The organism is Haloimpatiens massiliensis (genome assembly GCF_900184255.1).
GTDB lineage: Bacteria > Bacillota > Clostridia > Clostridiales > Clostridiaceae > Haloimpatiens > Haloimpatiens massiliensis.
Map to the genome: position 1 here is coordinate 1523015 of NZ_LT854640.1, position 461373 is coordinate 1984387.

Here is a 461373-nt window from a genome sequence, read left to right on the forward strand (position 1 = left end):
TGGATTCATTAAGAAAATTAAAAGCATGTGGACCTAGTACCATGCCAGTAATTAACCATCCTAATATTGAAGGCATTCTAATCTTTGATAGTAGTTTACCAACTATAAATGCCACTATTATAATTATTATAAATTTTAAAATATCAAGTGCAATCATTTCTTATCCCCCTGTTTTGCGATACCATAGAGTATAATATCAATTATTTTATGACATTGTATTTCGTGTGTTTTTATTATATCCGATATATGATTGTTTCCAAGTTGGTTTTTTTGAAAGTAGCTATTAAAAAATTCCTGGAATTCAATAAAATAATCTAGTGCCTCATCAGCAGAAACATTTTCTCTAAGATCCAGCTGTTTTAGAAGCTTTTCCAAAAAGTTTCTATTTACCAAATCAAAGTCTTCCTTTAAATTACCAATTTGCTTTTTTAAATGGTTAGGAGGTTGTAAGACAGCATCATAAAAGATTTGTCTGAATTCTTTATTTTCCGTGAAGAATTTATCACGAGTCATAAAATAATTTTCTATACTTTTTTCAACATTATCCATGTAAAATATAACATTTTTTTTCAAGTAACCACTAAATTCATTAAGACATTCTTTAACGCACAATAAAAATAGCTCATCTTTACTTTGGAAGTAATGATAAATAAGTCCTTTGGATAAATTATTATCACTGCAAATGTTGTTTACTGAAGCATTACTATAATTTTTTGATCCAAATTCATTTAGTGCTGCTTGAAAAATTTTATTCTTGCTTTGAATATTTTTCTCTGCTCTTTTCAAAATAACATCCCCTTTTTAAATACAGACCGCTAAGTCTGTATTTATTATATAAAAAACAGACCACCAAGTCAATTAATTTTTACAAATTAAATTAAACCTTCTAACAGTAGGAGTAATAAAGCTGTTAGTAAACCAGCTCAAAGGGTTGCTCCAGCACCATCAAAAAATAATGGACAAACAGTATATATAACAAAAACAGCAGATAAATATCATAGTAATGGGTGTCAATATTTAAGGAAAAGTAAAATTCCTATAAAAAAATCTGAAGCAATAAGTAAAGGGTATGGTCCTTGTAGTAAGTGTAACCCTTAACCTAAAAAACCTGGATTATCCAGGTTTTTTTAGGTTAAGGGTAAAAAATTGCTGTAAAAGATTGAATTTTTAGAAAATTAATGTTAGAATTTACGAAAGGAATTTATTTTACAAATATGTAATAAATTATAATTATATGCTTAAATTATTTTTTATTTATCAATTAAAAGGGGGCTTTAAATTGAAAACCAAAAAATTATTAGCATTAACTTTAGGGGTATCACTTATATTTTCTACAGCAGTTGCTGGGTGTGGAAATAAAGAGGAAGGTAAAAAGGATACTTCTAAAGAGGAGAAGATGGATAAAGATCAATACATGAACTTAAATTTAGGGGCAGAACCAAAATCATTAGATGTGGCAAGATCTAGCGATACTATTTCGTCACAGATATTCTCAGAAGTATATGAGGGGCTAACTAGAATTGAACAAGATGATGAGGGAAAAGATGTTATAAAGGCAGCTGGGGCAGAGAAATGGGAACATAATGAAGAAGGAACTAAATGGACTTTCCATTTAAGAGATTATAAATGGTCTGATGGAAAACCAGTTACTGCAAAGGATTTTGAGTATTCTATAAAGAGAACACTAGATCCTAAAACTGGTTCTAATTATGCTTTTTTATTATCTCCAATTGAGGGAGCTGATGAATATAATTCAGGTAAGGGGCCAAAGGATTCAGTAGGAGTAAAAGCAGTAGATGATAAAACTTTAGAATTCACGTTAAAACAGCCATGTCCTTATTTCTTGGATTTAACCTATTTTAAATTATTTTTACCTCAAAGAGAAGATATAATAAAAAAACATGGAGATAAATATGGTACTGATAGCAATACAATAGAAGTATATTGTGGACCATTTGTGTTAAAAGAGTGGACTCATAATAATAAAATGGTTCTTGAAAAAAATAATAAATACTGGGATAAAGATAAAGTTAAACTTGAAAAAGTTAACTTTAAGATTATAAAAGATGAAAATGCTTCATATAATTCACTTTATACTGGAGAAATAGACACTATGGGAGTTTCAAAACCAGAATGGATTAAGAAGTTTGATGCTACAAAAAAATTTGAAAATATAAAAGGTTTCTTACCAATATCGTGGTATGTAGGTTTTAATCAAAAAGAAAAATTATTTAGCAATTTAAATGTTAGAAAAGCATTTTCATTAGGATTTACAAGAGAAGATTATGCTAATGTTATAACTCATGGTAGACATGAACCATCTTATGGATGGTGCCCTCCAACAGTTCAAATTAGCGGTAAAGATTTTAGAGAAACTGTAGGAGAAGAACCAGTTAAGGCTATGGTTAAGGAAAATCCAGATGCAAAAGCATTACTTGTTAAAGGATTAAAAGAGCTTGGAATGAATGAGGATCCATCAAAGGTAACTATTACTATATTATTATCAGGAACAGATCAATATTTTAGAACACTTGCAGAATATGTACAACAAATGTATAAGAAAACTTTAGGAGTAAATATAAAGGCAGAATATGTAGAGTGGCCAATATTCCAAAAGAGAACAGATGAAATGCAATATGAAATGGCTATAATGGGATGGCAAGGAGACTATAATGACCCTAACACATTCTTTGATATATGGATAACAGGCTCAGGTATGTGTAAGACAGGATGGTCAAATAAGAAATACGACGAACTTATAAAAAAAGCTATGAGTACTTTAGATGTAAAAGAAAGAATAGAATCATATAAAGAAGCAGAAAGAATATTGTTAGTTGAAGATGCAGCTATAGCTCCAACAATTTATTCAAGAAGAAATACTTATAGATATAAATATGTTAAGAAATTAATGAGCCCATTATTTGGTAATGGTGTAGAGCTTAAGTATGCTTACACATCTGGTAGAGCAAAATAAAGAAAAAATAGAATTTGTAACAAAAGTGCTTATTTAAACTGAAGTACACCCCAAATGTTAGACATATTATACTAACATTTGGGGTGTTTTTGAATTCAATAATTTTTTTTCTCAACTAATAAGTTAACTTTATCTAAGCGTTTAGTATACTTTGAATAATTACTTTGCAGAATTCCCATGTATAACATATCAACTATTGCCAATTGTGAAATACGAGATACCATTGTTTCACTATAGAAAGTAGTTTCAAAATCTCCAGTAAATAGTTCAATATCAGCATATTTTGATATTTCAGAGGCTTTATAATTAGATATAGCAATAGTTTTTGCACCAGATTCTTTTGCTATTTTTAGGGTATCAACTACATCTTTTGTACTACCTGAATGAGAAATAGCAATGGCTAGATCTTTTTTTGTTAGATGAATAGCGCTTATTTGTTGTAAATGGTTATCCCCAAAAGCTCTACAATTTAATCCAATACGTAAAAGCTTATTCATTAGGTCATTAGCAATGCTACCAGAGTTGCCAACACCATATATATCGATTATATCAGCTTTAACAATTGAATCTACAGCATTTTTATAACTATCTGTATCTAATATTTGTAGTGTATCTTCAAGGGCTTTTATGGTAATATTTATCATTTTGCTAGGTATTTCTTCTATTTTATCATTTTTATCAATATGAGGATCTATTAATAAATCAGAGTTATCAGTATCTAGGGTTTTTTTACCCCAATCTTTCATTATATTTAGCTTAAAATCACTATATCCTTTAAATCCCAATCGCTTTGTAAACCTCACAACGCTAGGTTCGCTTACTTCTGCTTCTTTTGCAAGTTTAGCTAATGGAATACTTGAAACATAATATCCGTTTCTTAAAACATAATCTGCAACTTTTTTTTCGGATTTGCTTAGTTTATTATACATAGTTTTTATTATATATTCATAAGAGTTATTACTAATCATATAAATCACGTCCTTATTTTACACTAGTTTATAAAAATAACATGAGATGGTTAAAATAATAATTATATTTTTAGTATCAAGTAAAAATATTCATGTGAACTGGATATGAGTAAAAAATATAAGCAATTTCAATGGAATTATTATAACGTAGTAAAACTACAAAATCAACGGGTAATAAGGTGTTATAGTGTAGTATTTCAACATAATAGTAAACATGTTTTCTGTTTTAAAAAGTAGCTTAACTACAAAAATATATTTACAATGTATTAAAACTACTATATAATATAAATCAAGGAGGATACCTATAATAATGTTAAATATCTAATATTAAATATTTAAGTAGGTATGATTACTATAATGAAACCGAAAAAAAAGGCTATTGAAATGACTGTAGAGGAATTGGCAAGATATATTGATCATTCAGTATTGAAGCCAGAGTTTACACAAAATGAGATAAAAAAACATATACAGGATGCCATTAACTTTAAATGTAGAACCGTTTGTATTAATCCTTCATCATTAGACATTGCAAAGGAAATGACTAATGGAACAGATACAGGTATATGCGTAGTTTGTGATTTCCCTTTTGGAACTTCTACAACAGAATCTAAGGTATTACAGGCGAAAGTATGTTGTGAAAAAGGAGTAGAGGAATTAGATATAGTTTCAAATTTTGGATGGATTAAAAGTGGACGTTGGGATAAAGTAAAAGAAGATATTGAGGCAGTAGTTAATGAATGTCATAAATACAAAACTGCCGTTAAAGTAATATTAGAAACAGATGCATTAACTGAAGAGGAAATAAAAAAAGCTACAGAAGTTGTTATATCCACTGGAGCTGATTTTGTAAAGACTTCTACAGGATTTTTAACTGGACATGAAAACAAAGGTGCTGCACCAGAGGTTATAGAATTAATTATGGGTGTAACAAAGGGTCGTTGTAAGATAAAAGGTTCTGGAGCTATTAGAACTAGGGAACATTTTCTAAAATTAATTGATATGGGTATTGACCGTATGGGTATAGGTTATAAATCAACTCCTATTGTACTTGGAATAACTCAAGATAATAAATAAAATAAAGCAACTAAGAAAAAGTGAAAAAACAATAAAACGATTATCCCACAAAAAGTATTACATTACTTGAATTATGAAATTTCATAATTCCACCACATTGTACCTTTTGTGGGATAATCATTTTAATTAAAATACTAGTTTTTATTTAAGTGCATAAGATTTCATTGGAAAATTATTATACCAATGGAGTCTTATTTTTTATATTTTAGATATATTTTTGTGTATAAGAAAACTAATTTATTATATTTAATATGTAGATTTATGTGTAATTACATTAATTTTAAAAAAAGTATGAATTGTAAATAAAATATTCACAAAAAATTTTTAATATATATATTGACTAATAGTCATTTTGGAATATAATAATAAGTGTATTAAATGACTATAGGTCATATATTAAGAACTGAGCAATTAATAGGAGATGATTTATCTATTGCCAACTTTCATAAAAATGGAAATATTACGGTAGATAGCTATCGGATAAATTTAAAAAGGAGATGAAATAATGAAAAAGTTTGGGAGGTTTATAGCAAAAAACAGGATTTTAGTAGTTGTTATATCTATATTACTTATGTTCCCTGCTCTCTACGGAATGATATCTACAAGGATAAATTATGACTTGCTAACTTATTTACCTCAAAACTTAGATTCCATGAAAGGACAAGAAATATTAGATAAGAAGTATTCAGACGCAGCTACTTCTATGCTTATAATTGAAGACATGGAACCTAAGGATATAGTAAAGATTAAAGAAAAAGTATCCAAGGTAGAGGGAGTAAATAAAGTAATATGGGTAGATGATGTTTTAGATACTACTATCCCAAAGGAAATACTACCAGATGAAGCTAGAAAGTCTTTTTATAGTGGTAATTCTACAATGCTTATTATTAAGTTTAATGAATCACCATCTTCAGAAAATACGCAACAAGCTATAACTGACATAAGAAAATTAACAAATAAGCAATGTTTTTTAAGTGGTATGTCAGCTATAGTTAAGGATACAAAGGATTTAGCAGATAAAGAAACTCCATTTTATGTTTTACTAGCAGTTGTATTTTCAGTAATAGTACTTAGTCTTACCATGAAATCAGTAATTATACCATTTATATTTCTATTGGCTATAGGTATAGCTATACTTTATAATTTTGGAACTAATATATTCTTTGGACAAATATCTTATGTTACGAAAGCACTAGCAGCAGTATTACAACTTGGAGTTACTATGGACTATTCTATATTCTTACTTCATAGATACGATGAAGAAAGAGAAAAATTAGATGATAAAAATGAGGCTATGGCAGATGCCATATCAAACACTATAGTTTCTATAACAGGAAGTTCACTTACAACTATAGCAGGATTTTTAGCGCTATGTGTTATGACCCTAGCATTGGGTAAAGATATAGGAATTGTAATGGCTAAGGGAGTTGTGCTGGGAGTAATTTCTACAGTAACTGTTTTACCAGCGCTTATATTGATATTTGATAAACCAATTCATAGATTTAGCCATAAGACTATTTTACCAGAGTTTGATAAAGTAGCTAATTTAGTTACGAAGAAATATAAGGCATTTATAGCACTATTTCTTTTATTGTTCATACCAGCAGTGTATGGAAATAACCACACAAAGGTTTATTATAATTTAGACGAATCTCTTCCAAAAGATATGGAATCTATAGTGGCTACAAACAAACTTAAAAAAGAATATAATATGACCACTACTCACTTTATATTAGTAAATGATAAACTAGAAGGTTATAAAGTTAAAGAAATGGTAGATAAACTTGAAAAAGTAGATGGTATAGAAAAAGTTCTTTCCTATGATAAATTTATAGGTTCATCAATACCAGAGAGCTTTATACCAAAAGATATAAGAGATATATTCAAACAAGGTGGATATAATTTAATATTAGCAAATTCAAAATATAAGGCAGCAAGAGATGAAGAAAATGCTCAAATAGATGAAGTTAATAAAATAGTTAAGAGTTATGATAAAGGGGCAATGGTAGCAGGGGAAGGACCACTTACCAAGGATTTGATAGAAATTGCAGATAAGGACTTTAAACATGTAAGTGTAGTATCCATAGCAGCTATATTTGCCATAATATTAATAATATTTAAGTCTATATCAATCCCTATTTTATTAGTTTCAGCTATAGAATTAGCTATATTTATAAATATGGGAATACCATTCTATACAGGAACTACAATACCTTTTATAGCATCTATTGTAATAGGTTGTATACAACTTGGAGCTACAGTAGATTATGCAATATTAATGACTACTAGATTTAGAGAAGAAATAAGAAATGGATATGATAGATTTGAAGCAGGAAAGATAACTGTTAAGGGAACGGCAAAATCTATAGTAACTAGTGGACTTACCTTCTTTGCTGCTACAGCTAGTGTTGGAATAGTATCCAACATGGATTTAATAAAAACATTATGTGGAATGATTGCAAGAGGAGCACTTATAAGTATGGGAGTAATATTATTTATACTTCCATCAATATTGATAGTTTGTGAGAAATTTATAAATGCCACAACTAGAGGATGGAAAAATACCAAAGAAACAAAGTTAAACGAAAAAATAGCTTAAATTATAGAGGAAAAGAGGGGATCATATTGAAAAAAAGTATGTCAAAAAAAGTTATAAGTTTAGTTATGATAGGAACAATTCTAAGTTCTAATGCTGTTTATGCAAAGGACTTAATTCAAAAAGACGAATCCGTATATGTAACTTTAGGGGTAGAAGGAGAAGTTAAAGAAAAGATAGTAAGTGACTGGTTACACAGAGATGATGTGAACGGAAATATAGAAGATAAGACAACTTTAAAAGATATAAAAAATGTAAAGGGTGAAGAAAAACCTGATATAGAAGGGGATAAACTTACTTGGAATACGGATAAAAAGGATATATTTTATCAAGGAAAGACAGATAAGGAGCTTCCAATAAAGGTTTCTATAAAATATGAATTAGATGGACAGGTAGTTAATCCAAAAGATATAGTAGGAAAGTCAGGAAAAATAAAAATAAAAGTAAGCTATGAAAACAAAGCATATAAAACTGTAAATGTAAAGGGTGAGGAAAGAAAAATATATACTCCTTTCACCACTGCTACTATAGTTAATTTGCCAATGGATAAGTTTTCAGATGTAAAGGTAAATAGCGGAGAGGTTGTTTCTGATGGAAACAATCAAGTTATAACTTTTATAGCCTTACCAGGATTAAAAGAAAGCCTAAGTATAAATAAAGATGTAGAAGACCTAATAGATTTAAAAGGCAGCTTAGAAATAACATCAGAAGTGAAGAATTTTGAGATGGGACCTATTATGATGACAGCAACACCTAAGATTCCAGAAGTTAAGGAATTTAGCGACGCTAAAAACTTGGATGAACTTTTTGAAGGATTAGATAAACTAAAAGATGCAAGCACACAACTAGAAGATGGCAGCTTTAAATTAAAAGATGGCAGCCAAAAGTTAAAAGATGGACTTAATAAGGCTAATGATAAGGTAAGTGGTGTGAAAGGCATGATGGGTAAGGAGCAGGATAAAATTGCTCTTATAAAATCCCAAAAGAATGTAGAAAAAGAAAGAAAACTTATAAATCATGCTTTCTTTGCGAAAGATTTAGATACATCATTACTAGATTTAGCAGAGGTATTTGGAAATCCTACGATTCAACAATTACTAGATAAATCTATGAAGGACTATAAGGCTTTAAATATTAATTCTATAATGCAGCTTCCAAGTGTTAAGGAATTAATGAAAGAGCAAAACTTAAATAATATGGATAAGCTTATGAGTGATGCGGATAAATTATCTAAAGTAGATGCAGAAAAACTTCAACCTTTGATGGGTGTTTTACAGTACTCAGATAATTTAGTAAAACTAGCAACTGATGCATCTAAACTTTACGGAGGTATTGATATTTCAAAAATAGACCCACTTATAAAATTAGCCTTAAATAAAGATGCTATTTTAAAAATGGCAAAGGATGCAGATGATTTAGCAACTGTTTTAAAATCTGAGAAATTGAAACCTATTATGGGACTTATTGGACAGAAGGATAAAGTAGCAGGAATAGTAGGGGCTAGTTCTGAATTATCTAAAATAGACTTGGCTAGTATGAAAAAGTTTTTAGATGCACAAAGTGCAGGATCAGCGCAATTCATAGAAACTACAGAATTCCTGCAAAATGTAGATAATGTAAATAAATTAAAAGGCGACGTTATGGCTAATACTTCTTTAAGCCCTGAAGAAAAGAAACATCTAATAACTCTTATAGAAGCTTCTATTTCTATGCGTAAAGGAATGATTAATTCATCAGCTGAAATGAAAAATATATCTGATAGTTTAACAACATTGACTGGATTACAAGCAAATTTTAAAGATATAAAGTCATTATTACCAGGACTTTCAGATAGCATGAATTATGTAACTTCCACTGTAATGCCTAAAGCTAATGGAATGTTTAAGGAGATTCAAGGAATAACTCCATTAGTACAAGGTGTAGAGGAAAATGTTAAATATGTTTATGGTTTAATGCCAAAAGTAATGGAATTTAGTGCTGAACTTAATAAAGATGAAAATAAAAAGGCCATAGAAGCAGCTCAAAAGGCATTAAATCCTGAAACTTTAGCTTATATTAAAGAACTGGAACCAATGTTATCATCTATGCAGACTGATCTAAAGACTAATGAGGATAACATAAAAAATATTAAATTGGCAATGAATGCAATGAATGCCAATGGTGGTTTAAAAGGTACTATAGATAAGATAGATAATTTACAAAAGGACATAGAAACAGCTAAGCCAATAATAAATAAAATAGAGAAGAGCTTAACTGCAGAGCAAATCAATCAAATTAAAAATTCACCAGAACTAATAAGCAAATTAAAGAGTATGCAGAGAGATTTAAAAGATAGTGAAAAAATATTAGAAGTAATGCAAAGTGCATTAGAACAAAAGAATGTGGAGCAAGCTAGAAGTTTAATAAATGCTTTACCACAGTTATCTAATGGAGTACAACAATTGGCAGATGGTTCTAATCAATTATATGATGGATTAGATACATTATCTGCTGGTATGAAGAAATTTAACGATGAAGGTATAAATAAATTATATTCCCAAATAAAAGGAAAGACACCAGATGTAGAAAAACTAATAGATATAAAAGACAATATAGTAGAGTTATCTAATGAATATGAAAGCTTTACAGGAGTTACAGAGGGTATGGAAGGAAAAGTTAAGTTTGTAATGAAAACAGATGAAATCAAGCTTCCAGAGAAAAAAGAAGAGGTTAAAAAAGAAGATAAAAAAGAAAAAGGTGGATTTATAGCTTGGATAAAGAACTTGTTCCACATTAAATAAAAGCTATGTTAATATGAAATAAAAATTCATATAAATGCACCAGAAAAAGATTGCTATAAAAAGTAGATTTATAAATAAAAGGCTATGCATATAAGGAGATTTATTCTCTAATCCATGCATGGCTTTTGTTCTATATTCAACTTCCATGTATTTTACAATAATTTATTTTTATGATTATCTCACAAAAGGTATTACATTACTTGAATTATGAAATTTCTCTGGAATGACTTGCATAAGAAGCAAATGAACTGTTTAAATTTAATTTTAGAAATTCTTCTTTTAGACAGATAAAATTATCGTAAGCCTGGCAAGGACGTCAGGCTAGCGAACCTGAGGCAGGACGCTGAATGTGAGTGTTAGATAATTTTATATGGCTAAAAGATTAGAATTTCTTAAATTAAATTTATTGTTCCGAGCTTTTATGCAAGTCATGGAGGAGAAATTTCATAATTCCACCGCATTGTACCTTTTTGTTGTTTAATCATTTTTATGAATTTGTGTATTGAATTTTAACTAATGGGAAAAATAATTCAAAAATACATTATACAAAGGTTTACATAGCTTGATTTATTTTTATATATAAACTAAAATTTTTATATATAAAGAGTTTTGTTTTAGAGGGAGTTTTGCTCTAGCTGAAAATTATAAATAATTTAAAGTGCAAAACTAAATATAAAAACTTTCACGAAGCCACCGTCCATTGTCTCGCTACTAGTTAACATGATGTGAAATTTAAAATTGTGTGTAAAGATTTAGTTAAATATTAAATAGTTTAATAAATTAAACAGTTTACAGGAGGCCAAAACATGATAAAGGGATTAAAATTAGATTTAAGTAAAACAAGTCCTTATTTAAAAGAACAGGAAATAATGAATTTACAGCCAATGGTAACAGCTGCTCACCAAATGCTTCATAAGGGTACAGGTGAAGGAAGTGATTTTTTAGGATGGGTAGAATTGCCACAAAACTACGATAAAGAAGAATTTCAAAGAATAAAAAAAGCTGCATCAAAAATAAGAAGTAATTCAGAAGCATTAATAGTTATAGGTATAGGTGGATCATATTTAGGTGCAAGAGCAGCTATAGAAATGTTAAGCCATACATTTAGTAATTCACTAACTAAAGAAAAGAGAAAGAATCCGTTAATATTTTATGTAGGTAATAATATAAGTTCTACATACATGGCAGATTTGTTAGAAACTGTAGAAAACATGGACATTTCAGTTAATGTAATATCAAAATCAGGTACTACTACAGAGCCAGCTATAGCCTTTAGAATATTTAAAGAGCTTTTAGAAAAGAAATATGGAAAAACTGGAGCTAAAGAAAGAATATTTGCAACTACAGATAAGAAAAAAGGAGCACTTAAAACTTTAGCAGATAATGAAGGATATGAAACTTTTGTAGTTCCTGATGATGTAGGAGGAAGATTTTCTGTTTTAACAGCAGTTGGGCTTTTACCAATAGCAGTAGCTGGAATAGATATAGATGAAATGCTTACAGGAGCTAGAGATGCAAAAGAAAAGTACATTACAGATGACATAAATGACAACGAGTGTTATAAGTATGCAGCTGCAAGAAATGCCTTATATAATAAGGGTAAAAAAGTAGAAATGATGATAAATTATGAGCCAGCAGTTCATTACTTTGGTGAATGGTGGAAACAATTATATGGGGAAAGTGAAGGAAAAGATGGAAAAGGAATATTCCCAGCAGCAGCAGATTTTTCAACAGATCTTCATTCTATGGGACAATACATTCAAGATGGACTAAGAAACTTATTTGAAACTGTTATAAATGTAGAAAATCCAAGAAAAAATATTCAAATTAAAGCTATTGAAGAGGATTTAGATGGACTAAATTTCCTTGCAGGAAAACATATGGATTATGTAAATAAGCAAGCATTTAGAGGAACATTACTCGCTCATAATGATGGAGGAGTTCCTAATATAGTTTTAAATGTACCAGAATTAACACCATACTATTTTGGATATATGGTATATTTCTTTGAAAAAGCTTGTGCCATAAGTGGATATTTATTAGGAGTAAATCCATTCAATCAACCAGGAGTTGAGGCATACAAGAAAAATATGTTTGCTCTTCTTGGTAAACCAGGCTATGAAGATATGAAAGAAGAACTAGAGAAAAGACTTTAAATAAGAATATTGTGAAGCAATACATTGAAGAAAAATCTGATTTTAATTCCGTAATAAATGTGTAATTTGGGACTGTTCACAATACGCCAAGAACTTCTAAATGTCCCACAGTTAAAGACCCTAAAGCTTTCAAACTCACTCGTTCCTCGTTCAAACATGAAAGCTTCTTAACGGTTCTTTAACTGTGAGACATAAGAAGTTCTAAGGCTAGTTCAATAGTCCCCAATTCCACATTTATTACTACATTAAAATGAGATTTTTAGTTTAATATGTATGTGGTTTGGGAGGAGAAGCCTACTAAATGATAATTTTCTTCCGCTATGCTACAGAAAATCTTAATTTAATAAAAAATATATAACTATAATAATCTGATAATAAAAGCTATAATTATTCCATTAATGGCATAATTATAGCTTTTTCTTTTAAGCCTTTAAAAATCTTGTATTGTCGACAGCCATCCTAAATATTAAAGCTATGATTTATACAAACTATTGCCTCACGGCAAAATATATTATATTAACTCTTACCTATTATTGTATTTTCATAATCAATTATTCACTAGTATATAATCAAAGTTAATAATTCTATCTCACAATTAATCAAAATAATATTAGTAACTAATATTGTAGATTAAACGAAAGGCTACGCCTAAAAAAGATTATGGGAGCACTTTTATTTATTTTATAAATTAAAGATTTTCCGTAACGTAGTGGAGGAAAATCATCCTTTAGTAGGCCGTCTCCCCCCATAAATAATGTACGTATGAACCGAAAAATCTGTCTTTAAGGTAACAATAAATATATTTTTTTAGACTATTGAGCTAGCCTTAGAAATTCTTTGTTTTCAAATTTCAATACCCGTTAAGAAGCTTTCATGTTTGAGCGCCGTTAGAAGCGAGTTTGAAAGCTTTAGGGAATTGAAATTTGAAAACATTAGAATTTCTTGGCGTACTGCGAACAGTCTAATAAAATATATTTATTGTGGACTTAAAGACAGATTTTTCTTATGGTACTTGCTTCACAATATATTCTCATTAGGTGTATAATAAATTTAAAAACGAGGTATTTATATGAAAATTTTAGTAGATGCAGATGCTTGTCCAGGAAGAGATGTTATAGAGAGAGCTGCTGAAGAAAATGGTATAGAAGTAATTATGTTTTGTGACTTGAATCATGTTATTGATAGTAGTTATAGTAAGATTATATATGCAGATAGTGGTTTTCAAAGTGTTGATATGAAGTTAGCTAATGAAGCTAAAAAGGGAGATATAGTTGTAACTCAAGATTTTGGAGTGGCAACAATGGCATTATCTAAGAGGGCCTATGCCATTGGACCTAAAGGGTATATATATAATGATGATAATATCGATAAACTTTTATTTGAAAGACATATTTCATCTAAGGTCAGAAGAGCTGGCGGAAAAACTAGCAATGCTAAAAAAAGAAGTAAAGAAGATGACAAAAGGCTTTATGAAAATTTAAAGTTTTTAATAGAGAAATCACTATCTGCAATAGATTACATCTGATTTATTTATAAAAACTCTAGATACCATGAGGATTATGTGATAAAATCATTGTGACAAACTAATACGTTAAAGGAGCAACTAATAGTTGTATAAAATATAAACATATATAGACAATCATAGTTAAATGTATATATTTTATTAAAAAGCTCCCTACATTCGTAAAGAGTGTAGAGTGGTGTTTAAAAAAGCATCCAAAACTCCTTTAAGTGCTGGAAGTCCCTAAAGCTACATTAACCACAACGTAAGAATGAAATAAGTCTAAGCGTGAAGGTGATGAAAGTAGAAAAAATAATGTAGATAGTGCAAGGTTAAATCCTAAACACTGTGACAATGGGTAATCAGCAACCAAGTTCCGAAAAGGAAAAGGCTCAACGACTAGAGAGTAATCTCGTACCTTCAAGTGAGGGGAAATGGGGAGGATCCTAAATGATCAGGATTGTGATATAGTCTGTGCTTATATGAAAGTATAAGAAGTTCATAAAAGAACTGCATAGGAGTAACGAACTTATGTGAACATTCTAAAAATATTACAAATGTGCATTAGATAATTTACAAAAACAGTCGTATTTTAAAATTTTATAATATAGCGAATAAAAGATTTCAAAGAGGGTATATTATAATATAAAGGAATATTTAATTACAAATGTATGTATCCTATGAAAATAGAGCATGCATTTTATCAGAAATGAGGGTTAAATAATTCTTTCATTGTAAAATTTTAAAATACGGTTGTAGGAGATTTATTTAATGCAAATTACTTTGTATTAAATAAATGTACTGGTACATCCAAGGCTTTAAGCCACCATAAGGTGTGATAAGTGCGAATTATCTAATATGAGTACATTTGTACATGTTTTTAGAACCAGTAGTATTATGATATTGATGAATTTTTTCGAAATATTAGGTACTATTGCTTTTGCTATTTCGGGAGCTTTATTAGGAGTTCAAAAAAAACTTGATATTTTTGGAGTATCTTTTTTGGCTATGGTAACAGCTGTAGGTGGAGGAATATTTAGAGATATAGTTATAGGCACAATACCTCCAGCGGCTTTCCAAGATCCAAAGTATTGCTTAATAAGCATAGGTACTGCTGTAATAACTTTTCATCTTCATAAAGATATGAACAAGCTTAAAAATATAATATTAATATCAGATGCTATAGGGCTTGGCATATTTACTGTAATTGGAGGTAATGCAGCATTTTTGCATGGAGTAAATGGGGTATTTATAGTAGTATCAACAGGATTATTTACTGGTATTGGCGGAGGCATACTTAGGGATGTAAGTGTTCAGCATATACCGGTAGTTTTCAGAAAAGAAATATATGCTGTGGCATCTATTTTAGGAGCTTTAGCTTTTTATCTATGTTATAAGTATATATCCAAAGAAGCTTCAATTTATATAGGTTTTATTGTAACATTTACTGTACGAATAATCTCCGTAAAGTATAATTTAAACCTTCCCGTATGTGAGCAAAAGCATGAAGACTTAACGGTGGGTTAGTATTGTTGTAGAGATTAGTTAGGTATGATGTGGTTTTTATGTTTGTTTGAAATAGGGCAATATATAATGTTTATATAATTTACCTACGATAGTAGTATATGGTATAATTAACATAATCATAATTTACTACTAGGGGGTTGTATAAATGTCATATGTGGTTAAAAAATACATAAAGTGGACAAGCCTATTGGCGGCTATAAACTTGATAGTAGCTGCCTTGATATGTTGGTTTACAAATAAAAGAAATATGGGGAATTACAGTACTATTTTATTTTGGACATCTGGAGTAATTATGGCACTAGGAGGATTATCTTTAACTGGTAGCATAGGAGGAAGAAATAGCATGGGGTATCAAAAGGCTAGAACTATTGGTACTCAAGATCAGCTTAAGAGAGTTAAAGAAGATTTGGATGCTACAGAAAAAGATATGAAATTCATATTAATAGCAGGTGGAGCTGGATTAATTGGATTTTTAGTGAGTGCATTGATTTTAAAAATTTAAATATAAAGGCAATCACCTCGGATAAATAATGCTGAGGTGATTTTATATATAAATAAAAAAATAGGGGATGATTATATGCGCATAGGTATTGATTTAGGTGGAACTAGTATTAAGGGTGGTATAGTAGATGAGAAGGGTAATATAATTTTACAAAAAAATTTAAAGACAATAAAAGGAAAAGATGAGAATGGAGATATAATTTGTAATGGCATAATACAAATTATAAAAGAGCTTATTAAAGCAAAAAATGCATCAATTGATGAAATAGAATTAATAGGTTTGGGGGTTCCAGGAAATATAGATTACAAAAGGGGTATAGTCGGAAGGTGTGTAAACTTAGGCTGGGAAAATGTACATTTAGGTAGCATATTAGAAAAGGAATTTGGTAAAAAAGTGCTTATTGATAATGATGCAAATGTGGCCGCTGGTGCTGAATATTTATTTGGAAGCTCAAAAAATAGTAAAATAACACTTTTAGTAACTTTAGGAACTGGTGTAGGCAGTGGAGCTGTATTAAATGGAAAGATATACAGGGGAATAAATGGAGCTGCCATGGAATTAGGTCACACCATTGTTGGAGAAAATTTTTATAATTGCTCCTGTGGAAATAATGGATGTCTAGAAACATTTACTTCTGCAACGGCTATAATTAAATATGCCATAAAACTAATTGAAGAAGGTAGAGAAACTATTATCACTGATAGTGTAAATGGAGAATTACATAATATAGATGCAAAAATAGTTTTTGATGCGGCTAGAAAAGGTGATTTAGTTGCTTTAGAGGTACTAAACAGATTTATAAAATATTTGGCTATTGGTATAAATAATGCAATAAATATTTTAGATTTAGATTCAGTTGTAATAGGCGGTGGGGTGTCTGCAGGGTGTGATTTGTTTATAGATAAATTAGTAAGTGAGATAAATAAAATCAAGTTATATAAAGATACTCCTCTTTGTACTATAAGAAAAGCTACTTTGGGAAATAGTGCTGGAATTATAGGAGCTGCTATGCTTGACAAGATATAATGTAGAATTCAAAAGGTATATAGCAGCATACAAAAGGTACGGAAAGAAAAATGTTAAGTACATAAGAGGTGTATAAGGTGGAGTAGTTACTCCACCTTAGGCACATTCAAATAAATAACAAGTCAGTATGCTAGTCTATTTTGCGTCATACTGCGTCAGCAGGTTCCACCGATAGTTCTACTAGCGGCGGAACCTGCTTCCTTGTCTGACACAAAATATACCAGCATCTTTGACTTGTTATTTATTTTCATGTACCTTATTTAAATTCAGGCATATCTATTTCATCCTTAATGCCTTCAGGGTATAGTAGAGCATTGTTAGTTCTCTCCATTATATTATAACCAAGCTTAGAAATTTGAATATCTATGTTTTTCTTTTTATAGGTATAGTCAGGATTGTAATTTTCAAAATCCTTAATCATATCATCACTCTCCATGCTTTTAAATATAGTATTGTCAATTACAAAAACATTATTCTAAAAGAAGCTATTAAAATAGTAGATAAAAACGCAAAATTTGTTAAAAAAATAAACTACAATATTCCTAAAATTTGAAGGGTTTATAGCACAAAAATTGAATATAACAATATACCATATTAAAATTATTGTTACAAAATAAATAAATATAGTATAATATATTTATATACATAATATGGGTAAACACTGTAAATTAGGCATATTTAATAATTGGTGGTATGATGGGGGATTGATTATGAACGAAATAAATATTAGGTGTAGTTTAGAAAGTCCTCAAGATAAGCAAAAGGATATATTAGTTACAGTAGAAGGGGCAGAAGAGGAAAATTTACTTTATAAGTTTCTTATAGGTAGAGATGGTACATGGAAAACATTAAGAGATTTTGAAAGTGATAATAATATTTTATGGTGCCCAGAAGAGGATGGTAAATATATAATAATGGTACAAGCTAAAAAACAGGATAGTAGAAGTAGTTTTGATTATGTAAGTAAAATAGAGTACATTATAGGTGAAGATAGAGAAAGGTTAATAAATGGGTTATATATAAATAAGGAAGATGTAAACTTAGGAGATAAAATAACTATTACTGTGGAAGGAACTAAAATTCCTTTAATGTATAGATATTGGGTTAGAGAAGAGGATAAATGGGAATTAATAAAAGAGTATTCACCAGAAAATACATTAAATTGGACTGTTTTAAAGCCTGGTATACAGCAGGTTTTAGTGGAATGCAAAAATTTAGATTCAGATAATAGTTGTGATGATTTCCAAACTGTGTCTTTTAAAGTAAGAGATATAAGAAAGCTTGAAATAACCGACTTTAAGTGCTTAACTAAAAATTTATTAAAGGGAAAAGAAATATTATTTCAAGTAAACGCTTCTTATGAAGATAGCAGGATGATCCTATATAAATTTGTAAAAATATATTCAGATGGAAGTGTAAAATGCATTCAAGATTATTCTACTAAAAGAAATGTGTCTTATGTAGAAAATGAAGGTGGGGAATTTAAACTTCTATGTCTTGCTAAGGATATGTACTCCACAAAAGAATTTGATGATAGAGCTATTATACTTTATAAAGTTAAACAATATGAAAAAGTTAAGATACAAGCTTTTACTACAGATTTAAGCTCACCTCAAATATGTGGTACAGATATAGAGCTTAAAGCTATAGTTAAAGGCGGAGAAAATTTATTATATAGATTTAATATAGAGGGTCCAGAGAATAAAGATTCAGGATATATTAAAAGTAATAAGTATATATGGAAACCAGAAGAAATAGGAAATTATAATGTAGTACTATATGTGAAAGATGAAGTCTTTGAAGGGGAGTATGAGAGCAAGGAGGGCTTGGAATTCAATATAGATGAAATAAGTGCGGAAGACGTTAAAATAGAAGATGTAATTTATGAAAAGAGAAATGCTTATTTAAAAAAGCAAGTTATGAATGTACAGATAGAAGCTTCAGGTGGAATAGAACTTAAATATAGTTTTATTGTAAGAAAAGGTGATAGGGAAGTTGAAAAAATAAATTATGGAAGCTGTAATTGGGTGAATTTCACTCCAGAGGAATGTGGTATTTATGAATTAGAAGTAATGGTTAAGGACAAATATTCTAGAAGAGAATATGACACTCATGAAGTAATTCATATGGAAGTAAAAGATTACTTACCAGCTAATATAGATTATGTACTTATGGATCCTAGAGAATTTTATATGGTAGGGGATGAAATAAAATTAGAAGTAGTATGTCCAGAAACAAAGGATACTATGATTAAGTATGCATTAAAGATAAATGGGCATCCTGTTGAGGAAACGGATTATATATATAGTAAATTGTATAAAATGCTGCCAAGATGCAAGGGCATTTATCAGTTAGATATGTATGCAAAAAATATAAAGAGCACTGAGGAATATGATTGTAAAAAATCCGTTAGAGTATGTGTTAATGATTGTTTCCCAGTAACTAACACAAAATTAAAAAGTAGTAGATTATCTTTTAAAGTAAATGAATGTGTAACTTTTTCTGTTAGTAGTGAAGGCGGAAGAGATGTGGTATACGAATTTTATTTAATGGAAAAGGGAGAATGGAAAAGAGTCCAAAGATATAATAGAAAAGAGTATTATAGTTTTATTCCCTTTTCACAGGGTATATACAAGATATTAGTACTTTCAAAAAGCAGATATAAAAAGCAGGCTTATGAGGATTATGATAGTTTTCAGTTTTTAGTAGAGGAACCTAAAGATCAACATAAGATGGAAAAATCGGATGAAGTGGATGTGTATGTATAATTTTCGTATTAAGTTATAGAAGTTATCGTTCGAATATATAATTAGTATAGAGATGAGCATAATTGATAAAAAATCAAATGATTAAAGTAAAATAGTTCCAAATTTTCTTGAGCGGAGCTTGTTGAGAAGAATTTGAAGTAGAGATTAATAATAAAAAAAGCAAAAAGGGCAGACTACTCCCATAGTAAAAAACAATGTTAAAAAATGTATTTTGATTAAGCTGTTCTTTTAAATCCCGATAGGGATTTGGATTTATCTATACAATCAGATTTTATAGCAGCAAGTGCAACGGTTAAAAGGCAAATGTGTCCAATAGTATTTAGATTAGTAACAGAGTTAATATTTCTAACATGAGCTTGTTCAGTATTGAGATTTTTCCATCTTGAATTGTATCTTTCAGATTCAGTTCTTAAGCTATATATTTTCTTGAAAAATATAGAATCACGATTGATAGAAGCTCTATAATCAGTTCCAATGCTTATGTATTTTACACAACCTCTGTTTTTCTTACCATTAAAATATTTTTTATGCTTACATGGACATAATGAATCATCTTTTGATTTTCTATAAGGACAACAGAATTTTTGCTTAATATAGGAATCAAAGTATTGTTTGCCATCTTTATGCATGGCTAAACCGCCATTGCATATAACATTACCTGTAGATGTTAAACTATTTTTCTTAGTGCCACGCTTATTTAAGGCAATGAAAGCAAGCCCTTTAAGGGTGTTACGAATAAAATCATGATTTTGCTTTGAATCATAGCCTTTATCAGCAATAATGTAACTGTCTTTTAGTGAAAACCATTCATTTGTAGCAGTAAGAATTTCTATAAAATTAGAAATTTCATTGATATCGGCAGTTGTAGTAAATTCAGCAATAGGAAGACCCGATATAGCATCACAAATAACATGATTTTTGTATCCCCAGTAAAATTCATAATTTTTCTTTGATTTATTGGGTTTATCCTCTGAAACTTGAACATTCAAGGAGTTATTAGCAGTATGAACTCCTAGTTTACAATCTTTATCAGAAGATGGAGGATTCTTTTTAGAAAACTTGTTACTTGAAAAAGATTTGGGATTATTAAATTTAGTATTAGCTTTAACAGGAGTGGCATCAACAGATACAAAATTGTTATCAATAAAACCTAACTCCTTAAGAACATTAACTTGATTTTTCATGATTTCTTTAAGATAAGAGTTAGATAAATTTTTAATAAATCTCTGAAAAACCCAGTATGAAGGTAAAGATTTAAGAATGTTAAAACCACAAAGTTGGGCTATAATTAAATTATTTTCTAAAAAATCTTTAAGATCAGTAATTTGGGCAAACTTCTCACATTTCATGACGATGAAAGCTCTAAAAAGAGCATGGCGTGAAAATCCAGTAGGGCCATATTTAGAAGGAACCCTATCGGGTAATGGAGATAAATCAAGATTATCAAAGATTTTTGTATAAAAATTGATAAGCTTTTGAGAAGTAAAAAGTTCAATTATGTTAAAGATTTCTTGACGTTGGTACATAGAGGTTTCCTCCTTATTGTTTTTATATTATGTGTGGTAATATAGTATAATTCGACAAAAATGTGAGGAAATCCTATGATATATATTTGAGTGATTAAAAAAAAATAGCCCTACGGGGCTAGTGATATCAAGGCCTTAGAGTTATGCTCAAGGCTATAATTAGTAGGAATATGAGGTGATTTTATGAAGATAGAAGATACACAAAATTTATTGTTTATGAAAATGTTTATGGATAGCTTTAGTAGTCAAATAGGAAAGGATTCTCCTGCATTTTCAGTTATGTTAGAAAGTATGACTAAAGCTTTAGAGGGAAATGAAAGTTTTATTTCACAAGGAAATAGTCTAGAGAGCAAAAATGTATATAGTTCTGAAGGTGCTAGCATATTGAGTGAAGAAATGAAAAATACAGTTAGCCAAATAAGAAATGAAATAAACAGTGAAATGAGAAGCCAAATAAATAGTGGAAATTCATCAGATAAAATTAATAAAGCAATAAAAAATGCTGCAGTCAAATATGGGGTGGAAGAAAGTTTTATAAGGGCAGTTATAATGCAAGAATCTTCTTTTAATCCATTGTCTAAATCTTCTGCTGGAGCTATGGGTCTTATGCAGCTTATGCCTGGCACAGCTGCATCTTTAGGAGTTGCAAATGCCTATGATATAGATCAAAACGTAGATGGAGGAACAAAATATTTAAAAGGTTTATTAGAGTCCTTTGGAAATTGTAAGGAGATGGCTTTGGCTGCATATAATGCAGGGCCTAATGGAGTTAAACGAAGAGGTGTTACATCTCCAGAAGAAATATATAAGTTACCTCGTGAAACTAGAGGTTATGTAGACAAAGTTATGAAATACTATAAGGGTGCTCTTTAGAATAGTGTATTTAGAAGGTTGAATTATAAAGAATTTAATGCTAAAATTTCTTAATATGAATACATGTAAAAATGAAAGCCATAATATAATTATGACTTTTATTTTTTCCTAAAAGGTAAGGGGGAAACGAAATTGGAAAGATTGGATAAAGTTCTATCTAATTTAGGGTATGGAACGAGAAAAGAAATAAAATCGCTTGTAAAAAATGGTCTTGTGTCAATAGATGGAAGTGTTGCAAAAGATAATGGTATGAAAGTAGATCCAGAAAAGAATAAAATTATTGTAAATGGTGAAGAAGTAATGTATAGAAAATACATATATCTCATGATGAATAAGCCAGATGGGGTGGTGTCTGCTACTTTCGATAAATATGATGAAACAGTTATTGATTTAGTTGACCCAGAATATCAAATTTTTAATCCTTTTCCTGTGGGAAGATTAGATAAAGATACAGTTGGATTATTGATTTTAACTAATGATGGAGAGTTAAATCATAAACTTATATCTCCTAAATATCATGTTAATAAAAAATACTATGCAGAGATAAATAAGCCTTTAGATGAAAAGGATGTGGATGCTTTTAAAAAAGGCATAGTTATAGATGATGGATATAAGTGTATGCCCGCTGAGCTGGAAATAATAAATTCTAGTGAGGATGGTGCAGAGTCTTATGTAATTATACAGGAAGGAAAGTTTCACCAAGTAAAAAGAATGTTTCAGGCTAGAGGTAAAGAAGTTGTATTTTTAAAGAGGGTTTCCTTTGGTAGTTTAATCTTAGATGAAAATTTAGAAGAAGGTGAATACCGAGAATTATCAGCAGAAGAGATAGAGATATTGAAAAGTTGTAAAAACCATATATAAAATATGTAAAAAAATGAAGGATTTCATTTAATTTTAAAAATGTTTACAATTAAATCTGCAAACACTATTGCTTTTTTGTCTTTATTTTAATATAATAATATTGCAAGGATAAATGAAAAGATAAATAGCCCCCTTTTTATTTATCATCAAAACAGCCCCGCCCCAAGGGCTGTTTTTGTTTTGTGTATTAAATGTAAGTATGTATGTGGTAAATATTAATTAAGTAAGATTTATAAAATATGTGTAATAATATAGCAAAAAACTATATAAAATATCATATGAAATGACAAGAAAGTTCAAATTCTCTAGGAGGGTTTGAATTTTTTATTAATTTAATAGATTAAAGTCGTACAAAATGGTAAAATATATGTATGAATTATTATAGGGAGTGAGTAGCAATATGAGTGGGGAGTATATATCTAAATTAGAAAATGAGGAAATGGATTTTTTGTTCGACGCTATATTAAAGTTAGAAAATAAAGAAGAGTGCTATAGGTTTTTTGAAGATATATGTACAATAAATGAAATAAAAGCCTTAGCACAGAGAATGCAGGTAGCAAAAATGTTAATGGAGAGAAGAACCTATTTAGATATTGCAGGAACTACAGGAGCAAGTACTGCTACTATAAGTAGGGTAAACAGATCCTTAAATTATGGAAGTAATGGTTATAAATTAGCTTTTGATAAGTTGAATTGGAAACCTTAAAGTTAAAAGTATTTAATAGAAAGGTTGGAGCACCTGTACGTAAGGCACGAGGATATCCAAAAATTTTTTTAGGATTAAATCGTGCTTTTATTAATTTTAAACTGATAATGTTTGATATAATATAAAGATGTCTATTATAATAATATAAACAAAGTTCTTAGTTTTAGATGGAATGTACAGTGAGTAGACATGAGATAAACAAAGTTCTTTTTAATCAGGAGGTATCAGATGGAGTTAAAAAAACTTTTAAATAGAGAACAGTATGAAGCAGCTAGTACTATAAATGGCCCTCTTTTAATACTAGCAGGGGCTGGTTCAGGTAAAACGAGAGTATTAACCTATAGAATAGCTCATATGATTCAGGATTTAGATATATATCCTTCTAGCATATTAGCTATAACTTTTACTAATAAGGCTGCAGGGGAAATGAAGGAAAGAATAAAGGCTTTAGTTGGAGATGTGGTGGACAGCATGTGGGTTTCTACATTTCACTCTAGCTGTGTTAGGATTTTGAGAAGAGAGATAGATAAAATAGGTTATAATAAGAATTTTGCCATATATGATACATCAGACCAGAAGGTACTTATGAAAGAGTGTATGAAAGAATTAAATATAAATGATAAGGATATAACGGACAGAGAAATTTTAGGAAAAATATCAGATCAAAAGAATAATTTAATTTCTGCTGAAAAGTTTAAAGCAGAAAATGAAAGAAATTATAAATTAAATAAGATAGCAGATGTATATTTGCTATATCAAAAGAAGTTAAAAAGTAACAATGCTTTGGATTTTGATGATTTGATTTTTAAAACTGTAGAATTATTAAAAAAACATAAGGAAGTTTTAGAATTCTACCAAAGAAAATTTAAATATATAATGGTAGATGAATATCAAGATACCAATAGAGCACAGTATGAACTGGTAAAATTACTAGCAGCAGGTCATAGAAACATATGCGTGGTGGGGGATGATGACCAATGTATTTACCAGTGGAGAGGAGCAGATATAAGGAATATATTAGACTTTGAAAAAGATTATGATGATGCTAAGGTGGTAAAGCTTGAGCAAAATTATAGATCTAAAGCTAACATATTAAATGCTGCCAATGAAGTCATAAGAAATAATGCTCAGAGAAAGAGTAAAGTACTTAGGACGGAAATGGAAAATGGAGAGAAGATAAATATATATAGAGCATATTCCGATATGGATGAAGCTATGTTTGTATGCAAAACTATAAAGAATATAAAGAAAGAGAAGAATAAGAATTTTAAAGATTTTGCTATACTTTATAGAACCAATGCCCAATCTCGTATTTTTGAGGATATATTTATAAAAAATGCTGTACCATATAGAATAATAGGTGGATTAAAATTCTATGATAGAAAAGAAATAAAGGATATATTAGCTTATTTAAAACTTATAAACAACCCTGTGGATGATGTAAGTTTAAAGAGGATAATAAATGTACCTAAAAGAGCCATTGGTGACACTACAGTGGATAAAGTACAACACTTTGCAAATGCTATAGATGATTGCCTTTACAGTGTCATATTAGATGTAGAAAATGTACCAGGATTAAGTTCAAGAAATATAACATCTATAAATAAATTTACAAGCCTTGTAAATAGTTTTATAGCTAATAAGGATGAAATGATGGTTTCAGAACTTATAGAAGAAATAATAGATAAGACAGGATATTTAGATTCTCTTCTAAAAACTAATACTATAGAAGATAAGGCTAGAATAGAAAACTTAAAGGAACTGGTTTCTGCTGCAGTAGAATTTGAGAATACTTCAGAAGATAAAAGCTTATTTGCATTCTTAGAACAAGTTACTCTAGTTTCAGATATAGATAATTTTAATGAAGAAGCAGATTCCGTTGTGCTTATGACAGTACACAGTGCTAAGGGCCTTGAATTTCCAGTGGTGTTTATGGTTGGCATGGAAAATGGAGTGTTTCCAGGCATGGCTTCATTAAATGATTTTAATGAAATGGAGGAATCTAGAAGACTATGTTATGTTGGAATAACAAGAGCTAAAGAACAACTATATATGACATCAGCAGAAAGTAGAAGGGTATTTGGAAGAACTGTATGTTATGAAGAATCCGACTTTATAGCAGAAATACCATTAAAGCTAAGGGAAAGAGTAAATCTTCAAAATAATGATCCTAGAGTGATGGCTAGAAAAAGTGTAGATACAGGACTTAGAAATAATCCTCACAGCCTTAGAAATTCTTTTAAGCAATTTTCCAATCATTCATCGAAAGAACATAACAATGGATGGAGTGCAAGTGGTGAAGGAAAGGAAGCTAGTGAAAATGAGATAGTGGAAGGAAGAAAAGTTAGACATTCTACTTTTGGAGTAGGTACAGTAGTAAGCAAAAAGGTTACTGATAGTGGAATTAAAATCACTGTGGTATTTGACAACTATGGAATAAAGAATCTAATGTATAATAAATCCATATTAGAAATACTATAGCTGGTGTGAGGTGAAATTTTTTGGATAAAAATATTGAAAGAATAAAAGAATTAGTGCATGTACTAAATAAACATTCATATGAATATTATGTATTAGATAATCCAACTATATCGGATAAAGAATATGATAAAATTTACGATGAACTTGTAAAACTTGAGAAAGACACAGGATTTATATTGCCTTATTCCCCAAGTCAAAGGGTAGGAGATGGCATATTATCGGGATTTGAAAAGTATACTCATAAAGCTAAACTTTGGAGTCTTGATAAATCCCAAGATATAAATGGTATAATTCAGTGGCATAATAGAAATAAGAAAGCTGTGGAAGAATACAATAGAACACATGAAGACAAACTACCTGAGTTAAAATATATAGTTACAAAGAAATTTGATGGCCTTACTGTAAATTTAACTTATGATGAAAATGGTGTATTAAGTAAAGCGGCTACTAGAGGAACAGGAGTAGTAGGAGAAGATGTAACAGCGCAGGTAAAGACTATAAAATCTATACCTCTTAAAATTGATAATGGAGCAGTAGTAGAAATACATGGGGAAGCTATAATGACAAAGGAAGCTTTTGAAAAGTATAATAGAAATGCTCAGGTTCCACTTAAAAATTTAAGGAATGGAGCTGCTGGTGCTCTTAGAAATTTAAATTTAAAAGAAACCTCTAAAAGAAATCTTTCAGCTTTCTTCTATGATGTAGGATACAATGAAGGAACAGCTTTTGAAACCTATAGTGAAATGATGAATTTTATAAAGAAGAAGGGACTTCCTATAGATGACTACATAAAGGAATGTGAAACTATAGAAGATATAAAAAGAGAAATAGAGTATATAAATAAAATTAGAGGGGAATTGAACTATGATATAGATGGAGCGGTTATAGCTATAGATCACATAAAAACTAGAGATGTTCTAGGATACACTGTAAAATTCCCTAAGTGGGCTATAGCCTTTAAATTTGAAGCAGAGGAAGCTACTACTACTCTTTTAGATGTAGAATGGAATGTAGGTAGAAGTGGTAGGGTAAGTCCTACAGCTTTATTAGAACCAGTGGAGATAGCAGGTGTAACTGTTAAAAGAGCTACATTAAACAATATGGATGACATAGAAAAAAAAGGTGTTAAAAAAGGATGCACAGTGTTTATAAGACGTTCTAATGATGTTATACCTGAAATAATTGGAGTAGTAGAGGAGAGTCTAGAAGGAACAGAAGACATAAAACCACCAAAAAAATGCCCATATTGTGGAAGTGAAGTTGTAAGGGATGGAGCACACTATTTTTGTGAAAACACACTGTCTTGCAAACCTCAGTTAGTTAAGAGTATAGTTCATTTTGCTTCAAGAGAAGCTATGAACATAGAGGGATTTAGTGAAAAAACAGCAGAACAACTTTTTGAAAATCTAAACATTAAATCCATAAGTGATCTATATAATGTAAAAAAAGAGCAACTATTGACATTAGAAAGATTTGGAGAGAAAAAGGCTCAAAATCTAATAGATTCAGTGGAAAAAAGTAAAAATCCTGATTTAGCTTCATTTATATATGCACTTAGTATACCTAATGTAGGTAAAAAAACTGCCACAGATTTAGCTAATACATTTAAGAACTTTGAAAATTTTAAAAATGCTAAATTTGAAGAGTTGATCCAAATTCAAGATATAGGTGAAACTGTGGCTAAATGTATTGTAGACTTTTTTAGTGATTCATTGATAAGTAAAAGTGTAGATGAATTATTTAATGTTGGAATAAAACCTTATTTTGAAGATGTAAAAGTAGAAGAAAATAATTTTAAAGGTAAAACTGTAGTAGTAACTGGAAGTCTTCAAAAATATAGTAGAACAGAAATAAAGGACAAATTGGAGAGTCTTGGAGCTAAAGTGTCATCAAGTGTTAGTAAAAAAACAGATTATGTTTTAGTGGGAGAAGCACCAGGATCTAAATATGAAAAAGCACTAGACTTAGGAATTAAGATTATTACGGAAGAAGAGTTTGAAAAATTAGTATAAAAGTGCTTAAAAAACTAAAAAAGTATAAAATAGCTTAATATAAATAAATTACCTTGTTTACAAAATAACCATAAACGGTTATTATAAATTCAATAATGTAATTTGATATATTAAGTTAACTTTAATAATAAAGCATTAAACATATTAAGTTAATTTCAAAAGTAGTAATGTAAGCGGAGGAAGAAAAATGAGGAAGGTAATTGACACTTTAGGATGGATATGTGTTTTTATAACAGTAGTAGTTCTTGTCATAACACTGTTAACTACATATCAATTTATATACCTAAGGCATTTTAATACTTACAGGATTATTCAATTGTGTATATTTTTCACGGCAATCACTTGGTCTATTAAGATGTTTATTCAAAAACAAGATCACTCTAGCATAGTTTATCCTTTATTGTACATGCTTTTAGCAATGGGAACTATATTTTTTATGTATGTTGGAGTATATTAGTAGTTGATAGTGGAGAATTGATAATTAATAGTTAAAAATTAATAATTGAAAATTAATAGTTAAATGAATTTAATCCCTAGTCTTTGAGTATAAATTTCTAGTTTTATATGTGTTTAAACTAGTGAGTGTACATTAGAGACTAGGGATTTTGTTTAGTTTATAGAGATAAATCTAAACAATACTAAAAGGGATAAGATGTCATGTATAAGCTGTTTGGAAATTCATTTAAAAGAGGGATTATGTAAAAATAAAATTTTGTGATAAAATGGAAATGTTATATAATAATTAGTTTGGTTATAATTAGTACAAACAGGAAGTGAGGGATAACATGTCAGTTTCAAAAAAAGATGTTGAATATGTAGCGAAACTTTCAAGACTAAGTTTCAATGAAGAAGAAAAAGAATCTCTTGTAACGGATTTAAATAATATATTGAATTATATGGAAAAGTTAAATGAATTAAATACAGATGATGTGGATATAGTAGTAAATCCTTACTATATGGAAAATAAATTTAGAGAAGATGAAGTTATGAAATCTATGGAACTTAAAGATGTTTTAGATAATGCACCAGAGAAACTAGAGGAATACGTAATAGTTCCTAAGATAATAGAGGAATAGATTTAAATAAAGGAGGGATATAATGGAGCTCTATAAATTAAAAGCTCATGAAATAAAGAAATTAATTAAAGATAAAGAAGTGAAGGCTGAAGAAATTACAACAGCTTTTTTTAATAGAATAGATGAAGTAGATGAAAAAGTAGGAGCTTACCTTTATGTAGCTAAAGAAGAGGCTTTAAATAAGGCTAAAGAAGTAGATGAAAAATTGGATAAAGGGGAATCAGTGGGAGCTCTTGCAGGAGTACCTGTAACAGTAAAGGATAATATAAATGTAAGGGGAATGCAAAACACTTGTGCTTCTAAGATACTAGAAGGATATGTGGCTCCTTATGATGCCTTTGTAACAAAAAAATTAAAAGAAAGCAATGCTATTATATTAGGAAAAGCTAATATGGATGAGTTCGCCATGGGATCTTCTAATGAGAATAGTGCATTCAAACCTGTTAAAAATCCCTGGGACTTAACCAAAGTTTCAGGGGGATCTTCTGGTGGATCAGCAGCTTCAGTAGCAGCTTTTGAGGCAGCTCTTTCTCTTGGAACAGAAACAGGTGGATCTGTAAGACAACCAGCTTCTCTTTGCGGAATAGTTGGATTAAAGCCAACCTACGGAAGAATTTCAAGAAATGGAGTAGTAGCTTTTGGTTCTACACTTGATCAGGTGGGGACTTTTGGAAGAGATGTACATGACTGTGCACTTTTAACAGGTGCTATATCAGGAATTGATAGTGGAGACTTTACTACAGCAGATGTAAAAGTGCCAGACTATACAAAATTCCTTACAAAAGATATAAAAGGAACTAGAATAGGAGTTCCTACAGAATTTTTCCAGGGTCTAGATGACAAAATAAGAGAAAAAATACAAGAAGCTATAGTAGTATTAAAGGAAAATGGAGCCATAGTTGAGAAAATTTCACTTCCATTAGCCAAATACTCTTTAGCAGATTATTATATTATAGCTTGTGCAGAAGCTTCATCAAACCTTGCCAGATTTGATGGCATTAGATATGGCTATAGAGCTAAGAATTTTAAGGATTCTGTGGATATATACTTTAAATCTAGAACAGAAGGGTTTGGGGAAGAAGTTAAGAGAAGAATAATGCTTGGAACTTATGTGCTTTCAGCAGGATATTATGATGCATACTATAAAAAAGCATTAAAAGTAAGAAAACTTATAAAAGAAGAATTTGATAAAGTATTTAAAGAATATGATGCTATAATAACACCCACTTCACCTACTACAGCATTTGAAATAGGTGAAAAGGCAAAGAATGTACTTTCAATGTACTTATCAGATATATATACAGTACCTGTTAATATGGCAGGAATACCAGCTATATCTGTACCCTGTGGCATGGTAGATGGTCTTCCAGTGGGAATGCAAATTATAGGTAATTATTTTGAAGAGGGAAAATTATTTAATTTAGCATATAGCTATGAACAGTCAACAGATCATCATAACAAAATGCCAAGGCTATAAAGGAAGGTGAAAAACATGGAGTTTGAAGCGGTTATTGGACTAGAAGTTCACGTGGAACTTGCGACAAATACAAAAATATACTGTGGGTGTACTACAGAATTTGGAGGAAAACCTAATACACATGTTTGTCCTATATGTATGGGACTTCCAGGTTCACTTCCTCAGCTTAACAAAAAAGTAGTAGAATACGGAATGAAAGCGGGAATTGCTTTAAATTGTTCTATAAATAAAGTAAACAGAATGGATAGAAAAAACTATTTTTATCCAGATTGCCCTAAAAATTATCAAATAACACAAGATGAAATGCCTCTATGCTATGATGGATACATAGATATAGAATTAGGAAATGGGAATAAAAAAAGAATAGGATTAGAAAGAATTCATATAGAAGAGGATGCAGGAAAGCTTATACATACAGAATTAGGAACACTTGTGGACTATAATAGAGCTGGAGTGCCACTAGCTGAAATAGTTTCAAAACCAGATTTAAGAAGTCCTAGGGAAGCAGTATTATATCTTGAAAAATTAAAGAGTATTTTACAAGCTATAGGAGTATCTGATTGTAAAATGGAGCAGGGTTCTTTAAGATGTGATGCTAATATATCTGTAAGAGAAAAAGGCACGGAGAAGTTTGGCGTAAGAACAGAGATAAAGAATATGAACTCTTTTAAAGCTTTAGAAAAAGCTTTAAACTATGAATTTGAAAGACAGACTAAGGCAGTTGAAAATGCTGAAGAACTTAGAGTAGAAACTAGAAGATGGAATGATAATAAGGGCATAACAGAAGTTATGAGAAGCAAAGAAGATGCTAATGATTATAGATATTTTCCAGAGGGAGATTTAGTCACTATAAACATAGATGACAGCTGGATAGAAAAAATCAAAGCTGAAATACCAGAGCTTCCTTATGCAAAATTAGAAAGATTTTTAAAGCAATATGAAATCCCTAAATATGATGCAGAAGTAATAGTGTTGTCTATGAATATGGCCGATTTTTTTGAAGAGGCTGCAAAGGAAAGTGGAGATGCTAAAGCTACATCTAACTGGATAATGGGTGACATATCAAGACTTATGAATGAGGAGCTTTTACAGGTTTGTGACCTTAAATTTAATCCAAAGCAATTAGCAGAACTTATAAAACTCATAAAGGTTAAAACTATATCTAATGCTATAGGAAAAAAAGTTTTATCAGAAATGCACAAAACAGGAAAAAACCCTAAACAAATAGTAGAAGAAAAAGGATTAGTTCAAAATAGTGACGAGGGAGCTATTTTAGAAGTAGTTAAAAAGGTTCTAAAAGAAAATCCTAAGTCCATAGAAGACTATAAGAATGGTAGAACTAAGGTTACTGGATTCTTAGTTGGTCAGATTATGAAAGCTTCAAGAGGAAAGGCAAATCCTGAAATAGTTAATAAGTTAGTAAATGAGGAAATAGTAAAACTATAGAAAACTAAATAAAACAAAGAAAAAATGGGGCTGTGGTATTAAGAATAAATACTACGATATATTGTACTAGATTTTAATTTTTAGTACAATATATTGTATGTAAATTTTTTAATGCAACAGCCCCATTTTATAATATTGTTAGGGCATTAAATAAATTATTTAATCTTTATTATCTTTTAAAAATTTATGGATATAAAGAATAATAAAGAATATACACATATTGGGTTCACTATAAAAAGAAAGTTTCTTTTGTTTAAAACATTCTTTCTTTTTATTAAACTCTATATTTTTAACAAAAATAGGAGCATATTGCGTATTTTCTGGTGTGGATATATTAGGCATTATGAAGTATTGCTCCTCTAATAAATCATCAGATTTAAGTGAAAAATCTTTATATCTTTCCACATCATCTAGATTTGGTGCTTCAGGCCAGCTTAAGACTACACCAGAATTTACTAGCTGATATTTAAATATATTATGAAGTATAGAATTATATTCCTTAAAATCTTTTATTGTAGCTTGAATTAATAGGCAGTTTAAATACAACATGATTTCCAAAGAAGAAAACGTATTTTTTTTGTCTTCAGTTGAATAATAGAATATACCTAAGTTTTCATCGTATAATTTTATAAGGTCATGAAAGATTTTTTGACTTAATTCTTGGAATTTTATAACAGCCATAAATTTATTTATACAAATTAAATTTATAAATAAAAGAGATTTTTCTTCTACAGGTTTTTTTAGTTCATCTAAAGCTGTATTTTCATATTTATTTAGTAATAAGTCACAAACATCTAAAAGTAGTAATTTAGCATTTTCATCCTTAGAATAATGATAAAATATGTTTAGGCTAAAACAAATTTTATTTAATTCTTCTAAAGATAAAGTGTATAAATCATCCTTAAACTCTAAGAACATCCTTAGTATATCCAGTGAAAATTTTTTGAAATCTTCACTATATTTATCGCCATAGCAGGAGTATTTATAGTAAGCAGCCATAAATAAAGCTTGATCTGAAAATTTAAATTTTTTGTTTTTATCTTCAAATACTATATTTTCGGAGAAGGTTTCTGTAGAATCTATTTTATTTACAAACACACCCTCTGGATTTCTAAGGTAAGAAGCGTAAAATAAAAGTTGATTTCTACATATGGACATATACAATTTATAGTATAGATATTTGTCACCACATATGTTTTCAAAATTCTTGTAGTAATCTAGTAATTCTAGAAGACAGAGGGTCATAAAAGCATTGGAAGAAGGTGTTACTTCTTTTTTGAATTTTTCCTCATTCCATACTAGTTTTCCATATTCATCTATAAATTTGGAATCTGCCTTTTTATAGATGCATAGCAGTGGAGAAAATTCTTTAACTATGTTAATATCGTTATTAGAAAAAGAGTTGTCCTTTAAATCTTCTAATGGAATTACAATTCCGCATTTTGAATTTAAAACTATATGTTTTAATGATTCCTTAGAAAGGTGAAAAAGTTCGTTTATAATACTATCTTTATTGATACTACTTATCCTTAAAAAAGGACCAATATATTTCAAAATATATACACCACCTAAAATTAATCCTTATAAGAATATATGAAAGTTTCATGCAAATATTGCTTGTCTATTAAAAAAAGATTAAATAAACTTAAGGAGTGAATTATAAAGTGAAAAGATTAGTAGTAGCTAGTAATAATGAACATAAAATTGAAGAAATAAAAAATATACTTTCTAAATTTGATTTAGAAGTTTTATCTCTAAAGGAAGTAGGAATAAATATTGATATAGAAGAAACAGGGACTACGTTTATGGAAAATGCTTACATAAAGGCAAGTGAAATATACAAAATAGTAGAAGATGCTATGGTTTTAGCTGATGATTCGGGATTAATGGTAGATGCTTTAGGTGGAGCACCAGGTGTATATTCAGCACGTTTTGCAGGAGAACATGGAAATTATAAAAAGAACAACGAGAAGCTTTTAGAGATGCTAAAAGGCATAGATTATGAAGATAGAAAAGCTAAATTTGTATGTGCAATGGTTTTGATAATAGGGGAAGAAAGAAATATAAAAGTCCAAGGAGAAATAAATGGTGTTATCATAGAGAATGAAGCTGGAGAAAATGGATTTGGCTATGATCCATTATTTTATGTGCCAGAATATAATATGACTTTTGCTCAAATGGATGGAGAAATAAAGAATAAAATAAGTCATAGAGCTAGAGCTTTAAGGGAACTTGAAGATAACGTAAGAATAGTAATGCAGGAGGAATAATGGTGAAAATAGGCATTATAAGTGATACACATAGAAATTTAACTTATATAAGTAAATTAGAGGATATATTTAAAGAAATGGATCTAATAATACATTTAGGTGATAATGTTAAAGATGTAGAAGAAATAGCTAATCATTTCAAATGTCCAGTTATAAGTGTAAAAGGAAATTGTGATTTCACAAATAAAGTACCTGATGAAATAGTAAAAGAAATAGATGGAAAGAAGTTTCTTATAACCCATGGACATAAATATGATGTTAAATGGGGAATAGATAGATTAAGATATAGAGCACTGGAATTGCAGGCAGATATAGTGCTATTTGGTCACACTCATTGCTCTATGAATCAATGCATTGAAGGTATATGGTACGTGAATCCAGGAAGTCCATCTTTACCTAGGGATGCCAGTAAAACCGTAGCTATTATGACAATTGAGGGCAATAAGGTAGATATATCCATAATGGGAATAAACTAAAAAACACAAAAAAAATTCTAAAAAGGTATTGACGAAATAGACAGTATAGTGTAGAATAATCATTGTCGTCGGGAACAAAACATCTGAAATGAAAAAGATGAAGTTTTCAAAGGCAGTGATTTCGGGGTGTGGCGCAGATGGGAGCGCGCGTGGTTTGGGACCATGAGGTCGCAGGTTCAAGCCCTGTCACCCCGACCACAAAACTTGCGGGTGTTGCTCAATGGTAGAGCGCCAGCCTTCCAAGCTGGACACGAGGGTTCGATTCCCTTCACCCGCTCCAAGATGTGCGTCTTTAGCTCAGCTGGATAGAGCAACGGCCTTCTAAGCCGTGTGCCGGGGGTTCGACTCCCTTAAGACGCACCAAAAGTGTGCCATTAGCTCAGTTGGTAGAGCACCTGACTCTTAATCAGGGTGCCCAGGGTTCGAATCCCTGATGGCGCACCATTTATTTAAATATGGTGGATGTAGTTCAGCTGGTAGAGCACCAGATTGTGGCTCTGGGTGTCGTGGGTTCGAATCCCATCATTCACCCCATATATTGGGATGTCGCCAAGCGGTAAGGCACTAGACTTTGACTCTAGCATTCGTAGGTTCGAATCCTGCCATCCCAGCCAAACGATCTACTAGCTCAGTCGGTAGAGCACATGACTTTTAATCATGGTGTCCGGGGTTCGATTCCCCGGTAGATCACCAAAAATGCAGGTGTGGCGGAATTGGCAGACGCACTAGACTTAGGATCTAGCGCCAACGGCGTGGGGGTTCGACTCCCTTCACCTGCACCAACAAGCGGAAGTGGCTCAGTTGGTAGAGCGCCACCTTGCCAAGGTGGATGTCGCGGGTTCGAGTCCCGTCTTCCGCTCCAACAAAACCTGCGGGTGTTGCTCAATGGTAGAGCGCCAGCCTTCCAAGCTGGACACGAGGGTTCGATTCCCTTCACCCGCTCCAAAATATGCGTCTTTAGCTCAGCAGGATAGAGCAACGGCCTTCTAAGCCGTGTGCCAGGGGTTCGACTCCCTTAAGACGCACCAAAAGTGTGCCATTAGCTCAGTTGGTAGAGCACCTGACTCTTAATCAGGGTGCCCAGGGTTCGAATCCCTGATGGCGCACCATTTTTATAAAAAGATCAAGATTTCGGGGTGTGGCGCAGATGGGAGCGCGCGTGGTTTGGGACCATGAGGTCGCAGGTTCAAGCCCTGTCACCCCGACCACAAAACCTGCGGGTGTTGCTCAATGGTAGAGCGCCAGCCTTCCAAGCTGGACACGAGGGTTCGATTCCCTTCACCCGCTCCAAAATGTGCGTCTTTAGCTCAGTTGGATAGAGCAACGGCCTTCTAAGCCGTGTGCCGGGGGTTCGACTCCCTTAAGACGCACCATTTATTTAAATATGGTGGATGTAGTTCAGCTGGTAGAGCACCAGATTGTGGCTCTGGGTGTCGTGGGTTCGAATCCCATCATTCACCCCATATATTGGGATGTCGCCAAGCGGTAAGGCACTAGACTTTGACTCTAGCATTCGTAGGTTCGAATCCTGCCATCCCAGCCAAACGATCTACTAGCTCAGTCGGTAGAGCACATGACTTTTAATCATGGTGTCCGGGGTTCGATTCCCCGGTAGATCACCAAAATGCAGGTGTGGCGGAATTGGCAGACGCACTAGACTTAGGATCTAGCGCCAACGGCGTGGGGGTTCGACTCCCTTCACCTGCACCAATAAGCGGAAGTGGCTCAGTTGGTAGAGCGCCACCTTGCCAAGGTGGATGTCGCGGGTTCGAGTCCCGTCTTCCGCTCCAACAAAACCTGCGGGTGTTGCTCAATGGTAGAGCGCCAGCCTTCCAAGCTGGACACGAGGGTTCGATTCCCTTCACCCGCTCCAAATGCGCCTTTGATTTAACAATTAAAGGCGCATTATTAATGAAGAGATATTTGTTGCGCCCATAGCTCAGTTGGATAGAGTGACAGACTTCGAATCTGGAGGTCGAGGGTTCGAATCCCCCTGGGCGCACCATGTAAGGCAAGAACGTAGGGCACCTGTATCAAGGCTTTAGGAGATTTTGTAGATTCCTTAAAGCCTTCTTTTTTTACTCTAAAAAAGCTATTTTCCCATACTTCCTATTTTCATTAGCTTCTAAATGTTAATAATATAGCTAAAAGCCTTCATAAAAGTGGAGAATTTTTAATTTATCCATTTGTTTATTGCAAAAGACAAATAGTGCGTTAGCAAAAGAATATAGTTTAAATTGATTTTGAACTATAAATAACTAATTTATCAATACTTTTTCGGAAATCCGTGTAGCCGCATGCAATATAAATCTTTTCTACTTTATTACAAATCTATTTGGTTATTTTATTGTGAAATTATTGAAACTGAAATGCAATATTATAGATATTATAATATTTTATGTAATTATATTGATTTAATCTTATTTTCTAATAAAAATTAGATTATTAATTATGGAAAACATTAATTATAATTAATCTATGCAAAATTATAATAGAAAGGTTATATTAACGCTCTAATTTACAATAAATGAAAAAAATGTTAATATAAAAATGTGATAATATTTAAAATATTAACCATAAATTGAATATTGTGAAATAAAATCAAATAATGCGGCAGGACAAAGAGAGCATTAACTCTATAAAAATTTATTTAAAATAAGATTTTAATGTATGGAGGTAATATGGAAATAAAGGTTGAAAATCTTACGAAAACATATTGTAAAAAAAATCGAGAAATAAAGGTAATAAGCAATTTTAATTATATCTTTGAAAGTGGAAAGTTATATCTTATAAAAGGAGAATCAGGCAAGGGAAAAACCACATTGCTTACATTGGTATCGCTTTTGCAAAGACAAACAGAGGGTAAAATTTATTATAATGAAAATTTAGTGAGTAATTTAACAAATGAACAACAGTGTTCTATACGTAGGGACAAGCTAGGTGTAATATTTCAAGATTACAATCTTTTAGATGGACTTACAGCGATAGAAAATATAACATTAGCTAACTTATGCCAAGGGAAAGGGAATAAGGAAGAAATATACAAAAAAGCTATAGAGATTTTGGAAAAACTAAATATGGCTCATAGGGCTAATCATTATCCGTATGAAGTGTCAGGTGGGGAACAACAACGGGTTGGCGTAGCAAGAGCTCTTATTAATGAGCCAGATATATTGATATGTGATGAACCAGTTTCCAATTTAGATAAAGACAATGTTTCAACAATAGTAGAAATAATCAATAAATACTGTCATGAAAAAGGAAAAATCTGCATTATAGCAAGTCATGAAGATAGTTTTAATGAATGTGCTGATAAGGTAATTAATATGTAAAACTAAATGAGAGGAGAATAAAGTGTGTTTAGAAAATTGCTTACTAATGTGTTTTTTGAAAAGAAAAGAATATTATTTGCAATAATAATTATTACTACTATCTTATTGACATATGTAGGAATACAAGTAGCGTATTATTCTAATAGAGGTTCAACTTTGGCAACGCCAGATTTTGAGGTTTATGGAAAAGGGGATATATATGGAAGTAGGGGGTATGAATTATTTGGAGATGTTTCCACATTAAGTGAGGAAACAAAGAAAGTTTTAGGTGATGATATAAAAGTTTATGGAATGGTTGTAAGAAATATAGAAACAAAAAGTAAGAATGGTTTCTTTGAAAGGATTAATTACTGGGTATATGGAGTAGAGGATTCTTTTTTAGAGGATGTTATAAAAAAACAACTTAAAGAAGGGAAAATGCTAAGTAGTGGTAAGGATGAAGTTGTTATTGGAGCATATGCTGCTAATTATTTTAAATTAAAAGTAGGTAATAAGATAAACATACCTATTACATTAGGTAAAGATATGGACATGAAGGATAAAGGGAAGTATATTGTTACAGGCATAATAAATGAGAATGCAGATTTTTTTAAATCAGGAATATTTATGTCAAAAAATACTTTTGATACAGACAAGGGAAAAACAAATGAAAATGCTATAGTAGGCTATTTTAAAGGGTATAAAGCGGTTGAAAAATATAAGAATAATTATAATGGGCTAAGTAAACTTTTCTCAAAGCACAATATAGGTTCCATTAATGAAAATTTTCGCAATAAGCTAGATGTAAAAAGGAATATAGTCATTAATATTTCATTTGTATGTTTAATTAGTATAGTTATATTATTTCTTCTAGTGTCATATTTCATGAAAGGAATAAAAAAGAAGATAGGATTGTTAAAAGCACTTGGTATATCAGACAGATATATCTTAAAAGTTATTGTGGGTGGGTTAGGAATTATATTATTGTTATCTCTAATTTTATCTAACATAATTACTTTTTTAGTTAGTCTATATATGAATAAATCTATAAGTGATTTTTTAGGCTTTAGTGTAGAAGTTATTTCTATAAACTGGCTAGTTATATTGGTGGAAACTACAATAACATTAGTACAAGTAATTACAATATCTATAGCAATAAAGCTTATAAGTGCAAAGATATCTCCAAGAGATTCTATGATTAAATCTTAATTGCATAAAGTTAGGAGGAAGGTTAAATGAACAAAAAAAAAGATACAATTTCGAAAATTGTTATTTGCATATCTCTTTGTATATTAATTTATACTTTTATAAATGAATATAAGAAAATGAAAACTCCCTTAAATACTGGAGTAAGCTATTCTGAGGCAACAGATTTTGATGAAACCATACCTTTTAAAGTTAAGGGAGAGGATCAAGTAGAATTTTCAGTTTCAGCATCAGTTAAAGAGGGAGATATGCAAATATTGATAACTAATCCTGAAAACGTTGAAGTGTTTAATAAAAAGGCAAAGAAAATAAACGAAAAGGTAAAAGTTAAAGCTATAAAAGGAATGTGGAGTTATAGGGTTATCTCTAAGAGTTCCACAGATGGAAAATACAATATAACTTGTAAGTTGAAGAACAGATAAAGAAGAAGGCTTTTTTTCTCTACGGCAAATTAAATCTATTGCTTCCTATTATGTATATGTTTACAAATTGTATATTACATATAAGGGGGAATTTTCTATGAAAAAACCAATTTTTAAGAAATGGTGGTTCTGGTTAATCATTGTAGTTATTGTCATAGCTGCTATAGGAGGAGGAAATAGTAATAATAAAGTTTCTAAATCAGATAATAAGTCCACAAGCACTAGTACGAAACCAGAAGAAAAGAAAGAGGAGACAGAAGAAGAGACAGAAGAAGAGACAGAAGTAAATTATGATAACTTCTTAAAAATTAAAATGGGAATGAAGTATGATGCTGTTGTTAAAATTATAGGAGAAGGAAAACAGGATAGTTCTAGTGAAGTATCTGGGATTAAGACAACTATATACTCATGGAGCGGCAATGGAATAAGTAGCATGAATGTTACTATACAGAATAATGTTGTAACTGGAAAGGCTCAAATGGGATTAAGAGAACCAGATGCAGAAGTTACACTTGATAAATTCAATAAAGTTAAAGAAGGCATGACATATGATGAAGTTAAGGCAGTATTGGGAGAAGGTCAGATAACTTCACAAACAAAAATAATGGACACTGAAAGTATAATGTATAGTTGGATAAATAAAGATGGTTCAAATATGAATTGTACTTTTACGGGAAATAAGATGCAAATGAAAGCACAATTTGAGTTGAAATAAAAGTGAGGTTCTAGTTTATCTAGAGCCTTTTTTATTCTTTTAAATTAGAATATACATTCGATATAATATATAATATTACAGATAGAATTAACAGATAAAGAAGAAGCGTTACTTCAAGCAATAAAAAATTATATGGAGAGTAATCATATTTCCACAACAGTAAGGGGGTTAACTAAAATGTTAAATTTCAAATCAACTTCTACGGTTCATAGATATTTAGAGAATTTAGAAAAGAAGGGTTATATAAGTAAAAAGACCAGCTCTCCTAGAACTATAGTATTAAAGCAAAAGTTCTAGAATAGCTACAGCTTTTTAAAACGGTGGCAAATATAAATAAAAATATTGCATTAAAAGTAAATTATTGTTATTATATACGTATAAAAACGTTATTTACGTTAAAAAGCTAAAAATCTTTTTATATCAAAAACAAAGAGAAATGGGGAGGTTACTATGAAATTAAATTTACAAAAAGAAGAAGTCCTAGATATTTTAAAAGCTATAAGAAGTGAAAAAGCAGCAGCTAAGGAATATTATGATGAACATAAGGATGAGGAAAAAAGAGTTGGTGTAACTTCACCAGAAGAATGGAAAAACATATATAATTCAATAATTAGTCAAGCTCATAAAGAGGACGAGCTTACCATGATTGAACTTATGAAATAAGTCATAAGCCTTAGGGCTTATTTTTTTATGCAAAATAATAAGCCGCACATTAATGTACGGCTTAATTTTTCAATTAACAGATTAAACAGAAAGGATTATATCCATAGATTAATTATAATTTTAAATCTTCTATATTGCAACAATAATTAGTAAATTAAGCTATTCAAAAAGATGATGGAACGGAATTAATCTATAGACTAAGTAAATAGAAGTTAATATAAGTTATAAAAGAGGATAAATTATAGGTTCACAGAATATATAATTTAGAGATAAAATAGTCTGTTGAAGGTGATTTATATGGATAAAAATGATAGACAGTTACTACAAACGGTTTTAGATGTGGCTTATGATGGGATTGTAGTTGTGGATAAGGAAGGATATATTACCATGATGAATAAAGCCTACAGAGAATTTTTAGGAGTAAAAAAGGCTGTAGGCAGACACGTAACGCAGGTTATAGAAAATACTAGATTGCACTTGGTATCGAAAACAGGAAAAGAGGAAATAGGTGAACTGCAGGAAATAAAGGGAAGATATATTGTAGCAACTAGATTTCCTATCATAAAAAATGGAAAAGTTCAAGGTGCTATAGGAAAAGTGTTATTTAGAAACGTAAAAGAACTTAATGATATATATAATAGAATAAATAAAATGGAAAAAGAAATAGATAACTATAGGGGAAAACTTAGCTCTTTAAATAAAGCAGTGTATTATTTTCATGACATAATAGGATCTAGTGCTGCAATAAATGAAGCAAAACTGCTTTGCAGAAGGGTGGCAAATACGAATTCTAATGTTTTGCTGTCAGGGGAAAGTGGTACGGGAAAAGAACTATTTGCCCATGCTATACATAATGAGAGTAATAGAAGGTACAGTCCTTTTGTTAAGGTTAATTGTGCAGCTATTCCTATGGATCTTTTGGAATCAGAACTGTTTGGTTATGAGAAGGGGGCTTTTACAGGAGCGGCTAGTGGAGGTAAAATAGGAAAATTTGAAATGGCTCACGGAGGAAGTATATTTTTAGATGAAATAGGAGATATGCCATTTCATATGCAGGTAAAGCTTTTGAGAGTAATACAAGAAAAGGAAGTGGAAAGAATAGGTTCAATGGGGCCTAAGAAGGTGGATATTAGAATAATATGTGCTACAAATCAAGACTTAGAAAAATTAGTTAAAGAGGGCAAGTTTAGAGCAGATTTATATTATAGGCTTAATGTAGTAAATATAAAAATTCCATCTTTAAGAGAAAGAAGCGGAGATATAGCGGAATTAACCAATTTTTTAATTAAAAAAATATGCAATGATTTAAATAAAAATATAAAAGGCATATCGAATGAAGCTATGGGGAGCTTAAAAGCCTATTATTGGCCGGGAAATGTAAGAGAACTAGAAAATTCTATAGAAAGAGCTATCAACCTTTTAGAAGAGGATGGGCTAATACATTTAAGTCATTTGCCAAAAGAAATAACTGGTAAAGTAGAAGAAAAAATAATGACTTTAGAGCAGTGTGTGTGTGAAGAAGAAAGAAAAGCTATTATAAATGCTTTAAAAATTTATAGTGGAAATAAAAGTAAAGCTGCAAAAGCTTTAGGTATAAGCAGATCAACTTTATACGAAAAAATGAATAAGTACAAAATTTTATAGTATAAGATTTTGCACGAATAAATTATTATGATTAATTCACAATAAGGTACAATGTGGTGGAATTATGAAATTTCCCCTCCATGACTTGCATAAAAGCTCGGAACAATAAATTTAATTTAAGAAATTCTAATCTTTTAGCCATATAAAATTATCTAACGCTCACATTCAGCGTCCTGCCTCAGGTTTACTAGCCTGGCGTCCTTGCCAGGCTTACGATAATTTTATCTGTCTAAAAGAAGAATTTCTAAAATTAAATTTAAACAGTTCCTTCGTTTCTTATGCAAGTCATTCCAGAGAAATTTCATAATTCAAGTAATGTAATGCTTTTGTAGAATAATTATTATATATATTATGTGCAATGAAAGCTACAAGGCTATAAAATTAGAAATTAAATTGTATGAAATTTGCTACAATTTTATTGAGAAAACGGCAAAACTGTATGAGAAATCATACAGTTTTGCCATTTATAATGAGTTTTGTAGTTTAAATTTAATAAAATAACTTTGTAAACAGTAAAAAAAATATTTATTGCCAGCTAGCTAAATTTAAGGATAACAGTCATAGTATAAGCATTTAGATATGGGAGTAATTTATAGAAATTTTATAAAATTCTGCAAATGGCATGGATATTGCTTTGATAGTGTAATTATGCGTAATGCTTAATAGACTAAGGGGGTTATGAGTATGAACAAGGTAAAAAACATAGAAGAAGCGTTGAAAATGATTAAGGATGGGGACACTATAGCGGTAGAAGGCTTTGTAGGAAGTGGACATCCTGAAGAGCTTACCTTACAAATGGAAAAGAAGTTCTTAATGGAAGGAAGCCCTAAAAATTTAACACTTGTTTATTCAGCTGGACAAGGAGATGGAAAGGAAAAGGGACTTAATCATTTGGGGCATGAAGGATTGTTAAAGAGAATAATTGGAGGACATTGGGGACTTGCTCCAAAGCTTCAAAAATTGGTTTTAGAAAATAAAGCAGAGGGTTACAATCTTCCTCAAGGAGTTATAAGTCATTTATTTAGAGACATAGCAGCTGGAAAAGTTGGAACTATAACGCATGTGGGGTTAAAAACTTTTGTAGATCCAAGAATACAAGGTGGTAAATTAAATGAAATTTCAAAAGAAGATTTGGTACAACTTCTAGATATTAACGAAAAAGAATACTTACTATATAAAGCTTTTCCTATAGACGTAGCTTTAATAAGAGCAACTTATGCTGATGAAAATGGAAATGCATCATTAGAAAAAGAAGTAGCTCCTTTAGAGAGTCTTGCTATGGCTCAAGCTGCCAAGAATAGTGGAGGGTTAGTAATTTTGCAGGTAGAAAAAGTAGTTAAGAATGGCACACTAGATCCTAGATTTGTTAAGATACCAGGAATGTTAGTAGATGCTATAGTAGTTTCTTCGCCAGAAAATCATATGCAAACTTTTGGAGAACAGTATAATCCATCCTATTCAGGAGAAGTTAAAGTTCCAGTGGAAGCTCTACCGAAAATGAATTTAGACCAAAGAAAAGTCATATGTAGAAGGGCAGCTAAAGAATTAGAGTCAGGTACTGCCATAAACCTTGGTATAGGTATGCCGGAGGGAATTGCTATGGTAGCTAGCGAAGAAGGCATAGGAGGGCTTAATTTGACTGTAGAAGCAGGTCCTATAGGAGGAATACCTGCAGCTGGACTTAGCTTTGGAGCTTCTACCAATGCAGATTGTATAGTAGATCAGCCTTCACAATTCGATTTTTATGACGGTGGTGGCCTAGATGCAGCATTTCTAGGACTTGCTCAATGCGATGAAAAGGGTAATATAAATGTTAGTAAGTTTCATACAAAAATTGCAGGCTGTGGTGGATTTATAAACATAACTCAAAATTCTAAAAAGGTTATATACTGTGGAACTTTTACTACTAGAGGATTAAAGGAAAAAGTGGAGCAAGGGAAATTAACTATATTAAATGAAGGAACAGTTAAAAAGTTTGTTAATAAAGTAGAACAAATTACATTTAGTGCAGAGTATGCTTTAGATACTGACCAGTATGTATTGTATATAACAGAAAGAGCTGTATTTAAACTTCAAAAAGAAGGTTTAGTTTTAATAGAAATAGCACCAGGGGTAGATCTACAAAGGGATGTATTAGATCAAATGGAGTTCAAGCCAATCATATCTCCAGAACTTAAACTTATGGACGAAAGTATCTTTAAATAATTATTAGGGAATATTATTACTAGTATTTACAATAAACTTTATAAAAAAGGTGAAACAATATGTAAATAAACATAGATAACATAACATTATGTACCTCTTGGAATTTAATTGTTAAATTCAGCTATATGTATTTGTCACTGTGGAAAATCACCTTTAATTTATAAATATAATGTGCTGGTTTATACAATCCTTATCTATAGTATTTAGGCACTATGGTCAACAAAGGATTTAGGAAAATTAAAACAGAGAATATAATTTCACATTGTGACATTATATTCTCTATCTTTTTATATTCTAAAATTTTTCAATTGGAAAAAGGGCTAGAAAAGCGAAGCTTTTCTAGCCCACTAGCCCACTAGCCCACTAGCCCACTAGCCCACTAGCCCACTAGCCCACTAGCCCACTAATGGCGCTAGCTAATTGAATCTTTAGTCCCACTGAATTCTGGCCTCTAAGTTATAAATTGCTCAGTAATTTATATTTATTTTGCTGGTTTTATGAACATTTGGGTCCAATAATAGACTCCAGAAGAGGTCTTAGCAACTCCTACACCTATTTGTGTAAAAGAAGGACTTAGAATATTTCCTCGGTGTCCTGGGGAATTCATCCAGCTATTCATAACTTCTGCGGGAGTACGTTGGCCATAGGCTATATTTTCACCGGCAGCAGAAAATCTCAATCCAAAATTTTGCATCATATCAAAAGGAGAGCCGTAAGTTGGTGATTGATGAGAGAAGTATCCCTTATTTATCATGTCTTGAGATTTGTATCTTGCTACTCTTGAAAGCTCCCAGTTAGCGCTTAGTGGAGCAACGCCTGCCTTGCTTCTTTCTATATTTACAAGTCGTATTACTTCATTTTCAATAGCTTTTATATCATCAATATTTGGTATAGTTATTTTTTGACCTGGATATATTAATGCAGGGTTTTTAATTTGAGGATTAGCTTTTACCAGTTCACTCAATCCTATTTGATATTTAACAGCAATTTTCCACATGCTGTCTCCAGGTACTACTGTATATGTAGCAGGAGCAGCTAATACAGTAGTGGAACTGCAAATATATAGTAATAAAGCAGCAAAATAAGTTAAAAAAAGTTTATTTATATATGATTTTTTCATTTTTACACCGCCTTTAGATTAATTCATAGTTTACTTATATTTTTAATTTATTAGACAATTTTATTCTAGCATTAAGGAGGTAATTTTGTTAAAAAAATATAAATATTAAAAGGAAAGTAACCCTACTTTGGAGAACTTAAAAGTAGGGTTTTAGTTTTATAAGATAGTTTTTAAGTGGGAAGTAAATTTAAAAGTAGAAAATTTTAAAGTATGCTTTTATATGGAAATTAAAAGCAGGAATTTTTAAAATGTGTTTTTAAGTGGGAATTTAAATTTGAAAGGAGGACAGTTTCAAAATAATTCGTATATTTATTATGGGTTTAGATAGTTTTATATTATTTTAGTGGTTCTTACTAATTTAAATTTTAAAATTTTGAAATTTTGAAGGGTGACTTAGATGGGAAAAGTTTTATATGTTGACTTTAGTTTTAATAAAGGAAAAAAAGAAAAGGGGCCTGGTAAGAATTATAGAGAAGTAAAAATAGGAGATATTAAAGTAACTAAGAAGAAAATAGATAAGAAGGAAATAATCAAAAAGAAAATAAATAGAGACACTTTAAAAGGTACATTGTGGTTAGTTATTTTTTTTACTATATATGTTTTTTCGGAATTTGTATCTGAAGACATTAAGAAAACTTTAACTACTTTAGACTTATTTATTTTAATAATGGGTATAATTTATATCACCTATAGATCTAATTACTGTAATGGTAAAATATTAGGAGAGAAAAAATTAAAAGATAATATAGAAAATAAAAAGAATGAGTATTGTTCTTAATAAGAAAAAGTATAAATACAAAAATGTCTTACCTTATAGGAGAACGTTTGTATTTATACTTTTTTATTATAGTGTTGTAGTATTTTTAAAAATTATTATTTTAATGTTTTAAACTCATAGCCCTGAGACTTTAAGTATTCTATAATTTGAGGAAGAGCATCAGCTGTAGTTTTTTTGGTACTTGCATCGTGCATTAGTATAACTATATGATTTTTTCCAGCTGAGGTATTTTTTATATTAGAAAGAATATTTTGTACAGGTACATTTTGACCAGCTGCATCACCGCTGGACACATTCCAATCTATATATCTTAAACCTTCTGATTTTAATTTTTCTTTAAAAGGATTTTTCCTTTTTTCAAAGGAACCACCTGGAAATCTAAAAAGTTCAGTTTTAAATCCATTTCCAATGCTAGTTTCAATAATCTTATTTGCAGTGTTAAATTCTTGCATGAAGGAAGGAACGCTTTTATAAATATTTTTGTAATCGTGAGAGTGTGAATGATTTCCTATAGAATGACCTTCTTCATATTCTCTTTTTAATAAATCACCGTTTTGTTCTGCTAATTGACCTAATACAAAAAAAGTGGCTTTAACATTGTAGTGTTTTAATGTGTCTAATATTCTAGGTGTTATGTTTTTAGTAGGACCATCATCAAAAGTTAAAAAAGCAACTTTCTTACCATCTTTATGGAAAACTTGATCAGCAAATACACTATAATCATTGTTATCCATAGTTTTACTGCTTGTACCATTTTTTGTATTGGTTTTATTATCTTTAGTATTTTTTGTATCTATTTCTTTTTTATCAGAATTAGTTTTTTCCTCTTTAATATCTTTTTTATTAACATTACTAGTAGTTTTTTCACTATTTTTGCTCGAAGCTAATGAATTAGTATTAATAGTAGTTACAGCTTTTTGAGAATTGTTATTAAAATGTTTAAAAACTATAAATGAACATAATATAATAGCAAATAATATAAAAGCACTTCCGTAAAATTTTAGATTATGCCCTGACTTATGTCTTCTTTTTCTAGTTACTCTTCTTCTATCTTTAGATGGTTTGTTATCTATATAATTGCTCATATTAAAGCCTCCGTTCGCTTAATTTGTCTATTACAATTATCTAGTTTTATAGTACAACTTCTATTAGACAAAAAGGTTACAAAATAGAAAATTTAATGGAGAAATTAATAATAAATATTGATAATATGATTATCCCACAAAAAGCGTTATATTACCTGAATTATGAAATTTCTCTGGAATAACTTGCATAAGAAGCAAAGGAACTGTTTAAATTTAATTTTAGAAATTCTTCTTTTAGACAGATAAAATTATCGTAAGCCTGGCAAGGACGCCAGGCTAGCGAACCTGAGGCAGGACGCTGAATGTGAGCGTTAGATAATTTTATATGGCTAAAAGATTAGAATTTCTTAAATTAAATTTATTGTTCCGAGCTTTTATGCAAGTCATGGAGAAAAAATTTCATAATTCCACTACATTGTACCTTATTGTGGGATAATCATAATATAATTATATTATTTTATGCATTATATCTATTGTATATAGATTTGTCTCTACCTATGCTATGATATATTTGGAATTTAGATAAAAAGAAACACTGATTTTGTTTTGTAAAAAGGGAAGCTTATTTTATTCATTTACCATATAAGGGAAATTAAAGATTGTTTTTAATAAAAATTGAAAAAAATGATAATTTTAGAATTTATTTAATAAAATAAAATATGTCTAAATATCTGAAAGTTATGACAAAAAATATATAAAAAACACTTGAAAAAAGTAAAATTTGTGAAATAATTAATATAAGGTTGAAATCTTAATATATATAGTAATATACTAGTATATACATTAGAAGTATAATATATGATTAGTTACTCCATAATATGGATAAAAGCTATAAATACTAGTAATAATTTGTACGGAGGTATTAATATGATAAAACATGTAGTTATGTGGAAATTAAAAAGCCAAGCTTCTGGTAATAATAGAGAAAATAATGCGCTAAAGATTAAGCAACTTTTAGAGGAGTTACAAGGAAAAATAAGTGAAATAAGTAGTATAAAAGTGGGGATAAATCATAAATTAGCTTCAGAAACAAATTTTCATGTGATTTTAGAATTAGAAGTAGAGAATTTTGAAGCATTGAAGGTTTATGCAAATCATCCGTTACATTTGAAAGTAGTAGAATTCATAAGAGAAGTTTCAGCAGAAAGAGTTGCTTTAGATTATCAAATATGTTAAGTGTTATAATCATTAGTATGGAGAGGTGTTATGATGACTAGATTTAAAAATATATTTATACCTATGCTAGTAGCCATTCAATTAACAACTTTAGTAGGATGCAAAGCTAATGACACTGAGATTAAAAATGAAAAAAGTGATAAGGGGACTTCTTCTATTAATGCTAAAAAAGATATTTCAGAAAAAAAATCAGAAAAAAAAGAGTATTCACTTAGCGATTATTTCCCTTTTGAACCAAATGTGAAGATGACTTACAAAGGTACTGGAATTGAATATGCGGGTAAAGAAGTATTTGTTGACTTTATAAGTGAAAATAAAATGCAAGTAAGAGAAAATAATGGTGGCACTGAATTTGCAAAGGTAATAGAAGTTAAAGATGGGGAAATAAGAGTCATAATGACTAAAGAAGAATTCTATTTTAAAGACAATTTAATAAAATTAATGAGAAATGGTAAAGTAGACATCAGTAATTTAAAAAATGATGTAATATTAAAGAAACCTATAAAAGTAGGTACTAAATGGAATGATTATCAAGGAAATGAGAGAAGAATAAGTTCAGTAGATGCTTTAGTAGAAACGCCTTATGGTAAATTTAATGCTTTAGAGGTAACTACTTCAGGAGAAGTATATGTAATGAAGGATTATTTTGTGCCAACTATAGGACATATTAAAAGAGTTTATGAATCAAAAGATATGAGAGTGATTACAGAACTTATGAGTGTTGAACAAAATGTTCCACTTGAACAAAATATAAAATTATATTATCCTAAGTATTATCCAAAATCTAATAGTGAAGGTTTGGTATATAGAAATCAAAATATAGAATTAAAAACTAATGAAGAGATAAAAGATATATTTGAAAGATATTTTAAGGAAACTCCAAAAGATAAAGATACCATGAAAATAATGAGTGATAATACAAAGATAAATTATGTATATATGAATGATGATGAAAAGAAGGTTTGTGTAGATTTCTCAAAGGAATTTGTAACACAGATGAATGCAGGAAGTACTAAAGAGACATTGATACTGCAATCTGTTACCAATACACTAGGAAATTATTATGGTGTAGAAAAAGTTTATATATCCATAGATGGAAATCCGTATGAATCTGGTCATATATTATTAAACAAAAATGAAAGTTTTAAAGTTAATGAAAGTAAAGCTAAAGAAATGGAAGTAGAAAAGTAATTATAAATATTAAAATAGACTATATAGTTGAATACAATTACATATTCAGTTATATAGTCTATTTATTTTAGAAACTAGTAAACTAAAATTTTTAAAAACTATATTGTTTAAAAAGCCCAATCACCATTTTTAAATACATTTATTTTTTCTCCATTTGGAGTTTCACCTATTATGTCTAAATCTTTTGAACCTATCATAAAGTCTACATGAGTTAATGAAGTGTTAGCGCCGGCCTTATCCAAAGCGTCTTCATTCATTTCGCTACCACCCTCTAAGCAGCTAGGATATGCAGCACCTAAAGCAAGGTGACAAGATGCATTTTCGTCAAACAAAGTGTTGAAGAATATTATATTTGAGTTGGAAATAGGAGAGTTGTAAGGAACTAGAGCTACTTCGCCTAAATAATGAGATCCCTCATCTGTTTCTATTAATTTTTTAAGAGTATCATACCCTTTTTCAGCAGTAAAATCTACAACTTTACCATCTTTAAAAGTTAAAGTAAAGTTATCTATTAAATTACCTGCATAGTTAAGAGGTTTTGTACTTTTAACTACACCATTTACTCCAGTTTTTAAAGGAAGAGTAAAAACTTCTTCTGTAGGCATATTGGCAACAAAATAAGTTTTATCACGGTTGTACTCTCCGCCACCAGCCCATATATGATTTTCAGGTAGTTCTATAGTCAAATCTGTCTCTTTTGATTTGTAGTGAAGTTTTTTAAACTTTTTACTGTTTAAGAATTCTACCTTATCATTTAAATTTTTTAGATGGGCATTCCATGCTTCTACAGGATCATCTTTATCCACTCTAACTATATTAAATATATTTTCCCATAGCTTTTCTACAGCTGCATTCTCTGAAATTTCAGGGAATACTTTTTTTGCCCAGCCTTTAGTAGGAACTGAGATTACACACCAAGCCACAAAGCTATTCATCATGTATTCCCTATAGGCTTTAAGGGCATTAGATGCAGTTTTCATGGCTTCTGATATTCTAGCAGGATCTACATCTTTAAATAATTCTGGATCAGAAGCTGCTATAGAAAGAAATGCAGCGCCGCCTTTTGCTAGTTCTTCAAGTCCCTTTGCTTCCCACTGAGGAAATTCTTTAAAAGTTTCATCTGGTGCTTTTAAGTATTTTATAAGAGATAATTTTTCGTCATTCCATCTAACATTTACATTTTTAGCACCTTTATCATATGCATATTCTGCAATAAGTCTAACAAATTCAGCACATTCTATTGGAGCGTTTATTACTAAAGTTTGATTCTTTTGTATGTTTACTCCAACTTCAACTGCTAATTTTGCATACTTTTTTAGTGTTTCTGTAAAATTATTCATGGTATCACTCCTTTTATATAACGTATAAACTAAGGTACATGAAAATAAATAGCAACTCAAAGATGATAGTATATTTTGTGTTAGACAAGGAAACAGGTTCCGTGGCTAGTAGGACTATCGACGGGTTCTGCTGACGCAGTATGATGCAAAATAGACTAGCATACTGACTTGTTATTTATTTGAATATGCCTAAATTCAGATGGATAAAATCCCATCTAAATTTGGTTTATCATTATTATATTCACTAATAAATGTATAAATCCTTCTTTATTTTACATAAAAAATAGTCCTATTTATTTTTATAAAATTTTAAAAATATAAGTCCTCCAAAAGTACCACCCAAGGTATCTATGAGAACATCCCTAAATTGACCACTTCTCCCAGGTACAAAAAGTTGATGAAATTCGTCTGTACAAGCATATAAGAATACAATAAAAATTGCTATTTTGAAACATTTTTTCTTATTAAAATGGTATCTTAAAGCATTGAATGAAAGTAAGCATAATATAAAGTATTCTGTGAAATGCCCAGCTTTTCTTACAATAAAATTAGTAGCTTGTCCTAGATAACTATTTAAATCCAAACCTACATAATTGAAAAATTCTATAATAAATCCACTTTTACTATCAGATATATCAGCAGGGTCAGCGGAAAACATAAATATAACTATCATCCATAAAATTACTGCTATATAACTTACTATTTTTTTGTATTCATTATTTTTCTTTTGATAAATTTTCATATAGTGCTCCTAACATAATTAGATTTTAATAAAATATTATTATTTACTGTTGACTTAATCTCCCTATATAACTTAAATCTATAAATTGCATAAACAGTAGAAAGACAAATATTAAATTTTTAAATTTAAAAGTATTCTACATTTTAAATTCTATATTAAAAGTAGTATTGGAAATTGTCAATTGTATATATAAAAATAAATTTCATAATTCCACCACATTGTACCTTTTGTAGTTTAATCATAGTATAAACTACAAATAGCGAAAGTTCACGTTATATATTCACAAATGTTTTATAGAAATAAAATTTTCTATGAATTCTTAATATAAAATTTATAGAGATTAATTCTTAAAAATATTTTTTAGAATTAAGAAGATATGATTAAAAGTATATTTGTAATTGATTTTAAAAATTAGTTTTTGTAAATATCCCTAAGGTTATGATATAATTTCCCTATAATATGAGTCTAGGGGCATAAATACTTGATTAAATATAAGTCCATAGTCTCAAAAATACACTAATGAAAGAACTTATGGAGGGATAAATATGAAAATATTTTTTATATCAGACATACATGGATCTAGTTATTATTTAAAAAAGGTTCTAGATATATTTGAAAAGGAAAAGTGCAATTATCTTGCTATATTAGGAGATCAATTATACCATGGAGCTAGAAATCCGTTACCAAAGGATTACAATCCAAAAGAAGTAACAGAAATGTTAAATAGCTATAAGGACAAAATAATAGCAGTAAGAGGAAATTGTGATAGTGAAGTAGATCAAATGGTTATAAAATACCCAACTATGAGCGATTACACTATAGTATTGTATGAAGGCAGGAGATTATTTTTAACTCATGGGCACATTTATAATAGAGATAATTTACCTAATTTGTCTTCTGGAGATGTCATTATATATGGACACACCCATGTGCCAGTGGCAGAAAAGCAGGATAATATATTTGTAATAAATCCTGGTTCCATTACTTTCCCTAAGGAAAATACTCCTCATTGTTATGGAATTCTTGAACAAAATATATTTTCTATAAAGACATTAGATGGAGAAGTTTATAAGGAAATAAGGCTATAATTTACCGGTTGGTGATTAGAAATAGAAAAGGAGGATCGGTAATTTGGAGGTTATAAAATTTTTGCAGTCTTTTTCTAATCCAGTTTTAGATAAGATTTTTTCAGGTATAACTATGGCTGGAGAGGAATTTATTCCTGTAATAATATTGACTATTATGTTTTGGTGTATAGATAAAAAACGTGGATATAAACTGGGTTTTGTATTAACCTTTAGCGCAGCATTTAATGGCGCCATAAAGGACATAGTAAAGTCTCCAAGACCGATAGGAAGAGAAGGTGTAAAGTCTTTACGTACTAAAACTGCCACAGGATATTCTTTCCCCAGTGGGCATACTCAGAACATTACAACTCTATTTTCTTGGTTAATGATAGAATTTAAAAAGAAATGGCTTAATGTTTTAGGTGTATCAATAATAATATTAGTAGCTATATCCAGGATGTACTTAGGTGTTCACTGGCCTAAGGATGTACTAGGGGGTATAACTTTTGGCATAATAAGTGTTCTAGTTGGAAATTATATATTTAGTATAGAATCTACTGAAAAAAGAAATGTGATTTTTGTTTTTTTAATGGTTTTATCTTCAGTTGGTGCTATTTTTTTTAAAAGTCAAGACTATTATAAAGCCACTGGAGTGTTTTTAGGATTTTTCACAGGATATTTTGTAGAGAGCAACTATATAAAATTTAGTGTAAAAGCTACCAAAATTAAGAATTTAATTAAGATAATACTAGGTTTTGTAGGGGTTATAGTAATAAGGATGCTTATGAAAAAAATACTTCCAGCAGATAATTATGGAAATATATTAAGATATTTTGCCATAGGGTTTTGGTGTACGGCAGCAGCACCATATTTGTTTTTAAAATTTAAATTAGCAGAAAAAGAAACTATAAACAATGGAGCTCATATATAAACAGAACAAAATTTATAGTATATAGGTAGGTTTCATAAAGTCAAATGGAGTTTATAAAATAGAAGTAAACTTTATAAAAGGGAAGTATATTTTTTTAAATAGAAGTGGAATTTAAGGAATGAAAATAGATTTTAGAGAATAGAAAAGAGGGTTGAATATGACGGAATTTCAGGATTTATCTAAATATACTTTGGAGGAAAAGGAAGAAATAATAGTAAATAGATATAAAAAACAATTAAGATTTGCAGGCAAGAAGCATGGAGTTATAAAGAAAATAAGTAGCATTAATAACAATGTACCTTTTGTGGTGGAATCATTTACTAAATGTTTTCTATTTGCCAATCTATAGGTTCTTTTCCTATGTTTTTTAGAAAATTATTGGTTTTAGAAAATGGTCTACTACCAAAGAAACCTCTTGATGCAGAAAGAGGACTTGGATGAGGGGACTTTACTATATAGTGTTTAGGATTAGTTATAATGCTAAGTTTAGATTGAGCATTACTTCCCCAAAGAATAAACACTATAGGGTCCTCTCTCATATTTAAAAGTTCTATTACTTTGTCAGTGAAATATTCCCAACCAGCACCTTTGTGAGAATTTGCTTGTGCTGCTCTTACAGTTAGAACAGTATTTAAAAGCATAACGCCTTGATCTGACCACTTCTTTAAATAGCCGTTATTTGGTATATAACAGTCTAAGTCTTCCCTGAGTTCTTTAAATATATTTACTAAAGAAGGCGGTGGTTGAACACCTGGTTTTACAGAAAAACTTAAACCATGAGCCTGATTAGGACCATGATAAGGGTCTTGCCCTAGAATAACAACTTTTACGTCTTTATAAGCAGTGTAGTGAAGAGCATTAAAAATATCGTACATATTGGGATAAATTTTTTTAGTCCTATATTCTTTTATTAAAAATTGTCTTAGTTTTAAATAATATTCCTTTTGAAATTCATCTTTTAATAATTCTTGCCAATCATTTTTTAAAATTTCTTTCATACTATCACCCATGAACATTATAACATAAAAAATATTATAGATAGATTATAAGATGATTATCCCAAAAAAAGCATTACATTCCCTGAATTATGAAATTTCTTAAATTAAATTTATTGTTCCGAGCTCTTATGTAAGTTATGGAGGAGAAATTTCATAATTCCATTACATTGTACTTTATTGTGGGTTAATCATAATATAGAATAATTAGCTCTTAAATATTTCATGTTTAGGAGGAATGAAGGTGAATATTGTAAATAAGACTATAAGTATAAGAATAAATATTACAGATAGTTTTTCTGGCAATGGAAAGGATTTTTCACATGTCATTAATTTATAGCTTACCATTTGGCAAACAATACATCCTATAATGTAAATAGATATATCTATGAATAAAATAGAATGATTTGTAAATGCTGTATAAGTATAAAATATTATTACTATCATAAGTTCAAGACATAATATACCTGCGGCTTTTCCAAACCAATAATTATTCACGTAATTTTTTACTATAGGATATTCTATTAAGGAAAATATAAGCAAAGAAAAGAAACCTAATTTTAGATGTTCCCATACACTCTCATTCACAGGACTAAATATTCCAATTATAGGATTTTGTCCTGGCCATTCATAGGTAAAGTGAAGTAAGGAACCAACTACTATCATAAAAATAGCCCCTACAATACTAAAGTATAATATTAGATTATTCACATCTTTAATCATTTTCCAAAAACCCCCTTTGAGAAAATTGTATTATAAATGTTATAAGAAAATACCATAAAAATACAATAAATGCACAAAGTTAATGAGAATTTTTATAATTAGTTGACTATTGCATATATACTGTATATAATATGTATATACAGTATATATGCAATATACACATTGAGTAAAATACGTACATGTTAATAAACTAAGAGAATTGTTATTCATGGGTGTAACTTTGTTTAACTTCCACTTTCGTAAAAGAGATGAGAATTACAGCAGGTATCCATGGAATAAATTGAATCTAATTATAAAATGTAAGGAGTAATAAATATGAACATAATAATATCCAATGCTTCTGACAAGGCAATTTATCAACAAATTGTAGACCAGATAAAGGCCGCAGTAATAAAAGAAGAGATAAACACAGGGGAGGCTTTGCCATCTATAAGAAATTTGGCAAAAGAATTAAATATAAGTGTCATAACTACAAAAAGAGCTTATGAAGAGCTAGAAAAGGAGGGATATATAGAAACAGTACCAGGAAAAGGAAGCTTCGTGGCATCACAAAAGGATGAGTTATTGAAGGAAAAGAAAATGAAAATAATTGAAGATAAGCTTCAAAAGGTAATAGATGAAAGTAAGATTATGGGGCTATCTTTAGATGAACTTTTAGAGATGATTAAATTACTTTATTAGGAAGAGATAATAAACAAGTAATTTTAAAATAAATGTATATTAGGTAATTTTAAAATTAGAATTTAATTAAATGAATATGGAGGTCATTAAAATGGAAAATATTCTAGAGATAAAAAATGTAACAAAAGAATATAAAAATTTTACATTAAAAGATATAAGCTTTAATTTGCCTAAGGGCTATATTATGGGGTTTATAGGGCCTAATGGATCAGGAAAAAGTACTACTATAAAATTAGTGATGAATCTTATAAGAAAAAATTCTGGAGAAATAAAGGTATTTGGGCTTGATCATATAAAGCATGAAAAAGCCATAAAAGATAGAATAGGTTTTGTTTATGATGAAAATTACTATTATGAAGATTTAAATATAAATGAAATTAGAAATATAATAAAGCCTTTTTACTCTAAATGGAGTGACGAAATCTTCAATAAATATATGAGGGAATTTAATTTAAATACAAAGTGTAAAATAAAGTCCTTATCTAAAGGAATGAAAACTAAATTTGCTTTAGCAGTAGCCTTAAGTCATGAAGCAGAATTTATAATAATGGATGAGCCTACAGCAGGATTAGACCCTATATTTAGAAGAGAAATATTAGATATATTATATGATTTAATACAGAATGAACAAAGAAGCGTGTTTTTTTCAACACATATAACTACAGATATAGAAAAAATAGCGGACTATATAACTTTTATAAATAATGGTGAAATAATATTCTCTAGAGAGAAGGATGAAATATTAGAAAAATATGCATTAGTCAAGGGCACTAAAGAAATTGCAAAGGACATAATAGGTAGAGACAATAAGGGAGAATTCATAGGTATAAAAGAAAATAGTTTTGGATTTGAAGGTATTACAAAGGATAAAGAAGGTGCAAGAAGAAAATATGGTGATAAGATAATAATAGAAAAACCAAGTCTTGAGGATATAATGTTGTATACAGTGAAGGGGGCATAAAAATGTTTAATTTAATTAGAAAGGATATGTTGCATGAAAAAAAGTATATAAAAACTAGCTTAATTATGATTGTTTTTGTTCTACTATTTTTAAAAGATTTAAAAAACAATGGGGTATATTTTCTTTTAGCTTTTGTTATTTTATATTCAATATTGGGATCAGTAGATATAGTTGAGGAAAGGCAAAAGGTAGGATATATAATAAATTCTCTTCCAGTTACAAGAAAAGAAATAGTTATGAGTAAATATTTAAAGCTATTAATTATAACACCAATAATAATATTTGTATTAGTTGGATTATCTAGAGTACTTCAAAGTTTTGGAATAGCTGCGCTTGAATTTAAAACAGCTATATATATGTTTTCCATTATTATTGCGATTTACTCCATAAATTATTTGTTTTACTTTATTTTTGGATCAAAAATCTCTGCTATGTTACAAATTATAATTTACGGATTAGTTTGGAGTTTTTCTTTTACATTTTTAGTGAAATTATCACAAGAGGGGTTTATGAATTTAATAGATAAATGGAATGAGTATATAGGGGTAATTTTTGCTTCTTCAATTATAATTTTTGTAGCATGTGCTAGTTTAGCAATAAAACTATATGAGAGGAAGGATATATGATAGAGAGGATATTATGGTATATAAAATATTTAGCATTAAATTCATATAAATATATGTTTAATTTATTTATAAAGTTCCAAATTACAAATATAATTTAGTTTTACGTTACGTGAAAAAATCCAAAGGAGGTGAGCTTTAGTGGGAGTTTAGTGATTAAGGTACACTCTCTCATTAAAGATAAAAGATGATAAATTTAATAAGAAAAGACCTTATCATAGTTAAGAAAAGTATTATTATATTTATTTTATTGCTAATACCAATTACTTATGGATGCTATAAGCTTTCTAATTCTTTTAATTTTTTTGCTTATGTTTTTATAATATTTTTTATGAGCTATTTTACATTTACCATTATGGAAAGCTTTAAATATGCAAAAGAGACACTAATAGTAAATAGTCTTCCAATAAAAAGAGAAGAAATAGTTATGCATAAATATTTAATGCTTATATTGTATGTTTTTATCTTTGGGGTTGTAGTTATGTTAGAGACAACACTTCTTAAGCTTTTTAAAGTGGCTGGAGGAAGTGTGGCTAGCCCTTGGACGATAGTAGTAAGTTTGACATTGTGTTTAATTATATTTTCGTTTTATAATCCATTTTCCATAAATAATACTTTAGGAGCACAAAAATTAAATAGCATAATATATATTTTTGTATTAGTTATTCCTGGAGTGATGAAGAAAGCATTATCAACTTCACTGGGTGAGAAGATTTTAAACTTTATTATGGGTATAAAGAATATAAACTTAATACATTTATTATTCCTATGTATTGGTATTTTATTTTACTTCATATCTTTTGGCATATGTAGTAAAATGTATAAGTTAAAGGATTTTTAAATATAGCTAAATACAAGTAACCGATATTAATTTTCATGAATATAATGAGGTTATAACAATATATTGGGGATGTTTTGAATGTTAACTGCTGATGCAGTATTTGAAGGTGGAGGAATAAAAGCCATTGGCCTAGTAGGTGCTTTATGCTGCTTGGAGAAAAAAGGATACAAATGGAATAGAGTGGCAGGTACGTCAGCTGGAGCAATGGTTGCATCTATGGTAGCAGCAGGATATAAAGGGGAAGAAATGAAAAACATAATCCAAAATATAAACTATAAAGATTTTCAAGATAGTAGAGCATCTAAAATTAAAATTGTAAAGATGTTTAATTTTTTCAAGGATAAAGGAGCATATAGTGGCGACCCTATTGAAAGGTATATATACAATTTATTAAAAGATAAAGGAAAAATAAAATTTAAAGATATATGGGGAGATTCAGGTTCAAAGCTAAAAATTGTGGCAGCGGATATCACTAAAAATGATATGCTGATACTTCCAGATGATTTGGTTAGATACAATATAAATCCAAAGGAATTTGAAATAGCAAGAGCGGTAAGAATGAGTATTGGAATTCCTTTTTTCTTTAAACCTGTGAAGCTTAAATATGATGGATTCAATAATAAAAGAAATAAGGAAAATAAAATAAAATTAGATTATAAATATATAAGTGACTATAAAGATAGTATTAATAATCATGAAGAAAATAGCGATTATAATGATAATACTAGTTACATTGTAGACGGGGGAATTTTAAGCAATTTTCCTGTATGGATATTTGACGTAGAAGGAAGTCCTAGGTGGCCTACGTTTGGATTTAAATTAGTAGAAAAGGAATTAACCCATACTGCTTCAGGAAAAAAAGATTTTATTTCTTATACCATGGATGTGATAAATACTTTATTAGACAGAAACGAAATGAGATACATAAGAGATAAGGATATGGTAAGAACTATATCTATTCCTACATTAGGAGTAAAAACTACAGAATTTAATTTAAGTCAGGAGAAAAATCAACAATTATTTGATTCGGGATACGTTGCAGCAGAAAAATTTATTGGTAGATGGGATTTTGATAGATATTTAAGATTTTACAGAAAACCTATATAAGAGAATAATAATTATATATTATGATTATCCCACAAAAAGCATTACATTCCCTGAATTATGAAATTTCTCTGGAATGACTTGCATAAGAAGCAAAAGAACTGTTTAAATTAAATTTATTGTTCCGAGCTCTTATGCAAGTTATGGAGGAGAAATTTCATAATTCCATTACATTGTACCTTATTGTGGGTTAATCATATTATATACTTGTGTTCTGAGAATATTAATGTTCTCAGATTTTTTATTTATACAACAATAAGAATTAGCAAGATGTTGTAACTTGTAAAAATAGTATTAGATGATTATCCCACAAAAAGTATTACATTACTTGAATTACGAAATTTCTTAAATTAAATTTATTATTCCAAGCTCTTCTGCAAGTCATGGAGGAGAAATTTTATAATTCCAGCACATTGTACCTTTTTGTGGTTTAATCAGTATATTAAATATAAAAAATATTCACATTAGTGAATATAAATTGCAGTATTGGTGGATTAAATGATAATATATTCATATAGGAACTTTAATATAATTTAGCGTAAATGGGAAGTGACTTATAAGTACATGTGTGGAGGTGGCTTATGTTAAAAATAAATTTTTATCAATTGGGAAAAATAGATAATGATAAACTTCTATATGCTGTAATAGTTGCAAGATATAATGGACAGTGGATATTTGTTAAACATAAAGAAAGGGATACTTGGGAAATTCCAGGAGGGCACAGAGAAATTAGTGAAAATATAAATGATACTGCCGCTAGAGAGCTATTTGAGGAAACTGGAGCAAAAAAATTTATATTAACACCCATTTGCATTTACTCAGTGGAGAAGGGGAATATAGAATCCCATGGTCAATTATTTTATGCAGAAGTACAATCACTAGATAATTTACCAGATTATGAAATAGAACAAATAAGATTTTTTAAGGAAATGCCTAAAAATTTAACTTATCCATTGATTCAGCCACATTTATTCCAAAAGGTATTAAGTGTATTAAAAGAATATAAGGAGAATAGAAAATGAGTGAAAACAGTATAAATCCACAAATTCTAGATAAACTTACAAAGGTTTGTTTATGTAAGGCTATATCTAGGGCAACTATTAAAAAAGCCATAGAAAACGGAGCCAAAACTGTAGAAGAAGTTAAGAAAGCAACAGGTGCTACCACAGGGGGTTGTGGAGGGAAAAGATGTACACCTAAAATTCAACAACTTATAGATGAATATAAGAATAAATAAAAATATAATAATAAATAGAAAGTCGCTATCTTAAATAATAATAAGATAGCGACTTATTATTAAAATAATTTTTAACTAGTATGATTATCTCACAAAAAGCATTATATTACTTGAATTATAAAATTTCTTAAATTAAATTTATTGTTCCGAGCTATTATGCAAGTGATGTAGGAAAAATTTTATAATTCCACAGCATTGTACCTTTCGTGATTTAATCACTAGTATACGTTTTTATGAGAAGTGATTGTAAAATAATTATTTTAAAGATTATTATTTACCTCTACCATCAGTATAAGTATATTTAAGTTCATAACCACTACCAAATAGAGGAGTCATTATATTTTTAACGTATTTATATCTATAGGTATTCTTTCTAGAGTAGGTTGTAGGAGCTATAACTGCATCATCGACTAAAAGAATTTTTTCAGCTTCCTTGTAAGCTTCTACTCTTTCCTTCTCATCAACAGAACTCATAGCTTTCTTTAAAAGCTCATCGTATTGTTTATTTGACCATCCAGTTGGAACTATTCCAGCACCAGTCATCCACATATCATAGAAAGTATTAGGATCGTTATAATCTCCAATCCAAGCCATACCAGCTACTTGATAATCCATTTCATCTGTTCTCTTTTGAAGTATTTCAAATGTCATGTATTCAGCTTTTATATTAACACCTAATGCCTTTTTATACATTTCCTGTTCATATTCTGCTGCTTTTTTAGTCTCAGCATCTGTATTACCATGTAAAATTGTAACTGTTACTTTACTTGGATCTGGGTCCATTCCTAATTCTTTTAATCCTTTTATTAAAAGTTCCTTAGGATCTTTATTATCTTCGATCATCTTTTTAATTGGCTCTTCTCCAACAGTTTCTCTAAAGTCTTTTCCATTTAATTGAACTGATGGTGGACACCAGCCATATGCAGGAGCGTTTACTCCGTAAGTTATAACATTGGCGTAATCATCTCTAGTGTATGCAATAGAAAATGCTTTTCTTACATTTGCATTGCTGAATAACTTATCCTTTTGGTTAAAGAATAAATATCCAGTAGATGGTCTATATCCTTTTATATTATCCATTTTATCCTTCTTTTGCTCAAATTTCTTTATCCATTCAGGTTTAGTAACTCCACCAGAATCTAATGTGCCGTTTAATAGTGAACCGTAAGCTGCATTAGCCTCTTTTATTATTTTAAAGTTAACTTTTTCAAGTTTAACGTTGTCTTTATCCCAATATTTATCATTTTTTTCAAGTACTATTTCCTGTTGGTGTTTCCAATCTTTAAGTACAAATGGTCCACAATATACCTCTAATGTACTTGCTTCTGTACCATACTTTTCACCATGTTTAGATACTACATCTTCTCTTTGAGGAAGGAATAATTTAAAGTAGGTCAAATCAAGAAAATAAGGACATGGTTGTTTTAATGTGAATTCCAAAGTTTTATCATCTACAGCTTTTACTCCTACTGCATCCTTAGGACCTTTACCAGCATTATATTCTTCTGCTCCTTTTATTGGCGATAACAAAAATGCATAGTTAGAAGCAGTTTTAGGATCTAATGTTCTTAGTATACTGTACACAAAATCCTTTGCAGTAACCTTTTTACCATCTGACCAATTATAATCTCTTAAGTGGAAAGTCCACACAGTACCTTCTTCATTATGTTCCCACTTTTCTGCTCCGGCAGCTTTTATAACGTCTTTACCATTTTCGTCTTGTTCAACTCTTGTCAAACCTTCATATACTTCTGTAAAAATTTGTGCACCATAATAATCATTGGATCTAGCTACATCTAGTGATTTTGGCTCAATACCTAAATTAAGATTTAAATATTGTTCCTTGTCCATTTTAATTACCTTAGGCGGATCTTTTTTCTTATCATCAGGATTTTTATTATTTTCCCCGCATCCTACTAAAGCTGTAGAAACCATTAAAGTTGCACCAAGAACAAGTGATAATAACTTTTTACTCTTCAATTTATAACCTCCCCTTTAAAATATAGAATTAGAAATTTATAGTAAAAGCAATACATTACTATACATATAAAATTTATTTTGTAAGTATTATTAAAAGGATATTTAAAAATGTATATGTTTAGTATTGCTTGATAATATATTATATTAACCAGTATATGTTAATAGTACAAAAAAGTGTTACAAGTTATTTACAAATATAGACAATAAAATATTGATATTTCCCAATTTTATAATAGTATTATGGTTATTAAAGAAATATAATACATATAAAATAATATATAGTATTAATTTAATTCATGTGAAAATTAGTAAAAGACTATTATATGGAGGAAATTTATATGAATGATGAGGTGGAAAAAGTTTTAAAAATGGTTGATGAGGGCAAAATATCTTATGATGAGGGAGCAAAATTAATAGCTTCTGCAAAAAAAACAAAAAAAGAAGAAGTAAGTATATGGAATTTTCATGATAATTCAGTTGGCAGAAGGTTTTCTGGAGAAAAGATGCTTAAGATTAATATTTTATCTGCTAAGGGAGATAAAATTAATGTAATACTTCCTATAAAGGTGGTTAAAATTATATTGAAATCAAAAAGTAAAATTAATAAATTAAATATGCAAAACTCAAAAGAAATAGATTCTGAAGCTATAAAAGAAACTATTATATCAGCAATAAAAAAAGGTACCGTAGGAAAGATAATTGATGTAAAAAGCGCAGAAGGAGATATTCTTGAAATAATAATAGAATGATTAACCCACAAAAAACATTATATTACTTGAATTATGAAATTTCTCTGGAATGACTTGCATAAGAAGCGAAGGAACTGTTTAAATTTAATTTTAGAAATTCTTCTTTTAGACAGATAAAATTATCGTAAGCCTGGCAAGGACGCCAGGCTAGCGAACCTGAGGCAGGACGCTGAATGTGAGCGTTAGATAATTTTATATGGATAAAAGATTAGAATTTCTTAAATTAAATTTATTGTTCCTAGCTCTTATGAAAGGCATGGAGGAGAAATTTCATAATTCCACCACATTGTACCTTATTGTGGGTTAATCATAGAATAGTTAAATTAGGCACATTGAAATAAATAACAAGTCAGTATGCTAGTCTATTTTGCGTCATACTGCGTCAGCAGAACCCACCGATAGTTCTACTAGCGGCGGAACCTGCTTCCTTATCTGACAGAAAATATACCAGTATCTTTGACTTGTTATTTATTTTCATGTACCTTATTAATACATTTATAGAGTAATTTTATGGAGGATGCTATATGAAAGTTCATATAATAAATAATGATGGTAAAGAAAACGTAATAAATATACCTTTATGGATTTTAGGTATTGGTAATGGCAAATGGATTAATAAAATTATAAATAACAGTAATTCGCACAATAAAAATATAGGAGAAAAATGTTCGGAAAATAATTTGGAGGGAGCTTTAGAAAAACTAGAATTTATTCAGGACATGGATAAAAAACAACTAAAGAAATGTATAAGTGTTTTAAGTGAATATAAGGGATTGAAAGTGATAGAAATTAAAAGTAGCCATGGAACTTACGTTAAAGTAGTTATTTAAAAAGGAGGAATAAGTTATGGACGCAATAGAACTTATGGTGTATGAACATAAGAATATTAAAAGAATGCTTAAAGTAATAAGAAAATATTGTTTAAGAATTTTAAAGGATGAAAAGGTAGACTATAGTGATTTCTATAGAATCATAGATTTTGTAAGAAATTATGCAGATAAACATCACCATGGGAAAGAGGAAAAACTTCTTTTTAATAAGATGGTAGATGAAATAGGATCTACTGCTGAGAAATTAGTTAAACATGGTATGTTGGTAGAACATGATTTAGGAAGACTTTATATTATGAATTTAGAAGAGGCAGTAAAAAAGGTTCAAGAGGGTAATGAGGAATCAAAATTAGACATAATTGCTAATGCTATAGGATATGTAGATTTGCTTAATAGACATATAAAAAAGGAAGATGATGTAGTATATAAATTTGCAGAAAGAAGCTTAAATAAAGAAACTCTAGTTAAACTACAAGAAGAATGTGCTGCCTTTGAAAAAGAAGCAGATGAAAATAAGATTTCAGAAAAATACATTGCTTTAATTGATGAGTTGGAGAGAAAAATAAGCTAGCTAACGGTAATCCAAATATGGTAATTAGGGTTTGAGTTTATTGTGTTGGATAAAAAATGAGTCAAGTAATGAGTAGGGAAAATAGAATATAAACTAAGATAAAATAATGCTTACCACTTTTTAAATATGGAGGTAGGCATTATTTTTTTATTATAAAATTAATAAAAAAATACAATAATAATCTACGAAAAACATGTCAAGTATGCTAATATAAAAGTGTATTTAAAGCAAAGAAATTTATTAAAATTGTCATTTAAAGAAGTTTTATTCATAAAAAAGTAATTATATAGGATAATGTAAATGTAAGCAAATATAAATTAATGTAACAATTCTGATTTGCATATAGACATATAGAATAGGAGAAATTTGACTATGAAAAAAGCAAACTTATTAAAAAAATATATAAAAAGAATTAAACTTTCCCTAATAATATGTATTTTATTAGTTATGAGTATCACCATGTTTGGATGTGAAATGAATAAAAAAATAGGAGGAATAGAAAAAGAAAGTAGTAAGCAAACTTATGCTATGGGAACTATAGTAAGTTTTAAAGTATATGGGGAAAAGTCACAGGAAAACATAGAAGAAGCCATAAAATTATTAGGAAACATAGAAGATAAAATGTCTGTAAATAAGGAAAATAGCGAAGTAAATAAATTAAATTCTTCAGCAGGTAATAAATCAGAAAAAGTAAGTAAGGAAACTTATTATGTTATAAAAAAGGCTATGGAGTACAGCAAGCTTTCGGAGGGAGCATTTGATATTACAGTAGAGCCGCTAGTTAAACTATGGGGCATAGGAACTGATAAGGCAAGGATACCTTCAGAGGAAGAAATTCAAAAAGCTAAAGAGTTTATAAACTATAAAAATATAGAAGTTAATGAAAATGGACAAATTTATTTAAAAAAACAAGGAATGAAAATAGACCTAGGTGGTATAGCAAAAGGCTATGGTGCAGATGAAATAAAATCCATGCTTATAAAAAATGGAGTGAAAAGTGCTTTTATAAATATAGGAGGAAATGTAAATCTCTTGGGAAGTAAAACTGATGGTAGCCTATGGAAAATAGGTGTGCAAAATCCATTAAAAGATAAAGGAGAATATTTAGGTATTTTAACTGTAGCTGATAAATCTATAGTAACCTCAGGAAATTATGAGAGATACTTTGAGAAGAATGGCAAAAGATATCACCATATTTTTGATGTAAGTACAGGATATCCAGCAAAAAAAGGGCTTATAAGTACTACCATAGTTTCAGATAAATCCATTGATGGAGATGCCCTATCTACAACCACTTATGTATTAGGACTAGAAAAGGCTATAAAGCTTGTAGAAAGCCAAAAGGGCGTGGATGCAATATTTGTTACTAAAGATAAAAAGGTTTATGTTACTTCGGGATTAAAGGATAGCTTTAAACTTACGGATGAAGAATTTAAATATATGAATCAATAACCAGTAGGCAATGGAGGAACGGTATGAAAAAAGGAGATAAAATTGTATTAGTTACTATAATGATACTAATCATATGTAGTGTAGCCGGAATTTTAGGCTATAGATATTTTAATAAAAATAGTAAAATAGTAGCTACAATAAAGCAGGATGGTAAAATAATTAAAACTATAGATTTAAGTAAGGTTAGTAAAGCAGAGGAAATAAGAATGTCTAGTGAAAGTGATCATTATAATATAATAAAAGTGGAAAAGGGTAGGATTAGATTTATAGATGCAGATTGCCCAGATAAGATATGTATAAAAGCAGGATGGCTTAAAAAGCCTGGAGATAGTGCTGCTTGCCTTCCACATAAAATTATAATAACAATACAGGGAAAAAATCTTGAGGTTGATGATGTAGCTTATTAATTAGGAGATAAGTAATAAGTAAGAGGTAATAAGTAAGAGGTAAGGATAAAACTCAAGGAGTTTTTTATAATTAATTTGTAAGTAACAGGTAATAATTAATAGTTGTGCTGAAAATTCAGCTTTGCTGAATTTTTTCAATAGCTTTTACCTCTTACTTCTTATTTCTTACTTAATCTGTAATTTGAAATTTTAAATTAAAAGGTTTATTTATTTAAGATAAAGCTTAAGATCTATGTGCGAAAGATGAGTTATTAAATTAGAGATGGATGTGTTGTCATGAGGGAAGTTAATAATTTTAAAAAAAGCTTAAATAAAAGGGTATTTTTAAGTTTAATGGTAGCAGTGGCCCTTGGAATATATGTAATAGAGGCTCAAATTCCTGTGATTTTTCCAGGAATAAAATTAGGACTTTCCAATGTGGTTTCATTAATAGTGCTCATAGCCTTTGGGGGCAAAGAAGCCCTTTTAGTAATGTTTTTAAGAACTTTACTTGGAACTATGTTTACGGGAACTTTATCCTCATTCTTATTTAGCATCATAGGAGGATTGCTTAGCAATATAGTTTCTATAATAATGTATAAAAAATTTAGTAAATATTTTAGCATAGAAATAATAAGCATAGTAGCAGCAGTATTTCATAATTTAGGACAACTTTTAGTAGCAGCATTTATAGTACAGGATTTTAGAATATATGTATACTTTCCAGTTTTGATGGTATCTGCTTTGATTACAGGATATTTTACAGGTTTGGTGGCTAAATATTTTAGCAAACATGTTGAAAAGATGAAATTAGGTAAGAGGTAAGAGGTAATAAGTAATAAGTAAGAGGTAAGGGGGATTTTCCTTCACTGGGTTATGGAAAATCTTTAATTGAATATCAGTAATTGGATAGTAAGAAAAGCTATAACTGTTTCATTAAACGAAGTAGTTATAGCTTTTCTTTTTAAGAGCTCTTACTTTTTACCTTTTCACTCTTACTTTTACTATCTGGTTTCTTGTTACTTATTCATAAATTAATTATAAAAAACTCTTTGAGTTTTATCCTTAACTCTTAACTATTACTTCTTACTTTTTACCTCTTACCTATTCTATCCTACAAATTTTATATTTCATATCTTATTTTTAATTTTCTATTCTCACAGGACATTCTAAACAGCTTCTTCCTTGTCAAGAATAAGCTTTCCATCGTGAGCTTTAAGTACCTTAGTAGGGCACTTTTCTACACATTGCATGCATAGAGTACATTTATTGCTGTCTACTACAGGAAGATTGTTTTCTAAAACTATAGCACTGCTAGTACAGTTTCTAGCACATAGACCACAGCTTATACATCCAGTATTACATACTTCTTTTACTTCTTTTAGTTTATCTTTTGAGTTACAAGAAACTCTTATTATTTCAGAAACAGGCTTAATTTCAATGACATGTCTAGGGCAGATATTTACACAAGCACCGCAGGCAGTACATTTCTTTTCGTCTACCACTGCAATACCGTTTTGAATACTAAGAGCGCCAAATTGACAAACCTTAACGCAACTGCCTAGACCAAGGCAACCAAAACTGCAAGCTTTAGCACCGCCACCAGGAAGTACAGATGCCTCTAGACAGTCCATATTCCCATAGTAAGTACCTTTCATCTTTGCACTTTCACAGCTGCCTACACATTTAACAAAGGCCTTAGTAGGTTCAGCAGCTTCAACTGTAATGCCCATTATATCTCCAATTTTTTCAGCTGCGGCAACACCACCTACAGAACAACAATTTGGTTTAGCAGCACCATCAACCACTGCTTGTGCATATGCATCGCAACCTGCATATCCACAACCACCACAGTTAGCACCAGGTAGACAATCTTTTATTAAAGGTACTCTCTCATCTACTGGTACATGAAACTTTTTAGAAGCATAGCCTAAAACTACACCAAACAAAAGACCTAACCCACCTAAACTAAGGGCGGGAAATAATAAACCATTTACATCCATTTATTTGCACCTCCCATTAATGAATTAATCCTTGGAATCCTAAAAAGGCTATGGACATAAGTCCAGCTGTAATCAATGAAATAGGAAGTCCTTTCATAGCCTCAGGCATATTTTTGTTTCCGTCCATTCTCTCTCTTATACCTGCAAGAAGCACAATAGCTAGCATATATCCAAGACCAGAGCCTAGTCCAGCTACTACAGAACCAAGTAAAGTATATTTTTCATTCATATTGATTATAACTGCACCTAAAATAGCACAGTTTGTAGTTATAAGAGGTAAGAAAATACCAAGAGCCTTATAAAGGGAAGGACTTTTCTTTTTAATAACCATTTCCACAAACTGAACTAAAGAAGCTATAACCAGTATAAAGGCAATAGTGTACATATAAGGAATATTTAAAGGTATTAGAATAAAATTGTACACTATATATGAAATAAATGATGCTAAAACCATAACGAATGTAACAGCAAGTCCCATACCAGCTGCAGTTTCTATTTTTTTAGAAACCCCAAGGAAAGAACAAATTCCAAGGAATTTAGATAGAACAAAGTTATTAACTAAAAGGGAACTAAAAAATATTAAAAATAAATTCATAGAGTTACCACCTCTCTTATGATCTAGACGATTTTTGTTCAATCATTATAAAAAATGGCTATGAAGTTGATGTTTAAAACAAATGCCATTTATTTAGTTATAAAGATTTTTACTAATGTTTTACAGAGCAGTGAGCACAGTTTCCGTCACAGCCTTTAAATTCAGTAATTCTTTTATTTTCCTTTGCTTTTCTTGCATTGAATACATTTATAAGTGCCATTAAAATTCCAAGAGTGAAGAAAGCACCAGGAGCCAATATCATTATGATGGCAGGCTGAAATGAAGACGGCATAAGCTGATATTCAAATATCTTTCCAGTACCTAAAAGCTCTCTTATAATACCAATTATAGTAAGAGAAAGAGTAAATCCAAGACCTTGTCCAAGACCATCAAAAATAGAAATTATAGGACCGTTTTTAGAAGCAAACGCTTCTGCTCTTCCAAGAATAACACAGTTAACAACTATAAGAGGAATAAAAATTCCAAGTGATTTATATAAATCAGGCACATAACCTTGCATTAAAAATTGAAGTAAAGTAACAAAACCCGCAATGACAACTATAAATGAAGGAATACGAATTTTGTCTGGAATAAATTTTCTTAAAAGGGATATAACAAAATTTGATCCCATAAGCACTACAGTGGCAGCAATCCCCATACCAAAACCATTTTTAGCACTGGTGGTTACAGCTAGAGTAGGACACATAGCTAAAACTTGTACAAATATAGCATTTTCAGTTAGGATACCATTTTTCAATCTTTCTAAAGGGTTTGCCATTAGTTATTCCCTCCTTTTAAATTATTTTTATAGAAGTTAATAGCTTCATTAACTCCTTTAGTTACAGCTTTTGAAGTTATAGTAGCTCCAGTTATAGCTTGTATTTCATTGCCTTTAGCTGAAGAAGCTTTAGTAACCTGCAAATCTTTTTCTATAGATTTTCCTTTATATTGACCATAAAATTCAGGTTTTTCAGAATTAGCACCTAATCCAGGAGTTTCAGATTGAGATAAAATCTTAATTCCCTGAACCTTTCCATCAGTTGAAATTCCCACCATTAATTCTATATTTCCGCCATAGCCCTTAGTGTTAAGCTTCATGGCATAACCAATAGTTTTACCGCTTTTTAAAGCTTCATTAACTTCCACAATGTTTTCAGTTAATTTGATATCTTTCTTTTTAAATGTATCACTATCAGATAATAACTCTTGCATAGCTTCTTTATTTGTTTTCTCAGCTTGAATTGCAATAGGTTCTTTTGTAATGGTATAAGCACAGCCAAGTATCAATCCAGCAAAGGCAGTTATTACTAATAGAAGAAATCCTAATTTAAGAGAACTTTCTTTTTTATTCATTTAATTCACCTTCCCGAACTTTGTTGGAATTACATATTTATCTATAAGAGGAACAAATAAGTTCATTATAAGTATTGAATAAGAAACACCTTCAGGATAAGCACCACTGAATATACGAATAACTGATGTTAAGACACCACATCCTATAGCAAAGATAATTTGTCCTTTTCTAGTCATTGGACATGTTGTATAATCTGTAGCCATAAATATAGCACCTAGCATAAGTCCACCGGCAAATATTTCATAAATACCATTTCCAGTCATAAATCCATTTCTACCTATGATAGTAGTTAAAATAAATACTGTTCCTATATAAAACACAGGTATATGATAGGAAATAACTCTTCTATATAGAAGATAAGCAAAACCTATAAGTAAAGCTAAAGCAGAAGTTTCACCAATACATCCTCCCACATGACCTACAAATAGGTTCATAAGTGATGGAAGATTACCCTCAGCACCTTTTAAAATAGCTAAAGGAGTAGCAGATGTAGCTCCGTCTATTGTCCAAGTAGTCATAGCTGATGGCCAAGAGGATAGTAAAAATGCTCTACCAGCTAAGGCAGGATTAACTATATTCTCTCCAATGCCTCCAAAGAATTGTTTTACTACAATAATTGCAAAGGCACTGCCTACAGCTACCATCCAAAGTGGAATAGATACAGGTACATTAAATGCAATTAAAATACCAGTTACTACTGCACTTAAATCATTTATAGTAATTTGTCTTTTGGTTAATTTTTGCCAAAGCCACTCAGAAAAAACTGCAGAAACTACAGCAGTTATCATTACTAAAGCTGCTCTAAATTTAAAAAAGTATATTCCAGCTAAAGCTGCAGGAATTAAAGCTATTATCACATCTCTCATTATGCCATTAACAGTTTCATTAGATCTAATATGTGGAGATGAAGATAAAGTTAACATTGATTCATTCATATATGTCACCTCTTATCTATTTTTTTCTTTTGTTAGCAATAACAGTACGTTTGCCAACTCTTAAGGATTGAACTAAGTGATTTTTAGCTGGACATACAAAAGTACAGCATCCACATTCTATACAATCCAATCCATTTAATTTTTCAAATTCATCAAATTCATGTCTTTCACATAGAGAATGAAGTTTTCCAGGCATTAGATTCATAGGGCAGGCTTCTATACATTTACCACATCTAATGCAGCTAGTAGGTTCTGGCATAAAGCCTTCTTTTTTTGTAAGGCATAAAACTCCAGAAGTACCTTTCATAACAGGTACATCTAAAGATGACAAGGTCATTCCCATCATAGGACCACCAGAGATAACCTTTACAGGGTCTTCTTTAAATCCACCACAGAATTCTATTAATTCTCTTATGGAAGTACCTAGCTTAACTCTAAGATTTTTAGGTTCTTTAACAGCTCCACCTGTGACAGTAACAATTCTTTCAGTTAAAGGAAAACCTAAAACCACTGATTTATAAATTTGATAAACAGTACCTACATTTTGAACCACACATCCTACATCAGCAGGAAGCTTTCCAGAAGGCACTTCACGATTAGTTATAGAATAAATAAGCTGTTTTTCAGCACCTTGTGGGTATTTAGTTTTCAGAGCTTTAACCTCTATATTAGAATAGTTTTTACATAACTTTTCCATGAGTTTAATAGCATCTGGTTTGTTATGCTCAATACCTATATATCCTTTAGCTTTAGGAAACATTTGTAGAATAATATTTAGACCTTCTAATATTTTATCTCCCTGTTCCAGCATCAATCTGTGATCACAGGTTAAATAGGGTTCACACTCTGCAGCATTGACAATTATAGAGTCTATATTTTTGTCTGCTGGAGGATTAAGTTTAACATGAGTAGGGAAAGCAGCACCACCCATACCAACTATTCCAGCATCTTTAATTATGTCTAGTAATTGTTCTTTAGATAGTTTAGTGTAGTCTCTTTTTTCTTCATTAGTAGAAAAAGCTTCATATTGGTGGTCATTTTCCACTATTATGGAAGTAACCTTAGTACCGCCAGTGGTAAGCATAGGTGCAATGTTTTTAACTGTACCAGATACACTACTATATATAGTAGATAATCCAAAGCCATTAGCCTGTCCTATTTTTTGTCCAACTAAAACTCTGTCTCCTTTTTTAACTAAAGGTTCGCAAGGAGCACCTATATGTTGTGACATAGGGAAAACTAAATCCCCTTTTGGAAGATAATCTTCTATAGGTTTATTTTCACTAAGATGTTTACCGTGGGGTGGATATATACCACGTTTAAAAGTTAACAAGTTCATAACCATATACTTCCTTTCTTACTGGATTATAGTAAAAGAAACTAGCTGTTAAAAAAATAAGTTTATTTACAAAATATATAATACAGCTTCAAATATATAATAATACAGTATAAAACAAAGAAAAAAATATTTCTACAATATTATTAAAAAAATGAATGAATTTTAAAAAAATGTATCATTTACACGAGATAAAACAACTAATATTTTACATTATAAAGTTAAAAAAGAAATAAAGTAAAAATAAGTAAGCTAATTGCAACCTAGTATGATACATTTAAAAATAAGGGTAAATGAGTGAGATACTGTTAATTACTTTAATAATAAAATAACAAGCATATAAGATTTAGCTGTAAATTTAACTTGAATTGAACATGTAACAAATTATATTAAGTAGGATATTACTCATTGATTTTATAGTTATTAGTCACGGAATTAATAAAATATTATTCATTTATTTAATGATTTTATAAAATATTTTTTGATGGATAAATAAAAAGTACTTGTATTAATTTAAATATGTATAGTAAAAAAAAGTATTATAAAGAAAAATGTTATATAACTGATATATATAATCATAAAAACTGTTATAATAATAACAGATTATGAAAATCATTTTTTAGACTTATATGTAAAAGTATTGAAAAAATAAGCCCAGTTAATATATAATAGAGTTAGAAATGCAATATTCTTAGGTGTATTTTATATTTAAATACAATAGTAATTATGTAAATGTTAATTTAGAGGAAAAACACTATTTTTGTATGAGAAATAATAAATATTAATTGCTATAATTTTATCAATTGACAGTTAAATTTATGACATAAATATATATATATTTTATTTGAGATAGTTGAGAAATATGTAGTATATGTGCAGATTTTAAAAGTTAATTAAAAAAGTTAATTAAAAAATTAGAATGAAATCTTAAATAAAGCATATTTAAAATTATAAAATTGTTAACCATTATACTAAATGATTATATCAAATATTTATAATATTTTAAATATATAAATATGTTTGAATAAAGTATATATAATTTCTATGTATATATTTAAAGTTAGGAGGTGGCATTTTTGAAAAATTTATTAGAGGATTCCATATGGTTTATAAGTATTATTATAGTTATTTTAGTAGTTGGTATGTTCGTGGGTTTTAAACCAGTTTTTATAATTTCAATAATTTATAAAAGTATTCAGGGTATTTTGTATTTATTAAGTGCTAGATTTTATGAAACATATATAAAAATATTTAGAAAAGAAAAATATATAGAATACTATAGTAGTGATGCTGAATTACAAAAATCAAAACGGAAAGGAGAGGGATGGAGTAGTATTATTCAGGCAACAGTATTTTTAGCCTATGTTTTTAGTTTTTCAAGTGAAAAAAAATATTTTTATAGGGAAGGCATTGTTGCCATTGTGGGAGGGATTATAGCACTTTTAAATTCATTATTAGGTGTATTTTTATATAAAAAATTTAAAAATCATAAGCAATATGAGATTTCTACAGCAATACTAATTGGTATCTTTGTATTAACTTTATGGATTATATATTCTATGGTATACGGAAATAATACTATGAAAGATTTAATGCGTTAAAATAATATTACTACTATTATATAGTTATAAAATTTATTGATAAGTTGATTCCACCACAGGAAGGTACAATATGGTGGAATTATGAAATTTCTCCTCCATGACTTGCATAAGAGCTCGGAACAATAAATTTAATTTAAGAAATTCTAATCTTTTAGCCATATAAAATTATCTAACGCTCACATTCGGCGTCCTACTTCAGATTCGCTAGCCTGGCGTCCTTGCCAGGCTTACGATAATTTTATCTGTCTAAAAGAAGAATTTCTAAAATTAAATTTAAATAGTTCCTTTGCTTCTTATACAAGTCATTACAGAGAAATTTCATAATTCAAGTAATTTAATACTTTTTGTGTCATAATTATTAAGTTATAAAAATATATTTTAATTACTGAGCAAAAGCTGTAGTGTAGAATAAGATTAATAATTTAAAAATGCTATTATGAAAATACAGAAAAGTATTTTCATAATAGCATTTTTTAATAACTTCTTAGTAAGAACTCATTTGTTTTAAAACTTCCATATACCTCTTAGAAACATCCGGACAAACAGACAATAAACTATCTACAACATAGTCAATATTACTGTCATCAATTTTTTTGCCACTAGCTCCATTTTCAAAGATTTTGTTTTCAGTGGTTAGAGAATTGTATATAGTATTTACAATGGGAGATTGCATCACTTTATCGCCTTCTAAACATTGATTTGTAAAGTATAATTCGTCCTCTTCAACTATAAATTCAGCGTATGCATATTCTTTTTCACATTCAGATGAGGGACAAGGATATTTTGTGTGTTCCACATGTTTAAGGTCTAGTATATTACTTTCTTCTTTACGAGTTAAAACACATCTTAATTCAAGCTCTAGAAGTCTAGCTTTTATATGCTCAGAAAAATTTTGTCCTAATTCTGAAATGAAACGCTTAGTAGATATGGTTTTTTTCATATTATAATTTTTTCTCAAAATCATCTACCTCCTGTATATTTTTTAATAGCTATCACAAAATCCCAATGATGCTATTATCTATAAGCTTTAATTTAAAAAATAGAAAATTTATATCCAATATTCTTAGTCATATAAAAAACCACCTTAAAAAAAGGTGGAAGAATATCGCTATATAAAATAAGCTAAAAATTCATAAATTATTAAGTTATCAAATTATAATTATAGTCTTGTAACATTAGATGCTTGAGGGCCTTTAGCTCCTTGCTCTATTTCAAATTCTACTTTATCGCCTTCTTCAAGACTTTTTCTTCCTGATTGTCCTTGGATAGAAGTGTAGTGAACAAAAACGTCATCTTCACCTTCAACTTGTATAAATCCAAAGCCTTTTTCAGAATTAAACCATTTAACTGTTCCTGTTTTCATTAAAATCCTCCTAAATTAAAACACATTGATTTTTATATTATATATAAAGAGTGTTTAAGTATCTATTACTAGTATACCACAATAACGGGAAAATAACCAAAAAAGTTTTAAAATTATTATTTTAATATATATATTAGAAATAAGCAACAGAAAATTGTAAAAAAAATATTAATACATGGCATAAATTTCAAGACATTATATATTAGTGTGCTAGAGGGCTAGTTTGCCAGATAATAGTGGTCTAGAGTGCTAGAGGGCTAGTGTGTTAGAGAAGGAGGATTTTCCTTCGCGGTGCTACGGAAAATCTTTAATTATAATTATAATACAGTTGGCAGAAAAGCGAAGCTTTTCTGCCAACTAGGCAACTAGCCAACTGAAAATTATGACAAAGTTATAATTTTCTACTTTCCGGCTTTTGAAAGGGCATCATTTACTGCTTCTACAATTCCTCTAGAAGTTCTTGTGGCACCGGATACTAAATCCACTTCTGTAGATTGTTCAGTTACAATTTCATCAGGTATTGTTTCAAAAGGTACTCTAGAAAATCTAGGAGTTTCGTTATCACTGACAATGTCTATTTTAGATATTTTACCATTTTCTATAGTAACCTCTACCACAAGTTCAGGCCTGTATCCTTTGCCTACACCTTGATAGACTCCATCCGTATATTCTTTTTTTGTTTCAATATTGCTATTACTTGGGATATTATTATTATAAGTATTGCTATCCTTTGAATCATTCGAAGCATTTGAATTGGTAGAGGAATTTTTAAAGTCTTGCTCATCATGTGAATCTAAGGTATTGTCTTTATGTGAAGATTTCTCTGAAACATTGATCATATTGTCCTTATGAAAACTCTCTTTACTAGAGTCAAATAGAATTCCTTTAACTGATAATATGTGTAGCACTAAAGTAATTAGGAAGCCTAGGGTTAATACTCTATGAAAAACAATCCAACCTTTTAGTTTTTTTCGTAAAGCCCAATTTATTCCTAGTAAAATAGAAAATATCCAGCAGATAGTTCCCAAATTTAAGCTGAGTACAGGCTCAGACGAATATATTCCGTGAATTAAACCAGTTATTACTACTAATACACCAATAATTATGTGGTGTTTTCTCAAGAACCTATTGAGTTTAATTAAAAATTGGTTTCTATTATTGAAAAAATTTTTATTGGCAACTCTCAGTATATATATTATTGAAGCTAAAATTCCAAGAATTGTACAGATTTTTGCCATACCTATATTTAAAAATAATTCCATAAAATTTTCCTCCTTATTTAGATATTATAATTTTACTATGCAATTTTACTATGTAACATTATAAAGTACTATTGTGACAGTAACTCTACAGAGATGTAAAATAATTGTGAAATATTACTTGAAAATATACACAGTATAGTATAAAGAAATGTTGTGGAAATATAAAGCAAATGTAAAATAAAATATAGTATAAAGTATATTGAAATAAAATGTATAAATGCATATAACAAGATTTTATCTAAAAAGTGACTTAAGTCATGAAATACAATTACTTAAGGTAATTGTAATGAATTATCCATTTTTGTATAATATAATTGGTTGTAAAATTTGGTTATATAGAAGTATAAGTGATTTTTTATAACTAAGATAAATGGTAGCTTGGCTATTTGTTACCTTTTATAGATTGTACTTGAATTTATTTTAAAGCAGTCCATTGCAAAATTAATAATTAAAAAGAGAACGTAATTAACTTAATAACAAGGGGGGGACTAACAGTGATAGAAGTTAAAAATTTAAGTAAAAACTTTAAGGATGTACAAGCGGTTAAAAGTGCTAGTTTCACAGTAAATAAAGGTGAAATAGTAGGACTTTTAGGTGAAAATGGTGCAGGTAAAACCACTACACTGAGAATGCTTGCTACTATGTTAAAGCCTACAGGTGGTAACGCAGAGATAAATGGTTACAGTATTATAGAAAATTCTCAAAAGGTAAGAGGAGAAATAGGAATTTTATTTGGTGGAGATGTGGGGTTATACGATAGGCTTACAGTAAGAGAAAATATAAGATATTTTGCACAGCTAAATGGTATGAGCAAAAAAGAGGCTGAGGACAGCATAAATTATCTAGTAGAAGAGCTAGAGTTAAAGGAATATATGGACAGAAGAGTAGGAAAACTTTCAAGAGGTATGAAGCAAAAGGTTTCTATTGCCAGATCCATTGTTCATAAACCTACAGTAATGCTCTTTGATGAACCTACCACAGGGCTTGATGTAACAGCTGCAAAGCTTGTTCATGATTTTATATTACAGTGCAAAAAACAAGGAAAATCTATTATATTCTCAAGTCATAGTATGCAAGAAGTAGAAAAACTTTGTGACAGAATCATTATTATTAACAAAGGAAAGATTATCGAGGAAGGTACCATAGAATATTTCAAAGACAAATACCAAAGTAGCAGTATGGAAGACATATTTATAAGATTGGTAGGTGATAAATAATGAATATAATATCTATTGTTTATAAAAAAGAATTAAAAGACATGTTTAGAGATAAGAAAACCCTAATAGCAGCTATATTAATACCTCTTCTAATGTATCCAATAATTTTTGGATTCATAGGAAAAGGTATGAAAAGCAATATGGACTCTGTAAAAAAAGAAATGAATATAGTTATGGTAGATAAAGGGAATAGTAAATTAGGACAAATGTTTAAATCTCAAAAGAATATAAAATTAAAGGAATCCAAAGATGTTTTTAATGACGTAAAGGAAGGAAAAGTACTTTTAGGTATAGAAATTCCAGAGGATTTTGATAAAAATATAAATGCAGAGAAAAAAGCGGATATTATTATAACTATGGACAATACAAGTCAAAAATCAACTATGGCTATGTCAGAAATCAACGCTATTATAGACCAGTATTCTAAGGCTGTAGTAGGGGCTAGACTTCAGGCAAAGAATATAGATACATCTATATTAACTCCTATAAACCCAGTTATAAAATCTGCGGAAAAGAAGGAAAATGGAGTAGCTAAAATGATGTTATCATTGCTTCTTCCTATGATGCTTATAATGTTTGCTGCATCAGGTCCTATAGCTTCAGCTACAGATTTAGGCGCAGGGGAAAAAGAAAGAGGTACCCTAGAGCCACTATTAACTACTCAAGCTAGCAGAATGTCACTGCTTTGGGGTAAATTTTTAGCCATAACCACTATGGGTATAGTAACATCTATAGCTTTTATATCAGGATTAGGTATATCTATGAAAACTTCGCCAGAAGCTTTTAATTACGGTGTAGATGGAGCTAAATTCAGCATGGAGCCTAAAACTTTACTTATTATAGCATTAATAACTGTACTTCTTACTATGGTTTTTGGAGCACTAGCTCTTGCTATAAGTATTTACGCCAGATCCTTCAAGGAAGCTCAAACTTACTTGACTCCTTTAAGCTTTATAGGAATGCTTGGTTTTACATCATACTTCATAGAACCTAAAAATATGTCCATGATATTCTTAAATATCCCTGTGGTAAATGCCACAGCAGTTATAAAAGAACTTATCTTGGGAATGTTTAATGCAAAGCATTTAATAATAGTGCTTGCATGGATGCTCCTTTACATTGCTTTATCCATATCTTTTGCAAGATATATGTTTAGTAAGGAAGAGGTTATATTTAGAACTTAAAAATCAAATCTTAAAGATACAAAGATAATAAGAAAAATGTAAGATGTAAGATGGGGACAGTTAAACAGGGGTTGCATAATGTATAATTAAGATAAAAATTTAGTCGGCTGTTGCATTGCGATAAATACTAAAATATATTGTGCAAGTTTAAAATTTGCACAATATATTTTATATAAATTTCTTAATGCAGCAGCTTTTTTAAAAAGATTTAAAATCAATGACTTCCATTAACTACAGTAAATCCTTTGCCTTTTAGAAACTCTTCTATTTCATTATATCTAGAACATTCTACATCTATGCATAAAGCCATATGTACAGTGTCCACATTTACATTGTGAAGCTGATTTATCTTATATTCTAGTTCTTTATTTAAATCTTTTTCACAACCGTTGCAGTGAAAGAATCCACAAAGTTTAACGTCTTGATCTTTATAAATTTCAAAAGCTTTAGATTTTTCATTAAAAGCTTTAAAACATCCTACTCCAGCACATTCATAGGTGATTTTATTACAAACCATAATCGCTATATTTTTCAAAAGACCATCTCCTAACAAAATAAAATTATAGTGAGCTTAATCTAAATATAACAATATAATGGAATTTATTCAATGAAATTTATATAGAAGCAGTATTGACTAATATAGTTAAATCATATAAAATAATTCCGAAAGGTGAATTAAAACTTTGATAAATCAAAAAAAATGAATTAAAACTTGAATAAATTAAAAATGAATATAAATCTTTTGGGTTCGTAAAAGATTAAAAGGGAAGATTGGTGTAAATCCAACACAGCCCCCGCTACTGTAAGCACTACTTGTAAATAAATATGTCACTGATTTAAAATTGGGAAGACTATTTACAGGGTTTCATGTGTAAGTCAGGAGACCTGCCTAATTGAGCTTATTTGCGTTTTACTTCGGAGGGAGGTAGTAGCTGTATATTTTGTTGTGAAAATTTAGCTATCCTTTGGGATAGCTTTTTATTTTATCAAAAATTAATCAATTGAGGGGAGGACAGGTTTAAAGGCAAAAATGCCTTTAAACGAAAAAATTTATGAAAAAGAAAATAATAAGTATTTTAATAGCTTTAGGAATGATGACATCTTTTGCTGGATGTAAAGATGCCAACAAAAATTTAAATGATACGAGTAAAAATGATAAAAAAGTAGAAGAAAAAGGAAAAGAAAAAAGCAGTCAATATCCATTGAACATAAAAAATTATGATGCAGATGGAAATGAATATGAACTAAAAATAGATAAAAAACCAGAAAAAATTATAACTACCAATCAAACAACTACAGAATTATTACTTACACTAGGACTTGGTAAAAACATGGTAGGTACAGCATATTTAGATAATCCAGTTCTACCAGAACTTAAGGCTGAATATGATAAGATACCAGTTTTATCAGAAAAATATCCATCAAAAGAAGTTATTATTTCTAAAAAACCTGATGCTATAGTGGGATGGTCTTCAGCATTTTTTGAAAAAAATCTAGGTGATGTTAAAACATGGAATGAAAAAGGTATGACTACATTTATTCAAAGAAATACATTAGGAAAAAAATGTACAGTAGATAATATCTATAAGGATATAGAAGACTTAGGAAAAATATTTGATATAGAAAACAAGGCTAATGAAGTAATAACATCTATGAAAAAACGAGTAGAAGATGTCCAAAGTAAGATAAAAGGGAAAAAAGAAGCTAAAGTACTTGTGGTTGAAGGTATAAGTGAAAATAAATATTATGCTTACGGACAAAATTCTCTTGTAAATGACATGGTTAAAATGGCTGGAGGAGTTAATGTAGAAACCAATGAAAAAGGTGGAGAATATAGCGCAGAAAATATACTAAATAAAAATCCAGATGTAATAGTGCTTATACATTTTGAAACTCAAGTTAAGGATAACAAAGAAGCAGATGCCCTATTAAATAATAAAGTACTTAAAGATGTAAATGCTATAAAGAATAAGAAAATAATATACACTCCACTTGCAGAAACTTACGCTGGAGGGGCAAGAACTATAAACGGAATAGAAAGACTTGCAAAGGGATTCTATCCAGAATTATTTAAATAAGCAAAAATATTTTAATAAAAGAAAAATTAGAGGAGAATATCTGAAGAAATGGACAAGAAATGTAACGGGGATAAACAAAAGGTGATATTTAGAAAAAAAACATCTATAATGGTACTAGTTACAATTTTAATAGCATTTTTAGCTATATCAGTGATAATAGCCGTAATATTTGGGCCAGTTAAACTTCAAATTAAAGAGGTATTTAGAATAGTTGTATACAATATATTTAAAATACCTATAGGGGATAAACAAACTCTTGTTAAAGGAGTAAGTTATGAAATAGTATGGGGAATAAGATTTCCTAGGATATTACTAGGTGCTATAGTGGGAGCTGGTCTTTCTGTAGTTGGTGTTGTAATGCAAGCTATGGTTCAAAATACCTTAGCAGATCCCTATATACTTGGAATTTCTTCAGGGGCTTCTCTAGGAGCAACTTTTTCCATAATGATAGGAGTTACTAAATTTTTAGGAGGCAACTCCATAGGAATTTTAGCATTTGTAGGTGCCCTAATCTGTTCAATATGCGTATATACTCTATCAAATATTGGAGGAAGATGTTCATCAGAAAAGCTCATACTTTCTGGTGTGGTGGTAAGTGCCATATGTTCCGCCTTCACAAGTTTTATAATATTTATAGCGGGAAACGAAAGGGGCATTAGAAATTTAACCTTTTGGCTTATGGGCAGTTTAGCCAGTGCTTCTTGGAAGAATATTATTTTGCCTGCTGCTATTATAATAGTAGGAACCTTGTTTTTTCTAAGTCAGTTTAGAAATTTAAATGTAATGTTAATGGGGGACGAAACTGCTATAACTTTGGGAAAAGATTTAAATAAATATAGAAGAATATATATTATAATTACAGCATTAATGACTGCTACAATAGTATGTGTAGCAGGAACAATAGGATTTGTAGGACTTATAATTCCACATATTGTAAGAGGCTTTGTGGGATGTGACCATAGAAGACTTATTCCAATTAGTGCACTAGTTGGTGCCATATTTTTAATATGGACAGACGTTTTTTCAAGAACTGTAATGAAGGGTATGGAAATGCCTATAGGTATAATAACATCTATGCTGGGAGCACCTTTCTTCATGTGGCTTATGATTAAAAAATCTTATAATTTTGGGGGAAAATAAATGACTTTAACTGCAAAAGATGTGTGTGTAAATATAAAAGAAAACCAAATTATAAAAAATGTAAATGCAGAAGTTAGAAAAGGTGAATTTATAGGCATAGTAGGACCTAATGGCAGTGGTAAATCAACTTTTTTAAAAAGTATATATAGGGTAATAAAGCCTCAATGTGGTTTAATAAATTTAGACGGTAAAGATATTAGAAAAATCTCCTATAAAGAAACAGCTAAAAAAATGGCTGTGGTAGGTCAATTTAATGAATTTAATTTTGACTTTAATGTAGAAGAAATAGTTATGATGGGAAGAACACCTCATAAAAAAAGTTTTGATGGAGATAACATTGAGGATTATGAAATTATGGAAAGTTGTCTTAAAAAGGTCAATATGGAAGGCTACAAGAATAGAAAGTTTTCAACACTTTCTGGAGGGGAGAGACAGCGTGTTCTTTTAGCTAGGGCATTGGCACAGCAACCTAAAATTCTAATATTAGATGAACCAACCAATCACTTAGATATAAAATACCAGCTTCAACTTTTAAATATAATAGAATCTTTAAAGCTTCAAGTATTTGCAGCGCTGCATGATTTGAATTTAGCTTCTAGATATTGTGACAGAATATATGTTATGAATAAAGGGACGGTGGTTGCTGAGGGAAAGCCAAAAGAAATTTTAACTTCTAAGTTAATAAAGGATGTATTTGAGGTGGAAGCAGAAATTTTTGAGCATCCGGTTACCGGAAGAATGAATATAATGTATTTATAATTGTAATCAACCCATCCAGATTAGAAATAGGGATGGGTTGATTTTTAATATAATAAATTTTTGCTTAACTAACAGTAGATAAGGTACATGAAAATAAATAACAAGTCAAAGATGCAGGTATATTTTGTGTCAGACAAGGAAGCAGGTTCCGCCGCTAGTAGAACTATCGATGGGTTCTGCTGACGCAGTATGACGCAAAATACACTAGCATACTGACTTGTTATTTATTTGAATGTGCCTAAGGCTAATTCTTCATAGAATTCACAATGAGCAGTATTGAAATATGGCGTAACAAATATTCCAGCAATACCTAACGTAAACATAGAAAGTAAACTCCAACCTATAAAGCTAAGATACAAAGTAAATAGCCTACTTTTGTTTCCATCCATTAAATCTTTACTCCTATTAATAGCATCCATTGCATCTATTTCTGGATTATCACTCATAATATAAAGTGCCATGGAATATTTTAAAGCAGCAATAATTCCTGGAATAATAAAAAGCAGCGTCCAAAGAAATATAAATAAAATAGATAAAAGAGATAATGACAAGGCATTTATAAAATATTTAAAATTAGTGAAGGCAAAGAATAAATCTTTAATTTGTGCATCCTCTTTTCTGCATATCTTCAAGAAAAATCTGCTTAAACCTAATAATAATGGACCGTCTATTAATAATATGATTATTCTCACATATAGAGTATTAATGCTATCAAATACTGATAACTTATATATAATTGTTCTGTAAAAATCAAAAAAACTAACATTAGAAAAATATTTAGTAAGTATGGTGTCTAAATTGTTTATATTACTAAAAAGAGTTAATGTAAGGATTGAGTAAATAATACATGTGAGTATGGCTATAGTCCAATAACCATTGATTTTTCCTAAAGCATCTTTTTTTAGTCCACTTGAAGTCTTAATACCGACATACATTAAATTAGCCCCCTTCTGTATATAATATGATACATATATTACATATTATATCATTTATACAAAAATAAAGTAAAGACATTGCTGATAATGTACAGTTTACATACAATTTCTATTTGAATGTAAAATAGAAAATTAATAAATATAACAAATTATCCACAAAAATAATTTTAATTTGTTTATAAAACTTGTTGACAAATTTAATTTTGAAGAATATAATAATACAAAAGAATTCATAGTAAAATACTCGGAAATACCTTGAAGAAGGAAAGTAACGTAAATAAAGTTTTACAGAGAGGAAATCATTTGCTGAAAGATTTCTAAATGGAATTTATGTGAAGTGCCCTTTGGAGTTGTGTACCGAACTTATTTAGTAGGCTACACCGGGTTCACCCGTTACAGTGATAGAGCATAGCGCTGTGCTTGAAATGGAAGCTGGGATTTTTATTTATAGAAGTCCAATTAGAGTGGAACCGCGGATATAACTTCGTCTCTATTATTTAGAGAGGGAGTTTTTTGATTTTTTTAATAAATGTATAAAGTATATATGAAGGGAGTGAAAATTTAGTGGGCTTGTGTATTTATAATGAAGTTTATTGTGCCATAAAAATTGCTTATTTATATGGTCTTTAGTAGTTATAGTGCGCTTTCTCGCTAAAGATAAATAATGATTTATAATAATGTAATAGATATGATAGGTGCAACACCTTTATTTAAACTTAATAATATGGTAGAAGAAAACATGGCGGAGGTCTATGTTAAATTAGAAAAATATAATCCAGGCGGAAGTATTAAGGATAGAGCGGCCCTTGGTATGATAGAGAAGGCAGAAAAGGAAGGTCTACTAAAGAAAGGCTATACTATAGTTGAACCAACCAGTGGCAACACAGGCATAGCTCTTGCCATGATAGGAAAGTTAAAGGGTTATAAAGTAATAATAGTAATGCCAGAGACTATGAGTATAGAGAGAAGAAACATGATGAAGGCCTATGGAGCGGAACTGGTGCTTACAGAAGGCGGCAAAGGTATGAAGGGTGCCATAGAAAAAGCATTGGAAATAGCTAAGGATAAAGAGGGATACTTTATACCTCAGCAATTTGTAAATGAAGCTAATCCACTTAAACACTATGAAACCACAGCAGAAGAAATAATAGAAGATGTAAAAGATATAGATGTATTTGTAGCTGCTGTTGGAACTGGCGGAACAATAATGGGAATTGGTAAAAAACTAAAAGAATATAAGAAGGATTTAACAGTTATAGCGGTAGAGCCTGAAAAGTCACCAGTAATATCTGGTGGTGAAGCAGGATCACATAAAATACAAGGCATAGGAGCGGGATTTATACCAGATATATACCATGATGAACTAGTGGATAAAGTTAGTACCATATCCGATGAAGAAGCCTTTGAGTATGCAAGAAAAATGGGAAAAAAGGAAGGAATTTTAGTAGGAATATCCTCAGGAGCTAATATTGCAGCTGCCATAAAAATTGCCAAGGAAATAGGCAGGGGAAAAAAAGTTGTTACAGTAGCTCCTGATGGCGGAGAAAAATATCTTTCTATGGGATTATATGATTAATATTATAGAGTTAGGTAAGAAGTAAAAGGTAAGAAGTAAGAGGTAAGAACTTTTGAAAAAATTCAGTAAGCTGAATTTTCACCACAACTATTATTTACAAATTAATTATAAAAAACTCCTTGAGTTTTATCCTTAACTCTTACTTCTTAGCTCTTACCTATTACCTACTACTTACCTGGAAATTTCAAATTATAGTTAATTTGTAAAAGAGATTTATTCTTCATTTTAAATTTTATATTTTTATTTTATAACTGCGAAAGTTGAATATTTAATAAGATAATTAATAACGTAATTAATAATATAATTAGTATTTAATGGAGGTGAATTTAATGAGAAATCCATTTAAGTTATTAAAATATGATTTGAAAAATGCTATGGATAAAGACCCAGCTGCGAGAAATATGGTGGAAGTGTTCTTTTTATATCCATCCATTCACGCAGTGATACACTATAGAATAGCACATTTTTTATATAAAAAAAGATTCTTCTTTCTAGCTAGATTTCTATCACAGCTATCAAGATTTTTCACTGGAATAGAAATACACCCGGGAGCCACTATAGGCAAGGGATTATTTATTGACCATGGTATGGGCGTTGTCATAGGTGAAACTGCTGAAATAGGTGACAATGTAACTCTATATCATGGAGTCACCTTAGGAGGCACAGGAAAAGATAAGGGAAAAAGGCATCCTACAGTGGGCAATAATGTTACCATAGGCAGTGGTGCAAAAGTGCTGGGTTCCATATTAATTGGGGATGGTGCAAAAATAGGAGCCAATGCAGTGGTACTAAAAGATATACCAAAAGGAGCTACAGCCGTTGGTATACCAGCAAGAATAATCATTGAAAAATATCCATCAGTTATAGAAATAAGCGATTATTATGGAGAAAGAAAAAAGATATTTAATGAGATGGTTATATAGAAAATAAGCAGTAAGTAACTTTATGTTACTTACTGCTTATTTTCTATTAGGTTTTTAATATATTGAAGGTTAAATTCATCATTTACAATTTTATAATCTTTGGATCCATATTTATCACTAACATTGATAAATTCTAAATTATTATCATAGAGTTGTATGCTTACTGTATAATTAAATATATTTGAGCCATCATCTTTTTTTAAATATAAGTCAATACAATAGGAATCTCTTAGAGTACTGTATTTTTTATTTTTGATTTCAATAATTCTTAATTTTTTTAGATATTCCACTATTTTATCAAGGGTATTTTTATCAGTACAGTACACTTTTTTGTAATTTGATTCAGAAGGTGCATTATTAATGGACACTTCAGTAAGTTCAGCTTTTTTATATTGCTTTAAAATTACATTATAAAAAGAACCTTTTTTAGGTGATACTATATAAATAATACTAGCAATTAATAAGATACCTAGTATATTAAAAAATAATTTTTTACGCATATAACAGCCCCCTTTTTTTATAAAATAAATTTTTAATAATACATATGATTAAACCACAAAAAGGTATAATGTGATAGAATTATGCAATTTCTCCTCCATGACTTGCATAAGAGCTCGGAACAATAAATTTAATTTAAGAAATTCTAATCTTTTAGCCATATAAAATTATCTAACGCTCACATTCAGCGTCCTGCCTCAGGTTCGCTAGCCTGGCGTCCTTGCCAGGCTTACGATAATTTTATCTGTCTAAAAGAAGAGTTTCTAAAATTAAATTTAAATAGTTTCTTTGCTTATTATGCAAGTCATTCCAGAGAAATTTCATAATTCAGGTAATGTAATGCTTTTTGTGGGATAATCATACATATATTTTTAATTTGAATTTATAAATGCTTCTTTATAATATTATATCATTTTTAAAGTTAATATTTACCTTTTGTTCTAATTTAAATGATATGCAATGGTTAACAATTGTATGCAATATCAATAAAGTGTTAGGAAGTATATTTATTGTTTGAATAAACCACATTCCTTTTAGACAAAATATATTTGTAATGAAAAGATATTAAAAGGAGTGTTTAAAATGGGAGTAGTAACCAACGTAACTGACAAATATCAAACCTGTATAGATGCTTGTGGTAGATGTGCTCAAGCATGCTTTGAATGTTTTGATGCTTGTCTTCAAGAAGTAGATGTTATTGCAAGAAAAAATTGCATAAAAGTCTTAGTTGAATGTGGAAAGATGTGCAGCATGTCAGCAGCAGTTATGTCAATGAGTGGTGAATTTGCAAAACAACAATGCAACCTTTGTGCTGATATTTGTAACAGATGTGCCCAGGAATGTGCAACATTCAAAGATGACCATTGTCAAAAGTGTGCAGAAGAATGTCGTACATGTGAAAAAGAATGCAGAAACATGGGTGCAAGATAATAAGTCCATAACGTAAAAATTCGAAATGGATGGATAAAAATTTACTAAAAATAAGTTTGATATAATGATATGATAATAAAAATAAAGCAGTAAGTAACATAAGGGTGCTTACTGTTTTGCTTTTATGGTTAAAATTACCACATATATTAACACATAAAATATTTCACTAAGTACAAAACTAAAAGAGAATGTAAATAATAAAATATAGTTTTGTGCCATATACAAAATGTATAAACTGGAGGGAAAATTTTATGTTGAATTGGAGAAATATTGTTTTGTCATCTATAGTGGCAGGGACTCTTATAGCACCAACAGCTACCTATGGCGTAGTTAATTTAAACAACAGTTTTGTTGAAAGCTGCAAAATATACAATGAGCCAAATGGTGAGCAAGAAAAATGTCCAAATTGTAAAGAAGAGCATGAAATATTCCAAAAGCGCATGGAAGATAGAATGGAAGAAAGAAGTAAACTCATAGAGGAAGCAGATAAAATAGTTCCAGGAATTAAAGCTCAGTGGCAGCAAGCTGTTAATGAAAGAAGAGAATTACTAAATAAATTAAGAGAAAATAGAGCCCATAAAGATGAGGGTACAAAGAAAGATAGAAAGGAAAAAGAAAGAATAGAGAAAAATGGATCAGAGAAGCAGCGAGAAGAAAAAGAAAAGAGCGAAAATAGAGAAAAAATAAAAGAAGCTAATAAGAAAAAATGGGAAGATTTAAATGAAGCCGTAAAAGCTAAAGATGCCCAAAAGGTTAGAAGCAGTTTCGACCTAATACTTCAATCTATGAAAGAAAGAAATGAAAAGTTATCAGAAAAAATAAATAATGCTAAAGAATAGTTTAAAAGCTCTCACAATGGTGGGGGCTTTTATTTTAATATGTTGCTAATGCCTAAAAATGTTATTCTTTATATATACACATAGATTCTAGAGCTATAAAGGGTAATTTTTATAATATACAAAATCTTAATAAAAAGAAAGTAGTATGTGAAAAGAGAATTAAAAAGTAAGACATGATATAATTTAGTTACTATATTGAAGGGGGTACAGCAGCATGAGCAGCATATTGTTAGTTGAAGATGACAGCATATTAGCATATAGCGTGGAATATACACTAAAGGGTGAAGGATTTAATGTAAAGTGTGCGGAGAATGTAAAAAAGGCTAAGAAGAGTTTTAAAGAGCAAAGCTTTGACTTGATAATTTTAGATGTAATGCTTCCAGATGGCAATGGATATGAGCTTTGTAAGGACATAAGAAATGTATCCGAAGTACCCATAATTTTTCTAACATCCTGTGATGAGGAGGCTAATGTGGTTATAGGATTGGATATAGGAGCTGATGATTATATAACCAAGCCTTTTAGAATAAAAGAGTTAATATCAAGAATTAAAGCTATACTTAGACGTAATAAAAGAGTTTTAAATAATTCAGATGTATTAATTTCTGGAGATATAAAAGTGCAAACACTCCAGGGAAAAGTTGAAAAGAATAATGAGGAAATAGTACTTACAGCACTAGAATATAGATTACTTTTAATTTTTATAAAGCATCCCAATCAGATACTAAGTAGAAATATTATATTAGAGGAATTATGGGATAGTGAAGGTGAGTTTGTAGATGATGATACTCTTTCAGTATATATAAGAAGACTTAGAGAGAAGATTGAGGATAATGCAGCAGAGCCTAAATATATAACTACCCATAGAGGATTAGGATATAAATGGAGCTACAAGATAATTAATTAGTAACAAGGTATATTTGGAGGGGAGCAATATGGATTCAACTTTAAAAAATCCTGAAATGAAAAGTATATTTGCAGGGCTTATATATTTGTTCTTTAACTACCAATTTTATGAATTAAATAAAAATATAGCAAATCAAAATTCTATTATAATAGGAAAGATATTATATGAACACCCTGAACTGGAAAATAGCATTGTAAAATATGTAACAAAAGAAGCCACAGAAGGGGAGGTAATGAAGGGGAAGAAGATATTAAAACAGTATGGTTATCATGAAAGTATGAAAATAACTTCTCAGCCCCTACTTAAAAATTTCTATGAAAGCTTTAAAGCAAAATATATTTTAGCATTTATATTAGGTTTTATATTTTTAATTTATGTAGTTATATTAGAATATAAAAATATATTTAAAAAGATAAAAGATATATCAATTGCCTCAGAAAAAGTTATAGAAGGTGATTATAGCTTAGTATTACCCGAAGACCAGGAAGGTGATTTTTCAATTTTAGCTAATAATTTCAACTTAATGTCTCAAAGACTTAAACTAAGTCTACATAAACTACAAGAGGATAAGATTTTTCTAAAAAATATAATTTCAGATATCTCTCATCAATTAAAAACTCCTCTAACATCTTTGTTTACAATTAATGAACTTCTATTAACTCGTAAGGAAATGAAAGAAGATATAAAAATAGATTTTCTACAAAAAAGTCAATCACAATTAAATAGGATGGAATGGCTAATAATAAATTTATTAAAAATAGCTAGACTTGAAGCTGAAGCTATAAATTTTAAAAAGAAAAATATACTTGCAATAAATTGTATTGATAAAGCTTTAAGTAGTTTGAAATTTAAAAGCCACGAAAAACACCAAAAAATAACTATAACTGGAGATGTGCATAATGTACATTTTTATGTTGATGAACAATGGACAACGGAGGCAATATTAAATATTATAAAAAATTGTATGGAACATACAAAAGAATGGGGAGAAATAAAAATAAATGTCTTAGAAACCCCTTTGTTTAGTAGAATTACCATTGAGGATAATGGAGAAGGTATAGATAAAAAGGATCTACCTCATATATTTGAAAGATTTTATAAAGGAAGTAATTCTGTGAAAGCAGAAAGTGTAGGTATTGGTCTGGCACTGACTAAAATTATTATAGAAAATCAAGGGGGAAGTATATGGGTAACAAGTGAAAAGGGGAAGGGAAGTAAATTCGATATTACCTTCTTAAAGACCATAATATAGAAAGCTTACTAAATAGTAAGATAAAAAACACCTTCCTGTAAGTTTGAAATTTTATAATAATATAGAAGCACAAAGTAGAGGCGGTATATGAAATAAAATAATATTTCAAAATAGGGAGGAAAAACATAATGAAGTATCAGGGCATAGTTAAGGATGAGGTGATGGAAGCATGAGAAAATATAGTTCTATCACGTATAGATATTTAAAAGGGCAAAAGAAAAGGACTACCCTTACAATAGTAGGGATAGTTCTGTCAGTTGCGCTTATTACAGCTATAGGTACAATGTTAGTAACCATGAGAGGGAAATGGATAGATGATGCTATAAAGGAAAAGGGACATTATCATGCAAAATTTATTCAGGTACATGGGGAAAAGGTCAATAAAATAAATAATAACGTGAATGTGGACAATATATCAGTAACCAATGAAGTTGGTACAAGTGTAATATCATCTGTAAGTAAGGAGGAAAGAAATAATAATTCTTTTGCTCTTTCGCGGAGATATTTGGATATAAAAGCTTATGATAACAGAGCATTAGGGATGCTTCCTATTAATATAAAAAAGGGTAGGCTTCCCAAAAATGAAAATGAAATAATACTAGAATATTGGACACTTGATTATTTCCCCGGAAAACCCAAGATAGGATATAAGATTAAATTATCCATGGGAAACAGAAGAGTAAAAGAGATAGATGATGATAATAAAGGAGAAACTCGGGACACCTTTACCAAAACAGGAGAAAAAGAATATACAATAGTGGGTATTATAGAATCTAAGTTTTCATGGCCAGGCGGTTACTATGCCAAGGGCATTACTTTTTTAGATGAAAATAATCTAGAAAAAGATAAAAAATATGAAGTATACGCAAAAATGAATTCTGTTAAGGATGTGAACGAAAAATCTGAAGAAATAGCAAAAAGTCTAAATCTTAAAGGAGGAAAAACATTAGAAAGACCAGAAAATCATAAAGTTGAATATAATGAGAATCTTTTAAGATTATATGCTGAAAGTTTAAATGAGTCTGCAAATAAAGGATTAATAGCTGTGGTGACATTTATAGTAGTTTTAATCATTATAAGTACTGCGGCAGTTATATATAATATACTTAACATATCGGTTTTAGAGAGGATCTCACAATTTGGCATACTCAGATGTACAGGAGCATCTCCAAGGCAAATAAAAAAGTTAGTTTTAAAGGAAGCATTGATTTTAAGCGCCATAGGTATACCTTTAGGACTTGCTAGTGGAGTGCTAGCTATGGAAATAGTAATTGGCATAGTTAAAATATTAGTAGAACAAGAAATAAAAATAGTTATATCACCTATTGTATTCATAATAGGCATTATATTAGGATTAGTTACAATTTATTTATCTGCCATAGGACCAGCTAGAAGGGCTTCTAAAGTTTCACCTCTAGAGGCTGCAAGAAATACAGGAAGTTTAAAAAAAGAAAATCTAAAAAAGGTCAGAAAATTTAAGATAATCTATAGGATTTTTGGAATAGAAGGACAAATTGCCTATAAGAATCTTAGAAGAAATAAAAAGAAATTTAGAGTTACAGTATTTTCATTAGTTATCAGTATAGTACTTTATATAGTTTTCGGAAGTTTTGCAAGTCTTGTGTTTAAGATGGGAGCAGTAAAGGAAAATGATATTAAGGATTTTATGGTATGGAGAAATGGAAATGCAGATAGAGAAATAAATGCTTCCACTTGTGATGAAATTGCAAAACTTAAAGATGTAGAAAAAGTATATAAAGTTATGAGAACTAATAAAACCATTCCAGTATCCAAGGAAAAAGTAAATCCTAAATTATTGGAATTAAGACCTCACTTAAAAAGTCAAATAAAAAATGAACATTTAGTTTTTGATGGTAACATTTTAATTTCCTATGAAGATAATATACTACCGGAACTTAAAAGATACCTTAAGGACGGTACTGTAGACAAAGAAACATTAAATAATGAAAATGGAGTAATAATTATAAAGACAAATAGGCTATATGATAATGATACGAAAAAAACTACCATGTTAGATGCAGTAGATTTAAAAGTTGGGGATGAAATTAAAATTTTAAATGATAATTATTCAGAAAATAGTAAAAGTAATGATAAAGAAGATACCAAAACTGTTAAAGTTGTAGGAATCCTAGAAAAAGGAATTTTAGAAAATGAGTATAACTATAACAGTGGAATAATCTTAATAACTTCTAATAAGGTATATAAAAAGCTTACTGGAAATAACCATATTGATAAATTATTTGTTCAACTAAAAAAAGATCATAACAAGGATAATGTAGCAGATTACCTAAAGACATTAAATAAAAAAGATCCTAGATATCAGTATGTAGATGCTGCAGAGCAATCAAAAGAAAATAGGCATAGAGCCATAGCAATTAACATATTTTTATATGGCTTTGTGGTAGTGATAAGTTTAATAGGCTGTTTAAATATTATAAATACCATAAGTACAAATTTAATGCTTAGAAAAAGAGAATTAGCAATGATGATGGCAGTAGGCATGGATAAGTTTAAAATGAACAAAATGGTTTGTATTGAAGGAATATGCTATGGTGTAATAGCGTCATTATATGGAGCTGTTATAGGAACAGCACTTTCATATAAATTATTTACACTAATGACTAATTTCACAGACTTTCAGTGGGTATTCCCTGGAAAGCAAATTTTAACAGCTGCCCTTGGGGCTATAATCATTTCCCTTGTATCTACCTATCTACCTTTAAGAAAAATAAACAAGGGAAATATAATTGAAAATATTAGAGCGGAGGAATAGAAGCTGCTATAATATACTGAAAGTTACGAAATACATTTTATAGTATTTTGTTCAAAGGATATTAAATATAGGGTATACTATTAATATAAGCAAAAACTATTTAGGATTGAGGAGTGAGAGTAAATGAAAAGAATACCCTATGGCATTTCCAATTTTGAAGTTTTAAGAGGGGAAGATTACCTTTATGTGGATAAAACTTCGTATATAGAATTATTAGATATGTACGCTCCTTATAATTTTTTTATAAGGCCTAGAAGGTTTGGAAAAAGTCTCTTTATATCCATGCTCGAAAATTACTATGATATAAATAAGAAGGATAAATTTGAAGAACTATTTGGGGATTTATATATAGGTAAAAATCCTACGAAAAATAGAAATAAATTTCTTGTTTGGAAAATAAGCTTTGCAGGAGTAGATGCAGGGCATGGGGAAGAAGAATTAAGAAAGAGTTTTAATTTTAAGGTTGCATCAGCGGCTAGGGAATTTTTATATAAATATGGGGAGCTTTTAGGTGAAAATAAATTACCCATTGAAAATATGAGTGCAGAAATGATAGTAGCTCATATAAGCATGCTTAGTAAAATAAATAATAAACAAGTATTTGTTTTAATAGATGAATATGATAACTTTGCCAATGAACTGATTACAGGAGGAAGACAAAGTACTTATAGTAGTATACTTCATGGTGAAGGTTTCGTTAAAGTTTTCTATAAGGCTATAAAAGATGCCACAGCAGACAATTTTAATAGGATATTTATGACTGGTGTAAGTCCTATAATGTTAGATGACTTAACTAGCGGATTTAATATTACCATGAACTATACTTTAGACCAAAATCTTAATGCTATGATGGGTTTCACAAGGGGTGAGCTTTCATGGATAATGGATCAGGTAGGTATAGAAGATGTAGGTCTTAGAGAAAAGATATGTGCTGATATGACTAAGTATTATAATGGATATAAATTTAATAAGAATGGGAAATCAGTTTTTAATCCAGATATGTCTATGTACTTTCTTAACAAATATTTAGCGTATAATGAATATCCAGAAGAAATGATAGACAACAATGTAAAAACGGATTATGGAAAGGTGAATCAATTAGCATATAATTTTAATGACAGAGAAGCTCTAGAGGAAATAATGACCACAGGAGAAACCTCTACTATGCTGGTAGATAGGTTTAATATTCATACTATGTATAGTGTAAAAGAAAACTTTAAGTCATTACTTTTTTATCTTGGTATGCTCACAATAAAAGAGCAGGGACCTCTTGGAACTGTACTTAAGGTGCCAAACTACGTTATAAAAACAATATACTGGGAGCAGTATTTTCAAAGAATAAATGAAGAATATAATATTCAAATACAAAATGTAAGAATAGCTGTCAATGAAATGAGAATGCACGGAGATATAGAGCCTTTAGAAAAACTTCTAAGTGACATACTAGAGGATTTATCCAATAGAGATTTAATTAAAATGGATGAAAAGAATGTAAAGATGATGCTTTTAACTCTTCTAGGTGTAGACAGTACTTATTTTATAAAAAGTGAAGATGAAAATAATAATGGCTATGTGGATATAATGCTTAAAAGAAAGATTCAGTTTAAGGATATAACTAAATTCCAGTGGATTATTGAACTAAAATATATAAAAGAAAGTGAAAGAGATACCTTAGAAATGGTAAAAGAGCAGGGGTTAAAACAACTTCAAAGCTATGTAGAAAGTAAAATGGTTCAAGAAGAACTTGGAGATGAAGATTTAAAGAAAGTATTGATTATTGTGGTAGGTAAAAAGGATATTTATACTGTAGACATATAGAAGTAAAGAAATAGGGGCAGTTAACAAGTTTCATGAAAAATTTGTTAACTGTCCTTTTAATCATAAACTTTTTCCAATATTATATTCTCATCAAAACCACCACGCTCACTTCTTTTATGATAACATTTATCCAAAAGATCCTTTTCAGAATAGCCTAAATTTTTACTAAGGGAAGAACTTTTATGTGAAATCAATGGCTATAATAGAAATACATTCAGATAAACTTATAAAAAGTTAGTATTATATAATAATAAGGATAATTATTATTATATAATTAAGGAATAGAAATATGAGTTTATACAATATTAAGTCAAGATTCATAAAATAATAAACAGAAAGGAATGATGTAAGTGATGATTAACATTAATAATGCTGAGTTATGGTATGAGCTTTTAAAATAGGTTATGGTATTCATTATGTATATGATTTTTTATATAAGTACAGGTTAATTTCTCAAGAGGCTTATGAAAGTAGTTTACAAATTATTGAAGAAAAAAGAAAATTGGTCTTAAAGTCTATGAATGAAGAATCATGGAAATATAATTTTGTATGTATATGGAATAAGGCAGATTCTATAGATGTTAATGATTATACTGCTGAAAAAGATTTTATAGAAAAAACATTTTATGTTAATATTGATTTTAAAACATATATGCCAAAAGAATATATGGAATCCTTTAAAAGGATAGAGAAAAGAATAAAAGAAAAGGAACGAGAAAGTAAAACTATACGAAAAGAAATTAATATTGGTAGAAATGATCCTTGTCCATGCGGCAGCGGCAAAAAATATAAAAAGTGTTGTGGAAAATAGAAAGGAGAGTATATTGTGATAGAACCATCAAAATTAGAACAAGAATTTAAAAAGGTTGAAAAGCAAAATTATGCTTTCAGAGCATATTTAAAAAATCATGCAGATTCGGATGAATTAGATAAGCAATTTTTAGAGCTTCATAATGAATTATTTAAAGATTATGATTGTAGCAAATGTAGAAATTGTTGTAAAGTATATTCAATAACACTTCAAGAAAGTGAAATAGAAGAGGCTACAAAGCTACTTAAAGTTACAAAAAAAGAATTTATGGATAAGTATATGAAAATGACTGTTGATGGATATGAGGTAAAAGAAAAGCCATGTTGTTTTTTAACTGAAAATGGTGCTTGTAAAATTGAAAAGTGTAAACCAGAAGAATGTAGAGAATATCCATTTACAAATAATCCAGATAGATTATTTAGCTTGCTTAGTATAGTTAGTTTTGCAAGTGTTTGCCCTGTAGTTTTTGAAATGCTGGAAAGATTGAAGGAAACTTATGGATTTAGGGGAAGAGGACGTTATTAATTTATATATCTTAAATTATTAAAAAATAGTTTTACTGGAACTGGTGTTGTTGCAGAGGTTATGGGAGAAATATACTATTTGTAACATAGAATAGCTTAATTAAGTAACTGCAATTCGTAATATACAATTTATACACTAATTCTAAAGAAAGATATGTAGTACTGAATTTATATTTAGTTTAGAAATAGAAGATGAAATTATGGCAGAAGGGACCACCAAGCATGCCTTTGTAAACAACGATTTTAGAATTATCAACATTAAAAAGAAAATGCCAGAGTTATGGAGTAAACTAGAAAAACTTTATCAAAAGTAAAGAAATTATTTTGTAAATTAAAAGATAATATATTTATTAAAGTAAATAAGAAAAACTTGTTAAAAATAAAGAAATTCAGTAAAAAAATAGGAGCGGTTAATAAGTTTTATAGAAAATAGACTAAAAGGATATTAATTCTAAATAACAAGACTTATTAACCATCCTTTTTTATACTAAATTTGCATTATTAAAAATCTTTTAAACTTATGTAATTTTAATAGAAAATTTGTGAAAAACAACAAAAAAGAGAAATATATGTTAAAATTGAATTGAAAGGAATTGTGTTTAAAGTAAAGATTTTTAATTATCAATAAGGGAGGTGAGTTCTATGATAATAGGTAATAATCAAAAAATAAGCATTTTTGCAAATCACAATTTTTCTTCTTCACAGAATAAAAAAGATAGTTTAATAGAAGGAATCCAAAAACAAATAGAAAATGTACAAGAACAGATGTGGAAAATATCTGAAAATGAAGGTTTATCAACAGAACAAAAACTAGATATGCAAAAGGATTTAAGAGAGCAGTTAGATGAGCTAAATAAACAGCTAATGGAAAGAAATATGGAAGTACAAAAAGAAGAAAAAGAAAAAAGAGAAAAAGAATCGCAAGAGCAAATGAAGAATAAATCTGTAAAGGACGAATACATAGCAAACGGTAATGAGGGAATAAATTTAATTTCCTTATCTTCATCATTAAAGAAAGTAAGTGCCCAAAATGGTGTAAAGACAAAAATAAAAGGACAAGCAAGAGTATTAGCAAATGAGATTAAAATAGATGAGGGCCGAGGACTTGATGTAACAAACAAAAAAGAAAGATTATCTGAGATTAACTCAAAAATTAAAAGTATCAACAAGCAAATACAAAACTCTATAAAAGATGTAAATGATGAAATCAAAAAAGTTAATGGACAAGCAAAAGAAAAAGGTGAAGTAAAAGAAAATGAAGAAGTAGTAAAAGAAGATAAAAATGAAAAACATAAACAAATAAATGGCAACAAAGTTAAAGAAAATTCTACCGAAATGGAATTAACAAAAAGAGTAAATACTTATGTATAAATAGTGTATGGCGATTATAAAATGACCGCCGCGCCTGTAAAATAGTTATCCTTTTTAAATTTTAATCATAAACTTTTTCCAATATTATATTCTCATCAAAACCACCACGCTCACTTCTTTTATGATAACATTTATCCAAAAGATCCTTTTCAGAATAGCCTAAATTTTTACTAAGGGAAAATATAACTTCCATAATATCTGCTAGCTCTTCTAAGTTCTTATCAGTATGAAATTCTAAAACTTCCTCATCCAGCTTTTTTTCTAAAAGGGATAAAGCTTCATTAGAATCTGCAATGTGAATATCACATTTTCTACCGGAATTTTTGATTATTTCAGGTATTTTATCGCGTACAAGTTTGTTGTATTGTTTCATGAAAAAACCTCCTAAGTAATATATCCTAGGGCTATCTACCGTAATGAGTAAATATTTTAATAAAGTAGGATATAAAAGTAACTACACCCTAAGATTAAGATAAGTAAAAGATATTATCTTTAATTTTAGAACTTTGTTTATATAAAACATTATAATATTAATTTTAGAATAAGAGAAGGCAATTAATAATTTTATTCCATACGAAGAGGTAGCATTTTTGCAAATTGACAATGTGACAACCTTATGATAATATTAAGTTGTTACTTAAAAATTGGAGGGATGAAATGATACAATTCAAAAGTCTTTCAAAGGACTTTAAAACAAAAGAGGTACTTAGGGATATATCCTTAAATATCGAAGAGGGAAAATTAGTTGCCGTCATTGGAGAAAGTGGTTGTGGCAAAACCACATTGCTAAAAATGATAAACGGTCTTATCAAGCCTACATCAGGCAAAATATTCATTAAAGGTCAGGATATTCAGCAGTTGAATGTTATTATGTTACGAAGAAAAGTCGGCTATGTAATTCAGCAAACGGGACTCTTTCCTCACATGACAGTACGTGAGAACATTGAGATTATTCCCAAAGTCCAGAAAAAGGACAAAGATGAGATAGCTAAAAACACATTGAAACTCATGTCTATGGTTGGGCTCAGTGGTGATGAGTTCTTAGATAGATACCCTACGGAATTGAGTGGTGGTCAACAACAGAGAATTGGTGTAGCACGAGCTTTTGCTACAAATCCAGAAATAATATTAATGGATGAACCTTTTTCTGCACTGGATCCTATTACAAAATCTGATTTACAGGATGAACTTGTAGAATTACAATCAAAACTAAAGAAAACTATTGTTTTTGTAACGCATGATATGGATGAGGCAATCAAAATTGCTGATATGATTTGCATTATGAGGGATGGTAAAGTTCTTCAGTATGATACTCCAGAAAATATATTGAAAAATCCAAAAGATGACTTTGTTTCAAACTTTATAGGGAAAAATAGAATATGGGCATCTCCTGAATTTATTAAAGTTGAAGATATTATGATTGAAAAACCTATAATAGCTTCTAAGGAGTTACCAATTTTTAAATGCATAGATAAGATGAAACAGCGAAAGGTGGACAGCTTATTGATTGTTGATTATGACACAAGAGAACTGCGAGGAATTGTGAAAGCCAAGCGTCTACGAAATATTCAAGATAAATCACAGGCAGTAAGCACTGTTATGGAAGTAAGTTACCCAAATCTTTTGCCCACAGATACAATTTTGGACGCCTTAAAAATTTTCAATCAATATCACACATCTACTGTTCCTGTCATTGACCGGACACATATACTTAAAGGGTTAGTTACACGAAGTAGCCTTGTTACTACCTTAAGTCAGCAGTATCTTGACGTGGAGTTGGAGTAGTATGAATTTATTTGAATATATGAATACGAACCACTCCCAAATCCTCAGCTTGCTAATAGAACATGTGAAATTAACAGCAATTTCTGTAGGACTTGCTATCATTATAGGTGTTCCATTAGGAATATTAATTTCTTATGTGAAAAAAGCTAACAAACCTATCTTAGCAATAGCCAATGTAGTACAGGCAATTCCAAGCATGGCATTGTTAGGTTTTATGATTCCACTTTTAGGAATAGGGACACTACCGGCAGTAGTCGCAGTTATTCTTTATTCTCTGTTGCCTATTATCAAAAATACATATACAGGAATAGATAATATTAATCCTCAGACACTAGAAGCAGCAAAAGGAATCGGATTAACAAAGTTTAAAATTTTAACCAAAATCCAAATTCCATTGGCATTGCCTATGATTATGGCAGGGGTTAGAATTTCTGCTGTAACAGCAGTAGGTTTAATGACTATGGCAGCATTTATTGGTGCTGGTGGCTTGGGATATCTTGTTTTTTCAGGTATTAGAACTGTTAATAATAATCAAATTCTTGCGGGAGCAATTCCTGCATGTATACTGGCACTGACTGTAGATTTTTTGGTGGGATTGGTAGAAAAATTGGTTACTCCTATAAGTTTGCAAAAGGGTGATAACACTATAAAATATAAAAAGAGAAATATGCAAAAAATAATTTTGACTATTTCAGCAATTCTGGTTATATGTGCATTTGTATTTACTTCATTCAACGGAGCAATAAAAAATAAGAAAGTTATTTCTATTGGTTCTAAGGATTATACAGAACAGGCTATTCTCGGTAACATGGTTGCGGATGTGATTGAATCGCATACAGATATTTCTGTACAGCGAAAATTAGATTTGGGTGGTACACAGGTTTGTTTTTCGGCACTGAAAACCGGCGATATTGATATGTACATTGAATACAGTGGGTCTGCTTATACTGATACACTAAAGCACACTCCAATTAGCGATACACAGAAGGTTTATAACACTGTAAAAAAGGAGCTTAAGGATTTATATGGTATTGATGTGTTGAAACAAATGGGTTTTAATAACACTTACGTTCTTGCAGTAACACAGGAAACCTCAAATAAGTACAAGCTTGAAACTATTAGTGATTTTGCTAAGGTTGCAAATAAGTTGAAATCAGGAACTGTATTTGAGTTTTCCAATCGTGAAGATGGACTGTCAGGTTTACAGAAGACGTATGGATTTAAGATGGGAGAGTCTATTACCTTGGACGGAGCACCTAGATATACTGCACTGGTGAATAAGGAAGTAGATGTCATCGATGCATTTGCAACAGATGGACTACTTAAAAAATTTGATTTAAAAACCCTTAAGGACGATAAGTCATTCTTTCCACCATACTATGCAATGCCAATTATAAGAGAAGATACCTTGAAAAAATATCCAGAAATTACTCCTATTTTGGACAAGTTAGGTAATGTTCTTACAAATGAAGTTATGATGGAACTAAATTATAAGGTTGATGAATTACAACAAAACCCAGATACTGTTGCAAGGGAATTTTTAAAGGAACAGGGATTAATAGCACAATAGTAGTTACGTTGTATGAAAAACATAATAATCAATAAGTTTTAAAACTTAAAAACAGAGAAATTTGACAAAGTAGTATTGGATATAAAAAAATATATAAAAGTTTAAATTTAAACAGTTCCTTTGCTTCTTATGCAAGTCATTCCAGAGAAATTTCATAATTCAGGTAATATAATGCTTTTTGTGGGATAATCATTATATGCAATATTCTATATAAATTAGATAATTATTAGTAATCTTAATGAAACGTATTGGCAAATATATAATGCTAGTACGTTTTTTTATAATTTTAGCAAAGAGAAAGAAATTTGGGGAATATTGTGGTAAAATTTATTTGGAAGGGATTTAATTTAAAGTAAGTATTAATATTATAAGTAAGTTTAAGGATGAGAAGGTTATAATTTAGTATTAATTAATTTTAAATCTGTAACTATTCAGCTAACCTAAATAATTATTATTTTAATTTAGAATATCCCTTGATTTTAAATTTGAAATGTAAAATTATTGATTACAACGTTCAATAGTTAATTATTAGTGAATGTAGAAATATATATTGAAATTCTAAGGAGACATTTGATTTATGAATAAAGATAATATAAAGCTTGGAAGTATTGCTGAGGATTTATTTGTAGATATATTTGGAGAAACCTTTGGGGAGGAGAATACGAAATATCTTTTTATTCAATATCCTGTGGCGGATATATATGGCAATCATAGATATATTGACTTTGCTTTAGAAAGTGAAGGAGAGAAAATTGCCATTGAAATAGATGGTGGAACTTATCACGATCCTTCAAAAATTTCTACAAATAAATACTATGATGATTTACTTAAACAAAATAGTTTAGTATATGGAAATTGGAAGGTGTATAGATGGCCCTATAAAATTCTTTTGGAGCAAAGAGAAAGAGTTAAGGACGAGCTTTTAACTTTTCTAGGAGAACTTCCAATGTTCATGGAAAATGAAGATTTTCTTCCAGAGCAAAAGGGAAGGACATTTATATTAAAGGATCATCAAAAGGAAGCTTTGGAGAGTCTTGAAGATATGAGAGAAAAGGGAGAAACCATAGCGCTTTTGTATCATGCTACAGGTACTGGGAAAACGATTACGGCAGTATCGGATGCTAAAAAGGTTGGAAAAAAGACTTTATTTTTGGCACATACTAAAGAACTTATCGGACAAGCTGAAAAAGTCTTTGGAGAGGTATGGGGCGAAGTGGCTTGTGGAACATTTACAGGAGATGTTAAGGAAAAAGATAAACAAGTGGTGTGTGCTACGGTGCAGAGTATAAGCGGAAACTTAGAAGAATTTAACAGAGAAGATTTTGGATATATAATTGTGGATGAAGCCCATCATGGCAGTGCTGAGACTTACAGAAAAATTTTAAGATACTTTAAGCCGCAATTTATATTAGGACTTACAGCTACTCCTGAGAGAAGTGATGGAGAAGAAGTATTAAATATATTTAAAAATGTAGCTCATAGATTGGATTTAAAAAAAGCTGTAGAACTTGGCGAATTAGTACCTATAAGATGTATTAGGGTAAAAACTAATGTAGATATAAGAGATGTGAGAATTCATGGAATAAAATATAACACTCAGGACTTGGAAAGCAAGTTATTTATACCAGAGAGAAATAAACTTATTGTAGATACTTATTTAAAATTTGCAAAAGGAAAGCAGACGGTGGTTTTTTGTGCAAGTGTAGCCCATGCAGAAGAAATAGGAACTTTGTTTAAAAATTCAGGGGTAAGGGCAGAAGCGGTTTCAGGAAGATTAAAATCTAGAAAACGTGAAAAGATTCTAAAAAGTTATGAAAAGGGAGAAATAAATGTACTATGTGCCTGTGACTTATTAAATGAAGGATGGGATAGCCCTAAAACAGAAGTCTTATTTATGGCAAGACCAACCATGTCAAAAACCATATACATGCAGCAGCTAGGCAGAGGTACTAGAAAAAGTGAAGGTAAAGAATATTTGATGGTATTTGACTTTATTGACAATGCAGGTTTATTTAATATGCCTTATTCCTTACATAGAATGTTTAACATAGAAAAATATATTTCTGGCAGTTTAGTTTTAGCAAAGGACAAGGATAAAAGAATGGAAGAGCAGATGCTTTTAAGAGGCGAAAAACCAGAGGCAATACTAGATTTTCCAGTAGATGTTACGGACTATGAGTTAGTAGATTTATTTAACTGGCAAGAAAAAGTTAAGGGAATGATTTCACAGCTAGAATTTGTGAGAATGGTGGACGTGCAAAGTGAAACTTTAAGTAGGTACATAAAAGACGGAAAAATTAAAACGGATTTAGAAGTACCTATGGGCAGCAAAACTGTAAGGTATTTTAATGAAGATACAGTAAAGAAATATGCCAAAGAATTCGGTTGGGATATAATAAATGCATCCAACATGAAAGAAAAGTTTATGGAAATGGTAAAGACCATGGACATGTCTTATTCCTACAAGCCAGTGTTACTAATGGCTATGCTAGAGAACGTTAACGAAAAGGGAAAGGTTCTTATAGATGATATAGTAGATTATTTTATAGATTTTTATGAAGATAGAAAAGCAAGACATTTAGTAGTTGAAAAGAAAAAAAGCCTTTACTGCAGAGAAAAATACTCCAAAACAGAAGTTAAGAGAAACATATTTGCTAACCCCTTTAAGCGATTTGAGGATATGGGATTTATGAAGAAGTCTAAAGATGCTGAATATGTGGAGTTTAATTATTATGTGTGGAAGAAGCTTTCGAGGGAGGAAAGGGTTTGGATTGGGAAGTGGTGTGAGGGAAAGTTGGAGGAGTATTATGGGAGGATTAAGTAATAAATTCAAAGAAAAATATGTTGAATGTAAAAAAACATGAATTTTCTATAAATTCATTAATATATTATTGGGGGGATTGTATAAATGGACAAAGAATTATTAGAATGGATAATAGATGAAATGACTGAAACTCGTTTACAAGATATATGCAAAATAGCTAATGTGAAAATACCAGGTTTTAGGAGTATTAGAAAATATCCTAAAATGTTAATCGTGCCTAATTTATTAAAAAATAAGAATCAATTATTTGAATATTTAAAGCAATTGGCTGATGACTCAGAAGAAAACAGTGAATTTCAGGGCAAAGATATACAAGAAATAGAATCCAGTATTGATATTGAGAATAAGGAAAAAACTATTGAGCAAATTATATATTTAATAACTAGGAATACATTAGAATATACAAATCTTGCAAATAAAACTATTAATATGATTAAAAATAAATATAATAAAGAAAATGATAGTACAATTGATAAAGAAGAAAAAAATAAAGAAATTCAAAATTTAATAAAAAATGAAAAAAAGGATGATAATATGATAGATAGTGAAAAAGTTAATAGTAAATATATAGTTACTGTAAAATGTGAGAATTATAATTTTTGGAATATTTATCCTTTATAAAGTTTGGAAGAAGGAAAAATCAGTAAGATACATAAAAGTGATTATCCTGATTATGGTAATATAAATGTAAATCCATATTTAGAATTTTCTCAAAAAAATTATGACAACATATCCCATTTATGGATATGTAAATTTAATCAAAGTGAATTAGAAGAAATTGAATATAAATCAAAACTTAAAGGAGAAGGTAGAACAAAATTTAAGATTAATGGCGATGAATTAATAAATAATGGTTATATATATGATATCAATAAAGAGGGGATATATGAAATTGGAGAGTTGATTGAAGATTATATAGATTTAGAAGAATTTATATATAATAATGATAAAATAGAGATTAAAAATAAGCCTATTAAAGAAAAAATTTATATAAAAGATAGTAATTATATTTATGGTCCATTTGGATATAAAGAAAATGATAAAGGTGGAGGTTATTATATAAATAAAAGTAGTAATGATTATATAATACAAAGATATTCTATAAATGATAACAAGGAATATATAAATATAAGTGAAATAGAATTAACAAGTGATTATATAAGTTCTAATGTTAAAATAGTATATTTTCATGACAAAGAAAAATTAGTAAGTGAAACATTAGATATAATAAACAAAGAAGAGCTATTAAGAAAACTTAAAGAAATAATAAGTATAAAAAATATGAAGTATTCTAGAAAAGAAATTCAAGAAATACGAAGTAATATTAAATTTATTATAGATAATTCTTTATCAGAAGTAAGAATAAATCGTATAAAAGGTTTAATTAAAAATACGGAAATAACAGATGAATTCATAGAAAATGATTTAATTGAGATAATAGGATTATTATTAGAAAATGAAGAAAAACGAAATATTATTGCAGATGAAATTCTTGAAAAACCTGAAAATTTAAGAAAATTACAGAATGTAGAAATAGTTCAATCTAATATAGAGAATAAAAAAGAAGAATTAAAGAAGTTACAAGAAGAAATAAATGGTAGAAAGAGAGAACTAGAAGAAATAAATATTAAAAATAAAAATTTTACCAATAAAAATATTAATGAATTAATTGAGAAAAGTAATAAAGATGTAAAGGAAATGGAGTGTAAAAAAGAAGAAATAAAAAAAGATATTGAAAAATTAAGCAAAAGGTATGAATTGTGTGAAGAGATAGATGTACTTTATAAAACAATTGATGAACTTAAGAAAAAAGCAAAAGAAGCAGAAGATGATTATAATGTATTTACAAGGAAGAGTCAAACCAGAAAAAATCAAGCGGAAAAGATTGAAGAAGAAATCAAATTAAAATTAAAGAATGCTACAAGTTTAAGCCAATATTCAGATATTGCTTTTGATGGAATGATTGCTAATGAAATGTTAGAATCAGCAGCTAAGTGGATTAAAGGAAAATACATAGAGGATTTTGAAAACTCAATAGGAGCAAAAGAAAATTTTGAAAAAGTTATAGAAGTTAAATCATTTAAACAAGATAATGTTATAGATTATATATATAATAAAATTAATCAAAATAGGGATTATAGTAAAAATGATGTAATTAATATTATGATATGTTTAACCCAAGGATTTTTAACTGTATTTGCAGGGGAACCGGGGGTAGGAAAAACTTCTTTATGTAATATTATTGCCAATGTATTAGGATTATCTAATGAAAATAATGATTATAATCGATTTACAGAAATTGCTGTAGAAAAAGGATGGACATCTAAAAGAGATTTAATAGGATATTATAACCCATTAACTAAATCATTTGATAAAAACAATAGTTCACTTTTTAAAACTTTTAATATATTAGATATAGAATATAAAAAAGGAATTAAGGATTTTCCTTATTATGTGTTATTAGATGAGGCTAATTTAAGTTCTATGGAGCATTATTGGGCAGATTTTATGAGCGTTTGCGATTTAGATAAAGAAAACAGAAAAATCAACTTAGGAGAAGATTATATTTATTATATACCTAAAACATTAAGATTTTTAGCAACAATAAACTATGATCATACAACAGAAACATTATCTCCAAGACTTATAGATAGAGCTTGGATAATTTTATTAGAACCAAATAATTTAGAAATAGAAGATTATGATTTAAACTTATCTTATGAGCAAAATGAAAAATTAAATGATGGTATAATTATGTTTGAAGATATAAATAAATATTTTTCATATTCATCATATGATAATGGTGATGAGGAAACTATAAGTCCAATATATGAAGAATTAAAAAAAATTTATAAAATGTTTAGTGAAAATAATATATCCATAAGTCAAAGAGTTGATAATATGATAAAGAAATATTTAAAAGTAGGATGTACTTTATTTGAAGATACTAATAGTACATCTCATGAATTTGTTGCACTAGATTATGTTATAGCACAAAAAATGTTACCTAAAATTAATGGATATGGTGATAATTATAAGGTATTTTTACAAAACTTAGAAAAGGAATTTAATGAAAAAAATATGATGAAATGCAAAAACATAGTAGAAAGCATAATTGAAAAAGGTAATAACAATATGCAATATTATCAATTTTTTGTTTAAAGAAGGGTAAAGATATGGAATGTAAATTAACATTACAAAGTAAATTAGGTAAGAATGTAGATATAATTTTGACAGAAGTAGTTGAAAATAATATATTTTCAGCTTCTAAAAGTTGTGGAGTAGTTTATAGTAATATGGAATATAGTGCTAAGATAGAATTTGATAAAGATATTAAAAATCTTAAATTCTATGTTAATGATATATTAAGAAATAGTTATTATAGTAATGGAGAAATACATTTTAATGATGAATGTTTTTTAGGTAATAGAATATTTTTGAATTATTTTGGATATGTAAGTATAACAGTTTTTATTGAAACAATTGATGGTAATTATGAATTCTATTCTAGATATTTAGATGTAGCAGTGAGAGATAATATAGCAAGTAATAATGTAAGAAAAATGATAGATTATATAGCTAAAAACGCACAAAAATATTTATTTCAAAAAGATGATAAGGTAAAAGATTTTGCAGATGTAGCGAAAAGTAAAAATAAAAATATTGATACTGAAATTTCTATACTTGAAAATATAGTATTTGAATATGAAAGTAATTTTAAATACTTTAAAGCAGGTGCAAAATATAAAATAAAAAGTGATTATATAGTTGATAAATTTGAAAAGCTAAGGGAAATAAAAAATGAGACAATACAATATATAATATCAAATCCACAACAATTAATAACTGTAAATTATAATACTGGTATTAAATATAATAAGTTGAATTTGCAACCTAAAAAAACACTAATAAATAAAAATGAGCTATGTTATGATATATATGAGAATAAGGTTATCATAGGATTTTTAAAGTATCTTTATAATTTATTAATAGATAAGATAAATTATGTAGAAAGTCAAAATTATAAGCAAGAAAAATGTTTTGTTAAATCTGGATATATATCTTTATCTAATGAAATATATTTAAAGTTAAATGAACCTTTAAATAAATATAAAATAAAATTATGTGATATTAAGAAAAAAATTCAGCAACTTTATTTTATGTACAAGCAGGTTTTAAAATGTGAAGAAGTAACCATAAATAACATTCCTAAACCCTCATCTATTTTGATGGAAATACAGCATTATAGAAAAATATATAAAGTAATACGAGATTGGTTTCAAAGTGGTAATTATAATTTTGAAAATGAAAAAATGATGTTAACATTTTCAGAGGCAAGCCAGATTTATGAATATTACATACTTTTTAATCTTAATAATTATATTATTGAAAATGGATATTATTTAAAAAAGTCAAAAAAATTTTTATATACTCTTAATAAAAGTGCTAAATATGTAAATACAAAATTTGAAAACACGTTTATATTTGAAAAAAATAGTACAAATATAACGGTATATTACCAACCTGTTATTTATCTTGATCAAGTATTTAATGATATAGGGTTATTTAGAAACAACGATATATCATTAAATGGTGAAAAGGCTCAATATTATACTCCGGACTATGTTATAAAAATAAATAAAGAAGGATTATCAGAATTTATAATTTTAGATGCAAAATGGTCTACTAATAAATCTGTTATTAATTATAGATTCAAAGAAATAGTATATAAATATATTTTTTCTATTAGCACAGTCCATAATAATGATAAAATAAGCAAGGTTTGGGTTATAAATGGTCAAGAAATAGAAGACCAAAAGGAGAATATTTATAATTTTTATAATAGTAAATTTAAAAGCAGAAATGATGAGTTACAACCTTCAGCAAAAATTATAACTTTAAATCCTAATGTAGATGTAATTATGCAAAAAAATTTTTTAAATCAATTATTTTCTAGTAACTGGACTAGGAAGAATATATAAAATAATTGCTAGTAACAAAAATATTTTTATAATTTGAAAGTAGATTTAATGATATATGTAATACTAAAAATATATATAAGTTACTTAACTTCTTTAATTTTAAAAGCTAAAAACCCAAATATAGATGTAAGTTCTTTAATAGGAATATAGTTACAGCATTTAATTCTATACTTTCCCTATAAGTAACTTACAAAATTTTTTAAGAAACTAATTTTAATTCAGCAAGTATTGTGTCTAAAGGTATATCATTTTTAGCTTCCTCATAAACAAAACGCACCAATTCTTTAGCCGATAGGCTTTTTATAGACTTTATAGTATCACCAATGGTTTCAAGTTTTTTAGGATTATATAATCTATAAATCTCTAAAAAATTGATTGCTAAAAATGTAAGTAGAAAATACCTCTCGATAGAGAGTATACCTTGAACTTTATATTCGTCAAAACCTAAGTGTGTTTTAAGATATTTGTAATTAGTTTCAATGTTCCATCTATATAGATAGTATTTTATTATAGCTTTATTACTAAGTTCTATGTCTGTAGACATTAGATATACTGGTTCTTTAAAGCTGTCCCCATCAACTTCATAGCAAATTAAGGCTAATGCATTTTCAATCTTTGAAACTTTGCCTTCGTATTTATATACTCTATAATCCTTACCTTCGACGGTAACTACATCTAAGGTAGATGGATTTATATATTTAGCAAATTCCTTAATTTGCATTGAAATTCCTAATGGAGAGATTTTTCTATTAGATTTTAAAGCCCCAATAAAGTTAAAACCTTTTAAAATACAACCATTAATTAACTTTTCGCTAGTGTACCAACTATCAGTAAGACAATATATTTTATCGCAGTTAGAAGGTTTTTCAAAAGAATTAATAAAACCTAAAGCTATATCTGGTTTACTCATAAATTTTTTATTATGATTTTTGCAGTTTTCTTCGTTAAAATAAGACTTATAGTTTAGCGGAATAGACATATCCTCTGCTACAAAATTAGAAGTAACTACACAGTGGGACCAAAGATTTTTACCTTCTGTATGGCAATGATTATAGCTTAATCCTTGCATCTTCTTTGCTTGAGTTTTTGGATTAACAGTATCATCTATAACTAAGAATCCTACGGATTTAGGCTTTATGAGTTTATTAAAATGTAGTTTTAAATAATTAATACGATTTCTATCTATGAGACTATCGTCCCATTTAGAGTTACTCAAAAATCTATATATGGAACTGCTGCTTTTAGCAGCTAGTATATATTCTGAAATCTTTAATAAAGATTTAGTGCCATCTAAATTTATTAATCCATTAATAATAGTGGATATATGATGAAATTGAGGTTTACTCATTCCATAATTTACATCATTTAAGTAATTGTAAAGTTCATCATTAATGGATACAATATGATTAGTAAATTTACTTGGCATACTGACAACCTCCCGTGTTTTAATTGAGTAGTAACTTTTATATATCACGGATAAGGTCAGTGTGCCATATTTATTTTTTGGTAATACTACCAATTTAACTTTTTATTTTGCAGAAGTTAAGTAAAATAATTAAACATAATGGTATAGAAATAACTTCCTTATTGGCAGTTAATCAAGTTGAAATGTTAATAAAAAATAATAGTAGCAATTTAATGGATTTAAAAGTAGATGAGGAGCATATGCTTCATATAGCTGAAAATATTAATGAGGTTCTTCATTTAGCTTCCATAAATAAAGATGATCGTGCTGCGGTCATTGCTTCTTTATTGTTAGCTCAAATTGATTCAAAACTCAATCTTAATGAATCACCATCTATAATTGTAAGGGATATAAATAATAGAGCTGAAGATGTTCTTATACGACATAATAAAAGAGAATTTTATGATTATATTGAAATTAAACTTCCTAATAATATACAAGCTCAGAAGAAATATAAAAAAGCATTAATGAAGACAATGAGTTTATTAAATGAAATTAATATAAAGGCTGCTATGAATTCAGGAACAGATATACTGGGTAAGTTTTATGAAGTATTTTTAAAGTATGGTAATGGAGCAAAAGATATTGGAATAGTATTAATTCCTAGGCAAATTACAAAATTTGCTTGTGAAGTATTAGATATAAATGAGAATGATATAGTATACGATCCAACATGTGGTACAGGAGGCTTTTTAGTATCTGCATATGATTATGTTAGAAAAAATTGTTCTATAGAAAAGTTAGATGATTTTAAAAAACATAAAATTTTTGGAATTGAACAACAACCTAAAATTGCTTCGCTTGCTATTGTAAATATGATATTTAGAGGAGATGGAAAAAATAACATTATTAATGATGATTGTTTAAAAAAACATATTACAAGAAAAAAGATAAATGAATCATTTTCAGCAGAATACTTAACTAGTAATACTAGTGACGAAGAAAGAATTTATAATAAATTTAGGCCTATTACTAAGGTATTAATGAACCCGCCTTTTTCTTTAAAACCTAAAGATGAAAAAGAATATAAATTTATTGAGCATGCGTTAGATCAAATGCAAGATGGAGGAATATTGTTTAGTGTATTACCATATTCGGTATTAGTTAAGCAAGAAGATAGTCTTAGATTTCGAAAAAAATTATTGAGAGATAATACCCTGTTAAGTGTTATTACATTTCCAAAAGATTTATTTTATCCTGTAGGTGTTCAATCAGTAGGAATAATAATAAAAAAAGGTATTTCACATCCATGGAAGCAGAATGTTTTATGGATAAGGGCATTGAAAGATGGGTATATAAAAGTAAAAGGAAAGAGGCTATTTTGTGAGAATGAACAAAATCATATAGAAAAAATAAAAAACCTTGTAAGACAGTTTATTAAAGAACCTAGTATGAGGATTAAAGAAATAGACAAATTTCAGATAGCGTCTGTAATTGATATTAAAGATGATAGTTTAGAATTAGTACCAGAAGTATATTTAACAGAAAATAAAAATTTGCCTTTTTCAGAAATAACAAATGGAATTGATGAAGTTATTACTAGATTTATAGCTTTTTCTATACTTAATAAAATGATTTCATTAGATGAATTAAGTTATATGGGCATAAAAAGTAAAAAAATAGAACATAATTCACCATTAAATTTAATGGAAGTATCAATACTAGATATATTAGGCAAACCTAATAAAGGACCATATCATGTACATGGACAATTATTAGAAGGTGATATTCCATTGATTTCTACTACAACACAAAATAATGGAATTGTTGGATTATATGAAATACCAGACAGAAATATATTCAAAAATGCTATAACTATAGCATGTGATGGAACACCACTTACAACTTTTTATCATCCATATAAATTTACTGCTAAAGATAATGTTATAGTATTTAATCTTTCAAATAAAATTAAATTAGCTACAGTATTTTATATTATAATGGAAATTAATAGAGTTAAATGGAGATTTTCATATGGAAGGAAATGTTATTTAAATAAGGTAGATAAGATAAAAATATTGTTACCATGTAAGAATAATAAAGAAATTGATGATGAATATATAGAAAGATTAATGAAGTCATTTTCGGGGTGGAAATTGGTGAAAAAAATTATAAGTAAGTATAATTAAATTAACAAATTACCTGAAAAAGAGATGTTGAAAAATACAAAATATTTCTTAAATTAAAGAAGAAATCCATTTTGTTAATTATTTTGACTACAATGTCGTAAGGCTTGCCACATTTAAGTATATAAGTTTGGTATAACACAAAGGCAGTATTGAATATTTAATTTCACAAAAATGTAAAGATTTAGATAGAAAAATCGCATAAAAAATTCAACTTTTGTATATAGAATATTGATATAGGACTAGGTATAGATAAAAAAGTAAACTATCTAAACTTTACTAAGTATGGATAGTTTACTTTTAAATATTTATAAATACCAAAGGGGAGAAATGTTTGATTCATATTTAGATGAGTTTTTATTTTCCTTATTAGTATATTTAGCTAATGGGGGTTGTCTATTACATACACTCATACAAAGATTATCAATTTCTTTTGGATTGTCAATAAATTCTCGAATCCACCCTTGTAGAAATAGTGTTGGAGGATCATACTTACTTTCATGATTAGAAGTATAAGAATAAGCTTGCTCTATAATAAATAATTGAGCTAATATTGCAGTAATATTAAGAGAATTTAAAAAATGCTCAAAAATTTCGTTTTTTAATATTTGAATCTCTTTTATTGGGTCATTTCCATAAAATATATTATCAAATGCCAGCAAAAGTGGCTTTTTTAATTCAGGTCTACATCTAACTCTTAAGTTTAAATCAATTAAAACCCTAAGATGGTTAGGGCGGAATTCTCTTTTATTCTCAGAAAACCAAATTTGAAAATTCCTATTTGAATCATAGTTATTAAATCGTTTTGGTAGTTTAGATGGTCTATAAATGTAAATTTCAGAATTATTTTCTTTATAGATTAATTTTTTAGTATCAAATTGTAGTTCTTTTACAATATTTAAGAGTTCATCATATTTCATTAAAAATACCTCCTTGATTTAGATAGTAGTTGTTATTGTAATGATTAAAAGTTTTATTTAAATATAAAATTCTATAGTAAGTAGGTAAATCCTCTTACTTCGATATTGATTAATAAATAATTTTCTGGGGAAAATTCATAATAAATACATTTAGGGGTGAACTTATGGAGAAAAATTTTAAATTGGAGACGGATACCATATGGAATTTTGAAGAAAGAGGTAATTGGTGTACTCATAGGGGGGATTATCCAGGAAACTGGAGTCCATATGTACCTAAAAATATAATATTAAGATATTCTAAAGAAGGGGAGTTTGTTTTAGACCAATTTGTAGGTAGTGGGACGACTTTAATAGAAGCATGTTTATTAAATAGAAAGATTATTGGTTGTGATATTAATGATAGAGCTTTAAATATTTGCAGTGATAGGATTAAAAATCTTAGTAAAAAGGATAATGTATTTTTAAAGAAAAGAGATGCTAGAAATTTGTATGATATAAAAGATGAATCCATAGATTTAATATGTACTCATCCACCATATGCTAACATCATTAAATATAGTAAAAATATAGATGGAGATATATCACTACTTGATATAGAAGAATTTTATGAAGCTATGAAAGATGTGGCTAAAGAATGTTATAGGGTATTAAAAAAAGAAAAGTATTGTTCTATACTTATGGGGGACACTAGAAAAAGAGGATTTATTATTCCTTTAGCATTTAACGTATTGAATATATTCATGAATTCCGGATTTAAATTAAAAGAAATAATAATAAAACAGCAACATAATTGTAAGTCCACTGAATACTGGAGAGATATAAGTATAAAAAGAAATTTTTATTTGATTGCTCATGAGTATTTGTTTGTTTTTAAAAAGTAACTTTTGAATTTTAAATACTAGTAATGTATAATTTATTAGTATGGTATATTAAATTTAAAAGGGAAAAGTGATAAAAATGATTTATTACAAAGGAAATAATTATAAGCTTTATATGGGAGATTGTTTAAAAGAGTTAAAAAGAATAGAAACAAAATCTGTGGATATGATTTTTGCAGATCCGCCATATCGGCTTAGTAACGATGGAATAACTTGTAAATCAGGAAAAATGGCAAGTGTTAATAAAGGTGATTGGGATAAGTCTAGAGGTATAAAAGAGGATTACAATTTTAATAAAAGATGGATTAGAGCGTGTAATAGAGTTTTAAAAGACGATGGGACTATGTGGATTTCTGGTACATATCATGTAATTCATTCTATTGCATTTATATTACTTGAAATGGGTGATTATATTATTAATGAAATAGCTTGGGTTAAACCTAATGCTGCTCCTAATATGGGGTGCAGGTGTTTTACAGCTAGTCAAGAAACACTATTATGGGTAAAGAAAGATAAAAAGGCTAAACATGTATTTAATTATAGTTTTATGAAGGAATTAAATGGTGGAAAGCAGATGAGAAGTGTATGGACAATTCCTACTACACCTAAGAGAGAAAAGGTGTATGGATATCATCCTACTCAAAAACCAAAGGAATTATTGTATAGATGTATAATGGCAAGTACTGGTAAGGGACAATTAATATTAGATCCATTTTGCGGCTCAGGAACTACAGGGGTTGTTGCAGTAGAAAATGAAAGAAAATTTATAGGAATAGATAATTTAGAAGAATATGTAGAACTTACAAACAAAAGAATAGAAGCAATTTAGGGAGGAATTTAATTGACATATAGTAATGCAAAGCCATTTTTAAAATGGGCAGGAGGAAAAACACAGTTACTTGAGCAATTTCAAAATTATTATCCTGAAACGTTAAAGGCAGGAATGATAAAGAGATACATAGAACCTTTTTTAGGTGGAGGAGCAGTTTTTTTTGATCTTATTTCAAAATATGAATTTGAAGAAGTAATTTTAAATGATATTAATAAAGAGGTAATTTTAACTTATAATGTTATAAAACAAAAAGTGTATGAACTTATACAATTTTTATCCGAGCTAGAAAAACAGTATTTACAAGTGGATACTGAAGAACAAGAAAAAATATTTTATGAGCAAAGAGAAAAATTTAATCAAGAAAAGAGTACCACAGATTATTTAAATTATTCAGATGATTGGATTTCTCATGCTGGTAGAATGATTTTTTTAAACAAAACTTGTTTTAATGGATTGTATAGACAAAATAGAAAAGGAAAGTATAATGTACCTTTTGGTAAAAGAAAAAAAGTAACCATATGCGATGAAAGCAATTTAATGGAAGTAAATAGAGCACTACAAGGAGTAAAATTAAAAATAGGAGATTTTCAAGAATTATCGGATTATGTGGATGAAAATACATTTATTTATATAGATCCGCCATATAGACCACTAAATGCTACTTCAAGTTTTAATGATTATTCAAAAGAACCTTTTAATGATGATAGCCAAATAAGATTAGCAAATTGGACAAAATTACTAGATTCTAAAAAAGCCTTTTTTATGCTAAGTAACTCGGATCCAACAAATACAGATCCTGAGGATAAATTTTTTGAGAACTTATATAAGAATTTTACTATCAATAAAGTAAAGGCAAGTAGAGCAATAAATAGTAGAGGTAGCGGTAGGGGTAAGGTAAATGAACTATTAATATTAAATTATAAAAGTGAGTAGGATATGAACAAAGAGTTTTAAGTAATTACTGTTTAAAAATTCTAATCTTTAAGCACCTTAAGGGTGCTTATTTTTGATTTTGTATAGGAGTTTGCGATATAATAAAAGGTAGTTGTTAGTAAAAATGATATTAAATATATTTTATAAAAATAAAAAAATGTATACTATAAGTTATAGGGAATAGGGGGAGAAAAATAAGTATGAGTATAAATTATGAAAAAAATGTGGAAACGTTCAAATATCTTTTAGATACATTAAAAGATTCTATTAAAGGTTGGGACTATTTTGTTAACTGGGATAAGGTAAATAATAATGTAAGGGATATTGAGATACAGTTAAATATCCTTAATTATTTGATTGGAAAAGAAAATATTTATGATGAAGCAAAATATTTAATTAAAAAACATCCAGAAGTTATTAAAGTAATTCCTGTGCTTATAGCATGTAGAGAAAAAAAGTTTGAAATTGTAACTTTTGATGCTAAAGGTGCTTCTGAAAGAAAAGGATATGCATTTAATAAATATAAATCATTAGATGATAGTAGAATTGATGATATTGTTGAGTTTATGGATAAAGCTAAGATACTAGATTTGTTTGCAAATAAATCAATTAAGAATATAGTTGATTATGTATTTGGCATTGAAGTAGGGCTAGATAGCAATGGGAGGAAGAATCGCTCAGGACATGCCATGGAGGATATTGTGGAGAAATTTATTTTGAAGGTTTGTGAGGAAAACGGGTTTTGTTATTTAAAAGAAGCTACTCCAAGCCATATAAAAAGTGAGTGGGGTTATAAAGTAACTGTAGATAAAACAGCAAGAAGGTTTGATTTTGCCATAAATACAGGGTGTAAGCTTTATCTAGTAGAAACTAATTATTATGGTGGTGGTGGTTCTAAGCTTAAGGCTACTGCGGGGGAATACAAAACACTTCAAGATATAACTACACAGGATGGGCATGAATTAATTTGGATAACTGATGGAAAAGGGTGGCTATCAGCTAATAGGCCATTGGAGGAAGCATTTTATCATAATAAGTATATAATTAATTTGACAATGTTACAAAATGGGTTATTGGATGAGATATTAGAGGAAGCTGACTAATCTTAATTTATGAGAGTATGTGTTGCTTAGAATATTATGTAATATGTAAAAGCTAGAGGGAAGAGGAGGATTTTATATGAGCATTTGGCTTTTTAGAGCAGGTAAAAATGGAGAGTATGAAAATAAATTTTTAAATGATAATAGAGTATACCTTACGTGGGATGATTTAAAAATTAATTTGAATACAATATGCTCAAAAGAAGAATTATATAAAATTCTATTAGAAAATTATGATTTGGAAAAGGAAAAGACAGCTATTAATTGGGCATCACAAATTTGGCCAATTGCTCACACTATGAAGAAAGGTGATTGGGTTGTTTTGCCAAGCAAAATTAACAGGACAATTCATTTTGGAGAAATATTAGGTGAATATGAATATGACGAATCATTAGGTAGTCCATATTATCATTATAGAAAAGTAAAATGGTTTGCTCTAGATATACCAAGGGATAGATTTGATAAAGACATTTTATATTCTCTTGGTGCATTTATGACTGTTTGTAGGATACATAGAAATAATGCAGAAGAAAGAATTAAAGAAATGCAGAAAAATAATTGGAGTACTAAAGCTAGTATTACTATGAATATCATGGATGATAATGATGAAAATACAACAATTGATTTAGAAGAGTTTATTTTTGATAGAATCTCAGGAAGAATTATTCAAAAATTTAAGGGGCATAGAATGGAAGAGTTAATTAATGAAATTCTTAAAGCAAAAGGATTTACAACTTATAGAAGTCCAGAAGGTGCAGATAATGGAGTGGATTTACTAGCAGCTTCAGATACTTTAGGATTTGGCTCTCCTAAAATTTGTGTTCAAGTAAAAACACAAGATAATCCAGTAGATAGACCAACATTAGATCAATTAGTAGGTACCATGAGTAATTTTAATGCAGACTATGGATTGCTTGTTTCATGGAATGGCTTTAAATCTTCTGTTACAAGAGAAATCCCAAAACAATTTTTTAAGGTTCGTTTGTGGGATTCAAAGAAAATAATTGAAGAAATATTTCAAAATTATGATAAATTAAGTGATGATATAAAAACAGAAATACCATTAAAAAGAGTATGGATGTTAAATGTAGACGAATAACAATGAGAATGGGGGGAATGGCTATGGCAGATACATCAAAACTTAATAAGATTACAGAGTATATTTTAGAAAAATTAAGTGAAGAGTTTAGTACAAATTTATGTAAACAGAAACTTAGAATTGGAGATAATACTTATAAAGAATTTACAGGAGTTTCAAATAATAGAGATATCGTAATATTTATATGTCACCATAGTGGAAAAACAAAAGGTGGTAATATACCATCAGCAAAGCTAGATAGTTTATTTGCTAAGTGCTACTTCATGGAGAAGATACGAGCTAAGGAGAAATATATTTACTTTACTAATAAAGAGTTTTATGAAATTTTTAGCAATAAGAGTAATGGAATAATACAAGGAATAGAGTTAAGATTATTTGAGGATTTACCCCCAAATTTTAAAAAAATTTTAAATGAAGTTTTAACTAATGCTTCAAAGGAAATAAATATATAGATTATACTTTTAATTTACATATAGCAAACAAAAAAAGTCTTCCGCTTCGCTACATCCTTTTTTTGTAACGACCCCCGAAATGTAATTTTTACCAATGATTCAAACTACTTCAAAATATCATCATACTCATAAGAGGTATTGCCCAATAATGCCTGCTCTAGCTTACTAAAATCATATGTTCTTTGAGTATAGTCGTTGAAGGTATTGGATTTATAGTTTCTTTTGTAGTTTTTGTGATTTTTATAGTTACTATGGCCAGTGTTGGTTTTATTAGAATTAGCATTTTTTTTAGTTTTTAATGCAGCACTAAAACCACTGCATTTTTCTTGTATTTTTTGAGCAGTTTGTTGTACTTTTTTATTAAGTTTCTTTGGCAATATGTACAGATTGCTGGTAGAGCCACGTCTTTTTATTATAACAAGTCCTAGATCTTTCAGGGTTTTTAGGTATCTTTGTATTGTTCTTATGCTTTTATTCATTCTAGTAGCTAGAGTATTTTGAGATGGAAAACAATCATTTTTATCCCCATAGCAGTAGCTTTCTAGTAGACAGTATAGTTTTAAAGCCTGTCCATCTATATTAGTATTTAAAATTTCAGAATCAATTGATATAAAGTTCATAGTAATTACCTCCAGTTATTTTATTAAACTTTAAGTTTAAAGTTTAAAATTAAAGCTTAAATGGCATGCCGCATCACATAGGTTACACTTTTTAGGGTTTTAAATGTTTCATAACATGGGTTACACTCTAGGGACGTAAAAGCTGGGTATAATATAAGTTCGTGGCTTGTCCTTCTAATAACTAGATATGCACTTTAAAATAAAATTCCACTTAAATTTTAAGTTTTTTTATTATTTCAGATAAATTGGTTTATATTATGTACTAGAAACGTATATTAAAAATTTGCATTTAAAACATGTATCAAAAGAAGTTATATCTTAAAAACTAATTGATTAAAAATTACTATAAATATACTTAGTTTTTTATTTATTATTTTGTATTTATTAGGGTGAACGGCTTTGTCGTATTGCAAGGACAAGGGATGTCGTATTGGATGCGACAAAGTTTCACCCCAAGGGAGCAGGCAGCACTCTTCGGAAGTACCACTTCGGCAACACCTCTGACAGGTTGTGCGAAAATCAAAATTGCTTGTAAGTTTTTAGTTTAGCATTTTATTTTTGATAAAAAAACCAAAAATGTGCCTTTAAAATAGTTTTAAAAATCTTATTTTATTAATTTAAGATAAAACATAAGTTATTTTTGAAAGTTAATTATGAAAATATTGCATTGAAAATAATTTGCGCACAACCTGCTGAGGTGTAAATTTTACTAAAAATTCAATAAAAAACAAAACACATAGATAAAGTAAACTAAACTTTAATCTATGTGTTTTTTTATGCTATTGATATTACTTGAAAAAATACTTACTAATCTGTAGGATACTTGGTATCTGGTTATCGAAAATTAGATTAATAACATTAATTTTAAAAAGCAATGAACAAATGTTTGCATAAACTTTTTCTAGTTGGAAATAATAAGTAATGACAAATAACTAGAAAGAGGAGATTAAAATGGATTATAATAAGGTTGAGGATGCTGTTTTAAAAAAGGCCATGGAGTTTTTTAAAGATAATGCTGTGAAGTTTTTTGGAATCGATACTAAAATAATTGCTCCTGCAGAAACAGAAATTAAAAATATAGACATAAAAACTAATTATACGGATTATTTATTCTACACAGAGGATGGGGCATACTTGCATTTCGAGTTTCAAACTACTAATAAAAAAGATGATATAAAAAGATTTTTATATTATGATGCTTCCTTGTTTTACAAAGAAAAAAGGAAGGTTAAGACAATTGTTATATATTCTGCTGATATAGAAGATGTAGAAACATACATAGATGCAGGTTCAATAAAATATAATATAGAAGCATTTTATATGAAAAATCTAAATGGTGATGAAAAACTTAAATATTTAAGAGAGAAAATATTTAAAAAGGAAAAACTAAATGGTGAAGATATATTAACCTTAACTTTTATACCTCTTATGGGAGGAAATAAAAGTAGGAGCAAAAGGACTTTAGAAAGCATAGAATTAGCAGATACAATACCAGAAAGTAATGAAAAAACGCAATGTATAACACTGCTATATGCGTTATTTGATAAATTCGGAGATGAGGTATCTAAAAGAAAATTTAAGGAGGTATTTAGCATGACAGAAATAGGTAAGATGATAAGGGATGAAGCTATACAAGAGGGGATAAAAGAAGGGATAAAAGAAGGAATAAAAGAGGGCAAAGCAGATGGAAAGAGTGATATTCTTATAAGGCAACTTATTAAAAAATTCAAATCTGTACCTAACGAATATAAAGAAAAAATAAAGAAACTACCAGAGGAAACTATAGACGTAATAGCCACAGATATTTTTGAAATAGAAAAAATTGAAGATGTAGAGAAATATTTTTAGTGAAATAGGTTAAGTATGCAATAAGTTTATATAAAATATGAATAATGGAAGGAATACTAAGAAAAAATTACCAAAGTTTTATTCGGAGCGACAGTTCTGTATAGTTACATTAAAAAATAAAAATTAGTTTAATGGTTTAACTACAGCAAACATTACAGTAAAAGGAGAGTTAATTATAAAATTAATTAAAGACAACCAACAGATAATTGCAAAAGATATAGTTGAAATATCAGGGAATATTACAATTGATGGGTAAAATATAATTTAAAAAAAATTAAAAGAAAAAGAAATAATAAAGAGAATAGATTCTAATAGAAAAGGATATTGGGAGTAGTTGATATTGATGGATTACAATGAGCTTTTAGAAAAATATAAATTATTGCAAAGGGAAAATGAGCTTTTAAGAGCAGAAATAGTAAAACTTAATGCTAAATTTATAAAATATTTTCCAGCAGAAAATTGTGCAGAAAAAATATATGAGGCAATTATTAATTATGGGGATAAGAATGTAGCTTTAGTAACAAATACTAGTTTACCTCAAGAAAAAATAGATTTGTTTTTAAATCTTTTTAGAGGAAGAGAAAATGTATGCGCTAAAAGATGGAAAAATAAGCCGGGATATTCTCCGTTTTGCTTTAACGATTTTAGACTAGGTATATGTAGTAAGCCTAAAATAAAATGCACTGAATGCAAAAACAGTAAATTTGCCCCTTTAAATAGTGAACAATTGAAGAAGCATCTTATGGGAAAGGAAGTATTGGGATTATATCCTATGACGGAGAAAGATACTTGTTATCTATTAGTGATGGATCTTGATGAAGCTAGATGGCAAGATGATAGCAGTGTAATAAGAAATGTTTGCGTAGAAAAGAAAATACCAGTATATGTTGAGCGTTCAAGGTCGGGCCAAGGATGTCATATATGGTTTTTCTTTGATGTGGAAATTAAAGCATACATTGCTAGAAAATTTGGAATGATAATTCTTAATCTTGCAATGCAGCAGTGCGGAGAAATAAAGTTTGACTCTTATGATAGATTGTTTCCTAGTCAAGATTTTCTTCAAAAAAATGGATTCGGGAACTTGATTGCCCTACCTTTGCAAAAAGAGGCAAGAGTAAAGAATAATTCGGTTTTTGTTGATGAAAATTTTAATGCATTTAAGGATCAATGGGTATATCTTTCACAAATTGAAAAATTATCAGAAAAGTTTGTACTAAACTTTATAAAAACTCATAAGATTTCTGAAGATTATAAAGAAAATAAAATTATAGAACACATGAATAATAAAGAAGAAATTAAAGTACAAAAAGTTGATTTCCCTGAAAAAATTATTATAAAAAGGTGTAATGGAATAACAATATGTAAAGAGGGTATATCTCCAAAAGGATTATTTGCTTTACGTAAAATGGCATCATACTTAAATCCAGAATTTTATTTAAAACAAGCAATGAGGCAATCAACCTATAAAATATCGAGGGTCACTGTTATGTACGAAGAAAATGAAAGTGATATTACTATACCACGAGGATTAGAAACTAAACTTATTAATTTACTAAGTGAAAGTTCTATTAATTATTCTATAATAGATAACAAGATAGATGGAAGGAAAATTAACGTTAGTTTTAAAGGCAAGCTAAAAGAAAAGCAGCAACTTGTTTTTGAGGAAATGAATAAATTTGAAAATGGTGTATTATCTGCCACAACTGGCTTCGGAAAGACAGTTATTGGAGCTAGAATTATTGCTGAGAAAAAGACATCAACATTAATACTTGTACATACTAAAGAATTGGCTACACAATGGAAAGAACGTCTTGAGCAATTCTTAGAAATAGATGAAGAGATTGAAGGGAATAGAAGGAAGGCTTCAATTATAGGACAACTTGGTGGTGGTAAAAAGTCTTTAAATGGAGTAATAGATATTGCAATTATGCAGTCCATGTTTGAAAAAGACAAAAGTATTAAATCCTTGATAAATCAATATGGATTAGTATTAGTTGATGAATGTCATCATATTTCAGCATCAAATTTTAATAGAATTCTAAGCTATGCTAGTGCAAGGTATGTTTATGGATTAACTGCTACCCCTATTCGTAAAGATGGGCATCATCCTATTATTTTTATGCAATGTGGACCTATACGATACAAAGTAGATGCTAAGCAGGAGGCAAAACAAAGCGGTTTTGATCATTTTATTGTACCTAGATTTACATCTACTAGAATGCCAATAAATGAAGAGGATAGAGAATGGCATATTACTGAAATTTATCAACATATTTGTGATAGCAATTATAGAAATGCTTTAATTGTGAAGGATATAGAAGCAGCTATAAACGCTGGTAGGAATACTTTGGTGTTAACAGAAAGAACAAGTCATATTAATGTTTTAGTAAATATGCTTAGTGGAAAAGATTTTCAAATAATTGTGTTGTCTGGAGAATTATCTGCCCAAAAAAGAAAAGCGGCATTAGATAGTATTAAAGCATTAAGCAATGGAGATAGGTATGTGATTGTGGCAACTGGAAAACTTATTGGAGAAGGTTTTGATGAGGCAAGATTAGATACACTGTTTATGACAATGCCTATAGCATGGAAGGGAACAATTGCACAATATGCAGGAAGGCTTCATAGAAGTTACGAAGGGAAAAATGAAGTTATTATTTATGACTATGTTGATGTTCACATACCAGTTTTGGAACGAATGTATCACAAGCGGCTAACGGCATATCGAACATTAGGGTATAGCATTAAGAATAATATTATGGATTCAGAGGCTGAAAGCGGAATTTATGACAACTTTGATTATTTTGAACATGTTTTAAAGGATATTGCAGCTGCTAAGAAAAATATATTGGTCTCAAGTCCCTTCCTTCAAAAGAAGAAAATAAACGTTGTAAAGGAAACGCTAGTCGACAAATATAAATCAGGAATAAGGATAACTTTATGTATTAAAGAGGTTAGTGAGTATTCAGACAAACAACAGAGATACATTATTGAATTTATTGAAGAAATGCAAAAACAAGGTATCAATGTAGTTCAGATTAAACATAACAGATATAGATTTATGATTGTTGATTATAAAATAGTATGGTATGGCGGTATAGATATTTTTGGAGGTACCTATGATGATAATTCACTGATTCGAGTTCAAAATGAAGAATTAGCAAATGAGCTAATTGGAGTAGTAGCTGAAATTAAAAGTAATAAAGAATAATATGAATAAGGAGAAATGTTTTTAATGATCCGAGAGAAATACTATTCTAAATAAAGAAAATTTCCATATTGAGGCTTGTATGCTTCAAGGGGCATCGAAATGTTATGTGACACAGCTAGAGAAATTGTACAAAAGCACCCCATTTTGTATTATAGGATAAATTATTTCAATGATGATGATAAAAATTTAGTTGAACGGTTTTTTATCTGGAAGGATAAGATTAAAATAACAAGTGAACAATATGAAAAGTATATTACTTGGCTACAATCAGAGGTTGACAAAAGAACTAATGCAGTTGTAGGTAGAGGTTTTAGAGGAAGCTATTATAAAGCGGCAGTGCTTATAGCTGCACTAGGAGAAACAATGGAATCATATGGTAATGTAGGTGCAAAGATAAATATTATAGATCACTATAAAAAAATCTATTCTAGAAAGAGAGTATTTAAATCAGAAATTGAAACTTTGAAATAAAGGTGATTTAAGTAGCATTTTGTTAATCAATACCAACAAAGGTGAGGAGAATTGATGAAATAACAATGAAAAGTGGGGACGGTTAAGTAGTATTTGGCAAGTTATATGCAGATACTACTTAACCGTCTCCAATTGCTACAAAAAAAATTTTTGATTTTTGAATTGATTTAATTTTTTAGTTGTAATGTTGAATAAAGTTATTTCTGTTAATTACTTTGTAGGATTGTGGATATGTTTCTTTTTATGTGTAATAAATACAATCATTCCTCCTGAAATTATAAGCATGAAAGCTAATAATCTTAAATTTGTTTTATCTCCTGTACTCGGTAAATTTTCTCTCTGCTGGATTTTGTTATCGGCCTTATTAGGTGCTACGGTACTATTGTCCTTATTACTTTGATTGTCCTGTCCTTTTAATTTAAGACCAGTAATTGCATTCTCAATAGCAATAGCATAAGTATCAACACTTGTTTGTGCTGTAATATTCTTATCACGAATAACAGCGTTCTTGGCATCATTTAAAGCCTTAACAGTTTCATCTGTATATTGACTCAAATCTGATGGAATTTTAGTGATAGCTTCATCTACCTTCTTGTAATCAGCGTTCTTGTATACAAGAGCCTTAATAGCATTTTCAATTGCAGTAGCGTAACCGTCAACCGTTTTTTGTTCTGTAATATTCTTATTACGAACAACAGCATTAATTGCAACTTTTACTGTTGAGAAATCCTTGTAATTATCTTTATTTAAAGCATTTGCTTTCTCAATGGCTTCATCTACTTTGGAGTAGTCGGCTGTTTTGATTTTAATGGTAATTTCATTCAAAGCATTGCTTCTATCTATTGAAAGCTTGTTTTCATCATCTTTGGCAATGAATGAAGTCCAGCTTCTATCATTATTGTCCCAATCAGAAACTGAAATTTTACCACCAGTGCTTTCGTCATAATTGTCGTTCACTGTTACTTTTGTAATCGGAACAGTATCGCCTGGTTGCTTATTGTATCTTACCCCCAAAGCCGCATAACCTTCTGCACCTTTGGCATAGACATCACCGCCATTGAAAGCAATAGAACCTCTTGCCCAAATTCCCATGTCATTGGTGGAAGTTGCATTTACTTTGCCATCGTTCACTGTAATATCACCATTTGCATTTATGGCTGCATAGTAACCCTTTGCAATAATATTGGATGCTCCATTTATGATGATATTTGCCTTGGAATAAATACCGCTATCATTGGTGGAGGTTGCTTTTACGTAACTATCTTTAATTGTAGTATCAGATACACTGAATAAAGCAGGAAGGTAACCTGTTACATCTACATTTGAACCATTTGTAATAGAAATACCACCATCTGTATAAATAGCATTTGATGTTTCACTAGTAAGCGTAACATTTGAATTGTCAATTTGTATTTCATAACCATTCAACAGACCTAATGAATTTTCCCCTGAAACGTTAAAGTCAACGACACTATCTTTAATAATGAAATTGTCAATTTCATTACCACCAGCAACACCACGGTTAAAGTATGTACCATCTCCTATAATGGTGCTTCCGATAATTTGAATATCACCAGAAGGAACATTAATACCCATATCGTAATTAGCTATCTTAATAATAGCGTTTTCAATTTTAAGAGATGATGAAAACTCATTTACATCAATGGCAGAGTTCTTATAATCGGTTAATGTTGAGGTATCTGTTAGTTTAAGTTCTGCTCCTATAACAGTGAGACCTGAATATGCGTAAATACCATAAGTAGTATAAGATTGCGAATCAGTTGCTGTGGTAACGCTAAGTTTACCATTACCGCTGATATTGAGTTGACCCATTGTACTAATTCCGACATTTATCTGACTTATGGAACTTGTAGTTATTACATTATCTCCAATTAAAGCGATATTAAGCTTGCTGTTAGAAGCAGGTGCAGATGGTTTGATGATACCCGCTCCATTATGCGCTGTATCAATTGTTGCATTATTTAATGTAAGTGTAGAAGTTGCTTTATCATAGGTTGCAGTGCCTTTACCACAAGCAACAGTGTTATTTTCTGCAACAGAAATATCAATACCATTTACCCAAAGCTCGTGGGCATTCTGTACGATTGGCAGAGTTTTTGTAACAGGAGTTACCAAGGAATTATAGTTTGTTGCAGTATCTGAAACATTAGCGGTAACGGTGATGTTTTGACCAACCTTGTTGCTATCTGTGATATAAGTTGCTGTATAGGAGTTTCCATTTTTGACAGTAGTTGTACCGGATTTCAATGTGGCGTTTTGTACACTCATGTTAAACTGTTTTGCGGTTGGTAATCCTTCATTGTTATTAAAATTATTTGTTATTGTAGCAGTAACGACAATTCCTTCGCCACCAACAGTATTTTTGCTGGGTTGTACAGTTAAATCAATTACGGGATCAACCTTTGATATTGTGATACTAGTAGGTATATTATCCATTGAACTCGGAAATTCATACCATCCAATATCAGCACCTTTAGGCTGAATATTTGACAAGTTTATCCTATCATAGGTTCCTGCGTTTGGTGATGATAATGTTCCTACTGCATCTGCTGATACATTATCCGAATCAAATACATCGGCAAATACCATGTCAGTTACATCTACAACAGCAGTGCCGTTATAATCTCGACTTGTAGCAGTTGCAAGAGTATATCCGTTTTCTGTTGCTGCAAACACTGTTGTTGGCATAAAACCAAGCAACATCACAGCTGACAAAACAATAGATAGAATATTAATTTTTTTTAAGCGCATAAAAATATCCTCCCTCATTATATTTAATGGCAAATCTATTATAAATTAAACAAATAGAAAAAATCTTCTATTTGTCGTGAATCATGCGTTTTTGTCGTGAACGGTACATAAAAATAGTGCCTTATTACTTTTTTTATTATAAAATAAAGAAAAGATATAAAAACAGGTGGTTGATAGTAAAATGAACATAGCAGTTGTGGAAGATAATTATAAAGACATGATCAGGCTGGAAGGCTTACTAAATCTATATAAAGGAAGTACTTCTACTACACTTAATATTGATTTTTTTATTACAGGAGAAGCTTTCCTTGAAACAGGGGTTAAAAAAAAATATCATTTGATTTTTATGGATATCTATATGGGGCAGCTGGATGGTATAGAAACAGCAATATGCCTACGAAAAGTACAGGAAGATGCCTTAATTGTCTTTCTCACCAGCAGCGATGAAGACATATGGCGTGCAGTAAGAACTCATGGCTGTTTTGACTATATTCAAAAATCAGAATTAAATATAATTCGTTTAGAAAAACTTTTGAAGGACGCAATGAATAAATGGAATGTTTCAGATAAAAACTTAGTATTTCAATCTGGAAAACAAGAAGTAAGCCTAAAATTACACGATATCCAATATATCGTTGCTCGTAACAAATATACGGTAATCGTATTAAAAAACAATCAGGAGCGAAGTTACCGCAGTACCTTTTCTATCCTACATGACTTGGTAAAAGAAAACTCATGTTTTCTTCTTTGCAATCGTGGCGTATTGTTGAATATGGATTTTATACAGCAGTCAGATGGTGAAAACTTTGCAATGCAGGATGGCACAAAATTTCCTATGCGCAGGAAAGGGCGCAAAGAGATTATAGAAAAGTTCAATGACTATCAATTTGAAAGGTTAGATGCACAGGAGGTGCTTGAATGAATCATGTAAAAGAAGCTGCATTGTTGACAAGAGAGACCTTGATGTTATTACCGTTAATTGTGTTTTGTTTTCTTCCAGTGATGCAGAAAATAAAGGATTCCACAGGTGTTTTAGTGGTAAAAATACTCTTTGTGATTGCAGGAATGGAAGCAATCATCTTTTGTGTATACTTTCTTTGTCCACAGGAATACGCAATTGTTCTGAATTCTTTTTTGTGTGTGGTGATTTTTTTCTGGTTGTACCAGCGACAGGTGGCTTTGGAACGTTCTCATCTATGGTTTGTATTTATGACTGCCTGCTTAATTGGTGGTTTTGGGTATTTGGTATACCATGTAGCAGATATTTTTCTGCATCCTACTGGAACGATAGATAGCGAGCTTTCCCTAAATGTCTTACTCTTACAGATTATTTTCGAATGCATGCTGATTCTTATTTTGGGTTATCCTGTAAAAAAATATCTAGGATGGCTTGTTTCTTATTTTCATGAAGAAAAAATATGGAGGATTGTATGGATTTTCCCTATGGTGTTTACGATAGTTTTTGGATATTTTATCCCTTATGATAATAGTAAGATGTATATAGGTAGAGCCTTGGAATTGTATATAATCTCTGTTAGTGCTTTTGTAGTAATCGTAATCATTATTTATGCGATGTTTTATCGGATTGCATACAGTATCGTAGAAAATCAGAAAATAGCAGAACGTACAATCTATCTGGAAATGGAAGCGGAACAGTACCGTAAGTTACAGGAGTATGTACAGGATACGAGCCGTCTGCGACACGACTTCCGGCATCATCTTACTGTTCTGTCAGAAATGATAGAATGTCAGGAATACGAAGAAGCACAGAAGTTTTTAAGGGCATATCACTTAGAGGTTTCTAAAACAACAAAACAATACTGTGCATCTGCCGCCATTAATGCCGTTTTAAACCATTATGATTTCTTTTGTCAAGAAGAAGGTATTTCGATTTATTTTGGCATACGCCTGAATTATGATATAATAGTGAAAGATATTGATTTTTGTGTATTACTGGGAAATCTTCTTGAAAATGCTTTGTATGGTTGCCGAACTACTGAAAAAGAACAAAGGAAAATTGAGTTGAAGATTGGACAGACTGCGCCTCATGTGATTGTCCTTACTATACGTAATTCTTATAGTGGTATAATCCAAAAGGATGAAGATGTATTTTTATCCAGCAGGCATAAAGGAAAAGGACAGGGGCTGAAATCTGTCTCTCTGATTGCTGAAAAATATAACGGATTTATGAAAGTAGAATATAACGATAAGCAATTTCTTGTCAAAGTATTATTAAATGTATAACACTTTTATATGCGTTGTTTGATAAATTCGGAGATGAAGTATCCAAAAGAAAATTTAAGGAGGTTTTTAGCGTGACAGAAATAGGTAAAATGATAAGAGATGAAGCCATAAAAGAAGGAATAGAAGAAGGAATAAAGGAAGGCAAAGCAGAGGGAAAGAGTGATATTCTTATAAGGCAACTTATTAAAAAGTTCAAATCTGTACCTAAGGAATATAAAGAAAAAATAAAGAAACTACCTGAGGAAACTATAGACATAATAGCCACAGATATTTTTGAAATAGAAAAAATTGAAGATGTAGAGAATTACTTTTAGTGGTTTAATTATATTATGAATATATGAATGAAGGTAGGGATCAAAATGATTAATGCGGATGTTATAAGCCTATTGAGAGAATAGGCTTAACGAAAACTGTTCTCTCTTTCCATTAGTATTATTACAATGAAAGCGAGAGATCATTATGAAAAAAATAAAAAACAAGTATGTTAAAACAATTAATTCATTGGCTTTTCCTATATTAATGAATTATTTGATTTCAAGTATATTTGAAATTATGGATAAAGCTATAGTGGGGCATTATTCAACGGAAGGCTTTGCAGGGGTAGGGATAGCTGCGTCAGTTATCTATGTAATTACAGGTTCATTTGGCATATTAGCTGTTGCCTACAATATTGTGGCAGCTGAGATAAAAGGCAAATGTGATGATGACATGTTTGAAAAAGCTTTTTGTTCAGCCATGATGATTTCAATAGTTATAGGAATAGCATTTATGCTAATATCACTGCTTGGTGGAAGAATATTTTTTAAATATGTATACGGACTTCATGGAAATGTTTTAGAACTGCTGCTTCGTTATTATTATCCTGCTTCTGTTACGGTGCTACTTAATATGATAATATTTTTATTTTCCACATACTTTAGAAATAAATATAACACTAAAATAGCACTATATAGCACAGCTGTAGCAACTACAGTTAATATATTTTTTGATTATGCTCTTGTATATGGCAAATATGGTTTTCCGGAATTAGGAGTAAGTGGTGCTGCATGGGGAAGTGTCATTGGTTTATTGGCAGGAATCATGGTATATGTGATAGATATGAAAATTGTTAATAAGAAGCATATAAATATTTCATTCAGCAGAAAAGCTACTGTAAGAATGATAAAATTGTATATACCATTGCTAGGACAGGATATTATGGAGTGTACGGTTTTTACAATGATAATAACAGGAATAGTATCTAGGCTTGGGACAAGTGGTATAGTATCGTATAATCTTCTTGAAAATTTAGGGAGCATGGTTATTCTACCTATGTATGCATTTTCTACAGCAGCAATAACCATTTCTATACAAAAAAAGGCATCTGGTGATAATATAGCTGTAAAATCCATACTAAGAACTGCAATATTTATGTCATTAGTTATAGTTATATTTATAAGCATTGCCTGTATTATATTGCCTGAAAAAATATTGGCATTAATAGTTTCAGATACGAAAACAATTGAAACTACAAAAACGCTTATTGTATATATGATAGTTTTACAGTTTGTAAAAATTTTTTACCAGATTTACAAGAGTTATTTGCAGGGAACAGATAATGAAAAGTTTGTTTTTATAACTTCTGTAGCTGGGTCTTTGCTGTCAGTAACCTGGATATATTTATTGTCAATAGTATTAGGAATCGGCGGAATATATATAGGACTTTCAATTAATTATATATTTTTGTCACTAATTTATTTAATAAAAATAAAAAAATCTATGCAGGAAAATTAGAAGGCATAAAAAATAAATACTTCAGCTTGCTTGAAGTATTTATTTTTGCTTTACTTAGTGATTCTTATTTAACATTTTCATATGTTCACTTTTAATTATATCCCTTAGGGTGTTAGCAGCTAAGCTTATGGCTTCTTCACTAAATGCATGCTTTAATTCCCCAGCTTTTAAAGTTTCTTTATAGGTTCGATATCCTAAATGCTTGCAGATATCTAAATATTTCTCATAGGTATTCTCAGTGTGAAATACCAATTCAATAGCATTTATATATGCAGGCACATACCCAATTAAATATTTAGGAAAAGAAATAAATGAATCAAACATAAAATAGTCTGCCCCTTGATAAATCAAATCTTCAAAACCATCATATTCATAAGGTAAATATTTTCTATTTATTTTCATATATTCTTGGGTTATCTCTTCTAAAGTTGCATCTTCATTTTCATATAAATAATTTTCAAATTCATTTTCTGCACAGAATCTCAAAATATAGTCAACTACACCTATTGCATGTAAATATATACATTTTGAAGCATCTTTACTGTAAAATAAATCTGCGTATTGGTAAGCAAAAAACTCCATACTTCTAGATACTATTTCTGAAATATCAATTGGTGGCAATATATTAAACAAAGATTTGTGCTTCAATGCAGATTGGTATTCTTGGAAACTGTGTCCAAACTCATGAACAACACAGGATACATCATAGGGATTATTTTTAAAGTTCCCGAAAATTGGGGCAATATTAATATCGTTAATATAATTTTGGAATGCAATACCGGGCATCTTTACTGGGGAATATTCTAAGTCAAATCCATCTTGCTCTATTAACTTATCAAAATAATCTCCAGTTTCTTTACCCAGAAGATGGAGCATCTTCTGACAAGATTCTAATAAGTTCTCATATGAAAGCTCTTCACCTTTAAATTTATACATTCTATCACATATTCTTATGGAGTTTAAGTCTGTATATGATTTTTGTATTTCTATCAACTCATCATACAATGGTCTGAAATATTTTAGTATCCTAGTTGTAGCTTCCTTAATCTCCTCTTCGCCGTAGTCATGTCTTCCCCAAATACAATTTCCTAAATCTATATAATTCTTGAAACCATTTAATTTAGCACGTTGATTTCTAAGCTTAACCAAAGAGTTGAATATTCTCTGAAAATCTTCTTTTTTATCTAAATATGCCTCATATATAGCCCTTTGAGCTTTTTTTCTAGCCATACAATCCCCACTTTTCTTAATGGTAGCCAACTCGTTTGATGTTATTTTTTTTCCCTCAAGTGAATATTGTAAGTTTTGTACAAGCATATTATATTCATTCTGCAGCATTTGGTCCTGTATCAGAAGCTCTTGACCTTCATTGGTACTTAAACTATCTTGAAATTGTCTTTTAAGTATAATTCCATATTCATCTGTCAACTGATCTATAAATTTTGATTTTAAAAATGCACTACATAAATTTACAGGTAATATGATAGAATCTGCAATACTCGTAAATTCCACATACTCTTTTTGATAAAATTCATCGGTTATATCACATAAAAATCTTAATTGTGCTAATACTGCCTGTGTACGCACCTTGCTTACAATTTCATCATAAGTTTCATATAAAGCTTTAACTTCTAGATAAGACTTGGCATTTCTTACTTTATTTGCAAGGTCATCTAATGTCTTGGATACCATCTCCATATCAGGTCTCTTATACTCCAGCTCCCTATATTTACATTTTTCACCCATCTATTTTGCTCCTTTCTCCTATTAAATAAGCTTATAATGTTTATTCAATATTTATCATAAAAATACCTTTTTTTTAACTAATATTCAACATTAGACTTTTACATGAATAAAAAAGCAAATAACTTAAAATTGGATGTATTGGCGCAGCTATTTAAGCACCTATGAAGTTCGTAATTTCATAGGTGCAGTATAATTCATAGATACAATCATTATTTGCATGATTTTTGAGGGTTCACTGAACTATGGGAAATTTGAAAATTATCATAAGGCCTTCTTGGTAAATGCTTTTAGCTTCTAGTTCAATTCCTAATTCTTCACATAAGGATTTACATATGTATAATCCCATACCAGTGGATTTTTCATTTAATCTTCCGTTTTTACCTACAAATCCCTTATCAAAAATAAAGGGTAATTCGGAATTTTGCACGCCAGGACCATTATCACGGATAGATAAAACAATCTTGCTTTTTTCAATTGTTGATTTAAATTGAAGCTTTCCTGCAAGATTAGTGCTGCTATTAGCTTTGGATAAAGCTATAAAATATTTAATTGAATTGTCTATAATTTGACCTAAAATAAATTTGAAACATTTTTTGTCTGTAACAATTACCTGTGGCATAGAAGGAAGTTCTATGGAAAAACCTGCTTCCAAGAGAACTTCTGCTTTGCTTTTGATTGCTTCTTTGCAAAGGGATTCCAAGGTGAAATTTTTGAAAATAAAATCCTTATGAGTTACCTGAGTTTTGGAGTAGTAAAGAACTTGCTCAACTTGGTTTTCCATGCTTCTTCTGGATTTAATCAGCTTTTCTTTAACTGTGGCGGAAATTTCATTCTCATGATTATCTAAGACTAACTGCATTAAAGCTAGAGGAGTTTTAATTTCATGAACCCAGCTTTCAATATAGTTACTGTAATTTTCATTGGCAGCAATTAACTTATCTTTTTCATTTTTCTCTTTTTCACATATTTCATCGAAAGTTTCAACTATATATTTATACTCTTTATCAGGAGAGGCTTTAATAAGGTAATTAAGTAAATCCCTCTGATAATGTTGTGTAAGAAAAGTGTCCAAAGCATTAAAGAACTTTTTTTCATTTTGGTAAGTTATTTTTATTGAGATAAATATAGATGTTGTGGAAAAAACAATTGTAAGAGGAAGTATAACTCTAAAAGCCTTAGGATAAGCTATCCATCCAAGTATGCAAAAGCCTATGGTTAAAAAAATTATAGACAGAATCCAAACTATTTTAGATTGTATAATATCAATTACTTTCATTATTATACTCCTGTAGCATATATCCAACGCCTCTTATAGTTTTAATAACATTTTTTATATTTAAATCTGATAAATGCTGTCTTAATCTAGTTATATTCACGTGCAGTATATTGGCATCAATAAATTCATCAGAATCCCATAGGCATAGGCAAATATCTTTTTTTGTTACAACTTTCCCTTGTTTTTCAGCAAGAAGACTGAGAATTCTTCCTTCATTAGCGGGCAAAACTGCAGATTTTTCCTCAATGGTTATGGTAAATATTTCGGGATTAAGGAAAAACCATCCGCAGTTTAAAATATGTTTTTTACCTGATGATCTTCTTAAAAGTGCTCTGATTCGTGCTAGTAATACTTCCTTTCTAAAGGGTTTTGAAATGAAGTCATCTGCGCCAAGATCTAGTGTTAATACTTCATCTTCTTCTGTATCTCTTGAAGTTAAAACAAGAACAGGAATCTGAGACTCTTTTTTTATATCCCTGCATACCTGAAAGCCACTTTCATAGGGAAGATTTAAATCAAGGAGCACAAGGTTTGGATTAATAGCTTGAACTTGCTTATTCAATTGTTTAAATTCCAGTGCAGTTTCACTTCTATAGCCATTTTCAGAAAGCATTCTTTGAAGTTCGTCTCTCACCATTGATTGATCTTCAATTATATAGATTAATTCCTGTGAGATAAAAATCTCCTCCTTCCTTAGTTTATATATGCCTTTGCTCCATTGAGTCAATAATTTTGCTAGCAGATTTTCGAACAGTCATGTAATATAATCCATATATAAGCATTAGTATTATTACTGCAAAAAATGTTTCCATTAAAATATTACTTATATTAAAACCGCGAACAGCTATAAGCTGAGAAAGTTCTATAATTGCAACTACACCACTGAGCATGGCAACAGATAAAGGCAGTAGAAAGTATAGCCTTATTTGTTTATAGAGAGATTTTTTCATTTGGATTGATGAAGCTCCAATGTCTGTAAGGATTTGGTAGCGTATTTTATTATCTCTTATTTCAGTGATGAATTGTAGTGCCAGTACTGTGCCTGTAACTAAAAGTAATATAATCCCCAGATATATTAATGTATAACTACTAGCTATGGCAATAAATAGTTGCCTACTATAGCTTTGTAGTGAACTTTCACAATCTAAATTTTTACTTTTAAAAGTATCTAAAATATGCTGAGTGGGAGCAATTTTTCCCTCCCCTTCTACCACATTTTTAGGCAATGCAAAACTTAAAAATCTATTAATATTTTTTTGATCTACATATTTATTAAAATCCTCATCATTCATTATAAAGCCTAAGGAGATGGTTATAAAGGTATCAGTTACTAAATTAGTTTGATTAACCTGTCCAACTAGCTTATAAGCTTTATTGTTTATTTTTATTATTGGATTCTTCTTAATAGCTTTTTCTAATGAATTATAGTTACAAGAAAAGTTTGCATCATTATAAATCCCAATTTCGCCAGTTTTAAGGTTTAATCCTTCTTTACCTGCAAGTTTTAGTGCTTTATCATAGGCAGAACCCTTAATTATATATCCAGACCAATATATACTATTTTTGCTATAGTTATTTTCTTTCATAAGCTTGTTAGTAAAGTCAGTTAAATCAAAATTAAATTTATCTAAATCTGCTAATCCAAGTTCAACTACAGTAGGACTATCTACGTATGGACTTATTTCAGGGGAATTTAAAATATTTTCTATAAATTTTTCCCTACCAGAATATTCTCTTATGGTCAGGTCAAATACATTTAGTTTATTAGCTTTTTTTGCTTCGTTGTTTAAAGCCATTGAACAGCCAAAGGATAACATGGAAATTGAAAGAAATAAAAGCAGTGATATAATTCCAAGGCTTAAATATCTACCGGCAACTTGCTCATAGATCTGCCTAGAGGTAAAGGCATTTAAACCTTTAAAATATTTAACTTTTTTTCTCTTCGAAAAATTTACTATTAAATTAGTTATACCATAAAAAACAGCCATTGTGCCGTAAAACCCTAGAATAATGCTGATTATTAGTATTTGAAAAGGAATATTAAGTAATCCATACTTAAGAATATTAAAATATGCAATGGATAAAGTAATAATTCCAGTTATTAATATAAGTTTGCAAAAGTTAGGGTTTTTTTCTTTTAATTTTTTCTTTTTTGTATCCCCATAAAGAAGATTAGCTAATTCTAGTCTATATACACTAAAGGATTGAAGAAAAATGGCAATAATTTGAATAATCATGAATCCAACACTTGTTTCAAGGACAGCATTTCTAGAAATAGTAAACGTATGTCCTATTATTTGGATTTCAAAAATTCTAGCTGATAATAAAGAAATAAAGTCTGAGAGAATTATGCCAATAAGTAAGCCAGAAAAAAGGGCCAATAAACTTGTAATTATTCCCTCGAGAATGAGCATCCAAAATACTTTACTTTGTTTCATACCCAGCATCATATAAACGCCAATTTCTTTTTTTCGCCTTCTTATTAAAAAGTGGTTGGCAAAGACTATAAGGAAAAACATAATGATTAAACATGCAGCAAAAATAATTTGAATATATAAAAGTAGCTTATTAACTCCATGGGATTCAAAAGTTTTAAGAAAGCGAATTACATCCTGAGAGTCAATGGCAAGTACCACATAAAAGGAGGCTGCTGCAATAACTAGTGTGATAAAGTAAATTAGATATTGACTTATATTTCTTTTAGCATTTCTAAGAGATATTTTATAAAACATTAGCAGATCCTCCTCCCAAGTAGGACATTAGAGATAGAATTCTATCATAAAAGTGCTGACGGTCTTCGTTATCTTCCTTTATGATTTCATGAAAGATTTCCCCATCTTGTATGAAGAGAATTCGTGAGCAATAACTGGCTGCATTTGGATCATGTGTAACCATTAGTATTGTCTTTTCTACTTTTTTATTTACTTCCATCATTATCTCTAGAAGATTTTTAGCGGATTTTGAGTCAAGAGCACCTGTTGGTTCGTCTGCAAGTACAATAGAGGGATCGCTAACTAAGCAGCGAGCAGCAGCAATTCTTTGCTTTTGACCTCCAGACATTTGCACGGGAAACTTTTCAAGAATATCCTCAATATTTAATGTTTTCGATATTTCCTTTACTTTTTGTTCAATATTTTTTAACGAAACATTGTGGATTGAAAGGGGTAGGGAAATATTTTCATATCCTGTTAAATTATCTAGAAGTTGAAAGTCTTGAAAGAGATAACCTATTTCAGAGCCTCTATATTCAGCTAAAGCTTTATTCTTTAGTTTTGTAATGTCAAATCCCTTTAAATTAATTTCACCAGAAGTTGGTTTTATAATTGTAGCTATACAGTTTAAAAGAGTTGTTTTACCAGAGCCTGAAGCCCCCATAATACCAACAAATTCACCGCTGTGAACATCAAAGCATATATTCTTCAGTGCATTAGTGATACTGTCTTTTATGCCATAGGTCTTTTTCAAATTTTTAATTTCTAATATTTTTTCCATATATATATCCTCCCTGCGAATACCATAATATTTCTATATCATTATAACTACATTTTAATAGTAAATCTCAAAAAGTTGTACTTACAGTTCATGTAAGGTAGCTGTTATCTTTTAATCCATGATATGGCATTGACAAAACATTAAAACTATCATAAAATTTAAAAGTGAACGGAGGTTTTCTAATGCAATATTTGAAAGATGAAGTTAGAAATAGTATAGTAGAGGAAGCTTTAAAGGAATTTAAGGAATTAGGTTATAAAGGGGCATCTATAAGAAGTATAGCTAAAAAAGCAAATACTTCAGTGGGTAATATTTATAAGTATTTTAAGTCTAAAGAGGATTTGTATGAAAATCTAATAGGCTCAGTGTATTATAGAATTATGGATTATATTAATCAGTTTCATAAAGTTGAGATTAATCATAAGGCTGAGGAAATTTTTTATGGACTTATGGAAAAAATAATGGAGATATTTAATGATAATAGTACAGAGATTGCCATACTGTTTAATAAAAGTAATGGATCCAAATATGAGAATTGCAAAAGTGATTTCGTTGATTTTATAACTAGAATTGTTACAGAAATGATGAAATATCAGCTATCTTTGCAGGGTAAAAGGCTTAAGGATAATTTTGTTATATATCTTATTTCCCATAGTCTTGTAGAAAGTGTTTCCATTATACTTGAAGAAATACAAGATGGAGCTGAGGTGAGAAGACTTATACTTAATATAATTGACATTTTTTATAGGGATCTTAAAGATAAATTAGATAGTGAGCAAATATAATAAGTTTATTTTTTTAAAACAAAAGAGAACCATGGTTCACCATGGACGAATTGGAGGAATTTAATTAATGGCCAGTTTTATAGAATTAGAAAATGTAAAAAAGACTTATGATATGGGAGAAGTTATTATTAAAGCGGTGGATGGTGTTTCATTTTCCATAGATAGGGGAGAGTTTGTTGTTGTTCTTGGCCCCAGTGGAGCAGGAAAATCTACAATTCTTAATCTTTTAGGTGGTATGGATCAGGTAACAGATGGAAATATATACATAGATGGGAAGAATATTAGTAAATATAATAAAAAGATGCTTACAAAGTATAGGCGTGAAGATATAGGTTTTGTATTTCAGTTTTATAATTTAGTTCAGAACTTAAATGCTGTAGAGAATGTTGAGCTTGCAGTGGAGATATGTAAGAAACCAATGAACCCAGTGAAAGTGCTTAAAAACGTAGGACTTGAACATAGATTACATAATTTCCCTTCTCAGCTTTCAGGTGGAGAGCAGCAAAGGGTATCTATTGCAAGGGCCATTGCTAAAAATCCTAAATTACTTCTTTGCGATGAGCCTACAGGAGCTTTAGATTATAATACTGGAAAATCTATACTTAAGCTTTTATCAGATACTGCAAAAAAATATAATATGACCATTGTGGTTATTACACATAATTCTGCTATAGCTCCAATTGCTGACAAGGTTATAACTGTGAAAAATGGAATGGTTGAGAGTATAAAGAAAAATACTAATCCTGTTTCAATAGAAAGTATAGAGTGGTAATTATGAAGAAAACATTTTTAAAAAATTTATTTAGAGATATAAAAAACACATTTTCAAGATTCTTGTCCATAGTTGTAATAATTGCCGTGGGAGTATCCTTTTATGCAGGAGTTAGAGCTACTAGTCCAGATATGAAGATGTCAGGAGATTATTATTTCAATAAAAACAACTTTATGGATTTTAAAATAATTTCAACCCTTGGACTTACTGAGGATGATTTGTCTGATATAAAAAAGCAAAGGGGAGTTAAAAAGGCAGAAGGTTCATATTCAATAGATGCAGTAATAGAGAAAAATAAGCAATTACTAGTTCTTAATATTAATTCATTACCAAGGGAAGATGGTATAAATAATATAAGAATCATTAGTGGAAGAACACCAAAGAGCAATAATGAGGCTATAGTTGAGGAAAGGTTTTTAAAGGAGAATAAACTAAAGTTAAATGACAAGATAATTCTTAAGTCAGGTAATGATAGTAAGCTAGAAGACAGTTTAAATAATACTGAGTTTAAAATTGTAGGAACTGCAAAGTCTCCATTATATGTATCGGCTCAGAGACAGCTTAGTTCTGTAGGAAATGGCTCTGTAAGAGGTTTTGTATATGTATTGCCAGAGGTTTTTAAAAGTGAAATTTACACGGAAATATATGTGAGAAGTGATAGTGAGCAATCAAGGGAAAGCCTTTTAAATAATGAAAGTTATAATAATGCCAATAAAGGTATAGAAAAAGCTCTTAAGGATATTGGTGTTGTAAGAAATAAAATAAGATATGAGGATGTTATAAAAAGTAGTAAAGATAAAATAAAAGAAGCGGAAAATAAGTTGTACAGTTCTAAAAAAGAAGCACAGGATAAATTTGTTGAAGGTTATAAAAAATTAGATGCTGCAAGAGAAAAAATTGCTAAGGGTAAAGATGAGCTTAAAGAAAATGAAATTATTTATAATCAGAAGATGTTAGATGGGGAAAAACGCATTGAAGAAGGTAAAAGCAAAATTAAATCTGCTGAAAATGAAATAAAGCTAAAGTCTGAAGAAATTAAAAATGGAAAACTTCGTATAGCTGAAGGGAAAAAGAATCTTGACAATAGTGAAAAAGAGCTTAATTTAGGAAAGAAAGAAGCAGCAGAAAGAATTTCTTCAGAAATATCTAGAAATCTATCAGATTTAAAGGCGAAGTTAGATGCTGATCCAACTAATCATATATATATACAACAGCACAATTCTTTAAACTATGTATATGAAAATAATATTAAGGGAAAAGATTTTGATAGCATGTATAGTTCCCTAAAAAATGATAATATGCTAGATATAATAAATAATTATTTCCATATAGAAAGTGTAAAAAGCAATTTTGATAAGGCGGCTTTGGAAATTAGTGCTGGACGAATGAAGATTGCACAGGAGGAAAAATTACTTATTCAAGGAGAAAATCAGCTTAATGCAGGTATAGCTGAATTACAAATAAGTAAGAAAAAAATATCAGATTCACAGATAGAATTAGATAAAGGCAGACAAGAAGGGCTAGAAAAACTAAATGAAGGCAGAAGAGAACTTGAAGATGGTGAAAAACAACTTAATTCAAATTTGCAAAAATTAAAAGAGGAAGAGAAAAGTGCAAATAATAAGTTTAAAGAAGCCGAAGCTGAAATTGAAAAAAATAAGAAAAAGCTTAAGGAACTTAAAGATCCTGATTGGTATGTACTAGGTAGATCTACCAATGTGGGATATGAGACCTACAGACAAGATAGTAATAGAATAGATAATATAGGAAAGGCCTTTCCACTTATATTTTTCTTAGTGGCAGCATTAGTTAGTCTTACTACTATGACAAGAATGGTTCAAGAAAAGAGAATAGAGATAGGAACCTTTAAGGCACTAGGGTATTCTAGAGCATCGATTGTAGCACATTATCTTATATATGCTCTTTCAGCTAGTTTAATTGGAAGTTTAATAGGCATACTTATTGGATTTAGGTTATTTCCACCGCTTATTATTGATGCCTATAGTTCAATTTATGCTATACCTGATTCAGTTACACCTTTTAATACAGGAATTGCTTTGCAGGCAGCCATATTAGCTGTATTATTTACAGCTACAGCTGCAGTGGCAGCCACATTAGAGGAATTAAGGGAAGTGCCAGCTTCTTTAATGAGACCAAAGCCACCTAAATCAGGTAAAGAAATATTACTTGAAAGGATAACCTTTATATGGAGAAGATTGAGTTTTACTAAAAAGGTTACCGCAAGAAACATATTTAGGTATAAGCAAAGATTTTTTATGACTGTAATAGGTATTGCAGCTTGTACAGGATTGATGATAACAGGGTTTGGTATTAAGGGAGGAATAATAGGTGCAACAGAAAGACAATTTGGAGAGATTTATAAATATCATATGCAAGGTACGCTCACTAAAAATATAGATGATAGTGAAAAGAATAGTATAAAAGAGAAAATAACAAATAAGGATAATGTTAAATCAGTGTTATTTACTTATAGCAAAAATGCCACAACTAAGAAAGAAGACTCAAAAAATGAAGATATTTATGTGGTTGTTCCTGAGGATAAAGATAAATTTAATGACTATATAAATCTAACAATGGATGGTAAAGCTTTAAATATTAATGATGAAGGTGTAGTTTTAACTGAAAAACTATCTAGGCTTACTAATAAAAAGGTTGGAGACAATATTGTAATTAACTTAAATGATAAAGATATAGAAGTTAAAATTGCTGGCATAACAGAACAATATATTCAGCACTATGTTTATATGAGTCCTGAATATTATAAAAAGATTATTGGAGACAGGGTAGATTTTAATAGTTTTTATGGCCTTCTTAAAGATACATCCCATGCTAGTGAGAATAATCTAGCCAAGGATTTAAAGGGCATTAAGGACATTAACTCAGTAGGTTTTAAAAATAATATATATGTTGATTATAATAAAAGTATGGAAAGTGTAAATACTGTAGTACTAATTTTAATAGTATCTGCAGGGGTTCTAGCCTTTGTTGTAATATATAATCTTACAAATATAAATATTAATGAAAGGCGAAGAGAATTAGCTACCATAAAACTTTTAGGTTTTTATAATAATGAGCTGGCAAACTATATATACAGGGAAAATATTATATTAACCATAATAGGAAGCCTAACCGGAATATTCATGGGAATTTTTCTTCACAGGTTTATAATAGTTACTGCGGAGACAAATATAATAATGTTTTTAAGAAAAATTAGTCCAATATATTTTCTATACTCTATTTTACTAACCATGGTGTTTTCTATAGTTGTAAATCTAGCTATGTATAAAAGGTTTGACAAAATTGATATGATAGATTCCCTTAAAAGTGCGGAATAAAATATGCTAGCTGTTACTTTTAAAAAATGGTAAAGAATTTTAAAAGAAAAATAGAGGATGTACAGAAAGAAGTACTTTTTGTAGTATTAAATATTATAATTTGCAGAATTCATAGATAAATGTTGAAAATATTTGGAATATAAGATATAATGATACACGGAAATTAGGTAACGAATACCTAAGCTGTGTTATATGAAATATAACGTAGGACAATTTTTTAAAACAATATATGGTGATGAATATAAAACCACGAAGGTGTGCTTTTAAAAGTATAAAAGCTGCTTTTGTGGTTTTTTATTTGCAAAATTAAATTCTAATGAATACAAATCATTAGGATATAAATTTATTTTATATACATATATTAATTTGTTTTTTTATAGGAGGTGAATTAGCTGTTTTAGGTACATGAAAATAAATAACAAGTCAAAGATGCTGGTATATTTTGTGTCAGACAAGGAATCAGGTTCCGCCGCTAGTAGGACTATCGGTGGGTTCTGCTGACGAAGTATGCCGCAAAATAGACTAGCATACTGACTTATTATTTATTTGAATGTGCTTTATATGTTTAAAAAATTTATATTGGGTGGTGATTAAATGACGGAAGTTGAAGAATTAATTAGAGAAAGATGGGAAAATTCAGCAGAAGGGTATAGTTCTTTTATTGAAAGGGAATTAGAGGATTTAACTAAAGAAAAATGGCGAAAGTATATTATAGAGGATAATAGTAATAGCCCACTTAAGATACTTGATTTAGGAACTGGACCAGGATATTTTTCTATTATATTATCAGAAGTTGGACATGATGTAACAGGAGTGGATATTGCAGAGCAAATGGTTCAAGTTGCCAGTAGAAATGCTAAAAAAGTTAATGTTTCGCCTAAATTTCGTGTAATGGATAATCATAAATTAGAATTTGAAGATAATACCTTTGATATATTAGTTTGTAGAAATGTTACATGGACATTAGAAAGACCTAAAGAGGCTTATAAAGAATGGTATAGAGTAATTAAGCCACAAGGTAAGCTAATAATTTTTGATGCAAATTGGCATTTACATGAATATGATGAAGAATTACATAAAATTTATTTAGCTGATGTAGAAGAACATGATAAATTGTATCCTAAAATCATCCATAGTTATAGGGGGAAGAATCCAGAGGCAAAATCTTATTATAAACGATTACCATTGTCAAGGATTGTTCGTCCAAATTGGGATATGAAAGCTTTACGTGAAATAGGTTTTTCGGAAGTAATAACAAATACTAATATTAATAAAGACGTTTATTTAGAAAGTGATCAACTTTTATATAGGAGTATTCCGATGTTTAGAATTTGTGCAATGAAATAGAAGGAGATTTGATTATGAAGAATATAAAAAGAATATTAGTAATGTGTATTTTAGCTATTTTTACAATATCTATAACTGGTTGTTCAAAAAACAATGTTGCAGCCAATAAAAAATCAATTGAAATTATTGATGTATTAGGAAGAAAAGTGGTTTTGGAAAAACCAGCAACAAGACTAGCAGTTCAATGGAGTGGTTCAGGTGGAGGATTAATGACTCTTGCAGCACTTGACAAAGAACATTTTCAAGACAAAATAGTTGCACTAGATGATTCACTTCCACAATATAGACTGGATATGTGGAATCAATTTTGTAAAGATGTGCCGGAATTAAAAAATATTCCACGAATAGGCACAATAGATAAAAATGAATTTAGTGTTGAAAAATTAATAGAACTAAAGCCAGAGGTATTTTTCTTACCTGTAGGTTTAAAAGAATATTTTACTTCAACTATGGAAAATCAATTAAAAGGAGCTGGTATAGCTGTTATATTTATAGATTATCATGATCAAACAGTTAAAGGACATATTAAATCAACAGAAATAATTGGTAAAACCATAGGTAAGGAAAAAGAAGCAAAGGATTTAAATGATTTTTATGTAAAGCAAATGAAAATAGTAGAAGAAAGATTAAAAGATTTAAATGATAATGATAAACCTTCCGTTTATTTAGAATGTGGTATGTATGGACCTTCTAAGTACGGTAATACATATAGCAAAAATTATATGTGGGGACAAGTTGTAGAAAATGCTGGTGGAAATAACATTATGAAAGATGTGGTTAAGAAATCACAACCAGCTAATCCAGAGTATATTTTAGATAAGGATCCAGAATTTATAATAATGACAGGATCTTATTGGAGAGATCAACCGGAATCAATGTTTTTAGGCTATGAGTGTGATAAGGATAAAGCTGAAAAATCTTTAGCACAATTTACAAAAAGACCAGGTTGGAAAAATCTTAAAGCGGTGAAAAATAAGAATTTTTATGCTATTCATCATGCTATAGGAAGGGAAATGTATGATTTTTATGCCGTACAGAAATTGGCAAAAATACTGCATCCAGAAAAGTTTAAAGATGTTGACCCAGACTCTGCCTTTAAGGAATATTTTGAAAAGTTTATGCCTTTTAAAATGAAGGGCGTATGGTATACAAAATTAAATTAAACTACATTAAACAATTTAAATATATAACTAATTTATATAACTAGTTGTTTATGGAGGGGATATTATTACTAAAAATAAAATTAATAAAAAATACTGCAATGATTTAAGAAAGAAAAAAAGATATATTATAGTGGGGATAATTTTAGTAGTCATATCCTTAATTATTGATATATCTGTAGGACCAGCAACAATACCTATCAAGGATGTATTAAAAAGTTTGCTAAAATTACCTGTTGCAAAATTAAACACTAATATTATTGTCTGGAATGTGCGGTTACCAGCTGCTTTAATGGCTGTAGCTGTTGGGGCAGCTCTCGGTGTGTCAGGTGCATGTATGCAAACAATATTAAATAATCCATTGGCAAGTCCATATACGTTAGGAATTTCAGCAGGAGCTGGGTTTGGCGCCTCTTTAGCCATTGTTTTAGGATTTGGACAAGGGACTTTAATGGGGTCTATAGGAGTTTCTTTATCAGCATTTATATTTTCGTTACTAGCCAGTGCGATAATTTATTTTATAGGAAAAAGTAGAAATATGAAAAGTGAAATAATGATTTTGAGTGGTATTGGTATATTGTTTTTGTTTCAAGCTTTACAATCTTTTATGCAATATATTGCTTCGCCAGAGGTTTTACAAAGTATAGTGTTCTGGCTATTTGGAAGTTTTTCAAAAGCTAATTTGGCGAATGTTGGGATTATATATTTAGCATTACTAATATTTATACCACTTATAATAAAGGATTCATGGAAATTGACAGCGATGCGATTAGGTGATGAAAGAGCTGAAAATTTAGGAGTTAATACAAAAAATCTCAGAATTAAGGTATTTATTATTATTTCTATATTAACATCAGTTGCAGTTAGTATAGTAGGAACTATTGGATTTATAGGCCTAGTAAGTCCACATATAGCAAGGTTACTTGTAGGTGAAGATCAAAGATTCTTTTTATCATTATCTACAATAAGTGGTATGCTGATACTTTCAATTGCATCTATAATTAGTAAAGTTATAATTCCGGGTATAATATTTCCTATAGGAATAATCACTGCAATGATAGGAGTACCATTTTTCTTTTCACTAATATTTAGTAAAAGGAGGGTGGGTTAATGATAAATGTAAAAAAATTATCCTTAAATTATGGCAAAAATGAGATTTTAAAGGATGTTTCTTTTAAAGTAAAAGCATCTAATGTGTCAGTTATATTAGGACCTAATGGTGTAGGAAAAACAGCTTTACTTCGATGTATTACAGGTATTAATAAATATTCAGGAGAAATCCAAATATATGATAAAAATAATAATACGATAAAGAATGAAGAAGGGTATAAATATATTAGCTATTTGTCGCAAGATACTTCATGTAATGCTGTCCTAACAGTTTTTGAAACAATTTTAATTGGAAAATTACAGTCCCTATCTCTTAAAGTAACTAATGAGGATATTGACAAAGTAGAGCATATGATGGAAAAGTTAAAAATTTCTCATCTAGCAGATAGATATATAAATGAAATCAGTGGAGGCCAAAGGCAGATGGTGTTTATTGCATAAGCTTTAATGAAGGAGCCCACTATATTATTAATGGATGAGTTAACAAGCAGCTTAGATTTAAATAAGCAATTTCAAGTGTTAGATTTTATAAAGAAATATACTTGTGAGAACAATATCACCACACTACTTACATTACATCATTTGGATTTGGCTAAAAAGTATGCAGATGATATTATCATTTTAAATAACAAAGGAGTATATGCAACGGGCATGCCTAAACAAGTAATGACAGTTAAAATGTTTAAAGAAGTTTATAAGGTCAACGCTGAAATGATAGAAAGAGATAATGAAAGTTTCGTTATTATTAAAGATGCAATATAGGTAATTTTTACTTCTATATTATTCATTATCAACCTAAATTATAAAAATAGTGTTATAATTGAGAGTATATTCTATTAATTTCTTAATTAGGGGGTTGTGGGCATGAATAGTGAAGAAAGACAATTTGAATTACTTAAGAAAATGAGCTTTGTTAGAACTAGTGGCAGTGAAAAGGAAATGGAAGCTCTTAATATTTTAAAAGCTGAACTAGACAGTTTAGGATTAAAAAGTAAAGTAGAGCCTTTTAAAGTAATGCGTTACCAGATAAAAAAGGCGAAATTAGAAGTTTTGGAACCTTTTTATAAAGAATTTAAAGTAGAAGGTGTAGGATTAACAGGAAATACCTCTCAAGAGGGATTAACTGCTGAACTTGAATATGTAGAGAGTGCAGAGGAAGTTAATTTAGTTAATGCTAAGGGAAAAATAGTCCTTGTAAATGGGTATATGAGAGCAAAGAAGTTTAGAGATATAGTAAGAGCAGGAGCTATTGGATACATAGTTTTCAGCGGTGAATTTATGGATGATGAAGAAAAAACAGATATTGCTAAAAATGCTATAAGAGAAAAACATTTAGAATTTGGAAAAATTCCTGGAGTAACTATGAGAGTTAAGGATGCTCTTGAAATGGTTAAATTAGGAGCTACAAAAGTTCGTATAACACTTGAACAAGAAGAAGGAACAACAGATTCTCATAATCTTATTACAGAAATAAAGGGAACACAATATCCAGAAGAGGTTGTTGCATTTATGGCTCATTATGATAGTGTTCCATTTAGTAGTGGAGCATATGATAATGGAGCAGGATCTGTAAATATCATGGAAATTCTTCGCCATTATTTAGAGAATCCACCTAAACGTACTTTAAGATTTATGTGGTTTGGTTCAGAAGAAGTAGGACTTCTTGGAAGTAAAGCATATGTTAAAGAGCATGAAAAAGAACTTGAGAATATTAAGTTTGGAATAAACGTGGATTTAGGCGGAGCAATTATTGGACAAGATATGGCTAGTATAATTGCTAATGAAAGTTTATGTCATATGATTGAATACTACGCAAAGGAAGTATGCTTCCCAATTTTAGTTAAACAATCTATATACTCCAGTGACTGCATGCCTTTTGCAGATAAGGGTATACCAGTGGCAAATTTCATGCGTGTAGGTGAAGATGGAGCTATAGAAATTCATAATCGTTATGATATTATAGAAAATATTTCTCCTAAAAATTTATATAAAAGCATGAACTTTATTAAGAATTTCAGTGAAAAGATAGTTAATGCAGCTGTAATTCCAGTGCCAAGAGAAATTCCTGAAAAATTAGTTAAGGAAATAGATGAGTATTTAATGAAAGACTTAAAATAAATTTTGGGCGAGTCACGAAGGCTTGCTTAATAAAATATAGTTAATTTAATAACGCGAAATATATGAACCACGAAGGTTATAATTATAAAATTTTAAAAGTTTTATAATTTAATTTTCGTGGTTTATTTTTATCATATAGGGTAGGAGGAATTGTATATGAATAAAAAGCTTTACTTGGATTACTTTTAATAAATACTAGACATAGACAATATGTTGATGAAGTAAAAGTTTATAAACTATGCATATAAGAATTTAAGGAGTGAATTAAATATGAAACGGCAATTATATGCAAAAGATCAAGTTGATAAAACTAGCCAGTATAAAAAATACATAGGAAAAAAGATAATAATAACTTTAGTTTTGCTGTGTTTGGTTTTTGTTTTAGCTACCTTCGCCATTAATGCTGGCTCTACAGATTTAAAGCCAAGCCAGGTTTTCATGTCCATATTTGGATATGGAAGTGATGTTTCAGATATTGTAATTTGGCGTATACGGTTACCTAGAGTTTTAGCTGGCATTATTGCTGGGGCGGGTTTATCTATAGCTGGTTGTGTAATGCAGAATAATTTAAGAAATCCTTTGGCTTCACCATCAACTTTGGGAATATCAAATGCAGCAGCCTTTGGAGCTAATTTAGCTATTATAGTATTTGGTGCTGGAAATATTCAAAGTTCCGCTACAGATGCTGTTAGTATAAGCAATCCATACATTGTTACTGTTTCAGCTTTTCTATGTGCTATAGCAGCAGCTCTTATTGTAATAGTACTTGCAAAATTACGAGGATTTATGCCAGAAGCCATAGTTTTAGCAGGAGTAGCTATTGGATCTCTTTTTTCTGCTGGAACTATTTTGATTCAGTACTTTGCTCAGGATACAAAAGTAGCTGCAGCAGTTTTTTGGACTTTTGGAGATTTGGGACGAGTTTCTTGGAAAGAAGTAATTATTATGGCTATCATTGTCTGTGTATCAATAATATATTTTATGTTTAAAAGATGGGACTATAATGCCTTTGACAGTGGTGAAGAATCTGCAAAAAGTCTTGGTGTTAATGTAGAAAGAGTGCGTTTTCAGGGAATGCTAGTTTCTTCTTTAATTACAGCAGTTGCAGTTTCATTTCTTGGTATTATTGGATTTATTGGACTTATAGGCCCACAAATAACCAGAAGACTTATTGGAGGGGATCATCGTTTCTTGATTCCAGCTTCGGCACTTATGGGATCAATGATTCTTTTAATTTCTGATACTGTAGCAAGGACAATTATTGCACCAGTGGTATTACCTGTTGGGGTTATTACTTCTTTTCTTGGAGCACCACTGTTTTTATTTTTGCTCATAAGGGGGTATAAAAAATAATGGTTTTATCTGTTGATGGATTAGAATTTAAATATCCTAGTCATTCCATTTTAAAGGGTGTGACTTTTTCTGTGCAAAAGGGAGAGTGCCTAGCTATACTGGGAACCAATGGAACTGGAAAATCTACTTTACTGAAATGTCTAAATAGAATTTTAAAGCCTCAAAGTGGGAATGTTTTTATTGAAGATGCTGATGTCCGTAATCTAAATAGGACAGAGTTGGCGCAAAAAATAGTTTATGTTTCCCAAAATAATAAAAGTTCTAGAAGTACTGTTTTTGACACAATACTGCTGGGAAGGAAGCCATATATTAAATGGGATGTTACACAAAAAGATTTAGATATAGTAAATAATGTTATAAAAATGCTTCAACTTGAGGATTATGCTTTGAGATACACAGATGAGTTAAGCGGTGGAGAACTTCAAAAGGTATTGATTGGAAGGGCACTGGCTCAGCAACCAGAAGTACTCATGCTTGATGAACCTACAAGTAGCCTTGATTTAAAAAATCAGCTTGAAGTAATAAATATAATTAAGAAAGTTGTTATAGATAAACAAATAGCTGCCGTAGTAACAATGCATGATTTAAACTTAGCCCTTCGTTTTGCAGATAAATTTGTACTCCTTAAGAATGGTAAAGTTTTTGCTGCTGGTGGAATAGAAGTAATGACTTCTGAAAATATTGAAGATGATTATTCAGTTCCCGTAAAGATTGAAAAATATAGCACTACTCCAGTGGTTATTCCTTTGTAGAGTACTTTTTTATTTTATAAAATGGACAAGTTCTAGAAATAGCAGAGTGTGTAGTGAATCAAATATTATAAAAAGATAAGTGAGGTATAAGTTATGAATAAAAAAATTGTATCTGTATTTATAGTAGTGTGCATGTTTATGACCTTATTAACAGGATGTGGTTCTAAAACAGTGCTTAATGATAAAAAAGATGATAAACAAGCTAGTGAAAAGATTACTGTAACGGATATGTTAGGGAGAAAAGTAACACTAAAAAATGGAGCAGCAAAAAAGATTATAGCTAATAATCCAGGTTCATTAAGACTTTATTGTTATGTGGGAAGTGTAGATAAATTAGTTGGAGTGCCAGATAGAGAAAAAAAAGATTCTAAGAGAAGACCATACGCAATGGCAAACTCTTCTATAATTAACCTTCCTAGCATTGGTGAAGGTAGGGGTAATAATGCTGATGATTTTGAGAAAATATTACAACTTAAACCTGATGTGATTTTTGCTAATGCAGATGATAAAGCTGCTCTTGATAAAATGCAGGAAAAGATAGGAATTCCCGTAGTTGCTCTTAGTTATGGAAAAGGGGTTATATTCGATAAAGAGATGTATGATTCTTTAAAGCTTATTGGTAAGGTTATAGGCGAAGAAAAGAGAGCAAATGAAGTAGTTAATTATATGGAAAAGTGTAAAAAGGATTTAAATGATAGGACAAAGAATATACCAGATGATAAAAAGTTAAGTGCTTATGCAGGTGGTTTAGCATGGAAAGGTGCACATGGAATTGAAAGTACTAGAGAAAATTATCCTTTATTTAACGCCGTTAATGCTAAAAATGTAGTTAAAGGAATAAATAAAGATGGTGCTGTTATGATAGATAAGGAAAAATTACTTGAATGGAACCCAGATAGAATATTTATAGATTTAGCTAGTCTTCGTCTTATAAAAGAGGATTATAGAAAAAATCCTAAGTATTATAATACCTTATCTGCATTTAAAAATGGGGAAGTATATTCTCAATTACCTTATGTTTGGTGCTATGTGAATATAGATACAGCTATGGCTGATGCTTATTACATAGGAAAGGTGTTATACCCAGAGCAGTTTAAAGATATTGAGCCAGAGAAAAAGGCAGATGAAATTTATAAATTTCTTGTTGGAAAAGAACTTTATTCAGAAATGGCTAAGGAAAGTGGCGGTTTTAAGAAGATAACATTAGAAGAATTAGAAAAAGTAGATACATCCAAAAAGAAATAAATTTATTATAGATTTTAGCTCTGTTTAAGAAAAGTGTTGATAATGAAATATAATATGGGGCTGTTGCATTAAAAAATTTACATACAATATACTGTACTAAAAATTTAAATCTAGTACAATATATCGTAGTATTTATTCTTAGTGCGACAGCCCCATATTTGTATATCAAAAAATTTGTGTCATTAGGTGAGGCATATATAAGCCATTAAGTATTATTTTCTTTTTATATAATAATCACTATAAGGAAAGGTATTGTTCTCTAATTTGTCAAAACTATTATTCTCCAAGGCTAAAACTCTTTCTCCATGGTCTTTAGTTGCTTTAATGATGATATTTTTAATATCAAAGTCTGCATAAAAATTATCAGAAACCATTCTTAAAATTTCAGATAAAACTATTTTAGTTTCAAGAGATGAAATGATGTCTATTCTTAATATACCAGTCTGACAAGCACCATCCCAAAATCTTGTTGTATTAGGAATAGGTGCTATTTCCATAGTGCCTACTATCTTATTTTTCTGCTTATGATTAATACTCCATCTTATATAAAATCTATCGTCAAATTCTTGCTCCCATCCCTTAATACCCTTTATTACAGCGTCAATATTGTGTGTATCCCATACACCGCCACAATTATCATTATTCATACGGTTTTTAGTAATTGGGTCAGAATAGCACTCAAATAAGTCTATTGCGTCTTCCTCTTTAACTTTTGTAAATATTAAGTTATTGGTTTCATAAACTGGACACTTATCAAATGGATTAATATTACTCATTATTGGATACCCCCATCTTTGTATATATAACTTTCATATAATTATATAGCATATTGTCATATAATTTCAAATATTTAGGACAATTACACGTAAATTACTTCTCTAACGTTAAAATCCTTTAATTTTGTATGAATATGAGATTGTATCAATAGTTTTTTACTCTTTATAGTATCTTTATCTGTGTTAAAGATTTCAAGCCACTTAAACCAATACATATAGTTAGCTAGGTATTTAGTTGCAACACCATTAATCATATACTTGGTGTATTATATCCAATTATAAGGACTATAGTAAAATTTTAACACTACTCTTTAGCAGAGCCTCATTTTTATTGCTATTTTAAGTAAAAAGTAAAAGAATTTTAATATATATGTTAATATTAGATTAAACAATATTAATACCATAATATTTAAATTACTCTGTTAAATATATTAAGATTAACCCACAAAAAGCATTATATTACTTGAATTAAATTTATTGTTCCGAGCTTTTATGCAAGTCATGGAGGAGAAATTTCATAATTCCACCACATTGTACATTATTGTGGGTTAATCATATTAATATTATTGAAACATTTGTATATGTTCTTTTTATTAAATAAATAGTTTTGGAGGTATAGTAATGGTCCAAGCATTTGATTTATCTGAATATATGAGTAAAGGTATTGAAAATATAGTAAAGAATGTTTTAAAATCATCAATAAAAAACCCAAAAGAAACTGCATTTGTGATGAAATATATGTTAGCAGTAAAAGATGCAAAAAATAAAAGAGACATATTAGAAAGTGAAGGAGAACATATACCGCCATTTTTTATGGGGAGTATTGCTACTAATTGTAATTTGCATTGTAAGGGCTGTTACGCAAGAGCTAATAAATCTTGTGGAGATAATTTAAAAAGTGATGAGTTATCACAAGAAAGATGGGGAGAGATATTTATCGAGGCAAAGGAGCTTGGAATTTCATTTGCATTGTTATTAGGCGGGGAACCCTTAATGAGAAGAGGGGTTATTGAAAAAGCTTCTTCAGTTAAAGAAATAGTTTTTCCAATCTTCACAAACGGAACTATGTTTGATGAAAATTATATAAATTTATTTGATAAAAATAGAAATCTAGTGCCAATGATAAGTATTGAAGGTGATAAGAATCAAACTGATGACCGAAGGGGAATAGGCACTTATAGTTCAATAATGGCTACAATGGATAGTTTAAATAAAAAAGGAATTTTATTTGGCGGTTCCATAACTGTAACAACTGAAAATATAATGACTGTTACAAGTAGAGAGTTTGTACAGGAACTTTATAGTAAAGGGGCAAGAGCATTAGTATTTGTGGAGTATGTTCCAGTAATTGAATCTACTAGAAATCTTGCTCCTACAGATAAAGAGCGATTAGTATTAGAAGAAAACATAGAAGTGTTAAGAAAAATATTTGACAATATGGTATTTTTATCATTTCCTGGGGATGAGAAATATTCAGGTGGATGTTTAGCCGCTGGAAGGGGATTTTTCCATATAAATGCTAATGGCGGAGCAGAACCATGTCCACTTTCACCATATTCAGATGTTAATTTAAAAGAATGCAGTTTAAGGGAAGCTTTAAGATCACCACTATTTAAAAAGCTTAAAGATAAGGAAATGCTAATTGGAGAACACGATGGAGGATGTTTATTATTTGAAAAAGAGGAGGATGTTAAAGAACTATTAGAATTGTAGGGTTAATCAATATAGGGTATACTATTAAATATAGTAGATAAATAGCTTATTTAAGCATAGATAAAATTAAACAAGGAGTGAGAATGAATGAAAAGAATACCCTATGGCATTTCTAATTTTGAGGTTTTAAGAGAAAAAAATTACCTTTATGTAGATAAAACTTCATATATAGAATTACTGGATATGTATGCTCCCTATAATTTTTTTATAAGACCTAGAAGGTTTGGCAAAAGTCTTTTTATATCCATGCTTGAAAATTACTATGATATAAATAAGAAGGATAAGTTTGAAAAGCTATTTGGGGATTTATATGTAGGTAAAAATCCTACGGAAGATAGAAATAAATTTCTTGTTTGGAAAATAAGCTTTGCAGGAGTAGATGCAGGACATGGGGAAGAAGAACTTAGAAAGAGTTTTAATACAAAAGTAACCTTTTCTATTAGAAATTTTATTGAAGAATATTCTAACTTTTTTCAGGATGAGAAAATAGTTGAAGATTCCATTAAAGCAGAAGCAGCTGTTGAGTATATAGCATATCTTTCTAGAAAGGCAAAAATACCTATTTTTGTACTAATAGATGAATATGATAACTTTGCTAATGAGCTAATTACAGGAGGAAGACAAAGCACATATAGTAGTATACTTCATGGTGAAGGTTTTGTTAAAGTTTTTTATAAGGCTATAAAAGATGCCACAGCAGACAATTTTAATAGGATATTTATGACTGGTGTAAGTCCTATAATGTTAGATGACTTAACTAGCGGATTTAATATTACCATGAACTATACTTTAGACCAAAATCTTAATGCTATGATGGGTTTCACAAGGGGCGAGCTTTCATGGGTTATGGATCAGGTAGGTATAGAAGATATAGGTCTTAGAGAAAAGATATGTGCTGATATGACTAAGTATTATAATGGATACAAATTTAATGAGTATGGCAAAAAAGTCTTTAATCCAGACATGTCTATGTATTTTCTTAATAATTATTTATTATATAATCGTTATCCTAAAGAAATGATAGACAACAATGTAAAAACTGATTATGGAAGAGTGAACCAATTAGCATATAATTTTAATGACAGAGAAGCTCTAGAGGAAATAATGACCACAGGAGAAACCTCTACTATGCTGGTAGATAGGTTTAATATTCATACCATGTATAGTGTAAAAGAAAACTTTAAGTCGTTACTTTTTTATCTCGGTATGCTTACAATAAAAGAGCAGGGACCTCTTGGAACTGTACTTAAGGTGCCAAACTACGTTATAAAAACAATATACTGGGAGCAGTATTTTCAAAGAATAAATGAAGACTATAATATCCAAATACAAAATGTAAGAATAGCTGTCAATGAAATGAGAATGCATGGAGATATAGAGCCAATAGTAAAACTTTTAAGTGTCATACTAGAGGATTTATCCAATAGAGATTTAATAAAAATGGATGAAAAGAATGTAAAGATGATGTTATTAACCCTTTTAGGTGTAGATAGCACTTATTTTATAAAAAGTGAAGATGAAAATAATAATGGTTATGTGGATATAATGCTTAAAAGAAAAATTCAGTTTAAGGATATAACTAAATTCCAGTGGATTATAGAGCTGAAATATATAAAAGAAAGCGAAAGAGATACCTTAGAAAGGATAAAAGCACAGGGGTTAAAACAGCTTCAAAGTTATGGAGAAAGTAAAATGGTTCAAGAAGAACTTGGAAATGATGATTTAAAGAAAGTATTGATTATTGTTACAGGAAAGAAAGATATTTATACTGTGAGTTTATAGAAAAATAAATACTTCAGGTCGACATACTCCCTTTATGACAACAGTTTTATTATTTTAACTGTCTACCATAAAGGGAGCAGTTTACTTAATTGAGATGTTATTTTTTATATGGATAATACTAAGATTTTATCCTAGCGTATCTTTAAATAGTCTTAATCTATAAGCATTCATGGATGTTTCACCTAATTTATTCATTAGTTTATAATTAGCCACAGCGCCAACTATTGCACCAATGCCTGGAACTAACTGTAGCATTTTTGCTAGATCAATATAATCTCTATATTCTTGTTGAAACTTTCTCCAGTCAAAATCATTTATATTTTCAGGAAGAGATTTAACATATGTATTCCAATTACGAACATATTTATAAATTTCTAAGCGTCTTTCTTTGCTGGAAAAGGCTAATTGGAATATATATAAAATATACAATCTCTCTTTATAATTTTTAACATCAAAGCCATATAAACTAGCAGTATCAAAAAGAAATTTTATTTTTATGCTTAATAATATAGGAAAATCTGTTAATCCAATCAAAATACCACCTGCACCGGTACCAGCGCCACTAAGTGCAGCAGTTTTTTTATAAAACTCCAGTTTATTAAGGACTTTTTCTTCTCTTTCTTTAAGTGTAGCATTTATTAAAGGATTTTTAGTTGAAAATTCAGAGCCAATAAGAACACCTTTAACCATATTTTTTATTGCGATAGTAATGATTTCATGAGCTTTTTCTGGTATAAAACTGTTCATTTTATCTTGAAGTCCTTTTGCAATATCAAGTTTAATAAATGGTTTTTTACTCATTTTTTTATCCCACAATTTTAAATTTTTAATTGCTTCCGTTGTGTAAATTTCCATTACGCCACCTCTCTTTAAGAAAATTCTATCATAAATATAGTTTATATTAAATTTTTTAAGCTTATCATAAAGTATTTTTAGGTTTTTTATAATATTATGTGTTCATAAAATTAGTATAAGCATATAATTATAGTTTTATCGGATGACTAGCTAATGTAAGTTCCCATATTCCAATAAAGTTGTAGCTAACGGTAGTTACTCCCCTAAATAATAATTAGAACTGGCGTCTTATGGAGAGTTTTGAAATATAAGCATCTTAATTGAATAATATTTTTATATATGCTAGGATTGACTTAATAAGTGTTAAGAAAAAACAGAAGGATAGGGATGTATTATGAAAATTCAAGAATCAGCTGAGAACTATTTGGAAACAATTCTTATACTAAAGAATAGACTTGGTGTAGTACGTTCTATTGATATTGTCAACGAGCTAGGATATTCTAAGCCCAGTGTTAGCATTGCTATGAAAAGATTGAGAGAAAGTAATCATATTGAAATGAATGAGGAAGGGTATATTTCACTTACAGAAAAAGGATTATATATTGCGGAAAAAATATATGAAAGACATCAGGTGTTATCAAATTATTTAATTGCCCTTGGTGTTGATGAAAAAATAGCATTGGAAGACGCCTGTCGTATTGAACATGTAATTAGCGAGGAAAGTTTCGAGAAAATTAAAGTTCATTCTAAGTTGTATATTAAGCAGAAAAAACATGTGTAGTGTTTACATTCATAGGACAATTTTATTGGCTTAATAAAAATCATAGGATATTGCAAATCCTATGATTTTTATTTTTTTAAAGATGCTTTTTTTGTTCAAATTTTTGAGCAGGGCATGCCTGCATCTTATGTTTATAAAATTGAAAATATAGGAAAAATATGATATAATACATATAGTGTAATTGTTAGAATTAAAATGTATTTTTGAAAATGATTATATGATGGCAACTGGAGTTAATATTTATTTGGATTAAATGAGAATTTATATGAAAATATCTAAATTTAGTCAAAAATTTGATTTTCATAATTTATTAAAGAAAATTTATTTTAGTAGCTAATAATTGAAGCATAAGATAATAGGGAGAATATTTAAATACGGCACATTCAAATAAATAACAAGTCAGTATGCTAGTCTATTTTGCGTCATACTGCGTCAGCAGAACCCACCGATAGTTCTACTAGCGGTGGAACCTGCTTCCTTGTCTTACACAAAATATACCAGCATCTTTGACTTGTTATTTATTTTCATGTACCTAAATTATTGTCATTAGAGGCAAGCATACATACTATATTTATTAGTAAAGTAAGTTTTTTATTAAAACAATGAAATTAGAGAGGTGTTATATTTATGTTATCAAAATTTTCATTTTTTTTAATAGCCTTATTAATATTTCTTTTAATTAAGGAACTTTTTATTCCTATAAAAAATAATAAAAAGTTTATTGCTAAAGGGATATATAGGCCCAATATTTTACTCTTAGATATTTTAATGGTATATGTTTGGATTTTTTCCTTCTTTTTTTATATATTTTATAATCCATACCATAAATCCTATGCAATTCTTTATCCTAAGTATGTAACAAAATTTAAAGATATGTTTAATTACAATAAACTGATAGATATATACAATTCTTTAGAAAAAAATAATGTACCAGGACTAGATTATATACATCAATATATTAATAATGGGTTACCAGCTGTATTTGATATTATTTTATTTTCTTTAATTTTAATAATAGTTATAATAAATAACAGTAAAAATAAAATATATGAAAACATAATATACGTAAATGGTATTGGATATACTTTTGATAGTATAAAAGAATTTAAATGGAGTGAAAAAAAGACTAGAAATAGATTTGCTAAGAGGATAGAATATTATCAGTTAACTTTAATTGTTGAAAAGAAATATAAAATATTCGATAAAGATATAAGAAAGGTGACAATGCAAATAAAAGAAAAAGACAAAGGTAAAGTTAATTCAGTTTTGACAAGTTAAGTAACAGTAACTAGGAAAAGAATATATGTATGATGTTTTATAAGAGAAAAATAAGTGGCTTTAGAATTAAGTCTAAGTTGCTTATTTTTGCATGTAGGCAAACTAAAAATCTCCATGCATTAGTAGTAGGTATGATATAATGTAAAAGGATAGTTATGGTTATTTTGTAAAGGCTTTTACAGGTATGAAGGAATATGTAATATCAAATCAGGGGGGATTTTAATGAAAACGAATAAAAGACCTATAATAGGTATTTCAGGTAGTGTAAAATTAATAAATGAAGGGGTTTTTCAAGGACATAAAATATCTTATATGATGAATAACTATGTTGAATCTGTTGAAAGAGCAGGGGGAATACCGTACATAATACCTATAGCTCAAAATGATGAAATTATAAAAAGTCAAGTAGAGAACATAGATGCTTTAATTTTGTCAGGTGGAAGTGATGTTAATCCGTTACTGTTTGGAGAAGAACCTATTGAAAAGTTAGATGATATACTTCAGGAGAGGGACATATTTGATATTAAGCTTTTAAAATTTGCCATGGAATTAGGTAAACCAATACTTGGAATATGTCGGGGAGAACAATTAATTAACATGGTAAATGCAGGTACAGTATATCAGGATTTATCTTTACATAAGGAACATAGTGTAAAACATTGTCAAAATGGTTCTCCAACTAGTGCAACTCATACTGTTCAAATAATAAAAGATTCTATTTTACATGAAATACTAGGAGAAAAGGCGTTAGTTAATAGCTTTCATCATCAAGCTGTAAAAGAAGTTGCTAAAGGCTTTAAAGTTGTTGCAGTATCAAAGGATAATGTAGTTGAGGCTATTGAAAAAGAGGGAGAAGACTTTGTGCTTGGAATTCAGTGGCATCCTGAAATGATGAGTGACAAGCACCAGGAGATGCAGAAAATATTTGATACGTTAGTGCAGAAATCTTCCATTAAGTAATAGTTCACCATGGATCAGGTACCTTGGAAAGAATTCTAAGTACCTGACTTTTCAGCTCTATGAAATTTCATCAAATTTTTCTTTGATTTTTTTTAAATCTTTCCAAAATAGAGGTTTTTTACTTTCGTCTCTTAGCAAGGCTGCGGGATGAAATATTGGCATTATGTAGATTCCTTTTTGTTTTACCCAGTTCCCCCTATTTCTTGTAACTCTAAATTCTGGTCCCATTATGTATTTAGTTGGAATTGCTCCAAGGCAAACTATAATTTTAGGCTTAATAAGTGCTACTTGGTTTCTAAGGTATTGCAAACATGCCTGTGCTTCATCTTCCTGTGGGTTCCTATTATTTTTTGGTCTGCATTTACATATATTAGAGATGTAATAATCTCTTTCTCTTTGTAAATCTAATGCTCTAAGAGCTTTTTCTAAGAGTTGTCCTGCTTTTCCAACAAAAGGTCTGCCGATTCTATCTTCATCTGCTCCAGGTGCTTCGCCCACAAACATAAGTTTAGCATTGAGATTTCCTTCTCCAAAAACCATATTAGTCCTACTATTACCTAATCTACACATGTTGCATTTATTACATTTTTCATATAATTGTTTCCACTGAAGCATATACATCGCCGTTGCCAACAAGACATAAAAACCTATAGATATGATTTAATTCCGTACTTTGTTATGTTTTTATGGATTTATCGCAACAGTTCACCTCCGTTAGTATATTTTATTTCTTATATTCCTATTTTACTATAGGTAGTTCTTTGAGTCTAGGGTCCAGGTACTTTTACCTTTGGCACGTGAATTAAAGAGAGTTATGGCTATGGGCTATCAACAGCTATGATAGAATGTATTTTATAAGAATGAAAAAAGCTCCATAAAATGTTAATATATATGATATAATGTAAAAGAGAGGTAGAATTATTTTATGAATAAATTTACATATTACAAATGAAATATTAAATTGGGGGTTATAAAAATGAATTTTAAAATTAGGTACAAAACTATAAGTTCAATGCTTGAACTATGTAAAAAATTAAAATGGGGCAATGTAGAAAAAAAGGAAATTGAAGATTTAATTGAACATGAGGATTATAAATTTGAATTTGAAAGATATAAAGGTAAAATTTCTAAAGAGGAATTTACAGAATATTTCATTAATTTACCTAATATAAAGGAAGAAGAAATAACAAATAAAGGTTTAAAGATACATCATAAATTTTATAAAGATTTACTAGATAATTTAGATTTTTATATGGAAAAGGTTAGTGAATTAGATAAATTTACAGAAGAGCTATTTGAGCAGCAGATATCCATTGCACTAAAGGGGTTGCCAGAAGATATAAATTTGTCAGAATTGAATTTTATTTTTACAGTGGGAATAGGACAAAGCTTTGGATATGTGTATAAAAATGGCATGCACTTTGATTTTTTACAATTGGTTAAGGAAAAGTCGATAGATGATTTTTGTGCTACGATAGCTCATGAGGTTCATCATGTGGCACTAAATACTATTTATGAGGAATTAGACTTAAATAATATGCCAATTGAAGATTTATTTTATCTTTCTTTTTCTGGGGAAGGATTGGCGGTAAAATACTGTAATAATGCTGAGGGAGTTTTATCTAAGAGCATATATGATGGTCCTAAAAATATAGGCTTGGATAAATTCACATGGGAATATCTCAACAAGGATTTTTATAATACCATGAAACAATTTAAAGCTTCTATAAATTATATAAGAGCTGGTCATATTAATACAATGGAAGAACTAGTTAAGTATATGGAAGATTATTGGATGAATCCATATGTAGAAGGTCAGGATAAAAACAAAGATATACCTAAGCTAAAGCAGTTTAGAGTATATAGTTTTGGAAATGAGATTTGGGGAATAATACATGATTGTTTTGGAAAAGAAATGGTATATAAAACCATAAGAAATCCTCAAAGTTTCCGAGAGACATTTAATAAAGCTCTAGAAAAGCTTTCACATGAAGAATTTAAAATATAAATAGTTCCTTTGCTTCTTATGCAAGTCATTTCAGAGAAATTTCATAATTTAAGTAATTTAATACTTTTTGTGGGATGATCATAAAAATATAATTTGGACAAATTCATATAAAGGATTTGTCCAAATTTAATGTTGACAAAAAAACTTCATGTGAAGCTTGAAAGCTTTTATTTAGAATACAATTTTCTTTGAAGCATATAATTTTTCTTGTACTTTGTTGAGAAGGATAGTATTCATTATATAATTCTATAATAGTGGCACGAAAATTAGTAATTGGAATTGTCAAATCTAAATATTAATTTATACCCATCAAATGTTTCACCAAACTTTTCTTCATATACGCCCTTGGTATAATTTGAAACGGTCTTTCTCCAAAATTTTTGTCCTCGTATATTTTTTTTAGATGAATTAGTATAAAGCTCCCATTTACCTTTAAATTTATCAAATATTTTTGAAGCTGCATGGGAGCCTATTCCTTGTCCTCTAAAAGGTCTAAGTAAAAAGAATTCGTTAACATAATAATCTGTTCCTTTTGATGTATATGGTGGCGTTGCCACAAGCATAAATCCTGCTGGTATTTCATCTACGAGAATTAAAAAAGGATAGAGACAATTAGGTTTCTCCCACCATATGTTAAACACTTCATTTTGATCTGATAAGGTTTTATAGTCATTACTTTCTTCAAAAACTCCATGCTTATTAGGCAGAAATCCATAATGTTCTGAAAGGTCATGAAGGTATAAAGGATAGAGATTATTAATAATATAAGCATTTTCTTTTGATGTTAATATTAGTTTTATATTCATAGTTAGTGCTCCTTCTATAGTTATATAATTTTGATTATTGGCAGACCCTTGTGAAATATTCTCAGAGGTCTGATTTATTTTACCATTGTTGCCATGATTTAAATATAGCATAAATGTTATATTCTCTCAATTTCATAAATGGTTCGGAATTGATTTTAAATGATGAATTTCCATGAATAATAGAGATAAATGTCTAATAAATGCGTACGATACTGAAAACAATGTTGAAAATGTTCGTAATAAGTGATAATATTTATTATGTTATAAAATAAAATATTCGCTCTTATATAATTCTGATAATAAGGTTCAGAAGTTTCTACAGGGTAGCCACAAACTACTTTACTATAGGAGAAGTTAATGAATTACATGTATGTTCTATAACTTATCTCCTTCTGACATTAAGAGTAAATATGATTGAAGGGAGAAAAAAAATATGGATTTATGGAAAGACATTTTATCAATTTTCAGTGTACTTTTAAATGGATTGCCTCAGGGACTTTTAGCATTATCCTTTGGTTTTGCATCTGTTCCTACGGCTTTTGCATTTCTAATGGGTGCTGCTGGTAATGCAATAACAGGGAGTGTAGTGCCTATATCATTTCAAGCTGAAACAATTACTTTAGCTGGTACTATGGGGGACAACCTTAAAGAAAGACTTTCAATGATTTTTTATGGAGGTTTGATAATGGCCTTCATTGGATTATTAGGCTTAATGAGTAAAATAACAGATTTTATTGGTCCAGTTATAACAGCTGGAATGATGGCTGGAGTCGGAATTATGCTAGCTAAGGTTTCTATAGAAATGGCAAGAAAAAATAAAATCATAGGATATATTTCTATAGCTTCTGGAGTAATAACACATCTATTTACGAAAGATTTAGTTTACACTATTGCAGTATCTGTAATAATATCAAGTATCGTATACAATATCTTAGGTAATAAAAAGAATGAATCGCTTATTATAGAAAGGGAAAAAATAACATTAAAAAAACCATCTTTTAGCTTAAAAGTATTAAGAGGAGCTATGAGTATGGTGTGTCTTAATATAGGTGCAAACATAGCCTTTGGAAATATTACTGGTCAGCTGGCAAGTCGTAAGGTAAATATAGACCATGTATCAATAATAAGTTCATTAGCTGATATGAGTTCTTCTCTTTTCGGTGGAGCACCTGTGGAAACTATAATTTCAGCAACAGGAGGATCACCTAATCCTAAAATCAGCGGTATTGTAATGATGTTACTTATGGCTGCAATACTATTTGCAGGTCTTCTACCTAAAATAGGTAAATATATTCCCGCAGAATCTATAGCAGGATTTTTATTTGTACTAGGTGCGATAGTTACAGTTCCTATTAATGCAGCAGCTGCTGTTACATCTAATACGTTAAATGGAACACTTATAGGTGGAGTTACAATGACAGTAACGGCTATAACAGATCCATTTGTCGGCATGATTTCAGGATTATTAATGAAAATATTATTACCTATGATAGGGTAAATGGAGGGGAAATTATATGAATAAATATTATGAATTAAATGTATGTGGTGTTAAGCGTAATCTTCCAATTATTAAAATAAATGAAGATTTAGCCATTGCTAGCTTTGTAATCCTTGGGGATACAGAACTTATATCTAATGTTGCTTCAGCTATAGCGGAAAAGTTACCAAGTGTTGATGTATTAGTTACTGCTGAAGCTAAGGGAATTCCATTAGTTTATGAAATATCAAAAATATTAAATATGAAAGGGTTTATTGTTGCAAGAAAGAGTATAAAGCCTTATATGAAAAATCCTATATGTGACGAAGTAATTTCTATAACCACTCAGAAAAAGCAGTTGTTATGTCTTGATGGTGTAGATGTAGATAAAATTAAAGGTAAAAGAGTAGCACTAATTGATGATGTAATAAGTACAGGGGAATCATTAATTGCAATGGAAAGATTAGTGGAAAAAGCAGGAGGGATTATAACTGCAAAGGCTGCAATTTTAGCAGAAGGAGAAGCATCTAAAAGGAAGGATATAATATTTTTAGAAAAACTACCTTTAATGGCTCCAAATGGTCAAGTATTTTCTGAGATGTAATTCAAAATATATATAAACTCCTTGATGAATGAAATAATGATTGCATTTTAAAGTTACACTTATATATGTTCTATTATATTTAGTTATGAAGTAAACTTTTATGTAGCATGTGATTTTTTAACTTAAGTACTCAGTTTTTTTAATCTATTGAGAATATAGGTGTTTAATGGTAATATGAAGTAAACTTAACATTAAATAAATATTATTGTTAGCTATACTAATATGAATTTGATATTAGGTCGATTTTATGCTATTTAGGACATGTATAATTGAAAATAGAGTAAAAGGGAGATGAACTAATGATTAAGGAGTTAGCAGATTATCACATACACTCTAGATATTCTTTTGATTCAAAAGAAAAAATTGAGAATATATGCGAAAAAGCCATAGATATGGGATTAAGTGAAATATGTATGACAGAGCATTTTAGCGTTTTAGATTACGATCCAAGTTATGATTTTTTTGAGCATGAAAAATACAGAAAAGACATTGATGAAACCAAAGAAAAATATAAATTTCCTATTAAAAGAGGCTTAGAAATCGGTGAGGGACATATAAAAAAACAAGAGATAAAAAAAATTATTGATAAATTTGATTTAGATTTTATTATTGGTTCTATACATAATATAGGTACTCTTACTTTACGTAAATCATTACATAAGTATGGAGAAGAGGAAACTTATAAAAGATATTTTGAAGAGGTTAAAAACATTGCAGCCCAGGCAGATTATGATGTTCTTGGTCATTTAGATTTAGTTCAGAGATATGCAATGGAAGAATTTCACAGTTTGTATAATTTGCAGGATTATGAAAGACAAATTAGTGAGATATTAGAAATTATTATAGAGAGAGGTAAGGGAATAGAAGTTAATACATCCTCACTTTATAAGGAATACAAAAAGACTTTTCCAAGGCTCTCCATACTAAAGACTTACTATAGTATGGGTGGAAGAATTATAACGGTAGGTTCTGATGCACATAAATCAAATAGAGTAGGAGAAGGCATAAAAGAAGTTTATGAAATTTTAGCTAGCGTAGGTTTTTCTTCTGTGGCAAAATTCAGCAAAAGAAGCTTAATAATGTAAAAAAACTTTAAATCGCTGCTAAAAGTATACTATTGACAATTTATTTTTAAGAATATATAATCATGGTATAGATAACGTGTTACTGTTAAATCAGGCATGAGTTGTGAAAACTCGTGCCTTTTTTGTTGAAAGAATAGCAATGATATAGAGGTATTTTACAGGAGGGGGACATGCATGTTTAATATTTTCAAGAAGAAATTTAATATAAAATCTCCAGTGGATGGGAAGATTATAGAATTAGAGAAGGTACCCGATGAAGTGTTCTCTCAAAAAATGGTTGGTGATGGATTTGCAATAGAACCTACAGGAAGTATAATAAGTGCTCCTGCAGATGGAAATTTAAAGATGATTTTTCAAACCAATCATGCCTTTGCAATAGAGTGTACTAATGGAATACAATTATTGATTCATATTGGGTTAGATACTGTTAATTTAAATGGCAGTGGTTTTAAAAGATTAATTGAACCTGGAGAAAGTGTAAAAATTGGTCAGCCTATTGTAGAAATAGATAATAAGACTATTAGAGAAAAAGGATATTCATTAATTACAATGGTAGTAATAACAAATATGGAAGAAATAAAGGAATTTGAAAAAAATAATTTAAATATTGTTAAGGCTGGTGAGGAGACAGTAATAACTTATAGAACTTAATTTTGAAATAAGATTAAGGGGGCATAGTTATGTTTAGAGAAAAATATAGAATTATTAAATCCTTTAATAATAATGTAGTACTTTGTGTAAACGTTAAAAGAAAACAGGAATGTATATTAATAGGAAAAGGTGTTGGTTTTGGAGCAGTACCAGGAAATATCTTAAAGTGTTCAGAAAATATTAAAAAACAATTTTATCTTGAGGATGGAAGCAATAAGAATAATTTCATTAATTTAACCGATAGGATTGATAATAATATTGTTGGAGTTACTGAAGAAATAATTGCAGATATATCCTATCAAATAAGTAATAAAAATCTAAATGAAAAGATTCATACTGCGCTTTTGGATCATATAAATTTTGCTATTAAGAGGAGTAATAACAATATTGAAATTAAAAATCCATTTTTATACGAAATTAAATTTTTATATAAGAATGAATATAGTATAGCTTTAAAAGCATTAGAAGCAATTAATAAAAAGTTAGAATTAAAGCTTCCCGTAGATGAAGCAGGATTTATAGCTATGCACATTCATGCAGCGATAAATAATGTTGAAGTTTCAAAGGCAACATTATATACAACTATGATAAATGATATGATTATTTTTATTGAAGAAAAGATGGATAAAAAAATAGATAAAGAAAGTGTAGAATATGCAAGATTGGTTACGCATTTAAGATTTGCCATAGACAGAGTGAAGAAGAAGATTAATATCCAAAATATATTGTTAGAAAATATAAGAAATACTTATAAAAGATCCTACAGTATTGCAGAAGAACTTAGTAAAAAGATTTATGAAGAATATGATGTAGCTTTTCCTGAGGGAGAAATAGGATATATTGCTGTACATCTTGAGAATATACTTAAATAAAGTAATGTAATTTATAATTGTTGAATATATTGACAATTAATTTGATAAATAGGATATTTAATATAAATATCTAATTTATATATTTTAATACAGAAAGTGTGTTACTGGTAATGCAGGCATGAGCTTAGAAAAAATAGAGTGGTATACTCTATTTTCTGAGCTCTTTTTATTTTATTATTATTTTAAAGGAGGAATTATTTATGGCTAATTCATTAAGTCCTAAAACTATTGCTGAAAATATATTGGCATTAGTAGGTGGAAAGGAAAATGTAGTTTCTGTAGCTTATTGCATGACTAGGTTAAGACTATCCTTTGTAGAACTAGAGAAAGTAGACATTGATGCATTAAAAAAAGTTGAAGGGGCTATGGGAGTTGTAGAGCAAGCGGGTCAAGTGCAAATTGTTCTTGGACCAGGAAGAGTTGCAAAAGTTGCAAAAGAATTTGGAGAAATCTCTAATATGGAAGTTGGAGAATTAGATGAAGCAAAATTAAGACATGATGAAATTAAAGCAAAAAATGCTACACCATTTAAGCTATTATTGAGAAAAATTTCAAGTATCTTTATTCCTTTAATACCTGCATTTATTGCTTGTGGTCTTATAATGGGAATTAATAACATTGCTGTTAAAGCAACCGCTGGAGCTTTTGCAAAAACAACAGTAGGAGGTATTCTTGGTGTTGTAGGTGGAGCAGTATTCTTTGGATTAAATCTTTTTGTAGGTGTAAATGCTGCTAAAGAATTTGGTGGTTCACCAATGCTTGGAGGTACTATGGCTGCAGTAATTACTCATCCAGGGCTTCCAAATGTGATGATTGGTGGTAATCCTCTAGTACCTGGTCGTGGTGGAATTATAGCAGTGCTTTTAGTAGTTGCTTTTTCAAGTTGGCTAGAAAAGAAAATAAGAAAGCATATTCCAGAAGTATTAGATTTATTAGTAACTCCATTATTAGTAGTATTAATTTCAAGTTTTGCTGCTATATTTATTCTGCAACCAGCAGGTGGAATAATATCTGAATCTATAGGAACAGCTGTTAAGGCTGCAATTAAAGGTGGTGGAGCTATAACTGGTTTTGTATTAGGTGGTACCTTCCTTCCATTAGTTATGACAGGTTTACATCAGGGGTTAACTCCAATTCATGCAGATTTACTAAAAACAACAGGAGAGAATTTACTTCTGCCAATATTAGCTATGGCAGGTGCAGGACAAGTAGGTGCTTCAATAGCAGTTTATTTTAAAACTAAAAATAAAAGATTGAAGAAAACCATTGCATCAGCTCTTCCAGTTGGAATAATGGGAATAGGTGAACCATTAATATATGGTGTAACATTGCCACTTGGTAAACCATTTTTAGGTGCATGCATAGGTGGTGCATTTGGTGGGGCTTGTCAAGCAGGATTAAAAGTTGCATCTATAAGTATGGGCTTATCAGGTATTCCATTGGCAGCTATAGTAAATACTCCGGCATTTTATTTAATTGGTGTCTTAATATCTTATGTTGCTGGATTTGGTGCTACTTATCTTCTTGGATTTGAAGATCCAATAGAGTAAGGATTATAAGTGATTTTAAATAATATAGTGAAATATGGAGATAGTATCATTAATGAAATACTATCTCCTTTAATTAAACTAAATTTTTAGGAGGATAGAACATTGGCTAAAGGGATTTCAGTATTTGTGGGTATGGATTATAGCTTAGAAGAAAATTTAAATTATATAAAATATGCACATAGCAAAGGAGTTACAAGAATATTTACTTCACTACATATTCCAGAAGCAGATTATAAGAAAGCTGTGGAGGAATTTATTAAAATTACAAAGCTTGCAGATAGTTTGGGCATGAAAATAATAGCAGATATCTCACCAAGGGCATTTTCGTATTTAGGAGCAGACATAAATAACCTTAAAGCTTTAAGTGATTTGGGTATATATGGAATAAGAGTTGATTTTGGTTTTACGCCTGAAGAGATTGCGAGTTTTACAAGAAATCCTTATGGATTAAAAGTAGAAATTAATGCAAGCACTGTTACAGAGAGATTTTTACAGGAGTTTGAAAAATTTAATCCGAATTTTCAAAGTATGATGGCATGCCATAATTATTATCCTAGACTTAATACGGGCATTTCTCTAAAAACTTTTCAAAATAAAAATAATCTACTAAAAAAATATAATGTTGAAGTATCTGCATTTATACCTTCCTTAGTAAATAAGAGAGGACCTATTTATGAGGGCTTGCCAACATTGGAAATACATAGATTTATGAGCCCTAAAACTTCAGCTAAACACCTTTTTGCATTGGGAGTTGATACTGTAATTTTTGGAGATAGTATACCTTCAATGGAGGAAATAGATAGCTTAGGATGTTTAAATGAAAAAATAATAGAATTAGAAATAGAAACCTATACCGATAATGAGATAGAAAGAAATATTATATTTAATGTATGTCATGAAAATAGATCAGATTGCGCTGAAGATGTAATTAGATCAACTAGTTCTAGAACAACTTTAAATGAGAATGATGTAATTTTACCTCATAATAATGTGGAGAGAAAAAGAGGATTTATAACTATTGATAATAAAGAATATTTAAGGTATTCTGGAGAATTGCAATTATGTAAAAAAGATCTTTCGGCAGACAAAAGGGTAAATGTTGTGGGAAAAGTAGTTAAAGAGGAAGAATTTTTATTGGATTATATAGAGGAAGAAACTAAGTATTGTTTTAGAGAAAAAAGACAATAGTAGGGTTTATGTACATAACCTGTGACAATATTTTAAATATGTTTATAAATTTTATTTATGCATTAGAAGTAAATTTCATAAGTGGAAGGAGAATTTTCACATATCCATAGTAGAGTAGTGGTTAAAATAAATACTTAGGAGTGGTCATAATGAAAATTGAGAAATTGGAAAAATTAATTACAGAAGGAAGAAACTCGAATACTTTGGACATAGATAGGTTAAGTACAATACAAATGGTAGAAAGGATAAATGATGAAGACACTAAGGTACCTATAGCTGTAAGAGAAGCAAGGGTTAATATAGCAAAAGCTATTGATATTATATCAGAAAGATTGTCTAAAGGGGGAAGATTAATATATATTGGAGCAGGTACTAGCGGAAGACTTGGTATATTAGATGCCTCAGAATGTCCTCCTACCTTTGGGGTAGATTTTGAAATGGTTCAAGGTATTATAGCAGGAGGGTATGGAGCAATATTTAAGGCAGTAGAAGGGGCAGAAGATAGCTTAGAAGGTGGAAAAAAAGATTTGATGGAAAGAAATTTAACAAGCAAAGATGTGGTTTGTGGTATTGCGGCTTCAGGTAGAACGCCCTATGTTATAGGTGGAATGAAATACGCTAAAGAAATTGGTGCAGCAGTTATTAGCGTTACGGCAAATCCTGAATGTGAAATGTCAATGATTGCAGATGTTCCTATTGGAGTAAATGTTGGTCCAGAAGTTATAACTGGTTCTACCAGATTAAAAGCAGGAACTGCACAAAAGCTTATACTTAATATGCTTACAACTGGTACAATGATAAAATTAGGAAAAGTTTATGGAAATTTAATGGTAGACGTTAAAGCCTCAAATGAAAAGTTAGTAGCAAGAGCCAAAAGAATAGTTATTGAGGCTACAGAAGTTAGTGAACAAGAAGCAGAATCAGTGCTGATAAAAACTAATTATGATGTTAAATTAAGCATACTTATGATAATAACTGGACTGAAACAGGAAGAAGCTGCTAAAATACTTCATAAGAACAATGGATATGTACAAAATGCTATAGATGATGCTAAAAATTTTTAAATTCGTAGTATCCTTGACATTGTATTTTAAACTTAATATAATCATATAGGTAGAGGGAGTAACTTGCTTTTTTAAGTATCAAAGTCGTCAGTACGGAATATTTTCCCGGCTTTGTTGGCATCATTTGTTTAGTGAGACTCTACAATTAAGTTTTTTATGTAAAAAACTTAATTGTAGAGTTTTTTTTTATAAAAGTTTAAAGAAAGGGAGTATATTTATGGACAAAATAATACTTAATTATCTTAACACATTTCCTACTATTGTTTTAGTACTTATTATAGCTGTAATGCTATATATTTTAAGCAAAGGGGCAGATCTTCTTGTAGATGAGGCAGTTGGATTATCAGTACGTTGGGGTATACCTAAAATGATAATCGGCGCAACCATTGTATCCTTAGGAACTACATTACCTGAAGTAGCTGTATCTGTTTTTGCAGCTTTAAAGGGAAATCCTGATTTAGCTTTAGGAAATGCCATAGGATCTATTATAGCTGATACCGGTCTTATTATAGGTATTGCTGCTATAATAGGCAAACTTCCTGTGGATAAAATGACTATAAATAGACAAGGAAAGGTTCAAATTTTAGCTGGTATTTTACTTTCTATAGTTTGTATGCCATTCTTTTTAAAAGATGGAAAAAGAATAGGAATAATACCTCAGTGGATGGGATGGATTTTCCTTGTTTTATTAGTATTGTATATTTACATATCTCTAAAATGGGCAAAAGGTTCAAAGGTAGAGGATGAGGCGGCAGCAAGTGAAACACAAAAATCTGTTGTACTGCAAATTATCAAGATGTTTTTAGGAATAGTTCTTGTAATAGGGTCTTCTAAAATACTTATTCCATCTGTTGAAATAACAGCTATAAGAATAGGTATACCTCAAAGTATTATAGCTGCTACTCTAATTGCTTTTGGGACTAGCCTTCCTGAGCTTATCACTGCTATAACTTCTGTTAGAAAAGGTCATGGTGAGTTGGCGGTAGGAAACATTGTAGGTGCTGACATTTTAAATGTTTTATTTGTAGTTGGAAGTTCAGCTTCTGTTACAAGAGGAGGACTTTTAGTTCCCCAAAACTTTTATAAAATACAGATACCTGCCATGCTCATGATACTTATATGTTTTAGATGTTTTTGTAAAAATAAAGGTGGGGATGTTATTAGTAAAAGAGAAGGTTTATGCCTTACATGTATTTATGCAGTGTATGTATTGTTATCATATGTTTGGATATAATATTTTGTTAGTATCCCAGAAAAAGTATTACATTACTTGAATTATGAAATTTCTCTGTAATGACTTGCATAAGAAGCAAAGGAACTATTCAAATTTATTGTTCCGAGCTCTTATGCAAGTCATGGTGGAGAAATTCCATAATTAAACCACATTGTTCTTTTTGTGGTTTAATCAGAATTGATTATTATCTCTAAATATGTATATTTTTGTATTTATTTTTAAAAATGTACATCCTTTTGTCTGCAGTGTTTAGCAAATCATTGATGTGCTGTCCATCTTTATTAAATGTGGATATACCATAACTAAAAGAATATTTTAACTTGTTACCTTCAAAATAAGTATGTTTATTTTGAAGGTTATTTAAAAGTTTATCTAATTTATTTATTAAATGTTTCTTACTACAATTGAAGAAAAGGCCTGCAAATTCGTCACCGCCAAATCTAGCCAATATGTCGTCTTCTTCTAGAATAGTTGAACATTCCTTAGCAAAATTCTTAATTATAGAGTCTCCTGCTAAATGTCCAAAAGTGTCATTTATATGTTTAAGATTATTTAAATCAAATATTACCAAATTAAATTCGCGTTTACTTACTAACGCTTTATGGTGAATATCTTTAAGCAATTTATAAAAATAACTTTTATTATAAATTCCTGTTAAGCAATCATGACTAGAAAAATAAATTTTTTCCTGATAAAGCAAACAATTGGATATAGCTATTTCCACATTAGTTTTTATAAATTCCATAATCTTAATATCATCTAAATCAAATGCATTAACTTCAGTTGAATCCACATTTACAACTCCAAAAAAATTATTGTCTACATATATAGGGGCTGTAATAGTTGATCTTACCGATTTAGAATCCTCATAATTAGTTTCAATAGGATATAATTTAATGTTTGGATCATTAGTATTATCAATTTTTACAATTCTATCTAATTTTCCATTGGTTTTTTGATAAAGAAAAGATTCACTTATTAATATTTTAAAATTATTTATAGAACTATCTTTAAAACCTACGTGGGAAACTGTTTTTAAATTTTCTCCTTGCTTAATCATAATGGAACCTAATTTAGCATGATTTATTGATTTTATAGCATTTTTTAAAATTAGTTCATATATATAGTCTATATTATAAGCATCTATAATGGAGTGGCTTATTTCAATCATCAATGAACTTACCCTTAAAACTTTGGATAAATGTGCTTCCATTTTCTTTTTATGTGTAATATCTATTAAATTAGCTAATATATATATTTCAGATTCATAACTAATTAGAGTGATTTCATAATCAACCCAAATAATGCTATTATCTTTTGTTATTATTTTTAGCTCGTGTTTAATTATGTCATTTTTTTCTTTAAATTCATTTATTATATTTTTAATAGATATTTTTTTTGGTTCTTCAATTATACTAGAGTTTAAAATAGTTTTTCTAAGTTCATCCAAAGAATATCCTAGCATTTTTTGAAGTTTATAATTTATATATAAAACTTTTTTATCATTTAGTATTATAGTGGGTAATGGAATTATGTTTTCTAGATTTTTTAAGTCATTTTTTGTTATGATTTGGATATTTGATTTATTTTTCAATTATATCACCTTAATCTGATAAATATTTAATGTATATACAAGATTAACCCACAATAAGGTACAATGTGGTGGAATTATGAAATTTCTCCTCCATGACTTGCATAAAAGCTCGGAACAATAAATTTAATTTAAGAAATTCTAATCTTTTAGCCCTATAAAATTATCTAACGCTCACATTCAGCGTCCTGCCTCAGGTTCGCTAGCCTGGCGTCCTTTTAAGGCTTACGATAATCTTATCTGTCTAAAAGAAGAATTTCTAAAATTAAATTTAAACAGTTCCTTCGCTTCTTATGCAAGTCATTCCAGAAAAATTTCATAGTTCAAGTAATATAATGCTTATTGTGGGTTAATCATATACAAGAGTTTAGATAATTAGAATACGAACATAAAAATTGTATCATTAATAAATATTCGACAAAAATATTTATTATCCTTTGTAAAAATTGAAGAATATAGGTTTGAAAATAATTTATATATGGTTTACTAGTACAAATAAGTAACTTGACAAAATAATTGAATTTGTTAAAATGAAATTAGCACTCAACAAGTTTAAGTGCTAACAAAATGCGTTAAAAGGCATGTGCCTTTCACATTTCTAATAATTTAAACTATGATGAAAGGAAATGATAAAATGTCTACAAAACAATTTAAAGCAGAGTCAAAGAGATTACTTGACTTAATGATTAACTCAATTTACACAAATAAAGAAATATTCTTAAGGGAACTTATATCAAATGCTAGTGATGCAATAGATAAGAGATATTATCGCTCACTTACTGATAAAAATATAAGTTTTAATAAGGATGATTTTTACATAAGAATTTCTGCGGACAAAGAAAATAGAATTCTTACAATTACTGATACTGGTATAGGAATGACATCAGAAGAACTTGAGAATAATCTTGGAACTATTGCAAAAAGTGGATCTTTTGCTTTTAAAAATGAAATGGAAGCAAAAGAAGGAGTGGATATTATAGGTCAGTTTGGAGTTGGATTTTATTCTGCATTTATGGTATCCGATTCAATCACTGTAAAAAGCCGCTCCCTTGATTGTAATGAGGCATATAAATGGGAATCAAAGGGTGTAGAAGGTTACGAAATTGAAAAGTGTGATAAAGATGAAGTAGGAACTGAAATAGTATTAAAAATAAAAGAAAATACAGAAGATGAAAAATACGATGAGTTTTTAGAGGAGTATAATATACAATCTTTAGTTAAAAAATATTCCGATTTTATAAAATATCCAATTAAAATGATGGTGAAGAAGAGCAAGTTAAAAGAAGGCAGCGAAAATGAATATGAAGATTATTTTGAAGATGATACTTTAAATAGTATGATTCCAATTTGGAGAAAAAGTAAAAATGAAGTAACCAATGAAGATTACGAAAGATTCTATATGGATAAGCACTTTGGATATGAAAAACCTCTAAAATCAATTATTTCAACTGTTGAGGGTGCAGTAACTTATACAACTTTATTATTTATACCAGCTAGAGCACCTTATGATTTTTATACAAAGGATTTTGAAAAAGGCTTAGAGCTTTACTCCAACGGTGTATTAATAATGGAAAAATGTGCAGACTTATTGCCAGATTACTTTAGCTTTGTTCAAGGACTAGTTGATTCAGCGGATCTTTCTCTTAATATTTCAAGGGAACTTTTACAGCATGATAGACAGCTTAAACTTATTGCAAAAAAAATAAAGGATAAAATAAAGAGTGAACTTTTATTAATGCTTAAAAATGATCGTGAAAAATATATTGAGTTCTACAATAGCTTTGGAAAACAATTGAAATTTGGTGTATATTCTGAGTTTGGAGCTAATAAAGATGTACTTCAGGATTTACTTATGTTCTATTCATCTACCGAGAAAAAACTTGTTACCCTTGATGAATACATTTCTCGTATGAAAGAAGATCAAAAATATATATACTATGCACCGGGAGAAAATATAGATAAGATAGATAAATTACCTCAAACTGAAGCTGTAAAAGACAAGGGCTATGAAATATTGTATTTCTCTGATGAGGTAGACGAATTTGCCATTAAGATGCTTATGAAATATAAAGAGAAGGAATTTATATCTGTTTATAGTAAGGATTTAGGTATTGAGTCTGATGAAAAGGAAGAGCAAAAGGAAACAGACGAAAATAAAGAATTATTTAAATTTATGCAGGAAGTTTTAGAGGGTAAAGTAAAAGAAGTTAAAGCATCAAAAAGATTAAAGAGCCATCCAGTTTGCCTTACTAATGCTGGAGATATTTCAATTGAAATGGAAAAAGTTCTTAATATGATGCCAGACAATCAGAATATAAAGGCTGATAAAATATTAGAAATCAATACAAATCATGAAATGTTCATTGCTATTAAAAATGCATTCAAAGAAGATAAAGATAAATTAAAAATGATTTCAAATTTATTATATAACCAAGCCTTATTGATTGAAGGAATTTCCATAGAAGATCCTGTACAATTTGCTAATGATGTATGTAAATTGATTAAATAGTTTTATAAGAAAAATATATTAACTTGTATAAAGTCTCCAAAAATTGAATTTTCAATATTTTGGAGACTCTTTCATTACTTAAATATAGATGAATTCTGTAAAGTTTAATATAATTTGTTTGGAGATGATTTAAATGAAGTTTAATTTAATAGATGAAAATAAATGGAATAGGAAACCATATTTTAATCAGTATATGAATAATGTTAGATGTACTTATAGCATTACAGCTAATATAGATATTACAAATTTACTTAATAAGTTAAAAGACAATAAAATAAAGCTATATCCTACTTTGATTTATATGGCTTCAAAAGTAATAAATGCACATAAGGAATTTCGTACTTGTTTTGATGAAAATGGTAATCTTGGATATTGGGAAAGCATGAGTCCTTGTTTTACATTCTTCCATAAGGACGATGAAACATTTAGCAATATATGGACCGACTACTCTGATGATTTTGCAGAATTCTACAATAATTATATTGATGATATAAGAAAATACGGGAATGTAAAAGGTTTTGAAGCGAAGGATCAGGAACCTAAAAATACTTTTCCAGTTTCATGTATTCCATGGACTAGTTTTACAGGGTTCAATTTAAATATTTATACAGATGGTACCTATCTTTTACCAATTATTACTTTTGGAAAATACTTTAATCAAGAAGGAAAAATATTGTTACCAATATCATTACAGGTTCATCATGCTGTTTGTGATGGATATCATGCAAGCAGATTTTTTAATGAGTTGCAATTATTATCCGAAAATTATAGTCAGTGGTTATTGAATAAATAGTGAATTTTAGAACTTTCAGTGAATGCTTTCGTAGGAGATGAAATAAAAAAAAATGCAGTAAAGACAATTCCAGTAAACTTTTCATGGGACATGGGATATGTAGTATAATTATACAAGGTGATAAAAATGCAGATTAATAGATTATTTGAAATCGTATATATACTTTTGAATAGAGAAAAGGTGACAGCTAAAGAATTGTCAGAGAAATTTGAAGTATCGCAGAGGACAATCTACCGAGATATAGAAAGTTTGTGTCAATCGGGTATTCCAATTTATACCGATAGAGGTAAAGGTGGGGGAATCAGTTTACTTGATAATTTTATCTTAAATAAATCGGTACTTTCATCACAAGAACAAAAAGAAATTTTGTGTGCTTTACAGGGGTTAAATGCTGTAAATTATCCTGATATTCATAATGTACTTTCAAAATTAAGTGCATTATTTGGTACCAATAATCCTAATTGGGTAGAAGTTGATTTTTCAGATTGGAGCCATGTACAAAAGGATAGGTTTATTTTAATTAAAACGTCTGTTGTAAATAAAAAAGTAATTTGCTTTGATTATTACAGCAGTTATGGAGAAAAAACTTATAGGATTGTGGAGCCGCTTCAATTGTGGTTTAAGGATAAGACATGGTATTTAAAAGCATTCTGTCGTTCAAAGCAAAGTATGAGAATATTTAAGTTAACACGTATGAAAAATTTGAAGACAACTGATGAGTTATTTGAAAGAACTCTACCTAAGGAAAATCCATCTATTCTAAATAATATACCTATTCCAAATGTAGTCACATTAAAATTGAAGATAGATGCTTCACAGGCTTATCGTGTCTATGATGAGTTTGATGAAAGTGAAATTTATAAAAATGAAGATGGCAGCTTTGTAGTTAAAGTTTCTTATCCAGAGGATGAATGGGTATATGGGTATATTCTTTCCTTTGGATATTTTGTGGAGGTTTTGGAACCTGGTTACATACGGAAAATTATAAAAAATAGATTAGAGAAAACTTTAAAATTATATTCTTAATATGACATGTAGTTGTCATATTATACTTGATACAATGATGTCATAGCAAAGCTAAATATGAATTAGGAGGGAGTATTATGGAGAATATGAAATTTTGTCAGAGTTGTGGAATGCCTATGGGAGAAAATCAGCAGCTATATGGGACAAATAAGGATGGAAGTGAAAATACTGATTACTGTGTGTACTGTTTTAAGGACGGAGAATTTACAGCCAATGTAAGCATGGAAGAAATGATTGAGTTTTGCGTTCCTCATATGGTAGCTGGTAATGAGGGAATGACAGAAGAAATTGCAAGACAAAAGATGAAAGAATTCTTCCCAATGCTAAGGCGCTGGCAAACTAAATAAGAACTTTTCCTAGAATATATTGACAAAATATATAATATTGTATAATATGAATAATATATATGCCTATAAGGTGCAGGAGGAATATCTTATGAATATAATCCATGTACCAGCTATGAATATAGGGATTTGCTTCGCATAGAGACCATAAGTGAAAAGGTGATGCTTTATTCGGAGCTAAATGTTTGTATGTCACCGCTGGAAAAGTAGAACAAAAAATATGATAGAAGTTATAGTTATTTAAAATTAGCTTTGTTAAAAGTTTTTTTGTTGTGCAAAAATTTCAGCGAGGATGTATGTGTTAAGGAGATTTTATAGTATTTAACTATTTGTATAAAGAAATTAAAACATGAGTTTCTTTTTACTTAGTTTTTAACTAGTGAAAATTTTGCCACGGATAAAGTATCGTTATCCGTGGCTTTTATTATGAAGTTTAGCTGGTGTGGGCATCAAATAAATTTTTAATTAAAGACCATGGGTATTTTAAATACTGATGGTCTTTTTCTATGCCTAAAATAGAAAATAGCAAGTAAAATATGGCCTTGTTTAATCAAACAAGGGGTAATTAAAAGGAGGAGTTAAAATGAGTTTACTCACACTAGAAAATATTTGTAAAGAATACAGAAATCAAAATTTATTAAAAGGGGTATCTTTAAGAATTGCAAGGGGAGAAAGAGTGGCATTAGTGGGACCTAATGGATCGGGGAAAAGTACTTTGATTAAAATAGCTTTAGGTATTGAGAAGGCTGATAATGGAAAAGTAATTAAATCAAAGACAACTAGGGTAGGATATCTATCTCAAGACATGATAGAATTGAATGATATTAAAGAAGATACAGCCCTGTGTGTACAAGAAGTAATAGCTTTAGAAGAAAAACTTAAAGAATTAGAAACAGCTATGCTAGAGTTGCAGGATACTAAGGATAAAAAAAGGTATGAAGCTATTTTGAAAAAATATTCTAATACTTTAAATAAATTTGAAGCTATGGATGGATACGTTATAGAAAATAAAATTATGAAGATACTTTTAGGATTAGGACTAAAGAAACAGGTGTTGAAACTTCCTATAAGCAAACTCAGTGGCGGGGAAAAGATGAGGGTTATTCTTGCTAGAATATTAATTAATGAGCCAGACCTTATTATATTAGATGAGCCTACCAACCACTTAGATATTAAAACCATTGAATGGTTAGAGGGTTTTTTAAAGAAATTTAATGGGGGAGTACTAATGGTATCCCATGACAGATATTTTTTAGATGAGGCTGCCACAAGAATTGCTGAACTTAATAATGGTACTATTTGTGAGAGAAGTTGCAGTTATAGTAAATTTATTGAAGAAAAGCAGCGAATGAGGGAATATTACAGATGGGAACAAAAAGGATTAGAACTTAAAGTAAAAAGGGAAAAAAAGATTATAGAAGAACTTAAATCTCACAGAAAAATTACAGCTTTTAAAAGTAGAGAAAAAAGACTTGATGCTTTTATAGAAGAAAGAAAAATGCAACAAGAAAATTTAAAATATTATAATCATTTAAAGAAGGATAATAGGCCTAAGATAGAATTTAAAGATGTAGATCACGCAAGTCATCATATTGCTTGGACAATAAATTTAAATAAATCCTTTGGAAATTTGACTCTTATAAAAGATGGTAATTTCAATATATATGGAGGAGAGTCAGTGGGAATTATAGGGGACAATGGTTGTGGAAAAACTACTCTTTTAAATATTTTATTAGGGAAAGATAGAGATTTCAAAGGTGAAGCAGCTATAGGTTCTTGGGTTAAGTATAGCTATTTAGGTCAAGAGGTTAATTTTGAAAATGAAGATTTATCAATTTTACAAGAAATTATGAGTGTAAAGGAAATGAATGAAAAAGAAGCTAGACTTTATTTAAATAAATTTCAATTTTATGGAGATGAAGTTAATAAAATTTTGAGGGTTTTAAGTGGAGGAGAGAAAGTTAGACTTCATTTTGCCAAGATGATTCTTCAAAATCCTCATTGCCTTATTATGGATGAACCTACAAATCACTTGGATTTAGAAGCTAGAGAATCTATAGAAGAAGCTCTTAAAGAATACAAAGGAACTGTAGTTGCAGTTTCTCACGACAGATATTTTTTAAATAAATCCATAAATAAGATTATTGAAATTAGCGATGGAAATATATCTACTTTTTATGGAAATTATGATTCATATAAAGTGGAGAAGAAAAAAATTCAAGAAGGAAAGCAGAGTAAAAAGAACAATATTAAAAATTTAAAAGTTAAGGAGCCGAAAAAGTCCAATGGAACTAAGGAAAAAAATCTAAATAAAAACAAAGAAGAAAATTATAAGGAAATAGAAAATAAAATAATTTATTTGGAAGCTGAAATTAAAGCTTTAGAAGAAAGTTTTAATGAAAACACTGAATATAAAGTATACACAAAATATGAAAGAATGACAAAAGAAGTAGAGCGGTTGTACGAAATGTTAGTATAATGTATTTTAAATCTTTAATATTGATGCTATAATTGGTTATATAGTTAAATTTTACCGAAAGAGGATTAGTGATAAATAGAATCAATATCTTAGTAAGTAATATTAATTAGAAAGATTATTTGATGATTGGTAGTAAGGGGTATTTATGGGGGATTTTTGTATTTCTAATTTAGTTGTTTTTTTAATACTAATTGTTATTTGGGTAATTTACAGAATAGTAGTAGTAAAAAGAAAAAAATTAAACCTAAAAAGGGAGATTGCTTTAAATGTATTTTGGGTTTATTTCTTGGCAGTTGTATATTTTACGTTTCTTAGGGGTGGTGGTTTGTTCGTATCTTTAAATAATTCGAGATATATGAATTTGATTCCTTTAAAAGAGACAGCTATTATGTTTAAGCAAAATGTTGGAATTAAAATCCCATTATATAATGTTATAGGAAATATATTATTATTTGTACCACTTGGATTTTTTATTCCAATGCTTTTTAAAAAATGTAATAATGTTAAGAAAGTTTTACTTTATGGATTTACTGCATCCTTATCTATAGAAGTTCTTCAATATTTTACAGCTATGACTTTCTCAGATATTGATGATGTGATTTTTAACACTCTAGGGACATTACTGGGATTAATGTGCTACAGAATTTTTGTTAGTATTATAAGGAAAGTAAAACTAGAAAATTTTTTAATAAATTTACAGGATAGAGAAAATAGTAATTTAATAAAATTAGCAATAAAACCTCTTGGAACTATGTTTATATGCTGCTTAATATTAACATTTTCAATAATATATCTAAATACCTATTCAGAAAAATTGACTAATGAAGAGTTATCAGTAAAGGCTTTTGCTGATAGTGGTAACAGTAAATTTGTTTCCTTTAAAGAATTTGATAAATATAAATTTTTCTTGCAAGATGAAGGGGATTATGTTCATTTATGTGTCATGGAAAAAGTTTTAAATAATAGATATAAAATAAGTGAGCAGAAACAGGGTAATGAGCTTAATGGTGATAATGATAAATCTGGTTATGGAGTAACGATTCTTGAAAATCATAATAAAAAAGAATTGACGGCTGTGGTGTATGGAAAAAACAATAATTCAGATAGCATTTCAATAAATTTATATGGCAGAGAGTATAAGGAAAAGTTAAAGTCTAAGAAATTTTTTATAATAGTATATCCACACTATGAAAAATTCCGTGAGAATACAGATATATATAAGATTTATGGAGATGAAGAAAGTCAGGATTTGAAAATAAAATTTATTGATAAGGATGGAAATATCAATAGTGATATGAAGCATTGTAGATAATTATATTTGTAAATAAAACCCAATAGCTAATAAAATATTCAACTTTCGCAGTTATAAAGTAGAAATTAAAAATTGAAGAATAAAACTCCAGAACAATAAAACTCTATTAGGAGTTTTTGATAAAATATAGAATTATTTATATATTTTGTAGCTTAGAAATTATGTGTGAAGGTTAGTATAGTTTAGTATGTTATAATAAGATAAATTACTGATTTGATTGGGGGACGATACCATGTATTTCAATGAAAAAGGAAAAGCAAATACTGAAAAATGTGTAGAACTTGCAATTAAGGAAGCAAGAAATAGACATATAAAGCATATTGTTGTAGCTACTAATAGTGGATATACGGGCAAGCTATTTAAGGAAGCTAAAGATTTAAACATTGTTTGTGTTACTCATTCTTATGGTTCTAAAAAGCCTGGGGAAAATATTATACTTGGTGAAACAGTAGAAAAGCTTAAGAGTTTAGGGATTAAGGTGCTAACAACTACTCATGTGCTAAGTGGTGCAGAAAGAGGCATAAGTAAAAAATTTGGTGGAGTAAGTCCTGTGGAGATTATGGCTCATACTTTAAGAATGTTTGGACAAGGAACCAAAGTTTGTGTAGAAGTAAGTGTTATGGCTTTAGATGCGGGATTTATACCTTACGGAGAGGAAATAATTGCGGTTGGAGGAAGTGCAGAGGGCGCTGATACTGCTGTGGTTATAAGTCCAGCTCATGCAAATAACATATTGGATACTAAGATAAATGAGATAATATGTAAACCTAAAAATTTCTAGAGAAGTATGTTTATAAAAATTTGATAAAAACAAGAATACTAAATATGTTTTTATGATTTATATTTTTAAAACATTATTTATGAACTAGTAGACTATATTGTTGAATAGATAATTTTATTCAATAATATAGTCTATTTTAATTATTTAACAATGTTCATTTATAAATTATTCAACCAATTTGTAATAAAATTTTAAATAGCTATTTAAGAATATTTGATTTTTACATAATTTTTTAAAAATTTTTAAAAAAAATATTGACATGAAAACGTATTAAATATATTATAATGTTATAACATTATAATATTTGATTAATAAATAATAGAATTTGTTTAATACTAAAATTAATTGGAATTAAAATTAAAAGGGAGGGTGAACAGTGAAAAATATTATTCTTGTAAGTCATGGAACTATGGCTAAAGGTGTATATCAGGCAGTTAATATGATTTATGGAGATCTTAAAAATATTAAATTCTTATGTTTAGAAGAAAATATGGGAATTGATCTGTTTAGAAAAAATTTAGATAAACTTATGGATGGCGTAAAGGATTCTGATGAAATTATTGTACTTGCAGATTTAAAAGGAGGTTCACCTTACACATCAGCGTTAACATTATTATCAGAAAAAGGCTTGATTGGAAAATCAAAAATAGTATCAGGGTTAAATTTACCTATGATTTTATCAGCTTTATTCTTTGATGATGAACTAGGTGATGATGGCGTAGATGAAATTATGAAGTCCGCTAAAGAAGGTATCATAAAATTTGAAATGGAAGAAAGTGAAAATGAAGATTTATAGGAGGAATAAACTATGGCAATTAGCTTTATAAGAATAGATGATAGAATAATTCACGGTCAGGTAGTTACAAGATGGGCAATGGAAAATCCTTGTGATGGAATAATAGCTGTAAATGATGCAGCAGCAAATAATCCTGTTTTAAAAACTGCATTAAAGGCAGCATCGGGAAAAAAGACACTCATATTTACTCTAGAACAATTTCTAAATAAAATGGATGAAGCTGTGAGAAGTGAAAAGAAATATTTTTTAATTACTAAGGATCCAATAACTATGGCAAAAATTCTTGTGGAAAATAATATGGAAAATAATATTAAAACAATAAATGTAGGTCCTCAAAGTGCTCGTGAAGGAACTGTAAACATAAATAACAATGCAGACATAACTAAGGAAGAGATAGATGCTTATGAAAAAATGTTTAGCAAAGGATACGAAATAGATTTTAGACTTGTACCAGATGCTAAAAGTGTTTTATGGAGTAACGTAAGAAAAAAATTTTTATAATAAATTAAGGAGGAGTTTATATGGAAGTAAATGTTATCCAAGTTTTATTAATTTCAGTTTTGGCTTACTTAGGCTCACTTTCAGTTCCTTGGTTCTTTGGGTTAACTGGTGGATGGTATGTACTTAGTAGACCTATTGTTTCTGGACTTTTAATTGGTGCTATTTTAGGTGATGTGACTACAGGAGTTCTTGTAGGTGTGGCAGTTCAGGTTGTTTATATCGCTCTTGTAACGCCAGGTGGACAAATGCCTCAAGATTTAAATGCAGCAGCTTATATAGGAGTTGCATTAGGAGTAATGTCCGTTAAAGGTGGAGCAACAGTTGGCTCAGCAGTGGCTATAGCAACTGCAGTAGGAGCAGTTGGAACAATATTCTTTAATTTTATGATGTTTATAAATTCTTATTGGAATCATAAAGCCATAGCTTGTGTAGAAAAAGGCGATATGAGAGGATTAAAATTTAATCATTATATAGGACCACAGATAACAAACTTCTTCTTACGTGTAATTCCAACATTTATAGTGGTTTATTATGGGGCATCTATAGCAAAAAACATAATTACTTTCTTCCCAACTACATCATTTACAATGCGTATGCTAACAGCATTAGGTGGAATGTTACCAGCTGTAGGGGTTGCTATACTTTTAAGACAGGTAACTAAAAAAGACTTCGAATTAATATACTTCTTATTTGGTTTTGTTCTAATTGCTTCATTAAATATAAACATGATTTCATTAGCTATAATAGGAGCATTCTTTGCAATATTAAACTTTAAGTATATGGCTAAACCTGCAGTAGCAGCAGTTAATAATTCTTCAGATGAAGAGGAGGAGTTATAATATGGGGGAAAAGAGAAAAAAATTGGATAAAGCTACCCTAAGAAAATCATGGAGTTCATGGTATTTTGGAAACTTAAGTTCTATGTCATTTGAATGGTTAGAATCTTTTGGATTTGCTGTATCAATGATTCCAGTAATAAAAAAATTATATGGTGATAATAAGGAAGAAGAGAAAAAAGCTCTAAAAAGACATTCAAGTTTTTATAATACAGAACCTCAATTAGGATCTGTAATAAATGGTATAGTATGTGGATTGGAAGAAGAAAGAGCTAATGGTACGGACATTGATGATGAGGTTATAAATGGTATAAAGATTGGACTTATGGGACCGTTAGCAGGTATTGGAGATGCTATGATACCTGGTATGTATATACCTCTTCTTATTTCAATAGCTATGGGACTTGCACAAGGTGGAAATCCAATGGGACCTATATTTTATATAGTAACATATTTGACAACAGTTACTGCACTTAGTTATTTTGTTTTCATGAAAGGCTATAAATTAGGTACAAAATCTGTTGATTTAATAGTAGGTGAAGCAGCACAGCGTGCTCGTGAAGGTTTTAATTTACTAGGGTCTATAGTAGTTGGTGGTGTTGCAGCTTCATATGTAAATGTAGCCACTTCATTAAAGTTTCCAACAGGTGGAGGTAAAGAAATAATTGTTATGGATGTTTTAAATGGTATATTTCCAAAACTTCTTCCATTAATTTTGGTTATATTATGTTGGTTCCTAATGTCAAAGAAGAAAATGTCTCCACTAAAAGTTATGGGTATTTTAATTGTACTTGCAGCCATAGGAGTAGCAACTAAATTCTTCTAATATAAGATAAATAAAGATGTTGAATGTATAAATAACTAAGTTTTAAATTTTAAAATATATACCGAAATTGAGATATAAATTCTCAATTTCGGTAATTTAAAAAAGTACAAAAGGTGGCAGTATCAATAACAACTATGAAAAAGTATATATTAAATGTGATTAAGGAGTATAAAAGCCTATGATTAATTTTGGAGTAAAATCTAAAAGTACAAAGAGTCATACGAGACAAATAATTGATATTTTTATATACAAAAAAGCATTAGATGAAAATAACAGTATTTTTTATGATGATATAGATTTAAATATTTTAGATGGAGAAAAGAAGTACTTAATACAAAATCTCATAGAGGATGATTTTATAATAGTAAAATATGATAAAAGTATGTGGTTTAATAAAGAAAAGTGGAATAACGCGGTTAATGATCTTACAAAAAAGTATTTAATTATATTAATAGCACCAATAGTTATTACAACAATAATACTTTTGATTATACAAAAAAATTTTTAATATGGAGGGATTTCAATGGAGTTTTTTCCAGGTTTTAAAATAAAACCAATTTATAATCCTTTTGGCTTTATATATGGATGTGGCGTTTTTGGTCCAGAAGTAGAAAATAGAAAATTAGATGACATTAGGGGAAGTTTAATGGAACCTAACTGTAGTGGACCTGACATAGTTTATTCTATAGCTATGGATGTGGGTAAAGAAAAAGATAAAGAAAAAATGGTAGAAAGAAATTTACTTTTTGGTGTAGTAACATATGCTGCAGGAAAATTAGGAAAAGAACCAGTAAGATCACAGGGACATATACACTCTGTGTCAAAATCTTGTAAAAGCTCAACACCAGAGGTGTATGAAATATGGAACGGAGAAGCAATTATTTATATGCAGGAAAGCGCTAAAGATAATCCAGGTAGGTGTTTTGCTGTTTTGGCAAAGCCAGGGGATGTAGTTATAGTTCCGCCTTATTATGCGCATTATACAGTAAGTGTACATTCAGAGATTCCACTAACTTTTGGAGCATGGTGTGTTAGAGATTACGGATTTGATTATGAAGAAATACGAAATCATAATGGGCTTGCTTATTTTCCGGTGTTTGATGAAGAGGGAAATATTCAGTGGATACATAATGACACTTATGAAGAAACAAGTTTAAGTGTAAAAAATTCAAGAGTATATAACGAGTTTTGTATAGAAAAAGATATTCCTATTTATACTCAATTTGAAAATAATCCAGATAAATTTTTATTTGTGTCTAATCCAGAAATAGCAAAGGATAAGTGGAAAAATTTCAATCCTTAACAATACTTAAAATTTCATTTATTTAGGAGATATCTTTAGTTATTTAAAATATAAATAAAAGTAATTAAATATAGTAAAATGTACTTATGAAAAGGAAGTGAGTACATTTGAAAAATAATAATTATAAACCAAATGAAGCTGTAGAGTTAATTAATGTATCAGTTAGAACATTACAAAGATGGGATAACGAAGGAATATTAAAAGCATTTAGAACACCAACAAATAGAAGATAGTATACTTATGAGCAATACAAAGAAAATATAAGAAAAAGATAAAGGAAGATGAAGAAGTTGAAAAAAGCATACAAAATAGAAATTAAACCAACAGAAGAACAGATGACTAAAATTCATCAAACTATTGGTGTAAGTAGGTTTATATACAATTTTTATATTGCTCATAATAAAAAAGTTTACGAAAAAGAGAAAAAATTTATTAGTGGTATGGATTTTTCTAAATGGCTTAATAACAAATATATTCCTAATCATCCTGACAAAGCTTGGATTAAAAAAGTGTCTTCCAAAGCTACTAAACAAGCCATTATGAATGGAGAAAAAGCATTTAAGAAATTCTTTAAAGGGGAAAGCGGCTTTCCTAAATTTAAGAAAAAGAAAAATCAAGATGTTAAAGCTTACTTTCCAAAGAACAATAAAACAGATTGGACTATTGAAAGACATAGAGTTAAAGTACCAACTTTAGGTTGGATTAGATTAAAAGAATTTGGATACATTCCAGTTAACTCCATAGTTAAAAGTGGTACAGTAAGTCAAAAAGCAGATAGATATTTTGTTTCAATTTTAGTTGAAGAAGCTATTAATTTAAACAATAAACCTTATTCAGAAGGAATAGGCGTAGACCTTGGACTAAAGAATTTTGCAATTTGTAATAATGGCTTAACTAAAAAGAATATTAACAAAACTAAAACAGTTAAAAAAGCAGAAAAGAAACTAAAACGTGAGCAAAGAAAACTTTCAAGGAAATATGAAAGTTTAAAATTAAGAAATAAAAAAGAGAAAGGAGAAGCTACTCGTCAAAATATCCAAAAACAAATAGTCAAGGTACAAAAACTTCATCAAAGACTTACAAATATAAGAACTGATTATATAAATAAAACAGTAAATGAGTTAATAAAACAAAAACCAAGTTTTATCCGATGACTACCTGCCGTAATACTCCCACTTCTAACAAAGTGGGAGATAACGGCAGCTACGTCCCTGGATAACGCTCTCTAACCTTCAGATGGAGTAAAAACTTCATCTGAAGCTAAGAGTTCTGTTTATAACTATTGAAGATTTAAATGTAAGTGGAATGATGAAGAATAGGCATTTAGCAAAGGTAATTGCTGGGCAAAAATTTTATGAATTTAGAACTAAACTTATTTCAAAAGCTAAACAAAATGGCATTGAGATAAGAGTAGTTGATAGATTCTATCCAAGTAGTAAAATGTGTAGCTGTTGTGGAGCATATAAGAAAGATTTAAAACTATCTGATAGAGTTTACAAATGCAGTTGTGGGCTTTCTATTGATAGAGATTTAAATGCTTCAATCAATTTAGCCAATGCTAAAGAATATAAGATAGCTTAATTAAACAAGCACTTATATGTGTACCCAAGGCTATTTGGGGAATTAACGACTGTGGAGTGCTATACAAACTGTAGTAGCTTAGGCAAGGCAGAGTACGTTGAAGCAGTAAGAATCTCAATATGGATACATTTGACCATATTTTGAGTAGCAGGCTTTTTATGCAAAAGTTATTAGGTAAATTTAGAAAATGTATTAATGATTTTAAACTCATAGATGAAGGTGACAACATATGTGTAGGAATTTCAGGAGGAAAAGATAGCTTAACCTTATTAAAACTTCTTAAGTCCTATCAAAGATTTTCCCCAGAAAAGTTTAATTTAATTGCTGTAACTTTAGATACAGGTACAGGATGTGATTTTCAAAAGGTTGTAGATCTTTGCAAAGATATAGATGTTCCTTATCATATAATTAAAACTGATATAAACGAAATTGTATTTAATATAAGAAAAGAAAAAAACCCCTGTTCCCTATGCTCCAAGCTACGACATGGTTCATTAAATGACAATGCAAAAATTCTTGGATGTAATAAGGTAGCCTTAGGTCATAATGAAAATGACGCTATAGAGACTCTTCTCATGTCAATGTTGTATGAAGGAAGAGTTCACTGTTTCTCTCCTAAAACTTATTTAAGTAGAATGGATATAACTCTAATAAGACCAATGCTTTATATCAACGAAGAAGAAATTAAAAGTTTAGCTCAACGACATGAATTTCCTATAGTTAAAAATCCATGCCCTGCTAATGGCTATACTAAACGTGAATATATGAAAAACTTAATAAATAATTTAGAAATGGATATTCCCTCAGTAAAAGACAGACTTTTAAGTTGTCTAACTAACGAAGAGCAACTTAGTATATGGCATAAAGAAAAATAACCCTAATTATCATCCCCTTTTAATATTTTAATTTTAATATTTTAACTTTTATATACATATAAATTAAATATAAGGGGGGTGCTTGCATTGAAAAAAGTAAAGGTTCATTATAATGATAAATTAGCTTATCATAAAATTGCTTATTTTTTAAAGGATTATATCAATGATGATTCTTTAATCGTGTGTATAGGTACGGATAGATGTATTGGTGATTGTTTAGGTCCATTGGTAGGTACTTATCTTAAAGAAACCAATTTTCCTCTTCCAGTGTACGGAACAGTATCAGATCCTATACACGCTTTAAATTTACAGGATAACTTGGAGAAAATAAAATATTTACATCCAAATGCAAATATTATAGGTATAGATGCATGTCTCGGAGAAAATAATTGCATTGGAGAATTACAAATTCGCGACTACCCCATACATCCTGGTAAAGGAGTAGGTAAAACTCTTCCTGAAGTTGGAAGTATATCCATAATAGGAATAGTAGATACCAACTCTTCTAATGAGATTTTTACCAACAGAAACATTAGATTTAATCTTGTAATGAATATGGCTAAAATAATTAAGAACGCATTAATACATGGTTATTATCTTTATCTCGAAGACTTTTCTCATAATAATTAAAGTGAATTTGAATATCTATATACAGCGGACTAATTCTAAAAATATTTAAATATTATTTCATTATAAAAATATAAAATGCATGAGAATACGTATATCTCATGCATTTAAACGTTCCTAATCTACTAAAGTTATATCCGTACTATGGTAAGTAGCATCTAACTTATCTAAATAATCTAACATTTTTCCAGTACCTATAGCTACACAGGATACAGCCTCATCAGCAATATACACTGGAACTTTAGTTATGCTTTCAATTAGCTTGTCTAGCCCATTAAGCAACGCTCCTCCACCTGTCATAACTATGCCTTTATCTGCTATATCTGCTGCTAATTCTGGTGGTGTTCTTTCTAAAACTGAATGAGCACATTCCGCTATAGCACCTACAGCCTCAATTAGAGCTTCTCTCATTTCATTTGAAGATACATTTATATTTTTAGGAAGCCCTGTTATTAAATCTCTTCCTCTTATCTCCATGGAACATACTTCTTCTCTTTCATAAGCACTGCCAATATTAATTTTCAAATCCTCTGCAGTTCTTTCACCTATCATAAGCTTATGTTTTTTTCTTATATACTTAATTATTGCTTCGTCAAAAGTATCTCCAGCTACTTTTATAGATGATCTAACTACCATTCCACCTAAAGAAATAACAGCTATGTCAGTAGTTCCTCCACCTATATCTATTACCATATTTCCACTAGCTTTAGTAATGTCTAGCCCAGCTCCTATAGCTGCTGCTAAAGGTTCCTCTATTAAAAATACTTTTTTTGCACGTGCATTCATGGCTGCGTCTCTGACAGCCCTCTTTTCTACTTCCGTAGCTTGACACGGTACACATACTACTACTCTCGGTGCAGCCATTTTCTTTCGACCACAAGCCTTTTTAATAAAATGTTTTAACATTTTTTCTGTTATATCGTAATCTGATATAACTCCATCTTTTAACGGACGTATAGCTACAATATTCCCTGGAGTCCTTCCAATCATCTGTCTAGCTTCTTCACCTACAGCTAAAACTCTATTATTTACTCTGTCAATTGCCACTACTGATGGTTCTTTTAATATTACTCCTTTACCCTTAATATAAACAAGTACTGTTGCAGTACCTAAATCTATACCTAAATCCGTACCTATACTAAAAAACATTCCTTATTTCACTCCACTTCTGCACTTTTGTATACTATTTAACATTTAACATAGATATATTCTACATTATATGTTAAAATCCTTCAATATTATAAGGAATGTTTAAATATTAAAAGATTTTAATATTTAACTCCCTATTGCCTTATACTTCATCTTAGTAGCTTTTCCACCTCTTATATGCCTTTCAGCTTTATTTAAATCTAATATATTTTTAGCTTCCCTTGCAATTTGAGGATTTAGTTTCGGCAATCTTTCTGTCATATCCTTGTGTATAGTACTTTTACTAACTCCAAAAGCTTTAGCTGTTTTGCGTATAGTAGATTTTGAACTAATGATATATTCTGCCACTTCCATTACTCTTTCCTCAATGTAATCTTTCAAACCCAACTGCAACCTCCTTATTCCTTATATATTAATAAATATGCATTATTTCCTAGATTAATTACCTTATAACCTTTATTTATCTAACATTCAGCAGGAATAATTTCCCGCTGAATGTTACAAATTTAGTACTTTATATATTTAGCTGGATTTATTTTGTCATTTCCTTTTAAAATCTCAAAGTGAAGATTACTTTTATATTTTTCATTAAAAGAAATTAAGCTTGTATTTCCAACTTCGCCTATTTTTTCACCTTGTTTTACCTTTTGACCCTTTTTAACAGAAATTTTTTCTGATAAATTTGCATAAACTGACTTCAAACCATTTTGGTGATCTATAACTACTTGTTTTCCGTAACTATCTTTATTATCTCCAACTTCTACTACAACGCCATCACTAACTGCAACTACCTTTTTACCTAATTCAGCTTTTATATCCATACCAAAATTAGGTCTGTATGTGCCTAATGATTCCCAGTAAACAGGAATTTCTGAGTATTCTCTCCCAATAACCCCCTCTACTGGTTTTATCATTTTATTATTTGCTGCATTGCCAGATACTTTTACTTCTTCATTTTTTTCTTTTTTTACTTGTTTAGTTTGATGTTTGTTATTTTTTACTTCTAGGGAATTTTCATAATTTTTTTGTTCTCTTAATGAATCATCTATCAATGTAATCTCGGGATTTTTCACATTGTCTGTTGCATTTTGTGATTGCACTTTAGCATTTTCTGCTTGCTGTTTTTTAGCTACTTTATTATTCCTAGAAGTTATAGCTGCCACTGTAGCAACAACACATAGGCAAACAAACAATATTACATATAATGCCTCCTTTCTTGATTTTTTTGATGATCTTCCATTATTTTTGTCATTCAACATATTCCCACCTCCATTTTCTAGTTTGTCCAGTATATAGAAAAAAATACATGTATTTTTATATTTTTTTATTTAATTTCAAAAATAAATAGAGTGTGATATTCTCAAATCACTTCCATAGTAATTGGAAATTCCTCAAGAATATTACACTCTATCACCCTTATTAGTTATAAATTCAACTTTTAGACAAATAAAATCATCGTACAACTTGTTCTATTTTTTCTATTTCAGTATTTTTATAATAATGTTTTAATATCTCTTTATATTTTTTATTATTTTTTGCCATAACATTAGCACCCCATTGACTCATACCTACCCCATGACCATATCCATTACACTCTATCCTCACATACTGTGGTAAAAAACTTATGTTAAAATTTGCAGAATTTAAATTTAACGCCGTTCTAAATTGTGGACCAGTTGCATTTACGTTACCTACTTTTATTGTTTTTACACTCCCGCCTTCAGTTCTTTTTATTACCTTAACTTGAGTTTTTACACTAGAAGAAGATACTTTTGCCTTTGGAAAATTACTATTGATGGCATTTGCAAAATCATTATATTTAATATCTTTAGAAGATTTATATTTAGGCGCAACTTCTTCTCCAGGACTAGAAACACTTTTTAAATATGGTAAACTATTTGAAAAAACCTCCTGTGAATTTTCAGTTTTTCCACTACTGGTAGAAAAATAAAATGGAGACGATATTAATTTTCCGTTATAAGTAATAACTTCTCCTGAGGTTTCATTTACAGCCTGTACTATTTTTTTCCAAAGCTCATCTCTCTGTTTTTTAGGCCAAGAGCTTAATCTACTTTCTTTAGACTTATATACTTGACAATGTACTGTATCACATAAATCAGCTCCTTTTCCATTTTTGCATCCACCCCCACCAAACTTTTTCATATGAGCTATAGTATATGTCCTAGCAGCTACTGCTTGAGCCTTCAAAGCTTCTATATGAAAACTAGCTGGCATTTCTCCAGAAACAACTCCTAATACATACTCTTCTAAATCTATTTCCTTTACTTTATTTTCACTAGTTATATATACCTTAACTTTCTCTGTTTTTCCATTAAATTTATATTTAACCACTGATGTAGGATCGTCCTTAAAATTCTTTACATTTTCCTCTACCTTAGCATTATTTTTTTCATAATTAATCCCCACAAAAACTATAGAAAATAATATTGTAGAAAGCATACCTATAATTATTAATGAAGACATAGCTTTAAAATAAGAGCTTATTCCTCTATAATTTCTCTTAATAACACTATTTTTGATACCTTCTCCTATTTTCATACCAATCGCTCCCTTCGTTAAACCAAACTGTTACCTTTTGTTTATCAAGTGAATTCAAAAATTTTATTTTATATATTCAACTTTTGCAGTTATAAAATTATATTTATTTTTACTCCATCAGTAATAATATATTAAGAAGCTTTATATTTTATTACTAATGAGTTATCCCATGATTAATACTCTAATACTTTACATTTTCTATAATATATTTAAACTACAATTTATAGTTAAGAAAAAGCTCCTTTAAGAGTTTTTAATAAAATATAAATAAAAAAATTGCATAGCAAATTCAACCTTCATTTTAAATGTAAACTTTAAAGCTTTATATCTCTTTATTCTTCTAATATGAAACTTAAAAATCGTGTGTAAAAATTCAGTAAATTAAATGATAGTAAAAAAAATAAGCTACTTTTTTAAGTAACTTATTTTTTCTTATTTTTACATAGTTATATTCTCGTTATATTTGCACCTATTTTTTTAAATTTTTCTTGTATATTTACATATCCTCTGTCTATATGATAAATATCTCCAATTAAAGTATAACCATCTGCTACTAAAGCTGCTAATATTAAAGAAGCACCTGCTCTTAAATCTGTAGCTTTAACTTCTGCTCCTGTTAGCTTTTCCACCCCTTCTACTACAGCTGACCTTCCGTCCAATTTTATGTTTGCACCCATCCTTTTTAATTCAGCTGCATGCATAAATCTATTTTCAAATATAGTTTCTGTTATAATGCTAGTACCCTTGACTGTAGACAATAAAGCCATCATTTGTGCCTGCATATCTGTTGGGAAACCTGGATATGGCATAGTTTTTATATCCACAGGATTTAAAATTCTATTACCATCAATAATGACACTCTCATCTAATAAATCTATGCCCACATTCATCTCTGTTAATTTTGCAATTATTGGTTTTACGTGCTCATGATTTACATTATTTATCTTTAATTTACTTCTTGTTATGGCTGCAGCTGTCATAAAAGTTCCTGCTTCTATCCTGTCATAGATAGGTTTATATTTTGTTTTTTTAAGTTCTTTTACCCCTATTATCCTAAGTTTGTCTGTGCCAGCACCTATTATGTTCGCACCCATACTATTTAAGAAATTAGCTAAATCAACTATTTCTGGTTCTTCAGCTGAATTTTCTATTACGGTTTCTCCGTCTGCTAGTGCTGCTGCCATCATTAAATTTTCAGTGGCACCTACAGATGGAAAATCTAAATATATATTATTACCCTTGAGTCTTTTAGCTTTGGCTTCTACATATCCATGTCCTACATCTATTTGCGCCCCTAGCGCAGTTAATCCTTTTAAATGCAAATCAATAGGTCTTGTTCCTATATTGCATCCTCCTGGAAGAGATATTTTAAATTCACCAAATCTTGCTACCATAGGACCCATAACTAAAAAAGATGCTCTCATTTTCCTAACTAATTCTGAAGATGGCTGAAACAATTCCAAATTAGAGTTATCAATACTTATAGTATTTTCTTTTTCATTTACTTCTATAGATGAATTTAATCCTTTTAATAATTCACATATAACAAATACATCTTCTAACATTGGTGCATTTTCTATAATACATTTTTCACAACATAATATACTGGCTGCTATTATGGGAAGAATGGCATTCTTAGCAGAACTTATATTAACTTCACCACTTAACTTACTACCACCATAAATTATTATATTTTCCATATTATCCCCCATTTCTTTTCCTAATAATCCAATATTATTTGCGGAGTTCCTATAATTAAATAATTCCTAAAACCATATTTGCAAACTGAATAATTAAAATCTACTAAATCACCATTAACCAAAATAGGATCATACTTTCCAGTATAGCAACAAGTGCTGTATCCATTGTTTATCTTTATAGTTTTTAAATTGCTAACATTATATTCTTTAACTATTTTATTTACTTGCTCATTAACTACAGATAAATTTTCACTGCTCACTTCTGCTTTTAAATAACAAAACACCTTATTTTCAGCATTAATTTCCACTTTTTTTATTGAATTCTGCACTTTCTTCTTTAGTTTTTCACAATTATTTTCTTCACTTTTGTATGTAATGTTTATAGTTATTATCTGTTGTCCATTATAATTTCTACTTTGAACGTATCCCTTAATACTTTTATCATTAAATTCTAAACAATATAATTCTGTACTAACTATTTCCTTATAATTTATTTTAGGTTCTATATTTTTTAATATAGTTTTACAAACTTCCTTAGAATTCTTTTTAGTTGTAAATGAAGTTATTAATCCATACTCCTGCACCTGAGCATTAGTTTTATATATAATTTCATTAAGCAACTCTGTATTACTTTTGCTTTCACAAAAATAAGTATTAGTTATACCTAAAGCTAAAATAATTGTTATAAAAAATAATATATTAATTCTTATAATATTTTTTTTATTCTTCATTTTAACCCCCTGCCCTTCTTTTCAAATTATTGACAAAAAACAAAAAAATTATTCAATAATTCAAAAGATTTATTACTATTTCCTTTTCAAAATAAATTCATGGAAATCTCTAAGAAAATATTTATTAGCGATAATTCTGTTCCTCAATGTGAACAGATGTGGGAGTTCACTGTTGGCTTTAGGAATATATTAATAATATATATATTAATCACTTAAAGTGTGATTAATTGTATTTATAATTTATAAAAATCTATTTTAGGTACATGAGAATAAATAACAAGTCAAAGATGCTGGTATCTTTTGTGTCACACAAGGAAGCAGGTTCTGCCGCTAGTAGAACTATCGATGGGTTCTGCTGACGCAGTATGACGCAAAACAGACTATCATACTGACTTGTTATTTATTTGAATGTGCCTTAAAGCATATATAAATAAAAAAAACTTCTGTGTATTACCACAAAAGTTTTTTTATTTATATATGCTTTAATTTTAATCTAACCAATGCTCTTGCTAAAGCCATTTGTGCTCTCTTAATATCTGTATTTTCTTCTTTTTTAGCAAGTCTTTCCTCAGCTCTCTTTTTTGCCGCTTCCGCTCTATTAAAATCTATATTTTCAGGCCATTCACAAGCATCACATATAATCTTAACTTTATTATTTTCCACTTCTAACATGCCACTAGATGTAAACGCCTTAAATTCCTTACCTTTTTCATCTTTAAAAACAGTAATTGTAGGCTTTAAAAGAGCTATTATAGGTAAACGACCTGGAAGTATTCCCATATGTCCACTTAAAGTTTCTACATCTATTTCTTTTACATTTCCATTATAAAACTCCTTTTCAGGAGTAATTATAAGTAGATTTAAAACACCTTCCATTTAACTCGCTCCTATCTAGGCTTCCATTATCTTCTTAGCTTTTTCTCTTGCTTCTTCTATATTTCCCACAAATAAAAAGGCTGATTCTGGAATATCATCATGTTTACCTTCTAGTATTTCTTTAAAACCTTTTATGGTTTCTTTTATTGGAACATATTTACCTTGCATTCCTGTAAATTGTTCTGCAACACTAAATGGTTGTGATAGGAATCTTTGTACTTTTCTAGCTCTAGCTACTACTAACTTATCTTCTTCTGAAAGTTCATCTATACCTAATATTGCTATAATATCTTGTAACTCTTTGTATCTTTCTAGTAAGTGTTTAACTCGTTGAGCCACATCATAATGCTCTTCTCCTACTATTCTAGGCTCTAGTATTCTTGAAGTAGAATCTAAAGGATCCACTGCTGGATATATTCCAAGCTCTGTTATGGATCTTGATAAAACTGTTGTAGCATCTAGATGGCTAAATGTTGTAGCCGGTGCTGGGTCTGTCAAGTCATCTGCTGGAACATAAACTGCTTGAACAGATGTTATAGAACCATGCTTTGTAGAAGTTATTCTCTCTTGTAAAGCTCCCATTTCTGTAGCAAGTGTTGGTTGATATCCAACGGCACTTGGTATCCTTCCAAGTAAAGCTGAAACCTCTGAACCAGCTTGTGTAAATCTAAATATATTATCTATAAATAAAAGTACATTCTGTCCTTGATCTCTAAAGTATTCGGCCATAGTAAGTCCTGTAAGTGCTACTCTCATTCTTGCTCCAGGTGGTTCATTCATTTGCCCAAATACCAAAGCAGTTTTCTCTATAACTCCAGAGTCGCTCATTTCATGATATAAATCATTACCTTCTCTAGTTCTTTCACCTACACCTGTAAATACTGAAAGTCCACCATGTTCTCTTGCTATATTATTTATAAGTTCTTGAATTAAAACTGTTTTACCTACACCTGCACCACCAAATAATCCTATTTTACCACCTTTTTGATACGGTGCTAATAAGTCTATTACCTTTATACCCGTTTCAAACATTTCTGGTTCCACAGACTGCTCTTCAAAACTTGGCGCTGGTCTATGTATTGGATAGTATTTATCACCTTTTATCTCTTCACCATTGTCTATTGGCTTTCCTAATACATTAAAAAGTCTTCCTAAAGACTGTTCTCCTACTGGTACCGTTATAGGATTTCCTGTATCTAAAGCCTCCATACCTCTTTTTAAGCCCTCTGTGCCTTCCATAGCAATAGTTCTTACTACGTCATCACCTACGTGTTGTTCAACTTCTGCTACTACTATTCTCTCTCCAGCATTAATCTCAATGGCATTATACAAATTTGGAAGATAATCTGAATCAAATTTTATGTCTATAACTGGTCCTACTATTTGAACAACCTTTCCTATAGTTCCTGGCATATACTCACCTCCAAAAGGTTTTATTTTTGAGCTTCTGCTCCACCCACAATTTCAGAAATCTCTTGTGTTATGGCGCTTTGTCTTATTCTATTATATCTAATGTTTAATTTTTCCAAAAGATCATTTGCATTTCTAGTTGCATTACTCATAGCTTCTACCCTAGAAGCTTGTTCACTGCACTTAGAACTTATCATACAATTAAGTACCGTTCCCGTTATATAACCTTTCATTCTCTCCTTTAAAATCTCTTCTGAAGAAGGTTCAAATTCAAAATAATCATTAATATTATCTCCATTTTCCACCTTTTCAGATTTATTTTCTAGAGGAAGAAGTTTTTTTACCTTTATAGAACGCTTTATAGTACTAATAAATTCACTATAAACTATATTTATCTGTCCTACTTCACCCTTTACATACATATCTAAAGCATGCTTAGCTATTGTATTCCCCTCTTTGGCAGTTGGCACATCCGGTATATCTACATACTCAGCAACTGTTTCAATATTAGTTCTCTTTAAATAACTTCTTCCCTTTTGTCCTACAACAATAATTTGAGATTTATCTTTATTATCTTTAATAAGTCCTACAGTATAATTTACTACTTCACCATTAAATCCACCACAAAGACCCCCATCAGAAGTAAGAATTATATATAATTTATTTTCACTATCATTTCCATCTTTATATATATTATTACTTTCATCAGCAAATACTACTTTACTCATCACTTCCTCTAAGTATTCATAGTACTTATCATTAAATCCTAGTTTATCTCTGCACTTTTTTAACTTTGAAGTAGCTACTACATTCATAGCTCTAGTTATTTTTCTTGTATTAGTTATAGATTTTATTCTTCTTTTTATTGCAATAAGTCCTGCTCCAGCCATAGTTCACCTCCTGCGGGGAAACTACCTCCCTGCTAAAAATACTTTTTTAAACTCTTCAATGGCCTTTGACAATTCACCTTTAATATCATCTGTTAACTCTTTTTTCTCCAGTATATCCTTGTCTAAATGTCTATAATGTGTATCTATGTAATCAAAAAATTCTTTTTCAAACTTTCTGATATCCACTACAGGCACATCCATTAAATGATCATTTACCGCTGCAAAAATTATCATAATTTGCTTATCCACTGCCATAGGCTTATATTGCTCTTGCTTTAATATCTCTATTAATCTTTTTCCTTTTTCTAATCTCTTTTTAGTTTCCTTATCAAGATCTGAACCAAATTGAGCAAAGGCTGCAAGTTCTCTATATTGAGCTAACTCTAGTCTTAAAGTACCAGATACTTGTTTCATAGCTTTTGTCTGTGCATTACCACCAACTCTTGAAACGGATATACCTGCATTTATAGCTGGTTTTTGTCCAGAATGGAATAATTCTGATTCTAAAAATATTTGTCCATCAGTTATAGATATTACATTAGTTGGTATGTATGCTGTAACATCACCTGCAAGAGTTTCTATTATTGGTAAGGCTGTTATAGATCCTCCTCCAAGCTCATCATTAAGTTTAGCAGCTCTCTCCAAAAGTCTTGAGTGTAAATAGAAAACATCTCCTGGATAAGCTTCTCTTCCTGGTGCTCTACGAAGTAATAAAGCCATAGTTCTATAGGCAACCGCATGCTTTGATAAGTCATCATAAACTATCAATACATCTTTACCTTTATCCATAAAATATTCTCCCATGCTACAACCAGAAAAAGGTGCCAAATATTGAAGAGGTGCTGAATCTGAAGCTGTGGAAGACACAACTATAGTATAATCCATAGCTCCCATCTCCGTTAAAGTATTTACTATATGCGCTACTGTTGATTGTTTTTGTCCAATAGCTACATATATACAAATAACATCTTGGCCTTTTTGATTTAATATGGCATCTATAGCTACAGCAGTTTTACCTGTTTGCCTATCACCTATTATAAGTTCTCTCTGTCCTTTTCCTATTGGTACCATGGAATCTATAGCTTTTATTCCTGTTTGTAAAGGTTTCTTAACAGATTGTCTTTCAATAACCCCTGGTGCTTTATGTTCTACAGGTCTATATTCTGATTCCTTAATAGGACCTTTACCATCTATAGGTTTACCTAAAGGGTTTACTACTCTCCCAATCATAGCTTCTCCCACTGGAACCTGCACAACTCTACCAGTTCGCTTAACTATATCGCCCTCTTTTATTCCTTTTTCTGAGCCCAGTAATACACAACCTACATTATCTTGTTCTAGATTTAACGCCATTCCATAAATGTCATTTGGAAATTCTAATAGTTCCCCTTCCATACAATCATCTAATCCATATACTCTAGATACACCATCACCTATTTGAACTATAGTTCCCGAATCCTCAGTATGTATCTTTTTCTCATATCTCTCTATTTCTCTTTTTATTATTGAAGTTATTTCTTCTGGCTTAACATTCATGGTATCACCTCTCTTTCTTACTTAAGCACACGTCTTCTTATCTCATTTATTTTAGTTTTTATAGTTCCATCAATTACATCATCGCCTACTTTTACATGAACACCGCCAATTATCTTTTTATCTACTATTTCCTTTAAAATGATATCCTTACTGTACATCTTTTTTAATTTATCAATAAGTTTAGTTCTTTCATGATCATTTAAGGGTATTGCGGTGGTTATTTCTGCCAAAAGAATATTATTCTTTTCTAAATGTATTTTTTTCATTTCCTTAAGCTTTTCTTCTAGATAAAGTATTCTATCTTTTTCTATTAATATAAGAAGAAATGATAGTAAGTCTTCATCAATTTTACCTTTAAATACATTTATAAAGATTTTTTTCTTTTTTGATGTAGTTATTTCTGGATGCTTTATAACCTGCAAAAATTCTTGATTATTTTTAATTAAATCTACTATTTCCTGCAGATCATTCATATATTCATCTATCTTACCTTTCATCTCAGCCACTTCATAAAGAGCTAAAGCATACCTTCTATCCAAATATTCATACATAAGCTATATACCTACCTTAGCAATAAAATCTTCTATTAGTCTTCTGTGCTCTTTTTCATCAATGGCTTTTTCTAAAACTTTTTCTGATAAAACTATAGATAGATCTATAACTTGCTCTTTAACTTCTTGCTGAGCCTTTTCTTTTTCTCTTTGGATATCCACTTCTGCACGTTTCATTATTCTTTTAGCTTCTGCATTAGCATTATTTAATATTTCGTCATAAACTTTTTCTGCTTTTTCTTTATATTCTTCAACTAATTCTTTACCTTCTTTAGCAGAATTTATTAATAACTTTTGATTTTCTTCTTTTAACCTAAAAGCATCTTCCTTATCTTTTTTTGCACTATATATATCATTTTCTATTTTATCTCTTCTATTTTTCATAAATTCACTAACAGATTGAAATAAAAAATGCTTTAAAATAAGAAACAAAACAAGGAAGTTAATCATAGCAAATATGATTTTGCTAGGTTCTATGGTCATTTCCATGAAAAGCCTCCTTTCCATCTACCAAGATATAATTTGGAGACATTCCTTATTTTATTCCTACAAATATCAATAGTAAAGCTACAAGTAATCCGTATATAGCAGTAGCTTCTGATAATGCTCCACCAACGATTAATGCTTTTGTTATTTTATCACTAGCCTCTGGTTGTCTAGCTATACTTTCTACAGCTTTGCCTGTAGCATTTCCTGTTCCTAAAGCTCCTCCTATACATGATAAAGCAGCAAGTCCTGCTGCTAAAGCAGTCATACCTAATGCAAATGAATTATTCATTATAAATTCCTCCCTCATATTTTAAATTAATAAATTAAATATATAAAATAAATTTTTTAACTTAACTATTCGTGCTCCGCTATAAGCTTAATATTTATCATAGTTAACATAATAAATATAACCATTTGAAGCGAACCATCAAAAACATCAAAATAAGCATGTAGTGGTATTGGTATTCCAAATTGAGCTACCACTCCTACATGATGAAGTGCCTCGTACAGCAAATCCATTATTATTGTAGCTGCAAACATATTTCCAAAAAGTCTTAAACTAAGAGATATTGGAAATGATATTCTTTCCATAATATTTACTGGAAGTAAAAATGCATAAGGTCGAGCAAAGCCTAAAAAATAGTGCTTAATTCCAACCCTTTTTATAGTGTATCCTTGAATAACTATAAAACTCACTAATCCCAAACCTAATGCTACACTATAATCAGCTGTAGGTGGCTTTATACCAAATAAACCTACTAAATTTAAACAAAGTAAAAATAGAAATAAAGTCCCTATGAAAGGTACAAAAGCAATGTACTCTTTTCCCATATTATCTTCTACTAGACCTGCTATAAATTCTACAAAAGCTTCTGCAACATTCTGTTTGCCTTCTGGTATCTCTTTAAAATTTCTAGTTAATACTATTGAAAGAATCACAAGAATTGCTATTATTACCCATTGAGCAACAAGTCCAGTAGTTATAATCTTCCCTAATGCCATATAGTCACTCCCTTCAATTCATTAAATTAAAATTGCATACACAATTAATGATATAAAATTGCAAGTATACCCTAACATAAAAGAAAATATATAAAATCCATTTTCTTTTACTGTTATTAATGCAACAACACAAACTAATACCACTCTTAGTAATAAGCTAATGGTACAAATATTCTTTTGCGACCTTGCTCTTAAATTTAGAGCATAATTAGTTAAAAAAGCATTTATAGAAAAACTAATTATAGTGATAAAAAACCCCATAAAAAATGAATTTGTATATTGCTTAAAAAATATAAAAACAAGGATACCTATAAGTGTTCCTAAAATTAAATTGATACTGATAATTTTCCTAAATGCCTTGACAGTTTCTTGCATACTTCTTGCCTCCACATTTCGTATAAAGTACATTATATTACTGTGTTTTTTATATACAAAACTTAATTTAGCTCTATTTTTCGTCATTTTTATCAGTTAATGACCGATTTATCTATAAATATAGTATTTTTTCTTTTCGTGACTATTTTATTCTTCTAAATACTTCATTTTAAAATTTAGAGTTTTCATTCTTTCTTTTTTTTAACAATATCAAATTTTCTGATTTATATAATAATTTTTCTTATTCATTTTACAGTTAAAATATTTTATAAATAATTTTAAATTTATTAATAAATATTTATAAATACGCTTTAATAATTAAATATTCACTTATTCTATTAAAAATTAAGTTTGTTTTTAAAATTGACTAAAAATATGCTCTATTATTCAAGATTTCTTAATTTTTTTTATATATTTAGTATATTATTAGCAATATATAGTATAAATATTTATGAAATTCTCTATATAGTTTTTTATTACTGTAAAAAAAAAGAGTGTACATATACACTCTCAACTGAAATCATATTAAAATTTGAATTATCTTTCAACTATAATAGCTGTTCCCATTCCTCCACCTATACAAAGGGTTGCTAAACCTCGCTTTACATTTCTCTTCTCCATTTCATATAATAAAGTTACAAGTATTCTTGTTCCTGAACATCCAACTGGATGTCCAAGAGCTATAGCTCCTCCATTTACGTTGACTTTTTCCATAGGAAACTTCAAATCTTTAGCTACAGCCAAACTTTGAGCAGCAAAAGCTTCATTTGCCTCTATGAGATCTAAATCCTCTACTTTTAATCCTGCCTTATCAAGAGCAGCCTTTGTAGACGCTACTGGACCATATCCCATAATAGATGGATCTACTCCCCTTGAACCATAAGACACTATCTTAACAAGAGGTTTTACTCCTAATTCTTTAGCTTTTTCAGCACTCATAACAACCACAGCAGCTGCACCATCATTTATACCTGATGCATTACCAGCAGTAACAGTTCCATTCTTTTTAAATGCTGGTTTTAGTTTAGATAATTTTTCAACTGTTGTACCGTATCTTGGGAACTCATCCTTGTCAAATATTATATCTCCCTTTCTGCTTTTTATAACTACAGGAACTATCTCATCTTTAAATCTTCCTTCTTCTATAGCCTTTTCAGCTTTCTGCTGTGAAGCTGCAGAAAAAGCATCTTGATCTTCTCTTGTAAAATTCCATCTTTCAGCTATATTTTCAGCAGTTATACCCATATGATAATCATTAAATGCATCCCATAGACCATCTTTTATCATTGTATCTACTACTTTGCCATCTCCCATTCTTTGACCCCATCTATTGTTTGGCAATATGTATGGTGCCGCTGACATATTTTCCATGCCACCCGCAACTATTACGTCTGCATCTCCTACTTTAATCATTTGAGCTGCTAAGCTTACTGCTCTTAAGCCAGAACCGCAAACTTTATTAATTGTAAATGATGGTATTTCCACTGGAATTCCAGCTTTTACTGCCGCTTGCCTTGCTGGACTTTGACCAAGTCCTGCCTGAATTACATTCCCCATTATTACCTCATTAACTAGCTCAGGCTTAATTCCTGCTCTATTTAAAGCTTCTTTTATTACAATTGATCCTAAATCTACAGCTGAAACATCCTTTAACGTTCCACCGTATTTTCCAATTGCAGTTCTAACAGCACTTACAATAACTACTTCCTTCATATTAATACCCCCCAGTTATATTAACATCTATAGCATGAGGTTTAATCCCCTCATGTTAACATTATACACATTCTTATATTTTTTATCAACGTTTACATTATATGTTAGGTACATGAAAACAAATAGCAAGTGGAAGATACTGGTATATTTTGTGTCAGACAAGGAAGCAGGTTCCGCCGCTAGTAGAACTATCGGTGGGTTCTGCTGACGCAGTATGACGCAAAATAGACTAGCATACTGACTTATTATTTATTTGAATGTGCCTTAGTACCCAATAATGTTTACATTTATTTAATTTTAAACTCCTGACATTTTTCATCTTTAAGTCCAAAATAATATAATATAGAATGACATATTCTTTCTGCTGCTTCTCCATCCCCATATGGATTTATAGCTCTACTCATAGTATTATATACTGTTTCGTCATTGATAAGTTCATTAGCGCTTTGTATAATATTATTAATATCTGTTCCTACTAATTTTACAGTACCTGCCTTTACTGCCTCAGGTCTTTCTGTTACATCTCTAAGTACTAAAACTGGTTTTCCAAGATGAGGTGCTTCCTCCTGTAATCCACCAGAGTCTGTCATTATCATGAAAGATTTATTCATTAAATTATGAGTTTCTTTTGTGTCTAGTGGTGATAATAAATGTATTCTCTCTACCCCTTCAAGTTCTTTATAAACTACATCCTTAACTACAGGATTTAAATGAACTAAATATACTAACTCTACATCTTTATTTTCTTCTACTATTTTCTTTAAAGCTTTGCAAATATTTTCTATACCGCCATCCCAGTTTTCTCTTCTGTGAGCAGTAACCATTATAACTTTTTTATTTTTATAATCTATACCATTTAATTCCTCATTTTCAAAAACATAATTATCCTCCACGGTATATTCCATAGCATCTACTACTGTATTGCCCGTTACAAATATATCCTTTGGATTTACTCCTTCATTTAAAAGATTTTTTCTTGAAGCAGTTGTGGGAGCAAAATGTAAATCAGCTATGGCACCTGTAAGCTTTCTATTCATTTCCTCTGGATATGGGAAATATTTATCAAAAGTTCTAAGACCAGCTTCTACGTGACCAACTTTGATTTGCTTATAAAAAGCCGCAAGTCCTCCTGCAAAAGTAGTAGTGGTATCACCATGTACTAATACGATATCAGGATTTTCTTTTTCAAAAACTTTCTCTAATCCTTCTAATACGCTGGTAGTTATGCTAGTTAAGCTTTGTTTACTTTTCATTATATTTAAATCATAATCCGGAACTATATTAAAAAGCTCTAATACTTGATCTAACATTTGTCTATGTTGTGCTGTAACACAGACCTTAGATATAATATACGGATTTTCTTCAAGTTTTTTTACTAACGGTGCCATTTTTATACCTTCTGGTCTTGTTCCAAAAATACTTATTACTTTTATTTTATCCATAATAAACTCCTCCAATGTTGCAATGTATTTTACTCTCTATGCTCAAAAAATCCAACTTTCCAAGCTACAAGCACTATTATAATTATTACAGCTGTAACTAAAAAATATGCTCTTTGATTACTTATTTCCATAGCTATTATAGAGATTCCACCTAATATAGCACTAATAATATACATGATTAATACAGCTTTTTTCTGACTTAGTCCCATATCTAAAAGTCTATGGTGTAGATGACCTCTGTCTGCTTTCATTATAGGTTTTCCATTTATCTTACGTCTTATCACGGCAAATAATGTATCATATATAGGAAGCCCTAATGCTAGTATTGGTACTGATATAGCAAATGCCGCAGCAGACTTAATGGCCCCGGTTATTGATATAGCAGCCAATAAAAATCCTAATAACTGAGAACCAGTATCCCCCATAAATATAGACGCTGGATTAAAATTGTAAGGCAAGAACCCTAGTATAGCTCCACTAAGTATAATAGTTAATATTGCTGCATCCGTTCTATTATTTAGTATAGCTATGATGAATATAGTAATAGAAGATATAAATGCCACTCCTGCTGCTAAACCATCTAGACCATCAATTAAATTAAACGCATTAGTAATGCCAACTACCCACATTATAGTGAGAGGTACAGAAAGAAATTTCAAATTCAAATATAAATTTGAAGCACTAAAAGGATTAGTTATAACCGTTATACTTGTTCCAAATCTAATCAAGATCAAAGCAGCTGTCACTTGAAATAACAATTTCATGTAGGGTTTTAACTCTTTTAAATCATCAATAAATCCCCCCAATACAATTACTGATGCACTTATTAATATTCCTGTTTCCTCTACGGTCAAAGCTTCTTTCTTTAGTATTAAAGCTAATACAAATGCAATATAAATTGAAAGCCCTCCTAAAAGCGGAATTGGTTTTTTATGAATTTTTCTTTCATCCTTAGGTATATCGATAGCTCCAACTTTTTTCGCAAACTTCTTAACTAAAGGTGTTATTGAAAAAGATATAACTACAGAAATAGTAAATAAAATTAGTTTTTCCATATTAACCTTCCTTATTGTGTCTTATATTTTAGTATCCTCCATCTCCATAAAGAGAGTCGTCATCTTCTACCCACTGTTTTACATCTATAACTCTAAATTTCGTCTTTGTATCCCTTATAACTACTTTAGATATTCCAGAATTTATTATAAATCTTTTACATAGTGCACAGGGAGATGCGTTTTCAACTAATTCTTCTGTTTCCATCTCCTTTCCAACTAAATACATGATTGCTCCTATCATATCTTGTCTTCTTGCTGATATTATTGCATTTTGCTCTGCATGAACCGATCTACAAAGTTCATATCTTGTTCCTCTTGGAACATTCAACTGTTCCCTTCTACAGTAACCTAAATCAGAACAATTTTTTCTTCCTCTAGGAGCTCCTGTATACCCCGTAGCTATAATCTCATCATTTTTTACAATTATAGCTGCAAAATTTCTTCTAAGACAAGTTCCTCGTTCTAACACTGTCTCACATATATCTAAATAATAGTTATTTTTATCTATTCTTTCCACTGATTTTCCTCCTTACCATAAAATCCTTATTATTAATTTGAATGTGCCTATCTACATTAAAAAATATAATGAAAACTACGAATCATAGATAAAAAATAATATAATATGTAAACTTTTAATTAATGCATATAATATCATTATATATGATAATCATATTATTTAAAGTTAAATTTATCTAAACACTCTCAATTATAATATATATGTAACTTAATTAATATATTTTTGGCATAATCTTCATTAAAATTTTGTAAAATAAGAGGACTGCCTTTGAGACAATCCTTTTATTTATATAAATAATATTGTTTTTTTAATTCTACTTATTTTGTTCCAAACAATCTGTCTCCAGCATCTCCAAGTCCAGGAACTATATATCCTTTTTCATTTAATCTTTCATCTACTTGTGCAAAATATATATCTACATCTGGATGAGCTTCTTGAACTGCTCTAACTCCTTCAGGAGCACCTATTAAGCACATTAATCTTATATATTTCGCTCCTCTCTTTTTAAGTGCATTAATAGCATCTACAGCAGATCCGCCTGTAGCAAGCATAGGGTCTGTAACTATTATATCTCTTTCATGAATATCTTGAGGTAGCTTACAGAAGTATTCTACTGGTTGAAGAGTTTCTTCATCTCTATACATTCCTATATGTCCAACCTTAGCTGCTGGTATAAGTTTAAGCATACCATCTACCATTCCAAGCCCTGCTCTTAAAATAGGAACTATAGCTACTTTCTTTCCAGCTAACATTTTACATTTTGTTTTGCATATTGGTGTTTCTATTTCTACTGTCTCTAGTTGCATATCACGGGTAACTTCATAAGCCATTAACATAGCAACTTCCCCTACTAGCTCTCTAAAATCTTTAGATCCTGTATTTTTATCTCTTATTAATGCTAATTTGTGTAATATTAATGGATGTGATATTTGAGTTACTTTGCCCATTTTTTTCCTCCTAATATAATTAATTTTCTATTCTAATAATATTGTTTTTCCTATAATATTCTCTTATGTAAATTTTTTAATTATGGCTATTTACAATATTTTTTTTCTAAATCACTGATTTTATCTACTCTTCTTTCATGTCTTCCACCTTGAAAATCAGTACTTATAAATGTGTCTACTATATCTAAAGCTAATCCTTTACCTACAACTCTTTCTCCCATAGTTAGTATATTTGCATTATTATGTTCTCTACAAGCATGCGCACTAAATGTATCTGAGCATAATGCAGCTCTAACTCCTGGAATTTTATTAGCAGCTATGCCTATTCCTATACCAGTTCCACAAATCAATATTCCGAGATCAAAGTTTTTAGCTACAACTTCTGTAGCTACTTTTTCAGCAAACTCAGGATAATCACAAGACTCTGTAGAATCTGTTCCAAAGTCTTTTACTTCTATTCCCTTATCTTTTAAATGATTTATTACATCACTTTTTAAATTGAAACCACCATGGTCGCTTCCTATTGCTATTCTCATAAGTTACCACTCCTTCAATGTATATATTTCAAAAAAAAGAAGATACTAGTATTCTTTAAAAATACCCTTATCTTCTTTTATTTTGCCTATTAATAAAAATATTTTATTCTTTAATTCAAAAAAAGTATTTTGATAAACTTCTATATTTCCACCAAATGGGTCACTTATATCTCCCGAAACACCAATATAATCATTTAAAGTAAATATTTTATCTGAATATTTCGGAAAATATTTTTTTATTATATCCTTTATATAAGATGTCATTACTAGTATAACATCTGAATTTTCTATTATTTCTTTATCTATCTGAATAGCTTTTCTATTACTTAAATTTATATTTAGATTTTGCTCTACAACCTCTACTGCATTTTGAGAAGCTATGCTATCCGGAATAACTGATAATCCCGCTGAAAGTGCAAATATATTTTTTTCGTTACAATAACTATTAAAAATAGCTTCTGCCATAACACTTCTACAAGTATTTCCTGTGCAAACAAATAAAACTTTCATAGCAATACCTCCTCATATAAATATCCTACACTTTTTCTATATTAAATCCTGCCGCTTTTTTTAATCTATTCATTATAGCAACACCAATCTCTTTTTCTTCAAAAGCCTCGGAATATATAGCTTCCACATTCATATCATCAAAACTTCTTAAAACTCTAAAAAGATTCTTAGCTATTTCTTCTGGATTTTTCCTACTTCCTAAAGAAACAATTACCCCTCTTTTATAATAATTTTTAGTTTCTTCTGTAGCCATTATACCTACTTTTTTATCATCTATATAATTTTGCACTATTTCATTAATTTTTTCAATAGTTTTTTGTAAATCTCCATCTATTATTTTTAAAGGTGCCTTAGGTGCATAGTGTCTATATTTCATGCCCGGTGCCTTAGGTGCAAAATCTTTTTTAGGTTTTTTCATTATGGCTGAATCTATATAAATTTCCTTATACACATCTTTTAACATTTCTAAAGTTACTCCACCTGGTCTTAATATACAAGGAGGGTACACTGTACAATCTACAATAGTAGATTCTACTCCAACTTGACTATTTTCTCCCCCAATTATGCATTCTACCTTTCCATTCAAATCCTCTACACAACTATCTACAGTAGTAGGACTGGGCCTTCCTGATATATTAGCAGATGGAGCTGCTATAGGTCTTTTAGTCTCTCGTATAAAATCCCTTGCCACTTTATTTGATGGCATCCTTATACCTACAGTTTTCAAGCCTGCACTGGTTACATCAGGTATATTATCACTCTTTTCCAATATTAAAGTCAAAGGACCTGGCCAAAATTTTTCCATAAGCTTTTTAGCTATATAAGGTATATTTTTAACTAGTGGTTCTATATCATTTAAATCTGCTATATGCACTATGAGAGGGTTATCTTGAGGTCTTCCCTTGGCTCTGAAAATTTTTTCTACTGCATTTACATTTAAAGCATCAGCTCCAAGTCCATATACAGTTTCTGTAGGGAAAGCCACTACCCCTCCATCTCTTATTATTTTTCCTGCTTCTTCTATTCCTCTTTGATAGTTTTCTTTTAATATTATGACCTTAGTTTCCAAATTAACACCCCTTTCTCTTTAGTGTCTAATCACCAGTGTTCAATGTCAGTAAGTAGAATCTAAATTGACTCCATTTATCCACAAAACTGTACTCACCTAAGTAAACACTAGTTTTCAATTAAAGCACATGTGTTATAGCAATTCCTAAAATAACTCCTATTAAAACTCCTTTAAAACAACTTCTTACATTATGCAAACTACAAGCTTCTGGTATCATCTCTCCACAAACTATATAGCTCATTATTCCAGATACAAATGCAAAAAGTACTGCCAATGTTTCCTTAGAAATAATGCCTAAATATAGTCCAATAAGCGCTCCTATAAGAGTCGGTATAGCAGATAAAAAAGAATAAAATATTATTATAGACTTCTTTTCCCCAGCTGCCATAAGTGGGGCTGCCGATGCTATACCCTCTGGTATATCATGCATAGCTATTATTATACTCATCTTCAAACCTAATGTACTTCCTATCCCTACACCACACCCCATTATAAGACCTTCCGGAAAATTGTGAATTGACAGGGCAAGTATAACTAAAATAGCTACTCTTTTATAATTATTTATAGAATTATTCTTTACTATTATAAAATTATTTATTATAACAACTACTATTACACCTATAAAAAAGTATAATATAAAATAAAAAAATTTCAACTTATTTAAAGCCTCAGGTATTAAATCCAACATTACTATAGATAGCATAACTCCACCAGCTAAACCCATTATGACACTTAAAAATTTTCCTGAAGGATTTTTAACTATAATGCCTAGTAACGCTCCTATCATAGTACCCGCTAAAGATATAATCCCTATTAATAAAATAAGATAACTGTACCCACTCAAATTAACACCTCCATCCTATATATTTCTATTTATAGGATAAGGTGTTTATTCTATGTTTCTATACAATTTTACGTTTTCTATTGCCTCATCTGAAAAAAAAGCATTTTCACAATTAACATATATATCATTAAGAAGTTTATATTTATAAAACCCGCCACCAATTAATACTGTATAATAATATTTTTCTGAAGACTTTTTCTTTTTCATTTTATGAATATTTTTGTATATATCCTGATTTTCATCAAAAAATTTTCTATTCACTTCTTTAAAATTTCTTTTCTTAACTTTAGACGATATAATAATTATTATGTTTAAATCTCTTCCTTCATTTATAGTATGAACCATTAACACTTTGTTTTTCCGCATAACCGTTGTAAGGTCTAGTATGCCTGTTTTAAACAATATCTTATCATAATTTACAACATACCTTAAATAATTATTTTCTACTTTACTCACTACAATTATTAACGTAATCATTTGAATAAATATCAAACTTATCTTCAAAGCGGTATATAGCTTAGGAAGAGAGATAAGTATAATTAGTGCGCCAAAAAAAATAAAGCAACCAGAAAACAAAAATCGTTTAATAGATTTATTTTGTTTTCTAATTCCTTTATCTATATTCATAACCTCTCCACTCTTTCCTTTTTTATTTATCAAACACCCATAGCTTTCATTTTTTCAGCTTGTTCTGTGGTAATCAATGCATTAATAACTTCATCCATATCACCATCAAGAAAACTTTCCAATCTATATAATGTTAAACCTATTCTATGGTCAGTAACTCTACCTTGTGGATAGTTATAAGTTCTTATTCTCTCACTTCTATCTCCAGTACCCACTTGGCTCTTTCTATCTTCAGAAATCTGAGCACTTCTTTCAGCTTCAGCCTTTTCATACAATCTTGCTTTTAATACTTTAAGGGCTTTTTCTCTATTTTTTAGCTGAGACTTTTCATCCTGACAAGACACTACTATTCCCGTTGGTATGTGAGTCATTCTTACAGCAGAGTCAGTAGTATTTACACACTGTCCACCATTTCCAGATGCTCTAAACACATCTACCTTTAAATCATTTGCATTTATTTCTATTTCCACATCATCCACTTCTGGCAAAACAGCAACTGTAGCCGTTGATGTGTGTATTCTTCCGCTAGATTCTGTATCTGGAACCCTTTGAACTCTATGAACGCCACTTTCATACTTTAACTTACTATATGCACCATGTCCCTTTATCATAAATACAACTTCTTTAAATCCACCTATGTCTGTTTCATTAAAACTCATAAGTTCTATTTTCCATCCCTGACGTTCTGCATATCTTGTATACATTCTAAAAAGATTTGACGCAAATAGTGCTGCTTCTTCTCCACCAGCACCGCCTCTTATTTCCACGAAAACATTCTTATCATCATTAGGATTTTTCGGAAGCAAGGCTAATCTTAGTTCTTGCTCCATCTCATCTTTTTTAATTTCGTATTCTTTTATTTCTTCTTGAAGCATATCTTTTAATTCTTTGTCACTTTCTTCTCCTATCATCTCTTTATCAGATTCAATTGTAGAAAGTATTTCTTTATATTGTCTATACTTATTAACTATAATCTCCAAATCTGAATGTTCTTTGCATAACTTTTGCCATTCTTTTTGGTCTGCTATAATTGTTGGATCACTAATTTTTATTGACAACTCATCATATTTATTTTCTATAAAATCAAGTTTATTAAGCATTATTATCACTCCGTGTACTTATATTTTCACAATTAATTATTATAACATATTTTTTTTAACTTAACAATTAAATTTTCCCTATTACCACTCTATCATGTCCTGATAAATCTTTAAAGCACAACACTTTTTCAAAACCATTATTTTCAAAAATTTCTTTTACTGCTTCCCTTTGATTATATCCTATTTCAAAAGCAACAATTCCATGTTTTGTTAATACTTTTTTACCTTCTTCTACTATCTTTCTATAAAAATTCAATCCATCCTTACCTCCACATAATGCTATATAGGGTTCATAATTTTTAACATCTTCCATTAATGTAGGAATTACATGTTCCTCTATATAAGGAGGATTAGAAACTATAATATCAAATTTATATTCTCTTTCTGTTGCAAACTCCAAAAGATCACTTTGTATAAAATTCACTCTCTGCTCCAATGCAAATTTTTTAATATTTTCAACTGTAACCAACTTAGCTATATCTGAAATATCCGAACATATAACTTGTGTGTCCTTAACTATATTTGCTATAGATACACCTATAGCACCACTTCCACAGCAAATATCCAATACATTTTTAAGTTTATTTTCATTTATTATTTCTAAAACCTTCTCCACAAGTATTTCTGTATCCGGCCTAGGTATTAGAACTCCTTCTCTAACAAAAAAATTCATCCCCATAAATTCACATTCACCCAATATATATTTTACAGGCATCTTTTTCTTTCTCATATCTATATATTTAAAAAATTCTTCCTCCGCATGAGAATCTATCTCTAAATCTCTATTCATTATCAAAAACAATTTATCTTTGTTAAGCACCTTGCATAATAAAAGCTGCGCATCTAACATATATGTATCTATTTGCTCTTCTTTTAAAATATCATATGCCCTAGATAATATCTCTTTTATCTTCACTAAATCACCAACCCTTTTTATTCTCCACTAAGCAACTATTACACTAGCACCCTAACACCATAACGCACCCTCCTCTTATTTATATACCGTTTCTCTGGAACACTATCACTCTGACTGACAACCACAGGCACTCTGACAGCCACCAAACCAACTTCGCTTTCCTAGCACACTAACTTTCCTAACCCTCTAGCCCTCTAGCACACTAGCCCCCTATTCAACGCCTTCTGCTGCCTTAAGGGCAGTTATTGCCACCTCCAACTGTTCCAAATCCGGTTCCCTTGTAGTAAGCCTTTGAAGCTGCAATCCTGGATATGCTAGTATTTTAGATAATTTATTGGAGCTTTTACCTAGCCACCTTACAATTTCATAGGTTATACCTGATATAAGAGGAAGTAGTATGATTCTATAAACCATTCTCTCTACTATTGAATTCCAACCTGTAAGTGAAAAAATCAATATACTAACTATCATAACCAAAAATAAAAAATTTGTTCCGCATCTTGGATGAAATCTACTAAACTTTTTAGCGTTTTCTGGAGTTAGTTCTCTTCCGCTTTCGTAGCAAAAAATACTTTTATGTTCAGCTCCATGATACTGATACACTCTATTTATGTCCTTCATTTTTCCAATTAAATATATATACAATATGAAAATAGTTACTCTTATAGCACCTTCTATTATATTTAAAGCTATACTACTGTTGATTCTCTTTTTAAAAAAGTTAGCTCCTATAGTTGGCAATGCCAAAAATAATCCCATAGCAAATATAAAAGATACTAAAAGTGAAAAAAACATAAACACATCTTCAGTTTTTTCTTTAAAAATTTTTTGCATAACCCCTTCTAATTTAGAAGGTTCACTTTCCTCTTCTTCAAAAAAAGAAGCTGAGTAATTCAAAGTTTGAATTCCTATAATCATGGATTCTATAAGAACCACAAATCCTCTAACTATTGGTATAGATAACATTTTATTTCGCTTTGTAAAAGGAACTACATACTTTTTTTCTGTTACAATTTCACCGTTACTTTTTCTAACAGAAGTAGCTATGCAGTCTTTCCCTCTCATCATAACCCCCTCTATTACCGCTTGGCCTCCTACCATATTTTTTCCCTTAGACATATTTACACATCCTTTTTAAAATTACTCATTAGTACATGCAGCTTCCTTGTTTTTTAAATATAATTCTTTATACTTAATATAGCACTTTGGACAAAGTGACTCATACTCTACACTATCTTCTTTATCTATTGCCACTTGCTTACCTTCAAAAACAAATTTACCATTTACTTTTCTTCCATTTACTAAGGCTTTCTTGCCACAAGCACATATGGTTTTCAACTCTTCTATGCTATGAGCAATGAGAAGAAGTCTTTTACTTCCTTCAAAACCATTCATAAGGAAATCCGTTCTAAGACCATAGCATATAGTTGGTATATCCATCTTTACTGCTATATTAAAAAATTGGTCTATTTGATTTTTTTTAAAAAATTGAACTTCATCTACCAATATACAGTGAATCTTACCATTTTCCGTATTCCAAATCTCCACCAACTTATACACATCTTCATCTTTGTTCACCAACATATCTACTTTCCTAGTTATACCTAGTCTAGACACTATATTTTCTCCACCTTTTGTGTCTGTTTTAGGCTTAATTATAATTACATTCATTCCTCTTTCCTCATAATTATGAGCTACTTGAAGTAAGTTAGTGGATTTACCACAGTTCATGGCTCCATATCTGAAATATAATTTACTCATATTTTATCCCCCCATTTTTCTTAGGTCAATACTTTATTATTATATTTCAAAACTATTTTATAATCAAAATATATTTAAATATTTAACCTTAAAATACCTGGAAATTTTCCTGAAAAAATATATTAAAATAATCTAATTATAAACTCTTTTGTTATATTGACTATTATAAAAATTAATGATATAATCTAGTAGTTGAAAATGCCGTTATGCAGTTGTAGTTTGAGAGAGGTGAGAAGAATGAAAAAAGATTTACAACCAACATATCATCATGACGCAGTAGTTAAATGCGCATGTGGTAATACCTTTACAACTGGCTCAGTTAAAGAAGAGTTAAAGGTTGAAATTTGTTCAAAATGTCATCCTTTCTTCACCGGTAAACAAAAAATGGTGGATGCTGGTGGAAGAGTTGACAAATTCTTAAAGAAATTCAACATGAAACTAGAAGAGTAAAATCAATGGGAAAGATAATTAATTATCTTTCCCATTTTACTTTATTAAAAACATTTATAAATTCATTATTATTTTTAGTTTTAGACATTATATTTATCAAATCTTCAGTAACCGCATCGCCATTTCCAGCTTTATACATAAACTTCCTTATATTAAATGCAACCTCTTGCTCTTCTTTAGATAATAATAAGTCTTCTCTTCTCGTTCCTGATTTATAGATATCTATAGCAGGGAAAATTCTTCTTTCTTGAAGTTTTCTATCTAAGTGAACTTCCATATTTCCAGTTCCCTTAAACTCTTCATAAATCATATCATCCATTCTACTTCCTGTTTCAACTAAAGCTGTAGCTAATATAGTAAGACTTCCACCTTCTTCAATATTTCTAGCTGCTCCAAAAAACTTTTTAGGCATCAATAAAGCTCCTGGATCTAACCCACCTGATAAAGTTCTTCCTGTTGGATTTATAGTAAGGTTATATGCCCTTGCAAGTCTAGTTATACTATCTAAAAGTATCACCACATCTTGACCTTGTTCAACCATTCTTTTAGCTCTTTCTAAAACCATATAAGCTACCTTTGTGTGATGCTCTGGTTCTTCATCAAAAGTAGAATAAATAACTTCTCCATTAATAGACCTTTGCATATCTGTAACTTCTTCAGGTCTTTCATCTATTAACACTACTATCAACTTTACTTCTGGTTGATTTATTTCTATACTATGGGCAATTTTCTTTAAAAGGGTTGTTTTTCCTGCTTTAGGGGGAGCCACAATTATACCTCTTTGTCCTTTTCCAATAGGGGAGATTATATCCATCATTCTAGAAGATAAGTCATTTTGATTTGTTTCTAATTTTAATCTTTCTCTAGGATAAATAGGAACTAAAGTCTCAAATTTCTTTCTATTAATAGCCTTTTGAGGATTTTCACCATTTATTTGTTGAACATATAGAAGCGCTTTAAATTTCTCTCCTTCCTTAGGTGTTCTAACTTTTCCAACTACTTCATCACCTGTTTTTAAATTAAATTTTCTTATTTGAGACGGGGATACATAGACATCTTCAGAACTAGTTAAGTAGTTTTTTCCTCTTAAAAATCCATAGCTATTATTTTCATTTATTTCTAATACTCCTTTAGCCGTATCAGATTCTCTTATCATTTTAATTTTTTCATTAACAGTATTTTCTGCCACACCTGAGCTTTTTACCTTATTATTATTATTATTATTATCTAAACTAACCTTATTAATTTTACTCTTTTCTTTCTCTATATTTTTTTCATTACTTGAAATCACAGATTCCTTAGGTGTAATTTTTTCTACTAACACTTTTCCATTTTTATTTATGTGCACTGGAGACAACTTATTTATTTCTTGAATAAGTTCCGCCTTTTTATACTTAGAAATACTTTTCACACCTAATTCTTTAGCCACTTCTTTTAATTGAGCTAAAGTCATATTTTCAAAATCTATCCCTGACAAAAAACCATCTCCTTATATAAATTGTACTAAGACTTTTGGGATTTATAGAAGAATTTTCGTGAAATGCAATGCTTATCTATTATAACTTATATAATAGATAAAATCTATAAAAAAATATAACATCTTTATTATTATCTATTTTCATATAAAATTTCTTTATATGTATTTATATTTTTACTATATTTCCTATTATTTATTATACTTTTTATTATTTTATAGTTAGCATGTTTATTTGCCCATTTACTTGCTCATATTTATTTATCTTCTTCATAACAGAATTTTCTTCACCTATAAAAAACAATGGGGTATTTAAAGTTTCACATCCTCCTATAAGCATTTCTCTATTTACAAGTGAATTTACTTTATATTTATAACCATGAATCCTATTACACAAAGGACAATTAACTTTTAATATTAACTCCTTATTTTTAATAGAAATTTTGAAAGGGGTGATTTTATTACTTATTTGCTTTATTCCAAAAATATTAGTTTTTTCCACAACATACTTACTATGTTTATCCTTAATAGCTATAATTATATTTGTATTTAAAAGCATATAAACACACCTCCCTCTTTTATATAGAAGTTCTATACTTAAAATTAAATTCCTTCATTTATTTTATTTACTAAAAAATTTAATATGATTAAACCATAAAAGGTACAATATGGTGGAATTATGAAATTCAATACTTTTTGTGGGATAATCTTAATATACAATCACTAAGTTAAAGCCTTCAATATCCAAAATCGTTAAATTGTCTCAAAACAATTACCTGTTGGAAATTAAAGGCTATTAATTAAAATTCTATTTATTTAACGCTGCATTTATAAAACTTACAAATAACCAATGAGGTCTATTTGGTCTTGATTTTAACTCAGGATGGAATTGTACAGCTACAAACCAAGGATGATCTTTTACTTCAACTATTTCAACTAATCTTCCATCAGGACTCGTTCCAACTACTTCCATTCCTTTTTCCGTTAATACTTTTCGGAATTCATTATTGAATTCATATCTGTGTCTATGTCTCTCATAGACTATTTCACTATCATAAGACTCAAAAGATTTTGTGCTCTTTTCCAATTTACAAGGATATATGCCAAGCCTCATAGTTCCACCCATTTCATCTACATCCTTTTGTTCAGGCATTAAATCTATAACTGGATACTTAGTTTCAGGTTCTATTTCTGAACTATGAGCTCCTTTAAATCCCGCTACATTTCTAGCAAACTCTATAACAGCACATTGCATACCTAAGCATATACCTAAAAATGGTATTTTACTTTCTCTAGCATATTTTATAGCTTTAATTTTTCCTTCTACTCCTCTATCGCCAAAACCACCTGGAACTAATATTCCATCTACATTTTGCAGAAATTCTTCTACATTATCATCTTCTATATGTTCTGCATTTACCCATTTAATATTTACATTAGCGTCATTGCTAAGCCCTCCATGATTTAAAGCTTCTACTACAGATATGTAGGCATCATGTAACTCAACATATTTTCCTACTAATGCTATAGTTACATTTTTACTTAAATTTTTCATTTTACTTACCATTTGTGTCCACTCTTCTAACTCTACATCAGTGCAATTCATATTAAGTTTTTTACACACTAAATCATCTAAACCTTCCTTATGCAGTAAAAGTGGCACTTCATATAGATTGTCTGCATCTAAATTTTGAATTACCGATTCCCCATCTATATTACAAAATAATCCTATTTTATCTTTCATTTCACTTGAAAGAGGTTTTTCTGAACGACAAACTATTATATCAGGTTGAATACCTATGCTTCTTAATTCCTTAACCGAATGTTGGGTTGGTTTAGTTTTTAACTCACCTGCTTTTCCTAAATAAGGTACTAATGTAACATGTATAAAACAAACATTTTCTCTTCCAACTTCATATTTTATTTGTCTTATAGCCTCTAAAAATGGTAATGACTCTATATCTCCAACAGTACCACCTATTTCTGTTATTACCACATCTACATCTCTTTCTTTAGCTACTCTATATACTCTATTTTTTATTTCATTAGTAATATGAGGTATTACTTGTACGGTTCCACCTAAATAATCTCCTCTTCTTTCTTTAGATATAACAGACCAGTATATTTTTCCTGTAGTTACATTACTATTTTTACTTAAATTTTCATCAATAAATCTTTCATAATGTCCTAAATCTAAATCAGTTTCCGCTCCATCATCTGTAACAAAAACCTCTCCGTGTTGATATGGACTCATAGTTCCAGGATCTACATTTAAGTATGGATCAAATTTTTGAATTGATACATTCATTCCTCTATTTTTAAGCAATCTACCAAGTGAAGCTGCAGTTATTCCTTTTCCTAGTGAAGACACAACACCACCAGTTACAAATATGTATTTGGTTTTCATCAAAACTCCCCCTTTATCAAAATAGAAAATATATTCAAATTTAGTATTGACATAAAACTTTATAACTATTATAATATAAATTACCCTATAAATATAATGGGGTATTTTTATTAAAAATACATTCACTATAATATCACATTTTTATTATTCATGCTATATTTTTTTTGCATTTTATCTAAGAAATTTTTCTTCCATTATTTTTAATGTTATTTTCAACTAAATCACTTATCTGAAAATAAACTTCTCTAAACTCTCTATTTATCAAAAATTTTTCTTTAGCTTTTTTCAAATTGACACTTATAATCCTTTGACTATTTATATTTAGCTTTTTCTTCACCTCATCAGTATAATTACATTTATATTTTTTCATTGTTAAAAACAATAAATATTTACAGTTATTATCTTTCAGTATACTTACTATATCATTCTTTTCTATTCCAATTACTTCACAAATAGATTTTATTATTATTTCATACTTTTCTTCTATACCCATAAAAATTCCTCCGTATTCTTTTATATATGATTATAGACAAAATCTCATATATTTAAACACAGAGGATTTATTTATAAAAATTTATTTTTCTATTTTAAATTTTTTAATCTTATACTGCAAAGTTTGCCTAGGCATTCCTAATGTCCTAGAAGCTTTAGATATATTAAAATCATCTATGATTAATTGACTTTCTATAAATTCTCTCTCCATAGATTCTAATTTTTCTTTAAGAGTTTTTGGTGACTTTAAATTTTTACTACATCTCTCTAAATCTTTACACCCTATATAACCGCTATCTTTATAGTTAAAAATCTCTTCCACTAAATATTGAAGCTCCCTAACATTACCTGGCCATTCTAAGTTAATAATGCAATTCAAAGCATCTTCTTCTACTCCACTTATATTTTTATTAAATGTATTATTATACTTATTTATAAAATGATATATAAGCAATTTTATATCTTCTCTACGCTCTCTTAAAGGAGGTATATTTATTCTTATGACATTTAATCTATAATATAAATCTTCTCTAAGCTTCCCTTCTTTTATTATTTTTTCTGGCTTTTCATTTAGAGAAGCTATAACTCTAACATCTAAAGGTATTTCTTCTTGTCCACCAACTTTCCTTATTACCCCTTCTTGAAGAAATCTCAAGAGCTTACCTTGAAATTCTATTGGCATAGAATTTAATTCATCTAAATATAGTGTACCCCTATGGGATAGCTCCAAAATCCCCTTCTGATTTTGAGATCCTGTAAAACTTCCCTTAACTGTTCCAAACATAGTACTCTCAAATAGGTTTTCTGGTATGGCAGCACAATTTTCAGCTATAAAAGGATTATTTTTTCTTTCAGATTCATTATGAATAGCTTGTACAAAAAGTTCTTTTCCAACACCTGTTTCACCATATATAAGTACCGGTGATGAAGATAGAGAAGCCTTATATGCTTTATTCTTTTGTTCTAGTATTCCCTTACTCATACCAACTATATCTATAAAACTATACATATCATGTTTACTTTTTTCTTTGAACCATTTTGTATTATTTTCTTTTTCAAATTTTATATTTTGTTCCATATAATCGAAGTAAATTATATTTATAATTCCTTGTATTTTTTTATTACAAAATATAGGATAAGAAGAATTCACATTAATGAATTCTTCTCCTTTATAATTAACATATTTATCTTTTCTATATATAAATTGTGTTTTATCCTTCAAAGACTTAGTGATTCCCGAAGATTCTCTCATTAAATTAGGATACACCTGAAGTATACTTTTATCTTTATAACTTTTACCTATATTATGTTTTTTTTCCAAAGAAGAATTTATAAATAGTATTTGCAAATTATTATCTACTACTATAATTCCTTCTTTAAGCCCCTCCAAAAACATAAATAAAGATTCATCTAACATACTCTTCAACCCTTTACTCAATTACTGAGTGTTTATTTTTATTTCTAGCAAGGTATTTTGAATAGCATCTCCTAGTGTTCCTAAATTATAATCCACCAATATGTGTCCACCATCTTCGTTCATATCTATATCTAGTTTATTAGTTTCTAATTCTAACTGAAGCATACCATATGGAGTATTATATAAAATAACATCTTTTAATTTATCTTTAAAATTCATCTTAGTACTAGTAGTTCCCATTCTTATAAGCGATACCTTTTCAGAAGAGATTTTTAATGTAGTGGTAGTACCTTCCATGCCAGATATTTCTGTTTCATCATAAACTGCATAGAATGAATCTCCTTTCTGATAAAACTTTCCTGGAGTAACAACTTCTATTTTATCCTGCTCTTCCCCTTTTATTTTACTAGTAACTGAAATAATGGCTTTCTTGTTCATATAATCACTCTCATTTCTTACTTTATCATATATTTTTCCAGTTCTTCCTCCGTAGCAGAAGCAACCTCTATAAAATTATTAGACGGATGTTTATATTTGCCATATCTTATTACTAACTTTTCTTCATCTTTTCCCTTAGAATATCTAGCTGTAACCTTGGCTGCAAAAATAATATCTTCCTCTTCAGCTTCTCCAATTAAAATAACCATGGAACCTTTGAAATCTTTAGCAAGAAATATCACATCTTCCTCTGTTAATAACTTTTTTAGCATTTCTCCTTCTTCTGCAGTCCTAGTAGAAATTATCTTAGCATTAGGAGTTACTCTAAAATGTCTCCCTATTTTTAATAATTCTAATTGTCTATTATCCGGATTCTGATTTTCTTCTAAAAGTTCCTTTAATCTTATAGAATAATTAGGCTCTGTTAATTTACATCCTCCTGCTGGTGATGGATAATCTTTTATACCCCATTTTTTAGCAAGCTCCATTTGTTCTTTTCTTCCTCTACCACTTATACCTAAAAGTTTTTCCCTATCAACTAATCCATCTACCTCCATCTGAGTTGGAGGTAATATTTTAGCCGAAAGAGGTCTCAATATTTTATCTGCAAATCCTGATTCTTTTTTTACTATATTTAAAGAAGATTTATTTTGAGACATAGGTCTTTGGTTTAAAACTTCTCCTGTTATTATAAAGTCCCCTTGTAGTTCATCTAACATTTTTCCTGCATAATTCATCATCAAAGCATGACAATCAATGCAAGGATTCATATTTTTACCATGACCATGTTTAGGATTTTTAACTATTTTAAAATGCTCCTTTGAGAAATCTATCACTTTTAAAGGAATATCTATCTGTTTAGTCATCCTAACAGCATTTTCTTCATTAAAAAAATGGGATTTAAAGCAAATTCCTATTACCTCTATTCCCTGTTCCTTAACTAATTTAGCAGCTAATATACTATCTAATCCTCCTGATATTAAGGCAAGCGCTCTTGTCATAAAATCAACCTCACAATTCTTTATTTTCTAATTATTATTCCTATCTATAGCTAATTCTATAAGGTCAGTTATCAAATTGCTATAATTTCTTCCGTCACTTTCCCACATCTTAGGATACATACTTATACTAGTAAACCCTGGAATAGTATTAACTTCATTAAGATATACCTCATTTGTTTCCTTATCTACTAAAAAGTCCACCCTAGCCATTCCAGCACAATCTAACATTTTATATATATCCACAGCTGTATTTTTAATTTTTTCTAATTCTTGTCCATTAAAATTAGCAGGTATTAATAGCTTAGAACTAGCACTTTTATACTTTGAGTCATAATCATAAAAATCTCTATCTGGCACTACTTCTCCTGGAGTGGCAGCTATCGGTTCTTCATTTCCTAAAACAGCTACCTCCACTTCCCTAGCATTTATAGTCTTTTCAACTAATATCTTTCTATCATATTTTAATGCCTCTTCTAAACCTTTTTCCGTTTCCTTTTCGTTATAAGCCTTTGTAATACCCACAGAAGAACCACTATTAGAAGGTTTTATAAATACAGGGAAATTTAATTTATTCTTTATTTCCTCTATTATACATTCTTTTTTCTTATTAAATTCACCTTTATTTACTACTACATAATCCGCTTGTTTAATACCAAAATTCTCTAGTACATATTTTGTATATACCTTATCCATACACACTGCTGAAGACATAACTCCAGGACCAACGCATGGTATACCTACAAGCTTGCACATTCCCTGTATAGTTCCATCTTCTCCATATAATCCATGAAGTACAGGAAATACCACATCTACTTCTTTATTAAATAAAACTTTATAGCCTTCTGCTTCTTTATTTTCTTCATCCATTTCCCAGTGTCCTTCTGGAATTTTGTTTACATCTCCTGTATACTTAAACCACTTACCATCTTTCGTTATACCTATGACACATATTTCAAACCTATCTCTATCTATATTCTTTAAAACAGATGTAGCCGAAACTCTAGAAACTTCGTGTTCCGTAGACTTTCCACCGAATAGAACTGCAACTCTTATTTTCATAATTCTCTCTCCTTATTGTATCACATTAATATTTTAAATTATTTCTATTTTAATAATGTTACTAAATAATAGTTTAGTTATTTTTTATTACTTTATCAACATTTTTTTAATAAAAAACATTCCTAAGGTTGATTTTATCATAAATAAAAGAAGTGTTACACTATGATACAAAGAAAATCATAATGTAACACTTTATTCTATATTGTAAGTTTTCCATTTGGTGTGTCTATTATTTGTATTATTCTTTTTTCATATCCAGTTAATGCATCTATATATACTATAAACTGCTTCTCTCTATAGTTTCCCTTAAACTCATAACATAATGCTTCTTTATTTGTCTCAGTTGGTATAATTGCAAGTCTTGTAGAATCTATCTTTAACCTTTTACCTACTTTCTTTCTAGCTTCCTCCATACTTATATTGGGTTTAGAAATCTTTCTACTTTCTTCGTGAGATATTAAATATTTCTCTGACTCTATTCCTATAATTTCACCGTTATCTAAAGCTATTTTTAATTTTATCTGATCAGGATATACTGTCACATCTCCCATTTTATAGACATAATTAATTAATGCTGTACTATCATATTTTAATGTGTAGCTAGGTTCCATATGTTTATATCCAGATTTTTCTAAAAACTTTTTACCATACTCTACTGCTTCATTCATATTTATTTTCTCTTTTCCTACATTTTTATTATCTAATAAATAAACTATCTTACCACCATTTTTAGCTACTTCACATATAACATTTCTGTTTTTATCTCCTTTAATATCAGCTTCAAATCTATATGAATCTATTTTAGCTTTACTTTCTTGCCCTTTTAAAGTTATGTTTTGTATTTTGTCCTTACCTATAATATTTGCAATATCGCTCTTAGCTTTATCTGCTGAAATCTTTTGCTCTTTATACACTTTAGGTTTTATTTCTATTAAATTATCTGAAAAAGGTCCATCATAAATAAGTGCAGGATATTGTACTATTTGTTTTTGTATATTACTAAATTTACTAGTAATAGCTTTTTCTCCATCCGATTTTGCTAAAACTCCACTGGTCTTCTTTCTTATTTCACCCCATTTAACTTTCCCTTCATTTATGTCATCTACAACTCTTGATAATCGCTGTTCTAATTCATAAGATTGAACTTCTAACAAATCGATAGTTTCATAATCCTTATCTGTCAATTCCTTGCCTTCAGAAATATTTTTAGTTAAAGTATAACAAAAATCTCCTACTTGTGATAAAAATTTACTTGTTGTGTCTATATCCTGTTGTTGTATTGGCATTGAATGTATTTTATCATTAGCTATAGATGTGTGTCTAAAAATTTCTCCAAAAACCACCATACTCTGCTCTCTAGAACCTACTATGCTACTCTTTCCTAAATTTGTTCTTATATTTTGTACAGAGTTTATTAACTGATACATATTTTTACTATATTCTCCTTGGAGATAGTTTCTATAATCTGTTCTTTCAAGAGTCATTAATATAGCAAAGGTTGTTGAAAAAACAACTATAAATGTACTTATAATAGTATATATTATTCTTTTTTTGGTACTCTTCATAATTTTATTTTCTCCCTTCCTTAATGTTCCTATTTAATGCAAGGATTTTTCCACTTAGAATTATTTTCCCTCAAGAATCCCTCTATTATACACATATTCTAGTATTTCAGATAAGTACTTCTATAATCTCCATACTGCTTTATCTATATAAGTCTTCTTTTCCTTGTAAAAAAACAAAAAAAAGGGTATACTAATTTCAGTATTAATTGTCCATAAAATATAATATTAGGTTAGTTAAAACAATAAAACTACTTATTCAGTATATAAAAATATATTGAAATAATTGTACATAGAAGGTGAATTGAAATGAACGTATTAATACTAGCTGTTTCTGCTGGAGGCGGTCATATAAAGGCTGCTGAGGCAATAAAAAGCTACATACTTTTAAATGAGGAAAATTCAAAAGTAGAAATTCTGGACACTTTAAAATATATAAATCCAATTTTAGATAAATTAGTAATAGGTGGATACATTAAGGCCATAAAAAAATCTCCTTCACTATATGGTAAACTATATAACTATAACTACTATCAAATGGATAATACATTAGCCTCGGTTAGTAATAAAATAAATGAAATAATGGCATATAGATTATTACCTTTAATAGAAGATTTTGCACCTGATATAATTATATCCACACATCCTTTTCCTAATGAGATGCTTTCTATTTTAAATTCTAATTCAAAATTAAAGACGCCTACTCTGTCTATAATCACAGACTATGCTTGCCATAGTTTTTGGGTATATCCAGGTATAGATGCTTATATAATCTCAAATAAAGAGATGATAAATGAAATGATTTTAAATGGTATAAATAGAAATATAATTTTTAATTATGGAATACCTGTACTTCCAAAATTTTTAAAGCCTTGTAAAAAAGAGGTTGTTTTTAGTGACTTAGAATTAGATACAAATAAAACCACTATTTTAATAATGGGTGGAAGTTTAGGTATCGGAAAGATATATGATCTATACTCAGAATTATGTAGCATAGAACATCCTTTTCAAATTATAGTAATTACCGGTAGCAATAAAAAACTGTATAAAGAACTATCTGATTTAAGTAAAAACACACAAAAAATCACAAAAATTATAGGCTACACTGACAAAGTAAACAGCTATATGCAGTGCTGTGATCTTCTAATAACAAAACCTGGTGGAATAACCATAACGGAAGCCTTAGCTTCCGGAACTCCTATGGCATTATTTTCTCCTATACCTGGTCAAGAGGAGAGAAATACAAATTTTTTAGTTAGCAATGGATTAGCCATAAATTTAGAAGATTTTAATAGCTATAAGGATGGTTTTGAAAATCTTTTTAATTCAGAAGATAAACTTTCCATAATTAAAGATAATTGCAGTAAATTTTATAATAAAAACTGCGGTAATGATATATATAATTTAATAAAAAAAATCATTGCTAACGCAATGACTTTATAAGATCTAAAATTTTAAATTTTAATACAACCTTTTCATTACATGTGTTATCTATGGACTTGTATTCATCTTTAGATAACACCTTTTTCATTTCCCTTTCCGTATCTTTATATGAAACTTCACCTTTAGTTACATCTACAAAACATAGTGGTGGAAACATGACACACCACCAATTTCTACCCTCACCTTTTCCTATAAGTATTCTATAGGCCTCATAATTTCCCGAAGGTAACGTTATGTTTCCATAGGTTTTAATGGGAAAGTTTTCTCTTCCAAAAGTACTACTAACTTTATAGTTATATCCATCTTCTTTTATAATTTTTTCTGCTATTTTAATTATATTTTTATCATTCTCTTTTATTATATTTCTAGATTCCTCAATACTTTTAGAATTTTTAAGTTTAGGTTGTATGTATTTTATAACTTCATCCTTTACCTTTAATTTAAGATTCTGATCCACTTCATTATCACTATTTGCTATAACATGAAATCTTATTAATTTATTAGATATATCCTTTTGTTTTATTTCTTTAGCCTTTATATTAGTGGCTCCAAATATAAATGTAAAAATGCATAATACTATAAATAATTTTTTCATATCCTATCCCCCCATAAGTACTATATTAGCTCTTATAATCTATTAAGCATTATATCCATTTTTTACATTTATATACACGTTGTACTTTTACTTATTTATTCTCATGGACTTGCTGTAATACTCCTATCTTCTATCAAAATGAGAGATAAAAGTAGCTCCTCACTTAAATAATTTTTTTAAATTTTACTTAATTACACCTATTCTTCTTATGTCACTCTCTATATTTACATTTATTATAGAATTTACATATTCTTCATCCCAATTTTTTTCTATCTCCTTAAACACTTCAGGATGATATTTCTTAACATATTCTTTCAATCCAATGAAATCACCTTTATACTTTTCTTTTGAAACCTGTATAAACCTCTCACATTGGTCTTTTATTGTTTTATCAAATCCCTTTTCTATATTATCCATCTCTTCTTGGGATAATAAATTCATATCTAGTCCATGGCTATTCATTCTTCCTTCTAACTTTATATCTATATTAAACACCATTTTACCATTTTTTCTGCCAAACTTTATTTTTCTCTCACTACCATTTATAATATAATCTACAGGATGTTTTTTGTAGATAATTACTCGCTTACCTCCCTTCATTTTTCCTTTCGATATTTGCATAGTACTTATATCTTCTTCGTTTAATTCCCCTATAATGACATAGTCTTTTACTATAGCAACCTTATTCATTTCTATTTCTTTATTAGTTGTATCCATACTCATCATAGGAATAATGACGCTACCATTTTCACTTAAGGATAATAAAAATTCATTTAAAGTTAATTCTTGTATAACATTATTCCTCTGATTGTTATCAATTAATCCCGTTACATAAGTTTCTATATTTTTTTCTATAGGAGGTTTAAATTTTATGTAATCTTCCGCTCGCCCATCACATACTAAAACATAAATATTCCTACTAAGTGATGGATGTCTTTCTATATAATCTACTATTTCCTTGACAGTATCCTTATACTGAAAAATTTCATTACCAAGCATCAAAAGTTTTGTATGACCCATATAAAGTGCCCTACTACTTTTAGTTGTAGCTTTATTATTAGCTGACGACAAAGAATATGCATCCACAGCTATACTTTCTGTTTCTGCTGTAGATTCCTTTATCTTCTTTAAATCTGGAAAAGAATAGGTAACTCTTAATCTTTTCATATCTTCCTCTAAAGTTGGAAATTGTAATTCTGATGACTTTATAATCCCTTCTTTCTTTATATCTTTACCAGCATCCACTCCCAATCCAACCACAAATATCTTTCTATCTATTTCAACTTTATCCCAGCATCCACTCATGAAAATACAGCACAATGATATAATTATACTAATAATAATTTTTTTTCTCTTTTTCATCTTTTACCCCTTCTTTTTATTATAGAAATAGTTCCTAATAAAAATATTAATATTGCTACAGTAAAAATAGGTGCTAAAATTGAAATTTTTTCATATATACTATATACTTGTGCTAAGTTTTCTGGGTACATTGCAAAAATATATATAAAAGGTGTAATAAGCACAGAGGATAATTTTATATCCTCTAATTTAAATACACTCTTTACTACCACAGAAGAAAATAAATATAAGTTAACAAATGTAGTTACATAAAGGAGAATCCAAAATATCATAACAACGCCTTCCCATTGTTCAATAAAATATCCTGGAATACTTATGGATTTAATCATAGTAATAGTAGGCCATATTAACAACTTAGTCTGTTCTACTCCTAAAACAGAAATTGATACTATAGAAGTAATAGCATAAGAAACAACTACATAAAAAATACTCCAAAACATAACTTTAGGTATCTTGTTTTTTCTTTCCACATGTGGTATAGCTAAGTAACATATTTCAAATCCTTCAAAAGCAAAAGTAGTAAGTGTTATTGATTTTATATATTGAAAAGGAGTATTTTGAAATACTGGAAGTAAATTCGTATAATCTCCCTGCGCAGCTAGTATAATAATAACAATTGTCATAGGTAAAAATATTATTGGTAAAAGTAACTCATTCAATTTAATTAAATTTTTAAAACCACCTCTTATTACTATAGTGCCAATTAATATCATTATTACAACAATAAATTCCGTTGGAGTTTTTTCTAGTAAATACATTTTTATAACTTCCGAAAAAATTCTCATTCCTACAGCTACAATAGCAATATTAATGAAAACAAATACAATTCCTACTACTTTTCCTATATAAACTCCAAAATTATCTTTTATTATATATATAAAATCTTTAAATCCATTAATCTCTTGAACTTTATAAATAGCATAAAGCAAAAAATATACTATAGCTCCTGAAATTATAGTTACAATCCATCCATCGTTACCTACTGAATCAGCTACACCTGAAGGATAGGAAAAAATACCCACACCTATTATAGTCACAACTATGGTAGCAAAAAGTTGATACTCACTAATAAAATTATCTTTTTTATTCATAATACTCCTAGCAAGGTTCACCTTCTTTCATCTATTTCTGTCTTATTTTATCCTTAGTTCTCATATATCTAGGCCTTTTTTTCATTTTATCCGTTGGAAATCTAATAATAAAATCTTTTAAATCTCTAGTATTAGAATTTACTGCTGGTGATAAATACGATACACCAAAACTTTTTAATTTTACTAAATGTACTACTAATAATACCAATCCTAAAACTATTCCATATAATCCCACAATAGAAGCTGCTATTATAAGAAGAAACCTAACTATTCTAAATGCTGAAGACACTTCATAGTTTGGCGTCATAAAGCTTGTAATTACTGTAACTGCAACTATTATTATCATTATAGGGCTTACAATACCAGCACTTACTGCTGCTTGCCCTATAATAAGACCACCCACAATTCCTATGGTAGCCCCCATAGGTTTAGGAAGTCTTACTATGGATTCCATTAAAAAAGCCAAACTTATTTCCATTATTATAGCTTCAATGAAAGCTGGAAAAGGCACTCCTTCTCTTGTGGCAGCTATAGAATATGCTAGTTTTGTAGGTATAATATCTGTATGAAAAGATGTTACCGCTACATACAAAGCTGGCATAATAAGTGATAAAATAATTCCTAATATCCTTATTACTCTAACTACAGAGGAACTTATCCATCTTTGGTAATAGTCATCAGGAGATTGAAATAAATTAGGTAAAGTAGCTGGTACTACTAGTGCAAAAGGTGAATTATCCACCATTATAGCTACTCTTCCTTCATACAAAGCTGCTGCCACCACATCCGGTCTTTCTGTACTTTGTACTTGTGGAAATATAGATCTTTTATTATCCTCTATAAGTTGCTCCACATATCCGCTATCTAATATTGCATCTATATTTATTTTATTTATTCTATTTTCTACTTCTTCTACTAATCCATCTCTAACTATGTCATCTATATACATAATTACTGTATCAGTTTTAGATCTAACCCCTAGGGTGACTGCCTTTATTCTAAATCTTGTATCCCTTATTCTTCTTCTAACCAAAGCAGTATTAAATCTAATAGTTTCTGTAAATCCCTCTCTCGAGCCCCTTACTACCGTTTCTCCCGAGGGCTCGCTAACCCCTCTAGCTGGCCAAAATCTAGTTGCCAATACATACGCTTCTTCTAAATTATCTATAAATAAAAGGGTATCTCCAGATAAAAATGCATTCACACCTTCACTTAATTTATCCACTTCCCTTAAATCAGAAACCGATAATATTTTGTCCTTTATCTCCGCGGCATTTATTATATCCTCATCTTCTAACATAATATTTTGCAGCACATAATCATCTAATAATAATTTATCTGCCATACCATCTATGTATACTAAAGCACCTCTTAGATTTTTACAAATAAAAAATTCCCTATAAACTATGTCTGAATTATCCTTTAATATTTCTTTTATATATTTAACATTTTCTCTAGAGTTTATGGATATTTTATCTCTAATCTCTTCCTTCAAACCACACACCTCCAGTACATTTGCTAAAGTACAACTCTTCTAACTATAAATAATAAAATTCCAATGGTTGTCACTGAATATCCTAAATATCTACTCTTTTTAGCCAAAGAAAATTTATTAAGTGCTTTAAAAGAATTGTAATCATAAAATATCAAAACACACCCCTGTATGAAAATCAGTATTAAAAAATAAATATTAAATAAATCTAAAACTATAAATAGTTTTTTCACAATAGCACCCCCATATCCCATTTGTTTACTTCTAATCCAAAGCTAAATCAATCACATATTTTATCTTTTCACACTTAACCCAAAATATACTTGTTTTTTGAATTAATATAATTATGTCCTTACATAGAAATTCAATACTGAATACTATATTAGATACTGATTTTCGTAGGCTAAATATTAGTTTGTACAATCTAATATAGTTCAAGCATTAGCTGATAGAGGTTAGGTGAAAAAAACTAAATAATTAATAATTCAACTTTCCCAGTTATAAAATAAAAATATAAAATTTGAAATTTACAGGTAAGTAATAGGTAAGAGCTAATAACTAAGAAGTAAAGGCTAAGAAGTAAGAGTTAAGGATAAAACTCAAAGAGTTTTTTATAATTAATTTGTAAGTAACAGTTAATAAGTAATAGTTGTGCTGAAAATTCAGCTTTGCTGAATTTTTTCAAGAGCTCTTACCTTTTACCTATTAGTTCTTACCTTTTCACTCTTACCTTTTACCTATTAGTTCTTACTTTTTACCTCTTACTTTTTACTTCTTGCTTCTTACTTTTTACCTCTTACCTACTCTACAAATTCCTATTTTACATTCTAAATTTTAAATTAAAAACCCTTATTAATCTAATGTAGAGCTTGAACTTTATGTGCGAAAGTTGAGTTAATAAGTGAAAAGAGAAATAGTAGATCAAAAACAGACAATAAAAGAAGGAGCATTCTCAGTTTCAGCTGAAAACGCTCCTTGTTTGTTTTTTTATTTAATTAATCTATCATTTGTAAATTATTCAACTTTCGTAGTTATAAAATAAAAATATAAAATTTGCAGGTAAATAATAGGTAAGAGCTAAGAAGTAAGAGTTATGGTAAAAATTCGGCTTTGCTGAATTTTTTAAAGAAACTCTTACCTTTTACCTATTAGTTCTTACTTTTTCACTCTTACTTTTTATTTTTTACCTACTCCACAAATTCCTATTTTATATTCTAAATTTTAAACCCTTATTAATCTAATATAGAGCTTTAACTTTATGTGCGAAAATTGAATAAATTAATTATTCATACTATGTTCTAATATTAGAAATTAATAACTCAACTTTTGCAGTTACATAATAAAATTGAAATTTTTAAATTTAAACTGTATTTATATAGTTCTAGTTATAAAAACCTCACTATAATCCTTCTTCAATTCCTCATAGCATCTCTGAGCAGTGAGCATATCATCAAAGAAACCAAATACACTTGGTCCACTTCCACTCATTAAACTACCTAATGCATTTAAATTCATCATTCGCATCTTTATTTTCTTTATGGTAGGATTATTCTTTATAGTTACATTTTCAAGTATATTTTTCATATTTCTATTTAAGGAAATCAAATCTTCCCTTTCCATATACTTAATTAAATTTTCTGTTTCTGGGTGCTTATATATCTTTTCTATATTTAAAGACTTATAAACTTCTTTTGTAGATACTCCAAAATTAGGTTTTACAAGTACTAATATTTTATTCTTAAAAGGTTTTAGCGGAGTTATCAGTTCGCCAATACCTTCACAAAGAGCCGTACCTCCTAATATACAATAAGGCACATCTGCACCTATTTTGACACCCAAATTCATTAGTTCTTTATCAGAAACATCCACTTCATATATATTCCTCATGCACTTTAAAACCGCAGCAGCATCAGTACTCCCCCCTGCTAAGCCTGCAGAAACCGGTATATTTTTCTTAATACAGATTTCTACACCCCCATCTATATTGTAAGTATCTAAAAACAGCCTAGCAGCTTTATAAGCTATATTTCTTTCATCTAAAGGTACATAAGTTTTATCACATCCTATACTTATACCCTCATTTCTTTTTTCCACCCTAATAATATCGTACAAATCTATATTCTGCATTATCATCTTAAGTAAATGGTATCCATCTGCTCTCTTTCCAACTACGTCTAGAGAAATATTTATTTTGGCATAAGCCTTCATTAACATCTTTAATCCTCCAAATCATCAATCATAAAATTCAAATTTTCAATAAACACTTTACGGATTAAATTATAGCACAAAATAATAACTTATGTTTCATAGATTTAATCAGCCTATAATTCATAATTTAAATCACCACCACTCACACGCACTATGCACTATTTCCACCTACAAAAGAAAAAAATAGAGCCCTTTCCTTAACTAAATAGAAAAAGCCCTATTTTTTATTTAAGTAGAAAAATCCTCATTATCTCTGGCACCCTAGCACCCTGCCTTTAGGCTCTGGCCCTCTAGCCAACTAACAAACTGGCCAACTAAATCACCGCTCTTCCTGGTATTATAAGCTTATCCCCAACTTTTATCATATTCACATCATCTATGGCATTTATATTAGATAAATCTTCCATCTTACAGTTATATTTCTTAGCTATCTTCCATAAAGTATCTCCATTTTGTACCACATAAATAGTTATACTAGCTTTCTTTTGAGGAACCCCATTTTCTTCAACTTTTATATCAACTATAAAATCTTTATTAGTAATATAATTAACTCTAACATATACATTGACTAATGCTTTAACTGATATATTTCCTGGTTCAACATTGGCTTCTATACTCTCCAATTTAGCTTTAGCTATACAATTCATATCTATCTTAGTTCCTGGAACTTCAGCAGTGCATGTAAATGGTATTGCATCCTTTATACTGTAAATATACTTATTTTCGTCATCAGACTTATAAAGTACCTTTACATCCACAACTCCCTCTACTATTACTTTATCCTCTACCAATTTCTTATCTGTTACACAAACTTCTCCAAAGCTCATTATAACTTTATTTGGATTAGGCATATTTTCTTCTATTGCCATGTCGCCTTTTACTACAGTTCCACACCAGGTTTGACCATGTATAACATTTAATAAATAATTTTTTCTTTCAATATTAAGCATCAATTCTGGTGAATATGCATCTTCTATCATATCTATTTCTTCTTTATACATAAGCTTAGTATTTGTTTTCACTAAAATCTCTACATCAATAACTCTTTTTTCTCCTAAATCATCTTCCTTTATTTCTACATTTATAGCATCTAATTTATAATCTGTATAGTCTCGCATATCAACTCTTATATTTTCATTTTCTTCCTCTTTACTTAGGAAAATATCCTCTTCTAAATGATTTATTTCTCTACTATCTTTACTCTTATATAGAACTTCTACGCGAGCCATTGCTTCTACTTTAAGTTTTCCGTCATAAAGCTTTACTTCCTCTTTATGAATGTCTACATCACATTTAATAACATCACTTATCTCTAGGTTATCCATAGGGATTTGCATACGACATTTTCCTATGATCTCACAAGGTATAACAGAAACTATTTTATCTACAGATGCTGGATTCTTAAGTAGTTGTACTTTTTCGTCTCCGCTTATATCTTTTACTATATTGAAGCTATAATTTTTATAAACCGCTGCCTTTAACTGGATTATCCCTTCTATGGATACCTTTCTTTCATTTGCTATGGCGCATTCCATATGTTCTACGTAGCTTTCCACGTCACACATCATATCTCTTTCAGCACCCTTAAGCTCAATAGCATTGGAGAATTTACCCATGTAACTCACATTAAAAGCTTCATTTCCTCTTTCTCCCTTTGCTAAATACATTACATTATATTCAACTTGACCTTCAATATAAATCTTATCTTGCATAATTTCCCTACTAATTACTAAAGGATTAGCTTCAACCATAAGTATTTCTTCCACATCAGGATGAGTGTCTGGTATTATAAATTCTTGTCTTACTACTGTGTCTACAGCATTTTCACCTAACAGCTGTTCGTATTCTATGTTTTCTCTTACAAGTTCCATTATCCTTTACCTCCCTTTACTACCTACTATTAATTTATATAAAAAAAAGAGGTAAAGTATGATAGACTATCGTAATTTTTTTCAAACTATAATTGACAAATTAATATTTATTACAGTATTTTTTTGTTGACAAATATCTTTTTTTGACGTATTATATTAAATGGTTGTTGACCATATAACCTCTCATAAATTCTCAATACCCTTTTATACCATAGTTGAAAGATGGCACCCTCCATCTTTCTCTTTTTTGCAAAAAATAAAAAGCACTAAATTAGTACTTTTTATAAAATATATTACCCTACAAAATTTAATTGTACTGTTTTCGTCAAAACATCAGAATAACTATATGATACTCTCCTTTGGGTGTCATTCTCTAATCTAACGATGAATATACTAGGATATGTTTCTTCTATGATTCCATTTTTTATGAACACTTTTTTTCTTCCACCGTTAGCCTTTAGTGTCACTTTTTCTCCTATATGCTTATCAATCTCATTTTTGATAGAAGCTAATACATCTCTCCCCTGCATATCAACACCCTCTTTCTCTATTATAAATTATAGTATACTTTTAAACTTTTGTCAAATAACTTATTATTTTATCATCAATGTAAAAGACTTGTCAATATTAAAATTTTATTAATTTTCTATTTCTCTTTAGTTAACATTCCCTGTAACAGTATTTACATAGGAAATTTGCTATCTTTTGCATACTACCTTTATATTATTAACCGAATGCATATTTTATATTCTCTATTAATATTGTTTTTATTAATACCTAGTCTCCAACACCAAAAAATATCTTATTTTTTAGACATATGGTGACTTCGGGAACCCCTCCCTGTACTTTCCTCTGGTTTGAAGTCCTCCTATACCTTTTGTACCTGTAATTGTATTTTCTATTACTTCTTCTATAGAAACTATTTTTTCTATATTAGTATAAGACACCTTTTCACATACAAAAACCGGATCTAAACAATGTATTAATACTCTATTAGGAGAACTGGCAAAGTTAGCCCCTGCCCCCAATATAGCTTCATAACATGACTGACAAGCTCCTGCAAATATAACTAGTTCATCGTACCCTCTTTCATAATTTCTAAGCTCACTAACACTTTCAACAAAATACTTAGAATTCTTATAATTATTTAAGTCCATATAATCTTTAGTATCTTTTAACATTCCATCATGACCTGTTATAACTACTATATCTGGTTTAAACTCCTTTACTAATTCTACTACTTTTGAAGGCTGTTCCTTTTCTGAAATAACTTTTCCTACCACATCTATGCCTATTCTCTTATAAGTTTTCATACATATCTCTAAATACTGAGAATCCCCATCTAAATGTAACACTTTACCCGGTCTTCCAAAATACAATTCTTTATTTTTCAGCTCTTTATTTTTAAGTGTAAGTCCACTCATAACTTCTACTGATTCAGACCTAGAAGTCAATATATTCTTTATGGATTCTTTAACCTTTCTATTGAAAACTTCATCTTTTTTTCCTGCCTCTTCTGAATCTGTCCTTTCTAAATCTTCCTCTGGTGAATCTGCAATAATTCTAATGTTAATTCCTTTTAATATATAAATTTTTTTTCCTTTTTCTTCCCTTATATCAATGACTTTAAAAGTTATGTCCTTGCCATAGGATTTTCTTACTACTATATCTCCAATCTCCATATATAAACCTCCTAAATATATGGCTACTCTATATTTATATGCAAAAGAGTCCCTTTTGGTGTTAAAAAAAACAAAAACGCCATATTTTATAGCGTTTTTGTCTACATGAAAACTAATATTTTCAACAAACTACTCCTTTTGATTGTATTCCTTTTTAAACTCTTCTATGAATTTCATATAATCCTCTTTTTCTGCCTCCAGTTTAATCATTTTTGTTGAAAAAGCATTTTGTATCCAATTTATTTCATTGTAATAATATCTATTACAAAGTCTCCAAAATCTTTGAGGAAACAATAAAAATGCAAAAAGTACTCTGTATTCCTCCTCCCTTAGAGCATTGACAGAATTATAGTTATCAATTATATTTTTTGCATAATCTATGTTCCATTCATTTCTCTTTAAAACCTTAGTTATAAAATTTGCAATGTCATATGTCCTTAGTTCCCTTTTACAATAATCAAAATCTATTATATTATATTTTTCTTGTGTATCTACTATTATATTATGATAAGTGTAGTCATGATGACAAAAAGTTTTTTTCTCCTCAGCTATAGAACATAAATTAATATACTCCGAATCTTCTAAAACCTTAATAGCCCTTTTGCCCATTTCCTTATAAAAGTCCATGTTCTTTATATAAGCTAAATCAAACTCGCCTTTTTTGCTTTTTTTCTTTCTAACTATACTTCTCATTTTATCAAAACTTTTTACTCTTTTCTCCATCAAATATGGCCATCTTCCTAAATCTGTTTTCAATTTACTATTTTCCGGTGGTTCATAGCCTGTACTTGAAATATGCATTTTTGCTAGATTAGCTGCAGCCTTGGACACATCATCTAAGTCATGAAAATTGCATTCTCTTCCTTCAATCCAATTAGAAAGAGTGTATATATCTTCATTCACTAAAGCATATGGTTCTCCTTCTGTATTTAAACAATATCTATCTATATTATCAAATCCGTTTTTAAGCAGATGTTCTTTAGCTCCATAAACAAAATATAGTTTCTGTATACCATAATTAATTTTCTTTAAACATCTGTTACCTTTATCTGTTTTTAAATAATAAACTCCCTTATTAGGTTTAATGCTTTGAATTTTAATACCAAACTGTCTTTCAATTTCAAATTCTCTCATCATTGTTTATCACCCCCATTTAATCTATATGAGAGAGATTTTTATTTTATACTTTAATTTTTATCATAAATATGGTATGCACTTTAATAAAATTAAATATAGCATATTTACGAGGGGAGAATATTTTGAATATAGGGATTGATTCTAGAGCTGCAAAATGGTATAGGGGCACAGGTATAGGAACTTATACTTATGAGCTTATAAGCTCTTTAAATGAGTTTGATAGGGATAATAATTATATTCTATATATGCCAAAAGATAATAACTACATAAACTTTAATAAAAATTTTATTATAAAGAATATATTTAGTAATAAAAAAGAAAACTTTTGGGACGATGTTAATACTCCAAATGAAATATATGAGGATAATTTATGTATATACCACGTGCCTCAAAATGGCATAGGACTTCCAAAACAAAAGAATTGTCCGTTTATAATTACCTTACATGATATTATACCTTGTAAGATGCCAAACACTGTTAGTGAACAATATTTAGCTATCTTTTTTGAAAAAATTAAATACATTGTAAATCACTGCGATTCCATAATAACAGTTTCTAATTACTCAAAAAAAGATATAGTGGAAAATTTAAATTACCCTGAAGAAAAAATACACGTAACTTATCTTGCCAGCGAGGATATATACAGACCCTTAAATAAGGCTTTTTCTAAAGAATTCATAAAAAATATTTATAAAATAGAAGAAGATTTTATTCTTTATATAGGTGGCTTTAGTCCAAGGAAAAATATAATTGGCCTTATAGAGGCTTTTAGCAAATTAAAATATAAAAACAATTTTAAATTAATCATAGGAGGAAAAAAAGGAAAATCATATAATTTATATAAGCAAAAAGCCATGGATCTTCACATAGAAAATAAAGTAATATTTACTGGTTTTATTCCAATAGAACATCTTCCTATATTTTATAATGCTGCAAAATTATTTGTGTATCCATCACTATACGAAGGGTTCGGTCTTCCTCCTATAGAAGCTATGGCTTGTGGTACTCCTGTTATAGCCTCAAATAGAACATCTATACCCGAAATTTTAGAGAACGCTGCATATTTAATAAATCCAGAAGATATAGATGCCATCTGCAGTTCCATGGAGGAAGTTTTAGAAAATGAACTTTTAAGAAAAAACTTAATTCTTAGAGGATATGCTAAAAGTAAAAGTTTAAACTGGAAATCTACAGCAAAAAAAACATTGGCCATATATGAGAAAATTAAAAACCAATGTTAAATACTTATTATTAAATTCTAGGTTACTATTTCTAGGTTCTAGTATACGATTCAATTAACTCATCCATTTATCCTAGAACCTAGTACCCAAGGATAGACAACCCCTGACTAAACCCTCTTCAGTAAAAATTCAACTTTGCTGAATTTTTCAAGAGCTCTTACTTTTTACCTATTAGTTCTTACCTTTTCACTCTTACTTCTTACTTTTTACCTCTTACCTACTCTACAAATTCCTATTTTACATTCTAAATTTTAAATTAAAAACCCTTATTAATCTAATGTAGAGCTTGAACTTTATGTGCGAAAGTTGAGTTAAAAACTCTAGAATAGCAATTAATCATTAGAAACTAAGGATTGATGAATTAAGTCATTGTTGTTAAATTAGCTTTTCAAATTCAGAAATAAAATCACTTTTATCTTTACTTAAATATGTCTTCTTCTCTATTCTGCTTACAAATGTATCTAATGTCCACTCCTTTCTCTTAGTGTAGTAGTCTCTAGATATAGAATAAAAATCCTCAGGAAAAATAAGCATTCCATATAAAACCTTCATTTCATCTTCATCTATAGAATTAATTTTTCCATACTCATTTAATATATCTTTAGCCTTTTCTATATGATACCCAGAATTCTTAACAGCTTTAGTTATATAGTTACATAAATCATGTACTTTTAAATCTATTATTGAGTAATCAAAGTCTATGAAATATCCCTTATTTCCTTTTATTATTACATTATGATGAGCTAAATCATGATGGCATAAAACTACCTTATTTTCCTCACCACATAGTTTATAGTATTTTGAGTTTTCTAGTATTTCTATACTTTTTTCTGCGCTATATATATTACAATCTACATTCTTTAAAAACACTTCATCAAATTCATTTTTCTCCTCATAAAGATTAGATATACTTTTAAAAAACACCATCTCTTCTTTTTTCCTTTTCAAAGTATCTATAAAATTCCCACAATTGTTTCTATTTTTAAAATTAACATAAGAATTTATTCCCTCTCCTGCTTTATGAAATTGAGCTAAGCTTTGAGATGTAATGTTTAAATCTACAGGATTACTAAATTCACTTTCGCGCCCTTTAACTAAATCCATTATAAAATATACTTCATTATTCCATAAAGTATATATATCCCCATCCAATGTTGTTACAAAACTCATAGTTCTATTAAAACTTCTATTTATATAATTTAAAGAATTATATATAAATTTTAGTTCTTCTAAAGAATAATTAACCTTTTTTAAAATTTTATTTCCTTGATCTGTACATAATATAAAAGCTTTTCTTATAGGTACCACTTCATACACTGAAAGTCCAAATTTTTTAAATAGATTTACATCTAAATCATATTCACATAATTCTTCATGACAGTCATTTTTGCTATTAACCATAAATCCACCTCTTTACACCATGTTTCCTGCCTGTTCAATAGCAGCTAATAACTTCTTTTTATATTTTTCATCATTCCATCTTTTCTTTGGCCTTCTATATAAATTACAACACTTTACAAAGTCATAAGGATAATTCATAAGCCAACGAATAATTTCACCACTGTTGGAATTTAAATTTTCAAAATAACAAAAAGATGTTATTAAACTACTCCAATCCATAATTAAGCCCTTTCTCTTAAGTTTGCTAAGTAAATTAAAAGCATCCATTTCTACAGTGTTATAACTTATTTTTTTTATGTTTTTTACTTGAAGTATACCATCTTTCTCACTTAAATTATTAAAATATACATCTTCTAAACAAAATTCTACCTGATCCATACTTCTAACAATAGTATCTATATAGCCGTTAGAATATATATTTTGTATGCATTTTTCTCCAGTATTTAAGATATAACGCCCTTTGTTTATAATGATATTTTCAATATCACTTCTAGATTCATTTTTTTGTATATCTTCTATTATTTTTTTTGCACCTTTTAATTCTATCTTAAAACGTTCCACTAATTTTCCGGTTTCATTACCTATGCGCTCTAATATATATTCATCACATTTTTTCATCTTTATGTGAAAATCACTTATTAATTTTAATTGCTTCTCTACATCTTTTTCATCGATTGCACTAATTTTTTTTTTATGAAACTCTACTTCTTCTACTATTTTTATGCCTTTATCTTCTATATATTCTTTTACACTTCTATAAAACATTCCTTGCATAGGCACACCTCATTAATTATTTTTATTTATCTTTTTCATTATCTCCTTTTTTTCTCTTTCCAATTTTCTAATCTTCTTTTTTCTTCTTTTTATAGCCTTTAATTTATCTACATCATTTTTTAATGTGTTTAAAATCTTATCATATTCCTGAATATTTTCATTGTCTTTATCTTTAATTATGTCTTCTTTTTCTTTTTTAGCCACAATTATCCCTCCTTAAAATCTCAAATACATATAATATTGTCCTTTCTAAAATTTTCTATAAATTCTTCTCTTCTTTCCCTATCTTTTTTAATATTCTGCAATTTGTTTATAAACACTTCTTCTCCCCAAGGTTGTTTTTCCCAATAATACTGTATTCCAAGTTGCCAGTAGGACTGTGGATATTCCATAAAAGCAGCCATTATAGGTATGTCTCTTTCTTCTATTCTATTTATGGAATTATAACAATCCAATATAAAACTAGCTTTATTTAAAGACCATTTACCATTTTTCATAACTCTTATCATTATGCTAGAAAGGTCATGCAGATGAGTATCCAAAATACAATAATCAAAATCAATTATATATATCTGATTATCCTCTGTTATAAGGACATTATGGTGGGCAAAATCGTGATGACAAAATTCTTTTTCCTTCATATGTTCCTTCATCACATTAATATACTCACTGTTTTTTAAATTTTCTATAGCCTTCTCTGCTCTTTCCAATTCTTCATCCATTACTTGCAAATACATGTTATCAAATTCCGTTATCTTTTCCTTTTTAAATATTCTTCTTTTGAAATCAAGTATTTCATCCCTACGAGTACTATATATTTTAATCCATCTAAGCCACCCAATTCTAGGTTTCATATTATGCGTAACCTTAAATCCTCTGCTTTTCAAATGAAGTTCTGCTAGCTTAACAGTAGCTATTTTTATATCTTCTTCACATTCATAATTACAATGTCTCGATTTTATCCAAGGTGTTAAATAGCCATGCGCTTCATTAACTTTCACGTAATATTCCCCTGTACTAGTAAGTATAATCTCAGGAATTTTGCTAAATTCACTTTCTTTTAGGTGTATCATAGCACTTATTATAAATAAAAAGTGTTCAAAACTATATTTTATAACTTTAAAACAATAACAGTTATCCTTACATATAATTTTATAAACATTTTTAATCTTTTCTATAGACTCGGGAAAGATTCCATAATATTCTTCTATAATACTTGTAATATCACTCTCTGACACTTTTTCCTCCAAGGCATTATTCTATAAGTATTATATGTGAATATGTTTAAATATGTTAAAATTCTCTTCTCTATATCATATAATCACTTAAATTAAAATATTATTAAATTAAGAACATTTTGTTCTACGAAAAGGAGAGGATTAAATGAAAATTTCAATTGATGGAAGAGGTGCCACCTGGTACAGTGGAACAGGTATAGGTACCTATACAGAAAATTTAATAAAAGAACTGATACAAATAGATAGTACTAATTTTTATAATATATACTGGTCTGGAAATAATTACAATTCTCTTCAAAAGGACAATACAAAAATTCTAATGACCTCCAAAAAACACAAGAGATTTTTCGAACATAATTATTTTCCTTGCAATCTCCAAAAAAATCATTCAGATTTATATCATATACCTCAAAATGGTATAGGATTTACTCCTGATATAAAATGTAAAACAGTAGCTACCATACATGATTTAATTCCTTATACCATGCCACACACTGTAGGAAAGGGGTATTTAACTAAATTTTTAAAAGAAATGCCTTATATAATTAATAATTGTAATGGAATAATAACTGTTTCAGAATTTTCCAAAAAAGATATTTTGAAATATTTCCCTATTAATCCAGAAAAAATATTTGTAACTCCTTTAGCTGCTAATTTCAGATATAAACCTTACAGAAAAGATAGGTGTACGTATATTATAAAAAGACGATACAATATTAAGAAGCCTTTCATTTTATACCTAGGAGGTTTTAGTCAAAGAAAAAATATTAAATCGCTTATAATCTCCTTTGCAAAAACATATAAAAATTTGAAAGAAGAATATAATTTAGTTATTTTAGGTTCCTATAAAGAAGAAGGAAAACCACTTGTTAAACTATGTAAAGATTTAAATATTGAGGAGAAAGTAATATTTACAGGTTTTATAGAAGATAGATTTCTCCCAGTATTTTATAATGCCTGTGACGTTTTTGTATATCCATCACTTTATGAAGGTTTTGGACTTCCACCCTTAGAAGCTATGAGCTGTGGTACTCCTGTTATAACCTCTAATGCCACATCCATACCTGAAGTAGTAGGTGATGGTGCGGTTTTAATAGATCCTCTGAATTTGGATGAAATATCCACAACTCTATGTAATGTTTTGAATAATACATCTATTAGAGAAAAGCTCAAAACAAAAGCATTAAATAGAGCAAAAAATTTTTCCTGGCGCAGGACAGCTCAATTAACACTAGAAGCTTACAATAAAATAATAAATAATTTTTAAATAAAAATAAGAACCAAGGAATTTTTATCAACCCCTTGGTTCTTACTTTTCATTTACTAGCCTCTTGCAAATTCATCGTTACCTTTTTTACCAAAAACTTCTTCCCATTCTTTTTCTGCTAATGGAGCAAATGCATCTGCCATTTCGTTTAATTTTTCGTGGAATTTCTCATCATGAAGCATTGCTTCTGCACCCGCATCTGTTGGCTTAGCTCCTGTAGTATCACAAACTTCCCTTATTACATTTGTATTATCTATCATCATACATGGTCTTAACATATTCTCATTATATGGTTGTCTGCTTCTTAATTCCTTAAAGAAAGGATCTCTGAATGCATCTAAAAGCGGTCTTCCCTTTAAGTTTACAGTAGAAAAGTGAGAGAATATACAAGGTTCTACATCTTCTTTAGAGTTAACATGGAAATAGTATTTACCTGCTATACAGCCTCCAACAAATGGTGCATCGTTGAAGAAATCTATTGTAAAGTATGGTTTATTTTTTCTTATTTCTCTTGATCTCTGTCCTAGGAAAACTCTTTGCTCTGCTGTAAGTGTTAAATCAAACTCTGGTTTAGCACCTACTGGCATGAACAAGAAATACCAGCTCATTTTAGAACCTCTTTCTATTAACATATCTGTAAATTTATCTGATAATACATCATTTATATTCGTTCTAGTCACTGCTGTGGATACACCAAACAATACTCCTCTTTCATTAAGTAAATCCATAGCATGCATAACTTTTTTAAATGCTCCCTCTCCTCTTCTTGCATCTGTGTCTTCTTCAAATCCTTCTACTGAAAGCATTGGGAATACATTACCTGCTTTTTTAAGTCTATCTGCCACTTCTTCATTTATAAATATTCCACTAGTAAAAGGAGTAAACATCATATCATTATATTTTTCATATAAATCTAATAAATAACTATTTACAAATGGTTCCCCACCTAAAACTATTATCCAATATATACCTAAATCTCTTGCTTCTTTTATTAATCTTTCTACTTCTTCTGGTGGTATGTCATCATCTTTACTGTAGCTAGATGCATAACATCCTACACAGTGTAGTGGACATCTCATAGAAGGACTCATAAGCATAACAAATGGTATTTTTGTATTTTCTTCTTCCATAAATTTAGCTCTTTTTGGCCCTGCATACCAGTTAGCATTAGCAAAAAAGTTAACAAAGAATTTCTTTAAACACTTTGAATCTGTCTTAGTTAATATGCTCTTAATGTATTTATTTGTGGCTGGGTTGTTTTTGTAATAATCCTCTACAAATTCAATCTGTTCTATTTGGTGCTCATCTTTAGTTAGTTTCTTTATAGCAGAAAATATCTTTTCAATGTTCTTTTCTGGATCTTTTTCTAAATATCCTGCTACAGTGTCTATGACCTTAGCCTTAGCACTTTTTTCAATGGTATTTTTGATATTCATAATAATTCCTCCCAAATAAATTATAAAAAACATAATTGCAAAATGAATGATAATTTATACTTAACAGTATAATTTAATTCCATTATATTCCTTACTATCCTAATGTCAAGGCATTTAATTATTAATTTACAAACAGTTAATAATTATTGATAAACATCTTTAATTATTTCATAATATATTTCTTATGGTAAATACTTTAATGTAAACCCTTATGCAGTTACCTATTAGTACCCTTACCTAATATTTATTCTTGTACTAAAAAAATTATTCCATATAAAAAAAGATATAGAATAAATAGTCATATTAAACTATTTATTCTATATCCATATTATTTTACTGTGCGTAAATTTTCAATTTTTATTTTATAACTGCAAAAGTTGAATTATTAATATACACATACTATTTTTTCTTAACTATTATATAAATACCTAATATAATAAATATTATTGGTAGAATTAAATCACTGTCTATCCACGTAAAAATATTACTAAATATCATGGATAAAAATGATATAACTGCAGTAGTAGTCAATATTAATATCGGTATTAATAAACCCGTTCTTCTACCTGTTGCTAAGTACAATTGAAATAAACCTATAGCTACTGCAAGTATATATATAGGCCATGTATATTCAGCAAAACGCCAGTCTGTAAATATTTCAAAATAAAATAGAAATCCTATAGTTGTAAGTATACCACCTGGAACTAAAACGCCAGGATTTCTTCTGCTAGAAAAATATCCCATCTCCATTGAAATCCCTGGTATAAGTATGAACAATGGCCATAAATAATTTATATTAAATAAATTTATGGGTAAAAACTTATTAGTTAGCAATAAAACACCAATTAAAATAAATATTATACCTGAAAATATCTTTGAATTTTTCATTATTACCTCCTTATTTAACAATAATTCTCCCCATGATTATTAATATCATTTTATTCTACCTTCCATAAAATGTGTGTATTAGATTACATAGTTTTTGGGAATAACGTCATTAATTCAAATTACTAATTATATGATTAACCCACAATAAGGTACAATGTGGTGGAGTTATGAAATTTTTCCTCCATGACTTGCATAAAAGCTAGGAACAATAAATTTAATTTAAGAATTTCTAAAATTAAATTTAAACAGTTCCTTCGCTTCTTATGCAAGTCATTCCAGAGAAATTTCATAATTCAAGTAATATAATGCTTTTTGTGGGTTAATGATTATATATATATTACCATAATTTATAAAAGAACAATAGTTATTATCATAAGTAAAAAGCCACAAAAATATTTTTTCTTTATCCACATTCTTCATGTTGGCATACTAGGATTCTCCCTTTTCCCATAATAAAACAGCCTCCTATGATATTTTTATTTTATCATAGAAAGCTACTATAATTTGTGATTTACAGACTTTTTTTCACAGACTCATTTTCTCTATGGACAAACCCAAGTGCCCTTATATTCCATGTTATAGAATTTTTCAAACATCTCTTTGTGTACTGCTTCTGGATCTAAATCTTTAAATTCATCTGGATAGAACCATTTTGCTAAATAGCATACTCCCACCACACCACGTACTGATGTAGCTATTTCATTAGAAATTACATAAACCCTATTATTTTTAACAGCCTTAATATCTTTCCATCCTGTTCTTGTCATTAAAGTATCTCTAAATTCTTTTATTTTTGTTTTATCTGTAACACCGTATCCTTGTGAAATTGCTGTTTTAGCTGTTTTTACAACTATATCTGGATTCTTTTTAATTATAAACTCATTATTTACTTTGGGATATTCTACAGTTTCCTCACCAGCAATATTTATCCCTCCTGCTGCAGATACTACCTCATCTCCTCCTGTTCCTTTTGAAACAGTACTAAAATCAGTATATCCTTCCCAATATACTTTAACTCTTTTATCTTTATCTATTTTTTCCACTTTATCATTTACATATTTAAGGTACTTATTAATGAATCCTAAGTATTCTTCTGTCTTTTTCTCTTCGCCTAACAATTTTCCAATAACTCTTATATCATTATCTAACTTTTCTATTTTATAACAATCTATAGATGCAAATGGTATTCCCGCTTCTTTAAGCTTGTCTACGGTACCATTTTTCAAGAAACTTCCATATCCAATAACTAGATCAGGTTTAAGCTCTAATATTTTTTCTATATTAGGTGTAAAAGATTTACCTGCTTTTTCTTTTTTCTTTAAACTTTCAGGAAATTTAGTTTCATTAGACACTCCAACTATCTTATCCTCTCCCCCTAAAACACAAATTGCTTCCGCAACATTTTTGTTAGTTACAACTATTTTCTTAGGAGCTGAAGGAAGCTTAACCTTATTTCCTAGCGAATCTGTTATTTCTATTTCTTTCTTTTCTGCTGATACTTTTTTGGATGCAGCCTTGTTATCTGCCACTTTTTTTTCTCCACATCCAGCTACAAACAGTGACATTACCATTGCTATAGCTAGAAGAAAAGAGATTAATTTTTTCATATTTCATTCCTCCTAAAATCAGTGTATGTATACACTCGTTAATTTTATTTATTTCATACATATACTGCATATAGTTTCATACAGTATATGATTTATTACATCATTTACACTATGCTAAAAGTTTACTACTTCTCTCCTAGAAGGTCTCACAGGAAGTATAAACTGGCCAAAATCAGTATCTGCCAAAGTTGATTCCACTTCATAAACTTCATTTATATTTTCCACCGTAAGAACCTTTTCCGGATTTCCCATGTATGAAATATTACCTTCTTTTAGCATTATTAATTTATCTGAAAATCTAGCTGCTAAATTCAAATCGTGAATAACCATTAGTACAGAACTTTTACTCTCTCTGCTTATTTTTTTAACTATTTCTAAAACCTCCAGTTGATGTCTTATATCTAAATTACTAGTGGGCTCGTCCAATAAAAGTATTTTTGGCTCCTGTGCCAAAGCTCTAGCAATGATAACTCTTTGTCTTTGTCCACCACTTAATTCATCTAAATATCGTGATGCTAAATGACTTATTTCCATATAATCAAGTATTTTTTCTACAATATTCACATCTTTTTTTCTAACACCCCAAGTCAAATGAGGTCTTCTACCCATAAGAACTGTTTCAAAAACTCTTTGAGAAAAAACACTTGAACAATCTTGAGGCACATAACCTATTATCTTAGCAAGCTCTCTAGAACCCATTTGCTTTGCTTCTTTATCCCCTACATACACACTTCCAACTTCAGGTTTTAATATACCTTCTATACATTTTATAAGAGTACTTTTTCCCGAGCCATTAGGGCCTATTACACTTACAATTTCCCCTTCATCCATACGAAAACTTATACCTTTTAATACCTTATTACTTCCATAACTAAATACCATATTATCAACTGATAGTTTCACATTATTTACCTCCTTTTTTTTATAAGTAAATATATAAAGAATGGAGCACCTAAAAGTGAAGTAATAATACCTACAGGTATTTCAGTAGGACTTATAATAGTTCTAGCCAAAGTGTCCGAAAAGAGTAAAATTAAAGCTCCCATTAAAGAAGAACATGGAATTAAAAATCTATAGTCGCTGCCAATTATTATTCTAGATATATGTGGAGCCACAAGCCCAATGAATCCAATGGTTCCTGCAAAAGCAACACAACTTGAAGCTGATAAAGCGCATAATATAAGACAAACTATCCTTACTTTATTAACATTTATACCCAAGCTTACTGCCACTTCATCTCCTGTACCAAGCGCATTTAAATCCCAAGCATATTTAATCATTAATAAAGTACAAACTAAAGTTATAGGAAAAATTATTGAAATCGTACTCCATTTAGATTGCCAAAGTCCTCCCATAGTCCAAAATACAATGTCACCTAATTGTTCATTATTAGATACATATTTAAGTATAGAAACCAATGCTGAAAACACATATCCAATGGCCACTCCTGACAGTATCAAAGTTCCTGGTTCCAGCCCCTTAACTCTGGCAATAAAATACACCAAAAGCATGGTTATAAGCCCAAACACAAAAGCACTTATTACCACAAAACACCTTTGAAATCCAATAAAACTACTTCCAAAAATACTAGCACCTAATACTATAGCTAAAGCTGCTCCAAAAGCAGAGCCTGAAGAAAGCCCCAGAGTGTAAGGACTCACCAAAGGATTTCTTAAAATTCCCTGCATTACAGCTCCTGTAGCTGCTAAACTTGCTCCAATAATTATAGCTGCCAAAACCCTTGGAAATCTTATTTTCATAACCACTGTATTGTTAAGAGCATTGGCATCTGCTCCCTTAAGATTAAAGATATTAGAAATTATAATATTTACCGTTTCTTTAAAACTTAGTGAAACAGTTCCAACACAAATAGATACTATAGCTATAAAAATAAGTAATATGAAAAGCCCTGTAACTATTGTCATTTTTCTCTTTGTAAATTTGGCGTAAAATTCATCTTTTTCACTACAAAACTCTTCCGTATCTATCACTGATATCTTCATAATAAAATTCCTTTCATAATATTTAATGTACTGTACTACATAACTCTATATTTATAGAAAATTTGTGAAAACCACTGTTGTTTATCTCGGTGGATGTAAGCAAAATATTTTAAAATATCTAAAACTTACTTTTAGATTAAAGCTAGAATTTAGGGTTTAATATTAATGTCACCTTAACGCTTTTGTATGCAATTCCCTGTTTTAGGAATGGTCGCATACAACCTATATTCCTAATCCTTAAGCTTATACTTAATTTCCTTCATTTTAGTTTTCCAATCCTGCACTTCTTCAGCTGTAAAAATATCTATACTTCCTCCTTGAAATTCTCCTTCCACATCGCCCATCTTTTCTTCTATACATCCTTCTATTTCTATATAATTTTCCTTTAACTCCTGTAAAAGGTCAGGCTCTGTATTCCAAAGTCCCCTTTGTTCTGCTTCTAATAATCTTCTAGCTATTTCCTCTAAAGCCCAAGGATTGTTTTCCTCAAAGAATTGTCTATTTTCTTCATTACATACAAAGCTCTTTGTTATGTCATCAAATATCCAATCATCTACCTGTCCTGTGGTAGCTTCCCAGCCATAAACTCTTCCTATACGCTTAGATATTTCACTAGCACCTTTATATCCATGTCTCTTTTGTCCTTCAATCCACTTAGGATTTAAAAGCTTAGTCCTTACAACTCTTCTCACTTCATCCGCTAAAGTACGAACTCTCACAACCTCTGGTTCCCTAGTGTCTCCATAATAAGTCTTTACATCTCTTCCAGAGGCAGCCTTTGCTGCAGCAGTCATTCCTCCTTGAGTTCCAAAGTAGCAGCAACATCCAAATAAATCATGCTCATCAGAAACTACCTTATTATAGGTTATATCTACAGTTTTTAAATTCCATTGAAGTTCTTTAAAAGCTTCTTTTCCAGCTACACCTTTTCCGTAAGCATATCCATTCCAATATACAAATATATCTGCCAGATCCTTTTCATCTTTCCACGCTGAAGCGTAAACCGCCAAATTAACACCTGACCCATAAGTACCAGGCTTGGATGCAAATATACGAAAAGTTGCATCTCTAAAAGCTTCTTCGCTTTTATCTCCATCTAATTTTTCTAAAGTATGTTTTCGTACAAAATTCATCTCCAGAGGCTCCTCTAAAGAAGCTATCTTTTGAACTGCTTCATCTAATAAATCCATAGAATTCGGAAAATTATCCCTCAAAATTCCAGATACACGCACAGTTAAGTCTATTCTTGGACGTCCCAGCTCTTCTAATGATATAACTTCAAAACCACAGACACGTCCATTGCCAGCCCATTTAGGTCTTACCCCTATCAAATATAACATTTGAGCTAGTCCCTCTCCATCGGACCACATAACATCATTACACATCCATTGAATAGCTACATTTTCAGGATACCTATCCTCTTCCTCCATATGTTTTTTTAAAACCTCATTAGCAAGCATTTGTCCAACTCTCCATGAGGCCTTAGTAGGAACTCTATATGGATCTATAGAATAGAAGTTTCTTCCAGTAGGAAGCACGTCATCCCTTCCCCTAGTAACTAAACCTGATGGACCTGCAGGAATATATTTTCCATTAAATCCTCTTAGCAAAGATTCTATTTCTCTTGATTCTTCTATCCTTTTATTTAAATCTTGTATTCTAGTAAATAAATCATTTATTTCTTTTAATGGTTTTATATTAATAAGTTTTTCTTCTAATAGTTCTTTAAAAAATACTTCTGTAATTTCTTCCTTCTCTAAAAGTTCTTTTATTAAAATAACGCATACATTACTAATGTACTCTAAAATGGCACCATAAGATTTTCTAAACTTACTTGAGAACTTTTCACCATTAGCTATTAAATCTTTAACTTCTAATCCCATGCTCTTAGCCACTTCACCACGAAGAGAAATTTTTTCGGTACTGTCAAATTTCAATATAGAATTTATAAATTGGAATTTCTTTTCTCCTTCTGGTATTTCTCCAAAAATATGTTGTCCATCCTGAATTCCAGTATTTTGAACAAGAGAAAGAATTCCATGAGCCTTTTCAACAATTTCTTCAAAAGACAAACTTCCATCTAAAGCTATTTGCTTATCTAAGTTTGTTTTCTCAATTTCTTCCTTGATCATATGTTTTAAAGTATGAGCACGATTAGGATCCGCTACTTTAGCTTTTTCATAATCCTCTAAACATCTTTCCAGTTCTGCCAATTCATCATATAGACCTCCCTCTACAAATAAAGTCTGCATATGATCCACTAAAACAGCATAACTTCTACGCTTTGCAATAGTTCCTTCTGGAGGATTATCCGCATTGTATATGTATAAATGAGGTATATCTCCTATAGCTATATCAGGATAGCAGTTTTTAGATAGCCCAACTCCTTTACCTGGTAAAAATTCTAGGTTTCCATGGGTACCCACATGCACCAAAACATCTGCATCAAATTCTTTTTCTAAATAATTATAAGTTGCTAAATATTGATGAGTTGGTGGAATGTCTGGGTCATGTAGTATCTTGCAAACCTTTCCATCACATCTTGTACCAGCACATCCCCTCTTAGGTTGTACGCAAACTACTGCATTTCCATAGGATACTCCGGTTATTAAAATTTTTCCCTCATAAACCATAGAAGCTGGTACCCCATCCACTTCTTCTCCTGGAGGATTTCCCCAAGCTTTTATAATATCTTCTTGCACCTTAGGTGACCAAGTATAAAACCATTTTTTATACTCATCTACAGAAAGAGCTTTTAAAACTCCTCCTTTTTTAACTATTTCATCAGCAGTAGTCCATCTAAATTCTGAAATAGCCTTTCTATCCATAATATTATTTATCAATTCCTTACCATTTTCGGGAGGGTTCACACTATACCCCGCTTCTTTCATGCTGCTCATTATTCTAGCTACACTTTCTAGTGTGTCTAAATTTGCCCCTCCGCCAACTGTAGCCTCCACCGATGCACAAGGATTGTTATGAAGTATAAATGCAACTTTCCTATCCTTCAAAGGCCTTTTAGACAATTTAATCCATTTGTGTATTTTATCTACTAGGTGTGAGCATCTTTCATCTATGGCCATTCTTGTTTCCAAATACCCTTCTCTTTTTGCACCTGAAATCATTATTGGTTCAATAACCCCTTCAAATTCCGGCATAGCCACAGTCCATGAAATATCTTTAGTCAGCCCCATAGGATCCTCTTCCCATTCCTCCACAGTGCTATAAAAAGAAGTTATAGGCTGAAAAACAGGAACATTTAATCTCTCTAACAAATCAACTCCATTAGCTGCTATATTCTTATCTATAAAGTCATTACTTCTAGCCCTAGAATTTAGAAAAAAACAAGTTAATTTCACAAGCCCATCAATACGTGAATAACCCTTATAATCAAAAAAATAATTCTCCACTACTTCTGCTGCACTTCTCGTTCCCAATTCCTCATCTCTCAAAGAATATGCAAAAACAGGGATAACGTTATAACCTTTATTCTCTAGAAGATTAATAATTTTATTCTCAGGCTCTATATTTTTATTAACCCAATTTCCCCTAGACATGAGAATTCCTACTGTTGGGGCATCTTTTAACTTATACCACCTATAATAATCTTCTATACTAGAAAAATGTTTAGGTGCCCTTGGATGATATATTCCTTCCCAAGGCAAATCTAGTGGTTCTTTGTACTTTAAATCTAAATTTAAAACCTCTGAGCCTATATATTTAAGAAGTTCAGAAAAATTATCTACTCCACCATATAATATATAAGGCCTACATTTTGCTACTATTTCCAAATTTATAGTGGATAATCCCCACAATATTGGATCCTGTGCAAGACAAATTACAATCCTATTTTTGTTTTTTAAAGCCCCTTCTATATCCGTCCAAACTGCATCAGCATTAGATCTATACAAAAGAACTAAATCTGAACTGTCTATATCATTAAGCACATTATCCAATTCTTCTTTTCCTTCATCTAAAAAACGAGCTGAATATACTTTTACTTCTAAATCATCTTTAACATTTTCTTTGGCTTGCCTCATTATATTCGCATAAGTATGCCACATTATCGCCGTAATTTTTTTCATAAACTTCCCTCCGAAATACTCCCATTTATTACACTAGTAGCCATTTTAATAGCAAATAACAAATATAAAATAATAAATAAAGAAATTATTATCCAAATCAATTGAGAATTTAATTTTGAATTCTGCATTAAATGAATAAATGAAACATAAATATAGTTTTTAATTTAGAGTGTAAAATTTCAAACTGTATTATACTGTTATATTAAATTTTTTAAATATTTCCTGTAATTTATCCTTTTCCACACCTAAATCTTGAAATGGCTTTCTTCTCATACGATGTAGCATTGTAAGCTTAATAGACTCTACTACATCTTCCTCACAAACCATATATCTTTTATTAAATGCAGCCATAGTTTTCGCTGACTTCATCATTATTAAATCTGCTCTATGTCCATCTACTCCTAGTTTTATAGATATATTTGCAATTAAATAAAGCATTTCATCAGACAATTCCACCTTAGGAAGTATCTCCTTCGCCTCTATTATCTTTTGGGTAATTTTATTTTGTTCATCTTCCCATTTGTTACAAAATCGCTCTGGTTCATCGTCAAATTCAGCTCTTCTCTTTATAACCTCTACTCTTTTTTTAGCATCATTTATTCCTGTAATATTTACACAAAAACCAAATCTATCTAAAAGCTGTGGCCTTAATTCTCCCTCTTCTGGATTCATAGTTCCAACTAAAATAAAATTTGCTGGGTGAGTAAATGAAACCCCCTCACGTTCTACAGTATTTACTCCCATGGCAGCCGAATCTAATAGTACATCTACTATATGGTCATCTAGTAAATTAACTTCATCCACATAGAGAATTGACCTATTTGCCTTAGCAAGTAATCCTGGTTCAAAGCGCTTTTCTCCCTTTTTTATGGCATTTTCTATATCAAGTGTCCCCACAACTCTATCCTCTGTAGCTGAAACAGGTAAATCCACCACCTTCATCCTACGTTTTGCCCTTGGCAATTTCTCTCCTTTAGCCAATCTTTCCCTACAATTAGTACACATGGTAACTTCATTATCTGGGTCACAATTATATGGGCAATCTGCAACTACCTCTATCTCTGGCAAAAGTGCTGCTAATGCCCTTACTGCTGTGGATTTTGCAGTACCTTTTTCCCCACGAATTAATATACCTGAAAGCTTAGGATTTATTGCATTAAGAATTAATCCCTTTTTCATTTCCCCTTGTCCTACAATAGCTGAAAAAGGATATATTTTTTTACCATCTACCATTTTTAATCCCCCTCATAATTAAATTTCCATATTATTTCTTACAGCTTGTACTAAAGTATCTGCTTTTAAATCATCTATTTTATAATATTGAGCTCCTAAATTTTTAGCCAATTCTTTTGCCAAATGGAAACTTATTAAATTTTTCTTTTCTACATCAATAACTAATGTCTTTATTCTCTCTTCCTCTCTTATGGTTTCTGCTATCTTTGCTACCTCTTTTAAAGGCTTTTCCCCAGTAACACTAACATTTCCTTTTCCATCAGATATTATTATCATCATTGGAGAAATATTTGGCTCTTTAAAAATCTCAGTTTTTGCCATTTCATAAGCCTTTTTCATTCCAGACGACAATGGGGTCCTTCCACCTGTTGGCATTTGCTCTAAAAGTTTATGGGCTAACTCTACACTATTAGTAGGTGGTAATATAGATTCTGCTGTTTCACCTTTAAAAGCAATCATAGCTATTTTATCCCTCTTTTGATAAGCATCTAATAGAAGAGAGAAAATTGCTGCCTTTGTTTCTACCATACGCTGTTGCGCTCCCATTGAACCACTGGCATCAACTACAAAAATAAGAAAGTTTCCAATTTTCTTTTCACGTACCTTATTTCGTATATCACTGGACTCTATAGCTATAGCCACCTCTTTATGACATCTACTTTTCTGATAAGGTGCTGCTGCCCTAAGTGTTGCATCTAATGCAAAATCATTGTTTTTTCTTTCCATGGTACTCCTTATGTACCTGCCTGCTCTAGAAGGAGTTTTGGTACTTGAACGCCTTCCTGAACCCTTTCTAAGCACTCTATCTTTTTTATAAGCTATTTTTTTAACTTGGAATGGCTTACCTATAGAAAATACCTTATCTATTATCTTTGAGGCTCTATTCTGTTGCTTTTCATCTGAAGCATCTTCATTTTCCCGCTCTTCTTCACTATTGTTTTTCTGATTATTTCCATGATTTTTCTCATCTTTACTTTGGTTTTTTTCATTCTTATTTTTATCTTGCTCTTTATCTTCATTCATATGATTTTTCTCATTCTCTTGGTTCTTTTGTTGATCTTCATTTTTAGGTAACTCTGGTTGTGGATTCTTTCTATGAAAAAGTACAAGTTCTGCAGTTTCATAAACATCTTCCTTAACAACCTCATATCGTCCATTTAATGCAGCTACAGTACGAGCTGCTGCTTCCATAACAATATCTGCCCTATGCCCTGATACAAAAGCCTTTATGCATAAATCAGCAATTAGCTCCAGCATATTTTCAGATATATTTACTTTAGGAAGAATTTCCCTAGCCCTTTCTATTTTTTCTCTTAGTTTTTTTTCCTCAAAACACCACTTATTTTTAAACTCCACTGGATTTTTATCAAATTCTTCTCTTCTCTTTATTATTTTTACTCTTTCTTCAGGCTCATCTACACCTTCCACTTCTACGCAAAGCCCAAATCTATCCATAAGTTGAGGTCTTAAATCTCCCTCTTCTGGATTCATGGTTCCAACTAAAATAAATTCTGCTGGATGAGAATAAGACACACTTTCTCTTTCTACCACATTTATTCCCATAGATGCTGAATCCAACATTACATCTACAATATGATCATCTAACAAATTAACTTCATCTATGTAAACAATTCCTCTGTTAGCTTTTGCTAATATACCTGGTTCAAACTTACACTTCCCATTTTTAATTGCATACTCCAAATCCAAGGTTCCCACTACCTTATCTTCCGTAGCAGCTATAGGTAAATCCACCACTGAAACCTTTTTATGTACTACTTTAATCTTTTGTCCATTTTCAAATTTTTCCTTACACCTATCACAAAGCTTTAGTTCTTCATCGGGATTACAATTAAAAGTACAACCTTCTACCACTTTTATATGTGGAAGTACATCTGCTAAAGCCCTAACTGCTGTTGATTTAGCAGTTCCCTTTTCCCCTCTAATTAAAATTCCTCCAATAGATGGATTAACTGCATTCCATATAAGCCCTTTTTTCATTTTTTCCTGTGCTACAATGGCCGTAAAAGGATACACAATCCTACCAAACTTCCCCACAAAAATGCTCCTTTCCGCATTTAAAAACCGTATTTTTATAACAAAAAAAACACGAAGGTTTCTTAATTAATAAACCTTCGTGGCTTTGATTTCATAATTTATATAATTATCTTAATATAATTTTTCATTTTTTCATGAACCTTCGTGGTTACACAAGCCTTATTTTAGCATTTTACATAATATTTTGTCAATATAAACTTAAAATCCCTTTCTCTTAGCTTCTCTTCCACTTTCATTAATTCCTGGTTCTTCTACAGTGGTATTTAACTTATTTTTTGCCCATTGATTTTGTGTCTTACTACCATTGGCTAAATAATTTTCCTTAGTCCACTCTCTTTTATTTTTTCTGTCATTCACACTATCATCTGCTACTCAAAACATGGTCAAATGTATCCATATTGAGATTCTTACTGCTTCAACGTACTCTGCCTTGCCTAAGCTACTACAGTTTGTATAGTACTCCACAGTCGTTAATTCCCCAAATAGCCTTGGGTACACATATAAGTGCTTGTTTAATTAAGCTATCTTATATTCTTTAGCATTGGCTAAATTGATTGATGCATTTAAATCTCTATCAATAGAAAACCCGCAACTGCATTTATAAACTCTATCAGATAGTTTTAAATCTTTCTTATATGCTCCACAACAGCTACACATTTTACTACTTGGATAGAATCTATTAACTATTCTTACTTCAATATTATTTTGTTTGGCCTTTAAAATAAGCTTAGTTCTAAATTCATAAAACTTTTGCCCAGCAACCGCTTTAGCTAAATGTCTATTCTTCATCATTCCACTTACATTTAAATCTTCAATAGTTATAAAACTTGGTTTTTGTTTTATTAACTCATTTACTGTTTTATTTATATAATCAGTTCTTATATTTGTAAGTCTTTGATGAAGTTTTTGTACCTTGACTATTTGTTTTTGGATATTTTGGCGAGTAGCTTCTCCTTTCTCTTTTTTATTTCTTAATTTTAAACTTTCATATTTTCTTGAAAGCTTTCTTTGCTCACGTTTTAGTTTCTTTTCTGCTTTTTTAACTGTTTTAGTTTTGTTAATATTCTTTTTAGATAAACCATTATTACAAATTGCAAAATTCTTTAGTCCAAGGTCTACGCCTATTCCTTCTGAATAAGGTTTATTGTCTAAATTAGTAGCTTCTTCAACTAAAATTGAAACAAAATATCTATCTGCTTTTTGACTTACTGTACCACTTTTAACTATAGCGTTAACTGGAATGTAACCAAATTCTTTTAATCTAATCCAGCCTAAAGTCGGAACTTTAACTCTATGTCTTTCAATAGTCCAATCTGTTTTATTATTCTTTGGAAAGTAAGCTTTAACATCTTGGTTTTTCTTTTTCTTAAATTTAGGGAAACTTGCTTTACCATCAAAAAACTTTTTAAAAGCTTTTTCTCCATTCATAATGGCTTGTTTAGTAGCTTTGGAAGACACTTCTTTAATCCAAGCTTTGTCAGGATGATTAGGAATATATTTGTTATTAAGCCATTTAGAAAAATCCATACCACTAATAAATTTTTTCTCTTTTTCATAAACTTCTTTATTATGAGCAATATAAAAATTGTATATAAACCTACTTACACCAATAGTTTGATGAATTTTAGTTATCTGTTCTTCTGTTGGTTTAATTTCTATTTTGTATGCTTTTTTCAACTTCTTCATCTTCCTTTATCTTTTTCTTATATTTTCTTTATATTGCTCATAAGTATAATATCTCCTATTTGTTGGTGTTCTAAATGCTTTTAATATTCCTTCGTTATCCCATCTTTGCAATGTTCTAACTGATACATTAATTAATTCTGCAAATTCATTTGGTTTATAGTTATTATTTTTCAAATGTACTCACTTCCTTTTCATAAGTACATTTTACTATATTTAATTACTTTTATTTATATTTTAAATAACTAAAGATATCTCCTTTATTATTTTCTCTAGTAATAGTATGAATAGTTTTTTAATAATTAATTCTTATACATTTAAACTTCTATTAATAGTTAATTATAATGCAGCTGAAATTAGTAATTTGCATTACATCTTTAACGCAAAATTCCTTTTAATTCAAAAACTACTTTTAACCCATTTATTCTCTTATATTATATTTTTCTTATTTCAAGTTCAACTTGGCTAGTGCATCTGCTAAAGCTGAATTTACTGGTGTCTCATTTTCCTTTTTAATTTTTTTCATATATTTGGCTACATCTTTTTTATTTACCTTATCTCCTTCTGCCTTCTTTCTCTTATTAAATGCAGAAAGTTTTTCTCTATAACTGCAGTTAGGACATACAAATATCCTACCTTCCCCTTCTCCTCTAAGCTCTAACTTTTTGTGACATTGAGGACATCTAGCATTAGTTACTTTAGAAAGATTTTTTCTATATCCACATTCTCTATCTTGACATACTAGCATCTTTCCCTTTTTTCCGTTAACCTCAAGAAGATACTTTCCACACTCTGGGCATTTAGCTCTAGTCATATTATCATGAATATATTTTTCTGTGCTGCCTTTTACATCAGATACAAGCTTTGAAGCATAATTTTTCATATCTTCAATAAATTTTTTGTTATTTAATTTTCCCTTACTTATCTCAGCTAATTGCTGTTCCCATCTTGCAGTAAGTATTGGAGATTTTAAATCTGATGGTACAAGGTCTACTAATTGCTTACCTTTAGAAGTTGGATGAATATCTTTTCCTCTCTTTTCTATATAAAAAGTATTAAAAAGTTTCTCTATTATATCTGCTCTTGTGGCAACAGTTCCTAGTCCACCTGTTTCTCCTATGGTTTTCATTAATGTTTTGTTATTTGTTTCCATGTACTTTTGAGGATTTTCCATGGCTGAAAGTAATGTCCCTTCATTAAATCTTGCTGGTGGCTTTGTCTGTCCTTTTACTAATTTAGCTTCTCTTAATTTTATTTTATCTCCTTTTTTAATCTCTGGAAGTGCTTGTTCTTTCACTATCTCTTCCCTATCATCATTGTAATCATCATCTAAAAATTCTTCTCTATCATACACAGTCTTCCAGCCTTTAAATTTAATTATTTTTCCCTTAGCAAAAAATGTTTCTCCTTCTACTAAAGCTTTAACTGTAGTTTGCTCATATTCAAAAGGTGGACATAAAACCGCTAAGAATCTTCTTATAACTAAATCATAAATATTCATCTCTTCACTACTAAGACGTGATAAGCTTACTCTTTCCTCTGTAGGAATAATAGCATGGTGATCGCTTACCTTGCTGTTATCCACAAAACTTTTATTTCCTACTATTTTTCCTTTTAAAAGAGTTTGAGCGGATTTAGCATATGGTCCTATAGCTATGCTTTTAATTCTCTCTTTTAATGTTCCCACCACATCTGTAGTTATATACCTAGAATCTGTTCTTGGATAAGTAAGCAATTTGTGATTTTCATACAATCTCTGCATAATTGATAATGTTTGTTTTGCAGAATATCCAAATCTTCTATTGGCATCCCTCTGAAGCTCTGTTAAATCATATAAAGCAGGAGAAAACTTTTTCTTATAAGATTTATTTATTTCTATAATTTCTCCTTCTTTACCATCAACCCTGGTTACAATACTCTCACCTTTGCTTTTATTAAAGGTTCTAGTTTGTCCTCCTTTGTTATCTTGCCACTGAAGTGTAAATCCATTTGCTTTTGCATTTACAGAATAATAGTCCTTAGGAACAAAATTTTTAATTTCCTCTTCCCTTTCTACTATCATAGCTAGAGTAGGCGTTTGAACCCTTCCTGCTGAAAGCTGAGCATTGTATTTACAAGTTAAAGCCCTAGTAACATTAAGACCTACAAACCAATCCGCCTCTGCTCTACATACAGCTGACTTATATAGATTTTCATAATCCTTAGAAGGCTTTAAATTATTAAATCCTTCCTTAATAGCCTTATCTGTTTGAGAAGATATCCAAAGACGTTTCATTGGCTTTTTAACCTTTGCCTTTTCTATTATCCATCTTGCCACCAACTCTCCTTCTCTCCCTGCATCTGTGGCTATAACAATTTCCTTTACATCATTTCTATAAAGTTGATTTTTTACCGCACTAAATTGCTTAGAGGTTTTCTTTATTACTACAAGTTTCAAATAAGAAGGTATCATTGGAAGCTGTTCCATATTCCAAGATTTATACTTAACATCATAGGCTTCTGGATCTGCTAAAGTAACTAAATGTCCAAGAGCCCAAGTAACTATATATTTATCACCTTCTAAATATCCATTACCCTTTTTCTTACATTTTAAAACTCTAGCCAAATCACGCCCAACGGAAGGCTTTTCAGCTAATACTAATATTTTACTCATATATCATCTTAGTGAAAGAGCGAATCAAACACACTAAATCACTAAATACTCACTTCCTTTCTTTTTATATTATTTCATATCCATTACAATACGTAAAATACATTTATTTTAATTAAACCACAAAAGGTACACTGTGGTGGAATTATATATTAAATTAACTTTTAAACACAGAATCACTAATATTATACCTTATATTATTTCCAATATAAAAATACAGAATTTTCAATTATTAAGGATTTTACTATTCACTATGATATAATATAAATCCGTTGGGTATTAAATCAAAAACCTTGCATATTTTGTTACCATTTTTATCCAGTATACCTAATATGCTATAGGTTTAAACTATTAATATGTCACTGAAAAGGAGTGTTACTATGAAAATTTTTGAAACTCTTATTGATGAGACTTTACAAGCTGAAGACATAGAAGAACTAGAGGCTGCAGCAGATTTGTTTCAATTTGGTATCGAGAAAGGCTATTACACTAAAAAGCAAGCGGATGAATTTAATTCTACTTATTGGAAAGTAAAAAACAAATGGCTAGCTTATGAAATTTCAGAAAAAATAAAAGCTAATATGTTTGACATTATATATATAGTTTCCAATGCCCCTGCTAATATAAAAGATAATAAAGATGAACTTTTTAACTATGTAAACGGACGTATTAAAGCACTTAAAGGTAAAATAGGAAAACTAAAATAAACAAATCTGCCTTTAATTTGGTAGTAAATGTGTTTTTCTAGATACTCTCAAAACCACATTTATTACTTTCTTAAAGACAGATTTTTCTATACCCTTATGCAGAACATTTTAACCTTTCTAAATTTAAAATATTAGATTTTCTATAGTAAATTTTTCTTTGCACCCTTCTTTAAAGTACTTTTATAATCAATAAATTCGTATATGTCATCTTGAAATTTATAACTAAATTCTTGAAGCTCCTCTAAATATAACTCCTCAATGGCTTTATTTTTTTCTTCACAATACATAACTATAGAGCCTATTATTCCGTGGGCATCTCTAAAAGCTACACCTTTATTTACCAAATAATCTGCTGCCTCTGTAGCATTTAAAAATCCTTTCTTTACTGCATTATACATATTATGTTCTTTAATTTTTAACCCCTCTAACATTTGGGTCATTATTATAATACATTTTAGAAAAGTATCACTTGCATCAAAAAAAGGCTCTTTATCCTCTTGCATATCTTTGTTGTAGGCTAATGGTAATCCTTTCATGGTAGTAAGAAGAGAAATTAAATCTCCATAAACCCTTCCACATTTACCCCTTATAAGTTCTGCAGCGTCTGGATTTCTCTTTTGAGGCATTATACTACTTCCCGTAGAAAAGCTATCACTTATTTCTATAAAATCAAATTCCTTTGTACTCCATAAAATAAGCTCCTCACTTAATCTACTTAAGTGCATCATAGATATGGAAAAATTTGATATTAGTTCTATAATATAATCTCTATCACTTACACCGTCCAAAAAATTATCTACAGGTTTTTTAAAACCTAACTGTTCAGTGGTAAAATTCCTATCAGTTTCATATGTAGTTCCTGCCAAAGCACAGCACCCTAAGGGGTTTTCATTAAGTATGCATAGAGCATTTTCTAGTCTTTTTTTATCCCTGTAAAACATACTATAATAAGCCATCATATGGTGTTTAAAAGTAATCACTTGTGCTCTTTGAAGATGAGTATATCCTGGCATAATAACTGGGTTTTTGTGAGCTAAATTCTTTATATTTTTTAATAAAATATCTACAGCATCTATTATTTCTATAGCTTTATGCTTTGCATATAAACGCATATCCAATGCCACTTGATCATTTCTACTCCTAGCGGTGTGAAGTTTTTTTCCCACATCACCTATACGCTGTATTAGATTTATCTCCACAAAACTATGAATATCCTCATATTCTCCTTGTATACTTAAACTTCCGCTTTCTATATCTTGCAGTATGGATTTTAATCCATTTACTATTGCTTTTTCTTCCTCGTCTTTTAATATAGAGCACTTACAAAGCATCTTTACATGAGCAATACTCCCGATAATATCTTGATAATATAATTTTTTATCAAAAGGAAGGGAGCTATTAAAGTCCTCCATAAGCTTACTTTCTCCCTGTTTAAATCTTCCACCCCAAAGTTTCATCCAATCACCCTCATTATGAATTTTTCTTTAATGCATTTATTTTACCTGGCAGAGAAAATAGCTTTATAAATCCTTCTGCATCCTTATGATCATATAAATCACTAGCACCAAAAGAAGAAATTCCTTCATCATATAATGCATAAGGTGATTCTTTGCCAGCCGCCATTACATTGCCCTTGTACAATTTAAGCTTTACTGTACCAGTTACAGTTTCCTGAGTTTTTTCAACAAATGCATCCAGAGCATCTTTTATTTTAGTAAACCAAAGACCATTATATACAAGTTCACCATACTTTTGAGAAATACCATATTTAAAATGAAGCGTTTCTTTATCTAAAGTAATCTCTTCTAACTCTTTATGTGCTACATAAAGTATAGTTCCTGCTGGTGTTTCATATATGCCTCTAGATTTCATGCCAACTAATCTATTTTCCACTAAATCTACAATTCCTATGCCATTTTCTCCCCCTACTTCATTCAAGATTTTAACTATATCTAATGGGGACAGTTCTTCACCGTTTATTTTTTTAGGAACTCCCTTTTCAAAATATATTTCTACATAGGTAGCTTCATCCTTAGCTTTTTCAGGAGAAATAGTCATATGATACATTTCATTATTATGCTCTTTACTTAAAATCTCAATATCTCCACCTTCATGACTGGTATGCCAAAGATTTTGATCTACTGAATATATTTTTTCCTTAGTAACAGATATAGGAATTCCCTTTTCTTTTGCATAATCAATGGCATCTTCTCTTGATTTTATATTCCAAATTCTCCAAGGAGCTATGATTTTTATAAAAGGATCTATAGATGCTATGGAGACTTCAAATCTAACTTGATCATTTCCCTTTCCAGTACATCCATGACATATGTACTTAGCGCCTTCCTTATGAGCTATCTCCACTAATTTTTTACTCATTAAAGGTCTTGCAAAAGAAGTCCCTAAAAGGTATTTCTCCTCATATACGGCATTAGCCTTAAGTCCCTTAAAAACATAATCCTCTATAAATTCCTCTGTTAAATCCTCTATATAAACCTTGAAAGCACCTGAATTTATAGCTTTTTTCTCTATTTCATCCATAGGATCCTTTTGACCTACATTTATACAAACAGCAATTACATCTAAATCATAATTTTCCTTCAGCCAAGATATTATTATAGACGTATCCAAACCTCCTGAATAGGCTAGTACAACTTTTTCTTTCATTTATAATTCCTCCTTAGTTAGCTAGTTCGCTTTTTTTATTTCTTAATTATTCAACTTTCGCAGTTATAAAATAAAAATTTTAAACCCCTATTAATCTAATGTAGAGCTTGAACTTTATGTGCGAAAGTTCAGTTAATTATATGCACATTAATCTTTATTTACGCACTATAGAATATTTTTTCATAACAACACTTTCTACAACTTTAATTTCAAATTTTAACTTAAAACCTTATTTAAAAATACCTTTGTTCTTTCTTCCTTAGGATTATTAAAAATCTCCTCTGGAGTACCTTTCTCTACAATTTTTCCATCATCCATGAATATAATCTTATCCGCCACTTCTTTAGCAAAACTCATTTCATGAGTTACCACTACCATTGTCATGCCTTCCTTTGCCAAATTCTTCATAACACTTAATACTTCACCTACAAGTTCTGGGTCCAAAGCGGAAGTAGGCTCATCAAATAGCATTATATCTGGATTCATTGCAAGTGCTCTAGCAATAGCTACCCTTTGTTTCTGTCCTCCTGATAATTTAGACGGATAATAATGTATTTTGTCTTCTAATCCAACTTTTTCTAAAAGCTCTAAAGCTATTTTTTTAACCTGATCCTTATCCTCTTTTTTTACAATTATAGGAGCCTCCATAACATTTTCCAGCACCGTCATATGAGGAAAAAGATTAAAATTTTGAAACACCATTCCTATTTTTTCTATGGTTTTTCTTAACTTCTTTTTATTTTTAATCTGTAATTCTTCTCCTTCAATTAAAACTTTTCCGCTCTCAGGAACCTCTAAGGAATTTAGACACCTTAACAAAGTGCTCTTTCCTGAACCTGATGGTCCTATAATTACTAGAACTTCACCTTTTAAAACTTCTATATTCAAATTTTCAAATACTATCAACTTATGAAATTTCTTTGTTAAATTAATTGTTTCAACAATCTTCAATTTTGTGCCTCCTTCCCATTTACAAGATTGTATAAATTTTTAGCACTATTTTTTTCATATTTCACTTTACATATCTTCTGTTGTCATAATTTTATATTTATTTTAGTGTATTTAATAAATTGAAAGTTTCTTCTCTAATAAAGAAAATACGGTTGTAAACAATGTAGTCATTACCAAATAAAGACTTCCTGCTATAAAGAAGGCTTCCATAGGTCTAAAGCTTGATGCATATAAAAGCTGCGCTGATCTCATAGTTTCAACCATGGATATAGTAGAGACTAAAGAAGTATCTTTAAGCATGGTAATAAATTCATTTCCCACGGAAGGAGTTATAATTTTAAAAGCTTGAGGTAATACCACCTTTTTCATAGATTGTACATAATTAAAACCCAATGCTTTACATGCCTCAAATTGCCCCTTATCCACTGATAAAATCCCACCTCGGATTATTTCAGCCATATATGCCCCAGAATTTAAACTTAATCCTATAATAGCTGCGTACATAGGGGTAAGTTCTATTCCTACAAAGGGTAAGCCATAATAAAAGAAAAATAATTGCAATAAAATAGGTGTTCCTCTTAAAAGCCATGTATAAAACCCTCCTATAGTATACAAGAATTTATTTCCAGAGAGTTTCATTAGGGAAACTAATACTCCAATGATGCTACCTAAAAACACTGATACAACTGTAAGCTCAATAGTCATAATGCTACCTTTTAATATAATAGGAAACATTTCTTTAATAATATTTAATTGCAAATGCTCTCCTCCTTTGCCTATTTAATCTTTTATTGATAGTTTTACAATTGAATAATAATTTCAAAATTTAATATTATTAATTTTCCATATTCTTTGCATAAGCATCAAATCCAAACCATTTAATTGATAATTTAGATAAAGTTCCTTCCTGTTTTAGCTCATCAATAGCCTTCTGTATAGCATCTTTTAATTCTTTATCATTCTTTTTAAATCCAATGCCCATAGGCTCTTTACTTACCATGCCATCTAATATTTTGTATTCTCCAGGACTTTTAGTAGTATAATATCCACCTACTTGAGCATCCATAATAACCGCATCTACTCTTTTAGAAGATAATTCATGAAATGCCTCTGTTATTTTGTCATACTTTTTCACTTCTTTTAACTCCTTAATTTCAGAAGCAGCCTTGTCACCAGTAGAACCTAATTGACATGCCAATACTTTGCCTTTTAAATCTTTAAAACTTTTTATGGATGTTTCTTCACTTCTCACAGCTATAACTTGTCCACCCATTATGTATGGTTTTGAAAAATCTATAGTTTCCTTTCTCTTATCAGTAATACTCAATCCTGAAATTATCACATTAAATTTTGAAGCATTAAGAGCTAATAATATTCCATTAAAATCGGAAGTTATAAATTCAGCCTTAACCCCAAGTTTCTTAGCTATTTCCTTGCCTAAATCTATGTCAAATCCCACCAAATTATTTTTTGAATCTCTAAACTCCATTGGTGGATAAGAATCATCTAGTCCTATAGTTAACTTACCTGAATTTTTTACATTTTGGAGTGCATTACCTTCACTCTTCTTTTTTCCACATGCTACTAACAAAGTGCTTACCATTAAAACTGTTAAAATAATAGATAGAATTTTTTTCATAATATTTTCCTCCCTTTTAATTTTTATTTTTTACTTTTCTGTTTTTTGTTTCTTGAATTTAATTTTTAATTTCGTTTTTATTTTTACTTTTATTTTTACTTTTGTTTTTTAATTTTTAATTATTCAATTTATGATTTTTGAACATTATCCTATATACCTTATCTTCAATATTTTTTACTGTGTATTTTGCTTGATGTATTTTTATTCATATTAGCTTATATTTATGCATTAATTTTAATAAATTATACATATAAATGAATTTATATGTATGGTATGTTAAGTAAATATATTCCTTAATTAAATTATAAATATTGTTACAAGACTAATATTAAATATATATTAAAATCACGCAAAGATAATCATCGCATCCTTATCATATGATTTTTCAAGTATTGCATAGGTTTTTCTCTTTTGGGACGTATTATGATAAATAACTAATTTGAATTGTATATTATTATATTTACTTATTTACTTGTAATATTCACTTTATTTATTCATTGTAAAAGATTATATATTATTATTTATAATTATGCAATATTTTTTTATGTTTTTATCATAAAAATTTCAGTAAAATTTAAAATTGTTCTTCATATAATGTATTATGCGGTAAGGAGATGATTAAAATAGGTAAAAAAAATAGAATTATAGCTTCTTCAATAGCCATCGTTATTTCAATAGTAGCCTATAACGTAAGTTCTAAAGATAAAAATCATCACATAAATAATTTGAATAACTCAATAAATACTTCACTTTCCAAAGATAACATTATTCCAGATCCATATTATTCAGAAGACTACTTAAATCATCATTTAAAAATTATAAACTCTGCGAAAACAAAAGATAAGAAAAACTTCATAATTAAACCTGGAGATACAGGTTCCTCCGTAGAACTTATTCAAAATCACTTAAAAAGATTAGGTTATCCTATAATTGTAGATGGACAATATGGTCAAAAAACTACTAAATATATAATGGAATTTCAATTTAAGGCTGGATTAGTGGTAGATGGAATAGTTGGTAAAGATACTTTTGAAAAACTTAAAAATGCAAAAGAAGATAAATTAAAATACCATAAACCTGAAGTTAAAAATAACGATTCTTCTAAGAGAAAAACTCCAAAAGAATCCTCTAAAAAATCTACTAACAAAAATAACATTATAGATATTAATAATCAATGTTTCTGCTCTACTACACCATACTTTATATATGTAGATCTTAAATCTCATAAGGTCAATATATTTTCAGGACAATGTAAAAATTGGAAATTAATAAAATCTTTCACTTGCACCACTGGCGCTCCTTCTACTCCAACTATAAAAGGCACATATAAACTTAGTTTAAAAGGTAAAGAACTGAAATTAGATTATTGCGTAGTAAAATACTACTCCCAGATACAAGGCAATTATTTATTCCATTCTATATTATATGATTTTAATGGCAAAGTTATGGACAGTAGACTTGGCTATAGCCTTTCCCATGGCTGCATAAGACTATCTACTGAAAATGCAAAATATATATATGATTTTGTACCAATAGGTACTACAATTCATATTCAATAAGTGAACTTTTCTAACAAAATGTTAGATACCATGTTAGAAGTTTCATATATATCATTGATAATAAAATAAAAAACCTATAGGAATAAATTCCTATAGGTTTCTATATCAGTTGATATTATCTTCTGAATCCTCTGTTGTTTCTTTCTTGTTTTCTAGCTTTTCTGCACTCAGGGCATCTTTGAGGTTCATTTTCAAAACCTTTTTCTTTGTAGAACGCTTGTTCTCCCTCAGTGAATACAAATTCTTTTCCGCAATCTTTACATGTTAAAGTTTTATCTGCCATTTAAACATTCCTCCTTTTAATTTATACCAAGATTTAAAACGGATCTACTCGATAACCTAAAAAGGGAATGTTTTAATCGTTATTAAATCTTTTATGTTATAATTTATTAACTATAACATAATTATAATATCACAACTACATTTATTATGCAATATATTTTTTACTATTTTAGGTATACAATTATCTACAAAATACCAAAAATTAAACTATGTTTATTCAAGACAACCTCCCACATTTCTACTTATTTCGGGAGGTGCCAGGCAGCAATAATTTGGCCTTTACTATCAATCTTCTTTTGCCCTTTTCTGTGCAAGTTACTAAAGTAAGAATACTTTCCTCACTAGGATTTAAAACCTCTACTCTTTCAGGCTCCACAACAAATTTATCATAAACCTTGTACTCAAAATCTCCCTGCATAGTTTTTATTAAAATTTTATCTCCATTTGCTATATTCTCTTCAAGCCCATTAAAAAATTCATTATATACGTAACTACTATGTCCAGCAAGAGCGCAGTTTCCCTTTTCACCTGGCATCACAGTTTCAGGAAAATGTCCTACTGCATACCTTAAAAGTTCCTTTTTAACTCCCTCTCCTATGGCCACTGTTAAATCGATTTTTGGTATTTGAATAATACCTATAGTTCCTTCTGACAATGAAAGCTCTTTCTTTTTTGCATCCCTGGAATCTACCTTGTTATTATCTTCATTTTTACTATTTTTATTTCTACTTTCCTTTACTCTCTCTTCAAACTGCTTTACCATAGTTTTATTTTTATTTTCCACTTTATACCTTAAATAAAGAGTACCACCTATAATACCTATACCTGAAACTATTAATAAAATACTTATTACATTTAATATTTTTCTTTTCATATCCCATTATTGCCCCCTATAACAACTCTGATAAAATTCCTCATACAAAAATTATAACAGAAAAAAGAAAAATTTGGGATATATAATTCTTTAAATTCACTATTATTATAATAACCAAGTAACTTCCACCTATACAACCAACCAAGGTATTTAAACTTTTTTCTTTAAATCTCATATGGTAAAAAAAATTCCTTAAATCCCACCTTTACATACTTATATACTAATGTGAAATAGACAAAATAATAATGTACTAAAAATCAAACTCTATAAAGAGAAAGGAGTAATACTTATGAATAATAATTTAGAAGAAACTAAGAGATTAAATGCCCAATCAGTTGCTAATAAAGGAAAAGCTGGTTCTATGTCTAGCAGTTCAATGACTAATAATACTATGTCTGCTAATAACTTTACTAACACTATTGAAGAAACTAAAACCTTAAATGCTCAATCAGTTGCTAACAAAGGTATGTCTAGTTCTACTTCTAATATGTCTAGTAGTTCAATGACTAATGGTGCTATGCCTGCTAATAACTTTACTAACACTATTGAAGAAACTAAAAGATTAAATGCCCAATCAGTTGCTAATAAGGGTAAATCTAGTAAATAATAATTAAAGGCAGGTTTATCCTGCCTTACTTAAAATTATTTTTAAATTTAAACTACAAATATCCACTTAACTTATTGTCATCTTTCATTTTATTTACTAAATGTTTCATCTCCTGATCCTTATTTTTATCCATAATAAGTATAACATCTCCGGAATCTACTATCACCAAATCCTTTATACCAAATCCTATTATGAGTTTCTTACCTCCAAATATAGAACAATTTTCACTCTCCTCCATATAGGCATTTCCTGTTATATTATTTCCTCGATATTCTGCTAAAAATCTACTAAGGGATTCAAAACTCCCAATATCATCCCATATAAAATTGCTCTTTATTACATAAGCTCTTCTAGTCTTTTGCATTATTCCAAAGTCTACAGATATTCCATCAATTAACTGATACTCTTCACCTATAACCTTTTCCTCTTCATCTGTATCCAAAGACTTATATACATTCATAAGTCTTTCATACATTTTAGGTAAATATTTTTCCATTTCTCTAAGGAATACATCTGCCCTCCATATGAACATTCCACTATTCCACATATAATTTCCATCTATTATTAAATCCTTGGCTACTTCAAGATTAGGTTTCTCTAAAAATCGCTCAACCTTATATGAAGGTATTCTACTGACTATTCTTTCGCCAGCTCTTATATAGCCATATCCAGTTTCAGGTCTTGTAGGATTTATTCCTATAGTCACAAGTCCCCTTCTTCTCTGAACTATCTCTACCGCTTGATTTATAGTATCTATAAATTCATCATTGCCTTCTATATAATGATCTGATGGCAAAACAATCATAGTTGCATCTTGATCTTTTTTTAAAAGCTTCACGGCTGAAAGACCTATGCATGTGGCGGTCTCCTTGTTCAGGATATAGGTCTTTTTTATTAATTTTTCATCGGTCGCTACAGGTCGCGGCCGGTCGTTTTTATTCTTCTACATTTGAATCTACTAATACATATCTAATTTTCGACCCTGCTCCAATTCTTTTTATTTTATCTAATTGTATTAATGCATTAAAAATCTCTTTACTCTTCGTTCTACCAAACCCTAACTCACTAGTACATTTTTTAGTATTTATAAATTCATTTTTAATTACATAATCTAGCACCTTTTTTTCATCTGCTCCTAAAACAACTGATTTTTTATCACAATCATCATTATCTATATTATCTATATCATTTATATTTTCATTGCTTACATTTTTAAATACTTCTGTTAAATAATACTTAGTTCCTCTACCTATTCCATCAGCCTCCAAATAACCTTTATCAACTAATAATGATAGTATTTTATTACTATTTATTGCATGTGTATCCAGTAGTTGTTGAAGTCTATTATTAGTAACATATTCTTCCTGATCTGATGCTACTAGTGCCATAACTTCTTCCCTACTTAATTCATTATATTTATTTTTCAATGCTGATTTAAGTAACATTATGCTTTGTTCTGGTAACATTGAAATTGTCCTTAAGGTCAATACTATTCTATCTGGATCGTATAATTCTTCCAAATCTGGTGCTAACCACTCTTGCTCTTTCCATGCAAGTTGTATATTTTCGAGGCCTGAACCTGCACGTTCTCCAATACCTAGTAAATTAAACATCTTAAAGATATTTTCATTTCTCGGATCACTTATTCCACCTTTTAATTGAACTTATAATAAACCTGTACCCTCTTATCCCTAGTATTTTTATCTTCAGTAACCACAATCTTATCTATTAGGCTTTCCACAATAAATCTATCAAATTCCTGAAAATTTATAATTCTATCTATCTTATCTTTATAATATTTATATTCATCATCTACAGATTTTTCATTGTGTATTGCTTTGCATAATTCTTCTTTTTTTCTAAGTAATCTTGCTTGCTTTGATTGAATGTTCTCTAAAACCATCTTAAAATTTCTTTCATTTATTACATCTTCTAGCTTATCTAAATACAGTTTTTCAAATTGCTTATCTAATTTTTGCAGTTCTCTTTGAATAGTATCTAATTCTGAATTCTTATTTTTCTTTTTTGTTACCTTTGACTTTGCTTTTTTATAAATTTCTCCCTTATTGATTTTAGATACATAATTTTTCAAATCTGAAATAATAGTTTCTTTAAGATAGTCCTCTTTTATTGAATGTGCAGTACATCTTTTGGCACCCTGCTGACTGTTTGTGCATTTATAGCCTTTATATTTTTTTCTATAGGACATGCTGCCACCACATTCATTACATTTTAGTATTCCAGAGAAAATATGCACACTATCATACTTATATCTATATCCATTAGCTCTTTTTTGAATCTCCCTTTGAGTTTTTTCAAAAATCTCTTTAGAAATTATCCCTGGGAATTCTCCGCCTATTATCCACTCCTCTTTAGGTGTCTTAACTACTTTTTTTACCTTATAGCTTATTTTTTTATACCTACCTTGAACCATGTATCCTGCATATTTGGGATTTTTTAATATAGACAATATTGTATTGCTATTCCAAAGTCCAAATTTAGAAAAAGCAAAATTTTCAAGTCTTGCTGAGGGCGGTTTAATCCCCTTACTATTCAAATAAGATGCAATTCTCCCAGCGCCCCATCCTTGCAAATATAAATTATAAATCTCTTTTACTACTTCAGTAGTTTCATCTCCCGCTGGTACAAGAGCTATAGTTTTGATATTTTCATTGTACTGCTTTTGAAATTTATAGCCATAGGGTGGTTTACTGGCAATAGAAGATCCCCTAAGCATTCTCTGCTTTAGTCCATCTCTTGAACGCCTTGAGCAGTCTTTTATATACATCTCATTTAAAATATTTTTAAATGGAACTATATCATTAACTTCCTCAAGGGTATCTACATTATCAAGTACCGATATAAATCTTATTCCATTTACTTTAAAATAATCCTCTAGATAATATCCAGCAGTTATATAGTTTCTTGAAAACCTTGATAAATCCCTAGTTAAAACCATATTTATCTTTTTATGCTCTATATCTTCCTTCATTTTTATAAAACTGTCCCGCTGAAAATTAGATCCTGAAAAGCCTGCGTCTTCATAGACATCAATAAGATTGTAAACTGCTTCTTTATCGTTTTTGCTTTTTTCTAAAAGCCATTTTTTTAGACTGGAAACTTGAGCTGGTATAGACTCTTGTTGTTCTTTTTTATCTGTGGAAACTCTAGCGTATATAGCCACATTCCATATTTTTCTCATGCCATTCACTCCCTCAATCTTGCTCTTTAGAGTAAATGGCAGCTGTGCGATTATCTTTACTATAGCATATTTTATTTTTTTTCGTAATGCTGTAATATAAAATCTTTTCTAAAATAATTTTCTCCAATAGCTCCTGAAAGTTCTTATCCCCATAATGAAATTCTATATCTACTTTAGACACAAAAAATCCTCCAGCATATTGCTATATATATTAATATGCTAGAGGATTAGTTATAATGTAAAATTGAAAATTTAGAATGAAAAACCCTTATTAATCTAATGTAAAACTTACAAATTTATATGCAAAAATTGAGTTATATGATATTTTGCTAATATTTATTCATTAGCTCCACCTTCTATAATTCAATACATTCCACATGTTTTTTACCTATAACAATTATCAATAAATATTTCTTGCTTTTATTTGAAGCATGTTCTAATTTGCTGCTGCATTTATATCTTTGAAGTTGCTCTAATCCCTGATTTTTGACTTCTTCGAACTTATCTTTTTCACTTTCCTTTATATATTTAAGTTCTATAACCCACTCATAATTAATATATTTATCATAAGCTTTATTTGAAGAAAGAAATATATCTATATATCCACCTTCTACCTCAAATTCACTATTTACTAGATATATACCATTTATAAAAAAAGAAATTAAAATCATCTTTACACTTTTTTCATTAAACTGCATTAAATCTCTATTAGATAATACAGAAATAAAATTCTTTAAATACTCATTAAATAATGTTATTTTGCCATTTGAAGCCATATTATTTACCGCATCAAATAACATTTCATCTTCTACTAATAATTTGGATTTTTCTTGAAATTTTTCAATAAAATATTCCCAATAAATAGTCCTAACTGCATAATTAGGTATGGCCATAATATACTTATCAAAATAAGTATTGTGAATTGTAAGCATACCCATATAATATAGTAGAGATACAAAATTCTCCTTTTTATCATACATATATTCTAAATTAAATTTTTCCACCAATTTTGTGCTTATTTCTTCTCCTAAAATAAGTTTTTTTACAATTTCCTCATCCCTAAAATTAAATGCCATATTTTCTAACTTTCTATAATCAGTTTTAATATTCATATCTAATAAATTTTCAGGATAAACTTTATTTTTTATAATATTTTGTATAAAATAAAGAGACAAACTTGGATTATATACTCTATTTTTTGAAAACTTACTAAACAAATAACCATCATAATATTTTTTCATGTCTTTTAAAACAGTTTCTAAATCAAACATTTCATCTATTTTATATTCTTTTAATATGCTTCTTATTTCTTCTTCATTAAAACCCAGCATCTCATTTACATTATTTTCTAAAGTCAAATTAATTGTTATGTTAAATCCGCTAGTTAAATCATCTAGCATTATAGGACTTACTCCTGTAATAAAAATTCTTTCTACACAAAATGCAGTGCCAGTTTTTATAGTTTTATAAAAAGTTCTTACATATCTCTCGCTTGATATCACTTCATAATATAAATTTTTATTACCACATGAAATTAAATCATTTGCAAAGTTATCATACTCATCAATTATTATAAACATTTTTTTATTTGTGGTATTAGTCAATGATATAATTTTATTTATAACTATTTCAGCACCTTTAGATTCATTTAAAATATCTTTATCTTGAAAAAACTTATCATATTTAGCCAAAAACTCCTTAGCAGCTGACAAAACACAGTTATCAAAACTTTCTATAAATCTTTCTTTTCCTTCACTTACCACTAAATTAGAGAAATTTATATATAATACTAAATACTGATTTCTTCTCTCAGTTGGATTTAACCCTATATATAAATCTTTAAATAATTCTTCAAATTTTTCAGCTTTATTTATATCATAATAATTTTCTATCATAGATAAAAATAAACTTTTACCAAACTTTCTAGGCCTTATAAAAAACTGATATGGAGGCTCATTTTCTAGAATCTCAATGTATTTACTTTTGTCTACATATAAATAATTTTGTTCTCTAATTGTCTGAAAATTAGATATACCATAGGGAACTTTTTTCATATTAATACATTCCTCTCACTAAACAAGTTTTATTGTATAATTTAATTAAAACATATTCCTATTCTCTTCAATAAAATTCCTCTGTTTATTTAAATAATTAATAAGAGGTTTTACATTATTATTTGTAGATTCCTCTAAAGCTTTTTTATATTCAGTTGAAGTTTCACCATTCATATATTTAAGCGGTAACCTATTATCAAGTAATTGTTTTAAAAATATAAAACGACCTATTCTTCCATTACCATCTTGAAATGGATGTATCTTTTCAAATTCTAAATGAAATTTTGCTATATCTTCTAATGTTACTTCTTTTAGATTATTAAATTTATTTATTAAAATATTCAATTTATCTTCAACTTCCCAAGGATTTGCTGTATCAAAATTAGCCCCTAATATTTTATTAGAATATTTCTTAAAAACACCTGCTAAACCTAAATCATATAGTCTAGTTCTATACATTAAACTAGCATGCCACTCTTTTATCATTTCTAAAGTTAAAGGCTTATCCAAACTATCAATAATTAAATCAAATGTATAAAACGAATTCACAGTTTCTTGTACATCATCTAAAGTATGAGTTCCTGTAACTATATTTTTTTCCATAAGCATTTGTAAAGCTTCTGTCGTAAATGTACTTCCCTCTATTTTATTAGAATGGTAGATAAAATCATATTTTAATATTTCATTTAATGAATTATGAATACCCTTTGTTTCCTTTAATATTTGTAAAAATTTATTGTACATTTTTATAACTCCTATTCATTTAAAATAATTCATTATTATATATTATACCCTATACAATATTAAATAAAAACACATTTTCCATTTTATCCAAGTTTGTTTTAGGATCTATCGTATTGTTCAAGTAAGTATTTATCAAAAGTGTATTTACTTTTATAAATAACTATACTTCTTTTTTAAATTTAAATAACTTTCTAACACCACTAAAATTCTATAATAAAAAAACTAGCACTTGTAAAAATGCTAGTCTTATACATACTCTGAATAGTATACACAGAACTTATGTAAAAACACTATAAAAATCATTTGCCACAACATTTTTTATACTTTTTTCCACTTCCACATGGACAAAAATCATTGCGTCCAACTTTTTTAGAATGTCTTGTAAAATAACAACTTTCACGCCAGGCAATTTCAATGTTACCTATTATTTCATGATAAAATTTATTCCAAATATATTCTGGTAAGCCTCCGTTTTTAAGTGTGGTTTTTCCTTTAGAATTATAATCTACAAAACAAATAAAATTCTTATTGTTTGGCAATATCTCCTTATTTGTACGATAATCCTTTTTATAAACATTAATATATAAAGAATCTGCTTCCATTAAACCATGCTTTTGTTGTATTCTTGGTGATGGTGGATTTTTGATACCTTTTAGCCATTCAATTGCATTAGTAATAACTTCAAGAATTTCTTCCTTATTTTCAACATCTCCAATATATAAATGAGCTCTCAGCCGTTTTCGCTCCTGATTACTGACATCTTGTATATTATTTATTTTATATTTGTCAGTTGTGTAGTTTGGAAAACAAAAGTATTTTACTTCAGTTAAATCGACAACTTCAGTTGAAGGATCAAAAATAATGAAATCACCTCGCTCAATTACACTTTTTAATACAACATCAAAATTCTTTTCTTGGGTATACATATCAACAATTTCTTTATTTGTATACCGTATCCATCCAGTAAGCATTCTAGGATTGCTGAAAGAGAACATGTATTGCTCATATTCTTTGTAGTGATCAAAAACTAATATAGCCATTAATGTTGCAATTTGACCGATATAAGCTCTATCTGTATTTTGAATTTCTATATCAACATTCAATTGTTTGTTATTACCAATATCACTTATGCTACGACAATAAATACAAGGTATACTAAGTTGCATTGCAATTAAAGAAAAAGCTGGATAATCTCTTTTAACAGTATCAATATTTAATAATTCAATGTGTTTATTAATGAAAAGAGTCAATCCTAGCAAAACCCCGCTAGCTGTGTCGAATGCAGAATCTATCATATAATCAAATTCGTGTACAGATAACTCAAGACACTTAGAAACATGGTTTTCAATATAATAAAAACATAGTCTTTCACCAATTGCCTGCCTCTTTACTGCAACTTTTCCGTGATTTATTGCATTTCTTAAATTCACATTAATATTTTTTGCAATTTCTTCATATCCATTTTTATTAACTACTGCAACCAATTTACTGAGCGTATTTTGGGACGTATAATCTTTATTTATCGCTTTACCTGTCAAAAAAGCAATAACTCTTAAGAAGTTGGACAAACAACTTTCAAGAATTGCAGTATAAGTTGGTAATCTATACAGTAGTGTTTTTGTTTCTTGAGCTATATTAAAATTACGCAAATCTAATATTGTTTGAGAAATCTGTAAGTATGAATTATAACCCATTAAAAAATACTCAAAAATTGTTTCGTCAATTTCTAAATCGTTACTATGATTATTATATAAGTCTTCCAGTAATTTATATACTTGCCCACAAACAGATGTGTTCCAATATGAACAAGGCTCTGTTGTCACTATCTTATCCAAAAGATAGAGCATTTCATGACTTATTTCAGTAATACATAGATCTATATTTTTATCAATTTGATCCAATAACTTGTCTAAATCAAATTGAGAGTAAAACTTGGCTTTGCAATATTCTACAACCCAATTCACACCACCACCCCTTAAAAACTATATTTATAAATTTATACCAATCAGTGTAATATAAACTTTAAATAATCATAAAATTACTATTTATTAAAGCTCTAATACTTTTTACATTACAATATGCAAAAATTTTTTTGTTATAACCTTGTATAAACAGCTCTTCATTAATAATGGTTCTTTAATAATTTCTATACCTACATTAAAAAATTTATTTTAATAAACTCCATGTATCTTTTTAATATTTTTAAATATCTATATTAAATTCATCACCTTCAAATTTTTCACAGAGCCATTCCCATTGTTTAACTCGCTTTTCCATTTTTAATTTATTTATTGGATCTTTTATATAAATTACTTTTATTTGAGAAACCTGATTTATAATTAAGCATATATAATATCGCTCACCATACATATGAGCGGTAGTATATTCATTATTGGTTAAAGTAAAACTATCATTTTCACTATTTAGTGATTTTACCTCTATATATCTAATACTACCATTATTTTCAAAACTCTCAATATCATATCCTTTATTCTGCTTGCTTACATCAGTTGCTTTATTTCCAAATAAAAATTCTTCAATTTCAATGCATTGAATTTCTGCACTTCTCCATTTTGAAATGTTAATTTTAATACCTTTATTATTAGTACTATAAGTATTTGAATTAATATAATTGTTACTATTTGAAGATTTCTCTATTATATCTGCTAACGAGATTTGTTTTTGTTTTACCTCTTCAAATTTACGTAAATCAATTTTATAATTATCATAAAAATAATCAAGAGCCCCCTTGTAAACATTTTCATAAAATGTTTCTCTAAACGCTGTTGAAAATTCTATTTTTTTTGTTAATAAACCCCTTATATTTATGTATTCTTCTTGGTTACCTGGTAACCATATATTGTTAACATTTAATGACCTAATATTTTTTTGTGCAATTTCATTAATAAAATTAGCAAAAATCTTACCTAAAATATTATGAAGTGTTGATTGTCTTGCTAAATCCTTAGTAAAAAAACTCATTAACTCTTCTATAGAAAATTCATCATTACAAAATTTATTAATAAAATCATACATAAAGTTATCAATTTTTATTGAAGGTACTCTATCATTAAAATTATCTGTATTGTTAATTAAGATTCTATATTCATCTAATGATAAAAATTTAAGTGGCTTTTTTATACCTGAGACTGCAACGAAACTATCAGCCTTTGTTTTTATCATTGGTATTACTCTGATTAATTTATATAATTCTTCTTCAAAATAAATTGAAAATTTAGATAAAGAATTATTTGTAGTAATAATTTGCAAAATACTTGAATCCTTTTCTTCACCATTAAACACACTTTTGACAATCTCAATTATTAATTTTGCTACTGCATATAATATTTCTTCACACTGTTCATCAAAATTAATATGCTTTCTTGAAGGGTCTGTAGAAAAATGGCCATTAATTTTAAATGGAAACCCAAGTTTGTCTAAAGTAGGTAAAAAAACATGTAACACAGACTCGCTACCTGAACAAGGAATAAGTTTCTTTCCATCTGTTTTTAATGCTATTTGAAAAGAGTTTTCACTAGTACTACCATTATATACCCTCCACATATCCTTGTTTCCATTTCTTGCAATAGTAATATTAGTATCCTCTTTTGATACTTCTATAAATTCATTTACATCTTCTACAGAAACTTTAAATTCAGTAATGTTGTTTAAAAAAATGAAAATATCACTATCCAAATTCATTAACTCTTCTTTTAATACATTTATTTGTGGATTTTTAAATATAAATATTGTATTATATTTATTCTGTAATTTATTTACTATATTGTTAAACGTCAAATTTCTCCTAATTTAAACGTCAGTTTATTTCTATAATTATTGTACAATTTACGTCAAATTATTTCTACAAAATCACTTTATTTTTAATGAAAAATCATTTTGCACCTAAAAGAAAAAGGAGCTAGCGCTCCTTGTGATTTTAATGCAATGATATTTCATTGGCGGCAGCCATTATTATATCAGTATCGATTACGTTTTTTTCGTGCTGCGCACCTATTATTAAAGCTTTAGTTAATATCATATTTAAGCGTCTTATAGAGCCAGCACAACTTCTATATGCAGCCAAAACAGCATTGTTATCAAATATTTCTGGCGAAGCCCCTGCTAATGATAATCTAGAATTAATATATTCTAAAGCTTCAAGTTCAGAAAGTCCTCCAAAATTATAATTTATTATAATTCTTTGCTTTAATGCCTCATGTATCTGTTTTTCTAAGATATTATTTAACACAGGTTGTCCTATCAAAACTAAAGAAAAACAGTCCTTTGAATCCATGGAGAAGTTCATAAGTAGCTTTAAATCCTTTAAAATATCATTGTTTAGGTATTGTGCTTCATCCCAAACTAATATATAGTGCACACGTTTATCTGTACTCATACTTTCCATATAATCTTTTATACTCTTAAACATATCAGATTTACGAGAGGAAGGTTCAATTCCTAAGGAGATGCAAAATTGTCTATAGAACTCAGTAGTAGTTACAGTAGTAAAGCAAAGATATATAACTTTTGTCAAATTAGGGTTTACTTTTTTAGTAAAGCATCTTAAGGCAAAGGTTTTTCCACTGCCAGGAGAAGCTGTAAATAAGCCGATTCCCCTAGCTTCATTAAGATACTCAAGTCTTGATATCATCTCTTTTAGATCATTTGACATATAGGCATCTTTTTCTTTTATACCTTTTTCAAATGGATTCATTGTCATACCATAAAATTGTTTAAACATTTTTAAAACCATCCTTTGAATAATTTATAGTAAATGCATTCTTACGCTTAGTTTTACCATTTTCAACCTTATTTGTTTTTCTAATACTGTATTTAACATTTTCATAATATACATATGCATTATCCATATCATCAGGTAAATATCTTATTTCAATTTTTTGTCCTATAAATTGCATAGGTACATCATAGGATATTTTATCAATGCTTATTGTTGAGTCATTATTAACTCTTCGTTGTATGCGATTCATAAAGCAATTATCCAACCACTCACTATCAGCAGCTACTTTAACATGAGCTAAATCGCTTTTATATCTATCGATAGGACGTTGTGATGTAGCTGAATGTACTGTTACATTATGCTTGTTTATATATGCGAATAGCTCATCGTTTAGCTCCGCTAAGGAAGATATAGATTCTGTATCTAGAGCGTTTAGCCATCTACTTTTTAATGTTCTAAAGTTTCTTTCTACTTTTCCTTTGGATGCTCCATCCCTTACCATGGTGTGCAGTTCTACTATTCCAAGGGATCCACAGATAAGACTTAATTGTTCATTTTTATAAGGAGAACCGTTGTCCAAATAAAGTTTATTAGGTATGCCGTATCTAGCAATAGATTCTTTAAGTACCTTTTGAAAATTATAAGAGTTATCATTGTAAAAAAATCTTCCGCCAACGATAAGCCTTGATTTGTCATCAATTAGCATAATTAGATATGTTCTTTTACGTATGCCATTTTCAGTAATATACGGGCCATAACATGTATCACCTTGGTACATACCAGTTGCAAACTCTTCTTCAAAGGCTTTTCGATCTTTCATATTTATGCATCTAGCAGATTTAAGATCATTATTTTTTATAAATCTTTGAACTGTAGATAAGGATATGCTTTTTTCATTGATAAGGCCATCTTCGATAAGTTTATGATATATAAGAGTAGCATTAATTTTAGGAAATGTATTTTTTAGAATATATATCTGTTCTATGGCTACATCATTTAATTTTCTGGTTTTACCTATGTCGCTACGCGTCTTCGGTAGAAGGGCCTCAAAACCAAACCTATTATAATCTGATTCCCAATTAGATAGTGTTCCAGGACTATACAAAACTGACTTACCGTTAGGTAATTTTACAGGAGTAGTTGCAACACGCCTATAATAAGCAATTTTGGAGCTTTCGGTATAAGTGTTATTTATAGCTGGAGCTATTAGGGCTAGTCTAATAGAAGCTATTTCAATCATTTCTTTGTTATTCATTTCAACATCACCTCTATAAAAATGCTATCATGGAGAAATTATAATATCCATTATCGTATTGAGTGGTATATATAAAATAAAATTAAAAGCATATAGCTATAGCTTAATTATGATGTTCCTTGAAAAAAGGATAATCCATTTCTATTAAAAAAGTTTGTTATAAAGGTTTCAATTTCAATAAAGGTACTATTTATAACACGTTGTATAAAACTTAAGTTAGAAATAAGCCTGTCTTGTAAAAGTCCAAGCCATAGTTGTTTATGTTCTTTGAATTTATTTAAAATTCGATAGAATGTAGATATTGCTATACAGTAATGTTCACACATAGCTTCTACAGAGGTAAATTTATGTACAAGATAATCATGAATAATAGACACAGTAAATTTAAAGCTAAATGACATGTAGGGCACAATTACCGAAGGTAGGATAGCATGAGTATGTCCGCATGACGGGCAAATATATCTATTGATAGTTATTATATTATCGTGAACTTCATTATTATCATAAGTCACAAGATGGCGTTTATAAGAGGCAAATAGGGATAGATCGTGTTTAGATCCGCAGAATGGACATACCAAAGCCTCTGAATTAACCGTTTTCATATACTCTTCAAAAATATTTATCTCATTTTCAAAAGAAATTTGTTTAAAACACTTGCATAGTTGTGAAAATAATCTTATCATAATAATAGGTTGTAAGAGCTTACGCTCTTATTTTTAGGGAAGAACCTTCGCTTTGCACGGCTTGGGGTTCTTCCCTTTCCTTTCTCTAGTTTTTATAATAAGCTTAAAATAACCTCCAAATGATGTCAAGTCATTAGGAGGTTTTATTTAGCAATAATATGATTATTTAAAATGCATTTAATTACTGGATAGTTATTGGAGTTATAGTTATAATTTGACTTAGAAATGCAGTTTTCAAAAGCTATATTTTGACGCACTACACTATATCTAATATAGAACTGTCCATATTTCCTTCTACAAGAAAAGGTATTCTTACTGTAGGACACTTATTTATTCCAAAACCACGTAATATTTCTTCACTTTTACTTTTAGAAAATGTAAAACTTTCATTATTAGAAAATATAATAATATCACTTGTCAAAAAAGTAGTACTTTTAAATCCAACGCCTCTATACCCTATCATTTGTTTTCTATCCTTATTACTACTACCAGCCCTACTTATTGAAATGATATCACTTTCGTCAAAGGGTTTACCATTATTAGCAAAATATAAATTTTTACCATCATAGTATAAATATGATTTTGTTGATTTCGCATCATCAGCATTTTGTAATAATTCAATTAAAACACGATTTCCATAACTCTCAGCAATATAGTGTTCTAACTGTGCCAAATCCTCAAATAATTGAGGTGAATTTTTCCCTTCTTCTAAAAATTTTTTATTTATTTGCAAGATAGTATCTCTTATCATTTTTTACTCCTTATCATAAATTCACTTGGAAATACTTTTCAATACTATTTTTTAGATTGCAAATATTCACATAATATGTTTTCTCTAGATAATAATATAAATTACTAAAGCCCTTTATAATTTGTTCTCTTTTTTTTCCTGTAAATTTTTCATTTTGAGCAATATATTCTAATTCATAAAAGAACTGGTGTTTAGCGTAAATCTTATCTATGTATTTTTCATATAAGGAAAAAACTTTATCTAAATCATCTGTAACAAAGAATATTTTCTTATAGATCAATTCATTTACTGACCAATCGAATTTAAATGAAAGAGTATATTCAAAGTATTCAATTATATCTTTAAAGGCCCTATTTTTAAATAAACTTTTCTCCATTAATAGTTCGTATATAAAATCATATTTAAAATATGCATATAAACTTCCAAAAACATCACACATCTTTTTAGGGTTATAATATGATACAATTTGAAACTTGTCATCACTCTTTTTAGTAATTAAATCAATAATAATTTCTTTGGCAAATTGAAAATTATTTTGAATTACCGAATTAATTAAACTTAAAACCATAGAAATTTCTTTATGATTAAAAAAATATTCATACGCCTCCATTATTAAGCTTTTCTTTTTTTCATAACTTTCATAAGTAAAAGGTAAAATCTTAACAATGTACTCATAATATTGCTCTTGGGTATCAATATATAAATTCAAACTTTCAATTCTATATCTCAAATAATCATCAAAAATAGATTTATTATAATCATTTATATATTCAAATGTTAAAATTCTCTCATTAAACCCTAACTTATAACCTTTGGTTAAGAAGAATTTCAAGATATTTTTTGACTTATAAGCAAACATTTCCGATATAGTATTTTCAATGATATCAATATTACGTCTATAATTTTCAGTGACACCTTTTTCAATTTCATCATAAATATTATCAAATTTTATAGCATTTTGTTTTTTTATTTCATAGCATTTGTATATAAAATGTATCACAAGCTTTATAAGCTCATCATCATTATCTAAAAATATTCTATCTAGAACTCGCTTTCTAAATCTATCGTCCAGCATAAGTATATATATGTTGTTTTTATTACTTTTAGCAGATTTATATATAGAATTAAATAGTGCCATATCTGAAGTAAATATTCTTATTAAGTTAAGTTTATTCTCTAAAATATCCTCATTAAGAAGAGATATAGCAAGCTCAAACTTTATTTCTTCGTCATCCCAATACTCTTCAATTGCATTTACTATTTCATCAGTACTTTCTGATTGTACACCACTATAGTTATTTATTTTTTGTGTAAATAAAACTCTATCTTCTTTTTTCAATAAATCACTTTCAATTAAACATTCCTTAAGTATATCCTTGCTTTCAAGATTCTTAAATGTAACAAATCTGTATGAATGCTGAAAAAAACAGTTTTCAATTATATTCTTAACTTCTTTAATTTTAAAAGCTAAAAACCCAAATATAGATGTAAGTTCTTTAATAGGAATATAGTTACAGCATTTAATTCTATACTTTCCCTATAAGTAACTTACAAAATTTTTTAAGAAACTAATTTTAATTCAGCAAGTATTGTGTCTAAAGGTATATCATTTTTAGCTTCCTCATAAACAAAACGCACCAATTCTTTAGCCGATAGGCTTTTTATAGACTTTATAGTATCACCAATGGTTTCAAGTTTTTTAGGATTATATAATCTATAAATCTCTAAAAAATTGATTGCTAAAAATGTAAGTAGAAAATACCTCTCGATAGAGAGTATACATTGAACTTTATATTCGTCAAAACCTAAGTGTGTTTTAAGATATTTGTAATTAGTTTCAATGTTCCATCTATATAGATAGTATTTTATTATAGCTTTATTACTAAGTTCTATGTCTGTAGACATTAGATATACTGGTTCTTTAAAGCTGTCCCCATCAACTTCATAGCAAATTAAGGCTAATGCATTTTCAATCTTTGAAACTTTGCCTTCGTATTTATATACTCTATAATCCTTACCTTCGACGGTAACTACATCTAAGGTAGATGGATTTATATATTTAGCAAATTCCTTAATTTGCATTGAAATTCCTAATGGAGAGATTTTTCTATTAGATTTTAAAGCCCCAATAAAGTTAAAACCTTTTAAAATACAACCATTAATTAACTTTTCGCTAGTGTACCAACTATCAGTAAGACAATATATTTTATCGCAGTTAGAAGGTTTTTCAAAAGAATTAATAAAACCTAAAGCTATATCTGGTTTACTCATAAATTTTTTATTATGATTTTTGCAGTTTTCTTCGTTAAAATAAGACTTATAGTTTAGCGGAATAGACATATCCTCTGCTACAAAATTAGAAGTAACTACACAGTGGGACCAAAGATTTTTACCTTCTGTATGGCAATGATTATAGCTTAATCCTTGCATCTTCTTTGCTTGAGTTTTTGGATTAACAGTATCATCTATAACTAAGAATCCTACGGATTTAGGCTTTATGAGTTTATTAAAATGTAGTTTTAAATAATTAATACGATTTCTATCTATGAGACTATCGTCCCATTTAGAGTTACTCAAAAATCTATATATGGAACTGCTGCTTTTAGCAGCTAGTATATATTCTGAAATCTTTAATAAAGATTTAGTGCCATCTAAATTTATTAATCCATTAATAATAGTGGATATATGATGAAATTGAGGTTTACTCATTCCATAATTTACATCATTTAAGTAATTGTAAAGTTCATCATTAATGGATACAATATGATTAGTAAATTTACTTGGCATACTGACAACCTCCCGTGTTTTAATTGAGTAGTAACTTTTATATATCACGGATAAGGTCAGTGTGCCATATTTATTTTTTGGTAATACTACCAATTTAACTTTTTATTTTGCAGAAGTTAAGTTACTTATAGTAATTTCTCCTATATCTTCACACTCGCCAATAGCAGCATCAACTGCAATTATTGTGCTATTAGGATAATTATTCTTTATTTTTGTTATTTTTTCTGTTAAATTTAATCCATGAATAGGATTAACCATGCTACCATAAACAGGAATATTAAATTCTTTATCTTCCTTCAAAATTGAACCCACAAATGGTCCCAAACAATCAACCAGGTTAGTTCTATTGGTACCTATACATACTATAATAATATCCTTTTCTGTATAATCTTTTAAGAAATCTACAATCTTCATATATGTATCTTTAGGTATATACTTGTTTTGTGAAGACTCCCTTAATTTCATGTGGAATTTATTATATAAAAAACTTAATATCATAATAACTCTCACTTTCCTTTTCTAATCTTATATTTTTAGGCTAGATAATATAAACTAATAATCCAGTCCTTACTTTAAAACTCATTAATCTTATATATACTATTATACATAAAAATATAAAATTTACTTCCATAAATGCATTTTTACTACATGCTTATTTTACTAGCGTGGTATACTTTTTAACATGTTCTTTCCTATCATTTTAAGTATATATTAGTAACTTCTGTTCGATGATGCCCTAGCTCCTCAGAAACTTTTCTTTTGGCTTCGCTTTCAATATATTTTTCTGATGCTTCTATAAAACTAAGTTGGGCAAACGTATGTCTATTTCCATGCATAGTTAGATTAACTTTTGGTGCAGATTTTCTATCTTTTTCTAACATTTTTCTAGCCGAATTTCTATCTATCCTATCTATTTCCTGAAATTTTTCCCTGTGATTTGTAATCCAATTTTGAATACTTCTTTTTACAATATGAGTTTTATCTCCTATGCCTATAAAAATTCGTTCTGAGCTTTTAGCATTAGCTAATATATATTTTAGAATTTCCCTATCTTGAACTTCTACTTCTCTTGGATTTTTCCCTTTTGTATTTTCTAAATATAAAAATCCATTACAAATAGCTTCTTTTACTTGGTAGTTTGTTAAAACCACAGCTTCTTCCAATCGGCAACCAAATTTAAAACTTAGCAAAATAGCTTTAACCACATCTATTCTACCCATTTCTTTTGCCAATGCTATTGCTCTTTCTATTTCTTCTTGGCTCCAGGCTCTTTTTGCCCCCCTAGTTATTCTTTTTTCTAAATTAAGTTTTTTGTTTGTAGGAATAATGTTTTTTCCTTCTGCTAAATTGTAAAAAAATCTTATTGCAGATAACTCCAATTTTATTGTACCGGGAGCATAATCTATACTACGCATATATTCTACATACATATAAATATGTTTTACTTTTATATTTTTAAATTTTTTTATATTTGTATTTTCCCCTAACCATATGCAAAAACGATAACAAGCATCCCTATACCTGTACCTAGTTTTAATACTTTTCATATTATTTTTTTTAAAAAGTTTATCTATTTGCGTTGTTAAATTTTTACTTTTTCCACTCATATATAAATCTCCTTTCCAATTATAAATATCAATTTTCATTTATTTCCATTTTTCTAATTACATTTTTTAAAATTAATAATATATATTTTTTTAGCTACATTTTTTATAAGTACAAATATTTATTTTTATCTATTCTTTTTTTATTTAAAAAAGAACATAGCTATAGCAGTAACTTATTAATGCTATTTCTTGCGTTTTCCTAAAAGCCATATTGCCTATAACCTTGTAACAACTAGCTTAATCGGTTATCTGGGTGCTCCGTATCTATATTAATATTTAATTTTAATTAGCTTAGTAATAATGCTTAAAACATATATTTATATGTTAATAAAGCTACGCAAAAGCATAATCTTTTATGCTGTGGATACAAAATCCCTACCCAAGTAATTACTTAGGAACAATTGCTTATAATTTCTGCTTTAAGTGCAGAAGCAAAATGCTAAGAAACTTTTTAAAAAGCTCTTTTTAGAGTTGCCAAAATACTAGCATACGCTCCAAACGTATCTGGTAAACTCGCGTTCCTCATATTTTATAAATTAACTATTTTTTAGCTTAAAATAAGCCATAATTATTTTTTTCTAATTAATTATTATACCGTTTTAGAAAATCAAATAATTTTTTATTAAATATTTTATTAAATTTCTAAGCTTTAAAAAAGTAATACCACATCGGTATTACCTTTTGATGAAAAAAGTTAATATAACACTTATAAATACTAGCTTTATGCAGTAAAACCATATTGTATTACTTTTTTATTGTAAAATTGCTTGTTAGACCAAGAAGATCAAGGCTTGTAGCAGTAATACTAAAATGGCTTTCTTTTTTGTAATTTTAGTATTAATTTATATAACAAATTGCTGAAAATATATTATATAAAATAAAATTAGTAAAACTTTTTATAATATTAGTTACTTTTTTCTAAAACGCAATAATAATAATTCGTTATTATTATTACGAGGAGGATAAACTATATGAAAAAAATGGATTCAAATACAAATTTCACAGAAATACAAACTGTAATTAAATCTATTAGGGATAATAAAATATTACTAGTTACAAATACAGAAAATGATGCTAATATCCTAAATACACTATTAGAAGAAAATAATATGTATTGGGCTACAACAGATACAATTATTAGAGAATTGCCTTATATAGATACCTGCAAAATGTATATATTCCAATATAAAACTGAAGAAAAAAATATACAAGATTTAAAAAATATAGTATATGAGTCTTGTAAAATTTTTAAAATTATAAATTTAACACAACTAAATAATTTTAATACTGATAAAGATATTAATAATTGGTTAAACAATGGACATACGATAGAAGAATTAATACAGTTTTTTAATAGGAGTCTAGATTTAAAAAACAAAGATCTATTACAACAAAATGCCTTTGGAATATATAAATATGTACAAAAAAAAGATGCTGAAACAAAAAAAATATACATTACAAACTTTACCATATTGAAATCTAGTAGAATTATTCTGGTAGATAAACAGCAAGAAGGAATAAAACTAATATTAAAATCTTCAAGCGGGGAAATTTTTGAACGAACTGGCGAAGTTAGCGTTTTTCATGATGTAAAAACATTTAAAAATTTTTTAGGAAGCATGGACATAACTTTCAAAGGTGGATTACAAGATTTAACAAACTTAAAAATATGGATAAATAATTACTTTACTTTTAATATAGAAGAAATTCATGATGGAATTAAATTTATAAATAAAAATAATACACTAATGCTAGTAACAAATAATGGAGCTATTTGTTCTAACGGAATAGATACTACGATAAAAAGTGTAGCTGGGGTAGATATAAATATTAACAACCTAGAATTTATTACTGCATTAAATATGAAAGAACTATTTCAACATTTATTTAATTTTACTTCTAAGGAAAAAGTTCTATGTATATTAGGTACTGTAGTAAATAATTTATGTATAGTGCAAAGTAAAAATTTAAAAATTAAAGGTCACCATCTGCTTATTGTAGGGGAAAGTGGAAGTGGTAAAAGTACAATATTAAAAAGTATAATAGGAGCTATACTAAATTATCCCGACGAAGAAATAAAAAGTATTGGTTTAATTACTAATTTTGCACTTATAAAGACAATTTCGCAAGGAAATTACCCTGTTCTATTCGATGAATACAAGCCTACACTCCTAGATAAATATGAAAATGAAAAGCTATCTGAAATTTTTAGAAATAGCTACGATAGAGCAACTGTATCTAGGGGAAATAAAAATCTTGATAATAGAAATTTTGTTTTAAATAGGCCAATAATTTTAGCAGGAGAAGAAAGTTATAAAAATTCAGAAACAGCTTTAATGGAAAGATCCTGCATAGTTTATTTATCTAAACAGGAAAGAACAAAAGAACAAGAATTTAGCATGAGCTGGTTACAAAAAAATGAAATATTGCTTAATAACTTAGGCGTAAGTCTTATAAATACAATTTTAAATTTAAACGTTTGTGAATATAATCATTTAAGAGAGACTTTAAAACAAAATTTTATATCTCTAAAAGATAGAGTGTTAAATACAGCTATTAACATTGCTACAGGCATAGAAGTATTAAATATACTATTAAAAAATTTAGGTTTAAATGAAATAAAAAATTACACTGATTTAATAACAAAAAATATAAAATTAGAAATATTGGAAGAACGTGAAAATTCCCTATCACAAGTAGAACAAATGCTAATACTATATAATCAGCTTATAGAAGATGCACGAGCTGAAAATGTAAATGAAGTAATAAAAATTAAAGATTCTAATATTTATATAAAAACATCTGAAATGATTAATCAGATTTCAGAATTTAATAAAAAAATAGGAGCTGATATAATTATCTTAAAACTTAAGGATTTTAAAAAACAGGCTAAAAAATCCAACTATATAATAGATACAAAATATTTGCACTTCGATACAGATTCTGGAAGAAAAACCATTAGATATGATTTATATGACAGTAAAAAACTACAAAAATTAAACTTAAATTCCATAGCTCCAAAAGATGTATTAGAAATAGTAGACCTTAATGATACTATGCCATTTTAAAAGTTTAGAGAAACATAATGTCCATTTAAAGTTATAAATTGTGCCAAATTTGTGCCTACTAAAATGCTTAATCTTACAACATTATGTTATATATAAATTAATTTTGGCACAATGGCACAGTACTTATAAAAATATAATATACTGAAAGTGTTATATAATAATCTTTTATTCAGTATTATATAAATTTTATACTGTGCCATTGTGCCACTTACAATCTACCTTATATTTTTTAATTTTACAAACATAAACCAATCACTCAGCTACCATTTACTACCTAATGACCTATATCCCCAACAACGGGGTCTCCTTGTTACTAGGTTCCACAAATATATTTGCCTTATCTATCTCAGGTAACTCACTGCATATGCTTTCATAGTAATCTTTATTTGTCACCACATATATATTTTCCTTACTAACCAATGGTTTAATTCTATCCACAGTATTCCTTAAAAAACTTTTATTATTTATTACTTTCAAAAACTGCTTTGGGTTGTTACTTCTTGATAAAGGGTATAGTCTTGTTCCTTTTCCACCTGCCATAATTAATGCGTATAGCACAATACTTCTCTCCAACAATTGCTATGCTTTATAATATGAAAAGCTTGTTATATATGTGATTATACTAGTTTTCTTTTTTCACTTCTTTTATAAACTCCCATGTTATTCCTTGATCTTTTGATCCATATAAGGCTTTACAAATACCGTTGTAATCTCCATCTGCTCCTTGTCCAACTAACATATTAAGGGTTCCATCTTGATTATGAGGCATACCTGGAAAATCAAAGGGCTTTATCTTTGCGCCATTATCTAAAATTACTTCATGTTCTGGAAATGCTATCTTTTTATAAGATTTACCTCCATCCTCTGTTCGGTACAATTCTGCATAATCTCCTCCACTATGGGACAAACATAAAAATCCAAGTTTATCATCTATAAAAGTTATTCCTGCGGCTCCACCGCTCATTCCATTAAACGGATCACCATTTATTACTCTCCAAGTTTTTCCTCCATCAACGGTACTACTTAAAGAATAAAATCTGCTGCCTAAGGCTGCTCCTGTAATATCTAAGCGATACCCCACCTCCTTTGATAGATAAAATTCTCGCTCATTATTTTTGGATTTTTGTAAACTACTTTGCTCATTTTTTCCTTTAGGAGGAGTTGTTGACCTACTCCAATCTGCATTACATTTTAAATTATATCTAACAGGAGTATACCTATTCTCTTTTCCTGGTACAAACACAGACACAGTATATCCTATTATTTCAGAATCAGCATGGGTTAATAGCTTCTTATTTCCTTTTTCATCAACATTAACAATTCCATCTGTATTAAATCCCCAGCTTCTTTTTCCATAATAAACTATTCCATACCTATTTTCATTCCATTTACTTACTGTATCCTTAATAGAAATAACCTTAATTGTACTAATTAATGGTTCTAAAAGTTTATCGTCATTATAATCAGAATTTACTATTCTGTTCAACTCTACTTTAATATTTTTAGATTTGTTCTTATCATAATAAATTAAATAAGTCTCTTCTTTGTCCTTATCATTTTTTCCATAAACAAATGTATCAAAAGATATAATTGTTCCATCCGAATCAAAATTAAGATTAAACCCATTAGATATATATAATTTTTTAGGTAAAGTATATTTTTTACTAATATCATTAAAAATACCCTCAACCCCATCTTTATATATATTATTATGCTCAAATTTCACTGACCTTTTGTTTTTTAAATCATCTATAACCCATGAAAGTTTACCATTATAATTTATTGCGCTTTTATAAATATTTGACCCATAAACCAATGTTATGGCCACGATAGCTATAATGGAAATATACCTCCATGTTCTTTTGTAAGCTAATCCTTCAGGCTCATCTTCATTTTTTACCTTTTTTACAATTCTAATTGTAGTGAATACAATTACAAATATAAAAAACACTACACATGCTAATATAATAGAAGTATTTCGATTCATTCTTCCAAATTTGCATAATGAAGATAACTCATAACAAAAAAGCCAGTAGGCAATTATCAATATGGGATTGGTTATTAATGATATAAATAGTCTTTTTATAGTTTTTTTAAACATTCTCCATCACCACCATTAATTTTTCTTGCTTATATTAATTTATATATAAGTGTATATCAATATACCTTATTATTTCTTTCATCAAGGACTAGATATTTCTCATAATATCCTGAGTTTATTATTGCATATATTTCAGAAACAAAATAACTATTAGTACGTTTATCATATACTCTCAATCACATAATTTTACCTCAATCTAATTTGTATATTATGATTTAAAATATATTAACATAAAAAAGTATTCTATTTTTATAAACTTCATAAACTCCTTCAATTATGTAGATTTCCAATTACGGATTAATTATAACATATGATAATAAATTATACATAAAGTAACAATACTAAATTAAAGTAAAATTACTATCTAATGATTACACCACAAAAGTACAATGTGGTGTAATTATGAAATTTCTCCTCCTTGACTTACTTAACCCAAAGTAATATGATAATTATATAATAATTACATCGTCACACGATATATATTTAAGAGGTGATATTTTTGATTAATAATGATAAATCTGAAAAGGTAATTGGATATCTTGATGAAATACAAAATATTATTCACAACAAACACCATGAGTTAGCACAAAAATATAATCTTACTTTAGAGCAATTTCACCTACTTCTACATCTTAGTATGAAATCTACCCCTCCAACAGTTAATGAAATAGCTAATTCCTTTAACAATGCTCAAAACACTATGTCTGAAAAATTATCAAGACTTCAAGAAAAAAATCTTATCGAAAAAGTAAAAGACCCTAAAGATAAAAGAATTTCTAGAATCTCCTTGTCAATTCAAGGAAAAAAACTTATTGATACCATATGCTATGAAGCTGAAAATTGCTTTGTTAAGGATGCAATAGCAAAAATGGAGGAACAAAAGCTCCAAACATTAATTTTATGTCTCGAAGACTTAATTAAAAATTTGAAGGAGGAATAAACATGGAAAACATTTTTGGTGAATGTCTTGATAACAAAACCATTCTGGAAATCGGCACAGGAAGAGGTGGTACCACAAGAGAGCTAGTTTTGCTTTTATCAAAATTTGAAAATTGCCGTTTGATTACAACAGATATAGCTGATGACCATTTTAGGAAGCTAAAAGATGAGTTTAAGGACTGCAACGTAAATATAGACTTTATAAAAACAAATGCATGCTGCCTTGAAGGTATTAAAGAGGAATCTATTGATTATTTAGTATGCAATTATACCTTATGTGCCATAAATTCAAATCCTGGCTGCGAAGTTTTAGCTTTAAATAAATTTAAAAGTGTTTTAAAAACTGGTGGTGAACTTCACATTGAAGAAGAATTTCCTATTAATCATATTGAAAATGAAATGCAGGAAATCTGGTCTAAAAAATGGAAGGTATTAAAAAGTTGTACAAGCCTTCTTGGGGATGGTATTTATAACGAAATGGATCCTGAGGTTTTAAAGAATATATTAATTATTCTAGGATTTAAGAATATAAAATGCAAAAGTAGTGTCTCCAAATTCTCTGGAGAAAATTATCTTGATTTTTTCAATCTAAGACTGAACAAATATCTTAAAAGATTTGAAAATAAGACTTACGTTAAAGCTATGGAAGAAATAGCCGCTGGACTTAATGAATGTGCCAAAAAAGCTCAAGGAATGGAAATACCTTACTATTGCATAAGTGCAGTAAAATAGATATATTTACAAAAAATAATTTAATTTATCCAGTAGTCAGAAATTTAGCTTTCTTACTACTGGATTTAATTTAATAAAGTTTTTACCAGAATTTTTTTGATAAATACATTTTAAAACAGCATCTTTACTTTTTTCATTTAAATTTTTATGAAAAACTTTCTGTGATACGTTATTATTCTTGTCCACTATTATAACCGCTTATGTATCTAATAAATTTATATCAATAGTTAAAAATGTTAAATTTATATTATGTTCTTCTATATCATGTCTGTTCCACATTACCACGTCTATTGTTCAATTTTGTAACACTGTGGTTAATTGACTATAAAACATATGAACATATGCTACATTATACTTATTAAAATAATTTAATGTTAACAATTCTTGAGCTATAGACGACCTATCTATTCCTATCCTACTCTTATTATTACTTTCAAAAAATATTTAAACTCAATAATAAACCTTTTGAGCTTGCTCCCTACAAGTTTTAATAAAGTTAGCTCTATCCGTATTATAGAATTCAGCTAGTTCTGAATTATTACCCTTCAAAACTTTATAAGTACTGGCAATTTTACTACTAAGTTCTTCTCCTTTTTTCTTGCTAGGTGCAAGAATCAAAACAGCCTCATCCTCAAAATATAATATAATTTGATGTCCTCCTTTTTTCCTAAATTTTGAATCTATAATTAAATCCGATATACCCAAAGGATTAAAAATTACTAATAAAAGCTTACTAGCATCATAAACATCAAATTCCTTATTAACAGGAAGACCTTTTTTAATTATATAAGAATTTGTCCCCATTAATAAAGTTTTTTCATTTTCAAATAATATATTAATTGAAATTTCTGATCTTACTTTACGATCAAACTCTTCAAAATCATTAATATTATTAAGCTTATATCTTTTCTTTATTCTTTTATATACAGGACTTTCTTCAAAATTATTTAAATATATTTTGTTTTTTATAATATTAACTAATGCAAAAAATATAAAAGGTAATAATATTATACCCACAAACATTGTAGGTCTTATGTAAAACTCAGGATCCATTTTATAATTCATATACAATACTCCGCATAAAAAAGCTATCATTAAAATAATTATAAAAGAGTATGATACTATAAGTCTCCTATTATAACTGTCAATATTTTCTCTAATACTAGTTTCTTTTAACCTTAGAGGTTTTGCCATTTTTGTCCCCTCCGTTCATCTGCAATTTCTGCTTTCATATTCTCTGCAATATTTTCAATTGTCTGTGCCGAATTTTGAGTCTTCTCATATTTATTTCTATAAATCTCTCTTCTTACAAAATAAATGTAAAACCCTAAACCAACTAGATGATATAATAGAAGTGTATTTTTAGTTAATTCAATAGCTTGAATATTTAAGATATCATCATAAAATACCATACTCATATAAGTATAAATTGGTACTATTGATAATGTTTCATAGTATCCCATGCCACTTTCAACTGAAACAATAAGTGCATCTGCAAAGTAATAAAAAACATATGGCAATATAAAATTTAAAATTGCGATTATTATTACAGAAATTAGATTTTCTCCATCTGAAGTAAATTTTAAATATACCCTTGATGCTATTATAGGGAATAACATCCACCCAATGATAAAATAAGTATCCAGATATCTAATCTTTGTATACTTATTTACAATTTCTTGAATAATCAAAATCCCTAAAGTAGTCAATACTGAAAATACTAAGCCTTTGATTGACAAATTTCTGTTTTTCATTTCATTTTCTATCGTAATCTCCCTCATTTCTATATTTTATACTAAAAACTAACACTTGTTCATTCAATTACAATTTGTAACATATAATTTTACCACTGTCAATATTTTCTTTTAAATTAAATTAAACTTTGTATTTAACTTTACTATTTAGAATACAATCATCCCCTATATACCATAAATTCAAAGCCTATCTGCAAAATTTTAATTTGAATAAATTTAATTTTTTCTTGATTTTGCCCAGAATTTATAAAATATTTACTATTATTTATATTTCACATAAAATTTATTTTAAAAAAACATTAAAGTAACCATATAAAAATAATTTTAAAGAATTTCATATGCTTTACGATAATATATTGTAGAATAATGTAAATATGTGATTATATTTCACATTTCACATTTTATATTCTATATGAATTTAATAAATATATTATTTATTAAATATATCCAACTAAATATTGTTCTAACCTCTTATATATAGAGGCTTATTTCGTTGCGCTTATTTTCATTGTTTATATAGTGAATTCTTAAAATTCACTACTATATTATATTTAGGCACATATAAAGAAATAACAAGTCAGTATGCTAGTCTATTTTGCGTTACACTGTGTCAGCAGAACCAGTGATAATCCTACTAGCGACAGAACCTGTTTCCTTGTCTGACACAAAATATATTAGCATCTTTGGCTTGTTCTTTCTTTTCATGTACCTTAATTAAATTTTAGGAGGTATTATCGTGAAAAAAGTTATTCTTAAATTTGTATGTTGCATGCTACTACTTTCAAGTAGCCTTTGCTTGCTTGTAGGATGTAACAAAAGTAGTAAACAATCAAACACTGCAACAAAAAAAGCTGAAGCTAGTAAAAAAATAAAAAGCAAAGACAATATTTGCCAAGTTACTGTACCAGATTCATGGAAAACAGCAACTAATCTTAATAACGCAGCTAATCTTCAAGTAGCTAATATGACAAAAGAAAAATATTTAATAACTATATCAGAATCTAAAGATACTTTTTCTGATTCAATGACTCTAGACGAATACACTAAAATAGTTTCTCAAAATTTATCTAAATCTGTTGTTAATAGCAAGTTAAGTTCTGTTAAAGACTTAACTATAAATGGTCAAAAGGCAAAACAATTCGAACTTACAGGTGAAGTTAATAAAGTTAAAGCTGGATACATTATAACTGTAGTTCAGACAAAGAAAAATTTCCATCAAATTATTACATGGACAATGGGAAAATACTTTGATGAATATAAAGATGATTACCACAAAATCATTAATACTTTCAAAGAACTTTAATACATAAATAGAAATACCAATATCTATCATGGATATTGGTATTTGTACTGTTTACTATTTAAAATCCAAATTCATCAACTATAGCAATATCAATGATAAATGATATTCTTTCATACATACCATTGTCATTTTCATCATCCTGCATAACTAAAAAATACTGCTTTGTCTTATCATATTCCATACTTTTTAAAACAAATTTCTCTTTATAAGTTCTTTCTAATGGATTTTCTGACCTTGAATCTCCAATTATAATATTCTCATTAGATATTCTATTTCCTGATTCATCTTCAAAATAACATTTAATTCTTTGTGATATAACCTTATCTTGAATCTTTTCTTCTTGGAAGAATTCAAGATAAGTTATTATATTAGTTACCTTTCTTGTTACACTTGTTAATGATATATTAGCCTTTCTTATATCATTTGCTGATGATGTACTTCTATCATTTTTAAACTTAATTACTGGTACTACAATCTCTTGAAGCATTGCTCCACCATGAACATAGTTAGCACCTGCCCCTTGTACTTTAAATCTAGAAGTTCCTCTTGGTGTAATAACTTTTTTATTAGAACCTTCTCCTAATAAATAATCCATACTAAAAGATACAGTACCCTCTACTTTATTATCATTAGTGGTCAATATAAACCTTCTGCTATCTTCTCCATCATCGAACTTAACTCCATATATCTTATTACTTTCTTCTATGCTGCTTCTCTTATACAGATATCCATGATCTGTTGTAATAATTATACTTGCTGCACTTACTCTATTTACTAATTTATTTACCAGGGCAATAATTTCATTAAATGCAAGTTCCGTCGCTGCAAATACTTCTCTTTCTGTAGATGCATGGTCTCCCCTAGCATCTATAGTATTATGATATATATAAACTACCTCAAGTCCTGCAAATGCTTTTCTGATTTCAGCATCTTTCATATCTATAACCTTATCATAAGTAATTGCTAAGGAATTAGGATTTTCCATCTTTAAAATAGTATTTCTATTTTCAGTTCCATTTGTACTAATTCCATTTACCAATACACCATATTTATCATTAATATCTATACTATTATTTGGAAGTAATGATGCCATACCCAGTTTTGTATATGAAGGCACTACTCCTTGTATAGATTTAATTTCCACCTTACCTTTTCTTTCATTAGTAAGCTTACTTGCAAGTTCTTCAGCGCTCTCATACCTTAATCCATCAGATATTATTACAAAAACTCTTTCTTTTCCATACTTAATAAATTCCCTATAGAAATTATCTTGATATTTTAATCCATCAATTCTCCAATTAATTCCTTTTTCTAATGAATTAAACCACTTAATAGATAACTCTTGTAAATACCAATTATTATATACATTTCCTATTCTTTCTTTTAAATCATTTAATTCATCTTTTTCTATACAATTATCATAGTAATAATAAAACTTTCTGTAAGCTTTATCTATAAAATAATACTCCTTCACATAAGACTTAAACATATCATAAGAGACTTCTGTTTTAATTTTAGAACCTAAATCTTTCTTCTTACTTAATAAATTTATAGCCCATTTTATCCCTTTATATTCATTTTCATACTTTCTATAAAAATACATAGTTCTTCTTATATTAATAAGACTTAAATACTTACTATACTCCTCCACTTCATCTTTTAATAGAGAAGTGATTCTTTTAAGAACTACCTTATCCATTTCCTCAAAAATATCACAGTTAATAAATGTATCTGAATCATTTTTTTCCAACAAATTATCTATCTTTAACTTATCTCCTATAAATTCTTGCATTTTGTCATAATATTCTCCATCTCTACTATTATTCATAAAGTGGTTTATAAACACTATGCAATTAGTTGTTTTAGTGGATATATACGGAGTATATTGCTTTGGCAACTGAAACTTAATTGTTTCATTCATATTAGTAATTAAAAGCATAGCCATAAATCTTTCTAAACTCTTTTCTTCAAATCCATAGCCATAATACTTAACTATTAAATCCCATAATGAATCTAAATCACCAAATTTCCTTATGTCCTCATATATTTTATTACCACCATCTAAATACTCCTTTAATATAGCCTTTAATATTTCCTCTATATCAATAATTTTAACCTTAGTTAAAACCGCAAGGATACCTATGTGAACTTTTTCTTTAGTATAATCTTGTATATTTAAATTTTTAAAGGCTGATATTCTTTCTTTATTTTTAAAGAAAGTATTATAGAGTTTAAACTCTTGTTTTAATAAACCATCACTAACATTTAATTCCCTCATAATTACAGTTGCTCTATCAGTAGAAAATTCCTCACTATAACAAAAAATATCGTAAAGCCAATCTTCAGAAGTTCTTGGCTTTTCCATATTTGAATACACAAGTATATTACTCGTTGTATCTTCCTTTTCTATATAATATTTCGCCCAAAATGCGTTATTATTGGTTAATTTAATAACCTTAACATTTTCTACATCAAAGTCATCTATATCTTGCGTGAAATCTTCATTACTATCATACCAAAATACAATATGACGCTTCCTGCCATCACTTAATGGCTTAGAAAATAGTCCTTTTAGAAAATTTCTTATTTCTTGTAAGTTCATCCATCCACCTCTTATACCATTAAACAATAATTATTCTAACCTTTATACACTCTTCACAAGTATCACTACATTCTTTATTAATTACAACACAACTAATTTTTCTATTATTTTTAATTGCTTCACTTATTTCTTTACTAAAAAAAACTGGTATATACCCAATAACTTTATTTTCTTTATTCATAACTTTTACTGCATATTTATCATGGCTATTATTACATTCTCTTTCTAATATAAGTTTCTCATTAATTTCTAATATAAACCTTTCATGTTTAATTTTTTTATCACAATAATCATAATGTCTAACTCCTGCTATATAAAAATCTCTTTCAATATTATTCTCATCTAAAAATATCGGATCTATAAATTCTAAGCTGTCTGTCGGCAGTTTTCCACCACTTTTTTTTAAGAGTTCAAATGTATCATACTTCTCTAACTGATACTTTGCTAATATTTCTTTTACATCTTTTCTTCTCTTATCCGGTAATCTGCTTGAAAATGCAGGAAACATTTCATGACTCTCATAAACATCATTTATATCTGGAAATGCTACTAATGGTTCGAATCCATTTTCAATTGCCTTATTTACATCTTCAATTCTATAATTAAATTGGTATTTGCCATTCTTTGATAATTCTCCAATTACATATCTCCGTCTAGTCTTATAATCTTTCCAAATTAAATAAATATAATCTCTATTACTAATTCTACTCACTACTCTTCCTCCTTTTCACCATAATATATATCTATAATTCTTTTTCTTCTTTCCTTTAGAAAAACATATAGCAATTCTTTTATATATGGATGAATTATATCATCCTCATAACTATATACTATCTCTTTAATTTTATCTTCGCTTAATTTATCATTTATTTTATTTATTATAGTAACTGTTTCTTCATAGTATTCTTCTTTAATATGTTCAACTAATTCAAAATGTCTTATTCTATTAATTTTTTTCCACCTTATCATTGATTTCGATTTGCCAAAAATTAAAGATTCAAATCTCATCTTATCTTTTAAAAAATTCTTAACATCTTTGGGATTAATAAGACAACATAATGATGATCCATTATCATATAATGGTGATATTCTTATATTTCCATTTATTTTATTCCTTACTATACCCCAATTACTGTGATGCCTATCACTATTTCCTATTAATGCATCAAATATAGGAATAGTTAAAAAATCTTTTCCTAATCCTGTTTCCTTAATTGATTTAAGTATCATATTTATAGAATAAGGTTCTTGTGTTTTACAGTCAATAAACTTATCCTGATTATATTCATTATATATATTAGTAATGTATTGAATACCTTCTATTAATTCCTCGTCTTTATTTAATATCATATAGCTCATAGAACCTATTCTACCATTAAATATTCCTATATCTACTTTAGCGCATTCTATCTCTAAAACTTCTGCCAATTGTGATGCAAGTTTTTCAGCCCAATATTCACCCGTAGGTCTTCCTATATCTGAACCTTTAGGAAACTTAAATATCCCTTTTTGCTTTGTTTCAGGATTAATAAGCCATTTTTTCTCACTGGCTCCGCTACCGAATGGAGAATCTTCATCCACTTCCCATTTATCGAAATTGATTAACACTAATATATACACCTACCTTATACCTTTCTTTTCATAAGATACAGAATATGCACTCTACATACCCTGTATAAACTTTATTATATCTTTGCTAATAAATCCATCTTAACTTCTTTACCTTTAGAATTAATTACCTTAACTCCTTGAAATTTAGCATAATTAACTTTAACACCATCATCTAAATCAATAGATATTCTTTCATTAGCTAAATGTGCCACTACTTGATCATACTCTCTACACTCTTCTATTTGTTTTACTATTCTATCTATCTTCTTTTTAGCGTCTCTTCTATCTTTTGCAGTATACTCTTCCGAATTTACTATTAATTGCTGTCTTTGTATTTCTGCTTCATATTTTCTTTGCAATGTATGAAGATAATCCGTTCTAACCCTTGCAACAGTTTGTTCATTGTATCTATGCATATAAACTAAAGCCTTAAATCCATCATTCTTACCAGACTCAAACATCCAATAAATAGGTCTCTTTTTATAAACCTTTAAGTGATCCTTATAAAAATCTTTAATAAAGTATCTTCTAATTACCTGTCTAGCGGTTTCAGAAGGCTTTCTCCCAATGGAATCAGCAATGAAATCTAAGTTTTCTTCTAAAGTTTCCTCACTATATACAGTTCTAACAAAATCAATAAATCTTGAAACTATATCATCCTCAAAATATTCGTCCTCTGTGATAGGAAGGACATTATCAGCATCAGGCATAAAAGTAGCATCAACCCATGAATCTGATATAATATTACCATCATCATTTTTTTCTATTTTTCTAACTTTCTTTTCTTCTAAATCCCACTTATCCTTAAACTCTCCACCAGCATAAATAAGCCCTTCTGAATCAATAGAATATCTACCTAGCATGCACCCAACAGCATAAGAAATAAAGGATTTAATATCTCTTTCTCTATCCGCTTTTCTAATAGTTATGTCCTTATCCTCAACCTCTGGAGTTAATTCATCTTGTAAACCGTAAATATCAATGAATATCCTATTTAATTCTTCTTCATTATGCTTTAACTGCTTAAAGTTTTCTTCACATTCAGTTTTCCATGTAGTAAATACTGATTCTAATTTATTTTGTTCATTTCTATCTAATAACTTTAGTAATGGATGAACTTTAAAATCTAATGATATCTCAAATAAATTCCATTCATGAATTGAAATATTGATATTTTTTCCAACAATATCAACTATACGATTAAAGTATATCTCACCATTAGCTATTGGAATATTTCGTACATCTTGTATGAATAAGTTAACAGTTTGATTTAATATACTTTGAAATTCCAAAAATACTTTACTATTAAATAACCCTAAAAAGTAATTTATTTCATCATCATTTTTAAGAAATATTGATAAACCACCACTATCAAAAGTTGCATTTTTAGGCAACACTCTAAAACTTGGCAATCCTGAAGTTGCATATGTCCACGATATACCTATTTTGTGCCAAAGATATTCAGGAATTATTCTAGCAACTTTATCTTTCCTATAATGTTTTCTTGCTTTATCTGACCAATCAATAATATATTCAAAATTTCCATACCATTTTCTATAAACCCCACCCTTTGCATATAATAACCATTTTTGATTTAATCCTATGCTTCTATTATTTACTTCCCATATATGTCTAAGGAACCTTTCATTATTCCCCGTTACGTTTTTACCTTCTGAAATAGAAAAATCAAAAAATAATTTATTTTTAAAAGCTTCTCTTAGCTTTTCACTTGCCCAATATGCAATAGGTGATCCTGGAATATCCATAAAAGTTCTTGATTTTGTAACTGTATTCCTCTTTTCCGATGAAGGAAACTCCATTGGAGTATTGTCTATACCAATGTTTGATATACTTATAAAATTATACTTTCCTTTGTAATCATAAATTTTAGAATTTCTAAAAACAGTTGCGGATGTTCCGAATGCTATACCCATAACCATATTATCCATATGTAATAAAGTCATAATTGTTCTATTAACTAAAATCATTTCTCTCATTTTTTGAAACGATGATAAAAACATCCATGACTGCATTGTAACCATGCAACTAAAACCGTTCTTCTTAACCATATCAAAACCTTTTTCAATAAAAACTGCAAATAGATCACTCTTACTATTAGGATAATTCATTTTTATAAAATTAGATAAACTCTCTCTCATTCCTCCATTTCCCATATAAGGTGGATTAGTTACACAAACCTCATACTTCCTACTCATTATCTCTGCTTGTTTAATTATCTTAGGAAGTTTATCTAAAATCACTTTTCTATAATCACCAAAAATAAAGTTTTCTTCTCGTTCTATTTCTTTTAATCTTTCTTTTAATGCTTCAAAATTTACTTTTTCAACTTCTAGTATAGAACCATATTCCTTTGCATTAACAAATGTATTTACTAAATATTCAAAACCATTTTTGAGTTGCTCATTTAAAACTCCATTTATACTACAAAAATAATCAGTTATTTCTCCCAAACGGCAATTGCACTCTGTCCATTGTCCTCTGATTAAATTACTCTCTTGTATTGAACATAAATTCAACTCTAAATGCTCTCTTTCTATCTCCCTAAACAATCTTCTATTATAATGCCTAGCCTTCATTATTAAAGCAAATGATGCTAATTGTGCTGCTCTATCATCTATATCTAATCCATATAGATTATTTTGTAATATTAATCTAGGTATTTCTCTTTCGGAATACCCTGCTGTTTCATAGATTTTATATAATACATCAAAGGCATAAACTAAAATATGTCCTGATCCCATACATGGATCTAGTACCTTTATATCTTCTGGTTTTAGTTTGCTGTGTTCTTCTCTTATTTTCTTTAATTCTTCTTCTACTTCTGACTCTTGCTCGGCTTCTTCTAGGTAGTATTTCCACTGTTTTTGAAGTTCCTCATTTGGATGCCCTTCTAGCCATAGTCTACCTAGTGAATTTTCTACCATATATTTAACTATCCATTTTGGAGTAAATAATTGTGTTGCTGCTGGAATATTTTCTTTTGTTATTTTTACATTCTTCTTTAATGCTGCAAATACTTCATCTTTCTTTTCTGATATGTAGTATTGATACATCCAACCTATTATTTCTACTTCTTCTTTCCAGTCCTCTTCCTCTATATCTTCTACCATTTTTCTTATTACAGAACCCTCCTCTAAAAGGTTGTCTGGTAGCAATAATTCCGTATAATCACTTATCTTTTCAAACATTTGAGGTATTATATTACCTAATTCGTTACACTGTCTTACTAATATATATTTATACAATTCTCTTATATCATTTTGTTTTTGTTTGGATGTTTTTTCATTTCCATTTTCATCTGTATCTGATATTAAATTATCAACTTTTTTAATGTCTAATGATAATTCTTCTATAATGTTATACACCTTTGACAATGCATCAGGTTCAGTTTTTCCATCTAACTGTGATGAAAGCACTCTTATACCTGTTGGAAGATATTCATTAACTTCCATATATCTAAGCCCCATAAATCTATTGAACCAAGTATAAGCTACTTCTTCCATTACTTGTTCAAAACCTTTTTCATTAACTTCTCTCACCAATTTATCTCTATTATCTTTAGAAAGTTTAAATATCTCATTATTACCTTCTAATTTAAATCCACCTTGAACTGCTACTGCATCTTGAATTTTATTTTCAGCAACACCTATTCTATTGGCTCGTTCACTAACTGAACTTATAAGTTTTCTTCTAGCCCATGCCGCAAAGGATTTTATTTTGTTCTTATCCATTTGTACTCCTCCATCATAACTTTATAGGGGAGTTTCCTCCCCTTAGGTTTTATACCAAACTAATTATTGTATCTTTTTCTAATTCTTCTCTTAATTTCTTTCTTAGAACTTCTATCACTTCATCTATATCTTCATTATTCTTTATGGTTTTTTGACCTTTAACTAATTCCCTCATGCTAAGGGTTTTAGTTTTAATAACTACCTCTGGTATAGGTTCTACTTTATACTCTGATGTAGGGGTTTTATTTTCACCTTTTCCCACTTTTTCTGCTACTCTACTTGCCTCTTTTATTTCTTTTGCCTTTATTCTCTTTTGAATCTCATCTTCTGTTACTATTTCCTTAATCCACTTTAACTTAATCTTTTCCGCAAGATCTGACATTGATGAAAGTACAGCAAAACTACTTGCACTTAAAGCTCTATTATAAAGATTATCAAATTCTTCAATTATTTTATCTTCAAATTTCCCCTTAAACTCATATGCATCTAAAGTTTCAAAGACCTCGTTTCTGCACTTTTCTATGAAGCCTTTTACGGGGATACTTTCCTCTTCTAATAATGAAACTATCCTATTACTATACCTTTCTATTAAAAGAGGTATTGTAGGTATCTTGACATAAGGTTTAGGCATTCTTATTATTTCTTTTATTTCTTCTACAATTCTCTCTATATCATCATTAACTATATATTCCTTATTTTCTTTAAAGTTTTCTAACTTATCTATTGCATCATCAAATATACTTCTTTGTTCTCCTTTGGATGAAAAATCTATTCTTCCATTCTCTTTCTTATAGAAGAATCCATTTATTTCATCAATATTATCTGCATAGTCTAAAAAGTCATCTTCTAAATCATATATTTTTTTAAAAAAATCCATTGTATCTGAAATCGCTATTACCTCTGCAAATAATCTTTTTCCATCTTTTAAAATCTTTTCTCCTGGATAAGCTGCTTGAAATTTAAAGTTAATAAGCATTTCATTTATTTTTAAAAGCTCTTCCCTGCATTCATCCTTAAATATGCTCATCATTCCATCCTCATCCGTTGGTAATGATGAAAAACCAAATAAATCTTGATTTAAATCTTTAACCACTTCTATATATTTTTGATTTACTTTTTCTCTAGTTTTTAATATAACTCTTTCAACATATTCTCTCTTAGTTACATAGTTTACAACTTCTCTATTATTAGGGGTTAATACTTCACCATTTAATATAACCTTGATCTCTTGTTTTTTAAATAAAGTTACTATCATAGCTTGTATATCTATGTCTTTCCATCCATAAGGAGCATTTGAAAACTTAGTTAATATGCTCTTAACTGTAACTTGAAGGTTTCTTGAAGAACTAGTTTGTATATGATTATTAACTTCATATATAGCTAATCTATTTGGATTTGTATCGACTAATTCCATTTGATTGAATCTAGCATCTATTATGTCATAGAGCTCTTTAGCATTTTCTCTAAACTCTTTCACATAGTTTATTTTGTTATATTTAGAATCTACTAAAGCCTTTAACCCTGTATTTATTCTATCTACCCCACCTTTTTCCTTTATATCTAAAAAGCTGCCATTTACATAAACCTGAGCCGTTCTTAAAGTCTCTTCTATTAAGAATTTTGCTCTTCTTGCTCTATCTTCCCTTTCTCTACTTTTCTTTACTTTAATATCCTCTATAGCAGTACTAGATTTTGTTCCACCCTTAACCCTTAGATAAGCATCTATCTTTAATACATTTTCTATTTCTTCTAAATAGTTAACATCATTTGATATGTTTATAATCACATTGTTTTCTCTAGCGGATAATAATTTCAATTCACTTTCACTTGAAATACCTACTAAATCAAAGTTTGCAGTTATTATTTTAACTCCTATTTCGCTGGTTTGAGGTCCTCTTGTTCTGTCATCTACAATTTTATTAAATGTAAATTGATATTTTCTTGAATATGAAAATTTAGTGTCTCCATATATATCATCAAAAATTATTTCTCCAACCTTTTGAGTTACTTCTCCATTATCAACTGGCATATTCTTGATTTCTTTATTTACATCTTGTTCATCATTGGTTAGAAATACATATTCATCACCATTTTTTTGTACTAACGTTTCTCTTATTAATCTATTTAAAGACTCCTGAACTTTTTTCTTTATTTCTAACTTATCTGCATTTATTTCGCTTACTAGTAATGTAGAAATATTCTCTATATTCGCCTTTACTTCCTTCACATATTTAACCAAAAATAATAATTTTAAAACTTCCACATCAAATTTATTTAAATGTTCATTTTTTTCTGCATGAATAATAACTGTTCTTATAGATGAATCTAAAAAGGTTTCAATAGTTTTATAAAATGCTGAAAATGGTATAAATATATTAGTATCCTCATTCATATACTCTATAGCCACTTGTTGATATGCTCCAAGTAAACTTCTTTCTCCCTTAGATAAACTCTTACCAGATGCTCCATGCTCTCTAACACCATTAAATGCTGTTTGAAGTAAATTAAATTGATAAGGTATAAATGGGTAAACCTCTGCAAACTCATCTCCATTTTTATATAATTTCATTTCAGCAGTATCGGATGTAAATGTTAAGAGATTCTTTATTATAGATTCCTTTTGCTCATATAATGCTTTTAGGTGACTTGTGGCACCAGCATTTTTTCTAAGTATACGTTTCTTAATTACTTCATCAACATTTGCAGAAGATAAAGACAATCTAGTATTAAACCTACCTTGTATTTTGGAAAAGTCATTTCCCTTAACTTTTGTAAATTCATCTAATCCTTCTTGTGATGTAACTATAACCCAGCACTTACCACCACACTTAGTTCCTAAATCCTCTACAACAGTTTGAAGATTTAGCATAAGTTGTGTATTATCTCCTATGTATTGACCTATCTCATCTACTAAGAATACAACATGATGATTTTTCCCTTTTGATTCACTATATTCTTTAACTCTAGAGGCAAATTTATCTATACTTAATGAATAGTTTTCTTCACATTTATTGTACCAATTCCTTGCTGCCTCTTCACTCATCTTGGTGGTTTTTGACAATGCCTCTACAATTGAATCTTCTTCATAGTAAAAATCTTCTCTTGCTTCTACCCATGAATTACCTGCTATTTCTTCAAAGGTTTCTTTAAAATTTTCATAAACTTGATCTTTAACCAATTGTCTTTCTAAATCTGCTATCCACGGCATAGAACCGCAGAAACCTTGCATTTCATTAAACACCTTATTAAATACATTAACTATAGCATCCTTATTAGCTTTAGAATTTGAATCCGATTTTGAATCTATATTAAAAAGGATAACATCGGCTAATACATCACCTGCTTGTTTCATATTGTCTAAAACAAAATTATCTAACTCTTTATCATCAAAGTAATTTATAGCCTTCTTTCCTTCAATTTCTCTGTTTTCTAAAAGATAGGAAAGTATCTTTAAAAAGTGAGATTTACCACTACCAAAGAAACCAGAAATCCAAACCCCATTTTTATCTGTATTTCCTATAATACTTGTTTTGTAAGCTTTAAAAAATCTATCAATATGTTTTCTTAATTCACCTGTTACCACATACTCTTCTAACTCCTGCTTAATATTTTCATCATCTGCCTGACCTACTTTTATAACACCTTTTATATCTCTATCAATTTCCTTATAAAACATTTCTTTCAACTTAAATTCCATTTAATCTTCCCCCCAACACTTTTAATATTTATCCCATGACTAACCACCGATAAAACTCTTGCTTTTGTAATCACTGGTTAAACTCCATTAAATTCCCAAATTAGTTATACCCTATCCACAAGTGGAAATGCTCTATAATAATTATCATCTTTTAAACTGTTAAACAACATAAGTGTTCCACCATCATAGTTTCCTGGAAAAAACATTACTAAAGGCTGCTTTTCCACAATTCTATGTAGGTTATTTAAAATAGTATGCGACCTTATTATGGGCCATGACTTTCCTACGCCCGTTAAGAATACTATATCAGTATCCTCCAGCCGTTCTGCTATATACTTAACTACTAAATCATTTTCTAAAGTTAATCTTAAAGTTTTCTTAGTTGCATTTAGTACATACTGGCTACCCTTTTTCTCTTCCATTTGAAAATTTTTTTTTAGATATCCCTTTAATTCTAAAATCTCTAATATAATTTCATAAAGATCAAATTCTATTATATTTAATCCATATGTACTCTTAATTTTTTCTTTTATAAATTTCACTCTATCCCTGACTAAAAGTTCATATTCGGGCTCATAGTCAAAAACATAGAATCCAATTTCATTACCAAGCCCCTTATTTTTTCTAAAGTTAGGCTCTGTTATCCTAGGTATTATTTCATCAATTCTTTGATATATATCTTTCATTTATACCCTCCCATATTCTAAAACACACACAACAATTATAAGCTGTTACGCCTTCTAACTACTCACTATCTCCTATTATAGCGTTTATATACATTTTATCTCCTATTTTATATAAATGTTCTTTAACTTCTCTATCCAAAATAGGGATCTTTATCTTTCTATCACCCTTTTGATTTTCAATAAGTCCACACTCAAAAATAATTCTTACATAAACCTGTTTTAACTTTTTCAATGTGTACTCCGTCCACGAAGCCACTTTTTCACTTTGCTCTTTCTTACTTTGAAAAAATAAATTAAAATCTTTGTCTCTTAATAATAAATCTCTTAATAATAATTTTTCCTTATAAACTTCATTCATAAACTCAAAAAATAATCTATCTGTTTTAATAATTGAATACAAAACAAGAATTTTTGATGTCTCTATATTTCCTTCTGATATTTTATTTATTATAAAATTATCTAAATCTTTAAGTCTTGTCACTATAATTGATGCAACTTCCTTCTTTCTAGCTTCACTTTCAAGCTGGAAAATATTATCTTTTACCGATTTATTTTTTATTTCATCTATTGATATCCCTGTATTTATAAGTACTGCAGCCTTTTTAGTTTCTTTGTATAAATATGGTCTAGACTTAATAGTAGATTTATATTCCATAACAAAATTCACCTCCGTGGTCCAGTTTTACAGTAATAATTGTAACATATTACAAAGTAAATATACATGATTAAAAATCACTCATTATCATTTACCAATTCTAAATTATGAATTTACAATCTTCCCCATACATTAATCATTTTTCATTATTCATTACTCACTGTTCATTGATCATTGTTCATCGAGCATTGATTATTGATCATTCCCCTAATCCTCTCCGTATTCCCCCTAGCCCTTTTCATCCTTATGCTCCCTGCATCATTGTAAACAGTGTTACATATTTCAATGATTCTATCTACTGTTATTTTTTCATATTTATCTTCCAGATCCTTCAACTTTTTAAAGTCTTTCTAATAGTATTTGATAAACAATAACTTAAAATTGCTATCCTCTTTACATATGGATGACACTGCTTTGTTTTGGCATTTCTATAGGATCATATATTAAGAAAAGACCATAATAAAAGTAATATCATTACTTTCCTATGGCCTTATTATTATCTATAATATTTATCTCTTATAGCTAACATGTATTTCTATTTACAATATTTATCCCTTAAATCTAACCTGCATTATTATCTACAATATTTATCTCTCAAAGCTAACATGTATTTTGCTGACTTTCTTACTTCTTCATCTTGGTATTTCATCATATCTTCTAAATGCTCTTCTGGTGGATAATAGTATTGACTTGGTTTTATGTCTGCTGGTGCTGGTGGTTTTTCAACTTTAAATGCACCTTTTCCCAATTCAAAAACTCCACCTGCTCCTTTTTCCTTTTTGAAGGTAGCAGTATATGGGTGACACATTTCTATATTTATTCTTTGCAGTGTAGTGTTTTCTACTAATATTTTAAAGCATTCATCTGTGTCTATGTTTCCATCACCTATTGCAATACCGCAAACTCTAAAGTCTCCTTCATCTTCTTTTACAATTATATGATCTTTAAAGTGAGTAGTAAGAGTATATGGTGCTAGCTTTTTAACCGTATCTATTGGTTCTTCCCAAACCATCATTCCGTTCCCAATATCGCAGGTAATACCAATCCATGGGTTGTTTATTTTCTTTACTAATTCTATCATTTCTTCTGCAGTTTCGTATTCGTGATTTTCTATAGCAAGTTTAATTCTGTATTTTTTAAGTAGTGGAAGTATTTCTTCTATGTCCTTAGGAGCTCTTGCCATTTCTTCTTCTAAATTTCCACCGCAGCTTACATAAGTTCTTATCACATCTGCTCCTAGTATATGTGCTGCTTCTATAATTTTCTTAAACTTTTTAGGTTCTGTTCCTCTGGCATCTATTTCAACGTATAATCCATATTTTTCTATTTCTTTTCTAACTTTTAATAGGTGCTCAGTATCATCTGAACCCAATGTTCCCCATTCTGGGTCTAAATTTTTATCCTTTATTATATTTATTTGTACTCCATCTAATCCTAATTCTGCAGTTCTTCTTATAAAATCAAATATATCCATACGACCATTTTGAAAATGTAAATGATAACTTTCTGTCTCTAAACCAATTTTCATTTTTTTCCTCCTAACAATGCAAATATTAAATTATCAATGTATATGTAAATTTCACAACAATTTTTAATTATACTTTTAAAAACTTAATTGAAATTTTTTCAAATTAATCACTGATTATTAGTACACTGATAGTTTATTAAAATTTAGAGCCACTAAATTTTATTTTGTAAAACTTAGTGGCACCTAGATATGTGAATTAATTATTTTAAAATAAAGACTTTTATATAAATAATTATAAGTTAATTATTTTATGCTGATGCATTTTTCTTCTTTATCATTTTTAACAATATACTAGTTATTACAAATCCTAAAAGTGAGAAACCTATCATAGTCATGAATACATGTCTATATCCTTGTATTCCAGGTGCTCTGTCTAGCATGCTTCCATATATTGTGTATGCAAACATAGATGGTGAATATCCAAGTACACATGCTATAGACATAGCAGCTCCACTTATTTCCCTTGGAACCTTTATTTCTTCAACTGGAGCAAAGAAGACAGCTCTCATGGAGAATATTATAGCTCCGAATCCAAGTGTTAAAGCCATTCCTACATATATGTTCATTTTTTGGTGAGGAAGCATTATAAATCCGCCCATTGCTATTGCTGATACTAATAGTGCTCCTCTTAAATATTTAGTTGCAGATTTAACCTTCTTGTCCACTAAGAATCCACCTACAGGACCTCCAACCATTTTTAATCCATATTGGTTTATGATACCGTAAGCTCCTACTAAAGTTACAGGCATTGCATATATATCTTTTAAGAATGGTATAAAGTAAGTTAAACCACAATATACTGAGTAAATTGAAAATATTGATAGTGATACTACCCATATTTCTGGTGTTTTTATTGCTTTTGCGACACCCTGTAATGCAACTTTATTCTTACTTACTTTATTTCCATTTTCGTCTACATCTTTTATCACGTCGTCTTCAAGCATAAAGTATGAAATAACTCCAATTACTATGGGCACTGCTGAATAGAATATGATTGATCCTCTAAGCGCTGCTGCACCTTTTCCCAATAATGCAAATATTCCAAGAGCTGAGAATGCTACTATAGTATCAACCACACCTCTACCAGCTTCTAAGAATCCAAACATTCTTCCTTGCTCATCTTCATTTCCTAGTAATCTTACAGCTTTCAATAGAACTGGCCAGTAAATTACTTCTGCAAACAATGAGAATAGTCCCCAAATAATTAATATTCCAACGTAACCTGGGAATGTTGATAAATATAAACCTACAAGTCCGACTCCTATTAAGGAAAGAGGTATTAGCTTTTTCTTAGAAAATCTATCTGCTATATAGATTGAAGCAAAATTACCAAAAGTCTGAACCATTCCATAAACAGACATAGCCATACCTATTTGAGTATGTGTTAAATGTAAATACTGCTGCATTGGAACATAAAATGCATCTTTTAAAGATGATAATTTAAATATTGTTCCTCCACCTAAAATTAATACAATAAGTTTAATCCATTTCATTTTATTATCTTTTTTGCTCAATGGAAAACCCTCCCCTAAATAATTTGAAAACGTATAAACCGTTTTTTAAATTTTTTTAAATTTCACTGTTTTGGGAACAACTTAAGTATATAACACTTTTTGTGGAATTACAAGTATTTATTTTGATTTTTATTATTTTATTGTGGTATTTTGTGTATTTCTATTTTTTTAATCTAAATATTCATTTTTAGGATTAAAAAATTCTTCTGTAAGCTTAAACACCTTAGGACTTAGGTATAAAATAGCTATTAAGTTAGGTATAATCAACAACCCTAAAATACAATCCTGTATGTACCAAACCAATGGAAGTCTACTTATACACCCTAAGAATGTAAAGCATACAAATATGTATTTAAAAAATGTGGCTTTCTTAGATCCAACCAAATAAGTTAAACCTATAGTTCCAAAATACCACTCTGCCGGTATTGTGGAATATGCAAACAAAACCATGCTGATGCCAACTATGTATTGGAAAGTAGGATGTACCTGTCCAAAAGCCATACTTGTTAGTACAGATGCGGGCTTTCCCGTAGCAATAACTCCAGTACTTAAAATAGCTACTGCGGTTATAGTACAAATAAATATAGTATCTATGTTTACCTCTGTAATACCATAAAGAGCTTGCCTTACTGGATGATCCGTTATAGCTGAAGCATGCAGTACTGGCGCAGTACCTTCGCCAGCCTCATTAGAATAAAGCCCTCTGGATACACCAAATCTCACAGCTTCTCGAATGGAATATCCCACAGCACCTGCTACTCCAGCTTTTAAATTAAAAGCATTTTGAAATATATTTGCAAATACTGAAGGAACACTTCTAAAATTAACAATTATAACTACAATTCCACACAATATATATAAACTAGACATAAAAGGTATTAATTTTTCTGCAAAAGCACCAAGCCTTTTTACACCTCCAATTATCACAAGTCCAACAGCTACAACAAGAATTACGGCTGTTACCAATGGAGAAATTCCTGTAAGATCTTTAACTATTCCTGCCACCGCATTAGATTGTATTAAATTACCTCCACAGTTCTGTAAAATAAGCAAAAATGCATATATAGATGCTAACCAGGGAAGTCTTAATCCTTTAGAAATGTAGTACATAGGTCCACCCACATAAGTTCCGTCATCTGCTTTCACCCTATAGGCAATACCAATAACAATCTCTGCAAACTTTGTAGCCATACCTAAAAGTGCAGCTACCCACATCCAAAATATAGCTCCCGGTCCTCCACTTACTAATGCCGTAGCAACTCCGACTATATTACCATTTCCAACGCAGCTAGCTAATGCTGTACACAGGGCCTGAAATGGTGTAAGAGTTCCTTCTCCTTTACTATCCTTCTTCTTTAAAAAAGGTTTGATAAGGGTTTCATTAAATACATATGGCATCTTTCTAAACTGAATAAATTTAGTCATTATCGTATAATAAAGTCCAATTCCTATTAAAGTTACAATAAGCCAATTCCCCCATATTAAATCGGCAAAATTTTTAAAAAATTCTTCTAATAACTTCATCTAATCCCACCTTCTCAACTATAATAATAGTATGTTTTTTGTACTATGCACAAATATAAAGCGTGTAATATTTTTGTTTTTGTTGCTTTCATATCTGTTTTGTTTAATTTATTACCTAGATTTTATCACAATACCACAAAAATTCATATACTATTTTACAATTCACAATTATAAAATAAAAACCATATTAAATAGTTTATCCTCGTTGGATATTTCTATTAACATGGTTTAGCATTATAATTATCTATTTTTTATACTTATTGCTTATAGTTTCTATTTATTTTTTTAAACTCTGAATTAGTTTTATTTTTAATTTTAAATTTCCAATTCTACATTTTAAATTCAAAGTTTTTCGTTGATTGATTATTAAATTTTATACTACAAATTACAGCTACATAAGAATTTTCCTTACTTATTTACAACTTCTATCCCTCTGTTTAAATATTTTTGAAGTACATTTTCTTTTAAATTGCTATCAGTAACTATCACATTTACTTCTTCTAAATCACATATTTTTAATAAAGAAATAGAGTCAAACTTACTGCTATCTGCCAATATAATTACATTTTGAGATATATCAATAAATTTCTTTTGGATTTGAAGATGATCAAATATATAATCTGTAACTCCACCTTTTAATGAAACTCCACTAGCACTTATAAATGCTGTATCTATATTAAAGTGACTAATATAGTTTTCAGTTATTTCGCCAACTAGCGAGAATTCATCACTTTTTAGTATTCCACCTGTAAGTATAACTGTATAGTTATCCATATACATAAGTTCATTAGCTATGGCCAAGGAATTAGTTAATATAGTTAACTTTTGAAATTTAGTCTTTAAAACCTTAGCTATTTCTAAATTTGTAGTACTAGCATCCATAGCTATAGATTGTCCTTCCACTATAAACCTAGTAGCTATTTGAGCAATTTGCTTTTTTTCTTCTAAAAATTCCTTTTCTCTCTTTTCAAACTTTAATTGAACTTCTCCTTTTTTATTTAATACCGCTCCTCCATATACCCTTTTTAATTGACCTTCTTTTTCAAGATATTCTAAATCTCTTCTCACAGTTTCAATAGAAACATCAAAGAGTTTTGTAAGTCTTGAAACTTTAACCGTTCCCTCTCTATTTAGTATATCTAAAATTTCATCATATCTTTCTTGAGCTAACATTCACATTTCCCCCTAATACCATTCTATATTTTACTATATAAAATTATATATCATATATTTATTACTTTCAACAAAATTACATAAAAATCCACAGCAATAATTACTGTGGATTTTTATAATTTAAAAACATTCTTTTTTCCATATAAAAATTATATATCTACTTAACAATAATCTTATTACATATATTCCATCTAATTAGGAAATAATACCTATATGGAGGTGTTTTTTATATGAAAAAAAATCATTCATTAACAACATTTTTAATTACAACACTTATGTGCATATCCTTAACTGCTTGTGCAACTGCTAAGAAACCAGCAGAAGAGAAAAAAAATAATGCAAACATAAATGTTCAAGAAGAAAAAACTGTTACAGAAAATAAAACATTAGATGCTAGAGCTGAAAAAATAGTAGCTGCAGTAAATAAAGTAGAGGGAGTAAATAGTTCCTATGTGGCTATTTCTAATAAGAACGCCTTAGTAGGAGTAGATATAAATAAGGACTACGAAGGTAAAATAACAGATGATCTTAGAAAGAAAGTAGAAGACGCTGTTAAAAATACAGATAAAGAAATAGACACAGTTGCTTTAACTGCAGATGCTGATCTAACTGAAAGAATTAAAAATTTAGGTTCAGACATAAGAGCTGGAAAACCACTTTCAGGATTAGGCCAAGAAATACAAGAAATCCTAAATAGAATAATTCCAAGATAAAATTCATAATTTTTTGCCCAAATAAGACAATACAAAAATAATAAACTAACTTCAAAATAAACTTACTTAGCTTTACCCTAACTACAAATCTTTAAAATCTAGAATGTAAAATAGAAATTTGTACGTTAGCTAAATAAAATACCAAGGTAAAAGGTAATATGTAAGAAGTAAGAGTGAAGGATAAAACTCAAAGAGTTTTTTATAATTAATTTTTAAAAAAGCTTTATTTTTTATTTTATAACTACGAAAGTTAAGTTAAATATTAACTTTTAGCTATTCTTTTTTAGTTAGTTCTTCACTCTTAGTTCTTAGTTAGTTCTTAGCTTTTAATTCTTAACTCTTAGTTCTTCATTCTTAGTTATTAGTTAGCTCTTAGTTATTAGTTATTAGTTATTTCTTAATTCTTCACTCTTAATTTTCGAATATACACACCCACAGTAATCCTGTCTATAAAGACCATATTTATTGGAAAGTTCAATGGATCTTTTATATCCATTTTTCTTTTTAAAATCTGAAAATAAGTATCTTATCCCATACTTTTCTTCTAATTCTCTACCTATACTATTTAATTTTTCAGCATTTTTATAAGGACTTATAGAAAGAGTGGTAGTGAAGTAGTCAAATCTCATTTTCTTAGCTACCTGAGCAGTTTCCTCTAGTCTCATTCTGTAACAATTAAAGCATCTTTCTCCTCCTTCTTTTAAATCCTCCATTCCTTTAGCCATGCTAAAAAACTTATCTATGTCATAGTTTCCTTCTAAAAATTCAACTTTATTTTCAAAATTGAATTTATTTATAAAATCCTTTTGTTCTTGAACTCTTATTCTATATTCTTTCTCTGGATGAATATTAGGATTATAATAAAATATAGTTATTTGAAAATACTTTGAAAGATATTCTAACACATAGCTACTACAAGGAGCACAACAACTGTGTATCAATAACTTTGGCAGCTTATTTTCCCTAATGATATTTTTAATTTCTTCCTCTAATATTTTTTGATAATTCACCTTTATTTTTTGTGGATTATTCTTTTCCATACTCATTTATTTTAACTTCCTTTCTAGCATATATAACATTGACAACACTTGGATTATGGAAAACAAATGTTGTATTTACCATCCTTTCTATTATATATAACAAGCACTATCATACAAATAGTTTTTAATAACTTCTAATTATTGTTTGTTGTTTTATATTCTACTATTACTATTACTATTACTATAATCTATTTTAATTTTATCATATTTATAATAATAAAAGGATAGTTAATTGTTTTATAGAATATTAAATTTAAACAACTAATTCACTTTATAAATTATATATAATGAGGGGGATATACTATGGATATAAAAAAAATTGGAGTACTTGGCACAGGAACTATGGGGCATGGTGTAGCTCAGCTTTGTGCACAAGCAGGTATTGAGGTTAATATGTATGGAAGGTCCGATGAAAGCTTAAATAGAGGTTTTAACAATATAAAAAAGGATCTGTCTATAATGGTTTCAAATAGTAAGTTAACCAAACAAGAAAGCAATGCTATTTTTTCTAAAATAAAAGGAGTTAAAACTTTAGAAGAAGCTTGTAATGGGGTTCAATTAATAGTAGAGTGTTTAGCAGAAAAAATAGACTTAAAAAGAGATATTTTTAAACAATTAGATTCATTATGCTCTAAAGAAGTAATATTAACTTCTAGTACCTCTGGGTTAAATCCTAGCGATATAGCAGAGGAAACTAAAAATCCTGAGAGAGTTGTAGTAGCACACTTTTGGAATCCACCTCAACTTATACCTTTAGTTGAAGTTGTACCTGGATGTAAAACTTCTACTGAAGTAGTTGATAAAACCGTTCAATGGGTTAAAAATATAGGCAAACAGCCAGTTAAAATGAATAAAGAATGTCCAGGCTTCATAGGCAATAGGCTTCAATTAGCTCTTTTGAGAGAGGCATTATACATTGTAGAACAAGGTTATGCAGACCCAGAGGAAGTAGATAAAGCTGTAGAATATAGTTTTGGAAGACGTCTTCCTTTAACTGGGCCACTAAAAAGTGCTGATTTAGGCGGCCTAGACATCTTCTACAATATAGCTTCTTATTTGTTTAAAGACTTATGTAGTCAAACAGAACCTTCTAAACTATTAAGTGATAGAGTATCTGAGGGCAAACTAGGAACAAAAAAAGGTGCGGGAATATACAATTGGACAGAGGAAGAAATTAATAGCATTCAGAAAAAACGTCAAGAATTACTAATGTACTTTTTAGATTTGGATAAAGAATAAAACATGCAATAAATTAATTTTGGGCTATTTAATAAATATTGTGTAACATTAAATAAACATTGTTTTTAAAAAAAGCTTGTCTCAAAATACATTTGAAAATGAGGTTATAATTTTCTTATTCTGAGGCAATCTTTTTTTAATCAAAAAAAATTAAGCTTATAAAAAGCTTAATCAACCTAAAATAATTTAAATAAAGGGGGAATTTTTATAAATGCTTAAGTCAAGCATTATAAAAATTCATCAACTGCAAAATAAATGTTTATATTAAATTAATCACGGATGAAATCAAAAGCCCTCAAGGATAATTAAGCCCCCTCTAATTTCATCTGAAATAATTAATAAAAACCAAAATTTAAGTTTTGTAAATTCAATAATAAATAATATACTATTTCTATATTTTTAAATAATATTGTTTATTTAATACCCCAAATCAATGTCCAATACAATCAAATCAATTTACACTAAATATATATTATCACTATTTTCAAACAAATGCAATGTTTTTACGTCATTATTTCAATTTTTTATTACAATTTAAATTGTACAAACCATATATATTGAATTCTCCTAGGTTATACTATATGTATATAAATAAATATAAATTTTCAACATCATATTTCTAAATAATACAAATAAATTTAGATGACATTTCATATATTATAATTTAGCCAGTATCATATTTAATATTTTATCAATAACATTTATATATACGTTGAATTTTGTTACATTTTGTATTATGATTATTCTATAACTACTATTATTTAATAATGGTTATAACTTTTAGGAGGTGGCTAAAATGGCAGCTATAAAAATGAGTGAAACTGCTTATAATGAATTTAAAAAGTTTCTAGATGATAATAATGTAACTAATAATACCATAAGAATATTTTTAGCTGGAGTTGGGTGCAGCGGTCCTCAATTTAATCTAGCTTTAAGTGAAAAAAATATTGGTGATGTATCTGAACAAATTGGGGAATTAACTTTTCTAGTAGCTGGAAATCTTTTCGAAGAATTCAAAGGCTTTGAAATAAAATGCCCTGAAGAAAATGAATTTGATAGTTTCACTATAGAACCTTTTGAAATAGGAGAGTTCAATGGGTGTGCTTCTTGTGGTGGAAACTGCGGACACTAATATAAGCTTAACTATTTAACAATTGCTTTTATTAATATAAAATCCCTTAGCTAAATTTAGCTAAGGGATTTTTGTATTAAAGTTCTTTAAATATTTAAATTAGTACAAATAACTAAGTCTTTCATTTTTGAAATCTGTCAGTTCCCAGTTTCCTTTTGTATCCTTATGAAGCACCATTTTATATATAGTATCCTTAGATTTTTCTTTAAGTCTAATATAAACCTTACAATAGTTTCCATTTTGTATGTTAGCTGCTAGACCAGGTTTAGCTATATCCCAAAACTGTATTTGAACTAAACTCAATTCTTTGTCTTTAAATATTCCCATGAACATTTTTCCTTCTTTACCCTTGACTAAATAATCCGTACACAGTTTTTTAACTTTTTCATATTCTTCTGTATAATTAAAAGTACTTAATCCTGTTACATACCATTTGTTTTCCTTAGTATTATACGTGAGAGCTAATTCTATATTTATATTTATAATACTTCCACCAGAATTTTTCATCACTCCCACTACCTCAACATAGGCATTAGCATTATTAATAACTTTATAATTAGCTGCTTGAAGTTTTAAATCATACTCACTAGAAGGAATAGTAGCAACTATATCATTTTTATCCTTATATATATGCTCCATATCCAATAATGCATATTGATTTAATGCATCATTATTAGAAAAATATTCTTTAGTTTTCTCCATGTCGTATACTCCACTACACATATATTCAGCTACAACCTCTGATGCTCCTCTTATGGTTTTAAATATTTCTCCTCTTTGTTTATCTATATCGCCTGTAGAAAATTGTACTGAACTATTTTCAAAATCTATTTGCTCCTTATTCTCACCAGCTATTTGAGCTTTTTTTCCATCTGGAGATACAGAAAATTTTCCTCCAGACACTAAATATCTTTCTTTCTCTTTTCCCTTTTTATCTACTAAAATTAAAGTAAATTTACCCTCTTCCTCAACTTTATTCTTTATAGTATAAGCAAAATCACCATTATAAATAAATTTAGCATCATATATACATCTTTTATCTATAACCATAGGTTTATAAGAATCATTTATATTATTTATATAATATAGTCTAAAATCATTTTCCCCTATTAATAAAGAAGCTGTTTTATACGAATCTCTAAATTTACCATTATATACTTTTTTCATCTTATTACCATTGCTATCTACTATAAAAGTAGATACCTTATTTAAAGTAGATTTTGTTATTTCATTAGTAGTAACATAATAATATTCCTTATCTAAGGCACCTTTATAGTATTTACTTTCATTACTACTATAAGACTCCACCTTTTCTTTAGAATCCATATAGTACACAGTGTTATTTACTAGATTAGCATGTTCTGTATAAATTCTTTTCCCATCAGGAGACCAACCAAAATAAGTTACAAAATCACCTTTTGTCTCATCTTGAAACATAAAACACATTTTTTTCATATTATATATATATAATTTTTCTCCTGACAAAAGAGCTACTATATTTCCCTGCTTATTCCATTTTGATAAAGTCACTAAATCTATATCACTTTTAAGAACAGTACTATTTTGAGATTGTACATCATAAAGCATTAAATAAAATTTACCAGAAGTTTCACCACTTATTATATTTTTGTTATTTCCTACTTCCTTAGACTCCGACATATAAAATATATATTTATTATCTGGAGAAACAGCAACAGGTATCTTGCTAAATCTTTCATTAAAATTAATATTTCTAAAAGGATCTATTCCCTTACTAATTACTTGTCCATCAATTTTTCTTATTTCGTTTTGATTCTTATCCTGATAAACTTCATATAATTTATTGTCTCTTGTCTCCATAGTGGAGCAACCATAAAAAATCCCTATAAGCACTAACCCCATAATAGGAAGAATTACATTCTTATTAGGTTTATTGTTAAAAATCTTCTTTTTCACAATATCCCTCCTGTGTTTCTAATATATCATGTACATTTATTCAAACTTCATCTTCTCCGTAAAATAGTTGTAAATTTCAGAATATTATTTTAACGGTAGTTCCCACGTTTACTTTACTTTCTATTTTAAGCTTAGCATTATGTCTTCTTATTATTTCGCTACTTAGTGCTAGTCCCAATCCTACTCCTCCTTCTTTTCTAGAACGAGATTTATCTACTCTATAGAAAGGCTCTATTACTTTTTCTATTTCTTCTTCAGCCATACCCTTTCCAAAATCCTTTACATATATATAATTTCCTTCATGATTTTTACCTGTTCCCAGTATTATTTTTGAATTTTCATTAGATGCTTTTAGAGCATTATCAATTAAATTTATGAAAACACCTTTTATCATATCTCTATCTAAAGGCAATTTTATATCTTCCCCTACTACTTCTAAAGCTATATTCTTTTCACTGCACTTAATCTTCATGATTTCAGATATGTCTTTTAATATAGATATTACACTCTGATCAGATATACAAAGTGGATCCTCTCTAGCTATTATCATCTTCATTAAAGTATTTATTAACTTTAGCATTCTACTTCCTTCAAAATATATATAGTTAAGTCCTTTATGAAAAGTTTCCTCATCATATTTTATTTTCATAAGAAGCTCTGCATACCCTATGATAGATGTAAGTGGGGTCCTTAACTCATGAGCTAAATTATCAATAAATCTTTGCTTCTTTTGACTTTCTATTTCCAATTGAGTTATTTTACTTTCTATCTCATCTGCCATAGTATTAAATCTTCCCGCAAGTATACCAATTTCATCTCTATTTTTTACATTAACTCTTTCTTTGTAGTTTCCTTTACTTATGTTATATGTTACATCTGTTAGATTTTCTATGGGCTTTATCATTACCTTACTTATGGTTCCCGTTATAGCTGTTATAATCATAAGACCTATTATACCAACTTCAAAAAAGAAAAGATACTGACCGGTTTTTTGCTTGTCTATTTCTGTAATATCTTTTATATAACTCAAAATAAATTTCTTATTTTCTGCCTCAAAACTTTGATTTGTAAAAATGTAATGCCTATTTTTTTCTTTTCTAAGTATATAATTTCTTTGGCCATTTAATGCTGATTTTAATTCTTCACCTCTATTAAAATTAAATATACTTTCTTTAGGCGCTATAATTTTACCATTTTCTTTATATATCTCTATATAACTGTTTTCATCTTCGAACATATTTACTATTCTTTGGCTGTAACTATCTAAATCAACCTTCTCATCCATTTGCTTTTGATTTACCATCAAGTACAAAACAGAGTTTCTATATATATTGCTTTGTTCTTTAAGACACCTATTTATTTCCTTACTTAATAAATCATTATAGGTTTTTTCTGTAACTACAATCCCCGTAATAGTTAATGTAAAAAAATATATACTCATGCACAAAAAGAAAATTTTCCATCTGAATTTCAACTTCATGACCTCCAACTTAGTTAAACTACTCTAGTCTATATCCTATCTTGTATACGGTCTTTATTCTTTCAGTATCCAATTTATGTCTAAGCCTTTGTATGTGCATATCTACAGTTCTAGTATTTCCTTCATATTCATAATTCCATATTAGCTCTAATATTTTTTCTCTTGATAGCGCAATACCCTTGTTATCTACTAATAACTTTAATAATTCAAATTCTTTAGGAGTTAACTCTACCTCTTCTCCATCTTTAAATACCCTTCTCTTTTCCACATGTATTTCTATATTATCAAATTTCTTTATATTATCTTCTTTATCACTTCTTCTAAATAAAGCATTTATTCTTGCTATTAATTCCATGCCTTCAAAAGGTTTAGTTATATAATCATCTGCTCCTAAATTTAAACCTTTGACCTTATCCTTTAAGCTGTCCATTGCAGTTAATAATATAACTGGTATATCCCTTTCAACTATATTAGGTAATAATTGATATCCATTTATTTTAGGAATCATTATATCTAATACTACTAAATCTAAAGCCTTTGTTTTTATAATTTCCAAGGCCTTTTCTCCATCTTCTGCTTCCAATGTATCAAATCCAACCATTGATAAATTGAGTTTTATAAGTTCTCTTATAGGCTCTTCATCTTCTACTATTAATATAGTTTTCATTAATTATCTCTCCCTCTTACTATACTATCTATCAAAAATTACAGATTTTACTACAGCTAAAGCTTCTCTCACATAAAAATTAAGCTGAAGAGTAGTCATAACCTTTGCAGGCATTCCCTGTAATTCTATTCCAACTCTATTTCCTAACATTTTAGCCCTAAAAATATGAAAATTACTTGTTACAACCCCTATTTTTAGATTTTTAATTTTCTCTAAACTTTCACCTTCAACTTGAATCAATTTTTCTTTTGAAAAAAGTAAATTTTCATAGGTATTTTTGGATTTATCCTCCTTTATAATTCTATTTCTTTCTATACCCTTGTTTAAAAAATATTTTTCCATAGCTTCTGCCTCACTTATGGCTTCATTTGCTCCCTTACCACCTGATACTATTATTTTAGTGTTAGGGTGATCTTTTAAATAACCCCATGCCTTCTCCACCCTTTGGTAAAGAGTAAGTGACATAGTTCTTCCTTGCAATCCAGCTCCTAATACTATTATATAATCAGAATCAGCTGTGTAATCCTTATTTCCATAATATAATATAGGAATTTCTATAATTATAAACATAATTATAAACGCACAAATAATGACCTTTACTATTTTTCTCACACCCGAAAATTTTTTTGGGATTTTAATATTATTTTTATTCAAAATCCCACCTATAATAAATATTATACCAACTAATAACCAAAATCGTGAAAAACTTATTTTAAAATTAAAACCAAGTAGTATAACATAATAAATTAAAGACAAAATGCCTAAGATTACTAATATAGCGCTTAGTTTTTTATTATATTTATTCATTCTTTCCTCCAACTATTGAAAATTTAATTTACAATTATCTCTGTTTTTATATTTACTTCACAATATCTATCATAATAACATTATTTTCATTTATCACTATGTATTATTTTACCACAACATAGGCACTAAGTTCACCTTTTCAATTTAAAATTTTGAATTAAGACAAAAACTTTAACCTCATTGATGATTATTAATTGTTTATTGATAATATTGCCTTTATTCTTCACTGGTAGTAGAATGTATGTAGTTGTAAAATTCTTTGAAAGAAAGGTTGTATTCAATGAAAATATTACGGAATATTAAAGGCAAAAAAAATACTGTAATAAACAGTAATATAAAATACTATATTTTAAATGGTATACTTTTTACCATTATGACTTCATTATATAAATCCTTTGCAGACAAATTTATAACTAGATTAGGAGGCGGCTCTTTTCATCTATCCTTATATAACGCTTTACCAGGCTTAATAGGCGCTTTTTTTATGTTTCCTGGAATAATTCTTATAAGTAAAACAAAGAATAAGAAAAAAACTATGTCTAAGTTCTTTCTTCTCAGCAGATTAATAATTTTCTCTTTTGCATTTGTTCCTTTTTTTCCACTTAGATATAGACCCACTATATTTATAGTATTATTTACACTTATGAGCCTACCTGAATCCTTATCTGTAATGTCGCTACAAAGTTTCTCAGGAGATATATTTCCAGAACACAATCGTTCAACTGCTATATCATTGAGAAATAAATTTTCTACTCTTTTTAATATTATTTTTCTACTTATTTTAGGTGAAATATTTAACATAGTAGCCCATAATAATGAACAAGCTGTAGTATTATATCAAATTTTATTCGTACTATCGTTCATAGTAGGACTTATAGAAATTTCTACTTTTATGAAATTAAAAGAAGTAAATCCTATACAAATGAAAAAAGAATCCCTTAAAGATTTAAAAGTACAAATACCTAAAATTTTAAAAAATAAAACTTTCAGTGGTTTTCTATTTTGTTCCTTAATATTCCACTTCGGATGGCAAATGGGCTGGCCACTATTTAGCATTTATCAAATAAAATATCTACACGCCAATGAATTATGGCTTACTATTATAAATGTATCTTCTAATGTAGTTATGTTTTTTTGCTATAGTTATTGGAATAAACTTATACAAAAAAGGGGCAATGCATTCGTAATAATGTTTGCTACTTTTGGCATGGCTATAACACCGATTTTTTATGCACTTTCCTATAATTTATATATATTAACTTTGACAGGTTTAATAACTGGTTTTTTCACTTCTGGTACTCTCACAGTTATTTTAAGCTCTTTATTAGAAGTTTGTCCTGAAGAAAATAGGCTTTTATATGTGGGAATACACGCTACTTTCACAAATCTAACTTTATCTATAGCACCTATGGTTGGAAATCTTGTATTATCTTATACCAATATATATATTGCTTTATGCATATCAGGTTTTTTTAGACTTATTGGAAGCATTGCTTTTTACATACGGAAAAAATATATAAAAAAGAATGTTAATACTTCCTCCATGTGTTGTTAAATTTAAAACTAAAAACAGACATGTATTTGTAATCTCGATAGCATTTATAGATTTTATAAATATTTTGAATAGTTTTTATCTTGAAAAAAGATATAAAAAGTGATAAATTTTAAAATGTACAAGCGATTAATTAAGTTTTATAAATAAATTATTAAATATTCTAGATGACAATAGCATGAGATACCTTTGGGTAGCCGAAGGAGCAATACATAAACAGCCTAAATTTATGTAGAAACTTTCAGGCAAATATAATGCTATTGGATAGATCTCTGGAGAGACCTTTTAAAGGCACCGAAGGAACTACTATGGTTCATAATCCATATAAAAATTCTCAGGTAAAAGTACAGAGGGTATAAAGGCACAAGGAATTACTATGCCTTTGTATTCCTCTGTTATTTTTTTATAAAAATTTAATTATAGTTATAATAGTTAATTTCAAAATGAGGACTAAGCTTAATATTTATCTAAAATTACTATTTAATTGTATTATGAAAGGAGGACAATTATGGAAAATTTAAAAAGAACTCCCCTTTTTCATGCCCATACTAAATTAGGCGGGAAATTGGTGGATTTTGCTGGTTGGGAATTACCTATTCAATACGAAGGAATTATTCAAGAACATGAAGCAGTAAGAACTGCTGCTGGCTTATTCGACGTTTCACACATGGGAGAGGTGAATGTAAAAGGCAAAGATGCTCTTAGCTTTATCCAATATATAATTACAAATGATGCTTCCAAACTAGAAAAAAATCAAGCTCTATACACTCTTATGTGCTATCCAAATGGAGGTGTAGTAGATGATATTTTAGTTTACAAATTCAATGATGAGCACTTTTTCTTAGTAATAAATGCAGCTAATACTGATAAAGATGTAAATTGGTTAATGGATAATTCTAAAAAATTCAATGTAACCGTAGATAATATATCAAATAAAATAGGTCAAGTTGCTCTACAAGGTCCAGAGGCTCAAAAAATACTTTCAGGCTTGACGCACACAGATTTAGATTCTATTAAATTCTTCTACTGTAATAGAGAAGTGATTATTGATGGTGTAAAATGTTTAGTTTCAAGAACAGGATACACTGGTGAAGATGGTTTTGAAATTTTCTCTTCTGCAGAGGAAATAGAAAAAGTATGGAATAGTATTTTAGAATATGGAAAAGATAAGGGTTTAAAACCTTCCGCATTAGGTGCCAGAGATACTTTAAGATTTGAAGCTAATCTTCCATTATACGGAAATGAACTTTCAGATGAAATAACTCCACTTGAAGCTGGATTAGGTTTCTTTGTTAAACTAGATAAAAACGATTTCATAGGTAAAGACGCCTTAGTTAAGCAGAAAGCAGAAGGACTAAAGAAAAAAATAGTAGCTTTCCAAATGGAAAAAGGTATTCCAAGACATGGCTATGAAGTGTACAAGGATGATACTAAAATAGGCTTTGTTACAACAGGTTATTCTTCACCAACTTTAAAGAAAACTATAGGATTAGCTCTTATAAATGCTGAATATTCAACTCTTGATTCTGAAATAGGAATAAAAATAAGAAAAAATATAAAACCTGCTAGAATAATAAAAAAGAGTTTCTACAAGAGAAATTACAAAAAATAAAAGTAATTTATAAAGATAGTTTATAAAAAATCATAAAAATAGTTAAAATTTCAAAATTAAACTCATTCAATAATAACATTGTAATTATTGAATTTAAGTTAGTATTTATAACAAAATAATAAATTATAACTAAAATAAATTTTAAAATAAAACTTAGGAGGTTTTTAAATTATGAAAGTTATAGAAGGCTTATATTATTCTAAAGAACATGAATGGGTAAAATTAGATGGAGATAATGCTTACATAGGAATAACAGACTATGCACAAGATGCCCTTGGAGATATAGTTTATGTGGAACTTCCAGAAGTAGACGACGAAATTCTTGTAGGGGATGCTCTAAGCGTTGTAGAATCAGTTAAAGCTGCATCTGATGTTTATATGCCTATAGATGGCAAAGTTATAGAAGTGAATGAAGCTCTAGATGACGACGTAGAGTTAGTTAATAATGACCCTTACAATAGCTGGATTGCAAAAGTTGAAATTTTAAACAAAGATCAAATAAAGGATTTAATGAGTGCTGAAGAGTACCAAGAATTCTGCTCTAAGGAGGCATAAAAATGTTTCCATACATTCCAAACACAGCGGAAGATGAAAAGAAAATATTAGATTATTTAGGATTAAATAAAGTAGATGATTTATTTAGCGACATTCCTGAAGATTTAAGACTAAAGGACAGACTAAATATTAATGAGCCTTTAAGTGAAATGGAAGTAAGCACCAAAATCACACACACAGCAAATAAAAACATCTCCACAGAAGACAGCATATGCTTCCTTGGAGCTGGAGCTTACGACCATTTTATACCTTCTATTATACACCACATTACTTCAAGAAGCGAGTTTTACACCGCTTATACACCATATCAACCAGAAATAAGTCAAGGGACCTTACAGGCAATTTTTGAATATCAAACTATGATATGCAATCTTACAGGCATGGATGTTTCCAATGCTTCTTTATACGATGGAGCTTCTGCTACTGCTGAAGCATGTAACATGGCTTTAGACAGTTGTAAGGGTAATTCAATAGTTATTTCTAAAACTGTTCACCCTGAAGTAAGAAGAGTAGTAAAAACTTATATGAGATTTAAAAATGTTGAAGTTATAGAAATAGATTTTAAGGATGGCTGCACAGATATGGAACTTCTTAAATCTAAGGTAAACAAGGATACTCTTGGAGTAGTAGTTCAAAATCCTAATTTCTTTGGAGTAGTAGAAGACTACAGTGAGGTTTCCAAAATAGCCCATGATAATAAAGCATTATTCATAATGAATGTAGACCCAATTTCACTAGGCATACTAAAAACTCCAAAAGAATACGGTGCGGATATAGCTGTAGGCGAGGGACAAGTTCTTGGAAACCCTTTAAGCTTTGGTGGTCCATACCTTGGATTTATGGCTGTTACTAAAAAGCTTATGCGTAAGATGCCAGGAAGAATTGTAGGACAAACTGAAGATGTGGATGGAAAAAGAGCTTTTGTTTTAACTCTTCAAGCAAGAGAACAACACATAAGAAGAGAAAAAGCCACATCAAATATTTGCTCAAACCAATCTCTTAATGCTTTGACTGCTACAATATACCTTTCTACATTAGGTAAAGAAGGTATAAAAGAAGTGGCAAATCAATGTGCTAAAAAGGCTTACTACGCCTACAATAAATTAATATCCACTGGAAAATTTAAACCTGTATGGAATAAGCCTTTCTTTAGAGAATTTGTATTAGAGACAGCTATGGATGTATCTCTACTAAATAAAGAATTGATTAAATACGGAATTACCGGAGGATATTCTCTGCAAAAATCCTACCCTCTTTGCAAAAATCAAATTCTTCTTTGTGTAACAGAGAAACGAACTAAAGAAGAAATTGATTATTTAGTAAAGATTATGGAGGAGATAAAATGTTAAATTATGATAAATTAATTTTTGAAGTTTCTAAAGAAGGAAGAATTGGTTATTCTTTACCTAAATGTGATGTAGACAATGTATCTATAGATACCATAATACCTAAGGAACTTTTAAGAGAAGAAGACGCTCTACTACCTGAAGTTAGTGAAAATGAAGTAGTAAGACATTTCACTCTTTTAAGTACTAAAAACTTTGGAGTAGATTCAGGATTTTACCCTCTAGGTTCTTGTACTATGAAATATAATCCTAAAATAAATGAAGATATGGCTACATTAAATACTCTAAAAAATATCCATCCATATCAAGAGGAAGAGACAGTTCAAGGTGCTTTAGAAATAATGTATGATTTGAATTGCAAATTAAGTGAGATTACTGGTATGGATTATGTATCCCTTCAACCTGCTGCCGGTGCTCATGGTGAACTTACAGGTCTTATGATAATAAAAGCCTATCATGACAAAAGAGCAGATAAAAAAAGAACTAAAATAATAGTTCCAGATTCTGCTCATGGAACTAACCCCGCTAGCGCCAATGTAGCTGGTTTTGAAATAGTACAAGTAAAATCTAATGAAAATGGTGGAGTAGATATTGAAAGCTTAAAATCTGTATTAAATGATGAGATAGCAGGTTTAATGCTTACAAATCCAAATACTTTAGGAATATTTGACCCTAATATAAAATTAATTTCTTCACTAGTCCATGAAGCTGGTGGACTTGTATACTACGATGGAGCAAATTTAAATGCTGTCATGGGAAAATCTAGACCTGGTGATATGGGCTTTGATGTGGTTCACTTAAATCTACACAAAACCTTTGCTGCTCCTCATGGTGGTGGAGGCCCTGGAAGCGGTCCTGTAGGCGTTAAGAAACATCTAATTCCTTTTGTGCCAGTTCCAGTAGTAGAAAAAACTGAAAATAGCTTTGTTCTAAACTATGATAAAGAGGATTCTATAGGAAAAGTAAAAAGCTTCTATGGCAACTTTGGTGTTATGGTAAAATCCTATGCATATATTTTAACTATGGGCGCAGAAGGCTTAAGAAAATCTAGCGAAACTGCAGTACTTAATGCTAACTATTTACAAAAGAAACTTAAGGATCATTACAATCTGCCTTATGATGGCATTTGCAAACATGAATTTGTTCTAGGTGGATTAAAAGAACCTAATGGCGTTGGTACTTTAGATGTGGCAAAACGTCTTTTAGACTATGGATATCATCCACCAACTATATACTTCCCTCTTATAGTAGATTCTGCAATAATGATTGAACCTACTGAATCAGAAAGTTTGGAAACTCTAGATGGCTTTGCTGATTCCATGATTAGCATAAGTGAGGAGGCAAAAAAAGATGCTGAAATTCTTCATTCCGCACCTTTAACTACCCCTTTAAAGAGATTAGATGAAGTCAAAGCTGCTAGAAGTTTAATTTTAAAATGGGAAGATAAATAAACCTTTTGTGTAAAGAATTAATTACTTACAGTATTATTAACTATAAGAATTTAAATTAAATATTCAATTTAAATAAAACCCATCTATATATATATACTATACTAGATGGGTTTTATTTTTATATTTTTATTATATAGGCTACCTGTATTATATACAATTCATAATCTAGATTGGTACTTTTTTAATGTAAGATTTAAAGTTCTATTCTTCAATAACCTCATAATCCACATCATTTACATATCTTATATTTCTAATTTTACCTTTTTCATTTATTTCTACTATATTTTCTTTTACTACAACACCCTCAATTCTCTTAATAGCACTAGAGCCTACTTCTATGGCTCTATCTAGTGCATCACCTGTAATGTCCGAAGCTTTTCTAGAGGTCTCCCCTACTATGTTTCCTAATACCTTGGTAAAGTCTCTGCTTCCCTTGGCAAATTTAGGTTTATCTACAATATCTGCTATTGCACCAACCACTTCTCCAGTTATTTTTATATTATATTCTACCACTGTACCTAAAACTCTCCCAGTACCCTTTAGTATTTTACCTATCTTCATAACATCACTCCGGTAAATATTTTATTTATACCATAATTGTTTTTGTAATCCCTATACCTTTACTACTGCCCACATCCATCTATTTCATTTATATAACTATGATTCTCTCACAAAACGCATTACATTACCTGAATTATACCTTATTGTGGGTTAATCATAACTATTATTTTCCGTATACCATTTCTCCATCTATAAATACATATTTAGTAGATGCCTGCAAATCAAAAGGATGCTTATCAAATATAGCTATGTCTGCATCTTTACCCTCTTCTATGGAACCAACTCTATCTTGTATGCCTAGTATCTCTGCTGCATTTATAGTAATGGCTTTTAATGCAGTTTCTTCATCTAATCCAGCTTTAACTCCTAATGCTGCACAGAGAGGTAAATTCTGAAGTGGTATAACAGGATGATCTGTCATAATTGCAAACTTAACTCCTGCATCTTTTAAAACCTTTAGTGTTTCAAAAGTTTTATTTTTAACTTCTATCTTAGTTCTAAATCCAAAAGTAGGTCCAACTATAGCATTAAAATTTTCCTTAGCTAGCTCATCTGCTATTAAATGTCCTTCAGTGCAGTGATCTAATGTTAAATTCACATCAAACTCTTTAGCTATTCTTATAGCAGTGAATATATCATCAGCTCTATGTGCATGTGCCTTTAATGGAATTTCTTTTTTTAGCACAGGTATTAACGCTTCCATTTTCATATCAAAAGCTGGCTTATTTTTACTATTTTCTTTTTTGTCTAAATAATCCTTAGCTTTCATAAGACTTTCCCTTAATATAGAAGCTGTAGCCATTCTAGTAGATGGAGATTGTTTTTTAGCATCATAGCATCTCTTTGGATTTTCTCCAAAAGCACATTTCATAGCTGCATTTTCCTTTACTATCATATTATCTATTCTAATTCCTTTTGTCTTAATTATAGCAAAAGTTCCACCTAACACATTGGCACTACCTGGACCTGTACAAACACAAGTAACCCCATTTTCATAAGCTTCCTTAAAAGCTGAATCCATAGGATTTATAGCATCAATAGCTCTTAACTGTGGCGTAGTTGGATCTGTAATTTCATTACCATCCTCACCTTCAAAACCCATATCCTGTTCAAATAAGCCTATATGGCAATGAGCATCAATAAATCCTGGAGTCACATATCCACCTTCTGCATCTATTACATTACAGTTTTGAGGTATATTAATATTTTTACCCACTTTTACAATTTTATTACCTTGTATTAATATTTCACCATTTTCTATAACTTCACCAGCCATAGTTAAAATTTTTCCATTTTTAATTAATGTCATTTTAATCCCCCCAAACCATTTTCTATAACCTTATTATATCACACACATTCAGTAAATTCCCAAAGCCATACATATTTAATTCAACTTTTACAGTTATAAAATAAAAGTGTAAAATTAAATTCTCACTAGCCAACTAGCACACTGGCACACTGGCACTCGTCTACTTTTTCACTTCCTCATAATCCACATCAACTACTCCATCTTCATTAACAGTATACCCTTTTTTCTTATGTTCCAAATCTTTTTTCTTGTTTTTTAAATAATTTACTAAATTCATAATTCCCCTGTATGCAAGCCATAATAAAAGAATAATAGCTCCTATCTTAAATATTCCTATAGCAAGTTTTATGGTTAGAGCCAATACCATTACAAAAATTAAAATATATAGTATAGATTTTATTAAATCACTAAATTTATTAGAATTCATATTTATTCTCCCCTCACTATACTTATCATTATTTATATGTATTATAACACAAAACTATATTATAAGTTATATCTTAACTCATAATAAAGTATTAATAATTTGTTAATTTCACATAATCAACTTCTTATTTATATCCTATTCTTATTATACTACATTATTTGTAAAATTTGCTATAGACTTATATTAGTCCACAGTCCCCAATATAAAATCTTTAACCTAGTACCTAAAATTTTAGGATTGAGGGCTAGAGATTTATATTTATTAGAAAATATACGCTAGCTATTGTCATAAAAATTTTTAAATAGCTTAAATAAAAAAAACTATTTATTGAAATTAATGTTATAATTAACTCCTAGACTAATTGTAATTTATTGAACAGTTATAAAATATAACAAATTAAAGAGGGGTGGAAATTAGAAATGTTTAAATTGGGAAGTTATTTGCTATTTATTACTTTTACTCAATTAATTATTGCAATCTTATTTATTCAATCATTACCTGGTGTTGGGGTGAACTACGCATTTGCAAATATTCATCCATTAATAAAGATTATAGTTATATTTGAATTAAGTTTTTCAGTATTTCTTATTTACAAAGGATACTGCAAAATTGATAAAACAAAATAGAAGTTTATACTAAATAGTCAACTTGAATTCTTAGCTAAATCCATATACACGCTGGATATGGTCAAAAAAATTTTCAACGCGTTTAAATAAAAAGCTATAACTATTCCATTAATGAAATAGTTATAGCTTCTATTTGAACTGAAAAATCTACTTTTAATGTAGTGATAAATGTGAAATTTAGGACTATTGAACTAGCCTTAGAAGTTCTTGGCGTACTGTTCACAGTCCAAAATTTCACATTTATCACGGAATTAAAAGCAGATTTTTCTTACGGCATCTCCACCCAATATATGCTTATCTTATAACATCATAAATAAGTGGTATTTCATTATTGTATTTTTCTTTTATTTCATAGTTGCCTATAATATCTTTTACTGCCTTTTCGGCTTTCTTCTCATCGTTAGCATGAACGTAAGCTATTATATCTCCCTCAGCTACTTTTTCTCCTCTTTTCTTAGATAATACTATACCTACAGCCAAGTCAATTGCGTCTTCCTTAGTAGCTCTACCTGCTCCTAATTCCATAGCAATTAATCCTATGTTTTCAGCGTGTATCTTGCTTATATATCCCTCTTTTGGACTTTTAACTGGAACTACGTATTTAGCCTTTGGAAGCTTATCTGTATCTTCTACCTGTTCTACATTTCCACCTTGAGCTTTTATGAATTCTTTAAATTTAGCTAAAGCTGATCCGTCTTTTATTGTTCCTAAAAGCATTTCTTTAGCTTCTTCTACATTTGCAGCTTTCTTAGCTAAAACCACCATATTGCTTCCTAAAGTCAAGCAAAGTTGTAATAAGTCTTTTGGACCATTGCCCTTTAATGTATCTATAGCTTCTTTAACTTCTAAGGCATTTCCTATAGCAAATCCTAGAGGCTGATCCATATCAGATATTACAGCTACAGTATTTCTTCCTACATTTTTACCTATGTTAACCATAGCTGTTCCTAATGCTTTAGCATCTTCAAAAGTCTTCATGAATGCTCCATCTCCAACTTTAACATCTAAAACAATAGCATCAGCTCCTGAAGCTATCTTTTTACTCATTATACTTGAAGATATAAGTGATAAATTATCTACTGTTCCTGTTACATCTCTTAGAGCATATAATTTTTTATCTGCTGGAGCTAAGTCTGGAGTTTGACCATTAACTGCTATTTTTATAGTATTTACATTGTTTATAAATTGCTCTTCGCTTATCTCCACTGAAAAACCATCAAAAGATTCTAGTTTATCAATAGTTCCACCAGTGTGACCTAATCCTCTACCAGACATTTTTGCAACTGGAATTCCAAGAGCTGCAACCATTGGAGTTAACACTAAAGTAGTAGTATCTCCTACTCCACCTGTGCTATGTTTATCTACCTTTATACCTTCTATTTTAGATAAATCAAGCATATCTCCTGAATGTACCATAGCCATAGTTAAATCTGCTGTTTCTCTAGAGTTCATCTTTTGAAAGAATATTGCCATTAAAAGAGCAGATACTTGATAATCTGGAATACTAGCTTTAGTATAGTTATCTACAAAAAAGTTTATTTCTTCAGTTGTAAGTTCTTCACCATTTCTTTTCTTAATTATCAAATCGTACATTCTCATATTTTTCAGCTCCTTTCACAAAATGCTATTTACTAATTAATTTTGTATGCTTTTATTTACATTTATTAATAAAGACCTGAACCTTTAGTTTCTTTCATATCGCCACTTTCAGCCTGCTGTACTATCTTTATTCCTGCACTAGCTCCTATTCTGCTCGCACCAGCATTAATCATGTCCATGCAAGCTTTATAGTCTCTTATTCCACCTGACGCCTTTACTCCTAAATCTTTTCCTACTACTTTTCTCATTAAAGCTATATCTTCTTTAGTAGCTCCACCTGTTGAAAATCCTGTAGAAGTTTTTACAAAATCTGCTCCTACTTCTTTTGAAAGTTCACATGCTTTTACTTTTTCTTCTTCAGTTAGAAGACAAGTTTCTATTATAACTTTTACAAGTGCTTTTCCCTTTGCAGCTTCTACTACAGCCTTTATATCTTGTTTTACTACGTCATATTTCTTGTCTTTTAAAGCTCCTACATTTATAACCATATCCACTTCTTTGGCACCATTTTTTATAGCCTGCTCTGTTTCAAAAGCTTTAACTTCTTTAGTGTTAGCTCCTAAAGGGAACCCTATTACAACACAAGTCTTCACTTCTGTTCCTTCTAATTCTTTTGTTACTAATGAAGCATAGTACGGATTTACACATACAGATGCAAATTTGTACTCTCTAGCCTCTTTACATACTTTAATAATTTTCTCCTCTGTAGCCTCTGGTTTTAATAATGTGTGGTCAATGTACTCCTGTATTTTCATAACTATCTCTCCTCACTTTTAAATTTTATTTTATAGAATAAAGTTTATTTAATATGTGTTCAGACATACCTTTTAAAGCATATTCAGCTACTTTAAAAGAGCCCTTTTTAACATATATATATAATTTTATCTTTGGTTCTGTACCTGAAGGTCTTAAAGCATACCAAGAACCATCTTGGAATGTAAATTTTAAAACATCTGATATAGGTATATCCACCTTAGAAATCTCTTCAGTTACTAAATTCTTTTCTTCTCCTATTTTAAAATCTATATATCTAATAAGTTTTTCTCCACACATTTCATTAGGATAACTCTTCCTATATTCCTCCATCATTCTTCCAATTCGCTTGCTTCCTTCTATACCTTCTAATACTATAGAAGTAGAGAATTCTCTATAATATCCAAATTCCTCATAAACATCGTTTAATATATCTATTAATGTTTTTCCTTGTTTTTTATAATATGCGGCCGCCTCACATAAAAGCATTGAAGTTATAACTCCATCTTTATCCATTACAAATCTACCAGTAGTATAACCTATACTTTCTTCATATCCAAATAAAAATTTATAATTTTGTTCTTTTTCTAATTTTTCACCTAATCCACATATATTTTTAAATCCAGTTAGGCATTGAAATGTTTTCACACCATACTTTTCAGCAACAGCCATACCTAAATCACCTGTAACTATTGATTTAACAACTATCCCATTGTGTGGAAGCATTCCTTTTTCCTTCATTCCTTCTAATATGTACTTAATTAAAAGTGCACCAGTTTGATTTCCGTTTAAGGCTAAATATTCACCATCACTGTTTTTTATCATAGTAGCCACTCTATCACAGTCTGGATCTGTAGCAATTAATAAGTCTGCACCTACTTTTTTGCCAAGAGATATAGAGTATTCAAAAGCTTTTACATCCTCTGGATTTGGATATTCAATAGTAGGAAAAGTTCCGTCAGGCATCTCCTGTTCCTTCACTACATTTATGTTTTTAAAGCCTCTTTCCCTCAAAACTCTTCTTACAGGTATATTTCCAGCTCCATTTAATGGTGTATAAACTACTACTATATCTTTGTCTATTTCATCTTTTGAATCTCTTATAGACAATTCTTTAACCTTATTTATATATTCATCATCTATTTCTCTTCCTATTATATTTAATAAGCCTTTTTCCATAGCTTCTGTTTCTTCTATTTCATTTATACAATTGAAGTTTTCTATTTTGGAAATTTCTTTCATTATACTTTCTGCTGCATTTGTAAGTATCTGTGCTCCATTTTCTCCATATACTTTGTATCCATTATAATCCTTTGGATTATGGCTAGCAGTTATAACTATGCCCATGGCTGTATTTAATCTTTTTACTGCAAAGGAGAGTTCTGGAGTTGGTCTTAAATCCTCAAATAAATATGACCTTATACCATTACCCGCTAAAACTAATGCAGTATATTTTGCAAATTCCTTTGAAAAAAGTCTGCAATCATAAGCAATAGCAACTCCCCTATTCTTATATTCTTCACCTTTTTTAATTATGTAGTTTGCAAGCCCTTGAGTAGTTCTTTTTATTATATACTTGTTCATTCTATTAGTGCCTGCACCTATTTTTCCTCTTAAACCTGCTGTGCCAAATTCTAAATCCTTATAAAATCTGTCTTGTATCTCTTCTTCGTTTTGCCCTATATTCTTTAACTCTAGTTTTATTTTATCATCAAAATAATCACTGTTTAACCATTGATCATATACTTCTTTATAATTTAACACAACAACCCCTCCTATTATAAATACTCTTTCAACCATTATTTTACCCTATATAACCATATTAAATTGCTAATAATTATTAGCATATTTATGGACCTTCTATATAAAAAAATTATTTAGTAATTGCTATTTAAACCTTTCTGATCCTTTTAGTAAAAGCTTTGGATGCAGGGTTATTCTATTAACTTGAGTTTTTTCTTTATCCTTTAAATTTTCTAAAAGTAATTCCATAGCTGTTCTACCCATTTCTTCTGTAGGTGTTGAAATAAAACTTATATTCATCCCAAGGATATTTAAAACTTTCAGCTCATCAAAGGCTATAATTGCCATATCCTTAGGTATACTGATTCCATACTCATTAAATGCTTTTATACACCCTAATGTCATCATGTTATTGCTAGAAAATATAGCTGTAGGTCTCTCTTTCATATTTAGAATTTCTTTAGTTAATTTATATCCACTTTCTTCTTTATAATCACCATAAAAAATATATTCTTCTTTTATATCTATATTATTTGCAGCTAAAGCTTTTTTATATCCAATAAGTCTATCTTTTGCAGGCTTGGAATTAATTCTACCTGTTATTATTGCTATTTTATTATGTCCTTCTTTTATAAGAGCCGTAGTACCTTCATATGCACCTTTTATGTTGTCCACAAACACCCCACTAAAATTAGAGTATTTAACATCTCCATCTAAAAGTACAATAGGTATTCCTAAGTTTTCTAAAGTGTTTAAGCACTCACTATTGAAATCATTTTCATTAGACGTAGGTGAAACAATTATTCCCTCTATTCTTTGTTCTCTCAATAACTGTAGAGCCTTCAATTCCTTTTCTGGACTTTCATCTGTGTCACATAGTATCATGTTTAAATTGGCAGCATCCACTACTTTTGATATTCCTTTTATCAATTCTCCAAAGTGAGGGTTGTTAATATCTGGTACTACTACACCTATTACATTCGTTTTCTTTTTTGTTAAACTTCTAGCTATAGCACTCGGTGTATAATTAAGTTCTTTTATTGCTTGCACTACTTTTTTTCTAGTTTCTTCTTTTACATAACCCGAATCATTTAGAACTCTAGAAACCGTTGCTAAAGATACTCCTGCCTTATCTGCTATATGCTTTATTGTAACTGCCATTTTAAATACCCCCTAATATGTTACCGCTTTCATGTTTTCAGTATACTTCAATTTTTTTATAATTTCAAGCATATTTTATTTGAATATATGATTGTCAATGTACATTTAAGTATGAAATATTAAATATAAATACCAAATTTAAAGATGAAACTCTTTTAGCAATTAACTATAATTTATAATTTCCAGAATAGAACCAATAAGAGGTAAGAGGTAAAAAGTAAGAAGTAAGGATAAAACTCAAAGAGTTTTTTTATAATTAATTTTTTGAAGAACTCTTACTTATTACTTTTTACCTATTACTTATATACAACTTCCTATTTACCTAACAATCAAAATTATACATTCTTATATATAAATCCTAATCATGCCTAGGTATTTAGCCTGGCTATCGCCAATAAAAGCTTTTCCGTAACGCAGTGAAGGAAAATCCTCCTTTACTCTTACTTCTTACTTTTTACTTAATTCTTTCCTGCTCCACAAGTTCCACTTTTACATTTTAATTTTTTATCTGCTCTTTGACATTTGCTTTTTCATATTTGATATTTATTCTTTACTCTTTGTTCTTTAATAATTAAAGTTTATTAACTTCTTTTTCTATTCTTTCTAAAGCCTGTTTTAATATACTCCTAGGACAAGCTATATTTACCCTTTGGAATTTTTCGCCTTCTTCTCCGAACATTATTCCATCATCTAATCCCAGCTTTACTTTTTTAACAAAAAATTCTCTCATTTCTTCACTATTCATATTTAATCCTGAACAATCAAGCCAAACCAGATATGTTCCTTCTGGCTTAACCACCTTAATCTTTGGTATTCTTTTTTCTATAAAACTAATTAGGAAATCTAAATTCTCCTTTAAGTAATCTATAAGATCATCCAGCCACTGTGCACCTGAATTATATGCCGCAATTAATGCTTCACAACCAAATATATTAGGACCATTTATAGCTAAATTCTCTAACTCTATACTAAATAGATTTCTAAGTTTATCATTAGGTATTATTATATTGGATGTTTGAAATCCTGCTATATTGAATGTTTTACTTGGCGCTGTGCAAACTATAGAATTTTGAGCAAATTCTTCACTTATAGATGCAAATACAGTGTGCTTATTTTCTTTATATATAAGATCAAAATGTATTTCATCAGACACTACCAATATTCCATGTTTTAGACATATCTCTCCTAAAGCTATTAATTCTTCTTTACTCCATACTCTTCCCACAGGATTGTGTGGATTACATAAAATTAACATTCTTGTTCTATTAGTTATTTTCTTTTCTAAGTCTTTTAAATCCATTTTATATGTAAAGTTCTCATATTTTAAAGGATTTGTTACAACTGTACACCCATTATTCTTTATGGATCTAGCAAAAGGATGATATACAGGCGTTTGTATAATCACCTGATCTCCTGGTTTTGTAAAAGCTCTTAATATAAAATTTAAAGCCGGTACTACTCCCGGAGTAAATTTTATCCATTCACTCTTTATATCCCATTCATGACGCTGTTTCATCCAATTAATTACTGCCTCATTATACTCCTTACCTCTAAAGCTGTATCCAAATATCTCATGATTTAGTCTTTCCTTTATAGCCTTTGTTATCTCCTCCGGAACTTCAAAGTCCATGTCTGCTACCCACATAGGTATAACTTCTTTATTTCCATACATTTCCTCTAATAGATCCCACTTAACACTTTTCGTATGAAACCTGTCCACTACCTTATTAAAATCATATGACATTTTTAACACCCCTTTTAACTTATTTATTATACATGTAAAAAAATTATTTCATAATATTTATAAGCATTTTTATTCTAATGTAAAGACGTTTTATCCTTTTTTATAGTTTCAAATATATGTACCTATTTATTATTTATTTTAACACATATTTCGTTAAATCTTTTATTCTTTTCACAATTTTATCACAATTACCCCATACTTTAACCACAGATATACTTTAATATATAGATATAAACTAAAAAACAGGAGGTTGTTAAATATGAAAAAGAAAAATTTATTATTAACCCTATCTATGTGTACCATGTTAGCTTTAGGAAGTACAGTATATGCAACTAGTGCCACTAACTTAAATAATTCAAAACCTGCAGCGGTTGAAAATAATAACTCACAAACATCATATAATGAAAATGGATTAGGCTTACGCAGAATAACAGGAAAAAGAGGATATGACTTCATCACATCTGTAATTAAAGATAATTTAAAAGTAAGTGATGAAGAAATAAACAAAGCTTTAGATGAAGGAAAAACATTAGTAGATTTCGCCAAGGAGAAAGGATTATCAGAAGAGAATCTAAAAAAAGCCCTAGTAGATAGTAAATCAAAAGCAATTGACGAAAGCGTAGCTAAGGGTGATTTGACTAAAGAGGAAGGGGAAAATATTAAAAATAGAATTAAAGAAAACTCCGAAAACTGCACATTAGAAAATAGAAATGGTAGAAAGAATTCTTCTCAAAGGCAAGGTAGAGGCGGAATGGGACAAGGCAGAGGACAAAGAACTGGTTCATGTGCTAAAGATTCCCAAATTTAAACCTATTACAAAGGCTAGATAGATTTTAAAATCTATCTAGCCTTATCTTTCTTTATAAACACATTATCTATTCCATAGCTATCAAGCTTACTTTTATTACATTTTTCAATTTATTTATTCCCTCTAAAAGTTTATTCATCTCTACATCCATATCAGAAATGTTAAAAGTTATAGTTACATTAGCAGCATTATTTATAGGTATATCTTGATTTATAGTTAGTATATTCCCATTGTGCCTTGCTATTTCATCAAGTATTCCCGAAAGAGTTCCCTTTTGGTTTTCAAGTAAAAGTCCAATGGTAACCTTTTGTCCTTTTACATTTTCCGACAAAGAGAAAACGAAATCTTTATACTTATAATATGTACTTCTACTTATACCAACAACCTTTACTCCCTCTGATATGTCCTTTACCTTTCCTATATATAATAGCTCTTTAAGTTCAACAACTTTCGCAAATACTTCTGGAAGAACTTTCGAATCTATTATAAAATACTTACTTCCCAACTAAATCTCTCCCTTCATAAAATAACCATAATAACTTAAAATCTATATTTTATTATTATAGCATTTTATAAAGTTAATAAAAAGTACATTGCTGATGGATTTTCATCCTACAATGTACTTTTTTGTAACTTAATTAAAATATTTCATTATTTTATATTTAATTTAACTCTTAATTTTTCTAACATATCTGTTGTCATAGAAGCTAAATCATATTTTGGATTGAATCCCCATTCCTCACGTGCTGCTGAATCATCTATAGAATTTGGCCATGAATTAGCTATTGCTTGTCTAACAGGGTCTACATCGTAAGTCATTTGGAATTCTTGAATGTGTTTCTTTATTTCTGCTGCTACATGTTCTGGTGCAAAGCTCATAGCTGTTATGTTAAATGCATTTCTATGCTTTAATTTTGAGCCATCTGCTTCCATTAAGTTAACTATAGCATCAAGAGCATCTGGTATATACATCATATCCATGTATGTTCCTTCTCCTATAAATGAAGCATATTTTTTATCTTGTAGAGCTTTGTAATATATATCTACTGCGTAGTCAGTAGTTCCGCCACCTGGTAATGTCTTATATGATATTAATCCTGGGAAACGAACCCCTCTTGTATCTACACCAAATCTCTTAAAGTAGTAGTCACATAAAAGTTCTCCTGAAACCTTTGTTACACCATACATAGTTTGTGGTCTTTGTATTGTGTCTTGTGGTGTTTTATCTTTTGGTGTTGATGGACCAAAAGCACCAATTGAACTTGGAGTAAAGAATGAACATTTTAATTCTCTAGCAACTTCTAGTGCATTAAATAATCCACCCATGTTTATATTCCATGCAAGTACTGGTTTTGCTTCTGCTACTGCTGATAATAATGCTGCTAGGTGAATTATTGAATCAACATTATATTTTTTTGCAATTTCACCCATAGCTTTTCCATCATTAACATCTAATATTTCAAATGGACCTGATTCTATTACTTCATTTCCTTCAAGTTTTCTTATGTCTGTAGCTACAACGTTGTCATTTCCATAAGTATTTCTTAATTTCATTGTAAGCTCTGAGCCTATTTGTCCCAAGCATCCTGTAACTAATATTTTTTTCATTAGAGTTCTCCCTTACTTATTTTTAGTTTTTCAATTCTCAATTTTTATTTTATAACTTGAAAGTTGATTATTTATTCTTTGATTTAAACAAATATTATCTTCTTCTAATCCTATTTTATAACTCCAAGTTCCTTACCAACTTTTGCGTATATTTCTAGTGCTTTGTCAAGCATTTCCTTTGTATGATCTGCTGTTGGCATATTTCTAACCCTAGCTGTTCCAAGAGGTACTGTTGGGAATACTATTGATTTAGCATAAACTCCCTCTTCTCTTAATTTAGCACTGAATTTTTGAGCTGTCTTTTCATCTCCAATTATACATGGAGTTATTGGAGTTTCACTGTTTCCTATATTGAATCCTAATTCTTTTAAGCCTTTCTTTAAGTAATCTCCATTTTTCCATACTCTATCTACTGCTTCTGAACTTTCCATTAATATATTAATAGCTTCTATTACAGCAGCAGCTGCTCCTGGAGTCAATGAAGTTGAGAATAAGAATGGTCTTGCTCTTACTTTTAACCAGTCAATTAAATCTTTACTTCCTGTTACACATCCTCCTACAACTCCTAATGCTTTTGATAAAGTTCCTATTTCTAAATCTACTTTTCCTTCAAGTCCAAAATGACTTACTATACCTTTACCCTTTCCAAGCACTCCTTCACCATGAGCATCATCAACATAAGTTATTAAATCAAATTCTTCTGCTATTTTTACTATTTCTGGAAGCTTAGCTATATCTCCATCCATAGAGAATACTCCATCTGTTATAACCATTATTTTATTGTATAGTCCACTTTCCTTAGCTTCCTTAGCTTTCTTTCTTAAATCATCCATATCAGAGTGATTAACTCTTATTATTTTAGCTTTAGAAAGTCTGCATCCATCTATTATAGAAGCATGGTTTAACTCATCTGATAATATGGCATCATTTTTATCCATAATAGCTTGGATTGCACCTGCATTACAGTTAAATCCTGATTGGAAAGCTATAGCTGCTTCTGCATCTTTAAGTTCTGCAATTTTTCTTTCTAATTCATCGTGTATATCTAAAGTACCATTTATTGTTCTAACTGCACCTGCTCCTACTCCATATTTGTCTACAGCTTTTTTTGCAGCTTCCATCATTCTTTTATTTGTAGCAAATCCTAAATAATTGTTAGAAGACAAATTTATAAGGTCATGACCGTTTATTTTTATTATTGGTCCATTTGGACTTTCTAGTGATTCTATTTGGTTATATAGTCCCTTACTTCTTAAATCCTCTAGTCCTTCCTTTAAGAATTTTTCTAAACACTTACTTCCCATAATACTATACCTCCTCAAATTTAATTTATAATTAAGCCTATCTATAATATTAGCACTCAAAAACATTACTCTGCCTGTATAATTTAACCTTATAAATGTATACTTATTCACCATTATATTGAAATAAATCTTAATATTGAAATACAGGCTAATAAAACGTTTTCTGACTCTTTAAAAATATATGTTGTTTTTCTTTAAAAGACACATATTATATTTTGTTTTCTTAAATTTATTTTACCAAACATTTTGTATAAATCAAATAGTATTTTTATTAAAATTAGTAAATTTTATCGTTATTCCTTTTTAAAACTTAATTATAGTATATTTTTTATTATTTTTGTAAATTTAAAATTCCACTGAACTATAATAAAAAAAGAAATAGAGATGTATATATATACCTCTATTTCCTAATTTCTATATACTATTTCTATTATTCTTACAAAGCTAGTATTATTTTAATCCCTCATATAGTGGATATTTTTGGCATAGAGCTGCTACTCTCTTATTTAATGGCTCTAAATCTTCTCTATTTTCTATTGCTTTAGAAATTATATCAGCTATTTCTACCATATCCTCTTCTTTCATACCTCTTGTAGTAACAGCTGGTGATCCTAATCTTATTCCACTAGTTACAAATGGGCTTTCAGTTTCAAAAGGAACTGAATTTTTGTTTGCTGTTATATGAATCTTGTCTAATAATATTTGAGCTTCTTTTCCTGTTATGTTCTTATTTCTTAAATCTACAAGTACTAAATGATTATCTGTACCACCTGAAACTAAGTTGAATCCTCTATCTACAAGAGCTTCTGCTAAAGCTTTAGCGTTTTTAACTACTTGTTTTTGATACTCTTTAAATTCATCTGATAAAGCTTCCTTAAAGCATACTGCTTTTGCAGCTATTATGTGCATTAGTGGACCACCTTGAGTTCCTGGGAATATAGCTTTATCTATAGCCTTAGCAAGTTCTTTCTTACAAAGGATTACTCCTCCTCTTGGTCCTCTTAATGTTTTATGAGTAGTAGAAGTTACTATGTCAGCATATTCTACTGGATTTGGATGAAGTCCAGCTGCTACAAGACCAGCTATATGAGCCATATCTACCATTAAATATGCTCCAACTTCATCTGCAATTTCTCTAAATTTAGCAAAATCTATTATTCTTGGATAAGCACTAGCTCCTGCTACAATAACCTTTGGTTTGTTCTCTATAGCTAATCTTCTAACTTCTTCATAATCTATTCTTTGGTCATCTGGATCTACTCCATAAGATACTACATTAAAATAACTTCCTGATATGTTAACTGGACTTCCATGAGTCAAGTGTCCGCCATGAGATAAATTCATTCCTAAAATTGTATCTCCTGGTTTAATAATAGCAAAATATGCAGCAATATTAGCACTTGCTCCAGAATGTGGCTGAACATTTACATGTTCTGCTCCAAATATCTTCTTAAGTCTTTCTCTTGCAAGATCTTCTATTTCATCTACGAATTCGCATCCACCATAATATCTTTTTCCTGGATAACCTTCTGCATATTTATTTGTTAGGTGGTTTCCCATAGCTTCTATAACTGCTGGACTTGCAATATTTTCTGAAGCTATAAGTTCAATATTTCCCTTTTGTCTTTCTAATTCTTTCTCCATTAATAGTGCTAATTCATTATCTTGTTCATATATTAGCTTATCTATCATTATGGTTCCCTCCCCTAAAATAATATAAAAATAAATTAAATTTCTACAATTAAAATTATACTACGTTCTTAAAATTTATTCTTTGCTGAATTTTGAGAAAATTGTTTGTATTTTTACATTTTTCTTAATTATCACGATATTTTTTATGTATAACCTTATTTTTCTCTTTTTTTCATTTGATACCTTCTTTTAATATAACATTTTATTGTCTAAAAATCCTAATATACTTAATATTTTTAAGATTTATTATGAAAATTATTCATATTTATATTAATTATCAAAATTATATATTAAGGTATATTTATGTGTCTACAAGTAAATAATAGTATTAAATGAAAATTATACATATATTTCTGGAGGCGGTGCTGTTGAACAAAAAAATTTCCAAAATGATTAAAGATGGATATAAAATTTTAGAATTCAAAAGGAATGTAGACTTAATAAGCAATGAAGAATATGGCACTATTGAACTCAAAGCCCTAGATGGCTACATAGAAACTCTTAACATTACTGACAACCAAGCAGATGAAGTGGAAAAGGTTGTATTTAAATATCTTGAAGAAGATATGGGATAAAATTTTATATTTAATTAACTAGCATTCATCTCTATTTAAATATATAAACGTGGAGATGAATGCATTATATTTATTATTGACTACCCTTAGGTACTTTTAAATTGGTATTAATATTTATAGCGTATGTAAAACTTATATTACTTATGTTAAAATCATTTTAGGCAGTTTTTATTTAAATTATTTTTAAAACTCATATAACTCTTGTTAATAGGGAGGAATTAATTGTGCAAATAATACAGGCATCCATAGATGATTTAAATGAAATTATGTTTTTAATTAAACTTTGTGTTAAGAAAATGAATGAGGAAGGTTCTAACCAATGGGACGAGTCTTATCCTAATGAACAAATAATTAAAGAAGACATCCAATCTGGTTATTTATTTGCTGCTAAATTTAATGGTAAAATTATTGGAATAATAGTACTAAACCATATTGAAGCAAAAGAATACAATGAAATTAATTGGACTGATTCCAAAGGCAAAATAATTGTTATTCATAGAATGGCTGTAGATATAAACTGGCAAAGAAAAGGAGTAGCAAAAGATTTATTATATTTTTCGGAGAAATTTGCACGAAATAATGACTTTACTTCTATTAGGACAGACACCTATATAGAAAACCTTAAAATGCAATCTATGTTTAAAAAACTTGGCTACAGAAAAGTAGGACAAGTGTTTTTTAACAATGGAAAAAACAAGCCATTTATATGCTTTGAGAAATTACTTTAAAATAAATAACAAGTCAAAGATGCTGGTATATTTTGTGTCAGACAAGGAAGCAGGTTCCGCCGCTAGTAGAACTACCGGTGGGTTCTGCTGACGCAGTATGACGCAAAATAGACTAGCATACTGACTTGTTATTTATTTGAATGTGCCTAATTACCAAGTTTTAATTTTAAATTTATAAATCTATGATTTTATTTAAGCTATCTCTATTACTTCATAACCTGCATCTTCTATAGCATTTTTTAAAATAATATCTTCTATATTCTTTTCCATTTCTACTTTTGCTATCTTTAACTCCAAATCTACTTCTACATGTTTTACACCTTCTAGCTCTTCAAGAGCTTCTTTTACATGTTTTACACAATGCATACAGCTCATACCTTCTACTTTTAATGTTTTTTTCATTTTATATCCCTCCATTTTATATTTCTATAGCCACTTTACGCTATATATTTGTATATTATTTAACTTTATTTTATAAAATCCTTCATCATATATATTTCCATAGCACCTGTAGTCCATTTTATAAGTTTGCCATTTTCATCAATTAAGTATGTAGTTGGTATTCCTGAAACACTATATTTTGAAGCTACCTTTTGTTCTTCATCTAGTAGAACAGTGAAATTCATATTATTTTTCTTCACAAAATCTTCTACCTTATTTTTACTTTCTCCTATATTTATAGCCAATATAACTATATTTGAATCTTTAATTTCATTTTGTAGTTTTATCATATCTGGTATCTCACTTCTACAAGGCTCACACCATGTAGCCCAAAAATTTAAAAATACCTTTTTACCTTTAAAATCGCTTAATTTCACAGTTTTACCTTCTATATTCTTTAAAGTAAAATCTGTAGATTTATAATAATCTGTACTTTCTTGAACTTTATTCTCCTCTTTATACTTATCTGACGTACTTTGTGATTTTTCAATTTTATTTTCCTTATTCTGCGCTAAACTCTCTTTATATGAATCAGTATAAACCTTCATTCCATAAACTGCTGCAACTATCGCCACTACCAGTATACTAGTTAAAATATACTTCTTTTTCATCTTACATTACAAGAAACCTAATACGTTTCTTGTATCCTCCCTTCTATTCTAAAAGTTCAAATAGTTATTTAAAATTATTAGTTTATTAGTAAATATCATTATTCCCATTAAAATGAGAACTAAACCACTGATAAAACTTATTAATGGGAAATATTTATATATTTTCTTTAAATACACACTTAGTTTTTGTATTAATAAAGCTGTAAGGAAAAATGGTATAGCCATACCTAAAGAATAAAATACTAACAACAATACTCCTTTACCTATACTATCAGTACTTCCTGCATAAATTAGTATAGAAGATAATATTGGGCCTATACATGGTGTCCATCCAGTTGCAAAAGCCATTCCCAATACTATAGATCCAAATGTACCTTGGGCATTTCTTAAATTTAAAGTTCTTCTTTCTCTATATAAGGTCTTTATCTTTAATATTCCCATGGTATGTAGTCCAAATATTATAATTAATACTCCTCCTATTTTTCTAAACATATCCTTGTTATTTGAAAGAGCTTTTCCAATGCTGCTTATGGATACCCCCATTAATATAAATATTATAGAGAATCCTAATATAAATCCAAGAGACTTTTTCATTACAGTTATTTTATCTTTTCCACCATTTATATCTTCTATACTCATTCCCGTTAAATACGTTATATAAGCTGGAATAAGTGGCAAAATACACGGAGATAAAAAGGAAAGTACCCCTGCAGAAAAAGCTAACAATATATTTACATCATTCATATTTTACCTCCACTTTTATTAATTACCCCCACACAGTATAAGGGGTTGACTATATTATATATTTTATATTAGAGTTTTGCAATATATAATGATCAAATCACAAAAGGTACAATATAGTGGAATTATGAAATTTCTCCTCCATGACTTGCATAAGAGCTGGGAATAATAAATTTAATTTAAGAAATTCTAATCTTTTAGCCATATAAAATTATCTAACGCTCACATTCAGCGTCCTGCCTCAGGTTCGCTAGCCTGGCGTCCTTTTAAGGGTTACGATAATTTTATCTGTCTAAAAGAAGAATTTCTAAAATTAAATTTAAACAGTTCCTTTGCTTCTTATGCAAGTCATTCCAGAGAAATTTCATAATTCAGGTAATATAATGCTTTTTGTGGGATAATCATAATATATAATTATTTGTATTGACAAAAAACATATGCTGATATATATTTTATTTGTAAACATAACTTCAATAATAGGTTTACAATATATCAGTAAACCTATTATATATTAGATAGAATGGAGAGATTTTTGTTGAAAGCAAGAGATATTACTTTAGTAGCACTATTTGCAGCACTTATGGTAATAGGAGCTTATTTATCCATACCTACTCCTTTAGTTCCATTAACTTTTCAAGCATTTTTTGCCTGCTTAGCTGGAGCTTTATTAGGCGCTAAATTAGGTGCCTTATCACAAATAGTATATATTTTATTAGGTCTCATTGGGCTTCCTGTTTTTCAAGGAGGAAAGGCAGGTCCTACTACAATAGTTAATCCAACCTTTGGATATATATTAGGTTTCTTAGTAGGAGCTTATTTAATAGGTAAATTAATAGAAAAAAGAAAAGCTACTTATAAAAATTTATCCATAAGCATAATTATAGGTCTTATAATTATGTATGTGTTTGGAACAATTTATTTTTACTTAATAATGAATTTTTATATGCAAAATCCTATGGGAATAATGAAAGTTATAAAAATATGTGTAGCACCTTTTATTATAAAAGACATTCTTCTAAGTAGTGTAGCAGCAGCTATAGCTAAAAAGACTCTACCTGTGATAAAAAAATTATAAATACCTGAACAATACTATTTAATTAATCAAAATAAAATACCACAGTTAAAGAAGCAAATTTTATCTTCTTTAACTGTGGTATTTTACTCTATTTAGTATAGTATAAATTCATCATATCTCTAGATATTTTTTTAAATTCCTCTCTTAATTCCCTTGGCTCTAATACTTCTGCATCTGCCCCAAATCCTAATAACCATAATTTTATTCCTAAAGTTCCATTAGCTAAAAATTCATATATAAAATAATCCTCACCCTGCTCAAGCAATCTACCTTCAATCATGTTTTTCTCTGTTACCACATTATAAAACTCTTTATTAAATTTAACCCTTACTATTATCTCTTCTCCACCGTACATATACCAAGTCTTTTTTAAATACTTGTACACATTGAACTCATCACTTTTTAGCCCTGGCTCATCTAAGATATTCATTTTTCCTATCCTATCTAACCTAAAGTGTACAAGTTTTTCCTTATCCTCTGGTTTTCCTATTATATAATACTTGCCAAATTCACATGCAAAGCTATAAGGAATTATTTTATGAGTTTTATGATTTCCAACAGCAGATCTATAGGTAAACTCTATCTTTTTTTCATCTGTTATAGCTCGTCTAATCTTATTTAAATTAAAAACTATATGTTGATCATTACATTTATCTGATTTCTCAGTATGAAACATTTTGCTTAGTTTCTCTGATTCTTCCTCTGGAAGAATACCCAATAATCCGTTTTTTATTATATTTATCTTCGTTTCCATAAAATTTTGAGATTCAACTAAGGTAGCTAATATTAGATTTACATCATCTGCGGTAATAGGTTGCGTTGACTTCAATAATCCTAATATCCCTTCTCGTTCTATAATATACCTAGATTCACTCTTGTTGTATACTATTTCTGTATCCCATTCCTCTTCTAATTCTCTTTTATAATTTCCAATAGTCTTAGTTGATACTTCAAATATATTGGAAAGCTCTTCCTTTGAAGTTACCTCTCCTGACTTAATCAATCTAAACATTTCTAATAATTTTCTTGATTTACTATATTCAGAATATGGAAGCACATGAATCACTCCTGTCTTAGAAATTTTACAAAACCTAACACTTAAATAAATTATATCATAATTTATTTAAGTATTTCCATAAGCCTACATAAACACTCATGGAACAATAAACAATTTTACATTTAAATATTATTTTAACTAATTTATGTTGTTTTTTAAAAAATCCCCTTGAAAATTAACATATTTTAGTATAAAATTGGAAATATATACTTAAGATTTTTTTATTTGTATTAAAATTTTATTAATGAGAGGTATTTATTTATGTTTCTCAATCCAACTAATGATATGCAATGTATAAAACAGAGCATTGAAAATACTCGCTTAAAACTCTATAGTCTTCTAGAAGATCCTTCAAAGAATCCCCTAGATGCAGATGTAATAGAGCTTAGCCAAACACTAGATGAATTAATAGTAAATTATTTAAAAAAATCATCTAATTATAGGGGGGATAATAAAGTATTATGTCGTTAAATAGTGTTTTTGGTTCTCATTCAGCTTTTTACTACTACAGCAAAGAACATTTGTTTATTAATCTATTGCAATATGTAAAAAATGCCTTAATTAATAAGGAGCTTGTTTACATCTTAATGGACGAAAACAAATTTAAAGAACTTTCATCTTTTTTTGTTAGCCAAAAAATTCCAATGGATAATGTTTATTTCTTCACAGACAGAAGCTTTAATAATATTACCGCTAACCTAAACATGGATGATATTAGAAATAGTATGTGTGACATATTAAATTCAGCTACAAATAAGGGTTTTTCAGGAATCAGATTTATTAGTGATTGTTCTCACATAATCAGTATTACATCAAGGGATTTTTTCTTAGAGTTAGACAGTAATCTTACAAATTTAATTAAAAATAATAAAATGTCTTTATTATGCACCTATGATGTATACGAATACATTCAAGATTCTAATGAAAATCATATTATAGGGAAAGAAATTATAACTAACTCCATTCATTCACATACACATCATTTAAAAAATTTTAAACTTTATGAAGTATAAAGAAAGACCATATAATGCTTTTCCAGCATCATATGGTCTTTTTTGCTCCACAGCATTTTTTATATTTTTTCCCACTTCCACAAATACAAGGATCATTTCTTCCTATCTTATTATGCTTTATTACTGTAGTTCCTTTATTATTGTTTATTTTATTCATTTCATAAGGAGTATATCCTTTTAAATTCCACATTATCGTTTTACTATAAATCCTACTAACAGAATTTATAAATCTATTAGCTTCACTCAAATTTTTAAAATTAAAAAATTCAAATAAATTCTTTAAAGAATCCTTTAAAGGCCGCCCATTTCTTATTTCTATAATAAGTTTTTTAGTAATTTCTCTTGCTTCTGACTCATTAATCTTTGGATTTTCTAGTAATAAATTATATATTTCTTTTTCACTTCCAAATAACTCATCACTACATACTTCATGCACCATATCCATTGTTATTGGTAAATAATCACTTTTAATTTTACTTTGTTGATGCATTATATAAAATGGTTTTTCTACTTCCTTTAAATATATAATTCTCTCTTCACTGTTATATTTATAAAATGGATTTTCCACACTAACAGCTTCCATTAGGTAATCATAAAAATCAATTTTTTTACAGCATAAATTTGCAGTTAATTTATGTGCACATTCTATATCTAAAACACCATAATAATATAGTAAACCTCTTATTATATCAATCCATAATTTATTACATTTAGCTTTCTCTATAGTTGGTGAATCTAAAATAATTTCTTTTATAGGCAATATTAAATCCTGCGGTATTATCATGACCTTATCTTGATTATTTATAATTCCCGAAAATACTATTCCACTATATCTATATTTTATAAGACTATCTACCATTTTTTCATTATATAGATAAGTTCCTTTATTTTCCACTAGACTTTTTAATATTTCTTTTTCTTCATTATTAAGTTTGTTTATTGTATTGTCTAGACTATTCAATATTCCATTTTGTAACTCTACAATTAACTCTTGCTTCTTTAAATTACTTATACCTTTAAGTTCAAGTTTTTTTCTTATTTCATTAAGTTCTTCCTTAGTCATAATTGTTAAAAAATCTTTTAAATTATAATCTTCTTTTATTTTATTAAAAAGCTTGTTTTCTAGTTTGCTATATAAATCCAACATAGCATCCTTATTCATAATCCCTCATCCTTTTCATTGCTTTGATTTATTACTATAATTTATTGATTACATTTTTCACTGTTTTTGTATAACCTAAAAATGTTCTCCATTTTCATAGTAATCTTCAGTATTTAAACTATTAAATATAATATCTACATCCTCATATCCAGCTTCATGAACGTATTTTGTTATTATCTTAGCTGACTTATCCTTTATATCTTGACCTCTATCGAACCAATCCACCTGTATAAAAGGATAATTTGAAGGAATTTCTCCATCTGTTATAAACTCCGTATTTAAACATTCTATTGTAAAATAATTTCTAGGACAACCGATTAAATCTTGAAGTTCATCTATCATATTCTTGCACATTAATTGTAAATGATTTTTTTTTATATTTTTAGTTCTTATTTGTGGCATAATATAACAATCCTTTCTATCTATTATAACAATGTATGATGGCAACAAAAATTATTTTAACATATAAAAGCATAAGTGTGCTACTAAAAATTTTACATCACACTTAATAAGAAAATTGTGATGTAAGTGCCATAAGAAAAATCTATCTTTAAGTCCACAATAAATATATTTTTTAAGACTGTTCGCAATACGCCAAGAAATTCTAATGTTTTCAAATTTCAATACCCTAAAGCTTTCAAACTCGCTTCTAACGGCGCTCAACCATCAAAGCTTCTTAACGGGTATTGAAATTTGAAAACAAAGAATTTTTAAGGCTAGCTCAATAGTCTAAAAACATATATTTATTGTTACCTTAAAGACAGATTTTTCGGTTCATACGTACATTACTTATGGGTGGGAGACGGCCTACTAAAGGAGGATTTTCCTCCGCTGTGCTATGGAAAATCTTTGATTTATAAAAAAGAGAGCGCTCATATTATTTTTTAGGCGTAGCCTTTCGAAAAGTTATATGATACTTATGAAAATAAGATAATAGCTAAAATTTAATTCATTTTGCCGTGAGGCATAGGGTTGTATAAATTTTAGTTTTAGTATTTTCCCTGGCTATCGCCAATAAAAGATTTAAGTTAAGTCAAAAAAGATAACATAATTTCACGTTGTGAAATTATGTTATCTTTTTTAAATTGTAAAATTTTTCGTAATGCAATGAAGAAAAATTATCCTTTACTAGCCCTCTAGCACACTAGCCAACTAGCACACTTAAGCCATAAATTGCTTCGCAATTTATTCTATATTTACTATTGCTTTAGTAAATGAACTATTTTCTCATAAAAAATTGCATCTTATCTGTAGTTTCTGACTGTACTGTAATAGGTCTTTTATGATAAGTCACATTTTCTTTTGCAGATAGAGCATCTACTACGTATGCATTCTCTTTCTTTGAATTTTCCCATCCCATAAATATGTATGTATGACTTGGCACTCCTGTTATGCCTACTGTATCAGTGGTAAATACTATGTCTCCTTTTTTTAAATCACTAGAATTAGTATTTTTCTTCCAGCCTAGCTTTTCTAATTCTTTTACCAATGTATCAGTTCTAGATATGCTAGTAGGAATATTTACACCATTAGCTTTCAATATAGATACCATATATTTTATGTTAATTCCTTCATATTTTCCACCTGTTAATGAAAGAGCAGATTTTAATATATTTTTTCTATCTTCTTCCTTATCTAGTGAACTACCTATTTTCTCATAATATGGCTTCTCATCTTGCTTTACTTCTTTTACCTTTGGTTTTTCATTCTTGCTTGCTGCAGCATTATTCTTGTCCTTTTCTACTTCTTTCTTATCTTGGTTTTTTTCATTTTTAATAGCTAAATTTTGTTCTTGCTTTTGCTTTTCTGCAACTTTAACTTTATTAGCATGTCTACTATATGATATTGAACTAATACCTAATACAAGAAATACAGTTAAAAATGCACCTATTATAACTGTTATAGCTGTATTGTACTTTAGCTCCCTTTTAAGTTCCATTTCCTGCATTTCTTTAATATATTTTTCACACTCTTCTTTTTTTATCTCACCATTCTGAGTCATCTTTTTTATTTTATCTTTATGAAGTTTTTCTAAAACATCAAATTTTTCTCTGTTCATGACTACACTCCTCAAATTTTATTTACTTAAATATTATATCATAAAGTTTTGCATATATATTTACTATAACTATAAATTTTAATGGAATCCACTACAAATATTACCTTCAAACTAGCTCATACATTGCTTAACTAATATATTTCACATTAATATTATAATTCAATCACATCCATATTAAAACTAGAATTAGCAATTAAATTCATTAATTTTATTTAACATTTTGTAAACAATGTGATTTTACTGTATATTTTTTATTACATTATTCGAAAATTAACTAAAACTGTATTTTTTCTAATTTTAAAATATAGTTCAGTATATACAAAAAAACACTGACAAAAATTACTTGTCAGCATTTTTTCATTCTTTCTATTTAAATTTATTTTTTATTCTCACTACATATTGCATTGTTTATTAATATCTACTAATAAACTACTTTATTAGTAGATATTACGCATTTTCGGCAGTTTTCTTATGGAAGGCATTGAATATTGCATTTAACATAACTCCTACTATAGCCGCAAAGCTTAATCCTGATATCTTAACTGTTTCAGTTATTGGTATTCCTATAGTTACTCCGAAATGTTTTTCTATTATTCCACTTCCAAAACCTAACGCTAATATTGTTAGCATTATCAATATATTTTTTACATTCATTTCCACTTTGGTATTTCTTATGGTTTTTACTCCTATTAAAGATATCATACTGAATAACATTAAACTTATTCCACCCATTACTGGTACTGGTATACTTTTTAATACTGCTCCTACTTTACTTATAAATCCTAGTGATATTGCACATACCGCTGTTAGTCTTAGTATAGCCGGATTATAATTTTTAGTTATAGCAAGCACTCCTGTGTTTTCCCCATAAGTAGTATTTGCTGGTCCACCTATAAATCCAGCAAGCATTGTTGCAAGTCCATCTCCTAATAATGTTCTATTTAAACCCGGATCTTCCACAAAGTTTTTCCCAACTACATTCCCATTAGTAGTTATATCCCCTATATGCTCCATAAAAACTGCTAGAACTACTGGTGCTATAGTTGCTATTGCTGGTATTGAAAACTTTGGAAGATTAAATGCTGGCATTGCTACCAGGGATGCTTCTGTTATTAATTTAGTATCTACTATTCCTATTCTAAGCGATACTATATATCCTACTGTTACTGCTATAAGTATTGCTAATTGCTTTAAAAATCCTTTTGCTGTGAAATTTATTATTAATGCCGTTCCAAGTGTTATAGCTGCTACCATAAGATTATTTGATGCCATTCCATAAGCTGTTGGTATTAAGTTTAATCCTATAACTATAATCATAGGTCCTATAACTTGTGCTGGTAAATATTTTTCTATTCTTTTTACACCTATTTTCTTTATGAATAATGATACTATTACATAAATTAAACCTGCTGCTATTATTCCACCTTGTACATAAGACAAATCTCCATTGTACATTTGTTTAACAGACAAAATTACCGGTATAAAAGCGAAGGATGAACCTAAAAAAACTGGAACCTTTTTCTTGGTTACCATATGAAATGTTAATGTTCCAAGGCCTGCTGATACAAGAGCTATAGACGGGTCAAATCCTGTTACAATTGGTACTAACACAGTAGCTCCAAACATAGCTATTAAATGTTGAAGTGCTAGTATTAATTTCATTATGCCTTCTTTTAATGAATGGCTTGAACTTTCCTGAACTTTTGACGAACTAACCTTTGTTTCAATTACATTTTCTGACATAGTTTATCCTCCTTCTCAATCTCTCTGGACTGAATTAAAAGTTATTATATTATAAAAACCTTCTTGCAAAACTAGCAAGAAGGCGTAACACTCCAATTTAAACCTACACGCACCTATACGTACATGTATTAAATATATTTTAATATTCTTGCTAGCCTCACAGGGCTTACTTAAAGATTTATTTTATTTTCATCATATGATATCATATATTACTTAACATTTCAATAGTTAAATAAAAAATAATTATAGTAAATATTAGAATATTCAACAACTATCTCCAAATATTTTTAAAAAAATTCAATAAATACTCTAAATTCCTAGCATATTATATTTGTACACATTTCTGTAAGAGCTCTATTTTCTTGCAATTATATAATATATCTGCACTAATTCCTTGTACTCTCCCTTATAATTAAAATTTTTAAGAGCTTTAACTAAGTCCCTCTCAAAATTTTTCAAATTATCCCCTAATAATTCAATATTACAAAATGAAGTAGAATAAAGAGTTCCTATAATTGATTCTATAGTCCAAGTATAATTAAACTGGTATATCCCTTTTTTTATGTTTTTAAATCTACATTTTTTCAATACATCTTCATGCTTTATATGCATTTTACGTAGCCAATAAGCATTCCTTCTTTTATCTCCAAGCCAAAATTGTATAACATCTAAAACTGGCTTATGCCAAGGTTCACTTAATGACCAAATACTGCCAGTGTTACTTCCAAAAATGGCCAAAATGCCATCCCTACTTAATAACTTATAACTTAATCTAGCAACTTTATCTCTATTCATCCAGTGAAATGCTTCTCCACAAGTTATTAAATTAAACTCTCCTAGATTAGGATTTATCTTTTCTGCTGAACAATTAAGCCAAGATATATTTTGTAAATTCATCTTTTCCCTTTGATTTTCTGCTTCCTTTAACATTTCATTACTTATATCTACACCAATAACTTCTTTAAATTTGTCACTTAAAGCAAATGTTAATTTACCAGTGCCACATCCTATATCCAATAATCTTTCATAACTTCTAATATTAGCTTCTTTAAAAAAAATATTTATTATTTCTTTTGGATATCCTATTCTATATTGGGAGTAATATTTCGGAGTAGATTTAAAGGGGTCTGTTATTAATTTACTTCTCAATTTTCACAACTCCTTTAAATTATTGTTTTATAATCTATACTTCTTTTTCTATTTTTAGTACTTATTAAAAATTTAGCTATTTGAAAATGAGTAATATATTTTTTGTATTTATTATAAAATTATAACATATTACTATAATTAAATTATTACCTAGGCTCACTTAATTTTATATCAGTTATTTTTATATACCTTTTTATGTACCTTTATCCTTGCAATGATAAATCTTTGAAATTTATGCTAAAATATATTATATATTCTATTATTAATATTTATTATTGGGGGAGAGTCTTATGGATAAAAAAAATCTACGCAAATTAATGAAGGAAAAAAGGAATTCAATGACTGAAACTAGTAGGCACGAATTTGATAATGATATATTTTTAAAAATAATTAACAGTACTTACTATAAATTATCTAAGGTTATTTTTGTATTCGTTAGCTATAACGACGAATTAGATACTCACAGATTAATAAAATATGCTCTACAAGATAATAAGAAAATAGTTGTACCTAAAGTTATTTCAAAAAATGGTCATATGATAGCACTAGAAATTAATTCTTTTGATGACTTAGAACCTGGTAACTATGGTATACTAGAACCTAAACATTATTGTAAAGAAATCCCTTCTAAAGATATAGACTTAGCTTTAATTCCAGGTTTAGCTTTTGATTTAGATGGTGGAAGAATGGGTTATGGAGGCGGATATTATGATCGCTTTTTAAAAACCCTATCTTATAATTGTCCTAAAATAGGTATTTGCTATAACTTTCAAATAATAAAGCAAGTTCCTATGAGTGAACATGACATCAAAATGGATGGAATAATAACAAATTAATTATGAAAATGAAATAATAGAATTTCATATAAATATAAAAAAAGGAAGGTGAAAAGCCTCATTATCATAAGTTGCTTAACCTTATAACTGAGGTATATATGAAAAAATATAGATTTGTAATTGTATGTTTAATTAAGGATGATGCTATCAAATTCCATGAAGATATTATAAAAACTATAAAATTAAAATTTGGAGTCAATCCTCAAAAATTACCTGCACATTTTACAATAAAAGCTCCTTTTGAAACTGATGATTTGAATAATATAAGTGCTTTAGAAAACTTAATAAATGAATTTTGTTTAACCAATTCTAAATCTCAAATAAATATTAATGGCTTTAATCATTTTGGAAATAGAGTCATTTATATGAATATAAATCCATCTACAGAAGCATTATTTACCTATAAAAAATTTATTGATAAATTAAAAAATCTATCTTGGTTGGAGTGGAAAAGTAATGAGTCTAAAGAAAAAGTTTTTCACTGTACTGTAGCAACTAAATTTCAGCAGTATAAATTTAACATCATTTGGGATTTTTTAAATAATTATTCTCCAAATTTTCAATTGTATTTTGATAATATATCCATATTATCTTGGGAAAATAATCACTGGGAAACATACAAAGAATTTAAATTTAATATTATAAAATGATATAATTACTTATATAATGATTAAACCAAAAAAGGTACAATGTGGTGCAATTATGAAATTTCTCTGGAATGACTTGCATAAGAAGCAAAGAAATTATTTAAATTAAATTTATTGTTCCCAGCTTTTATGCAAGTCATGGGGGAGAAATTTCATAATTCAAGTAATGTAATACTTTTTGTGGTATAATCAGATAATAACTTTTTTGGAAAGGTAGTGGTAATGATATGTATAATAAAAATGCCATGAGAGAATATTTAAAATCAAATGTTTTCAAAGAATTATATTCTTTAGAAACTGATCAAGAAAAAGAATTACCTCAACCTCCAGTTCAAAAAAATTGTTCTTCTAACGCTAAAATAATTGATTTAGTTTCTCCTGAGCTCTTTGATTGTGGCACAATGTCTATAATGGATGTACTAAAACATAGAAAGTCTAGAAGAGTGTATTCCGATTCTCCTTTGACTTTAAAAGAATTATCTTTTTTGATTTGGAGTATGCAGGGAGTGAAAAAAATAGTAAACAAAGGATACGCTACATTAAGAACTGTTCCTTCTGCTGGTGCCAGACACTCTTTTGAAACTTATTTAGCAGTAATGAATGTAGATTCTTTAGATAAGGGTATTTACAGATACTTACCCCTTGAACACAAATTAGTATTTTTAGATTCTACTGAAAATCTAAATTTTAAATTATCTGAATGCTGCTTAAATCAAAAATTTGTTTCTCAAAGTGCTGTCACTTTTATACTTACAGCCATCCCTTACAGAATGGAATGGAGATATGATATAGCCTCATATAAACTTATAGCAATGGATGCAGGGCACGTTTTTGAAAATCTATATCTATCAGCAGAAGCTATAAATTGTGGAACCTGTTCTATAGGTGCATATGACCAACAAAAAATAGACAAATTAGTAAATGTAGATGGCAAAGATGAATTTACAATTTATATAGCTCCAGTAGGTAAACAACTTTAGCTGTTTTTGTGGTATGCCCATTTTGGGCATACCTATATTATTATTATGTGAAATACCAAAATATCATCAATACTGCCTTCACTAATTTAAAGCAAGACAAATCTTTCCTTTCCCCTTTACGCTACAAAAAATTGTTATCAATATTTTATAATAGAGAGTGTGATTAACTATGAATATTAAAAACAAGTTAAATGATTATTTTCCAGCTTTAACTCATAAAAATTTTAGATATTTTTGGCTTGGCTCTATAGTTTCATTAATAGGAACATGGATGCAAAATACTGGTCAGTCCTGGCTAGTTCTTACCCTTACTAATTCACCATTTAAATTAAGCTTAGTAAATGCACTACAGTTTACTCCTGTACTCTTATTTTCACTATTTGCTGGTGCAATCATAGACAAACTCCCTAAAAAGAAGATTCTTGTTTTTACGCAAAGTGTAATGATGATATTAGCATTAGTCCTTGCTTTACTAGTATTTACAAATAAAGCCCAATATTGGCATATACTGATTCTTGCTACATTACTGGGCTGTGCTAATACTTTAGATATGCCCACTAGGCAATCTTTTATGATAGAATTAGTAGGGAAAAATAACCTTTTAAATGCTATAGCACTAAATTCATCTGTTTTTAATGCTGCACGTCTTATAGGTCCTGCTATTTCAGGACTTATGATACATATGCTTGGTTTTACATGGTGCTTTTTTTTAAATGCACTTAGCTTTATACCTTTAATATATGGTATATATAGTATGAAAATACAAAATACTAATCCTAAAAGAAACTCAAATAAAAATTTATTTAAGGAAGTTAAGGAAGGTCTAATATATATATCTAAGAATCCAAAAATATATAGAACAATTATACTTATAGGAATAGTTGGAACTTTTATTATGAATTACAATATTCTAATACCTCTTCAAGCAAAAATAGTCTTAAATGAAAGTTCAAAAGGCTATGGATACCTAATGTCTTATATGGGTGCTGGTTCACTAATATCTGCAATATTAGTAGCTGCATATAATAAATCCGGTTCTAAAAAAACTCTTTTGTATTTTAGTGCTTTTTCAGTATCATTGGCATTAATTTTAATTGGTTTCTCTAAAAGCTTTGCATTTACAGGTTTTTTCCTATTTTTAGCAGGAATATTTAACATACTATTTTCCACCACCGCTAACTCTAGAGTTCAATTAAATTCTAATGATGAATATCGTGGGAGAGTAATGAGCATATATTCTTTAGTTTTTGCAGGTTCAACTCCTATTGGAAGTCTTATAACTGGTTATATAAGTAATAACTTTGGAGTTTCTATAACATTTATCATTAATGGAATTATTGCACTTTTATTATCACTAATTCTTTTATTAACTTCTTTTAATTTTAAAAATGCAAAGACTATCAAATAAATCTCTATTTTAAAGGGTACTGTCGCACTAAAAATAAATACTACAATATATTGTGTTAAGTTTAAACTTGCAACACAGTATATTGTATGTAAATTTCTTAATGCCACCGCCCCTTTTTTTAATATCTACATGATAATTCGTTATATTTTTATTAATTTTTTCATTAAGACAAATATAAAATATTTCAATATGTAACATATTTTTTTTTAACTCATATAATTATATTGTAGCATTTCATGAGAGGATATTTTATATGTTTTTTGATCCATATTTTTATAATTATAATCAATTTGATAGATTGACCCCTTTTTTTTCATACGTAAGACTTCTTCATGCTTCTCCTGATGCTCCTGCTGTAGACATATATCTAGATAATACTTTAATTGCAAAAAACTTGTCTTATAAAAACTTCACAGAATATTTGTCTATACCTACAGGCCTTCATAATTTAATGGTATTTCCAGCAGGAAATAAAAAAACTCCTGTTATAAATACTAATATTTTTATTCCTGAGAAAAAAATATTTACTGCAGCAGTTATTGGGAGTCTAGATAATATATCTATAGACCTTATTTCTGAACCTATGAAAGAAATTCCAAGCAATAAAACTCTAGTACGTTTTATTCATCTTTCACCGGACAGTCCTTCTGTAGACATTACACTTCCAAATGGCACGAAGTTATTCGAAGATGTAGAATATAAAGAAGTAACTGACTACATTTCTGTAGATCCTGGTTTATACACATTACAAGCTCGCTTATCAGATACTGATAAAGTTATTCTAACTGTGCCTAAAATACGTCTAAAACCAAATCGTTTTTATTCAATATACGCTGTAGGTCTTTCTAATGGTAATCCACCTTTACAGGTTTTAATCCCCTTAGACGGAAATACTTATTTAAAATTCTAATGTGTGTTGAACCTGCTCACAACTCAATTAATAATGAGTTGTGAGTTTTCTTTTTAATAAGTATAAAATTTAAAAAATATAAACTCCAATTTTAAATTAGAGTTTATATTTAAATTCATTCTATTGCATTTCAAAACTTCCACAGTCAGTAGCTTCTTGAGTTTCAACCATACTATCATTTTTTACCACTTTTATCTTATTTAATGTACAGTAATCAGCATTTTTAGAATGATATTTGCACTCATTCACTGTACATTCTATACTATCATTACGTTTGTCAAACATATAAAACTCCCTCCTTATAAGTTAATTCTTTATTATTATCTTCAAAAAAAGTTTTTATATTCATGCACATCAAACACCTTTTTGCCTTTCTTCCATTCACAATACACAATTAAATAATACCTGTCCCTAACTTATATAAGCTAGAGACAGGTATTATTGCTATTGTAGCATAGGCCTCATTATATCTTTTTCATAATCATATATAAATATTAAATTTCTATTTTCTACTTCCTTAAACTTTTCTAATAAATTTAAAGTTCCACAAGAAGTTATAATGGTAACTTTACGTTTTTTTTCTAATAATTGTTTTACCTTGTGAACTATATCAAAATCTTTTAATTCATAATGGTAATAAACATCGCTACCAATAAACATATTTAATTTTTCCGCTATGGGATTTCCTTTTTCCTCTAAACTAATAAAAACATAATTCATTTTATCACCTAATTTCATATAATTACATATTTCAGCTCTCATTCAAATATTTATATTGAAAATGAGCTTCTTAAATAAAATACAAAATTTTTGATTTATATTTTACTCCTAAAAATTATATAACAAAAAAGTAATTTCTACAAATATTAAAAGCAAAATATTTCTATGAAAATATTGTATAAAAATATCATTTTAAAAAATTCTTATTTCCAAAGAAATGTATATGTGCATATGCTCCCAATGTATTCTTCTTAATATATCCACATTCCCACTGCTTTATTTCTCCTGTAATTGTTTCTTTTTTTAGCTTATAAATTTTCTTCTCATTACAATTTACTTTAGATCTGTGGAATTCATGACAATTTATCTTACTTCCCCTAAAAACTATACTATTCTCTTCACTTACTTCAATTTGTGCATATCCAAAATTTTGGAGCCTATTTGTCATATAACTTACTCCATTAAAAAATCCAACAGTATCCTTAATATTTAATCCCTTATAATTATTAAGCATGTATTTATTAATTTTCTCTTCTTTATACCCTTGAATTAAGCCCTTAGTTAAATACATTAATCCCCCGCATTCTGCAAAACACTTAAGTCCATTATTTAATTTATTATAAATACTATTTAGCATGGACGTATTTTGTGAAAGTTCATCAATAAAAACCTCTGGATAGCCACCACCTATATATAGAAAATCTGTATTTTCAGGAATCTTTTTATCAGCAATCGGACTAAAAAAAGTAACCTCTCCCATTTCCTCTAGCATCTCTAAATTTTCTTTATAATAAAAACTAAAAGCCTTATCATAGGCTACAGCAGTTCTAATATTATTATTTTCCATATGGAAATTGTCTTGGTACTTTTTACATTCATTCATGTTTTCTATAAGAGCATTTAAATCCACATGCTTATGTATTAATTCAGCACAAATATCTATTTTACTGTGAATATCATTTATTTCACTACTTTGTATCAATCCCAGATGTCTACTTTTTATACTTAATCTATCGTCTTTAGGTATATATCCAAAAACGTTAGTTTTGCAATTATTTTCTATTGCAATTTTTAAGATTTTATAATAAGATTCACTTACATTATTTAAAATTATTCCACATATTTTTACCTTGTCAAAATTTATTATACCATTTATTTCTGCACATAAAGTTGCCATTTGTGCACTAGGAGATAATACCAGTACCACTGGTAAGTCTAATAATTTTGCTACATGTGAAGTAGAATACTCAGAATTTATTCCTTTACCATCGTATAAACCCATGACTCCCTCTACTACAGCAATATCACCATTACCTCTAGAAAAACTTGCCTTAACTCCTTCTTCTCCCATGAGAAAAATATCCAAATTTCTAGATGTTTTTCCTGTAATTGTAGAGTGAAAAGCCGGATCTATATAATCTGGTCCAACTTTATATCCTTGCACTCCAAATCCTTTATTCATTAGAGCTCTCATTAATCCTAAAGTAACAGTGGTCTTTCCACCACCACTTTTATTTGAACCTACAACTATTCCTTTCACTAATTCCACCCCAAACTATTGTAATATATTTGAAGTATTCTAAACTTCTACAAAAGTAAATTTTTAATTTTTTCTATGTATATATCTTGTATAGATAAATTTTCACCTAACCCATGAAGATAAACAGTAGATTGAATTCCATTATTTTTTAATATGTTTTTCCATGAATCCTCTTCATCTCCGGACATGTCATTATTTGCATGGTCTCCAGCCACTAACATAAATGGCATTAATACTACATTATCTATTTTATTTTTCTTAAGTCTTCTTATTACATTATCTAAGGTAGGATATCCTTCTACTGTCCCTACAAATATATTTTCAAGTTCACTTTCTTCTAATATGTATTGTAATAATGCATAACAAGCATTGGAATAATGCGTAGTTCCATGCCCCATTAAAACAACACCTTCATTACTTTTCATTGTTGAAATTTGATTTTTTAGAGCACTTACTGCTTCTTCATATTCTTTTTCTTCATAAAGTAATGGGGTACCAATAATTATTTTATCAAATAAATTCGTATATTCATTAACAGTTTCCTTTACTGCATCATATTCTATGCCAGGAATTATATGTAATGGTTGAACTATAACCTCATTAAATCCATCAGCTTTCATTCTATCCAAAGCTTCTTTGGTGCTATCTATATGAATATTTTCATTTCTTTTAATCTTTTTTCTTATAATTCCTGAAGTAAATGCTCTTCTAATCTCATATTCCTGAAAACTATTTTTAATTTTGCTCTCTATAGCCTCTATGGTTAATTTTCTTGTGTCTTCATAGCTAGTACCAAAACTCACCACAAGAATTCCTTTTTTACCACTGCTAGCTTCACTCATATTAATATCCTGCTACTCAAAATATGGTCAAATGTATCCATATTGAGATTTTTACTGCTTCAATGTACTCTGTCTTGCCTAAGCTACTACAGTTTGTATAGCACTCCACAGTCGTTAATTCCCCAAATAGCCTTGGGTACATATATAAGTGCTTGTTTAATTAAGCTATCTTATATTCTTTAGCATTGGCTAAATTTATTGAAGCATTTAAATCTCTATCAATAGAAAGCCCACAACTGCATTTATAAACTCTATCAGATAGTTTTAAATCTTTCTTATATGCTCCACAACAGCTACACATTTTACTACTTGGATAGAATCTATCAACTATTCTTATCTCAATGCCATTTTGTTTAGCTTTTGAAATAAGTTTAATTCTAAATTCATAAAATTTTTGCCCAGCAATTACCTTTGCTAAATGCCTATTCTTCATCATTCCACTTACATTTAAATCTTCAATAGTTATAAACAGAACTCTTAGCTTCAGATGAAGTTTTTACTCCATCTGAAGGTTAGAGATCGTTATCCAGGGACGTAGCTGCCGTTATCTCCCACTTTGTTAGAAGTGGGAGTATTACGGCAGGTAGTCATCGGATAAAACTTGGTTTTTGTTTTATTAACTCATTTACTGTTTTATTTATATAATCAGTTCTTATATTTGTAAGTCTTTGATGAAGTTTTTGTACCTTGACTATTNCTTTTGCCCAGCAATTACCTTTGCTAAATGCCTATTCTTCATCATTCCACTTACATTTAAATCTTCAATAGTTATAAAACTTGGTTTTTGTTTTATTAACTCATTCACTGTTTTATTTATGTAATCAGTTCTTATATTTGTAAGTCTTTGATGAAGTTTTTGTACCTTGACTATTTGTTTTTGGATATTTTGACGAGTAGCTTCTCCTTTCTCTTTTTTATTTCTTAATTTTAAACTTTCATATTTCCTTGAAAGCTTTCTTTGCTCACGTTTTAGTTTCTTTTCTGCTTTTTTAACTGTTTTAGTTTTGTTAATATTCTTTTTAGTTAAGCCATTATTACAAATTGCAAAATTCTTTAGTCCAAGGTCTACGCCTATTCCTTCTGAATAAGGTTTATTGTCTAAATTAATAGCTTCTTCAACTAAAATTGAAACAAAATATCTATCTGCTTTTTGACTTACTATACCACTTTTAACAATAGAGTTAACTGGAATGTATCCAAATTCTTTTAATCTAATCCAACCTAAAGTCGGAACTTTAACCCTATGTCTTTCAATAGTCCAATCTGTTTTATTATTCTTTGGAAAGTAAGCTTTAACATCTTGATTTTTCTTTTTCTTAAATTTAGGGAAATTTGCTTTACCATCAAAAAACTTTTTAAAAGCTTTTTCTCCATTCATAATGGCTTGTTTAGTAGCTTTGGAAGACACTTCTTTAATCCAAGCTTTGTCAGGATGATGAGGAATATATTTGTTATTAAGCCATTTAGAAAAATCCATACCACTAATAAATTTTTTCTCTTTTTCATAAACTTCTTTATTATGAGCAATATAAAAATTGTATATAAACCTACTTACACCAATAGTTTGATGAATTTTAGTTATCTGTTCTTCTGTTGGTTTAATTTCTATTTTGTATGCTTTTTTCAACTTCTTCATCTTCCTTTATCTTTTTCTTAAATTTTCTTTGTATTGCTCATAAGTATATTATCTTCTATTTGTTGGTGTTCTAAATGCTTTTAATATTCCTTCGTTATCCCTTCTTTGTAATGTTCTAACTGATACATTAATTAACTCTACAACTTCATTTGGTTTATAATTATTATTTTTCAAATGTACTCACTTCCTTTTCATAAGTACATTTTACTATAGTTAATTACTTTTATTTATATTTTAAATAACTAAAGATATCTCCTACTACTCTATTTAAGGAAAATTTTTAAATTTAAAAACTTTTTTAACTACTTTTTCGTTATTTTTTAATTTCTTAACCTATATTTTATGGAAACTCCCTAAAAAAGTTCTTTCCTTAATTTAAATTTTCAATTTTATATTTTTAATATACTCTATCATTTCTTCTATACTCATAAATACCTTATCTAATTTCTTATTACTTCTCTTAATCACAATGGCGTAAATATCCGCAGCTATAGCAGCCTCTAGCTTCTCTCCTGTTCCGCCTTCCACTCCACTATCCTTCATAATAATAGCTTTGGCATTATATTCTCTTATGAAACTTAAATTTAAATCATAACTTATAGGACCCTTTATAGCTATTAAATCCTCTAATTTAACGCCTAAATTAAAACATTCTTCCATGACCTTTAAAGATGGCAAAACCCTATGAATTATTCTATTTTTTAATCCCAGTTTGAGTATTTTGTCCATATTTCTACTTCCGCTAGTATTTAATATATTTCCCTTAACATTTTTCACGCATTCATATATATCCTCATATGTATCCACTTGTATCAATTTTTCATACCTATCATATTTTTCTACTACAGATGGGCGCTCATACCTTATATATGGTATTTTACATACCTGGCATGCTTTTACCACATTCTCCGTAACCTCTAGGGCATATGGATGTGATGCATCTATAAAAATTTTAATATTATGAAGCTTTATAACTTCAATAATTTGTTCTAAATTTAATGGTGATGAATTCAAAACTTTATATTTATAATTTTCCAAAAGCTCCCCACCATATTTAGTAGCAGTGGAAATAAACAAATCTTCTGTGAACTCGTTTAACATAGATACTATTTTTTTACCCTCTGATGTTCCAACTATAAGGCCTATCATTTATTTCACCTTCATTCCTGCTATTATAAATTAAAATCCTCTTTATTTTCATATCCTCTAGGAGTTATAAAAATATTATCTTTAACATAGCTTTGGCTGTTTCCTATTATAACTATTGAAAGCATATCAACTACACTGTCATCAAAATTGTCTAATGTGAAAATATACGTTTTCTGACCATCTCTCAAAGCATTTTTCACCACAGCTACTGGAGTTTTACCATCTCTATACTTTCTAACAATGTTTAATACCTCTGCCAAATTATTGGGTCTAGATTTACTTTTAGGATTATATAAAGATATTATGAAATCTCCTTGTACCGCTAATTCCACCCTCTTTTTTATAACATCGTATGGAGTCAATAAGTCACTTAAGCTTATGTTACAGTTGTCATGCATAAGAGGTGCCCCTACAATAGATGCAGCTGATGACGACGCAGTAACACCTGGTATGATTTCAACAACTTCATTATTTCTCATCTGAAGTATAAGCCCTGCCATTCCGTATATACCAGCATCACCAGTACTTATTATTGCAACTTTTCTCTCCCTACTTAATTCTAAAGCTTTTTTACATCTAGGAATTTCTCCCTTCATACCTGTGGAGAAAACCTCTTTTCCCTGTATTAATGGAGATATTAAATCAATATATTTAGTGTATCCTATTATAACCTCACTGTCCTCTATAGCCTTCTTAGCTTTTATTGTCATATGTTCAATTCCACCTGGACCCATTCCAATTACATAAAGCTTTCCCATGTTTTTCTCCTCTCTAATACATTCAAAATATTAAGACCTTTCCCTGTATTTCTAAAAATTAATAATACTTTTTCTTATTAAATTACCTACTGATTCTATATTTTCCGTATCCTCTATCTTTTTAACGTGTTTTAAGCCTCTTTTCCAATGGCACAAGTCATGCCATCCTTGCTTAACTTATTCATAAGAAAAGTTTCTCCTCCAGCCAATTCTACGCACGGCTCACAAACACATGTTGCTCCTATGGTTTTTTCAACAAAATTGCTTCCTAAATATTTATGCTGAATCTTTCTAATGTCATCAATTGAAAATATCTTTAATTCTGCATTTAGTTTTTCTGATAAGTTTATTATAGCCGCTTCATTCCTTTTTACTTCCACAGTAGCCACTGAACTTATAGCTCTTAAATCTATATTTAACTTTTCTAATTCATCATGAACTATGGTTAGCATTTTTTCTTTATCATAATTTTTTCTACATCCTATACCCACAATAATATTTTTTCTTATAAGTTTTAAAACAGGTATATCCATAAAATCCATAAAATTTATTTTATTAGTCACTGCAACTACTGCACATATATTATTTTTTTTAAGGAAATCATAAAATCCCAACTTGCTTAATTGAAAAAATACTTCATTGTCCTCTTTATTATTTTTATTTATGTTCTTATGGTTTAAAGAAGTTAATTCCTCTAAATTTAAATATCCACTAGGAGTTTTAATGAAGCCTTCTTCATCTAAAAATATAACTTTTTCACCATGCACCAATTTTGCTGACACGTCCTTTGCCTTATTTAAATCTTCAATTACTAAATCATATCTTTTAGCAATAATATCTGGTGCTACAATGCCTAAGTTATCTGTTGCTGTAGTTATTATAGACTCTGCATTAATGATATTAGATACTTTAATAGCTAAATCATTAGCCCCTCCTATATGTCCACTTAAAAGACTTATTGCATATTTAGAACTGCTGTCAACTACTATTACTGCTGGATCTTTATCTTTAGTTTTTATATAAGGTGCAATGGCTCTAACGGCTATTCCCGTAGAAGATATAAATATAATGTTTCTAAACTCCTTCATTACCCTTCTAGCTATATTATTTATTCCTTCCTTAACAACCATTTCTCTAGTATAAACAATACATTCAATACTAGAAGATATAGCCTTTGCAATTTCATCTCCAGCATTAGTAACACTCACTATAACACTTTCCATACCTAGGACTCCTTTTTACAACTTTGTCCAATAACTCTACTATTTTCTAAACATATGTGAGAAGTTTTTATCATATAATTTACTCTTGTCATACTCACAATCAATAAAATCTCCTACTAATATTTGAGCACATCTAGTAATATGTGCTTCTTTTACTTTTGTAGCTATATCATCTAATGTACCCACAACTATTCTTTCATCTGGCCAACTAGCTTTTTCTATTACTGCTATAGGTACATTCCTACCATAGCCTTTTTTTAGTTTTTCTACTACTTTTTCTATCATGCTTACAGATAAAAATATAGCCATAGATGCTCCTATTTTAGCTAAATTCTCTAAATCCTCTTTCCCTGGTACAGGAGTTCTTCCCTCTACTCTAGTAAGGATAACCGTTTGTGAAACATTAGGAAGTGTAAATTCTTTTTTTATAGCTGATGCTGCTGCAGCAAAAGAACTAACCCCTGGGATAACTTTATATGCTATATTAAATTTATCTAGCTCATCCATTTGTTCCTTGATTGCTCCATATATTGATGGCTCTCCAGTATGTAATCTTACAACTAATTTATTCTCTTCTTCAGCTTTTTTTATAACCTCAATAACTTCATCTAAGTTCATAGAAGCAGAGTTATATATTTTGGTACCTTCTTTGCAAAATTCCAAATGCTTATTATTTACTAATGATCCCGCATATATTACCACATGGGCCTTAGTTAAAATATCTCTTCCCTTAACTGTTATTAAATCCACATCTCCTGGGCCTGCACCTATAAAATATACCATTTTAACTCCTCCATTCATTTACGAAAACTTATTTCTTTAACAATTACTATTTTTATGAACTACTATTTTTTATGTGCTATTATCAAGCTCATATATTCCCTGCTCTTTAATATTTCTTCTCTATTTCTTATAATTTCTTGTCCTTCTCTTCCAGCCTTTTTAATGTAAACATAATCGTAACCACTGCTCTCCAAGAAATCCAATACCTTTTCCTCTATCTTATAAACCTTCATTATTGCTAAATTCTTTTGACCTTTAACCGTATCTAATCTAGTAGCTGGAAGTACTAATAAAGGTTCATCACCTATTACTAAGTACTCATTAGCTACACTAGCACAGGCACAAAATGAAGTTATTCCCGGAACTGTCTCCACTTCAAACCCGTCATCCTTTAAATTCTGTAGAAGATAAATATATGTACTAAATATAAATGGATCTCCTATGGTTAAAAATACAACATCTTGACCTATGCTTAATCTTTTTTCGACTTTTTTAGCATTTTCTCTTATTTTTATTTCCTGCTCAGGCCCTCCCATTGGGAAATGCATAACTAAAACTTCAGCATCCTTTTTTATAAACTCTTCAACAGTGTCATAAGCTATACTTTTTCCACCGTTTTTAGCACTTGGTACCACAATAACATCTGAATTTTGTATTATTTTAACAGCTTTTAAAGTTAAAAGTTCCGTATCTCCTGGCCCTACACCTATGCCGTATAATTTTGCCATATTAAAATCCTCGCTTTCTATTAATGAACTTTGTTTAGTTTTTATTAGCTACCAGTATAAAAATTGGATTGTTAGCCATAAGCATACCACTCTTGCCTTTAAGCTTACTTACAGCTATTTGAGTACATTCTGTCTTGTATCCAATTTTATTTAAAAACTTCATTGCCCTATATAAATTGCTTATGGTTATAAAGTTTAAAACCATAACTCCTTCTTCTTTCAATTTATTGCTATATTCACTTATAATGTCTTCGATGTTCCCTCCGCTTCCTCCAATAAATATAGCATCAAACATATCTTTTATATTATTTATAACCTCCAAAGCCTCACCTTTAATAAGTTCTAAATTTGTACAGTTAAATTTTTTCTTATTTTGCTCCATAACTTCTATAGCATCTTCCTCTTTTTCAATAGCTATAACTTTTCCCTCACTACAAATTTTACTGCACTGAATGCTTATGCTGCCCGTTCCAGCTCCTATATCTAAAACTTTGTGATCCTTTTGTAAGTTCATTTTAGAGATACTTAAAATTCTAACTTCCTCCTTTGTCATAGGAGGATTTCCTCTTATAAATTCTTCATCTTTTATAAAATACATTTTTCAATCACCACCACACATAAGTCACTGTAACTCTTCCTTGCCATTTCTAAAAGAGTTCCCGAAGAGATTTTTTCTTCATCATAAGATAAATTTTCTCCAACGTATACCTTTATTCCTAAACCTGCCCCTGCTGATTCTAATGATTCTGTTAAATCTATGCATTTCACCATGCCTGTCCCTATTAATTTGCTGGCTACTCCTGCTGTTTTACAACTTTCCCCTGTTAAATTTAACCCTGCCTTTAATAATTTCTCACAAAGCACATCAGGTGTATTCTTTTTATCTGTAAGCCAAATGGATATTTTATAACTTTTTACCATATCTACAAAATCTTCTTCTCTACCATGCATACTTCCAGTAAAAGCCTCATTCCAAGGAACTGCTATTTTACTCATCATATATTGGAAAGAGNCCATTTCTAAAAGAGTTCCCGAAGAGATTTTTTCTTCATCATAAGATAAATTTTCTCCAACGTATACCTTTATTCCTAAACCTGCCCCTGCTGATTCTAATGATTCTGTTAAATCTATGGATTTCACCATGCCTGTCCCTATTAATTTGCTGGCTACTCCTGCTGTTTTACAACTTTCCCCTGTTAAATTTAACCCTGCCTTTAATAATTTCTCACAAAGCACATCAGGTGTATTCTTTTTATCTGTAAGCCAAATGGATATTTTATAACTTTTTACCATATCTACAAAATCTTCTTCTCTACCATGCATACTTCCAGTAAAAGCCTCATTCCAAGGAACTGCTATTTTACTCATCATATATTGGAAAGAGCTTATTCCCGTTATCACTTCTATATGACCCTTATAATTATTTTTAATATAATTAGTTATTCCATAATAACAAGGATCTCCTGAAGCAGCTATTGCTATATCTTCATCAGAATTATTATTTATATATTCCACTATTTCCTTTAAGCTCTTTACTTCAACCTTTTGATTTTTTATAAAATATAAGCTTTCTATGGCCCTTTTAAATCCCAATACCTTATGAACTTTTTCCATCACATCTATAGCCTTAGGAATTATATAATTCTTATGACCTGGACCTATTCCTACTATGTAAATCATAAAGTCCTCCTTATAGAATTAAACTGTATATTTATTGTTCCTTACTCTTTATCCCTCTTTCACTTTTATGTTTTTTGTCTCTTCTTGTATCATATAATATTCCAATATCCATGGAGTATATTATTACCTCTGGAGAAATTTCATCGTGGGTATAAGTTTTAATTCTATGAACTATTTTGTTACATATATTCCGGAATAACTCAGTAAAATTCCACCAACCATACCCAAGTTTTTTACCACTACTTTCTAATTCATCATATTTTTCTCTAGTTTCAGTTGTAGATTCACTATATCTATCCTCAACTTTCTCAGCAGTTTCATCACACTTGTCCCTGGCTGCCTTTGACATTCCACTTCTTTCCCACAAAAGATTTACGGCTCCTTCTGTGGTCTTTTGGCTATAAACTTCTCTCACAAGTTCTACTGGTGCCCCCATTAATGCAAGTTCTAATGCCAACACCTCTAGCCTTACATCGCTAACTCTACTATGGGTGTTAAAACATCCAGCAGACACTTTTCCTAGTTTACCTATATGACCAACTATTGTAATATTTTCAATTCCCTGTTGAAGACAGCTATCCAATGCAAAACCAACGTAATTAGACATTATAACCATGGCCTTTTCATTAAGCTTAAGTTTCTTTGCCATATCCTCTCCCATATTTCCAAACAAAAGAATTAAATCCTTTTGTCCACTTTTAACCTTTTGACTTATTTCCAGGGCAATAGATTCCTTAAGCGCTTCTTCTGACATAGGAGTAACAATTCCGGTAGTCCCAAGTATAGATATACCTCCAACTATATTAAGTCTAGGGTTAAATGTTTTCTTAGCTATCTCCTCTCCCCTAGGTACAAATATAGTTATTTCTACTCCACTTTCTGCAGGCAATGCATCTCTGACTTCTTTTTCTATCATCTTTCTTGGAACTGGATTAATAGCATATTCTCCTTCAGGTACATAAAGTCCCGGGCTCTTAACTACCCCTACACCCTTTCCACCTTTTAGAATATATCCACTTTCTCTCATCTCAGCTCTAGCCCATATTTCCAAACCATCCGTTATATCCGGGTCATCTCCTGCATCCTTAATAACACAACATTGAACAAAATTTATTCCCCTTTCAATTTTCTCGATTTCTAAATAGAGTTCAATGCCCTTTGGAGTGTCTATTCTTACATTATCCAAAATCTCATTATTAAAAAGCATCATAGTTGCCGCTTTAGCTGCAGCTGCTGCACAAGAACCTGTAGTATATCCACATCTTAATTTTTTTCCTTCACTGTTAACATATAAATTTAGCATAGTTACACACCCTATTTCTTGGTTTCTTATTATTCCCTTTCTATAAGCATATACATTAAAGCATTTACTATAGAAGCTGCCACTGTACTGCCTCCCTTTCTTCCTCTAACAGTTATCATAGGCACATCTAATTTTTCTGCTTCTTCTTTTGATTCAGCTGCTCCAACAAATCCTATAGGACAACCTACTATAAACTTAGCCTTAGATTTCCCCTCTAAAATCATTTCCTTCAATCTAAACAATGCTGTTGGTGCATTTCCAAATACAAAAAATTCTACTCCATCCTCTACAGCTTTCTCCACCGCTGCCATGGACCTAGTAATACCTCTTTCCTTAGCTATTTTACTTACATAACTTTCACTTACATAACTAATAACTTTGCAATTTAACTTTTCTAAAGCACTCTTATTAATTCCTGAAGCCGCCATTTTTGTATCTGTATAAATAGTAATCCCCTTTTTCAAAAGTTTTAGTGCCTCATCTATAGCCCCAGGTCTTATATAAACTAATTCCTTATACTCAAAATCTGCTGTAGTATGTATTACCCTTTTTATTATTTGAAGTTCTCTTTCATTAAAATTATGAGCTCCCATTTCTTCCCCTATTATTTCAAAACTTCTTTTTTCAATGTCCATTGGAACCTTTATGTATTCTTTCACAATTACCCCTCCTATGTTTTATAACTAGCTCAGCTTTCACATATAATTTTCAAACTGTACATTAATTTTCAATTTTAAATTATGATTTTATAACCTGGAAAGCTGAATAATTAAAAATTTCCTTAAAAGATTAATATATTGAGCAATTAATTTTGTACCGATGAATTTTAAAACAGCTAAGCTATATCTAGCTAAATTTAGATATTACACTTACCACAATATAGATTATTAACATAAGCATTTCAGAAAAATACATTAATTTTATAACATCCACTATATGTTCCTTAGTTAACTCTATTATTTTATCCCCAATAGTTGGTTTATATATAACTTCACCAAAATATGTATTGATCCCCCCAAGCTGCACTCTCATAGCTCCTGCCGCAGCTGCTTCCGGATATGCACAATTAGGACTTTTATGATTTTTTCTATCTCTTATCATTATTTTAAAGGACTTTACTATATTTCCACCTACTAAAGGAGAAACAAAACACATTAAAATTCCTGTAACTCTTGCAGGGATTAAATTAAATACATCATCCACCTTAGCAGGAAAATATCCAATATCTTTGTATTCCTTGGTCAGATATCCTAGCATAGAATCCATAGTATTTATACCCTTATACATCATGGCTAAAGGTGCCCCACCTATCATAGCAAAAATCAAAGGAGCTATAACCCCATCAGCAGTATTTTCAGCTACAGTTTCCACATCTGCCCTAATAACTTCATCTTCAGAAAGATGTTTAGTCTCCCTTCCTACTATGTATGAGAGCTTTAGCCTAGCATCTTCAATATCACCATTCTTTAAAGACCTACAAACCTTTATAGCCTCATCCTTCAAACATTTGCATGCAATGGTTGTCCACAATATTAGTATGTTTATTATATGATGTAGTAAAGGAATCTTTTCTGTAAATTTTAAAATAAAATATGGAATAGCAAAACTAATTCCAGCTACTAATATAACAATAATTCCTCCAAAAAATTTTAACTGCCTAGGACTTTTAGATATTTTTCTAAATGTCTTTTCTAAACATCTTATAAACTTACCTATGTATATAACTGGATGTGGAAATCCATAGGGATCCCCTATTAGCCAGTCTATAGCTACAGCTATTAGTACATCTAAAAAATTTAAATACATAATATATCTTCCCCCATATTCATAATTGAAAATTTAGTCAATACCTAAATGATTAATAGTCTCTTAGACTTAAAGCTCCAAACTTAAAATTAATCTGGTCTTTATTGATAATTGAGTATTGTAACAGATTATTTCTTTGAATGTGCCTAATTCAAATTACAAATTAAAATAGAGAGTATACCACTTTAAAAATATAAATTATAAAACTTTTAGTAATATAGTATATTAAAACCTTTAAAAAGATTATCAAAATAACTTATTGTGCTTTTCCTATCTATATTTCATGTGATTGTAACCTTTTTTTAACTTTTAATTATATTACTTATAATATAATTAAATTAATAAGTAATTTATAGGAAGTGATTCACATGAAAAAATCCTTTATAAAAAAATCTTTTAACATAGTCCCATTCATAGGTATTATATTCATATCAATAATAGCATTGGAATTAACATTTTTATCGATTTAAATACAATAAAATTTAATTTCCCCTTCATTCATTTTTATTTCCCTGCTTTTTTCAAAGCTGGGATTTTATTTTTTAGACTATTATTCTATACAGTGTTAAAATCAATAATTTGAAAAACTCAAAATTATGTTTCTTAGGTACGCTATAAGCATTTTTGTATAAATAAAAAACAGTAGTTCTGAGAAAACTACTGTTGAAATTACCATTTTAAACTTCAAAAGTACCTTCCCTCCGAAAGCCTTGTTTATTAATTTAGGCAGGTTTCCTGACTCTAGCATCGTCCTCCTCCCTTCCTTCCCTAGCCGTATGACCGGTGGATTTTAGAGATTTGTTCACTATTACAGTAGCGGGGGCTGCTGTGGAATTTCACCACATTCCCTTTTAACCAATTTTTATTTTGGCACCTAAACTTCTTAATTTATTTAATTTTTTCACCATGTTAATTATAATACAAATCTGAAAACTTTAATAGTTATTTATAAATTTAATAAAATGATTATCCCACAAAAAGCATTACATTACCTGAATTATGAAATTTCTCTGGAATGACTTGCATAAGAAGCAAAAGAACTGTTTAAATTTAATTTTAGAAATTCTTCTTTTAGACAGATAAAATTATCGTAAGCCTAGCAAGGACGCCAGGCTAGCGAACCTGAAGCAGGACGCTGAATGTGAGCGTTAGATAATTTTATATGGCTAAAAGATTAGAATTTCTTAAATTAAATTTATTGTTCCGAGCTTTTATGCAAGTTATGGAGGAGAAATTTCATAATTCCACCACATTGTACCTTATTGTGGGTTAATCATAAAATATCTCTATAAAAATTTTTTAATATACTAATTAATATATCATTTCTTCTCTTATCTTTTATTGCAAGCCTAGCATAATATTCATTTAATCCCTTATAATTAGAGCATTTACGTATTAAAAGGCCTTTCTCTAAACAATAATCGTAAAGCTTATTACAATCAGTTCCCTTAAGCTTAACTAATAAAAAATTAGCATTAGTTGTAAACACTTTATCTATGAATTCTATATCTTTTAACTGCTCTGTAAGAAACTTTTTTTCACTATTTATCCATATTAAGGAATTTTCCATATACTTTGTATCTTTTAAAACATACTTAACAGCAGTTTCTGCAAAACAATTTATATTCCAAGGATTTTGCTTTTTACTTATATTTTGAAGTAAATCTTTGTTTTTACTTATGCCATACCCAAACCTGATACCAGGCATACCAAAAAATTTTGTAAGAGCCCTTATGATAAATATGCATTTATAACTTTCTAATTCTTTTATAAAACTTTTTTCATTATCTCCTACAAATTCTATAAAAGCTTCGTCTATAATTATGGTTTTATCTTCTCTTTCACAGATATCTAATATGCTTTTAAATTTATCTTTATTAATTATTCCTCCATTAGGATTATTAGGATTTCCAATTACCAAAGCCTCTACATTTGGAATTTTTTTTAGTATATCATCATAGTCATAGCTCATATCATCTTTGTTTAAATAGGAATGCTCTATTTTACACCCATGCTTTTTCCCGTCAATCTCATATTCTGCAAATGAAGGCACAACTATCAATATACTTTTGAAACAAGCTATACATAAATCTATTATTTCTGCCGCCCCATTTCCAAGAAGAAAATTTTCTTCATTTACACCTGTATAATCACTTAAGCTTTTTAAAATCTCTCTATATTTTATATCTGGATATCTTGTACAATTATTTAAAGCCTCATTTATATTATTTATAAAACTTTCTGGTATTCCCAAAGGATTTATATTAGAACTAAAATCTATAAGCTCCACTCCTTTTAATACTCCATTTGTATAAATATCTCCACCATGTATCAAAATAGCACCACCAATCATTATGTAGTTAATATATTTATTATATTTTATCACAAAATTATAGAATATGATTAACCCACAAAAAGGTACACTGTGGTGGAATAATGAAATTTCTCCTCCATGACTTGCCTAAGAGCTTGGAACAATAAATTTAATTTAAGAAATTCTAATCTTTTAACCATATAAAATAGCCTTTATTCTAAATAACTACATTAAAAATGTTTACCCATACGTACATTACTTCAGTCCATGAATACAATATTTAAAAATTATATAGTTTTTTGTTAAATTTACATATATTTGTTGTATTCCATATTTACCAGTAATACAATGGTCTTATGGATACCTATTACAAATATAAAATGTTACAACTATATTATACAAGGAGGGGGCTTAATGAAAGTTCAATTATCAAATTTTTTAACTAAAAGTAAACCAATAATAAAACAACTAGTATCAATTCTTTCAAAACATTATAAATATGTATCTATTTTAGGGTCAGATAACTATGGAAAAGCATTTAATGTAAGAAGAACTAGTACAGATTTAAATGACTCTTTTTGGAATGAAAGGGGTTTTGTGTTAAGAGTACACAATGGAATAAATTACTCTGAACTATCATTTAATCAAATAGATAGTAATGTGGAACACATGGCAAAGTCCATGATAAAAACACTAGATAACCAATTAAATAATTTAAAGAATTTAAAAACAAAAATTTCTCCTTACCCAATAATTAAAGAAGAGAAGTTAACAAAAACCTTTAATGGAGATGTAAATTTAGATTTTTCTTCTATGAGTAATGAAGAAATACTAGAAAAAATGAATTCTATAAAAAATGAAGCTTTAGTTCTTTCAGAATTTATCTTAGACTTTATAGTAAACTTTCAATCTGTAAAGGTATCTAAAATATTCATATCTTCGGATAAAGATCTTGAACAATCCTATATATGGAGCGAAGCCATTCTTGCTAGCATTGCCAGAAAAGACTCTAAGACAAAATCTTATTACAAAACATTCTCAGGTCTTAAGGGACTTGAAGTTTTAGATGAAATGAAAGCTACGGTTAAACCTGTAGTTGATACCTGTGTAGAACTATTAAATTCTAGTGCTATAGAACCTGGTGAATATGAGGTAATATGTGATCCTCTAGTTTCAGGAATCATAGCTCATGAAGCTTTTGGTCATGGAGTAGAAATGGATATGTTTGTTAAAAACAGAGCAAAAGCAAAGGAATACATGAATAAAGAAGTAGCTTCTTCACTTGTGACCATGCACGATGGTTCTCGAAGCTGCGACCAGGTTTCTTCCTATCTTTTTGATGATGAAGGAGTTTTAGGTGGTAACACTGTGGTTATAGATAAAGGTATACTCAAAAGTGGATTTTCTGACACTTTATCTGCTTTAAAATTAAATATTAAATCTAGTGGAAACGGCAAAAGACAATCTTTTGAAAGAAAAGCTTATGCAAGAATGACAAACACATTTTTTGAAGGTGGAAATGATAACTTACAGGACATGATAGCATCTATAAAACACGGCTTTTTATTAGAGTGTGCAAACAGCGGAATGGAAGACCCTAAAAACTGGGGTATTCAATGCATAGTTACCTTGGGAAGAGAAATAAAAGATGGAAAGTTAACAGGGAAAATGGTATCTCCAGTTATATTGACAGGTTATGTTCCAGATGTTTTAAAATCTATCTCTATGCTTTCAAAAGATGTGGAATTAGAAGGTGTTGGAGCTTGTGGTAAAGGTTATAAAGAGTACGTAAAGGTATCCTGTGGAGGACCATATATTAAAGCGAAAGTGAGGTTAGGATAATGATTACTATTATAAAAAATATCTTATCGGCTAAAGATATAAGTGGATATAAAATAATAGAAAGTATTACAGAATCTGTAGAGTTATTCTTTATAAAAAAAGAACTCCATATGGATAGAAGCAAAAAAGTTCACTATTTTAATGTAACAGTATATAAAAACTTTGAAGAAGATGGGAAAAAGTTTACCGGTTCCTCTACCTGTAATGTATATCCTACTATGACAGAAAAAGAAATAGATCATATACTAGAAGACGCTGCTTATTCTGCAAGTCTTATTAAAAATGAATTTTATCCTCTTCCAAAAGCATCAGGTAAAATTTCTGATATGATGGTTTCAAGTTTTGCTTCTCACGAACTCTCCTATTGGATTCCTAAACTTACAGACGCAATATTTAAATATGACAATCATGAAAAAGGCTGCATAAATTCCTGTGAATTATTCTTAAATAAAATATACAACAGAATAGTTAATTCAGAAGGAATAGACGTAAATTATGAACAATACAAAGGTGAGTTAGAATTCATAGTTAATTGGAAAGAATCAGGAGAAGAAATTGAACTTTACAAATTTATTAAATTCTCCGATTTTGATGAAAAATTTATATCTGGAAATATTAAAGAAATGTTGGAATTAGCAAGAGAAAAAGCTATAGCCACAACTACTGTTAAATCCGGAAAATATACATTACTATTAACCGGTTCTCCAGTAAAAGAACTATTCAGCTACTATTTTGCTAGATCTAATGTTTCTGCTGTATACGACCAAATATCTCAGTGGAAAATAAACCAAAAGATACAAGGAGAAAATATCAAAGGTGATGCCATTACTATGGTTTTAAATCCTAAAATGAAAAACTCAATCTTTTCCGTACCTTATGATCAAGACGGTGTAGCTTTGGACAAAGTCACTATAATAGAAAATGGAGTACTAAATAATTATCACGGAAGCAATAGATATAGCTACTATTTAAACCAACCTACCACAGGTTCTATTAATAATATGGAATTTTTAGGAGGTTCTAAAACAATAGAAGACTTAAAAAAATCACCTTACATTGAACTAGTATCTTTCTCTGATTTCCAGCTTAATCCTCTAACTGGAGATTTCGGAGGAGAAATTAGACTAGGTTGGTATTTCGATGGAGAAAAAACTATTCCTATAACTGGTGGCTCCCTCTCTGGAAATATAAATGAAGTTCATAAGGAAATGTATTTATCTAAAGAACTTCAGCAATTTAATGGCTTTATAGGTCCCAAAACTGTTCAAATGTTTGATTTAACTGTAGCAGGAATACAATAAATATTTATAAAAATGGGAACATCCATAGATTTGTATAAACAACTTTGTGGATATTCCCTATTATTACTGTAGTTAACTTATAGTAATACTATCTAATATCTATTCGTAATGCCCCCCAGACATATCTTTCAATCTCTCATAATCCAATATTACTATTTCTTTATTATTTTTCTTTATAATTCCACTGTCACATAAATCCTTAATCACCCTGTTTAGATGTCTATAACTAACTCCAAAAAAATTCGCTAGCTCAGTTAAATTATTAGTTTTTATTTCATCAATTAATCTATTGTTATTTTCATCAGATGTTATAGCTATTAAATAACTGGCAAACCTGTTTATAAAAGGATAAGCTTGATTTAAAGCTGATAAATTTGAAAATGTATAGAGTTTATGACTTAAATTTTCAATTACAAATCTTAGAAAAAGACTATCTTCGCTAGCATATTTTTTTACATCCTCTACATTAATTCCTATTATAATAGCTTCATTTAAAGCTTCTACATTATTTTTAACTTTGTATTTTTTAAATAATTCTAAATCACCCACTATTGATAACGGAGTACTAAATCTTAACAATGTAGACTTGCCATTTAAAAGCAAATTGAATACTTTAAGCTTTCCTTTAACCAAAAAGTATATCCACTCTAATTCATCATCAATTTTACAAATCATCTCTCCTTTTTCACAAAGAAAAAGTTTCATATATGGAGACATATCCTTATCAAATATAGTATCCAGTTGAAATTTATCTATATAATGTTTCATTAAATTTTTATCATTAAGTAATTTCATAAAATTATCACCTCTATAAATTCGTTAGTGTAAAGTTTTTTTACACTATTTTTATAAAATTTCTTTATATATCAAGGGTTACAGAGTTTTTTAAATAAAAAAACAATGACCCCCTTTTTTATGCTATAATTGAATCGCCAAAACACAAAAATAACATGAAAGGATGTCATTGCTATGGATTCAATTATAACTTATTTAATTTCCTATAATCAATATCTTTTAAAAATAATTTATCAATTACTTATGTTTATTTGTAAATACATTCCTCTTAAGCAGTGGGCTTTTGAGGATTCACATAGTCCCGAATATCAAAAATTCAAAGTGGATAAACTACCTAAAATTGTTCGTTTTGAAAAGGTAGACTATCAACTTCTTTTAGCTTACTATAAACATAAATATAATAAACTAACCAAACCTGTTCAGAGACGTAATGGGAAGTCCGTCCCTGAAAATATCCTATGTCCTAAATGCGGTGCCCCTCACCAGTATATCTACGATAATAATGGCTCTAGAGGTCAATACCAGTGCAAGGTTTGTGGTCAAAATTTTAATGAAAGTAACCACACTACTAAACCTATAGTATTTAGTTGTCCTTATTGCGGACAAACTCTTTCTTCAAAGAAAGATCGTAAGCATTTTAGAATACATAAATGTGTTAATCCTAAGTGTTCCTACTACCGCAAGAACTTAGACAAACTGCCTAAAGACTTAAGTGACGCTGATAAACACAAGTACAAGCTCCACTACATCTATCGTGAGTTCACCATAGATTTCTTCAAAATGGACTTACATGAACTTCCTTCTAGAGCAATTAACTTTAAGTATAAGAAGTTCAATGCCCACATTATGGGGCTTTGCCTTACTTATCACGTTAATCTTAAGCTATCTACTAGGCAGACAGCACATGCCTTGGAGGAAGTACATGGTATAAAGATTTCACATACAATGATTGCTAATTATGCTATGACTGCTGCCGCAGTTATAAAGCCATTTGTAGATACTTTTGACTATAATCCTTCTAACATCCTTTCTGCTGATGAAACATACATTAAGGTAAAAGGCATAAAGCATTATGTTTGGATTATCATGGATGCTTGTAAAAAGTCTATTCTTGGCTACCAAGTATCCGATACTCGTGCTGTAGGTCCATGTATCCTCGCTATGCGTATGGCTTTTGAGAAGTTTAAAAACTTCCCTAATAAAGCCTTAAAATTCATTGCAGATGGCTATAGTGCCTACCCTCTTGCAAGTCAGCAGTGTAAACTCGTTAATGGCTGGGACTTTGATGTTACTCAAGTTATCGGACTCACCAATAATGATGCTGTATCCACCGAATTTCGTTGGGTAAAGCAAGTAGTAGAACGGCTTAACCGCACCTTCAAGTCTTCTTATCGCGTTACCTGCGGTTATGGAAGCGAGAATGGTGCACTTTATGGCGTTTCCCTTTGGGTTGCCTATTATAACTTTCTACGTCCTCATCCTTATAACTACTGGAAGCCACTAAATGAGATAGATATTTTAACTAATGCGGGCAATATGCCTGCTAAGTGGCAATTACTTATTTACCTTGGTCAACAAACAATATTAAAGATGCAAACTGAAAATTCTGCTTAATTTAGTTGTAAAGTAAATATGGGATATTTATTAACCACTACGTGAATAACTCAATGTAGAGATTACTAATATCAAAAATTTTCCTTCACTCAAAAGGATTTTTTGTCATGCCTAAAATTCGTTATTTCATCTTCAAATCACAAAGTATTTTATTATTCTGCGTCCTTCGGGCAAAACATTTTTAAACTTAGCTTTTTCATATTTCACTTTACACTATCATAAATTCTAGTATAACTGCTATAAAAAAAATAAAATAGGACATAAGTCCTATTTAGGCACATTCAAATAAATAACAAGTCAGTATGCTAGTATATTTTGCGTCATACTGCGTCAGCAGACCCCACCGATAGTTCTACTAGCGGCGGAACCTGCTTCCTTGTCTGACACAAAATATACCTGCATCTTTGACTTGTTATTTATTTTCATGTACCTTATTACTTTCTATTATCAACTTCTTTAAATTTCAACTAAATCTCATACTTTTTATTTTCTATATAAACTAAATTTCTCTACTTCCTTCTCCAATTCCTGTAACATAAAATTCAGGATAGTACCCTATTATACAGAAGTAGCTTTCTTTCAATTTTTTCATGAATTTAGTAATATCATCCTTATGAACTATAGCTATTGCACAACCTCCAAAACCAGCTCCTGTCATTCGTGCGCCAATGCATCCTTCTATTTTTAATGCTTCATATACTATGGTATCTAGCTCTTTTCCTGTAACTTCATATAAATTCTTAAGCGAATTGTGAGATTCTACCAAAAGCTTCCCAAATTCCTGTAAATTTCCCTCTGATAACTTTCTAAAAGCATCCTTTACTCTGTAATTTTCAAGCACTGCATGTTCTGCTCTTTTTCTTATATCCTCATCCTCTATAATTTCTTTAACTTTTTTAAATTCTTCAGGTGTTAATTCACATAGGTATTTTATATTTTTTTTAGTTTTAATTATCTCCAGAGCCTTTTCACATTCTTCTCTTCTTTTATTATATTTTGATTCATTTAGTTCTCTTCTCTTTTTTGTATTCATTATAACTAATGTATAATCTTTCAAATCTACTGGAGCATACTTATACTCCAGTGTATTACAATTTAATAAAATGCCTTTACTAGCCTTACCCATGCCCACTGCAAATTGATCCATTATACCACAGTTTACTCCTACAAACTTATTTTCAGCTTCCTGCGCTATTTTTACTAAATCTATTTTAGAAATTTCTCCCTCATTAAATAATCTATTAATCATTTCGCCTATTAAAAGTTCTAAGGATGCTGAAGATGATAATCCTGACCCATTAGGTATATTACCGCTTATTAAAATATCCATGCCGCCTACTTTATATCCCTTATTCTTCATTATACTGATAACACCTTTGGGATAATTAGCCCAATCATCTTCTTTTCTATACCCTAACTCATCTACATTTGTCTCAACCTTAAGCTTAAAATTAGTAGATACAAAATTTATCTTATTATCGCATCTTTCTCTAACAATACCATAAGTTCCAAGCTCTATAGCACAAGGAAATACATAGCCACCATTGTAATCTATATGCTCACCTATTAAATTCACCCTTCCTGGCGAATGGAAAACTCTCATTTCTCCAGCACCATAAATATTTTCAAATTTTTTCTTTAATTCTCTTAACTCCATTTAACCCACCCCTTAATGCTAAATCATCCTGGTATTTTAAAACTCTTTAAAATTTTATTTGCAATTCTTTAAATATCTTTTATAAGCTTCTCTAAGTTCTTCTGCACACTCCTCTACAGCTCTTGGATTACATGCTGCCCATGCTCCCATTTCTGATGATGCATAATACTTTATTTTATTTTCAGACCTTAGGGGAGTATAAAATTCCACATGGAAATGATAATAATCATTATAATTTCCATATTCAGGTGAGTTTACTGGTGCTTGATGTATACACATCATATATGGAAATTTTTTATTAAATAATGCATCAAAAGTACCTGTAACTTTTTTCAATATATCTGCAAAATCATTCTTTTCTTCATCCGTAAAGTGAATCATAGCACTTTTGTGGTTTTTGCTCACAATAAACATGCCATAAGGATAGTCAGTAAAAAATGGTAAGTATGCTACAAAACTGCCATTCTCAACTATTATTCTTTTCTTAAATTCTTCTTCCTCTTTGTTCATTCTACATATTAAACATTCATTGTTTTTTTCATAATATTCTCTGCAAGATTCTAATTCAGTCTTTATCTTCAAAGGCATCTTTGAATAAGCGTATATTTGTCCATGAGGATGAGGCATAGTTACACCTACTTCTTCTCCTCTATTTTCAAATTTAAATATATATTTTATTTTTTTATCTTTACTTAATTCAGTATATCTTTCACACCATAAATCCACTAACTTTCTTATATGTTCTACTGATAATTCTGGAAGAGTTACTGTATGCTTTGGAGAATATAATATTACCTCACATTTTCCATAAGCTCTATCGGTTTTATAGATACCTTCTTCTAAAATTTTACCTGTTTTCTCTACTCCTAATTGCTCTTGAGCAAAATTTGAACCTACTTTATCTGGTTCGGGTGGATTTTCCATGAGTGCTGGAAAATCATTATCGTATTTTAAAACCTGATATTCCTCTGGAACCTTTCCTGAACCTGGACAAAATGGACACCACTCCTTTGGCATTTGAGGTCTATTTTGTCTATGTGAAGCTACCATTACCCAATCTTTTAACAATGGGTTCCATCTTAATTCTGCCATATTAATTCCCCCTTTGGAAAACCTTTTCTGTTTTTCTATTTTTAAAGTCTAACTTTAAAATGACACATTTCAAAGCCAGACTTAATTACTCCTTTAGTAAAACATAACCTTATACCATGTCTAGAAACACCAACGCTCACTCCTCTATAAGATAAAAATAAGAGCGCCCCATCCCTAGTTAACATGGTTTATATTTGTTTACAACTTTCTCTAATAACTAATTTAGTATCAAGTATAATTTTTCTTCTTACATTACCCTCAGCCTTCATCATGCTTAACATTTCATTAGAGGCAATTTGCCCCACATCCATTATTCCTAAATCAATAGATGTAAGTTTAGGACTTGTTATATTTGAAATAAAAGTATTATCACAACCGATTATAGATATCTCCTCTGGAATTTTTATTTCTAAACTCCTACAACAATTCATAGCCCCTACAGCCATTATATCATTACAAGCAAATATAGCTGTAGGCCTATCTTTCATCAATAGAACCTTTTCAATAGCTTTTTGAACATTTTCAGAAGCATACATACTATTACCATTTTCAACAGTAATCACCTTACTATATTCAATGTTTCTCTCTTCTAAAAACTTTCTGTAAATTTTTTCCCTCAAATCATAGGAAGCACTTTGTTCACCTCTTATAAAAAGTATTCTTCTATGATTAAAATTATACAAGTACTCTAATGCTTGCTTTATACCCATTTCTTCATCATAGCTTACATAATTCAATTTATAATCTTCCCCTAATGCATTTATAATTAATAAAGGTATACTAGATGAAATTTCCTTATAAAATTTATTCTTTAAATTTTTAATTGAAGGATCTATTACTATAATTCCATCTACCTTTCTTTGTAGCAAATTATTTACAAGTTTCTTCTCTTCCTTATAATCTCCACCGGTATTACACAAAGATATACTATACCCTTCATTTTTAATTATATTTTCTATATTTTCTACTATGGTTGGGAAAAATAAGTTTGTTATACCGGGAACCACTACCCCCACTGTATAAGTTTTTTTTGTTATCAAACTTCTTGCCATGTGATTTGGTATAAAATTAAGCTTTTCTATGGCCTTTTCTACCCTTTCACGGGTTTCTTTTTTAACTGGATAATTATTATTTACCACTCTAGACACAGTAGTTATAGAAACTCCTGCCTCTTTAGCTACATCTTCTATAGTAATCGCTTTAACCACTCCCTTGAGAAAACCTTTTCGATATAACACTATATTATCACATATATATTGTATTTTTCAATATGCCATAGCATAAGAATATTGTGATGTAAGTATCATAAGAAAAATCTGTCTTTAAGTCCATAATAAATATATTTTTTAAGACTATTCGCAATACGCCAAGAGTTACGAGTTAATGAGGATTTTCCTCCGCTATGTTACGGAAAATCTTTAATTAAATAATTTGTATAGCAAAAAAGCCATAACTATTTCATTAAATGGAATAGCTATAGCTTCTCTTTTTAAGCGCTTTAAAAATCTTTTATTGGCGGCAGCCAGCGTAAATACAAAAGCTAAGATTTATACAAGTCAATGCCTTACGGCAAAACATATTAAATTTTATTCAATATTTTAATAATTGGTTATTCATTAGTTTCTAATGAAAGTAACTAATTATATCTTCCAATTAGTCAAAATATTATTAATAACGGGGAATTCAGGCTTAAACGAAAGGCTTCGCCTAAAAAAAATAATATGAGCGTTTTTTCAACTCCTAGAATCTACCATCTAGTACCTAGTAGTTACTACTTAAAAATAAAAAATTACTATTAAACTATTTGGTGACTGGGAATTAAACGAACAGCTACGCTTAAAAAAATATCATGAATACTTTCTTTTTTATAAATTAAAAAATTTCCATAGCGAAGCGGAGGAAAATAATCCTTTAATAGGCTTCCCCTTTTAAACCACATACATATTAAACTAAGGCTATGTTTTAATATAGTGTTGAAATATAGCCTTATAAAAATTATAGGTAGGATTGTCTACCTATAATGCTCAATATTAGAATATTAAGAAATAGATGTTTTTCTGAAATTTAAAATTATGTTTCTTTTATAGCACTTATTATATTATATCCATCACTTGGATAACCGCCATATCCAGCCCACCACTTTGGATAAATTATTGGTATTGCTGTAAATATAAATTGCCAAATATGATAATATGCTGAAAAGGAAATTAATTTTCTTAGCATATTATTATTTATCCCTCCACTTATATATATTAGGCTTATTGCGATAAGTAAAGAAGTCATAGGTCCACAAGCAGAGCAAATTATAATTTTTAGTTTGGATAACATATCACCACTCCATGTTACTATTCCTAAAAATGGCTGAAATGTGCCTATTTCAATGAATAGTCTATTAAATTTAATTTTTTTTGACTTCCTAACAGTATTACCAAAAGTTATTTTAACATTATCTTTCGTAAATAATAATGCTGGTATAGCATGTCCGAATTCATGTGATATTGTAGCGAATTGCCCAACTATACAAATCAAAATAATATTTAATAGAATATTAATAACATTCAATTTTCTCCCTCCTCAAATAGTTCATAATATTTACTATTATTCATTAGATTATAGCTTTTAACAAAACTTATTATAACATAATTTACAAAATATCACATATACTATACATACATTGGCTCTCTATTTTTCAATATCATTTAATATAGACTTCACATTTGGCATAATTCTACCTCCTTGTATAATAATGATGTAGTCATTAAGACTACTCATCTCAATTTAATTGTTTCTATAATAGATAACAGAAGAAGGATTTCTTCCTTCATCAGATGTTATCTTAGTTAATTATCATGCTTGACGGTTCCTATATAGACTCCAGACTTTTCATAAAGTATAATCTTCAAGGATAGGACAAATAATGTTTTCCTCCTTGGGAAGTCAGTATCTGCTGACTCATACCCGTGATTTAGTCAATTAGTCCATTCAATGAGGTTTTATGATTCGGCTGGTTGGGAGCCTCAGGCTATACCTGTATAACTCGCAAGGTTGTGTACTCATTAGATGGAAATGGATTCCTATCGGAAAGGAGCTTTTGCTCATGTCAAACATTTTATTTAAAAATTTATTTATCTCGGTCGGTATTGATGTTGGTGCAGATTTCAGTTGGATGTCTATCGCACTTCCTAACCAGACCTTTGTTGGAAAGCCTTTTAAAATACTACATTCAAACATTGATTCCCTTGAACTCGCTGTTTCTAAAATAAAAGAAGCAGAAGAGTTGTATTCTTTGGAAAGTCGCATTTTCCTAGAATCCACGGGAATTTATCATTACCCACTCTTCTGCTATCTTCGTGATACTGGATTTAATGTTAACCTAATTAATCCTATCATCACTAAGAATAGCACAAACATTAACATTAGAAAAGTGCATAATGACAGATTTGATTCAAAAAAAGCTGCCTTAATAGGCTTAAAGCCAGATNCACTATTCTATCTATGTTATAACCTATTTCTGTGATAAATATCCATTTTCAACACTGATTTAAAACATAGCCTAAACTAAAAATCTGATTTTAATGTAGTAATAAATGTGGAATTGGGGACTATTGAACTAGCCTTAGAACTTCTTATGTCTCTCAATTAAAGAACCGTTAAGAAGCTTTCATATTTGAACGAGGAACGAGTGAGTTTCAAAGCTTTAGGGGCTTTAACTGTGAGACATTTAGAAGTTCTTGGCGTATTGTGAACAGTCCCAAATTACACATTTATTACGGAATTAAAATCAGATTTTTGTTTAATGTATTATCTCACAACATATTCTTTCTCTGAATTTTAATAAAAGTTGATAAAATAGTAAATTTTATGATAATATAGTTATAGAAAAGGTTTTCTTAAATGAAATGGAGGGATATTAATGTCTATTTTAGTTTGTGGCGGTGCAGGATATATAGGCAGCCATATGGTTGCTCACCTTTTAGAAAATAATAAAGAAGTAATTATTGTAGATAATCTACAAAAAGGACATAAGGAGTCCTTATTGGGGGGTAAATTATACATTGGAGATTTAAGAGATTCTGAATTTCTTGATAAAGTTTTTAAGGAAAACTCTATAGAAGGCGTTATTGATTTTGCAGCTGATTCACTGGTAGGAGAAAGTGTTAAGGATCCTCTAAAATATTTTAATAATAACGTGTATTCTACTATAAACCTATTAACTACCATGAAAAATTTTGGAGTTAAGTATATTGTATTTTCTTCTACTGCTGCTACCTACGGTGAACCAGAAAATACCCCTATACTAGAAGATGATAAAACTTATCCTACTAATCCTTATGGAGAGTCTAAATTAACTGTAGAAAAAATTTTAAAATGGTGTGATAATGCTTATGGTATTAAATATACAGCTCTTAGATATTTCAATGCCTCTGGAGCTCATATCAATGGCAAAATTGGAGAGGACCATAATCCTGAAACTCACCTAATTCCTATAATTCTTCAAGCTGCTTTAGGTAAAAGAGAAAAAGTAAGCATATTTGGAGATGACTATCCAACAAAAGACGGCACTTGTGTAAGAGATTATATACATGTAAGTGATTTAGCCTCTGCACATCTTCTAGCTTTAGAAAGACTTAAACGTACAGGAGAAAGTAAAATTTACAACCTAGGAAATGGAGAAGGTTTTTCAGTAAAGGAAGTTATAGAAACTTGTAAAAAAATAACGGGAGTTAAAATAAAATGTGAAATAAGTACAAGGCGGGCTGGAGACCCTGCAATATTAATAGCTTCTTCAAAAAAAGCTATAGAAGAGTTAAATTGGAATCCTAAATACAATTCCTTAGAAAACATAATAGATACTGCTTGGCAATGGCATAAAACTCATCCGAATGGATATACAAAATAAAATAATTCAACTGATAAATTACAATATACAAATAGGAGGTGAACGCTGCTGTAAAATTGTAGGTTTTTCCTATATAAATTTTTATGTATTATTAGCAGCGGTGTTATATGATTTATACTAAAAACTTCATGAATACCAAAGGTATATATTTAGAAGATGATAATTTGAGAGTAGTTGTTCTACCTGAAATAGGTGGAAAAATAGCATCCATATATCATAAGAAAAAGGAATTTGAACTTCTATTTCAAAATAAATTTAAAAGATACGAAAAGCCTTCATTAAATTCCCACTTTGAAAAATTTGATGCCTCAGGTTTTGATGATGCTTTTCCTACAATAGACCCTTGCAGAGTTGTCTATGAAAACAAGGAAATTTTATATCCTGATCATGGTGAAATTTGGACCTCAGCTTTTGATTATAAAATAGAAAATAAAAAAGTTTTATTGAGTTTTAATAGTACCATATTACCTTATAAATATATGAAAACTCTTTATTTAGAAGAAGGAAAGTTAATAATAGATTATAATATTAAAAATACTGGCAATTTACCTATACCATGCATATGGGCTATGCACTGTTTAATAAATTGTGAAGAAGAAATGGAAATCAACTTTCCAAAGGGAACACAAAAAATAATAAATGTGCACAAGAGTGATAATTTAGGTGAGCTAAATTCTATACATCCTTATCCTCAAACAACAACTCCACAAGGGAAAATTTATAATTTGAATAAAGTAGGAAAAAAAGATTTAAATAATACTGAAAAATATTATGCTTATAGCATTTTAGAAGAAGGAATTTGTTCTGTTTATTATCCTAATAAAGATGTAACATACAAAATAGAATTCAATAAGGATGTGCTTCCTTATTTAGGTTTTTGGATTACTGAAGGAGGTTTTAGAGGCGATTATAATTGTGCCCTAGAACCTACTAATGGATTTTATGACAGTATTCCTATTGCAAAAGAAAACAATAAGCTATTTTATCTTAAAAAAGAAGAAGACTTAAATTTTAAAATAACCATAGAACTTTTTTAAAATAAGTATTATTTAATTATCCATCATTGTTTTAAAAATATCTATTGGCTTACATAACATTCTCTTAAAATAAGTAATTACTAGCAATATTGCCGCAAAGGCAATTAACCAAATTACATCTATAAGATATATAAAAAAGCTTTTTCTTCGTTTCATGGATTGTCCACATCCTTTTCTTAGATAAAATTATATAAATTTTATTTCCTGCTTATTTTATTTATACTAGCATTTACTATTTTTATTCTAGCAAAACCTAGTAAGAATTAAACTTTAACTCCTATTTTAATTATACACCGTATAGAAAATTATATATATAAATAGTTTCAATATGGTTAAAATATGGTTAAAATATAAAATTTTAAAGAGAAGCATTAGCTTCTCTTTTATTTTTGTTTTTTACATGATTCTCTTTCTATTAGCTGATAAGGCAGTACATAATTTTTTTCTTCCATCTTCTGTTTATTAATAATTTTAATTAACATTCTCATACCTACAGATCCCATATCATACATTGGTTGTGCTACGGTAGTTAGCTTAGGATAAAATACTGATGCTTCATATATGTCGTTAAATCCCATTACATCTATATCTTCTGGCACTTTTATACCCTTTTCTCTCAAAGCATTTATAGCTCCTATAGCACATTCATCGCTACCACAAAATACTGCATCCACATTTTCATTTTCTAATATCTTTATCATTCCCTTATACCCATCTTCTACCTTTAATCCACCAGAGTAAATAAGAGATTTTTCAGATTTTAGTTCATTTTCTTCAATAGCTTTTCTATATCCTACATATCTCATAGATGTTATGTTATTTTCATCATCTTTATTTCCTATGTAAGCTATTTTTCTATTTTCATTTTTAATTAAGTAATTTACTGCATCATAAGCTGCACCTTCATTATCTATGGAAACGCTTGGAAAATTCTTTTCCTTATCTGTATTCTCTATTAGAACCATTGGAATTCCCAATTCCTTTATAAAGTCTAATATTTTAGGCTGCAGGGAACTACTCATATAAAGTATTCCATCTACCATCTTTTCCCTAAGAACTCTTAAGTAGTTTATTTCTTTTTCTAAATCCAAGTCCGTATTGCAAAGCATTATGTTATAGTCATATATATTAGCAACGTCCTCAGCGCCTCTTACTATCTCTGGATAAAATTGGCTAGATATATCAGGAATTATCATTCCTATAGTACTGGTTCTTTGTGTTTTTAAACTTCTAGCTACAATATTCGGTCTGTATTGTAACTTATCAATTGCCTCTAATACCTTTTTCTTTGTTTCTTCATTTACCACATTTATATTATTCAAAACTCTTGATACCGTTGCAATTGATACGCCTGCTTCTCTCGCTACGTCTTTAATTGAAGCCGCCATATTATCAACTCCTATACATATTATTCTAATTATTATACCCTAAAAAAACTGTCACTTACAAGCTAAAATATATTTTATTTTACTATTTTTAAGGTTATTTTATAATTACATTAAAAAATATTCTTTAACCATACTACTTATATAAGATAAGGTTGGAATTTCACCTATAAATCCATTTAAATTACATTGCCCATAAATCAATATAGGCACGTACTCTCTAGTATGCTTACTATGCCCTATAGTTGGGTCATTTCCATGATCTCCTGTAACTATTAATATATCCTCCTCATTCATTACACTAAGTATTTTACCTATATATTCGTCTATTATTTTAAGTTCCATAGCATATTTATAAGCATCTTGAACATGTCCTGCTATATCCGTTCCCTGCACATTGCTCAAAATAAATGCTTCTTTAGTATTTATTATCTCCTTTAAAGTTAAATTTAATATATTTTTCGTATCTTTTTGTATTAAATTCTTTCCATGAGGATTATGTATTATATCCCCTGCTTTTCCTATCAAAATTACTGGAATGTTTTTATATCCTAACAAATATTGAATTTGTTTATCATCTTTATGATAAAAAGGCAAATTAGCATTTATATATCCTCTATCCTCATAAATCCCTGATTTTACTAGATTTATACCTATAACTCCATTTTGCTTTTTTTCTATAAAAAACTTTAACTTATCTACTGATACAAAAGCCCCGTTAACCGTAACCCTTGAAACTTCTGAAGCTTCTCTAACAATATTAGCTATTTTAAAGATTTCTTCGTATCCTATTTTGTTCAGGTCAGCTGTAACACTATATATTTGTCCTATATCCCCTTCTAAACTATCACCAATTATAATATAATCTCCTATACATAGTAATTTAAAGTTTTTTTCTTTTACTATATATTCTATTTTATATCCCTGATGCTCAAGTAACTTTCCTATTTCATGGGCTTTTTCAGAAAACACTTGAATATTTCTATTAAATTCTTTTCTCCCCATAATCTCTTGATGTCCTAAAAATGAATCTGCTCCAGGGTGATTTAGAGCACATTTGCCGTAAGTACAATTTAAACTCTTTTTCATATACTCCGTTTCATAATCTAAAGCATTCATTATTCCTATTTTCTCCAAATTGGGGAGTTTTAAAGAGCTAACCCTACAAAATACATGCTTTAAAGTATTAGCTCCTACATCCTCTTTTCTATTGACCTGTACATCCTCCATTGCTCCAATACCTAATCCATCTATAACTAAAACTATAAATCTTCCCATATTTAACACCTTATCCTCAAATCAATTGAGACTTAATTTACATATAACTCATCCCTATGCTAACTCTGCTTAAACTTCATATACAGCCTACTTCCATGTACATTATATCATATATTGTGAAGCAATACATTGAAGAAAAATCTGATTTTAATTCCGTAATAAATATGTAATTTTAGACTGTTTACAATACGCCAAGAACTTCTAAATGTGTCACAGTTAAAGCCCCTAAAGCTTTCAAACTCACTGGTTCCTCGTTCAAACATGAAAGCTTCTTAACGGGTATTTAATTTTGACACATAAGAAGTTCTAAGGCTAGTTCAATAGTCCCAAATTCCACACTTATTACTACATTAAAATCAGATTTTTAGCTTAATATGTATCTGGTTTGAGAGGAGAAGCCTACTAAAGGATAATTTTCCTCTGCTTTAAATGAGCAAATTTCATAACAAATTATGGAATAAAAATAGACATTCATAATATCCTAGTGTATTATATTTCTGTCAGAAAACATAAACAAAGGATGAATATAAATGTCTACAGAAAATAATATACCATATAATAAAGAGATTAACAATTTCATAATTAAACTTGGATTATCATTATATTTAACACTGCCTCAATTAAAACATGTTTGTGAATTTATCTTTGCAGCCGTAGGTCGTGGGTATGATGGCAAAGTTATTCATATAGCTGAAAGTTGCTATCAGAGTACTTATAGAACATCCATAGGTCAATTTTTATCCAAAAGCCCATGGAATGAAGATTATATTTTGAGAGCATTACAAAAGTTCGCAGTTAATAAAATTTGGCAGTTATCTCGTGATACAGGAAAGCCTATTTATGTGATTATTGATGATACTATCTGTAAGAAGACAAAGCCTTCGTCACGGGCTAAAAATCCTATAGAAAAGTGTCAATTTCATCAATCACATTTAGAAAATAAAAAAGTCTATGGACACCAAGTTGTAGGTGCTTTACTACAATGTGGCGATGTTACAATTCCTTATCAGCTAACGCTTTATGATAAGACTAAAGTCGATAAAGACAATAAAAAATTTACTAAGATTAATATTGCTGTAAATATAATATCTTCATTACCCGAACCACCTATTCAAGGTTTCGTCTTAGGGGATAGTTGGTATAGTGCTGAAATAATTATAAAAACAGCAAAGGCAAAAGGCTTTGAATATATAGGAGCGTTAAAAACTAATAGAATTATATACCCAAAGTGCTCGCGCATGAATCATAAAATTAATGGTTTTGCCAAAACTATAAACAAGGAAGACTTTCACCTCGTAACAGTGAATAAGCACTCTTACTATGTTTATAGATATGAGGGCAAAATCAATGGTTTTAAAAATGTTGTAATTCTTATTAGTTATCCTAAAGAAGCTCTCTATAATGAAAAAGCATTAAAATCTTTTATATCAACAGATATAAATCTCACAACAGAAGAAATACTTTTTCAATACCGTGAACGTTGGACAATTGAAGTATTTTTCCGTCAAAATAAGATGGAATTAGGTTTTGATAATTATCAAGTTCGTGGTGAAAAAGCCATAAAGAGATTTTGGATTTTAACTCAATTGACTTATCTTTATTGTACTTGTTGCATAAGCACAGATTGTTCTAAATTTGGAGAAGGTTTAAAAATAGCTCGTAAACAATCCCAACAAGAAGTAATTGCTTGGGTATATTCTCAATATAAAAAAGGAGTTAGTTTAAATGCTATTTTTGATACTCTTAAATTATCACACAATAAGTGTGCTTAAGTAATGTAAAATAATGTAAGTGTTTTTGCTCATTTAAAGTTCCTCTGCTTATCTATGGAAAATTTTTAATTTATTTGAAAACATTAGAATTTCTTGGCGGATTGCGAACAGTCTTAAAAAATATATTTATTGTGGACTTAAAGACAGATTTTTCTTATTGCACTTACATAACAATATTCTTACTCTACGCTAATATGAATTTCTCTATAACCTTGCTTACACCATGATTATCGTTAGTATCTGTTACATAATCACTTACCTTTTTAACATTATCATACGCATTGCCCATGGCAACTCCTAATCCTGCATATTTTATCATTTCTATATCATTTTCACTGTCACCTACTGCTATTACTTCTTCCTTCTTTATATTGTTAATTTTAGCAATGTATTCTATGGCATATTTTTTACTTATATCTTCGTTTCCTAATTCAAAATAGTACGGTCCTGTTTGCATTACAGGTATATTATATGGCTCTATAATTCTATTAAATTTATTTTTCTCCTCCTCTGTGAAGCAAACACCTACTATCTTTGTGACATGTTCTATTTCCATACAATCTTTTATATTCAAACATACGCATATATTTTTTTCTCTCAAATAATCAAACTCTGGATTTTCCTTATCTACATATGAATTTTCTTGATCAAATACAATGTAATTTATATTTCCTTCTCTAAGCTTACAAATTATCTCCTTATACATATTTTTATCTACTGTATGCATTTTAATTATTTGCTTATTTTCTGCTTTAACTATTACTGCTCCATTTATAGTTGCTAATTCTCCAGTAATATTTAATCTATCTATATATTTTTTAATTGCATTAAATTCCCTTCCAGATGCAAGTACAACCTTTACTCCCTTGTCTAAGCATTTTTTAATTGCCTCTACATTCTCCTTTTCTAATCTTGATTCTGAATTGAGTAATGTTCCATCCATATCTAACGCCAATAATTTATACTTCATATCATTCATTAGCCATACCTCCATCTAATAATTCTACTAAAATAGTATCCCCATTTATATATTAATACAAAATTTAATTTCTATCCAATTTACACACTTAAAATGCCTCTATTAATGGGGTTTTCACAACGTTTTCATTCAATCTTGCTCCATTTTCTGAACATTTGAATAGAGAATTTATAAGCAAATAGAATGCTTAAACCACAAAAGATACAATGTGGTGGAATTATGAACTTTCTCCTCCATGACTTGCATAAGAGCTCGGAACAATAAATTTAATTTAAACAGTTCCTTCGCTTCTTATGCAAGTCATTCCAGATAAATTTCATAATTCAAGTAATGTAATGCTTTTTGTGGGGTAATCATAGAATACTATTTAGTCATTTGGTAATAATTTCATAATAGAGATCATATTGTATATTATCAATTTACAAATTTACATTTTAGAAAGGATAAAAAATAAATGATAAAAAGGAAAACTTTATTAATACTATTATGTATTACTATTTTGGCTAGTTGCTGCAGCTGTTATACTAAATCACCAAATAGAAAAAATAAGTTTCAAAAAAAAAGAAAACATCTATATTCAATAGACTCTAACGAAACCTTGCCCACTCTTAGTCATGGAATTTTAAATTCCAATGAAAGTGTAAAAAATGATAAAAAACTTCTCTACTTAGATAATGGAACTTTGCCTAATATAAAATATGATTTATTTTTAAACAATAAACTTATAAATGCTTATGTAAGTAATGAAAATATAAGCTTTCCAAAAAAATATTCAACTATGGATGGAATACTTACTTTTAGAGGAGATAATCTAAGAAATAGTCCTTCTTTCGGTACATGCAATATAAAAGAAAAAAAGCTACAAGAAAAGTGGCATTTCAATACCCATTCAAGCACCTGGGGCGGAGGTGCTGGTTGGACTGGTCAACCTGCCATTGTTAAATGGCCTAAAGATATACTTAAAATAATGAATATTAAAGATAAGTTTAAAATTAAGGATAACTTTATAGAAGTTATATATGCTTCACTGGATGGTCACATATATTTTATAGATTTAGAAACCGGAGAGGAAACCAGAAATCCAATAAATATAAGCAATCCAATAAAGGGAAGTGTTTCTATAGATCCAAGAGGGTATCCATTACTTTATGTAGGACAAGGTATTCCTGAAAAGGGTGCTATCGGCTATAGAATATTTAACTTAATAGATAGTTCTCTTTTATACTTTATAGATGGAAGAGATAGTTTAGCTCTACGAAACTGGGGCGCCTTTGATAGTTCTCCACTTATAAATAGAAACAATGACTCCCTTATATTATGCGGTGAGAATGGACTGTTTTACAATATAAAACTAAACACAAATTTTAACATGGCTCATAAGAAAATCTCCATAAAACCTGAAGTTATTAAATATAGATATACTACGAAAAAAATCCCAGAACAGGGCATGGAAAATTCTCCAGCAGTATATAAAAATCTAGTTTACTTTGGAGATAATTCCGGAAACATACAGTGCATAAATCTTCAAAATATGAAGCCCCTATGGACCTTTGATAACACAGACGATACAGATGCTACCATAACCATAGAAGAAGAAAATGGTACTCCATGCATATACACAGCTAATGAAGTAGATAAACAGGGTGCTAAGGGCATATGTAACTTAAGAAAGCTAGATGGTTTAACAGGCAAAGTTATATTTGAAAAATCCTTTGAAGCCATGTCTCTTCTTGGTAAAAGTCCTGTAAATGGCGGTGCCTTAGCCACAAATATTATAGGCAAAAATGACATAGAAAATCTAGTTATATTTAATATAGCTAGATACAAAAATTTCAATGGTGGAATTTTATTAGCTTTGGATAAAAAAACTGGTAAAGAAGTATGGAAGCTAGAAATGAATAATTACTGTTGGTCTTCCCCTACTGCCGTTTACGACTCTAAAGGCAAGAGCTATATTGTCCAAGGTGATTCTGCTGGAAACCTATTTTTAATAGAAGGTATCACTGGCAAAGTGCTTCACTCTATAAAATTAGGAAGTAATATAGAAAGCTCTCCAGCCATATATGAAAACACCATTATCCTCGCTACAAGATGGGGAAAATTCTTTGCAATCACCATAAAATAGGTAAATTATGATATAAGTTCCATAAGAAAAATCTGTCTTTAAGTCCACAATAAATATATTTTATTAGACTGTTCGCAATACGCCAAGAAATTCTAATGTTTTCAAATTTCAATCCCCTAAAGCTTTCAAACTCGCTTCTAACGGCGCTCAAACATGAAAGCTTCTTAACGGGTATTGAAAATTGAAAACAAAGAATTTCTAAGGCTAGCTCAATAGTCTAAAAAAATATATTTATTGTTACCTTAAAGACAAATTTTTCGATTCATACGTACATTACTTATGGTGGGAGACAGCCTACTAAAGGATGATTTTCCTCCGCTATGCTACAGAAAATATTTAATTGAATAAAAAATATATAGATACAATAATTTGATAATAAAAACTATAATTACGCTATTATATCGAATAATTATAGCTTTTTCTTTTAAGCCTTTAAAATCTTTTATTGGCGGCAGCCAGTCTAAATATTAAAGCTAAGATTTAGACAAGCCAATGCATTATAGCAAAATATTATTAATAACCGGGATTTAAGTCCTAAACGAAAGGCTACGCCTAAAAAGATTATGGGAGCCTTTTTATTTGTTTTATAAATTAAAGATTTTCTGTAACGTAGAGGAGGAAAATCATCCTTTAGCAGGCTCCTCCTCTCAAACCATATACATATTAAACTAAAAATCTGATTTTAATGTAGTAATAAATGTAGAATTGGGGACTATTGAACTAGCCTTAGAACTTCTTATGTCTCACAGTTAAAGACCCGTTAAGAAGCTTTCATGTTTGAACGAGGAACGAGTGAGTTTGAAAGCTTTAGGGTCTTTAACTGTGAGACATTTAGAAGTTCTTGGCGTATTGTGAACAGTCCCAAATTATACATTTATTACGGAATTAAAATCAGATTTTTCTTCAATTTATTATGTCACAATATATTCTTTTAGTGTAAAAATTTCACTTATGCTCTCATAGGCTAAATCAACCATTTCCTCTACTTCTTCATCAGTTATAATATATGGAGGTAAGAAATAAAGTACATTTCCTATAGGGCGAAGTAATAAACCTTTATCCAAGGCAATTTTATATATTTGGTATCCCACCCTGTCCTGCCATGGAAATGTTTCCTTTGTTTCTTTGTTTTTAACCAATTCAATGGCAGTTATCATGCCTAGGCTTCTTATGTCTCCGACGTTTGGTAAGTTTCTCATTTTTTCTATGGTCAAATCTCTTATTAGCTTTCCCTTACTAATGTTCTTCTCTAGAATATTTTCTTCATTGAATATATTTAAATTTTCACAAGCTATAGCACAGGCCATGGCATTTCCTGCATAAGTATGGCTGTGAATAAAAGTCTTAAGTTCTTTGTATTCTCCTAAAAAAGCATTATATATTTCATCACTAGTCATTACTACAGACATAGGCATGTATCCTGAGGATATACCTTTAGATAAACACATTAAATCTGGACTTATGCCTGCATGTTCGCAAGCGAACATTTTTCCTGTTCTTCCAAATCCCACAGCGATTTCATCTGCTATAATATGGATATTATTTTCATCACAGGCCTTTCTAAGCTTCTTTAAATAAATAGGTGAGTACATTTTCATACCTGCAGCGCCTTGAACCATTGGCTCTATTATTATGGCACAAAGTTCGTCTTTATGTTCCTTTATGGCTTTTTCCATAGAATCAAAGCATTCTGCACTGCAATTTTCCCTGCATTTATTAAATTTGCACCTATAGCAGTCTGGTCCTTCTACCCGCAATGTGTCTAATAAAAGTGGCTTATATATTCTGCTGTATAAATCTAAATCTCCCACAGAAAGTGCTCCTAAAGTTTCTCCATGATAAGCATCAGTAATAGCTGCAAATCTCACTTTCTTGTTATTGCCCTTTTGCTGATGATATTGAAAACTCATCTTTAAAGCTATTTCCACCGCTGAGGAACCATTGTCGGAAAAATAAACCTTCTTAAGTCTTTCTGGAGTTATCTTTACTAGCTTTTCTGACAATTCAATGGCTGGCTTATTTGAAAAATTAGCAAATATAACATGCTCAATTTCCTCTATTTGCTTTTTTATAGCTCCATTTATTCTTTCATTACTATGTCCAAAAAGGTTTGTCCACCATGAAGAAATGCAATCCATATATTTCTTTCCACGAATATCATATAAGTAAATTCCCTTCCCTTTTTCTATAACTATAGGGGGCAGCTCTTCATAATCTTTCATTTGGGAACAGGGGTGCCATATATATTTTAAATCCTTATCCTCTAAATTCATTTTCAACCTCTCCTTACAATACATCGCTACTTAGTTGTCATTACTTCTTATTTTGCAAAATTTAAAATTCATCCATAGTATTGAAAATTTCTTTTGCTTCTAGACTTCTATCTGCCTCTTCCTTTAAATTACCATAATGAAGCTTATCCACGCTCACATTTTCAAGCTTATTCACTACTGCCAATATAGGCAAATTTGTGGACTTTTTTATAATGTTAAGATTATCTCTCTGCATAAAATTATCTTCATAACCATTTACTATTATGCCTTTAATTTTTATATCTAAACTTCTCAAATATCCCACTGTAAGTATTGTGTGATTTATGGTACCAAGTGCTGCTTTACATACTAAAACTACACTCATACCTAATTCCTTAATAAGCTGATGTAAATAATAAATTCCTTTTTCATCCTCCATAATAGGACAAGCAACTCCTCCGCTGCCCTCAGCAACTATATATGGGTATTTTTCCTTTAGATCATTTAATTTCTCTTTTATCTTTTCTATACTTATAGGTTTTTTCTCCATTTTACTAGCTAAATGGGGTGATACCGCATTTTCGTATACATAAGGTGTTATACTTCTATATTCCTCTTTAAAATCTGAAACTTTACAAACAAATCTAGTATCCCCTGGAACTAATTTTTCTCCTTCCCTCAAAGCTCCACTTAGAGCTGGCTTAAAATAAGCTGCATTGTACCCCGCTTTTCTTAAAACATACATAATTGCTGCTGAAATTACTGTTTTACCTACATCTGTGTCTGTTCCCACTATATAAATTCCTTTGCTCATCTCTCAAAATCAAACCCTTTCTTTATCAGCATATGTATATCTTGAGAAATGTTATTTCCAGATGTGGTAAGATAGTTTCCTGTAATAGTTGCATTGGCTCCTACTTCAAAAGCCTTTTCTGCAAAATTATTTAAAAAGCATCTGCCCCCACCTAGTCTTATATATGCATCCTTATTTATAAGCCTAAATATAGCTATAGTTTTTAGTATTTCCTCTTCTGAAAGTCTTTGAGATTTTTCTAAAGGTGTGCCTTTAATGGGATTCAATATATTTATAGGTATAGATTTTATATTAAGCTTTTTAAGCTGGAAGGCCATACTTATTCTATCTTCCAAATTCTCTCCCATGCCTATAATTCCACCAGAACAAACTTCTAAACCTGCCTTTTGAGCTAATTTTATAGTAGAAATTCTATCCTCATAACTGTGGGTTGTACATATACTACCAAAATATCTTTTACTTGTTTCTACATTATGGTGGTATCTACACACCCCTGCTTCTTTGAGCTTCTTTAATTGCTCATAGGATAATATTCCCAAGGAAGCACATAATTTTAATTTACTATTTTTTTTAGTTTCCGCATAAATATGTAGTATTTCTTCAAACTCCTTACCATTAAGCCCCTTCCCGCTAGTCACCAAAGAAAATCTATGAACCCCTTCTTCCTCATTGTTTTTTGCTAATTTTAAAACTTCCTGTTTATTTACCAAGCCATGAGTTTCTATATTTGTATTATAATGAGCTGATTGTGCACAATACTTACAATCCTCTGAACACTTTCCACATTTAGCATTCATTATGGTACATAAATCAATGCTATTTCCCATAAAACTCTTTCTTATTTCATTTGCTACATTAAAAAGCTCTTGGACTTCCACATTTTTGTAAATTTCTAAAATCTCTTCAAAGGTTAGTTCATTACCATTTATAATTTTATCCTTCATTTCTTTAATAAAACCCATTGAATTCAGTTCTCCTTTTACTTAAATTTGCCTTATGACTCCACCACCATAAATTTTAATTTACAATTTTGCTATGGCTGATGAACTTTTAATATATTAAACTAGTGACATTCCAGTTTTCTTCATTATATTAACTATTCTTACACTTAAAAAAGCAGTAATTATACTTAAAACTATATCTCCTGCAGAACAAACTATGCATCCATAAAATAAAGCCCAATAAAAACTTTTACCTATTCCCAAATATAAATTGTAAATTAAGTAAAGATATATAACTCCAAATAAATAAACAAAAAATAACCCAGAAAGTATAATCATCGAAATTTTTCCCAAGGACAGGTGTTGTTTTTTAGCATAAATACGCTCCACTAACTTTCCTATAACATATGCTCCAACTATAAATCCTATTAAATACCCAAAGGTAGGCTTTAATATATAACCAGGTCCTCCCCCTTCAGTAAATACTGGCACTCCCATGAGCCCCACCACTACATATAAAATTTGTGATAAAGCTCCCAGTTTTGAACCTAGTAATATTCCAGCTAGTGCGCAGAATAAAAATTGCAATGTGAAAGGGACAAATGGAATAGGAATTCTTATATATGCTCCCACCGCCGTTAGCGCTGCAAATATCCCTACAAATACAATATTTTTAGTTCTAAAATTCATAATACCCTCCTTATTGTAAACTCTTAATAAATATTAAGTTTACAATAAAATTATACCAATTTATTTCTTACTGTCAATATGTATATATAACAAAATTTATTTTAAAATTTGTGAACTCAAAAAACTAGAGCATTTCTTTTAAACGAATAACCCTAGCTTTATACATTAACCACCTAAAGTAACATCCTGATGTTCATACCATTTTAATGCATCATAAAACTGTTCTTTATTAAAATCTGGCCATAAATCATCTATAACATAAAAATCAGCATATACAGATTGTACGGGTAAAAATCCACTTAATCTGCGTCTTCCACCCCAGCGTACGATTAAATCTATTCTAGATATATCTGAAGAATGTATATGTTTCTGCATTTTACTGCTATCTCCTTCTTTGCACCCTTTACATATATCCCATTCCCATCCATAGTTCACCAAAAAATTTATCTTTATACCGCCTTTTCCAAACTTAGTTCTTTTGGTAAATGGCTTTAATTCTTCTGGAAACAACTTAGATTCTGTATCACCTACAATCAATAACTCTCCATCTTTCTCAGCCAAACCCATTACTGAATCCACACATGCTTTTCTAAATTCTTTTGTTTGTTCGCTGGGCCTTTTTGTATTATCTTTAGTAAATCCATAAAAAGTTATTTCTTCTATCCATAACTCCAAGCACATTTCATAAAGCTGAAAGCCCGGCTCTATACCAAATCTATATCCATCTTTTTTATCAAGTCCCCTAGCTTGAGCCCATCTTCTATTTCCATCTGGAATTATACCTATATGCTTAGGCACTCTTTTAAATTCCATATTAACCTCCTAAAGTAAATACTATTGCAGGTAAATTTATTGTCATATTACTACAAAGTTTATGTATTGTTTAATATATCCTACTTTAAGCATTTTTAAACAAAAATGTAGTACTTTTTCTAAACACTTAGGCTTTTCTGACCACACTTACATATCAGCTTGTTTTATTTATAAACAAAAATAAACGTCAACAATTACTAAAATCTGCTGACGTTTTGCTATTCATACAATAATTTTTTATTTTTCCTAAATATCTAACTCTAACTTATAGTTTATTTATATTCTTTACTTCTAACGTTTTTCCTTACCTTTAAGTTAAATCTACATCTATATATAAGTCTACATTCATCCTAAAAATCATTTTTAATTTAATAAAAAAAGCCCTTATTGGGCTAGAATTTTAAACTCTAAAATGTATATGTATAAGTAGCCTAAAGTAATTAACTTCAGGCTACTTCCAGATAACTTAACACTTTTCTACTACTTTAAAAATTATTTATCTTTTTTTAATTTTGGTATAATTTTTATTAATATTGGATACATAATAAACACTAGTAATATACCTATACCCATTATATGTGTATTATCTAAGTACATTCCTGTTAACCCTATAACTAAAGGTATGCTTACCACCATTGACACTAGAGCCCAGAAATATTGTCGTGTTATAAACAACCATATAATTGAACAAAATACAATACCTGCAGCTACAGTTCCAACTATATTATGACCATCCAAACCAAAATAATTTGTTAATATTCTACTAGCAATACGTCCTACAATCATTCCACTCATACATATCCAAAATATATTAGATTTTATAGCATCCTTCATCTTATCATCTCCCATAATATTCATCCTTTTATACAAAAATCCTTTAGAAATTTATGGCGTTATTTAAATATAACTATTACTGTACAGAATAAAGCTAAGATGATACTATATACCAAGAAAAATAAGCTTTGTTTATATTTATTTATATCTCCCTTTCTTCTCCATGAAATAACACCAGTACATGCCAAACAAGGAAATGTCCATCCTATTGTAAATAATGCTATTTTAATAAAAGCATTATCAAATTTAAATGCAGAATTATAATAATTAATAAATGTTACAATTGTTACAACAAATAGTACAGCCATTCTCAAAATCTCTTCCCAATACTTCCTTTGATATATAAAGACACCTATATTAACTGCAAAATAAACCCCTAGTACTAATGGTACAAATATTTGTATTTTCTCCGGAAAATTCTTATAAAATACAAATATAACAACTGATATTAACGTAACTATAAAACTATTATTCTTAATATTAAATTTCATCTTTCTCTCCTACTAATCCCAAAATCTATCTCCGTTTATAATATTCTTAGCTTCTCTACTACTGCTATTGCGACAGCTGCTACAAATCCCATACCAGTGGTATTAGTACTGTTGCAGTAACAGTTGAAACAACTTTATCCATGCCTCCATTTATCGTATTTATTGCAACCATCTTTCCTACATTCTTTAAATTTTCTACTACAGGTTTTGATGTTGTGGATACATTACCAATATAGGAACCGCCACCTTCATAATCCAATGCGCAACGTAAGTAACCACTTGGATCATTAAAATTTACAAAATTATTATTACAATATGCAAAAATATTGTGTGAGAGTAATTCTCCCGTTTCACCTATAATCCCATCTGCATTGATAAATCTACCCCATTCTGGATTATAGTACCTATTTTGAAGATAGTATAGTCCTGTCTCACTGTCATACCTATATCCTCTATACCTATAAGGATTTTTCTCTCCTACTGTATCCTTTAAACTTCCCTAAGTTTATTCCTTTATATGTAATTCTACATTCATCCTAAAAATCATTTTTAATTTAATAAAAAAAGCCCTTCTTGAGCTAAATTTTAAACTCTATATTTATATTAATAAGTAACCTAAAGTAATTACCTTCAGGCTACTTACAAATACCTAGCTATCTAAAAAATCATCTAATCTTCTGTCTATAGATATATTAGGATTATTTTCAGTCTTTTCAAGTATCGTTTTTACTAGTTCCTTTTGTCCTTTTATATCTCTACCTATAACCATATCATTCTCTCCAAATAAACCATAATCAACTCTTATTGCTGCAAAAACACCTTCGCCTGTTATATATACTCTACATATATCTTTCCATAAAATCTCATGCTTTTTTATTCCTGAATTATAAATAATCCTTGCATCCTCTACTTTATAATACTTAAATATTGCAAATACATACATAACTAACATAAAAATTCCATTACACGCTCCTAATATTTTCCACATAATATCATCAATGCTATTAATAAAATATATAAAACCAATTATAATAAAAAAACAAACAATCAATGAAGTTTTTTTAGTTCTATAAATCATAATTAACTACTCCATTCCAAATTTTTTATATATTCTTTCTTGCATACTGCCTATTTTTTCACCTATATAATAATCTATAGCAAGTGCACCTCCAATACCTGCAATCATTGTTCCTACAGTCCCACCAGCCATACCAGCTGCAAGAATGGGTCCTGAAATAGTTGCTCCAACTGCACAACCTGCCACTATTCCACCTACTTGAACCCCTGTCTTTAGTGCCCTTTTCCATAAAGGCATTTTTACAGATGGATCCCATGTTTTACTTATATCAAATCCACTTGTTATTACTGTAAACCATTTTGATAGTTTTTTAGCCTTTTGTGCATAGGGATACATCTTTTGAACTATGCTCGTCTTAGGATAAAAGTGTATAGCGTTACTTTTATCTATATATCCTACAGATTTTCTAGAAATATTCTCAACTACTCCTATGGACGTTCCATAAGCAGCTGACATTTTACTAGAAACTGAAGGATAATGCTTTTCAACTCTTCCGCTTGCTCTAAAAACTCTATTGGCTCTAGTTCTATTCATCACCGCATAAGACGCTGCCCTCATTGCCTCTGTCTCTTCACCTAAAGTATATACCGGTCTGAATCCACTATAGTCACTCATATTTGCCCAGTTATTCTTGCTGTAAGCAAACAAATTATGTCCTAGTAATTCTCCCGTTTCACCTATAATCCCATCTGCATTGATAAATCTACCCCATTCTGGATTATAGTACCTATTTTGAAGATAGTATAGTCCTGTCTCACTGTCATACCTATATCCTCTATACCTATAAGGATTTTTCTCTCCTACTGTATCCTTTAAACTTCCCTAAGTTTATTCCTTTATATGTAATTCTACATCCATTCTAAAAATCATTTTTAATTCAATAAAAAAAGCCCTTATTAGGCTAAAATTACAAACTCTATAATTATATTAATAAGTAGCCTAAAGTAATTACCTTCAGGCTACTTGCAAAAACTTAACTATTTAAAAAATCATCAAGTCTTATGTCTATAGAGACATCTGGATTATTCTCGGTGTTATGGAGTATTGTTTTTACTAATTGTTTATACCCTTTTATTTCTGTATTTATAATCATATCATTCTCGCCAAACATACCATAATCAATTCTTATTGCTTTAAAAAATCCTGTACCAAATACATATACTCTACATATATCTTTCCACAAAACTTCATCTTTTTTTAATCCAAGTCTATAAACATGTATAATTTTTGTTTCGTCTACCTTATAATATTCAAACACTGCAAATATATACATAATTGATGCCCAAACACCAAAGACTAAACAGAATATTCTCCACCCAAATTCATTAATATTATAAGAAAAATATAGAAAACCAATTAAGACAAAAAAGTAAATGATCGCCGCTGTCTTTTTACTTTTATAAATCATAAAATCACCTATTCCATTCCAAATTTCTTGTACAAAAAGTTTTGTGTGGCACCAATAGCTTTACCTGCCAAATAATCTATACCAGTTGAACCTACTATAGCTCCAGCTACTTTATATCCTCCCGCTAACATACCCTTCGCAAGAAGCGGTCCTGAAAGATGTGCTCCCACATAAGCGCATGCCACTATTCCACCCACTTGAAGTCCTGTTTTAAGTACTCTTTTCCATGTGGGCATTTTTACTGATGGATCCCATGTACTATTTATATCAAGAGCAGTTGTTATTACTGTAAAAGCCTTAGATAGTTTGTTTGCTGCTCTTGCATAGGGTTGTATTTTTTGAGCTATACTAGTCTTAGGAATAATAGAAACTATAGTACTATTTTTATCTACATATCCTCTTACTGTTTTGGAAATGTTTTTAGCTATACCTGTAGCTGTTCCAGAAATAGTTGCTCCAAGATTAGGAACTGAAGGATGAAAACTATTTGCTCTTCCACTTGCTCTAAAAACTCTATTGGCTCTAGTTCTATTCATCACCGCATAAGACGCTGCCCTCATTGCCTCTGTCTCTTCACCTAAAGTATATACTGGTCTAAATCCACTGTAGTCACTCATATTTGCCCAGTTATTCTTGCTATAAGCAAACAAATTATGTCCTAGTAATTCTCCTGTTTCACCTATAATCCCATCTGCATTGATATTTCTCCTTTTAAAAAACCTAGGGATATACCACCTTTTTTATATTGGTAAAAATATTATGTTTAGTAAATTAATAAATTGAGCAGGACATTTGTTACATATTGTAAACTATTCCCATAAAATTATTTGGTTAACTTTTAGGAAGCTTACCAGTGAGGTAATGCTTTACACAATATGCTACGCATGTTCCACAAAATTTCGAGATAAACCTATATTTTTCTTTAACTACATGGTGCTTTTTTATCATTTTTTAAATTTATGTTTCGCATTATATTGGTAAATTCCTTTAGCAATTGACACTGCTAATAAACTAAGAAATAGAACAGCAATTAAAACTATAAATATTGTTTTATATTGCTTTGAAATTTTAGGAAAATCCTTATCTACAATTAGGAATACTATAACTATACTAAAAAGTATTATCGCTATTATGGTCTCGACTATTAAATAAATATGTTCTTTTTTACCACACTTATATTTTAAAGCTATTACCAAAGCTACTATCATGCATACTATAATTATAGCTATGGTTACTGGAAACGGTATGTTTTCTATGCCTATAGCTCTTATAATAGCAATGAACATGAATACCAATATTATTGCTAATGTACTATCCTGCTTCATAATTCTTTTCTCCTTACATCTTTAATTATTTTCTTACTATTGTTTAAATATTGTAGTTCTATCATTAAAATCATTCTTTTTTCCATATTGCATTTTTTAATGCCTCTGCAGCTAAACCTGCTGCAAACCCAAGTCCCATTGTCCATCCTACAGGATTGGATACTCCAAAAGCAATTACTCCTGCTGAAACTAGAACATCTATAGCACTCCTACCAAAAGCTTCTGAATTACTATAACCACTGTGATAATTATCCCATATTGCTACCCCCGTCAAAGCTACACCAATTGCTCCAATCTTTTCAATCCCACCTATTCCTCTTGCAACAGATGCTCCTTTTACTGGAACTATAAACTCCCTACCAGCTCTTCTTAGAGCCCTATTAGTTATAATTGGTATTGCCTTAGGTATTTTAGATAAAATTGAGCTAGCTCCTCCTTCTATTCCAGTAATTATTACATTTCTAATTGTACCTGTAACTTGATTTCTTTTAGGTATTATACTTGATTTTTCTCTTTTATTCCTAATAGTTCTATTTATAACTGCTCTATTCATCACCGCATAAGACGCTGCCCTCATTGCCTCTGTCTCTTCACCTAAAGTATATACCGGTCTGAATCCACTATAGTCACTCATATTTGCCCAGTTATTCTTGCTGTAAGCAAACAAATTATGTCCTAATAATTCTCCCGTTTCACCTATAATCCCATCTGCATTGATAAATCTACCCCATTCTGGATTATAGTACCTATTTTGCAGATAATACATTCCTGTCTCACTGTCGTACCTATATCCTCTATACCTATAAGGATTCTTCTCTCCTACTGTATCCTTTAAACTTCCTTCTATAGAGATAAGTTTTCCCCAGGAATCATAGGTGTAAGATACAACCTTTTCCCCTTGAGCATTTATTAATCCTATAATGTCACCCTGAGCATTTCTTACATAATAGTATTCTGCTCCGTTTAGGTTCATACTTATAAGTTTGCCTGAACTGTCGTAAGTGTAGTGTATTTTGTGTTTTCCATTATCTTCATAGGTTACACTGCCGCCTACTAGGTGATATTTTGTTGTGACACCATTTACTGTTTTTTCTGTTCTTATGCCTTGATCATTGTATTTGAATTTTATATCCTGTAGCCACCTTTATATTGAATAAAAAAAATCAATAAGTAGTTGTTAAATACCTATTGATTTTTTATTATAATTAATATCTGCCTTTACAATCAATATTTTATCATTTGCTATATAATTATATAATTCTGTTAATTCAATAAATCTAAGCAATAAAAGAATTTTTATTTATAAAATTGTAGCTTATAACTTATTTATATCCTAAATTCTCTTTTTTATAGTATATAAATAATTAGCAATAGCAGTAATATTCACTACAATCCCTATAATTGCTACAGTTACTCCTCCTATACCTGCTAATATTAAATCAAATTTTTGACTTAAAAAATTAACTGGATTTATATCAATTGCTTTTGATATACTAATAATTATTCCAGACATAATCAAAGCAATTGCAATGTCACATTTAACATACCCATCATGTTTGCCGTTTTGGATAGCCAATATATATTTACTATCTTTCATTATAATTCTTCTAAAAAATATAACAAATTCTATAATAAAAAAATTTAACAATAGTAATATTCTTGAATATACACTCTCAGGTTTTAAATAATTTATTGATAATAAATATAAGGATAATATAGTAAAATTACCTATAAGTGATCCGCCTAAATAGATAACTTGTAATAGCTTATTATCATTCATTCCTAATATTATACTAATTATAGAACATATTATAGTTATTATTAATACAAACTTTCCAATGCTACTATATACTTTTTTATCTGCGATTATAGCATAATTTAGTATCATATTTAAAACTAAAATGCCAATTATAATAAAAAGCATAAATTTTCTTAACTCCCTAATGTTCTCATCGTACTTTATACTCAAACCAAGTACCTCCATCTATATTTTTCAATTTTTAGTATAATACTTATTCTTGAATTTACATAATTATAAAATTTCGTGGTGACGTCATTTACTGTTTTTATTCCTATCTCTTGGTGATTATATTTAAATTTTATAATTATCAAAATACTTTAATTTATTCCTTTATATGTAATTATACATTCATCCTAAAAATCCCTTTTAATTTAATAAAAAAAGCCCTTATTGGGCTAAAATTTTAAACTCTATAATTCATATTAATTTAAGTAGCCTAAAGTAATTACCCTTAGGCTACTCACAAATACCTAGCTATCTAAAAACTAGCTATCTAAAAAATCATCTAATCTTCTGTCTATAGATATATTAGGGTTGTTTTCGGTCTTTTCAAGTATTGTTTTTACCAGGTCTTTCTGTCCTTTTATTTCTTTATTTATAATCATGTCATTCTCTCCAAACACACCGTAATCAGCTCTTATTGCTTCAAGAACGCCTGTTCCCGTAATATATACTCTACATATATCTTTCCATGGGATTTCATGCTTTTTTATTCCTGAATTATAAATAATCCTTGTATCTTCTATTTTATAGTACTTAAATAGCATTGATATATAAATACTTAATGCATACAACCAAAAACATATCCCATATATTTTCCATGCTATACCATTCATATTGTAAATAAAATATAAGAAACCAATTAGAATAAAAAAACAAACAATTAATGAAGACTTCTTAGTTCTATATACCATAATTAACTACTCCATTCCAAATTTTTTATATATTCTTTCCTGCATACCACCTATTTTTTCACCTATATAATAATCTATAGCAAGTGAACTTAAAGCACCTACAAACGCTGTTACTCCTCCAGTAGCCATAGTACTAGCAAGAATGGGTCCTGAAATAGTTGCTCCAACTGCACAACCTGCCACTATTCCACCTACTTGAACCCTTGTCTTTAGTGCCCTTTTCCATAAAGGCATTTTTACAGATGGATCCCATGTTTTACTTATATCAAATCCACTTGTTATTACTGTAAACCATTTTGATAGTTTTTTAGCTTTTTGTGCATAAGGCTTCATTTTTTGAACTATGCTCGTCTTAGGATAAAAGTGTATAGCGTTACTTTTATCTATATATCCTACAGATTTTCTAGAAATATTCTCAACTACTCCTATGGACGTTCCATAAGCAGCTGACATTTTACTAGAAACTGAAGGATAATGCTTTTCAACTCTTCCGCTTGCTCTAAAAACTCTATTGGCTCTAGTTCTATTCATCACCGCATAAGACGCTGCCCTCATTGCCTCTGTTTCTTCACCTAAAGTATATACCGGTCTGAATCCACTATAGTCACTCATATTTGCCCAGTTATTCTTGCTGTAAGCAAACAAATTATGTCCTAGTAATTCTCCTGTTTCACCTATAATCCCATCTGCATTGATAAATCTACCCCATTCCGGGTTATAGTACCTATTTTGAAGATAGTATAGTCCTGTCTCACTGTCATACCTATATCCTCTATACCTATAAGGATTCTTCTCTCCAACTATATCCTTTAAACTTCCTTCTATAGAGATAAGTTTTCCCCAGGAATCATAGGTGTAAGATACAACCTTTTCCCCTTGAGCATTTATTAATCCTATAATGTCACCCTGAGCATTTCTTACATAATAGTATTCTGCTCCGTTTAGGTTCATACTTATAAGTTTGCCTGAACTGTCGTAAGTGTAGTGTATTTTGTGTTTTCCATTATCTTCATAGGTTACACTGCCGCCTACTAGGTGATATTTTGTGGTGACACCATTTACTGTTTTTTCTGTTCTTATGCCTTGATCATTGTATTTGAATTTTATATCCTTGCCATTACCTTTTATTGAGGATAACATTCTTCCTCTTTCCCAGGTGAAAGTGTATCCGTTATAGGTTAATGGATTTCCTATGTTATCATAGGTTATTTCTTTTCCATCAAAATTTGTTAGCTTGTCTTTCCAGATAGAATCACCGTAATTGTAGTTGTAAGCTTTTGTACAGTTACCTAGTGATTCTGCTGTTGTATATTTATATTCTTTCTTACTGGTTAAATTTCCTCCTCTATCATAACTGTAAGTTATAGTTTTTCCTAAAATAAAAAATATAATGTTCTAATTACTTATACCAGGATTATAATTATTACAGTATCTATTTTTATCTTATTTCAACCAATCAAAATAAACGTCAACAGGTACTATCATCTGTTGACGTTTTGTTGTATATACAATATTCTAATTTGTCTACATAATTTCTAAAAAACACTATAAATATACGCATACTGATATAATTTTTTACTGAATTTAAATTACTCCATAATAATATTCCCTATCTCCATCACAATTTTTGATATACCAATTCTATATCCATTTCCCGCCCTACTCTAAATTATAGTATCTATTTTCTTGCTTTTTCCTTAAATAAATATAAAAAACTGTATTTAAAACATAGAACTATAAAAATTAATACTAGTTAATTCTTTCTTTTATACTGTTAACTTGCTTAATTCTTGCTTTATATAGTTCCTCATTTTCCTCTTTTAAATAATTCCAATATTCATTATTATTAATAACTCTCGTAAATTCTCTCTTTAACCTTTTGGTAATTACTCCTCTTTCTATTGCTATGGTAGCTAATGCTAAAATTGTTGTTACACCGTCATCAAAATCCTCTAAGCAATCTTCAAACTCCTCCAAAATATTTTCTATAGCTGTTTCTACAGTCTCACCCTCTTCTATTAATTCTTCAAAACTATCCTTTATATCCATTGCTAAATCATCTTCAAAAACCTGCATATCCCAAGTTCCCATAATAATCCTCCTTAAAACTTTAATGTATTTATATCATTTTCATCCCTACTATAGTTTAATATATATGATGCTATTAAAGCACCACTATAATTAAGAGATGGACTTTTATATAATTCTTTAATTATATTTACATCAAATGTAGAACCTATTGTTACCGCTGCATGAAATCCTCCATCTTGTTTTTTAATTAAAATTTCAACCTCCTTTCCATTATAGAAATCATTAAACTCACTATCTCTAACACGCCAAAATGTATTAATTATAACTGGTTCTATCTTTAAATTTCCCATTCTTTCAAATCCCTCTTCATATACTACAAAATCAAAAATCCACATTACTTTTATAGTTTTAGAACTATTTATTTCCTCTAAAGAGGGATTGTTTTTGTCAACTTTTTTTATTGCAACAAAAGGTAATCCATCTTCATCTATATTTATAACAACAAAGTATCCTTCTGTTTCTCTTAATTCATTACAAATATTTGCAATTCCGTTTCTATGCAAATCTTCCTGCGAAAGATACTCTTCAACATCATTTGGTACTGCAAACTTAAATATATCTCCAATTTTTATTTTTTTTCTTCTAGGCATAAAGATCCTCCTTTATTCATTTTCTCTTAATACGGCTCCACCATCCCACATAATTATATGTGCAGTTCCTGCTTTCATATACAAATCCTTTTTAATATTTGATGGAGAAATTGGTTGTATCTTATTTTTCATATCATTTCCCTTGGCGAGATAGTATTCATATGCAATTTGTTCAATACCTCTGGCTTGATAATAATTCAAATTATCATATAATGTTACAACATCGCATTTCTTTGAAAATCTATTTTTCCTAATATGTTGCTTAAATCGTTTCTTTACTCCCTGCTTAGTTCTTCCTATATATATTACTTTACCTTTATTTCTAACAGCATATACTGCATGCTGTTTTTTAGATCTTTCATTAGAAGCTATTGCTTTAACAGTAACACCAACTGTAGCCGCTCCAATTGCCTTTATTGTTCCAATGGCTCCGTATCCTAATCCTTTTAGGCAATCTTTAAGTCCTCCACTAACAAGTGGAATAGCAATGGCACCTCCACCTCCGCCGCCACCTTCATAATCCAATGCGCAACGTAAGTAACCACTTGGATCATTAAAATTTACAAAATTATTATTACAATATGCAAAAATATTGTGTGAGAGTAATTCTCCCGTTTCACCTATAATCCCATCTGCATTGATAAATCTACCCCATTCTGGATTATAGTACCTATTTTGAAGATAGTATAGTCCTGTCTCACTGTCATACCTATATCCTCTATACCTATAAGGATTTTTCTCTCCTACTGTATCCTTTAAACTTCCCTAAGTTTATTCCTTTATATGTAATTCTACATTCATCCTAAAAATCATTTTTAATTTAATAAAAAAAGCCCTTCTTGAGCTAAATTTTAAACTCTATATTTATATTAATAAGTAACCTAAAGTAATTACCTTCAGGCTACTTACAAATACCTAACTATCTAAAAAATCATCTAATCTTCTGTCTATAGATATATTAGGATTATTTTCGGTCTTTTCAAGTATTGTTTTTACCAGGTCCTTTTGTCCTTTTATATCTCTACCTATAATCATATCGTTTTCTGCAAATAAACCGTAATCAACTCTTATTGCTGCAAAAACACCTTCGCCTGTTATATATACTCTACATATATCTTCCCATAAAATTTCATGCTTTTTTATTCCTGAATTATAGGTAATCTTTGTATCTTCTACTTTGTAGTATTTAAATATTGCAAATACATATATGACTAACGCCCAAATTCCACTACATCCTCCCCATATTTTCCATATAATATCATTAACATTATAAACAAAATATAGTATACCAATTATAACAAAAAAGGGGAAAATTAATGAAGTCTTCTTAGTTCTATAAATCATAATTAACTACTCCATTCCAAATTTTTTATATATTCTTTCTTGCATACTGCCTATTTTTTCACCTATATAATAATCTATAGCAAGTGCACCTCCAATACCTGCAATCATTGTTCCTACAGTCCCACCAGCCATACCAGCTGCAAGAATGGGTCCTGAAATAGTTGCTCCAACTGCACAACCTGCCACTATTCCACCTACTTGAACCCCTGTCTTTAGTGCCCTTTTCCATAAAGGCATTTTTACAGATGGATCCCATGTTTTACTTATATCAAATCCACTTGTTATTACTGTAAACCATTTTGATAGTTTTTTAGCCTTTTGTGCATAGGGATACATCTTTTGAACTATGCTCGTCTTAGGATAAAAGTGTATAGCGTTACTTTTATCTATATATCCTACCGATTTTCTAGAAATATTCTCAACTACTCCTATTGACGTTCCATAAGCAGCTGACATTTTACCAGAAACTGAAGGATAATACTTTTCAACTCTTCCACTTGCTCTAGAAACTCTATTGGCTCTAGTTCTATTCATCACCGCATAAGACGCTGCCCTCATTGCCTCTGTCTCTTCACCTAAAGTATATACCGGTCTGAATCCACTATAGTCACTCATATTTGCCCAGTTATTCTTGCTGTAAGCAAACAAATTATGTCCTAATAATTCTCCCGTTTCACCTATAATCCCATCTGCATTGATAAATCTACCCCATTCTGGATTATAGTATCTATTTTGCAGATAATACATTCCTGTCTCACTGTCGTACCTATATCCTCTATACCTATAAGGATTCTTCTCTCCTACTGTATCCTTTAAACTTCCTTCTATAGAGATAAGTTTTCCCCATGAATCATAGGTGTAAGATACAACCTTTTCCCCTTGGGCATTTATTAATCCTATAATGTCACCTTGAGCATTTCTTACATAATAGTATTCTGTTCCGTTTAGGTTCATGCTTATAAGTTTGCCTGAACTGTCGTAAGTGTAGTATATTCTGTCTTTTCCATTATCTTCATAGGTTACACTGCCGCCCACTAGGTGATATTTTGTGGTGACACCATTTACTGTTTTTTCTGTTCTTATGCCTTGATCATTGTATTTGAATTTTATATCCTTGCCATTACCTTTTATTGAGGATAACATTCTTCCTCTTTCCCAGGTGAAAGTGTATCCGTTATAGGTTAATGGATTTCCTATGTTATCATAGGTTATTTCTTTTCCATCAAAATTTGTTAGCTTGTCTTTCCAGATAGAATCACCGTAATTGTAGTTGTAAGCTTTTGTACAGTTACCTAGTGATTCTGCTGTTGTATATTTATATTCTTTCTTACTGGTTAAATTTCCTCCTCCATCGTAACTGTAAGTTATAGTTTTTCCCAAAATACCATTATCTTCTCTTGTAATTTGATTTAAACCGTCATAGTGGTATTTTATTGTCTTTTCTTTTTCTGTGCCTTTGTTTTGAACTATAGTTTCTATATTTCCATTCTTATCATAGGTGTAATATAGCTTTTCTCCTCCATTATCTATTGATTTTACTATGGACGTGGCGGTATTTGCTTCTTTGCCTGCTTCAAATTCGTATTTAGTTATATAGTCTTTTAATCCTGTGCTTAGTTTTTTTGATATCATTCTGCCTAAACTGTCATAGTTTAAACTTAATGTGCTGTTTGAAGTTAATGTGTTTTTATATAAGTTTGATATTTGCTCTTCACTTAAAGTTTGTGAACTATAGGTAAATTGTTCTAAGTTCCCATTTATTTGATAAGTTCCATTTGTAGTACTTCCTAAGGCTGTAGAACCTTTTGTAAAATCCATAAAGTCATCTGTAGTTCCCTCACCTACTAGTTTATCATTTAAATATAATTTAGCTGTGAGCTTATTATCCTTTAACTGCCAAGTCATTGCTGCGAAATACCACTTATCCTCCTCTATAGTTTCTTTAGAGGTTACTATATTAGTAAACATGGTATTCTTTTTTCTTGTGGCAATATTTAATTTATTATCATTGCCAATATACATAAGTAATATTTCAGTATTTTTACCTTCATTAACTATCATGTATCTTGTGTCTTCTTTTTTTCTTGTCTTAAACCAAGTTCCCATAGTACCAGCATTTTTGTTCACATTTAGATTATATAAAATCTTTGTAGCATTAGAACTTGAAGAGGTATATGGTGCTGCGAAACCTTTTTCTTCAAATTGCACTCCATCAAAACGCACTACATCTGTATTTTTAACCCCTGTTCTTATTATTACTCTACACATTTTGGTCTTTGCTGGTAGTGTAAATGTATGACTAATCCTTTTCCATTGTCTTTCTGGTATTTCTTTTGTATCCACCAAATAATATAATTGTTTACCAGATGAATCTATACATTCCACAGATAATTTCGGCTGAGAAGCACCTATTCTTTTAGCATATGCACTTAATGTATATTCTTTGGCTATGGATAATGGAGAAGGAAATGTAATTTCCTGATAGGCTACTGAATTTGTATTGCTAGTTCCACTACTACCTTTAGTATCATAGGATTCTATGCACTTACTGCCCTTTACCCCATCGTCTACTATTCTACAATTTCCACTGAATCTATTCCAATCAGATATACGCCATGACTTTGTTCCATCTTCAAAGGATGAATTAGGTATTAAATTTTTACTTCCTTCATAGGCTCCTAGTACATTTCTTCCTGTTGTCTCATCCTTTTCAAATATAGTATTTTGGCTATATGGCTCTATTCCACTTAGACTTTTTAAACTATTATTTAATGGGAATGTTTCTGTTTTTTCACTACTCTGTCCCTTTGTATTATAATGAACCTTAGAGAGCTTATTGTCATTATCGTATTCATATTTTGTTACATAGGAATTATTATTTATTTTTTCATTTATACTGCTTACATTATTATCTTCATCATAGCCATACTTTAATGTGTCGCCTTTTGAATCTTTAATTTTTACTAATCTATCTGCTGCATCATAAATGTATCTGTAATTTACATTATTGACTTTATCATAATGATTTGCTAAGTTTCCACTAGCATCGTATTCATATGAAAACGAACCCTGTGATGTAGAGCCACCAGAATAGCTTATTTCACTTACTCTATCTGAATTGTCATATTTATAATTTATCACATGTCCATTACCATACTTTGAGGTTTTAAGCATTCCTGTAACTTGCTCATATATATTTTCTATTAAATTTTTTGTTCCATTTCCATTACTTATATTTACCTTTGAATTTCTTCCAAAGGCATCATAGTCAAAGGAATAGTTAAAATCATTATGTCCTATATTTTTAAGCTTATCATTACTATAGCTATAACTATTAACTGCCTCAGTAGAAGAGTTAGCTTTTCCCTTTGTCTTTACAAGTCTATCTAGATTATCATATTCATAACTAATACTGTTTCCTTTAGCATCTGTAGCTGATTTAAGTGTTCCCTTTTTTGTATCGTAATTATATTGTACAGTATTTCCTGATGAATCAGTCATTGATTTTAGATAGTTTCCATCAGAGGTATACTCTGCCTTAGACTGCATAAATAATGTGTTACTTCCAATCTTAGCTTTTTTAGCATTTCCACTGCTATCATACTCGAAAGAATACACTACATTTTCCCCAGAAGTAGCATTTAATAAATTGTGTTTTGAATCATATTTATATTTAAACTCGCTACCCTTTGGACTTACAGATTTTATCAAATCATTATTACCATCATATTCAAACTTTGACTTCTTTTCTGCAAGATCACTGGTGGATATTACATTACCCTTTTCGTCATATTGGTAGCTTTCACCAAACTCCTCTTTATAAAATTGTATTCCATCAAAATATGCATAATTTTCATTTTGATAGTATAGACAATATACTATTACATTCTTATAATCACTATTTGCCTTTATTCTATCACATGCATACTGCCACTGACTTGAATCTTCATTAAAAGATATAACATGCCATTCATAACCACCATCACTCTTTTGAAATCCTACATCTAATGCAAAATATCTTGGATATCTAATTCTAACAGAATTGGCTTTAGCCCAACCTCCTACAACAAATACATCTCCTTTTTTTCCTGATACATTAAGATATTGATATATGCTTTTATCTTTTGTTGCTTCACCACTAATAGTAGCTACTCTTTTTTCCTTACCTAATATACTGGGATAAGTACTATCTGAAGTGGTAACCACTTTATCATTGCTTGTACAATAAGAGCTTTTATTCCAATTATTTAAATAATAAGTGAAATTAGGATTTTCAACTAAATTGTATCTATTTGCAACTGCACCATCTTCCAATTGTAAACAATCAAAATATGCATCTCCCATTTCCCCTACTATACCAACTCTTGCATAGACAATAGTACTTGCTGCATCTTTTGGCACTGTAAACTTAACCTCATGCCTTTCCCAATCATTTGTTCCATTAATATATTTACTATTTACGGTTTCCCATTTACCATCATTTTTTTGATAATTTACAAATACTGTAGCTCCTGCGCCATTGGTATTTGAAATATTCTTGGTTTTTATATATGATGATAGAGTATAGGTTTTCCCTTTTTCTAAACTTAGAGTTTGTCCATAAAAATTTCTGCTAACATTATTAGTCTTTGTTATTTTTAATGATTTGCTTCCTAAATAACTATTTGTGCTAGTTATCTCTCCGCTACCCTTTGCTCCTGTCCAATCACCTAAACTCCACTCACCATTATTCTCAACATTATGATTTTTCAAATAATTCATTATAGGTTTTTGGAGCTTAGATTGTAAGGATAATTTATTATTTTTATTTAATTTATCTTTATATTGATAATATAAAGCATTGCCCTCATCATCTCTTATAGAAACTGTATTTCCATAATCATTAAATTGATATATTTCTTTTCTCCCCTTGGAATCCTTAAATACAGTAGTATTATATCCGTATTCCATTTCAAGCTTTTGACCCAATTTCCCATCTGTTCCTATTTCCTGTACCTTAGTTACCTTCTGCGGTGCAACACTACTATAACTATAAGAAACCTTGTACCCATCGAAGTTATCAGCTCCAACTAAATTACTATTGGAATCATATCTGTAAACAGTGTACTTTCCATCTGGATATGTTATTTTCGTTAGATTAATTCCTCCATAGGCAAAACTAATTTTTCTGCCACTAGGGTCCGTTATTCCTATTAAATATCCATTTTTATTAACATCTAGCTTGGTAACTCGCCCAGCTCCATCTGTTGCTTGTACAAGTTTAGCCCCACTATATGAAAGAGTAAGGGCATTTCCATTGTTATCTATTATCTTTCGTAAATATCCACTTGCCGTAAAGGTTAATTGATTTGAGCCTTTATCCTTTATTCTAAACCTTTCATTAACATTGGAGGAATCAATAGTCATACTTATATCAATGCCTGATTCATCCTTATATTTCTTTTCTTTAGAATCATAATTTAAATAATGCCTTGTACCATCTCCATCTGTATAAACATATTTATTTTGATTACTTACTTTTGCAATCCTTTGGCTTATATTTAATCTCCATCCCTTACCATATCCAATAGAATTATTCTTTTCATTGCTATTAAATACATGACTAATAGCAATAGGCATTTTATTTCCATTCATGGATAAATCCTCATGAACAAAAACTAGATTTCCTGTGCTATCGTTAACACACCCTTCTCCTGCTCTTCCTACATCGTGTGAATGATATGTCCAATAATTTTCAAGTCCTGCATTACTAACATACCCTATAGATACTGTAGGTCTAGCGTAATGATATTGACTAGATATATCTGATGAAACAAATTCATTATATCCTGCAGAACTTCCTTCGTTTTTATGCTGCAGTGCTATACCATAATTTTGTCCTTTTGTGTACCATTCTTTTACTAATTTAGTTATATCCCAGCTATACCATTTTGCATCCTTCACCAATTGATAATCTAACACAGTCAAATCATACCCTGGCTGATTTCTCCATGTTATAGATAAAGAATTCCAATTTGCTTTAGGCTTATATGCATTTACTTGATATTGTTTGGAATTGGATTTACTTAATTGTAAATTTAATTGTGCTTTTACCACTATGTCACTAGAAGTTAACTTTGGAAGATTATCAAACTTTATATAAGTTCTAGTCCTCTTACTGTACTTTCCATAACCTGTTTCTAATAAATGCGCTTGTCCATAATTCTTAGTTGGATATCCCTCACCTACAAACGTATCTTTGATATCGTTTACATTAGTGCTAGTTTCCACACTAGGATCTATTTTAATTGGATATTGTCTTTCACTTTTTTGCATCCATTGTTCATCAGGAATTAAAGATAATATATATCCTTTTTTATTTTCCTCAAGCTTCACTACTATGTCAGTACTTTTTTCTCCCTTTGCGTCTATCATATAAGGTGCATCAATTTTAAAGATTTCTGTAGATGTATTATTTTTATCATAAAATACTATTACATTATCTTTTTCAAGTTTGGGCAATAAATTTTTTGCATTTAAGTTGAACTGAAAATTAGTTTTTTCTGTTTCTTTATTTATTATGATAGTTTCCTTTACATCTTTTGAAACTACATCGTATTCTAAATCTATATTTGGATAAATTTCCTCAAATTTAACTGATGAAGAAACATTGGAGAGTGTTTTCTTTTTTTCGTTTTTCTCAATTATATTTTTTTGCTCTTCTTTTTTCGCCTTACTTAATTTTTTGGATTTTACTCTTTTTAAGGTATCTTCTGATAATTGTTTCACCGATTTCTCTAATTCTTTAACATCTTTTGCTTTCTTTTGTGCTTTTGATTTTTTCTTCACCTTTGCTTCTTTAGTTCTATCTAATCCCCATTTTATTTGATATTTACCTTTAGTTATTGTCATTAGGTCTTTTTCATCTAAATCTTTGGCTATTTTTACTTTAAAATCATTCTTAGTATTTTCTAAAAATCCTTTCTTGACTACTTTCTTTCTTATTTTTTTGTTATTTTCATTTAAGCTTTTACTATCACTATTTTTTCCACTTAAACTTTTACTATTACCATTTTCTTTAATTAAACTTTTACTATTATTGCTTTCTGCAGTTAATTCATTTGTAATTAACTCTTCTACATTTTCTTCCTTGTCTACTAGGTCATTATTTATATCCTTCCATTGACCACTTTCCATATAATGTACTGGTTTAGGATATATAACAGCTTCATAGGTATTATTGTCTTTTAAGAAATATTTAATATTTTCCTGTCTATTCTCTGTTATTTCCCTAACTATATTTCCTTCTAATCTTTCTGTTTCTTCTTCTTCCATTTTAGGTTCAACATATACATTTTTAGGTTCACTGTATACACTTTTCTTATTTTTTTCATTAATAGCAGCAAAGGTATGTACAGGATTAACAGTTAAAACCATGCATGTAACTAAAAATATCGCTAGAATTTTTTTGCAATATTTCACATTATATTCCCCCTTTTCATTTTTATTCATAAATATAATATACATGGTAATTACTTATTTTTCAATATATTTTAATTATTTGTAACTTTTTTATAAACATTTTGTAATAAAAAAGAAGCACCTTTCATAGGTGCTCCCTCATTATTTTACTAGAAACTTAAAGCTACTAGCAATTTATTTTACAACTTGCATTGACATTTTAAAGTCTTCGCCATTAATCTTCATATCAGTGTATTCAGCTTCAGCATTGTATAAAACTTCTACTGCAAGAGTTTCTTTCTTTATAGAGTCTTCGAACTTCTTAACTACAGCTTCTAGGGTAGCATTTCCGTCAACATAAAGTTTTATCTTGTCTGCTACTTCAAAGCCACTGTCTTTTCTCATGTTTTGGATTTTACTTAATACTTCTCTTAGGTGTCCTTCTTCTCTTAACTCTTCAGTTATATTAGTATCTAGAACTACTCCTAAATCTCCCTCACCAGCAAAAGCATATCCTTCAAGACCTTGCATTGTAACAAGTAAGTTTTCACTGTTGAATTCTATTTCTGTTCCTTCTACGTCAGCCTTAACAACTCCACCATTTTGAACAGTTTGAGCTAAATTCATTTGATTCATTTGGCTTAATGCTTTTCTTATTTTTGGTATTAACTTACCATAGCTTTTACCAAGTACAGGTAGGTTAGGTTTGATTTCAAAATTAACGCACTCTGATAAGTCTGCACCAAAGGCTATTTCTTTTATATTAAGCTCATCTTTAACTATATCTCCATAGTATTCTGGAAGAGTCTTTGTGGAAACAAGCATCTTAGAAAGTGGCTGTCTGTTCTTTATGTTAGCTCCATTTCTAGCGCTTCTTCCAAGCTTAACTATCTTATAAGCTATATCCATTTCTCTTTCAAGTTCTTCATTTACAAGCTCTACATTGTATTCTGGCCACTTACATAAATGAATACTTTCTGGAGCCTGTTTATCTAAATTAACCACTAGATTTTGATACATTTCTTCAGCTATAAATGGTATAAATGGTGATGACACTTTAGATAAAGTAACTAAAACTCTATATAATGTTACATATGCCCCTATTTTGTCCTCTGTTAGCTCTGTAGTCCAGTATCTAGATCTATTTCTTCTTACATACCAGTTAGAAAGTTCATCAACGAATTCTTCTATAGTAAGAGCTGCCTTAGTTATTTTATAATTATCAAGATCCTCATCTACAGTTTTAACTAATGTGTTAAGTCTTGACATTATCCACTTATCCATTACATTTTCTGAAACAAAGTTCTTGTACTCTAAAGGATTGAAACCATCTAACTCTGCATATAATACATAGAATGAATATACATTCCAGAAGGTACTTAAGAATTTTCTTTGAACCTCTGCCACATCATCCTTAGAGAATCTAGTTGGAAGCCATGGTGCACTAGCTGTGTAGAAGTGCCATCTTGTAGCATCTGCTCCTTGAGTTTCTATAACATCAAATGGATCTACTACATTTCCCTTGTGTTTTGACATCTTAATTCCATGTTTATCAAGTACATGACCTAATACCACACAATTTTCAAATGGATTAGTGTCAAATATTCCAGTAGATATAGCAAGTAATGTATAGAACCATCCTCTAGTTTGATCCACTGCTTCAGAAATAAATTGTGCTGGGAAGTTCTTCTCAAACACTTCTTTATTTTCAAATGGATAGTGATGCTGTGCAAATGGCATTGAACCTGAGTCAAACCAACAGTCTATAACTTCTGCTGTTCTCTTCATTTCCTTTCCACAATGTGGGCAAGTAAGCTTAACCTCATCTATATATGGCTTGTGAAGTTCTACATTTTCTGGAACATTTATGCCCTTTTCTTCTAATTCTTTTCTGCTTCCTATACATTCTCTGTGACCACATTCACATTCCCATATTGGAAGTGGAGTACCCCAGTATCTATCTCTTGATATACCCCAGTCAATAACATTTTCAAGGAATTTTCCAAATCTTCCTGTTCTAATGTTATCTGGATACCAATTTATCTTGTTGTTGTTTTCTAAAAGTTTATCTCTAAGAGATGTCATTCTTACAAACCAGCTATCCTTTGGATAATATAGAAGTGGTGTGTCACATCTCCAGCAATGTGGGTATGAGTGAGTATATTTTTCAGTTTTAAATAACATATTATTCTCTGCCATATACTCTATTATTTTAGGGTCTGCCTTTTTAACAAACATTCCTGCCCATGGAGTTACGCATTCTACGAACTTACCTTCTGCATCTACTAGATTCATTAAAGGTATGTTATTAGCCTTACATACAATGCTATCATCTTCACCATAAGCTGGAGCAGTATGAACTATTCCTGTACCATCAGATAAAGTTACAAAATCTCCATGTATAACGTAATGAGCCTTTCCCACTGGAGCTTGGAACTTAAATAATTGTTCATACTCTAGGCCTAGAAGCTCTTCTCCTTTAAATTCCTTAACTATTTCATACTCCATATCCTTTAATACAACTGGAGCTAATTCTTTAGCTAATACGAATACTTCTTCTCCAACCTTAGCCTCTATATAATCATATTTCTTATTTACAGTTAAAGCCATATTAGATGGTAGTGTCCAAGGAGTTGTCGTCCAAGCAAGTATGTACTTGTTTTCTTCTCCCTTTACCTTAAACTTAACTATCGCTGTTGAATCCTTAACATCCTTATATCCTTGAGCAACTTCATGAGAAGAAAGACCTGTTCCACATCTTGGGCAGTATGGAAGTACTTTGTGTCCTTTATATAACAAATCTTTATCCCACATTTGTTTTAATGCCCACCATACAGACTCTATATAATTGTCGTGATATGTTACATATGGATCATCCATATCAACCCAATATCCCATTTCTTCAGACATTTTCTTCCACATGTCTGTATACTTAAATACGCTTTCCTTACACTGTTTTATAAATTTTTCAACACCGTAAGATTCAATTTGGTCTTTTCCTGAAATTCCTAGAGACTTTTCTATTTCAAGCTCTACTGGAAGTCCATGAGTATCCCATCCTGCTTTTCTTAAAACCTTATATCCCTTCATTACCTTATATCTTGGGATTAAATCCTTCATAACTCTTGTTAAAACGTGTCCTACGTGAGGTTTTCCGTTAGCTGTTGGAGGTCCATCATAAAATGTAAAATACTCTCCATCTTTATTTAAATCAAAATTCTTTTTAACTATATCTCTTTCTTCCCAAAGTTTTAATATGTCTTTTTCCATTTCAGTAAAACTTCTAGAAGCATCTACTTTTTTGTACATTATACAAACTCCTTTCCTTTATATACTAAATATTCCTTAACTTTATAACTTTAGTTTTTCAAACTTTAGTGTAAACTATCACCACTTATAGGAAATAGCAATCTCTTGGTGAATATATCTAACCATATAAGTTTCCCTCCACTATAAAGTTCATCTAACCTTTCTGTTAAATATTATAATATTTCAATAAATTACTTTAAAAATAACAAAAGACTCCGTCCTCAATAGGACGAAGTCATAACTTCGCTATACCACCTAATGGTTAATATACACTTCAAGCACTCTTTGCACAAAACAAAATACTTTCGCACCAGTGATTACTCTATTCTTTAACGCAGAATTACGGATAGACTTACTTTTAAAAATTCGGTCTTCAGCTCATAGGTGATTTTCCTAAACTCTTACCTGCCAGGCTTCCACCTTCCCCGACTCTCTTTAAGACCTCAAGTATAGTACTCTTCCTAATCACAGCTTTTTAAGACAATATATAGAATTCAACTTCCTACTATTATATTATATCAAAAATTTATTGTCAATAAAACTTTTAAAATTTTCAAATTTCTTTTCATGTATCTAACTAAATATATTATATATATTTATTGAATTAACTACAATATATATAGCAATAGTAATTATAAGTGGCACATCCATTATTTTTTCTTTATTTTCCTTTGAGGAACTTATCTCTTCCTCAGATAATTTAGCTTCTTTATAAATTTTATTTTTTATAACTCCTTCATTAATAAATTCATTGTTATTGAACCTAATATCATCAATATTTTTTAAATCCATACCATGATTTTTTGCTAACTTTTTCATAAGCATATTTACTATTATAAATGATATAATAGCCACTATACATAGCCCCAATACAAAGCCTATTTTTGTAGCTAAAGATCCATTAAGTATATCTGCTGCTGAAGATGATACGCTTTCTCCAGCTTCCATAGCCTTTTTAACAGATATATCCGACATTATAATTTGAGTTCCATTAACTATAAAATGACTTAACATTGAAGAAAATATTGATCCTGTTATATGGACTAAATAAGCAAATAAAACTCCCATAACAAAAGTATATAGGAACATTTGAATGTTCATGTGTAAAATAGCAAATAATAATCCTGTAAGTATTGCGGATTTCTTAAGTCCTATATGTTTATAATTAGATAAAACCACTCCTCTTACACATAGTTCTTCTAGAACAGCCGGCATAACAGCTATAACTAAAAGTCTAATCCATATAGGCACATCAATACTTCCTGAAAGCAAATTTGCTACATTATTAGGAAGCATTAAAGCAACTATACCAGATAAACAATTAAGTAAAGGCTGAACCAATATAGATATTAAAATTATCATTAACAAGTCCTTACCACCTAAAACTTTTATCCTTAATACATCTTTAGCAGATTCTCTGTTTATTATAAAGTATACTGTTAATGGTATGGCCAAAAATACTAAATTAGCTATGAACATTAATGAATAATTGCTTAGCTTAAAAACTTTATTTAAAGGATCAGCTAAAATTGCAAAGGATATATTTAGGATTACTAAAAACATTATAAATAAATTTCCTTTATGAACCCTCTTTTCCACACTCATCACCCCATTATATCATATTTATTCGACTTTTATTTCTCATTATAATACATATTTGGTATTAATTCAAATTAGTATTATTTAAATTAAATTTATAATTATCAATGATTAACTGTCACTAACGGTTGAATTACTTTTAAATTTTAAATTTTAAATTAAAAACCCTTATTAATCTAATGTAGAGCTTGAGCTTTATGTGCGAAAGTTGAGTTATTAATTAAATGAAATGTTCATATATACTAAAATGACTTATTAGTATAAAAAAATTATTTTCACACAAAATATTAATAAATATATAAAAATATACATTTATAGAAAGGGGAATTCTCATGAATTTATCTCAAAAAGAAAGGTTACTTTTACAAGACCAAAAATCTCATGAGCAATTGTGTATTGACAAATATACAAATTACGCTAATAGAGCTACGGACCCAAGTTTAAAGCAAATGTTTTTAAATCATGCTTCTCAGGAACAAGAACATTTAAACACCATAAATCAAATGTTAAATGGCCAAGTACCTAGTTTAAATCAGCAAAGTAGTGGAAGTGCACAAAATGCTGCTAATAATCCTACGCAAAATATGAATACTTCAACTACAGCTACGGGAATGGATAATGTTGCAGACGGTAAATTATGCGAAGACCTATTAATGACAGAAAAATACGTATCTAATACTTATGATACTACAATTTTTGAATTTAAAGATTCTCATGCTAGAGAAGTGTTAAACCACATTCAAAAGGAAGAACAAAAACATGGTGAAGATATATTTAATTATATGAACTCCAGAGGTTTATATAACGGCCAATAATTTTAAATCTCACTATTTATAACTTAATATATTTAAAGTCTAAAAGGCTGCCTATTAAGGCCGCCTTTAATTTTAAATTAAAATTCTACCTACGTTATTTCTATTAAATTATTATTGATAAGTATTTTTATGTACGTAAGTAGCCTTTCCATAGCCGGTTCTGCCTCTTTACCGAATCTCTGTTTTACCGCTTCACATATATCTCTAATATTACTTACTCCGTCACATTTTTCCCAAACAAAAGACCCTAATTCATCCAATTCAATATTTACAGATTTAGGTGACTTAAATATTTTTTGCATAATTTTATCAAAAACTTTATTTCTATTAATAACTAATATTATTAAATTCTCCTTCTTTTCCCACTCTATTTCAGGATTTTTATATGGAATCATTAGTACAGCATTTTTCCTTAATTTTTTATTTTTCAAAATTACACCCCCAAAATTACTGCTTGCTTACTGAACTTTAACACATAATTTTGAAATTCACATTAAATTAATAAATGAAATACAAATACGGTTTTAATTTATAATTTTATAACTGCGCAAGTAAATTACTTATAAAAATTCATAATATAATTCCAATATTTAATTATTAAAGTAATTTGTACTACTTTTTTTATATAACTAGATGCTAGGAATTTCTAGTACCCAGCATCTAGTATTTAATTAGGTACATGAAAATAAATAACAAGTCAAAGATGCAGGTATATTTTGTGTCAGACAAGGAAGCAGGTTCCGCCGCTAGTAGAACTATCGGTGAGTTCTGCTGACGCAGTATGACTCAAAATAGACTAGCATACTGACTTGTTATTTATTTGAATGTGCCTTAGGTTTTATTTATAAATAGAATCACTATTTAGAATTATTTACTATTTTTTTCTTTTTCCAAAATACTTGATATAGTAGCGTTAGGGTAACTATTAAGAAGAATATTATAGAAACCCATTGTCCTAATATAGGCTCTTCAGGTCCAAAGCTACCTCTAGCTGCGACTATTGCTGCTATTATAACGCCCATTAATCCTTCACCAGCTATAAGTCCTGATGAATACAATACTCCTTTTTCTGTCTTTTCTTTTAATGTTGCTTCATCTTTAACTTTCTTATCTAATATACCTTTTATAGCTCCTCCGACCATTATAGGAGTTGAAAGATGTATTGGTAAATATAATCCTATAGCTACTGGAAGTGATGGTATTCCAAATATTTCTATCATTACAGCAGATGCTATACCCACAAACACCAAATTCCATGGTAAGTTTCCTTTCATTATACCTTCTATAACCATTTTCATTAAACTAGCTTGAGGTGCTGAAAGATCTTTAGATCCAAAAGTATACGCTTTATTAAGAGTAATTAATATAAATCCAATAAATACTGCTGATGCAATTACTCCTATAAGCTCTCCTATTTGTTGTTTCTTTGGTGTTGATCCTACCAAATAACCAGTCTTCAAATCTTGAGAAGTATCTCCAGCTATAGCTGATGCAGTACATATTATTGCACCTACACAAAGTGCTGCTACCATTCCTTTTGTGTCAGACCATCCTGCAGCTTTCATTATAATTGCTGTGAATAATAATGTAGCTATGGTCATACCAGATACTGGATTAGATGAACTTCCTACAAGCCCTACTATTCTAGAAGATACAGTTACAAAGAAGAATCCAAATACAACTACAAGTATAGCTCCAAGCCATCCAACCTTTATTTGAGGAAGTGCTACCATTAGAACTATAGCTGCTATTATAACTATTATTATAAACTTTGAACTTAATTCTTGATCTGTTCTTAAAATAGAAGCCTTTCCTTTATTTTTATATCCCTGAACAGCTTGCTTAAATGATGATATTATAGTTGGAAGTGACTTAATTAAGCTTATTATTCCTCCAGCTGCCACTGCTCCTGCACCTATATATTTAATGTAACTACTCCATATGCCCCAATAATCCATTGATGCAATAGCTTTAGTAGCCGGTGCTACAATATTGCCTCCTCCAAATAAAGCTATTAAAGGCATAAAACAGAACCATCCTAAAATAGCTCCTACCAACATATAAGCTGAAATCTTAGGTCCTATTATAAATCCTACACCAAGTAATGCAGGATATACATCCATACCTATAGCTGCTCCATTTAAATTTCCCTTGAATCCATAACTAATTTCTGTTGGAAATAATTTTATTCCATCCCCTATGAACTTATATACTAGTCCTATTAATCCACCAGTAAATACTAATTTTGCGCTAGCTCCTCCCTCTTCACCAGCAACTAAAACCTCTGCACAAGCTGCTCCTTCTGGATAAGGAAGTTTTCCATGTTCTTGAACTATTAAGTATCTTCTTATAGGAACCATAAATACAACTCCAAGTACACCACCAATTAAAGTTATAAGTCCCATATCTAAAGCACTTGGATTTTCTCCCCATAAAAACAAAGCTGGAAGTGTAAATATAGCCCCTGCAGCCAACGATTCTCCTGCTGATGCTATAGTTTGAACCATATTGTTTTCAAGTATAGACTTTCTTCTTAGTATAACTCTTACAATTGCCATAGAAATAACCGCTGCTGGAATTGAAGCGGATACAGTCATACCGACTTTAAGCCCTAAATATGCATTAGCTGCACCAAATACAACGGAAAGAATAATACCTATAATTACAGAAAGCACAGTGAATTCAGGCATCACCTTATCACTTGGTACATAAGGAATATATTCTTGCCCTTCTTTTAAGCCATAAGCTCCATCAGGCAAACCCCTTTTACTCATACAAATCCTCCCTTTTATTTTTGTTTATACTCAAATATATTCAATTATATTTATAAAAATACCTAAAATAAGAAAATTGTGAAGCAAGTGCCATAAGAAAAATCTGTCTTTAAGTCCACAATAAATATATTTTATTAGACTGTTCGCAATACGCCAAGAAATTCTAATGTTTTCAAATTTTAATACCCTAAAGCTTTCAAACTCGCTTCTAACGGCGCTCAAACATGAAAGCTTCTTAACGGGTATTGAAATTTGAAAACAAAGAATTTCTAAGGCTAGCTCAATAGTCTAAAAAAATATATTTATTGTTACCTTAAAGACAGATTTTTCGGTTCATACGTACATTACTTATGGGGGAGACAGCCTACTAAAGGATGATTTTCCTCCGCTATGCTACAGAAAATCTTTAATTAAATAAAAAATATATAAATACAATAATTTGATAATAAAAACTATAATTACACTATTAATCGAATAATTATAGCTTTTTCTTTTAAGCCTTTACAAGCTTTTATTGGCGGCAGCCAGTCTAAATATTAAAGCTAAGATTTATACAAGCCAATGCATTATGGTAAAATATATTAAATTTTATCCAATATTTTATTTTAATAATTATGTATTTACTAGTACCTAATTAAAGTGACTAATTGTATCTTCCAATTAGTCAAAATATTATTAATAACCGGCATTTAAGTTCTAAACGAAAGGCTACGCCTAAAAAGATTATGGGAGCCTTTTTATTTGTTTTATAAATTAAAGATTTTCCGTAACGTAGTGGAGGAAAATCATCCTTTAGTGGGCTTCTCTTCTCCAACCATAAACATATTAAACTAAAAATCTGATTTTAATGTAGTAATAAATGTAGAATTGGGGACTATTGAACTAGCCTTAAAACTTCTTATGTCTCACAGTTAAAGACCCGTTAAGAAGCTTTCATGTTTGAACGAGGAACGAGTGAGTTTGAAAGCTTTAGGGGCTTTAACTGTGAGACATTTAGAAGTTCTTGGCGTATTGTGAACGGTCCCAAATTATACATTTATTACGGAATTAAAATCAGATTTTTCTTCAATGTATTATGTCACAATTTATGCTTTCTGTGTATTTTGCTTTAGGGTAAATATTTGTTCATTTTTTCTCATTTTTATAGATATCTTTCCCTCTTTATATAATTTATCTGTTACTATTCTAGAAAACTGTAGTGGATTTTCTACTTGAACTCTCTTTCTACTCCAAAATACAGATGTAGATACCCCTTTTATTAAATTTTGTACATCATTTAAACTGGCATATTCATTTTTATTTAAATACTTAAGAACTTTTTCTGCACACTTTATACAAAGCTTATTGGTAAGTCCTGCTGCTAGATTTCTTTCTTTTATAGTTCCTATGTACACCATACTCATCGTTATTAATACAATACAAATAAAATATATAAAATACCTCATAGAAGCTCCCCCCATATTTTATAATTGTTAATTTAATATTATGCAGTTATACATAAATTTATTATTGTAATTCTATAAAATTATTATTTTTTAAAGTTCTGATATATGTAATAAGTCTCTCTAAAACGGGTTCTATTTTTTGTCCAAAATGACTTTTCATTTGTTTAGATATATCATTTATGTTTTTAATTCCATCACAATTTTCCCATACGAAAGTTCCTATCTGGTCTAATTCTATTCTTATTACCTTAGGTGTTTTAAATATTTTATGCATTATTTTATCTATATATTTTTCTCTTTTTATAATCAAGGTTATTATCTCACCATTTTTTTCCCATTCAATATTAACTTTTCTTTGTGGTATCATTAACAATACATTTTTATTTTCATCAAATTTTTTCATGTAATCCTCCTCAATTTTAACCACTAATGTATATTAGAAACTATGTCTTTAAATAACTTGTGGCTACAGTAACGGCTTAACTTTTACACATAATTTTTTAAATTTACCTTAGGTGAATAAATAAAATATAAATTTAGTTTTTAATTTTAAATCATAATTTATAACTGCGAAAGTTAAATTTATAATATATTTAAAAAGAATTAAGGGATAAAATGCCCTTAATTCTTAATATATTAACATTTTAATATTTATCCCATAAATATAGAATCCCAAACTCCAAGATATCCTACTTCACCTATGCTTTATTTGAAGCTGATTTTTTAATAAATACTTGATATAAAAGAAGTAATATTACAAGCACAAAGAATATAATTGATGCAGCCTGTCCTAAAACTGGTTCAGCAAATCCTATTGCCTTACCTCTTGCTGCAACTATACCAGCTATAATAACACCCATCAAGCCTTCACCTGCAATAAGTCCTGAAGAATAAAGTATTCCTCTTTCATTCCTCTCTGCCAATTCCTCTTCATTGTTAACTTTTTTATCAAGTATACCCTTAATAATTCCACCAACCATTATTGGTGTTGAAAGATGTATTGGAAGGTATAATCCTATTGCCACTGGAAGTGATGGTATTCCAAATAATTCAAACATAACAGCAGAACCAATTCCTACAAATACTAAGTTCCAAGGAAGATTTCCTGACATAATTCCTTCTACAACTAATTTCATAAGAGTTGCCTGTGGTGCTCCCAATTCTTTTGAACCAAATCCGTAAGCTTTATTAAGCGTTATCATTATAAAACCTATTACAATAGATGTAGCTAAAACACCTATAAGTTCACCTATCTGTTGCTTTTTAGGAGTAGATCCTATTAAATATCCTGTTTTTAAATCCTGTGAAGTATCACCAGCGATTGCTGCAGCAGTACAAATTATAGCTCCTACACTTATAGCCGCTACAACTCCTGCCTTTCCAGTAACTCCTGTAGCTTTCATTATAAGTGCTGTAAATAAAAGTGTTGCAATAGTCATACCTGATACTGGATTTGAAGAACTTCCAACAAGTCCAACAATTCTTGAGGATACAGTTACAAAGAAGAATCCAAATATGACTACTAATATAGCTCCAAGCCATCCTACTTGAATATCTTTAACAACTACCATTAGAATTATAAGAATAGCTACAATGGTAAGTATAAATTTGCTATTAAGGTCATTTTCTGTCCTTTTCACTGAATTAGCTTTAGATTTATTTTTATAAGCTCCCATTGCTTCTTTAAATGAAGATATCATTGCTGGTAATGATTTTATTAGACTTATAATACCACCAGCTGCCACTGCACCAGCACCTATATATTTAATATAACTACCCCATATTGTCCAATAATCCATTTTACTTATAGCCATAGTTCCAGGTGCAATAGTATTTCCACCACCTATAAGGGCTATTAATGGCATATAACAGAACCATCCTAAAATAGCTCCCCCTAACATATACGCTGATATTTTAGGTCCAATTATAAAACCTACACCAAGTAATGCTGGATATACATCCATTCCTATACCTGCGCCATTTAAAGCTCCTTTAAATCCATAACTAACTTCTGTTGGAAATAACTTAACTCCATCTCCCAATAGTTTATATAAAAGACCTACTCCTCCACCAGCGAATACTAGTCCTGCGCTAGCTCCACCAACTTCTCCTGCTACTAAAACTTCTGCACAAGCTGTTCCTTCTGGATATGGAAGTCTTCCATGCTCTTGCACTATTAAATACTTTCTTATAGGAATCATAAATACAACTCCAAGAGTTCCACCTATTAAAGATATAATTCCCATAGTAAATACGCTAGGATTAGTCCCTAATAAAAATAGTGCTGGAATTGTAAATATTGCACCTGCCGCCACTGACTCACCTGCAGATGCTATAGTTTGCACCATATTATTTTCCAAAATTGATTTTCTTTTTAAAATTACTCTCACTATTGCCATTGAAATAACTGCTGCTGGTATTGACGCTGAAACTGTCATACCTACTTTAAGACCTAAATACGCATTGGCAGCACCAAATACAATGGCTAATATGATACCTATGATTACTGATAATAAAGTAAACTCCGGCATCACCTTTTCACTTGGAACATACGGTATATATTCCTTCTGATCATCTTTAAGACCGTATGCACCTTTAGGTAATCCTTTTTCTGACATGTTCATCCCCCATTCTAATTTTATTTGCAAACCTTCACTCATTTTACACTTTAAAGGTTTACTCATTTATCAAAAGGATACTTTCTATAAATGCGATGTATATATTAATCAAATAATTATAGCCCCTAGATTTCTCCTTATGATTCAATTTAAAAATTCTTTAGTTTTTATCCCATGTCTACCTATTGTAATATCCCCTTTTTCACAATAAGAAATTAATATTAACTACTGGCCTAAATAAAAATTATTCTAAAAAAGGATTTTATAATATGTTTTTCTATTTAACCTTATATATTGTAATTTATGTAATGTATTTATTACTATTATATACCTCTATTTCATATTTTTCAATATTCAGAATATTCTACAGATCCTTTTTTTCATCTAATTATCTAAAAAAGCATAGATATTGTTCAATATTCAACAATATCTATGCTTATAATTAAATAATTAACATTATGTGGTTTTTTACCAAATTACAATTTCATTACATATATTATTTTACATTTTGCTTAGTTATTACTTTCTCCTGCGTTATGCTAGATTTAACATCTATAATTCTTTGATTCCTAGACCCTGCATATTTAGGAGGCTTTTCCGTAAGGTTTATATCAAACTTTCCATCTATCAATACATCAACTAATTTTAGTAAATTTATTTTGTATTGGTCTCTACTTGTAAGTATTTCTTCAAAAGTATATCCTGTATAACACCATATATTTAATCCTAGTTCTTTAACATCCTTTGCTAACCCTATTAATTCTTGGGCCTTTTCAAAAGGTTCTCCTCCTGAAAAGGTAACACCTTTTATTATAGGCACATTATTCTTTATACGGCTTAATATCTCTTCTTTGCTTACATCTTCTCCATAATTAAAATCCTGCATACATTCATTATGACATCCAACACACTTATGATTACAGCCAGATACAAATAAAACACTTCTTATACCTTCACCATTAACTAATGAATTATCTAAAAAACCTGCCACTCTAATATCCATATTATCAATCCTTTTCATATAGTCAAAGGAGATTTATCTCTAATTAGAAAAATCTCCTTGAGTTTTATACACTATGATTATCCCACAAAAAGCATTATATTACCTGAATTATGAAATTTCTCTGGAATGACTTGCATAAGAAGCAAAGGAACTGTTTAAATTTATTGTTCCGAGCTTTTATGCAAGTCATGGAGGAGAAATTTCATAATTCCACTACATTGTACCTTATTGTGGGATACTCACACTATACATTATAAAATGCCCTATGAGTTTCTGTATGAGAAGTTCTATCTGCTCTCTCAGCTATTTTACCGCTGCCAAATCTTTCATCTAGACTTAAATATCCTGTAACCCTTGATATGCCTTGTATATTTAAGCTTCCACATTTAGTACATTTATGCTCACCGCTATTTAAATAAGTTCCACAATCTCTGCAGTATTTAATATGGAAATTTATACCCATATAACTTATATTAGTATTCTTGTACGCATAATCTATTATACTCTTAACATCTTCTGGTTGTGGATAATCATCTAATTCTATGTAAGTTATATGTCCACCATTACATATTTTATGATAAGGTGCCTCTATATCTATTTTTTCCTTTATAGATATAGGGAAATATACAGGTACATGATAACTATTAGTATAATAATCCTTATCTGTAACTCCAGGTATTTCACCAAATACTGCCTTATCTTGGAATATAAATTTACCTGATAATCCTTCTGCTGGAGTTGCATAGCAAGAATAATTTAATCTATCTATTTCCTTATACTTATCACAAAATTCTCTTATAGTACTTATAATCTTCATACCCAATTCTTGGGATTGTTTACTTTCTCCGTGATGTTCTCCCACTAAAGCAATTAAAGTTTCAGCAAGTCCTATAAAGCCTATTCCCCAGGTTCCTTGTTTTAAAATAGGTTCTATATAATCATTGTCACCTAAGTTTTCTGATCCTTTCATTAAATGCTGTCCTGCTACAAAAGGAAGATCTTTAACCCTTAAACTTTTAAGTACACCATATCTATGTAATAAAGCTTCCCTTGCCATCTCTAATCTTAAATTTAAAATATCAAAAAACTTATTCAAGTCCCCTTTTGCTAATATACCAATTCTAGGTAAATTCATTGTTACTGGTGCTATATTCCCTCTTCCTTGAGGGCCTTCTTCACCATTTATATTAGAACATACGTAAGTTCTGCAACCCATAGTTGCTGGCATAATTCCTTTATCATAATAATATTTATTAAAGTCAGCATCTATATTCATAAACATAGGGTTCATTCTCTTAGCTGCAACTCTGCACGCTAACTTGTATAAATAATAGTAAGGGTCATTTTCTTCTCTATTTACCCCTTCTTTTACTCTGAATATTATATTAGGAAATATAGGTTGTTCTTCTTTTCCTAGTCCCTTTTCATATTCCTCTAGAAAGACCATACATATAAGTGCTGCATCATCATTTTTAGGAATTCCAATATTTATAGATGAAAATGGGACTTGTGAACCTGCTCTAGAGTGCATTGTATTCAAATTGTAAACTATACCTTGCATTGCTTGATGAACTCTTTTCTCTAGCTTTTTATTCACTAATTCCTTTAGAAGAGGATTCATATGTATATTTTCTTCTGTTATATCTTCATACTCTGGTACATCCTTAAGCACAGATAATACTTCTTCTATAACTTCTTCTCTTGTACTAGGTATAAAATCAGCCATATCATTATCAAAATTTACATGAGCCTGCCCACCAAACATATCATTTTGAGTACTTTGAAGAAGTATACAAGAAAGCTCTGCTGCTGTCTCTATTCTTCTAGGTGGATTTATAGTACCGTATCCTGTATTAAATCCTCGTTTTAATACTTTACCAGTTTCTATATTAAGACAATTAGTAGTTAGGTTATAACTATCTAAATCATGATAATACAAATCTCCGTTCTCATGAGCTTTTGCTAATTTTTTAGGCATCATTGCTAAATTATGCCATTTATTGGATTCCGAAGCTATTCTCAAAAGCTTAGATGAGAAATTATTACCTACGTTAGCATTATCCCTATCCGTTTCCACTCCTATTTGTTCTATAGCTCTCATCAAATCCGATTTTATATCTCTAACTTTTGTTCTCTCTCTCCTGTAATTAAAGTATGCTGCTCCTATATCTTTATACCCTTGCACTATTAAAGTATCTTCTACTAAATCCTGAATTTCTTCCACACTGATCTTTTGATCTTTTAACTTTTCTACCCTTTCTATACACTTTTGTGTAATCTCTATTATTTCACTTTCTTTAAGTTTAGAACCTATCTCATCTGCTGCTCCTCTTATAGCACCAGCTACCTTGGATGCATCAAAATCAACTGTTCTTCCATCTCTTTTAACAACATGTAGCATATTTAACCCCTCCGACCACTATATATTGTACTGTGCTATTATACTTCACTTATGAACTTATATCAATTTTAAAATTAACGTAAAAAATATATAAAGTTAATTTAGAACTCCGTAGCTAATTTTTATACTGTTTCTTGTACTTATTTAAGGATTGAAAATATATAATATCATGTTACTTACTGATTTTAAAGGGATACAATACTATTTTAAATATATATTTTTAATATATATTTTTAATAGTTGATATAATTAATTTTTGTGATAAAATATTTCTATATTTACTATATAAAGGAGGATATTATGCTTAATAAAAAAACTGTATTCAGTATAATTTTATGCATATGTTTTTTTCAAGGTTGTAGTTTTCCCTTTAATTTTGGAAAAAAACAAGTAAACTCACCTGCTCCAAATAATACAATTACAGAAGATAAAAGGCCTGTTGAAAAAAAAGAAGAAAGATACATTTCTCAGTTTACAGGTGAAGAGGTAAATAAAGACTCCTTTGCCAATACTCCTTTCATGGTTATAATAGAAAATTCAAAAGCTTCTAGACCTCAGTCTGGTTTAAATTCATCAGATATAGTATATGAAACTGTAGCTGAGGGAGGTATACCTAGGTTTATAGCTCTATTTCAAAAAAATAATTGTAAAAAAGTTGGTCCTGTACGAAGTGCAAGAAACTATTTTATTGATATAGCAGCGGAATATAAGCTTCCCTTTGCACACTGCGGTGGAAGTCAAGAGGCTTTAAATAGAATTTTAAAAAACAAAGAAAAAAGCATTAATGAAATTTCAAACTCTGCATACTTCTTTAGAGATAAAACTAGAAAACCTCCTCATAATTTATATACTGACAGTGATAAAATAAGAACCTATATAAAAAAAGTAAACTTTGAATCAAATTCACCTATTAAATTTAATTTTGACAAAGAATACTGGGAAGATCCTAGTCTTCTCTCTGCACAAGAAGTTAATATAAATTTAAACAAATATTACACTACTAGTTACTATTTTAAAGATAATAAATATACTAAATACATGGATAACAATATATCTGTAGATGCACTTACAAACGAACCTCTATACTGTAGCAATATAGTCATTCAACTTACAGATATTTCATTACAAGATGATGCTCTACACTTAAATATAAGACTTACAGGCCAGGGAAGTGGATACTTAATTTCTAATGGAAAGTTCATAAAAATTAAATGGGTGAAAAAAAATCACAATTCTCAAACAACTTTACTAGATGAAAATGAAAATACCATACCTTTATCACCAGGAAGAACCTGGTGGCATATTGTTAATTATAATACTCCTATAAATTTAAAATGATTTTCTAACTATAAGTGATATAATTTTAATTAGACGTCATTTAAAAAATGACTTAAATCTACCTGAAATTATACCTCTATTTTTTTAAATTATTATACAAAATCTAGTTAAATGAAATGTTATCCAAAGGATGTTATTTATGTTTCTTGTACATTCTTCATTTATTACAATAAAGTATTGCCAACAATGTAAATTAATTTTATAATTAAAGCATTAACAGATTAGGAGGAATATGTTTTGAATAAAATAGCTTTAATAACAGATAGTATTTCTGATATAAATAAAGACTTCGTTGATAAGTACAATATAAAGGTCTTACCTTTAAAAATAATATATAAAGATAAAGAATATTTAGATAGAATAAATATAACTCCTAAGGATGTTTATGATAGAATGCCAGAAGAAATTCCAACTACCTCATTACCTTCAATGGATGAAATAAATGAACTTTATATTGAGCTAGAAAAGGAAGGTTATACTCATGCTATAGCAATACCAGTATCTTCTAATTTATCTGGTACTTTTAATGCTATAAAATTAATAAGTGATGATCATCCCAAAATTGAAACTCATGTATTTGATTCAAAATCCATAAGTGTTGGAGAAGGAATAATAGTTGAACAATGTGCTAAACTTATAAATAATGGTGAATCATTCCAAAGAATAGTGGAACTTTTACCTAGTATAAAAAATAAAGTACATTTATATTTTTTATTAGATACCCTTGAATATTTAAAAAAAGGGGGAAGAATAGGTAAAGTTGCTGGAGCAATTGGACAATTTCTCAATATCAAACCAATAATCTCCATAGACCATGAAGGTGCATATTACACAGTTGCAAAAACTAGAGGTAAAAAACAATCTATAACCAAGTTGCTATCAATAGTTCAAGAAATTCTAGAAAAATGCAAATGTAAAGTGTATGTAATGCATGGAGGTGCTGAAGAAGAATGTAAAAAATTACTAGATGTTATTTCCAAGTTTTCTAATATAATCTCATTAAATACAGGGCATATAAGTCCTGCTGCCGGTGTGCATACTGGACCTGGTTTATTAGGTGTAATGCTATTTGAGGAATAAAAAAATATAATCTACATAAAATATCATTAAATATATTTCGGAAAGGTGATATTTTATGATAGGTAAAATAATAGATATGAATAAAACTGATGCCTTTATAAATTTTCAAGACGGAACTACTATGGATATTTCTGTTACCAGATTGCCTAAAAATTCAAAAATAGGCGATACTGTAGACATTTCTTTAAATAGTTCTTTATCATCTTCTTCAACTTCAAATAAGGTAATAGATTTCTTTATATAATTTTTTATAAAACCATTGGCTATATTTTAGTACAATTTTTTATACTAAAATATAGCCAATGGTTTTTATTCACGTACTGAATCAGTAAATTCCAATTTTTCTGTTTCAATAACTTTACCTAAAATATTCTTACGAGATTTATTTATTTTAAATCTTCCACCAGTACCTACTTCACAATCTTCCTTCATGCAAATAGACGGTGTTTTAGATTTCTTTAATACCTGCGTTGGATAAATACTCTTATGTCCTACTATTAAATAGCTTATAACACACACTATAGAGGAATAAGTACCTACTTCAGCTCCAAATAACTCCATACTCATTATTATACCTGCTAGAGGTGTATTAGAACATGTTGCCAAAAAACAAACCATTCCCATAGCTGCATAAAAAGAGGCATGTCCATGTATTAAAGTAGCCCAAGTACTGCCTGCTGTAGCTCCTATATACGCCATAGGAGTTAGTATTCCACCATTTCCTCCCGATGCTAATGTTACAGAAGATGTAATCATCTTACCTATAAATGCAAACTTTCCAACACTTAACCCTGATACAGCCTTATTTATTATTCCTTCACCCATTCCAATACAATCTGTACTTCCACTTATAAGCACAATAGCTATTAATATTAATCCACCTATAATTCCTTTTACGGGCTTATATATTTTTAATTTTTTAAATAACTCTTCTATTAAATTTACTATAACTATAAATATATTAGCTAATATCCCAATAAATACTCCAAATGCCATCATTTTAATAAACATCATGCCAGGATTAGATCTTTTAAAATCAACTAAATATATTAGAAGAGGTTTAGTTCCCAAAAATCTTCCCACTGAATAGCTTACATAAGATGAAATTAAAGCCGGCAAAAGAGATAAATAAGAAAATCTTCCTATATATAGAACCTCTGCAGCAAAAACCGCAGCCCCTACAGGTGAACCAAATACTCCTACAAAACCTGCACTAATTCCGCATATAACAAATCTTTTTCTATCTGTATCATTCATATTTAAAAATTTAGAAAAGAATGATGCTATGCCTGCACCTATTTGGGTGGCCGGTCCTTCCTCACCTACAGATCCTCCAAATATTATAGTTAGAAATGTAGTAAATAGTTTTACTGGCATGGCTTTTACATCCATTTTTCCTGCTCTCTTATGTATAGACTCTATAGCTTTTTCAGTACCATGACCTTCTGCATCCGGTGCTAATTTCAAAACTATTAAACTACACATAAAAAATATAATAGGCAACAGCAAATAATAATATTTAATTTCTTGTTTTATAAAAACTTCTCCCGCTGCCACAATCTTTACAAAAATACCAATAGCAAATCCAACAGTTAATCCTACAAATATGGATAACAAAATCCATTTTATAGTACTTCCAATCATTATGGACTCTTCAACTATATCCTTTTCAAGTAATTTTTTCATTTTATTCCCCCTCGTACTACATTTATTTACTATTTTCATCATTAATTTTCCCTTATTTATTATAAACCTCTTTTGCCATCATTGTTACTATTGCAAGAAAATTTCTTCAATATTTTTTTTATTATTTTTTTGTATACCCTTTTTATATATAAAAATCTAAAAAAATATTTTTCATTTTAAAATTATTTTTCATTAAAAAAAGCCATTGTATTAGCGATTTTTTAAATAGCTAATACAACAGCTACAACTACTCTTAGATATCTTTATCTATTTCTTACTTTTTATAATTTATATATTGATTAACCCACAATAAGGTACAATGTGGTGGAATTATGAAATTTCTCCTCCATGACTTGCATAAAAGCTCGGAATAATTATTTTAAAGACAAATAATTATTTATTATATTGCTTTAACACATTTTCCATTAGTTCATCATAACCTTTATGATTGCTTATATATTCTTCTGAATTTCCATTTTCCATACTTTCTACCAATTCTAAATCCACTGGCATTTCCGCAAGTAACGGTATATTTAAATAATTAGCATGTTCTTCTCCTGATTTCTTACTAAATATTCTCATTTTTTCTCCACAGCTTTCACAAACTACATAAGCCATGTTTTCAACTACACCCAAAAGATTTATGTTAAGTTTTTCAGCCATAGTTACAACTTTTTTAACTATCATAGATACCATATTTTGAGGAGTAGATACTATTACCATTCCAGTTACAGGCATAGTTTGCATTACAGTTAAAGCTACATCCCCTGTGCCTGGAGGCATATCAATTAAAAGATAATCTAATTCATCCCACATGGTATCCACATACATTTGATTTAAAACACCAGTAATTACAGGACCTCTCCATATAACAGGTTCATCTTCTTGCTCCGTTAATAGATTTAAAGATATAACCTTTATACCTAACTTTGTAGTAACAGGTTCAAATTTAACTTCATTTTCATTCCCTGCAGGATACATAGAAGCTCTTTTATCATTTATTCCAAAAAATCTAGGCATAGATGGTCCAGTAATATCTGCATCTAGAACTCCTACTTTATAACCTAATTTAGCAAGCTTTGTAGCAAGTATTCCTGTTACTGTAGATTTACCAACGCCACCTTTTCCACTTATAACCCCTATAACATTCTTTATTTTACCATACTTAGGCAATAACTTAGCCTCTTCACATTTATTCTTGGTATTACAATTTCCCTTACTTGGACATGTATCACATGTACTCATGACTTAACTTCCGCCTCCTTTTTATTGGTGCCAGGCACCTACCGAAAAATGTCGATTTATATACCTTCCGTATATTTAAAATTATAACACTATAGGCACTAAATTTTCCAGTGTGTATTTAAATACGTATTTACTTATTCATATCTAAGTGCATCTATAGGATTTAATTTGGCAGCCTTCTTAGCAGGATATATGCCAAAGAAAATTCCAACAGCAGAGGAAAATAATATCGTACCCATTATTACTTTTAAGGATATGTTAGGGGATATCTTAGCTACCATGCCTATTAATTGCGCTCCAGTAATTCCTACTAACATCCCTATTATTCCACCTATAAGAGATATTATCACAGATTCCGTTAAGAACTGCATTAATATGGCGTTAGTAGTGGCCCCTATTGCTTTTCTTATACCAATTTCTCTTGTTCTTTCTGTAACTGAAACAAGCATTATATTCATAACTCCTATACCACCAACTAATAGTGATATAGCAGCTACGGCACCTATAAATGCTGTAAATATACCTAAAACTTTATTCACCTGTTCTAATTGTTTCAATACATTTTCTGCACTATAAACGTTCTTATCTCTATTACCATGTCTGCTATATAATATATTTACAGCAGCATTACCAGCATATTCACTGGCATCTTTTGAAGTTGCCATTATACTTAAACTATCTATATAAAAATTATTAGAATAAATAGTTTGGATAAAAGTTATTGGAGTATAAATAAATAACGTCATTTCTTCTTCCTGTTCTTCACCCATAAATGGATTTTCAAATCCCTTTATTACACCTACTATTTTAGCTTTTTTCATAGAAGTTTTTTCTCCTACCTTTATGCTTTTTCCCACTACATCTTCATATCCAAACAGTGCCCTTGCGGACATTTTATCTATAACTACTACTGGCTCCCCTTGAAGGTACTCTCTCTCATTAAAAAATCTTCCATATAAAACTTCTACATTTTGAATATATGCTAAATCAGTATTACCACCTAAAAAAAAGGCAGCTCTATTCTTTTTATCTGAAGCAGCATTTCCTCTTTTCTGTGCCACTGGAGTTACATATTTTATAGAATCAACTCTATCCTTTAATACTTTTACATCCTTTAGTTCTATATAATCGCTCCTATCTGCCTTAGAACTATCTACCTTAACGTTTATTATAGATGCTCCTATCTTTTCAAACTCTCCTGTTATGCTGTCTCTAGCTCCATCTCCTAGAGAAATAATCGTTATTACAGAACTTATTCCTATTATTATTCCCAGCATTGTAAGAAAGGATCTTAACTTATTAGACTTTATACTTTCTACAGCCATCTTTAAGTTTTCATATAAATTAAAATTCACCAGGAAATACCTCCTTTCTCTACTATGAATTTCTTTATATAATTATCCTATTTTCCACTGATTTATCTAAAATTATCTCCCCATCTGTAAATTTAACAATCCTCTTAGTATATCTAGCAATATCTTCTTCATGAGTAACCATAACAACCGTAGCACCATCTTCATTTAGATTTTGAAATATCTTCATTATCTCAACAGAAGACTTAGTGTCTAAATTCCCCGTAGGTTCATCTGCCATTATTACTTTTGGATTATTTACTATAGCTCTTGCTATAGCCACTCTTTGTTTTTGCCCTCCAGATATTTCATTGGATTTATGCCTAATCCTCTCTCCTAATCCTACTTTTTCCAGCGCCTCTATTGCTTTTCTTTTTCGTTCCCTAAGAGGTATACCAGCATATATCATAGGAAGTTCTACATTTTCTAGCAATGTCATCCTTGGAAGTAAATTAAATGCTTGAAATACAAAACCTATGTCTTTATTTCTTATATGCGCTAATTCATCATCTTTTAAATCCGATATATCATTTCCATTTAATATGTATTCTCCCTGATATTGATTATCTAAACATCCAAGTATATTCATAAATGTGGATTTTCCTGAACCTGAAGGTCCCATAATGGAAGTAAATTCTCCCTTTTGGATTTTTAAGTTTATACTTTTTAACGCTGTAAACTCTAATTCACCAGTAACGTATGTTTTAACTATATTTTTTACCTCTAACATAGTACCCCTCCTATACTTCCTCTACTAAAACACCATTCTTAATAGATTCATTAGGATTTAATATGACTTTTTCTCCCTCTTTTAATCCACTTAAAATCTCTGTTTGCGTATCAGACTGAATGCCCACTTTTACTTTTCTTTCTTCTGCCTTACCATCTTTTACTACATATACAAAGCTATTTCCCTTTTTATCTAGTTTTATGGCTTCTGTTGGTACTTTTAAAGCCTCTTGTGTTTTTTCTACTAATATGTCTACATCTACGTCAAATCCTACTTTTAAATTATCACTTTTGTCTAATATATCTAAATAAACCCCAAGAGAAGTTTCTTTTCCTACAGCAGATACTTCCTCTTTTGCCACTGGGTCTATAGATGATATTTTTCCCTTATATTTATTTCCTCCGCTTATTATTAGAGCTTCTTGCCCTAACTTTACTCTAGAAGAATCATATTTATTTAAAGACATCACTACCTCTAAATCTGTAATATCTTGAACTACAACAACTGGCTGTGCTCCACTATCCATAGCTCCCACTTTTACATTTAAAGCTGTAACTATGCCATCCTTTTCACACACTATACTACTTCTGCTTTTATTTTTATTTTCTTTTGCACTATTTAGAGCTAATTTAGCAAGTTCAACTGCATTTTCTGTCTGTTTAACTTTTTCATCTGAAATATCTTGAAGCTTACTTTTTGCACTCTTCAACTCTTCAATAGTTTTCATATTTTGAAGCTTATTACTTTCTTCTAACTTAGCTATTTCATTATCAATATCTGATTTTTTCTTTTTAACATCATCTCTTTGTGCTATTAAATCTTTTCTTTGAAGAACTGCATTATTGTATTCAATTTCTGCCTTTCTTACAGCTGAATTCAAATCTGGAACATCGTAGGCTATAAGTACTTCCCCTTTTTTAACCTTTTCTCCCACCTCTACATTAACTGACTTTACCTTTCCTTGAACTCCAAAATACTCCTTTAAACTCTTAGATCTTATTTTTCCACTAGTAGATAGATATGCTTCCAAATTTCCTGTACTTACTTTTGCCGTTTTAACTTTATTATGCTTATTTCTGTTCTTATTAATTGTTCCTATATAAATCAAAACACCTATAATTACAACAGGTATAAGCCATAAAATAACTTTCTTTTTCTTGCTCATACTATTCCTCCCATAAAACGCTATTTTAATCATTTTAGCATAAAATAACTTGAATATAAACTTATTTGCCCATAGACTTATAAAGTTCTCTTCAAACAAATTTAATATTTGTATCCATTAACAACATTTTTTCTTTCCAATAAATTCATAAAATCCATTTTAAACCCGTACACATCACATTTTATTTACCCAAAAAGTAAAAAACCAGATTTTCATCTGGTTTAAAACTGTTTATCCTTTATTACTGGTGCTTTATCTGGGAAAATCCTTATTTCCCAATTGCCCTTATCGTATTCATTCCATATATAATATTTTTTGTTTTTATTATTAGCATCATCCTGAAACTCTACTATTCCCTTGTAAAGAAAAGCCTTATAGCCTTCAGTACTTATATTCATAACTATATCATATTTTTTATTTTTATCTTCTATTATTTCTGCATTTATTTTGTTGTTTCTTATATCTTCCTTAAATTGCTCTATGTCTGAAGATAATAAGAACTTTCTTGCCTCAACGTCATCATTCAACTTTATCCCAATAGTGGATTTAGGGCTATAACTATTAGTGTATTTTTTCAATACTTCAATCAATGAGCCATAGTATACCTCCGAAAACTTTTCTGGAACTCTTATATTCCAAAAGTTCTTTATTATATCATTATCAAGTCTTCCTGAAACTAGATATACATTATTTTCCTCATCATATAAATTTCCACCACCACTTTTTTTATCTAGACCTACTATATATTTAAATTGGTGCACACTTTCATCATTTTCATACATCTCAAATATGTAATCTGGATTCAATGTAGTTTTACTACTTACCTTCTTAGAGGAAGATAAAATATCATACATATCACTTATAGCCTTCTTGTCTTCAACTATAAATCTAAATCCTTTATCTCTAGTACTTTGAATGACGATTTTATTAATTCTTCCATCTTTTATATACTGAAAATCTTCATTCATCAATCCCATTTTTACTTTTAACTTATCTATTTTATTACATCCAATGAAAACAAAAGGCAATGTTAATACTATAATGGCTATAAAAAATTTTCTCCAAAATTTCACCACTGCTTCTTCCTCCTGCTACTATATTTCTTTTTTAAATAACTTATCTATATTAAATACCAAAATGGCAAATATAACCATAATTATACTAATAAATTGTGAAGTGGAAAACATCCATACTGTTCCTCTAGGATCATCTCTTAAGAACTCCACTAAAAACCTACCAATACCATATAATATAAAGTACATGGAAAAAACTCTTCCCTCTTTTTCATTTTTCTTATCATACCATAATAAAAAAGCACAAAGGGCAAAATCAAAAATAGAAGAGTATATTTGAGTTGGATGTAGATGCACTCCTACTGGCGCAAAATCCGAATTTTTAAATTCCACACCAAGCCAGCTATTTGTAACTTTTCCATAGCAGCAGCCTGCTAAAAAGCATCCTATTCTTCCAAAACCTTGGGCTAATGGTATAGTTGGTATTACTAAATCAAATACATCTAGTACTCTCCATTTATTTTTTCTACTATAAAGATAAACACCTAAGGCTCCCCCTAATATTGCACCATATATAACAAAGCCATACTGCAAATCCTTAAGTATAGATGGATCTTTTAAAATATTCTTAAATTCAGTAATTATAAAGAGTAGTTTTCCACCTAATACACCTGATATTATTGCTATAATAGCCATATTACTTATCTTGTCCTCATTATATCCTCTTTTTTTAATCCTATAATTCAATAGTATAATTGCTGATAATATTCCTATAGCTATCATGGTGCCATAACCATATATCTTTATGCCAAACACCTCAAATAATACAGGTTTCATATTGTCACCCTCCTATTAAATAAAATAAAGAGAAGCTTAAACTTCTCTAATTTTAGAGAAGTTTAAGCTTCTCTTTTTTCTATTATATAAATTATAATACTTTACTTAAATTTAATCAAATGTTTTATGCATATCGTTTGTGTCAAGTTCTAGTGGGCAATTTTATTTTCTAAAATTTTATCCATTATAATATAGTTTTTGAATTTACTTTTACACTTTTTTAAATTTAATATTTCTAGCCTATATAAGGGGCTACGCCCCAGCCCGAAAGGGCGCACTTCACCTGCATAATTTTATACTTTTATTAAATAAATCCTAAGTCATTAAACCCTTTATTTTCAACTAAGGCTCTTATTGCCTTGCGACCATTTGTATTGGCGCAGCCTGTAAATGGCATCTTCCCTTGGTGTATTGGGTATACTTTGCCTTTACCAACTTTCTTATTTACATCAGCTGCTGTTAATGTAATCATTTCTGTTATTTTTTCTAGCTCATCATCTGAAATAACACTAGAACACATTTCATTTACTACATTGTATATTCTTTTACTTGCCTTTTCAGCTAGTATTTTAGCTAAATTATTAGCACCTCTAATTGACCAACTCATTTTTCTTCCTTTCATTCTTTGAGCTAATACATCACAGATATTATGCTCCATTGTGCCTAAATTTCTGTATTCTAATCCTTCCGGCGCCTTCGGCATTTTAATTTCTTTCCTTAGCTTATATGGCTTTAATCCTATCTTGTTATCAAAAAAATACATGTATAGCTTTTCTAATTTCTTAAATTTATTTTCATCGTCACTATACTTAATCATTAGATTTGTTATATACTCAAAGCTTTCTTCTACTTTTCCTTCATTTAACATTTTTATTAATTTATGAGCTTCTTTTTTATCTTGTATGGCTCTTATTATAGCCTGACTTCTATGAAATGGATCTAGTTGAAAATACACACCTTCTTCTCCTAAACTTTGTTTTATCCATGATGCTCCATCTCCATTTAAAATTCTTGTATCTATTTCATCTATATTATAAATTTCAGCAATACTAGCATCACTAAGCTCTTTAAATTTTTTACTACTATCAAAACTAGCCCAAGCTATTTTATTTTCAACTACATAAGCATCTTTACTACCATTTCTCTTCTTCCAGCCTTCATAGCTTACTCCAAGCTTCAGTTCTTTCTTTTTAGACTTTTTTCCTTTAGGTCTGTCTTTTCCTTGGATGCTCAACCAGATTCCATCCATTTCTTGAAACAAAACTTCAACTTCTTTCTTACCATTTAACTTTCCTATTTTGTTTAATAATATTTTTCTTTCCTCTTTTTCCTCTATTTTAGAACCTAGTTTTTGTACTACATTCCATACTGCCGTATGGCTGATTTCTTGGTTAGTTAGCTCTTTAATATTTTTTGCAGTGTTCCTATAAGAAACATTAGTCACATTATCTACCATCTTTTCTACTAATGTAGTTGAAATATGTCCTATTGTATCCATTTGCAAATATTCATCTAATAAAAATTTATAAGCTATTTTACCATCATCAGTTTCATACTCATATATACGTCTATCAAACTCTATATTTCCCATGATAGTTTTTAAGCAGGTATGTTTAAAACCTTTATTTCTATAAACCTTAGTATCTCTTTCATCCAACAACCTTCGGTCTAGGTGCGTTAGCACCTTTTTCATGAACCTACATGCTTCCTCACATGCATATTTATATATTTTTTTCTCTAAATCATTGAAAGTTATTGCTTTATCATTTAAACTTATAATGTACATAATATCACCCATTTCTGTATAGTCTCTTCAACTTACATTATAATGGATATATTGTGTACATGGGAGATACTTTTTTGTATCTCCTTTATTTTTTTAAACAGTAATTACTACTACCTTCGCCTACTAAAATTATACTCTAAGATGCATATCTACACTTTGAAAAGTACTTACTATTGTTTTAAAAACCTGTAGCATACTCTCTTTAAAATTAGCTTCATTTACAAAGAAAGAAAATCTCACGAATCCTTCTTTCTTAGGAATAAAATATT

Annotated in this window: 402 protein-coding genes, 22 tRNA genes, 11 pseudogenes, 4 riboswitches and 2 other annotated features (2 of these 441 only partly in view); of the genes and pseudogenes, 195 read left to right on the forward strand and 240 right to left on the reverse strand. The window is 29.4% G+C overall.

Going from position 1 to position 461373, the window contains the following annotated elements; all coding sequences use genetic code 11:
• Together C1715_RS15390 and C1715_RS15395 are read right to left on the reverse strand one after the other, a co-directional pair.
• A protein-coding gene (locus C1715_RS15390; protein ID WP_180964164.1) for a cation:proton antiporter crosses the window boundary here: on the reverse strand, positions 1 to 154 show its 5' portion. It extends 1085 nt beyond the left edge of the window; only the first 154 of its 1239 coding nucleotides appear in the window; its start codon is at positions 152 to 154; its stop codon lies off the left edge, out of view.
• A complete protein-coding gene (locus C1715_RS15395; protein WP_180964111.1) occupies positions 154 to 786 on the reverse strand; it encodes a TetR/AcrR family transcriptional regulator in 633 nt (210 codons plus the stop codon). The genes C1715_RS15390 and C1715_RS15395 overlap by 1 nt, the downstream gene beginning before the upstream one ends.
• Positions 787 to 1279: 493 nt before the next feature.
• Here C1715_RS15395 and C1715_RS15400 point away from each other — a divergent pair, with 493 nt between their 5' ends.
• The gene (locus tag C1715_RS15400; protein ID WP_102401280.1) at positions 1280 to 2974 is read left to right on the forward strand and encodes a peptide ABC transporter substrate-binding protein; all 1695 of its coding nucleotides are present in this window, start codon (positions 1280 to 1282) and stop codon (positions 2972 to 2974) included.
• A 95-nt stretch (positions 2975 to 3069) separates the two neighbouring features.
• Here C1715_RS15400 and C1715_RS15405 read toward each other — a convergent pair whose 3' ends face one another.
• Positions 3070 to 3942, reverse strand: coding sequence for a MurR/RpiR family transcriptional regulator (locus C1715_RS15405; RefSeq protein ID WP_102401281.1), 873 nt, complete (start codon positions 3940 to 3942; stop codon positions 3070 to 3072).
• Positions 3943 to 4299: 357 nt separating this feature from the next.
• Here C1715_RS15405 and deoC (C1715_RS15410) point away from each other — a divergent pair, with 357 nt between their 5' ends.
• The 8 genes from deoC (C1715_RS15410) to C1715_RS15445 all read left to right on the forward strand — a co-directional run bounded on the left by deoC (C1715_RS15410) (position 4300) and on the right by C1715_RS15445 (position 17104).
• Positions 4300 to 5016 (forward strand): deoxyribose-phosphate aldolase, encoded by a 717-nt coding sequence (gene deoC / locus C1715_RS15410; RefSeq protein WP_102401282.1) that lies wholly within the window; start codon positions 4300 to 4302, stop codon positions 5014 to 5016.
• Positions 5017 to 5521: 505 nt separating this feature from the next.
• Positions 5522 to 7615: an efflux RND transporter permease subunit gene (locus tag C1715_RS15415; RefSeq protein ID WP_102401283.1), complete on the forward strand. Its 2094-nt coding sequence runs from the start codon at positions 5522 to 5524 to the stop codon at positions 7613 to 7615.
• A gap of 38 nt (positions 7616 to 7653) precedes the next feature.
• On the forward strand, positions 7654 to 10392 hold the full coding sequence (locus C1715_RS15420; protein ID WP_180964112.1) for a hypothetical protein: 2739 nt from the start codon (positions 7654 to 7656) through the stop codon (positions 10390 to 10392).
• Between the two features lie 806 nt (positions 10393 to 11198).
• Positions 11199 to 12548 (forward strand): glucose-6-phosphate isomerase, encoded by a 1350-nt coding sequence (locus C1715_RS15425; RefSeq protein ID WP_102401285.1) that lies wholly within the window; start codon positions 11199 to 11201, stop codon positions 12546 to 12548.
• A 1069-nt stretch (positions 12549 to 13617) separates the two neighbouring features.
• The gene (locus tag C1715_RS15430; RefSeq protein WP_102401286.1) at positions 13618 to 14073 is read left to right on the forward strand and encodes a YaiI/YqxD family protein; all 456 of its coding nucleotides are present in this window, start codon (positions 13618 to 13620) and stop codon (positions 14071 to 14073) included.
• Positions 14074 to 14907: 834 nt separating this feature from the next.
• Positions 14908 to 15576: a trimeric intracellular cation channel family protein gene (locus tag C1715_RS15435; protein WP_242971975.1), complete on the forward strand. Its 669-nt coding sequence runs from the start codon at positions 14908 to 14910 to the stop codon at positions 15574 to 15576.
• A gap of 145 nt (positions 15577 to 15721) precedes the next feature.
• Positions 15722 to 16078: a hypothetical protein gene (locus C1715_RS15440; protein ID WP_102401287.1), complete on the forward strand. Its 357-nt coding sequence runs from the start codon at positions 15722 to 15724 to the stop codon at positions 16076 to 16078.
• 75 nt (positions 16079 to 16153) lie between these two features.
• On the forward strand, positions 16154 to 17104 hold the full coding sequence (locus tag C1715_RS15445) for an ROK family protein (RefSeq protein WP_102401288.1): 951 nt from the start codon (positions 16154 to 16156) through the stop codon (positions 17102 to 17104).
• Between the two features lie 256 nt (positions 17105 to 17360).
• Here the strand turns inward: C1715_RS15445 and C1715_RS19535 are convergent, their stop codons facing one another.
• Positions 17361 to 17525, reverse strand: coding sequence for a hypothetical protein (locus C1715_RS19535; protein WP_171011318.1), 165 nt, complete (start codon positions 17523 to 17525; stop codon positions 17361 to 17363).
• A 289-nt stretch (positions 17526 to 17814) separates the two neighbouring features.
• Between C1715_RS19535 and C1715_RS15450 the strand changes: the two genes are divergently transcribed.
• The gene (locus C1715_RS15450; RefSeq protein ID WP_102401289.1) at positions 17815 to 19872 is read left to right on the forward strand and encodes a triple tyrosine motif-containing protein; all 2058 of its coding nucleotides are present in this window, start codon (positions 17815 to 17817) and stop codon (positions 19870 to 19872) included.
• Between the two features lie 215 nt (positions 19873 to 20087).
• Here C1715_RS15450 and C1715_RS15455 read toward each other — a convergent pair whose 3' ends face one another.
• A complete protein-coding gene (locus C1715_RS15455; protein ID WP_102400621.1) occupies positions 20088 to 21398 on the reverse strand; it encodes a transposase in 1311 nt (436 codons plus the stop codon).
• Between the two features lie 183 nt (positions 21399 to 21581).
• On the opposite strand from C1715_RS15455, the gene C1715_RS20105 reads away from it, so the two are divergent.
• The 9 genes from C1715_RS20105 (at position 21582) to gatB (ending at position 32330) form a co-directional block, all read left to right on the forward strand.
• Positions 21582 to 22271: a lytic transglycosylase domain-containing protein gene (locus tag C1715_RS20105; protein ID WP_102401290.1), complete on the forward strand. Its 690-nt coding sequence runs from the start codon at positions 21582 to 21584 to the stop codon at positions 22269 to 22271.
• A gap of 132 nt (positions 22272 to 22403) precedes the next feature.
• Positions 22404 to 23132 carry a pseudouridine synthase gene (locus tag C1715_RS15465; RefSeq protein ID WP_102401291.1) on the forward strand — a complete coding sequence of 243 codons (729 nt, stop codon included), beginning with the start codon at positions 22404 to 22406 and terminating at the stop codon, positions 23130 to 23132.
• Between the two features lie 400 nt (positions 23133 to 23532).
• Entirely contained in the window at positions 23533 to 23838 is a 306-nt protein-coding gene (locus C1715_RS15470) for a YerC/YecD family TrpR-related protein (protein ID WP_102401292.1), read from the forward strand.
• 228 nt (positions 23839 to 24066) lie between these two features.
• Positions 24067 to 26319 carry a DNA helicase PcrA gene (gene pcrA / locus C1715_RS15475; protein ID WP_102401293.1) on the forward strand — a complete coding sequence of 751 codons (2253 nt, stop codon included), beginning with the start codon at positions 24067 to 24069 and terminating at the stop codon, positions 26317 to 26319.
• A 20-nt stretch (positions 26320 to 26339) separates the two neighbouring features.
• Positions 26340 to 28331 carry an NAD-dependent DNA ligase LigA gene (gene ligA, locus C1715_RS15480; RefSeq protein WP_102401294.1) on the forward strand — a complete coding sequence of 664 codons (1992 nt, stop codon included), beginning with the start codon at positions 26340 to 26342 and terminating at the stop codon, positions 28329 to 28331.
• Between the two features lie 187 nt (positions 28332 to 28518).
• Positions 28519 to 28788, forward strand: coding sequence for a hypothetical protein (locus C1715_RS15485; protein WP_102401295.1), 270 nt, complete (start codon positions 28519 to 28521; stop codon positions 28786 to 28788).
• 328 nt (positions 28789 to 29116) lie between these two features.
• On the forward strand, positions 29117 to 29407 hold the full coding sequence (gatC, locus tag C1715_RS15490) for an Asp-tRNA(Asn)/Glu-tRNA(Gln) amidotransferase subunit GatC (protein WP_102401296.1): 291 nt from the start codon (positions 29117 to 29119) through the stop codon (positions 29405 to 29407).
• Between the two features lie 22 nt (positions 29408 to 29429).
• A complete protein-coding gene (gatA, locus tag C1715_RS15495; RefSeq protein WP_102401297.1) occupies positions 29430 to 30884 on the forward strand; it encodes an Asp-tRNA(Asn)/Glu-tRNA(Gln) amidotransferase subunit GatA in 1455 nt (484 codons plus the stop codon).
• A 15-nt stretch (positions 30885 to 30899) separates the two neighbouring features.
• Entirely contained in the window at positions 30900 to 32330 is a 1431-nt protein-coding gene (gene gatB / locus C1715_RS15500; protein WP_102401298.1) for an Asp-tRNA(Asn)/Glu-tRNA(Gln) amidotransferase subunit GatB, read from the forward strand.
• Positions 32331 to 32489: 159 nt separating this feature from the next.
• Here gatB and C1715_RS15505 read toward each other — a convergent pair whose 3' ends face one another.
• Positions 32490 to 33884, reverse strand: coding sequence for a hypothetical protein (locus C1715_RS15505; protein ID WP_102401299.1), 1395 nt, complete (start codon positions 33882 to 33884; stop codon positions 32490 to 32492).
• 110 nt (positions 33885 to 33994) lie between these two features.
• On the opposite strand from C1715_RS15505, the gene C1715_RS15510 reads away from it, so the two are divergent.
• From C1715_RS15510 to C1715_RS15625, 24 genes are all read left to right on the forward strand, one after another.
• Entirely contained in the window at positions 33995 to 34600 is a 606-nt protein-coding gene (locus C1715_RS15510; RefSeq protein ID WP_102401300.1) for an XTP/dITP diphosphatase, read from the forward strand.
• A 2-nt stretch (positions 34601 to 34602) separates the two neighbouring features.
• A complete protein-coding gene (locus C1715_RS15515; RefSeq protein ID WP_102401301.1) occupies positions 34603 to 35076 on the forward strand; it encodes a metallophosphoesterase in 474 nt (157 codons plus the stop codon).
• Positions 35077 to 35198: 122 nt separating this feature from the next.
• Positions 35199 to 35274, forward strand: a tRNA-Pro gene (locus C1715_RS15520).
• Between the two features lie 8 nt (positions 35275 to 35282).
• Positions 35283 to 35356: transfer RNA gene (locus C1715_RS15525), tRNA-Gly, on the forward strand.
• A gap of 6 nt (positions 35357 to 35362) precedes the next feature.
• A tRNA-Arg gene (locus tag C1715_RS15530) sits at positions 35363 to 35439 on the forward strand.
• A 5-nt stretch (positions 35440 to 35444) separates the two neighbouring features.
• Positions 35445 to 35520: transfer RNA gene (locus C1715_RS15535), tRNA-Lys, on the forward strand.
• Positions 35521 to 35534: 14 nt separating this feature from the next.
• Positions 35535 to 35610: transfer RNA gene (locus C1715_RS15540), tRNA-His, on the forward strand.
• 5 nt (positions 35611 to 35615) lie between these two features.
• Positions 35616 to 35690 (forward strand) — tRNA-Gln (locus tag C1715_RS15545).
• A 3-nt stretch (positions 35691 to 35693) separates the two neighbouring features.
• Positions 35694 to 35769: transfer RNA gene (locus C1715_RS15550), tRNA-Lys, on the forward strand.
• A gap of 5 nt (positions 35770 to 35774) precedes the next feature.
• Positions 35775 to 35858 (forward strand) — tRNA-Leu (locus tag C1715_RS15555).
• Between the two features lie 4 nt (positions 35859 to 35862).
• Positions 35863 to 35938 (forward strand) — tRNA-Gly (locus C1715_RS15560).
• A gap of 9 nt (positions 35939 to 35947) precedes the next feature.
• Positions 35948 to 36021 (forward strand) — tRNA-Gly (locus C1715_RS15565).
• Between the two features lie 6 nt (positions 36022 to 36027).
• Positions 36028 to 36104 (forward strand) — tRNA-Arg (locus C1715_RS15570).
• A 5-nt stretch (positions 36105 to 36109) separates the two neighbouring features.
• Positions 36110 to 36185: transfer RNA gene (locus C1715_RS15575), tRNA-Lys, on the forward strand.
• 23 nt (positions 36186 to 36208) lie between these two features.
• Positions 36209 to 36284, forward strand: a tRNA-Pro gene (locus C1715_RS15580).
• A gap of 8 nt (positions 36285 to 36292) precedes the next feature.
• Positions 36293 to 36366, forward strand: a tRNA-Gly gene (locus tag C1715_RS15585).
• A gap of 6 nt (positions 36367 to 36372) precedes the next feature.
• Positions 36373 to 36449 (forward strand) — tRNA-Arg (locus tag C1715_RS15590).
• Between the two features lie 14 nt (positions 36450 to 36463).
• Positions 36464 to 36539: transfer RNA gene (locus tag C1715_RS15595), tRNA-His, on the forward strand.
• 5 nt (positions 36540 to 36544) lie between these two features.
• Positions 36545 to 36619, forward strand: a tRNA-Gln gene (locus tag C1715_RS15600).
• A 3-nt stretch (positions 36620 to 36622) separates the two neighbouring features.
• Positions 36623 to 36698: transfer RNA gene (locus tag C1715_RS15605), tRNA-Lys, on the forward strand.
• Positions 36699 to 36702: 4 nt separating this feature from the next.
• A tRNA-Leu gene (locus C1715_RS15610) sits at positions 36703 to 36786 on the forward strand.
• A gap of 4 nt (positions 36787 to 36790) precedes the next feature.
• Positions 36791 to 36866 (forward strand) — tRNA-Gly (locus C1715_RS15615).
• A 9-nt stretch (positions 36867 to 36875) separates the two neighbouring features.
• A tRNA-Gly gene (locus tag C1715_RS15620) sits at positions 36876 to 36949 on the forward strand.
• Between the two features lie 55 nt (positions 36950 to 37004).
• Positions 37005 to 37081, forward strand: a tRNA-Arg gene (locus tag C1715_RS15625).
• Positions 37082 to 37220: 139 nt separating this feature from the next.
• On the opposite strand, the gene tnpB is transcribed toward C1715_RS15625, so the two are convergent.
• Positions 37221 to 37328: an IS66 family insertion sequence element accessory protein TnpB gene (tnpB, locus tag C1715_RS20340; RefSeq protein ID WP_146005420.1), complete on the reverse strand. Its 108-nt coding sequence runs from the start codon at positions 37326 to 37328 to the stop codon at positions 37221 to 37223.
• 429 nt (positions 37329 to 37757) lie between these two features.
• Between tnpB and C1715_RS15635 the strand changes: the two genes are divergently transcribed.
• The 8 genes from C1715_RS15635 to C1715_RS15670 all read left to right on the forward strand — a co-directional run bounded on the left by C1715_RS15635 (position 37758) and on the right by C1715_RS15670 (position 45242).
• Positions 37758 to 38408 carry an ATP-binding cassette domain-containing protein gene (locus C1715_RS15635; protein ID WP_180964113.1) on the forward strand — a complete coding sequence of 217 codons (651 nt, stop codon included), beginning with the start codon at positions 37758 to 37760 and terminating at the stop codon, positions 38406 to 38408.
• Between the two features lie 24 nt (positions 38409 to 38432).
• Complete coding sequence (locus C1715_RS15640; RefSeq protein ID WP_102401303.1) at positions 38433 to 39596, forward strand: FtsX-like permease family protein; 1164 nt, start codon at positions 38433 to 38435, stop codon at positions 39594 to 39596.
• A gap of 26 nt (positions 39597 to 39622) precedes the next feature.
• Positions 39623 to 40015 (forward strand): hypothetical protein, encoded by a 393-nt coding sequence (locus tag C1715_RS15645; protein WP_102401304.1) that lies wholly within the window; start codon positions 39623 to 39625, stop codon positions 40013 to 40015.
• Between the two features lie 97 nt (positions 40016 to 40112).
• Positions 40113 to 40730: a DUF3862 domain-containing protein gene (locus C1715_RS15650; RefSeq protein ID WP_102401305.1), complete on the forward strand. Its 618-nt coding sequence runs from the start codon at positions 40113 to 40115 to the stop codon at positions 40728 to 40730.
• Between the two features lie 81 nt (positions 40731 to 40811).
• Entirely contained in the window at positions 40812 to 41027 is a 216-nt protein-coding gene (locus tag C1715_RS15655) for a LexA family protein (protein WP_102401306.1), read from the forward strand.
• Positions 41028 to 41180: 153 nt separating this feature from the next.
• Positions 41181 to 41393, forward strand: a complete 213-nt coding sequence (locus C1715_RS15660) for a hypothetical protein (protein ID WP_102401307.1) — start codon at positions 41181 to 41183, stop codon at positions 41391 to 41393.
• Between the two features lie 297 nt (positions 41394 to 41690).
• Positions 41691 to 43037 carry a sigma-54 interaction domain-containing protein gene (locus C1715_RS15665; RefSeq protein ID WP_102401308.1) on the forward strand — a complete coding sequence of 449 codons (1347 nt, stop codon included), beginning with the start codon at positions 41691 to 41693 and terminating at the stop codon, positions 43035 to 43037.
• A gap of 684 nt (positions 43038 to 43721) precedes the next feature.
• Entirely contained in the window at positions 43722 to 45242 is a 1521-nt protein-coding gene (locus C1715_RS15670) for an acyl CoA:acetate/3-ketoacid CoA transferase (RefSeq protein WP_102401309.1), read from the forward strand.
• Between the two features lie 481 nt (positions 45243 to 45723).
• On the opposite strand, the gene safA is transcribed toward C1715_RS15670, so the two are convergent.
• Positions 45724 to 46362 carry a SafA/ExsA family spore coat assembly protein gene (gene safA, locus C1715_RS15675; protein WP_102401310.1) on the reverse strand — a complete coding sequence of 213 codons (639 nt, stop codon included), beginning with the start codon at positions 46360 to 46362 and terminating at the stop codon, positions 45724 to 45726.
• Between the two features lie 397 nt (positions 46363 to 46759).
• On the opposite strand from safA, the gene C1715_RS15680 reads away from it, so the two are divergent.
• On the forward strand, positions 46760 to 47140 hold the full coding sequence (locus C1715_RS15680; RefSeq protein ID WP_102401311.1) for a hypothetical protein: 381 nt from the start codon (positions 46760 to 46762) through the stop codon (positions 47138 to 47140).
• Between the two features lie 95 nt (positions 47141 to 47235).
• Here C1715_RS15680 and C1715_RS15685 read toward each other — a convergent pair whose 3' ends face one another.
• Complete coding sequence (locus C1715_RS15685) at positions 47236 to 48225, reverse strand: polysaccharide deacetylase family protein (RefSeq protein ID WP_102401312.1); 990 nt, start codon at positions 48223 to 48225, stop codon at positions 47236 to 47238.
• Between the two features lie 867 nt (positions 48226 to 49092).
• Between C1715_RS15685 and C1715_RS15690 the strand changes: the two genes are divergently transcribed.
• Both C1715_RS15690 and C1715_RS15695 read left to right on the forward strand, forming a co-directional pair.
• Entirely contained in the window at positions 49093 to 49401 is a 309-nt protein-coding gene (locus C1715_RS15690) for a Dabb family protein (protein ID WP_102401313.1), read from the forward strand.
• Positions 49402 to 49431: 30 nt separating this feature from the next.
• Positions 49432 to 50592: a GerMN domain-containing protein gene (locus C1715_RS15695; RefSeq protein WP_102401314.1), complete on the forward strand. Its 1161-nt coding sequence runs from the start codon at positions 49432 to 49434 to the stop codon at positions 50590 to 50592.
• 107 nt (positions 50593 to 50699) lie between these two features.
• Here the strand turns inward: C1715_RS15695 and C1715_RS15700 are convergent, their stop codons facing one another.
• Positions 50700 to 51932, reverse strand: coding sequence for an aminopeptidase (locus tag C1715_RS15700; protein ID WP_102401315.1), 1233 nt, complete (start codon positions 51930 to 51932; stop codon positions 50700 to 50702).
• A 289-nt stretch (positions 51933 to 52221) separates the two neighbouring features.
• The gene (locus tag C1715_RS15705; protein ID WP_102401316.1) at positions 52222 to 52674 is read right to left on the reverse strand and encodes a VanZ family protein; all 453 of its coding nucleotides are present in this window, start codon (positions 52672 to 52674) and stop codon (positions 52222 to 52224) included.
• Positions 52675 to 53219: 545 nt separating this feature from the next.
• Here C1715_RS15705 and yfcE point away from each other — a divergent pair.
• The 3 genes from yfcE (at position 53220) to C1715_RS15720 (ending at position 55021) form a co-directional block, all read left to right on the forward strand.
• Positions 53220 to 53762: a phosphodiesterase gene (gene yfcE, locus C1715_RS15710; RefSeq protein WP_102401317.1), complete on the forward strand. Its 543-nt coding sequence runs from the start codon at positions 53220 to 53222 to the stop codon at positions 53760 to 53762.
• 43 nt (positions 53763 to 53805) lie between these two features.
• Positions 53806 to 54672, forward strand: a complete 867-nt coding sequence (locus C1715_RS15715; RefSeq protein WP_102401318.1) for a phosphatase PAP2 family protein — start codon at positions 53806 to 53808, stop codon at positions 54670 to 54672.
• 157 nt (positions 54673 to 54829) lie between these two features.
• On the forward strand, positions 54830 to 55021 hold the full coding sequence (locus C1715_RS15720) for a hypothetical protein (RefSeq protein ID WP_102401319.1): 192 nt from the start codon (positions 54830 to 54832) through the stop codon (positions 55019 to 55021).
• On the opposite strand, the gene C1715_RS15725 is transcribed toward C1715_RS15720, so the two are convergent.
• A complete protein-coding gene (locus tag C1715_RS15725) occupies positions 54993 to 55670 on the reverse strand; it encodes a uracil-DNA glycosylase (protein ID WP_102401320.1) in 678 nt (225 codons plus the stop codon). The two genes, C1715_RS15720 and C1715_RS15725, sit on opposite strands and share 29 nt — an antisense overlap.
• Before the next feature lie 204 nt (positions 55671 to 55874).
• On the reverse strand, positions 55875 to 56390 hold the full coding sequence (locus tag C1715_RS15730) for a DUF6512 family protein (protein WP_102401321.1): 516 nt from the start codon (positions 56388 to 56390) through the stop codon (positions 55875 to 55877).
• Between the two features lie 315 nt (positions 56391 to 56705).
• On the opposite strand from C1715_RS15730, the gene C1715_RS15735 reads away from it, so the two are divergent.
• From C1715_RS15735 to C1715_RS15765, 7 genes are all read left to right on the forward strand, one after another.
• Positions 56706 to 57071: a GntR family transcriptional regulator gene (locus tag C1715_RS15735; protein WP_102401322.1), complete on the forward strand. Its 366-nt coding sequence runs from the start codon at positions 56706 to 56708 to the stop codon at positions 57069 to 57071.
• 91 nt (positions 57072 to 57162) lie between these two features.
• Positions 57163 to 58032 carry an ABC transporter ATP-binding protein gene (locus C1715_RS15740; RefSeq protein ID WP_102401323.1) on the forward strand — a complete coding sequence of 290 codons (870 nt, stop codon included), beginning with the start codon at positions 57163 to 57165 and terminating at the stop codon, positions 58030 to 58032.
• A gap of 2 nt (positions 58033 to 58034) precedes the next feature.
• Positions 58035 to 58658, forward strand: coding sequence for an ABC-2 transporter permease (locus tag C1715_RS15745; RefSeq protein WP_102401324.1), 624 nt, complete (start codon positions 58035 to 58037; stop codon positions 58656 to 58658).
• Positions 58659 to 58842: 184 nt separating this feature from the next.
• Positions 58843 to 59496, forward strand: a complete 654-nt coding sequence (locus tag C1715_RS15750) for an ABC-2 transporter permease (protein ID WP_102401325.1) — start codon at positions 58843 to 58845, stop codon at positions 59494 to 59496.
• Positions 59497 to 59574: 78 nt separating this feature from the next.
• A complete protein-coding gene (locus C1715_RS15755) occupies positions 59575 to 60603 on the forward strand; it encodes a patatin-like phospholipase family protein (RefSeq protein WP_102401326.1) in 1029 nt (342 codons plus the stop codon).
• A gap of 578 nt (positions 60604 to 61181) precedes the next feature.
• The gene (locus C1715_RS15760) at positions 61182 to 61622 is read left to right on the forward strand and encodes an NUDIX hydrolase (protein ID WP_102401327.1); all 441 of its coding nucleotides are present in this window, start codon (positions 61182 to 61184) and stop codon (positions 61620 to 61622) included.
• Entirely contained in the window at positions 61619 to 61837 is a 219-nt protein-coding gene (locus C1715_RS15765; RefSeq protein WP_102401328.1) for a (2Fe-2S)-binding protein, read from the forward strand. Before C1715_RS15760 ends, C1715_RS15765 begins: the two co-directional genes overlap by 4 nt.
• Positions 61838 to 62107: 270 nt before the next feature.
• Here C1715_RS15765 and C1715_RS15770 read toward each other — a convergent pair whose 3' ends face one another.
• Positions 62108 to 63817 (reverse strand): peptide ABC transporter substrate-binding protein, encoded by a 1710-nt coding sequence (locus tag C1715_RS15770; protein ID WP_102401329.1) that lies wholly within the window; start codon positions 63815 to 63817, stop codon positions 62108 to 62110.
• A gap of 338 nt (positions 63818 to 64155) precedes the next feature.
• Here C1715_RS15770 and C1715_RS15775 point away from each other — a divergent pair, with 338 nt between their 5' ends.
• The 6 genes from C1715_RS15775 (at position 64156) to C1715_RS15800 (ending at position 68630) form a co-directional block, all read left to right on the forward strand.
• Positions 64156 to 64566 (forward strand): SHOCT-like domain-containing protein, encoded by a 411-nt coding sequence (locus tag C1715_RS15775; RefSeq protein ID WP_102401330.1) that lies wholly within the window; start codon positions 64156 to 64158, stop codon positions 64564 to 64566.
• A 524-nt stretch (positions 64567 to 65090) separates the two neighbouring features.
• Positions 65091 to 65396 (forward strand): hypothetical protein, encoded by a 306-nt coding sequence (locus tag C1715_RS15780; protein WP_102401331.1) that lies wholly within the window; start codon positions 65091 to 65093, stop codon positions 65394 to 65396.
• Positions 65397 to 65412: 16 nt separating this feature from the next.
• On the forward strand, positions 65413 to 65967 hold the full coding sequence (locus C1715_RS15785; protein WP_102401332.1) for a hemerythrin domain-containing protein: 555 nt from the start codon (positions 65413 to 65415) through the stop codon (positions 65965 to 65967).
• Between the two features lie 372 nt (positions 65968 to 66339).
• Positions 66340 to 67419, forward strand: coding sequence for an FAD:protein FMN transferase (locus tag C1715_RS15790; RefSeq protein WP_242971977.1), 1080 nt, complete (start codon positions 66340 to 66342; stop codon positions 67417 to 67419).
• 23 nt (positions 67420 to 67442) lie between these two features.
• Positions 67443 to 67826 (forward strand): NusG domain II-containing protein, encoded by a 384-nt coding sequence (locus C1715_RS15795; protein ID WP_102401333.1) that lies wholly within the window; start codon positions 67443 to 67445, stop codon positions 67824 to 67826.
• A gap of 276 nt (positions 67827 to 68102) precedes the next feature.
• Positions 68103 to 68630, forward strand: a complete 528-nt coding sequence (locus tag C1715_RS15800; RefSeq protein WP_102401334.1) for a Gx transporter family protein — start codon at positions 68103 to 68105, stop codon at positions 68628 to 68630.
• Positions 68631 to 68974: 344 nt separating this feature from the next.
• Here C1715_RS15800 and C1715_RS15805 read toward each other — a convergent pair whose 3' ends face one another.
• The 6 genes from C1715_RS15805 to rsxC form a co-directional block, all read right to left on the reverse strand.
• Entirely contained in the window at positions 68975 to 69808 is an 834-nt protein-coding gene (locus C1715_RS15805; protein WP_102401335.1) for an RnfABCDGE type electron transport complex subunit B, read from the reverse strand.
• 16 nt (positions 69809 to 69824) lie between these two features.
• Positions 69825 to 70403 (reverse strand): electron transport complex subunit RsxA, encoded by a 579-nt coding sequence (rsxA, locus tag C1715_RS15810; RefSeq protein WP_102401336.1) that lies wholly within the window; start codon positions 70401 to 70403, stop codon positions 69825 to 69827.
• 112 nt (positions 70404 to 70515) lie between these two features.
• A complete protein-coding gene (rsxE, locus tag C1715_RS15815; protein ID WP_102401337.1) occupies positions 70516 to 71181 on the reverse strand; it encodes an electron transport complex subunit RsxE in 666 nt (221 codons plus the stop codon).
• Positions 71181 to 71756, reverse strand: coding sequence for an RnfABCDGE type electron transport complex subunit G (locus tag C1715_RS15820; RefSeq protein ID WP_102401338.1), 576 nt, complete (start codon positions 71754 to 71756; stop codon positions 71181 to 71183). The genes rsxE and C1715_RS15820 overlap by 1 nt, the downstream gene beginning before the upstream one ends.
• Positions 71757 to 72692 (reverse strand): RnfABCDGE type electron transport complex subunit D, encoded by a 936-nt coding sequence (locus tag C1715_RS15825; protein ID WP_102401339.1) that lies wholly within the window; start codon positions 72690 to 72692, stop codon positions 71757 to 71759. It lies immediately after the preceding gene.
• A gap of 16 nt (positions 72693 to 72708) precedes the next feature.
• Positions 72709 to 74031 carry an electron transport complex subunit RsxC gene (gene rsxC, locus C1715_RS15830; RefSeq protein ID WP_102401340.1) on the reverse strand — a complete coding sequence of 441 codons (1323 nt, stop codon included), beginning with the start codon at positions 74029 to 74031 and terminating at the stop codon, positions 72709 to 72711.
• Positions 74032 to 75104: 1073 nt separating this feature from the next.
• On the opposite strand from rsxC, the gene C1715_RS15835 reads away from it, so the two are divergent.
• Positions 75105 to 75629, forward strand: a complete 525-nt coding sequence (locus C1715_RS15835) for a hypothetical protein (RefSeq protein WP_102401341.1) — start codon at positions 75105 to 75107, stop codon at positions 75627 to 75629.
• Positions 75630 to 76113: 484 nt separating this feature from the next.
• Here the strand turns inward: C1715_RS15835 and C1715_RS15840 are convergent, their stop codons facing one another.
• The 3 genes from C1715_RS15840 to C1715_RS15850 all read right to left on the reverse strand — a co-directional run bounded on the left by C1715_RS15840 (position 76114) and on the right by C1715_RS15850 (position 78254).
• A complete protein-coding gene (locus C1715_RS15840) occupies positions 76114 to 76587 on the reverse strand; it encodes a hypothetical protein (RefSeq protein ID WP_102401342.1) in 474 nt (157 codons plus the stop codon).
• 201 nt (positions 76588 to 76788) lie between these two features.
• Positions 76789 to 76992: a cold-shock protein gene (locus C1715_RS15845; protein ID WP_102401343.1), complete on the reverse strand. Its 204-nt coding sequence runs from the start codon at positions 76990 to 76992 to the stop codon at positions 76789 to 76791.
• A 401-nt stretch (positions 76993 to 77393) separates the two neighbouring features.
• On the reverse strand, positions 77394 to 78254 hold the full coding sequence (locus C1715_RS15850) for an FMN-binding protein (RefSeq protein WP_102401344.1): 861 nt from the start codon (positions 78252 to 78254) through the stop codon (positions 77394 to 77396).
• 494 nt (positions 78255 to 78748) lie between these two features.
• Between C1715_RS15850 and C1715_RS15855 the strand changes: the two genes are divergently transcribed.
• On the forward strand, positions 78749 to 79471 hold the full coding sequence (locus C1715_RS15855; protein ID WP_102401345.1) for an ABC transporter ATP-binding protein: 723 nt from the start codon (positions 78749 to 78751) through the stop codon (positions 79469 to 79471).
• Complete coding sequence (locus C1715_RS15860) at positions 79471 to 80655, forward strand: ABC transporter permease (protein WP_242971978.1); 1185 nt, start codon at positions 79471 to 79473, stop codon at positions 80653 to 80655. The genes C1715_RS15855 and C1715_RS15860 overlap by 1 nt, the downstream gene beginning before the upstream one ends.
• A gap of 214 nt (positions 80656 to 80869) precedes the next feature.
• On the opposite strand, the gene C1715_RS15865 is transcribed toward C1715_RS15860, so the two are convergent.
• Positions 80870 to 81190, reverse strand: a complete 321-nt coding sequence (locus tag C1715_RS15865) for a CGGC domain-containing protein (RefSeq protein WP_242971979.1) — start codon at positions 81188 to 81190, stop codon at positions 80870 to 80872.
• A 192-nt stretch (positions 81191 to 81382) separates the two neighbouring features.
• Positions 81383 to 81562: riboswitch (cobalamin riboswitch) on the forward strand.
• Positions 81563 to 81707: 145 nt separating this feature from the next.
• On the opposite strand from C1715_RS15865, the gene C1715_RS15870 reads away from it, so the two are divergent.
• From C1715_RS15870 to C1715_RS15880, 3 genes are read left to right on the forward strand one after another with little or no spacing between them, the layout of a single operon-like run.
• The gene (locus tag C1715_RS15870) at positions 81708 to 82733 is read left to right on the forward strand and encodes an ABC transporter substrate-binding protein (RefSeq protein WP_102401347.1); all 1026 of its coding nucleotides are present in this window, start codon (positions 81708 to 81710) and stop codon (positions 82731 to 82733) included.
• A gap of 48 nt (positions 82734 to 82781) precedes the next feature.
• Positions 82782 to 83873, forward strand: a complete 1092-nt coding sequence (locus C1715_RS15875) for a FecCD family ABC transporter permease (protein ID WP_102401348.1) — start codon at positions 82782 to 82784, stop codon at positions 83871 to 83873.
• Positions 83874 to 84632, forward strand: coding sequence for an ABC transporter ATP-binding protein (locus C1715_RS15880; RefSeq protein WP_102401349.1), 759 nt, complete (start codon positions 83874 to 83876; stop codon positions 84630 to 84632).
• Positions 84633 to 84856: 224 nt separating this feature from the next.
• On the opposite strand, the gene C1715_RS15885 is transcribed toward C1715_RS15880, so the two are convergent.
• Positions 84857 to 85567 (reverse strand): DUF975 family protein, encoded by a 711-nt coding sequence (locus C1715_RS15885; protein WP_102401350.1) that lies wholly within the window; start codon positions 85565 to 85567, stop codon positions 84857 to 84859.
• Between the two features lie 246 nt (positions 85568 to 85813).
• Positions 85814 to 86062: a binding site (T-box leader), on the forward strand.
• 169 nt (positions 86063 to 86231) lie between these two features.
• On the opposite strand from C1715_RS15885, the gene cysK reads away from it, so the two are divergent.
• Both cysK and epsC read left to right on the forward strand, forming a co-directional pair.
• Entirely contained in the window at positions 86232 to 87143 is a 912-nt protein-coding gene (gene cysK, locus C1715_RS15890) for a cysteine synthase A (protein WP_102401351.1), read from the forward strand.
• A 329-nt stretch (positions 87144 to 87472) separates the two neighbouring features.
• Positions 87473 to 88066, forward strand: a complete 594-nt coding sequence (gene epsC, locus C1715_RS15895) for a serine O-acetyltransferase EpsC (protein WP_102401352.1) — start codon at positions 87473 to 87475, stop codon at positions 88064 to 88066.
• A 29-nt stretch (positions 88067 to 88095) separates the two neighbouring features.
• On the opposite strand, the gene C1715_RS15900 is transcribed toward epsC, so the two are convergent.
• Positions 88096 to 88566, reverse strand: coding sequence for a hypothetical protein (locus tag C1715_RS15900; RefSeq protein WP_102401353.1), 471 nt, complete (start codon positions 88564 to 88566; stop codon positions 88096 to 88098).
• A gap of 580 nt (positions 88567 to 89146) precedes the next feature.
• Between C1715_RS15900 and C1715_RS15905 the strand changes: the two genes are divergently transcribed.
• The 9 genes from C1715_RS15905 to C1715_RS15945 all read left to right on the forward strand — a co-directional run bounded on the left by C1715_RS15905 (position 89147) and on the right by C1715_RS15945 (position 99810).
• Complete coding sequence (locus C1715_RS15905; RefSeq protein WP_102401354.1) at positions 89147 to 89494, forward strand: four-helix bundle copper-binding protein; 348 nt, start codon at positions 89147 to 89149, stop codon at positions 89492 to 89494.
• 251 nt (positions 89495 to 89745) lie between these two features.
• Entirely contained in the window at positions 89746 to 90333 is a 588-nt protein-coding gene (locus tag C1715_RS15910) for a hypothetical protein (protein WP_102401355.1), read from the forward strand.
• Between the two features lie 214 nt (positions 90334 to 90547).
• Entirely contained in the window at positions 90548 to 91240 is a 693-nt protein-coding gene (locus C1715_RS15915; RefSeq protein WP_102401356.1) for a response regulator transcription factor, read from the forward strand.
• A gap of 28 nt (positions 91241 to 91268) precedes the next feature.
• Positions 91269 to 92492, forward strand: a complete 1224-nt coding sequence (locus C1715_RS15920) for a HAMP domain-containing sensor histidine kinase (protein WP_102401357.1) — start codon at positions 91269 to 91271, stop codon at positions 92490 to 92492.
• Between the two features lie 169 nt (positions 92493 to 92661).
• Positions 92662 to 95286 carry an ABC transporter permease gene (locus C1715_RS15925; protein ID WP_102401358.1) on the forward strand — a complete coding sequence of 875 codons (2625 nt, stop codon included), beginning with the start codon at positions 92662 to 92664 and terminating at the stop codon, positions 95284 to 95286.
• A gap of 123 nt (positions 95287 to 95409) precedes the next feature.
• On the forward strand, positions 95410 to 97104 hold the full coding sequence (locus tag C1715_RS15930; RefSeq protein ID WP_102401359.1) for an ATP-binding protein: 1695 nt from the start codon (positions 95410 to 95412) through the stop codon (positions 97102 to 97104).
• 517 nt (positions 97105 to 97621) lie between these two features.
• Positions 97622 to 97915, forward strand: a complete 294-nt coding sequence (locus C1715_RS20345) for an SEC-C metal-binding domain-containing protein (protein ID WP_102401961.1) — start codon at positions 97622 to 97624, stop codon at positions 97913 to 97915.
• A gap of 15 nt (positions 97916 to 97930) precedes the next feature.
• Positions 97931 to 98440, forward strand: a complete 510-nt coding sequence (locus tag C1715_RS15940; protein ID WP_102401360.1) for a YkgJ family cysteine cluster protein — start codon at positions 97931 to 97933, stop codon at positions 98438 to 98440.
• A 641-nt stretch (positions 98441 to 99081) separates the two neighbouring features.
• Positions 99082 to 99810, forward strand: a complete 729-nt coding sequence (locus C1715_RS15945) for a FlxA-like family protein (protein WP_102401361.1) — start codon at positions 99082 to 99084, stop codon at positions 99808 to 99810.
• Positions 99811 to 99871: 61 nt separating this feature from the next.
• Here C1715_RS15945 and C1715_RS15950 read toward each other — a convergent pair whose 3' ends face one another.
• Positions 99872 to 100183 carry a nucleoside triphosphate pyrophosphohydrolase gene (locus C1715_RS15950; protein ID WP_102401362.1) on the reverse strand — a complete coding sequence of 104 codons (312 nt, stop codon included), beginning with the start codon at positions 100181 to 100183 and terminating at the stop codon, positions 99872 to 99874.
• A gap of 284 nt (positions 100184 to 100467) precedes the next feature.
• Between C1715_RS15950 and C1715_RS15955 the strand changes: the two genes are divergently transcribed.
• From C1715_RS15955 to C1715_RS15980, 6 genes are all read left to right on the forward strand, one after another.
• Positions 100468 to 101595, forward strand: a complete 1128-nt coding sequence (locus C1715_RS15955; protein WP_102401363.1) for an ABC transporter ATP-binding protein — start codon at positions 100468 to 100470, stop codon at positions 101593 to 101595.
• Between the two features lies 1 nt (position 101596).
• Positions 101597 to 103165 carry an ABC transporter permease/substrate-binding protein gene (locus C1715_RS15960; protein ID WP_102401364.1) on the forward strand — a complete coding sequence of 523 codons (1569 nt, stop codon included), beginning with the start codon at positions 101597 to 101599 and terminating at the stop codon, positions 103163 to 103165.
• Positions 103166 to 103742: 577 nt separating this feature from the next.
• Positions 103743 to 105989, forward strand: a complete 2247-nt coding sequence (locus C1715_RS15965) for a DEAD/DEAH box helicase (protein ID WP_102401365.1) — start codon at positions 103743 to 103745, stop codon at positions 105987 to 105989.
• 84 nt (positions 105990 to 106073) lie between these two features.
• Positions 106074 to 106610: a hypothetical protein gene (locus C1715_RS15970; protein ID WP_102401366.1), complete on the forward strand. Its 537-nt coding sequence runs from the start codon at positions 106074 to 106076 to the stop codon at positions 106608 to 106610.
• Between the two features lie 3 nt (positions 106611 to 106613).
• Positions 106614 to 109151 carry a hypothetical protein gene (locus tag C1715_RS15975; RefSeq protein ID WP_102401367.1) on the forward strand — a complete coding sequence of 846 codons (2538 nt, stop codon included), beginning with the start codon at positions 106614 to 106616 and terminating at the stop codon, positions 109149 to 109151.
• A 14-nt stretch (positions 109152 to 109165) separates the two neighbouring features.
• Positions 109166 to 110971, forward strand: coding sequence for a DUF2357 domain-containing protein (locus C1715_RS15980; protein WP_102401368.1), 1806 nt, complete (start codon positions 109166 to 109168; stop codon positions 110969 to 110971).
• A gap of 199 nt (positions 110972 to 111170) precedes the next feature.
• Here the strand turns inward: C1715_RS15980 and C1715_RS15985 are convergent, their stop codons facing one another.
• Positions 111171 to 112397 carry an IS701 family transposase gene (locus tag C1715_RS15985; protein WP_102398934.1) on the reverse strand — a complete coding sequence of 409 codons (1227 nt, stop codon included), beginning with the start codon at positions 112395 to 112397 and terminating at the stop codon, positions 111171 to 111173.
• 107 nt (positions 112398 to 112504) lie between these two features.
• On the opposite strand from C1715_RS15985, the gene C1715_RS15990 reads away from it, so the two are divergent.
• Positions 112505 to 114565 (forward strand): N-6 DNA methylase, encoded by a 2061-nt coding sequence (locus C1715_RS15990; RefSeq protein WP_102401369.1) that lies wholly within the window; start codon positions 112505 to 112507, stop codon positions 114563 to 114565.
• Between the two features lie 305 nt (positions 114566 to 114870).
• Here C1715_RS15990 and C1715_RS15995 read toward each other — a convergent pair whose 3' ends face one another.
• Positions 114871 to 115482 carry a hypothetical protein gene (locus C1715_RS15995; RefSeq protein WP_102401370.1) on the reverse strand — a complete coding sequence of 204 codons (612 nt, stop codon included), beginning with the start codon at positions 115480 to 115482 and terminating at the stop codon, positions 114871 to 114873.
• A 164-nt stretch (positions 115483 to 115646) separates the two neighbouring features.
• Between C1715_RS15995 and C1715_RS16000 the strand changes: the two genes are divergently transcribed.
• The 6 genes from C1715_RS16000 to C1715_RS16025 all read left to right on the forward strand — a co-directional run bounded on the left by C1715_RS16000 (position 115647) and on the right by C1715_RS16025 (position 120776).
• Positions 115647 to 116363: a TRM11 family SAM-dependent methyltransferase gene (locus C1715_RS16000; protein WP_035288950.1), complete on the forward strand. Its 717-nt coding sequence runs from the start codon at positions 115647 to 115649 to the stop codon at positions 116361 to 116363.
• A gap of 76 nt (positions 116364 to 116439) precedes the next feature.
• A complete protein-coding gene (locus C1715_RS16005) occupies positions 116440 to 117189 on the forward strand; it encodes a DNA-methyltransferase (RefSeq protein ID WP_102401371.1) in 750 nt (249 codons plus the stop codon).
• A 12-nt stretch (positions 117190 to 117201) separates the two neighbouring features.
• Positions 117202 to 118125, forward strand: coding sequence for a DNA adenine methylase (locus C1715_RS16010; protein ID WP_102401372.1), 924 nt, complete (start codon positions 117202 to 117204; stop codon positions 118123 to 118125).
• Positions 118126 to 118325: 200 nt separating this feature from the next.
• The gene (locus C1715_RS16015; RefSeq protein ID WP_102401373.1) at positions 118326 to 119228 is read left to right on the forward strand and encodes a type II restriction endonuclease; all 903 of its coding nucleotides are present in this window, start codon (positions 118326 to 118328) and stop codon (positions 119226 to 119228) included.
• A 76-nt stretch (positions 119229 to 119304) separates the two neighbouring features.
• On the forward strand, positions 119305 to 120324 hold the full coding sequence (locus C1715_RS16020; RefSeq protein ID WP_102401374.1) for a restriction endonuclease: 1020 nt from the start codon (positions 119305 to 119307) through the stop codon (positions 120322 to 120324).
• Positions 120325 to 120347: 23 nt separating this feature from the next.
• A complete protein-coding gene (locus tag C1715_RS16025) occupies positions 120348 to 120776 on the forward strand; it encodes a hypothetical protein (RefSeq protein WP_102401375.1) in 429 nt (142 codons plus the stop codon).
• Positions 120777 to 120880: 104 nt separating this feature from the next.
• On the opposite strand, the gene C1715_RS16030 is transcribed toward C1715_RS16025, so the two are convergent.
• On the reverse strand, positions 120881 to 121396 hold the full coding sequence (locus tag C1715_RS16030) for a helix-turn-helix domain-containing protein (RefSeq protein WP_102401376.1): 516 nt from the start codon (positions 121394 to 121396) through the stop codon (positions 120881 to 120883).
• Positions 121397 to 122347: 951 nt separating this feature from the next.
• Between C1715_RS16030 and C1715_RS16035 the strand changes: the two genes are divergently transcribed.
• The 3 genes from C1715_RS16035 (at position 122348) to C1715_RS16045 (ending at position 126926) form a co-directional block, all read left to right on the forward strand.
• Positions 122348 to 123244, forward strand: coding sequence for a DUF4351 domain-containing protein (locus C1715_RS16035; protein WP_102401377.1), 897 nt, complete (start codon positions 122348 to 122350; stop codon positions 123242 to 123244).
• A 343-nt stretch (positions 123245 to 123587) separates the two neighbouring features.
• The gene (locus C1715_RS16040) at positions 123588 to 126455 is read left to right on the forward strand and encodes a TOTE conflict system archaeo-eukaryotic primase domain-containing protein (RefSeq protein WP_242972013.1); all 2868 of its coding nucleotides are present in this window, start codon (positions 123588 to 123590) and stop codon (positions 126453 to 126455) included.
• A gap of 99 nt (positions 126456 to 126554) precedes the next feature.
• Positions 126555 to 126926, forward strand: a complete 372-nt coding sequence (locus tag C1715_RS16045; RefSeq protein WP_102401379.1) for a hypothetical protein — start codon at positions 126555 to 126557, stop codon at positions 126924 to 126926.
• 210 nt (positions 126927 to 127136) lie between these two features.
• Here C1715_RS16045 and C1715_RS16050 read toward each other — a convergent pair whose 3' ends face one another.
• Positions 127137 to 129698, reverse strand: coding sequence for an autotransporter outer membrane beta-barrel domain-containing protein (locus C1715_RS16050; protein ID WP_102401380.1), 2562 nt, complete (start codon positions 129696 to 129698; stop codon positions 127137 to 127139).
• Positions 129699 to 129879: 181 nt separating this feature from the next.
• Between C1715_RS16050 and C1715_RS16055 the strand changes: the two genes are divergently transcribed.
• The 4 genes from C1715_RS16055 to C1715_RS16070 all read left to right on the forward strand — a co-directional run bounded on the left by C1715_RS16055 (position 129880) and on the right by C1715_RS16070 (position 133715).
• Complete coding sequence (locus C1715_RS16055; RefSeq protein WP_102401381.1) at positions 129880 to 130620, forward strand: LytR/AlgR family response regulator transcription factor; 741 nt, start codon at positions 129880 to 129882, stop codon at positions 130618 to 130620.
• Complete coding sequence (locus C1715_RS16060) at positions 130617 to 131942, forward strand: sensor histidine kinase (protein WP_102401382.1); 1326 nt, start codon at positions 130617 to 130619, stop codon at positions 131940 to 131942. Before C1715_RS16055 ends, C1715_RS16060 begins: the two co-directional genes overlap by 4 nt.
• A gap of 71 nt (positions 131943 to 132013) precedes the next feature.
• Positions 132014 to 132256: a DUF4351 domain-containing protein gene (locus C1715_RS16065; RefSeq protein ID WP_102401383.1), complete on the forward strand. Its 243-nt coding sequence runs from the start codon at positions 132014 to 132016 to the stop codon at positions 132254 to 132256.
• A gap of 145 nt (positions 132257 to 132401) precedes the next feature.
• A complete protein-coding gene (locus tag C1715_RS16070; RefSeq protein ID WP_102401384.1) occupies positions 132402 to 133715 on the forward strand; it encodes an MATE family efflux transporter in 1314 nt (437 codons plus the stop codon).
• A gap of 54 nt (positions 133716 to 133769) precedes the next feature.
• Here C1715_RS16070 and C1715_RS16075 read toward each other — a convergent pair whose 3' ends face one another.
• The 5 genes from C1715_RS16075 to C1715_RS16095 form a co-directional block, all read right to left on the reverse strand.
• Positions 133770 to 135461, reverse strand: coding sequence for a M2 family metallopeptidase (locus C1715_RS16075; protein ID WP_102401385.1), 1692 nt, complete (start codon positions 135459 to 135461; stop codon positions 133770 to 133772).
• Positions 135462 to 135693: 232 nt separating this feature from the next.
• Positions 135694 to 136737 (reverse strand): sensor histidine kinase, encoded by a 1044-nt coding sequence (locus C1715_RS16080; protein ID WP_102401386.1) that lies wholly within the window; start codon positions 136735 to 136737, stop codon positions 135694 to 135696.
• A complete protein-coding gene (locus C1715_RS16085; RefSeq protein WP_278320122.1) occupies positions 136724 to 137464 on the reverse strand; it encodes a response regulator transcription factor in 741 nt (246 codons plus the stop codon). Before C1715_RS16085 ends, C1715_RS16080 begins: the two co-directional genes overlap by 14 nt.
• Positions 137436 to 139469 (reverse strand): FtsX-like permease family protein, encoded by a 2034-nt coding sequence (locus C1715_RS16090; protein WP_102401388.1) that lies wholly within the window; start codon positions 139467 to 139469, stop codon positions 137436 to 137438. The genes C1715_RS16085 and C1715_RS16090 overlap by 29 nt, the downstream gene beginning before the upstream one ends.
• Positions 139459 to 140229, reverse strand: a complete 771-nt coding sequence (locus C1715_RS16095) for an ABC transporter ATP-binding protein (RefSeq protein WP_102401389.1) — start codon at positions 140227 to 140229, stop codon at positions 139459 to 139461. The genes C1715_RS16090 and C1715_RS16095 overlap by 11 nt, the downstream gene beginning before the upstream one ends.
• A gap of 182 nt (positions 140230 to 140411) precedes the next feature.
• Here C1715_RS16095 and C1715_RS16100 point away from each other — a divergent pair, with 182 nt between their 5' ends.
• The 12 genes from C1715_RS16100 (at position 140412) to C1715_RS16155 (ending at position 154227) form a co-directional block, all read left to right on the forward strand.
• A complete protein-coding gene (locus C1715_RS16100; RefSeq protein ID WP_102401390.1) occupies positions 140412 to 141014 on the forward strand; it encodes a TetR/AcrR family transcriptional regulator in 603 nt (200 codons plus the stop codon).
• Between the two features lie 67 nt (positions 141015 to 141081).
• Positions 141082 to 141786: an ABC transporter ATP-binding protein gene (locus C1715_RS16105; protein WP_102401391.1), complete on the forward strand. Its 705-nt coding sequence runs from the start codon at positions 141082 to 141084 to the stop codon at positions 141784 to 141786.
• A gap of 2 nt (positions 141787 to 141788) precedes the next feature.
• Positions 141789 to 145142 carry an FtsX-like permease family protein gene (locus tag C1715_RS16110; RefSeq protein ID WP_102401392.1) on the forward strand — a complete coding sequence of 1118 codons (3354 nt, stop codon included), beginning with the start codon at positions 141789 to 141791 and terminating at the stop codon, positions 145140 to 145142.
• Between the two features lie 594 nt (positions 145143 to 145736).
• Positions 145737 to 146489 (forward strand): class I SAM-dependent methyltransferase, encoded by a 753-nt coding sequence (locus C1715_RS16115; RefSeq protein WP_102401393.1) that lies wholly within the window; start codon positions 145737 to 145739, stop codon positions 146487 to 146489.
• Between the two features lie 14 nt (positions 146490 to 146503).
• On the forward strand, positions 146504 to 147652 hold the full coding sequence (locus C1715_RS16120) for an ABC transporter substrate-binding protein (RefSeq protein WP_102401394.1): 1149 nt from the start codon (positions 146504 to 146506) through the stop codon (positions 147650 to 147652).
• 130 nt (positions 147653 to 147782) lie between these two features.
• Positions 147783 to 148760: a FecCD family ABC transporter permease gene (locus C1715_RS16125; protein ID WP_242971980.1), complete on the forward strand. Its 978-nt coding sequence runs from the start codon at positions 147783 to 147785 to the stop codon at positions 148758 to 148760.
• Positions 148760 to 149200, forward strand: a complete 441-nt coding sequence (locus tag C1715_RS16130) for an ATP-binding cassette domain-containing protein (protein ID WP_102401396.1) — start codon at positions 148760 to 148762, stop codon at positions 149198 to 149200. The genes C1715_RS16125 and C1715_RS16130 overlap by 1 nt, the downstream gene beginning before the upstream one ends.
• 6 nt (positions 149201 to 149206) lie before the next feature.
• Positions 149207 to 149521 (forward strand): P-loop NTPase family protein, encoded by a 315-nt coding sequence (locus tag C1715_RS16135; RefSeq protein ID WP_102401397.1) that lies wholly within the window; start codon positions 149207 to 149209, stop codon positions 149519 to 149521.
• 102 nt (positions 149522 to 149623) lie between these two features.
• On the forward strand, positions 149624 to 150877 hold the full coding sequence (locus tag C1715_RS16140; protein ID WP_102401398.1) for a M28 family peptidase: 1254 nt from the start codon (positions 149624 to 149626) through the stop codon (positions 150875 to 150877).
• Between the two features lie 270 nt (positions 150878 to 151147).
• The gene (locus tag C1715_RS16145) at positions 151148 to 152230 is read left to right on the forward strand and encodes a FecCD family ABC transporter permease (protein WP_102401399.1); all 1083 of its coding nucleotides are present in this window, start codon (positions 151148 to 151150) and stop codon (positions 152228 to 152230) included.
• The gene (locus tag C1715_RS16150; protein WP_102401400.1) at positions 152230 to 152982 is read left to right on the forward strand and encodes an ABC transporter ATP-binding protein; all 753 of its coding nucleotides are present in this window, start codon (positions 152230 to 152232) and stop codon (positions 152980 to 152982) included. The genes C1715_RS16145 and C1715_RS16150 overlap by 1 nt, the downstream gene beginning before the upstream one ends.
• Positions 152983 to 153075: 93 nt before the next feature.
• Positions 153076 to 154227 carry an iron ABC transporter substrate-binding protein gene (locus C1715_RS16155; protein WP_102401401.1) on the forward strand — a complete coding sequence of 384 codons (1152 nt, stop codon included), beginning with the start codon at positions 153076 to 153078 and terminating at the stop codon, positions 154225 to 154227.
• Positions 154228 to 154439: 212 nt separating this feature from the next.
• Here C1715_RS16155 and C1715_RS16160 read toward each other — a convergent pair whose 3' ends face one another.
• Positions 154440 to 155003 (reverse strand): GNAT family N-acetyltransferase, encoded by a 564-nt coding sequence (locus tag C1715_RS16160; protein ID WP_102401402.1) that lies wholly within the window; start codon positions 155001 to 155003, stop codon positions 154440 to 154442.
• An 83-nt stretch (positions 155004 to 155086) separates the two neighbouring features.
• Positions 155087 to 155218: a hypothetical protein gene (locus C1715_RS20110; RefSeq protein WP_278320123.1), complete on the reverse strand. Its 132-nt coding sequence runs from the start codon at positions 155216 to 155218 to the stop codon at positions 155087 to 155089.
• 406 nt (positions 155219 to 155624) lie between these two features.
• Here C1715_RS20110 and C1715_RS16165 point away from each other — a divergent pair, with 406 nt between their 5' ends.
• Both C1715_RS16165 and C1715_RS16170 read left to right on the forward strand, forming a co-directional pair.
• Positions 155625 to 156716: a radical SAM/SPASM domain-containing protein gene (locus tag C1715_RS16165; RefSeq protein ID WP_102401403.1), complete on the forward strand. Its 1092-nt coding sequence runs from the start codon at positions 155625 to 155627 to the stop codon at positions 156714 to 156716.
• Between the two features lie 87 nt (positions 156717 to 156803).
• Positions 156804 to 158498 (forward strand): ATP-binding protein, encoded by a 1695-nt coding sequence (locus C1715_RS16170; RefSeq protein WP_102401404.1) that lies wholly within the window; start codon positions 156804 to 156806, stop codon positions 158496 to 158498.
• Between the two features lie 126 nt (positions 158499 to 158624).
• Here C1715_RS16170 and C1715_RS16175 read toward each other — a convergent pair whose 3' ends face one another.
• Positions 158625 to 159353: an EcsC family protein gene (locus C1715_RS16175; RefSeq protein WP_102401405.1), complete on the reverse strand. Its 729-nt coding sequence runs from the start codon at positions 159351 to 159353 to the stop codon at positions 158625 to 158627.
• A gap of 334 nt (positions 159354 to 159687) precedes the next feature.
• Here C1715_RS16175 and C1715_RS16180 point away from each other — a divergent pair, with 334 nt between their 5' ends.
• The 3 genes from C1715_RS16180 (at position 159688) to C1715_RS16190 (ending at position 162312) form a co-directional block, all read left to right on the forward strand.
• Positions 159688 to 160074 (forward strand): metal-dependent transcriptional regulator, encoded by a 387-nt coding sequence (locus C1715_RS16180; protein ID WP_102401406.1) that lies wholly within the window; start codon positions 159688 to 159690, stop codon positions 160072 to 160074.
• 627 nt (positions 160075 to 160701) lie between these two features.
• The gene (locus C1715_RS16185; protein WP_102401407.1) at positions 160702 to 161352 is read left to right on the forward strand and encodes a hypothetical protein; all 651 of its coding nucleotides are present in this window, start codon (positions 160702 to 160704) and stop codon (positions 161350 to 161352) included.
• A gap of 222 nt (positions 161353 to 161574) precedes the next feature.
• Positions 161575 to 162312: a gamma-glutamyl-gamma-aminobutyrate hydrolase family protein gene (locus C1715_RS16190; protein WP_102401408.1), complete on the forward strand. Its 738-nt coding sequence runs from the start codon at positions 161575 to 161577 to the stop codon at positions 162310 to 162312.
• Between the two features lie 57 nt (positions 162313 to 162369).
• Here the strand turns inward: C1715_RS16190 and C1715_RS16195 are convergent, their stop codons facing one another.
• Positions 162370 to 162927 (reverse strand): uracil-DNA glycosylase, encoded by a 558-nt coding sequence (locus C1715_RS16195; protein ID WP_102401962.1) that lies wholly within the window; start codon positions 162925 to 162927, stop codon positions 162370 to 162372.
• A 361-nt stretch (positions 162928 to 163288) separates the two neighbouring features.
• On the opposite strand from C1715_RS16195, the gene C1715_RS16200 reads away from it, so the two are divergent.
• Complete coding sequence (locus tag C1715_RS16200) at positions 163289 to 164320, forward strand: DUF5700 domain-containing putative Zn-dependent protease (RefSeq protein ID WP_102401409.1); 1032 nt, start codon at positions 163289 to 163291, stop codon at positions 164318 to 164320.
• A 266-nt stretch (positions 164321 to 164586) separates the two neighbouring features.
• On the opposite strand, the gene C1715_RS16205 is transcribed toward C1715_RS16200, so the two are convergent.
• Positions 164587 to 165237, reverse strand: a complete 651-nt coding sequence (locus C1715_RS16205) for a GNAT family N-acetyltransferase (RefSeq protein ID WP_242971981.1) — start codon at positions 165235 to 165237, stop codon at positions 164587 to 164589.
• Between the two features lie 152 nt (positions 165238 to 165389).
• Positions 165390 to 165491, forward strand: a riboswitch (purine riboswitch).
• 68 nt (positions 165492 to 165559) lie between these two features.
• Between C1715_RS16205 and C1715_RS16210 the strand changes: the two genes are divergently transcribed.
• The 9 genes from C1715_RS16210 (at position 165560) to C1715_RS16250 (ending at position 174851) form a co-directional block, all read left to right on the forward strand.
• Positions 165560 to 166624 carry a permease family protein gene (locus C1715_RS16210; RefSeq protein WP_102401410.1) on the forward strand — a complete coding sequence of 355 codons (1065 nt, stop codon included), beginning with the start codon at positions 165560 to 165562 and terminating at the stop codon, positions 166622 to 166624.
• Positions 166625 to 166640: 16 nt separating this feature from the next.
• The gene (locus C1715_RS16215; protein ID WP_102401411.1) at positions 166641 to 167207 is read left to right on the forward strand and encodes a phosphoribosyltransferase family protein; all 567 of its coding nucleotides are present in this window, start codon (positions 166641 to 166643) and stop codon (positions 167205 to 167207) included.
• Positions 167208 to 167506: 299 nt separating this feature from the next.
• Entirely contained in the window at positions 167507 to 168292 is a 786-nt protein-coding gene (locus C1715_RS16220; RefSeq protein ID WP_242971982.1) for a histidinol-phosphatase HisJ family protein, read from the forward strand.
• Between the two features lie 174 nt (positions 168293 to 168466).
• Entirely contained in the window at positions 168467 to 168943 is a 477-nt protein-coding gene (locus C1715_RS16225) for a PTS sugar transporter subunit IIA (protein ID WP_102401412.1), read from the forward strand.
• Positions 168944 to 168972: 29 nt separating this feature from the next.
• Positions 168973 to 169815: a PRD domain-containing protein gene (locus tag C1715_RS16230; RefSeq protein WP_102401413.1), complete on the forward strand. Its 843-nt coding sequence runs from the start codon at positions 168973 to 168975 to the stop codon at positions 169813 to 169815.
• 200 nt (positions 169816 to 170015) lie between these two features.
• The gene (locus C1715_RS16235) at positions 170016 to 171365 is read left to right on the forward strand and encodes a PTS transporter subunit EIIC (RefSeq protein ID WP_102401414.1); all 1350 of its coding nucleotides are present in this window, start codon (positions 170016 to 170018) and stop codon (positions 171363 to 171365) included.
• A 102-nt stretch (positions 171366 to 171467) separates the two neighbouring features.
• On the forward strand, positions 171468 to 172553 hold the full coding sequence (locus C1715_RS16240) for a DUF871 domain-containing protein (RefSeq protein WP_102401415.1): 1086 nt from the start codon (positions 171468 to 171470) through the stop codon (positions 172551 to 172553).
• Between the two features lie 149 nt (positions 172554 to 172702).
• The gene (gene murQ, locus C1715_RS16245; protein WP_102401416.1) at positions 172703 to 173617 is read left to right on the forward strand and encodes an N-acetylmuramic acid 6-phosphate etherase; all 915 of its coding nucleotides are present in this window, start codon (positions 172703 to 172705) and stop codon (positions 173615 to 173617) included.
• Positions 173618 to 173834: 217 nt separating this feature from the next.
• A complete protein-coding gene (locus tag C1715_RS16250; protein WP_102401417.1) occupies positions 173835 to 174851 on the forward strand; it encodes a sodium:calcium antiporter in 1017 nt (338 codons plus the stop codon).
• Positions 174852 to 175041: 190 nt separating this feature from the next.
• On the opposite strand, the gene C1715_RS16255 is transcribed toward C1715_RS16250, so the two are convergent.
• The gene (locus C1715_RS16255) at positions 175042 to 176445 is read right to left on the reverse strand and encodes a diguanylate cyclase domain-containing protein (protein WP_102401418.1); all 1404 of its coding nucleotides are present in this window, start codon (positions 176443 to 176445) and stop codon (positions 175042 to 175044) included.
• Positions 176446 to 177076: 631 nt separating this feature from the next.
• Here C1715_RS16255 and htpG point away from each other — a divergent pair.
• The 18 genes and pseudogenes from htpG (at position 177077) to yyaC (ending at position 193034) form a co-directional block, all read left to right on the forward strand.
• The gene (htpG, locus tag C1715_RS16260; RefSeq protein WP_102401419.1) at positions 177077 to 178951 is read left to right on the forward strand and encodes a molecular chaperone HtpG; all 1875 of its coding nucleotides are present in this window, start codon (positions 177077 to 177079) and stop codon (positions 178949 to 178951) included.
• Positions 178952 to 179084: 133 nt separating this feature from the next.
• On the forward strand, positions 179085 to 179744 hold the full coding sequence (gene catA / locus C1715_RS16265) for a type A chloramphenicol O-acetyltransferase (protein WP_102401420.1): 660 nt from the start codon (positions 179085 to 179087) through the stop codon (positions 179742 to 179744).
• 126 nt (positions 179745 to 179870) lie between these two features.
• Positions 179871 to 180770, forward strand: a complete 900-nt coding sequence (locus C1715_RS16270; RefSeq protein WP_102401421.1) for a helix-turn-helix transcriptional regulator — start codon at positions 179871 to 179873, stop codon at positions 180768 to 180770.
• Positions 180771 to 180856: 86 nt separating this feature from the next.
• Positions 180857 to 181117, forward strand: coding sequence for a zinc ribbon domain-containing protein (locus tag C1715_RS16275; protein ID WP_479724091.1), 261 nt, complete (start codon positions 180857 to 180859; stop codon positions 181115 to 181117).
• A 580-nt stretch (positions 181118 to 181697) separates the two neighbouring features.
• Positions 181698 to 183593, forward strand: a complete 1896-nt coding sequence (locus C1715_RS16280; RefSeq protein WP_102401423.1) for an ABC-F family ATP-binding cassette domain-containing protein — start codon at positions 181698 to 181700, stop codon at positions 183591 to 183593.
• 145 nt (positions 183594 to 183738) lie between these two features.
• Entirely contained in the window at positions 183739 to 184905 is a 1167-nt protein-coding gene (locus C1715_RS16285) for a VanZ family protein (protein ID WP_102401424.1), read from the forward strand.
• Positions 184906 to 185137: 232 nt separating this feature from the next.
• Positions 185138 to 185686, forward strand: coding sequence for a pyruvate kinase alpha/beta domain-containing protein (locus tag C1715_RS16290; RefSeq protein ID WP_102401425.1), 549 nt, complete (start codon positions 185138 to 185140; stop codon positions 185684 to 185686).
• A 376-nt stretch (positions 185687 to 186062) separates the two neighbouring features.
• Positions 186063 to 186482 carry a PTS sugar transporter subunit IIA gene (locus tag C1715_RS16295; RefSeq protein ID WP_102401426.1) on the forward strand — a complete coding sequence of 140 codons (420 nt, stop codon included), beginning with the start codon at positions 186063 to 186065 and terminating at the stop codon, positions 186480 to 186482.
• A 12-nt stretch (positions 186483 to 186494) separates the two neighbouring features.
• On the forward strand, positions 186495 to 186983 hold the full coding sequence (locus C1715_RS16300) for a PTS sugar transporter subunit IIB (RefSeq protein WP_102401427.1): 489 nt from the start codon (positions 186495 to 186497) through the stop codon (positions 186981 to 186983).
• Positions 186984 to 187003: 20 nt separating this feature from the next.
• On the forward strand, positions 187004 to 187822 hold the full coding sequence (locus tag C1715_RS16305; protein WP_102401428.1) for a PTS mannose/fructose/sorbose/N-acetylgalactosamine transporter subunit IIC: 819 nt from the start codon (positions 187004 to 187006) through the stop codon (positions 187820 to 187822).
• A 1-nt stretch (position 187823) separates the two neighbouring features.
• Positions 187824 to 188645, forward strand: coding sequence for a PTS system mannose/fructose/sorbose family transporter subunit IID (locus C1715_RS16310; RefSeq protein WP_102401429.1), 822 nt, complete (start codon positions 187824 to 187826; stop codon positions 188643 to 188645).
• A gap of 178 nt (positions 188646 to 188823) precedes the next feature.
• Positions 188824 to 189153 carry a hypothetical protein gene (locus tag C1715_RS16315; protein WP_102401430.1) on the forward strand — a complete coding sequence of 110 codons (330 nt, stop codon included), beginning with the start codon at positions 188824 to 188826 and terminating at the stop codon, positions 189151 to 189153.
• Positions 189154 to 189168: 15 nt separating this feature from the next.
• Positions 189169 to 189948 carry a glucose-6-phosphate isomerase family protein gene (locus tag C1715_RS16320; RefSeq protein WP_102401431.1) on the forward strand — a complete coding sequence of 260 codons (780 nt, stop codon included), beginning with the start codon at positions 189169 to 189171 and terminating at the stop codon, positions 189946 to 189948.
• Positions 189949 to 190055: 107 nt separating this feature from the next.
• The gene (locus C1715_RS16325) at positions 190056 to 190181 is read left to right on the forward strand and encodes a MerR family DNA-binding transcriptional regulator (RefSeq protein WP_479724087.1); all 126 of its coding nucleotides are present in this window, start codon (positions 190056 to 190058) and stop codon (positions 190179 to 190181) included.
• A gap of 57 nt (positions 190182 to 190238) precedes the next feature.
• A pseudogene (locus C1715_RS16330) lies at positions 190239 to 191087 on the forward strand (RNA-guided endonuclease InsQ/TnpB family protein); the annotation flags it as partial.
• Positions 191088 to 191220: 133 nt separating this feature from the next.
• A pseudogene (locus C1715_RS20115) lies at positions 191221 to 191529 on the forward strand (RNA-guided endonuclease InsQ/TnpB family protein); the annotation flags it as partial.
• Between the two features lie 158 nt (positions 191530 to 191687).
• A complete protein-coding gene (locus tag C1715_RS16340) occupies positions 191688 to 192404 on the forward strand; it encodes a tRNA 2-thiocytidine biosynthesis TtcA family protein (RefSeq protein ID WP_102401432.1) in 717 nt (238 codons plus the stop codon).
• Between the two features lie 87 nt (positions 192405 to 192491).
• On the forward strand, positions 192492 to 193034 hold the full coding sequence (gene yyaC / locus C1715_RS16345) for a spore protease YyaC (RefSeq protein ID WP_102401433.1): 543 nt from the start codon (positions 192492 to 192494) through the stop codon (positions 193032 to 193034).
• Positions 193035 to 193148: 114 nt separating this feature from the next.
• On the opposite strand, the gene mreB is transcribed toward yyaC, so the two are convergent.
• From mreB to C1715_RS16490, 28 genes are all read right to left on the reverse strand, one after another.
• Positions 193149 to 194180 (reverse strand): rod shape-determining protein, encoded by a 1032-nt coding sequence (gene mreB, locus C1715_RS16350; protein ID WP_102401434.1) that lies wholly within the window; start codon positions 194178 to 194180, stop codon positions 193149 to 193151.
• Positions 194181 to 194306: 126 nt separating this feature from the next.
• Complete coding sequence (spoIIID, locus tag C1715_RS16355) at positions 194307 to 194561, reverse strand: sporulation transcriptional regulator SpoIIID (RefSeq protein WP_035294661.1); 255 nt, start codon at positions 194559 to 194561, stop codon at positions 194307 to 194309.
• Between the two features lie 125 nt (positions 194562 to 194686).
• The gene (locus C1715_RS16360; RefSeq protein ID WP_102401435.1) at positions 194687 to 195439 is read right to left on the reverse strand and encodes a M23 family metallopeptidase; all 753 of its coding nucleotides are present in this window, start codon (positions 195437 to 195439) and stop codon (positions 194687 to 194689) included.
• A 193-nt stretch (positions 195440 to 195632) separates the two neighbouring features.
• Entirely contained in the window at positions 195633 to 196739 is a 1107-nt protein-coding gene (gene spoIID, locus C1715_RS16365; protein WP_242971983.1) for a stage II sporulation protein D, read from the reverse strand.
• 446 nt (positions 196740 to 197185) lie between these two features.
• Complete coding sequence (murA, locus tag C1715_RS16370) at positions 197186 to 198439, reverse strand: UDP-N-acetylglucosamine 1-carboxyvinyltransferase (protein WP_102401436.1); 1254 nt, start codon at positions 198437 to 198439, stop codon at positions 197186 to 197188.
• A gap of 20 nt (positions 198440 to 198459) precedes the next feature.
• Positions 198460 to 199170: a hypothetical protein gene (locus C1715_RS16375; RefSeq protein WP_102401437.1), complete on the reverse strand. Its 711-nt coding sequence runs from the start codon at positions 199168 to 199170 to the stop codon at positions 198460 to 198462.
• A 471-nt stretch (positions 199171 to 199641) separates the two neighbouring features.
• The gene (locus C1715_RS16380; RefSeq protein WP_102401438.1) at positions 199642 to 200046 is read right to left on the reverse strand and encodes a F0F1 ATP synthase subunit epsilon; all 405 of its coding nucleotides are present in this window, start codon (positions 200044 to 200046) and stop codon (positions 199642 to 199644) included.
• Positions 200047 to 200061: 15 nt separating this feature from the next.
• Positions 200062 to 201459 carry a F0F1 ATP synthase subunit beta gene (atpD, locus tag C1715_RS16385; protein ID WP_102401439.1) on the reverse strand — a complete coding sequence of 466 codons (1398 nt, stop codon included), beginning with the start codon at positions 201457 to 201459 and terminating at the stop codon, positions 200062 to 200064.
• A gap of 20 nt (positions 201460 to 201479) precedes the next feature.
• Positions 201480 to 202346, reverse strand: a complete 867-nt coding sequence (gene atpG, locus C1715_RS16390; RefSeq protein ID WP_102401440.1) for an ATP synthase F1 subunit gamma — start codon at positions 202344 to 202346, stop codon at positions 201480 to 201482.
• A 21-nt stretch (positions 202347 to 202367) separates the two neighbouring features.
• Positions 202368 to 203882, reverse strand: coding sequence for a F0F1 ATP synthase subunit alpha (gene atpA / locus C1715_RS16395; RefSeq protein ID WP_102401441.1), 1515 nt, complete (start codon positions 203880 to 203882; stop codon positions 202368 to 202370).
• A 17-nt stretch (positions 203883 to 203899) separates the two neighbouring features.
• Positions 203900 to 204433 carry a F0F1 ATP synthase subunit delta gene (locus C1715_RS16400; RefSeq protein WP_102401442.1) on the reverse strand — a complete coding sequence of 178 codons (534 nt, stop codon included), beginning with the start codon at positions 204431 to 204433 and terminating at the stop codon, positions 203900 to 203902.
• A gap of 3 nt (positions 204434 to 204436) precedes the next feature.
• On the reverse strand, positions 204437 to 204922 hold the full coding sequence (locus C1715_RS16405; protein ID WP_242971984.1) for a F0F1 ATP synthase subunit B: 486 nt from the start codon (positions 204920 to 204922) through the stop codon (positions 204437 to 204439).
• A 46-nt stretch (positions 204923 to 204968) separates the two neighbouring features.
• Entirely contained in the window at positions 204969 to 205211 is a 243-nt protein-coding gene (gene atpE, locus C1715_RS16410) for an ATP synthase F0 subunit C (RefSeq protein ID WP_035294001.1), read from the reverse strand.
• 65 nt (positions 205212 to 205276) lie between these two features.
• A complete protein-coding gene (locus tag C1715_RS16415) occupies positions 205277 to 205924 on the reverse strand; it encodes a F0F1 ATP synthase subunit A (RefSeq protein WP_102401443.1) in 648 nt (215 codons plus the stop codon).
• A 912-nt stretch (positions 205925 to 206836) separates the two neighbouring features.
• Positions 206837 to 208012: an acetyl-CoA C-acetyltransferase gene (locus C1715_RS16425; RefSeq protein ID WP_102401445.1), complete on the reverse strand. Its 1176-nt coding sequence runs from the start codon at positions 208010 to 208012 to the stop codon at positions 206837 to 206839.
• 287 nt (positions 208013 to 208299) lie between these two features.
• The gene (gene wecB, locus C1715_RS16430) at positions 208300 to 209454 is read right to left on the reverse strand and encodes a non-hydrolyzing UDP-N-acetylglucosamine 2-epimerase (protein ID WP_102401446.1); all 1155 of its coding nucleotides are present in this window, start codon (positions 209452 to 209454) and stop codon (positions 208300 to 208302) included.
• Between the two features lie 29 nt (positions 209455 to 209483).
• Positions 209484 to 210509 carry a glycosyltransferase family 4 protein gene (locus C1715_RS16435; protein ID WP_102401447.1) on the reverse strand — a complete coding sequence of 342 codons (1026 nt, stop codon included), beginning with the start codon at positions 210507 to 210509 and terminating at the stop codon, positions 209484 to 209486.
• Positions 210510 to 210537: 28 nt separating this feature from the next.
• Positions 210538 to 211026, reverse strand: coding sequence for a deoxycytidylate deaminase (locus tag C1715_RS16440; RefSeq protein ID WP_102401448.1), 489 nt, complete (start codon positions 211024 to 211026; stop codon positions 210538 to 210540).
• A gap of 317 nt (positions 211027 to 211343) precedes the next feature.
• Positions 211344 to 211973: a uracil phosphoribosyltransferase gene (upp, locus tag C1715_RS16445; RefSeq protein ID WP_035294014.1), complete on the reverse strand. Its 630-nt coding sequence runs from the start codon at positions 211971 to 211973 to the stop codon at positions 211344 to 211346.
• Between the two features lie 86 nt (positions 211974 to 212059).
• On the reverse strand, positions 212060 to 212509 hold the full coding sequence (gene rpiB, locus C1715_RS16450; protein WP_102401449.1) for a ribose 5-phosphate isomerase B: 450 nt from the start codon (positions 212507 to 212509) through the stop codon (positions 212060 to 212062).
• A 45-nt stretch (positions 212510 to 212554) separates the two neighbouring features.
• Complete coding sequence (locus C1715_RS16455) at positions 212555 to 213019, reverse strand: low molecular weight protein arginine phosphatase (RefSeq protein WP_102401450.1); 465 nt, start codon at positions 213017 to 213019, stop codon at positions 212555 to 212557.
• A 25-nt stretch (positions 213020 to 213044) separates the two neighbouring features.
• Complete coding sequence (locus tag C1715_RS16460; RefSeq protein ID WP_102401451.1) at positions 213045 to 214088, reverse strand: L-threonylcarbamoyladenylate synthase; 1044 nt, start codon at positions 214086 to 214088, stop codon at positions 213045 to 213047.
• Positions 214089 to 214206: 118 nt separating this feature from the next.
• Positions 214207 to 214932: a ZIP family metal transporter gene (locus tag C1715_RS16465; RefSeq protein WP_102401452.1), complete on the reverse strand. Its 726-nt coding sequence runs from the start codon at positions 214930 to 214932 to the stop codon at positions 214207 to 214209.
• Between the two features lie 45 nt (positions 214933 to 214977).
• Positions 214978 to 215559 (reverse strand): hypothetical protein, encoded by a 582-nt coding sequence (locus C1715_RS16470; protein ID WP_146005405.1) that lies wholly within the window; start codon positions 215557 to 215559, stop codon positions 214978 to 214980.
• Between the two features lie 29 nt (positions 215560 to 215588).
• Positions 215589 to 216662, reverse strand: a complete 1074-nt coding sequence (gene prfA / locus C1715_RS16475) for a peptide chain release factor 1 (protein ID WP_180964167.1) — start codon at positions 216660 to 216662, stop codon at positions 215589 to 215591.
• 64 nt (positions 216663 to 216726) lie between these two features.
• Positions 216727 to 217575: a peptide chain release factor N(5)-glutamine methyltransferase gene (prmC, locus tag C1715_RS16480; protein ID WP_102401455.1), complete on the reverse strand. Its 849-nt coding sequence runs from the start codon at positions 217573 to 217575 to the stop codon at positions 216727 to 216729.
• Between the two features lie 210 nt (positions 217576 to 217785).
• Positions 217786 to 218694 (reverse strand): DUF1385 domain-containing protein, encoded by a 909-nt coding sequence (locus C1715_RS16485; RefSeq protein ID WP_102401456.1) that lies wholly within the window; start codon positions 218692 to 218694, stop codon positions 217786 to 217788.
• A 21-nt stretch (positions 218695 to 218715) separates the two neighbouring features.
• Complete coding sequence (locus C1715_RS16490; RefSeq protein WP_102401457.1) at positions 218716 to 219336, reverse strand: thymidine kinase; 621 nt, start codon at positions 219334 to 219336, stop codon at positions 218716 to 218718.
• 237 nt (positions 219337 to 219573) lie between these two features.
• Between C1715_RS16490 and rpmE the strand changes: the two genes are divergently transcribed.
• Positions 219574 to 219786 (forward strand): 50S ribosomal protein L31, encoded by a 213-nt coding sequence (gene rpmE, locus C1715_RS16495; protein WP_102401458.1) that lies wholly within the window; start codon positions 219574 to 219576, stop codon positions 219784 to 219786.
• Positions 219787 to 219808: 22 nt separating this feature from the next.
• Here rpmE and rho read toward each other — a convergent pair whose 3' ends face one another.
• The 9 genes from rho to ypeB all read right to left on the reverse strand — a co-directional run bounded on the left by rho (position 219809) and on the right by ypeB (position 229639).
• Complete coding sequence (gene rho, locus C1715_RS16500; protein ID WP_423240833.1) at positions 219809 to 221263, reverse strand: transcription termination factor Rho; 1455 nt, start codon at positions 221261 to 221263, stop codon at positions 219809 to 219811.
• A gap of 208 nt (positions 221264 to 221471) precedes the next feature.
• Complete coding sequence (locus C1715_RS16505; RefSeq protein ID WP_102401459.1) at positions 221472 to 221819, reverse strand: hypothetical protein; 348 nt, start codon at positions 221817 to 221819, stop codon at positions 221472 to 221474.
• A 249-nt stretch (positions 221820 to 222068) separates the two neighbouring features.
• Complete coding sequence (locus tag C1715_RS16510; protein ID WP_102401460.1) at positions 222069 to 223667, reverse strand: CTP synthase; 1599 nt, start codon at positions 223665 to 223667, stop codon at positions 222069 to 222071.
• 175 nt (positions 223668 to 223842) lie between these two features.
• The gene (locus C1715_RS16515; protein WP_102401461.1) at positions 223843 to 224160 is read right to left on the reverse strand and encodes a ribose-5-phosphate isomerase; all 318 of its coding nucleotides are present in this window, start codon (positions 224158 to 224160) and stop codon (positions 223843 to 223845) included.
• 81 nt (positions 224161 to 224241) lie between these two features.
• On the reverse strand, positions 224242 to 225576 hold the full coding sequence (locus C1715_RS16520) for a sigma-54 interaction domain-containing protein (protein WP_242971985.1): 1335 nt from the start codon (positions 225574 to 225576) through the stop codon (positions 224242 to 224244).
• Between the two features lie 21 nt (positions 225577 to 225597).
• Positions 225598 to 226014 (reverse strand): YwiB family protein, encoded by a 417-nt coding sequence (locus tag C1715_RS16525; RefSeq protein WP_102401462.1) that lies wholly within the window; start codon positions 226012 to 226014, stop codon positions 225598 to 225600.
• Between the two features lie 17 nt (positions 226015 to 226031).
• A complete protein-coding gene (locus C1715_RS16530; RefSeq protein WP_102401463.1) occupies positions 226032 to 227015 on the reverse strand; it encodes a DUF814 domain-containing protein in 984 nt (327 codons plus the stop codon).
• Positions 227016 to 227042: 27 nt separating this feature from the next.
• Complete coding sequence (locus tag C1715_RS16535) at positions 227043 to 228074, reverse strand: D-alanine--D-alanine ligase family protein (RefSeq protein WP_102401464.1); 1032 nt, start codon at positions 228072 to 228074, stop codon at positions 227043 to 227045.
• A gap of 197 nt (positions 228075 to 228271) precedes the next feature.
• Positions 228272 to 229639, reverse strand: coding sequence for a germination protein YpeB (gene ypeB, locus C1715_RS16540; protein ID WP_102401465.1), 1368 nt, complete (start codon positions 229637 to 229639; stop codon positions 228272 to 228274).
• 306 nt (positions 229640 to 229945) lie between these two features.
• On the opposite strand from ypeB, the gene C1715_RS16545 reads away from it, so the two are divergent.
• Entirely contained in the window at positions 229946 to 231079 is a 1134-nt protein-coding gene (locus C1715_RS16545; protein WP_102401466.1) for an MGDG synthase family glycosyltransferase, read from the forward strand.
• Here the strand turns inward: C1715_RS16545 and spoIIR are convergent.
• From spoIIR to C1715_RS16595, 10 genes are all read right to left on the reverse strand, one after another.
• A complete protein-coding gene (spoIIR, locus tag C1715_RS16550; RefSeq protein ID WP_102401467.1) occupies positions 231060 to 231674 on the reverse strand; it encodes a stage II sporulation protein R in 615 nt (204 codons plus the stop codon). The genes C1715_RS16545 and spoIIR overlap by 20 nt on opposite strands.
• 183 nt (positions 231675 to 231857) lie before the next feature.
• A complete protein-coding gene (locus C1715_RS16555) occupies positions 231858 to 233036 on the reverse strand; it encodes a Ger(x)C family spore germination protein (protein ID WP_102401468.1) in 1179 nt (392 codons plus the stop codon).
• The gene (locus C1715_RS16560; protein ID WP_102401469.1) at positions 233033 to 234127 is read right to left on the reverse strand and encodes a GerAB/ArcD/ProY family transporter; all 1095 of its coding nucleotides are present in this window, start codon (positions 234125 to 234127) and stop codon (positions 233033 to 233035) included. Before C1715_RS16560 ends, C1715_RS16555 begins: the two co-directional genes overlap by 4 nt.
• Positions 234128 to 234158: 31 nt before the next feature.
• Positions 234159 to 235622 carry a spore germination protein gene (locus tag C1715_RS16565; protein WP_102401470.1) on the reverse strand — a complete coding sequence of 488 codons (1464 nt, stop codon included), beginning with the start codon at positions 235620 to 235622 and terminating at the stop codon, positions 234159 to 234161.
• 23 nt (positions 235623 to 235645) lie between these two features.
• Positions 235646 to 235852: a CLC_0170 family protein gene (locus tag C1715_RS16570; RefSeq protein WP_102401471.1), complete on the reverse strand. Its 207-nt coding sequence runs from the start codon at positions 235850 to 235852 to the stop codon at positions 235646 to 235648.
• A gap of 1138 nt (positions 235853 to 236990) precedes the next feature.
• Positions 236991 to 237833, reverse strand: a complete 843-nt coding sequence (ispE, locus tag C1715_RS16575; protein ID WP_102401472.1) for a 4-(cytidine 5'-diphospho)-2-C-methyl-D-erythritol kinase — start codon at positions 237831 to 237833, stop codon at positions 236991 to 236993.
• Between the two features lie 308 nt (positions 237834 to 238141).
• Entirely contained in the window at positions 238142 to 239698 is a 1557-nt protein-coding gene (locus C1715_RS16580; RefSeq protein ID WP_102401473.1) for a DUF3794 and LysM peptidoglycan-binding domain-containing protein, read from the reverse strand.
• 293 nt (positions 239699 to 239991) lie between these two features.
• Complete coding sequence (locus tag C1715_RS16585) at positions 239992 to 240228, reverse strand: Veg family protein (RefSeq protein ID WP_035294073.1); 237 nt, start codon at positions 240226 to 240228, stop codon at positions 239992 to 239994.
• A 279-nt stretch (positions 240229 to 240507) separates the two neighbouring features.
• Positions 240508 to 241380, reverse strand: coding sequence for a sporulation peptidase YabG (gene yabG, locus C1715_RS16590; RefSeq protein WP_102401474.1), 873 nt, complete (start codon positions 241378 to 241380; stop codon positions 240508 to 240510).
• A 129-nt stretch (positions 241381 to 241509) separates the two neighbouring features.
• Positions 241510 to 242517, reverse strand: a complete 1008-nt coding sequence (locus C1715_RS16595; protein ID WP_102401475.1) for a CotS family spore coat protein — start codon at positions 242515 to 242517, stop codon at positions 241510 to 241512.
• A 122-nt stretch (positions 242518 to 242639) separates the two neighbouring features.
• On the opposite strand from C1715_RS16595, the gene C1715_RS16600 reads away from it, so the two are divergent.
• Positions 242640 to 243758: a glycosyltransferase family 4 protein gene (locus tag C1715_RS16600; protein WP_102401476.1), complete on the forward strand. Its 1119-nt coding sequence runs from the start codon at positions 242640 to 242642 to the stop codon at positions 243756 to 243758.
• Positions 243759 to 244133: 375 nt separating this feature from the next.
• Here the strand turns inward: C1715_RS16600 and C1715_RS16605 are convergent, their stop codons facing one another.
• The 4 genes from C1715_RS16605 to C1715_RS16620 are packed head-to-tail and all read right to left on the reverse strand — an operon-like array spanning position 244134 to position 247171.
• Positions 244134 to 245159, reverse strand: coding sequence for a CotS family spore coat protein (locus C1715_RS16605; protein ID WP_102401477.1), 1026 nt, complete (start codon positions 245157 to 245159; stop codon positions 244134 to 244136).
• A 12-nt stretch (positions 245160 to 245171) separates the two neighbouring features.
• Positions 245172 to 245933, reverse strand: coding sequence for a hypothetical protein (locus C1715_RS16610; RefSeq protein ID WP_102401478.1), 762 nt, complete (start codon positions 245931 to 245933; stop codon positions 245172 to 245174).
• 12 nt (positions 245934 to 245945) lie between these two features.
• Positions 245946 to 246137, reverse strand: coding sequence for a hypothetical protein (locus C1715_RS16615; protein WP_102401479.1), 192 nt, complete (start codon positions 246135 to 246137; stop codon positions 245946 to 245948).
• Positions 246138 to 246157: 20 nt separating this feature from the next.
• Positions 246158 to 247171, reverse strand: coding sequence for a CotS family spore coat protein (locus tag C1715_RS16620; protein WP_102401480.1), 1014 nt, complete (start codon positions 247169 to 247171; stop codon positions 246158 to 246160).
• A 145-nt stretch (positions 247172 to 247316) separates the two neighbouring features.
• Here C1715_RS16620 and C1715_RS16625 point away from each other — a divergent pair, with 145 nt between their 5' ends.
• Positions 247317 to 248438: a glycosyltransferase family 4 protein gene (locus C1715_RS16625; RefSeq protein WP_102401481.1), complete on the forward strand. Its 1122-nt coding sequence runs from the start codon at positions 247317 to 247319 to the stop codon at positions 248436 to 248438.
• Between the two features lie 56 nt (positions 248439 to 248494).
• On the opposite strand, the gene C1715_RS16630 is transcribed toward C1715_RS16625, so the two are convergent.
• From C1715_RS16630 to C1715_RS16685, 12 genes and pseudogenes are all read right to left on the reverse strand, one after another.
• Positions 248495 to 249874 (reverse strand): radical SAM/SPASM domain-containing protein, encoded by a 1380-nt coding sequence (locus C1715_RS16630; RefSeq protein ID WP_102401482.1) that lies wholly within the window; start codon positions 249872 to 249874, stop codon positions 248495 to 248497.
• A gap of 399 nt (positions 249875 to 250273) precedes the next feature.
• Positions 250274 to 250762, reverse strand: a complete 489-nt coding sequence (locus tag C1715_RS16635; protein WP_102401483.1) for a LiaI-LiaF-like domain-containing protein — start codon at positions 250760 to 250762, stop codon at positions 250274 to 250276.
• Positions 250763 to 251304: 542 nt separating this feature from the next.
• Complete coding sequence (locus C1715_RS16640; protein WP_102401484.1) at positions 251305 to 252369, reverse strand: ABC transporter substrate-binding protein; 1065 nt, start codon at positions 252367 to 252369, stop codon at positions 251305 to 251307.
• A gap of 114 nt (positions 252370 to 252483) precedes the next feature.
• Positions 252484 to 253272, reverse strand: a complete 789-nt coding sequence (locus C1715_RS16645; RefSeq protein ID WP_102401485.1) for an ABC transporter ATP-binding protein — start codon at positions 253270 to 253272, stop codon at positions 252484 to 252486.
• A 5-nt stretch (positions 253273 to 253277) separates the two neighbouring features.
• Positions 253278 to 254372, reverse strand: coding sequence for a FecCD family ABC transporter permease (locus tag C1715_RS16650; protein ID WP_102401486.1), 1095 nt, complete (start codon positions 254370 to 254372; stop codon positions 253278 to 253280).
• A gap of 230 nt (positions 254373 to 254602) precedes the next feature.
• Positions 254603 to 258457 (reverse strand): cobaltochelatase subunit CobN, encoded by a 3855-nt coding sequence (cobN, locus tag C1715_RS16655; protein ID WP_102401487.1) that lies wholly within the window; start codon positions 258455 to 258457, stop codon positions 254603 to 254605.
• A 189-nt stretch (positions 258458 to 258646) separates the two neighbouring features.
• Complete coding sequence (locus C1715_RS16660; RefSeq protein ID WP_102401488.1) at positions 258647 to 259690, reverse strand: magnesium chelatase ATPase subunit I; 1044 nt, start codon at positions 259688 to 259690, stop codon at positions 258647 to 258649.
• 18 nt (positions 259691 to 259708) lie between these two features.
• Positions 259709 to 261745, reverse strand: coding sequence for a putative cobaltochelatase (locus C1715_RS16665; RefSeq protein ID WP_102401489.1), 2037 nt, complete (start codon positions 261743 to 261745; stop codon positions 259709 to 259711).
• Positions 261746 to 261943: 198 nt separating this feature from the next.
• A complete protein-coding gene (locus tag C1715_RS16670; RefSeq protein WP_102401490.1) occupies positions 261944 to 262102 on the reverse strand; it encodes a hypothetical protein in 159 nt (52 codons plus the stop codon).
• A gap of 159 nt (positions 262103 to 262261) precedes the next feature.
• Positions 262262 to 263431: an RNA-guided endonuclease InsQ/TnpB family protein gene (locus C1715_RS16675; RefSeq protein ID WP_180964115.1), complete on the reverse strand. Its 1170-nt coding sequence runs from the start codon at positions 263429 to 263431 to the stop codon at positions 262262 to 262264.
• Positions 263409 to 263605 (reverse strand): annotated as a pseudogene (locus C1715_RS16680) (MerR family DNA-binding transcriptional regulator); the annotation flags it as partial. The pseudogene C1715_RS16680 and the gene C1715_RS16675, both read right to left, overlap by 23 nt.
• Positions 263606 to 263873: 268 nt before the next feature.
• The gene (locus C1715_RS16685; protein WP_102401492.1) at positions 263874 to 266081 is read right to left on the reverse strand and encodes a DNA topoisomerase III; all 2208 of its coding nucleotides are present in this window, start codon (positions 266079 to 266081) and stop codon (positions 263874 to 263876) included.
• A 377-nt stretch (positions 266082 to 266458) separates the two neighbouring features.
• Here C1715_RS16685 and C1715_RS16690 point away from each other — a divergent pair, with 377 nt between their 5' ends.
• Positions 266459 to 266785, forward strand: coding sequence for a hypothetical protein (locus tag C1715_RS16690; protein ID WP_102401493.1), 327 nt, complete (start codon positions 266459 to 266461; stop codon positions 266783 to 266785).
• Positions 266786 to 266925: 140 nt separating this feature from the next.
• Here C1715_RS16690 and argH read toward each other — a convergent pair whose 3' ends face one another.
• The 5 genes from argH to C1715_RS16715 all read right to left on the reverse strand — a co-directional run bounded on the left by argH (position 266926) and on the right by C1715_RS16715 (position 272042).
• On the reverse strand, positions 266926 to 268242 hold the full coding sequence (gene argH / locus C1715_RS16695; RefSeq protein ID WP_102401494.1) for an argininosuccinate lyase: 1317 nt from the start codon (positions 268240 to 268242) through the stop codon (positions 266926 to 266928).
• Positions 268243 to 268255: 13 nt separating this feature from the next.
• On the reverse strand, positions 268256 to 269452 hold the full coding sequence (locus C1715_RS16700; protein ID WP_102401495.1) for an argininosuccinate synthase: 1197 nt from the start codon (positions 269450 to 269452) through the stop codon (positions 268256 to 268258).
• Between the two features lie 216 nt (positions 269453 to 269668).
• Positions 269669 to 270403: an amino acid ABC transporter ATP-binding protein gene (locus C1715_RS16705; RefSeq protein WP_102401496.1), complete on the reverse strand. Its 735-nt coding sequence runs from the start codon at positions 270401 to 270403 to the stop codon at positions 269669 to 269671.
• A 111-nt stretch (positions 270404 to 270514) separates the two neighbouring features.
• Positions 270515 to 271138: an amino acid ABC transporter permease gene (locus C1715_RS16710; protein ID WP_423240841.1), complete on the reverse strand. Its 624-nt coding sequence runs from the start codon at positions 271136 to 271138 to the stop codon at positions 270515 to 270517.
• A gap of 100 nt (positions 271139 to 271238) precedes the next feature.
• Positions 271239 to 272042 (reverse strand): ABC transporter substrate-binding protein, encoded by an 804-nt coding sequence (locus C1715_RS16715; RefSeq protein WP_102401498.1) that lies wholly within the window; start codon positions 272040 to 272042, stop codon positions 271239 to 271241.
• Positions 272043 to 272656: 614 nt separating this feature from the next.
• On the opposite strand from C1715_RS16715, the gene C1715_RS19875 reads away from it, so the two are divergent.
• Positions 272657 to 273601 (forward strand): L,D-transpeptidase family protein, encoded by a 945-nt coding sequence (locus C1715_RS19875; RefSeq protein ID WP_102401499.1) that lies wholly within the window; start codon positions 272657 to 272659, stop codon positions 273599 to 273601.
• A gap of 115 nt (positions 273602 to 273716) precedes the next feature.
• Here C1715_RS19875 and C1715_RS16725 read toward each other — a convergent pair whose 3' ends face one another.
• Both C1715_RS16725 and C1715_RS16730 read right to left on the reverse strand, forming a co-directional pair.
• Positions 273717 to 273884, reverse strand: a complete 168-nt coding sequence (locus tag C1715_RS16725; RefSeq protein WP_102401500.1) for a zinc-ribbon domain-containing protein — start codon at positions 273882 to 273884, stop codon at positions 273717 to 273719.
• Between the two features lie 237 nt (positions 273885 to 274121).
• The gene (locus C1715_RS16730; RefSeq protein ID WP_102401501.1) at positions 274122 to 274757 is read right to left on the reverse strand and encodes a class D sortase; all 636 of its coding nucleotides are present in this window, start codon (positions 274755 to 274757) and stop codon (positions 274122 to 274124) included.
• A 289-nt stretch (positions 274758 to 275046) separates the two neighbouring features.
• On the opposite strand from C1715_RS16730, the gene C1715_RS16735 reads away from it, so the two are divergent.
• On the forward strand, positions 275047 to 275364 hold the full coding sequence (locus tag C1715_RS16735; protein ID WP_102401502.1) for a hypothetical protein: 318 nt from the start codon (positions 275047 to 275049) through the stop codon (positions 275362 to 275364).
• Positions 275365 to 275416: 52 nt separating this feature from the next.
• On the opposite strand, the pseudogene C1715_RS16740 reads toward C1715_RS16735, so the two are convergent.
• The 16 genes and pseudogenes from C1715_RS16740 to C1715_RS16810 all read right to left on the reverse strand — a co-directional run.
• Positions 275417 to 276283, reverse strand: a pseudogene (locus tag C1715_RS16740) (mannose-1-phosphate guanylyltransferase); the annotation flags it as partial.
• A gap of 16 nt (positions 276284 to 276299) precedes the next feature.
• Entirely contained in the window at positions 276300 to 276977 is a 678-nt protein-coding gene (locus C1715_RS16745; protein ID WP_180964116.1) for a hypothetical protein, read from the reverse strand.
• 41 nt (positions 276978 to 277018) lie between these two features.
• Complete coding sequence (locus C1715_RS16750; RefSeq protein WP_102401504.1) at positions 277019 to 278566, reverse strand: recombinase family protein; 1548 nt, start codon at positions 278564 to 278566, stop codon at positions 277019 to 277021.
• 13 nt (positions 278567 to 278579) lie between these two features.
• A complete protein-coding gene (locus C1715_RS19545; RefSeq protein ID WP_171011415.1) occupies positions 278580 to 278747 on the reverse strand; it encodes a hypothetical protein in 168 nt (55 codons plus the stop codon).
• 175 nt (positions 278748 to 278922) lie between these two features.
• Positions 278923 to 280620, reverse strand: a complete 1698-nt coding sequence (locus C1715_RS16755) for an AAA family ATPase (RefSeq protein ID WP_102401505.1) — start codon at positions 280618 to 280620, stop codon at positions 278923 to 278925.
• Between the two features lie 45 nt (positions 280621 to 280665).
• On the reverse strand, positions 280666 to 281364 hold the full coding sequence (locus C1715_RS16760; RefSeq protein ID WP_102401506.1) for a Fic family protein: 699 nt from the start codon (positions 281362 to 281364) through the stop codon (positions 280666 to 280668).
• A 299-nt stretch (positions 281365 to 281663) separates the two neighbouring features.
• Entirely contained in the window at positions 281664 to 283328 is a 1665-nt protein-coding gene (locus tag C1715_RS20350) for an SEC-C metal-binding domain-containing protein (RefSeq protein WP_278320124.1), read from the reverse strand.
• A 238-nt stretch (positions 283329 to 283566) separates the two neighbouring features.
• On the reverse strand, positions 283567 to 285162 hold the full coding sequence (locus tag C1715_RS16770; protein WP_102401507.1) for a protein NO VEIN domain-containing protein: 1596 nt from the start codon (positions 285160 to 285162) through the stop codon (positions 283567 to 283569).
• Between the two features lie 139 nt (positions 285163 to 285301).
• The gene (locus C1715_RS16775; protein ID WP_102398655.1) at positions 285302 to 286105 is read right to left on the reverse strand and encodes an ExeA family protein; all 804 of its coding nucleotides are present in this window, start codon (positions 286103 to 286105) and stop codon (positions 285302 to 285304) included.
• Positions 286098 to 287357 (reverse strand): DDE-type integrase/transposase/recombinase, encoded by a 1260-nt coding sequence (locus C1715_RS16780; RefSeq protein ID WP_102398654.1) that lies wholly within the window; start codon positions 287355 to 287357, stop codon positions 286098 to 286100. The genes C1715_RS16775 and C1715_RS16780 overlap by 8 nt, the downstream gene beginning before the upstream one ends.
• Before the next feature lie 107 nt (positions 287358 to 287464).
• Positions 287465 to 288040 carry a DUF6431 domain-containing protein gene (locus tag C1715_RS16785; protein ID WP_102398653.1) on the reverse strand — a complete coding sequence of 192 codons (576 nt, stop codon included), beginning with the start codon at positions 288038 to 288040 and terminating at the stop codon, positions 287465 to 287467.
• A gap of 256 nt (positions 288041 to 288296) precedes the next feature.
• A complete protein-coding gene (locus C1715_RS16790) occupies positions 288297 to 288791 on the reverse strand; it encodes a sacsin N-terminal ATP-binding-like domain-containing protein (protein WP_102401508.1) in 495 nt (164 codons plus the stop codon).
• A gap of 13 nt (positions 288792 to 288804) precedes the next feature.
• Positions 288805 to 290130, reverse strand: a complete 1326-nt coding sequence (locus C1715_RS16795; RefSeq protein ID WP_102401509.1) for a hypothetical protein — start codon at positions 290128 to 290130, stop codon at positions 288805 to 288807.
• A 221-nt stretch (positions 290131 to 290351) separates the two neighbouring features.
• Positions 290352 to 291578 (reverse strand): IS701 family transposase, encoded by a 1227-nt coding sequence (locus tag C1715_RS16800; protein WP_102399121.1) that lies wholly within the window; start codon positions 291576 to 291578, stop codon positions 290352 to 290354.
• 102 nt (positions 291579 to 291680) lie between these two features.
• Positions 291681 to 292076, reverse strand: coding sequence for a DUF1256 domain-containing protein (locus tag C1715_RS16805; protein ID WP_102401510.1), 396 nt, complete (start codon positions 292074 to 292076; stop codon positions 291681 to 291683).
• 197 nt (positions 292077 to 292273) lie between these two features.
• Positions 292274 to 293185, reverse strand: a complete 912-nt coding sequence (locus C1715_RS16810; protein WP_180964118.1) for a tyrosine-type recombinase/integrase — start codon at positions 293183 to 293185, stop codon at positions 292274 to 292276.
• A 971-nt stretch (positions 293186 to 294156) separates the two neighbouring features.
• On the opposite strand from C1715_RS16810, the gene C1715_RS16815 reads away from it, so the two are divergent.
• Entirely contained in the window at positions 294157 to 296253 is a 2097-nt protein-coding gene (locus C1715_RS16815) for an ATP-binding cassette domain-containing protein (RefSeq protein WP_102401512.1), read from the forward strand.
• Between the two features lie 300 nt (positions 296254 to 296553).
• On the opposite strand, the pseudogene C1715_RS16820 reads toward C1715_RS16815, so the two are convergent.
• Positions 296554 to 296811 (reverse strand): annotated as a pseudogene (locus tag C1715_RS16820) (sugar phosphate nucleotidyltransferase); the annotation flags it as partial.
• 64 nt (positions 296812 to 296875) lie between these two features.
• Entirely contained in the window at positions 296876 to 298354 is a 1479-nt protein-coding gene (locus C1715_RS16825) for a WD40/YVTN/BNR-like repeat-containing protein (protein WP_102401514.1), read from the reverse strand.
• Between the two features lie 499 nt (positions 298355 to 298853).
• On the opposite strand from C1715_RS16825, the gene C1715_RS16830 reads away from it, so the two are divergent.
• A complete protein-coding gene (locus tag C1715_RS16830; protein ID WP_102401515.1) occupies positions 298854 to 299294 on the forward strand; it encodes a MarR family winged helix-turn-helix transcriptional regulator in 441 nt (146 codons plus the stop codon).
• A 2-nt stretch (positions 299295 to 299296) separates the two neighbouring features.
• A complete protein-coding gene (locus tag C1715_RS16835; RefSeq protein WP_102401516.1) occupies positions 299297 to 300025 on the forward strand; it encodes a class I SAM-dependent methyltransferase in 729 nt (242 codons plus the stop codon).
• Between the two features lie 36 nt (positions 300026 to 300061).
• Here the strand turns inward: C1715_RS16835 and C1715_RS19550 are convergent, their stop codons facing one another.
• The 3 genes from C1715_RS19550 to C1715_RS16845 all read right to left on the reverse strand — a co-directional run bounded on the left by C1715_RS19550 (position 300062) and on the right by C1715_RS16845 (position 301779).
• The gene (locus tag C1715_RS19550) at positions 300062 to 300211 is read right to left on the reverse strand and encodes a hypothetical protein (RefSeq protein ID WP_180964119.1); all 150 of its coding nucleotides are present in this window, start codon (positions 300209 to 300211) and stop codon (positions 300062 to 300064) included.
• A 264-nt stretch (positions 300212 to 300475) separates the two neighbouring features.
• On the reverse strand, positions 300476 to 301219 hold the full coding sequence (locus C1715_RS19880; RefSeq protein ID WP_242971986.1) for a hypothetical protein: 744 nt from the start codon (positions 301217 to 301219) through the stop codon (positions 300476 to 300478).
• Positions 301204 to 301779 carry a hypothetical protein gene (locus tag C1715_RS16845; RefSeq protein ID WP_102401517.1) on the reverse strand — a complete coding sequence of 192 codons (576 nt, stop codon included), beginning with the start codon at positions 301777 to 301779 and terminating at the stop codon, positions 301204 to 301206. The genes C1715_RS19880 and C1715_RS16845 overlap by 16 nt, the downstream gene beginning before the upstream one ends.
• Positions 301780 to 302515: 736 nt before the next feature.
• On the opposite strand from C1715_RS16845, the gene C1715_RS16850 reads away from it, so the two are divergent.
• Complete coding sequence (locus C1715_RS16850) at positions 302516 to 303082, forward strand: hypothetical protein (RefSeq protein WP_102401518.1); 567 nt, start codon at positions 302516 to 302518, stop codon at positions 303080 to 303082.
• A 58-nt stretch (positions 303083 to 303140) separates the two neighbouring features.
• Here C1715_RS16850 and pglZ read toward each other — a convergent pair whose 3' ends face one another.
• From pglZ to C1715_RS16905, 11 genes are all read right to left on the reverse strand, one after another.
• Positions 303141 to 305684, reverse strand: coding sequence for a BREX-1 system phosphatase PglZ type A (gene pglZ / locus C1715_RS16855; protein ID WP_102401519.1), 2544 nt, complete (start codon positions 305682 to 305684; stop codon positions 303141 to 303143).
• 19 nt (positions 305685 to 305703) lie between these two features.
• Positions 305704 to 306396 (reverse strand): HIRAN domain-containing protein, encoded by a 693-nt coding sequence (locus C1715_RS16860; RefSeq protein ID WP_102401520.1) that lies wholly within the window; start codon positions 306394 to 306396, stop codon positions 305704 to 305706.
• A complete protein-coding gene (locus C1715_RS16865; RefSeq protein WP_102401521.1) occupies positions 306396 to 307292 on the reverse strand; it encodes a HipA domain-containing protein in 897 nt (298 codons plus the stop codon). The genes C1715_RS16860 and C1715_RS16865 overlap by 1 nt, the downstream gene beginning before the upstream one ends.
• Before the next feature lie 77 nt (positions 307293 to 307369).
• Complete coding sequence (gene pglX / locus C1715_RS16870; RefSeq protein WP_102401522.1) at positions 307370 to 311047, reverse strand: BREX-1 system adenine-specific DNA-methyltransferase PglX; 3678 nt, start codon at positions 311045 to 311047, stop codon at positions 307370 to 307372.
• A gap of 49 nt (positions 311048 to 311096) precedes the next feature.
• Entirely contained in the window at positions 311097 to 314744 is a 3648-nt protein-coding gene (brxC, locus tag C1715_RS16875) for a BREX system P-loop protein BrxC (protein WP_102401523.1), read from the reverse strand.
• 104 nt (positions 314745 to 314848) lie between these two features.
• Positions 314849 to 315430 (reverse strand): DUF1788 domain-containing protein, encoded by a 582-nt coding sequence (locus tag C1715_RS16880; protein ID WP_102401524.1) that lies wholly within the window; start codon positions 315428 to 315430, stop codon positions 314849 to 314851.
• Between the two features lie 58 nt (positions 315431 to 315488).
• Positions 315489 to 316085 carry a DUF1819 family protein gene (locus tag C1715_RS16885; protein ID WP_102401525.1) on the reverse strand — a complete coding sequence of 199 codons (597 nt, stop codon included), beginning with the start codon at positions 316083 to 316085 and terminating at the stop codon, positions 315489 to 315491.
• A gap of 574 nt (positions 316086 to 316659) precedes the next feature.
• Entirely contained in the window at positions 316660 to 317613 is a 954-nt protein-coding gene (locus C1715_RS16890) for a sugar phosphate isomerase/epimerase family protein (RefSeq protein ID WP_102401526.1), read from the reverse strand.
• 248 nt (positions 317614 to 317861) lie between these two features.
• Positions 317862 to 319127 (reverse strand): MFS transporter, encoded by a 1266-nt coding sequence (locus C1715_RS16895; protein ID WP_341457756.1) that lies wholly within the window; start codon positions 319125 to 319127, stop codon positions 317862 to 317864.
• A gap of 168 nt (positions 319128 to 319295) precedes the next feature.
• Complete coding sequence (locus C1715_RS16900; protein WP_102401527.1) at positions 319296 to 320651, reverse strand: alanine/glycine:cation symporter family protein; 1356 nt, start codon at positions 320649 to 320651, stop codon at positions 319296 to 319298.
• A 408-nt stretch (positions 320652 to 321059) separates the two neighbouring features.
• Complete coding sequence (locus C1715_RS16905) at positions 321060 to 321824, reverse strand: DeoR/GlpR family DNA-binding transcription regulator (RefSeq protein ID WP_102401528.1); 765 nt, start codon at positions 321822 to 321824, stop codon at positions 321060 to 321062.
• Positions 321825 to 322054: 230 nt separating this feature from the next.
• On the opposite strand from C1715_RS16905, the gene C1715_RS16910 reads away from it, so the two are divergent.
• Positions 322055 to 322537 (forward strand): YhcN/YlaJ family sporulation lipoprotein, encoded by a 483-nt coding sequence (locus C1715_RS16910; RefSeq protein WP_102401529.1) that lies wholly within the window; start codon positions 322055 to 322057, stop codon positions 322535 to 322537.
• A 386-nt stretch (positions 322538 to 322923) separates the two neighbouring features.
• Here the strand turns inward: C1715_RS16910 and C1715_RS16915 are convergent, their stop codons facing one another.
• Positions 322924 to 323577, reverse strand: coding sequence for an epoxyqueuosine reductase QueH (locus C1715_RS16915; RefSeq protein ID WP_102401971.1), 654 nt, complete (start codon positions 323575 to 323577; stop codon positions 322924 to 322926).
• A 303-nt stretch (positions 323578 to 323880) separates the two neighbouring features.
• On the opposite strand from C1715_RS16915, the gene C1715_RS16920 reads away from it, so the two are divergent.
• A complete protein-coding gene (locus C1715_RS16920; protein WP_102401530.1) occupies positions 323881 to 324816 on the forward strand; it encodes a 3-hydroxyacyl-CoA dehydrogenase family protein in 936 nt (311 codons plus the stop codon).
• Between the two features lie 796 nt (positions 324817 to 325612).
• Positions 325613 to 325948, forward strand: a complete 336-nt coding sequence (locus C1715_RS16925) for a HesB-like protein (protein ID WP_102401531.1) — start codon at positions 325613 to 325615, stop codon at positions 325946 to 325948.
• A gap of 99 nt (positions 325949 to 326047) precedes the next feature.
• On the opposite strand, the gene C1715_RS16930 is transcribed toward C1715_RS16925, so the two are convergent.
• From C1715_RS16930 to C1715_RS16945, 4 genes are all read right to left on the reverse strand, one after another.
• Positions 326048 to 327883 carry a PD40 domain-containing protein gene (locus tag C1715_RS16930; protein ID WP_102401532.1) on the reverse strand — a complete coding sequence of 612 codons (1836 nt, stop codon included), beginning with the start codon at positions 327881 to 327883 and terminating at the stop codon, positions 326048 to 326050.
• 76 nt (positions 327884 to 327959) lie between these two features.
• On the reverse strand, positions 327960 to 329324 hold the full coding sequence (locus C1715_RS16935; protein ID WP_180964120.1) for a sensor histidine kinase: 1365 nt from the start codon (positions 329322 to 329324) through the stop codon (positions 327960 to 327962).
• Positions 329325 to 329382: 58 nt separating this feature from the next.
• Entirely contained in the window at positions 329383 to 330030 is a 648-nt protein-coding gene (locus tag C1715_RS16940) for a response regulator transcription factor (protein WP_102401534.1), read from the reverse strand.
• 24 nt (positions 330031 to 330054) lie between these two features.
• The gene (locus tag C1715_RS16945; RefSeq protein WP_102401535.1) at positions 330055 to 330837 is read right to left on the reverse strand and encodes a YdcF family protein; all 783 of its coding nucleotides are present in this window, start codon (positions 330835 to 330837) and stop codon (positions 330055 to 330057) included.
• Between the two features lie 280 nt (positions 330838 to 331117).
• On the opposite strand from C1715_RS16945, the gene C1715_RS16950 reads away from it, so the two are divergent.
• The 5 genes from C1715_RS16950 (at position 331118) to gcvPB (ending at position 337353) form a co-directional block, all read left to right on the forward strand.
• The gene (locus C1715_RS16950; protein ID WP_102401536.1) at positions 331118 to 332392 is read left to right on the forward strand and encodes an MFS transporter; all 1275 of its coding nucleotides are present in this window, start codon (positions 331118 to 331120) and stop codon (positions 332390 to 332392) included.
• A 259-nt stretch (positions 332393 to 332651) separates the two neighbouring features.
• Positions 332652 to 332749, forward strand: a riboswitch (glycine riboswitch).
• Positions 332750 to 332897: 148 nt separating this feature from the next.
• A complete protein-coding gene (gene gcvT / locus C1715_RS16955) occupies positions 332898 to 334001 on the forward strand; it encodes a glycine cleavage system aminomethyltransferase GcvT (protein ID WP_102401537.1) in 1104 nt (367 codons plus the stop codon).
• Positions 334002 to 334172: 171 nt separating this feature from the next.
• Entirely contained in the window at positions 334173 to 334556 is a 384-nt protein-coding gene (gene gcvH, locus C1715_RS16960) for a glycine cleavage system protein GcvH (RefSeq protein WP_102401538.1), read from the forward strand.
• 2 nt (positions 334557 to 334558) lie between these two features.
• Positions 334559 to 335905 carry an aminomethyl-transferring glycine dehydrogenase subunit GcvPA gene (gcvPA, locus tag C1715_RS16965; protein ID WP_102401539.1) on the forward strand — a complete coding sequence of 449 codons (1347 nt, stop codon included), beginning with the start codon at positions 334559 to 334561 and terminating at the stop codon, positions 335903 to 335905.
• Positions 335899 to 337353 (forward strand): aminomethyl-transferring glycine dehydrogenase subunit GcvPB, encoded by a 1455-nt coding sequence (gcvPB, locus tag C1715_RS16970; RefSeq protein WP_102401540.1) that lies wholly within the window; start codon positions 335899 to 335901, stop codon positions 337351 to 337353. Before gcvPA ends, gcvPB begins: the two co-directional genes overlap by 7 nt.
• Positions 337354 to 337554: 201 nt before the next feature.
• Here the strand turns inward: gcvPB and C1715_RS16975 are convergent, their stop codons facing one another.
• From C1715_RS16975 to C1715_RS16985, 3 genes are all read right to left on the reverse strand, one after another.
• On the reverse strand, positions 337555 to 337914 hold the full coding sequence (locus C1715_RS16975) for a hypothetical protein (RefSeq protein ID WP_102401541.1): 360 nt from the start codon (positions 337912 to 337914) through the stop codon (positions 337555 to 337557).
• 163 nt (positions 337915 to 338077) lie between these two features.
• The gene (locus C1715_RS16980) at positions 338078 to 339223 is read right to left on the reverse strand and encodes an amidohydrolase (RefSeq protein WP_102401542.1); all 1146 of its coding nucleotides are present in this window, start codon (positions 339221 to 339223) and stop codon (positions 338078 to 338080) included.
• A 160-nt stretch (positions 339224 to 339383) separates the two neighbouring features.
• Positions 339384 to 339650 carry a hypothetical protein gene (locus C1715_RS16985; protein ID WP_102401543.1) on the reverse strand — a complete coding sequence of 89 codons (267 nt, stop codon included), beginning with the start codon at positions 339648 to 339650 and terminating at the stop codon, positions 339384 to 339386.
• A 419-nt stretch (positions 339651 to 340069) separates the two neighbouring features.
• On the opposite strand from C1715_RS16985, the gene C1715_RS16990 reads away from it, so the two are divergent.
• Positions 340070 to 340276, forward strand: a complete 207-nt coding sequence (locus C1715_RS16990) for a hypothetical protein (protein ID WP_102401544.1) — start codon at positions 340070 to 340072, stop codon at positions 340274 to 340276.
• A gap of 100 nt (positions 340277 to 340376) precedes the next feature.
• Here C1715_RS16990 and C1715_RS19555 read toward each other — a convergent pair whose 3' ends face one another.
• The 6 genes from C1715_RS19555 to C1715_RS17015 form a co-directional block, all read right to left on the reverse strand.
• On the reverse strand, positions 340377 to 340523 hold the full coding sequence (locus C1715_RS19555) for a hypothetical protein (protein ID WP_180964122.1): 147 nt from the start codon (positions 340521 to 340523) through the stop codon (positions 340377 to 340379).
• 47 nt (positions 340524 to 340570) lie between these two features.
• Positions 340571 to 341875 (reverse strand): pyrimidine-nucleoside phosphorylase, encoded by a 1305-nt coding sequence (locus tag C1715_RS16995; RefSeq protein WP_102401545.1) that lies wholly within the window; start codon positions 341873 to 341875, stop codon positions 340571 to 340573.
• 65 nt (positions 341876 to 341940) lie between these two features.
• The gene (gene deoC, locus C1715_RS17000) at positions 341941 to 342630 is read right to left on the reverse strand and encodes a deoxyribose-phosphate aldolase (protein WP_102401546.1); all 690 of its coding nucleotides are present in this window, start codon (positions 342628 to 342630) and stop codon (positions 341941 to 341943) included.
• Positions 342631 to 342655: 25 nt separating this feature from the next.
• Positions 342656 to 344392: a phospho-sugar mutase gene (locus tag C1715_RS17005; RefSeq protein WP_242971987.1), complete on the reverse strand. Its 1737-nt coding sequence runs from the start codon at positions 344390 to 344392 to the stop codon at positions 342656 to 342658.
• A 123-nt stretch (positions 344393 to 344515) separates the two neighbouring features.
• Complete coding sequence (locus C1715_RS17010; protein WP_102401548.1) at positions 344516 to 345532, reverse strand: LacI family DNA-binding transcriptional regulator; 1017 nt, start codon at positions 345530 to 345532, stop codon at positions 344516 to 344518.
• A 571-nt stretch (positions 345533 to 346103) separates the two neighbouring features.
• Positions 346104 to 347276, reverse strand: a complete 1173-nt coding sequence (locus C1715_RS17015; RefSeq protein WP_102401549.1) for a MalY/PatB family protein — start codon at positions 347274 to 347276, stop codon at positions 346104 to 346106.
• 259 nt (positions 347277 to 347535) lie between these two features.
• Here C1715_RS17015 and C1715_RS17020 point away from each other — a divergent pair, with 259 nt between their 5' ends.
• Positions 347536 to 348084: a hypothetical protein gene (locus C1715_RS17020; protein ID WP_102401550.1), complete on the forward strand. Its 549-nt coding sequence runs from the start codon at positions 347536 to 347538 to the stop codon at positions 348082 to 348084.
• 67 nt (positions 348085 to 348151) lie between these two features.
• Here C1715_RS17020 and C1715_RS17025 read toward each other — a convergent pair whose 3' ends face one another.
• The 4 genes from C1715_RS17025 to C1715_RS17040 form a co-directional block, all read right to left on the reverse strand.
• Positions 348152 to 348589, reverse strand: a complete 438-nt coding sequence (locus tag C1715_RS17025) for an ACT domain-containing protein (protein ID WP_102401551.1) — start codon at positions 348587 to 348589, stop codon at positions 348152 to 348154.
• Positions 348590 to 348735: 146 nt separating this feature from the next.
• Entirely contained in the window at positions 348736 to 349692 is a 957-nt protein-coding gene (locus C1715_RS17030; RefSeq protein ID WP_102401552.1) for an L-threonine 3-dehydrogenase, read from the reverse strand.
• 110 nt (positions 349693 to 349802) lie between these two features.
• Complete coding sequence (locus C1715_RS17035) at positions 349803 to 350996, reverse strand: glycine C-acetyltransferase (protein WP_102401553.1); 1194 nt, start codon at positions 350994 to 350996, stop codon at positions 349803 to 349805.
• A 450-nt stretch (positions 350997 to 351446) separates the two neighbouring features.
• Positions 351447 to 352688, reverse strand: coding sequence for a serine hydroxymethyltransferase (locus C1715_RS17040; protein WP_102401554.1), 1242 nt, complete (start codon positions 352686 to 352688; stop codon positions 351447 to 351449).
• A gap of 368 nt (positions 352689 to 353056) precedes the next feature.
• Between C1715_RS17040 and C1715_RS17045 the strand changes: the two genes are divergently transcribed.
• Together C1715_RS17045 and C1715_RS17050 are read left to right on the forward strand one after the other, a co-directional pair.
• On the forward strand, positions 353057 to 353263 hold the full coding sequence (locus tag C1715_RS17045; protein WP_102401555.1) for a hypothetical protein: 207 nt from the start codon (positions 353057 to 353059) through the stop codon (positions 353261 to 353263).
• A gap of 224 nt (positions 353264 to 353487) precedes the next feature.
• Positions 353488 to 353991 (forward strand): GNAT family N-acetyltransferase, encoded by a 504-nt coding sequence (locus C1715_RS17050; protein WP_102401556.1) that lies wholly within the window; start codon positions 353488 to 353490, stop codon positions 353989 to 353991.
• 192 nt (positions 353992 to 354183) lie between these two features.
• Here C1715_RS17050 and C1715_RS17055 read toward each other — a convergent pair whose 3' ends face one another.
• The 3 genes from C1715_RS17055 to C1715_RS17065 all read right to left on the reverse strand — a co-directional run bounded on the left by C1715_RS17055 (position 354184) and on the right by C1715_RS17065 (position 355787).
• The gene (locus C1715_RS17055) at positions 354184 to 354393 is read right to left on the reverse strand and encodes a heavy-metal-associated domain-containing protein (protein WP_102401557.1); all 210 of its coding nucleotides are present in this window, start codon (positions 354391 to 354393) and stop codon (positions 354184 to 354186) included.
• Between the two features lie 65 nt (positions 354394 to 354458).
• On the reverse strand, positions 354459 to 355043 hold the full coding sequence (locus C1715_RS17060; RefSeq protein WP_102401558.1) for a peroxiredoxin family protein: 585 nt from the start codon (positions 355041 to 355043) through the stop codon (positions 354459 to 354461).
• A 48-nt stretch (positions 355044 to 355091) separates the two neighbouring features.
• The gene (locus tag C1715_RS17065; RefSeq protein ID WP_102401559.1) at positions 355092 to 355787 is read right to left on the reverse strand and encodes a cytochrome c biogenesis CcdA family protein; all 696 of its coding nucleotides are present in this window, start codon (positions 355785 to 355787) and stop codon (positions 355092 to 355094) included.
• A gap of 529 nt (positions 355788 to 356316) precedes the next feature.
• Between C1715_RS17065 and C1715_RS17070 the strand changes: the two genes are divergently transcribed.
• A complete protein-coding gene (locus tag C1715_RS17070; RefSeq protein WP_180964123.1) occupies positions 356317 to 356859 on the forward strand; it encodes a biotin transporter BioY in 543 nt (180 codons plus the stop codon).
• A gap of 88 nt (positions 356860 to 356947) precedes the next feature.
• On the opposite strand, the gene C1715_RS17075 is transcribed toward C1715_RS17070, so the two are convergent.
• Positions 356948 to 357916 (reverse strand): helix-turn-helix transcriptional regulator, encoded by a 969-nt coding sequence (locus C1715_RS17075; RefSeq protein WP_102401561.1) that lies wholly within the window; start codon positions 357914 to 357916, stop codon positions 356948 to 356950.
• Between the two features lie 261 nt (positions 357917 to 358177).
• On the opposite strand from C1715_RS17075, the gene C1715_RS17080 reads away from it, so the two are divergent.
• Both C1715_RS17080 and C1715_RS17085 read left to right on the forward strand, forming a co-directional pair.
• Positions 358178 to 358387 (forward strand): aspartyl-phosphate phosphatase Spo0E family protein, encoded by a 210-nt coding sequence (locus C1715_RS17080; protein ID WP_102401562.1) that lies wholly within the window; start codon positions 358178 to 358180, stop codon positions 358385 to 358387.
• A complete protein-coding gene (locus tag C1715_RS17085) occupies positions 358378 to 358929 on the forward strand; it encodes an MEDS domain-containing protein (RefSeq protein WP_102401563.1) in 552 nt (183 codons plus the stop codon). The genes C1715_RS17080 and C1715_RS17085 overlap by 10 nt, the downstream gene beginning before the upstream one ends.
• Before the next feature lie 28 nt (positions 358930 to 358957).
• On the opposite strand, the gene C1715_RS17090 is transcribed toward C1715_RS17085, so the two are convergent.
• The 5 genes from C1715_RS17090 to C1715_RS17110 form a co-directional block, all read right to left on the reverse strand.
• A complete protein-coding gene (locus C1715_RS17090) occupies positions 358958 to 360091 on the reverse strand; it encodes an SEC-C metal-binding domain-containing protein (protein ID WP_102401564.1) in 1134 nt (377 codons plus the stop codon).
• Positions 360092 to 360166: 75 nt separating this feature from the next.
• On the reverse strand, positions 360167 to 360493 hold the full coding sequence (locus C1715_RS17095; protein WP_102401565.1) for a DUF1904 domain-containing protein: 327 nt from the start codon (positions 360491 to 360493) through the stop codon (positions 360167 to 360169).
• Between the two features lie 817 nt (positions 360494 to 361310).
• The gene (locus C1715_RS17100) at positions 361311 to 362150 is read right to left on the reverse strand and encodes a hypothetical protein (RefSeq protein WP_102401566.1); all 840 of its coding nucleotides are present in this window, start codon (positions 362148 to 362150) and stop codon (positions 361311 to 361313) included.
• Positions 362151 to 362597: 447 nt separating this feature from the next.
• Positions 362598 to 363893, reverse strand: a complete 1296-nt coding sequence (locus C1715_RS17105; RefSeq protein ID WP_180964124.1) for a solute carrier family 23 protein — start codon at positions 363891 to 363893, stop codon at positions 362598 to 362600.
• 354 nt (positions 363894 to 364247) lie between these two features.
• Positions 364248 to 365042: a class I SAM-dependent methyltransferase gene (locus C1715_RS17110; RefSeq protein WP_102401567.1), complete on the reverse strand. Its 795-nt coding sequence runs from the start codon at positions 365040 to 365042 to the stop codon at positions 364248 to 364250.
• Between the two features lie 290 nt (positions 365043 to 365332).
• On the opposite strand from C1715_RS17110, the gene C1715_RS17115 reads away from it, so the two are divergent.
• The 5 genes from C1715_RS17115 to C1715_RS17135 all read left to right on the forward strand — a co-directional run bounded on the left by C1715_RS17115 (position 365333) and on the right by C1715_RS17135 (position 369823).
• Entirely contained in the window at positions 365333 to 365878 is a 546-nt protein-coding gene (locus C1715_RS17115; RefSeq protein WP_102401568.1) for a 5-formyltetrahydrofolate cyclo-ligase, read from the forward strand.
• A 98-nt stretch (positions 365879 to 365976) separates the two neighbouring features.
• The gene (locus C1715_RS17120) at positions 365977 to 366528 is read left to right on the forward strand and encodes a 2'-5' RNA ligase family protein (RefSeq protein ID WP_102401973.1); all 552 of its coding nucleotides are present in this window, start codon (positions 365977 to 365979) and stop codon (positions 366526 to 366528) included.
• Between the two features lie 224 nt (positions 366529 to 366752).
• The gene (locus C1715_RS17125; protein WP_102401569.1) at positions 366753 to 367505 is read left to right on the forward strand and encodes a SagB/ThcOx family dehydrogenase; all 753 of its coding nucleotides are present in this window, start codon (positions 366753 to 366755) and stop codon (positions 367503 to 367505) included.
• A 169-nt stretch (positions 367506 to 367674) separates the two neighbouring features.
• A complete protein-coding gene (locus C1715_RS17130; protein WP_102401570.1) occupies positions 367675 to 368913 on the forward strand; it encodes an MFS transporter in 1239 nt (412 codons plus the stop codon).
• Positions 368914 to 369166: 253 nt separating this feature from the next.
• Positions 369167 to 369823: a DUF4397 domain-containing protein gene (locus tag C1715_RS17135; RefSeq protein ID WP_102401571.1), complete on the forward strand. Its 657-nt coding sequence runs from the start codon at positions 369167 to 369169 to the stop codon at positions 369821 to 369823.
• 120 nt (positions 369824 to 369943) lie between these two features.
• Here C1715_RS17135 and C1715_RS17140 read toward each other — a convergent pair whose 3' ends face one another.
• From C1715_RS17140 to C1715_RS17225, 18 genes and pseudogenes are all read right to left on the reverse strand, one after another.
• Entirely contained in the window at positions 369944 to 370108 is a 165-nt protein-coding gene (locus tag C1715_RS17140) for a DUF1540 domain-containing protein (RefSeq protein ID WP_102401572.1), read from the reverse strand.
• A gap of 159 nt (positions 370109 to 370267) precedes the next feature.
• A complete protein-coding gene (locus tag C1715_RS17145) occupies positions 370268 to 370561 on the reverse strand; it encodes a hypothetical protein (RefSeq protein WP_207654984.1) in 294 nt (97 codons plus the stop codon).
• Positions 370562 to 370730: 169 nt separating this feature from the next.
• On the reverse strand, positions 370731 to 372083 hold the full coding sequence (locus tag C1715_RS17150; RefSeq protein ID WP_102401574.1) for a cobyrinic acid a,c-diamide synthase CobB: 1353 nt from the start codon (positions 372081 to 372083) through the stop codon (positions 370731 to 370733).
• Positions 372084 to 372130: 47 nt separating this feature from the next.
• Complete coding sequence (locus C1715_RS17155; protein WP_102401575.1) at positions 372131 to 372925, reverse strand: sirohydrochlorin cobaltochelatase; 795 nt, start codon at positions 372923 to 372925, stop codon at positions 372131 to 372133.
• Between the two features lie 160 nt (positions 372926 to 373085).
• Positions 373086 to 373394: pseudogene (locus tag C1715_RS17160) on the reverse strand (RNA-guided endonuclease InsQ/TnpB family protein); the annotation flags it as partial.
• Positions 373395 to 373622: 228 nt separating this feature from the next.
• Positions 373623 to 374552 (reverse strand): annotated as a pseudogene (locus tag C1715_RS17165) (RNA-guided endonuclease InsQ/TnpB family protein); the annotation flags it as partial.
• A 60-nt stretch (positions 374553 to 374612) separates the two neighbouring features.
• Positions 374613 to 374735 (reverse strand): annotated as a pseudogene (locus C1715_RS19885) (MerR family transcriptional regulator); the annotation flags it as partial.
• A gap of 201 nt (positions 374736 to 374936) precedes the next feature.
• Complete coding sequence (locus C1715_RS17175) at positions 374937 to 375710, reverse strand: cobalt-precorrin-6A reductase (protein WP_102401576.1); 774 nt, start codon at positions 375708 to 375710, stop codon at positions 374937 to 374939.
• Between the two features lie 23 nt (positions 375711 to 375733).
• Positions 375734 to 376468 carry a precorrin-3B C(17)-methyltransferase gene (gene cobJ, locus C1715_RS17180; RefSeq protein WP_102401577.1) on the reverse strand — a complete coding sequence of 245 codons (735 nt, stop codon included), beginning with the start codon at positions 376466 to 376468 and terminating at the stop codon, positions 375734 to 375736.
• 131 nt (positions 376469 to 376599) lie between these two features.
• Complete coding sequence (gene cbiG, locus C1715_RS17185) at positions 376600 to 377691, reverse strand: cobalt-precorrin 5A hydrolase (protein WP_102401578.1); 1092 nt, start codon at positions 377689 to 377691, stop codon at positions 376600 to 376602.
• 39 nt (positions 377692 to 377730) lie between these two features.
• The gene (gene cobM, locus C1715_RS17190; protein WP_102401579.1) at positions 377731 to 378474 is read right to left on the reverse strand and encodes a precorrin-4 C(11)-methyltransferase; all 744 of its coding nucleotides are present in this window, start codon (positions 378472 to 378474) and stop codon (positions 377731 to 377733) included.
• 62 nt (positions 378475 to 378536) lie between these two features.
• Positions 378537 to 379202 (reverse strand): cobalt-factor II C(20)-methyltransferase, encoded by a 666-nt coding sequence (locus C1715_RS17195; RefSeq protein ID WP_102401580.1) that lies wholly within the window; start codon positions 379200 to 379202, stop codon positions 378537 to 378539.
• A gap of 34 nt (positions 379203 to 379236) precedes the next feature.
• Positions 379237 to 379800, reverse strand: a complete 564-nt coding sequence (cbiT, locus tag C1715_RS17200) for a precorrin-6Y C5,15-methyltransferase (decarboxylating) subunit CbiT (RefSeq protein WP_102401581.1) — start codon at positions 379798 to 379800, stop codon at positions 379237 to 379239.
• Complete coding sequence (cbiE, locus tag C1715_RS20370; protein WP_278320126.1) at positions 379788 to 380882, reverse strand: precorrin-6y C5,15-methyltransferase (decarboxylating) subunit CbiE; 1095 nt, start codon at positions 380880 to 380882, stop codon at positions 379788 to 379790. Before cbiE ends, cbiT begins: the two co-directional genes overlap by 13 nt.
• 31 nt (positions 380883 to 380913) lie before the next feature.
• Positions 380914 to 382185 (reverse strand): cobalt-precorrin-5B (C(1))-methyltransferase CbiD, encoded by a 1272-nt coding sequence (gene cbiD / locus C1715_RS17210; RefSeq protein ID WP_102401582.1) that lies wholly within the window; start codon positions 382183 to 382185, stop codon positions 380914 to 380916.
• Between the two features lie 29 nt (positions 382186 to 382214).
• The gene (locus C1715_RS17215) at positions 382215 to 382844 is read right to left on the reverse strand and encodes a precorrin-8X methylmutase (RefSeq protein ID WP_102401583.1); all 630 of its coding nucleotides are present in this window, start codon (positions 382842 to 382844) and stop codon (positions 382215 to 382217) included.
• A 187-nt stretch (positions 382845 to 383031) separates the two neighbouring features.
• On the reverse strand, positions 383032 to 383991 hold the full coding sequence (cbiB, locus tag C1715_RS17220) for an adenosylcobinamide-phosphate synthase CbiB (protein ID WP_102401584.1): 960 nt from the start codon (positions 383989 to 383991) through the stop codon (positions 383032 to 383034).
• 708 nt (positions 383992 to 384699) lie between these two features.
• Positions 384700 to 384884, reverse strand: a riboswitch (cobalamin riboswitch).
• A 380-nt stretch (positions 384885 to 385264) separates the two neighbouring features.
• Positions 385265 to 386326 carry a pyridoxal phosphate-dependent aminotransferase gene (locus C1715_RS17225; RefSeq protein ID WP_102401585.1) on the reverse strand — a complete coding sequence of 354 codons (1062 nt, stop codon included), beginning with the start codon at positions 386324 to 386326 and terminating at the stop codon, positions 385265 to 385267.
• Positions 386327 to 386719: 393 nt separating this feature from the next.
• On the opposite strand from C1715_RS17225, the gene C1715_RS17230 reads away from it, so the two are divergent.
• Positions 386720 to 388147 (forward strand): TldD/PmbA family protein, encoded by a 1428-nt coding sequence (locus C1715_RS17230; RefSeq protein ID WP_102401586.1) that lies wholly within the window; start codon positions 386720 to 386722, stop codon positions 388145 to 388147.
• Entirely contained in the window at positions 388147 to 389448 is a 1302-nt protein-coding gene (locus C1715_RS17235) for a metallopeptidase TldD-related protein (protein ID WP_102401587.1), read from the forward strand. Before C1715_RS17230 ends, C1715_RS17235 begins: the two co-directional genes overlap by 1 nt.
• 99 nt (positions 389449 to 389547) lie before the next feature.
• Here C1715_RS17235 and C1715_RS17240 read toward each other — a convergent pair whose 3' ends face one another.
• The gene (locus tag C1715_RS17240; protein ID WP_102401588.1) at positions 389548 to 390243 is read right to left on the reverse strand and encodes a cyclic nucleotide-binding domain-containing protein; all 696 of its coding nucleotides are present in this window, start codon (positions 390241 to 390243) and stop codon (positions 389548 to 389550) included.
• 174 nt (positions 390244 to 390417) lie between these two features.
• Here C1715_RS17240 and C1715_RS17245 point away from each other — a divergent pair, with 174 nt between their 5' ends.
• Entirely contained in the window at positions 390418 to 391857 is a 1440-nt protein-coding gene (locus tag C1715_RS17245) for a DDE-type integrase/transposase/recombinase (protein WP_102398978.1), read from the forward strand.
• A gap of 499 nt (positions 391858 to 392356) precedes the next feature.
• Here C1715_RS17245 and C1715_RS17250 read toward each other — a convergent pair whose 3' ends face one another.
• From C1715_RS17250 to C1715_RS17265, 4 genes are all read right to left on the reverse strand, one after another.
• Positions 392357 to 393514, reverse strand: a complete 1158-nt coding sequence (locus C1715_RS17250; protein WP_102401589.1) for a galactokinase — start codon at positions 393512 to 393514, stop codon at positions 392357 to 392359.
• A 54-nt stretch (positions 393515 to 393568) separates the two neighbouring features.
• Positions 393569 to 394606, reverse strand: a complete 1038-nt coding sequence (gene galT / locus C1715_RS17255) for a galactose-1-phosphate uridylyltransferase (protein WP_102401590.1) — start codon at positions 394604 to 394606, stop codon at positions 393569 to 393571.
• A 188-nt stretch (positions 394607 to 394794) separates the two neighbouring features.
• Positions 394795 to 395814 (reverse strand): LacI family DNA-binding transcriptional regulator, encoded by a 1020-nt coding sequence (locus C1715_RS17260; protein ID WP_242971988.1) that lies wholly within the window; start codon positions 395812 to 395814, stop codon positions 394795 to 394797.
• Between the two features lie 862 nt (positions 395815 to 396676).
• Positions 396677 to 397168: a hypothetical protein gene (locus C1715_RS17265; protein ID WP_102401591.1), complete on the reverse strand. Its 492-nt coding sequence runs from the start codon at positions 397166 to 397168 to the stop codon at positions 396677 to 396679.
• Positions 397169 to 397703: 535 nt separating this feature from the next.
• On the opposite strand from C1715_RS17265, the gene C1715_RS17270 reads away from it, so the two are divergent.
• The 3 genes from C1715_RS17270 to C1715_RS17280 all read left to right on the forward strand — a co-directional run bounded on the left by C1715_RS17270 (position 397704) and on the right by C1715_RS17280 (position 400543).
• Positions 397704 to 398123, forward strand: coding sequence for an IS110 family transposase (locus C1715_RS17270; protein ID WP_341457757.1), 420 nt, complete (start codon positions 397704 to 397706; stop codon positions 398121 to 398123).
• 396 nt (positions 398124 to 398519) lie between these two features.
• Positions 398520 to 399506 carry a UDP-glucose 4-epimerase GalE gene (gene galE / locus C1715_RS17275; RefSeq protein WP_102401592.1) on the forward strand — a complete coding sequence of 329 codons (987 nt, stop codon included), beginning with the start codon at positions 398520 to 398522 and terminating at the stop codon, positions 399504 to 399506.
• 107 nt (positions 399507 to 399613) lie between these two features.
• A complete protein-coding gene (locus C1715_RS17280) occupies positions 399614 to 400543 on the forward strand; it encodes a DUF5107 domain-containing protein (RefSeq protein ID WP_102401593.1) in 930 nt (309 codons plus the stop codon).
• 12 nt (positions 400544 to 400555) lie between these two features.
• On the opposite strand, the gene C1715_RS19560 is transcribed toward C1715_RS17280, so the two are convergent.
• The 3 genes from C1715_RS19560 to C1715_RS17290 form a co-directional block, all read right to left on the reverse strand.
• Positions 400556 to 400699, reverse strand: coding sequence for a hypothetical protein (locus C1715_RS19560; RefSeq protein WP_180964125.1), 144 nt, complete (start codon positions 400697 to 400699; stop codon positions 400556 to 400558).
• Positions 400700 to 400926: 227 nt separating this feature from the next.
• Complete coding sequence (locus C1715_RS17285; protein ID WP_102401594.1) at positions 400927 to 401931, reverse strand: LacI family DNA-binding transcriptional regulator; 1005 nt, start codon at positions 401929 to 401931, stop codon at positions 400927 to 400929.
• Positions 401932 to 402036: 105 nt separating this feature from the next.
• Positions 402037 to 403206: a phosphopentomutase gene (locus C1715_RS17290; protein ID WP_102401595.1), complete on the reverse strand. Its 1170-nt coding sequence runs from the start codon at positions 403204 to 403206 to the stop codon at positions 402037 to 402039.
• 530 nt (positions 403207 to 403736) lie between these two features.
• Here C1715_RS17290 and C1715_RS17295 point away from each other — a divergent pair.
• Complete coding sequence (locus C1715_RS17295) at positions 403737 to 404978, forward strand: IS701 family transposase (protein ID WP_102399572.1); 1242 nt, start codon at positions 403737 to 403739, stop codon at positions 404976 to 404978.
• 184 nt (positions 404979 to 405162) lie between these two features.
• Here the strand turns inward: C1715_RS17295 and C1715_RS17300 are convergent, their stop codons facing one another.
• Positions 405163 to 405957, reverse strand: a complete 795-nt coding sequence (locus tag C1715_RS17300) for a Cof-type HAD-IIB family hydrolase (protein ID WP_180964126.1) — start codon at positions 405955 to 405957, stop codon at positions 405163 to 405165.
• A 454-nt stretch (positions 405958 to 406411) separates the two neighbouring features.
• Between C1715_RS17300 and C1715_RS17305 the strand changes: the two genes are divergently transcribed.
• Complete coding sequence (locus C1715_RS17305; protein ID WP_102401597.1) at positions 406412 to 408082, forward strand: outer membrane protein assembly factor BamB family protein; 1671 nt, start codon at positions 406412 to 406414, stop codon at positions 408080 to 408082.
• A 911-nt stretch (positions 408083 to 408993) separates the two neighbouring features.
• On the opposite strand, the gene bioA is transcribed toward C1715_RS17305, so the two are convergent.
• The 26 genes and pseudogenes from bioA to C1715_RS17425 form a co-directional block, all read right to left on the reverse strand.
• Positions 408994 to 410355, reverse strand: coding sequence for an adenosylmethionine--8-amino-7-oxononanoate transaminase (gene bioA, locus C1715_RS17310; protein ID WP_102401598.1), 1362 nt, complete (start codon positions 410353 to 410355; stop codon positions 408994 to 408996).
• 61 nt (positions 410356 to 410416) lie between these two features.
• Positions 410417 to 411148, reverse strand: coding sequence for a dethiobiotin synthase (bioD, locus tag C1715_RS17315; RefSeq protein ID WP_102401599.1), 732 nt, complete (start codon positions 411146 to 411148; stop codon positions 410417 to 410419).
• Entirely contained in the window at positions 411145 to 412110 is a 966-nt protein-coding gene (gene bioB / locus C1715_RS17320) for a biotin synthase BioB (protein ID WP_102401600.1), read from the reverse strand. The genes bioD and bioB overlap by 4 nt, the downstream gene beginning before the upstream one ends.
• A 96-nt stretch (positions 412111 to 412206) precedes the next feature.
• On the reverse strand, positions 412207 to 412779 hold the full coding sequence (locus C1715_RS17325; RefSeq protein ID WP_102401601.1) for a biotin transporter BioY: 573 nt from the start codon (positions 412777 to 412779) through the stop codon (positions 412207 to 412209).
• A gap of 165 nt (positions 412780 to 412944) precedes the next feature.
• Positions 412945 to 413592 carry a polyprenyl diphosphate synthase gene (gene uppS / locus C1715_RS17330; RefSeq protein WP_102401602.1) on the reverse strand — a complete coding sequence of 216 codons (648 nt, stop codon included), beginning with the start codon at positions 413590 to 413592 and terminating at the stop codon, positions 412945 to 412947.
• Positions 413593 to 414084: 492 nt separating this feature from the next.
• Positions 414085 to 414441, reverse strand: coding sequence for a hypothetical protein (locus tag C1715_RS17335; RefSeq protein ID WP_102401603.1), 357 nt, complete (start codon positions 414439 to 414441; stop codon positions 414085 to 414087).
• Between the two features lie 44 nt (positions 414442 to 414485).
• Positions 414486 to 414917: a hypothetical protein gene (locus C1715_RS17340; RefSeq protein ID WP_102401604.1), complete on the reverse strand. Its 432-nt coding sequence runs from the start codon at positions 414915 to 414917 to the stop codon at positions 414486 to 414488.
• A 79-nt stretch (positions 414918 to 414996) separates the two neighbouring features.
• Positions 414997 to 415176: a hypothetical protein gene (locus C1715_RS19890; RefSeq protein ID WP_242971989.1), complete on the reverse strand. Its 180-nt coding sequence runs from the start codon at positions 415174 to 415176 to the stop codon at positions 414997 to 414999.
• A gap of 27 nt (positions 415177 to 415203) precedes the next feature.
• Positions 415204 to 415383: pseudogene (locus tag C1715_RS19895) on the reverse strand (RHS repeat-associated core domain-containing protein); the annotation flags it as partial.
• Between the two features lie 183 nt (positions 415384 to 415566).
• Positions 415567 to 415995 carry a hypothetical protein gene (locus C1715_RS17350; protein WP_102401605.1) on the reverse strand — a complete coding sequence of 143 codons (429 nt, stop codon included), beginning with the start codon at positions 415993 to 415995 and terminating at the stop codon, positions 415567 to 415569.
• 6 nt (positions 415996 to 416001) lie between these two features.
• Positions 416002 to 416784 (reverse strand): annotated as a pseudogene (locus C1715_RS17355) (RHS repeat-associated core domain-containing protein); the annotation flags it as partial.
• A gap of 184 nt (positions 416785 to 416968) precedes the next feature.
• The gene (locus C1715_RS17360; RefSeq protein ID WP_180964127.1) at positions 416969 to 417268 is read right to left on the reverse strand and encodes a hypothetical protein; all 300 of its coding nucleotides are present in this window, start codon (positions 417266 to 417268) and stop codon (positions 416969 to 416971) included.
• A gap of 143 nt (positions 417269 to 417411) precedes the next feature.
• Positions 417412 to 418053 (reverse strand): hypothetical protein, encoded by a 642-nt coding sequence (locus C1715_RS17365; RefSeq protein ID WP_102401607.1) that lies wholly within the window; start codon positions 418051 to 418053, stop codon positions 417412 to 417414.
• Between the two features lie 294 nt (positions 418054 to 418347).
• Positions 418348 to 418728 (reverse strand): hypothetical protein, encoded by a 381-nt coding sequence (locus C1715_RS17370; RefSeq protein ID WP_102401608.1) that lies wholly within the window; start codon positions 418726 to 418728, stop codon positions 418348 to 418350.
• A gap of 70 nt (positions 418729 to 418798) precedes the next feature.
• Complete coding sequence (locus C1715_RS17375; RefSeq protein ID WP_479724092.1) at positions 418799 to 419857, reverse strand: RHS repeat domain-containing protein; 1059 nt, start codon at positions 419855 to 419857, stop codon at positions 418799 to 418801.
• Positions 419858 to 420061: 204 nt separating this feature from the next.
• A complete protein-coding gene (locus tag C1715_RS17380; RefSeq protein WP_102401610.1) occupies positions 420062 to 420697 on the reverse strand; it encodes a hypothetical protein in 636 nt (211 codons plus the stop codon).
• Between the two features lie 317 nt (positions 420698 to 421014).
• On the reverse strand, positions 421015 to 421443 hold the full coding sequence (locus C1715_RS17385; RefSeq protein ID WP_102401611.1) for a hypothetical protein: 429 nt from the start codon (positions 421441 to 421443) through the stop codon (positions 421015 to 421017).
• A gap of 6 nt (positions 421444 to 421449) precedes the next feature.
• Positions 421450 to 422835, reverse strand: a complete 1386-nt coding sequence (locus C1715_RS17390) for an RHS repeat-associated core domain-containing protein (RefSeq protein WP_180964171.1) — start codon at positions 422833 to 422835, stop codon at positions 421450 to 421452.
• A gap of 357 nt (positions 422836 to 423192) precedes the next feature.
• A complete protein-coding gene (locus tag C1715_RS17395) occupies positions 423193 to 423534 on the reverse strand; it encodes a DUF4259 domain-containing protein (protein ID WP_102401612.1) in 342 nt (113 codons plus the stop codon).
• Between the two features lie 11 nt (positions 423535 to 423545).
• Positions 423546 to 424124, reverse strand: a complete 579-nt coding sequence (locus tag C1715_RS17400) for a hypothetical protein (RefSeq protein ID WP_102401613.1) — start codon at positions 424122 to 424124, stop codon at positions 423546 to 423548.
• A gap of 12 nt (positions 424125 to 424136) precedes the next feature.
• Positions 424137 to 424649, reverse strand: coding sequence for a GIY-YIG nuclease family protein (locus C1715_RS19565; RefSeq protein ID WP_242971991.1), 513 nt, complete (start codon positions 424647 to 424649; stop codon positions 424137 to 424139).
• Between the two features lie 15 nt (positions 424650 to 424664).
• Positions 424665 to 424889: pseudogene (locus C1715_RS20130) on the reverse strand (RHS repeat-associated core domain-containing protein); the annotation flags it as partial.
• Between the two features lie 150 nt (positions 424890 to 425039).
• Positions 425040 to 425468, reverse strand: a complete 429-nt coding sequence (locus C1715_RS17410; RefSeq protein ID WP_102401614.1) for a hypothetical protein — start codon at positions 425466 to 425468, stop codon at positions 425040 to 425042.
• 6 nt (positions 425469 to 425474) lie between these two features.
• Positions 425475 to 432929, reverse strand: a complete 7455-nt coding sequence (locus C1715_RS17415) for a DNRLRE domain-containing protein (RefSeq protein ID WP_180964128.1) — start codon at positions 432927 to 432929, stop codon at positions 425475 to 425477.
• Between the two features lie 174 nt (positions 432930 to 433103).
• On the reverse strand, positions 433104 to 436217 hold the full coding sequence (gene ileS, locus C1715_RS17420) for an isoleucine--tRNA ligase (protein ID WP_102401616.1): 3114 nt from the start codon (positions 436215 to 436217) through the stop codon (positions 433104 to 433106).
• A gap of 222 nt (positions 436218 to 436439) precedes the next feature.
• Positions 436440 to 436695, reverse strand: a binding site (T-box leader).
• A 95-nt stretch (positions 436696 to 436790) separates the two neighbouring features.
• Complete coding sequence (locus tag C1715_RS17425) at positions 436791 to 437816, reverse strand: CPBP family intramembrane glutamic endopeptidase (RefSeq protein ID WP_180964129.1); 1026 nt, start codon at positions 437814 to 437816, stop codon at positions 436791 to 436793.
• A gap of 332 nt (positions 437817 to 438148) precedes the next feature.
• Between C1715_RS17425 and C1715_RS17430 the strand changes: the two genes are divergently transcribed.
• Entirely contained in the window at positions 438149 to 438631 is a 483-nt protein-coding gene (locus C1715_RS17430; protein ID WP_102401618.1) for a spore coat protein, read from the forward strand.
• A gap of 89 nt (positions 438632 to 438720) precedes the next feature.
• Here C1715_RS17430 and C1715_RS17435 read toward each other — a convergent pair whose 3' ends face one another.
• The 7 genes from C1715_RS17435 to C1715_RS17465 all read right to left on the reverse strand — a co-directional run bounded on the left by C1715_RS17435 (position 438721) and on the right by C1715_RS17465 (position 448872).
• On the reverse strand, positions 438721 to 439062 hold the full coding sequence (locus C1715_RS17435; protein ID WP_102401619.1) for a PqqD family protein: 342 nt from the start codon (positions 439060 to 439062) through the stop codon (positions 438721 to 438723).
• Positions 439063 to 439488: 426 nt separating this feature from the next.
• A complete protein-coding gene (locus C1715_RS17440; protein WP_102401620.1) occupies positions 439489 to 441405 on the reverse strand; it encodes an OPT family oligopeptide transporter in 1917 nt (638 codons plus the stop codon).
• 1085 nt (positions 441406 to 442490) lie between these two features.
• Complete coding sequence (locus tag C1715_RS17445) at positions 442491 to 442850, reverse strand: hypothetical protein (RefSeq protein WP_102401621.1); 360 nt, start codon at positions 442848 to 442850, stop codon at positions 442491 to 442493.
• Between the two features lie 61 nt (positions 442851 to 442911).
• A complete protein-coding gene (locus C1715_RS17450) occupies positions 442912 to 443253 on the reverse strand; it encodes a PqqD family protein (RefSeq protein ID WP_102401622.1) in 342 nt (113 codons plus the stop codon).
• 295 nt (positions 443254 to 443548) lie between these two features.
• The gene (locus tag C1715_RS17455) at positions 443549 to 445468 is read right to left on the reverse strand and encodes an OPT family oligopeptide transporter (RefSeq protein WP_102401623.1); all 1920 of its coding nucleotides are present in this window, start codon (positions 445466 to 445468) and stop codon (positions 443549 to 443551) included.
• A gap of 496 nt (positions 445469 to 445964) precedes the next feature.
• Positions 445965 to 446471, reverse strand: a complete 507-nt coding sequence (nrdG, locus tag C1715_RS17460) for an anaerobic ribonucleoside-triphosphate reductase activating protein (protein ID WP_102401976.1) — start codon at positions 446469 to 446471, stop codon at positions 445965 to 445967.
• A 244-nt stretch (positions 446472 to 446715) separates the two neighbouring features.
• Positions 446716 to 448872, reverse strand: a complete 2157-nt coding sequence (locus tag C1715_RS17465; protein WP_102401624.1) for an anaerobic ribonucleoside triphosphate reductase — start codon at positions 448870 to 448872, stop codon at positions 446716 to 446718.
• 300 nt (positions 448873 to 449172) lie between these two features.
• Here C1715_RS17465 and C1715_RS17470 point away from each other — a divergent pair, with 300 nt between their 5' ends.
• The 3 genes from C1715_RS17470 (at position 449173) to C1715_RS17480 (ending at position 451534) form a co-directional block, all read left to right on the forward strand.
• Positions 449173 to 450210: a DUF3048 domain-containing protein gene (locus tag C1715_RS17470; protein WP_102401625.1), complete on the forward strand. Its 1038-nt coding sequence runs from the start codon at positions 449173 to 449175 to the stop codon at positions 450208 to 450210.
• A 237-nt stretch (positions 450211 to 450447) separates the two neighbouring features.
• Positions 450448 to 451290, forward strand: a complete 843-nt coding sequence (locus C1715_RS17475; RefSeq protein ID WP_102401626.1) for a DegV family protein — start codon at positions 450448 to 450450, stop codon at positions 451288 to 451290.
• Between the two features lie 55 nt (positions 451291 to 451345).
• Positions 451346 to 451534 carry a hypothetical protein gene (locus C1715_RS17480; protein ID WP_102401627.1) on the forward strand — a complete coding sequence of 63 codons (189 nt, stop codon included), beginning with the start codon at positions 451346 to 451348 and terminating at the stop codon, positions 451532 to 451534.
• 65 nt (positions 451535 to 451599) lie between these two features.
• Here the strand turns inward: C1715_RS17480 and C1715_RS17485 are convergent, their stop codons facing one another.
• The 9 genes from C1715_RS17485 to C1715_RS17525 form a co-directional block, all read right to left on the reverse strand.
• Entirely contained in the window at positions 451600 to 452976 is a 1377-nt protein-coding gene (locus tag C1715_RS17485; protein ID WP_102401628.1) for a chloride channel protein, read from the reverse strand.
• A gap of 393 nt (positions 452977 to 453369) precedes the next feature.
• Positions 453370 to 454221, reverse strand: a complete 852-nt coding sequence (locus C1715_RS17490) for an Mrp/NBP35 family ATP-binding protein (RefSeq protein WP_102401629.1) — start codon at positions 454219 to 454221, stop codon at positions 453370 to 453372.
• A gap of 134 nt (positions 454222 to 454355) precedes the next feature.
• The gene (locus C1715_RS17495; protein WP_102401977.1) at positions 454356 to 455546 is read right to left on the reverse strand and encodes an ABC transporter permease; all 1191 of its coding nucleotides are present in this window, start codon (positions 455544 to 455546) and stop codon (positions 454356 to 454358) included.
• Between the two features lie 64 nt (positions 455547 to 455610).
• Positions 455611 to 456303: an ABC transporter ATP-binding protein gene (locus C1715_RS17500; protein ID WP_102401630.1), complete on the reverse strand. Its 693-nt coding sequence runs from the start codon at positions 456301 to 456303 to the stop codon at positions 455611 to 455613.
• A gap of 10 nt (positions 456304 to 456313) precedes the next feature.
• The gene (locus C1715_RS17505; RefSeq protein ID WP_180964130.1) at positions 456314 to 457468 is read right to left on the reverse strand and encodes an efflux RND transporter periplasmic adaptor subunit; all 1155 of its coding nucleotides are present in this window, start codon (positions 457466 to 457468) and stop codon (positions 456314 to 456316) included.
• A 221-nt stretch (positions 457469 to 457689) separates the two neighbouring features.
• The gene (locus C1715_RS17510) at positions 457690 to 458544 is read right to left on the reverse strand and encodes a YhfM domain-containing protein (RefSeq protein WP_242971992.1); all 855 of its coding nucleotides are present in this window, start codon (positions 458542 to 458544) and stop codon (positions 457690 to 457692) included.
• Between the two features lie 18 nt (positions 458545 to 458562).
• Positions 458563 to 459318, reverse strand: a complete 756-nt coding sequence (locus tag C1715_RS17515; RefSeq protein WP_102401632.1) for a prolipoprotein diacylglyceryl transferase — start codon at positions 459316 to 459318, stop codon at positions 458563 to 458565.
• Positions 459319 to 459622: 304 nt separating this feature from the next.
• Positions 459623 to 461116, reverse strand: a complete 1494-nt coding sequence (locus C1715_RS17520) for an ISLre2 family transposase (RefSeq protein ID WP_242971993.1) — start codon at positions 461114 to 461116, stop codon at positions 459623 to 459625.
• 117 nt (positions 461117 to 461233) lie between these two features.
• Positions 461234 to 461373: the final stretch of a hypothetical protein gene (locus C1715_RS17525; RefSeq protein WP_102401633.1), read on the reverse strand. Its footprint extends 466 nt past the window's final position; the window shows 140 of its 606 coding nt (coding positions 467-606); its start codon lies off the right edge, out of view; it ends in the stop codon at positions 461234 to 461236.

Coding starts and splice junctions, on each gene's coding strand:
- C1715_RS19880 (WP_242971986.1), bottom strand. CDS start 301,219: ATGGCAAAACCTCTAAGGTTAAAAGAAACTAGTATTAGAGAAAATATT.
- C1715_RS16300 (WP_102401427.1), top strand. CDS start 186,495: ATGGCAATTAGCTTTATAAGAATAGATGATAGAATAATTCACGGTCAG.
- C1715_RS20105 (WP_102401290.1), top strand. CDS start 21,582: ATGAAGATAGAAGATACACAAAATTTATTGTTTATGAAAATGTTTATG.
- C1715_RS17515 (WP_102401632.1), bottom strand. CDS start 459,318: ATGAAACCTGTATTATTTGAGGTGTTTGGCATAAAGATATATGGTTAT.
- C1715_RS15680 (WP_102401311.1), top strand. CDS start 46,760: ATGGGAAAAGTTTTATATGTTGACTTTAGTTTTAATAAAGGAAAAAAA.
- C1715_RS16435 (WP_102401447.1), bottom strand. CDS start 210,509: ATGGAAAAACTAATTTTATTTACTATTTCTGTAGTTATATCTTTTTCA.
- C1715_RS16905 (WP_102401528.1), bottom strand. CDS start 321,824: ATGTTAGCTCAAGAAAGATATGATGAAATTTTAGATATACTAAATAGA.
- gcvPA (WP_102401539.1), top strand. CDS start 334,559: ATGTTTCCATACATTCCAAACACAGCGGAAGATGAAAAGAAAATATTA.
- C1715_RS15720 (WP_102401319.1), top strand. CDS start 54,830: ATGACGGAATTTCAGGATTTATCTAAATATACTTTGGAGGAAAAGGAA.
- C1715_RS17340 (WP_102401604.1), bottom strand. CDS start 414,917: ATGAAATTTAATATTAAGAATAATAGTTTTATAGTTACGTTAATATCA.
- C1715_RS16275 (WP_479724091.1), top strand. CDS start 180,857: ATGAAATTTTGTCAGAGTTGTGGAATGCCTATGGGAGAAAATCAGCAG.
- C1715_RS16510 (WP_102401460.1), bottom strand. CDS start 223,667: ATGAAAACCAAATACATATTTGTAACTGGTGGTGTTGTGTCTTCACTA.
- C1715_RS15955 (WP_102401363.1), top strand. CDS start 100,468: ATGATACAATTCAAAAGTCTTTCAAAGGACTTTAAAACAAAAGAGGTA.
- C1715_RS16595 (WP_102401475.1), bottom strand. CDS start 242,517: ATGATGAGAGAATTTGAAATTGAAAGACAGTTTGGTATTAAAATTCAA.
- C1715_RS17480 (WP_102401627.1), top strand. CDS start 451,346: ATGATAGGTAAAATAATAGATATGAATAAAACTGATGCCTTTATAAAT.
- C1715_RS16080 (WP_102401386.1), bottom strand. CDS start 136,737: ATGAAAGTAATTGATATTATACAATCTAAAATAGTTTGGATTCTGTCT.
- C1715_RS16200 (WP_102401409.1), top strand. CDS start 163,289: ATGAATTTTAAAATTAGGTACAAAACTATAAGTTCAATGCTTGAACTA.
- C1715_RS17470 (WP_102401625.1), top strand. CDS start 449,173: ATGCTTAATAAAAAAACTGTATTCAGTATAATTTTATGCATATGTTTT.
- C1715_RS16215 (WP_102401411.1), top strand. CDS start 166,641: ATGAATAAATATTATGAATTAAATGTATGTGGTGTTAAGCGTAATCTT.
- C1715_RS16975 (WP_102401541.1), bottom strand. CDS start 337,914: ATGAAGATAGGTAAAATACTAAAGGGTACTGGGAGAGTTTTAGGTACA.
- C1715_RS16115 (WP_102401393.1), top strand. CDS start 145,737: ATGACGGAAGTTGAAGAATTAATTAGAGAAAGATGGGAAAATTCAGCA.
- atpD (WP_102401439.1), bottom strand. CDS start 201,459: ATGCCAGGAACTATAGGAAAGGTTGTTCAAATAGTAGGACCAGTTATA.
- rsxA (WP_102401336.1), bottom strand. CDS start 70,403: ATGAATTTATTTTTAATATTTTTTAGTTCCCTTTTAGTTAATAACTTT.
- C1715_RS17155 (WP_102401575.1), bottom strand. CDS start 372,925: ATGAGTGAAGCTAGCAGTGGTAAAAAAGGAATTCTTGTGGTGAGTTTT.
- C1715_RS16815 (WP_102401512.1), top strand. CDS start 294,157: ATGAAAAAAATGGATTCAAATACAAATTTCACAGAAATACAAACTGTA.
- C1715_RS16035 (WP_102401377.1), top strand. CDS start 122,348: ATGGATTATAATAAGGTTGAGGATGCTGTTTTAAAAAAGGCCATGGAG.
- C1715_RS16920 (WP_102401530.1), top strand. CDS start 323,881: ATGGATATAAAAAAAATTGGAGTACTTGGCACAGGAACTATGGGGCAT.
- C1715_RS16780 (WP_102398654.1), bottom strand. CDS start 287,357: ATGAATAACAAAGAAATGATTGAAATAGCTTCTATTAGACTAGCCCTA.
- C1715_RS16760 (WP_102401506.1), bottom strand. CDS start 281,364: ATGTACAATAAATTTTTACAAATATTAAAGGAAACAAAGGGTATTCAT.
- cobN (WP_102401487.1), bottom strand. CDS start 258,457: ATGAAAAAAATTACGGCGATAATGTGGCATACTTATGCGAATATAATG.
- gcvH (WP_102401538.1), top strand. CDS start 334,173: ATGAAAGTTATAGAAGGCTTATATTATTCTAAAGAACATGAATGGGTA.
- C1715_RS16290 (WP_102401425.1), top strand. CDS start 185,138: ATGTATTTCAATGAAAAAGGAAAAGCAAATACTGAAAAATGTGTAGAA.
- C1715_RS16045 (WP_102401379.1), top strand. CDS start 126,555: ATGTTATGTGACACAGCTAGAGAAATTGTACAAAAGCACCCCATTTTG.
- C1715_RS17195 (WP_102401580.1), bottom strand. CDS start 379,202: ATGGCAAAATTATACGGCATAGGTGTAGGGCCAGGAGATACGGAACTT.
- C1715_RS15775 (WP_102401330.1), top strand. CDS start 64,156: ATGAATGATGAGGTGGAAAAAGTTTTAAAAATGGTTGATGAGGGCAAA.
- C1715_RS15915 (WP_102401356.1), top strand. CDS start 90,548: ATGAGCAGCATATTGTTAGTTGAAGATGACAGCATATTAGCATATAGC.
- C1715_RS17300 (WP_180964126.1), bottom strand. CDS start 405,957: ATGAATGATATGAAGTATAAATTATTGGCGTTAGATATGGATGGAACA.
- C1715_RS15870 (WP_102401347.1), top strand. CDS start 81,708: ATGAAAAAGAAAATAATAAGTATTTTAATAGCTTTAGGAATGATGACA.
- C1715_RS15415 (WP_102401283.1), top strand. CDS start 5,522: ATGAAAAAGTTTGGGAGGTTTATAGCAAAAAACAGGATTTTAGTAGTT.
- rpmE (WP_102401458.1), top strand. CDS start 219,574: ATGAAAAAAGATTTACAACCAACATATCATCATGACGCAGTAGTTAAA.
- C1715_RS16555 (WP_102401468.1), bottom strand. CDS start 233,036: ATGAAAAAGAGAAAAAAAATTATTATTAGTATAATTATATCATTGTGC.
- C1715_RS15660 (WP_102401307.1), top strand. CDS start 41,181: ATGAAATTAAATTTACAAAAAGAAGAAGTCCTAGATATTTTAAAAGCT.
- C1715_RS16075 (WP_102401385.1), bottom strand. CDS start 135,461: ATGGGTGAAAAATGTAAATATAGGGAGCTGGAGTATAAGAGACCTGAT.
- C1715_RS17135 (WP_102401571.1), top strand. CDS start 369,167: ATGTTTTTTGATCCATATTTTTATAATTATAATCAATTTGATAGATTG.
- C1715_RS17015 (WP_102401549.1), bottom strand. CDS start 347,276: ATGTCATATGATTTTAATAAGGTAGTGGACAGGTTTCATACGAAAAGT.
- C1715_RS15875 (WP_102401348.1), top strand. CDS start 82,782: ATGGACAAGAAATGTAACGGGGATAAACAAAAGGTGATATTTAGAAAA.
- C1715_RS17450 (WP_102401622.1), bottom strand. CDS start 443,253: ATGAAAAAATTTGATGAAAATAAAAATGTATTGTTAATGATACCACAA.
- C1715_RS15650 (WP_102401305.1), top strand. CDS start 40,113: ATGAAAAAACCAATTTTTAAGAAATGGTGGTTCTGGTTAATCATTGTA.
- C1715_RS15670 (WP_102401309.1), top strand. CDS start 43,722: ATGAACAAGGTAAAAAACATAGAAGAAGCGTTGAAAATGATTAAGGAT.
- cysK (WP_102401351.1), top strand. CDS start 86,232: ATGATTTATAATAATGTAATAGATATGATAGGTGCAACACCTTTATTT.
- C1715_RS16990 (WP_102401544.1), top strand. CDS start 340,070: ATGTTTAAATTGGGAAGTTATTTGCTATTTATTACTTTTACTCAATTA.
- spoIID (WP_242971983.1), bottom strand. CDS start 196,739: ATGAAAATAGGAGAAGGTATCAAAAATAGTGTTATTAAGAGAAATTAT.
- C1715_RS15735 (WP_102401322.1), top strand. CDS start 56,706: ATGAACATAATAATATCCAATGCTTCTGACAAGGCAATTTATCAACAA.
- C1715_RS17520 (WP_242971993.1), bottom strand. CDS start 461,116: ATGGGTGATATTATGTACATTATAAGTTTAAATGATAAAGCAATAACT.
- C1715_RS16690 (WP_102401493.1), top strand. CDS start 266,459: ATGAAAATTTTTGAAACTCTTATTGATGAGACTTTACAAGCTGAAGAC.
- C1715_RS16375 (WP_102401437.1), bottom strand. CDS start 199,170: ATGAAGAATAAAAAAAATATTATAAGAATTAATATATTATTTTTTATA.
- C1715_RS17010 (WP_102401548.1), bottom strand. CDS start 345,532: ATGGCAGTTACAATAAAGCATATAGCAGATAAGGCAGGAGTATCTTTA.
- C1715_RS16185 (WP_102401407.1), top strand. CDS start 160,702: ATGTTATCAAAATTTTCATTTTTTTTAATAGCCTTATTAATATTTCTT.
- C1715_RS16725 (WP_102401500.1), bottom strand. CDS start 273,884: ATGGCAGATAAAACTTTAACATGTAAAGATTGCGGAAAAGAATTTGTA.
- C1715_RS17465 (WP_102401624.1), bottom strand. CDS start 448,872: ATGCTACATGTTGTTAAAAGAGATGGAAGAACAGTTGATTTTGATGCA.
- C1715_RS16235 (WP_102401414.1), top strand. CDS start 170,016: ATGGCTAATTCATTAAGTCCTAAAACTATTGCTGAAAATATATTGGCA.
- C1715_RS16715 (WP_102401498.1), bottom strand. CDS start 272,042: ATGAAAAAAATTCTATCTATTATTTTAACAGTTTTAATGGTAAGCACT.
- C1715_RS16050 (WP_102401380.1), bottom strand. CDS start 129,698: ATGCGCTTAAAAAAAATTAATATTCTATCTATTGTTTTGTCAGCTGTG.
- mreB (WP_102401434.1), bottom strand. CDS start 194,180: ATGTTTTTTAGTATAGGTACGGATTTAGGTATAGATTTAGGTACTGCA.
- C1715_RS16130 (WP_102401396.1), top strand. CDS start 148,760: ATGATAAATGTAAAAAAATTATCCTTAAATTATGGCAAAAATGAGATT.
- C1715_RS15740 (WP_102401323.1), top strand. CDS start 57,163: ATGGAAAATATTCTAGAGATAAAAAATGTAACAAAAGAATATAAAAAT.
- C1715_RS16095 (WP_102401389.1), bottom strand. CDS start 140,229: ATGGAAAAAATATTAGAAATTAAAAATTTGAAAAAGACCTATGGCATA.
- bioA (WP_102401598.1), bottom strand. CDS start 410,355: ATGAATTTAGAGGATAAGGATTTAAAATATATATGGCACCCCTGTTCC.
- C1715_RS16175 (WP_102401405.1), bottom strand. CDS start 159,353: ATGGAAATTTACACAACGGAAGCAATTAAAAATTTAAAATTGTGGGAT.
- C1715_RS16305 (WP_102401428.1), top strand. CDS start 187,004: ATGGAAGTAAATGTTATCCAAGTTTTATTAATTTCAGTTTTGGCTTAC.
- C1715_RS16610 (WP_102401478.1), bottom strand. CDS start 245,933: ATGCAAGGAATGTTTTATAGAAGTGTAAAAGAATATATAGAAGATAAA.
- C1715_RS17115 (WP_102401568.1), top strand. CDS start 365,333: ATGGATAAAAAAAATCTACGCAAATTAATGAAGGAAAAAAGGAATTCA.
- C1715_RS16220 (WP_242971982.1), top strand. CDS start 167,507: ATGATTAAGGAGTTAGCAGATTATCACATACACTCTAGATATTCTTTT.
- C1715_RS16155 (WP_102401401.1), top strand. CDS start 153,076: ATGAATAAAAAAATTGTATCTGTATTTATAGTAGTGTGCATGTTTATG.
- C1715_RS16675 (WP_180964115.1), bottom strand. CDS start 263,431: ATGAAGAAGTTGAAAAAAGCATACAAAATAGAAATTAAACCAACAGAA.
- C1715_RS16195 (WP_102401962.1), bottom strand. CDS start 162,927: ATGCTTCAGTGGAAACAATTATATGAAAAATGTAATAAATGCAACATG.
- C1715_RS17175 (WP_102401576.1), bottom strand. CDS start 375,710: ATGATAGGCCTTATAGTTGGAACATCAGAGGGTAAAAAAATAGTATCT.
- C1715_RS16030 (WP_102401376.1), bottom strand. CDS start 121,396: ATGAACTTTATATCAATTGATTCTGAAATTTTAAATACTAATATAGAT.
- C1715_RS15905 (WP_102401354.1), top strand. CDS start 89,147: ATGGGAGTAGTAACCAACGTAACTGACAAATATCAAACCTGTATAGAT.
- C1715_RS16785 (WP_102398653.1), bottom strand. CDS start 288,040: ATGATAAGATTATTTTCACAACTATGCAAGTGTTTTAAACAAATTTCT.
- C1715_RS16735 (WP_102401502.1), top strand. CDS start 275,047: ATGAATAATAATTTAGAAGAAACTAAGAGATTAAATGCCCAATCAGTT.
- C1715_RS16580 (WP_102401473.1), bottom strand. CDS start 239,698: ATGGAACTTGTAAGAGAAAACATAGAATACGAACAGCTGTTAGGTGAA.
- C1715_RS16165 (WP_102401403.1), top strand. CDS start 155,625: ATGGTCCAAGCATTTGATTTATCTGAATATATGAGTAAAGGTATTGAA.
- C1715_RS17305 (WP_102401597.1), top strand. CDS start 406,412: ATGATAAAAAGGAAAACTTTATTAATACTATTATGTATTACTATTTTG.
- C1715_RS17035 (WP_102401553.1), bottom strand. CDS start 350,996: ATGGGAAGTAAGTGTTTAGAAAAATTCTTAAAGGAAGGACTAGAGGAT.
- C1715_RS17090 (WP_102401564.1), bottom strand. CDS start 360,091: ATGAATAAGGATGCTATGTTGGATTTATATAGCAAACTAGAAAACAAG.
- C1715_RS17295 (WP_102399572.1), top strand. CDS start 403,737: ATGTCTACAGAAAATAATATACCATATAATAAAGAGATTAACAATTTC.
- rpiB (WP_102401449.1), bottom strand. CDS start 212,509: ATGAGAATAGCAATAGGAAGCGACCATGGTGGTTTCAATTTAAAAAGT.
- C1715_RS16040 (WP_242972013.1), top strand. CDS start 123,588: ATGGATTACAATGAGCTTTTAGAAAAATATAAATTATTGCAAAGGGAA.
- C1715_RS15760 (WP_102401327.1), top strand. CDS start 61,182: ATGTTAAAAATAAATTTTTATCAATTGGGAAAAATAGATAATGATAAA.
- catA (WP_102401420.1), top strand. CDS start 179,085: ATGAAGTTTAATTTAATAGATGAAAATAAATGGAATAGGAAACCATAT.
- C1715_RS15985 (WP_102398934.1), bottom strand. CDS start 112,397: ATGCCAAGTAAATTTACTAATCATATTGTATCCATTAATGATGAACTT.
- C1715_RS17100 (WP_102401566.1), bottom strand. CDS start 362,150: ATGAACAGAGAAAAATTTGATGTTTTAGAAAAACTTCATAAAGATAAA.
- C1715_RS17325 (WP_102401601.1), bottom strand. CDS start 412,779: ATGAATTTTAGAACTAAAAATATTGTATTTGTAGGGATATTTGCAGCG.
- C1715_RS16000 (WP_035288950.1), top strand. CDS start 115,647: ATGGAGAAAAATTTTAAATTGGAGACGGATACCATATGGAATTTTGAA.
- atpG (WP_102401440.1), bottom strand. CDS start 202,346: ATGGCTGGAGCAGGACTTATTGCAATAAAAAGAAGAATAAAATCTATA.
- C1715_RS15455 (WP_102400621.1), bottom strand. CDS start 21,398: ATGTACCAACGTCAAGAAATCTTTAACATAATTGAACTTTTTACTTCT.
- C1715_RS15925 (WP_102401358.1), top strand. CDS start 92,662: ATGAGAAAATATAGTTCTATCACGTATAGATATTTAAAAGGGCAAAAG.
- C1715_RS16060 (WP_102401382.1), top strand. CDS start 130,617: ATGAATCATGTAAAAGAAGCTGCATTGTTGACAAGAGAGACCTTGATG.
- C1715_RS16625 (WP_102401481.1), top strand. CDS start 247,317: ATGAAAATTTCAATTGATGGAAGAGGTGCCACCTGGTACAGTGGAACA.
- safA (WP_102401310.1), bottom strand. CDS start 46,362: ATGAAAAAATCATATATAAATAAACTTTTTTTAACTTATTTTGCTGCT.
- rsxE (WP_102401337.1), bottom strand. CDS start 71,181: ATGGCAAACCCTTTAGAAAGATTGAAAAATGGTATCCTAACTGAAAAT.
- C1715_RS15945 (WP_102401361.1), top strand. CDS start 99,082: ATGATAATAGGTAATAATCAAAAAATAAGCATTTTTGCAAATCACAAT.
- C1715_RS16685 (WP_102401492.1), bottom strand. CDS start 266,081: ATGAGTAAAATATTAGTATTAGCTGAAAAGCCTTCCGTTGGGCGTGAT.
- C1715_RS15755 (WP_102401326.1), top strand. CDS start 59,575: ATGTTAACTGCTGATGCAGTATTTGAAGGTGGAGGAATAAAAGCCATT.
- C1715_RS17360 (WP_180964127.1), bottom strand. CDS start 417,268: ATGTATATATTTGCAGTGTTTGAATATTATAAGGTAGACGAAACAAAA.
- C1715_RS16535 (WP_102401464.1), bottom strand. CDS start 228,074: ATGAAAATAAGAGTTGCAGTTCTATTCGGTGGAAAGTCTACGGAACAC.
- C1715_RS16120 (WP_102401394.1), top strand. CDS start 146,504: ATGAAGAATATAAAAAGAATATTAGTAATGTGTATTTTAGCTATTTTT.
- C1715_RS16015 (WP_102401373.1), top strand. CDS start 118,326: ATGAGTATAAATTATGAAAAAAATGTGGAAACGTTCAAATATCTTTTA.
- C1715_RS17250 (WP_102401589.1), bottom strand. CDS start 393,514: ATGGAGTTAAGAGAATTAAAGAAAAAATTTGAAAATATTTATGGTGCT.
- C1715_RS16170 (WP_102401404.1), top strand. CDS start 156,804: ATGAAAAGAATACCCTATGGCATTTCTAATTTTGAGGTTTTAAGAGAA.
- C1715_RS16515 (WP_102401461.1), bottom strand. CDS start 224,160: ATGGGTATAGAAGAAAAGTATGAAATAATAATAAAATCTATTTGTGAA.
- C1715_RS15960 (WP_102401364.1), top strand. CDS start 101,597: ATGAATTTATTTGAATATATGAATACGAACCACTCCCAAATCCTCAGC.
- C1715_RS15900 (WP_102401353.1), bottom strand. CDS start 88,566: ATGCGTAAAAAATTATTTTTTAATATACTAGGTATCTTATTAATTGCT.
- C1715_RS15820 (WP_102401338.1), bottom strand. CDS start 71,756: ATGAATAAAAAAGAAAGTTCTCTTAAATTAGGATTTCTTCTATTAGTA.
- C1715_RS16315 (WP_102401430.1), top strand. CDS start 188,824: ATGATTAATTTTGGAGTAAAATCTAAAAGTACAAAGAGTCATACGAGA.
- C1715_RS15965 (WP_102401365.1), top strand. CDS start 103,743: ATGAATAAAGATAATATAAAGCTTGGAAGTATTGCTGAGGATTTATTT.
- C1715_RS17285 (WP_102401594.1), bottom strand. CDS start 401,931: ATGGCGGCTTCAATTAAAGACGTAGCGAGAGAAGCAGGCGTATCAATT.
- C1715_RS16635 (WP_102401483.1), bottom strand. CDS start 250,762: ATGAAAAATTCAAAGATATTTTCAGGTATAATATTTATTTTAATTGGT.
- C1715_RS15785 (WP_102401332.1), top strand. CDS start 65,413: ATGGACGCAATAGAACTTATGGTGTATGAACATAAGAATATTAAAAGA.
- C1715_RS17350 (WP_102401605.1), bottom strand. CDS start 415,995: ATGATTTATAGAACTAAAAAAACTTCATTGATTGTTTGTTTTTTTATT.
- C1715_RS17335 (WP_102401603.1), bottom strand. CDS start 414,441: ATGGGAGATGATAAGATGAAGGATGCTATAAAATCTAATATATTTTGG.
- C1715_RS17430 (WP_102401618.1), top strand. CDS start 438,149: ATGAATTTATCTCAAAAAGAAAGGTTACTTTTACAAGACCAAAAATCT.
- C1715_RS15730 (WP_102401321.1), bottom strand. CDS start 56,390: ATGATTAAAGATGTGAATAATCTAATATTATACTTTAGTATTGTAGGG.
- C1715_RS15425 (WP_102401285.1), top strand. CDS start 11,199: ATGATAAAGGGATTAAAATTAGATTTAAGTAAAACAAGTCCTTATTTA.
- C1715_RS15980 (WP_102401368.1), top strand. CDS start 109,166: ATGGAATGTAAATTAACATTACAAAGTAAATTAGGTAAGAATGTAGAT.
- C1715_RS17500 (WP_102401630.1), bottom strand. CDS start 456,303: ATGTTAGAGGTAAAAAATATAGTTAAAACATACGTTACTGGTGAATTA.
- epsC (WP_102401352.1), top strand. CDS start 87,473: ATGAGAAATCCATTTAAGTTATTAAAATATGATTTGAAAAATGCTATG.
- C1715_RS15885 (WP_102401350.1), bottom strand. CDS start 85,567: ATGTATGTCGGTATTAAGACTTCAAGTGGACTAAAAAAAGATGCTTTA.
- C1715_RS16750 (WP_102401504.1), bottom strand. CDS start 278,566: ATGAGAAAAATATGGAATGTGGCTATATACGCTAGAGTTTCCACAGAT.
- C1715_RS16190 (WP_102401408.1), top strand. CDS start 161,575: ATGAAAACGAATAAAAGACCTATAATAGGTATTTCAGGTAGTGTAAAA.
- C1715_RS17505 (WP_180964130.1), bottom strand. CDS start 457,468: ATGAGCAAGAAAAAGAAAGTTATTTTATGGCTTATACCTGTTGTAATT.
- C1715_RS16585 (WP_035294073.1), bottom strand. CDS start 240,228: ATGCAGGGGAGAGATGTATTAGCTTCTATCAAAAATGAGATTGATAAG.
- C1715_RS15750 (WP_102401325.1), top strand. CDS start 58,843: ATGATAAATTTAATAAGAAAAGACCTTATCATAGTTAAGAAAAGTATT.
- C1715_RS16485 (WP_102401456.1), bottom strand. CDS start 218,694: ATGTCTAAGGGAAAAAATATGGTAGGAGGCCAAGCGGTAATAGAGGGG.
- C1715_RS15790 (WP_242971977.1), top strand. CDS start 66,340: ATGAAAAAAGCAAACTTATTAAAAAAATATATAAAAAGAATTAAACTT.
- C1715_RS16755 (WP_102401505.1), bottom strand. CDS start 280,620: ATGAAAAAAGTTCCCTATGGTATATCTAATTTTCAGACAATTAGAGAA.
- C1715_RS17290 (WP_102401595.1), bottom strand. CDS start 403,206: ATGGGAAGATTTATAGTTTTAGTTATAGATGGATTAGGTATTGGAGCA.
- C1715_RS16225 (WP_102401412.1), top strand. CDS start 168,467: ATGTTTAATATTTTCAAGAAGAAATTTAATATAAAATCTCCAGTGGAT.
- C1715_RS16650 (WP_102401486.1), bottom strand. CDS start 254,372: ATGAAGATATCAGTGATAGATACGGAAGAGTTTTGTAGTGAAAAAGAT.
- C1715_RS15920 (WP_102401357.1), top strand. CDS start 91,269: ATGGATTCAACTTTAAAAAATCCTGAAATGAAAAGTATATTTGCAGGG.
- C1715_RS15685 (WP_102401312.1), bottom strand. CDS start 48,225: ATGAGCAATTATATAGATAACAAACCATCTAAAGATAGAAGAAGAGTA.
- C1715_RS16020 (WP_102401374.1), top strand. CDS start 119,305: ATGAGCATTTGGCTTTTTAGAGCAGGTAAAAATGGAGAGTATGAAAAT.
- C1715_RS16025 (WP_102401375.1), top strand. CDS start 120,348: ATGGCAGATACATCAAAACTTAATAAGATTACAGAGTATATTTTAGAA.
- C1715_RS15450 (WP_102401289.1), top strand. CDS start 17,815: ATGAACGAAATAAATATTAGGTGTAGTTTAGAAAGTCCTCAAGATAAG.
- C1715_RS16950 (WP_102401536.1), top strand. CDS start 331,118: ATGAAAATATTACGGAATATTAAAGGCAAAAAAAATACTGTAATAAAC.
- C1715_RS16160 (WP_102401402.1), bottom strand. CDS start 155,003: ATGAGTAATATTAATCCATTTGATAAGTGTCCAGTTTATGAAACCAAT.
- C1715_RS16640 (WP_102401484.1), bottom strand. CDS start 252,369: ATGAAAAAATTAATCTCTTTTCTTCTAGCTATAGCAATGGTAATGTCA.
- C1715_RS15745 (WP_102401324.1), top strand. CDS start 58,035: ATGTTTAATTTAATTAGAAAGGATATGTTGCATGAAAAAAAGTATATA.
- argH (WP_102401494.1), bottom strand. CDS start 268,242: ATGAAACTTTGGGGTGGAAGATTTAAACAGGGAGAAAGTAAGCTTATG.
- C1715_RS15405 (WP_102401281.1), bottom strand. CDS start 3,942: ATGATTAGTAATAACTCTTATGAATATATAATAAAAACTATGTATAAT.
- C1715_RS16270 (WP_102401421.1), top strand. CDS start 179,871: ATGCAGATTAATAGATTATTTGAAATCGTATATATACTTTTGAATAGA.
- C1715_RS17030 (WP_102401552.1), bottom strand. CDS start 349,692: ATGAAAAAAATATTAGTTACAGGATGCTTGGGACAAATAGGCTCAGAG.
- C1715_RS17095 (WP_102401565.1), bottom strand. CDS start 360,493: ATGCCACAAATAAGAACTAAAAATATAAAAAAAAATCATTTACAATTA.
- C1715_RS17440 (WP_102401620.1), bottom strand. CDS start 441,405: ATGAGTAAAAGGGGTTTGCCTGATGGAGCTTATGGCTTAAAAGAAGGG.
- C1715_RS16400 (WP_102401442.1), bottom strand. CDS start 204,433: ATGTATGAATATTTGGATAGAAGGTATGCTTTAGCTCTTTATGAAGTG.
- C1715_RS19875 (WP_102401499.1), top strand. CDS start 272,657: ATGATTAAAATAGGTAAAAAAAATAGAATTATAGCTTCTTCAATAGCC.
- C1715_RS15780 (WP_102401331.1), top strand. CDS start 65,091: ATGAAAGTTCATATAATAAATAATGATGGTAAAGAAAACGTAATAAAT.
- wecB (WP_102401446.1), bottom strand. CDS start 209,454: ATGGATAAAATAAAAGTAATAAGTATTTTTGGAACAAGACCAGAAGGT.
- C1715_RS15850 (WP_102401344.1), bottom strand. CDS start 78,254: ATGGAATTATTTTTAAATATAGGTATGGCAAAAATCTGTACAATTCTT.
- C1715_RS16150 (WP_102401400.1), top strand. CDS start 152,230: ATGGTTTTATCTGTTGATGGATTAGAATTTAAATATCCTAGTCATTCC.
- deoC (WP_102401282.1), top strand. CDS start 4,300: ATGAAACCGAAAAAAAAGGCTATTGAAATGACTGTAGAGGAATTGGCA.
- C1715_RS16470 (WP_146005405.1), bottom strand. CDS start 215,559: ATGAATATAGATAAAGGAATTAGAAAACAAAATAAATCTATTAAACGA.
- C1715_RS16890 (WP_102401526.1), bottom strand. CDS start 317,613: ATGAAAATTGGTTTAGAGACAGAAAGTTATCATTTACATTTTCAAAAT.
- C1715_RS15705 (WP_102401316.1), bottom strand. CDS start 52,674: ATGAAAATTTATCAAAAGAAAAATAATGAATACAAAAAAATAGTAAGT.
- C1715_RS17105 (WP_180964124.1), bottom strand. CDS start 363,893: ATGTCAGAAAATGTAATTGAAACAAAGGTTAGTTCGTCAAAAGTTCAG.
- C1715_RS17125 (WP_102401569.1), top strand. CDS start 366,753: ATGTATAATAAAAATGCCATGAGAGAATATTTAAAATCAAATGTTTTC.
- C1715_RS16250 (WP_102401417.1), top strand. CDS start 173,835: ATGGACAAAATAATACTTAATTATCTTAACACATTTCCTACTATTGTT.
- C1715_RS16425 (WP_102401445.1), bottom strand. CDS start 208,012: ATGAAGGAAGTAGTTATTGTAAGTGCTGTTAGAACTGCAATTGGAAAA.
- C1715_RS16910 (WP_102401529.1), top strand. CDS start 322,055: ATGAAAAAAAATCATTCATTAACAACATTTTTAATTACAACACTTATG.
- C1715_RS17230 (WP_102401586.1), top strand. CDS start 386,720: ATGAAAGTTCAATTATCAAATTTTTTAACTAAAAGTAAACCAATAATA.
- C1715_RS15930 (WP_102401359.1), top strand. CDS start 95,410: ATGAAAAGAATACCCTATGGCATTTCCAATTTTGAAGTTTTAAGAGGG.
- C1715_RS16145 (WP_102401399.1), top strand. CDS start 151,148: ATGAAACGGCAATTATATGCAAAAGATCAAGTTGATAAAACTAGCCAG.
- brxC (WP_102401523.1), bottom strand. CDS start 314,744: ATGGAATTTAAGTTGAAAGAAATGTTTTATAAGGAAATTGATAGAGAT.
- C1715_RS15485 (WP_102401295.1), top strand. CDS start 28,519: ATGAGGAAGGTAATTGACACTTTAGGATGGATATGTGTTTTTATAACA.
- C1715_RS15970 (WP_102401366.1), top strand. CDS start 106,074: ATGGACAAAGAATTATTAGAATGGATAATAGATGAAATGACTGAAACT.
- C1715_RS16490 (WP_102401457.1), bottom strand. CDS start 219,336: ATGAGTAAATTATATTTCAGATATGGAGCCATGAACTGTGGTAAATCC.
- C1715_RS16280 (WP_102401423.1), top strand. CDS start 181,698: ATGAGTTTACTCACACTAGAAAATATTTGTAAAGAATACAGAAATCAA.
- C1715_RS15805 (WP_102401335.1), bottom strand. CDS start 69,808: ATGGATGTAAATGGTTTATTATTTCCCGCCCTTAGTTTAGGTGGGTTA.
- C1715_RS16775 (WP_102398655.1), bottom strand. CDS start 286,105: ATGTTTAAACAATTTTATGGTATGACAATGAATCCATTTGAAAAAGGT.
- rsxC (WP_102401340.1), bottom strand. CDS start 74,031: ATGAACTTGTTAACTTTTAAACGTGGTATATATCCACCCCACGGTAAA.
- C1715_RS17370 (WP_102401608.1), bottom strand. CDS start 418,728: ATGAAGCAGGATAGTACATTAGCAATAATATTGGTATTCATGTTCATT.
- C1715_RS17485 (WP_102401628.1), bottom strand. CDS start 452,976: ATGAAAAAATTACTTGAAAAGGATATAGTTGAAGAGTCCATAATGATT.
- C1715_RS16545 (WP_102401466.1), top strand. CDS start 229,946: ATGAACGTATTAATACTAGCTGTTTCTGCTGGAGGCGGTCATATAAAG.
- C1715_RS16090 (WP_102401388.1), bottom strand. CDS start 139,469: ATGTTTTATAAAATATCTCTTAGAAATGCTAAAAGAAATATAAGTCAA.
- C1715_RS19535 (WP_171011318.1), bottom strand. CDS start 17,525: ATGATTAAGGATTTTGAAAATTACAATCCTGACTATACCTATAAAAAG.
- C1715_RS17245 (WP_102398978.1), top strand. CDS start 390,418: ATGGATTCAATTATAACTTATTTAATTTCCTATAATCAATATCTTTTA.
- C1715_RS15690 (WP_102401313.1), top strand. CDS start 49,093: ATGATAAAACATGTAGTTATGTGGAAATTAAAAAGCCAAGCTTCTGGT.
- C1715_RS15995 (WP_102401370.1), bottom strand. CDS start 115,482: ATGAAATATGATGAACTCTTAAATATTGTAAAAGAACTACAATTTGAT.
- C1715_RS16925 (WP_102401531.1), top strand. CDS start 325,613: ATGGCAGCTATAAAAATGAGTGAAACTGCTTATAATGAATTTAAAAAG.
- C1715_RS15910 (WP_102401355.1), top strand. CDS start 89,746: ATGTTGAATTGGAGAAATATTGTTTTGTCATCTATAGTGGCAGGGACT.
- C1715_RS16380 (WP_102401438.1), bottom strand. CDS start 200,046: ATGGAAGGTGTTTTAAATCTACTTATAATTACTCCTGAAAAGGAGTTT.
- C1715_RS15695 (WP_102401314.1), top strand. CDS start 49,432: ATGATGACTAGATTTAAAAATATATTTATACCTATGCTAGTAGCCATT.
- galE (WP_102401592.1), top strand. CDS start 398,520: ATGTCTATTTTAGTTTGTGGCGGTGCAGGATATATAGGCAGCCATATG.
- cbiB (WP_102401584.1), bottom strand. CDS start 383,991: ATGTATTTAAATTTTTTAGATGTACTAATAGCTGTAGCTATAGACTGG.
- C1715_RS15445 (WP_102401288.1), top strand. CDS start 16,154: ATGCGCATAGGTATTGATTTAGGTGGAACTAGTATTAAGGGTGGTATA.
- C1715_RS17145 (WP_207654984.1), bottom strand. CDS start 370,561: ATGAAATTAGGTGATAAAATGAATTATGTTTTTATTAGTTTAGAGGAA.
- C1715_RS16745 (WP_180964116.1), bottom strand. CDS start 276,977: ATGTTTAATTTACTAGGTATTGGAGAACGTGCAGGTTCAGGCCTCGAA.
- pglZ (WP_102401519.1), bottom strand. CDS start 305,684: ATGAACTTACAAGAAATAAGAAATTTTCTAAAAGGACTATTTTCTAAG.
- C1715_RS16140 (WP_102401398.1), top strand. CDS start 149,624: ATGAATAGTGAAGAAAGACAATTTGAATTACTTAAGAAAATGAGCTTT.
- C1715_RS17140 (WP_102401572.1), bottom strand. CDS start 370,108: ATGTTTGACAAACGTAATGATAGTATAGAATGTACAGTGAATGAGTGC.
- htpG (WP_102401419.1), top strand. CDS start 177,077: ATGTCTACAAAACAATTTAAAGCAGAGTCAAAGAGATTACTTGACTTA.
- C1715_RS16530 (WP_102401463.1), bottom strand. CDS start 227,015: ATGACAAGAGCGCTTGCCTTAATATCAGGAGGATTAGATAGTATATTA.
- C1715_RS17055 (WP_102401557.1), bottom strand. CDS start 354,393: ATGAAAAAAACATTAAAAGTAGAAGGTATGAGCTGTATGCATTGTGTA.
- C1715_RS16340 (WP_102401432.1), top strand. CDS start 191,688: ATGCAAAAGTTATTAGGTAAATTTAGAAAATGTATTAATGATTTTAAA.
- C1715_RS16285 (WP_102401424.1), top strand. CDS start 183,739: ATGGGGGATTTTTGTATTTCTAATTTAGTTGTTTTTTTAATACTAATT.
- C1715_RS15470 (WP_102401292.1), top strand. CDS start 23,533: ATGAGTGGGGAGTATATATCTAAATTAGAAAATGAGGAAATGGATTTT.
- murA (WP_102401436.1), bottom strand. CDS start 198,439: ATGGAAAATATAATAATTTATGGTGGTAGTAAGTTAAGTGGTGAAGTT.
- C1715_RS16980 (WP_102401542.1), bottom strand. CDS start 339,223: ATGACATTAATTAAAAATGGAAAAATTTTAACTATGGCTGGTGAAGTT.
- ileS (WP_102401616.1), bottom strand. CDS start 436,217: ATGTACAAAAAAGTAGATGCTTCTAGAAGTTTTACTGAAATGGAAAAA.
- C1715_RS16360 (WP_102401435.1), bottom strand. CDS start 195,439: ATGTTGAATGACAAAAATAATGGAAGATCATCAAAAAAATCAAGAAAG.
- bioB (WP_102401600.1), bottom strand. CDS start 412,110: ATGGGTTTTATTAAAGAAATGAAGGATAAAATTATAAATGGTAATGAA.
- C1715_RS16520 (WP_242971985.1), bottom strand. CDS start 225,576: ATGTTAGATGAATCTTTATTTATGTTTTTGGAGGGGCTTAAAGAAGGA.
- C1715_RS15860 (WP_242971978.1), top strand. CDS start 79,471: ATGAATATAATATCTATTGTTTATAAAAAAGAATTAAAAGACATGTTT.
- C1715_RS16070 (WP_102401384.1), top strand. CDS start 132,402: ATGAAAAAAATAAAAAACAAGTATGTTAAAACAATTAATTCATTGGCT.
- C1715_RS16700 (WP_102401495.1), bottom strand. CDS start 269,452: ATGAAAGAAAAAGTTGTACTAGCCTATTCAGGAGGTTTGGATACGTCT.
- cobM (WP_102401579.1), bottom strand. CDS start 378,474: ATGGTATATTTTATAGGTGCAGGCCCAGGAGATGTGGATTTAATAACA.
- C1715_RS16630 (WP_102401482.1), bottom strand. CDS start 249,874: ATGAATATCAAAAATACCATTGAAAAAAGTGCTAAGGCTAAGGTCATA.
- gcvPB (WP_102401540.1), top strand. CDS start 335,899: ATGTTAAATTATGATAAATTAATTTTTGAAGTTTCTAAAGAAGGAAGA.
- C1715_RS15435 (WP_242971975.1), top strand. CDS start 14,908: ATGAGTACATTTGTACATGTTTTTAGAACCAGTAGTATTATGATATTG.
- C1715_RS16230 (WP_102401413.1), top strand. CDS start 168,973: ATGTTTAGAGAAAAATATAGAATTATTAAATCCTTTAATAATAATGTA.
- C1715_RS17235 (WP_102401587.1), top strand. CDS start 388,147: ATGATTACTATTATAAAAAATATCTTATCGGCTAAAGATATAAGTGGA.
- uppS (WP_102401602.1), bottom strand. CDS start 413,592: ATGGAATTTAAAAGAGTGCCTAAGCATATAGGTATAATTCCAGATGGA.
- C1715_RS17410 (WP_102401614.1), bottom strand. CDS start 425,468: ATGATTTATAGAACTAAGAAGACTTCATTAATTTTCCCCTTTTTTGTT.
- C1715_RS17395 (WP_102401612.1), bottom strand. CDS start 423,534: ATGGGAACTTGGGATATGCAGGTTTTTGAAGATGATTTAGCAATGGAT.
- C1715_RS16805 (WP_102401510.1), bottom strand. CDS start 292,076: ATGATATTAAGTTTTTTATATAATAAATTCCACATGAAATTAAGGGAG.
- C1715_RS20110 (WP_278320123.1), bottom strand. CDS start 155,218: ATGTATTGGTTTAAGTGGCTTGAAATCTTTAACACAGATAAAGATACT.
- C1715_RS16660 (WP_102401488.1), bottom strand. CDS start 259,690: ATGGTAGATGGTAAAAAAATATATCCTTTTTCAGCTATTGTAGGACAA.
- C1715_RS15430 (WP_102401286.1), top strand. CDS start 13,618: ATGAAAATTTTAGTAGATGCAGATGCTTGTCCAGGAAGAGATGTTATA.
- cbiT (WP_102401581.1), bottom strand. CDS start 379,800: ATGTATTTTATAAAAGATGAAGAATTTATAAGAGGAAATCCTCCTATG.
- C1715_RS16800 (WP_102399121.1), bottom strand. CDS start 291,578: ATGCCAAGTAAATTTACTAATCATATTGTATCCATTAATGATGAACTT.
- C1715_RS15800 (WP_102401334.1), top strand. CDS start 68,103: ATGAGGGAAGTTAATAATTTTAAAAAAAGCTTAAATAAAAGGGTATTT.
- C1715_RS16880 (WP_102401524.1), bottom strand. CDS start 315,430: ATGAAAGATATATATCAAAGAATTGATGAAATAATACCTAGGATAACA.
- C1715_RS16790 (WP_102401508.1), bottom strand. CDS start 288,791: ATGATAAGAGATACTATCTTGCAAATAAATAAAAAATTTTTAGAAGAA.
- C1715_RS16945 (WP_102401535.1), bottom strand. CDS start 330,837: ATGAATAAATATAATAAAAAACTAAGCGCTATATTAGTAATCTTAGGC.
- gatC (WP_102401296.1), top strand. CDS start 29,117: ATGTCAGTTTCAAAAAAAGATGTTGAATATGTAGCGAAACTTTCAAGA.
- C1715_RS20345 (WP_102401961.1), top strand. CDS start 97,622: ATGAATGAAGAATCATGGAAATATAATTTTGTATGTATATGGAATAAG.
- gatA (WP_102401297.1), top strand. CDS start 29,430: ATGGAGCTCTATAAATTAAAAGCTCATGAAATAAAGAAATTAATTAAA.
- C1715_RS16560 (WP_102401469.1), bottom strand. CDS start 234,127: ATGAATAAAAAAGATAATTTTATTAGTGAGTATCAACTTTTTGCTACC.
- C1715_RS16455 (WP_102401450.1), bottom strand. CDS start 213,019: ATGAAAGTTTTATTTGTTTGCACAGGAAATACTTGTAGAAGTGTTATG.
- ispE (WP_102401472.1), bottom strand. CDS start 237,833: ATGTTAATGAAGGCTTATGCCAAAATAAATATTTCTCTAGACGTAGTT.
- yabG (WP_102401474.1), bottom strand. CDS start 241,380: ATGGAGATTGGAGATATAGTAGTAAGAAAATCCTATGGCAAGGACATA.
- C1715_RS16825 (WP_102401514.1), bottom strand. CDS start 298,354: ATGTTTAAAAAAACTATAAAAAGACTATTTATATCATTAATAACCAAT.
- upp (WP_035294014.1), bottom strand. CDS start 211,973: ATGGGCAAAGTAACTCAAATATCACATCCATTAATATTACACAAATTA.
- C1715_RS16885 (WP_102401525.1), bottom strand. CDS start 316,085: ATGGAATATAAATCTACTATTAAGTCTAGACCATATTTATACAAAGAA.
- C1715_RS17385 (WP_102401611.1), bottom strand. CDS start 421,443: ATGGTATATAGAACTAAGAAGTCTTCATTAATTGTTTGTTTTTTTATT.
- C1715_RS17120 (WP_102401973.1), top strand. CDS start 365,977: ATGAAAAAATATAGATTTGTAATTGTATGTTTAATTAAGGATGATGCT.
- C1715_RS16605 (WP_102401477.1), bottom strand. CDS start 245,159: ATGGTTAATAGCAAAAATGACTGTCATGAAGAATTATGTGAATATGAT.
- C1715_RS16100 (WP_102401390.1), top strand. CDS start 140,412: ATGCAATATTTGAAAGATGAAGTTAGAAATAGTATAGTAGAGGAAGCT.
- C1715_RS16135 (WP_102401397.1), top strand. CDS start 149,207: ATGAAGGAGCCCACTATATTATTAATGGATGAGTTAACAAGCAGCTTA.
- pglX (WP_102401522.1), bottom strand. CDS start 311,047: ATGGATAAGAACAAAATAAAATCCTTTGCGGCATGGGCTAGAAGAAAA.
- C1715_RS16180 (WP_102401406.1), top strand. CDS start 159,688: ATGAAAATTCAAGAATCAGCTGAGAACTATTTGGAAACAATTCTTATA.
- spoIIR (WP_102401467.1), bottom strand. CDS start 231,674: ATGAAAAAATTATTTATAGTATTATGCATTTTTACATTTATATTTGGA.
- atpE (WP_035294001.1), bottom strand. CDS start 205,211: ATGAATAATTCATTTGCATTAGGTATGACTGCTTTAGCAGCAGGACTT.
- C1715_RS17490 (WP_102401629.1), bottom strand. CDS start 454,221: ATGAGTACATGTGATACATGTCCAAGTAAGGGAAATTGTAATACCAAG.
- C1715_RS17400 (WP_102401613.1), bottom strand. CDS start 424,124: ATGCCTAGAAGAAAAAAAATAAAAATTGGAGATATATTTAAGTTTGCA.
- C1715_RS16005 (WP_102401371.1), top strand. CDS start 116,440: ATGATTTATTACAAAGGAAATAATTATAAGCTTTATATGGGAGATTGT.
- C1715_RS16525 (WP_102401462.1), bottom strand. CDS start 226,014: ATGAACAAGAAAGCCATTATTTCAGTTACTAGTAAAATAAAAGGGGAA.
- nrdG (WP_102401976.1), bottom strand. CDS start 446,471: ATGGATATTAGAGTGGCAGGTTTTTTAGATAATTCATTAGTTAATGGT.
- C1715_RS16935 (WP_180964120.1), bottom strand. CDS start 329,324: ATGAGTATATATTTTTTTACATTAACTATTACGGGGATTGTAGTTACA.
- C1715_RS16415 (WP_102401443.1), bottom strand. CDS start 205,924: ATGGCATTAGGGAAGATTATAACTACTGGACTTGTTGCTCAATGGGTA.
- C1715_RS15825 (WP_102401339.1), bottom strand. CDS start 72,692: ATGAATGAATCAATGTTAACTTTATCTTCATCTCCACATATTAGATCT.
- C1715_RS15765 (WP_102401328.1), top strand. CDS start 61,619: ATGAGTGAAAACAGTATAAATCCACAAATTCTAGATAAACTTACAAAG.
- gcvT (WP_102401537.1), top strand. CDS start 332,898: ATGGAAAATTTAAAAAGAACTCCCCTTTTTCATGCCCATACTAAATTA.
- C1715_RS17130 (WP_102401570.1), top strand. CDS start 367,675: ATGAATATTAAAAACAAGTTAAATGATTATTTTCCAGCTTTAACTCAT.
- C1715_RS16320 (WP_102401431.1), top strand. CDS start 189,169: ATGGAGTTTTTTCCAGGTTTTAAAATAAAACCAATTTATAATCCTTTT.
- C1715_RS16405 (WP_242971984.1), bottom strand. CDS start 204,922: ATGGAAATGACCATAGAACCTAGCAAAATCATATTTGCTATGATTAAC.
- C1715_RS19560 (WP_180964125.1), bottom strand. CDS start 400,699: ATGAAACGAAGAAAAAGCTTTTTTATATATCTTATAGATGTAATTTGG.
- C1715_RS15645 (WP_102401304.1), top strand. CDS start 39,623: ATGAACAAAAAAAAAGATACAATTTCGAAAATTGTTATTTGCATATCT.
- C1715_RS16915 (WP_102401971.1), bottom strand. CDS start 323,577: ATGGAAAAGAATAATCCACAAAAAATAAAGGTGAATTATCAAAAAATA.
- C1715_RS16055 (WP_102401381.1), top strand. CDS start 129,880: ATGAACATAGCAGTTGTGGAAGATAATTATAAAGACATGATCAGGCTG.
- C1715_RS16105 (WP_102401391.1), top strand. CDS start 141,082: ATGGCCAGTTTTATAGAATTAGAAAATGTAAAAAAGACTTATGATATG.
- cbiD (WP_102401582.1), bottom strand. CDS start 382,185: ATGCTAAATTTATATGTTAACAGTGAAGGAAAAAAATTAAGATGTGGA.
- deoC (WP_102401546.1), bottom strand. CDS start 342,630: ATGAAAATACAGGAGTACATTGACCACACATTATTAAAACCAGAGGCT.
- C1715_RS15440 (WP_102401287.1), top strand. CDS start 15,722: ATGTCATATGTGGTTAAAAAATACATAAAGTGGACAAGCCTATTGGCG.
- C1715_RS15795 (WP_102401333.1), top strand. CDS start 67,443: ATGAAAAAAGGAGATAAAATTGTATTAGTTACTATAATGATACTAATC.
- pcrA (WP_102401293.1), top strand. CDS start 24,067: ATGGAGTTAAAAAAACTTTTAAATAGAGAACAGTATGAAGCAGCTAGT.
- C1715_RS16210 (WP_102401410.1), top strand. CDS start 165,560: ATGGATTTATGGAAAGACATTTTATCAATTTTCAGTGTACTTTTAAAT.
- C1715_RS16205 (WP_242971981.1), bottom strand. CDS start 165,237: ATGCTATATTTAAATCATGGCAACAATGGTAAAATAAATCAGACCTCT.
- C1715_RS17495 (WP_102401977.1), bottom strand. CDS start 455,546: ATGGCTGTAGAAAGTATAAAGTCTAATAAGTTAAGATCCTTTCTTACA.
- C1715_RS15950 (WP_102401362.1), bottom strand. CDS start 100,183: ATGAAACAATACAACAAACTTGTACGCGATAAAATACCTGAAATAATC.
- C1715_RS16900 (WP_102401527.1), bottom strand. CDS start 320,651: ATGAAGTTATTAGAAGAATTTTTTAAAAATTTTGCCGATTTAATATGG.
- C1715_RS17240 (WP_102401588.1), bottom strand. CDS start 390,243: ATGAAATTACTTAATGATAAAAATTTAATGAAACATTATATAGATAAA.
- bioD (WP_102401599.1), bottom strand. CDS start 411,148: ATGAGCAAAGGAATTTATATAGTGGGAACAGACACAGATGTAGGTAAA.
- ypeB (WP_102401465.1), bottom strand. CDS start 229,639: ATGAAGAGTACCAAAAAAAGAATAATATATACTATTATAAGTACATTT.
- C1715_RS17280 (WP_102401593.1), top strand. CDS start 399,614: ATGATTTATACTAAAAACTTCATGAATACCAAAGGTATATATTTAGAA.
- C1715_RS17060 (WP_102401558.1), bottom strand. CDS start 355,043: ATGAAAAAGAAGTATATTTTAACTAGTATACTGGTAGTGGCGATAGTT.
- yfcE (WP_102401317.1), top strand. CDS start 53,220: ATGAAAATATTTTTTATATCAGACATACATGGATCTAGTTATTATTTA.
- murQ (WP_102401416.1), top strand. CDS start 172,703: ATGAAAATTGAGAAATTGGAAAAATTAATTACAGAAGGAAGAAACTCG.
- C1715_RS15725 (WP_102401320.1), bottom strand. CDS start 55,670: ATGAAAGAAATTTTAAAAAATGATTGGCAAGAATTATTAAAAGATGAA.
- C1715_RS16835 (WP_102401516.1), top strand. CDS start 299,297: ATGGAAAACATTTTTGGTGAATGTCTTGATAACAAAACCATTCTGGAA.
- C1715_RS16995 (WP_102401545.1), bottom strand. CDS start 341,875: ATGAGAATGTACGATTTGATAATTAAGAAAAGAAATGGTGAAGAACTT.
- C1715_RS16310 (WP_102401429.1), top strand. CDS start 187,824: ATGGGGGAAAAGAGAAAAAAATTGGATAAAGCTACCCTAAGAAAATCA.
- C1715_RS15420 (WP_180964112.1), top strand. CDS start 7,654: ATGTCAAAAAAAGTTATAAGTTTAGTTATGATAGGAACAATTCTAAGT.
- C1715_RS16940 (WP_102401534.1), bottom strand. CDS start 330,030: ATGAAAACTATATTAATAGTAGAAGATGAAGAGCCTATAAGAGAACTT.
- C1715_RS16110 (WP_102401392.1), top strand. CDS start 141,789: ATGAAGAAAACATTTTTAAAAAATTTATTTAGAGATATAAAAAACACA.
- C1715_RS16505 (WP_102401459.1), bottom strand. CDS start 221,819: ATGCTTTTAAATACAAATATAATTATAGCTATTAAGGATAAACATAGT.
- cbiG (WP_102401578.1), bottom strand. CDS start 377,691: ATGGAAAGTGTTATAGTGAGTGTTACTAATGCTGGAGATGAAATTGCA.
- C1715_RS17455 (WP_102401623.1), bottom strand. CDS start 445,468: ATGTCAGAAAAAGGATTACCTAAAGGTGCATACGGTCTTAAAGATGAT.
- C1715_RS17020 (WP_102401550.1), top strand. CDS start 347,536: ATGAAAAAGAAAAATTTATTATTAACCCTATCTATGTGTACCATGTTA.
- atpA (WP_102401441.1), bottom strand. CDS start 203,882: ATGAATGTTAAGCCAGAAGAAATAACTTCAATAATAAAAAGAGAAATA.
- C1715_RS15700 (WP_102401315.1), bottom strand. CDS start 51,932: ATGAATAATTTTACAGAAACACTAAAAAAGTATGCAAAATTAGCAGTT.
- C1715_RS16810 (WP_180964118.1), bottom strand. CDS start 293,185: ATGAGTGGAAAAAGTAAAAATTTAACAACGCAAATAGATAAACTTTTT.
- galT (WP_102401590.1), bottom strand. CDS start 394,606: ATGGCAGAATTAAGATGGAACCCATTGTTAAAAGATTGGGTAATGGTA.
- C1715_RS15665 (WP_102401308.1), top strand. CDS start 41,691: ATGGATAAAAATGATAGACAGTTACTACAAACGGTTTTAGATGTGGCT.
- C1715_RS17065 (WP_102401559.1), bottom strand. CDS start 355,787: ATGAATGATGTAAATATATTGTTAGCTTTTTCTGCAGGGGTACTTTCC.
- C1715_RS17040 (WP_102401554.1), bottom strand. CDS start 352,688: ATGATAGATAAGCTAATATATGAACAAGATAATGAATTAGCACTATTA.
- C1715_RS17080 (WP_102401562.1), top strand. CDS start 358,178: ATGTTTCTCAATCCAACTAATGATATGCAATGTATAAAACAGAGCATT.
- C1715_RS16710 (WP_423240841.1), bottom strand. CDS start 271,138: ATGTTTCCTATTATATTAAAAGGTAGCATTATGACTATTGAGCTTACA.
- C1715_RS15880 (WP_102401349.1), top strand. CDS start 83,874: ATGACTTTAACTGCAAAAGATGTGTGTGTAAATATAAAAGAAAACCAA.
- C1715_RS15635 (WP_180964113.1), top strand. CDS start 37,758: ATGGAAATAAAGGTTGAAAATCTTACGAAAACATATTGTAAAAAAAAT.
- C1715_RS17085 (WP_102401563.1), top strand. CDS start 358,378: ATGTCGTTAAATAGTGTTTTTGGTTCTCATTCAGCTTTTTACTACTAC.
- C1715_RS16985 (WP_102401543.1), bottom strand. CDS start 339,650: ATGAATTCTAATAAATTTAGTGATTTAATAAAATCTATACTATATATT.
- C1715_RS17445 (WP_102401621.1), bottom strand. CDS start 442,850: ATGAGGTATTTTATATATTTTATTTGTATTGTATTAATAACGATGAGT.
- C1715_RS16730 (WP_102401501.1), bottom strand. CDS start 274,757: ATGAAAAGAAAAATATTAAATGTAATAAGTATTTTATTAATAGTTTCA.
- C1715_RS16845 (WP_102401517.1), bottom strand. CDS start 301,779: ATGAAAAACAGAAATTTGTCAATCAAAGGCTTAGTATTTTCAGTATTG.
- gatB (WP_102401298.1), top strand. CDS start 30,900: ATGGAGTTTGAAGCGGTTATTGGACTAGAAGTTCACGTGGAACTTGCG.
- cobJ (WP_102401577.1), bottom strand. CDS start 376,468: ATGGGAAAGCTTTATGTAATTGGAATGGGTCCAGGTGGAATTGAACAT.
- C1715_RS15845 (WP_102401343.1), bottom strand. CDS start 76,992: ATGAAAACAGGAACAGTTAAATGGTTTAATTCTGAAAAAGGCTTTGGA.